This window comes from Microbacterium sp. Y355, assembly GCF_059445345.1.
The window spans coordinates 398,142-852,164 of record NZ_JCAIUD010000001.1 but is presented as its reverse complement, the minus strand read 5'-3'; the positions used below and the strand labels follow the sequence as shown (position 1 = coordinate 852,164).

General features: G+C 63.0%; 435 protein-coding genes, 12 tRNA genes, 1 other RNA gene and 2 pseudogenes (2 of these 450 running past the window's edge). 210 read left to right on the top strand and 240 right to left on the bottom strand.

Features of this window, described 5'->3' with window-relative positions; translation table 11 throughout:
• Together AC1C2O_RS04255 and AC1C2O_RS04250 are read left to right on the top strand one after the other, a co-directional pair.
• Positions 1-95, top strand: the 3' end of a protein-coding gene (locus AC1C2O_RS04255) for a CPBP family intramembrane glutamic endopeptidase (RefSeq protein WP_495429203.1). 907 nt of this gene lie to the left of the window's left edge; 95 of the gene's 1,002 nt are visible here — the last part of the coding sequence; its start codon lies off the left edge, out of view; it ends in the stop codon at positions 93-95.
• A 31-nt stretch (positions 96-126) separates the two neighbouring features.
• Positions 127-777: a TetR/AcrR family transcriptional regulator gene (locus tag AC1C2O_RS04250; RefSeq protein ID WP_495429202.1), complete on the top strand. Its 651-nt coding sequence runs from the start codon at positions 127-129 to the stop codon at positions 775-777.
• Here AC1C2O_RS04250 and AC1C2O_RS04245 read toward each other — a convergent pair whose 3' ends face one another.
• Positions 778-1,431: an NAD(P)H-binding protein gene (locus tag AC1C2O_RS04245; RefSeq protein WP_495429201.1), complete on the bottom strand. Its 654-nt coding sequence runs from the start codon at positions 1,429-1,431 to the stop codon at positions 778-780. It abuts the gene before it with no gap.
• A complete protein-coding gene (locus AC1C2O_RS04240) occupies positions 1,431-4,166 on the bottom strand; it encodes an ATP-binding protein (RefSeq protein ID WP_495429200.1) in 2,736 nt (911 codons plus the stop codon). The genes AC1C2O_RS04245 and AC1C2O_RS04240 overlap by 1 nt, the downstream gene beginning before the upstream one ends.
• Before the next feature lie 243 nt (positions 4,167-4,409).
• Between AC1C2O_RS04240 and AC1C2O_RS04235 the strand changes: the two genes are divergently transcribed.
• Together AC1C2O_RS04235 and AC1C2O_RS04230 are read left to right on the top strand one after the other, a co-directional pair.
• Complete coding sequence (locus AC1C2O_RS04235) at positions 4,410-4,616, top strand: hypothetical protein (RefSeq protein WP_495429199.1); 207 nt, start codon at positions 4,410-4,412, stop codon at positions 4,614-4,616.
• Positions 4,617-4,619: 3 nt separating this feature from the next.
• Positions 4,620-5,417, top strand: a complete 798-nt coding sequence (locus AC1C2O_RS04230; RefSeq protein WP_495429198.1) for a helix-turn-helix domain-containing protein — start codon at positions 4,620-4,622, stop codon at positions 5,415-5,417.
• Here AC1C2O_RS04230 and AC1C2O_RS04225 read toward each other — a convergent pair.
• Together AC1C2O_RS04225 and AC1C2O_RS04220 are read right to left on the bottom strand one after the other, a co-directional pair.
• Positions 5,390-6,067, bottom strand: coding sequence for an NAD(P)H-dependent oxidoreductase (locus tag AC1C2O_RS04225; protein ID WP_495429197.1), 678 nt, complete (start codon positions 6,065-6,067; stop codon positions 5,390-5,392). The two genes, AC1C2O_RS04230 and AC1C2O_RS04225, sit on opposite strands and share 28 nt — an antisense overlap.
• A gap of 12 nt (positions 6,068-6,079) precedes the next feature.
• Positions 6,080-6,628: a TetR/AcrR family transcriptional regulator gene (locus AC1C2O_RS04220; RefSeq protein ID WP_495429196.1), complete on the bottom strand. Its 549-nt coding sequence runs from the start codon at positions 6,626-6,628 to the stop codon at positions 6,080-6,082.
• A 133-nt stretch (positions 6,629-6,761) separates the two neighbouring features.
• Between AC1C2O_RS04220 and AC1C2O_RS04215 the strand changes: the two genes are divergently transcribed.
• The 9 genes from AC1C2O_RS04215 to AC1C2O_RS04175 are packed head-to-tail and all read left to right on the top strand — an operon-like array spanning position 6,762 to position 15,366.
• Positions 6,762-7,964: a substrate-binding domain-containing protein gene (locus AC1C2O_RS04215; protein WP_495429195.1), complete on the top strand. Its 1,203-nt coding sequence runs from the start codon at positions 6,762-6,764 to the stop codon at positions 7,962-7,964.
• Between the two features lie 19 nt (positions 7,965-7,983).
• Positions 7,984-8,775, top strand: coding sequence for an ABC transporter ATP-binding protein (locus tag AC1C2O_RS04210; protein ID WP_495429194.1), 792 nt, complete (start codon positions 7,984-7,986; stop codon positions 8,773-8,775).
• Positions 8,772-9,482 (top strand): ABC transporter ATP-binding protein, encoded by a 711-nt coding sequence (locus AC1C2O_RS04205; RefSeq protein WP_495429193.1) that lies wholly within the window; start codon positions 8,772-8,774, stop codon positions 9,480-9,482. Before AC1C2O_RS04210 ends, AC1C2O_RS04205 begins: the two co-directional genes overlap by 4 nt.
• Positions 9,479-10,354, top strand: coding sequence for a branched-chain amino acid ABC transporter permease (locus AC1C2O_RS04200; RefSeq protein ID WP_495429192.1), 876 nt, complete (start codon positions 9,479-9,481; stop codon positions 10,352-10,354). The genes AC1C2O_RS04205 and AC1C2O_RS04200 overlap by 4 nt, the downstream gene beginning before the upstream one ends.
• Complete coding sequence (locus AC1C2O_RS04195) at positions 10,351-11,463, top strand: branched-chain amino acid ABC transporter permease (RefSeq protein ID WP_495429191.1); 1,113 nt, start codon at positions 10,351-10,353, stop codon at positions 11,461-11,463. The genes AC1C2O_RS04200 and AC1C2O_RS04195 overlap by 4 nt, the downstream gene beginning before the upstream one ends.
• Positions 11,460-13,025 carry a class I adenylate-forming enzyme family protein gene (locus AC1C2O_RS04190; RefSeq protein WP_495429190.1) on the top strand — a complete coding sequence of 522 codons (1,566 nt, stop codon included), beginning with the start codon at positions 11,460-11,462 and terminating at the stop codon, positions 13,023-13,025. Before AC1C2O_RS04195 ends, AC1C2O_RS04190 begins: the two co-directional genes overlap by 4 nt.
• Positions 13,009-13,716, top strand: a complete 708-nt coding sequence (locus AC1C2O_RS04185) for a TetR/AcrR family transcriptional regulator (protein ID WP_495429189.1) — start codon at positions 13,009-13,011, stop codon at positions 13,714-13,716. Before AC1C2O_RS04190 ends, AC1C2O_RS04185 begins: the two co-directional genes overlap by 17 nt.
• Positions 13,709-14,461 carry a 3-hydroxybutyrate dehydrogenase gene (locus AC1C2O_RS04180; RefSeq protein ID WP_495429188.1) on the top strand — a complete coding sequence of 251 codons (753 nt, stop codon included), beginning with the start codon at positions 13,709-13,711 and terminating at the stop codon, positions 14,459-14,461. Before AC1C2O_RS04185 ends, AC1C2O_RS04180 begins: the two co-directional genes overlap by 8 nt.
• Complete coding sequence (locus AC1C2O_RS04175; protein ID WP_495429187.1) at positions 14,458-15,366, top strand: alpha/beta hydrolase; 909 nt, start codon at positions 14,458-14,460, stop codon at positions 15,364-15,366. Before AC1C2O_RS04180 ends, AC1C2O_RS04175 begins: the two co-directional genes overlap by 4 nt.
• An 11-nt stretch (positions 15,367-15,377) precedes the next feature.
• On the opposite strand, the gene AC1C2O_RS04170 is transcribed toward AC1C2O_RS04175, so the two are convergent.
• Positions 15,378-16,166 (bottom strand): IclR family transcriptional regulator, encoded by a 789-nt coding sequence (locus tag AC1C2O_RS04170; protein WP_495429186.1) that lies wholly within the window; start codon positions 16,164-16,166, stop codon positions 15,378-15,380.
• A gap of 104 nt (positions 16,167-16,270) precedes the next feature.
• Between AC1C2O_RS04170 and AC1C2O_RS04165 the strand changes: the two genes are divergently transcribed.
• From AC1C2O_RS04165 to AC1C2O_RS04155, 3 genes are read left to right on the top strand one after another with little or no spacing between them, the layout of a single operon-like run.
• Complete coding sequence (locus AC1C2O_RS04165) at positions 16,271-17,059, top strand: CoA transferase subunit A (protein WP_495429185.1); 789 nt, start codon at positions 16,271-16,273, stop codon at positions 17,057-17,059.
• Position 17,060: 1 nt separating this feature from the next.
• On the top strand, positions 17,061-17,714 hold the full coding sequence (locus tag AC1C2O_RS04160) for a CoA transferase subunit B (RefSeq protein ID WP_495429184.1): 654 nt from the start codon (positions 17,061-17,063) through the stop codon (positions 17,712-17,714).
• On the top strand, positions 17,711-18,889 hold the full coding sequence (locus AC1C2O_RS04155; protein WP_495429183.1) for an acetyl-CoA C-acetyltransferase: 1,179 nt from the start codon (positions 17,711-17,713) through the stop codon (positions 18,887-18,889). Before AC1C2O_RS04160 ends, AC1C2O_RS04155 begins: the two co-directional genes overlap by 4 nt.
• Positions 18,890-18,929: 40 nt before the next feature.
• On the opposite strand, the gene AC1C2O_RS04150 is transcribed toward AC1C2O_RS04155, so the two are convergent.
• Entirely contained in the window at positions 18,930-19,211 is a 282-nt protein-coding gene (locus tag AC1C2O_RS04150) for a hypothetical protein (RefSeq protein WP_495429182.1), read from the bottom strand.
• Between the two features lie 141 nt (positions 19,212-19,352).
• Between AC1C2O_RS04150 and AC1C2O_RS04145 the strand changes: the two genes are divergently transcribed.
• Genes AC1C2O_RS04145 through ilvC form a run of 7 tightly spaced genes read left to right on the top strand, consistent with a single transcriptional unit; the run spans position 19,353 to position 28,053 of the window.
• Complete coding sequence (locus AC1C2O_RS04145) at positions 19,353-20,606, top strand: MFS transporter (protein WP_495429181.1); 1,254 nt, start codon at positions 19,353-19,355, stop codon at positions 20,604-20,606.
• Positions 20,607-20,641: 35 nt separating this feature from the next.
• The gene (locus tag AC1C2O_RS04140; RefSeq protein WP_495429180.1) at positions 20,642-22,054 is read left to right on the top strand and encodes an alpha,alpha-trehalose-phosphate synthase (UDP-forming); all 1,413 of its coding nucleotides are present in this window, start codon (positions 20,642-20,644) and stop codon (positions 22,052-22,054) included.
• A 37-nt stretch (positions 22,055-22,091) separates the two neighbouring features.
• On the top strand, positions 22,092-22,889 hold the full coding sequence (otsB, locus tag AC1C2O_RS04135; RefSeq protein WP_495429179.1) for a trehalose-phosphatase: 798 nt from the start codon (positions 22,092-22,094) through the stop codon (positions 22,887-22,889).
• Between the two features lie 9 nt (positions 22,890-22,898).
• Positions 22,899-24,617: a dihydroxy-acid dehydratase gene (gene ilvD, locus AC1C2O_RS04130; RefSeq protein WP_495429178.1), complete on the top strand. Its 1,719-nt coding sequence runs from the start codon at positions 22,899-22,901 to the stop codon at positions 24,615-24,617.
• A gap of 48 nt (positions 24,618-24,665) precedes the next feature.
• Positions 24,666-26,468, top strand: coding sequence for an acetolactate synthase large subunit (locus AC1C2O_RS04125; protein WP_495429177.1), 1,803 nt, complete (start codon positions 24,666-24,668; stop codon positions 26,466-26,468).
• Between the two features lie 3 nt (positions 26,469-26,471).
• Positions 26,472-26,981 carry an acetolactate synthase small subunit gene (gene ilvN / locus AC1C2O_RS04120; protein ID WP_495429176.1) on the top strand — a complete coding sequence of 170 codons (510 nt, stop codon included), beginning with the start codon at positions 26,472-26,474 and terminating at the stop codon, positions 26,979-26,981.
• A 43-nt stretch (positions 26,982-27,024) separates the two neighbouring features.
• Complete coding sequence (gene ilvC, locus AC1C2O_RS04115) at positions 27,025-28,053, top strand: ketol-acid reductoisomerase (RefSeq protein ID WP_495429175.1); 1,029 nt, start codon at positions 27,025-27,027, stop codon at positions 28,051-28,053.
• Between the two features lie 135 nt (positions 28,054-28,188).
• On the opposite strand, the gene AC1C2O_RS04110 is transcribed toward ilvC, so the two are convergent.
• A complete protein-coding gene (locus AC1C2O_RS04110) occupies positions 28,189-29,130 on the bottom strand; it encodes a hypothetical protein (protein WP_495429174.1) in 942 nt (313 codons plus the stop codon).
• Between the two features lie 75 nt (positions 29,131-29,205).
• Between AC1C2O_RS04110 and AC1C2O_RS04105 the strand changes: the two genes are divergently transcribed.
• The 3 genes from AC1C2O_RS04105 (at position 29,206) to serA (ending at position 31,733) form a co-directional block, all read left to right on the top strand.
• On the top strand, positions 29,206-29,664 hold the full coding sequence (locus AC1C2O_RS04105; RefSeq protein ID WP_495429173.1) for a hypothetical protein: 459 nt from the start codon (positions 29,206-29,208) through the stop codon (positions 29,662-29,664).
• Complete coding sequence (locus tag AC1C2O_RS04100; protein WP_495429172.1) at positions 29,661-29,996, top strand: hypothetical protein; 336 nt, start codon at positions 29,661-29,663, stop codon at positions 29,994-29,996. Before AC1C2O_RS04105 ends, AC1C2O_RS04100 begins: the two co-directional genes overlap by 4 nt.
• 132 nt (positions 29,997-30,128) lie before the next feature.
• A complete protein-coding gene (gene serA, locus AC1C2O_RS04095; protein WP_495429171.1) occupies positions 30,129-31,733 on the top strand; it encodes a phosphoglycerate dehydrogenase in 1,605 nt (534 codons plus the stop codon).
• 21 nt (positions 31,734-31,754) lie between these two features.
• Here serA and AC1C2O_RS04090 read toward each other — a convergent pair whose 3' ends face one another.
• Positions 31,755-32,312, bottom strand: coding sequence for a TetR family transcriptional regulator (locus AC1C2O_RS04090; protein ID WP_495429170.1), 558 nt, complete (start codon positions 32,310-32,312; stop codon positions 31,755-31,757).
• 64 nt (positions 32,313-32,376) lie between these two features.
• On the opposite strand from AC1C2O_RS04090, the gene AC1C2O_RS04085 reads away from it, so the two are divergent.
• The 8 genes from AC1C2O_RS04085 to AC1C2O_RS04050 all read left to right on the top strand — a co-directional run bounded on the left by AC1C2O_RS04085 (position 32,377) and on the right by AC1C2O_RS04050 (position 40,730).
• Complete coding sequence (locus tag AC1C2O_RS04085) at positions 32,377-33,912, top strand: MFS transporter (protein WP_495429169.1); 1,536 nt, start codon at positions 32,377-32,379, stop codon at positions 33,910-33,912.
• Between the two features lie 68 nt (positions 33,913-33,980).
• Positions 33,981-35,030, top strand: coding sequence for a 3-isopropylmalate dehydrogenase (locus AC1C2O_RS04080; protein ID WP_495429168.1), 1,050 nt, complete (start codon positions 33,981-33,983; stop codon positions 35,028-35,030).
• Positions 35,031-35,075: 45 nt separating this feature from the next.
• Positions 35,076-36,170: a branched-chain amino acid aminotransferase gene (locus tag AC1C2O_RS04075; RefSeq protein WP_495429167.1), complete on the top strand. Its 1,095-nt coding sequence runs from the start codon at positions 35,076-35,078 to the stop codon at positions 36,168-36,170.
• Positions 36,171-36,214: 44 nt separating this feature from the next.
• Positions 36,215-36,991 carry a fumarylacetoacetate hydrolase family protein gene (locus tag AC1C2O_RS04070; RefSeq protein WP_495429166.1) on the top strand — a complete coding sequence of 259 codons (777 nt, stop codon included), beginning with the start codon at positions 36,215-36,217 and terminating at the stop codon, positions 36,989-36,991.
• A complete protein-coding gene (locus tag AC1C2O_RS04065; RefSeq protein WP_495429165.1) occupies positions 36,988-38,244 on the top strand; it encodes an MFS transporter in 1,257 nt (418 codons plus the stop codon). Before AC1C2O_RS04070 ends, AC1C2O_RS04065 begins: the two co-directional genes overlap by 4 nt.
• On the top strand, positions 38,241-39,011 hold the full coding sequence (locus tag AC1C2O_RS04060) for a class I SAM-dependent methyltransferase (protein WP_495429164.1): 771 nt from the start codon (positions 38,241-38,243) through the stop codon (positions 39,009-39,011). The genes AC1C2O_RS04065 and AC1C2O_RS04060 overlap by 4 nt, the downstream gene beginning before the upstream one ends.
• 43 nt (positions 39,012-39,054) lie before the next feature.
• Positions 39,055-40,560, top strand: a complete 1,506-nt coding sequence (gltX, locus tag AC1C2O_RS04055; protein ID WP_495429163.1) for a glutamate--tRNA ligase — start codon at positions 39,055-39,057, stop codon at positions 40,558-40,560.
• A 95-nt stretch (positions 40,561-40,655) separates the two neighbouring features.
• Positions 40,656-40,730: transfer RNA gene (locus AC1C2O_RS04050), tRNA-Gln, on the top strand.
• A gap of 72 nt (positions 40,731-40,802) precedes the next feature.
• Here AC1C2O_RS04050 and AC1C2O_RS04045 read toward each other — a convergent pair.
• Together AC1C2O_RS04045 and AC1C2O_RS04040 are read right to left on the bottom strand one after the other, a co-directional pair.
• The gene (locus AC1C2O_RS04045) at positions 40,803-41,558 is read right to left on the bottom strand and encodes a DNA alkylation repair protein (RefSeq protein WP_495429162.1); all 756 of its coding nucleotides are present in this window, start codon (positions 41,556-41,558) and stop codon (positions 40,803-40,805) included.
• 15 nt (positions 41,559-41,573) lie between these two features.
• Positions 41,574-42,443 carry an EamA family transporter gene (locus tag AC1C2O_RS04040; protein WP_495429161.1) on the bottom strand — a complete coding sequence of 290 codons (870 nt, stop codon included), beginning with the start codon at positions 42,441-42,443 and terminating at the stop codon, positions 41,574-41,576.
• A 62-nt stretch (positions 42,444-42,505) separates the two neighbouring features.
• Here AC1C2O_RS04040 and AC1C2O_RS04035 point away from each other — a divergent pair, with 62 nt between their 5' ends.
• The gene (locus tag AC1C2O_RS04035) at positions 42,506-43,060 is read left to right on the top strand and encodes a hypothetical protein (protein ID WP_495429160.1); all 555 of its coding nucleotides are present in this window, start codon (positions 42,506-42,508) and stop codon (positions 43,058-43,060) included.
• A gap of 49 nt (positions 43,061-43,109) precedes the next feature.
• On the opposite strand, the gene AC1C2O_RS04030 is transcribed toward AC1C2O_RS04035, so the two are convergent.
• The 3 genes from AC1C2O_RS04030 to AC1C2O_RS04020 all read right to left on the bottom strand — a co-directional run bounded on the left by AC1C2O_RS04030 (position 43,110) and on the right by AC1C2O_RS04020 (position 45,110).
• Positions 43,110-43,943, bottom strand: a complete 834-nt coding sequence (locus tag AC1C2O_RS04030) for an alpha/beta fold hydrolase (RefSeq protein WP_495429159.1) — start codon at positions 43,941-43,943, stop codon at positions 43,110-43,112.
• 3 nt (positions 43,944-43,946) lie between these two features.
• A complete protein-coding gene (locus AC1C2O_RS04025) occupies positions 43,947-44,447 on the bottom strand; it encodes a GyrI-like domain-containing protein (RefSeq protein ID WP_495429158.1) in 501 nt (166 codons plus the stop codon).
• 186 nt (positions 44,448-44,633) lie between these two features.
• The gene (locus tag AC1C2O_RS04020) at positions 44,634-45,110 is read right to left on the bottom strand and encodes a winged helix-turn-helix transcriptional regulator (protein ID WP_495429157.1); all 477 of its coding nucleotides are present in this window, start codon (positions 45,108-45,110) and stop codon (positions 44,634-44,636) included.
• Between the two features lie 113 nt (positions 45,111-45,223).
• Here AC1C2O_RS04020 and AC1C2O_RS04015 point away from each other — a divergent pair, with 113 nt between their 5' ends.
• Positions 45,224-45,673, top strand: coding sequence for an SRPBCC family protein (locus AC1C2O_RS04015; RefSeq protein WP_495429156.1), 450 nt, complete (start codon positions 45,224-45,226; stop codon positions 45,671-45,673).
• 128 nt (positions 45,674-45,801) lie between these two features.
• Here AC1C2O_RS04015 and AC1C2O_RS04010 read toward each other — a convergent pair whose 3' ends face one another.
• Positions 45,802-48,546 carry a helix-turn-helix transcriptional regulator gene (locus AC1C2O_RS04010; RefSeq protein ID WP_495429155.1) on the bottom strand — a complete coding sequence of 915 codons (2,745 nt, stop codon included), beginning with the start codon at positions 48,544-48,546 and terminating at the stop codon, positions 45,802-45,804.
• Positions 48,547-48,768: 222 nt separating this feature from the next.
• Between AC1C2O_RS04010 and AC1C2O_RS04005 the strand changes: the two genes are divergently transcribed.
• Positions 48,769-49,497, top strand: a complete 729-nt coding sequence (locus tag AC1C2O_RS04005; protein WP_495429154.1) for a DUF2306 domain-containing protein — start codon at positions 48,769-48,771, stop codon at positions 49,495-49,497.
• Between the two features lie 67 nt (positions 49,498-49,564).
• On the opposite strand, the gene AC1C2O_RS04000 is transcribed toward AC1C2O_RS04005, so the two are convergent.
• A complete protein-coding gene (locus AC1C2O_RS04000; RefSeq protein WP_036279545.1) occupies positions 49,565-49,768 on the bottom strand; it encodes a cold-shock protein in 204 nt (67 codons plus the stop codon).
• A 292-nt stretch (positions 49,769-50,060) separates the two neighbouring features.
• On the opposite strand from AC1C2O_RS04000, the gene pepN (AC1C2O_RS03995) reads away from it, so the two are divergent.
• A complete protein-coding gene (gene pepN / locus AC1C2O_RS03995; protein WP_495429153.1) occupies positions 50,061-52,538 on the top strand; it encodes an aminopeptidase N in 2,478 nt (825 codons plus the stop codon).
• 6 nt (positions 52,539-52,544) lie between these two features.
• Here the strand turns inward: pepN (AC1C2O_RS03995) and AC1C2O_RS03990 are convergent, their stop codons facing one another.
• Both AC1C2O_RS03990 and AC1C2O_RS03985 read right to left on the bottom strand, forming a co-directional pair.
• Positions 52,545-53,447, bottom strand: coding sequence for an aminoglycoside phosphotransferase family protein (locus AC1C2O_RS03990; RefSeq protein ID WP_495429152.1), 903 nt, complete (start codon positions 53,445-53,447; stop codon positions 52,545-52,547).
• A gap of 2 nt (positions 53,448-53,449) precedes the next feature.
• Positions 53,450-54,088 carry an MBL fold metallo-hydrolase gene (locus AC1C2O_RS03985; protein WP_495429151.1) on the bottom strand — a complete coding sequence of 213 codons (639 nt, stop codon included), beginning with the start codon at positions 54,086-54,088 and terminating at the stop codon, positions 53,450-53,452.
• 153 nt (positions 54,089-54,241) lie between these two features.
• Between AC1C2O_RS03985 and AC1C2O_RS03980 the strand changes: the two genes are divergently transcribed.
• Positions 54,242-54,314, top strand: a tRNA-Glu gene (locus AC1C2O_RS03980).
• A gap of 91 nt (positions 54,315-54,405) precedes the next feature.
• Here AC1C2O_RS03980 and AC1C2O_RS03975 read toward each other — a convergent pair.
• From AC1C2O_RS03975 to fdhA, 3 genes are all read right to left on the bottom strand, one after another.
• Positions 54,406-55,233 carry a helix-turn-helix transcriptional regulator gene (locus AC1C2O_RS03975; RefSeq protein WP_495429150.1) on the bottom strand — a complete coding sequence of 276 codons (828 nt, stop codon included), beginning with the start codon at positions 55,231-55,233 and terminating at the stop codon, positions 54,406-54,408.
• Between the two features lie 116 nt (positions 55,234-55,349).
• Entirely contained in the window at positions 55,350-55,751 is a 402-nt protein-coding gene (locus AC1C2O_RS03970) for a GlcG/HbpS family heme-binding protein (RefSeq protein ID WP_495429149.1), read from the bottom strand.
• Positions 55,752-55,801: 50 nt separating this feature from the next.
• Entirely contained in the window at positions 55,802-57,022 is a 1,221-nt protein-coding gene (gene fdhA, locus AC1C2O_RS03965; protein WP_495429148.1) for a formaldehyde dehydrogenase, glutathione-independent, read from the bottom strand.
• A gap of 141 nt (positions 57,023-57,163) precedes the next feature.
• Here fdhA and fdhD point away from each other — a divergent pair, with 141 nt between their 5' ends.
• The 3 genes from fdhD to arfB are packed head-to-tail and all read left to right on the top strand — an operon-like array spanning position 57,164 to position 60,877.
• Positions 57,164-58,063, top strand: a complete 900-nt coding sequence (gene fdhD, locus AC1C2O_RS03960) for a formate dehydrogenase accessory sulfurtransferase FdhD (protein ID WP_495429147.1) — start codon at positions 57,164-57,166, stop codon at positions 58,061-58,063.
• Positions 58,044-60,428 carry an FdhF/YdeP family oxidoreductase gene (locus tag AC1C2O_RS03955; RefSeq protein WP_495429146.1) on the top strand — a complete coding sequence of 795 codons (2,385 nt, stop codon included), beginning with the start codon at positions 58,044-58,046 and terminating at the stop codon, positions 60,426-60,428. Before fdhD ends, AC1C2O_RS03955 begins: the two co-directional genes overlap by 20 nt.
• A 26-nt stretch (positions 60,429-60,454) precedes the next feature.
• Complete coding sequence (gene arfB, locus AC1C2O_RS03950; RefSeq protein WP_495429145.1) at positions 60,455-60,877, top strand: alternative ribosome rescue aminoacyl-tRNA hydrolase ArfB; 423 nt, start codon at positions 60,455-60,457, stop codon at positions 60,875-60,877.
• An 86-nt stretch (positions 60,878-60,963) separates the two neighbouring features.
• Here arfB and AC1C2O_RS03945 read toward each other — a convergent pair whose 3' ends face one another.
• Genes AC1C2O_RS03945 through AC1C2O_RS03920 form a run of 6 tightly spaced genes read right to left on the bottom strand, consistent with a single transcriptional unit; the run spans position 60,964 to position 65,663 of the window.
• Entirely contained in the window at positions 60,964-62,199 is a 1,236-nt protein-coding gene (locus tag AC1C2O_RS03945) for an MFS transporter (protein WP_495429144.1), read from the bottom strand.
• The gene (locus AC1C2O_RS03940) at positions 62,196-62,744 is read right to left on the bottom strand and encodes an ArsR/SmtB family transcription factor (RefSeq protein ID WP_495429143.1); all 549 of its coding nucleotides are present in this window, start codon (positions 62,742-62,744) and stop codon (positions 62,196-62,198) included. The genes AC1C2O_RS03945 and AC1C2O_RS03940 overlap by 4 nt, the downstream gene beginning before the upstream one ends.
• Positions 62,745-62,803: 59 nt before the next feature.
• Entirely contained in the window at positions 62,804-63,886 is a 1,083-nt protein-coding gene (locus tag AC1C2O_RS03935) for a DUF4349 domain-containing protein (protein ID WP_495429142.1), read from the bottom strand.
• Positions 63,883-64,440 carry an RNA polymerase sigma factor gene (locus AC1C2O_RS03930; protein WP_495429141.1) on the bottom strand — a complete coding sequence of 186 codons (558 nt, stop codon included), beginning with the start codon at positions 64,438-64,440 and terminating at the stop codon, positions 63,883-63,885. Before AC1C2O_RS03930 ends, AC1C2O_RS03935 begins: the two co-directional genes overlap by 4 nt.
• A 53-nt stretch (positions 64,441-64,493) precedes the next feature.
• Complete coding sequence (locus AC1C2O_RS03925; protein WP_495429140.1) at positions 64,494-64,862, bottom strand: hypothetical protein; 369 nt, start codon at positions 64,860-64,862, stop codon at positions 64,494-64,496.
• A gap of 6 nt (positions 64,863-64,868) precedes the next feature.
• Complete coding sequence (locus tag AC1C2O_RS03920; protein ID WP_495429139.1) at positions 64,869-65,663, bottom strand: Kelch repeat-containing protein; 795 nt, start codon at positions 65,661-65,663, stop codon at positions 64,869-64,871.
• 199 nt (positions 65,664-65,862) lie between these two features.
• Between AC1C2O_RS03920 and AC1C2O_RS03915 the strand changes: the two genes are divergently transcribed.
• The 7 genes from AC1C2O_RS03915 (at position 65,863) to AC1C2O_RS03885 (ending at position 73,418) form a co-directional block, all read left to right on the top strand.
• On the top strand, positions 65,863-66,879 hold the full coding sequence (locus tag AC1C2O_RS03915) for a TerC family protein (protein WP_495429138.1): 1,017 nt from the start codon (positions 65,863-65,865) through the stop codon (positions 66,877-66,879).
• A 154-nt stretch (positions 66,880-67,033) separates the two neighbouring features.
• Entirely contained in the window at positions 67,034-68,494 is a 1,461-nt protein-coding gene (gene leuC, locus AC1C2O_RS03910) for a 3-isopropylmalate dehydratase large subunit (protein ID WP_495429137.1), read from the top strand.
• 2 nt (positions 68,495-68,496) lie between these two features.
• A complete protein-coding gene (gene leuD, locus AC1C2O_RS03905; RefSeq protein WP_495429136.1) occupies positions 68,497-69,093 on the top strand; it encodes a 3-isopropylmalate dehydratase small subunit in 597 nt (198 codons plus the stop codon).
• 79 nt (positions 69,094-69,172) lie between these two features.
• On the top strand, positions 69,173-70,540 hold the full coding sequence (murA, locus tag AC1C2O_RS03900) for a UDP-N-acetylglucosamine 1-carboxyvinyltransferase (RefSeq protein ID WP_495429135.1): 1,368 nt from the start codon (positions 69,173-69,175) through the stop codon (positions 70,538-70,540).
• 5 nt (positions 70,541-70,545) lie between these two features.
• The gene (locus AC1C2O_RS03895; protein ID WP_495429134.1) at positions 70,546-71,301 is read left to right on the top strand and encodes a lysophospholipid acyltransferase family protein; all 756 of its coding nucleotides are present in this window, start codon (positions 70,546-70,548) and stop codon (positions 71,299-71,301) included.
• Positions 71,261-72,424, top strand: a complete 1,164-nt coding sequence (locus AC1C2O_RS03890) for an NAD(P)H-dependent glycerol-3-phosphate dehydrogenase (RefSeq protein ID WP_495429133.1) — start codon at positions 71,261-71,263, stop codon at positions 72,422-72,424. Before AC1C2O_RS03895 ends, AC1C2O_RS03890 begins: the two co-directional genes overlap by 41 nt.
• Positions 72,330-73,418, top strand: coding sequence for a D-alanine--D-alanine ligase family protein (locus AC1C2O_RS03885; protein ID WP_495429132.1), 1,089 nt, complete (start codon positions 72,330-72,332; stop codon positions 73,416-73,418). Before AC1C2O_RS03890 ends, AC1C2O_RS03885 begins: the two co-directional genes overlap by 95 nt.
• Positions 73,419-73,427: 9 nt before the next feature.
• Here AC1C2O_RS03885 and AC1C2O_RS03880 read toward each other — a convergent pair whose 3' ends face one another.
• On the bottom strand, positions 73,428-73,940 hold the full coding sequence (locus AC1C2O_RS03880; RefSeq protein WP_495429131.1) for a DUF3515 family protein: 513 nt from the start codon (positions 73,938-73,940) through the stop codon (positions 73,428-73,430).
• Between the two features lie 23 nt (positions 73,941-73,963).
• Between AC1C2O_RS03880 and thiL the strand changes: the two genes are divergently transcribed.
• Positions 73,964-74,959 (top strand): thiamine-phosphate kinase, encoded by a 996-nt coding sequence (thiL, locus tag AC1C2O_RS03875; RefSeq protein WP_495429130.1) that lies wholly within the window; start codon positions 73,964-73,966, stop codon positions 74,957-74,959.
• Here thiL and rsmD read toward each other — a convergent pair.
• Positions 74,929-75,507, bottom strand: coding sequence for a 16S rRNA (guanine(966)-N(2))-methyltransferase RsmD (rsmD, locus tag AC1C2O_RS03870; protein ID WP_495429129.1), 579 nt, complete (start codon positions 75,505-75,507; stop codon positions 74,929-74,931). The genes thiL and rsmD overlap by 31 nt on opposite strands.
• Positions 75,508-75,551: 44 nt before the next feature.
• Here rsmD and AC1C2O_RS03865 point away from each other — a divergent pair, with 44 nt between their 5' ends.
• The 7 genes from AC1C2O_RS03865 (at position 75,552) to AC1C2O_RS03835 (ending at position 81,839) form a co-directional block, all read left to right on the top strand.
• Positions 75,552-77,732, top strand: a complete 2,181-nt coding sequence (locus tag AC1C2O_RS03865) for an ATP-dependent DNA helicase RecG (protein ID WP_495429128.1) — start codon at positions 75,552-75,554, stop codon at positions 77,730-77,732.
• Positions 77,733-77,759: 27 nt separating this feature from the next.
• Positions 77,760-78,260 carry a pantetheine-phosphate adenylyltransferase gene (gene coaD, locus AC1C2O_RS03860; RefSeq protein ID WP_495429127.1) on the top strand — a complete coding sequence of 167 codons (501 nt, stop codon included), beginning with the start codon at positions 77,760-77,762 and terminating at the stop codon, positions 78,258-78,260.
• Positions 78,261-78,405: 145 nt separating this feature from the next.
• Positions 78,406-78,903, top strand: a complete 498-nt coding sequence (locus AC1C2O_RS03855) for a YceD family protein (protein ID WP_495431667.1) — start codon at positions 78,406-78,408, stop codon at positions 78,901-78,903.
• Positions 78,904-78,905: 2 nt separating this feature from the next.
• Positions 78,906-79,115 carry a 50S ribosomal protein L32 gene (rpmF, locus tag AC1C2O_RS03850; protein WP_033104540.1) on the top strand — a complete coding sequence of 70 codons (210 nt, stop codon included), beginning with the start codon at positions 78,906-78,908 and terminating at the stop codon, positions 79,113-79,115.
• Positions 79,116-79,132: 17 nt separating this feature from the next.
• Positions 79,133-79,825 carry a ribonuclease III gene (gene rnc, locus AC1C2O_RS03845; RefSeq protein ID WP_495429126.1) on the top strand — a complete coding sequence of 231 codons (693 nt, stop codon included), beginning with the start codon at positions 79,133-79,135 and terminating at the stop codon, positions 79,823-79,825.
• Positions 79,818-80,681: a bifunctional DNA-formamidopyrimidine glycosylase/DNA-(apurinic or apyrimidinic site) lyase gene (gene mutM, locus AC1C2O_RS03840; RefSeq protein WP_495429125.1), complete on the top strand. Its 864-nt coding sequence runs from the start codon at positions 79,818-79,820 to the stop codon at positions 80,679-80,681. The genes rnc and mutM overlap by 8 nt, the downstream gene beginning before the upstream one ends.
• A 24-nt stretch (positions 80,682-80,705) precedes the next feature.
• Positions 80,706-81,839: a hypothetical protein gene (locus tag AC1C2O_RS03835; protein ID WP_495429124.1), complete on the top strand. Its 1,134-nt coding sequence runs from the start codon at positions 80,706-80,708 to the stop codon at positions 81,837-81,839.
• Between the two features lie 13 nt (positions 81,840-81,852).
• Here the strand turns inward: AC1C2O_RS03835 and AC1C2O_RS03830 are convergent, their stop codons facing one another.
• The 5 genes from AC1C2O_RS03830 to AC1C2O_RS03810 all read right to left on the bottom strand — a co-directional run bounded on the left by AC1C2O_RS03830 (position 81,853) and on the right by AC1C2O_RS03810 (position 86,414).
• Entirely contained in the window at positions 81,853-83,172 is a 1,320-nt protein-coding gene (locus AC1C2O_RS03830) for a permease (protein ID WP_495429123.1), read from the bottom strand.
• Positions 83,169-83,864, bottom strand: coding sequence for an ABC transporter ATP-binding protein (locus AC1C2O_RS03825; RefSeq protein WP_495429122.1), 696 nt, complete (start codon positions 83,862-83,864; stop codon positions 83,169-83,171). The genes AC1C2O_RS03830 and AC1C2O_RS03825 overlap by 4 nt, the downstream gene beginning before the upstream one ends.
• 86 nt (positions 83,865-83,950) lie before the next feature.
• On the bottom strand, positions 83,951-85,027 hold the full coding sequence (locus AC1C2O_RS03820; RefSeq protein ID WP_495429121.1) for a GNAT family N-acetyltransferase: 1,077 nt from the start codon (positions 85,025-85,027) through the stop codon (positions 83,951-83,953).
• Positions 85,024-86,115, bottom strand: coding sequence for a GNAT family N-acetyltransferase (locus tag AC1C2O_RS03815; protein WP_495429120.1), 1,092 nt, complete (start codon positions 86,113-86,115; stop codon positions 85,024-85,026). The genes AC1C2O_RS03820 and AC1C2O_RS03815 overlap by 4 nt, the downstream gene beginning before the upstream one ends.
• A gap of 14 nt (positions 86,116-86,129) precedes the next feature.
• Positions 86,130-86,414 carry a hypothetical protein gene (locus AC1C2O_RS03810; protein WP_495429119.1) on the bottom strand — a complete coding sequence of 95 codons (285 nt, stop codon included), beginning with the start codon at positions 86,412-86,414 and terminating at the stop codon, positions 86,130-86,132.
• A 497-nt stretch (positions 86,415-86,911) separates the two neighbouring features.
• Between AC1C2O_RS03810 and smc the strand changes: the two genes are divergently transcribed.
• Positions 86,912-90,466, top strand: a complete 3,555-nt coding sequence (smc, locus tag AC1C2O_RS03805) for a chromosome segregation protein SMC (protein ID WP_495429118.1) — start codon at positions 86,912-86,914, stop codon at positions 90,464-90,466.
• Here smc and AC1C2O_RS03800 read toward each other — a convergent pair.
• Positions 90,416-91,000, bottom strand: a complete 585-nt coding sequence (locus tag AC1C2O_RS03800; protein WP_495429117.1) for a hypothetical protein — start codon at positions 90,998-91,000, stop codon at positions 90,416-90,418. The genes smc and AC1C2O_RS03800 overlap by 51 nt on opposite strands.
• Before the next feature lie 34 nt (positions 91,001-91,034).
• Here AC1C2O_RS03800 and ftsY point away from each other — a divergent pair, with 34 nt between their 5' ends.
• Complete coding sequence (ftsY, locus tag AC1C2O_RS03795; RefSeq protein ID WP_495429116.1) at positions 91,035-91,910, top strand: signal recognition particle-docking protein FtsY; 876 nt, start codon at positions 91,035-91,037, stop codon at positions 91,908-91,910.
• Positions 91,911-91,931: 21 nt separating this feature from the next.
• Complete coding sequence (locus AC1C2O_RS03790) at positions 91,932-92,432, top strand: DUF2004 domain-containing protein (RefSeq protein WP_495429115.1); 501 nt, start codon at positions 91,932-91,934, stop codon at positions 92,430-92,432.
• Positions 92,433-92,438: 6 nt separating this feature from the next.
• Here AC1C2O_RS03790 and AC1C2O_RS03785 read toward each other — a convergent pair whose 3' ends face one another.
• The 4 genes from AC1C2O_RS03785 to lipB all read right to left on the bottom strand — a co-directional run bounded on the left by AC1C2O_RS03785 (position 92,439) and on the right by lipB (position 97,266).
• Complete coding sequence (locus AC1C2O_RS03785) at positions 92,439-93,140, bottom strand: GNAT family N-acetyltransferase (protein WP_495429114.1); 702 nt, start codon at positions 93,138-93,140, stop codon at positions 92,439-92,441.
• The gene (locus tag AC1C2O_RS03780) at positions 93,137-95,536 is read right to left on the bottom strand and encodes a hypothetical protein (RefSeq protein ID WP_495429113.1); all 2,400 of its coding nucleotides are present in this window, start codon (positions 95,534-95,536) and stop codon (positions 93,137-93,139) included. The genes AC1C2O_RS03785 and AC1C2O_RS03780 overlap by 4 nt, the downstream gene beginning before the upstream one ends.
• A 102-nt stretch (positions 95,537-95,638) precedes the next feature.
• Positions 95,639-96,631 carry a lipoyl synthase gene (gene lipA, locus AC1C2O_RS03775; RefSeq protein WP_495429112.1) on the bottom strand — a complete coding sequence of 331 codons (993 nt, stop codon included), beginning with the start codon at positions 96,629-96,631 and terminating at the stop codon, positions 95,639-95,641.
• A complete protein-coding gene (gene lipB, locus AC1C2O_RS03770; protein WP_495429111.1) occupies positions 96,628-97,266 on the bottom strand; it encodes a lipoyl(octanoyl) transferase LipB in 639 nt (212 codons plus the stop codon). Before lipB ends, lipA begins: the two co-directional genes overlap by 4 nt.
• A gap of 80 nt (positions 97,267-97,346) precedes the next feature.
• Here lipB and AC1C2O_RS03765 point away from each other — a divergent pair, with 80 nt between their 5' ends.
• A complete protein-coding gene (locus AC1C2O_RS03765) occupies positions 97,347-97,934 on the top strand; it encodes a TetR/AcrR family transcriptional regulator (RefSeq protein WP_495429110.1) in 588 nt (195 codons plus the stop codon).
• A gap of 139 nt (positions 97,935-98,073) precedes the next feature.
• Entirely contained in the window at positions 98,074-99,627 is a 1,554-nt protein-coding gene (gene ffh / locus AC1C2O_RS03760; protein WP_495429109.1) for a signal recognition particle protein, read from the top strand.
• Between the two features lie 56 nt (positions 99,628-99,683).
• Here the strand turns inward: ffh and AC1C2O_RS03755 are convergent, their stop codons facing one another.
• Positions 99,684-101,396 carry a glycerol-3-phosphate dehydrogenase/oxidase gene (locus AC1C2O_RS03755; protein ID WP_495429108.1) on the bottom strand — a complete coding sequence of 571 codons (1,713 nt, stop codon included), beginning with the start codon at positions 101,394-101,396 and terminating at the stop codon, positions 99,684-99,686.
• A gap of 87 nt (positions 101,397-101,483) precedes the next feature.
• On the opposite strand from AC1C2O_RS03755, the gene AC1C2O_RS03750 reads away from it, so the two are divergent.
• Together AC1C2O_RS03750 and glpK are read left to right on the top strand one after the other, a co-directional pair.
• Positions 101,484-102,449 carry a sugar-binding transcriptional regulator gene (locus AC1C2O_RS03750; RefSeq protein WP_495429107.1) on the top strand — a complete coding sequence of 322 codons (966 nt, stop codon included), beginning with the start codon at positions 101,484-101,486 and terminating at the stop codon, positions 102,447-102,449.
• Between the two features lie 109 nt (positions 102,450-102,558).
• The gene (glpK, locus tag AC1C2O_RS03745; protein ID WP_495429106.1) at positions 102,559-104,058 is read left to right on the top strand and encodes a glycerol kinase GlpK; all 1,500 of its coding nucleotides are present in this window, start codon (positions 102,559-102,561) and stop codon (positions 104,056-104,058) included.
• Between the two features lie 15 nt (positions 104,059-104,073).
• Here the strand turns inward: glpK and AC1C2O_RS03740 are convergent, their stop codons facing one another.
• Complete coding sequence (locus AC1C2O_RS03740) at positions 104,074-105,219, bottom strand: glutamate--cysteine ligase (RefSeq protein WP_495429105.1); 1,146 nt, start codon at positions 105,217-105,219, stop codon at positions 104,074-104,076.
• Between the two features lie 208 nt (positions 105,220-105,427).
• Between AC1C2O_RS03740 and rpsP the strand changes: the two genes are divergently transcribed.
• From rpsP to AC1C2O_RS03720, 4 genes are all read left to right on the top strand, one after another.
• Positions 105,428-105,859: a 30S ribosomal protein S16 gene (rpsP, locus tag AC1C2O_RS03735; RefSeq protein ID WP_495429104.1), complete on the top strand. Its 432-nt coding sequence runs from the start codon at positions 105,428-105,430 to the stop codon at positions 105,857-105,859.
• A 5-nt stretch (positions 105,860-105,864) separates the two neighbouring features.
• Complete coding sequence (locus tag AC1C2O_RS03730) at positions 105,865-106,095, top strand: RNA-binding protein (RefSeq protein WP_495429103.1); 231 nt, start codon at positions 105,865-105,867, stop codon at positions 106,093-106,095.
• Between the two features lies 1 nt (position 106,096).
• Positions 106,097-106,708, top strand: a complete 612-nt coding sequence (gene rimM / locus AC1C2O_RS03725; RefSeq protein ID WP_495429102.1) for a ribosome maturation factor RimM — start codon at positions 106,097-106,099, stop codon at positions 106,706-106,708.
• Positions 106,709-106,817: 109 nt separating this feature from the next.
• On the top strand, positions 106,818-110,924 hold the full coding sequence (locus AC1C2O_RS03720) for a bifunctional nitrate reductase/sulfite reductase flavoprotein subunit alpha (protein WP_495429101.1): 4,107 nt from the start codon (positions 106,818-106,820) through the stop codon (positions 110,922-110,924).
• A gap of 76 nt (positions 110,925-111,000) precedes the next feature.
• On the opposite strand, the gene AC1C2O_RS03715 is transcribed toward AC1C2O_RS03720, so the two are convergent.
• Positions 111,001-112,377, bottom strand: coding sequence for an MFS transporter (locus AC1C2O_RS03715; protein WP_495429100.1), 1,377 nt, complete (start codon positions 112,375-112,377; stop codon positions 111,001-111,003).
• A gap of 164 nt (positions 112,378-112,541) precedes the next feature.
• On the opposite strand from AC1C2O_RS03715, the gene trmD reads away from it, so the two are divergent.
• Positions 112,542-113,228 (top strand): tRNA (guanosine(37)-N1)-methyltransferase TrmD, encoded by a 687-nt coding sequence (gene trmD / locus AC1C2O_RS03710; protein ID WP_495429099.1) that lies wholly within the window; start codon positions 112,542-112,544, stop codon positions 113,226-113,228.
• Positions 113,229-113,282: 54 nt separating this feature from the next.
• A complete protein-coding gene (locus AC1C2O_RS03705; RefSeq protein WP_495429098.1) occupies positions 113,283-113,669 on the top strand; it encodes a hypothetical protein in 387 nt (128 codons plus the stop codon).
• A gap of 10 nt (positions 113,670-113,679) precedes the next feature.
• Here the strand turns inward: AC1C2O_RS03705 and AC1C2O_RS03700 are convergent, their stop codons facing one another.
• The 4 genes from AC1C2O_RS03700 to AC1C2O_RS03685 form a co-directional block, all read right to left on the bottom strand.
• Positions 113,680-114,504: an SURF1 family cytochrome oxidase biogenesis protein gene (locus AC1C2O_RS03700; protein ID WP_495429097.1), complete on the bottom strand. Its 825-nt coding sequence runs from the start codon at positions 114,502-114,504 to the stop codon at positions 113,680-113,682.
• Positions 114,501-114,692, bottom strand: coding sequence for a hypothetical protein (locus AC1C2O_RS03695; protein ID WP_495429096.1), 192 nt, complete (start codon positions 114,690-114,692; stop codon positions 114,501-114,503). The genes AC1C2O_RS03700 and AC1C2O_RS03695 overlap by 4 nt, the downstream gene beginning before the upstream one ends.
• A complete protein-coding gene (locus AC1C2O_RS03690; RefSeq protein ID WP_495429095.1) occupies positions 114,689-115,045 on the bottom strand; it encodes a DUF3099 domain-containing protein in 357 nt (118 codons plus the stop codon). Before AC1C2O_RS03690 ends, AC1C2O_RS03695 begins: the two co-directional genes overlap by 4 nt.
• 64 nt (positions 115,046-115,109) lie before the next feature.
• Positions 115,110-115,670 (bottom strand): DUF4190 domain-containing protein, encoded by a 561-nt coding sequence (locus AC1C2O_RS03685; protein WP_495429094.1) that lies wholly within the window; start codon positions 115,668-115,670, stop codon positions 115,110-115,112.
• 122 nt (positions 115,671-115,792) lie between these two features.
• On the opposite strand from AC1C2O_RS03685, the gene AC1C2O_RS03680 reads away from it, so the two are divergent.
• A complete protein-coding gene (locus AC1C2O_RS03680) occupies positions 115,793-116,503 on the top strand; it encodes a beta-ketoacyl-ACP reductase (RefSeq protein WP_495429093.1) in 711 nt (236 codons plus the stop codon).
• Positions 116,504-116,522: 19 nt separating this feature from the next.
• Here AC1C2O_RS03680 and AC1C2O_RS03675 read toward each other — a convergent pair whose 3' ends face one another.
• Genes AC1C2O_RS03675 through AC1C2O_RS03665 form a run of 3 tightly spaced genes read right to left on the bottom strand, consistent with a single transcriptional unit; the run spans position 116,523 to position 119,166 of the window.
• Positions 116,523-117,212 carry an alpha/beta fold hydrolase gene (locus AC1C2O_RS03675; RefSeq protein WP_495429092.1) on the bottom strand — a complete coding sequence of 230 codons (690 nt, stop codon included), beginning with the start codon at positions 117,210-117,212 and terminating at the stop codon, positions 116,523-116,525.
• A 51-nt stretch (positions 117,213-117,263) separates the two neighbouring features.
• The gene (serB, locus tag AC1C2O_RS03670) at positions 117,264-117,899 is read right to left on the bottom strand and encodes a phosphoserine phosphatase SerB (RefSeq protein WP_495429091.1); all 636 of its coding nucleotides are present in this window, start codon (positions 117,897-117,899) and stop codon (positions 117,264-117,266) included.
• A gap of 22 nt (positions 117,900-117,921) precedes the next feature.
• Positions 117,922-119,166 carry a glucose-1-phosphate adenylyltransferase gene (locus tag AC1C2O_RS03665; RefSeq protein ID WP_495429090.1) on the bottom strand — a complete coding sequence of 415 codons (1,245 nt, stop codon included), beginning with the start codon at positions 119,164-119,166 and terminating at the stop codon, positions 117,922-117,924.
• A 46-nt stretch (positions 119,167-119,212) separates the two neighbouring features.
• On the opposite strand from AC1C2O_RS03665, the gene glgA reads away from it, so the two are divergent.
• The 3 genes from glgA (at position 119,213) to AC1C2O_RS03650 (ending at position 121,540) form a co-directional block, all read left to right on the top strand.
• Positions 119,213-120,397, top strand: coding sequence for a glycogen synthase (gene glgA, locus AC1C2O_RS03660; protein WP_495429089.1), 1,185 nt, complete (start codon positions 119,213-119,215; stop codon positions 120,395-120,397).
• A 17-nt stretch (positions 120,398-120,414) separates the two neighbouring features.
• The gene (locus tag AC1C2O_RS03655; protein WP_495429088.1) at positions 120,415-121,200 is read left to right on the top strand and encodes an ABC transporter ATP-binding protein; all 786 of its coding nucleotides are present in this window, start codon (positions 120,415-120,417) and stop codon (positions 121,198-121,200) included.
• 85 nt (positions 121,201-121,285) lie between these two features.
• Entirely contained in the window at positions 121,286-121,540 is a 255-nt protein-coding gene (locus tag AC1C2O_RS03650; RefSeq protein WP_495429087.1) for a type B 50S ribosomal protein L31, read from the top strand.
• Between the two features lie 166 nt (positions 121,541-121,706).
• Here AC1C2O_RS03650 and AC1C2O_RS03645 read toward each other — a convergent pair whose 3' ends face one another.
• On the bottom strand, positions 121,707-122,432 hold the full coding sequence (locus AC1C2O_RS03645; RefSeq protein ID WP_495429086.1) for a 3'-5' exonuclease: 726 nt from the start codon (positions 122,430-122,432) through the stop codon (positions 121,707-121,709).
• 60 nt (positions 122,433-122,492) lie between these two features.
• On the opposite strand from AC1C2O_RS03645, the gene AC1C2O_RS03640 reads away from it, so the two are divergent.
• Complete coding sequence (locus AC1C2O_RS03640) at positions 122,493-123,401, top strand: alpha/beta fold hydrolase (protein WP_495429085.1); 909 nt, start codon at positions 122,493-122,495, stop codon at positions 123,399-123,401.
• Here the strand turns inward: AC1C2O_RS03640 and AC1C2O_RS03635 are convergent.
• Entirely contained in the window at positions 123,373-123,846 is a 474-nt protein-coding gene (locus AC1C2O_RS03635) for an Lrp/AsnC family transcriptional regulator (protein WP_495429084.1), read from the bottom strand. The genes AC1C2O_RS03640 and AC1C2O_RS03635 overlap by 29 nt on opposite strands.
• A 168-nt stretch (positions 123,847-124,014) precedes the next feature.
• Here AC1C2O_RS03635 and pdhA point away from each other — a divergent pair, with 168 nt between their 5' ends.
• From pdhA to AC1C2O_RS03620, 3 genes are read left to right on the top strand one after another with little or no spacing between them, the layout of a single operon-like run.
• Positions 124,015-125,127: a pyruvate dehydrogenase (acetyl-transferring) E1 component subunit alpha gene (pdhA, locus tag AC1C2O_RS03630; RefSeq protein ID WP_495431666.1), complete on the top strand. Its 1,113-nt coding sequence runs from the start codon at positions 124,015-124,017 to the stop codon at positions 125,125-125,127.
• Between the two features lies 1 nt (position 125,128).
• A complete protein-coding gene (locus AC1C2O_RS03625; protein ID WP_495429083.1) occupies positions 125,129-126,139 on the top strand; it encodes an alpha-ketoacid dehydrogenase subunit beta in 1,011 nt (336 codons plus the stop codon).
• On the top strand, positions 126,136-127,458 hold the full coding sequence (locus AC1C2O_RS03620; protein WP_495429082.1) for a dihydrolipoamide acetyltransferase family protein: 1,323 nt from the start codon (positions 126,136-126,138) through the stop codon (positions 127,456-127,458). The genes AC1C2O_RS03625 and AC1C2O_RS03620 overlap by 4 nt, the downstream gene beginning before the upstream one ends.
• On the opposite strand, the gene AC1C2O_RS03615 is transcribed toward AC1C2O_RS03620, so the two are convergent.
• Entirely contained in the window at positions 127,459-128,046 is a 588-nt protein-coding gene (locus tag AC1C2O_RS03615) for a TetR/AcrR family transcriptional regulator (protein WP_495429081.1), read from the bottom strand.
• Between the two features lie 96 nt (positions 128,047-128,142).
• Between AC1C2O_RS03615 and AC1C2O_RS03610 the strand changes: the two genes are divergently transcribed.
• From AC1C2O_RS03610 to AC1C2O_RS03590, 5 genes are read left to right on the top strand one after another with little or no spacing between them, the layout of a single operon-like run.
• Positions 128,143-129,696, top strand: coding sequence for a carboxyl transferase domain-containing protein (locus AC1C2O_RS03610; protein WP_495429080.1), 1,554 nt, complete (start codon positions 128,143-128,145; stop codon positions 129,694-129,696).
• Positions 129,697-129,701: 5 nt separating this feature from the next.
• On the top strand, positions 129,702-131,687 hold the full coding sequence (locus AC1C2O_RS03605; RefSeq protein WP_495429079.1) for an acetyl/propionyl/methylcrotonyl-CoA carboxylase subunit alpha: 1,986 nt from the start codon (positions 129,702-129,704) through the stop codon (positions 131,685-131,687).
• A 12-nt stretch (positions 131,688-131,699) separates the two neighbouring features.
• The gene (locus tag AC1C2O_RS03600; protein ID WP_495429078.1) at positions 131,700-132,848 is read left to right on the top strand and encodes an acyl-CoA dehydrogenase family protein; all 1,149 of its coding nucleotides are present in this window, start codon (positions 131,700-131,702) and stop codon (positions 132,846-132,848) included.
• Positions 132,848-133,330 carry a MaoC family dehydratase gene (locus tag AC1C2O_RS03595; protein WP_495429077.1) on the top strand — a complete coding sequence of 161 codons (483 nt, stop codon included), beginning with the start codon at positions 132,848-132,850 and terminating at the stop codon, positions 133,328-133,330. The genes AC1C2O_RS03600 and AC1C2O_RS03595 overlap by 1 nt, the downstream gene beginning before the upstream one ends.
• A gap of 1 nt (position 133,331) precedes the next feature.
• Positions 133,332-134,138, top strand: a complete 807-nt coding sequence (locus tag AC1C2O_RS03590; protein WP_495429076.1) for an HpcH/HpaI aldolase/citrate lyase family protein — start codon at positions 133,332-133,334, stop codon at positions 134,136-134,138.
• A 4-nt stretch (positions 134,139-134,142) separates the two neighbouring features.
• Here the strand turns inward: AC1C2O_RS03590 and AC1C2O_RS03585 are convergent, their stop codons facing one another.
• Both AC1C2O_RS03585 and AC1C2O_RS03580 read right to left on the bottom strand, forming a co-directional pair.
• Positions 134,143-134,727, bottom strand: a complete 585-nt coding sequence (locus AC1C2O_RS03585) for a histidine phosphatase family protein (RefSeq protein WP_495429075.1) — start codon at positions 134,725-134,727, stop codon at positions 134,143-134,145.
• Positions 134,724-135,563, bottom strand: a complete 840-nt coding sequence (locus tag AC1C2O_RS03580) for a Sir2 family NAD-dependent protein deacetylase (RefSeq protein WP_495429074.1) — start codon at positions 135,561-135,563, stop codon at positions 134,724-134,726. The genes AC1C2O_RS03585 and AC1C2O_RS03580 overlap by 4 nt, the downstream gene beginning before the upstream one ends.
• 84 nt (positions 135,564-135,647) lie before the next feature.
• Here AC1C2O_RS03580 and AC1C2O_RS03575 point away from each other — a divergent pair, with 84 nt between their 5' ends.
• Positions 135,648-136,448, top strand: a complete 801-nt coding sequence (locus AC1C2O_RS03575) for a TrmH family RNA methyltransferase (protein ID WP_495429073.1) — start codon at positions 135,648-135,650, stop codon at positions 136,446-136,448.
• Here AC1C2O_RS03575 and AC1C2O_RS03570 read toward each other — a convergent pair whose 3' ends face one another.
• On the bottom strand, positions 136,449-137,276 hold the full coding sequence (locus AC1C2O_RS03570; RefSeq protein ID WP_495429072.1) for an SGNH/GDSL hydrolase family protein: 828 nt from the start codon (positions 137,274-137,276) through the stop codon (positions 136,449-136,451).
• Between the two features lie 138 nt (positions 137,277-137,414).
• Here AC1C2O_RS03570 and AC1C2O_RS03565 point away from each other — a divergent pair, with 138 nt between their 5' ends.
• Both AC1C2O_RS03565 and AC1C2O_RS03560 read left to right on the top strand, forming a co-directional pair.
• Entirely contained in the window at positions 137,415-139,157 is a 1,743-nt protein-coding gene (locus tag AC1C2O_RS03565) for a DEAD/DEAH box helicase (RefSeq protein ID WP_495429071.1), read from the top strand.
• A 150-nt stretch (positions 139,158-139,307) separates the two neighbouring features.
• Complete coding sequence (locus AC1C2O_RS03560) at positions 139,308-140,408, top strand: VIT1/CCC1 transporter family protein (protein WP_495429070.1); 1,101 nt, start codon at positions 139,308-139,310, stop codon at positions 140,406-140,408.
• A 169-nt stretch (positions 140,409-140,577) separates the two neighbouring features.
• Here the strand turns inward: AC1C2O_RS03560 and AC1C2O_RS03555 are convergent.
• A tRNA-Leu gene (locus AC1C2O_RS03555) sits at positions 140,578-140,660 on the bottom strand.
• 110 nt (positions 140,661-140,770) lie between these two features.
• Here AC1C2O_RS03555 and AC1C2O_RS03550 point away from each other — a divergent pair.
• Both AC1C2O_RS03550 and AC1C2O_RS03545 read left to right on the top strand, forming a co-directional pair.
• Positions 140,771-142,066: a M20/M25/M40 family metallo-hydrolase gene (locus AC1C2O_RS03550; protein ID WP_495429069.1), complete on the top strand. Its 1,296-nt coding sequence runs from the start codon at positions 140,771-140,773 to the stop codon at positions 142,064-142,066.
• A 31-nt stretch (positions 142,067-142,097) separates the two neighbouring features.
• Positions 142,098-142,925, top strand: coding sequence for an undecaprenyl-diphosphate phosphatase (locus AC1C2O_RS03545; RefSeq protein WP_495429068.1), 828 nt, complete (start codon positions 142,098-142,100; stop codon positions 142,923-142,925).
• Here the strand turns inward: AC1C2O_RS03545 and AC1C2O_RS03540 are convergent.
• Complete coding sequence (locus AC1C2O_RS03540) at positions 142,922-143,776, bottom strand: PAC2 family protein (RefSeq protein ID WP_495429067.1); 855 nt, start codon at positions 143,774-143,776, stop codon at positions 142,922-142,924. The genes AC1C2O_RS03545 and AC1C2O_RS03540 overlap by 4 nt on opposite strands.
• A 90-nt stretch (positions 143,777-143,866) precedes the next feature.
• Here AC1C2O_RS03540 and AC1C2O_RS03535 point away from each other — a divergent pair, with 90 nt between their 5' ends.
• The 9 genes from AC1C2O_RS03535 to lnt are packed head-to-tail and all read left to right on the top strand — an operon-like array spanning position 143,867 to position 153,666.
• Complete coding sequence (locus AC1C2O_RS03535) at positions 143,867-144,556, top strand: HAD family hydrolase (RefSeq protein WP_495429066.1); 690 nt, start codon at positions 143,867-143,869, stop codon at positions 144,554-144,556.
• Complete coding sequence (locus AC1C2O_RS03530) at positions 144,553-145,569, top strand: tRNA (adenine-N1)-methyltransferase (protein WP_495429065.1); 1,017 nt, start codon at positions 144,553-144,555, stop codon at positions 145,567-145,569. The genes AC1C2O_RS03535 and AC1C2O_RS03530 overlap by 4 nt, the downstream gene beginning before the upstream one ends.
• Positions 145,570-145,579: 10 nt before the next feature.
• Positions 145,580-146,557: an FKBP-type peptidyl-prolyl cis-trans isomerase gene (locus AC1C2O_RS03525; RefSeq protein ID WP_495429064.1), complete on the top strand. Its 978-nt coding sequence runs from the start codon at positions 145,580-145,582 to the stop codon at positions 146,555-146,557.
• Entirely contained in the window at positions 146,557-147,546 is a 990-nt protein-coding gene (locus AC1C2O_RS03520; RefSeq protein ID WP_495429063.1) for a helix-turn-helix transcriptional regulator, read from the top strand. Before AC1C2O_RS03525 ends, AC1C2O_RS03520 begins: the two co-directional genes overlap by 1 nt.
• A complete protein-coding gene (locus AC1C2O_RS03515; RefSeq protein WP_495429062.1) occupies positions 147,546-148,517 on the top strand; it encodes a helix-turn-helix transcriptional regulator in 972 nt (323 codons plus the stop codon). The genes AC1C2O_RS03520 and AC1C2O_RS03515 overlap by 1 nt, the downstream gene beginning before the upstream one ends.
• Positions 148,518-148,571: 54 nt before the next feature.
• Positions 148,572-148,823 carry a twin-arginine translocase TatA/TatE family subunit gene (locus AC1C2O_RS03510; protein WP_495429061.1) on the top strand — a complete coding sequence of 84 codons (252 nt, stop codon included), beginning with the start codon at positions 148,572-148,574 and terminating at the stop codon, positions 148,821-148,823.
• Between the two features lie 54 nt (positions 148,824-148,877).
• Positions 148,878-149,645, top strand: a complete 768-nt coding sequence (gene tatC, locus AC1C2O_RS03505) for a twin-arginine translocase subunit TatC (RefSeq protein WP_495429060.1) — start codon at positions 148,878-148,880, stop codon at positions 149,643-149,645.
• Positions 149,642-152,116: a DEAD/DEAH box helicase gene (locus tag AC1C2O_RS03500; protein WP_495429059.1), complete on the top strand. Its 2,475-nt coding sequence runs from the start codon at positions 149,642-149,644 to the stop codon at positions 152,114-152,116. The genes tatC and AC1C2O_RS03500 overlap by 4 nt, the downstream gene beginning before the upstream one ends.
• 11 nt (positions 152,117-152,127) lie before the next feature.
• Entirely contained in the window at positions 152,128-153,666 is a 1,539-nt protein-coding gene (lnt, locus tag AC1C2O_RS03495) for an apolipoprotein N-acyltransferase (protein ID WP_495429058.1), read from the top strand.
• Here the strand turns inward: lnt and AC1C2O_RS03490 are convergent.
• From AC1C2O_RS03490 to AC1C2O_RS03475, 4 genes are all read right to left on the bottom strand, one after another.
• Positions 153,663-154,034, bottom strand: a complete 372-nt coding sequence (locus AC1C2O_RS03490; RefSeq protein WP_495429057.1) for an RNA polymerase-binding protein RbpA — start codon at positions 154,032-154,034, stop codon at positions 153,663-153,665. The two genes, lnt and AC1C2O_RS03490, sit on opposite strands and share 4 nt — an antisense overlap.
• 113 nt (positions 154,035-154,147) lie before the next feature.
• Positions 154,148-154,918: a glycerophosphodiester phosphodiesterase family protein gene (locus tag AC1C2O_RS03485; RefSeq protein WP_495429056.1), complete on the bottom strand. Its 771-nt coding sequence runs from the start codon at positions 154,916-154,918 to the stop codon at positions 154,148-154,150.
• A complete protein-coding gene (locus tag AC1C2O_RS03480) occupies positions 154,915-155,847 on the bottom strand; it encodes an SPFH domain-containing protein (RefSeq protein ID WP_495429055.1) in 933 nt (310 codons plus the stop codon). Before AC1C2O_RS03480 ends, AC1C2O_RS03485 begins: the two co-directional genes overlap by 4 nt.
• Positions 155,848-155,855: 8 nt before the next feature.
• Complete coding sequence (locus AC1C2O_RS03475) at positions 155,856-156,329, bottom strand: NfeD family protein (protein WP_495429054.1); 474 nt, start codon at positions 156,327-156,329, stop codon at positions 155,856-155,858.
• Between the two features lie 120 nt (positions 156,330-156,449).
• Here AC1C2O_RS03475 and AC1C2O_RS03470 point away from each other — a divergent pair, with 120 nt between their 5' ends.
• The gene (locus tag AC1C2O_RS03470) at positions 156,450-157,214 is read left to right on the top strand and encodes an SDR family oxidoreductase (RefSeq protein ID WP_495429053.1); all 765 of its coding nucleotides are present in this window, start codon (positions 156,450-156,452) and stop codon (positions 157,212-157,214) included.
• 5 nt (positions 157,215-157,219) lie between these two features.
• Here AC1C2O_RS03470 and AC1C2O_RS03465 read toward each other — a convergent pair whose 3' ends face one another.
• A complete protein-coding gene (locus AC1C2O_RS03465; RefSeq protein ID WP_495429052.1) occupies positions 157,220-157,816 on the bottom strand; it encodes an HdeD family acid-resistance protein in 597 nt (198 codons plus the stop codon).
• Between the two features lie 140 nt (positions 157,817-157,956).
• On the opposite strand from AC1C2O_RS03465, the gene AC1C2O_RS03460 reads away from it, so the two are divergent.
• The 8 genes from AC1C2O_RS03460 (at position 157,957) to AC1C2O_RS03425 (ending at position 163,191) form a co-directional block, all read left to right on the top strand.
• Positions 157,957-158,364: a helix-turn-helix transcriptional regulator gene (locus AC1C2O_RS03460; protein ID WP_495431665.1), complete on the top strand. Its 408-nt coding sequence runs from the start codon at positions 157,957-157,959 to the stop codon at positions 158,362-158,364.
• Positions 158,361-158,771 (top strand): VOC family protein, encoded by a 411-nt coding sequence (locus AC1C2O_RS03455; RefSeq protein ID WP_495429051.1) that lies wholly within the window; start codon positions 158,361-158,363, stop codon positions 158,769-158,771. The genes AC1C2O_RS03460 and AC1C2O_RS03455 overlap by 4 nt, the downstream gene beginning before the upstream one ends.
• Before the next feature lie 22 nt (positions 158,772-158,793).
• A complete protein-coding gene (locus AC1C2O_RS03450; RefSeq protein ID WP_495429050.1) occupies positions 158,794-161,151 on the top strand; it encodes an ATP-binding cassette domain-containing protein in 2,358 nt (785 codons plus the stop codon).
• A gap of 75 nt (positions 161,152-161,226) precedes the next feature.
• Positions 161,227-161,673, top strand: a complete 447-nt coding sequence (locus AC1C2O_RS03445) for a hypothetical protein (protein ID WP_495429049.1) — start codon at positions 161,227-161,229, stop codon at positions 161,671-161,673.
• Positions 161,670-161,957, top strand: coding sequence for a transcriptional regulator (locus tag AC1C2O_RS03440; RefSeq protein ID WP_495429048.1), 288 nt, complete (start codon positions 161,670-161,672; stop codon positions 161,955-161,957). The genes AC1C2O_RS03445 and AC1C2O_RS03440 overlap by 4 nt, the downstream gene beginning before the upstream one ends.
• Before the next feature lie 83 nt (positions 161,958-162,040).
• Complete coding sequence (locus AC1C2O_RS03435) at positions 162,041-162,307, top strand: type II toxin-antitoxin system Phd/YefM family antitoxin (protein WP_495429047.1); 267 nt, start codon at positions 162,041-162,043, stop codon at positions 162,305-162,307.
• On the top strand, positions 162,304-162,729 hold the full coding sequence (locus AC1C2O_RS03430; RefSeq protein WP_495429046.1) for a type II toxin-antitoxin system VapC family toxin: 426 nt from the start codon (positions 162,304-162,306) through the stop codon (positions 162,727-162,729). The genes AC1C2O_RS03435 and AC1C2O_RS03430 overlap by 4 nt, the downstream gene beginning before the upstream one ends.
• A 126-nt stretch (positions 162,730-162,855) precedes the next feature.
• A complete protein-coding gene (locus AC1C2O_RS03425; RefSeq protein WP_495429045.1) occupies positions 162,856-163,191 on the top strand; it encodes an HIT family protein in 336 nt (111 codons plus the stop codon).
• Between the two features lie 33 nt (positions 163,192-163,224).
• Here the strand turns inward: AC1C2O_RS03425 and AC1C2O_RS03420 are convergent, their stop codons facing one another.
• Complete coding sequence (locus tag AC1C2O_RS03420; RefSeq protein WP_495429044.1) at positions 163,225-163,611, bottom strand: SRPBCC domain-containing protein; 387 nt, start codon at positions 163,609-163,611, stop codon at positions 163,225-163,227.
• Positions 163,612-163,770: 159 nt separating this feature from the next.
• Between AC1C2O_RS03420 and AC1C2O_RS03415 the strand changes: the two genes are divergently transcribed.
• Positions 163,771-164,220 carry a GNAT family N-acetyltransferase gene (locus AC1C2O_RS03415; protein WP_495429043.1) on the top strand — a complete coding sequence of 150 codons (450 nt, stop codon included), beginning with the start codon at positions 163,771-163,773 and terminating at the stop codon, positions 164,218-164,220.
• A gap of 308 nt (positions 164,221-164,528) precedes the next feature.
• Here the strand turns inward: AC1C2O_RS03415 and AC1C2O_RS03410 are convergent, their stop codons facing one another.
• Complete coding sequence (locus AC1C2O_RS03410; RefSeq protein ID WP_495429042.1) at positions 164,529-164,945, bottom strand: ribonuclease FAU-1 family protein; 417 nt, start codon at positions 164,943-164,945, stop codon at positions 164,529-164,531.
• 130 nt (positions 164,946-165,075) lie between these two features.
• Here AC1C2O_RS03410 and AC1C2O_RS03405 point away from each other — a divergent pair, with 130 nt between their 5' ends.
• The 3 genes from AC1C2O_RS03405 to AC1C2O_RS03395 all read left to right on the top strand — a co-directional run bounded on the left by AC1C2O_RS03405 (position 165,076) and on the right by AC1C2O_RS03395 (position 167,850).
• Positions 165,076-165,633: an AAA family ATPase gene (locus tag AC1C2O_RS03405; RefSeq protein ID WP_495429041.1), complete on the top strand. Its 558-nt coding sequence runs from the start codon at positions 165,076-165,078 to the stop codon at positions 165,631-165,633.
• 39 nt (positions 165,634-165,672) lie between these two features.
• Entirely contained in the window at positions 165,673-166,473 is an 801-nt protein-coding gene (locus AC1C2O_RS03400) for a class I SAM-dependent methyltransferase (protein ID WP_495429040.1), read from the top strand.
• Positions 166,474-166,587: 114 nt separating this feature from the next.
• The gene (locus tag AC1C2O_RS03395) at positions 166,588-167,850 is read left to right on the top strand and encodes an amidohydrolase (RefSeq protein WP_495429039.1); all 1,263 of its coding nucleotides are present in this window, start codon (positions 166,588-166,590) and stop codon (positions 167,848-167,850) included.
• A 67-nt stretch (positions 167,851-167,917) separates the two neighbouring features.
• Here AC1C2O_RS03395 and AC1C2O_RS03390 read toward each other — a convergent pair whose 3' ends face one another.
• Genes AC1C2O_RS03390 through AC1C2O_RS03380 form a run of 3 tightly spaced genes read right to left on the bottom strand, consistent with a single transcriptional unit; the run spans position 167,918 to position 169,631 of the window.
• On the bottom strand, positions 167,918-168,415 hold the full coding sequence (locus tag AC1C2O_RS03390; protein WP_495429038.1) for a GNAT family N-acetyltransferase: 498 nt from the start codon (positions 168,413-168,415) through the stop codon (positions 167,918-167,920).
• A 60-nt stretch (positions 168,416-168,475) separates the two neighbouring features.
• Positions 168,476-168,892 carry an NUDIX domain-containing protein gene (locus tag AC1C2O_RS03385; RefSeq protein WP_495429037.1) on the bottom strand — a complete coding sequence of 139 codons (417 nt, stop codon included), beginning with the start codon at positions 168,890-168,892 and terminating at the stop codon, positions 168,476-168,478.
• Positions 168,893-168,938: 46 nt separating this feature from the next.
• Positions 168,939-169,631: a winged helix-turn-helix transcriptional regulator gene (locus AC1C2O_RS03380; protein ID WP_495429036.1), complete on the bottom strand. Its 693-nt coding sequence runs from the start codon at positions 169,629-169,631 to the stop codon at positions 168,939-168,941.
• 90 nt (positions 169,632-169,721) lie between these two features.
• Here AC1C2O_RS03380 and AC1C2O_RS03375 point away from each other — a divergent pair, with 90 nt between their 5' ends.
• From AC1C2O_RS03375 to AC1C2O_RS03355, 5 genes are all read left to right on the top strand, one after another.
• Positions 169,722-170,555 (top strand): class I SAM-dependent methyltransferase, encoded by an 834-nt coding sequence (locus tag AC1C2O_RS03375; RefSeq protein WP_495429035.1) that lies wholly within the window; start codon positions 169,722-169,724, stop codon positions 170,553-170,555.
• A gap of 94 nt (positions 170,556-170,649) precedes the next feature.
• On the top strand, positions 170,650-171,156 hold the full coding sequence (locus tag AC1C2O_RS03370; protein WP_495429034.1) for a GNAT family N-acetyltransferase: 507 nt from the start codon (positions 170,650-170,652) through the stop codon (positions 171,154-171,156).
• Entirely contained in the window at positions 171,153-171,698 is a 546-nt protein-coding gene (locus AC1C2O_RS03365; protein ID WP_495429033.1) for a GNAT family N-acetyltransferase, read from the top strand. The genes AC1C2O_RS03370 and AC1C2O_RS03365 overlap by 4 nt, the downstream gene beginning before the upstream one ends.
• Positions 171,699-171,753: 55 nt before the next feature.
• Positions 171,754-173,082 carry an MFS transporter gene (locus AC1C2O_RS03360; RefSeq protein ID WP_495429032.1) on the top strand — a complete coding sequence of 443 codons (1,329 nt, stop codon included), beginning with the start codon at positions 171,754-171,756 and terminating at the stop codon, positions 173,080-173,082.
• Positions 173,079-173,282 (top strand): hypothetical protein, encoded by a 204-nt coding sequence (locus AC1C2O_RS03355; RefSeq protein ID WP_495429031.1) that lies wholly within the window; start codon positions 173,079-173,081, stop codon positions 173,280-173,282. The genes AC1C2O_RS03360 and AC1C2O_RS03355 overlap by 4 nt, the downstream gene beginning before the upstream one ends.
• Before the next feature lie 63 nt (positions 173,283-173,345).
• On the opposite strand, the gene AC1C2O_RS03350 is transcribed toward AC1C2O_RS03355, so the two are convergent.
• From AC1C2O_RS03350 to polA, 8 genes are all read right to left on the bottom strand, one after another.
• On the bottom strand, positions 173,346-173,609 hold the full coding sequence (locus tag AC1C2O_RS03350; protein ID WP_495429030.1) for a DUF6458 family protein: 264 nt from the start codon (positions 173,607-173,609) through the stop codon (positions 173,346-173,348).
• A gap of 102 nt (positions 173,610-173,711) precedes the next feature.
• Positions 173,712-174,443, bottom strand: coding sequence for a formylglycine-generating enzyme family protein (locus AC1C2O_RS03345; protein WP_495431664.1), 732 nt, complete (start codon positions 174,441-174,443; stop codon positions 173,712-173,714).
• An 11-nt stretch (positions 174,444-174,454) separates the two neighbouring features.
• Positions 174,455-175,036 carry a membrane protein YczE gene (gene yczE / locus AC1C2O_RS03340; RefSeq protein ID WP_495431663.1) on the bottom strand — a complete coding sequence of 194 codons (582 nt, stop codon included), beginning with the start codon at positions 175,034-175,036 and terminating at the stop codon, positions 174,455-174,457.
• Between the two features lie 44 nt (positions 175,037-175,080).
• Positions 175,081-175,827 (bottom strand): SGNH/GDSL hydrolase family protein, encoded by a 747-nt coding sequence (locus tag AC1C2O_RS03335; RefSeq protein WP_495431662.1) that lies wholly within the window; start codon positions 175,825-175,827, stop codon positions 175,081-175,083.
• A gap of 43 nt (positions 175,828-175,870) precedes the next feature.
• A complete protein-coding gene (locus AC1C2O_RS03330; RefSeq protein ID WP_495429029.1) occupies positions 175,871-177,220 on the bottom strand; it encodes an MFS transporter in 1,350 nt (449 codons plus the stop codon).
• Positions 177,217-178,242: an LLM class flavin-dependent oxidoreductase gene (locus AC1C2O_RS03325; RefSeq protein WP_495429028.1), complete on the bottom strand. Its 1,026-nt coding sequence runs from the start codon at positions 178,240-178,242 to the stop codon at positions 177,217-177,219. The genes AC1C2O_RS03330 and AC1C2O_RS03325 overlap by 4 nt, the downstream gene beginning before the upstream one ends.
• 5 nt (positions 178,243-178,247) lie before the next feature.
• Positions 178,248-179,924 (bottom strand): DUF885 domain-containing protein, encoded by a 1,677-nt coding sequence (locus AC1C2O_RS03320; RefSeq protein ID WP_495429027.1) that lies wholly within the window; start codon positions 179,922-179,924, stop codon positions 178,248-178,250.
• 35 nt (positions 179,925-179,959) lie between these two features.
• Positions 179,960-182,593, bottom strand: a complete 2,634-nt coding sequence (polA, locus tag AC1C2O_RS03315) for a DNA polymerase I (RefSeq protein WP_495429026.1) — start codon at positions 182,591-182,593, stop codon at positions 179,960-179,962.
• 72 nt (positions 182,594-182,665) lie between these two features.
• Here polA and AC1C2O_RS03310 point away from each other — a divergent pair, with 72 nt between their 5' ends.
• Entirely contained in the window at positions 182,666-183,061 is a 396-nt protein-coding gene (locus AC1C2O_RS03310) for a hotdog fold thioesterase (protein WP_495431661.1), read from the top strand.
• 29 nt (positions 183,062-183,090) lie between these two features.
• Here AC1C2O_RS03310 and AC1C2O_RS03305 read toward each other — a convergent pair whose 3' ends face one another.
• Complete coding sequence (locus AC1C2O_RS03305; protein WP_495429025.1) at positions 183,091-183,627, bottom strand: GNAT family N-acetyltransferase; 537 nt, start codon at positions 183,625-183,627, stop codon at positions 183,091-183,093.
• Positions 183,627-184,244, bottom strand: coding sequence for an ANTAR domain-containing response regulator (locus tag AC1C2O_RS03300; RefSeq protein WP_495429024.1), 618 nt, complete (start codon positions 184,242-184,244; stop codon positions 183,627-183,629). Before AC1C2O_RS03300 ends, AC1C2O_RS03305 begins: the two co-directional genes overlap by 1 nt.
• A gap of 103 nt (positions 184,245-184,347) precedes the next feature.
• Between AC1C2O_RS03300 and AC1C2O_RS03295 the strand changes: the two genes are divergently transcribed.
• Positions 184,348-184,430 (top strand) — tRNA-Leu (locus AC1C2O_RS03295).
• A gap of 112 nt (positions 184,431-184,542) precedes the next feature.
• Here the strand turns inward: AC1C2O_RS03295 and AC1C2O_RS03290 are convergent.
• The 8 genes from AC1C2O_RS03290 to AC1C2O_RS03255 all read right to left on the bottom strand — a co-directional run bounded on the left by AC1C2O_RS03290 (position 184,543) and on the right by AC1C2O_RS03255 (position 196,662).
• A complete protein-coding gene (locus tag AC1C2O_RS03290) occupies positions 184,543-184,731 on the bottom strand; it encodes a helix-turn-helix domain-containing protein (RefSeq protein WP_495429023.1) in 189 nt (62 codons plus the stop codon).
• 230 nt (positions 184,732-184,961) lie between these two features.
• Positions 184,962-187,154, bottom strand: a complete 2,193-nt coding sequence (locus AC1C2O_RS03285; RefSeq protein WP_495429022.1) for a KAP family P-loop NTPase fold protein — start codon at positions 187,152-187,154, stop codon at positions 184,962-184,964.
• 60 nt (positions 187,155-187,214) lie between these two features.
• On the bottom strand, positions 187,215-188,261 hold the full coding sequence (locus tag AC1C2O_RS03280; RefSeq protein WP_495429021.1) for an SIR2 family protein: 1,047 nt from the start codon (positions 188,259-188,261) through the stop codon (positions 187,215-187,217).
• Positions 188,262-188,306: 45 nt separating this feature from the next.
• Positions 188,307-191,432: a type I restriction endonuclease subunit R gene (locus tag AC1C2O_RS03275; RefSeq protein ID WP_495429020.1), complete on the bottom strand. Its 3,126-nt coding sequence runs from the start codon at positions 191,430-191,432 to the stop codon at positions 188,307-188,309.
• Positions 191,429-192,628, bottom strand: a complete 1,200-nt coding sequence (locus AC1C2O_RS03270; RefSeq protein ID WP_495429019.1) for a restriction endonuclease subunit S — start codon at positions 192,626-192,628, stop codon at positions 191,429-191,431. Before AC1C2O_RS03270 ends, AC1C2O_RS03275 begins: the two co-directional genes overlap by 4 nt.
• A complete protein-coding gene (locus AC1C2O_RS03265; protein WP_495429018.1) occupies positions 192,625-194,235 on the bottom strand; it encodes a class I SAM-dependent DNA methyltransferase in 1,611 nt (536 codons plus the stop codon). Before AC1C2O_RS03265 ends, AC1C2O_RS03270 begins: the two co-directional genes overlap by 4 nt.
• A gap of 572 nt (positions 194,236-194,807) precedes the next feature.
• Positions 194,808-195,773 (bottom strand): ImmA/IrrE family metallo-endopeptidase, encoded by a 966-nt coding sequence (locus AC1C2O_RS03260; RefSeq protein ID WP_495431660.1) that lies wholly within the window; start codon positions 195,771-195,773, stop codon positions 194,808-194,810.
• A gap of 64 nt (positions 195,774-195,837) precedes the next feature.
• Positions 195,838-196,662, bottom strand: a complete 825-nt coding sequence (locus AC1C2O_RS03255) for a hypothetical protein (RefSeq protein ID WP_495429017.1) — start codon at positions 196,660-196,662, stop codon at positions 195,838-195,840.
• Between the two features lie 833 nt (positions 196,663-197,495).
• On the opposite strand from AC1C2O_RS03255, the gene AC1C2O_RS03250 reads away from it, so the two are divergent.
• The 3 genes from AC1C2O_RS03250 (at position 197,496) to AC1C2O_RS03240 (ending at position 200,831) form a co-directional block, all read left to right on the top strand.
• On the top strand, positions 197,496-197,654 hold the full coding sequence (locus AC1C2O_RS03250) for a hypothetical protein (RefSeq protein ID WP_495429016.1): 159 nt from the start codon (positions 197,496-197,498) through the stop codon (positions 197,652-197,654).
• Between the two features lie 922 nt (positions 197,655-198,576).
• Positions 198,577-198,894, top strand: coding sequence for a helix-turn-helix domain-containing protein (locus AC1C2O_RS03245; protein WP_495429015.1), 318 nt, complete (start codon positions 198,577-198,579; stop codon positions 198,892-198,894).
• Between the two features lie 1,091 nt (positions 198,895-199,985).
• Positions 199,986-200,831, top strand: coding sequence for a helix-turn-helix domain-containing protein (locus AC1C2O_RS03240; RefSeq protein WP_495429014.1), 846 nt, complete (start codon positions 199,986-199,988; stop codon positions 200,829-200,831).
• A gap of 583 nt (positions 200,832-201,414) precedes the next feature.
• Here the strand turns inward: AC1C2O_RS03240 and AC1C2O_RS03235 are convergent.
• Entirely contained in the window at positions 201,415-202,560 is a 1,146-nt protein-coding gene (locus AC1C2O_RS03235; RefSeq protein ID WP_495429013.1) for a PIN domain-containing protein, read from the bottom strand.
• A 256-nt stretch (positions 202,561-202,816) separates the two neighbouring features.
• Between AC1C2O_RS03235 and AC1C2O_RS03230 the strand changes: the two genes are divergently transcribed.
• Entirely contained in the window at positions 202,817-203,800 is a 984-nt protein-coding gene (locus AC1C2O_RS03230; protein WP_495429012.1) for a DUF2971 domain-containing protein, read from the top strand.
• Between the two features lie 426 nt (positions 203,801-204,226).
• Here AC1C2O_RS03230 and AC1C2O_RS03225 read toward each other — a convergent pair whose 3' ends face one another.
• The 6 genes from AC1C2O_RS03225 to AC1C2O_RS03200 form a co-directional block, all read right to left on the bottom strand.
• On the bottom strand, positions 204,227-205,276 hold the full coding sequence (locus AC1C2O_RS03225) for a hypothetical protein (RefSeq protein WP_495429011.1): 1,050 nt from the start codon (positions 205,274-205,276) through the stop codon (positions 204,227-204,229).
• 248 nt (positions 205,277-205,524) lie between these two features.
• A complete protein-coding gene (locus tag AC1C2O_RS03220) occupies positions 205,525-206,262 on the bottom strand; it encodes a M48 family metallopeptidase (RefSeq protein ID WP_495429010.1) in 738 nt (245 codons plus the stop codon).
• Entirely contained in the window at positions 206,249-209,332 is a 3,084-nt protein-coding gene (locus tag AC1C2O_RS03215; protein ID WP_495429009.1) for a type I restriction endonuclease subunit R, read from the bottom strand. Before AC1C2O_RS03215 ends, AC1C2O_RS03220 begins: the two co-directional genes overlap by 14 nt.
• Positions 209,329-210,588 (bottom strand): restriction endonuclease subunit S, encoded by a 1,260-nt coding sequence (locus AC1C2O_RS03210; protein WP_495429008.1) that lies wholly within the window; start codon positions 210,586-210,588, stop codon positions 209,329-209,331. Before AC1C2O_RS03210 ends, AC1C2O_RS03215 begins: the two co-directional genes overlap by 4 nt.
• Positions 210,585-213,020: a type I restriction-modification system subunit M gene (locus tag AC1C2O_RS03205; protein WP_495429007.1), complete on the bottom strand. Its 2,436-nt coding sequence runs from the start codon at positions 213,018-213,020 to the stop codon at positions 210,585-210,587. Before AC1C2O_RS03205 ends, AC1C2O_RS03210 begins: the two co-directional genes overlap by 4 nt.
• Positions 213,021-213,609: 589 nt before the next feature.
• Positions 213,610-213,858 carry a hypothetical protein gene (locus AC1C2O_RS03200; RefSeq protein WP_495429006.1) on the bottom strand — a complete coding sequence of 83 codons (249 nt, stop codon included), beginning with the start codon at positions 213,856-213,858 and terminating at the stop codon, positions 213,610-213,612.
• A 157-nt stretch (positions 213,859-214,015) separates the two neighbouring features.
• Between AC1C2O_RS03200 and AC1C2O_RS03195 the strand changes: the two genes are divergently transcribed.
• The 5 genes from AC1C2O_RS03195 to AC1C2O_RS03175 are packed head-to-tail and all read left to right on the top strand — an operon-like array spanning position 214,016 to position 216,234.
• Positions 214,016-214,579 (top strand): metallophosphoesterase family protein, encoded by a 564-nt coding sequence (locus AC1C2O_RS03195; RefSeq protein ID WP_495429005.1) that lies wholly within the window; start codon positions 214,016-214,018, stop codon positions 214,577-214,579.
• 11 nt (positions 214,580-214,590) lie between these two features.
• Entirely contained in the window at positions 214,591-214,851 is a 261-nt protein-coding gene (locus AC1C2O_RS03190) for a hypothetical protein (protein ID WP_495429004.1), read from the top strand.
• Positions 214,848-215,480 (top strand): hypothetical protein, encoded by a 633-nt coding sequence (locus AC1C2O_RS03185; protein ID WP_495429003.1) that lies wholly within the window; start codon positions 214,848-214,850, stop codon positions 215,478-215,480. Before AC1C2O_RS03190 ends, AC1C2O_RS03185 begins: the two co-directional genes overlap by 4 nt.
• A complete protein-coding gene (locus AC1C2O_RS03180) occupies positions 215,477-215,746 on the top strand; it encodes a hypothetical protein (protein WP_495429002.1) in 270 nt (89 codons plus the stop codon). The genes AC1C2O_RS03185 and AC1C2O_RS03180 overlap by 4 nt, the downstream gene beginning before the upstream one ends.
• Complete coding sequence (locus AC1C2O_RS03175; protein WP_495429001.1) at positions 215,743-216,234, top strand: hypothetical protein; 492 nt, start codon at positions 215,743-215,745, stop codon at positions 216,232-216,234. The genes AC1C2O_RS03180 and AC1C2O_RS03175 overlap by 4 nt, the downstream gene beginning before the upstream one ends.
• A gap of 110 nt (positions 216,235-216,344) precedes the next feature.
• Here the strand turns inward: AC1C2O_RS03175 and AC1C2O_RS03170 are convergent, their stop codons facing one another.
• Entirely contained in the window at positions 216,345-216,737 is a 393-nt protein-coding gene (locus AC1C2O_RS03170) for a hypothetical protein (protein ID WP_495429000.1), read from the bottom strand.
• Positions 216,738-217,069: 332 nt separating this feature from the next.
• Between AC1C2O_RS03170 and AC1C2O_RS03165 the strand changes: the two genes are divergently transcribed.
• The gene (locus AC1C2O_RS03165) at positions 217,070-218,941 is read left to right on the top strand and encodes a hypothetical protein (RefSeq protein ID WP_495428999.1); all 1,872 of its coding nucleotides are present in this window, start codon (positions 217,070-217,072) and stop codon (positions 218,939-218,941) included.
• Between the two features lie 270 nt (positions 218,942-219,211).
• Here the strand turns inward: AC1C2O_RS03165 and AC1C2O_RS03160 are convergent, their stop codons facing one another.
• The 3 genes from AC1C2O_RS03160 to AC1C2O_RS03150 form a co-directional block, all read right to left on the bottom strand.
• Positions 219,212-220,195 (bottom strand): response regulator, encoded by a 984-nt coding sequence (locus tag AC1C2O_RS03160; RefSeq protein ID WP_495428998.1) that lies wholly within the window; start codon positions 220,193-220,195, stop codon positions 219,212-219,214.
• Positions 220,192-221,163, bottom strand: a complete 972-nt coding sequence (locus tag AC1C2O_RS03155; RefSeq protein ID WP_495428997.1) for a sensor histidine kinase — start codon at positions 221,161-221,163, stop codon at positions 220,192-220,194. The genes AC1C2O_RS03160 and AC1C2O_RS03155 overlap by 4 nt, the downstream gene beginning before the upstream one ends.
• A gap of 387 nt (positions 221,164-221,550) precedes the next feature.
• On the bottom strand, positions 221,551-222,438 hold the full coding sequence (locus AC1C2O_RS03150; RefSeq protein ID WP_495428996.1) for a hypothetical protein: 888 nt from the start codon (positions 222,436-222,438) through the stop codon (positions 221,551-221,553).
• Positions 222,439-222,659: 221 nt separating this feature from the next.
• On the opposite strand from AC1C2O_RS03150, the gene AC1C2O_RS03145 reads away from it, so the two are divergent.
• A complete protein-coding gene (locus AC1C2O_RS03145; protein ID WP_495428995.1) occupies positions 222,660-223,259 on the top strand; it encodes a recombinase family protein in 600 nt (199 codons plus the stop codon).
• Here the strand turns inward: AC1C2O_RS03145 and AC1C2O_RS03140 are convergent.
• Together AC1C2O_RS03140 and AC1C2O_RS03135 are read right to left on the bottom strand one after the other, a co-directional pair.
• Positions 223,245-223,997, bottom strand: a complete 753-nt coding sequence (locus AC1C2O_RS03140) for a hypothetical protein (RefSeq protein ID WP_495428994.1) — start codon at positions 223,995-223,997, stop codon at positions 223,245-223,247. The genes AC1C2O_RS03145 and AC1C2O_RS03140 overlap by 15 nt on opposite strands.
• Positions 223,998-224,035: 38 nt before the next feature.
• Entirely contained in the window at positions 224,036-224,347 is a 312-nt protein-coding gene (locus tag AC1C2O_RS03135) for a hypothetical protein (RefSeq protein ID WP_495428993.1), read from the bottom strand.
• Between the two features lie 73 nt (positions 224,348-224,420).
• Between AC1C2O_RS03135 and AC1C2O_RS03130 the strand changes: the two genes are divergently transcribed.
• Positions 224,421-224,684, top strand: coding sequence for a hypothetical protein (locus tag AC1C2O_RS03130; protein ID WP_495428992.1), 264 nt, complete (start codon positions 224,421-224,423; stop codon positions 224,682-224,684).
• On the opposite strand, the gene AC1C2O_RS03125 is transcribed toward AC1C2O_RS03130, so the two are convergent.
• Complete coding sequence (locus AC1C2O_RS03125; protein WP_495428991.1) at positions 224,678-225,079, bottom strand: hypothetical protein; 402 nt, start codon at positions 225,077-225,079, stop codon at positions 224,678-224,680. The genes AC1C2O_RS03130 and AC1C2O_RS03125 overlap by 7 nt on opposite strands.
• A gap of 484 nt (positions 225,080-225,563) precedes the next feature.
• Here AC1C2O_RS03125 and AC1C2O_RS03120 point away from each other — a divergent pair, with 484 nt between their 5' ends.
• Complete coding sequence (locus AC1C2O_RS03120) at positions 225,564-226,343, top strand: hypothetical protein (protein WP_495428990.1); 780 nt, start codon at positions 225,564-225,566, stop codon at positions 226,341-226,343.
• Positions 226,344-226,397: 54 nt separating this feature from the next.
• Positions 226,398-228,347 (top strand): short coiled-coil protein, encoded by a 1,950-nt coding sequence (locus AC1C2O_RS03115; protein WP_495428989.1) that lies wholly within the window; start codon positions 226,398-226,400, stop codon positions 228,345-228,347.
• Between the two features lie 65 nt (positions 228,348-228,412).
• Here AC1C2O_RS03115 and AC1C2O_RS03110 read toward each other — a convergent pair whose 3' ends face one another.
• Positions 228,413-229,153 carry a hypothetical protein gene (locus AC1C2O_RS03110; RefSeq protein WP_495428988.1) on the bottom strand — a complete coding sequence of 247 codons (741 nt, stop codon included), beginning with the start codon at positions 229,151-229,153 and terminating at the stop codon, positions 228,413-228,415.
• 75 nt (positions 229,154-229,228) lie between these two features.
• Positions 229,229-229,486, bottom strand: coding sequence for a hypothetical protein (locus AC1C2O_RS03105; protein WP_495428987.1), 258 nt, complete (start codon positions 229,484-229,486; stop codon positions 229,229-229,231).
• Positions 229,487-229,895: 409 nt separating this feature from the next.
• On the opposite strand from AC1C2O_RS03105, the gene AC1C2O_RS03100 reads away from it, so the two are divergent.
• From AC1C2O_RS03100 to AC1C2O_RS03075, 6 genes are all read left to right on the top strand, one after another.
• On the top strand, positions 229,896-230,414 hold the full coding sequence (locus AC1C2O_RS03100; RefSeq protein WP_495431659.1) for a recombinase family protein: 519 nt from the start codon (positions 229,896-229,898) through the stop codon (positions 230,412-230,414).
• A 65-nt stretch (positions 230,415-230,479) separates the two neighbouring features.
• Complete coding sequence (locus AC1C2O_RS03095) at positions 230,480-231,580, top strand: hypothetical protein (protein ID WP_495428986.1); 1,101 nt, start codon at positions 230,480-230,482, stop codon at positions 231,578-231,580.
• Between the two features lie 535 nt (positions 231,581-232,115).
• A complete protein-coding gene (locus AC1C2O_RS03090; protein WP_495428985.1) occupies positions 232,116-232,496 on the top strand; it encodes a helix-turn-helix domain-containing protein in 381 nt (126 codons plus the stop codon).
• A 440-nt stretch (positions 232,497-232,936) separates the two neighbouring features.
• The gene (locus tag AC1C2O_RS03085) at positions 232,937-233,392 is read left to right on the top strand and encodes an SRPBCC family protein (RefSeq protein ID WP_495428984.1); all 456 of its coding nucleotides are present in this window, start codon (positions 232,937-232,939) and stop codon (positions 233,390-233,392) included.
• On the top strand, positions 233,373-234,245 hold the full coding sequence (locus tag AC1C2O_RS03080; protein ID WP_495428983.1) for a glycosyltransferase family A protein: 873 nt from the start codon (positions 233,373-233,375) through the stop codon (positions 234,243-234,245). Before AC1C2O_RS03085 ends, AC1C2O_RS03080 begins: the two co-directional genes overlap by 20 nt.
• A gap of 53 nt (positions 234,246-234,298) precedes the next feature.
• Positions 234,299-235,117, top strand: coding sequence for a TspO-related membrane protein (locus AC1C2O_RS03075; RefSeq protein WP_495428982.1), 819 nt, complete (start codon positions 234,299-234,301; stop codon positions 235,115-235,117).
• 110 nt (positions 235,118-235,227) lie between these two features.
• On the opposite strand, the gene AC1C2O_RS03070 is transcribed toward AC1C2O_RS03075, so the two are convergent.
• Entirely contained in the window at positions 235,228-236,313 is a 1,086-nt protein-coding gene (locus AC1C2O_RS03070) for a carboxylate-amine ligase (RefSeq protein ID WP_495428981.1), read from the bottom strand.
• 237 nt (positions 236,314-236,550) lie between these two features.
• Between AC1C2O_RS03070 and AC1C2O_RS03065 the strand changes: the two genes are divergently transcribed.
• Entirely contained in the window at positions 236,551-237,336 is a 786-nt protein-coding gene (locus AC1C2O_RS03065; RefSeq protein WP_495428980.1) for a DNA/RNA non-specific endonuclease, read from the top strand.
• A gap of 21 nt (positions 237,337-237,357) precedes the next feature.
• Here the strand turns inward: AC1C2O_RS03065 and AC1C2O_RS03060 are convergent, their stop codons facing one another.
• From AC1C2O_RS03060 to AC1C2O_RS03040, 5 genes are all read right to left on the bottom strand, one after another.
• Positions 237,358-238,026 carry an NADPH-dependent F420 reductase gene (locus AC1C2O_RS03060; RefSeq protein ID WP_495428979.1) on the bottom strand — a complete coding sequence of 223 codons (669 nt, stop codon included), beginning with the start codon at positions 238,024-238,026 and terminating at the stop codon, positions 237,358-237,360.
• 73 nt (positions 238,027-238,099) lie between these two features.
• Positions 238,100-239,032 (bottom strand): SDR family oxidoreductase, encoded by a 933-nt coding sequence (locus AC1C2O_RS03055; protein ID WP_495428978.1) that lies wholly within the window; start codon positions 239,030-239,032, stop codon positions 238,100-238,102.
• A gap of 123 nt (positions 239,033-239,155) precedes the next feature.
• Positions 239,156-239,779: an NADPH-dependent F420 reductase gene (locus AC1C2O_RS03050; protein WP_495428977.1), complete on the bottom strand. Its 624-nt coding sequence runs from the start codon at positions 239,777-239,779 to the stop codon at positions 239,156-239,158.
• 48 nt (positions 239,780-239,827) lie between these two features.
• Positions 239,828-242,332, bottom strand: a complete 2,505-nt coding sequence (locus AC1C2O_RS03045) for an FtsX-like permease family protein (RefSeq protein WP_495428976.1) — start codon at positions 242,330-242,332, stop codon at positions 239,828-239,830.
• Positions 242,326-243,117, bottom strand: a complete 792-nt coding sequence (locus AC1C2O_RS03040; protein WP_495428975.1) for an ABC transporter ATP-binding protein — start codon at positions 243,115-243,117, stop codon at positions 242,326-242,328. The genes AC1C2O_RS03045 and AC1C2O_RS03040 overlap by 7 nt, the downstream gene beginning before the upstream one ends.
• Positions 243,118-243,322: 205 nt before the next feature.
• On the opposite strand from AC1C2O_RS03040, the gene AC1C2O_RS03035 reads away from it, so the two are divergent.
• On the top strand, positions 243,323-243,670 hold the full coding sequence (locus AC1C2O_RS03035) for a DUF7882 family protein (protein ID WP_495428974.1): 348 nt from the start codon (positions 243,323-243,325) through the stop codon (positions 243,668-243,670).
• Here the strand turns inward: AC1C2O_RS03035 and surE are convergent.
• The 6 genes from surE to AC1C2O_RS03005 form a co-directional block, all read right to left on the bottom strand.
• Positions 243,595-244,413: a 5'/3'-nucleotidase SurE gene (gene surE, locus AC1C2O_RS03030; RefSeq protein WP_495428973.1), complete on the bottom strand. Its 819-nt coding sequence runs from the start codon at positions 244,411-244,413 to the stop codon at positions 243,595-243,597. The genes AC1C2O_RS03035 and surE overlap by 76 nt on opposite strands.
• On the bottom strand, positions 244,410-245,408 hold the full coding sequence (locus AC1C2O_RS03025) for a PfkB family carbohydrate kinase (protein WP_495428972.1): 999 nt from the start codon (positions 245,406-245,408) through the stop codon (positions 244,410-244,412). The genes surE and AC1C2O_RS03025 overlap by 4 nt, the downstream gene beginning before the upstream one ends.
• A 129-nt stretch (positions 245,409-245,537) precedes the next feature.
• The gene (locus AC1C2O_RS03020; RefSeq protein WP_495428971.1) at positions 245,538-245,855 is read right to left on the bottom strand and encodes a DUF7882 family protein; all 318 of its coding nucleotides are present in this window, start codon (positions 245,853-245,855) and stop codon (positions 245,538-245,540) included.
• A gap of 504 nt (positions 245,856-246,359) precedes the next feature.
• Entirely contained in the window at positions 246,360-246,845 is a 486-nt protein-coding gene (locus tag AC1C2O_RS03015) for a GNAT family N-acetyltransferase (protein WP_495428970.1), read from the bottom strand.
• Positions 246,838-248,160, bottom strand: coding sequence for an APC family permease (locus AC1C2O_RS03010; protein WP_495428969.1), 1,323 nt, complete (start codon positions 248,158-248,160; stop codon positions 246,838-246,840). The genes AC1C2O_RS03015 and AC1C2O_RS03010 overlap by 8 nt, the downstream gene beginning before the upstream one ends.
• 98 nt (positions 248,161-248,258) lie before the next feature.
• Positions 248,259-249,257, bottom strand: coding sequence for a DNA topoisomerase IB (locus AC1C2O_RS03005; RefSeq protein WP_495428968.1), 999 nt, complete (start codon positions 249,255-249,257; stop codon positions 248,259-248,261).
• A 251-nt stretch (positions 249,258-249,508) separates the two neighbouring features.
• Between AC1C2O_RS03005 and AC1C2O_RS03000 the strand changes: the two genes are divergently transcribed.
• The 5 genes from AC1C2O_RS03000 to AC1C2O_RS02980 all read left to right on the top strand — a co-directional run bounded on the left by AC1C2O_RS03000 (position 249,509) and on the right by AC1C2O_RS02980 (position 253,112).
• Positions 249,509-249,673, top strand: a complete 165-nt coding sequence (locus AC1C2O_RS03000; protein ID WP_495428967.1) for a hypothetical protein — start codon at positions 249,509-249,511, stop codon at positions 249,671-249,673.
• 15 nt (positions 249,674-249,688) lie between these two features.
• Positions 249,689-250,303, top strand: coding sequence for a flavodoxin family protein (locus AC1C2O_RS02995; RefSeq protein ID WP_495428966.1), 615 nt, complete (start codon positions 249,689-249,691; stop codon positions 250,301-250,303).
• 500 nt (positions 250,304-250,803) lie between these two features.
• Entirely contained in the window at positions 250,804-251,862 is a 1,059-nt protein-coding gene (locus AC1C2O_RS02990; RefSeq protein WP_495428965.1) for an FUSC family protein, read from the top strand.
• Positions 251,863-251,961: 99 nt separating this feature from the next.
• Positions 251,962-252,846, top strand: coding sequence for an SDR family oxidoreductase (locus tag AC1C2O_RS02985; RefSeq protein ID WP_495431658.1), 885 nt, complete (start codon positions 251,962-251,964; stop codon positions 252,844-252,846).
• Positions 252,843-253,112 carry a hypothetical protein gene (locus tag AC1C2O_RS02980; RefSeq protein WP_495428964.1) on the top strand — a complete coding sequence of 90 codons (270 nt, stop codon included), beginning with the start codon at positions 252,843-252,845 and terminating at the stop codon, positions 253,110-253,112. The genes AC1C2O_RS02985 and AC1C2O_RS02980 overlap by 4 nt, the downstream gene beginning before the upstream one ends.
• 110 nt (positions 253,113-253,222) lie before the next feature.
• Here the strand turns inward: AC1C2O_RS02980 and AC1C2O_RS02975 are convergent.
• Positions 253,223-253,770 (bottom strand): annotated as a pseudogene (locus AC1C2O_RS02975) (type 1 glutamine amidotransferase domain-containing protein).
• A 504-nt stretch (positions 253,771-254,274) separates the two neighbouring features.
• Positions 254,275-254,700, bottom strand: coding sequence for a hypothetical protein (locus tag AC1C2O_RS02970; protein WP_495428963.1), 426 nt, complete (start codon positions 254,698-254,700; stop codon positions 254,275-254,277).
• 99 nt (positions 254,701-254,799) lie between these two features.
• Between AC1C2O_RS02970 and AC1C2O_RS02965 the strand changes: the two genes are divergently transcribed.
• Positions 254,800-255,975, top strand: coding sequence for an alcohol dehydrogenase catalytic domain-containing protein (locus tag AC1C2O_RS02965; protein WP_495428962.1), 1,176 nt, complete (start codon positions 254,800-254,802; stop codon positions 255,973-255,975).
• A 149-nt stretch (positions 255,976-256,124) separates the two neighbouring features.
• On the opposite strand, the gene AC1C2O_RS02960 is transcribed toward AC1C2O_RS02965, so the two are convergent.
• On the bottom strand, positions 256,125-257,372 hold the full coding sequence (locus AC1C2O_RS02960) for a metal-dependent hydrolase family protein (protein ID WP_495428961.1): 1,248 nt from the start codon (positions 257,370-257,372) through the stop codon (positions 256,125-256,127).
• A 142-nt stretch (positions 257,373-257,514) separates the two neighbouring features.
• A complete protein-coding gene (locus AC1C2O_RS02955) occupies positions 257,515-259,875 on the bottom strand; it encodes a phosphoketolase family protein (RefSeq protein WP_495428960.1) in 2,361 nt (786 codons plus the stop codon).
• 473 nt (positions 259,876-260,348) lie between these two features.
• On the opposite strand from AC1C2O_RS02955, the gene AC1C2O_RS02950 reads away from it, so the two are divergent.
• A complete protein-coding gene (locus AC1C2O_RS02950; protein WP_495428959.1) occupies positions 260,349-261,170 on the top strand; it encodes a DUF1206 domain-containing protein in 822 nt (273 codons plus the stop codon).
• A 122-nt stretch (positions 261,171-261,292) separates the two neighbouring features.
• Here AC1C2O_RS02950 and pyk read toward each other — a convergent pair whose 3' ends face one another.
• From pyk to AC1C2O_RS02790, 32 genes and pseudogenes are all read right to left on the bottom strand, one after another.
• Complete coding sequence (pyk, locus tag AC1C2O_RS02945; RefSeq protein WP_495428958.1) at positions 261,293-262,741, bottom strand: pyruvate kinase; 1,449 nt, start codon at positions 262,739-262,741, stop codon at positions 261,293-261,295.
• A 57-nt stretch (positions 262,742-262,798) separates the two neighbouring features.
• Positions 262,799-264,265 (bottom strand): glutamate synthase subunit beta, encoded by a 1,467-nt coding sequence (locus tag AC1C2O_RS02940; RefSeq protein ID WP_495428957.1) that lies wholly within the window; start codon positions 264,263-264,265, stop codon positions 262,799-262,801.
• Positions 264,258-268,781 carry a glutamate synthase large subunit gene (gene gltB / locus AC1C2O_RS02935; protein WP_495431657.1) on the bottom strand — a complete coding sequence of 1,508 codons (4,524 nt, stop codon included), beginning with the start codon at positions 268,779-268,781 and terminating at the stop codon, positions 264,258-264,260. The genes AC1C2O_RS02940 and gltB overlap by 8 nt, the downstream gene beginning before the upstream one ends.
• Positions 268,782-268,926: 145 nt before the next feature.
• Positions 268,927-269,949, bottom strand: coding sequence for a prolipoprotein diacylglyceryl transferase (lgt, locus tag AC1C2O_RS02930; protein WP_495428956.1), 1,023 nt, complete (start codon positions 269,947-269,949; stop codon positions 268,927-268,929).
• A gap of 10 nt (positions 269,950-269,959) precedes the next feature.
• Entirely contained in the window at positions 269,960-270,763 is an 804-nt protein-coding gene (gene trpA, locus AC1C2O_RS02925) for a tryptophan synthase subunit alpha (RefSeq protein ID WP_495428955.1), read from the bottom strand.
• The gene (trpB, locus tag AC1C2O_RS02920) at positions 270,760-271,998 is read right to left on the bottom strand and encodes a tryptophan synthase subunit beta (protein ID WP_495428954.1); all 1,239 of its coding nucleotides are present in this window, start codon (positions 271,996-271,998) and stop codon (positions 270,760-270,762) included. The genes trpA and trpB overlap by 4 nt, the downstream gene beginning before the upstream one ends.
• Positions 271,999-272,000: 2 nt before the next feature.
• A complete protein-coding gene (gene trpC, locus AC1C2O_RS02915; RefSeq protein ID WP_495428953.1) occupies positions 272,001-272,777 on the bottom strand; it encodes an indole-3-glycerol phosphate synthase TrpC in 777 nt (258 codons plus the stop codon).
• Entirely contained in the window at positions 272,777-273,022 is a 246-nt protein-coding gene (locus tag AC1C2O_RS02910; RefSeq protein ID WP_495428951.1) for an HGxxPAAW family protein, read from the bottom strand. The genes trpC and AC1C2O_RS02910 overlap by 1 nt, the downstream gene beginning before the upstream one ends.
• Positions 273,023-273,069: 47 nt before the next feature.
• Positions 273,070-273,624: a Trp biosynthesis-associated membrane protein gene (locus tag AC1C2O_RS02905; protein ID WP_495428949.1), complete on the bottom strand. Its 555-nt coding sequence runs from the start codon at positions 273,622-273,624 to the stop codon at positions 273,070-273,072.
• A 32-nt stretch (positions 273,625-273,656) separates the two neighbouring features.
• Positions 273,657-274,040, bottom strand: coding sequence for a phosphoribosyl-AMP cyclohydrolase (gene hisI, locus AC1C2O_RS02900; protein WP_495428947.1), 384 nt, complete (start codon positions 274,038-274,040; stop codon positions 273,657-273,659).
• Positions 274,037-274,798, bottom strand: a complete 762-nt coding sequence (hisF, locus tag AC1C2O_RS02895; RefSeq protein WP_495428945.1) for an imidazole glycerol phosphate synthase subunit HisF — start codon at positions 274,796-274,798, stop codon at positions 274,037-274,039. Before hisF ends, hisI begins: the two co-directional genes overlap by 4 nt.
• Positions 274,798-275,637 (bottom strand): ATP phosphoribosyltransferase, encoded by an 840-nt coding sequence (gene hisG / locus AC1C2O_RS02890; protein ID WP_495428943.1) that lies wholly within the window; start codon positions 275,635-275,637, stop codon positions 274,798-274,800. The genes hisF and hisG overlap by 1 nt, the downstream gene beginning before the upstream one ends.
• A gap of 37 nt (positions 275,638-275,674) precedes the next feature.
• The gene (locus AC1C2O_RS02885; protein WP_495428942.1) at positions 275,675-275,938 is read right to left on the bottom strand and encodes a phosphoribosyl-ATP diphosphatase; all 264 of its coding nucleotides are present in this window, start codon (positions 275,936-275,938) and stop codon (positions 275,675-275,677) included.
• Positions 275,935-276,615, bottom strand: a complete 681-nt coding sequence (rpe, locus tag AC1C2O_RS02880) for a ribulose-phosphate 3-epimerase (RefSeq protein ID WP_495428940.1) — start codon at positions 276,613-276,615, stop codon at positions 275,935-275,937. The genes AC1C2O_RS02885 and rpe overlap by 4 nt, the downstream gene beginning before the upstream one ends.
• A gap of 4 nt (positions 276,616-276,619) precedes the next feature.
• Positions 276,620-277,993 carry an RsmB/NOP family class I SAM-dependent RNA methyltransferase gene (locus AC1C2O_RS02875; RefSeq protein ID WP_495428938.1) on the bottom strand — a complete coding sequence of 458 codons (1,374 nt, stop codon included), beginning with the start codon at positions 277,991-277,993 and terminating at the stop codon, positions 276,620-276,622.
• Between the two features lie 59 nt (positions 277,994-278,052).
• Positions 278,053-278,988 (bottom strand): methionyl-tRNA formyltransferase, encoded by a 936-nt coding sequence (fmt, locus tag AC1C2O_RS02870; protein WP_495428936.1) that lies wholly within the window; start codon positions 278,986-278,988, stop codon positions 278,053-278,055.
• A 23-nt stretch (positions 278,989-279,011) separates the two neighbouring features.
• On the bottom strand, positions 279,012-280,955 hold the full coding sequence (locus AC1C2O_RS02865; protein WP_495428935.1) for a primosomal protein N' family DNA-binding protein: 1,944 nt from the start codon (positions 280,953-280,955) through the stop codon (positions 279,012-279,014).
• A 22-nt stretch (positions 280,956-280,977) separates the two neighbouring features.
• Complete coding sequence (gene metK / locus AC1C2O_RS02860; RefSeq protein WP_495428933.1) at positions 280,978-282,174, bottom strand: methionine adenosyltransferase; 1,197 nt, start codon at positions 282,172-282,174, stop codon at positions 280,978-280,980.
• A 14-nt stretch (positions 282,175-282,188) separates the two neighbouring features.
• A complete protein-coding gene (gene rpoZ / locus AC1C2O_RS02855) occupies positions 282,189-282,446 on the bottom strand; it encodes a DNA-directed RNA polymerase subunit omega (RefSeq protein ID WP_439278207.1) in 258 nt (85 codons plus the stop codon).
• Between the two features lie 65 nt (positions 282,447-282,511).
• Positions 282,512-283,417, bottom strand: coding sequence for a guanylate kinase (gene gmk, locus AC1C2O_RS02850; protein WP_495428931.1), 906 nt, complete (start codon positions 283,415-283,417; stop codon positions 282,512-282,514).
• Positions 283,410-284,261: an orotidine-5'-phosphate decarboxylase gene (gene pyrF, locus AC1C2O_RS02845; protein ID WP_495428929.1), complete on the bottom strand. Its 852-nt coding sequence runs from the start codon at positions 284,259-284,261 to the stop codon at positions 283,410-283,412. Before pyrF ends, gmk begins: the two co-directional genes overlap by 8 nt.
• Positions 284,258-287,542: a carbamoyl-phosphate synthase large subunit gene (gene carB, locus AC1C2O_RS02840; RefSeq protein ID WP_495428927.1), complete on the bottom strand. Its 3,285-nt coding sequence runs from the start codon at positions 287,540-287,542 to the stop codon at positions 284,258-284,260. The genes pyrF and carB overlap by 4 nt, the downstream gene beginning before the upstream one ends.
• Positions 287,542-288,684, bottom strand: coding sequence for a glutamine-hydrolyzing carbamoyl-phosphate synthase small subunit (carA, locus tag AC1C2O_RS02835; protein ID WP_495428926.1), 1,143 nt, complete (start codon positions 288,682-288,684; stop codon positions 287,542-287,544). Before carA ends, carB begins: the two co-directional genes overlap by 1 nt.
• The gene (locus AC1C2O_RS02830; RefSeq protein ID WP_495431656.1) at positions 288,681-289,184 is read right to left on the bottom strand and encodes a PH-like domain-containing protein; all 504 of its coding nucleotides are present in this window, start codon (positions 289,182-289,184) and stop codon (positions 288,681-288,683) included. The genes carA and AC1C2O_RS02830 overlap by 4 nt, the downstream gene beginning before the upstream one ends.
• 2 nt (positions 289,185-289,186) lie before the next feature.
• The gene (locus tag AC1C2O_RS02825) at positions 289,187-290,491 is read right to left on the bottom strand and encodes a dihydroorotase (RefSeq protein WP_495428925.1); all 1,305 of its coding nucleotides are present in this window, start codon (positions 290,489-290,491) and stop codon (positions 289,187-289,189) included.
• Entirely contained in the window at positions 290,488-291,453 is a 966-nt protein-coding gene (locus AC1C2O_RS02820) for an aspartate carbamoyltransferase catalytic subunit (RefSeq protein ID WP_495428923.1), read from the bottom strand. Before AC1C2O_RS02820 ends, AC1C2O_RS02825 begins: the two co-directional genes overlap by 4 nt.
• A pseudogene (gene pyrR / locus AC1C2O_RS02815) lies at positions 291,450-291,983 on the bottom strand (bifunctional pyr operon transcriptional regulator/uracil phosphoribosyltransferase PyrR); the annotation flags it as partial. The gene AC1C2O_RS02820 and the pseudogene pyrR, both read right to left, overlap by 4 nt.
• 155 nt (positions 291,984-292,138) lie before the next feature.
• Positions 292,139-293,686, bottom strand: coding sequence for a Rieske 2Fe-2S domain-containing protein (locus tag AC1C2O_RS02810; RefSeq protein WP_495428922.1), 1,548 nt, complete (start codon positions 293,684-293,686; stop codon positions 292,139-292,141).
• Between the two features lie 81 nt (positions 293,687-293,767).
• The gene (locus AC1C2O_RS02805; protein WP_495428921.1) at positions 293,768-297,031 is read right to left on the bottom strand and encodes a DEAD/DEAH box helicase; all 3,264 of its coding nucleotides are present in this window, start codon (positions 297,029-297,031) and stop codon (positions 293,768-293,770) included.
• Between the two features lie 50 nt (positions 297,032-297,081).
• On the bottom strand, positions 297,082-297,492 hold the full coding sequence (gene nusB, locus AC1C2O_RS02800) for a transcription antitermination factor NusB (protein WP_495428920.1): 411 nt from the start codon (positions 297,490-297,492) through the stop codon (positions 297,082-297,084).
• 3 nt (positions 297,493-297,495) lie between these two features.
• A complete protein-coding gene (gene efp / locus AC1C2O_RS02795; protein ID WP_495428919.1) occupies positions 297,496-298,056 on the bottom strand; it encodes an elongation factor P in 561 nt (186 codons plus the stop codon).
• An 88-nt stretch (positions 298,057-298,144) separates the two neighbouring features.
• On the bottom strand, positions 298,145-298,762 hold the full coding sequence (locus tag AC1C2O_RS02790; protein ID WP_495428917.1) for a TetR/AcrR family transcriptional regulator: 618 nt from the start codon (positions 298,760-298,762) through the stop codon (positions 298,145-298,147).
• A 72-nt stretch (positions 298,763-298,834) separates the two neighbouring features.
• Between AC1C2O_RS02790 and AC1C2O_RS02785 the strand changes: the two genes are divergently transcribed.
• Complete coding sequence (locus AC1C2O_RS02785) at positions 298,835-300,280, top strand: MDR family MFS transporter (RefSeq protein WP_495428916.1); 1,446 nt, start codon at positions 298,835-298,837, stop codon at positions 300,278-300,280.
• Here AC1C2O_RS02785 and AC1C2O_RS02780 read toward each other — a convergent pair.
• The 12 genes from AC1C2O_RS02780 to AC1C2O_RS02725 all read right to left on the bottom strand — a co-directional run bounded on the left by AC1C2O_RS02780 (position 300,270) and on the right by AC1C2O_RS02725 (position 311,948).
• A complete protein-coding gene (locus AC1C2O_RS02780) occupies positions 300,270-300,716 on the bottom strand; it encodes a type II 3-dehydroquinate dehydratase (protein WP_495428915.1) in 447 nt (148 codons plus the stop codon). The two genes, AC1C2O_RS02785 and AC1C2O_RS02780, sit on opposite strands and share 11 nt — an antisense overlap.
• Entirely contained in the window at positions 300,713-301,264 is a 552-nt protein-coding gene (locus AC1C2O_RS02775; protein WP_495428914.1) for a GNAT family N-acetyltransferase, read from the bottom strand. Before AC1C2O_RS02775 ends, AC1C2O_RS02780 begins: the two co-directional genes overlap by 4 nt.
• The gene (gene aroB / locus AC1C2O_RS02770) at positions 301,261-302,349 is read right to left on the bottom strand and encodes a 3-dehydroquinate synthase (RefSeq protein ID WP_495428912.1); all 1,089 of its coding nucleotides are present in this window, start codon (positions 302,347-302,349) and stop codon (positions 301,261-301,263) included. Before aroB ends, AC1C2O_RS02775 begins: the two co-directional genes overlap by 4 nt.
• A complete protein-coding gene (locus AC1C2O_RS02765; RefSeq protein WP_495428911.1) occupies positions 302,346-302,864 on the bottom strand; it encodes a shikimate kinase in 519 nt (172 codons plus the stop codon). The genes aroB and AC1C2O_RS02765 overlap by 4 nt, the downstream gene beginning before the upstream one ends.
• A complete protein-coding gene (gene aroC / locus AC1C2O_RS02760) occupies positions 302,851-304,080 on the bottom strand; it encodes a chorismate synthase (RefSeq protein ID WP_495428909.1) in 1,230 nt (409 codons plus the stop codon). The genes AC1C2O_RS02765 and aroC overlap by 14 nt, the downstream gene beginning before the upstream one ends.
• Positions 304,081-304,084: 4 nt before the next feature.
• Entirely contained in the window at positions 304,085-304,906 is an 822-nt protein-coding gene (locus tag AC1C2O_RS02755; protein ID WP_495428908.1) for a shikimate dehydrogenase family protein, read from the bottom strand.
• A gap of 4 nt (positions 304,907-304,910) precedes the next feature.
• Positions 304,911-306,308 (bottom strand): endolytic transglycosylase MltG, encoded by a 1,398-nt coding sequence (mltG, locus tag AC1C2O_RS02750; protein WP_495428907.1) that lies wholly within the window; start codon positions 306,306-306,308, stop codon positions 304,911-304,913.
• A 2-nt stretch (positions 306,309-306,310) separates the two neighbouring features.
• Positions 306,311-306,784: a Holliday junction resolvase RuvX gene (gene ruvX / locus AC1C2O_RS02745; protein WP_495428906.1), complete on the bottom strand. Its 474-nt coding sequence runs from the start codon at positions 306,782-306,784 to the stop codon at positions 306,311-306,313.
• Positions 306,781-309,441 (bottom strand): alanine--tRNA ligase, encoded by a 2,661-nt coding sequence (gene alaS / locus AC1C2O_RS02740; protein ID WP_495428905.1) that lies wholly within the window; start codon positions 309,439-309,441, stop codon positions 306,781-306,783. Before alaS ends, ruvX begins: the two co-directional genes overlap by 4 nt.
• 67 nt (positions 309,442-309,508) lie before the next feature.
• Entirely contained in the window at positions 309,509-309,697 is a 189-nt protein-coding gene (locus AC1C2O_RS02735; RefSeq protein ID WP_495428904.1) for a hypothetical protein, read from the bottom strand.
• Between the two features lie 114 nt (positions 309,698-309,811).
• Complete coding sequence (rpsD, locus tag AC1C2O_RS02730) at positions 309,812-310,441, bottom strand: 30S ribosomal protein S4 (RefSeq protein WP_495428902.1); 630 nt, start codon at positions 310,439-310,441, stop codon at positions 309,812-309,814.
• A 172-nt stretch (positions 310,442-310,613) separates the two neighbouring features.
• A complete protein-coding gene (locus AC1C2O_RS02725; protein ID WP_495428901.1) occupies positions 310,614-311,948 on the bottom strand; it encodes a replication-associated recombination protein A in 1,335 nt (444 codons plus the stop codon).
• A gap of 95 nt (positions 311,949-312,043) precedes the next feature.
• On the opposite strand from AC1C2O_RS02725, the gene AC1C2O_RS02720 reads away from it, so the two are divergent.
• Both AC1C2O_RS02720 and AC1C2O_RS02715 read left to right on the top strand, forming a co-directional pair.
• Positions 312,044-312,334 carry a hypothetical protein gene (locus AC1C2O_RS02720; RefSeq protein ID WP_495428900.1) on the top strand — a complete coding sequence of 97 codons (291 nt, stop codon included), beginning with the start codon at positions 312,044-312,046 and terminating at the stop codon, positions 312,332-312,334.
• A 146-nt stretch (positions 312,335-312,480) separates the two neighbouring features.
• Entirely contained in the window at positions 312,481-313,452 is a 972-nt protein-coding gene (locus AC1C2O_RS02715; protein WP_495428899.1) for a formate/nitrite transporter family protein, read from the top strand.
• A gap of 55 nt (positions 313,453-313,507) precedes the next feature.
• Here AC1C2O_RS02715 and AC1C2O_RS02710 read toward each other — a convergent pair whose 3' ends face one another.
• The 5 genes from AC1C2O_RS02710 to nirB are packed head-to-tail and all read right to left on the bottom strand — an operon-like array spanning position 313,508 to position 319,511.
• The gene (locus AC1C2O_RS02710) at positions 313,508-314,197 is read right to left on the bottom strand and encodes a sirohydrochlorin chelatase (protein WP_495428897.1); all 690 of its coding nucleotides are present in this window, start codon (positions 314,195-314,197) and stop codon (positions 313,508-313,510) included.
• Positions 314,194-315,336, bottom strand: a complete 1,143-nt coding sequence (locus AC1C2O_RS02705) for a uroporphyrinogen-III synthase (RefSeq protein WP_495431655.1) — start codon at positions 315,334-315,336, stop codon at positions 314,194-314,196. Before AC1C2O_RS02705 ends, AC1C2O_RS02710 begins: the two co-directional genes overlap by 4 nt.
• Positions 315,324-316,559, bottom strand: coding sequence for a uroporphyrinogen-III C-methyltransferase (gene cobA, locus AC1C2O_RS02700; RefSeq protein WP_495428895.1), 1,236 nt, complete (start codon positions 316,557-316,559; stop codon positions 315,324-315,326). The genes AC1C2O_RS02705 and cobA overlap by 13 nt, the downstream gene beginning before the upstream one ends.
• Before the next feature lies 1 nt (position 316,560).
• Entirely contained in the window at positions 316,561-316,935 is a 375-nt protein-coding gene (gene nirD / locus AC1C2O_RS02695; protein ID WP_495428894.1) for a nitrite reductase small subunit NirD, read from the bottom strand.
• Entirely contained in the window at positions 316,932-319,511 is a 2,580-nt protein-coding gene (gene nirB, locus AC1C2O_RS02690; RefSeq protein ID WP_495428893.1) for a nitrite reductase large subunit NirB, read from the bottom strand. The genes nirD and nirB overlap by 4 nt, the downstream gene beginning before the upstream one ends.
• A 209-nt stretch (positions 319,512-319,720) precedes the next feature.
• On the opposite strand from nirB, the gene AC1C2O_RS02685 reads away from it, so the two are divergent.
• Together AC1C2O_RS02685 and AC1C2O_RS02680 are read left to right on the top strand one after the other, a co-directional pair.
• Entirely contained in the window at positions 319,721-321,070 is a 1,350-nt protein-coding gene (locus tag AC1C2O_RS02685) for a DUF349 domain-containing protein (protein WP_495428891.1), read from the top strand.
• A gap of 52 nt (positions 321,071-321,122) precedes the next feature.
• Complete coding sequence (locus AC1C2O_RS02680; protein WP_495428890.1) at positions 321,123-321,692, top strand: type IV toxin-antitoxin system AbiEi family antitoxin; 570 nt, start codon at positions 321,123-321,125, stop codon at positions 321,690-321,692.
• On the opposite strand, the gene AC1C2O_RS02675 is transcribed toward AC1C2O_RS02680, so the two are convergent.
• The 8 genes from AC1C2O_RS02675 to AC1C2O_RS02640 all read right to left on the bottom strand — a co-directional run bounded on the left by AC1C2O_RS02675 (position 321,671) and on the right by AC1C2O_RS02640 (position 330,296).
• Positions 321,671-323,920, bottom strand: a complete 2,250-nt coding sequence (locus AC1C2O_RS02675; RefSeq protein WP_495428889.1) for a RelA/SpoT family protein — start codon at positions 323,918-323,920, stop codon at positions 321,671-321,673. The genes AC1C2O_RS02680 and AC1C2O_RS02675 overlap by 22 nt on opposite strands.
• A gap of 66 nt (positions 323,921-323,986) precedes the next feature.
• Complete coding sequence (gene secF, locus AC1C2O_RS02670) at positions 323,987-324,976, bottom strand: protein translocase subunit SecF (RefSeq protein ID WP_495428888.1); 990 nt, start codon at positions 324,974-324,976, stop codon at positions 323,987-323,989.
• Positions 324,976-326,703: a protein translocase subunit SecD gene (gene secD, locus AC1C2O_RS02665; protein WP_495428887.1), complete on the bottom strand. Its 1,728-nt coding sequence runs from the start codon at positions 326,701-326,703 to the stop codon at positions 324,976-324,978. The genes secF and secD overlap by 1 nt, the downstream gene beginning before the upstream one ends.
• Positions 326,704-326,743: 40 nt before the next feature.
• The gene (locus tag AC1C2O_RS02660; RefSeq protein ID WP_495428886.1) at positions 326,744-327,160 is read right to left on the bottom strand and encodes a preprotein translocase subunit YajC; all 417 of its coding nucleotides are present in this window, start codon (positions 327,158-327,160) and stop codon (positions 326,744-326,746) included.
• 71 nt (positions 327,161-327,231) lie between these two features.
• Positions 327,232-328,275 (bottom strand): Holliday junction branch migration DNA helicase RuvB, encoded by a 1,044-nt coding sequence (gene ruvB, locus AC1C2O_RS02655; protein WP_495428885.1) that lies wholly within the window; start codon positions 328,273-328,275, stop codon positions 327,232-327,234.
• On the bottom strand, positions 328,268-328,888 hold the full coding sequence (gene ruvA, locus AC1C2O_RS02650) for a Holliday junction branch migration protein RuvA (RefSeq protein WP_495428884.1): 621 nt from the start codon (positions 328,886-328,888) through the stop codon (positions 328,268-328,270). The genes ruvB and ruvA overlap by 8 nt, the downstream gene beginning before the upstream one ends.
• Before the next feature lie 9 nt (positions 328,889-328,897).
• On the bottom strand, positions 328,898-329,482 hold the full coding sequence (gene ruvC, locus AC1C2O_RS02645; RefSeq protein WP_495428882.1) for a crossover junction endodeoxyribonuclease RuvC: 585 nt from the start codon (positions 329,480-329,482) through the stop codon (positions 328,898-328,900).
• Between the two features lie 46 nt (positions 329,483-329,528).
• Positions 329,529-330,296 (bottom strand): YebC/PmpR family DNA-binding transcriptional regulator, encoded by a 768-nt coding sequence (locus AC1C2O_RS02640; RefSeq protein ID WP_495428881.1) that lies wholly within the window; start codon positions 330,294-330,296, stop codon positions 329,529-329,531.
• 139 nt (positions 330,297-330,435) lie between these two features.
• Between AC1C2O_RS02640 and AC1C2O_RS02635 the strand changes: the two genes are divergently transcribed.
• Together AC1C2O_RS02635 and AC1C2O_RS02630 are read left to right on the top strand one after the other, a co-directional pair.
• Positions 330,436-331,815, top strand: a complete 1,380-nt coding sequence (locus AC1C2O_RS02635) for a pyridoxal phosphate-dependent decarboxylase family protein (RefSeq protein WP_495428880.1) — start codon at positions 330,436-330,438, stop codon at positions 331,813-331,815.
• Between the two features lie 11 nt (positions 331,816-331,826).
• Positions 331,827-332,750: an aminoglycoside phosphotransferase family protein gene (locus tag AC1C2O_RS02630; RefSeq protein ID WP_495428879.1), complete on the top strand. Its 924-nt coding sequence runs from the start codon at positions 331,827-331,829 to the stop codon at positions 332,748-332,750.
• An 8-nt stretch (positions 332,751-332,758) separates the two neighbouring features.
• On the opposite strand, the gene pdxT is transcribed toward AC1C2O_RS02630, so the two are convergent.
• Together pdxT and pdxS are read right to left on the bottom strand one after the other, a co-directional pair.
• The gene (pdxT, locus tag AC1C2O_RS02625; RefSeq protein WP_495428878.1) at positions 332,759-333,355 is read right to left on the bottom strand and encodes a pyridoxal 5'-phosphate synthase glutaminase subunit PdxT; all 597 of its coding nucleotides are present in this window, start codon (positions 333,353-333,355) and stop codon (positions 332,759-332,761) included.
• The gene (gene pdxS, locus AC1C2O_RS02620) at positions 333,345-334,244 is read right to left on the bottom strand and encodes a pyridoxal 5'-phosphate synthase lyase subunit PdxS (RefSeq protein WP_495428877.1); all 900 of its coding nucleotides are present in this window, start codon (positions 334,242-334,244) and stop codon (positions 333,345-333,347) included. Before pdxS ends, pdxT begins: the two co-directional genes overlap by 11 nt.
• Before the next feature lie 96 nt (positions 334,245-334,340).
• On the opposite strand from pdxS, the gene AC1C2O_RS02615 reads away from it, so the two are divergent.
• The gene (locus AC1C2O_RS02615; protein ID WP_495428876.1) at positions 334,341-335,648 is read left to right on the top strand and encodes an aminotransferase class I/II-fold pyridoxal phosphate-dependent enzyme; all 1,308 of its coding nucleotides are present in this window, start codon (positions 334,341-334,343) and stop codon (positions 335,646-335,648) included.
• 40 nt (positions 335,649-335,688) lie between these two features.
• Positions 335,689-336,540 carry a pyridoxal kinase PdxY gene (gene pdxY, locus AC1C2O_RS02610; protein ID WP_495428875.1) on the top strand — a complete coding sequence of 284 codons (852 nt, stop codon included), beginning with the start codon at positions 335,689-335,691 and terminating at the stop codon, positions 336,538-336,540.
• A 7-nt stretch (positions 336,541-336,547) separates the two neighbouring features.
• Here pdxY and AC1C2O_RS02605 read toward each other — a convergent pair whose 3' ends face one another.
• Positions 336,548-337,102 carry an HIT family protein gene (locus AC1C2O_RS02605; RefSeq protein ID WP_495428873.1) on the bottom strand — a complete coding sequence of 185 codons (555 nt, stop codon included), beginning with the start codon at positions 337,100-337,102 and terminating at the stop codon, positions 336,548-336,550.
• Positions 337,099-339,027, bottom strand: coding sequence for a threonine--tRNA ligase (gene thrS, locus AC1C2O_RS02600; protein WP_495431654.1), 1,929 nt, complete (start codon positions 339,025-339,027; stop codon positions 337,099-337,101). Before thrS ends, AC1C2O_RS02605 begins: the two co-directional genes overlap by 4 nt.
• A 274-nt stretch (positions 339,028-339,301) precedes the next feature.
• On the opposite strand from thrS, the gene AC1C2O_RS02595 reads away from it, so the two are divergent.
• Positions 339,302-340,456, top strand: coding sequence for an AI-2E family transporter (locus AC1C2O_RS02595; protein ID WP_495428872.1), 1,155 nt, complete (start codon positions 339,302-339,304; stop codon positions 340,454-340,456).
• A gap of 20 nt (positions 340,457-340,476) precedes the next feature.
• On the opposite strand, the gene AC1C2O_RS02590 is transcribed toward AC1C2O_RS02595, so the two are convergent.
• The 10 genes from AC1C2O_RS02590 to idi form a co-directional block, all read right to left on the bottom strand.
• The gene (locus AC1C2O_RS02590; protein ID WP_495428870.1) at positions 340,477-341,688 is read right to left on the bottom strand and encodes a ferrochelatase; all 1,212 of its coding nucleotides are present in this window, start codon (positions 341,686-341,688) and stop codon (positions 340,477-340,479) included.
• On the bottom strand, positions 341,685-342,182 hold the full coding sequence (locus AC1C2O_RS02585) for a pyrimidine dimer DNA glycosylase/endonuclease V (RefSeq protein ID WP_495428868.1): 498 nt from the start codon (positions 342,180-342,182) through the stop codon (positions 341,685-341,687). The genes AC1C2O_RS02590 and AC1C2O_RS02585 overlap by 4 nt, the downstream gene beginning before the upstream one ends.
• The gene (locus AC1C2O_RS02580; protein WP_495428867.1) at positions 342,179-343,651 is read right to left on the bottom strand and encodes an SDR family oxidoreductase; all 1,473 of its coding nucleotides are present in this window, start codon (positions 343,649-343,651) and stop codon (positions 342,179-342,181) included. Before AC1C2O_RS02580 ends, AC1C2O_RS02585 begins: the two co-directional genes overlap by 4 nt.
• Positions 343,648-344,520, bottom strand: a complete 873-nt coding sequence (locus AC1C2O_RS02575) for a prenyltransferase (protein WP_495428866.1) — start codon at positions 344,518-344,520, stop codon at positions 343,648-343,650. The genes AC1C2O_RS02580 and AC1C2O_RS02575 overlap by 4 nt, the downstream gene beginning before the upstream one ends.
• 10 nt (positions 344,521-344,530) lie before the next feature.
• Entirely contained in the window at positions 344,531-344,866 is a 336-nt protein-coding gene (locus AC1C2O_RS02570; protein ID WP_495428865.1) for a lycopene cyclase domain-containing protein, read from the bottom strand.
• Positions 344,863-345,186: a lycopene cyclase domain-containing protein gene (locus AC1C2O_RS02565; protein WP_495428864.1), complete on the bottom strand. Its 324-nt coding sequence runs from the start codon at positions 345,184-345,186 to the stop codon at positions 344,863-344,865. The genes AC1C2O_RS02570 and AC1C2O_RS02565 overlap by 4 nt, the downstream gene beginning before the upstream one ends.
• The gene (gene crtI / locus AC1C2O_RS02560) at positions 345,183-346,742 is read right to left on the bottom strand and encodes a phytoene desaturase family protein (RefSeq protein WP_495428863.1); all 1,560 of its coding nucleotides are present in this window, start codon (positions 346,740-346,742) and stop codon (positions 345,183-345,185) included. Before crtI ends, AC1C2O_RS02565 begins: the two co-directional genes overlap by 4 nt.
• The gene (locus tag AC1C2O_RS02555) at positions 346,739-347,605 is read right to left on the bottom strand and encodes a phytoene/squalene synthase family protein (protein WP_495428862.1); all 867 of its coding nucleotides are present in this window, start codon (positions 347,603-347,605) and stop codon (positions 346,739-346,741) included. The genes crtI and AC1C2O_RS02555 overlap by 4 nt, the downstream gene beginning before the upstream one ends.
• Positions 347,602-348,528, bottom strand: coding sequence for a polyprenyl synthetase family protein (locus AC1C2O_RS02550; protein WP_495431653.1), 927 nt, complete (start codon positions 348,526-348,528; stop codon positions 347,602-347,604). The genes AC1C2O_RS02555 and AC1C2O_RS02550 overlap by 4 nt, the downstream gene beginning before the upstream one ends.
• A 130-nt stretch (positions 348,529-348,658) precedes the next feature.
• On the bottom strand, positions 348,659-349,201 hold the full coding sequence (idi, locus tag AC1C2O_RS02545; RefSeq protein WP_495431652.1) for an isopentenyl-diphosphate Delta-isomerase: 543 nt from the start codon (positions 349,199-349,201) through the stop codon (positions 348,659-348,661).
• Between the two features lie 72 nt (positions 349,202-349,273).
• Here idi and AC1C2O_RS02540 point away from each other — a divergent pair, with 72 nt between their 5' ends.
• Complete coding sequence (locus tag AC1C2O_RS02540) at positions 349,274-349,831, top strand: MarR family winged helix-turn-helix transcriptional regulator (RefSeq protein WP_495428861.1); 558 nt, start codon at positions 349,274-349,276, stop codon at positions 349,829-349,831.
• 18 nt (positions 349,832-349,849) lie between these two features.
• Here AC1C2O_RS02540 and AC1C2O_RS02535 read toward each other — a convergent pair whose 3' ends face one another.
• Positions 349,850-350,560 (bottom strand): GntR family transcriptional regulator, encoded by a 711-nt coding sequence (locus tag AC1C2O_RS02535; protein WP_495428860.1) that lies wholly within the window; start codon positions 350,558-350,560, stop codon positions 349,850-349,852.
• Positions 350,561-350,729: 169 nt separating this feature from the next.
• Here AC1C2O_RS02535 and AC1C2O_RS02530 point away from each other — a divergent pair, with 169 nt between their 5' ends.
• The 3 genes from AC1C2O_RS02530 (at position 350,730) to AC1C2O_RS02520 (ending at position 354,235) form a co-directional block, all read left to right on the top strand.
• Complete coding sequence (locus tag AC1C2O_RS02530; protein ID WP_495428859.1) at positions 350,730-353,495, top strand: alkaline phosphatase family protein; 2,766 nt, start codon at positions 350,730-350,732, stop codon at positions 353,493-353,495.
• 213 nt (positions 353,496-353,708) lie between these two features.
• Positions 353,709-353,861 carry a hypothetical protein gene (locus tag AC1C2O_RS02525; protein WP_495428858.1) on the top strand — a complete coding sequence of 51 codons (153 nt, stop codon included), beginning with the start codon at positions 353,709-353,711 and terminating at the stop codon, positions 353,859-353,861.
• Positions 353,862-353,938: 77 nt separating this feature from the next.
• Positions 353,939-354,235, top strand: a complete 297-nt coding sequence (locus tag AC1C2O_RS02520; protein ID WP_495428857.1) for a DUF7882 family protein — start codon at positions 353,939-353,941, stop codon at positions 354,233-354,235.
• 80 nt (positions 354,236-354,315) lie between these two features.
• Here AC1C2O_RS02520 and AC1C2O_RS02515 read toward each other — a convergent pair.
• From AC1C2O_RS02515 to AC1C2O_RS02505, 3 genes are all read right to left on the bottom strand, one after another.
• Positions 354,316-354,387: transfer RNA gene (locus AC1C2O_RS02515), tRNA-Val, on the bottom strand.
• Between the two features lie 28 nt (positions 354,388-354,415).
• Positions 354,416-354,486: transfer RNA gene (locus tag AC1C2O_RS02510), tRNA-Cys, on the bottom strand.
• A gap of 53 nt (positions 354,487-354,539) precedes the next feature.
• Positions 354,540-354,611, bottom strand: a tRNA-Gly gene (locus AC1C2O_RS02505).
• A 150-nt stretch (positions 354,612-354,761) separates the two neighbouring features.
• Between AC1C2O_RS02505 and AC1C2O_RS02500 the strand changes: the two genes are divergently transcribed.
• The 3 genes from AC1C2O_RS02500 to AC1C2O_RS02490 all read left to right on the top strand — a co-directional run bounded on the left by AC1C2O_RS02500 (position 354,762) and on the right by AC1C2O_RS02490 (position 356,547).
• Positions 354,762-354,837, top strand: a tRNA-Val gene (locus tag AC1C2O_RS02500).
• A 35-nt stretch (positions 354,838-354,872) separates the two neighbouring features.
• Entirely contained in the window at positions 354,873-355,274 is a 402-nt protein-coding gene (locus AC1C2O_RS02495; protein ID WP_495428856.1) for a DoxX family protein, read from the top strand.
• A 115-nt stretch (positions 355,275-355,389) separates the two neighbouring features.
• On the top strand, positions 355,390-356,547 hold the full coding sequence (locus tag AC1C2O_RS02490) for an N-acetyltransferase DgcN family protein (RefSeq protein ID WP_495428855.1): 1,158 nt from the start codon (positions 355,390-355,392) through the stop codon (positions 356,545-356,547).
• Between the two features lie 123 nt (positions 356,548-356,670).
• On the opposite strand, the gene AC1C2O_RS02485 is transcribed toward AC1C2O_RS02490, so the two are convergent.
• The 4 genes from AC1C2O_RS02485 to zapE all read right to left on the bottom strand — a co-directional run bounded on the left by AC1C2O_RS02485 (position 356,671) and on the right by zapE (position 360,123).
• The gene (locus AC1C2O_RS02485) at positions 356,671-357,048 is read right to left on the bottom strand and encodes an SPW repeat domain-containing protein (protein ID WP_495428854.1); all 378 of its coding nucleotides are present in this window, start codon (positions 357,046-357,048) and stop codon (positions 356,671-356,673) included.
• 93 nt (positions 357,049-357,141) lie between these two features.
• A complete protein-coding gene (locus tag AC1C2O_RS02480; RefSeq protein WP_495428853.1) occupies positions 357,142-357,687 on the bottom strand; it encodes a type II toxin-antitoxin system PemK/MazF family toxin in 546 nt (181 codons plus the stop codon).
• A gap of 28 nt (positions 357,688-357,715) precedes the next feature.
• Positions 357,716-358,954 (bottom strand): ammonium transporter, encoded by a 1,239-nt coding sequence (locus AC1C2O_RS02475; RefSeq protein WP_495428852.1) that lies wholly within the window; start codon positions 358,952-358,954, stop codon positions 357,716-357,718.
• Between the two features lie 116 nt (positions 358,955-359,070).
• Positions 359,071-360,123 (bottom strand): cell division protein ZapE, encoded by a 1,053-nt coding sequence (zapE, locus tag AC1C2O_RS02470; RefSeq protein WP_495428851.1) that lies wholly within the window; start codon positions 360,121-360,123, stop codon positions 359,071-359,073.
• A gap of 130 nt (positions 360,124-360,253) precedes the next feature.
• On the opposite strand from zapE, the gene AC1C2O_RS02465 reads away from it, so the two are divergent.
• Together AC1C2O_RS02465 and AC1C2O_RS02460 are read left to right on the top strand one after the other, a co-directional pair.
• Positions 360,254-361,147 carry a sulfurtransferase gene (locus tag AC1C2O_RS02465; protein WP_495428850.1) on the top strand — a complete coding sequence of 298 codons (894 nt, stop codon included), beginning with the start codon at positions 360,254-360,256 and terminating at the stop codon, positions 361,145-361,147.
• Between the two features lie 19 nt (positions 361,148-361,166).
• Positions 361,167-361,598, top strand: a complete 432-nt coding sequence (locus AC1C2O_RS02460; protein WP_495428849.1) for a SufE family protein — start codon at positions 361,167-361,169, stop codon at positions 361,596-361,598.
• On the opposite strand, the gene AC1C2O_RS02455 is transcribed toward AC1C2O_RS02460, so the two are convergent.
• Positions 361,582-362,736, bottom strand: a complete 1,155-nt coding sequence (locus AC1C2O_RS02455) for an alpha/beta hydrolase family protein (protein WP_495428848.1) — start codon at positions 362,734-362,736, stop codon at positions 361,582-361,584. The genes AC1C2O_RS02460 and AC1C2O_RS02455 overlap by 17 nt on opposite strands.
• 25 nt (positions 362,737-362,761) lie before the next feature.
• Here AC1C2O_RS02455 and AC1C2O_RS02450 point away from each other — a divergent pair, with 25 nt between their 5' ends.
• The 4 genes from AC1C2O_RS02450 to AC1C2O_RS02435 all read left to right on the top strand — a co-directional run bounded on the left by AC1C2O_RS02450 (position 362,762) and on the right by AC1C2O_RS02435 (position 367,957).
• Entirely contained in the window at positions 362,762-363,343 is a 582-nt protein-coding gene (locus tag AC1C2O_RS02450; protein ID WP_495428847.1) for a DUF3000 domain-containing protein, read from the top strand.
• Positions 363,336-364,529 carry a ribonuclease D gene (locus AC1C2O_RS02445; RefSeq protein WP_495428846.1) on the top strand — a complete coding sequence of 398 codons (1,194 nt, stop codon included), beginning with the start codon at positions 363,336-363,338 and terminating at the stop codon, positions 364,527-364,529. Before AC1C2O_RS02450 ends, AC1C2O_RS02445 begins: the two co-directional genes overlap by 8 nt.
• 72 nt (positions 364,530-364,601) lie before the next feature.
• On the top strand, positions 364,602-365,807 hold the full coding sequence (locus tag AC1C2O_RS02440; protein ID WP_495428845.1) for a thiolase family protein: 1,206 nt from the start codon (positions 364,602-364,604) through the stop codon (positions 365,805-365,807).
• Between the two features lie 5 nt (positions 365,808-365,812).
• Complete coding sequence (locus AC1C2O_RS02435) at positions 365,813-367,957, top strand: 3-hydroxyacyl-CoA dehydrogenase NAD-binding domain-containing protein (RefSeq protein ID WP_495431651.1); 2,145 nt, start codon at positions 365,813-365,815, stop codon at positions 367,955-367,957.
• 83 nt (positions 367,958-368,040) lie between these two features.
• Here the strand turns inward: AC1C2O_RS02435 and dxs are convergent, their stop codons facing one another.
• The 5 genes from dxs to dut all read right to left on the bottom strand — a co-directional run bounded on the left by dxs (position 368,041) and on the right by dut (position 374,948).
• A complete protein-coding gene (gene dxs / locus AC1C2O_RS02430) occupies positions 368,041-369,981 on the bottom strand; it encodes a 1-deoxy-D-xylulose-5-phosphate synthase (protein WP_495428844.1) in 1,941 nt (646 codons plus the stop codon).
• Positions 369,982-370,131: 150 nt separating this feature from the next.
• Complete coding sequence (gene acnA, locus AC1C2O_RS02425) at positions 370,132-372,963, bottom strand: aconitate hydratase AcnA (protein ID WP_495428843.1); 2,832 nt, start codon at positions 372,961-372,963, stop codon at positions 370,132-370,134.
• Positions 372,964-373,114: 151 nt separating this feature from the next.
• Positions 373,115-373,891 (bottom strand): DUF3159 domain-containing protein, encoded by a 777-nt coding sequence (locus AC1C2O_RS02420; protein ID WP_495428841.1) that lies wholly within the window; start codon positions 373,889-373,891, stop codon positions 373,115-373,117.
• Positions 373,888-374,478 carry a DUF3710 domain-containing protein gene (locus AC1C2O_RS02415; RefSeq protein ID WP_495428840.1) on the bottom strand — a complete coding sequence of 197 codons (591 nt, stop codon included), beginning with the start codon at positions 374,476-374,478 and terminating at the stop codon, positions 373,888-373,890. Before AC1C2O_RS02415 ends, AC1C2O_RS02420 begins: the two co-directional genes overlap by 4 nt.
• A gap of 14 nt (positions 374,479-374,492) precedes the next feature.
• Entirely contained in the window at positions 374,493-374,948 is a 456-nt protein-coding gene (gene dut / locus AC1C2O_RS02410; RefSeq protein ID WP_495428839.1) for a dUTP diphosphatase, read from the bottom strand.
• A gap of 12 nt (positions 374,949-374,960) precedes the next feature.
• Here dut and AC1C2O_RS02405 point away from each other — a divergent pair, with 12 nt between their 5' ends.
• Positions 374,961-375,443, top strand: coding sequence for a DUF3093 domain-containing protein (locus AC1C2O_RS02405; RefSeq protein ID WP_495428838.1), 483 nt, complete (start codon positions 374,961-374,963; stop codon positions 375,441-375,443).
• A gap of 88 nt (positions 375,444-375,531) precedes the next feature.
• Here AC1C2O_RS02405 and AC1C2O_RS02400 read toward each other — a convergent pair whose 3' ends face one another.
• Positions 375,532-375,825 (bottom strand): DUF4193 domain-containing protein, encoded by a 294-nt coding sequence (locus AC1C2O_RS02400; protein ID WP_495431650.1) that lies wholly within the window; start codon positions 375,823-375,825, stop codon positions 375,532-375,534.
• Positions 375,826-376,023: 198 nt separating this feature from the next.
• Here AC1C2O_RS02400 and sepH point away from each other — a divergent pair, with 198 nt between their 5' ends.
• Positions 376,024-377,079 (top strand): septation protein SepH, encoded by a 1,056-nt coding sequence (sepH, locus tag AC1C2O_RS02395; RefSeq protein WP_495428837.1) that lies wholly within the window; start codon positions 376,024-376,026, stop codon positions 377,077-377,079.
• On the opposite strand, the gene AC1C2O_RS02390 is transcribed toward sepH, so the two are convergent.
• Complete coding sequence (locus tag AC1C2O_RS02390) at positions 377,080-378,207, bottom strand: alkaline phosphatase family protein (protein WP_495428836.1); 1,128 nt, start codon at positions 378,205-378,207, stop codon at positions 377,080-377,082.
• Between the two features lie 44 nt (positions 378,208-378,251).
• Here AC1C2O_RS02390 and AC1C2O_RS02385 point away from each other — a divergent pair, with 44 nt between their 5' ends.
• Positions 378,252-380,696, top strand: a complete 2,445-nt coding sequence (locus tag AC1C2O_RS02385; protein WP_495428835.1) for a DNA gyrase/topoisomerase IV subunit A — start codon at positions 378,252-378,254, stop codon at positions 380,694-380,696.
• Between the two features lie 32 nt (positions 380,697-380,728).
• Here the strand turns inward: AC1C2O_RS02385 and AC1C2O_RS02380 are convergent, their stop codons facing one another.
• Together AC1C2O_RS02380 and AC1C2O_RS02375 are read right to left on the bottom strand one after the other, a co-directional pair.
• Complete coding sequence (locus AC1C2O_RS02380) at positions 380,729-381,583, bottom strand: arginase family protein (protein WP_495428834.1); 855 nt, start codon at positions 381,581-381,583, stop codon at positions 380,729-380,731.
• Positions 381,584-381,690: 107 nt separating this feature from the next.
• Positions 381,691-383,772: a DNA gyrase/topoisomerase IV subunit B gene (locus tag AC1C2O_RS02375; RefSeq protein WP_495431649.1), complete on the bottom strand. Its 2,082-nt coding sequence runs from the start codon at positions 383,770-383,772 to the stop codon at positions 381,691-381,693.
• 177 nt (positions 383,773-383,949) lie between these two features.
• Here AC1C2O_RS02375 and AC1C2O_RS02370 point away from each other — a divergent pair, with 177 nt between their 5' ends.
• Positions 383,950-384,168 carry a DUF7455 domain-containing protein gene (locus tag AC1C2O_RS02370; RefSeq protein WP_495428833.1) on the top strand — a complete coding sequence of 73 codons (219 nt, stop codon included), beginning with the start codon at positions 383,950-383,952 and terminating at the stop codon, positions 384,166-384,168.
• Between the two features lie 11 nt (positions 384,169-384,179).
• On the opposite strand, the gene AC1C2O_RS02365 is transcribed toward AC1C2O_RS02370, so the two are convergent.
• A complete protein-coding gene (locus AC1C2O_RS02365; RefSeq protein WP_495428832.1) occupies positions 384,180-385,220 on the bottom strand; it encodes an alanine racemase in 1,041 nt (346 codons plus the stop codon).
• Complete coding sequence (locus tag AC1C2O_RS02360) at positions 385,220-385,924, bottom strand: alanine racemase (protein ID WP_495428831.1); 705 nt, start codon at positions 385,922-385,924, stop codon at positions 385,220-385,222. The genes AC1C2O_RS02365 and AC1C2O_RS02360 overlap by 1 nt, the downstream gene beginning before the upstream one ends.
• A gap of 80 nt (positions 385,925-386,004) precedes the next feature.
• On the opposite strand from AC1C2O_RS02360, the gene AC1C2O_RS02355 reads away from it, so the two are divergent.
• On the top strand, positions 386,005-387,021 hold the full coding sequence (locus AC1C2O_RS02355) for a sugar-transfer associated ATP-grasp domain-containing protein (protein ID WP_495428830.1): 1,017 nt from the start codon (positions 386,005-386,007) through the stop codon (positions 387,019-387,021).
• Positions 387,022-387,083: 62 nt separating this feature from the next.
• On the opposite strand, the gene AC1C2O_RS02350 is transcribed toward AC1C2O_RS02355, so the two are convergent.
• From AC1C2O_RS02350 to AC1C2O_RS02340, 3 genes are all read right to left on the bottom strand, one after another.
• Positions 387,084-387,779 carry a coenzyme F420-0:L-glutamate ligase gene (locus AC1C2O_RS02350; RefSeq protein WP_495428829.1) on the bottom strand — a complete coding sequence of 232 codons (696 nt, stop codon included), beginning with the start codon at positions 387,777-387,779 and terminating at the stop codon, positions 387,084-387,086.
• On the bottom strand, positions 387,776-389,071 hold the full coding sequence (locus tag AC1C2O_RS02345) for an RNA polymerase sigma factor (protein ID WP_495428828.1): 1,296 nt from the start codon (positions 389,069-389,071) through the stop codon (positions 387,776-387,778). The genes AC1C2O_RS02350 and AC1C2O_RS02345 overlap by 4 nt, the downstream gene beginning before the upstream one ends.
• A 157-nt stretch (positions 389,072-389,228) precedes the next feature.
• Positions 389,229-390,173 carry a proteasome assembly chaperone family protein gene (locus tag AC1C2O_RS02340; protein ID WP_495428826.1) on the bottom strand — a complete coding sequence of 315 codons (945 nt, stop codon included), beginning with the start codon at positions 390,171-390,173 and terminating at the stop codon, positions 389,229-389,231.
• A gap of 102 nt (positions 390,174-390,275) precedes the next feature.
• On the opposite strand from AC1C2O_RS02340, the gene AC1C2O_RS02335 reads away from it, so the two are divergent.
• The 3 genes from AC1C2O_RS02335 (at position 390,276) to sucB (ending at position 394,962) form a co-directional block, all read left to right on the top strand.
• Positions 390,276-391,751, top strand: coding sequence for a leucyl aminopeptidase (locus tag AC1C2O_RS02335; protein ID WP_495428825.1), 1,476 nt, complete (start codon positions 390,276-390,278; stop codon positions 391,749-391,751).
• Positions 391,751-393,124 (top strand): dihydrolipoyl dehydrogenase, encoded by a 1,374-nt coding sequence (gene lpdA, locus AC1C2O_RS02330; protein ID WP_495431648.1) that lies wholly within the window; start codon positions 391,751-391,753, stop codon positions 393,122-393,124. The genes AC1C2O_RS02335 and lpdA overlap by 1 nt, the downstream gene beginning before the upstream one ends.
• A gap of 65 nt (positions 393,125-393,189) precedes the next feature.
• Positions 393,190-394,962 (top strand): 2-oxoglutarate dehydrogenase, E2 component, dihydrolipoamide succinyltransferase, encoded by a 1,773-nt coding sequence (gene sucB / locus AC1C2O_RS02325; protein ID WP_495428823.1) that lies wholly within the window; start codon positions 393,190-393,192, stop codon positions 394,960-394,962.
• A gap of 14 nt (positions 394,963-394,976) precedes the next feature.
• Here sucB and AC1C2O_RS02320 read toward each other — a convergent pair whose 3' ends face one another.
• On the bottom strand, positions 394,977-396,392 hold the full coding sequence (locus AC1C2O_RS02320) for a hypothetical protein (protein ID WP_495428822.1): 1,416 nt from the start codon (positions 396,390-396,392) through the stop codon (positions 394,977-394,979).
• 145 nt (positions 396,393-396,537) lie between these two features.
• On the opposite strand from AC1C2O_RS02320, the gene AC1C2O_RS02315 reads away from it, so the two are divergent.
• The gene (locus AC1C2O_RS02315) at positions 396,538-397,248 is read left to right on the top strand and encodes a DUF4191 domain-containing protein (RefSeq protein WP_495428821.1); all 711 of its coding nucleotides are present in this window, start codon (positions 396,538-396,540) and stop codon (positions 397,246-397,248) included.
• A gap of 37 nt (positions 397,249-397,285) precedes the next feature.
• Here AC1C2O_RS02315 and AC1C2O_RS02310 read toward each other — a convergent pair whose 3' ends face one another.
• Positions 397,286-398,467, bottom strand: a complete 1,182-nt coding sequence (locus tag AC1C2O_RS02310; RefSeq protein ID WP_495428820.1) for a RimK family alpha-L-glutamate ligase — start codon at positions 398,465-398,467, stop codon at positions 397,286-397,288.
• A gap of 17 nt (positions 398,468-398,484) precedes the next feature.
• On the opposite strand from AC1C2O_RS02310, the gene AC1C2O_RS02305 reads away from it, so the two are divergent.
• A complete protein-coding gene (locus AC1C2O_RS02305) occupies positions 398,485-398,973 on the top strand; it encodes an ATP-dependent zinc protease family protein (protein ID WP_495428819.1) in 489 nt (162 codons plus the stop codon).
• 6 nt (positions 398,974-398,979) lie between these two features.
• Here AC1C2O_RS02305 and AC1C2O_RS02300 read toward each other — a convergent pair whose 3' ends face one another.
• A complete protein-coding gene (locus AC1C2O_RS02300) occupies positions 398,980-399,357 on the bottom strand; it encodes an RDD family protein (RefSeq protein WP_495431647.1) in 378 nt (125 codons plus the stop codon).
• A gap of 140 nt (positions 399,358-399,497) precedes the next feature.
• On the opposite strand from AC1C2O_RS02300, the gene glnA reads away from it, so the two are divergent.
• Positions 399,498-400,922, top strand: a complete 1,425-nt coding sequence (gene glnA / locus AC1C2O_RS02295; protein ID WP_495428818.1) for a type I glutamate--ammonia ligase — start codon at positions 399,498-399,500, stop codon at positions 400,920-400,922.
• A gap of 94 nt (positions 400,923-401,016) precedes the next feature.
• On the opposite strand, the gene AC1C2O_RS02290 is transcribed toward glnA, so the two are convergent.
• From AC1C2O_RS02290 to AC1C2O_RS02275, 4 genes are read right to left on the bottom strand one after another with little or no spacing between them, the layout of a single operon-like run.
• Positions 401,017-401,949 (bottom strand): diacylglycerol/lipid kinase family protein, encoded by a 933-nt coding sequence (locus AC1C2O_RS02290; RefSeq protein ID WP_495428817.1) that lies wholly within the window; start codon positions 401,947-401,949, stop codon positions 401,017-401,019.
• A 36-nt stretch (positions 401,950-401,985) separates the two neighbouring features.
• Positions 401,986-404,961, bottom strand: coding sequence for a bifunctional [glutamine synthetase] adenylyltransferase/[glutamine synthetase]-adenylyl-L-tyrosine phosphorylase (locus AC1C2O_RS02285; protein ID WP_495428816.1), 2,976 nt, complete (start codon positions 404,959-404,961; stop codon positions 401,986-401,988).
• Positions 404,962-404,965: 4 nt separating this feature from the next.
• Positions 404,966-406,303, bottom strand: a complete 1,338-nt coding sequence (locus tag AC1C2O_RS02280) for a glutamine synthetase family protein (protein WP_495431646.1) — start codon at positions 406,301-406,303, stop codon at positions 404,966-404,968.
• A gap of 14 nt (positions 406,304-406,317) precedes the next feature.
• A complete protein-coding gene (locus AC1C2O_RS02275) occupies positions 406,318-406,557 on the bottom strand; it encodes an SPOR domain-containing protein (protein ID WP_495428815.1) in 240 nt (79 codons plus the stop codon).
• A 69-nt stretch (positions 406,558-406,626) separates the two neighbouring features.
• Here AC1C2O_RS02275 and ppgK point away from each other — a divergent pair, with 69 nt between their 5' ends.
• Entirely contained in the window at positions 406,627-407,373 is a 747-nt protein-coding gene (gene ppgK / locus AC1C2O_RS02270; RefSeq protein WP_495428814.1) for a polyphosphate--glucose phosphotransferase, read from the top strand.
• Between the two features lie 144 nt (positions 407,374-407,517).
• Here the strand turns inward: ppgK and rnpB are convergent.
• The 4 genes from rnpB to AC1C2O_RS02250 form a co-directional block, all read right to left on the bottom strand.
• An RNA gene (gene rnpB / locus AC1C2O_RS02265) (RNase P RNA component class A) lies at positions 407,518-407,906 on the bottom strand.
• 14 nt (positions 407,907-407,920) lie between these two features.
• Positions 407,921-409,609, bottom strand: a complete 1,689-nt coding sequence (locus AC1C2O_RS02260; protein WP_495428812.1) for a bifunctional 3'-5' exonuclease/DNA polymerase — start codon at positions 409,607-409,609, stop codon at positions 407,921-407,923.
• On the bottom strand, positions 409,606-410,337 hold the full coding sequence (locus AC1C2O_RS02255) for a zinc ribbon domain-containing protein (RefSeq protein ID WP_495428811.1): 732 nt from the start codon (positions 410,335-410,337) through the stop codon (positions 409,606-409,608). The genes AC1C2O_RS02260 and AC1C2O_RS02255 overlap by 4 nt, the downstream gene beginning before the upstream one ends.
• 45 nt (positions 410,338-410,382) lie before the next feature.
• Complete coding sequence (locus AC1C2O_RS02250; protein ID WP_495428810.1) at positions 410,383-410,757, bottom strand: YchJ family protein; 375 nt, start codon at positions 410,755-410,757, stop codon at positions 410,383-410,385.
• Between the two features lie 50 nt (positions 410,758-410,807).
• On the opposite strand from AC1C2O_RS02250, the gene AC1C2O_RS02245 reads away from it, so the two are divergent.
• Positions 410,808-411,647: an aldo/keto reductase gene (locus tag AC1C2O_RS02245; protein WP_495428808.1), complete on the top strand. Its 840-nt coding sequence runs from the start codon at positions 410,808-410,810 to the stop codon at positions 411,645-411,647.
• A 24-nt stretch (positions 411,648-411,671) separates the two neighbouring features.
• Here the strand turns inward: AC1C2O_RS02245 and AC1C2O_RS02240 are convergent, their stop codons facing one another.
• The gene (locus AC1C2O_RS02240) at positions 411,672-412,430 is read right to left on the bottom strand and encodes an SDR family NAD(P)-dependent oxidoreductase (protein ID WP_495428807.1); all 759 of its coding nucleotides are present in this window, start codon (positions 412,428-412,430) and stop codon (positions 411,672-411,674) included.
• Between the two features lie 137 nt (positions 412,431-412,567).
• On the opposite strand from AC1C2O_RS02240, the gene AC1C2O_RS02235 reads away from it, so the two are divergent.
• Both AC1C2O_RS02235 and AC1C2O_RS02230 read left to right on the top strand, forming a co-directional pair.
• Positions 412,568-413,068, top strand: coding sequence for a MarR family winged helix-turn-helix transcriptional regulator (locus AC1C2O_RS02235; protein ID WP_495428806.1), 501 nt, complete (start codon positions 412,568-412,570; stop codon positions 413,066-413,068).
• Between the two features lie 72 nt (positions 413,069-413,140).
• The gene (locus AC1C2O_RS02230; protein ID WP_495428805.1) at positions 413,141-414,169 is read left to right on the top strand and encodes an NADPH:quinone reductase; all 1,029 of its coding nucleotides are present in this window, start codon (positions 413,141-413,143) and stop codon (positions 414,167-414,169) included.
• A gap of 16 nt (positions 414,170-414,185) precedes the next feature.
• Here the strand turns inward: AC1C2O_RS02230 and AC1C2O_RS02225 are convergent.
• Positions 414,186-414,258, bottom strand: a tRNA-Val gene (locus AC1C2O_RS02225).
• A 153-nt stretch (positions 414,259-414,411) separates the two neighbouring features.
• Here AC1C2O_RS02225 and aceE point away from each other — a divergent pair.
• The 6 genes from aceE (at position 414,412) to AC1C2O_RS02195 (ending at position 422,026) form a co-directional block, all read left to right on the top strand.
• Positions 414,412-417,138 (top strand): pyruvate dehydrogenase (acetyl-transferring), homodimeric type, encoded by a 2,727-nt coding sequence (aceE, locus tag AC1C2O_RS02220; RefSeq protein WP_495428804.1) that lies wholly within the window; start codon positions 414,412-414,414, stop codon positions 417,136-417,138.
• A gap of 31 nt (positions 417,139-417,169) precedes the next feature.
• Entirely contained in the window at positions 417,170-418,363 is a 1,194-nt protein-coding gene (locus AC1C2O_RS02215) for a PucR family transcriptional regulator (protein WP_495431645.1), read from the top strand.
• Positions 418,364-418,459: 96 nt separating this feature from the next.
• Positions 418,460-419,380: an ACP S-malonyltransferase gene (locus tag AC1C2O_RS02210; protein WP_495428803.1), complete on the top strand. Its 921-nt coding sequence runs from the start codon at positions 418,460-418,462 to the stop codon at positions 419,378-419,380.
• Positions 419,377-420,378, top strand: coding sequence for a beta-ketoacyl-ACP synthase III (locus tag AC1C2O_RS02205; protein WP_495428802.1), 1,002 nt, complete (start codon positions 419,377-419,379; stop codon positions 420,376-420,378). The genes AC1C2O_RS02210 and AC1C2O_RS02205 overlap by 4 nt, the downstream gene beginning before the upstream one ends.
• A gap of 68 nt (positions 420,379-420,446) precedes the next feature.
• Entirely contained in the window at positions 420,447-420,695 is a 249-nt protein-coding gene (locus AC1C2O_RS02200) for an acyl carrier protein (RefSeq protein WP_495428801.1), read from the top strand.
• A 95-nt stretch (positions 420,696-420,790) separates the two neighbouring features.
• Positions 420,791-422,026, top strand: a complete 1,236-nt coding sequence (locus AC1C2O_RS02195) for a beta-ketoacyl-[acyl-carrier-protein] synthase family protein (RefSeq protein ID WP_495428800.1) — start codon at positions 420,791-420,793, stop codon at positions 422,024-422,026.
• A gap of 292 nt (positions 422,027-422,318) precedes the next feature.
• On the opposite strand, the gene AC1C2O_RS02190 is transcribed toward AC1C2O_RS02195, so the two are convergent.
• Both AC1C2O_RS02190 and AC1C2O_RS02185 read right to left on the bottom strand, forming a co-directional pair.
• Positions 422,319-422,822 carry a DUF3145 domain-containing protein gene (locus AC1C2O_RS02190; RefSeq protein WP_495428799.1) on the bottom strand — a complete coding sequence of 168 codons (504 nt, stop codon included), beginning with the start codon at positions 422,820-422,822 and terminating at the stop codon, positions 422,319-422,321.
• Positions 422,823-423,010: 188 nt separating this feature from the next.
• Positions 423,011-423,784 (bottom strand): hypothetical protein, encoded by a 774-nt coding sequence (locus AC1C2O_RS02185; protein WP_495428798.1) that lies wholly within the window; start codon positions 423,782-423,784, stop codon positions 423,011-423,013.
• A 178-nt stretch (positions 423,785-423,962) separates the two neighbouring features.
• On the opposite strand from AC1C2O_RS02185, the gene AC1C2O_RS02180 reads away from it, so the two are divergent.
• The gene (locus AC1C2O_RS02180) at positions 423,963-425,960 is read left to right on the top strand and encodes a DUF262 domain-containing protein (RefSeq protein WP_495428797.1); all 1,998 of its coding nucleotides are present in this window, start codon (positions 423,963-423,965) and stop codon (positions 425,958-425,960) included.
• On the top strand, positions 425,960-426,259 hold the full coding sequence (locus AC1C2O_RS02175) for a hypothetical protein (protein ID WP_495428795.1): 300 nt from the start codon (positions 425,960-425,962) through the stop codon (positions 426,257-426,259). Before AC1C2O_RS02180 ends, AC1C2O_RS02175 begins: the two co-directional genes overlap by 1 nt.
• A gap of 28 nt (positions 426,260-426,287) precedes the next feature.
• Here the strand turns inward: AC1C2O_RS02175 and AC1C2O_RS02170 are convergent, their stop codons facing one another.
• A complete protein-coding gene (locus AC1C2O_RS02170) occupies positions 426,288-426,968 on the bottom strand; it encodes an SDR family NAD(P)-dependent oxidoreductase (protein ID WP_495428794.1) in 681 nt (226 codons plus the stop codon).
• A gap of 101 nt (positions 426,969-427,069) precedes the next feature.
• On the opposite strand from AC1C2O_RS02170, the gene AC1C2O_RS02165 reads away from it, so the two are divergent.
• Positions 427,070-427,906, top strand: coding sequence for a helix-turn-helix transcriptional regulator (locus tag AC1C2O_RS02165; RefSeq protein ID WP_495428793.1), 837 nt, complete (start codon positions 427,070-427,072; stop codon positions 427,904-427,906).
• On the opposite strand, the gene AC1C2O_RS02160 is transcribed toward AC1C2O_RS02165, so the two are convergent.
• Together AC1C2O_RS02160 and AC1C2O_RS02155 are read right to left on the bottom strand one after the other, a co-directional pair.
• A tRNA-Ile gene (locus AC1C2O_RS02160) sits at positions 427,904-427,978 on the bottom strand. The two genes, AC1C2O_RS02165 and AC1C2O_RS02160, sit on opposite strands and share 3 nt — an antisense overlap.
• A gap of 45 nt (positions 427,979-428,023) precedes the next feature.
• Positions 428,024-428,560 (bottom strand): gamma carbonic anhydrase family protein, encoded by a 537-nt coding sequence (locus AC1C2O_RS02155; RefSeq protein WP_495428792.1) that lies wholly within the window; start codon positions 428,558-428,560, stop codon positions 428,024-428,026.
• 140 nt (positions 428,561-428,700) lie between these two features.
• On the opposite strand from AC1C2O_RS02155, the gene AC1C2O_RS02150 reads away from it, so the two are divergent.
• Positions 428,701-429,186: a Dps family protein gene (locus tag AC1C2O_RS02150; RefSeq protein WP_495428791.1), complete on the top strand. Its 486-nt coding sequence runs from the start codon at positions 428,701-428,703 to the stop codon at positions 429,184-429,186.
• A 102-nt stretch (positions 429,187-429,288) separates the two neighbouring features.
• Here the strand turns inward: AC1C2O_RS02150 and AC1C2O_RS02145 are convergent, their stop codons facing one another.
• The 5 genes from AC1C2O_RS02145 to AC1C2O_RS02125 are packed head-to-tail and all read right to left on the bottom strand — an operon-like array spanning position 429,289 to position 434,142.
• Positions 429,289-430,767, bottom strand: coding sequence for an amidohydrolase (locus tag AC1C2O_RS02145; protein WP_495428790.1), 1,479 nt, complete (start codon positions 430,765-430,767; stop codon positions 429,289-429,291).
• Complete coding sequence (locus AC1C2O_RS02140) at positions 430,764-431,405, bottom strand: FMN-binding negative transcriptional regulator (protein WP_495428789.1); 642 nt, start codon at positions 431,403-431,405, stop codon at positions 430,764-430,766. Before AC1C2O_RS02140 ends, AC1C2O_RS02145 begins: the two co-directional genes overlap by 4 nt.
• A gap of 26 nt (positions 431,406-431,431) precedes the next feature.
• On the bottom strand, positions 431,432-432,454 hold the full coding sequence (locus tag AC1C2O_RS02135) for an Fpg/Nei family DNA glycosylase (protein WP_495428788.1): 1,023 nt from the start codon (positions 432,452-432,454) through the stop codon (positions 431,432-431,434).
• A gap of 1 nt (position 432,455) precedes the next feature.
• Positions 432,456-432,941: a ribose-5-phosphate isomerase gene (locus tag AC1C2O_RS02130; protein WP_495428787.1), complete on the bottom strand. Its 486-nt coding sequence runs from the start codon at positions 432,939-432,941 to the stop codon at positions 432,456-432,458.
• A 19-nt stretch (positions 432,942-432,960) separates the two neighbouring features.
• A complete protein-coding gene (locus AC1C2O_RS02125; RefSeq protein ID WP_495428786.1) occupies positions 432,961-434,142 on the bottom strand; it encodes a ferrochelatase in 1,182 nt (393 codons plus the stop codon).
• Positions 434,143-434,263: 121 nt separating this feature from the next.
• On the opposite strand from AC1C2O_RS02125, the gene pepN (AC1C2O_RS02120) reads away from it, so the two are divergent.
• The 4 genes from pepN (AC1C2O_RS02120) to AC1C2O_RS02105 all read left to right on the top strand — a co-directional run bounded on the left by pepN (AC1C2O_RS02120) (position 434,264) and on the right by AC1C2O_RS02105 (position 440,106).
• Entirely contained in the window at positions 434,264-436,831 is a 2,568-nt protein-coding gene (gene pepN, locus AC1C2O_RS02120; RefSeq protein ID WP_495428784.1) for an aminopeptidase N, read from the top strand.
• Positions 436,832-436,910: 79 nt separating this feature from the next.
• A complete protein-coding gene (locus tag AC1C2O_RS02115; RefSeq protein ID WP_495431644.1) occupies positions 436,911-438,002 on the top strand; it encodes a mechanosensitive ion channel family protein in 1,092 nt (363 codons plus the stop codon).
• Positions 437,999-438,436: a globin gene (locus tag AC1C2O_RS02110; protein ID WP_495428783.1), complete on the top strand. Its 438-nt coding sequence runs from the start codon at positions 437,999-438,001 to the stop codon at positions 438,434-438,436. Before AC1C2O_RS02115 ends, AC1C2O_RS02110 begins: the two co-directional genes overlap by 4 nt.
• A gap of 11 nt (positions 438,437-438,447) precedes the next feature.
• Positions 438,448-440,106, top strand: coding sequence for an FAD-binding dehydrogenase (locus tag AC1C2O_RS02105; RefSeq protein ID WP_495428782.1), 1,659 nt, complete (start codon positions 438,448-438,450; stop codon positions 440,104-440,106).
• 7 nt (positions 440,107-440,113) lie between these two features.
• Here AC1C2O_RS02105 and AC1C2O_RS02100 read toward each other — a convergent pair whose 3' ends face one another.
• The gene (locus AC1C2O_RS02100; RefSeq protein WP_495428781.1) at positions 440,114-440,779 is read right to left on the bottom strand and encodes a DUF8185 domain-containing protein; all 666 of its coding nucleotides are present in this window, start codon (positions 440,777-440,779) and stop codon (positions 440,114-440,116) included.
• 47 nt (positions 440,780-440,826) lie between these two features.
• Here AC1C2O_RS02100 and AC1C2O_RS02095 point away from each other — a divergent pair, with 47 nt between their 5' ends.
• Entirely contained in the window at positions 440,827-441,714 is an 888-nt protein-coding gene (locus tag AC1C2O_RS02095; RefSeq protein ID WP_495428780.1) for an acyl-CoA thioesterase, read from the top strand.
• Between the two features lie 21 nt (positions 441,715-441,735).
• Here the strand turns inward: AC1C2O_RS02095 and AC1C2O_RS02090 are convergent, their stop codons facing one another.
• The 4 genes from AC1C2O_RS02090 to AC1C2O_RS02075 all read right to left on the bottom strand — a co-directional run bounded on the left by AC1C2O_RS02090 (position 441,736) and on the right by AC1C2O_RS02075 (position 445,239).
• Positions 441,736-442,254, bottom strand: a complete 519-nt coding sequence (locus AC1C2O_RS02090) for an acyl-CoA thioesterase (RefSeq protein WP_495428779.1) — start codon at positions 442,252-442,254, stop codon at positions 441,736-441,738.
• Positions 442,247-443,926 (bottom strand): energy-dependent translational throttle protein EttA, encoded by a 1,680-nt coding sequence (gene ettA, locus AC1C2O_RS02085; protein WP_495428778.1) that lies wholly within the window; start codon positions 443,924-443,926, stop codon positions 442,247-442,249. The genes AC1C2O_RS02090 and ettA overlap by 8 nt, the downstream gene beginning before the upstream one ends.
• A gap of 180 nt (positions 443,927-444,106) precedes the next feature.
• Complete coding sequence (locus AC1C2O_RS02080) at positions 444,107-444,604, bottom strand: DUF6993 domain-containing protein (protein ID WP_495428777.1); 498 nt, start codon at positions 444,602-444,604, stop codon at positions 444,107-444,109.
• Positions 444,605-444,702: 98 nt separating this feature from the next.
• Positions 444,703-445,239: a single-stranded DNA-binding protein gene (locus AC1C2O_RS02075; RefSeq protein ID WP_495428776.1), complete on the bottom strand. Its 537-nt coding sequence runs from the start codon at positions 445,237-445,239 to the stop codon at positions 444,703-444,705.
• Between the two features lie 196 nt (positions 445,240-445,435).
• On the opposite strand from AC1C2O_RS02075, the gene AC1C2O_RS02070 reads away from it, so the two are divergent.
• The 11 genes from AC1C2O_RS02070 to AC1C2O_RS02020 all read left to right on the top strand — a co-directional run bounded on the left by AC1C2O_RS02070 (position 445,436) and on the right by AC1C2O_RS02020 (position 452,577).
• Positions 445,436-445,705, top strand: coding sequence for a hypothetical protein (locus AC1C2O_RS02070; protein WP_495428775.1), 270 nt, complete (start codon positions 445,436-445,438; stop codon positions 445,703-445,705).
• A gap of 520 nt (positions 445,706-446,225) precedes the next feature.
• Positions 446,226-446,300: transfer RNA gene (locus AC1C2O_RS02065), tRNA-Arg, on the top strand.
• Between the two features lie 36 nt (positions 446,301-446,336).
• The gene (gene orn, locus AC1C2O_RS02060; RefSeq protein ID WP_495428774.1) at positions 446,337-446,963 is read left to right on the top strand and encodes an oligoribonuclease; all 627 of its coding nucleotides are present in this window, start codon (positions 446,337-446,339) and stop codon (positions 446,961-446,963) included.
• Positions 446,964-446,999: 36 nt separating this feature from the next.
• Positions 447,000-447,075, top strand: a tRNA-His gene (locus tag AC1C2O_RS02055).
• Positions 447,076-447,250: 175 nt separating this feature from the next.
• Positions 447,251-447,541 carry an urease subunit gamma gene (locus tag AC1C2O_RS02050; RefSeq protein WP_495431643.1) on the top strand — a complete coding sequence of 97 codons (291 nt, stop codon included), beginning with the start codon at positions 447,251-447,253 and terminating at the stop codon, positions 447,539-447,541.
• Positions 447,538-448,074: an urease subunit beta gene (locus AC1C2O_RS02045; protein ID WP_495428773.1), complete on the top strand. Its 537-nt coding sequence runs from the start codon at positions 447,538-447,540 to the stop codon at positions 448,072-448,074. Before AC1C2O_RS02050 ends, AC1C2O_RS02045 begins: the two co-directional genes overlap by 4 nt.
• Positions 448,067-449,776 carry an urease subunit alpha gene (locus tag AC1C2O_RS02040; RefSeq protein ID WP_495428772.1) on the top strand — a complete coding sequence of 570 codons (1,710 nt, stop codon included), beginning with the start codon at positions 448,067-448,069 and terminating at the stop codon, positions 449,774-449,776. Before AC1C2O_RS02045 ends, AC1C2O_RS02040 begins: the two co-directional genes overlap by 8 nt.
• Before the next feature lies 1 nt (position 449,777).
• A complete protein-coding gene (locus AC1C2O_RS02035; RefSeq protein WP_495428771.1) occupies positions 449,778-450,452 on the top strand; it encodes an urease accessory protein UreF in 675 nt (224 codons plus the stop codon).
• Complete coding sequence (locus AC1C2O_RS02030) at positions 450,337-451,347, top strand: urease accessory protein UreD (RefSeq protein WP_495428770.1); 1,011 nt, start codon at positions 450,337-450,339, stop codon at positions 451,345-451,347. The genes AC1C2O_RS02035 and AC1C2O_RS02030 overlap by 116 nt, the downstream gene beginning before the upstream one ends.
• The gene (ureG, locus tag AC1C2O_RS02025; RefSeq protein ID WP_495428769.1) at positions 451,344-452,084 is read left to right on the top strand and encodes an urease accessory protein UreG; all 741 of its coding nucleotides are present in this window, start codon (positions 451,344-451,346) and stop codon (positions 452,082-452,084) included. Before AC1C2O_RS02030 ends, ureG begins: the two co-directional genes overlap by 4 nt.
• Positions 452,085-452,103: 19 nt before the next feature.
• Positions 452,104-452,577 (top strand): Fur family transcriptional regulator, encoded by a 474-nt coding sequence (locus AC1C2O_RS02020; protein ID WP_495428768.1) that lies wholly within the window; start codon positions 452,104-452,106, stop codon positions 452,575-452,577.
• Positions 452,578-452,591: 14 nt separating this feature from the next.
• Here the strand turns inward: AC1C2O_RS02020 and AC1C2O_RS02015 are convergent, their stop codons facing one another.
• Positions 452,592-453,353: an ABC transporter ATP-binding protein gene (locus AC1C2O_RS02015; RefSeq protein WP_495428767.1), complete on the bottom strand. Its 762-nt coding sequence runs from the start codon at positions 453,351-453,353 to the stop codon at positions 452,592-452,594.
• On the bottom strand, positions 453,353-454,023 hold the 3' portion of the coding sequence (locus AC1C2O_RS02010; RefSeq protein WP_495428766.1) for an ABC transporter substrate-binding protein. It continues 325 nt past the right edge of the window; only the last 671 of its 996 coding nucleotides appear in the window; its start codon lies off the right edge, out of view — the gene reads right to left on this strand; its stop codon occupies positions 453,353-453,355. Before AC1C2O_RS02010 ends, AC1C2O_RS02015 begins: the two co-directional genes overlap by 1 nt.

The window sequence follows — 454,023 nt, the reverse complement described above, 5'->3', positions numbered from 1 at the left end:
GCCAGGACGGCGAGGGACACCCGGCTCGTTCGGGGGCGGATACTCCGCTAGGGCAAACTGCGACGCCAGAAGAGACCGTCGCACGGATAAACTAAAAACCTAATACAGCGTAACGGGAGGCACCAGATGGAAGCTCGTCCACCGGAAGGTCTGAGCACCCGTGACAAGATCCTCTGGGCCGCGGCGACGATGCTGGGAGGGGAGTCCGCGACGACGCCGAGCGTTCGGGCTGTCGCTGCACGGGCCGGGGTAAGTGCGGGATCGGTTCAGCATCACTTTCCCACCCAGCGCGAGCTGATGGACGAGGTGCTCGTCTTGGTCTACGACACCGTGCTTCCCGATGACAGCGTGCACGACTCATCCATACCGGCGAGGGACCGGCTCGTTGCCTCCCTCCAGCGACTGCTCGCACTCAGAGTCGAAGGCCTGGACCCGCGCGACGCGTGGGTCCAGGCCTTCGACCGCTACGTGAGGTCGACGCCGACAGAGGCGGCGCGCGACGAGTACTCGGCGAGCGTGAGGGAACTGCACCGTCGCATCGAGTTTTGCCTTGCGGTTCTCCAGGGAGAGGGGGCGCTCACCCCCGGTGACAACGCACGCCGAGCAAGATTCCTGTACACGGTCGTCAGCGGGCTCTCGATCACACAGGCGCTCCCTGCCGAGACCTCGCTGCTCCCGACCGAGCTCGAGGTGCTGCGGATGGCTGCCGACTATGTGCTGAACGAGCAACCGCCCTCTGAAACGCCAACATCAGAGACACCGGGATTCCAGGAGTGATCACACTCTGATGTTGTCGAACACGGCCTCCGGGATCGCGGTGGCGCCGGTGTTGAGCTCGAGGATCTGGCGGCTGATCCGATGCTCGTGGACGATCTCGGCCAGTGTCGCAGCAACGTCCTCACGGCTGATCTCATCGTGCAGTTCTGCCGGTCCCAGCGACGCCTTTCCCTGACCGGGTGCGTCCGTCAGCAGCGACGGTCGGAGAATCACCCAGTCGAGATCGGTACGTGTCAACGACACCTCCGCGCGCTTCTTGACGGCGAAATAGTACTCGACCTCCTCATCGAGGTTGCGTTCCCGCCAGGACTCCGGAAGCACCGAGACAAGCACGAAGCGTCGAACGCCCGCGGCGCGGGCCGCTTCCGCTGCTCGCTCCACTCCGTCGCCGTCAATCGCGGTGGTGACGTCTCGATTGCCCCCGTTGGAGCCTGCGCTGTACACGATCACGTCGTTGCCGGTGAACATCTCGGCGAGTTCGTTGACAGTCAGCGCCGCCAGATCGCCCATAGCGGTCCGGATCCCGAGCGCATCGAGAGCATCTCGCTGTTTCGCTGTACGAACGAGGCCAGATACGCCATCGCCGTGAGCGGTGAGCCGTTGCGCGAGCAGCCCTCCGACCGCGCCGGTGATGCCCACTACGAACACTCGCATCAGGCGAGCTGCAGCTCTTTGAGCTGTCTGCGGGACGAGATATCGAGTTTTCGGAAGATGTTGCGTAGATGGGATTCGATCGTGCGTGGACTCAAGAACAGCTGCGTGCCGACCTCTCGAGACGTTGCGCCGGTGGCCACCAACCGTGCGATGTGCAGTTCCTGAGCCGTGAGCTCGTCGGTCAGGCGAGCAGTGCGCTTTCGCGGATGCTCGCCAGTAGCGCGCAGCTCACGGGCGGCTCGCGAGGCGAAAGCCTCGACGCCCATTTCTGTCAGGAGTTCGTGGGCGGTGCGAAGATGATCGCGTGCCTCTTGACGGCGTCCTTCCCGCCGTAGCCATTCGCCGTAAATCAGATGAGCTCGAGCGGCCTCGCGAGCGATTCTCGACCCGCTGAGAAGCGTGATTGCTTCGAGATAGTACTCTTCTGCGGCAGCACCCATGATGGTCAAGGCGCGGGAACGCGCCTCCAGCCCGAGGGCCCATGCCGTGCCAGAGGCGCGGGCCCGCGAACTGAGACGCTCAAGGGCGCTGGCCGCGCTCTCGTGGTCGCCCGCGCGAACGGATGCCTCGATCATCTCGGGCAAGCCGATGATGCTGAGCGAAAGCTCGGCAGAGTCGCACGTCTTCGCTGCAGCACGCTGCGCGAGCGCATATTCGCCGAGTCCGTTATGAAGCACGGCGCTCGCATAGTGTGCCAATGCTGCTTCTCCGCTCCCCTCAGGAATGCGCTCGTCGCTGAGTGTGAGGGCATTCGACTCTGCGAGGACGGCTCGATCACCGCGCCAAGCTGCCAGGATCGCTCGGGTATGACGCATCTGAAACGCGCCAGTCGATTCCGTGATGATCGCGGCCTCGGCGCCCAGCTCTTCCGCACGGGCGATGTTGCCGCTGAACGTCAAAATGTGGGCATGGAAAACCAATGCGGCAGGTAGTCCTGCCAATGCGCCTGTACTGCGCGACAAGACGACATCGTACTCGGCGAGCTGATGAGCTCTTTCCTCATCGAGGATTCCGACCGCAAGTCGGCTTGCCAACCAAAGCCACGGCTGGCTGCCATCCTCCACAGCGGTGCCCTTGCTGATTGACTGGCTCAACGCATCTAACGCCACCCTCAGACGGGGAGTGCCGGCCTCGACCCCGCGCACAATCGTCACCGCGAGGCCGTCAAGTAGCAGGTCTACCGGCCGCGGAGGCTCGACAGTCGGCGCGGCGAGAGCTCTCTCGGCAATGATCGCCAACTCAGGCAGGCCATTGATCGTGGCTGCATCCAATGCGTGCAAATACGTTTCACGAGACAGAGCAGGGTCGAACGAGGCAAGCGTCGCAGCGGCGTTTACCAGCTGCTCCGGCACTTCTGCACCCTGAGTGAGGTGGAATGCGATCTGGGCGCGTAGCAGTTCGACTCGAGCGCGCGCCGGCGCGTCGATAGATCCACCCTCAGCGAACACGAGCAGATCCAACGCCGACTTAGATGCGCCGGCCCTGTGCAACGATTGCGCTGCTTCTAGCGCGCGCATCCCTCGAGCGGCGCTGTCAGGGGTGAGTTCCGTAGACCGTCGCAGGAATACACCGGCAGCGGCGTAGCCTCCGCGAGCACGCGCCCGCCCTGCTGAGCGCTCCAGCTCTGCGGCGACCTCCTCGTCAACACCCAGCACGGCCTGGGCGCGATGCCATGCTCGTCGGTCGGGGTCGAGGTCGGCGTCAGTGGCGGTGGCCAATGCGCCGTGCACACGTCGACGACTCGCCGGGTCCGCAGCCCGATAGACGGCTGAGCGCACAAGTGGGTGGCGAAATCGCACCCGAGAATCAATCTCAATCAGGCCGGCGGCTTCCGCGGGTGCGGCCGAATCGGAAGCCATGCCTAGTTCGGCGGACGCGCGGCAGAGCAGACCCGCGTCTCCGGTCGGGTCCGCTGCGGCGGCGAGCAGCAGCAATTGCGTTGCCTCGGGCAAGTCGCTCGAACGGCGTTGGAATCCACGCTCGACGCGGCTGGGGACATCCGATAGGTCGGGCAATTCGAATCCGCCCGCGAGCCGAGCAGCCTGACCGCTCATCGGTAGCTCCAAGAGAGCAAGAGGGTTACCCCTCGCCTCTGCGATGATCCGTTCGCGTACCTCGTCGTCGAGCGGTGCGTGGAGAGCCGTGTCCAACAACTTTCGCGCAGACGCGTCGTCGAGCCCTGTCAGCTGCAGCTCCGGCAAACCAGCGAAGACGCTCGGAGTGCCGGTGACATCACGCACACCGAACACAACAACCAGCCGCTCGGCATCAATACGTCGCGCCAAGAATGCCAAGACTTCGGCAGACGCTTGGTCCAGCCACTGCGCGTCGTCGATGAGACAGAGCAGCGGCCCCTGCTCGGCGGCCTCGGCAAGCAGATTGAGAGCGGCGAGTCCGACGAGGAACCTGTCCGGTGGGGGACCACTTCGAGTCCCCAGTGCCACACCGAGGGCAATCTGCTGCGGGTCGGGCAGAGCGTCAAGATACTCGAGGAACGGAGCGCAGACCTGATGAAGTCCGGCGAACGCGAACTGCGTCTCCGACTCGATACCGGTCGAAGTCTCCACACGGAATCGGGAGGCAACTGCCATATCGTGGAGATTTTCCAACAGTGCCGTCTTACCGATCCCCGCTTCGCCGCGCACGACGAGCACCCCACAGTGTCCTGCTCGCGCATCGATCAACAGCTGCTCGACCTTGCGGTGCTCCAGGCTCCTGCCCAACAGCTTCGACACGTTCGCTCCCGTTCGCGCATGGTCAGTTCCCGCAACCGAACTATGTGGTCACCACACCAGTATCCCGGATGCGCGCGACACGGGCGCCGGATCCGAGCTGCAGTTCATCTCCACTCTCGCCTGCGCGAAGTATCTGCGTAGTACGTGCAGCGGCCGCACACATCTCAGTGATTTTCACCGATGCGAGGTCGCTAAATCCGAACAAGGCTGTAGACATCAACAGCTCGAATGAAGGAGAAAGACATGGGTCAGGTCGCCTTTCTGACAAAAGCCGCTTCCGCGGACCAGCTGTCTGTCCGACGGAAGTCTGAGAAGGGAAGAACTCGCGGGCCGCAATCCGACGAGCCGGAAATACTAATGGAAGGCTCCATCGGCCTTGCCGCCGTGCTCGGCTCGATCATGCTGAGTCTGAGCGTCGACGGTACGCGGATTCACCGAGCAGGTGAATGATTCGTGACATGGAGCACCCGCGAACTCGCTGAACTCGCAGGGACGACGGTAAACACGATCCGACACTATGAGCGAGTCGGCCTGATGGTAGAGCCGAAGCGGAAATACAACGGTTACAAGCAGTACAGCGTTCAGGAACTGGTGTGCCTGCTGCGAATCCTCCGGCTGGTCGGCCTCGGTGTGCCGTTGGCGAAGATCGCCGATTTCGGTGCAGGTAGACAGAGCACACGGACGCTCCTGCAGGAGCAGAGTGTGGATCTGGCGAGGCGCATCCGGAGCCTGCAACAGGCGCATGCGGATGTCGCGGCGATCCTGCGCCATGACGCGCCCCCCGATTCGCCCATCGGTTTCGTGTCTGTTTCGTCACGTCTATCGGAGTCGGACAGGGCGCTGCTGCATATCTCGAATCAGCTGTATGACGACGATGCGATGGTTGATCTGCGGCAGATGGTGGAGTCTGATGCGAGCGGTGGCGAAGTCGGGAAGGAGATCGATGCGCTCCCGGCGAACGCGGACGAAGTGACGCGGAAACGGCTCGCTGCCTGTCTCGCGCCGATCCTCGTTCAGCACGTCGCGGATTACCCCTGGCTGGCGAACCCGGTGGAACACCTGCTGAAGGGTGAACGTGCCACACGGCTGATCTTCGTCGAAGCACTCGCAGCGCTGTACAACCCGGCGCAGCTCGATGTACTCGCTCGTGCCGAACAGCTCGCGCGGGCGCAGTTCGCTCAGGAGCAGCCAAAGGTTGACGACTGGATGAGCGATGAAGTCGATCATCCAGTCGTTATGCGCCAGGCCTGACGTTCGAGGTGATCCTCTTTTGCGTGGCGCGCCGTTCTGTCTAGGTCAGCGAACGAGAGTCCGATCTCGCGCGCCTGAAGGAGTCCGGCTTCGCGCACTGGGGCGTTTTGGTCACCTTCTACGTTGTAGATGAGGTGGCTCTCGACATCGTTGATCCCGCTGTAGGCGAAGACGCCGACGTCCAGCTGCGTACGCATCGCCTCGTCGTAGCCGTACTTTTCGTATGTGTGTTCTTTGGAGCCACCGATGCCGATGAGGACGGTGGGTATCGAAGGAAGGAGTCCGTGGAGGGCGGCTTTGCCGCGATCCTTGACTCCTGTGCCGTACTGGTACGCCCAGCCTGCCGTGAACACGCGCTCGATCCATCCCTTCATCAGCGCAGGCATTGACCACCAGTAGACGGGGAAAACGAAGGCGAGCCGGTCAGCCGCTTCGACCCGTTGATGCATCTCCTCGATACCAGGTGGGATCGCCCCGCCCCAGAAGTGGGCGTGGTCCTCGGCGGAGAATCTCGGGTCGAATTGCTCTCGGTGCAGGTCCAGTACATCGATCGTATGGCCCGCTCGCTCGAACGGGCCATGGAAGGAATCCATGACTGCGGCGGGGTACTTGTCGCGGAAGGGATGGGAGAAGACGGTTAACAGGTGCATGGAATGCTCCGTTCACAGTTGCTGAGCGTCGGGACGAGTAGACCACTCTGCGAGGAGTGTTGCCGTGGCCGTCTGGGCAGCGGTGACTGCGTGAGCACCCCGGTAGGAAGCCGCGGATGTTGCACCTTCAAACAGCACGACGAGTTGTTCGGTGAGTAGTTCGTTGTCGGTTCCTGTGTCGCTGCGAACGAGGCGTTCAATCAGTTGGTGAAGCTGTGTTCGGTATTCCAGTACTGTCGCGGCGATCTCCGAACTGCTCTCGCCCCCTTCGCCTAGCGCGCGAAGGAACAAGCAGCCTCGTGCTCCCTCAACACGCACCCAACCGGCGAGAGCTGTGAAGAGGCCGTCGACTGTCGTGACATCGAAGGCGTCGAGGAATCGTCCGCGGCGGGCGTCGAGCACAGCGGTGATGAGGGCTGATTTGCTCCCTAGATGCTTGTACAGGGTCCGCGACGACACTCCGGCCGCCTCGGTCAGCCTGTCGACGCCAGTCGCGGCAAATCCGAACTGGTCGAAGACGGGTTCGGCTTCAGCGATGATCCGCTCTCGTGTTGTGGTCACATGGCTAAAGTACCACGATCGTTTTACCTATCGGCGAGCTTGACGAAAGACCGCACCGGATTTAGGGTTTAAGTAACCTGAATCATCTTTCAGGTTTGGCATCAAGACCTTCCAACGGCGAGAGGCATTTCACATGCGAGTTTCGAAGAAGTTGCTCCTGGGTTCCGTGGTCGCCACGGCCGCCCTCGTTCTGGCGGCGTGCGCGCCACAGACCGGAACAGGTGGCGACGGCGGCGGCGCCGGCGGCGAGGAGGCCTCCGGCCCCGCCGAAATCGTCGCGGGCGTCATCACCAGCGAGACGGGACCTCTCGCCGGCTACGGCAAGCAGTACCTCGATGCGTTCAAGGCGGGCCTCGACTATGCCACCGACGGCACCGACGAGGTGGACGGCACAAAGATCACCATCGAGTACCGCGACGACGCGGGTGACCCAGACACCGCGGTCACCGCGGCCAAGGAGCTCATCGGGGACGGCGTCAACGTCCTCCTCGGCAGCGCATCCTCCGGCGTGGCGCTGGCGATGGCAGAACAGGCAGCGCAGAACAAAGTGCTGTTCATTTCGGGTCCTGCGGCCGCGGACGCGATCACCGGAGTCAACGAGTACACCTTCCGCTCCGGTCGACAGTCGGCACAGGACGTCGCGACAGCGGGCAGCTTCCTGGACGACATCAACGGCAAGAACATCGCAGTGTTCGCTCAGAACAACGCGTTCGGGCAGGGGAACGTCGCCGCAGTCGAGGCGATCCTCGGTGGCAAGGGCGCAACGGTCACCCCGGTTCTGGTGGCAGAGGACGTCACGGAGTTCACGCCGTTCGCGCAGCAGGTGCTGAGCGCACAGCCTGACCTCGTGTTCGTAGCCTGGGCAGGTGCGACATCGGGTGCCATGTGGCAGGCAATGAGCCAACAGGGCGTGCTCGATAACGTTCCCGTTGTCACCGGTCTCGGTGACGCCGCGACCTTCGGTGCCTATGGCCAGGCGAGCGAACAGATCAACTTCCTGAACCACTACTTCCCGGGTGCCCCCGACAACGAGGTCAACGACGCGATGGTCGACGCGATCGAGGCCGCGGGCGGCACGCCCGACCTATTCAGCCCTGACGGCTTTAATGCGGCCATCATGCTCGTGCAGGCAGTCAAAGAGGGCCAGGGTGACGTGGATGCCATGATCGCGGCGCTGGAAGGCTTCGAGTTCGAGGGTCCAAAGGGCACGAACACCGTCCGCGCGGAGGACCACGCACTGCTGCAGGACATGTACCAGGTGCGTCTTGTCGCTGACGGTGACACGTTCGTCGCTGAGCTCCTCGACACGGCGGATGCCGCCGACGTCGCTCCGTGACCGAGAGGCTGACAAGCATATGAGCACCCCAGTCCTGCCCGAGACCCCGTCCATCGGCGCGGCCCTGCGCGTCGAAGGGCTCGGCCTTCAGATCGGCGGAGCGACGATCCTCAAGGACGTCGACCTCGATATTGCCCCGGGCTCTCTCGTCGGAGTCATCGGCCCCAACGGTGCCGGCAAGACCACGCTGTTCAACGCCATCTCCGGAGTGATCAAGCCCACGTCGGGCCGAGTCTTCCTCGACGGTGAAGACATCACAGGTCTATCTGTTCCGCGACGTGCCAGGGCAGGACTGGGGCGCACCTTTCAGACCTCGAGCTTGTTCCCCAAGCTGAGCATCCTCGAGAACGTCCGCATCGCGGCACAGGCCACCCACGGTGGCAGCTATTCACTGCTCAAGTTCCCCCGCCGCGACGATTCGGCAACTCGGCAGGCGATCGCGGTGCTGGAAGAGGTCGGGCTCGGCCATCGGCTCGACACCCTCGCAGGTGACATCAGCCACGGCGACAAGCGCAAGCTCGAGATCGCATCGCTGCTGGCCACGAACTCTCGTCTTGTGCTGCTCGACGAGCCGATGGCGGGAGTCGCTTCCGGTGATGTCTCCGGGCTCGTCGAGAACATCCGCGTCATGCAGCGGGAAAATGGCTGCACGGTGCTCATGGTCGAACACCACATTGACGTGCTGATGGGGCTGGTTGACCTTGTCGCCGTCATGTACTTCGGCACGATCATCGCTCTTGACACGCCCCAAAAGATCATGGAGAACCCGACCGTGCAGAGCGCCTATCTCGGAACCGGGACTGCAGCATGACTGATCCGATTCTTCAGGTGCGCTCCCTGCGCGCATCGATCGCCGGACAGCAGGTCGTCGAGGACGTGTCCTTTGACGTGCCCGCCGTAGGCATCACTGCCATTCTTGGCCGAAACGGTGTTGGCAAGACCTCCACGCTGCGCGGCATCCTCGGGCTCATCACCCGCCGCGGTGAAGTACTGCTGGATGGGGAGCGGATCGATAACCTACCCACCCACAAGATCGTGCAGCGAGGTGTCGGCTACGTGCCAGAGGATCGGGAGGTGTTCGCCGGTCTCACCGTCGCGGAGAACCTCGCTCTCGCAGAACGGCAGCGCGAACCGCGTCACGAGTTCGTCGCCGAACTCTTCCCTGACCTCGTTCAACGCCGCGACCAGCGCGCGGGAACGCTCTCCGGCGGGCAGCAGCAGATGGTTTCCGTTGCACGCGCCCTCCTCAACGACAACCGGATCATCCTCGTAGACGAGCCGACCAAAGGCCTCGCTCCGAAGATCGTCAAAGAGGTGTCGGATGCTCTCGCCGAAGCTGCCAAGACCACGCCGATTCTGCTCGTGGAGCAGAATCTCGAGGTCGTGCGGCAGTTCGCCGACGGTGCCGTGGTGATCGCGGGCGGTCGCGTCGTGCACACCGGGCCTGCACGCGAGATCCTCGACGACGCCGATCTCACTCGCAGGTTACTCGGAGTCAGCGCGGAGGCCCACGCATGAGCGCGCTCATCCTCACCCTCGTGATCGGCGTGGGCCTCGGTGCCCTGTACTTCCTGGTCGCAAGCGGCTTGAGCCTCATTTACGGCCTCATGCATGTGCTGAACTTCGCACACGGCGCCTTCCTCACCCTCAGCGCCTTCGTCGGCTGGGCAGTGGCGCAGGCGATCGGCGCCACGACATGGCTGGGGTTTCTGGTCTCGATCCTGGTCGGCGCAGTTGTCGGCGCGGTCTTCGCGACACTCACGGAACTGGTGCTGATCCGGCCGCTGTACGAGAGACACATTGAGCAGGTACTCGTCACAGTCGGTCTTTCCTTCGCCGCGATCGCGCTGTTCGAAGGAATCTGGGGCACTGACGCCATCACGATTGCAGGGCCACCCTGGCTCGGGCAGACCACAGATGTGCTCGGCGCCAGCATCCCGAACAAGTATTGGGTGCTGATCATCGCGGCGGGCCTGGTTCTCGCGGGACTGGTGCTCTTCCTGAAGAAGACCCGCTACGGCATGATCATCCGCGCCGGCGTCGAGAACCGGGCCATGGTCACCGCGCTCGGCATCGACGTGCGTCGATCGTTCACACTCGTGTTCGCGATTGGAGGAGCCGCTGCCGGTATCGGGGGAGTGCTCGCCATGCACGCGATGACCTACGTCTCTGCGCACCTTGGTTCGACGCTGCTGATCTTCGCCTTCATCGTGACAGTGGTCGGCGGCCTCGGCTCGTTGACCGGCGCTGCCGTCGCATCCGTGCTGGTGGCGGTGCTGCAGCAGGTCGCCAACACCTACCTCGGCGGAACCGGCGACTTCATCGTCGTCATCCTGCTCGCGGTGGTGCTGCTCGTGCGACCTGCGGGCCTGATGGGGAGGAAAGCATGATGTCGTCGCTCAAGCGCTTCGCGCCCGTGATCATCGGCGCCGTACTCATCGTCGTGATGGCGGTGCTGCCGCTGCTGAACCTGTCGCTGCCCGGCATTCTTCCTGGCCCCACCTACACGCCGGGCTCGCTCGCTTTGCTGTCGCTGTGCATGGTGTTCGCCGCCCTCGCACTGTCGTACAACCTGCTGCTCGGCACCGCGGGCATGCTCTCATTTGGTCACGCGCTGTACTTCGGCGCAGGGGCCTACGGCCTCGGTATCCTGTTGCGTGCCTTTGAACTGCCACTTTGGCAGGGCGTGTTCGTCGCCCTCATCGGCGGCATGGTCATCGCGCTTGTCACGGGTGCCGTCGCCATGCGCGTCAACGGCATCCCGTTCGCGATGGTGACGCTCGCGTTCGCCCAGGCCGGCTCGGTACTCGTCCGTCGCAACCAGGCGCTCACCGGCGGTGAAGAGGGTCTTGGGCTCAACACCGCCAGCGTTCCGGACTGGCTGGTCGGTGTGATGAATACTCGCAACCTGTATTGGTTCGCGCTGGTCGTCGTCGTCATCGTCTACCTCGTGGTGCTGTGGGTGGATAAGTCCCGCCTCGGCCACCTCGCCGCCGCATCGCGCGAGAATGAGCTGCGAGTGCAGGTTCTCGGCCTCAAGCCCGCTCGCGCGAAGCTCATCGTCTTCGTGATCGCGGCCATGTGCGCGAGCCTGGCCGGTGTCGCCTATCTGCTGCTGCAGTCGGGCACCCAGCCCAGCGCGGTCGGGGCCGACCTCACAATCACCGTGCTCGTGATGGTGGTGCTCGGCGGCGTCGGATTCCGTTGGGGAGCCGTCGTCGGTGGAGTGCTCTATACGATTCTCGACCAGCGACTGACAGTGCTGGCCCGTGCCGACGGCATCCAGACGCTGCCCGACTTCCTGCGCATTCCGCTTTCCGAGCCGCTCTTCCTGCTCGGCGTGCTGTTCATCCTCGTGGTCATGTTCTTGCCCGGCGGCATCGCCGGTACCGTTGACTCCTGGCTGCGACGTCGTCGCGGGACGACAGCGGCGGCGGCCGGATCTCTCGGTGCTCTCGACGACAGCGATGCTCAGGGCGCGGAGGTGGGAGTGCGATGAGCTTCGAAGTTGACGGTCCCCACACATTGGGGAGGTGGCTGCGTGAACGCGCGGCATCCAACCCGCACAAGATCGCGATCGACGACCGCGGAGTGGGCGTGGACTATGCGACGTTGACCGGCCGCGCAGAGCAGCTTGCGACTCGCCTGCGGGATGCCGGGTACGGGGCGGGTCAGCGCATTGCCACAGTGTCGGGCAACTCGACCGACCACGTGGTCGCCTTCTTCGCGTGCGCGTTCCTCGGCATCGCGTTCATCCCGCTGTCGTGGCGGCTGACGCCGACGGAGCTGTCCGCTCTCATTCGCCGCAGCGGCGCGGTACTGGTGCTCGTGGAAGACGAGCACGTCGCGCTCGCGGGGACGGCACTTCGGATGCTGGAAAACGAGGCGCCCGCGTACGTCTTCCTCGGCGCCACCGGGGTCGAGGCACAGATTCCAGCCGCCGCATTCCCGACACGCGACCGGAGCGTGCGCGACGATGACCCGCTGCTGGTGATCTTCACCTCCGGCAGCGAGGCAGCACCCAAGGGCGTCGTGCTCACCCACGAGAACTGCTTCTGGACGAACATGGCGCTGTCGCGCGTCATGCCGATGATCTCCACTGATGTGGTGCTGGCCATGCTGCCGCAGTACCACGTCGCTGCGTGGAACGTGCAGCCGCTGCTGGCCTGGTGGGTGGGCGCGACGGTCGTGCTCGAGCGATCCTTCCAGCCGGGGCGTGTGCTGCAGCTCATTTCTGAACGCCGGGTGACGACGATGATGGGCGTACCGACGCAATACCGCATGTTGCAGGACGCTCCGGGCTGGCGGGGTGCCGATCTGTCGAGTCTGCGCCACGTACTGGTGGGCGGGGCAACGATACCGGAGACGCTGGCTGAGGTCTGGGCCGACCGCGGCGTCGGCATGACCCAGGGGTACGGGCTTACTGAGGCCGGACCCAATGTGCTGGCGCTTCCCGCCGCGGAGCTGGCCGCGCACCGGGGTACGGTAGGGCGTCCATACCCGTCCGTCGACGTGTGCCTCGTCGATGTTACGACAGAGCTGGCGCTCGAAGGCGAGGCGACCGGAGAGCTTTGGGTCCGCGGCCCGAGCACCTTCGCTGGCTACCTCGATGATGCGGATGCTACCGTCCGCGCGCGCTCGGGGCCGTGGCTGCGCACCGGCGACCTCGCACATCGGGATGCCGCGGGCATCTACCGCATCGTCGACCGGCTCAAAGAGATCTACGTCTCCGGGGGAGAGAACGTCGCCCCGGCTGAAGTCGAGGGTGTGCTCGCGCAGCATCCGCTCGTGGACTCGGTCGCTGTCGTAGGCGCGTCCGACCGGGTTTGGGGTGAGCGCGGCGTTGCGTTCGTCGTTGCCCGCACGCCGTTCTCCATCGATGAGTTGCTCGCCTTCGCGAGAGAGCGACTTGCCGCCTTCAAACTCCCGGCACGGATCGTCTTCACGGACGAACTGCCGAAGTCGACGATCGAGAAGATCGCTCGTGCGACGCTGCGCCGGATGGCCGCCGACCTTATCGCGGCAGATCAAGAAAAGGATGCTGATGACCGAGTCCGTTGAGATCATCGCCGACGTCAACGTGTCGCCAGCGACCGGGCGTCCGCTCACCAAACGCGGCGAGGTGACCAGGCAGAAGCTGCTCGAGGCGGCGGAGTCCGTCTTCGCCGAGCTCGGGTACCACGAGGCGTCGATCGTGAAGATCACCGAGGCGGCGAATGTCGCGCTCGGCACTTTTTACCTGTACTTCGACAGCAAGCAGACGATCTTCGAGGCGCTTGTCATCGACTTGAACCGTCGCGTTCGCCACGCGATGTCCGAGTCTATGTCGGACGCCGCGAACCGCATCGAGGCGGAGCGGCTCGGGTTTGAGGGTTTCTTCCGTTTCACCGCCGCCCACCCCGCGCTTTACCGCGTCGTGCGGGAGGCCGAGTTCGTATCGCCTGCCACGTTGAAGCTGCACTATGAGCGCATCGTCGACGGCTATCGTGCAGGGCTACGCGATGCCCAGCAGACCGGCGATGTCGATCCGCAGCTCGACCCTGAAGTAGCCGCATGGGCGCTGATGGGGGCTGGTGAGCTGATCGGTATGCGCTACCTGCTCTGGGAGCGCGATGCGGACGGCCACACACCTGCCGCGATCGACCCTGCGGTGATCGAGGGGATGACCCGGTTCATCGGCAATGCGCTGCGCCCCGCGGGGGCCGCACGAGCAACGGTTGAAATATCGGAGAAGGAGAACGAGAATGGCTGAGCAGGATCTGGCCGGGCGCCGCGCGATCGTCACAGGGGGAGCGAGTGGCATCGGACTCGCGTGTGCTCAGGAGTTCGCCGCACGCGGCGCGCACGTGATCATCGCAGATCTTAACCGCGCTGCAGCCGAGAAGCACGCGTCCGCTCTGGGTGGCGAGGCATGGGAGGTCGATCTCTCCGACACCACGGCTCTCGACACACTGAAGTTGGACGCAGACATCCTGGTCAACAATGCGGGGATCCAACGGGTCAGCGCTATCCCTGAGTTCGACCCGGATGCATTCCGCGCCATCCAGCGCATCATGCTGGAGGCGCCGTTCCTGCTCGTTCGCGCAGTGCTGCCTGGCATGTACGGGCGCGGTTGGGGACGAGTGATCAACATCTCCAGCGTGCACGGGTTGCGTGCGAGTGCGTTCAAATCGGCGTACGTCGCCGCGAAACACGGGCTCGAAGGACTGTCCAAGGTCACCGCTCTTGAAGGCGGCCCGTACGGCGTCACGAGCAACTGCATCAACCCCGGATATGTGCGCACGCCGCTGGTCGAGAAGCAGATCGCCGATCAGGCGAAGGTGCACGGGATTCCGGAGAGCGAGGTCGTGGAGAAGGTCATGCTGACTGAGAGCGCGATAAAGCGTCTGGTCGAGCCGGCCGAGGTGGCATCGCTTGCCGGTTGGCTGGCATCAACGAATGCGTCGATGGTCACTGGCGCGTCGTACACGATGGATGGTGGATGGACCGCTCGATGAAAACGCACATCTATCGCACCCTCACCGTCCCCGTCGATGGTGGCGACTTGAGTGTGGGGATCTGGGATCCGCACGATGCTGTTGGCGAACCGCCGACGGTCCTCGCCATACATGGGGTGACCTCATCGCACCTCGCGTGGCCCTTCATAGTCGCCGAACTCCCCGGCGTGCGGGTTATCGCTCCCGATCTGCGTGGCCGTGGTCTCAGTAGCGACGTTGTCGGGCCCGCGGGCATGGCCGCCCATGCGGCCGACGTACTGGCTGTCCTGAATGTTCTGGGCATCGACTCGGTGCCGGTGATCGGTCACTCCATGGGAGCCTTCGTCGCGGTTGTGCTTGCCCACCGGCATCCGGAGCGCGTGCAGCAGCTGATCCTCGTCGACGGCGGGATGCCGTTGGATGTTCCTTCCAGTGTGGAACCCGAGCAGCTGGTGTCGCTGATCCTCGGACCCACAGCAGAGCGTCTGTCGCGCCGCTGGGCCAGCGTCGCCGAGTACACGGAGGAATTCTGGCGGTGCCACCCCGCATTCACCGAGGACTGGAGCGAAGAGCTCGAGCAGTACATCGCCTATGACCTCCACCGCGATGGTGACGCCTACCGCCCGGCGACGAGTTATCAGACGACGGTCGAAGACACGATCGACCTGAACCTTGGATCGGCGCTGACGGAGGCCCTTGCCGCTCTGCAGCAACCGACGCTGTTCATCACCGCGGCGCGCGGACTGCAGAATGAGGAGCCAGGGCTGTACGCCGCCGCGCACCGTGCGAAGCTTCTCGCCGCGCATCCTGCGATCGCCCATCAGCACCTCGACGGTCTGAACCATTACACAGTGGTGATGAGCGCCCGGGGTGCGAAGGCACTGTCGCCTCTTCTGCAGATGGCACTCGGTGCAGAGAGCGTGTGATCGGAGCGAACTCAGCGCCTGGCATTTGCGATCCGCAACGAGAGCTGATGCGCGTGCGCGAGCAAAGTGCGGCCAAGGTCAGCGATCCGATCCGGGCCGAAGCGGAATTCGACTCCGGTCAGACTGAGTGCCCATTCGGGTCGTCCTGCGCGATCGAACACCGCGGCTCCCATTCCCCAACTGCCCTCGACGATGAGCCCTGGGTTGATGGCGAATCCGCGTTCCTTCGTCTCGGCCAGCCTCGTTCGCAATGGTGTGGTGCTGTGCGTGCGTCCCCAGTGTTCGCTGAGTTCGGGATGCCGCTCCAGATATGCATCCACATCGTGGTCAGGCAGGAACGACAGGATCGCCAGTCCTGCACTCGCGACGCCGAGCGGGAAGCGCACGCCCTCGCTGAGCACGAAAGAGCGGATCGGGAAAGAGCCCTCTTCGCGCACAAGGCACACCGTCTCGTCAGCGCGCCGCACCGAAAGGAAGGCACTCTCCTCGGTCTTCACGGCGAGTGAGCGCACGATGTCGCGGGCAAGGGCCGTCACGTCATAGCGTGCCGCAGCCACTGATCCCATGAGGAAGAGCTCGGGACCAGGCATCCACCTGGCCGTATCGTCGTCGCGATCGACCAGGCCCTCTGCGCGCAGTGCGCTGAGTAGCCGATGCGTCGTGGAGCGGGTCAGATCGGCCTGCCGTGCGAGGTCCTGGAGGCTCGCACCACCTTCGCCTCCTGCGGTGACGAGGCGCAGCAGACTCGCGGCACGGGCTACGGCCTGTGTGCCGGGAACCGTGCGTGATGAAGTGTTCATAATGTGGACGCTATCGAGAGGAACGCCCACATCGCAAGACCGGGCTTTCCGTCAGAGTGTAAGAGGCGGATGCTGGAAGCAGACCTCACACGAAGGAGTGCTGCGTGATCGACAAGCAATGGGCCTCTGCGGCGGAAGCAATCGCCGACATCCCGAATGGTGCATCCCTGGCAGTCGGAGGTTTCGGCCTCTCCGGAAACCCGATCGCCCTCATTGAAGCGCTGCTCGCACAGGGGACGACCGACCTGAGCATCGTCAGTAACAATTGTGGCGTCGATGACTGGGGCCTCGGCATCCTGCTGAACGCGCAACGCATCCGCAAGATGACCTCGTCGTATGTGGGCGAGAACAAAGAGTTCGAACGCCAGTTCCTCTCTGGTGAACTCGAGCTGGAGCTGACACCCCAGGGCACGCTGGCAGAGAAGTTGCGTGCAGGAGGATCAGGTATTGCGGCGTTCTTCACCCAGACCGGCGTCGGCACACAGGTCGCCGAGGGCGGGCTGCCGCGTCGCTACAACGCGGACGGGTCGATTGCAGTCGCATCCCCGGTAAAAGACACCCGCACCTTCGACGTGAACGGCGCACCGAAGGAGTTCGTGCTGGAGGAGGCGATCAGCACAGACTTCGCTCTCGTGCACGCCATTGCGGGAGACCGGCACGGAAATCTTGTCTTCAACAAGGCCGCCCGCAACTTCAATCCGCTGGCGGCGATGGCAGGTCGCGTGTGCATTGCGCAGGTGGAGCAGCTCGTGGAGCCGGGCGAGATCGACCCGGATCGCGTTCACCTCCCTGGCGTATTCGTGCACCGCATCGTCGAGGTCGGCACCGACATCGAGAAGCGCATCGAGCGCCGCACCGTCTCACAGCCCGCAGACCAGAGCGAAGGAGCCTGACATGGCACTCACCCGCGAGCAGATGGCAGCCCGTGCGGCTCTCGAACTCACCGACGGCTCCTATGCGAACCTCGGCATCGGCCTGCCCACCCTGGTGCCCAACTACGTCCCCGAGGGCATCACCGTCGTGTTGCAGTCTGAGAACGGCATCCTCGGAGTCGGTCCGTATCCGACCGAGGAAGCTGTCGATCCCGACCTCATCAACGCAGGCAAAGAGACCGTGACGACCCTGCCAGGCACGGCATTCTTCGACTCGGCCACCAGCTTCGGCATGATCCGCGGCGGGAAGATCGATGCGGCAATCCTCGGCGCGATGCAGGTATCCGCAAAGGGAGACCTTGCGAACTGGATGATTCCAGGAAAGATGGTCAAGGGTCCAGGCGGCGCGATGGACCTCGTGCACGGCGCTGGCCGGCTCATCATCCTGATGGAGCACGTGGCAAGGGACGGCTCCGCGAAAATCGTGAATGAGTGCTCGCTGCCGTTGACCGGCAGGGGAGTGGCACATCGGATCATCACTGACCTCGCCGTTATCGACGTCACAGATGAAGGTCTAGTGCTCGTCGAGACCGCGCCGGGCGTGAGTGTTCAGGAAGTCATCGATGCAACAGAGCCGCCGTTGACCATTTCACCCGAGTTGAAGGACCAGTCATGACCGACATCGTCATCGTCGCAGCTGCCCGCACGCCCCAGGGGCGTTTGAAGGGCCAGCTTGCATCGTTCACTGCGCCTCAGCTCGGATCCTTCGCGATCAAGGGCGCGCTGGCACAGGCATCCATCGATCCCGCCGCGGTCGACGCTGTGATCGTCGGTCAGGTGCTCGCAGCGGGTTCAGGGCAGAACGCCGCGCGTCAGGCCGCGATCGGTGCGGGTCTCGGCTGGGACGTGCCAGCGCACTCCGTCAACAAGGTGTGTCTGTCTGGCCTCACCGCGATCATCGACGCCGCACGCATGATTCGCACCGGGGATGCTACGACCGTCGTGGCTGCCGGAATGGAGTCGATGACGCGCGCACCGCACCTGCTGATGGGCTCGCGCGATGGATGGACGTACGGCAGCGTCGAGGTGCTCGACCACATGGCGTTCGACGGTCTCACCGACGCCTACGACGAAGAGAGCATGGGCGCATCGACCGAGCGTCACAATGAGCGCTTCGAGCTCACCCGCGAGGCACAGGATGCCGTGGCGGCACTGTCGCATCAGCGCGCTGCTGCCGGGACAGCGGCAGGCGTCTTCGACGCGGAGATTGTGCCGGTCGAGGTGCCTCAACGGCGCGGTGAGCCGGTCGTTGTCACCCAGGACGAGGGCGTGCGGCCCGAGACCACCGTCGAGACACTCGGCAAGCTCCGCGCCGCGTTTCTTGAAGGCGGGTCGATCACTGCGGGGAACTCCTCCCAGATCTCGGACGGCGCCTCCGCAGTCGTGGTGACGACACGTGAAAATGCTGAGGCGCAGGGTTGGCCAGTGCTCGTCACAGTCGGTGCCAGTGGACAGACCGCGGGGCCAGATAACTCACTGCAGGCACAGCCAGCTCAGGCGATCCACCGCGCGCTCGAGAAGCAAGGAATCACCGCTGCAGATCTCGATCTCGTGGAGATCAATGAGGCATTCGGTGCTGTCGTCGCCCGTTCTCAGGCCGAGCTCGGCGTGTCCAGCGACATCGTGAACATTCACGGAGGCGGGATCGCCATCGGGCACCCGATCGGAGCATCCGGAAACAGGCTGGTCGTGCACCTGGCACACGAGCTGGTTCGCCGGGGCAGCGGCACGGCGGCGGTTGGTCTCTGCGGCGGCGGCGGTCAGGGAGAGGCTCTAATCCTTACGCGCTGATCCTTAGCCGCTGATCCTCACCGGCTGATGAGAGGGCGCCTCAGCGCTTCTGGGCAGCCTTGAGCTGCTTTTCGAGATGCTTGGCTTCCTTCTTCATGCGCTTGGTCTGCGTTGCCGCGAGTGGAGAGTCCGCCGGCACGATGACGCCACGCTCGGCGCGGCGCATATCGATCGCCGCGCCGATCGAGAGGGCGACGGTGATGCCCCAACTCAGCCAGGCGAGCGCTGCACGCCAGGTGATCGGGGCGTCACGCGTGCCGCGTAGCAGTGACACACCGGCGGTGATCGCTCCGATTAGGCCTGTGCTGAAGAGGTAACGCATTTCTCCAACCTACCTTCGCTCAGGCGGCGCGGATAGAATGGATTCGGCGCTTCGGCGCTAAAGCTGTGTAACTACCGGCCGTCGGCACCCCGGCGGACAGCGGCGGCACCTGATCCCCGCGTCCTTGGACGTGCGAGAGTCATGACACACACACCCGCACCCGCTCCGCCTCGCGATGCAATGCAAACGAGCCTGCTCCGCGTCGCTGGCTTCCCCTACTTCCTCGTCGCGTTCATCGCGCGACTGCCCTTCGCGATGATGGTGGTCGGGGTTCTCACTGTCGTCGTCTCCGCGCGTGGATCGCTGTCTCTCGGTGGGCTGACCTCCGCGGCGGTGGGTCTCGGCACCGCGTGCTTCGGGCCATTGCTTGGTGCAGCCGCTGATCGATTCGGACAGCGAGTCGTCCTCCTGATTCTCGCCGTCGCCAACGGCACGATGCTCGTCGTCTTCACGCTTGTCGTCTACAGCGCGTCCACGGATGCGTTCATCTTGCTGGCTGCGTTCGGCATCGGTGCCACCGCACCGCAGGTCGCCCCGATGTCGCGTTCGCGTCTCGTCTCGATCATCAACGACCGGATGCCGGAACCTTCGCGCGTGCGCACAGTGTCGCGCACCATGGCCTACGAATCAGCCGCCGATGAGACGGTCTTCGTCTTCGGGCCGTTCATCGTCGGTGTCGTCGCCTCGTGGATCGCCCCCTGGGCACCGCTGGTGGGCGCGGCCGCGCTGACGGTGTTGTTTGTCGGCGCGTTTGCCCTGCATCCGAGCGGACGACATGTCTCTCAGGAGCGCGATGCCGATGGACGCGCGCCCTCGAAGGTGTCAGAACTCTTCCGTCCACAATTACTGGTCGTCGTTCTCGGCATCCTCGGCGTTGGCATCTTCTTCGGCACGATGCTCACGGCATTGACCTCGTTCATGGCCGATCGGGGTGCCCCAGAGCAGGCGGGAGTGCTCTACGGCGTGATGGGCGTCGGTTCCGCGATTCTCGCGCTCGGTGTGGCCTGGCTGCCGCCGCGCTTCTCGCTGCGCGCGCGGTGGCTGGTCTTCTCCGGCATCCTGCTGGCCGGTTCACTGTTTCTGGGCATGGTCGATACACCCGGCGCCATGATGGTGGCCCTGGGCGTCATGGGAATCGGCATTGGGCCGACACTGGTCACCCAGTACAGCTTCGGCGCTGCTCGCAGTCCGCTGGGTCGGTCTGCCACCGTCATGACGATGCTCGGCTCAGGCGTCATCGTCGGCCAGTCGATCGGAGCGGCCGTGACCGGTGAGATCGCGGAGAGCATGGGGACGTCGCCCGCACTGCTTTTGCCGATGCTCGCGGCGGCGATCGCCTTCCTCGCCGGCGTCGTGAACTGGTACTTGAGTCGGGTCCACATGCGGACTCGATAGCCTAGGGGAACTGATCCACTGTGTGAGGAGTCACCATGGCCACCGCAGATTTCGTCGTCGTCGCTAACAGGTTGCCGGTCGATCGCGTGGTGGGAGCGGACGGTACTGAGACCTGGCGCACTTCACCGGGCGGTCTGGTCGCAGCGCTCGAGCCGGTGATGCACCAGGTGGATGGCGCGTGGGTGGGGTGGGCAGGGCAAGCCGACCTTGAGCTCAAGCCCTTCGAAGCTAACGGCATCCGGCTGATCCCTATCGTCCTGTCTGCTCAAGAGGTCGCCGAATACTACGAGGGTTTTGCGAACGACACGATCTGGCCGCTGTACCACGATGTGATCGCCCCGCCGCAGTTTCATCGCGAATGGTGGGACTCCTACGTCACCGTCAACAGACGCTTCGCCGAAGCCGCTGCCAACGCCGTTGCGGAGAACGGGACGGTCTGGGTGCATGATTACCAACTGCAACTCGTGCCCGAGATGGTGCGTGCGTTGCGTCCCGACGTGACGATCGGGTATTTCCATCACATCCCGTTCCCGATGCACGGGCTGTACGCACAGCTCCCGTGGCGTGATCAGATGTTGCGAGGACTGCTGGGCGCCGACGTCGTCGGGTTCCAGCGCGTGCAGGATGCCTCCTACTTCCTGGCTGCCGTGCGCCGCCGTCTGAAGTATGAGGTGAAGTCAACGACCGTCGCAGTGCCAGGCGAAGATGGCTCCCGCACAGTCATCGCCAAGGCGTTCCCCATCTCGATTGATACGACGCCGTATCTCGAACTTGCGGCAAGGCCAGAGGTACAGGCCAGAGCCCTCGAGATCAGGGAGAGCCTTGGCAACCCGAAGAGGATTCTGCTGGGGGTCGACCGGCTCGACTACACCAAGGGCATTCGGCATCGCATTAAGGCCTACGGCGAACTGCTTGCAGAGGGGCGCCTAAAGGTCGAAGAAGTCACGCTCATCCAGGTGGCGAGCCCGAGCCGTGAACGAGTGGATGCCTACGTGCAGCTTCGAGACGAGATTGAACTCGCCGTCAGCCGCATCAACGGCGACACAGACACGATGGGCCACACCGCGATTCGATACCTGCATCAGGGATTCCCGCGCGAGGAGATGGTCGCGCTTTATCTGGCTGCCGATGTCATGCTCGTCACCGCGCTCCGCGACGGAATGAACCTCGTGGCGAAGGAGTACGTCGCAACGCGCACTGACAACCGCGGCGTGCTCGTGCTCAGCGAATTTACTGGCGCAGCCGACGAACTCCGACAGGCGCTCAGGATCAACCCCCACGACATCGATGGCATGAAAGACGCCATCATGGCAGCGGTCGAGATGGGCCCTGCCGAGCAAGGCAAGCGCATGCGGTCGCTGCGGCGTCGCGTACTCGAGCACGACGTCATCGCATGGTCGTCCTCGTTTCTGCAGGCTCTCGCGACAGCCCGCTCGCACCGCGCGTGAGAGGCTGGTCGGGATCAAACCGACGAGGAGACACGCTGTGACCCGCACTTGGACCCCTGGATCTGCTGACGACGCGCTGACGGCAATCGCGCACACACCGCGACTGGTGGTCGCACTGGATTTCGACGGCACCGCATCGCCGCTGGTGGCTGAGCCCATGGCAGCGCGAGCGCTGCCGGAGGTGAAGGCACAATTGGAGCGACTCGCGGCGCTGCCGGACACCTTCATCGCGTATGTGTCAGGCCGCAGCATGCACGACCTGCAGGAGATCACAGAGCACCATCCCGAGTCGCACATCGCTCTCGCTGGCTCGCATGGCGCCCAGTACTGGTTTCCCGGAATCGGTGATGCCGACACGCCCGGCGCGATCACGGAAGAGGGTGCCCGCGAGGCGCTCTGGGAGGCCGCTCAGCCGATCGTCGATCGCTACGAGAACGTGCGCCTTGAGCCGAAGACCTTCGGAATGGGCATTCACACTCGCCAGGCCACACCAGAGGTCGAGGCCGCTGCATTCGCGGAGATCGACGCTTTGGTGGCCGAGCGTTTCCCGCAGTGGCGCCGCCGGTCGGGCCATCGTGTGCTCGAGTTCTCCTCGCGCGTCGAGGGAAAAGATACGGCCATGACGGTGCTGCGTGAGCACTTCGACGCAACAGGCATTTTGTTCGCAGGCGATGATGTGACGGACGAGGACGCCATTCGCGTGCTTCAGCCGGGAGATCTGGGCGTGCGCGTCGGACCGGGGGAGTCGGCCGCGACACTTCGTGTGGACACTCCACAAGAGATGGCCGCTCTTCTGGAGGCGCTCGCGAACGAGCGGGCTGTCGGACGGGAATAGACTGCCGTCATGTCCTCGCAAGATCCTGCTTCGAACGCGCCCATCGACATCAAACCCCGCAGCCGTGTCGTTACTGACGGTATTGAGGCTACGACTTCTCGCGGCATGCTCCGTGCCGTTGGCATGGGGGATGCAGATTGGGACAAACCCCAGATCGGCATTGCGTCCAGTTGGAACGAGATCACGCCGTGCAACCTGAGCCTTGACCGGCTCGCCCAGGGCGCCAAGGAAGGCGTGCACTCCGGCGGCGGCTACCCGCTGCAATTCGGAACCATCTCGGTCTCTGACGGCATCTCGATGGGCCACGAGGGCATGCACTTCTCGCTGGTCTCTCGTGAGGTCATCGCTGATTCGGTAGAGACGGTCATGATGGCGGAGCGACTCGACGGCAGTGTGCTGCTGGCTGGCTGTGACAAGTCCATCCCGGGCATGCTCATGGCAAGCGCGCGTCTGGATCTGTCCAGCGTCTTCCTGTACGCAGGTTCCATCGCCCCGGGCTGGGTCAAGCTCTCGGATGGCACCGAGAAGGATGTCACGATCATCGACTCCTTCGAGGCCGTCGGCGCGCACCGCGCAGGTCTCATGAGTGAAGAGGATCTGAAGCGCATCGAGTGCGCGATCGCGCCCGGTGAGGGTGCCTGCGGTGGTATGTACACCGCCAACACGATGGCATCCGTCGCGGAGGCTCTCGGGCTCAGCCTTCCGGGTTCGGCTGCGGCGCCTGCGGCAGATCGTCGTCGGGACTACTACGCACACCGCTCGGGCGAGGCTGTTGTGAACCTGCTTCGCCTGGGCATTACGACGCGCGACATCCTCACCCCTGAGGCGTTTGAGAACGCGATCGCCCTCGCGATGGCGCTCGGCGGCTCGACCAACGTCGTCCTGCACCTGCTGGCGATCGCACGTGAGGCCGAAGTCGAGCTGAACCTGCACGACTTCAATCGGATCGGCGACAAGGTGCCGCACATTGCGGATATGAAGCCGTTCGGCAAGTACGTCATGAACGACGTCGACCGTCAGGGTGGCATCCCCGTCATCATGAAGGCCATGCTCGACGAGGGTCTGTTGCACGGTGACGCGCTCACGGTGACGGGCAAGACGCTCGCAGAGAACCTCGCGGATCTCAACCCCGGACCGATCGATGGCGAAGTCATCCACACGTTGGACAACCCGATCCACGCCACCGGCGGACTCACCGTCTTGCACGGTTCGATGGCACCAGAGGGTGCCGTCGTGAAGACGGCCGGCTTCGACGCAACTGTCTTTGAAGGACCGGCTCGTGTCTTCGAACGCGAGCGCGCGGCGATGGATGCTGTCGCGAACGGCGAGGTCGAAGCAGGCAGCGTGGTCGTGATCCGCTACGAGGGTCCCAAGGGCGGGCCCGGTATGCGCGAGATGCTAGCGATCACCGCCGCCATCAAGGGCGCTGGCCTCGGAAAAGATGTACTACTCTTGACTGACGGACGATTCTCAGGCGGCACAACCGGCCTGTGCATCGGCCACATAGCACCCGAAGCGGTGGACGCAGGTCCTATCGCCTTCGTGCGCGATGGTGATCTGATACGGGTCGATATCGCAGCTCGCTCGCTTGACTTACTCGTCGATGATGCAGAGCTCGCATCCCGCCGTTCTGGCTGGGAACCGCTGCCCCCGCGCTATACCCGTGGCGTTCTTGCCAAGTACGCAGCCCTCGTGCGCTCCGCCGCAGAAGGTGCGACGACCGGTTGATTTACGTCGGCGTACTGTCGACGACACTTCAGATCATCAAGGAAAGACATGACTGCTGATTCTGTTTCGGCCGTGCCCCGGCCGCCATCCCAGAAATCCACCGCTCCAGAGATGAGTGGCGCGCAAGCCGTTGTCCGCTCGCTGGAATTGCTCGGCGTCACCGACGTGTTCGGCCTGCCTGGGGGAGCGATCCTCCCGGTCTATGACCCGCTGATGGATTCCACTGAACTCCGGCATATTCTCGTTCGCCATGAACAGGGTGCCGGTCACGCCGCGGAAGGGTATGCCTCGGCATCCGGTCGCATCGGAGTCTGCATCGCGACGTCAGGTCCCGGTGCGACGAACCTCGTCACCGCGATCGCCGACGCCTACATGGACTCGGTTCCGATGGTGGCGATCACCGGGCAGGTGTTCTCGACGTTGATGGGAACGGATGCCTTCCAGGAGGCGGACATCATCGGCATCACGATGCCGGTGACCAAGCACTCGATCCTGGTGAAGGATGCAGCCGAGATCCCGGGCGCGATCGCCGCAGCTTTCGAGATCGCCGGCACCGGGCGTCCTGGCCCCGTGCTCGTCGACATTACGAAGGATGCGCAGCAGGCCACCGCACCTTTCATCTGGCCACCCAAGATCGATCTGCCCGGCTACCGTCCGGTGACCAAGGCGCACGGCAAGCAGATTCAGGCCGCGGCGACACTGCTCGTCGAGGCGAAGAAGCCGGTGCTGTACGTCGGTGGTGGTGTCATCCGGGGGAAGGCATCGGCTGAACTGCTCGAACTCGCGGAGTCCACCGGTGCGCCGGTGGTGACGACGCTGATGGCTCGCGGCGCGTTCCCCGACTCGCACCCGCAGCACCTCGGTATGCCCGGGATGCACGGCACTGTTCCCGCGGTGCTCGCGCTGCAGGAAGCCGACCTGCTCATCTCGCTCGGCGCTCGGTTCGACGATCGAGTGACGGGCAAGGCGTCGTTGTTCGCTCCGAACGCGAAGGTTGTGCACGTCGACATCGACCCGGCAGAGATCTCCAAGATCCGTACCGCAGACGTGCCGATCGTCGGCGACGTGCGTGATGTGCTGATTGATCTGGATGCTGCGTTCCGTGGTGCGCTGGACGGCGCGAAGCCCGACACCGGTGAGTGGTGGTCGTACCTCGATGGCCTGCGCGATGAGTTCCCGCTCGGATACACCGAGCCGAGCGACGGCCTGCTCGCACCGCAGTACGTGATCAAGCGCATCGGCGAGTTGACCGGTCCTGAGGGCATCTACGCCGCAGGCGTCGGACAGCACCAGATGTGGGCCGCGCAGTTCATCAAGTACGAGCGGCCGAACGCCTGGCTGAACTCGGGTGGCGCCGGCACCATGGGGTATTCAGTGCCAGCAGCCATGGGCGCAAAAGTCGCTGAACCCGACCGCGTGGTGTGGTCGATCGACGGTGACGGATGCTTCCAGATGACGAATCAGGAACTCGCCACCTGCGTCATCAACAACATCCCGATCAAGGTCGCGATCATCAACAACTCCTCCCTCGGGATGGTTCGCCAGTGGCAGACGCTGTTCTACAACGGTCGGCACTCGAACACCGACCTGAACACCGGTCACGGCACGATCCGAATTCCTGACTTCGTCAAGCTCGCCGAAGCCTACGGTTGCCTCGCGATCCGAGTGGAGAAGGAAGAAGAAGTCGACGCCGCGATTCAGCTCGCGCTGGAGACCAACGACCGTCCGGTCGTGATCGACTTCGTCGTCTCCGCCGACGCGATGGTGTGGCCGATGGTGCCACAGGGCGTCAGCAACAACTACGTGCAGTACGCACGCGACCACGCTCCCGCATTCGATGAGGAGATCTGAGCCATGTCAACTCACGTGCTGAGTCTCCTCGTAGAGAACACGCCGGGTCTGCTGACCCGCGTCGCCGGGCTCTTCGCCCGTCGCGGCTTCAACATCGAATCTCTCGCTGTCGGCGTGACGGAGGTTCCTGGTATCTCCCGGATCACCGTCGTCGTCGATGTCGAGGACCTGCCGCTCGAGCAGGTGACGAAGCAGCTGAACAAGCTGATCAACGTCATCAAGATTGTGGAGCTCGATCCGGCTTCCTCTGTGCAGCGCCAGCACGTTCTCGTGAAGGTGCGCACAGACAATGCGTCTCGCTCCAATGTGATCGAGGTCGTCAACCTGTTCCGCGCGTCGGTCGTCGACTACGCCTCTGATGCTCTCGTGATCGAGGTCACCGGCGACAAGGGCAAGGTTGAGGCTCTGTTGCGCGCCCTCGAGCCGTTCGGCATCAAGGAGCTCGCCCAGTCGGGGCTCCTCGCCATCGGCCGCGGCGGCAAGAGCATCACCGAACGCGTTCTGCGCGGCTGAGCACTGACTAACACCAAACCTCCAGAAGAAAGAGAAATACAACGTGAGTACTGAGATCTTCTACGACGCCGACGCCGACCTGTCCCTCATCCAGGGCAAGAAGGTCGCGATCGTCGGTTACGGCTCGCAGGGCCACGCACACGCGCAGAACCTGCGCGACTCGGGTGTCGAGGTCGCGATCGCCCTCAAGGAGGGCTCGAAGTCGGCCCCGAAGGCCGAAGAGGCCGGGTTCCCGGTTAAGACCGTCGCCGAGGCAACCATCTGGGCCGACCTCATCATGATCCTCGCGCCGGACCAGCACCAGCGCACGATCTACAGCGAGTCCATCAAGGACAACCTGACCTCGGGCAAGACGTTGGCGTTCGCGCACGGCTTCAACATCCGCTTCGGCTACATCGACACACCCGAAGGCGTCGATGTCATTCTGGTGGCTCCGAAGGCTCCTGGTCACACCGTGCGTCGCGAGTTCGTCGCCGGCCGTGGCATCCCCGACATCATCGCCGTCGAGCAGGACGCTTCCGGCCAGGCTTGGGACGTCGCGTTGTCGTATGCGAAGGCGATCGGCGGCACCCGTGCAGGCGTTATCAAGACGACCTTCACCGAAGAGACCGAGACCGACCTGTTCGGTGAGCAGGCTGTGCTCTGCGGTGGCGTGAGCCACCTCGTGCAGGCCGGCTTCGAGACCCTCACCGAGGCTGGCTATCAGCCGCAGATCGCCTACTTCGAGGTGCTGCACGAGCTCAAGCTCATCGTCGACCTCATGTGGGAGGGCGGCATCGCCAAGCAGCGCTGGTCGATCTCTGACACGGCTGAGTTCGGTGACTACGTCTCCGGTCCGCGTGTCATCGACGCTCGCGTCAAGGAGAGCATGCAGGGCGTGCTCGCCGACATCCAGTCCGGCGCGTTTGCCAAGCGCTTCATCGAGGACCAGGACAACGGTGCGGAGGAGTTCCTTGCGCTGCGCGCCAAGGAAGAGCAGCACCCGATCGAGGTCACCGGCAAGGAACTGCGTTCACTCTTCGCCTGGAAGCAGGACGACGAGGACTACGTCGACGGCAGTGCTGCGCGCTGACGTCGACGCAGTCTGGAGGGCTCTGCCTTCTGGCCGCTGCGCGGCGTGGATCGACGGCAGTGCTGCGCGCTGACGCATAGCTTCACGTAAAAAAGGGCGCCCCTCACGGGGCGCCCTTTTTGTCCGGGAGTAGAACTACTCCGCAGGGGCGTCCTGGATCACGATCGGTGCGTCTGCCTCGTTCGCCCAGACTGGGGTCGGCAGCGGTGTGTCGACCGCGCCGCCCTGGATGGCGCGGAGTGCCTCGGTGATCTCATCGGCGTTCTCCGGCACAGTCAGACCACATGCGCGCATCTCAGAGGCGAACTGGAGGGTGAGTCGGATTTTGCCGGCCTCGACCGCCTCAGCCGTCGTGCCGTCGAAAATCTCGCTGCCGGTCTGGATCGCCGGAACCTCTTCGCAGACGTGGTAGACGGCACCGCCCTCGACCCAGAAGACCTCGTCCTCGCCGAGAAGCTGGATCACAGCCGACTGGTCGGCGGTGTACTGCTCGACCGACGGCGGGGAGAAGTCCGCCCCGATGTAGGTGGCGAGGGCTGCCAGCACGATGCCGATGATGCCGGCTGTGGCTTTCTGCCCCTTGTCCATGTCCTTGTTCAGGAAGATGAGAATGATCAGCGGTAGGAACGCGATGATCGCGATGATCGCGCCGAGCTGATTCTGCACGAAGAAGCGCACGGTTTCCGACTTCTTCGCGGGGTCGAGACGGTTCGCCTTCTTCCACAGCACGGAGCCAGTGATCGCCAACGCGGCGATGACGACGAGCGCCACGATGAGCGTGATGAATGCCCACTGCGGGAACTGTGCGGTGGCGTTCTGCGTCTCCAAGAGCCCGGTGTCGGCGTTGCGGACGAGCGTGCCGTCCTCACCGACGAACTCGCGCTGGCGCAGCAGCCAGAAGATGGCGAATGCCTCCGCCGCGATCGCGAGGATCCACAGTGCGACGGCGATCCAGCGGAACGTCGTGGCCTTCTTCTTCCCCTGTGCGGTGGGCGTCCAGGACCGTTCCGCCGTCGATTCTGACTCCGCAACCGGAGCGGCGGTCGAATCGACCGCCTTGTTCTTACGCTCAGTCACGGTGAGTTCTCCTTCTAAATGTGATGATCGCCCTGAGCATATCGGTCTCCGTGTTGGCATCGCTACGCTGGAGACATGACATCGGATGCTGACGACGCACTCTCCTGGGATGGCGATGACGACGCGCCTACGCAGAAGCCTGTGCTCCCGCACGGCTGGAATGCTGTGGGCAAAGACAGCGAATCGGTGGGGCGACCTGAGGACGTTGCTGTCGCGACTGAGGCAGATGAGCCCCGTCCGCTGAGCACGCCGATGCTTCTTCTCCTCGGTATCGTCGGTGGCGTCTATCTCCTCTACACACTGGGGTGGATCATCGGCGGCCTGAATCTGCAGGGGAGCGCGCTGTTCCTTATTCCCGGTGTCATGTACCAGGTGGCGCTCTGGGCGGCCGTGCTGGCGCCGGCGTTATGGTTTGCTGCGGTCTGGATGTTGACGCGAAAGTCGGCGGGATGGGTGCGGGCGCTGGGTCTTCTCGCGGGTGTAGCACTGCTGGTGCCGTGGCCCTTTGTGATGACCGGGGCGGTGGGAGCATGAGCGATCAGACAGCACCAGCGACACAGACACTCGGCCTGTGGAAGAGCATCATCGTCGGTCTTGCCGGACTGTTCTACGCCTACGGCGTGTGGAACGCGGTCGCCTACCTGGTTACCGTCGCGCAGTACGGCATGAACGCCTACGGATGGTTCGTCCTCATCTTCTCGGTGATCTTCCCGATTTTGATCTTCGTGGCAGCATTTGCGCTCGGTCGACGTCGAGGCGCGGGCGAGCTATCCGTCACGATGATCGCGGGTTTGGCGCTTGTTGCGGTGTTCTGGATGAATGTCGTTGCCCTGAGCACGCTGAATTTCTCTTCGCTGACGACCTGACTAGGTGACGATCGACGTCACACGTCACAGAGCAGTGTTCACCCTCCGGTAAGGTGGAAATCGATCGCGCCCCCACGGTGTGCGGCGCATCGATCCCATCCGCGCTGTGTCGCTAACCTCGAAGGATCCGCTGTGCCGAAGCCCGTCGTGCTCATTGCCGAAGTTCTCTCGCCCGCCACGATCGAGGCCCTTGGCCCCGACTTCGATGTCCGCCAGGTTGATGGCACCGATCGCGAGGCGCTCTTCTCTTCGCTGGCTGACGCGGATGCTGTGCTCATCCGCTCCGCGACGAAGATCGATGAGGAGGCGCTGAGCCACGCGCCGAAGCTCAAGGTTGTCGCCCGTGCCGGCGTCGGCCTCGACAACGTCGACATTCAGGCATCCACCAGGGCCGGTGTCATGGTCGTCAACGCGCCGACCTCGAACATCATCTCCGCGGCAGAGCTCACCTGCACGCACATTCTCAGCCTTGCCCGCCATGTACCGGCAGCTCACGCGTCTCTGGCAAGCGGTCAGTGGAAGCGCAGCTCGTACACAGGAACTGAGCTGTTCGAAAAGACTCTCGGCATCGTGGGACTCGGCCGCATCGGCGCACTCGTCGCTGCGCGCATGCAGGGCTTCGGTATGAAGATCATCGCCTTCGACCCATACGTCACCAGCGCACGCGCGCAGCAGCTTGGCGTCGAGCTTCGAACGTTTGATGAGCTCGTCGCGGAGACGGACTTCCTGACGATCCACATGCCGAAGACTCCCGAGACCACCGGCATGATCGGCGCAGACCAGTTCAAGGCCATGAAGAAGTCGGCCTACGTCGTCAACGTCGCTCGTGGCGGCCTCATTGACGAGGTTGCGCTGCGCGAAGCTCTGATCGCTGGCGAAATCGCTGGCGCCGGTCTCGACGTCTTCACCTCAGAGCCCCCTGTCGAAGGCGGTTCCGCTCGCGAGCTGCTGGAGTTGCCGAACATTGTCGTGACGCCCCACCTGGGTGCGTCGACCGACGAGGCCCAAGAGAAGGCCGGCGTCTCGGTCGCTCGTTCCGTCAAGCTCGCGCTCGAAGGCGATCTTGTGCCCGACGCGGTCAACGTCGCCGGCGGCATCATCGACCCGTTCGTGCGTCCTGGCATCGCCCTGGTCGAGAAGCTCGGTCAGATCTTCAGCGGCCTGACCACCTCTGCTCTCACCAGCCTCGATATCGAGGTGCGCGGCGAGCTGGCCGACTATGACGTCAGCGTCTACCGTCTGGCGGCGCTCAAGGGCATCCTCTCCAACATCGTCAGCGAGAACGTCTCCTATGTAAACGCCCCGCTGTTTGCTGAGCAGCGTGGAATCGAAGCCCGCCTGATCGTCGATAAGGAAAGCCCCGAGTACCGCAACCTCACCACACTGCGCGGCGCGCTTGCCGACGGCACCGTGCTCACCGTTGCAGGAACCCTCGCCGGTACACGCATGGTTCAGAAGATCGTCGGGATCAACGGACACGACATTGAGGTACCGATCGAGACGCACCACATCGTGATGCAGTACACCGATCGCCCAGGCATCGTCGCGGTCTACGGCCAGAAGTTCGGCGAGGCCGGTATCAACATTGCCGGGATGCAGGTTGCCCGTCGTGAGGCGGGTGGCCCGGCGCTCACCGTGCTGACCGTCGACTCGCGCGTGCCTGAGGAGCTTCTCGCCGAGGTCGGAGAGGCGATCGAAGCCAAGGTAATCCGCTCGATCGAGATCACCGAGGTCTGATCCGGGTTCTGAATCAGTCGTTCAGGTGGCGGCGCTGAGCGCGAGGGCGATGAGCTTCTCCAACTGCGCGCCCTTCGGCACGGGGCCGGCGAGACCGCTGGCCTCCGTGTCTGCGGCGTCGAGGGCGTTGTTGTAGTACAGCCCATCGCTGAGCAGCATCACGAGATCGAGTGCGGTTTCGTCACGCACATGCGGACGCAGTGCTGCTGCCCACGATTCGCGGATGCGCCGCAAAGCATCGGATGTCGGCAGAGATCCGCCCTGCGCGACCCTGGATGCTGCTACCAACGCGCGATCGAGCTCCGCGTCTTCCATGACCGAAGTGCGAAGGAAGTAGGAGACGGGTCCGTCTGGCGCTGACGCCATTCGCGTCAGATCCTCTTCGGCGAGGCGTTCTAGCCGTTCAAGAAGCCCTGCGATGAGTTCATCCTTGGTCGCGAAGTGATAGAGAAGCCCGCCTTTGGAGACTCCAGCGGCCTTCGCCGTGGCATCCAGTGTCGCGGTGCGCTCACCGCCCTCGATGAGAATCGTCTCGAAGGCGTCGAGAACTCGTTCACGTGCAAGCGGTGGTCGGGACATGTTGATTACTGTACCAGCTGGACGGTATAGTAATCAGGTTCATTGACACTGAGGAAGATACCTGATGGTTCATACAGGGACGCTTGATACGGGCGGCATCCATGCGCCTCGCGCAGGCGCACGCGCATGGTTCGCGCTGGTCGTGCTGATGCTGCCGGTGCTCCTCGTATCGGTAGACAACACCGTGTTGAGCTTCGCGCTGCCCAAAATCGCTATCGATCTCGCACCGTCTGGCGCCGAGCAGCTATGGATCATCGACGTTTATCCGCTCGTGCTCGCAGGGCTTCTGGTCACGATGGGGACGTTGGGGGACCGTTTCGGTCGCCGCAGGATGCTCCTCATCGGCGCGACCGGATTCGCTGCCGTCTCGGTGCTTGCCGCGTTCGCGCCCTCCGCGGCTCTTTTGATCGCCGCGCGAGCGCTGCTCGGCTTCTTTGGTGCCATGCTCATGCCCTCGACACTGTCGCTGCTGCGCTCGATCTTCCAGAACCGTGACCAGCGCCGTCTGGCGATTGCGGTCTGGGCTTCGGCATTCTCTGCCGGCTCGGCGCTCGGGCCGATTATCGGCGGCTTCCTGCTTGAGCATTTTTCATGGGGCTCGGTATTCCTCATTGCGGTGCCAGTGCTGATTCCGCTGCTGATCGCGGCGCCGCTACTTGTGCCGGAAAGTCGCGACCCGGATCCGGGCAAGATCGATCCGATCAGCATCCTGCTCTCGATGGGCGCGATGATCCCCGTCGTCTATGCGATCAAGTCTCTTGCCGTTGACGGGCCGACGTTCGGTGCGGCGGCGTGGGCGTTGCTGGGCATCGGGATGGGCGCGCTGTTCGTGCGCCGTCAATTGCGTGCAAAAAATCCGATGCTTGATATGGCGCTGTTCCGTCGCGGCACATTCTCCGGCGCGATCCTGGTGAACCTGCTCAGCGTCGTCGCCCTGGTCGGATTCCTGTATTTTGTCCCGCAGCATCTGCAGCTTGTTCTCGGAATGTCGCCGATGGCGGCAGGGCTCGCGCTTGTTCCCGGCATGCTTGCCATCATCGTCGCGGGGCTCACGGTCGTGCCGATCTCGCGCCGGGTACAGCCGCACCTGGTCGTGCCGATCGCCCTCGTCTTCTCCTTCATCGGCTACCTGCTGGTCGCCTTCACAACGGCCGGTCACGGTGCGCTGCCGTTGGTTATCGCATTCGTGGTGCTGGGCATTGGGATCGGCGCCGCGGAGACGATTTCCAATGAGTTGATCCTCTCCAGCGCGCCTTCGGCGAAGGCAGGAGCTGCGAGTGCCGTTTCTGAAACGGCCTACGAACTCGGCGCAGTGCTGGGCACCACCATCCTCGGCGGAATCATCACCGCGTTGTACCGGGGCGCGCTTGTCATTCCTGACGGGGTTTCGACGGACGCAGCTCATACCGCCCGTGAGACTCTCGCCGGGGCCTACACGACTTCTCAGGGGCTGCCGGAGCCGCTCGGATCGGCGCTGTGGGATGCTGCGGCATCCGCCTTCGAATCCGGGGTGATGGTGACCGCACTGATTGGTGCAGTGCTGGTCGCATTGGCCGGCGTGATCGCGGCCGTCACACTGCGCACGAAGGCTTCGCGCTGACCAGTACGCTGGAGGATACGTGCCCCGGCGATGTCGCGCTGCGGGCGGTTCCGGTTGCAAGGAGTGTCATGTCGCGTGTCGTGAAGCTGGCCGTCATCCCCGGTGACGGTATCGGTCCCGAGGTTGTCGCCGAAGCAGAGAAGATTCTGGATGCGGTCACCGCAGACAGCGACGTCACGTTCGAGAAGACCCATTTCTCGCTGGGGGCTGCGCGCTACCTCGACACGGGTGACACTCTCACAGATGAAGATCTTGCCGCGATCAGCGCGAATGACGCCATCATCCTGGGCGCGGTCGGGGGCACCCCTGGCGACCCTCGGCTGAAGGATGCCAACATCGAGCGCGGGCTGCTGCTGAAGCTGCGGTTCACGCTTGACCACTACGTGAACCTGCGGCCGTCGAAGCTCTACGCCGGGGCGCCCGGCCCGCTGTCATCGCCTGGCGAGATCGACTTCGTCGTGGTCCGTGAGGGCACCGAAGGTCCCTACGTCGGAAACGGTGGTGCGATCCGCACCGGAACGCCACACGAGATCGCGAACGAGACGAGCGTGAATACCGCTTTCGGAGTCGAGCGCGTGGTCCGCTACGCGTTCGAGCTCGCCGGACGCCGGAGGCAGAAGCTCACGCTGGTACACAAGACCAACGTGCTCGTGCATTCGGGCGGTATGTGGCAGCGCATCGTCAACGAGGTGGCGCTGGAGCACCCCGAAGTGGCCGTAGACTATCTGCACGTCGATGCGGCAACGATTTTCCTGGTCACAAACCCTTCCCGCTTCGACGTGATCGTCACCGACAACCTCTTCGGCGACATCCTCACGGATCTGGCTGGCGCCGTCACCGGTGGCATCGGCCTCGCCGCTTCGGGCAACATCAACCCCGACGGCACGTTCCCCTCGATGTTCGAGCCCGTTCATGGTTCGGCGCCGGACATTGCGGGCCAGCAGAAAGCCGACCCAACGGCGGCGATCTTGTCTGTCGCACTCCTACTCGATCACCTCGGGCTCCGGGAGGAATCGGGCCGCGTCACTCACGCGGTCGAAGCAGACATCGCCGATCGAGCCGGCTCACGGACCACCAGCCAGACGGGTGACGCCATCGTCGCGAGGCTCCAGGCGTAGTCTGGACGAATGCGAGCGCCGCCCGCATCAAACGCAGGATGTGACATGACAACCATCGACACCGAACTCGCACCACTCGAGTTTTCTGTGACCAAGAACCTTGCAGCGAAGTCGGCTGCCGCGCGTGAAGAGATCCTTAAGGACCCCGGCTTCGGCACGGTCTTCACCGACCACATGGTCGACGTGTGCTGGTCTGCTCGTGGCGGCTGGCACCGCCCGCGGGTTCAGCCCTACGGGCCGATCTCTCTTGACCCTGCTGCAGCAGTCCTGCACTACGGTCAGGAGATCTTCGAGGGCATCAAGGCATACCGTCACGCTGACGGATCAATCCACACGTTCCGACCAGAGCGGAATGGTGCGCGCCTGCAGCACAGCGCCCGCCGGTTGGCGCTGCCGGAGCTGCCCGTCGAATATTTCCTCCAGTCGATTCGCGAACTCATCGCCGTCGACGGTGCCTGGGTGCCGTCGGGGGAGGATCAGAGCCTCTACCTGCGTCCGTTCATGTTCGCGAAGGAGGCTTTCCTCGGCGTGCGCCCTGCTCAGAAGGTCGCGTACTATCTGATCGCGAGCCCGGCGGGCTCGTACTTCAAGGGCGGCGTAAAGCCGGTGCGGATCTGGCTCTCTGAGCAGTATGCGCGCGCAGGTAAGGGCGGCACTGGCACAGCGAAGACTGGCGGAAACTACGCATCCAGCCTGCTGCCCCAGGCCGAGGCCTATGAGAAGGGCTGCGACCAGGTCGTGTTCCTTGATCAGGACGGCAACGTCGAAGAGCTTGGCGGCATGAACGTTGTTTTCGTCTTCAAGGACGGACGCGTCGTCACACCGCACTCCGACAGCATCCTCGAGGGCATCACCCGCGACTCGCTGCTGCAACTCGCCGAAGACCGCGGGCACACGGTTGAGCGGCGTGCGGTATCGCTGCAGGAATGGCGTGATGGTGTTGCATCCGGCGACATCGTCGAAGTGTTCGCCTGTGGCACGGCCGCGGTTGTGACGCCGATCGGTGCGCTCGTGACGGCGGACTTCGAAGAGGTGCAGCCGACCGGTGAGCTAGCGCTGTCGCTGCGCGAAGAGCTGACCGACATCCAGTACGGCCGTCGCGAAGACAAGCACGGCTGGCTGCTGCGCCTCGACGCCTGATCGCAGTCAAACTTCTGCCCCGCGGTAATCGCTAGGCTGGGTGAGTGAAGATCGCTCGATTCAGCCACAATGACGCAATCCGCTACGGCATCGTCGATGAGCGGGAGCTCGTCGTCCTCGCCGGTGACCCGATGTTTGCCGGGTATGAAACCACTGGTGAGCGTGTGCCGCTGGCGGATGCCGCGCTGCTCGCGCCGGTGATTCCGCGCTCGAAGGTCGTCTGCGTCGGCAAGAATTATCACGATCACGCCGCAGAGATGGGGGGAGTGGCTCCCGAGGAGCCCCTGCTCTTCCTCAAGCCCAACACCTCCGTGATCGGGCCCGGTGACACGATTGTGCGTCCGACGCTGTCCGAGCGCACCGAGCACGAAGGCGAGCTGGCCGTGGTGATCGGGCGGATCGCCAAGAACGTCAAGGCCGAGAACGCTCTGGAGTACGTCTTCGGCTACACGATCGGAAATGACGTCACCGCCCGCGACCTGCAGAAGAAGGACGGGCAGTGGACCCGCGGCAAGGGCTTCGACACCTTCTGCCCGCTCGGTCCGGTCATCGAGACGGAATTCGATGCCAAGGATGCCACGATCGAGACTCGCGTGAACGGTGAGGTGCGCCAGCGCGCCCCTCTGAGCGACATGATCCACTCCGTCGAAGCGATCATCGAGTATGCCTCTGCGGTCTTCACGCTGCTTCCCGGCGATGTGATCCTCACGGGCACTCCCGCAGGCGTCGGCCCGTTCATCGCGGGCGACACCGTCGAAGTCGAAGTCAGCGGCCTCGGCATCCTTCGCAACTCCGTGCGCGACGCACTGCCAGTCGCATGATCGGGATCACGGCCGTCGAACAGGCGGCCGTGCAACGACGCACAGTCATCGTGCTGTCGCTCGGGCAGGTGCTGGGCGGGATTGCGTTCGGCGCGACCGTTTCGCTTGGAGCCCTGCTCGCCGCCGATATCTCCGGCGACGACGCGCTGTCGGGACTGGCGACGGCATCGGTGACGCTCGGCGCGGCACTGTGCGCGATCCCGTTGGCTCGACTCGCCAATCGCGTCGGTCGACGTCGTGCGCTGACGCTCGGGAACCTGTTCGCGCTCCTCGGCATCGGCGTCGTGATTCTGGCGGCCGCGCTACGAATCTTCCCGCTGCTGCTGGTAGGCATCCTGATGATCGGCGCCGGCAACGCCGGCAACCTGCAGTCGCGGTTCGCGGCGACAGACCTCGCGGCGCCTCAGCATCGTGGGCGCGCACTGTCTGTGGTCGTCTGGGCGACGACGATCGGCGGCGTATCAGGTCCTTTGCTGCTCGGACCGGGCGAGATCGTCGGCCAGGCGATAGGCATGCCGCCGCAGACCGGGTCGTACCTCTTCTCCCTCGTCGCGCAGGCAGCTGCCTTCGTGCTGTACATCGTTGCGCTGCGACCCGATCCGCTGCTGACCGCGCAGCGCATCGCTCGGGATGCCGCGACATCACTGTCAGCGCCGCTGTCTCTGCCCGACCGACCCACCGTCGCGCGCTACGCGATCTTCGTGGTCTCCGGCTCACACGTCGTGATGGCATCAGTGATGGCGATGACGCCGATCCACCTCTCGCACATGGCGCAGAGCGCTCATGGCGGCCACGCCTCGAGCGCGGATGTCTCGTCGCTTGTGGGGGCGACAATCGCACTGCACGTCGCAGGGATGTACGGGCTGTCGCCGATCTTCGGCATCCTCGCTGACCGAATAGGACGCCTACGGGTGGTGCTTCTTGGCCAGGTGCTGCTGGCCGGGGCGCTTGGCTTCGCCATATTCGCGAACGATTCGGCCGGCGGCGTGATGACCGCGCTGGTGCTGCTCGGTCTGGGCTGGAGTGCCTCGACCGTAGCCGGCGCAGCGCTGTTGACCGAGGCGAGCGCCCCGGAGCTGCGCACGCGTCGCCAGGGTCGCAGCGACTCGTTGATGAGTCTGTCCGCTGCGGCCGGAGCCGTGCTCGCTGGCGTGGTGCTCTCGAACTTCCAGTACTCGGGGTTGGGCATCGCGGCATCCGTTCTCGTGATCGTTATGGTGGCGCTCGCACCGCTGGGGCGAACCAGGGGATGAGAGAGTGGGCTGGCGTTGGCGAGGCGTATGCCGCCTCGTATGCCGCTCTGTGCGCCGGCACTCATGATGCCCTTGTCGTCCGGCTCGGCCCTGCGCGTGAACGTCGACTGCTGGATGTCGGTTCCGGCACGGGAGCTCTGGCGGCGCAGCTGTCCGATGCGGGGTGGAACGTCACGGGGTGTGAACCCGAGGAGACGATGCGCGTGGTGACTGGCAGGGAACATCCGACGCTTACCCTCGTGGACGGCGCGTTGCCCGCCCTGCCGTTTGCCGACGCCGAGTTCGATGCCGTAACGGCGAACTTCGTACTCAACCACGTAGTCGATCCCCGAGCGGCTGCACAGGAGATGGCGCGCGTGGCAGCACCGGACGGAGTGTTGGCGGCGACGATCTGGACCGTCTCGCCTTCGTGGTTCTGGCTGTCCGTATGCGAGCGAGCAGAGCTTGTACCTGTGGCAGGTACACGACTGCCGCCGGGGCAGGACTTCGAACGAACGGTGTCTGGATTCGGACGTATGCTGGCAGAAGGCGGGTGGCGCACGGTCGAGGTCGCAGAGCTCAACTGGAGCTGGCATACGACGATTCGAGAGCTGTGGGCGTCCGCGGAAGGCGGTGTGGCCTCTGCGGGGGCGTTCTATCAGTCGCTCGTCGTCGCCGACCGTGCACGGTTTCGTCGCGCGTTCGATCAGCTGTGTGCTGAGCACGTTGTTGACGGAACGATCGCGCTCGATCACACGGCCGCAGTCGCCGTCGGCCGACCTGATTGAGCAGAGCAGCGCGCGTCGCTCACACGCGTAGGATTGAGGGGCTATGGCTACTCCTCACCCCCTCACCACGACCGCTAGTGGTGCCGATGTCCGTGTCCGCTTCTGCCCTTCGCCGACGGGTCTTCCACACGTCGGGATGGTGCGCACTGCGCTCTACAACTGGGCATACGCCCGTCACAACGGCGGCAAGCTGATCTTCCGCATCGAAGACACCGATGCGGCGCGTGACAGCGAGGAGAGCTTCCGTCAGCTTGTCGACGCGCTGTCCTGGTTGAAGATCGACTGGGATGAGGGCGTGGAAATCGGCGGTCCGCACGCGCCGTACCGCCAGTCACAGCGACACGAGATCTACCGCGGCGTGATCGACAAGCTTCTCGCCGGCGGCGCACTCTACGAGAGCTACTCGAACGCAGACGAGATTGATGCGCGCAACGAGGCGAATGGTCGGGCCAAGCAGCTCGGGTATGACAACTTCGATCGCGATCTGACCGACGAGCAGAAGGCGGCTTTCCGCGCAGAGGGTCGACAGCCTGCCCTGCGTCTGCGCGTGCCGGATGAAGACCTCACTTATGTCGACCTGATTCGCGGTGAGGTGACATTCCCCGCCGGATCCTTCCCCGATTTCGTGGTTGTCAGGCCGAACGGTATTCCGCTGTACACGTTCGTGAATCCGGTCGACGATGCGCTCATGGGCATCACTCACGTGTTGCGCGGTGAAGACCTGATGCCGTCGACGGCTCGTCAGCTGGCGTTGTATGCCGCCTTGATCGATGCGGACGTCACGACGTTCGTGCCGCGATTCGCGCACATGCCGCTGGTGCTGGGGGAGACGGGCAACAAGAAGCTCTCCAAGCGCGACCCTCAGGCAGATCTCTTCCTGCACCGGGATCGCGGCTTCATTCCGGAGGGCCTACTGAACTATCTTGCGCTGCTTGGCTGGTCAATTGGTCCGGATCGGGACATCTTCTCGCTGGACGAGTTCATCGCCGCGTTCGACATTGAGAACGTCAACCCGAATCCGGCACGCTTCGATCAGAAGAAGGCCGAGTCGATCAACGGCGATCACATTCGGATGCTGGATGTGAAGGACTTCGCGGAGCGGACGATCCCGTATCTCGCCGCTGCGGGATTGTTCGACGAGCCCAGTCACGAGCAGCTCGTACTCGCGTTCCGCGCGGCACCGCTCGTGCAGGAGCGCGTGCAGTTGCTCGGTGAAGTGCCTGGCATGCTCGGGTTCCTGTTCGTCGATGAAGTCTCGTACGACGCTGACGCGCTGAAGGGGCTGCCGGCGAACGCTGCTGAGGTGCTCGATGCGTGTGTCGTTGCTCTCGAGCCGGTGACCGAGTTCGTCCCGGAGAAGATCCAAGATGCTCTCGCCACGGCGCTAGTCGAAAACCTTGAGCTCAAGCCGCGCATCGCCTACGGGCCTCCTCGCGTCGCGATCACGGGCCGGCGCGTGTCTCCGCCGCTGTTCGAGTCGATGGAGCTCATCGGCAAGGACGAGACGTTGCGGCGCCTGCGAGGGCTTTCCGCACAGCTGCAGTCCTGACGGCGCGCCCGGGCGACGGCGTACGCGCGTCACTTTGGCATTATGCCCAAGCTCGGGTAAGCTTAACTCTCGGTGCGAGGTTCAATTTTCGCTCTTGGGGTATGGTGTAATTGGCAACACGGCGGTTTCTGGTACCGTTGTTCTTGGTTCGAGTCCAGGTACCCCAGCCAAAGAAAAACCTCCGCGTCAGCGGGGGTTTTCTTGGTTTTGAGATGTATCTCGGTTATGGGCCCTGCGTATCTTTACCCGCGACCGGCATTCCCACGGAGAGCGCGGTAGTGGGTCCGTTGATCCTGATCGAGGTGTTCGACGGCGTAGCGCAGCATGGTCCGCGGCATCCTTGTGGCATGGGCATCGAGGAACCTCAGCAATCGGTCGCGATCGCGCTTTCCGGCTTCCCGCAGCACGCCACCGACGGCTTTGTGGATGAGGTCTTGGTCATCATCCAGAAGCAACTCGGCAAGCCGTATGGTGTCGTCGGCCTCACCACGGCGCAGAAAATACAGGGTTGCCAAGATCGCGGTGCGGCGTTCCCAGAGGCTATCCGAACGTGCAAGCTGATCGAGGACTCCGCGCGGTCTGTCAGCGAGGTAGCGGCCAACAACATCCCAGGCGCCAAGATCCACGAGGTCCCAATTGTTGATCCGGTCGATACGCCGCAGGTAGAGCTCGAACAACTGCTTCTTGAGTTGATCAGTAGAGCTCCTGTGAGCGGACTGCTTGGCCATGATCTTGACAGCCCCTGCCCGCGCCTCGTGGAGGGGACTCTCCAGCAGTTCCTCGATCTGGTCGAGGGGCATGCCTGTGTATTGCCCCGCCAGTGCGAATACCTGGCCCATCCGGACGCCGACGAACAGATCGCCCTCACCATAATCCCCAACACCGGATTTGAAGTAGCGTTTGATCTTTTCGAGTTCAACCTCCGAGCCGAATTCGCGGAGCTGTCCGATGAAAGCTTGCGCACTCAGTTCGGCCGGTGGCTCAAATGACCAGTTCACAGCTATCTCCTTCTCTCAGCTGACCGTGATCGCGATAACGCCGAGGACTGTTGCAAGGATTCCGAAGCGGCGCCGGACGCCGATCCGCTCTCGACCGTAGACGCGCGCCCAGAGGATCGTGATGACCGGATGGGTGGAGCTGAGCACGGCGACGAGGGCTAGTTCACCGATCGCAGTAGATGTCGCATAGAGCGTATCTGAGACGAGGACGATGACGCCGATGAGCGCGATCGTGGGGATGTCTCGAAGCGAAAATTTCCGCACCGCCTTCGAGCGGGAAGCACCACGGTGCAAACGACTGATCGCGGCGCTTAACATCAGAATGCCAATAGCGGCGGTCCTTGCCATGAACAATGTCATCAGAATGCCGCCGGTACTAGCGATACCGATGAACTGAAGATAGAACCCGAACGCCGCGGCGGCAATGATTCCCCACAGGAGACTTATGTACCTACCATGTCGTATCGTCGGCGACCCGTCTCGTTGCGCCGACGCGAGCACAACCCCGACCACCACGAAAACGACCCCGCTCAGCTGTACCGGCCCAGGAATCAGACCGAAGCCGACGCCGATCACCAGCGGCACGATCGGTGCCGCGGATGCCGTCGGCGCAACGATTCCCGTGATCCCGACTGCCAGGCCACGGTAGAGGGCGGCCGTACCGACTATCTCCGCAGCTCCGGCGATGAGTCCCGCTGCGATGAGCTCTGTTCGAGGCGGCGCCGGTCGAACGAGAACAAGTGCAGAGAGAAGGAGCAGGAAGCCCATCCCTTGGGAGATCACCAGCACGGTAAGGAGCCCGTGGATGCGGCTGCGGATCCCACCGAGATAGTCGGAGGTGCCCAATCCGAGAGCGGATGCGAGGGCGAAGGCTGATGCCAGCATTTCCTGTCCTCCGTGATCGTCAGCCAGTGCGTGATCGGTAGTCGAGCAGTAAAGTGGCTGGCGTGCTAGACCTCGATTTCCCCCGCGATCTCGTCATGACTGGTGCGATCTTCGGCGCCGCCGCCTTCATCTGGGCGGGTTGGGCGCACGAGCGCCCGGCGCGCGGCGTCGTGTGGAGGTTCGTGCTGGTGGCGCTCCAGGTCGCGGGCATTGTGCTCCTCGGTTTCGGCATCACGGCTGCGGTCCGCGAATGGGGCGCGGCGACCGCTATTGATCCGGGTAGCGCGGCATTCGTCTGGTACGTCGTGGTGTTCTGGCTCGAAGTAGTCGTGTGTGCCACGCTCGCGGTATTTTTTGTGCGCACCAAGCGCAAACACCTCATCGCACCGACCGTGCTGATCATCGTCGGACTGCACTTCGTGGCGCTCACGTTCGTGTTCGGGCAGTCGATCATGATGCTCGCAGCCGTGCTCATCACAGCGGCGGGAGTAGCGGCGCTCTTTCTGCCACGCACGATCGCGGCTCCGAGCTTCTGGTGTGGAATTCTTGCAGCACCGATCTTCCTCGTTCTGGGAGCAGTCGCGCTCGTCGCCGGGGTGAGCGCACTCAGCACCTGAGGTCGGGATGCCACCAGTACGGGCAATCTGCATGCGGAACGTGCGGAGCTCACGTGTCGGTGTGCGTGATCAATACGGCGGCGAACACATCCCAGAGGGGCTCGGGCAACTCGTGCCCCGCCTTGTCCATTACGAATAGCTCGGCGTTGGGGATTTGGTCGCGCAACGCCTCACCATGCGGCAGCGGGAACACCGGGTCGTTTTCGCCATGGACGATCAGACTCGGCACAGTGATGTCGCCGAGACCGCCGCTCTTGGGACTGTCGAAGTCGATCACGAAGTGGTTGGTCAGCGTGGACGCGATGCTGCCGGCGCGCGCCACGTCAGCCTCGGCGGTAGCCCGCACGGACTTCTCGTCGTAATAGGGTGAGCCGCCCGAGTAGACCTTCATCAACCCGGTGATGTACTCCACGACCCCCTTTGTGTCAGTGGGGTCAGGGCTCTGGGAGGTGTACTCCAGGAACTCCTCGGACATCGGCGGCAGTCCGCGACCACCCGGTGTAGTCGACACGAAAGTCAGCGAGGCAACTCTGTCGGCATAGTCGATACCGGCGAGGGCGACAATCGCCCCGGCCATCGATCGCCCGACGAAGTGCGCGCGCTGGATGCCGAAGACATCGAGGATGCCCAACGCGTCTTCGGTCATGTCGCGCAGCGAGTAACCCGGCCGCCCGGGTGGGTAGCTCACTGATCTTCCGGTGTCGCGGTTGTCGAACCGGATCACGAATCGTCCCGCCGCGGCAATCTTCTTGCAAAGTTCGGCCTCCCACCACAGCATCGAGGCCGAGGCGCCGTGCACTAGCAGGATCGCCGGGTCTGTGACCTCGCCGAAAGTCTCGACGCAGAGGTCGACACCGTTGGCCTGCACTACCGTCGCAGACATGGCTCAGATCACCGGCTGGATTAGCTGGGTCCGCCACTCTTCCGGTGCTGGCCAGGATTGTGTGTTCGGCTCGACAGCGAGGTCGATCCAGGTGTAGATCTCCCATCCAGCGCCCCGTGGCTTCCGAGTTCGAGCGGCCATCTCGGCGTGTAGCCGCGCGTATGCGTCGGCCAGGGTCGCATGCGACCCGGGGTGCCAGGTCGTGATCGCCGGACCGCCGGGCAACTCTCCACTCAGGATGCGGCGGTCGCCGAGCGCTGGAGCGGAGATCGGTACACCGACCTCAACGTCTGTCTCGTCATCCCCGAAGCTGTGGTAGCGAACGAAAGGTGGACCGACCGCTGCCACTTCCTCTCCTTGCATGAACCGCCACAGTGCAGCGAGGTTCTCACCCTGCGTTTGTGGGAGGGCTGCGAGCGAGACCTTCTGCCTGATGCTCAGGATCTGTTGCGGCTCGCGTTCTTCGGTGACAACCTGCTCGGCGTGCTCACCTGTATTCGTCATTGAATTCTCCGCTCGTGGGTCATGAAGTCTCCCGACATTGGTGGTGTCAGGAACAGTTCCATCCTCGCCCGGCGGAATGGTCGGAAATATCGGCCATCTGGTCAATATGCCGCGTCGACAGGGCTCCGGCTGACGAGATTTTCGGAGCATCCAGCGCACGGGCCGCCCGAGGGCCTGCTCTTCTGGCTATGCCGTGGCGCGCCCGCCCCCGCGGCGTTGGGCGGCGTAGGCAGCGGGCATACCGGGTCCGAGACGGACGACGGTCTCGTCCGCGTGCACAGCGCCGCATCGTGCGCACATCGCCTGCGCAGTGACTTCGCCGCCGCATGCGGTGTGGCGGTACAGAATCGGGGGCGGACCGGGGGCGGCCCAAGCGTCGCCCCACTCAGTCAGTGCGATGAGCGCGACGGCGAGAGCGCGACCCTTGTCGGTGAGGAGGTAGTCGGCGGAACCGTCGCGCTGCATGATGCCGCTTGCCACAAACCAGTCGAGCCGGGAGGTCAGCACGTTCGTAGCGATGCCGAGGTTGTGTTGGAAGTCGCCGAAGCGCGTCACTGCTGCGAACAGGGCATCGCGAATGATGAGCAGGCTCCAGCGCTCACCGACGAGTTCGAGCGTGCGCGCGATCGAGCACACCTGTGTGTCGTATTTCTTACCTAGCATGAACTCGACACTAACACTTGCGTGATGCAAGGGTCACGGTTATCGTTGCGTGACGCTGGCGCTTGCGTCATGCAAGTTTGACTGAATTGAGTCACGGACGAAGGAGTCGAGAAATGATCGCGGATTACACGACCACAATCACGGTGAGCAAGACGCCCCAGGAGGCGTTCGACGCAATAACCGACGTCTCCGGATGGTGGGGCAGGATAACCGGGACCTCTACCACTGTGGGCGACGAGTTCGTCTACCTAGTTCCCGGAGTGCACTACAGCGGAATGCAGGTCGTCGAGCTAGAGCCCTGGCGCAGAATTGCATGGGCCGTCACCGGCAGTTACCTGAGCATTATCGCCGACACGCAGGAGTGGAGCGGGACGACCGTCCGGTTCGATATCGACAAGGGCGACGGCGGCACACGGATCACCTTCACGCACGAGGGCATCAATCCCGACGCTGAATGTTACGGCGTGTGCTCGAACGCGTGGGGCACTTACGTGCGTGGTAGCCTCAGGGCCCTCATCGAGACGGGCGTAGGTCAGCCCAACTCCTTAGATGGAGACGAATGAGTTTGGGCGCCACCATGACGAATATGGAGCATTGAACTCAGATCTCGTCGCCGACGACATCGCCCGCTCACTCGCTGTCGAATGATCGCTGCCAAGAGCGTAGTTATCGCACCGCGCGTTAACCTTGCTCACTGGGTACCCTTCTGTCCACCGGTGGTCATCGTCGGCGGGAAAAGAGTGTCTCGCTGAGTGCTGGAGGCGGCCAGAGCGGCCAGCTGGGTGCGATTTGCCACCTCGAGCTTGGCGTACATGTGAGAGAGGTGTGTTTTAACCGTCGCACGGCTCATGAAGAGTCGTTTTCCGATCTCGGGGTTGTTCAGGCCGCTCACCGCAAGCCGTCCGACATCCAACTCCGTCGGGGTGAGACTGGCCCATCCACTTGACGGCCGACCACGGCTCCCGCGTGCTCGTTGAGCGTATGCGGTTGCCTCGACGACAGTCATCAGTCGGCCTTCAGCCAAGGACGCGTCGAAAGCTTCGCGGCCGACACTCTCAGCAGCAAGTGCCCTCGCGAGCGCATCGGAGGTCACCGGCCGACAGCTCATCTCCTCGCGCGCCCGGTCGCATGCACCAAGCAGCCTGCCAGCCTCGATGAAGGACTCGGCGATGAGGGCGAGCCGCGCGAGCGACTCAAGGCTGAGGACGCACAACAGAGTCAGTCCGTGACTCGCCCGCAGCTCGAGTGCGGCGTGGTGCAGGTCCTCCGCCTTCTTGAGGTCGTCAGGCTCAAGCAGATGCGCGGACTGTTCGAGCACATCGGCCAGCACGCGGGGGAGACCCAATCTTGTCGCCACGTCTAGCGCAATGGCGCAGGCCTCAGCCGCGGAATCGGGCCGGCCGACCTCTCGCAAGGCCCACGCACGCGCGGTCAGAGTCTGGGGGGACAAGTAGGTGTCAGGACCGAGGTCCTGTTCGGGGGCTTTTCTGTCGAACCAGACGAGCGCCCCTGCAGCGTCGCCCCGCCACAAGCGCAGGTGACCGATTGTGCGGGCGAGTCCGGGCACGAAGGGAGGATTGTCCGCGTCCAGGGCGGCATCGATGACTGGCGACAGGGCCGACTCGGCAGCGTCGATATTGCCGGTCATACCCTCGACGGTCGCCAGGACGCTTCGTGCCGACCCGATCCTGTGGTAATCGGCCAGTGGTTGCGCCACGGACACGGCCCGAGCGGCCAGCTCACGGGCCCGTCTGATGTTGCCCGTGTAGAGCGAGCTGAGTGCGAGGAAGCCGAGCGTCGTCGATGCGATGCCTTGGTCGCCGCAGGGCAGGAGCCCATCAACGGCACGTTCCATCAGAGGCACCGCGCGCTCGTGTTCATCGCGGAGGTGCAGGATGATGCCCATCAGGGCGAGAGCGGCGTCATGGACGTAGCGATAGCCGATCTCATCCGATTCAATTAGCGCTTCCTCCGCAAGGCGCAACCCCGCGTCGAGGTCGGTGTAGAAGGATCCCACGGCGCTCAGGATCAGCGCGAGGCAGCCGGTGCGTCGGTCTCCTGCCTCGCGCGCGAGCGCAAGTGACGCCTGCGCCGCGTCGTATTCGAGCAACGGGTCCGTCGTGTCGGCGACCAACGCGACTCCTACCAGAAGTCGTGCCTGTAGTGACGTGCCGCTATCGCTCGCCTTCGCCGCGGCCTCCTGGAGGAGCGCCAGCCCCTCTCGTCCCCTGATGCTCAGGTGCCAGAGGAACGGGAGCTCCGCTGCGAGGAGGCGACCCCGCTCCACATCGGCCGAGAGGGCGAATTCGATGGCGGTGCGCAGATTCTCATAGTCGGCATTCATTCGCACGTGCCAGGCACCCGGATCCTCCTCGAGGAGTGGGGCGCTGTCTCGGGCGAGGGTGAGGAATGCGTCCAGGTGACGCTCGCGCATCTCGTCGTACTCGTCGGCCGCGACGAGACGCGAAACGGCATAGTGACGCACCGACTCGAGCATTCCGAACCGAGTCTCGGGGCCGCGGGGGTCCGCGACCAGCAGCGACTTACGGACCAGTCTGCCCAGGCCCGCGATGACGTCGGTGTGGGTGAGATCGGCAGGGGCGCTGACAGAAGCTGCGGCCGAGATCGTGAAACTGCCGGGGAACACGCCCAGGCGGCGGAAGAGCATCTTGTCGTCCTCGTCGAGGAGATCGTAGCTCCACGCCATCGAGGCAGCCAGAGTCTGGTGTCGCGCCGCCACGCCGTGCGGGCCGCGATTGAGCCAGGAGAAGCGGTCGTCCAGGCTGCCGAGGATCTCCTGAGGGGACAAGATGTCCGACCACGCCGCGGCCAACTCGATGGCCAGCGGAATACCGTCCAGCCGCACACAGGTCAAGTGCACCGCCGCGATCATGTCCGCAGGCCCGGCGAGGACGATTGCGCGGGTCCGGTACAGGGCCATCGCATCGTCGCTGGTGAGGGAGGGCACGCGCCAGACCAACTCGCCTAGCACTCCGAGCGATTCGCGGCTTGTCGCCAGGACCGTCAAACCGGGACAGTCGCGCAACAGGTCCGCGACAAGGTCTGCGGCGGCATCGATGATGTGCTCGCAGTTATCCAGGCACAGCAGCGTCGGTGCTTCGCCGATCTGACGGACCAGCGAACCGAGGGCTTCACCAGCAGAGGCCTGAAGTGTGCCGCAGGCCGCGGCGACGAGCTCCACCACGCCCTTCGGATCGTTCGTCGCGGTCAGGTCGACCCACCGCACTTCATCGGACCACGCAGCAGCATTGTCCATACGCGCGGCCTCCGACGCCAACCTGGTCTTGCCACATCCTCCGGGCCCGACGATGGTGACCAGCCGTGACCCTGCCAGCGCAGATCGGATGGACTCGAGTTCGGTGACCCGGCCGACGAAGCTTGTCAGGTAGGTGGGGACACCGAGTTCGAGAGACATCGCGGCTCGCTTGACTTCCTGCGCCATGTCGGCGCGGCATATCGACCAGATGGCCGATATTTCCGACCATTCCCCGGGCGAGGATGGAACGGTTCCTGACACCAACGTCGGGAAAGTTCAGTTGAGCAAGGGTATCGCCACCCTCGCGATGTCACCAGGTGGAGTGTGAAACCCACGCACGATGCATGGCCCACAACCGAACTGACCCGGAAGGAGAAACGGATGGGTGAGGTCCACATTAACCTTGTTCAGCACGAGGGCAGTCGTGTGCCACGGGCGATCGCAATCGTCATGTGGACGGCGATGATTTTCCTCATCGGGATCGTGCTTGTGTTCGCCGCGCTGCGTGTGTTGACCGATGTGCCCCTGCTCGTGAGCGGAGAGGTACCGGAGGAAGGTGACTTCGAACTGCGCTACGTCATGCAGCCGTGGCTCGCGTACCTGCACATCGTGCCCGGCGTCGTGTATCTCGTCGGTGCACCGCTGCAACTGTCGCGTCGATTCCGGGAACGGCACTTCACGTTCCATCGTCGCTTCGGGCGTGTGCTTCTCGGGTTCGGACTTGTGAGCGGCGCCTTCGCGCTCGGCTTTGGTGTGCCGTTCTCGTTCGGCGGGCCGTGGCAGTCGCTGGCTGCCGCGGTGTTCGGATCCTGGTTCATCATGTCGTTGCTGCTCGCGTTTCGTGCGATACGAGCGGGGAATGTGCGGATACACCGGCGTTGGATGATCCGCGCATTCGCTGTCGGCCTTGGTGTCGGCACCATCCGACTCTGGGTCGGCCTGATCGCGGGCACCGGGCTGGTGTCCCTCGAGGCCAGCTTCGCGCCCGCATTCTGGCTCGGCCTCACGATGCACGTCGTGGCCGGCGAGCTTTGGCTATGGTCGTGGCCAAACGTGAACGGTCATCCGGGCGCTCGATCATCGCGTGCCTGGCGCGCGTCGAGATCGTGAGAGCGAGTTGCCTGCCCATGACAAAGGCCCAGCCCCACAAAGTGGGACTGGGCCTTTAAAGCTCTAATTAGAGAGCGTTGATGTTCGTCGCCTGGGGGCCCTTGGGACCCTGCTCCGTGTCGAACTCGACCTTCTGTGCTTCCTCGAGGTTGCGGTGTCCGCTGCCCTGGATCGCGCTGAAGTGCGCGAAGACATCGGCAGATCCGTCATCGGGAGCAATGAAGCCGTAGCCCTTGTCGGAGTTGAACCATTTGACAGTGCCAGTAGCCATGCTGTGTTTCCTTTGTATTCGTGGGCCGAGCTTCGACCCGTAATGCCTCGACGATGATCGGCTCGGCAGCTTGTGGGGGCTCTCAGCATGACGGCGAAATTCGCGGCGTACGTGGCTGGGAGCGTGAGGTAGGTGAGGACGGATGATCGAGTGGCCACCATGCCAGTGAGGCAATCGGACCGATGAACAGCCGGAGATTCCGAAGGTCATCGTGAATGTGTCGCTCCAGTCTAGCCCAAACTTGTCGCTTCTTGCTGACAGTTATCGCTTTGACACATGAAACGATGGATCAATGAGCTCTGCGAACCTGACCAGGGAAGAGACTGCCGCACGATCTGCGGCCGTCACCGTGCACACCATTCGCGTCGAACTTGATCTTCTCGACGCGCCGAATCAGGAGAAGCCAGGCTTCGGCACCACCACAACGCTGGTATTCGACGCCACCGTCTCAGGCACATGGATCGACTTCATCGGCGAATCCGTGAACAGAGTCACGGTCAATGGCACCGAACAGCCCGTCGTCTACGACGGCGCGCGCATCGCCGTCACAGGACTCGCAGCATCCAACACCGTCGTGGTCGAGGCGATCGGTCTCTACAGCCGATCCGGTGAAGGTCTGCACCGTTTCGTCGACCCCGTCGACGGTGAGACGTACCTCTACACGCAGTACGAGCCGGCTGACTCGCGGCGCGTCATGGCGTGCTTCGAGCAGCCAGACATGAAGGCGGCGTTCACGTTCTTCGTGCGTGCGCCCGGCGGCTGGCACGTGCTGTCAAACCAGAACTCGGTCTCGGTACATGACGAGGGCAGCGCCCAGACAGTGGAGTTCGCACCGACGCTGCCACTGTCGAGCTACATCACCGTGGTTGCCGCGGGGCCCTATCACCGAGTGGATGCGACCTGGACTCGCGGTGAGCAAAGTGTGGCGCTCGGGGTGCTGTGTCGTCCGTCCTTGGCGAAGTTCCTTGAGGAAGACGAGATCATCGAGGTCACACGTCAGGGCCTGGACTTCTTCACGGACGCGTTCGATTTCCCCTACCCCTGGGGTAAATACGACCAGATCTTCGTGCCGGAGTACAACCTTGGTGCGATGGAGAACCCGGGGCTGGTGACTTTCACTGAGGCGTACCTGTCGCGCGGTGCAGCGACCGACGCACAGCGTGGAGGTCGCGCCAACACGATCCTGCATGAGATGGCTCACATGTGGTTCGGAGACCTCGTCACCATGCGTTGGTGGGACGATCTCTGGCTCAAGGAGTCGTTCGCTGATTACATGGGCGCTCACGCGTCCGTGGCGGCCACCCGCTTCACGGATGCCTGGGTGCGCTTCGCCGCCAACCGCAAGGCATGGGCGTATCAGCAGGATCAGCTGCCGACGACGCATCCGATCGTTGCTGACATCACTGATTTGGAAGCTGCGAAGTTGAACTTCGATGGCATCACCTACGCCAAGGGTGCCTCGGTGCTCAAGCAGTTGGTCGCCTTCGTCGGTGAGGAACAGTTCTTTGAGGGAGCGCGGCGTTACTTCGCAGCTCACGCCTATGGAAACACGACGCTCGACGACCTGCTGATACAGCTCGAGGAGGCTTCTGGTCGTGATTTGCGGGCGTGGTCGAAGGCATGGCTGGAGACGAGTGGCGTCTCGACGATGTGGCTGGAGATCGACGGTGCCGGCGAGCGGATGCTGGTGCAGACGGATCCGCGTCCGCATCGGCTTCGGATCGGCCTATATGACTTTGTGGAGGGTCAGCTTTCGCTGCGTGAGCGGATCGAACTCGACGTCGCCGCGGAGCGAACGCCAGTGCAACTGCCTGATGCGGATCTCGTACTGATCAATGACGATGACCTCACCTATGCCAAGTCGCGACTTGATCAGCGATCGCTTGCCTCGGTCGAGCAGGCGTTGTCGACGCTCGAACCCCTCCCGCGTGCTCTGGTCTGGTCGTCGTTGTGGAACGCCACACGTGACGGCGCGCTACCTGTTGCCCGCTATCTGGCCATCGTCGGCGCGCACGCTCCCGCGGAGGAGAATATCGGCCTGCTCGCCGGCGTGCTGGCGAATGCGGCCTATGCCGTGGGACACTATGCAGTCGATGCTGACCGTGCCGAGCAGCGCGCGGCGTGGCTGACGACGACGTGGAACGCGCTTACGAATGCAGCCGATGGCAGTGATGCGCAGCTGTCCTGGGCGCGGGCCTACGCTGCGGCATCCGCATATGACGGGTCTCACGCGGATCGAGTGCTCGCGATGCTCGACGGCGACGCGCCGGAGGGTCTGACGGTTGACCCAGACCTGCGCTGGTCGCTACTGACCGCACTGATGGCGACCGGACACGCATCTCACGACACGGTCGAAGCCGAACTGGAACGCGATGACACGGCGAGCGGCCGCACGGCGGCGGTGCGCGCTCTAGCCGCACGCCCGGTCGAGACCATTCGAGTGACGTCCTGGTACCGAGCATGGGAGGATCGCTCACTCAGCAACGACCACCTCAGCGCCATCATTGATGGAGTGCGCGGCGGCGGCCGGCGAGACCTCATCGCCGGGCTCGATGCGGAATACTTCGCACGTATTGCCGCTGCATGGAATGACCGCAGCATCGAGCTCGCCAGACGCCTCGTGATTGGGCTGTTCCCGGCATCCGATGATCTCGAGCTGGTCGACGCATGGCTCGTCGCCAACGAGAACGCGCCCGCCGCGCTGCGCCGTCTCGTGATCGAGCAGCGTGACCACCTCGCTCGCGACCTGCGAGTGCGTGCGGCGCAGTAACGGCGCTCAAGTGATCTCGGCGGCTATCTCAGCCGTGATCTCGGCGGCGGTGCTGCGACCAAGCGCGAGAAAATCGGTGCGGTCGTCGCTCTGGGTGAGCAGAATGGCAGCGACTGAAGCAGACCAGGCGCGCGCCCGGGTCCACGTTGCATCGTCGTACCGGTCGCCGACGGCACGGCGGAACGAGATTCGCCCGTCCGCATCAAATGCCATCCACGCGACAGCGAGATCGTAGGCCGGGTCGCCTGCCGAGACGTCGCCGAAGTCGATGATGGCAGATAGCCGGGTTCCGTCGACAAGAATGTTGCCGGTGTGCAGATCGCCGTGGACCCACACTCTCTCAGTGCTTTCGGGCACGGCGAGGCCGGCGGTCCAGGCACTCTCCAGCGGCTGTGCGGTGTGTGCTGGCAGCTGGGCGAGGAGCACCCGCATTCGTTGGTCGCGTCCGACAAGCGGGATGCCACGGACAGGGTTATGCGGCGCGTCCAAGGGGGCAGGCTGGTGCAGTGCGCGCAAAGCTTGGGCCAGAGACGGAATCCAACTGGAATTGTCCACTCGCGCCCTCCCCAGCGCGTGCATCCCCGTGATCCACGGCACGACCGACCACGGCCACGGGAAGTCGTCCGTCGGCCGCCCGTGGACGACCGGGACCGGCGTATCGACGCCCACTGCAGCAAGCCGGGGACCGAGCAGCGCGAGGGCCTGATGCTCATGCGTGATCAAGGGCGCAGCCAATGCGCGACGCGGAACGCGTACCGCGAGTTCATCGCCGAGCCGCCAGGTGGCGTTGTCCCAGCCCTCGCTGACGAGCTGCAGGGGAAAGGAAGCGAGGTCCGGCGCGTCTTGCGCGAGCAGCAGCCGCACTCCGGCCTCATCTAGTAGGCGCTCAGCAGCGGGGGAATCGACCATGATTAGAGGTCGAGCGACTCGCCAGGATCGACCTCGAAGAACTCTCCGCCATTCTGTTCGGTCGCCCACTTCAGCCGAGAACGGTGCATGTTGCGTCCGATCACCGAGAGGGTCATGTCGTGCACGCCGAAGGCGCGACGGGGCTTCACTGCGAGTACGAAGTCCATCGCCTCGCCAATCTTCAGCCAGGGCGCCCCCAGAGGGGCAGCGAGCGCGTCGACGTCGACGTCCTCGGGAATGGCGTAGGAATCACCGGGGTAGTAGAGCTCGTCGTTGATGAGCACTCCCACGTTTTGGACCGAGGGCAGTGATGAATGGATCACAGCGTGGTCGCCGCCGAAGAAGCGCAGAGTGAATCGACCGACCGTGACGGTGTCGCCTGGGGAGACCACGATGATCTCGTAGTCACCGGCCGCTGCAGCGACACCGGCCGGGGCGAAAATCGGGGTGCCGGGGGCAGCGCGGAGGATGCGGTCGAGATGCTCGGGCGTCCAGTGGTCTGGGTGCTCGTGAGTGATCACAACGCCCACCACATTCGAGAGGTCGTCGAGCGGCGTGGTAAATGATCCTGGATCGATGATCAGTGTGTCGCCGCTCTCATCGATACGGAGGGCGGCATGTTCGTGCTTTGTTACGCGCATAGGGAGAGTCAACTCCTTCGAGAGCCGTCCGGCAAACTGCTTCTCAGGATGACGCGCCCGGGATACTGTCTCCCTGTGCCTCGATTTGGCGGAGCAGAAAATCTCATGGCATACTTGTACAGTTGTCGCGGGACGGAAACGCCCCGTAAGACTGGCCCCATCGTATAGCGGCCTAGTACGCTGCCCTCTCACGGCGGTAACGCGGGTTCGAATCCCGCTGGGGTCACAACACAGGATAGCCCTCGATTTCTGAGTTCTCAGAAATCGAGGGCTTCTTTGTTTTTCTGGGTGTCCGCCGCGGCGGGTTGGGGCTGCGACTATCGAGACAGCGTCAGAGCGATCAACTCAGCTCTCGTGCTGGCGCCTACCTTTCTCAGCAAATTTGACACGTGAAACTTGACGGTGTTGGCGCTTATCCCGAGTCGCACGGCGATGGCCTGATTACGTTCTCCGGCCGTGACGAGGCGCAGCACCTCGTACTCGCGCGCGGTGAGAGATGCTCCTTCAGCGAGAGGTTTGGCGTCAGCACGCGGGTTCAGGGGGAGGATCACCTCGAGAGACGAGCCCCATCCTGTTGTGGCGTCGACGCTCAGGATGCCGTCCAATGACGTGACCCGCTCGGCGATCGGCCGGAGCGTCTCATCGTGCACGGTCAGGTTGCCTCGCCCGTCATCACGAATGCTGATGAGAAGGTTCAGCCCGTCACAATCCCATTGGACTCGAACCCGGTGCGCATCGCCTCCGTCGACCAGTGCCAGGACAGCGTTGCGGACAATAGCTCGCGCGGCGTTGGCGACTTCGCTGGGCAGAGCCCTCCCGGTGGTCGGAGGCTCGATGAACTGGATCTCGAGCGAACCGAAACGCTCCAGGGGCCTCAGCTCATTCCGCAGTCGAGCGAACGCACCGACGACGGGTTCGAGGATCGAACTTCGCTGCTCGTCTGCCTCGGTCCTCAGCCGCACCAACGCTGTCGCCGCGGTGTCTATCGCAGCTGCCCGTGCTGCCTGATCAGTGAGCCGGGGAGATCTCAGGATCGCGAGAAGCGACTCAAGTTCCACGGCATGGCGATCGGCCTGGTCCGCCACGGTTCGATCGAGATCGACGACGAGCCGACGTGACCCAGGGGAAGCATCCTCGCTGTCCATGGCCCCAACCTACCCGAGAGTTCCCCACACGTCTGGGCGGGGAACTCTCTCGTTCGTCGGCGCGCCAAGATTAGGCGCCGTCGGGACTAGGCGCTGCCGACTAGGCGTCGCCGGGACTACAGTGCTGCGACCCCTGCTTCGGCAACCGAATGATCCTGCTCGCCAGAGCCGCCGCTGACACCCACTGCGCCTACGACCTCGCCGCCACGCACCAGGGGGATGCCGCCCGCAAAAATCGCGACCTTCCCACCGTTCGTATTCTGAATGCCGAAGAACTGCTGTGTCGGCTGGGAGTTGTCGCCCAGATCCTTTGTTGAAATATCGAAGGCTTTCGAGGTCCACGCCTTGTTGATCGAGATGTTCACGCTCCCGATCCAGGCGCCGTCCTGCCGGACGTGTGCCACAAGATTGCCGCCGGAGTCGACGACGGCGATGTTCATGGGCTGGCCGATTTCGCTTGCCTTCTTCTCAGCGGCGGCGATGACGCGACGTGCGTCTTCGAGGTTGACGGTTGTCATGGTCTCTCCTTGCTTCTGCCCGACTACGCCGGGACTTGATCAGATCAGGATCAGGCAGTGATGTACCCGTTGGGATTCAGTACGTACTTTGTGGCGGCGCCTGCGTCGAATTCGGCGTAGCCCTGCGGTGCCTCATCCAGCGTGATCGCCTTGGCGTTCACCGCTGCGGCGATCTTGGCCTTGTCGTGCAGGATTGCCATCATGAGCTGCCTGTTGTACTTCATGACCGGGCACTGTCCAGTTGTGAATGACAGCGACTTCGCCCAACCGGTGCCGAGACTGATCGAGAGGGACCCGACCTTCGCTGCCTCGTCGACGGCACCAGGATCTCCCGTGACGTAGAGACCGGGGATGCCGATTGCGCCGCCCGCGCCGGTCACATCCATGAGCGAGTTAAGTACGGTCGCCGGAGCCTCCTTCGCCTTTGCACCATGGCCTTCGCTACGCGCCTCGAACCCGACCGCGTCGACCGCAGCATCCACCTCTGGCACACCCAGGAGTTGCTCGAGTTGATCGGGCACGGAGCCTGCGCCCACGTTGACGGTCTCGCAACCGAAACTGCGTGCCTGAGCGAGGCGGTCCTCGTTCAGATCGCCGACAATCACTACTGCGGCCCCAAGCAGCTGCGCGCCGACCGCTGCCGCGAGACCCACCGGGCCTGCGCCCGCGATGTAGACCGTGGAGCCGACGCCAACTCCGGCGGTGACGGCACCATGGAAACCGGTCGGGAAGATGTCGGACAACATCGCGAGGTCGAGGACCTTCTCAAGAGCCTGATCACGGTCGGGGAACTTCAACAGGTTCCAATCCGCATAGGGCACGAGCACGAACTCTGCCTGGCCTCCGACCCACCCGCCCATGTCAACGTAGCCGTAGGCACTGCCAGGCCGATCGGGATTGACGTTCAGACAGATGCCGGTCTTTCCCTCCTTGCAGTTGCGACAGCGGCCGCACGAGATGTTGAAGGGGACCGAGACGATATCGCCGACCTTGATGAACTCGACGTCCGGGCCCACCTCAACTACCTCGCCGGTGATCTCATGGCCGAGAACAAGCCCCGCAGGGGCAGTTGTCCGCCCACGCACCATGTGCTGATCGGAACCGCAGATGTTGGTCGCGACGGTGCGAAGGATGACACCGTGCGGGATCTTCCTGCCGACGTTCGCCGGGTTCACGCCTGGGCCGTCATGGAGTTCGAAGTCGGGGTAATCCGTATCGATCACCTTCACGACGCCGGGTCCCTCGTAGGCGACCGCTCTGTTTCCAGACATCTTCGTCCTTCCTCTCGGGCGGAGATCTCCGCTTCTTCAGCCTGTCCCAGGTGCGGCTGTTCGCGCTACCTACCCTCGAACCGTTTATGCCTACCCGATCAGGCAGGATCCAACCCGCACGACTGGGCTACGCTCAAACGCATGGGCCGGATCACGACGAGGCGGTCGGTGACGAAGATCGCGCTGGACGACGGTGTGCACCGTCGCGCCGACACGCTCGCCGTTGAGGAGCCGCTGGAGATCCGCGTTGGCGGCACCGCGTTGGCCGTGACCATGCGCACACCGGGCAACGATGTCGAACTCGCCGCCGGATTCCTCGTCTCGGAGGGTGTGATCGGCGAAGGCTGGGAATTCCACTCCGCTATACATTGCGGAGGGCCTGGTACCGGAGGGACGGAGAACACCTACAACGTCTTGGACGTCACCCTCGCTCCCGGCGTGCCCCCGCCCGCCCCGGACGTCGCTCGCGCCTTCTACACGAGTAGTTCTTGTGGCGTGTGCGGCAAAGCCAGCATCGATGCTGTGGAGACGGTGTCGCGCTACGACGTCGCGGTGGACGACGCTGTCGTCGACGCCGCAGACCTCGTCACCTACCCTGCGCGGTTGCGTGAGAAGCAGGACGCGTTCGACAAGACCGGTGGGCTGCACGCAGCGGCGCTCTTCGACGCCGGCACCGGCACGCTCCTGGTGCTCCGCGAAGACGTTGGCCGACACAACGCCGTTGACAAGGTCATCGGATGGGCGTTGCTGAACGACCGACTGCCACTGAGGGGAACTGTGCTGCAGGTGTCCGGTCGTGCCAGCTTCGAGCTCGTACAGAAGGCGGTGATGGCAGGCCTTCCCGTTCTCGCCGCTGTCTCTGCGCCGTCGTCGCTTGCGGCGGAGCTCGCCGAGAAGTCGGGTCTGACGCTGGTGGGATTTCTCCGCGGTCGGTCCATGAACGTTTACGCCCACGCTCACCGCGTGAGGGTGAGTACAACGGCATCCGATGATCGCGCGCTGATCGCCGAAGGGACAGGATATGACCAGTCTGGACGATGAATCAAAAGACGTTGACGCGAAATCCGGAGTGGCACTCGGGCTGATGCCCGCGGAACCCCGGCAGGGCGGATACGGACCAATGACCGCTCGGCCATGGTCGCAGCAGGACTACGATCACCCCGCCGCTGCCTGGGGTGCGGCGCTCTCGGTCGGCGAGCTTCTTCTGAAGTCGAAAGCGCCGGTGAGCGGTGCGCGGGCGATGTTCACGATGAACCACCCCATTAAAGGTTTCGACTGTCCAGGGTGCGCGTGGCCCGACGATCAGAAGGGGCTAAAGCTCGACATCTGTGAGAACGGCATGAAGCATGTCACCTGGGAGATGACGCACAAGCGCGTCGGGAGCGGCTTCTTCTCACAGCACACCGTCACGGAGCTTGCTCAGTGGTCCGACTTTGACCTGGAGAACGCTGGTCGCCTCACCGAGCCGATGGTCTACGACCCTGAGACCGACCGTTATGCGCCGATCAGCTGGGATGACGCCTTCGCGCTCATCGGGGCGGAATTGCGAGCCCTGGCCAGCCCGGATGAGGCCACGTTCTACACGTCGGGACGGCTCAGCAACGAATCGTCCTTCCTGTATCAGCTGATGATCCGCGAGTACGGCACGAATAACATGCCGGATTGCTCGAACATGTGCCATGAGGCATCCGGTCGGGCGCTGACGGCATCCATCGGCTCTGGAAAGGGGACCACCACCGTCGAGGACTGGGAACAGACGGATGCGCTGTTCCTCCTCGGGGTGAACGCCGCCTCGAATGCGCCCCGAATGCTGACGGCGCTGTCGGACGCAGTGAAAAATGGCGCGCAGGTCGTGCACGTCAATCCGCTGATCGAGGCGGCATCCACTCGCACGACCGTGCCACACGACTTTGTCGACATGGCGCTGTTCAAGACCCATGAGACCGGCACCCTCGACCTTCAGGTGCGCATCGGCGGTGACATGGCGCTGATGCGCGGCATCGCGAAGGTTGTCTTCGAAGCGGCCGAGACCGACCCGAGTGCGCTCGACACCGCGTTCATCGAACGTCATACCCAGGGGATCGAAGAGTACCGTGCCGTCGTCGAGGCGACCGGGTGGCCCGAGCTGGTGCAACAATCGGGACTCACCGAGGAGCAGATCAGGGCGGCGGGTGCGATCTACGTCAAAGCCGACCGAACGATCATCAGCTGGTGCCTCGGAGTGAGTCAGCAGGAGCACGCCGTCGACATGGTCCGCGAGTTCATGAACGTGTTGCTACTGCGGGGCAACATCGGCCGACTCGGAGCGGGCCCGGCACCGGTGCGCGGGCACAGCAACGTGCAGGGGAACCGCACCTGTGGGATCAATCATCACTCCCCGGCGGCGCTCCTGGATCGTCTGGACGAGGTGTGCGGAATCACGTCTCCGCGGAAGCCAGGACTGGATACCGTCGCCAGCATCCATCGCATGCATGAAGGCGCGGTGAAGGTATTCGTCAGCCTGGGCGGCAACTTCGTGCTGGCAGCACCGGACACGACATATACCGCGGAGGCGCTGAGCCAGTGTGCTCTCACCGTTCAGGTGAGCACGAAACTCAACCGCAGTCACCTCGTGCACGGCCAAAAGGCGCTCATTCTCCCGTGCCTTGGACGCACGGAGCGCGACGAGCAGGTCGCCGGTCTCCAGGGCCAGACCGTGGAGGACGCCATGAGTATGGTCCACCTTTCGGTCGGTAAGAAGAAGCCAGCCTCCGAGCACCTCCTCTCCGAGCCAGACATCATCGCAAGGATGGCGAGGGCAACCATGCCCGACAGTGCGACGCCATGGGAGTCCTACGCCGGCGACTACGGCCTCATCCGCGATGTGATGGCGAAGGTTCTGCCTGGATTCGAGGGCTTCAATGAGCTCATCACTCACCCGAACGGGTTCCGCATCCCCCAACCGGCCCGCGAGCTCGACTTTCGTACGGCTTCCGGCAAGGCAGATTTCTCCGCACCGGCGCTGCACGATGTGCGGCCCGCCGCCGACGACATGCTGGTGCTGCAGACCATGCGCTCACACGACCAGTGGAACACCACCATCTACGCCAACAACGACCGCTACCGCGGGGTGAAGAATCTGCGCGAGCTCATCTTCCTGAACGAATCAGACATGAGAGATCGAGGAATCGAGCAGGGGGACTTCGTCGATATCGTCTCCACGTCGAAGGACGGCACGGAGCGCTCACTTCGGCAATATCGGGCCGTGGCGTACAACACCCCGCAAGGAAGCGCCGCGGGCTATATGCCCGAGATGAACGTTCTGATTGGGAACGCCGATTACAGCGCGCAGAGCGATCAGCCGCTGATGAAGAGCATCCACGTGCGTGTGACCCGCTCCGCAGATCAGCCGGTGTCCAGGTCATAGATCCAAGTCTCCGGCATGCTTGATGCATGGATCTGGAGATTTCACCCGCTCTCACGATTCCGGCGTCGGAACTCGAGTGGCGGTTCTCCCGGTCTTCGGGGCCCGGCGGGCAGCACGTCAACACCTCAGACAGTCGCGTCGAGCTGCGCTGGAGCGTTGCGGACTCTGCTGTGCTCTCCGATGCCCAGCAGATCCTGCTGCTCACTCGGCTCGCTCGACGCCTGATATCAGGGACGATTTCCGTGACTGCTTCGGAGCAGCGCTCTCAGCTGCGCAATCGCGAGATCGCTCTGGCCAAACTCGCCGAGCTCGTCAGGGGAGGTCTCGCACCGGCGCCAGCGCGCCGTCGTGCGACGAAGCCGACCAAGGGTTCGGATCGGCGCCGCTTGGCCGCAAAGGAACAGCGTTCGGCCACGAAGCGTCAGCGCCAGCGGCCGAGCTCCGACTAGCGCCGTCGCCGGTTGTGTTCCCCGTCGCGGTTTGTGTCGCTAAACGGGTGAAATACGCGCACAAACTGCGACCGGAACGGGAAACGCTACGCGGCGCGCAGCGTCATCGTGCGGAACTGACGGTTGCGCAGTGGGAACGACATCATGATCACGAGGCCAGCGCCGAACACCACGAACGGCACCCAGGTCGCGGTGACGGACGCCAGGGCACCGAACGCAGCCATCGCGACCGGCATCAGCACATCGTCCCCGAGCCGAGTGATCGAACTCATTCGCCCGAGGTACGCGGCGTCGATCGTCGCGGCGAACGTCGCGCCCAGCAGAACCGATGCGAAGCCCGCGGTCAATCCGATCACGAAGCACCCCGCACCGGTGAGCCACGCGGGGCCGACGCCGACCAGCACGATTCCCACGCCCTGCACCACGAGGGCCCAGAATCCACCGAGAGCTTCGTGTTTCGGACGCCAACGTGCCACGGAGATCGCGCCAAGCGCCGCGCCAAGGCCGATAAGAGCTTCGAAGAGTCCGACGGCTCCCGCACCCCACCCCTCGTCGAACGCACGCAGCGCGATACCGATTCCGACCGCAGGACCAACCGCAAGGTTCAGACCCGACAGTGCGATCACGAGCGTGCGTGTGGTCGGGGCATCCCTCAGGTGAGTGAAACCGTGTTGGATGCCGCGGAGCACAGACTCTCGCGGTGCGCGGGGCAGCGCGAAGCGGGGACGCAACCAGATGGCGATGAACGCGATGACGAGAGTGAACGTCAGGGCGTTAATCGACGCGCTGCCACTGAGGCCCGCGAAGGCGACAAGGAATCCACCAATCGCGGCACCACCCATAGTGCCCAGGCGGGTCGCAGTCTGCATGACGGCGCTGTAGGACGGCAAGTCGCTCGTGCGCACGAGCTGCCGACCGATCGTGGCGGCAGATGGCTCATAGAACGCGTCGCATGCGCCGAAAGCGATGGCTGCGAGCATGAGCACCAAGACCGACGGCGGGGAAGCCAACGTCCATAAGGCGACGAACACCAACACACCCACGCGCAGGACGTTGAACACGATCATTACATGTCGGGCGTTTGCGCGGTCGGCGAGCACACCGCCGAACAAAAGGATGACGGCGCGGGGGATTGTTCCTGCCGCGACGATGAGCCCTGCGATCGCCGGTGAGGTTATCTGCACGGCAGTCCAGGCCAGCGCGATCGTCCAGATCGCATCGCCCGCGTCCGAGAGCGCCTTGACGACAATCCAGGCATGCACCGCCGTGTCTCGAGAGAACCGGGGCGGCTCGCGAAGCAGAGTGGGTTCGATGGTGCTCATGGAGTCGTCGGGAATCCGTGGGCGAACACAAACACCGGCTGGCGCTCGGCGCCGTCGGAGGTGTCGATCTCATCGCGCCAGAGATTTATTGTCTCGCCCAGCCTCGTCGACAGCGTGGCGAGTTCTTCAGACGTGGCCCAGGTGAGTGAATCGGTGCTGAACGCGGCGCGGCGCCACTCCTGCGCAGGATCAATTCGACGCCGCCACGCTTGCAGCCTGCCGAGCTGCGTGTTGATATTGACGCGTTCCGCACCGCGGGCGAGCATCGCATCGGCGGGTGAGTCGGCGAAGTCGTCGACCGACCAGCTGAAGCCGCGTCGCGCCGGCCGCCACCAACTCGTACGTCGATCGCCCGTCGGGTCGTCAGCTCGCTCGACGATGCCAGCGCGTTCGAGCATCCGCAGATGATGGCTGATGCTGCCGACCTGTTGGTCGAGGGTACGAGCCAACGTGGTCACCTGACTCGCGCCGTACAACCCGAGGTAGTCGACGATCCGCCTGCGCACCGGATGGTGGACGGCGGTGATCGCCTCGATCTCTTCCATGCCACCCACGCTAAGCGCGGATGGCTATCTTCACAAGAGTTCTTGTATACCGCGGAAAATCAAGAGATCTTGGATGCTGATGCGCTCCGTCGACGGCGGCGAATCAGCCAGATGACGAGGAAGACCGCACCGCCGATCACGAGCCAGGGGAGCATGAATCCGAACGCGATTACCAGGGCGTTCAGTGACACGATCAGTCCGTTCCACCCTGCGAGCAGGCCATCGGCGAATCCATCCGGTTCAGGCGTGCTGGCCGAAGTCTGCTTCGTGAGTTCGACCTGCAGCGAAGACATCGCGATCTGGTCCTCCAACGCGGCGAGCTGCTGCGTGTACGACTCGAGCTGGGCCTGCCGATCGGTCAGCGCGACTTCAGCTTCGATCAGTTCGGAGACGCTGCCCGATTGCGACATCAACTCAGTCAGTCGCGTGACCGATGCACTGGTCGCTTCTACACGGGCACGCAGATCGATCGCTGTGGACGTGACGTCCTGCTTTGAGATGGATGACCGAACTACCGTGCCAGTGTCGCCGAGGGCGTCGATCACCACGGTGAGGTCGGCAGATGGTACGCGAACGCTGATCCAGCCATACCCCGTGCGTGGTTGCTCCGGCATGCTCGTATCAGAGCTCAGGGGATCTGCCGAGATGTCCGTGCTCTCGACATACCCGCCCTTCTCCTCTGCAATCGCAGAGATCGCGTCCGCGGCTGCTTCGATATCGTCGACCTGAACCGTTGCCTGGCCATTGGCAATGATCTCGCGGTCGGCGTTCGCAGATGAGACGTCTGTTGCAGCGGAGTCCATTGATGCGCTCTCCGGCACGGCCATGTCTGACACGCGAGACGATTCGCCAACTGCATCACCCGCAGAAACCGCGGACGAGTCTCCTCCTCCGGAGGCCGTGCCGCCTGTGATGCTCAGCAACGGAGGGGTTACCAGAATCCCTGCGGCGAACGCCGCGGCAACGCCGAGCCCGGTCAGCCACCTGCGACGACGGCGCTTCTTCTGGTGTGTCGGGAGCGGCCCCACGGCAGGCGCCCGATCCAGCTCGATCTGCGAGAACACCGCACCCTCGATCCTGTCGATGCTCGCTTGGGATAGCTCCGGCAACTCGAGGGTCGCCCCAGCGGTCTGATCGTTCATGCGTCTCTCACTTCCTCAACAGCGCTTCGCAATTGCGTGCGCACTCGCGAGAGACGATTGCGGACGACGGCGTGACTCACCGCGAGCTCATCGGCCGCGGCCTGATACGCGTAGCCCTCGGTGGCGCAGAGCCGGAAAATCTCCTGATCCAACTCGCTCAGGGTGCCGATCTCCTCGGCGATCCTTTCGGCAAGCGCGGCGGTGATCACCTGGTCTTCGACGCTCACCGTGTCGGCGAGGGTGTCGTCTGCAGCATCCGTTGTGTGCGCCTGCTCACGCCGGCGCTGACGAAGCCGATTTGCTGCCTGGAAGCGACAGATGGTCGCAAGCCATGGCAACAGCGATTCGCCGACCAGTTCGAGCCCCGGAAGCTTGCGCCAGGCGACCACGAATGTCTCCTGAGCAATGTCCTCGGCATCCGCGGGGGAACTCAGGATGCCGTGGGCGATCCAGTAGACCGGACGAACGTGCGCGCGGTACAGAGCGCGGAAGGCGCTCTCATCACCTGACGCGGCGCGTGCCGCCAAATTCTGGTCTTCAGACCGTTCAGGCATCCGGTTCCCTTCAGCGTCTCTCATCATGAAGTGTCGGAGGATGCCTCATCGTCTCAGAAATCTTCTGATGAGGTTGGCGGCCGGTAGATCCAGGCCTTCTCGCTGATGTGCCCGCCGGGTTGCGTCCAGTCGACGCCGCCGACCACCAGCAGTGCGTGCTCGGCCCACACGGCCGGTCCCGCCTCTGTCGGTGCTGCCGTTGGTCGCCCGAGCGCTGTCCAGGTTCGGAGCGCGTGGTCGTAGACGTACCCGTCACTGATCGCGAAGCGGTCGGAGACTGTACTTTGACGGAGCCACGCACCCAAGTCGGGTTCCGGCGCATCCGTCAGAGGTGACCATGTGCCGTCCGGCAGGGTGAGGATGCCTCCGTATGGGTAGGTCCGTCCCCACCTGCCATCGGTGCCGGTGAGCTGCGCGGTCACGAGTTCTTAGCCGGCTTGCATCCAGACGCAGCCGCTGCTGCGCTGCTCCGTGTCGGGCAGGCGGGTCCATTCTTGGCTCTGCTCGTTGAAGCGTGCCACGGTCACCAATGCCGGCGTTTCCGAACCGGGACTATCGACGAGAGGCGTCGCGGTCAGAATGAGTCCGTCGGGCGTCGGCGTGATGACGCGGTCGAATGAAGGCCCGAGCGGATCTGCAGGGAGGGCTGCCCACTCGCCGGTAGCGACGTCCAACATCAGATCTTCGGCCGCGCCGGTCTCATCCGCGCCGTTCTCATCTGAGAAAACGACGGCGAGAAGGCGGTCACCGTCCGCGACAAGCGTTCGCCACATCTCATCTGGCAGTTCCTGTGTCGCCCACACTGACGTCTTCGTGTCGTACGAGAGCAGCCGGGTGCGCTCTAAGGATTCTGTGACCGTTATGAAGAGCGTTCCGTCTACGAAAGCGGCGGATGACGAGACCACGCCGACCGGAGCTTCGGGGAGTTCGGTCCAGGTCTCAGTGGCCGGGTCATACGCGGCCCCATCCTGGGCGAATTCCGTGAGTATGCAGTCAGCGGTCGGAGGACACGGCGGACCAGGAACGCCGCCGACGACCAGGAGCTCTTGCCCGGTCCACGCGACGACCGGTTCGGTGCGCGGAGTGAGCGGGAAGTCGGGTAGCTGCTGCCACCCGGCGATTGGTGTGGGGGATGCTTCGACCGCAGCCGTTGGCATATCTGTGCATCCCGACAGCACCAGCACCGCGGCGAGGGTGCACAAGACAGCGCGATGGGGCTTCATGCTGACGAGTGTCTGAGGCCGGGCGATCGTCTCAGATGAAATTCGTCAGGTAATATCGATCCAGCGAGAGGGAGTATCCCACTTCTCCGCGTTCGTCATCACGAGCACCAACACTGTTGCTCCGGACGCGGGCCGCGTATTGTGCGGGGGAGAGACTTTCGGCCCTTTTTCCGACCCTCTCGAAAGGTGCTGAGCACCCTTGAATATCCCTGTCTGGTTTGAGATCACCGCATTGGCGGTTCTGGTCGCCATTCTCATCGGCGACCTATTGCTGGTTCGTCTGCGACCGCACATCCCCTCGACGAAGGAATCCAGCCTCTGGGTCGCCTTCTACGTCGGCCTCGCTCTGATCTTCGCCGTTCTGCTCTATTTCATCGCAGGTGGTCAGTTCGCTGGCGAGTTCCTCACCGGCTGGGCGCTCGAGTACAGCCTGTCGATCGACAACCTCTTCGTGTTCGTGCTGATCATGGCGCAGTTCTCGGTCCCGAGGCGTCTGCAGCAGCAGGTGCTGATGGTCGGCATCCTCATCGCCATTGTCCTGCGCGGTATCTTCATCGTCGCGGGCGTCGCGATCATCGAGAACTTCTCGCCGATCTTCTATCTGTTTGGCGCCTTCCTGATCTGGACCGCGATCCGCCAGGCCATGCCGGAGGGGGACCACGAAGGCGAGGCCAAGCGCGAGAACTTCATCGTTCGCTTGTTGCGTCGCCGCATCGACATCAGTGACGAGTACGACGACGCCAAGCTTCGCACCGTCGTCGGCGGCAAGCGCGTGTGGACTCCGATGATCATCGTGTTCGTGGCGATCGGTGTCACCGACCTGATGTTCGCGATCGACTCAATCCCCGCGATCTTCAGCATCACGCAGAATACGTTCCTCGTGTTCACCGCGAACATTTTCGCTCTGATGGGTCTGCGCCAGCTCTACTTCCTGCTCGGGGATCTGCTCGATCGCCTGCGCTACCTGCACTACGGCATCGCGGTCATCCTCGGCTTCATCGGCGTCAAACTGATCCTGCACGCAATGCATGTCAACGAGCTCCCGTTCGTCAACGGCGGACAGCACATCGAATGGGCCCCAGACATCCCGATCTGGCTGTCGCTGACGGTGATTGTCGCCGCGATGGGCGTTGCCACCGTCGCCAGCCTTATCGCGTCCGCGCGAGACCGGCGCCGCGCACCTGAGCAGCTGCACCCAGAGCCGCCCACGCACTAAGCGTCATGGTGCGAGCCACCCGCTGCATCGGTGTAAACTGACCGACATGCGGCGGGTGGTTCTTCTCCTTAGTGGCCGCGACGAGACCTCGAACTAGGCCTTTCTCGTCGCGGCGTTCAGCGTGGCCGAACCGCCAACTTTCGGAGATATCGACATGACCTCAGCTGACACCAATGTTTCTTCAGTTCGCCCGCGCACACTCGCTGAGAAGGTCTGGGATGACCACCTCGTCGTAAAGGGCGAAAATGGCGAACCGGACCTCATCTACATCGACCTGCACCTGGTGCACGAGGTCACGAGCCCACAGGCCTTCGACGGCCTGCGCTCAGAGGGGCGACCGCTGCGTCGCGTCGACCTCACGATCGCCACCGAGGATCACAACACTCCGACGCTTGAAATCGACAAGCCGATCGCAGACCTCACCAGCCGCACGCAGATCGAGACGCTGCGTCGAAACGCGGCCGAGTTCGGCGTGCGTATCCACTCGCTCGGCGACGCCGAGCAGGGCATCGTGCACGTGGTCGGTCCACAGCTGGGGCTGACGATGCCTGGCATCACTGTTGTCTGTGGTGACTCTCACACTTCAACACACGGCGCATTCGGTGCCATGGCCTTCGGCATCGGTACTAGCGAAGTCGAGCACGTCATGGCGACTCAGACTCTGCCGCTGAAGCCCTTCAAGACGATGGCGATCACCGTTGATGGCGAGCTCAAGCCCGGCGTCAGTGCAAAGGACATCATCCTCGCAGTGATCGCCAAGATCGGTACCGGTGGCGGCCAGGGCTACGTGCTCGAATTCCGTGGCAGCGCCATCCGCGCGCTCTCCATGGAAGGGCGCATGACGATCTGCAACATGTCGATCGAGGCCGGCGCCCGCGCTGGCATGGTCGCGCCAGATGAGACGACTTTTGCCTACCTGAAGGGGCGTGCACACGCCCCAGAGGGTCAGGACTGGGAAGATGCTGTTGCTTATTGGCAGACGCTCCCCACTGACGAGGGTGCGAACTTCGACGCCGAGGTCTTCCTCGACGCGAACGAGCTCGAACCGTTCGTCACCTGGGGCACGAACCCTGGTCAGGGCAGTTCGCTTTCAGCGTCTGTGCCCAACCCCGCCGATATCACCGACGCCAACGAGCGGGCGGCAGCGGAGCGTGCGCTGGAATACATGGATCTCACACCCGGTACGCCGCTGAAGGAAGTACCAGTGGATGCCGTGTTTATGGGCTCGTGCACGAACAGTCGTATCGAAGACCTGCGTGCGTTCGCATCGGTCATCAAGGGCCGAAAGAAGGCTGATGGCGTGCGTGTCATGGTCGTACCGGGCTCCGCACGCGTGCGCTTGGAAGCGGAGGCCGAGGGCATCGATCAGATCGTCAAGGACTTCGGCGCCGAGTGGCGATTCGCCGGCTGTTCGATGTGTCTGGGCATGAATCCTGACCAGCTTGCACCGGGGGAGCGCTGCGCATCCACGTCGAACCGCAACTTCGAGGGCCGTCAAGGCAAGGGCGGTCGCACGCACCTCGTCTCCCCGCTGGTCGCTGCTGCCACGGCGGTACGCGGCACGCTGTCTAGCCCCAGCGATCTCGACGTCGCACGCGAACTGGTAGGAGCCTGATCATGGACAAGTTCACCACCCACAAAGGTATCGCCGCGCCGATGAAGCGGTCGAACGTCGATACCGATCAGATCATCCCTGCGGTGTTCCTTAAGCGCGTCACCAAGACCGGCTTCGAGGATGCGCTCTTCTACGCATGGCGTCAGGACCCCGAATTTGTCCTAAACCAAGAGTCATTTCAGGGCGCCTCTGTGCTGGTTGCCGGTGCCGACTTCGGCACCGGATCCAGCCGCGAGCACGCCGTCTGGGCATTGCGAGACTTCGGCTTCCACGTCGTTCTCAGCCCCCGTTTCGCTGACATTTTCCTTGGAAACGCCGGCAAGCAGGGTCTGCTTGCGGCGACGATCTCTGAGGAAGACCTCGAGCGCATCTGGGCCGAGATCGACGCGAATCCCGGTACTTCCATCACGGTTGACCTCGAGGCGCGCACAGCCACAATCGGCGACTTCCAGGCCGACATCGGTATCGACGATTACACTAGATGGCGGCTACTCGAAGGGCTCGATGACATCGGGCTCACTCTGCGCAACGAAGACAAGATCGCGCAGTTCGAGGCCCGCCGCGAGTCGTGGCGGCCACGTACGCTCCCTGTCCGCTGACATCGAGCACTTCGTGGGCCAGGAGCAACCGCTCCAGTGGCTGATGCCGCGACCGTGAAATCGAAGTGAGGCCCATCGAATGACGACAACCGTGCGCGCTGAACTTCAGAATGGACTTTCTGCTTTGACCGGAGACGTACTGGCGATTCGAGGCGGCCGCGCGCTGCGGGGTCGTGTCGATGTGACTGGCGCGAAGAACCTTGCCACCAAGGCGATGGTTGCTGCGCTCCTCGGTGAAGATGCGAGCATCCTGCGTGATGTACCGAATCTGAGCGATGTCGCCGTGGTGCGCTCGCTGCTCGAAGTTCACGGCGTACGCGTGAGCGAGGGTGATGAAAAAGGTTCCCTGATCCTCGATCCCAGTGACGTCGAATCCGCGCACATGGAAGAGATCGACGCTCACGCCGGGGCATCCCGCATCCCGATCCTGTTCTGCGGTCCGCTCCTGCACCGGCTGGGTCAGGCGTTCATTCCCGATCTCGGCGGATGCCGCATCGGTGACCGTCCGATCGATTTCCATCTCGATGCGCTCCGCAAGTTTGGCGCCGTCGTGGAGAAGCTCCCCAGTGGCATCCGTCTGTCGACTCAGGGCGGACGACTGCACGGCGCGAACATTCACCTCCCGTACCCGAGCGTCGGCGCCACTGAGCAGGTACTGCTGACCGCGGTGCGCGCTGAGGGCGTCACGGAACTGCGCAATGCGGCCATCGAGCCGGAGATCATGGATCTCATCGCCCTGCTGCAGAAGATGGGCGCGATCATCTCCTACGAGCCCAACCGCGTCATCCTCATCGAGGGGGTCGAGAAGCTTCGCGGGTACGATCACCGCTCGATCTTCGATCGCAATGAGGCTGCGTCCTGGGCTTCCGCGGCTCTTGCCACCGACGGGGAAATCTTCGTCGGCGGTGCGAAGCAGCCAGAGATGCTGACCTTCCTCAACGTCTTCCGTAAGGCTGGCGGCTGGTTCGACATCCAAGAAGACGGCATCCTGTTCCGCCGCGATGGTGAGATCCGTCCTGTCGTGGTGGAGACTGACGTGCACCCGGGCTTCATGACCGACTGGCAGCAGCCGTTGGTGGTCGCTCTCACGCAGGCGAACGGCCGTTCCATCGTGCACGAGACGGTCTATGAGAACCGGATGGGCTTCACTCAGGCGCTGGTGAAGATGGGCGCCGACATCGTCGTTCACCCGCACGGTCTGCAGGACGGGCCGCGACGCGTGCCGCGCCGCGAACTCGAGCAGGCGGCGGTCATCACCGGTCCCACACCACTGCACGGCGCAGACATCGTGGTGCCCGACCTCCGCGGCGGCTACAGCCATGTGATCGCAGCGCTCACGGCGCAGGGCGAGTCGCAGGTCTCCGGTGTCGACATCCTCAGCCGCGGTTACGAGAACTTCCTCGCCAAGCTTGATGCTCTCGGCGCCGACTTCGACGTCGTCCGGTGAGCCCGATGGGCTCCCGCTCATCTGAGAAATCTCGCCCGAGTCTGTTCTGGCCGCTCGCGGCGCTCGTGGTGCCTGTAGTCGGCTACCTTGCGAAGATCGAGATCCAGGGCGAAGAGAAGCTCCCGCAGAACGGAGCGTTTGTCCTTGCTCCGAATCACTATTCAGAGCTTGACCCGCTGATCGTCGCCGTCGCCGTCTGGCGACTCGGGCGTGCTCCGCGGTTCATGGCCAAGGAGAGCCTATTTCGTCTGCCGGTCCTCGGCTGGCTCCTGAAGAAGACCGGTATGGTGCCCGTCGCGCGCGCGACGTCAGCGGCTGCTGCGAAGCAGACTATTGAGCAGTCGCGGGCGCTCGTCAAGGACGGTCGCGGCGTGATCGTGTATCCAGAGGGCACACTGACGCGGGACCCGGAGTTGTGGCCAATGCGCGGCAAGTCCGGTGCGGTGCGACTTGCGCTGTCAGGCGACATCCCCCTGATTCCGATGGCGCAGTGGGGAACGCACAAGATTATGGGTCGGTACCAGAAGGGTCTGAGCCTATGGCCACCGCGCAAGCGCGTGCAGATCCTCATTGGCGACCCCATCGATTTGGACGATCTCAAGGCGCGCGCAGGCGAATCTGCGACACTCACCGAAGCGACACAGCGGACCATGAGCGCGATCACCGCCCTGCTCGAAGACCTGCGTGAAGAGAAGGCGCCGGCGACGCGCTGGAATCCCAATGATCACGGACAGAAGGAGACCGGACGCCTTGACTCGTAAGAATCTCGCGTCGACTGGGCCTCGCGTCACGGTCATCGGTGCCGGCAGTTGGGGCACCACGTTCGGAAAGATCCTCGCCGATGGCGGGGCACAGGTGACAATGTGGGCACGTCGTCCCGAACAGGCGCTGGAGATCGCCGAAGGAAAGCGCAACTCCAAGTACCTGCCTGGCATCAACCTGCCGCGCTCGATCACCGCCACTCACGAACTCGCGACCGCGATTGAGGGTGCCGAACAGGTGTACCTCTCGGTGCCCAGCCAGTCGCTTCGAGAGAACCTCAAGGCGCTGCGCCCATTGCTCGACGACAGCGACGCACCGATCATCAGCCTGATGAAGGGTGTGGAGCGCTCCACAGGTCTGCGTATGAGTCAGGTCATCGAGCAGGAGATCGCTTGCGATCCGATGCGCATCGCGGTGGCATCCGGCCCGAACCTGGCGCTTGAAATCGCACGTGAGCAGCCGACGGCAGCGGTCATCGCGTCGCTCAGCCAGGAGACCGCTGAGACGGTCGCCCGTGCCGCCCGAAACTCCTATTTCCGCACCTTCGTGAACACTGATGTAATCGGCACTGAGTTCGGCGGGGTGCTCAAGAACCTCATCGCGGTCGCGATCGGTATCGTGGACGGCGTCGGCTACGGGGAAAACACCAAGGCGTCAATCATCACGAGAGGTCTGGTCGAGATGACGGACTTCGCTGTTGCAAACGGCGCCCAGCCGGAGACGCTGCAAGGACTCGCCGGTCTCGGCGATCTGATCGCCACGTGTCAGTCGCCACTCAGCCGGAACAACACGGCGGGACGCCTCCTCGGTCAGGGTTACAGCTACCAGGACGTCGTGAAGCAGATGAACCAGACGGCAGAGGGCCTGGCCTCCGTCTCTCCGATTCTCAAGCTGGCCCACGAATCTGGCGTACACATGCCCATCGTCGAGCAGGTGAAGATGGTGCTCGACGGGAAGATGAACCCGCGCGACATCGCACCCCACCTGACGACAGAAGACGACACTCCTCAGGAGGAGAGAACCAATCATGGACAAGCAGACGGTGGTGGTGCTCTTCGGCGGGCGTTCCAGCGAGCATTCCATCAGTTCCGCAACGGCGGGCGGAGTGCTGCAGGCGATTGATCGCGATCGATACGAGGTGATCCCGATCGGGATCACCCGTGACGGTGCGTTCGTCTTGGAGGAAGACGATCCGGCAAAGTTCGCACTGGATGCTGCGAAGCTCCCAGAGGTCGTCGACAACGGCACACGCGTGCAGTGGCCGCAACCAAACGGAGATCGCGCGCTGCGCGTGACGCACGCTGATGGTTCGGTCGTCGGATTTGGCGAGATCGACATCGTGCTCCCATTGCTGCACGGTTTGCATGGCGAGGATGGCGCGATCCAGGGATTCTTCGACGTGCTCGAAGTTCCGTATGCCGGCTGCGGCATCCTCGATTCTGCTGTGTGCCTCGACAAACACTTCACGAAGCTCGCGCTGTCTGCTGCAGGTCTTGCCGTCGCACCGGGCGTCACGATCCGTCGAAGCCGGTGGGAGGCCGACTCGGTCGGACTCCGCACCGAGATCGCCGCTCTGGGCTCCGTCGTATTCGTCAAGCCAGCCAGTGCAGGATCAAGTGTCGGGGTGTCGCGCGTCGTCGACGGCGATGGTCTGGACGAGGCGATGCGCATCGCATTCGCAGAAGACGAGAAGGTTCTCGTCGAGTCGATGGTCACAGGACGTGAGATCGAAGTCGGAGTGCTCGCCGGCCGCGATGGCAGGCCGCCACGTGCTTCCCTTCCCGGCGAGGTCGTGCTCACGTCGCGCAGCTTTTACGACTTCGAGGGGAAGTACCTCGGTGGTGAAGGTGTCGAGATCGTTTGCCCAGCCGACGTCGACGACGAACTCATCACACGACTTCGTGACACCGCTCTGCGTGCGTTCGAAGCGGTCGATGGCAAGGGCCTCGCGCGGGTCGACTTCTTCGTCACCCCTGGTGGGGAGCTCATCGTCAACGAGCTGAACACGATGCCTGGCTTCACACCGATCTCGATGTTCCCGAAGTGCTGGATCGCCTCGGGCATGAGTTACAGCGACCTGATCACCGAGCTAGTCGAGATCGGGCTCGGCCGCTGAGCGGAACGCTCACTTCAGAAGAATTTGGGCTTCCTCGTCGAGTTCATCGGGTGCTGTGCACCGGCCGTCGGCGGGGACTGCGGTGATCGCGCCGACGAGAGCGCGAGAGCTGATCACATCATTCGAACTGACGACGGTAGTGTCGATGCCCAGTTGCACCGCAGGGTCGCGTCCGTAAGTCGTCAGACGCAGAAACGGCGTTTCGGATGCATCGACAAGCCAGTCGACGCCTTCCAAGGTCACGCACTGCAGTTCGCTCGTGGGCGCCGGTACGGTGACTCCGCAGCGCAAGAGGACGGCGGAGTCGTCTCCTGGCACGCCCCAGGCGGCGGTGGCCTGGGCATCGGTCCATCGCCGGTCCATTTCGGCCACGCTTGCGGCATTGTTCAGCCCGACTGACACCTCGGCGCACAGCGGGTTGTTCGCGTCATCCGCCGGTTCGAGATGCACGGTGGTCGAGCATCCGCTGAGTAGAGCCGTTCCGAGCAGAACGGCAGCGACTGTGGCGAGACGACGGGACATGATTCCAGGCTACCTTTGACAGCATGCCTTCCCGTTCAGCTGACGATGACCCACGTTTGGGTGATCTCTCCGAAGGTACGATTCTGCGTGCCATCCTTGCCCGTACCGCGCCCGCAGCACGAGCGATCATCGGACCCGGTGACGATGCAGCGGTGATTTCCACACCGTCCGGCTCTGTTGTCGCGACCACCGACACTCTTGTGCACGGGCCGGACTTCCGGTTGGCCTGGTCGAGCGGGTACGACCTTGGCTGGAAGTCCGCGGCAGTGAACCTCGCGGATGTCGCTGCGATGGGCGCGCGTCCTACGGCGCTTCTGGTGGCGCTTGCCGTACCTCGCGATCTTCGACTTTCGTTCGTCGAGCAGTTGGCCGACGGTCTTCGTGCCGCGTGCGAGGCGCTTGCTCCAGGCTGCGCAGTTGTCGGGGGTGATCTGACCGTGTCTGACGTGCTCACGGTCGCTGTCACGGCTCTGGGTGACCTGGAGGGGCGAGATGCTGTCACGCGCTCGGGTGCACGGCCAGGAGATGTCGTCGCGATCGCCGGTGAACTCGGGCATGCCGCTCATGGACTCGCCGTCCTGTTCGGTCGTTTCCGCGATGGCGACACACCCGTTCCGATCGACCCGTCCGCGCTTGAGTCAGGCGAGCGCGCCGCCCTTGATGCGCAGCTACGGCCTGCACCTCCGATAGGGCTCGGTGTGATGGCGGCAGTGGCTGGTGCAACAGCGATGATGGACGTCTCTGACGGACTCTCTCTCGATGCCGGTCGGCTTGCCGCGGCATCCGAGGTCACGCTTGATCTCGCCCGAGCGGCGCTCGGTGCTCACCCTGACCGCGCGTTGGCGGGCGGGGAAGACCATGGGCTGCTGGCGACATTCCCACCTGGCACGCTGCCGCCTGGCTTCCGCATCATCGGTGAAGTTCGTGAGCAGGGCACCCAAGGCGTGCTGTGTGACGGTGAGCCGGTGGATGCTGCGGGGTGGGACCCCTACCGTGATTGGGATTCTACGGCGGGCTGAGCCCACCACACGGCGGTGTCTCCGTAGGCCTTCTCGCGGAACACCTCAAGGTGTGCGGCTGCGACGTCTGGCGCAGTAGATCGGCGTGCACGCTCGATCACGACGACGGCGTCCTCTGAGAGTAGCGGCGCGAGTGCGACCAGATCGGCCGTCATTGCTGCGTCGTCCAGGTCGTATGGCGGATCGGTGAAGACGAGGTCATAGGTACCAGCGTCGCGCTTCAAGAACGCCAGCACTGCGCTCTCGTGCACGCGGGCGGACGCGACGCTGAGCGCTTTGGTCACTATGGCTGAATTGCGGCGCACGATTGCGGCTGCGGGGCGGGAACGCTCCACGAGGTCCACACTTGTCGCGCCCCGGCTGAGGGCCTCGAGTCCCAGTGCTCCGGAGCCGGCATACAGATCGAGCACACGAGCACCGGCGATGGCATCCGCAGATTCCAGCGCGGCGAACAGTGACTCGCGCACCCGATCGCTGGTGGGGCGCGTGCCGCTGCCCGGTACCTCCAGGCGGTGTCCTCGTGCCTCTCCGGCGATGATTCTCGTCACCCGTTCAGCCTATGACTGTCCGCGGTGTTCTCTAGACTTCAGACATGGTCTTCTCTCTCGACACGAGCCTGGCTGACGCCATCGGCCCGGCGGCGACGAAGAAGGTCGAGCGTGCATTCGACATGCAGACCGTCGGCGATCTGCTCGGGCACTACCCTCGTCGTTACGCCGACCCCGCTGAGTTGACACCCATCCGCGATCTTCCGGTCGGTGAGACCGTCACCATCGTGGCCGAGGTGCTGTCGTCATCGGCGCGCACCATGCGAAATCGACCAGGTGCCATGACCGACGTGATCATCGGCGACGAGCACGGGCGAGTCTCGCTGACGTTCTTCGCGAAGAACCTCGCCCAGGCTCAGTGGCGGGCGAACGAGATGCGGCCCGGCCGTCGAGGGGTCTTCTCCGGCAAAGTCGGGATGTACAACGAGACGACGCAGTTCGCCCACCCTCAGGTCGAACTCTTCGACGATGAGGAAAGCGCGCAGGCCCGTGCAGATGACAGGGCACACCGGCCGATCCCGATCTATCCTGCGACCTCGGCCGTTGCCAGCCAGCAGTTCAGGGAACTCGTCGAGAAGATACTGCCGGAGCTCGGTGAAGTGCCCGATCCGTTGGCGAAAGAGATCCGCGTGCGCGAGGGGCTTCTTGACGCTCGTACCGCGCTGGTCCAGCTGCACCGACCGCAGACCCTCAACGAGGTCGATCCTGCTGTGCGCACCATGCGGATGCACGAGGCCCTAGTGCTGCAGACGGCGCTGTTGCAGCAGCGTGCCGCAGTACGTGCATTGAGCGCTACAGAGCGCCCAGCGAAGCCTGGTGGGCTGCTGGAGCGCTTCGACGCTGCGATGCCCTATACGCTCACACCCGACCAGCAGACAGTCGGCGATCAAATCGCGGATGACCTCACCGGCGCGTGGCCGATGAACCGGCTTGTGCAGGGGGAGGTGGGTTCGGGTAAGACCCTCGTCGCGCTGCGTGCGATGCTGCAGGTTGCAGAATCTGGCGGGCAGGCCGCGCTGATTGCGCCGACCGAGGTGCTCGCTTCTCAGCATTTGCGCTCCATTACGCGGATGCTGGGCCCGGCACTGGCGCCGCTTCTGATGCCGACACTGCTCACGGGGCAGATGTCGGCACCTGAGCGACGCAAGGCTGCCCTGCGAGTCGCTTCGGGCCAGTCGTTGATCGTCGTCGGCACCCACGCGCTTCTGGGGGAGAAGACGACGTTTGCCGATCTCGGACTGGTCGTCGTGGATGAGCAACACCGTTTCGGCGTCGAGCAGCGCGAAGCGCTCCGTGCGAAGGGGTCGAGCCCGCACGCGCTGGTGCTCACGGCCACCCCCATTCCCCGAACGGTCGCGATGACGGTGTTCGGTGATCTTGACACCTCCGTGATCCGAACGATGCCCGCGGGACGTGCGGGCATCGAGTCTTTTGTTGCGCCGCTTGCGGAGCATCCGGACTGGTTTCGTCGAGTGTGGGCGCGGGCTGCGGAAGAAGTCGCGTTGGGCAGACAGGTGTTCGCTGTGTGCGCCGCGATCGATACGACCAAGAAGAGCTCTGGCGAAGAAGATCAGGCCGCGCTGATGCCGTCGGAAGAAGGCGCCACCGGTCCACGTTGGGGGGTCGCACAGCTCGATGCCGTTCTGGCGACGCATCCGACGGTCGGTGGGCTCCGGCGTGCGGTGCTGCACGGAAAGATGCCGGCAGACCAGAAGGATGCCGTGATGCAGGCCTTCGCGCGTGGGGAGATCGACGTGCTGATCGCCACGACTGTCATCGAGGTCGGAGTGGATGTGCCGAATGCCTCGACGATGATTGTGCTCGACGCCGATCGATTCGGCGTCTCTCAGCTGCACCAGCTGCGCGGTCGCGTCGGACGTGGCGAAGTTCCTGGATTGTGTCTGCTCGTCACCGAGGCCGAAGAAGGTTCCCTTGCGCGTGACCGTGTCGAGGCGGTCGCGGCAACCCTGGACGGCTTCGCTCTGGCAGAAGTCGATCTCGAGCTGCGTGGCGAGGGCGATGTGCTCGGGTCGACGCAGTCTGGTGTGCGGTCGTCGTTGAAGCTTTTGCGGGTGGTGAAAGACTCGAAGCTCATCGCCAGAGCTCGCGAGCTTGCGGAAGACATTCTGCTGACCGACCCGCAGCTTGACTCGCACACCGGGTTGCGAGACGTCATCAAGCGTCGCGTGACTGAAGACGATCGGGCCGCGCTCGCGAAGAATTAGGCACCTGGGGTGCAATAGGCTGAAGCCATGAGCAGCCGGATCGCCGTTGTCCCGGGTTCGTTTGACCCACCCACCCTTGGTCATCTCGACGTGATTCGTCGAGCTGCAAAGCTTTACGATGAACTGCACGTGCTGGTGGTGCACAACCCCGGCAAGGAGGCGATGCTCCCCATCGCTCAGCGACTGTCGCTGCTGGAGCAGTCGATCGCAGAGGACGGCATGGGCGGGGCCAACATCATCGTCGACTCGTGGAGCATGGGTCTGCTGGTTGACTACGCCCGCGATGTTGACGCTGGTGTGCTGATCAAGGGCATCCGTTCCCAGATCGACGTGGCATACGAGTCTCCGATGGCGATCGTGAACCGACACCTCGCCGATATCGAGACGGTCTTCCTGCTGCCTGATCCTTCGCATGCGATGGTGTCGAGTTCGCTTGTGCGCCAGGTAGCCGGCCTCGGTGGCGACGTCACACCATTCGTCCCGCGCGCGGTCGCGGCCTTCCTCGACACGGGTGCACGCGGGCTCTGAGGCCCTGGTTGTCACCCGGCGTGTCGAAGCGCCGGGGGATCAACGCCCTTCATTCAGCATCCGCCGGTAACATGAAGTGGTGAAGACCCGACTCAGCGGCCCATTCGTGGTGCCCGTACGTGACATCGTCCGACGCCCGGGAGAGATGCGTGAGCATCAGTTCTCTGTTGCTTTGAAAGAGCAGTGGGGTGAGGGCATCGTTTCCTTCGAAGCCGGTGCTGAGATCGACATCGAAGTGCGACTGGAGTCAGTCCACGAGGGCATTCTCGTCTCCGGAACAGCGGATGCAGAGTACAAAGGCGTGTGCGGAAGATGCCTGATTGACATCGCTGAGCCTGTCGAAGTCGAGTTCCAGGAGCTTTTCGCGTATCCTGGACAGGAAGAAACTGACTTTGAGGTTCAAGACGACCACGTGGATCTTGAAACTCTAGTTAGGGAAGCGTCTGTATTGTCGCTTCCGTTTCAGCCGGTGTGTCAGCCGGATTGCCCCGGGCTCGACCCGGCAACGGGCGTGAAGCTGGCCGTAAGCACCGGAGCGGAGATAGACGCTCCCATCGATCCGCGATGGAGTGCGCTCCAACAGATCACAGACCAGGGGAGTGCGGCAGAGAGCCGTGCGCCCGAGAATACAGAAGAGAGTTAGCCATGGCTGGTAACCCCCCGAAGCGCAAGGTTTCCCGTTCCAACACCCGCTCGCGTCGCGCGCAGTGGAAGGCGGCGCCCATCGCGCTCGTCAAGACCGTTGAGAACGGCAAGACCGTCTACAGCCGCCCGCACCAGGCGAAGGTCGTCACTGACTCGCAGGGCACCGAGCTGTTCATGGAGTACAAGGGCCGCAAGGTCGCCGACGTCTGAACCACGGTCTCACGATCGTGACAGAGGTCCCCGGCGGGACTGAATCTCTCGCAAAGAAGCTCAGGGTCGATATCGACCCTGAGCTGCTTGCGTTGGCGTTGACCCACCGGTCATACGCATACGAGCACGGCGGCAGCCCGCACAATGAGCGCCTGGAGTTTCTCGGCGACTCAGTGCTGGGGCAGGCCGTGACCGTCATGTTGTTCACGACCCACCCCGATCTCGATGAGGGGCAGCTCGCCAAAAGGCGCGCAAGTGTGGTCTCGACCGTCGCCCTCGCGGAGGTGGCCCGAGGCATCGGCCTTGGGGCATACCTGTTGCTAGGGCGCGGCGAAGAGCAGACCGGCGGTCGTGACAAAGACTCGATCCTCGCCGACACTATGGAGGCCGTTTTCGGTGCCACGTATCTGTCGGCGGGTCCCGAGGCTGCCACCGAACTTGTGCTCCGCCTCACCGAACCGCTACTCGACGATCCTGAGCGGTACGGTGCGGCCATGGATCCCAAAACCAGCCTGCAGGAGCTGGCAGCTCGTCTTGGTTCCACACCTCCGCAGTACTCGGTGTCATCCAGCGGCCCAGATCACGACCGTCGCTTCAGTGCGACGGTGATGGTCGGCGATGTGAGCATGACCGGTGCCGGCACCAGCAAGAAGACCGCTGAGATGGCCGCGGCGCTCAGCGCATGGCGCTCGCTCGGCGAGAGTGCCTGAGCTTCCCGAGGTCGAGGTCGTGCGCGCAGGCCTCGCACCTGCTGTCATCGGCGCGACGATCACGAGCGTCGCGGTCTTCGACGAACGGGCGCTCACGCGGCATCCAGCGGGTGCGGCAGATTTTGTCGCACGCCTTGAGGGTTCTTCTGTCGTTGCCGCTATGCGGCGAGGCAAGTTCCTTTGGCTTCCGTTGGAGGGCGATGCCGAAGCCATGACCGCACATTTGGGCATGAGCGGGCAGATGCTGCTTCGCGCGCCGAACGCTCCCGCTGAACGGCACGAGCGCATTCGGCTCGCCGTCGAGCATCCGCAGCACGGCGAGCTCGCCATCGTGTTCTCTGATCAGCGCACGTTCGGCTCGCTCGCCGTTGACACACTCATCGCCGATGGCACTGACCGCGTTCCCACGCAGGTACAGCACATCGCGCGTGATCCGTTGGATGCGGCGTTCGATGATGCCGCGTTCATCGCCGGAGTACGTCGCCGATCGAGCGCGATCAAACGCATTGTTCTCGATCAGACCGTGGTCAGCGGAATCGGCAATATCTACGCCGACGAGTCGCTGTGGGCAGCGCGCATCCACCCGGAGACCCCTGGCCGTGCGCTTTCCGCGCAAGCCGTTCGCCGGCTGCTGGCCGAGGGGCGGCTGGTGCTGGAGAAGGCTCTCGCCGAGGGCGGCACCAGTTTCGATGCGCAGTACGTCAACGTGAATGGACAGGCGGGGTACTTCGCGCACTCGCTGAATGTCTATGGGCGCGAGGGAGTGCCGTGTGCTCGCTGCGGCAGCTCAATCACACGCGCGGCGTTCATGAATCGCTCGTCGCATTTTTGTCCGCGGTGCCAGCGACAACGCTGACTGCCAGATATAGAGGGAACTGCCGTGGATTTGCGATGGTTGAGTGCGCCCGAGCACGAAATCGCCGAGGCGATGGCACGAGTGCGTCGCACGGGACGGCCGAGCTGGGTGCCGACGAAGCGACAGACGCTCGTGCACGTGAACAACTGCCTGATGCTCTGGTACTTGTGCATCGTGTTGATGACACTCGGCATTCGTATTGATACGCTCCAGCAGAATCGCATCGACGCTGTCGATGTCCGAGACATGGTGATCGCCACCGCGATCTTCGTCGCCTGGCTTTTTGGGACTTTCTGGCTGCATCGCTGGGCCGCGTTGCCGCCCTCGCGGCGATCCCGTATGGGCGAGTGGCGGCAGGCGCTTACCGCTCTCGCGAATGGGTTCGAGGCCGAACCAACACAGAGAACAGCATTCGTGTCGATGATCACCGCGGGTTCGGGCCAGCTCTCCTTCTATCCTCGATTTACCGCGCCCGGCGTGGAGTTCGGCAATGTGACAAACCGAACCCATCGCTCGGAATCATGGCAGTATCTCGCAGTGCAGCTGCCGGTGTTGCTCCCGCATCTTCTCTTTGCGACAACGGCAACGGGTGGATTTTTCGATGAGCTTCCGGTCGCGCTCAAGCGAGACCAACGGCTGTCACTTGAAGGCGACTTCGACCGATGGTTTCACCTCTACACCCCGGCAACCTACGAGCGGGACGCACTCTTCGTGGTCACACCGGACGTGATGGCCACGCTGATCGACCGCGCACATCGGTTCAACATCGAACTCGTCGATGACCATCTCGTCTTCTTCACACCTTCACCCGCCGACTTCACTGCTGCCGAATCCTGGCGAACCGTGGAATCCCTGTTGCAAGCGGCCGTACCGGTCATGTCGAACGCGCGCCGTTACCGAGACGAAAGGGTCCCTGAACAGCGGACCTCAGCGGCGATTGCCTCGATCCGCGCATCGATCAAGACACCGGGAGCCGCATGGATCGAACCCGTGCCTCGGATCGATCCGACGGGACGTCGACTCGACATGCGTGATCGCCGCACCGGAGTCTGGTCGGTGCTCGGCGCCGTCGGCTGGTTCGCGACTCTGACATTTCTCTATGTGGTGCCGGGCCTCTTCGCGTTCGCCGGTTTCATGTCCATCGTCGACGGTCGCTAGCAAAACTGTTTCGTCAGGTGGTCTGAAACGCTCTGCCGAGCAACGGCGAGGTCACCCGTACACCCAGCCACACGAGCCCGATTCCTGCCGCAACGACAGCAGCGATCGTCAACAGTGACAGCGGCGACACGATGAGCGAGATTCCGATCAGGGGAAACATCATCACCGCGGCGCATACCGCGGACCCGATCGATGTCATCAGCAGGGGTGACATTGTGGACTGCCGACGGGCGACGTCGACCGTGCGCACCGGCATCCCGAGATAGTGCAGGCTCCGATGCAAGTCGCGTTGATCGAGGATGCCGGATGCCTGATTCACGCCGACGGAGACGGCCACCATCAGGAACGATGCGGCCAGCGTGATGATTACTCCGGTGCGGATGTCTACAGCGAGCATCAGATTCGCGTCAGCCTCTGCGCCGCTCATGGTGTCCATCATGGACACTCCAGTGCCAGCGAACACCGCCACGAAGCTCGTCATCGCAACACCGCTGACCTGCCGCCATGCTGCTTTCGGAGACTCCAACACATGCCGGGCCGACAGCAGCTGCTCCGGTCGCTGAGCCCGACGAAGGCGTCCGCGTGCTTGCAGCTTCAGCACCCACGGGCCGACAAGATTGAGCACGGCAAGTACCGCGCCGAAGAGCCCAGCCACAACGAGGATCGTGATCGTCAACCCCGCCATGCCGGGGAACACCTGAATCACCGCGATGGCCGTGGCGATCACTCCGACAGCGAGGACCGCACGAATCCAATGAACCTGCGGCACGTCCGTGCGCATCCGCACACCGAGAGGTGAGATGACGACCCGCCGCAGCCCGACGGCCGCGCTGATTGCGGCGAGCAGCACGACTCCGATGATGACGGCGAGGATGTGAAGGGCCGGCAGCATCACAGCTTGGATCCCGAGCGCCTCGCCACGGAAGGGAATCAGCGCCACCAATGGGGTCAACGCGAGGTATCCGAGCACACCGACGACAGCTCCGGCGAGAGCCAAGAACGTAGATTCGATCACCGTCGCTGCGACGACACCAGCGGGGGAGACGCCGAGGAGTCGAAGCGTCGACAACCTCTCATCCCTGCGGCGCGCAGATAGCCGAGCGGCGGCGCCGCCGAGCGTGAACAGCGGAACGATCAACAGGACGACGGCTATGGCAGCGAGCGCCTGGTAAAGACCGGCGTCGGAATCCGTCCAAGACCAGAATGCCTGTGCGCCGCCGATGACGGTGAGCACGAGCGCGGTGACCACGCCGAAGGCGATGACGGGCAGGGCCACGACAGCGCGTTCCCCGGACGAAGGGCGTAGCAGTAGTGCGAGAACGCGGGCGTTCATGCGGCGACCCCCGTCTCGACGAAACGACCGTCACGCACGTGCACGATCCGTGAGCACCGCGCCGCGACGTCGGCATCATGCGTGACAACCAGCAGAGTCTTACCCTGACCAGTTGTCGACCACAGCAAAGCGTCCATCACCTCGGCCGAGGTCTGCGAATCCAGCGCGCCGGTCGGCTCATCCGCGAAGACCAGCTCTGCGCCGGTCACCTGAGCGCGGGCGATCGCGACACGTTGCGCCTGGCCACCGGAGAGCTCCCCGATGCGACTGTCTTCCTTGCCCGCGAGTCCGAGAGCCTGCAACCACGACGCCGCTTGAGCCGTGGCATCTGCCTTCTTCACACCATTGATCATGAGCGCCAGCCCCACGTTCTCGACGGCGGTCAGCTCCGGCATCAGAAGCCCCTGTTGGAAAACGAAACCGAACTGCTCACGACGCAGGCGCGAGCGTACCGACTCCGAACCACCCGTCACATCGATCGCCACACCCGAGGCCGGGGTGAAGGTCACTGCGCCGGCATCCGGCGTCACGATTCCCGCGAGAATGTGCAGCAGAGTCGTCTTGCCAGAACCGGAGGCTCCCATGATGGCGAGAGACTCGCCGCGCCTCACGATGAGATCGACCCCGGCGAGCGCATGGGTCGTTCCGAAGGTCTTGTGCAGGGCCTGGGCATGGATGACTGTGTCGTTCATGCTTTCAGCCTCGCTGGATCCGTGGCGCGAATCATCCCTCTCTGGGTGCAGATTCGCGCCACGGCGTCATCCCGAAGGATGATCGTTCAGCCGAGCTTCTTCTGCCAACCCGCCGCATACGACGCCGGCACGAAACCGATCGCCTCGTTGATGTCGAGCATCGGCCGGTTCTCTTCGGCGTTGAACGTTGAGACCTTCGATGATGCGGGAGCGATGTCCCGCCACCGCAGTAGGTTCGCGCACTTCACAATCGTGCCGAGGCGCTTACCTCGATGTTCTTTCACGACGAGGGTACCGAACTGGTGGGTGACGCCGGAGTGATCCGCGCCGATGACCAGCTCGTTGAAAGCGACCAGCCGTCCGGAAGGGACGTGCTCGACGGCCGCGACCGACATCACCTGCCCGCCGTCGGCGAGGTTCTGGTCGTGGCGGATAACTCGTTCTGCATCCCAAATCTCCTCGTCCATGTCGAGGTCACCGCTGGGTGCATCTGTCGCCATCCGTGAGATCACATCGGCGTACCCATCCCGAAGATGTGCCGGGGTGGGTAGCGTCCAGCTGACGACGCGATAGTCATCGCCCGCGAATGCCGATGCTTCGGTCAGCATCCGCTTGACGCGCTCGAGCGATCCGCTCAGCGGAAGGATGCTGTTGCGCTCCACCTGCTCCATCGTGAACCCGTTCTCCAGCAGCAACTCGCTGAGAGCGGTGGCGGGAACGGTGCCCCACCCGGTCGCTGGTGTCAGCATTCGCTCGGAGTGGGCAGCGGGATGCAGCGCCCAGACCTGCATCGTCTGTCTGCCCAGAGCGACAGCCTCCTGCTCGAGCCGTTGAAGGAGGGCCATCTCGACCCCGGCTCCCCAATGCGGCGGGATCACGATGACGTTCGCCTCGGCCGAGGTCGTCCCCTCCTGGTTCGCGGTGACGAGAAAGGCGGCTCCCACGATCTCGCCGCCTCGTCGCGCGGTGAATCCGGTGTACGTGCGATCGGTTCGGTCGAGCCAACGTGGCAGCGTCTCTTCTGCCGTCTCGTCGAGGTCGTCGATACCGGCATCGAGCCGGCACTGCATGTTGCCCATGTCGATCAGGGTCTGGAACTCGACGGCATCCGGAGCATCCACGCTCGCGGGGATCACCATCTCGGTGATCGTGAGTGCTTTCATGTCAGTTCCTTCTTCCATGCGCCTTCATAGGCGATGGCCTCGAAGCCGAGTGCTTCATTGATGGAGAGCATCGGCCGGTTCTCTTCGGCGTTGTAGGTGATCACCCGGTCGGATGACGGATGCTGCTCGCGCCACGACAAGAGACCTGCAGCTTTGACCAGCATCCCGAGCCGATGACCGCGGTGGGATGCGAGTACCAGAGTGTCTTCCTGATGCGACACCGACGCAGGATCCGGTCCGATCGCCAGCTCGTTGTATGCGCAGAGCTCTCCGGTCTCGATGTGCTGTGCCGCGGTCACCAGTACGGTGTTGCCGCGCTGCTGATGGCGTTCGTCATGGCGCGCGATCCGATCGGAATCCCACTTCTCCGCAGGCATGTCTAGATCGGCATCAGGCACATCCGTGGACATGTGCTCCTTCATCCAGGCATACCCGGGGACGTGTTCGGCGGGTGTCGGCAGCATCCACTGCACGACGCGATATTCCGAGGCATGGCTCTCCGCTTCGACGAGCAGATCTCGCACGTTCTGCTCGAGCGAGCGAGTCCAGACGAACGTGCTCACCCGCTCCACCTGTTCCAGCGTGAACCCGTGACGCACCAGGAAGCGTGCGCCGTGGTCGTTCGGGATCTCTCCGGAACCGGTCGGTGAGGCCAGCGTGGTTTCCGAAGGCGTGGCGGGATGCTCGACCCAGACCAGCAGGCGTTGGACGTCTGCCTCGCGTGCGGCAGCCTCGATGTGGGGGAGTGCTGCAGAGCCGATGCCGGCTCCCCAGTGCGCACGGACCAGGCTGAGGATGGTGAAACCGGTGCGCCCACCGTCATCAGCCAGGATGTTCAACGTGCCCACGCCGACCATCTGATCGTTCACGGACACGTACCACTGGCGTCTGATGAACTCTGGGCTGTCGCGCAGGAGCGGCAACAGCGATTCCGCCGTCAGATCCTCATCGTCACGACCGGTGAGGTCGCTGATCGAGGTGTTTCGTACGGCTGCATACTCGCGAACGAGAGCGGACGGCGCCGCATCCGCCTGCGCAGGAAGCACAAGCGAATGCAGCGTCGCGTTATCGGTGAGTTCGATGTTCATCTCAGGGCTCCAGGTCAGCGCAGCTGGTGATGCAGGTTGTAGGCGAGCAGCGCCAACGATTCGCGTTCGGTAACGTGTTTGGTCTCGAACATCCGCATCACCTCTTCGCTGGTCATAGTCCGCGCAGGCGACCGGCGCGGACGCTGGGCCCGCGTCAACAGCCATACGCCGACTCGAAGTGAAACGCGGTCTGCGAGTGGGAGCGCGGTCCGGTCGGCGGGGACGGTGATCTCGAGAACCTCCTGGTCTTCGGTACATGGTGGGTGGGCGGTGCTGCGAAGCAGCGTGTTCGTATGCACGAGAGTGCTCGTTTCTTTTCGATCTTTTGTGAAGGGGGCGTTGCGCTGAATCCGGGGACACCGGATGCGCGGGCGAGAGGTCTCACAGAATGGAGACGTTGCCCAGAGATGTGCAGGGGGTCGGAGTCAGAACATCGACCGATGCGGACAGCAGGAAGAACCGGAAGAGATGGCCCGCGAGGGGCCAGAAATCTCAGGTGGTTCTATGACCGAGTGCTGTGACGGATGCCGAAGTACGAGGACGCCTGATCTACACGAGCCGCGGCAGTGCCTGCGGTGTGAGCAAAGTTATTTGAAATGATCATGAGCGTCCTCCTTTTCGTGAGCGATCCGATTTGTCAAGTTAGTGCCCCAACAGGTGTGACGTCAAGCATCCTGGTGTTTTCTCGGCGTGTCGCGTGCATGCTCATCCGGCCCTGCACCGCGCGGGATGCCGAGTACTGCGCGGAATTCCGGTAGCGTGGCGGCGTGATTCTCCCTGGACGAACGGTGCCCGCATGCATCTGAAAAGCCTGACGCTCAAGGGCTTCAAGTCGTTCGCGCAGCCCACGAGTTTCGTCTTCGAACCCGGCGTGACGTGCATCGTCGGGCCGAACGGCTCTGGGAAGTCGAACGTCGTCGATGCTCTCGCCTGGGTCATGGGCGAGCAGGGAGCGAAGACGCTTCGCGGCGGGAAGATGGAAGATGTCATCTTCGCCGGGACCTCGACCCGCGGCCCGCTCGGACGCGCGGAAGTGCAGCTGAGCATTGACAACAGCGACGGCGCGCTGCCGATCGAGTTCGCCGAGGTCACGATCAGCCGAACGCTGTTCCGAAACGGCTCAAGCGAGTACGCGATCAACGGGTCCAGCTGCCGGCTTCTTGATGTGCAGGAACTGCTGAGCGACTCCGGCCTCGGCCGTGAGATGCATGTCATCGTCGGCCAAGGTCGCCTCGATACGGTGCTGCAGGCTTCGCCGGAAGATCGCCGAGGATTCATCGAGGAAGCAGCCGGCATCCTCAAGCACCGTCGTCGCAAAGAGAAGACCCTTCGCAAGCTTGACGCGATGGAGACCAACCTCACGCGTCTCAGTGACCTCGCCGGTGAGATTCGTCGCCAGCTCAAGCCGCTGGGACGTCAGGCCGAGATCGCCCGTGAAGCGCAGACCATTGCGGCAGTGCTTCGCGACGCGAAAGCGCGCATCTTCGCCGACGATGTCGTTGCATTGCGCACAGCGCTTGCCGACCACACCCGTACCGAGCAGGAACGGCACACCGAGCGTCTCGTGCTCACCGACCAGGCCGACACCGTGCGCGCCGGAATCGCGATGCTCGAAGCCGACCAGAACTCGGCAGCAGTCGATGAGGCACGACGGGTCACATTCGGTCTCGAGCAGGTTCAAGAGCGGATGCGGTCGCTCTACACGCTCGCGAACCAGCGGCTCGCTCTACTCGGCTCGGAAGAAGACGACGCCGCAGTGACAACGGTGACCGTCACACAGGCGACGATCGATGAGGCCAAAGATGACATCACGGAGATCTCCGCAGGGCTCGGCGATGCGCAGGATGCGGCGGTTGCTGCCAGCCGAGAAGTGATGAACGCGCGTGCCGAACTCGACACCTTGGACGTGGACATCGCCGAGCAGAGTGCTCTGGTGTCAGAGCACGACATGCGGTTGACCGCGTTGCGGGGCACAGCCGAGGCCGCAGCTTCCGCTCTCGCCGCCGTGCGGGGCGCAGTGCTGCGGCAGGAGAACGCTCTTGAAGCGGCGAACGAGCGCCGCCGGGAAGCCACCGATGCGCTGGAGATGCTCGACGAGGCCGAAGCGCCGGAAGGCAGCGCAGCCGAGCATGCCGCGGACTATGAGACCGCGCAGCGAGAGGCCACGGCAGCGGAGACAGAGCGGGAGAGCCTGCGCGAGCGGCTGCACACTGCTGAACGTGAGGCGGAGTCTCTCACGGCGAAAGCCTCCGCGCTGAGCAGCGCGCTCTCGTTGTCGGGTGGCGCCGCTGAGGTTGTGAAGTCCGGTGCTCCAGGGGTACGCGGCCTCGTTGGTGATTCCGTGCAGGTGAAGGCGGGCTATGAGGCCGCGATCGCCGCAGTTCTGGGCCCTCTCGCCGAGGGCGTGCTGGTCGACGATGTGGACTCCGCGTTCGTTCTCGCCAGCGAGTCCACAGTGCAGAAGCGGGGAGTCGTCGATTTTGTAATGGCTGACGCTCTGCGCGACCTTAGCGAACTGCCAGAGCTCGTCGGCGTCACGCCGGCACCCTCCGTCGTCACTGCGCCGGACGGTGTGCTTGGTGTGCTGTCGCACGTGCTCATCGCTGACGATCTTGCCGCAGCGCGTACGGCTCGGATTGCGCTTGACGTGCTCGGCGATACTGCTGTCACAATCGTGACGACAGCCGGCGATGTTGTCACGGCGCAGACACTGCGCACCGGATCCGGTGGCGAACGTTCTCGCTTGGAGCTTGCCGCCGAACGCGATGCCGCCCAGGAGCGACTCGCTGAAGTGCGAGTGATTGTGGATGCGCTCCGCGAGGAGCGCGAGCAGGCCTCGGAGCGAGTTGAGCAGACCAGGCGCCGGGCCAAGGAAACGCTTCGTTCCCTGCGCGAGCACGACGCCGCGCTGGCGACGTATGCAGAACAGGCCAACCGGGTCACTGTTCGGCACGAGTCGGCGGTCGCCGAGTGTGAGCGGCTCGAGGTTGGACTCGGCCAAGCGCAGGCAGCCGTGGCGGATGCTGAAACCGCGTCGGCGGCAGCAAAGACCGAACTCGAAGGGGCTGCTGCCACTCCGCGACCGGTACTTGATGCGTCAGCACGTGACGGCCTGCTTGAAACGCTCGAAGCTGCGCGCGAGACAGAAGTACGTGCGCGTCTGGAAATCGAGACTCTGCGCGAGCGGGTGCGGGCAGGGCAGTCGCGAGTCGCGAGTCTGGAGCGCCAGCGTGAACACGAACGGGATGCTGCGACCGAAGCCGCGCGTCGCGCTGTGATCCGTCGCGCACAGCGCGAAGCGGCTGCCGGCGTTGCGGGGGAGCTGCCTCGCATTCTTGACTCGCTCGACCGGTCGGTCACAGAAGCTCGGGTCGCACTGGCTGAGGCTGAGAATGCTCGCTCGGCACAGAACGAGGAACTCACCGCGTTTCGCGTTCAGGAGACTTCGCTTCGTGAAAGGTTGGCAGGCCTCACCGAGAGCGTGCACGGACTCGAGTTGCAGATCCACGAGAAGAAGCTTCATCTGACGAGTCTGCTGGAGCGCGTCGCATCCGAGTTGGCGCTTGATGAAGATATTCTCGTTGCGGAATATGGCCCGGATCAGGCTGTGCCACGCGACCCGCTGGCAGTGGAAGAATCAGAGCCGGAGTCGGATGAAATCGACTCGACCGCGATCCCGTACGACCGGCGGATGCAGCAACGCCGACTGGCTGAGGCAGAACGCAAGCTCAACCAACTCGGGCGTGTGAACCCGTTGGCATTGGAAGAGTTTGCTGCCCTCGAGCAGCGGCATGCCTTCCTCACGGAGCAACTCGCCGACCTCACTCAGACCCGTCAGGATCTGCTCACAATCATCGGCGACCTCGATGAGCGGATGCAGACCATTTTCGCCTCGGCATTCGAAGACACCAGGCAGGCGTTCCTCGAAGTTTTCCCGCTGTTGTTCCCTGGTGGGGCCGGCAGCATTTCGCTGACCGATCCAGACAACATGCTCACCACGGGTATCGAGGTGTCTGTACGCCCAGTTGGCAAGAAGATCGAGCGGCTGTCGTTGCTGTCGGGCGGTGAGCGGTCGCTGGCGGCCGTCGCGCTGCTGGTAGCGATCTTCAAGGCGCGCCCCAGCCCGTTCTACATCCTGGACGAGGTCGAGGCCGCGCTTGACGACGCGAACCTCGGCCGTCTGCTGACGGTCTTCGAACAACTGCGCGAGAGCTCACAGTTGCTGGTGATCACGCACCAGAAGCGCACGATGGAGATCGCCGACGCACTCTATGGAGTCTCGATGCGGCAGGACGGCGTGTCAGCAGTGGTTGGTCAGCGTGTCGGCGATCGGGCCGCCGCGGCGAGCTGAGCCACCCGTGATCACCAGCGTCGGGAGGCCTGCGAGCATTCCTGCGCGGATGCCGTGTCCCCAAGGGACATTCGTGGTGGCCCAGTGTTGTGCGACGGACTGCTCGGCTTCCCAACGGTCGGGGGCGAACGCGCCCCCGAACATCAACGGACGCAAGATCCCCCAGAATCCGTGCAGGTTCCCGGCATTCGCCTGAGAGCGTGCTTCGGTGACGGCCGAGATATGCCGCTCGATCGCAGCGTCGCCTCGGGCGATGTCATACAGCGCAGGTTCGACCAGCACGAGGCCGCGCACGTCGAGTTTTCCTGATGCCGCAGCCAACACGGTTGGCACGGCCCCAATCGAGTGAGCGTAAATCACCAGCGGCTCATCGCCGTATCCATCGATGAGCTGCTCAGCCTGTGCACCGATCGATGACCCTGCGGCGAAACTCAGGAACTCGTCGTCGGTTCCATCGACTGTTGGCCACGCATCCCGGCCCTTTCTGCCTGCTCCGTGGATGAACAGTCGGCGGAAGACTGGGAGCCGGTGCATGCCCCGATGCTACCTGGCACCGTAGGCTGGAGACATGGCGGAGAAGTCCTGGTCCCTCGGTCGCGCATTGCGCGGCATGTTCGTCAAGCCCACGATCGATGAGACGACGTGGGAAGAGCTCGAGACCGCGCTGATCACGGCCGATTTCGGCCCTGACATCTCCGAGCGCATCGTCGAAGAACTCCGCGAGAAGGTTGCCCGATTCCGGACCACCGACCCGCAGGATCTGCAGCGGATGCTGCGAGAGACACTCGAGGAACACTTCGCAAAGTTCGATACGACGCTGAAGCTCACCGAGCGTCCGGCCGTCGTACTCGTTGTCGGAGTCAATGGCGTCGGCAAGACCACCACCATCGGCAAGTTCACGAAGTTCCTGCGCGGATTCCAGCGCAGCGTCGTCGTGGGCGCCGCTGATACCTTTCGTGCCGCGGCCGTCGACCAGCTCGCAACCTGGGCCCAGCGTGGGGGAGCGGCTATCGTACGCCCGCAACATGAGGGTCAGGACCCGGCATCCGTCGCTTATCAGACCGTCGAGTTCGCTCAGCGAGAGGGCATCGAGATAGCGATCATCGACACCGCCGGACGCCTGCACACCAAGGGCGGACTCATGGACGAGCTGGGCAAGATCCGGCGCGTGATCGAGAAGCAGGCACCGATCAGCGAGGTGCTGCTGGTTCTGGATGCAACGACAGGACAGAACGGCGTCATGCAGGCCGAGGCCTTCCTCGAGCATGCCGGCGTCACCGGTCTCGTGCTCACCAAGCTCGACGGTTCAGCGAAGGGCGGCTTCGTACTCGCGGTACAGGAGCGCACCGGCATCCCGGTTAAGCTCCTCGGCCAGGGTGAGGGGATCGATGATCTCACCGGATTCACACCGCACGTCTTCGTAGCATCCCTTGTCGGTCAGTGAAGGGACTGGTTTCATAGCGTTATGGCGATCGAACACGATTACTTCGGGCTCTTGTCCTCCGGGCCAGACGGGTCGATATTCTGGAGCGAGACCGTGGAACTCGGCGACCAGGCGGTGACCGTCGATCTCACCGCGCCTGATCAAGACGACGTCTCGCAGGATGCGCTCGACATCGCCGCATCCCTCATCTCCGGATTGGAAGATGTGGACGATACGGCCAGGCGCGGCATGCTCGCCGAGGTCGACGACCGCACCAGTGAAGTGACCGAGTACATTCTGCAACAGCAGCTGGCCTACGGCGACGAGCTTGAGAACGTGCTCGTCGATGTCAGCGGCGACGCCGCGGTCGACATCATCCGCTCGATGCGTCTGATGAGTATGACGATCCTCGCCGACGAACACGGCGGGTCTGAACCATTCGCAGTGCTCGAGTACGCGCTCGATGCGGATGAAGCCGACGACGTGTTGTTGGTGAACTTGGCGTCAGACGGCACCGTGCAGTCGGTGATGAGCGCGGACTGACGGCTTTCACGCATCGGGCGATGCCCGAAGTGAGGAGAGCGGCACGTCCCGATACTCGGAGAGCGGGCGGGCACGGATGCCGTCGTGCACACGTGCCGCATCACGCAGGCGCTGCGCATCCGGATCCTCTGCGCCGTCGAGGATGTCGTCGAGGTAATTCTGGACGGCCGTGCTCTGGTCGGGAGAGAGCCGCCCTCGCTGCGCAATCGCACCGTCAGGATCGAAGATCGCGAGCAACATCCCGTGCTCTCGCTCGGCCTCGTTTGAGACGGGCGGCTGGAAGTACGGCAGTTCGAGCGCACGCGCACCGAAACGCGCGTAGAAGCGCAGTCGTGCTTCCGGGTCACCGTGGAGCGGATGTGGCGACCGCACATCTGGCCGATCGAACTCGGCCAGCAGCACTGAGACTGCGGGCGCCCAGCCGGTGATGACAGCGTCGAGCAGGCCCGAGCCCACGCCCATGCCACGCGACTCGGGAGCGGCCACGAGGTACTGCAGCAAGACGGCGTCGGGGAAGTGCTCTACGACGGCGAGCCCCAGCATCCGGTCGTCAGCGTCACGCGCGAGCACTGCTTCGGCGCTGTCTGCGAATTGAGCGACGAAGTCGTCCTCGGGTATGAGCTCGCCAGGACGGAATGAGGGCGCCATCAGCGCTCGATGCGCTTCGCGCAGTTGGTCGGCATCCGTGCTCGTGACGTAGGTGATCATTTGCTTCCTCCCGGCCGCCGTAGACGGGAGCTCCGCGAACGGCGCGACATCAGGATCATGGCGATCCCGATCGCGAACGCAGCCGCCAAGATCGCCGCGAGGAACCACCACGTCACGTCACCTTGCAAACCGAATCCCTCTTGGAGTACCGAGGCCAGACCGGATATTCCAATCACGGCGAGGATTACACCGAGCACCTGCGCGAGTCGCTCGGTGCGGCGTTCGCGCTCTGCCTGCCTGTCGTCGAGGATGCGTTCGATCCGTCGGTGGCACACCTCGAGCAAGGGTTGCAGTCGCGAGCCCAGTACATCCCGAACGGCCCGCTCGAATCCCGCGCGGAGAAGCTCGTAGTGGTTCGAGCGGAGCACCGTGTCGAGATCCACACGCAACGCCGGCGAGGAGACGATAGCTGGCGACTCGACGAACAGCATGATCGCGTGCTTGGACTGCACGAACGACTGCAGTTCAAGTTCAGCACGCTCGATCACACGGACGAGCTCGCCGAGTTCGTCCGTGAGCTCTTCCTGCGCATCGTGGTCCTTGCGCGTGGCCGCGGCATCCGCAGCTTCGAGGAGCCGCTCGACAGCCATCAGAAGGTCCGCGATGTTCTCGGCGTGGTCACGGACTTTGGTGTGCCATGCCTGGTACATGCCGTGCATGCTGTGGGCGAAGGTGATGAAACTCTCGATCTCACTGATCGCGTAGTCGGGTGAGCGGAAGCTGGCGAGCAGGGTCACGTTCGAGTTGGCGGTGAGTAGCTCATCGTTCAGATGCAGCATTTCGAACCCCGGCACGTCGTCGACGTCATACATCGTCCAATCGGCGACTCCGGATGCTCCAGCGGGGAGCGGATGCAGCAAAGGCTGTGCGCCCCAGAGTTGGTTGATCATTCGGGCGGACGCGAGCGACGTACGGTGGCCAGCGATATCGCGTGAAGCCCGCTCGACGGTGATGAGCAATCCAAAGGATCCGGACCGGGAGGAGATCGGGTCGGTCGCGGTGGCATGGGCGAGTCCTCCCCTGACGTCACGGTCATGATGCACCTGCCTGAGGAGGGTGCGCAGATCGTCGAGGATGCCGCTGACGACGGCCGCGATCCGGGACAGCCGAAGGCGCTCGTCGGAACGCGGGTGCAGATGCAGTGCCTGTGGGATCTCGGTGAGGTCGCCGTAGACCGGGGTAGCGAGGTTGACGATCTGCGCGACCTCAAACGCGGCGACATCCTTGAGGTCGATATCGAAGAGCACGGCATGATTGCCCAACTCGGACAGTTGGATCTGGGCGCCGATCATGAGCGGCTTGTCGGGTGCCCCGGGCACCCTCAGAGCGAGTTCCTCCAACTGGAAGGTCGTGCCCCGGTAGCGACGACCCAAACTGTCGGACCCCTGCCAGACATCACTGAGAGTGAGGCGTCGCAGCGCCTTCGTGACTTTCAGCGGGCCGAGATGCCCTCCGGCCGCGCTGATGGCGGCGACGCGCGTATGCAACTCCTCGAGATCGGTCGAGAGTTTCTCGGAGCCCCGCTGAATCACACCGAATCCGTAGATGATGCGCACTCGCCCTTCGTCAATGTGCAGCCAGGGTCTGTCCGCCGCATCGCTGACAGTATGCAGCGACGCCAGGTGTCCGCGAAGCTCGCTTGCGTCTACGGTCCGAAAACCGCCCTCATCGATGAGCGCAGTGATCCGGGCGATCTCCGCGCTGGCATCATCCGTTCGGCGGGCGAGCAGATCGGATGTCGCGCGCGCAATATCGTGGACGGCCTGGTAATAGCGATATTCAGAGCGCGTTTCGGCGATCAACTGCGAGCGGCCCGGCTGCCCTGCGAGCTCGCCGGCCGCTTGGCGGACGGGCGCGATCTCCGACACAGCCTGCGCTGTCATCGTGATTACGGCCGTGAGGTTGCCGGTGAGTAGTGCGGCTTCAACGTCGAACTCGCGGTTCATGAACCGCAGAAGATCCCAGGCGACAGCATCCGCTCCTTCGAAAGGTAGGGTTGTCGCGGTATCAACAGCGGTGTTCACCGCGGCACGGATCAGCCCGTGGTCCCAGTTGAGTTCCCAGGCCTCGTTGACGAGGTTGCGCAGGTACATCGCTAGGACGACGCCGCCCAGGGTGAGTTCGGACGCTGCATGAACAGCGGCCGGCAGCAGATCGCCGAGAAGCGCGCCGTGCACGGCATGGCCGTCATCCACTCCCTCGGCCACGGCTGTCTGCCACCAGTCCAGGTTGAGCACCTCGCTGATGCTCGATTGCTGCTCTGCGCTCAGTGCGCGGGCGGAACCGCGTTGGCGTTGTGTCGTGAAGGCTTCGGCCAGCCATTCCCGCGCCGTTTCGGCGTCCTTGTTCGAGAGCGCGAAGATCTGCTCGGTGGCTCCCTCATTCTGCTGCCCCATGTCGGCCCCCAGACCGTGCGAACAATCGCGCTGATTCCGATTGTGCCCGAACAGATGCGGTGAGCACCAGGGTGAGTGCTGAGCTAGCGTCTCCCGAGTGGATCACACCGCCTGGGCGAAGCCAAGATCTGCTGTCGCGGCGATGTGTGACAGGTGCGCGGGGATCTCCTGCCCCTTCGCCACCATCGACTGCGCCCACAGCCGTCCGGCGCGGTATGACGAGCGCACCAAAGGACCAGCGAGCACGCCGAGGAACCCGATACGTTCGGCCTCCTCTTTGAACTCGACGAACTCTGCAGGCTTCACCCAGCGGGCCACCGGCAGATGCCGCGGTGAGGGGCGTAGGTACTGCGTAATCGTGATGATGTCGCATCCCGCGTCGTGGAGGTCCTGCAGAGCTTGTACGACCTCCTCCGGTTCTTCGCCCATGCCGAGAATGAGGTTCGACTTGGTGATGAGCCCGGCCGTTCGAGCCTGAGTGAGTACGTCCAGCGACCGCTCGTAGCGGAACGCGGGACGGATCCGCTTGAAGATGCGTGGCACGGTCTCGACGTTGTGGGCGAACACCTCAGGCCGCGCGTCGAAAATCTCGCCAAGAAACGCTGGATCGCCGCTGTGGTCGTTCGCCAGCAGTTCGACCCCTGTGTTGGGGTTGTGCGCGTGGATCTGCCGGACGGTCTCGGCGTTCAGCCAGGCCCCGGTGTCTGGCAGGTCATCGCGGGCGACACTGGTGACGGTCGCGTAACGCAAGCCCATGCGGGTGACGCTCTCGGCGACGCGTCGTGGCTCATCAATGTCATAGTCGGCGGGCTTACCAGTGTCGATCTGGCAGAAGTCACAGCGACGAGTGCACTGAGAGCCGCCGATGAGGAAGGTCGCTTCTTTATCTTCCCAGCACTCGAAGATGTTCGGACATCCCGCTTCTTGGCATACGGTGTGCAGGCCCTCTTCCTTGACGAGCGAGTGCAGAGCAGTGTATTCCGGCCCCATCTTTGCCTTGGTCTTGATCCACTCTGGCTTGCGTTCGATTGGAGTCTCGGCGTTGCGGATCTCGAGCCGCAAAAGCTTGCGGCCATCTGGTGCTGCGGTACTCACGCGAGGACTCCCTCGTACTCGGTGGCGAAGGCAGACTTCACGCCGTCGATGATCTCGCCGGGGGAGACGTCGGCCCCCACCACCTCGCTCACCGTCGTTACGCCGGCATCAGTAATTCCACACGGGATGATCCCCTGGAATCCGGCGAGCGAGTTGTTGCAGTTGATCGCAAAGCCGTGCATGGTGACGCCGTTCTGCACGCGAACGCCGATTGCGGCAATTTTGTCTTCGGACAGCGGACGGCGTACCCAGACGCCACTGCGGCCTTCGACCTGGTATCCGTTCACGCCGAGTGGTTTCAGAACGTCTATCAGGAGGTGCTCAAGACGCCGCACATGCGCGACAACGTCCATCGGCTCAGGCAGCCGCACGATCGGGTATCCGACGAGCTGGCCAGGGCCGTGCCAGGTGATCTTTCCACCTCGGTCGACGTCGATCACCGGCGTTCCGTCCTGCGGGCGCTCATGTGCTTCTGTGCGCGTGCCAGCTGTGTAAACGGCCTCATGTTCGAGCAGAAGGAGAGTGTCGGGGCGAGTGCCGTCGACGACGTCGGCGTGGACACGTCGCTGAAGTTCCCAGCCCTCGAGGTAGGGGACGAGGTCTGGGGCGAGACCCGGTGTGAGGATGTCGAGCATGATCGCCTTTCGTGCATTGTTGGATTGTGTCTAACAATAGTGAATCTAAAGAAGAATGTGGCACGCGGTACGGTAAAACTATGAATATCGAACCCCGCGCCGGACGCCCTCGCGCTTCCTCGCGGGAGACACTCGCTGAGGCCGCGTGCGAGTTGTTCCTCGAGCAGGGGTACGAAGCCACGTCAGTCGCGGACATCACCACGCGCGCAGGTGTTAGTCGCTCAAGCTTCTTCAACTACTTCTCGTCGAAGTCAGATGTTTTGTGGGCGGGGCTCGACGAGCGCATCGCGCAGGCGGTCGCCGCGCTGAGGGCATTGGGCACGGACGCGACGGGTGATTCCGTCCGCGACATCCTGCTGCACGTCGTGCGAGACTTCGCCCCCGATCCCTTGGCCCTTGCGCTGCGCAACTCGGCCGCGATGGGACTGCAAGAAGAGCTCATCAGTGACACCGGCATCAGGCATGCGCGTCTCGCCGCAGCGATCGCTGGGGCCGCGTCATCATCGGGCGTCGATGTGATCAAGGCCGACATCCTTGGGGCCGCGCAGGCCGCGGCCGTGCTCTCATCACTGCGGGTCTGGGCTGAGCACGGTGCTGGGCGGGGATCGCCGGAGACGGTGTTGCGTGAAGCGTTCCAGGCGATCAGCGCACTTCCCTGGGGACTCTGACCTGGCGAATCTGGTGGGGACGAGGCCGGCCCGCTCGGCATCCCGGCATCCACCGCTCGGGGTCGTTACCAGCGCGCCAGAGAGCACCTTCGTGCCGCGCTGAGCGTGGAGGCTCCGCTCGCGTAGAATCGAGAGCACCATGGCTACCTTTGGCACGCTCTCCGATCGGCTCACCGATACCTTCCGCAACCTTCGCACGAAGGGCAAGCTCACCGCTGCCGACATCGACGGCACTGTCCGCGAGATCCGTCGCGCCCTGCTGGATGCCGACGTCGCGCTCGTCGTCGTCAAGGAGTTCACCGCGAAGGTGCGCGAACGTGCGCTGGGTGACGAGGTCAGCAAGGCGCTGAATCCGGCTCAGCAGGTCGTACAGATCGTCAACGAGGAGCTCGTGCAGATCCTCGGCGGTGCGCAGCGTCGCTTGGAGTTCGCAAAGACTCCGCCGACCGTGATCATGCTCGCGGGTCTGCAGGGTTCCGGCAAGACGACGTTCGCGGGAAAACTGGCCAAGCAGCTCGAGAAGGACGGTCACACCCCGCTCCTCGTGGCTGCTGACCTGCAGCGACCGAACGCTGTGAACCAGCTGCAGGTGGTCGCAGAGCAGGCCGGGGCCACCATTTACGCTCCCGAGCCTGGCAACGGCGTTGGCGATCCAGTCAAGGTCTCCCGTGACGGGGTCGAGCACGCTCGTCGCCACCAGCACGACGTGGTCATCATCGATACGGCTGGTCGTCTCGGTGTCGATGCGGAGCTGATGAAGCAGGCATCCGATATTCGGAAGGCCACAAACCCGGACGAAGTCTTGTTCGTCATCGACGCGATGATCGGTCAGGATGCCGTAAACACGGCGAAGGCGTTCCAAGAGGGCGTCGACTTCACCGGTGTCGTGCTGTCCAAGCTCGACGGTGATGCACGCGGTGGTGCGGCACTGTCGGTGGCCTCCGTGACCGGACGTCCGATCATCTACGCCTCCACGGGTGAGGGCCTCGACGATCTCGAGCCGTTCTATCCCGATCGCATGGCGAGCCGCATCCTTGACCTCGGTGACATCCTCACCCTCATCGAGCAGGCACAGGAGGCCTTCGACGAGGAAGAGGCACAGAAGGTCGCCGAGAAGCTTGCGACCGAGACCTTCACCCTTGAGGACTTCCTCGGCCAGCTTCAGCAGATGAAGAAGATGGGGTCGATGAAGAAGATGCTCGGGATGCTCCCGGGTATGGGCCAGATGAAGGATCAGCTCGAGAACTTCGATGAGCGCGAGATCGACCGTACTGAGGCGATCATCCGCTCGATGACCCCGGGCGAGCGCCATAACCCCAAGGTTTTGAACGGCTCGCGCCGCATGCGCATTGCAAAGGGTTCAGGAATGACCGTCACCGACGTCAACCAGCTCGTCCAGCGCTTTGAGCAGGCAGCGAAGATGATGAAGACCGTCGCACGCGGCGGCACCCCGAACATTCCGGGGATGGGCGCGATGCCAGGCATGGGACGTCCAGGGGCCTCGGCCAAGCGCGGCAAGAAGGGCAGCAAGTCCAAGGCAGTATCGCGCTCGGGCAATCCCGCGAAGCGGGCGGCCGAGGATGCCGGTCTTCCCACTGCCCAGCCCACCGGTTCCGGATTCGGACTGGGCGGCCAGAAGGCCCCTACCGAGGCAGACATGGCCGAGATTCAGAAGCTCTTCGGCAAGAACTGACGTTGAAACGCAGAAAGGCTCTCACCATGCGGTGGGAGCCTTTCTCGTAAATTCATTCAGCCTGCGGGGATATCTGCGGCGACGTTCACTCCGTGCGCCTCGCGCAGTTGGGTGAGCGTGTCGTTGATCTCGGCGTCGACGCGCGCGGCATCCCACTCGAGAAGCGGTGCAAGCGCTTCGGCGATCGCACGCACAACCCCGGCATCGGCATTGCCAGTGAAAGCGAGGCTGGTGCGACGGAACACCACGTCAGCGACGTGGCAGACCTGTTCGTTCTCTACCATCCAGAGCAGCTCTCGTGCTGACAGAGTGTCACCGACAACCTGTTCATCGTCGGCCTCGGCGACAAACGTCGCGACGTCCGCCGCGCGAGTGCCGTAGCGGGTGAAGAGCACGCGACCGCGTTCGTTATCGCCGACGTTTTCTCGGAGCCACTCGATCTTCCGGCGCGGAGTCTTGGGGTAACCGTTGCCGCCGCCGATGCGAACTCCGACGGTACTGGCGACCCGCTGACGGCCGAGCTCGTCCAACACATGATCAGCCAGCGTCTCGCCGAGAGCGCGGAAGGTCGTCCACTTGCCACCAACGAGGCTGAAGACAGCAGGAGATGCAGCATCCTTGCGTCGCTCGATGCGGTAGTCACGCGACACGAACCCAGGAGCGGTGTCATCGTGGTGTGGCAGCGGCCGGATGCCGGAATAGCGATACACGATCTGTGAGCGGTCGACCTTGATGTTCGGGAAGACATGCGCGATCAATGCGAAAAAGTAGTCCACTTCCTCATCGGTGCATCGTGCAGGCTCGCGCGGATCTGCCTCGAGGTCAGTGGTGCCAACCAGTACGCGGCCCTTCAGCGGGTAGATGAGAACGATGCGACCGTCGGAGTGCTCGAAGAATATCTCGCGCCCTGCGGTGGCATCCAGCAGTTCGGGGTGATCAAGCACGATGTGCGAGCCTTTGGTGCCACCCATGAACACGGTCTCGGTGCCGAGCGATTCGTTGGTGATATCGGTCCACGGGCCGGAGGCGTTCACGACGACGTCGGCCGTGAGATGGAACTCGGTGCCTGTCTCGCGGTCGCGAAGGCGCACACCCTTGTTGTCCATGCCAATGGCTTCGACGTAGTTGAGCGCGTGAGCGCCAGCGTGAGCCGCCTCACCGTCGCGCAACACATCGAGCGCCAGGCGTTCTGGGTCGTGCACCGACGCGTCATAGTACGTCGCGGTGTACTTAATGTTCGGGTCGAGCGCCGGCAGCTGCGCCAGCGACTTCTTACGCCCGACAAAACGGTGTCGCGGCACGGTTCCGCCATCGCGGGAGAACGTGTCGTAGAGGGTGAGGCCGATCTTGATCAGGAACGCGCCGCGCTCCTGCGGCTTGCCCGACTTGTGGGTGAGGAAGCGCAGGGGAGCGGCAAGGATGCCGGAGAAGGTCGAGTAGATCGGAATCGTGGTCTCGAGGGGCTTCACATAGTGCGGCGCGATTTTCAGAAGTCCGTTGCGTTCCTGCACGGATTCTTTAACGAGACGGAACTCGCCGTTCTCGAGGTAGCGGATGCCGCCGTGGATCATGTGACTGGATGCCGCAGTGGCGCCGGAGGCGAAGTCATTGCGCTCCACGAGCAGCACATCCACACCCTGCATCGCGAGATCGCGGAAGGTGGAGATGCCGTTGATGCCAGCGCCGATGATGACAACACTGGTGCGGGCGCTTTCACGTGCAGAGCGGACGTTCTCCCGCTCGGTCGGGTTGGTGCTGACAGCGCTCATCATCTCTCCTTGCTGGGCCTACAGGTATATCCTGAGCCGATCGGCACAACCGCGCAAGCACGGTGCACGAACGTGCAGGGAGGAATCATGATCGATAGATCACTGAGTGATCCGAGGGCGACAACCGCGTTGCGCGCCGCGCAGATGTACTACCTGCAAGACATGACCATGGATGCGATTGCGCGCGAACTGGCGACCTCTCGCTCGTCGGTCTCGCGGCTGCTGACCCATGCCCGAGACAGTGGTCTGGTCGAAATTCAGATACACCCGCCACAGGGCCAGGAGCTGCGCCTGGAGGAAACCATTCGAGCGCGATTCGGTATTGCCGCACATGTCGTGCCGACCCCGCAGGGTCTGTCTGATGTGGAGCGCTTTGAACGGGTGGCCATGAGCGCCGCACGCCAACTGCCGCTGTACTTCGACTCGAACATGACGCTGGGTATCGCCTGGGGCTCGACGCTGGACGCGATCAGCAGGCACTTGCCGAAGAAGGAGACGCACAACTCCACTGTGGTGCAACTCAACGGTGCGGGAAACACCTTCACCACAGGAGTGGACTACGCCAGCGAGATCCTGCACCGATTTGGCCAGTCGTTTGGCGCAGGCATCCAGCAATTCCCGGTGCCAGCGTTCTTCGACGACCCCCGTACGAAAGAGGCGATGTGGCGTGAGCGCAGCACTCGCCGCGTGCTCGATCTGCAGGCACGCGCCGACGTCATCTTGTTCGGACTTGGCTCCCCGTTCGCAGAGATCCCCAGCCGCGTGTACATCGGCGGATATCTCGACAAGGCCGACTACCGCAGTCTTCGCGATGAGCAAATCGTCGGCGACATCGCCACAGTCTTCTACCGACAGGACGGCAGTTGGAACGACATTGAGTTGAACAATCGGGCCACCGGCCCGGCGTTCCCTGTGCTTGCAAGAGCCTCGCGGCGAATCTGCGTTGTCTCCGGTGTGCAGAAGCTGCCGAGCCTGCGTGGAGCCATAGCCACGCGCCTGATCACCGATCTCGTGTTGGATGAACATCTCGCTGAGCAGCTCGTTGGCTCGTGATCCAGGACGGCAGCTGCACGTTCGTGCAGCCGTGCTGAGGCACCTACCCAACTTCTTCTAGGCTGTGCAGCAGACCAGACAACGCCGTCACCGGCTGGGGAGAATAACTATGCACATCGTCGCCGTCGATCAGGGCACTACGAGCACGCGAGCCATCGTCTTTGACGCGAAAGGAACGATCGTCGGCACTGGTCAGCGTGAGCACGAGCAACTCTTTCCTCAGGCGGGCTGGGTGGAGCACGATGCTGCCGAGATCTGGACGAACGTCCAGGCTGTGATCGATGTCGCTGTCGAGCGTGCCCGCGTCGCACCATCCGACGTCGCCGCAATCGGGATCACCAACCAACGTGAGACGGCGATCGTGTGGGATCGCACTACAGGCGAACCGATCTGCAACGCGATCGTCTGGCAGGACACCCGCACTCAGTCGTTTATCGACGCCCTCGCCGCGGACGGGGGTGTGCACCGATTCGCAGACACCACCGGCCTTCCGCTTGCCACCTACTTCTCCGCCTCCAAGATCGCTTGGATCCTCGACAACGTCGAGGGTGCGCGTGAGAGGGCAGAGCAAGGCGAGTTGCTCTTCGGCACTGCCGACACCTGGGTGCTGTGGAATCTCACCGGTGGCATCGACGGTGGCGTCCACGCCACCGACGTCACCAACGCCAGCCGCACTCTGCTGATGGATCTGCGCACCCTCGACTGGGATGACGACCTACTTGAGACATTCGGGGTACCCAGAGGGATGCTCCCCGACATCCGCTCCTCATCCGAGGTGTACGGCACCGCCGTCGGCACCGCGCTCGACGGCGTGCCGATCGCCGGAATTCTTGGCGACCAGCAGGCGGCGACATTCGGTCAGGTCGCTTTCGGCAGTGGCGAGTCCAAGAACACTTACGGCACCGGCAACTTCCTCATCGTGAACACAGGGGAGGAGATCGTCGCAAGCGACAACGGACTGATCACGACCGTTGCCTACCGCCTCGGTGAGGATGCGCCTCGGTATGCCCTGGAAGGATCCATCGCCGTCACCGGATCGCTCGTCCAATGGCTGCGCGACAACCTAGGAATAATCTCGCAGGCACCCGAAGTCGAAGAACTCGCTCTCACCGTTGATGACAACGGTGGGGTCTACATCGTCCCGGCTTTTTCCGGCCTGTTCGCACCGTACTGGCGCCCGGATGCGCGGGGCGCAATCCTCGGCCTCACCCGGTTCGCGAACAAGGGCCATATCGCACGTGCGGCGCTGGAAGCTGTCGCCTTCCAGACCCGGGAGGTGCTCGATGCCGTCATCGCAGACACCGGATTACCGCTGAAAGAGTTGCGAGTCGACGGCGGTATGGTCGGCAACACGACGCTCATGCAATTCCAAGCCGATGTGCTGGGCATGCCCGTCATCCGTCCTGCCGTGATCGAAACGACGGCTCTTGGTGCGGCATATGCGGCGGGGCTTGCGGTCGGAGTGTGGGCCGACCTCGACGAGCTTCGTGCTCTGTGGCGCGAGGATGCGCGCTGGGAACCCGCAATCGACGAGCCAGAGCGCGATCGTCGGCTGGCGCGCTGGCGCAAAGCTGTCACTCGCACCTTCGACTGGGTCGACGAGGACTGACAGCGCCGCACCTGTTCAGATCACCGGAGCCCCAGGGCCGGAGCGGAACTCGCGGATGAGATGCTGTACCACTTCGCGGAGGTCGCCGTCGGTGGCATCCGCAACTGCAAGCTGGCGCTCATAACTCGCCCCTTCGTCAACGGTTGTGGTGATCCCACTGAGCTCTTCGGCACAGCCGAGGTCGCGTGCAATGGGCGCCAGTGCAGTGACCGTCTCGGTGAGATGTTCCCGAACCCGACGCTGGGTGCCGTCGGCATCCACGATCAGGCGAGCATCCAGACCATAACGCGCCGCACGCCACTTATTCTCACGATGAAACCAGGCTGGCATAGTCGGCAGCTGTTCACCTGCGTCAAGCAGGCGCGAAAAATGCTCGACGAGAACCTGTACGAGTGCGCCGACGGACGCCAGTTCCGTCAGCGTCGACAGTCCATCGCATGCACGCACCTCGATCGTTCCCCACCGCGGCGCTGGTCGGATATCCCAGCGCACCTCGGTTGCATCGGCCATCACACCGGTGCGAACCATGTCATCGAGATAACGCTCGAACTCGCCCCAGTTGTGCAACGCCCAGGGCAACCCCGCGGTGGGGAGTTGTTGGAACACCAGGGCACGATTGGATGCATAACCCGTGCGCTCACCAGCCCAGAATGGGCTTGATGCTGCGAGTGACTGCAGATGTGGGAGGTAGCAGGAGAGTGCGTTGATGATCGGGAATACTTTGTCGCGGTCTTCGACGCCGACGTGTACGTGGATGCCCCAGATCATCATGTTGCGTCCCCACCACTGCGTACGCTCGATGAGCTGGTGGTACCGCGTCTTATCTGTGACCTGCTGGTCGAACCATTGTGCGAACGGGTGGCTGCCAGCGGACAGCAGCTCGATTCCGGCTGGGTCGGTGGCGGCGCGGACAGCGGTGATCGCGTTGGCGATGTCGCTGACCGCTTGCCCCACGGATTCACCGATCCCACTGGTCACTTCGATCGTGTTCGTGAGGAGTTCGCCGGTGACGGTGTGCCGTTCCAGCTCGCTCTCGCCTTCCAGCGCGTGCAAGAGCTCCGGTGCTCTGCCGGTGAGATCTCCGGTGGCAGGATCGGCCAGCATAATCTCCCATTCCAGTCCGACGGTAGACCGGGCGGAGACGGCGAAATCTTGCTTCACCAGCACAGTCTGACACGCAGCGAGCGCGACACGAATATCCAGATCGTCTCTCGTTTCGCGACTCGCTCCCGAATCTGGCAGAATGGAAGGTCGAACGATGTTCTCGACCCTCTATCCAGAACTCGTTCACTCATTTGAGCTTCCGCCGGGTGTGCACCCCACTCTCCAGGCGACCAGTTCGTTTCCTTCCACACAATTCAGGAGAATCGTGGCTGTAAAGATTCGTCTCAAGCGCATGGGCAAGATCCGCGCGCCTTATTACCGCATCGTCGTCGCCGACTCGCGCACCAAGCGCGACGGTCGAGTGATCGAAGAGATCGGCAAGTACCACCCCACCGAGCAGCCCTCGTTCATCGAGGTCGACTCCGAGCGTGCACAGTACTGGCTTTCCGTCGGCGCGCAGCCGTCCGACCAGGTGGCCGCCATCCTCAAGCTCACGGGCGACTGGGGCAAGTTCAAGGGCGACAAGGACGCAGTCTCGACCGTTCAGGTCAAGGCTCCGAAGGTGCCTTTCGAGATTGACGCATCGAAGAAGTCTGTCGTAAAGCCGAAGGCGGAGAAGAAGGAGGCCCCCGCTGAGGAGGCCCCCGCCGCTGCCGACGCGGAGGCCGCTGCGGCCCCCGCTACCGACGCCGAATAATCGCCGTGCTTGCCGCCGCGCTCGAACACATCGTCAAGGGGATCGTTGATCACCCTGAAGAAGTTCAGATCACCGCTTCCACGTCGCCGCGAGGCGACCTGCTCGAGGTGCGCGTGCACCCCGACGACCGGGGGCGCGTAATCGGGCGCGGCGGCCGCACCGCAAAAGCACTACGCACGCTCATCACTGCCCTCGCTGATGGGCAGCGCATTCGCGTTGACGTCGCGGACGACTGACGTGGAATCCGCAGACCGAAACCAGGGTAAGAACCAGCTGCGCGTCGGACGCCTCGTCAAGGCTCATGGACTGAAGGGCGCGCTCAAGCTGGAGTTGTACACGGACAATCCAGCGCGGCGCTTCACAACCGGAGCCGAGTTCACGTTGCAGGTGCCTGAGGCATCTCCGTGGCATCGCAAGACCGTCACCGTGCGCGAGTACCGGGTGATGAACGGAAACCCCGTCGTGTTCTTCGACGGCATCGACGATCGCGAGGCTGCCGATGGCCTCGTGCGCGCCATCCTCTGGATCGATCAGGATTCTGACGATGTAGAAGAGAACGCTTGGTATGACCACCAGCTGGTCGGCCTCGACGTCGTGCGCGACGAGAAGATCGTCGGCAAGGTTGTCCGTGTCGAACATATGCCGGCGCAAGATCTTCTCATCGTCCGGCCTGTAAAAGGCACCGACAATGACGCGAACATCATGGTTCCCTTCGTCGAAGCCATCGTCCCCTCCGTCGACCTTGCCGCCGGCCGAGTGATCGTGACTCCGCCTGCAGGGCTCTTCGAAGAACTTCCGGACGATGCGCCGGAGGATTCCGGCGTCGAAGACGGGCCAGACGCCTCCTGACGACGACTACCCCCGCTCACATCGTTGCGGGAGGCGTGTGCGTCACATGTGATCCGCCGGAAACAGCGCGGGAAAGCTCCGGCAACGTCGATGCCGGATGCTCGATGGCATGGGTGATGTTCGTACTCCGCTGCGCACGGTGTGTTCGTACTGCGGTGTGGGCTGCGGCATCACGGTCACCACGGAGACCGCGGCGACTGGCATTGCCGTCGTTAGCAAGGTGGTCGGCGACAAGGAGCATCCCACCAACCGCGGGCGCCTGTGCACCAAGGGCGGCGCACACACCGAGATGATGGCGGCACCCGGCCGGATGACCTCTGCGTCCCGTCGCCCAAGCCGGGGCGAACCACTCGAGCACGTCAACCGTGACGACGCCGTCCGCCTCGCAGGGGAGCAGCTGCGAGCGATCGTCGAGGAGCACGGCCCCGACTCCGTAGCGCTATATGTTTCCGGGCAGATGTCGATCGAAGCGCAGTACTTGTCGAACAAGCTCATCAAGGGCTACATCCGCGGCATCCACATCGAGTCGAACTCACGACTGTGCATGGCCTCCGCCGGCACCGGGTACAAGCAATCGCTCGGCGCTGATGGCCCGCCCGGATCGTATGAGGACTTCGACCACGCTGACCTGTTCTTCGTGATCGGTTCGAACACCGCCGACTGCCACCCGATCCTGTTCCTGCGAATGTCGGATCGCCTCAAGCGCGGTGCGAAGCTGATCGTCGTGGATCCCCGCCGGACGGCGACGGCTGACGCCGCAGACCTGTTCCTGCAGATCGCACCAGGAACGGATCTCGCGTTGCTGAACGGACTGCTGCACCTGCTCGTAGAGAAGGGCGCGATCGACGAGGGGTTCATCGCGGCGCATACCGATGGCTGGGAGGCAATGGCGCCGCTCCTCGCTGACTATCCGCCGGAAGCCGTCGCGCGCATCACCGGCCTCGCCGAGGACGACATTCGCACCGCCGCGCGCTGGATCGCTGAGGCCGGCGAGTGGATGACGCTGTGGACCATGGGCCTGAACCAATCCACCCATGGCACATGGAACACGAACGCGATCTGCAACCTCCATCTTGCGACGGGAGCCATCTGCCGCCCCGGCAGCGGGCCGTTCTCGCTCACCGGTCAGCCCAATGCCATGGGCGGCCGCGAGATGGGTTACATGGGACCCGGCCTGCCGGGGCAGCGGGCGGTCTTCAGCACCGCCGACCGTGCGTTCGTCGAGGATGTGTGGGGCCTCGAGCCAGGGGCGATCCGGGCTGAGAGCGGTACGGGAACGATCGATATGTACCGCGACATGGCAGGCGGCGGCATCAAGGCCGCCTGGATCATCTGCACGAACCCGGTCGCCACAGTCGCGAACCGGGCGACCGTTATCGAGGCGCTTGAGCGCGCCGAGTTGGTCATCGTCCAGGACGTGTTCGCCGAGACAGCCACCGCCGCCTATGCAGACATCCTGCTCCCAGCGACGCTCTGGGTCGAGTCCGAGGGTGTCACGGTCAATTCCGATCGCACCATGACACTCGTCGGGCATGCCGCCGATGCGCCAGGGGATGCCCGACCAGATTGGCAGACGATCTGCGACGTCGCTCGCGCGATGGGATTCGCCGAGGGATTCGCATACTCGTCGGCGGAGGAAGTCTTCGATGAGATCCGCTCGTTCTGGAACCCGCAAACAGGGTGGGACGTCCGCGGCGTCGACTACGCGCGCCTGCGACGCGGGCCAGTGCAGTGGCCCGCTCCGCCCGACGATGACGCCGATCGCCATCCCATCCGCTACCTCAACGACGGGATTAGCCAGCGTCTGCACGTCGACGACGACGGTTCCGCGCCGCGCCTGGCTTTTGCTACACCGTCGCGACGCGCGCAGTTCTTCCCTCGGCCGCACGCCGATCCCGCCGAGATGCCGGACGATGACTTTCCGTTGGTGCTCAACACCGGCCGTCTTCAGCATCAATGGCACACGATGACCAAGACCGGGCGGGTCGCGAAGCTCAACAAGCTCACCCCAGGCCCGTTCGTGGAGATCCACCCCGACGATGCCGTGGCCCTCGGGATCGCCGCGACCGATCAAGTCGAGGTCGCCTCGCGCCGCGGACGCGTGGTGCTGTCCGCCGTCGTAACCGACCGCGTTCGGCCCGGCGGCTTGTTCGCGCCGTTCCATTGGAACGACGAGCACGGCGAGCACGTCACCATCAACGCGGTCACCAGCGACGCCGTCGACGAGGCGTCGCTGCAGCCCGAGTTCAAATTCTCCGCCGTGGCGCTCCGTCGCGTCGGGCCCGCTCCGGCGGAAGCGAAGCCCGTGAGCGACATCGTCTCCCATTCGTCGGCACTCGAGGCGTTCACGGCAACCGCGCCAACGCCCGGCCCCGCCGAGCAGCTCTATGTCTCGGGGTTCCTATCGGCGCTCGCGTCTGTGCCGCCGCCGGGCGGAGTCGTGCCGGTTCTACCGTCGACCGCCCCGGTCTCCGCCGAGGTGCGGCTCTGGTTTGACGGCCTCATGGCCGGGACCTATTCGCGGGCCGGCCAGGAGGTATCTACGGTCGCCGCCGGGTCGACGCCAGGCGCTGCCACCACACTCGAGGTCACCATCCTCTGGGCCTCGCAGACCGGGAATGCGGAGGAGTTCGCGGGATCGTGCGTGGCGGCGGTCGCCGAACGGGGCATGCGCGCGCGCCTGGTGAACATGGATGAGTTCCCCTCCGCTGACCTGGGCGGCGTGCAGCGACTGCTCGTGGTGACCTCGACGTTCGGCGTGGGCGGGCCACCGGACAATGGCTCGTCGTTCTGGGATGAGCTCAGCGCCAACGCTGCGCCGTCGCTGGACGGCCTGAGCTTCGCCGTGCTCGCCTTCGGGGACTCGAGCTACGACGACTTCTGCGGTCACGGGCGGCGCGTGGACGAGCGGCTCCGGTCGCTCGGCGCCGTCGCGCTGCTCGACCGGGTCGACTGCGAACCTTTCGATGACGACGCCCCCGCGGTCTGGCTGGCTCGAGCCCTGGACGCATTCGCCGCCGGGACGGAGCCGGCGTCCGCCCCTGGACGAACCGAGCCGGCTGGAAGCCCGCCACCCGCCGTACAGGCAGAGGCCGCCCCGTTCACACGCAGGAACCCGCTGTTCGCACGATTGACCGTGAATGAACTGCTCAGCATCGAGGGCTCACAGAAAGAGGTGCGACGGTTCGGCTTCGACCTCGCCAACCTAGAGCACACCTACACAGCTGGCGACGCCCTCGGCGTGGTCTGTGACAACAGCCCAGCGATGGTTACGGAGTGGCTGCGCGCAACGGGGCTGGAACCCTCTGCCGTCGTGCATATCGACGGCCAGGACCAGTTGCTCGAGCACGTGCTGCGCACCCGTTTCGACATCACCCGCATCGGCGGCGACGTGATTGATTTCATTGCCGAACGCAGTCGTAGCAGCGAACTGGCTGCTCTGAGACGTAACGAGAACTCCCATCGCTTCGCCCAATACGCATGGAGCCGGCATGCCGTGGACGTGCTTCGCGAGCACCCAGTGCAGGCAACGCCCGAGGAGTGGCTCGACGTCCTCAAGCGGCTACAGCCGCGGCAGTACTCGATTTCCTCCAGTCCTAAGGAGGGTCACGGCCGGGTCGAGCTGACTGTTTCGGTGGTCCGCTTCCGCGCCGAGGGCGACCGTGCCCGCGGCGGCGTATGCTCGAGCTTTCTCGCAGACCGTGCTGAGGACACCCTGGTACCGATCTACCTGCAGCGCTCCCCGCACTTCGGACCTCCGGCAGACCCGACCGCGAGCATGATCATGATCGGTCCAGGCACCGGCGTCGCTCCGTTCCGGGGCTTCCTGCACGATCGGCGCGCCGAGGGGCATACCGGCCGAAACTGGCTGTTCTTCGGCGAACAGCACTCCGCGACCGACTTCTACTACCGCGACGAGCTGCTCGGCATGCGCGAGGACGGATTCCTGACTCGCCTCGACACCGCGTTCTCGCGCGATCAGAGACAGAAAATTTACGTGCAGGATCGCATGCGCGAGCATGGCGCGGAGCTGTGGCGGTGGCTTCAGGACGGTGCGAGCCTCTTTGTCTGCGGCGATGCCGAGCGGATGGCTAAGGATGTCGATGCCGAGCTGATGCGGATCGCACGCACTCACGGCGGGCTCGATGAGGTGGCCGCCGGGCGGTTCACCAAGCAGTTGGCCGTCGACAAGCGGTACGTGCGCGACGTTTACTGAGCGGGTGCCGACCCCGCTCAGTGCACACAGAACGAAGCCCCGGTCCGCGGACCGGGGCTTCGTTCTATTCGGCGGCTCAGATGCGGTGTCCGGCGAGCGCGCCACGAGGGCGTACGTACACCGTGAATGTGACGATCATGAACAACAGGTAGGCCGCCACGAACCCAGCGAAAGCTGTCGAGTAGCTTCCCGTCGAGCTCTGCGACAGATTCAGTACCTGGGGGATGAGGAACCCTCCGTACGCGCCCACTGCGGAGATGAGACCGAGCGCGGCAGCGGAAGTGCGCTGCGCAGGAAGGGCGGGACCCTTACCTGCACGGACGGCGAACACCACGGGAATCATGCGGTAGGTCGCGCCGTTACCGACGCCGGACGTGACGAACAAGACCAGGAAGCAGCCGAGGAACAGCCAAAAGTTGTCGAGCGGCAGAGTCCAGATCACCAGCAACGCCACAAGTGCCATCACAGCGAACGCACCGAGAGTAACTCGACTGCCGCCAAAGCGGTCAGCGAGTCGCCCGCCGTACGGGCGAGCGATGGATCCGACGAGTGCACCCGTGAATGCAAGCGATACAGAGGCCGTGCCGATCTGGAAGCTGCTGAAATCGGGAAACTGATCGGCGATGAGTTTCGGGAACACCCCGGCGAAGCCGATGAAGGATCCGAAGGTTCCGACATAAAGGAGCGAGAGGATCCACATGTGCGGCTCCTTGATCGCGGCAAGCGAAGCCTGGACGTCGGCCTTGGCGCTGGACAGGTTGTCCATGCCCTTATACGCGCCGATCATGGCGACCACGATGAATGGCACCCAGATCCAGCCAGCCAGGGAGAGGTTGACCGTCGCGGCCGCCCCTATCGTGACGACAATTGGTACGACGAACTGGGCAACAGAGGCACCGAGGTTGCCACCGGCGGCGTTGAGGCCGAGCGCCCACCCCTTCTCCCGCTGTGGGTAGAAGAAGGTGATGTTCGACATGGAGCTTGCGAAATTCCCACCACCGAGGCCCGCGATCGCGGCGATGAACAGCATCACGCCGAACGGAGTGTCTGGATTCCCGACCGCAAGAGCGAGCAGCACGGTCGGGATGAGCAACAGACCGGCGGAAATGACAGTCCAATTCCGACCCCCAAAGCGCGGCACCATGAACGAGTACGGAATGCGAAGCGTCGCGCCGACGAGGCTCGGCAGAGAGATGAGCCAGAAGGATTCCGAACTGGTGAAGGAGAAGCCGGCATGGGGAAGCATCACCACGACGATTGACCACAGCTGCCAGACCACAAACCCGAGGAACTCGGCGAGTATCGACCAACCGAGATTTCGGCGGGCGATGGTTCGGCCTTCGGCTTCCCAGAACGTCTCGTCTTCGGCATCCCAGCCCTCGATCCACCGCCCCGGCCGGCGTGTGAGCGGGCTCGTGTACTGCGTGGCGACCCGCGTATCGGTGTTGCTCATACGTGTTCCTCTCGGAAGATCGTGTCAGGGCTGAGGTGTCGATCCGACGCTATTGCGGTGCTGTTTCGCTCGAGCACTCCGGGGGTTACCGTCCGATCACCTCTTGCTCACCGTTGTCCGCACTCGGTTGTGGGCTGCGGCTGTTGAGATGGGAGACTGAGAGGATGCGCCTCGACATCGTTTCGATATTTCCGGAGTTCTTCGACGTCCTCGATATATCCCTCCTGGGGAAGGCGAGGGTCGCAGGCCTCATCGAGTTCGGCGTCCACAACCTGAGGGACTTCACGCACGACCGCCACCGCACAGTCGATGACACTCCATACGGTGGTGGCGCCGGAATGGTGATGAAGCCCGAGCCCTGGGGTGTCGCGCTGGACCAGATCGCGGTTGGCTCAGATCGGCCGACGATCATCTTCCCGTCGCCGGCCGGTGAGCTCTTCACCCAGTCGACCGCGCGAGAACTCGCCACCCGGGAGCATCTGATCTTCGGCTGCGGCCGCTACGAAGGCATTGACGAGCGGGTGTTCGAGTATGCAGCCTCGCTGGGTGAAGTACGCCTGGTGAGCTTGGGCGACTACGTGCTCAACGGCGGAGAGGTGGCCGCGATGGCGATGATCGAAGCCGTCGGTCGGCTGATTCCGGGTGTTGTCGGCAACCCGGAAAGCCTTGTCGAAGAATCGCACGAGGATGGTCTGCTCGAGTATCCCTCGTACACGAAACCCTCGACCTGGCGTGAGCGCGCCGTACCGGATGTGTTGCTCAGCGGCAACCACGGAGCAATCGCTGCCTGGCGTCGTGAGCAGCAGCTCGAGCGCACCCGACAGCGACGACCGGATCTGCTCGACGATTGAGCCCGGTAACTTCACGGCCACACGCGGTACACCCGCACTGACTACGCTGTGGTTGTGCCGTTCGCCATCTTTCTCGCGATCATTCTCGCCATTCTTGCCGTATTCCAGATTGCGCTGGTCTTCGGCGCACCGATCGGACGTTTCGCGTGGGGCGGGCAGCATCGTGTGTTGCCACTTGGATTTCGCATCGGCAGTGCGGTGTCGGTGCTCATCTACGCATTCATTGCCGTCGTCGCATTCGACCGTCTCCAAGCGATCGACATTTTTCCTGGCGATTTCTCCGTCGTCACCATGTGGGTGATCTTCGGATACTTCTGCCTTGGCATCCCGATGAACGCCATCTCGCGTTCGAAGCCCGAGCGCTACACCATGACGCCGACAACGATCGTGCTCGCAGCTCTGAGTCTTGGGATAGCGCTGGGAGCGGGAGCCGTTGTCTGAACGACCCTTCTCAGACGCGAGCGTCGACGTCGTCGAGCATCTCGTCTTCGGCATCCGCGTCGTGATCACGGCGTCGTGATCTCTTGACTCGAGCGGGGCGTCCTTCGACTTCTTCGCGGTGCTTCTGCACCTCAGTGCGAATCATGTAGCCGACGAAAATCAACCCCATCAGTGCGAACAGAATCCATTGGATTGCGTACGAGAGATGGGGGCCAGGGTCATTGGTGGGGGAGTCGAACCCACCGAGTGCAATCTCAGCTGCCGGGTCCTCACTCACCAGCAACCCGTATGCGCTCGTGATGACGTCGCCGTCTGTGGTCACCTCGATGCTCGGCAGGTGAATTGTTGGCACCTGTCCTTCGGGGGCACTGCGCCCGGAGGTGGGTAGCGGCTCACCAGGGCGCAGCCTGACAATGACCTCGATTGTGTCGGTCGGTGGGTCTGGTACTACGTCGGGGAGGGCTCCCTCGCCCGGAGCAACCCACCCACGATTGACGATGAAGACGCGCCCATCGACGTCACGGAATGGCACTAGCACCTCGAATGCGCTCGTGCCACCGTGTGGGCGATTGCGGACCAGAACCTGCTCGTCGGCGAGATACTCACCCTGCAGCAAAACGGGGTGCCATTCATCCGCAGGGTCGAGTGCGCCGTCAGGTCCGATGGCGTCCGCGAGGGGCATCGGCGAGGCATCGTAGTTCTGCTCGACGAGTGCAATCTGTTCGGCGCGGCCCGCATTGCGATCGAACTGCCAGTTGGAAAGGAACACGCACCCGGCAGCGAGTGCGGCGGAGACAACGAGATAGACACCCCACCGGACGAAGCGATTGTTCATTCAGGCAGTCCTTCTCGCACCGTCACCGGAAAATCACGGGCGGCGAGGTAATCATGCAGATAGGCGACGTGCTCATCGCAGGCGAGCCAGATCTTCTCGCGATCAGCGGCGTGAATTCGAGGGTTTCGCCAGACGATGTGTTGCGTGGCGGCGTTGCGGCATGCGGCGCGCGAGCACTCGGTCGTCACTGTTCGTCATCCTTCGGACGTTCCTGGATGGTGATGATCGTCGAATCTTCAGCCTCCGCAGAGGAATCAGGCTCCGTGGCTGGAGCCGACAACTCCTGCATCGGTGATTCTGGCGCTGCAGTGACGGTCGGGCTGACCGCGTTGGCGAAGACGACGGCGATGTAGGGGAGCACTACGGCACCACACGCGAACACCCAGGTGTACCACCCGTATGGAGTGATAAGAACTGTGAGGAGAAAACACACTCCACGGATCAGCATCGTGAGGGTGTAACGGCGCACGCGACCGGTCGCCTCGTCCTGCGGAGACTGCGGCAGGGAGGTTACTGCTGGTGCATGACGGGAGTGCTTCACGGTACTTCCAGCCTACGCCGCGTGGCGTACTGCGGACGCCGCTGCTGGACGCAGAATGCCGGTTCTACGACAGGAAGAACGGCAGGAATCCCGCGGTCCCGATCAGGATAATCGAGAAGATGCCGATGATGATGGCGATCGCGAGGATCGCCACACCGACGTAGCCGAGGATGAGGCCGGCGATCGCGAGGCCGCGCCCACCTATTGCCGGGTTTTGGCGAGTCTGTTTGAGTGCCATGTGCCCGGTGATCACCGCGACGATGGATGCCAGCAGCGGGATGAACGCAAAGCTGAGAACGATCCCGGCAATGCCGGTGATCAACGAGGTCACAGCGAGTCCGCTGGTCGGACGCGGTGCGGCATACGGCTGACCAGCGGCGTAAGGCTGCCCGCCAGCATAGGGCTGCTGCGGCGCGTAATAGTTCGGCGCGGACGGCTGTGCAGGCGCCGCCGGGTAGCTGGGGGCGGCCGGGTAGCTAGGGGCGGCAGGCTGGACTGCGGCAGGCTGGACTGCGGCAGGCTGGACTGCGGCGCCGGGATACGGCTGTGGCGGAGCGTAGGGATTCGCCTGGGGGACAGGGGGAACAGTGGGTTCTACCCCGGGGAAATCATTGTTGCCGCTCATGCCGCTACCTTTCGTTGCACTCAGGCTCGCAGTTGACCCAGGCGGTGTCAATTTGCCCGGGGGCTGAAGCGCACCCCGATATGATTGCTCGGGCCTGACCGAGCGCCATTGGGAGTGAAAACATGAATTCAGAACGCGTCGTCCTTGTCACCGGAGGCAACCGAGGTATCGGTCGTGCGATTGCGGAGCGCTTCGTGCGCGACGGCTATCGTGTCGCGGTCACGGCCCGCAGCGGCGAAGGGCCAGAGGGCACATTGACCGTTCGCGCGGACGTGACGGATGCCGCGGCCATCGACGCCGCATTCACAGAGGTCGAAGCCAAACTTGGTCCGATTGAGATCGTCGTCGCGAACGCAGGTATCACCAAGGACACTCTTCTCATGCGTATGAGCGAGGATGACTTCGACAGCGTGGTCGCGACGAACCTGGGTGGTGCCTTCCGGGTCGTCAAGCGTGCTTCGAAGGGAATGCTCCGTGCACGCTTCGGACGCATCATCCTGATCTCCAGCGTCGTCGGACTGTATGGTTCGGCCGGGCAGGTCAACTATTCCGCGTCCAAAAGCGCACTAGTCGGGTTCGCGCGTTCGCTCACGCGCGAGCTCGGTGCACGCGGCATCACTTCGAACGTCGTTGCGCCCGGTTTCATCGAGACCGACATGACTGCTGAGCTGCCGGAAGAGACACAGAAGCAGTACAAGGCGAGCATCCCGGCCGCGCGTTTCGCGACTCCGGATGAGGTGGCGGGCGTTGTCACATGGCTCGCCGGGGACGATGCTGGCTATATCTCCGGCGCTGTGATCCCTGTCGACGGCGGCCTGGGGATGGGGCACTAACCTCCGGCAAACCCACCAGCTATGCCAGGGCTCTGATGATCAACTCGGCTAGCCGGTCGGGCTGAGTTAACTGTGGCCAGTGGCCCGAGCCGATCTTGATGACGGTGATGTCCCTGATCGCTCGGTACTCGTCTGCATATGCGCCCCACTGGTCTAGCTGCGCCTCGAGGTCTTCTTGATCAAGCGTTCCCATCAGAAGCGTGACCGACACGTGACCTCGGTCTCCTGAGAGCAGGATGGGATCGGTCGGGACGCGCGGAGGCACGGTGCGCGTCAACGGCAGCGTGCGAGTGCGCGTTGCATCGTCGATGTCGAACACATCCTCCTCGGGGAAATACTCCCAACCGGGGAAGGGAATGACCCCGCCAACAACGGGAAACTCAGAGATTGACGAGCCTGGCGGGGGTGGAACGGTATCGACAAAGATCACGCGTGCCACCTGATCCGGTCGAACGTCTGCTGCGCCCCATACGACGTTTCCACCGCCGCTGTGCCCGACGAGCACGACCTGTGCATCGGTGGCGTCGATCTGCGCCACGACCGCGGCTACCCAATCGGCGATGCCGATATCTGCGGACGTCGCGGCAGGTGAACCGACCCCCGGCATGGTCAATGGAATTGGATTGTGGCCAGCGGCTTTGAGTTTGAGTACGACGTCATCCCACGAAGATGCGTCGAGCCAGAGTCCCGGTACGAGGATGATGTCCATACGGCGACGCTACGCGCGGCCACGGACATCCGCCAGGGTTGGAGCGCTGAGTCAAGGCAGCAGGGGAATGACCTCGCTGAGATCCTGCAGGCCGATAACCAGGCTCGCGGCATCTCGCACGGCCGGTTTCGCGTTGAAGGCGAGGCCGAGGCCCGCGACCGCCATCATCTGCAGATCGTTCGCACCGTCGCCGATGGCGATCGTCGCGTTCAGCGGCACACCGAGCTCGGCCGCCCATTCCTGCAACGAAAGTGCTTTGGCAGCAGCATCCACAATCTCGCCGTCCACGAACCCTGTTAGCGCACCATCCGTCACAGCCAGCCGATTCGCACGCCAGCGATCAACGCCGAGCTCAGGTGCGATGTGGTCGAGAATCTCGTGGAATCCGCCTGAAACGACTCCAACCACACCGCCACGTTCATGAACGGCCGCAGTCAGCTCGCGCACACCGGGTGTGGGCTCGACACGAGCACGCACCCGTGCGAAGGCGTCAGTGGAGACGCCTGTCAACGCGGCCACCCGAGAACGCAGGCTGGATGCGAAGTCAACCTCGCCGCGCATGGCAGCCTCGGTGGCGGCCTGAACTTCTTCACGGCGCCCAGCTTCATCGGCAAGAAGTTCGATCACTTCATCGCGAATGAGGGTGGAATCGGCATCGAGGACGACGAGGAAGCGCGCAGCAGTCACACGACCGAGCGTAGCGCGCCGATCAGCGCTCGATCTGCACGCCCTTGCCCACCACAGTGATTCCCGATTCGGTCACGGTGAATCCGCGCTCCAGATCGCGTTCACGATCGACTCCGACTGTGGCGCCGTCGAGAAGAACCACGTTCTTGTCGAGGACTGCCCGATGAATGCGGGCACCCTGGCCGACAATCACCTGGTCGAACAGCACCGAGTCGGTGATCGTCGAGCCACCGGCTGCGAGCGTGCCGGGGCCCACCACACTGCGCTCCAAGTGAGTTCCGGAGAGCACCGATCCCAACGACACGATCGAGTCGATCGCGTTTCCGATACGTCCCACCGCGTCTCGCACGAACTTCGCGGGCGGCGAATTCACACTCTGAGTGCGGATCGGCCACAGCGTGTTGTACAGGTTGAACACCGGAAGTGTCGAGATGAGATCCATGTGCGCGTCAAAGAACGAATCGATCGTGCCGACATCGCGCCAATACGCCCGATCGCGCAGCGACGACCCTGGGACATCATTCTCTTTCATGTCGTAGTAGCCAGCCTCGCCGCGATCGACGAAGTACGGCACGATGTCACCACCCATGTCATGGCTCGAGTTGGGTAGCTCGCCGTCGGTCTGCACCGCTTCGATCAGTGCGTCCGTGTCAAAGATGTAGTTGCCCATCGATGCAAGAACTTCGTGCGGCGAATCGGCGAGACCCTCGGCATCCGCCGGCTTTTCCAGGAAGGCTCGGATGCGCCCACTGCCATCCGGTTCGGCATCGATCACGCCGAACTGATCTGCCATCGAAAGCGGCTGGCGGATGCCTGCCACGGTCGCCTTCGCACCGGAAGCGATGTGGGCTTTGAGCATCTGCCGAAAATCCATGCGATAGACATGGTCGGCACCGATGACGATGACGATGTCCGGCTTTTCGTCGTTGACAAGGTTCAGGCTCTGCAGGATGGCATCGGCCGACCCGGAGAACCACCGCTTGCCGAGCCGCTGCTGCGCGGGCACGGACGTCACATAAGAGTCGAGCAGCGAGGACATCCGCCAGGTCTGCGAAATGTGCCTGTCGAGGCTGTGCGATTTGTATTGCGTCAACACGACGACCTGGCGCAGCCCCGAGTTGATCAGATTCGAGATCGCGAAATCGATCAGTCGATACTGGCCGCCGAAGGGCACGGCCGGTTTCGCTCGATCTGCTGTCAGGGGCATAAGCCGCTTGCCCTCGCCGCCGGCGAGGATGATGCCGAAAATCTTCTTTGGGACCGCCATGGCTCAACCATAGATGCGGAACGCGTCGCTGTACTAGCGTTCAGACATGCGCGTTGACATGATCACCAAGGAGTACCCACCAGAGGTGTACGGCGGTGCGGGTGTGCACGTGGCCGAGCTCGTCACTGCGCTGAGGGAAAGCATCGAGGTGCAAGTGCGTGCTTTCGGCGCTCAGCGCGACGAATCCCAGACTCACTCCTATCGAAGCCCGGCTGAATTGGCCGGCGCCAACGCCGCAGTGCAGACCCTCGGGACGGACCTCACAATGGTGGGGGATGTCGCCGGCGCTGACCTCGTGCACAGCCACACCTGGTACGCGAACTTCGCCGGGCACATCGCCTCGCAACTGCACGGCATCCCGCATGTGTTGACCGCTCACAGCCTCGAGCCACTGCGCCCATGGAAGGCGGAACAGCTCGGCGGTGGGTACGCGGTGTCAAGCGGCATCGAGAAGCTCGCGTACGAGAATGCAGCGGCGATCATCGCAGTATCCGCGGGGATGCGCACAGACATTCTGCGTAGCTATCCGAAGGTGGATCCTGATCGCGTGCGGGTGATCCACAACGGCATCGATGTCGAACGCTGGCGTCCAGTGCACAACGCCGCCTTCCTGCAGAGCATCGGCATGGACCCGACGCGGCCCTCGGTTGTGTTCGTCGGGCGCATCACTCGCCAGAAGGGGCTGCCATATTTGCTACGGGCCGCGGCTGAACTGCCCCCAGAGGTGCAGCTCGTGCTCTGTGCCGGCGCCCCGGACACTCCCGAGATCATGGCTGAGGTGCAGGAGGGCGTCCGCCTTTTGCAGCAGACCCGTCAGGGTGTGATTTGGATCGAGCGGATGCTCCCGCGTGATGAGCTGTCCGCAATTCTCACAGCAGCGACGACGTTCGTGTGTCCTTCGGTATACGAACCGCTCGGCATCGTGAATCTCGAAGCAATGGCATGCGGCGCGGCCGTCGTCGGGACGGCGACGGGCGGCATTCCCGAGGTGGTCGCTGACGGTGTGACAGGGCGGCTGGTGCCAATCGATCAGGTTCAGGACGGTACCGGAACGCCCGTGGATCCCGAACGATATGTCGCGGATCTCGCCCGTGTGATGACGGAGGTGGCGATGGATCCCGAGCGCGCGACCACATATGGCGCGGCTGGACGACGGCGTGCAGCCGAAGAGTTCAGCTGGGCGGCTATTGCCGACACCACGCGTGCGCTCTACGCCGACCTGACGCAGTGAGCCGATAGGCTGGAAACATGCCGAGCGCTCTTGAATTCACCGATGCCGTCGTGCGCCGTGACGGGCGCAACATCATCGATCATGTGACCTGGCAGGTCGCACATGACCAGCGATGGGTGGTGCTCGGCCCGAACGGTGCAGGCAAGACCACCCTTCTGCAGTTGGCTGACACTCTGATGCACCCCACCGGGGGAACGGTGACCGTTCTCGGGGAGACCCTCGGTCGCACCGATGTTTTCGAGATTCGCCCGCGGATCGGATTCGCATCCTCGGCGATGGCCAAGCGCATCCCGAGTGATGAGACCGTGATCAATGTCGTTCTCACCGCTGCCTACTCGGTGACGGGCCGCTGGAACGAGCAGTACGAGAACATCGACGAACGACGTGCCCTGCGCGTGCTCGGCGAGTGGAAGCTCGATCAGCTCGCTGACCGCACGTTCGGAACGCTCAGCGATGGCGAGCAGAAGCGCGTCCAGATTGCCCGCGCGGTGATGACCGACCCTGAGCTACTGCTGCTCGACGAACCGACCGCATCACTTGACCTTGGTGCGCGCGAAGAGCTGCTTAGCCTTCTCAGCGGCTATGCCTCCTCGCCGACGACGCCGGCGATGGTCATGGTGACTCACCATGTCGAGGAGATTCCGGTCGGATTCACGCACGTGCTTCTCATCCGCGACGGCGGCATCGTCGCAGCTGGGCCGATCGCGGAGACGCTGACGGCTGATGCTCTCACTGAGGCATTCGGCATGCCGATCCTGCTCACATCTGACGACGGTCGATACGCGGCGCGCGCCATTTCATGAGCGTGGATCTGCTAAACTCGACCCTTGGTGCAACCGCACACTCTGACTTTTCCTCTATTCGCATCCGCAAGCCAAGGACTCAGCAATGAAGACTGACATTCACCCCACCTACAAGGACATCGTGTTCCGCGACCTCGGCTCGGGCGAGACCTTCCTCACCCGCTCCACCGTGTCGAGCAACAAGACCGTCGAGCTGGATGGCGTGGAGTACCCCGTCATCGACGTCGAGATCTCCTCCGCTTCGCACCCGTTCTACACGGGCAAGCAGCGCATCATGGACTCGGCCGGTCGCGTCGAGAAGTTCAACCAGCGCTTCAAGGGCTTTGGCGGCAGCAAGTAAGCAGCCTCCTTCAGTACGAAGGCCCCGTCTCCATTCCGGAGACGGGGCCTTTGTCGTTGTCGGCTCGCTCACTTCGAGCATCCACGCCCCGGGGTGTCGCCGACGCCTCGGCGTAGCGACGTCAGTTCGACGGTGTGTCGACGGTAAGCCGGGGCGTCGGCGATTCTCAGACGGATGCCGGGCCGGGGTGCCGCACCGGCCACGTGCCGTCGAGCGCATCTTCTGCGTCGAGGCGACCGATACGGATGAAGTACTCGGTGAGGCTTTCCGCCTGGGTGCGTGCCCAGCCGATCTGCTGCGTGTGCAGTTCGTGAGCCGAAGGCGCAAGCTCGAAGGTACGCCCAATCGCCTGTGCGACGCGGCCGGCGGCGATGGCGTCTGCTGATGCCTCATGTGCGCCATCCAGAATCACGCCGTAGTGATCGGCAACGACCTCAAGTGTGCGCTTGCCCTTGCGATAGCGATCGACAGCCTTGTCGATGACGAGCGGGTCAATGATGGGACCAGGCGCCTCAAGCAGCGCAATGCCGTGCCGCACACACTCGTTGGTCAGCAGCGAGAAGTCGTAGGAGGCGTTATATGCCACCACTGGCATACCCTGCGCGAAAAGCGCCCGCAACGACTCGGTGATCTCTCCGACAACCTCGTGGGCGACTCGCCCTTCACGCTGTGCCTGTTCCGTGCTGATGCCATGCACGGCGGCCGCGCCCTCCGGAATAGGGATACCGGGGTCGGCAAGCCACGTACGCGCCGCGATCTCTCGTCCCTTGGCGTCGAGCACACCCACGTGAGCGCTGACAATGCGATCGCTGGTGACGTCGACGCCTGTCGTCTCCAGATCGAAAACGCCGATGCGTCCGAGCCAGCCAGGGAGTTCGAGATCGATTGCCATGAACCCAAGGTAAGGAGGGCCTCGGACATCGGGGCGCAGGCTCGCCCGTAGACTGGATTCATGCCCGTCTTCTCGCCCTATGCCGACCGGCTTAGCCGCCTTCCGATCGAGCGTCATGAGGCCCAGGTGCGGGGCGGAATGACAGCGTACTGGGTGTACGGACCAGCGCCGGAGGTGGAGGGTGTCACCACCGTCATCGCTGTGCACGGCTTCCGCGGTGAGCACCACGGACTCGAGCCAGTGCTGGCTTATCTTCCCGAAGTTCGCGTGATCGCGCCGGATTTGCCCGGCTTCGGCGAAACTCCGCCGATTCCCGGCCGCACGCATGACCTCGACGAGTACGCCGGGTGGCTACAGGACTTCGCCGCCACAGTCGCACCTGGTGCCGTCATCCTCGGTCATTCCTTCGGCTCGATTGTTGCCTCGGCCGCGGTCGCTAGCGGGCTGGAGACGCCCCGGGTCATCCTCATCAACCCGATCGGAGCACCCGCCCTGGAAGGGCCAAAGGGTGTGATGACACGCCTTGCTGTTCTCTACTACGACCTTGGCGCGATGCTGCCAGCAAAGCTCGGAACCGCGCTGCTGCGAAGCAAGTTGATCGTTCGGGTCATGAGTAACACGATGGCGAAGACGAAGGATCCGGTGCTTCGCCGCTTCATCCACGACCAGCACGACACCTACTTCTCCGACTTCGCGGACCGGGACGTCCTGCGAGATGCTTTTGTCGCGAGCGTCTCGCACGATGTCCGAGCCTCCGCCCCTCAGATCGACGTCCCGACACTGCTGGTCGCGGCACAGCAGGACGACATCACCCCGATCGAAGCAGAGCGGCACCTCGCGACGCTGTTCCCGAGCGCGGAGCTCGTGGAAATCGCCGACGTGGGGCATTTGATCCACTATGAAACCCCGGCAGAAGCAGCCGGGGCGATCCGCCGTTTCCTCAGGGTTCCCGTCGCGCGAGGCCAATAAGCCCCGCGACCCGGAACGGAATCACTTCGCCCATCGCGAGTGACGTCTCCGTCCGCTCGACGCCCTCGATGGACAGGATTCGGGCGTCCGTGTCGAACAGGTGTCGCGCATCCCTGCAGGCGACGCGTGCGAGAAGGTCGATGGATCCGCTGAGTCCATGCACCTGGAGGATCTCAGGGATCCGAGCGAGCTCCGCAGTAATGCGGGGGAGATCAGTCTGTCGCAGGCCAATGCTCACAAACGCCTGGAGCGGGAAGCCGAGCACCTCGGGGGAGAAGGATCGTTCGTAGGACAGAAATACTCCTGTCTGCTCCAGCCGTGTCATCCTGGCTTGGATGGTGTTGCGCGACAGTCCGAGCGCCTCAGCAAGCGCGACGACTGTGGTGCGCGGATCTTCAGCGAGCACGGCGAGCAGTTCGAGATCAACACGATCGAGAGCAGACATAGTGCCAAACGTTAGCAGGATGCTCGGGGCAAAACTGCGCAACATGCTCAAGGCAGGTCGAGATGCTTGAGCGTGCTGATCAATGGACGTAACCTCGAAGCATCCGATGAAGACGTCGGAGCAGGCGTGCAACTCCTCACGAGGGAGACACACGACAGGAGGACGATGATGTCACCGCAGACCACCCCGATTGCCGACACCACGCAGGATCTAGAACTTTCTGAGCGCCTCATCGCGCCAGATGGAACGCGACTGCGCAACCCTGATCTCGAGCGCTACGTTGCTGACGTCGACGCGGCGCAGTTGCGTTCACTTCATCGCGACATGGTCATCCTCCGTCGTATCGACGCCGAAGGTGTTGCACTCCAGCGCCAGGGCCAGCTGGGCCTTTGGGCGCCCTGCCAAGGTCAGGAAGCTGCCCAGATCGGCACCGCCCGTGCACTCGACCCCGTTGACTTCGTCTTCCCGAGCTATCGCGAAACCGGCGTGATCTACGCACGTGGCGCTCAGCCGGGTGACTTCGTGCGCGTCTGGCGTGGAGAAGAAGGCGCGCCGTTCGACCCGGATCAGATGCGTATGGCGCCGCTGCAGATCATTATCGGCGCGCAGACCCTGCACGCGGTCGGCTACGCGATGGGGATCAAGCACGAGAAGGCCCCAGAAGTCGCCGTCACGTACTTTGGAGACGGCGCCACCAGCCAGGGCGATGTGAACGAGGCCATGGTGTTCGCCGCCTCGTACCAGGCGCCTGTCGTGTTCGTTTGCCAGAACAACCATTGGGCGATCTCCGAGCCGGTCGCTCTGCAGTCCCAGTATCCGATTGCGGGCCGGGCCCCCGGCTTCGGAATCCCGAGTATGCGCGTAGACGGGAACGACGTGTTGGCGTGCATGGCCGCCATGCGGTGGGCATTGGCTCATGCCCGCGCAGGCAAGGGCCCCGCGTTCATCGAAGCGGTGACATATCGGATGGGACCGCACACCACCTCTGACGACCCGACCCGCTACCGCGATCCAGCAGAGCTGGAAGCGTGGCGCACACGCGACCCGATTTCCCGGCTAGAAGCGTATCTGCGGGCAGTCGACGAGATCGATGACGAGCAGATCGCGGCCGCACACGCTGACGCTGACGTGATGGCACGTGAGATGCGCGCGGCATGTCTGAGCATGGTCACGCGCGAGCCGCTGGCTGTATTCGACGGCGTGTACGCCGAACCGCATTCCGGTATCTCACGCCAGCGCGATGAGTATGCTGCGTACCTCGCCTCCTTCAAGGAGGCCTGAGATGACTGAGATCACTCTGGGTAAGGCGCTCAATGCGGGGCTCCGCCAGGCGATGCGTGATGACGACAAAGTCGTGCTGCTCGGCGAGGATATCGGCAAGCTTGGGGGAGTCTTCCGCATCACCGATGGGCTGCTGGATGAATTCGGCGCCTCCCGTGTCATCGACACGCCGCTTGCAGAATCAGGAATCGTCGGAACAGCTGTCGGACTTGCCTATCGGGGATACCGCCCGGTCGTCGAGATCCAGTTCGACGGATTCGTTTACCCGGCGTTCGACCAGATCGTCTCGCAGGTCGCGAAGCTGCACTATCGCACCCAGGGCCGAGTGAAGATGCCCATCACCATCCGCATCCCGTGGGCGGGCGGAATCGGTGCCGCCGAGCATCACTCGGAATCGCCTGAGGCCTACTTCGTTCACACCGCTGGGCTCCGTGTCATCGCGGTGTCCAATCCGCAGGATGCTTACCGCTGCCTGCAACAGGCGATCGCCTCAGACGACCCTGTCATTTTTTTCGAGCCCAAGCGCCTCTACCACCACAAGGGTGAGGTCGATCTGGAATCCTCGCTGGCGGATGCTCCGCCGATGGGCCTCGCTCGCGTGGTCCGTGCCGGATCGGATGCCACGATCATCACCTACGGCGCCATGCTGTCCACTGCTCTGGATGCCGCGGCCGCAGCCGAGGACGAGGGCCTGTCGCTTGAGGTCATCGACCTGCGCTCCATCTCTCCGGTGGACTACGACACCGTCGCTGCGTCAGTGCGCCGTACCGGCCGAGTCGTCGTTGCGCACGAGGCATCACGTGAGGCGGGTGTCGCCGCCGAAGTGATCGCCAGTATCACCGAGCAGTGCTTCGAATATCTGGAGTCTGCGCCGCTGCGGGTGACCGGGCACGATGTGCCCTATCCGCCCGCGAAGCTTGAGAAGTTCCACTTGCCGGATCTGGATCGGATCCTCGACGCGGTCGACCGCGTGCTGGACCGGCCAAACAGTCTGACCGGAGCGGAATCATGATCGAAGAGTTCCACCTTCCCGACCTCGGTGAGGGGCTCACCGAAGCCGAAGTGGTGCAGTGGCTGGTCGCCCCAGGCGACACTGTCACACTGAACCAGACCCTCGCGGAGGTAGAGACAGCCAAGGCCATCGTCGAGCTGCCGTCGCCTTATGAGGGCACGGTGACGACTCTGCATGCTGAGGCAGGGGCAACTGTCGCTGTCGGCTCGCCCTTGATCGCCTTCGATGTGGAGGGTGTAGAACCGGCTGAAGAGAAAACACCGCCGAACCTCGTCGGCTACGGCGCCGCACCGTCGAGCACATCACGACCTATGCGCCGTGCGCGCCGGGCAAGCGACTCTCCTGTCGTCGTCGACACCGCGGTTTTGGAGGCGGCGCCTCACGATGTGCTACCAGACGCACCGATTCCTGAACGTATAGGCGAGCGCCCTCGTTCGACCCCGCCGGTGCGCGCCTACGCCAAACGGCTAGGCATCGATATCGTGCTTGTCGCCGCAGAGGTAGGCGATCGGGTGATCACTCGTGACGACATCGAGGCCTATGCAGAGCGCGTCGGTGGACGATCGGATGACGTCCCCGCTGCCCGGCCGCACGCGGTGCAGCACCTCACGGTGGGGGAACGCGAGACGCGGATTCCGATCCGCGGGGTGCGCAAGCACACCGCGGCCGCCATGGTTCAGAGCGCCTTCACTGCGCCGCACGTCACGACGTTCCATACGGTTGACGTCACCGCAACGATGGATCTGATAGCGAGGCTGCGCCAGGATCGCTCGCTCTCGGAGCACCGAATCGGCCCGCTCGTGATCGTTGCCAAGGCTGTGTGCCTAGCGCTCACCCGCACACCGGGCCTGAACTCGCGGTGGGATGAGGAAGCAGGCGAGATCGTTCAACCGCATTATGTGGATCTGGGGATCGCCGCCGCCACCGAGCGCGGACTGATCGTGCCCAACATCCGGGGTGCTGACCAGATGACTGTGCCCGAGCTTGCTGACGCTCTGAGTGCATTGACTGAAACAGCGCGCTCAGGAAAGACCTCTCCGGCAGAGCTTGCCGGAGGCACCTTCTCGATCACCAACATCGGAGTCTTCGGCATCGACGCAGGCACACCGATCCTGCCCCCTGGTCAATCAGGGATCCTCGCGGCCGGAGCGATCCGCCTGAAGCCATGGGAGTTCCGTGGGGAGATCGCGTTGCGTCAGGTCATGACGCTGAGCCTGTCTTTCGATCACAGGATCGTTGACGGCGCGGAGGGCGCCCGTTTCGTCAAGGATGTCGCTGACATTCTCGAGGAGCCGGGGCGAGCGATGCTGTTGCGCTGATCAGGCGATGAGGGCTGCGTGAGCCATGGCGATGAGCGTTCCTGCTGTCGCCTTCTTCGAACGCGAGGCACTGCGGGTGCTGTGCGGGGTGGAGTTGATGAGCCCGAAGCACGCCTGTACCCGTAGCCGAAGTTCGTCGGCCGATGCCTCGCGCAGCGGTGCAAGTGCCGAGATCCACAGGTCGATGTACGCGCGCTGCAGGCGACGGACTTCTGCGCGGTCATCTTCGGCAAGATGGGCCATGTCGCGGTCCTGCACGCGAATCACATCCGCATTGGACAGCGCGAAATCGACGTGGAAACTGACGAGCGCCAGCATCCGATCCTCGGCGCACGATGCTGCATCGGCCACTGCTGTTCCGCCGCCAACCAGCTCTTCACTGACCTTGACCAGCACGGCACCGAGCAGTGCCCGCTTACCTGCGAAGTGGCGATACACCGCTGGGCCAGAGACACCCACGGCAGAGCCGATGTCTTCCAGGCTCACGCCAGAGTATCCGCGGGCAGCAAACAGCCGCGCAGCCTCTTGCAGGAGGGCGTCTGCGCGTTCGGCTTTGGCGCGATCGCGCGCCGTGAGGGGGCTTGTCATCTCAGTTAATGCTCGCTAACCTAAATGAGCTGGTTAGTGAACACTAACCGAAAAGGCATGTTGAGTGCCACCACGTGAGTCAAGGAGGACATCACGATGCCCCCCACCCAGGAAATGCTGGCGGTCCAATTGCGCGCTCGTTTGGCGACTGCTGCCGCAGGCGGTCCAGAGCGTTCGAGGCAGCGCCACCAGGAACGTGGCAAATTACTGCCACGCGAACGCATCGCCCGGTTGCTCGACGAGGGGAGTCCCTTTCTCGAAGTATCCCCGCTCGCGGCCGACGGCATGTACGACGGTGAAGCCCCTGGCGCTGGCGTGATCGCCGGAGTCGGTCTCGTGCACGGTCGCCACGTGATGGTGTTGTGCAATGACGCCACGGTGAAGGGCGGCAGCTACCTGCCGATGACGGTCAAGAAGCACCTTCGCGCCCAGGAGATCGCGCTGGAGAACCGGCTGCCCTGCCTTTATCTCGTGGATTCTGGCGGCGCCTTCCTTCCGAAGCAGGATGAGGTATTCCCCGACCGCGACCACTTCGGCCGCATCTTCTTCAACCAGGCGCGGATGAGCGCGGAACGCATCCCTCAGCTCGCGGCGGTGCTCGGATCCTGCACTGCGGGCGGCGCCTACGTGCCAGCCATGAGCGATGAGACGGTGATTGTGCGGGGTCAGGGCACGATCTTCCTCGGCGGACCGCCACTTGTGAAGGCAGCGATCGGCGAGATCGTCACTGCCGAGGAGCTCGGCGGTGGAGAGCTGCACGCCCGCCGCTCCGGCGTGGTTGATCACCTCGCTGAGGACGATGAACACGCACTTGAGATTCTGCGGGACATCGTCGCGACGCTGCCACCACCGGCCGCTCCGGCATGGGAGGTGGCGACTTCCCGTGCACCAGACGACGCTTCCAGCCTGTATGACGTGGTCCCGGTCGATGTGAACACCGCATACGACGTACGAGAGGTGATCACCAGACTCATCGATGGCGATTCGTTCCGTGAGTTCAAGACCGAGTACGGCACCACGCTGGTGACCGGATTCGCGAGGCTCCACGGTCATCCGATCGGCATCGTCGCCAACAACGGAGTGCTGTTCAGCGAATCGGCGCTCAAAGGCGCTCACTTCATCGAACTGTGCGATCAACGCGGTATCCCACTCCTGTTCCTGCAAAACATCACCGGGTTCATGGTCGGCTCCGACGCGGAAGCCGGAGGAATCGCTAAGGATGGCGCCAAGATGGTGACCGCGGTGGCAACGACGCGTGTGCCGAAGCTCACCGTCATCATCGGCGGCTCCTTCGGTGCAGGCAACTACTCGATGTGCGGGCGGGCGTATTCGCCACGTTTCCTATGGACGTGGCCGGCCAGTCGCATCTCGGTGATGGGCGGCGCGCAAGCAGCGTCTGTTCTCGCCACAGTGAAAGAAGACCAGCTCACTGCGCGCGGCGAGCGCTGGAGCGCCGAGGAGCGCACTGCGTTCGAAGAACCTATCCGCGATCAGTACGAGACCCAGGGCGAACCGTATTACGCGACCGCCCGGCTCTGGGACGACGGCATCGTCGACCCGGACCAAACTCGCGATCTGCTCGGTCTCGCACTGGATGTTGTCGCCCGCAGTCCGCTGCCAGAGTCGCGCTTCGGCGTATTCAGGATGTGAGTGCCATGTTTAGTCGAGAAGGCTCAGCGGCCGCAAGGTTCGACACCGTCCTCGTCGCGAACCGGGGTGAGATCGCGCGTCGCATCATTAGAACTCTGCGTGAGCGCGGAATGCGCAGCGTCGCCGTCTACAGTGAGGCGGATGCTACGGCTCCGCATGCGCGTGAAGCAGACGTCGCGGTGCTGATCGGTCCTGCGGCGGCTGCGGAGTCGTATCTCAGCGTGGACGCGGTCGTGCGTGCGGCGCAGGAGACCGGCGCCCAGGCGATCCATCCGGGGTATGGCTTTCTCTCCGAGAGCGTTGCGCTGGCTGAAGCGTGCGCGGAGGCAGGCATCACCTTCATCGGGCCATCGATCAGAGCCATCAAGATCATGGGCGACAAGGCAGCCGCCCGCGTGCAGGTCGCGGCGCACGGCGTGCCGGTTGTTCCCGGGTTCGACGCGGTCGATCTGACCGACGATCAGATTGAAGAGCACGCGGCCGAGGTGGGGTATCCGCTGCTCGTGAAGCCGAGTGCGGGAGGCGGCGGGAAGGGCATGGAGATCGTCGCCGAGGCTGCCGGCCTTCGTGCCGCACTTGCCTCGGCGCGACGCGTCGCTGCAGCAGCATTCGGGGACGATTCCCTGTTGCTGGAGCGTCTGATCGCCCGGCCTCGGCACATCGAGGTACAGGTATTCGGCGACAGTCATGGCACAGTGATCGCACTCGGCGAGCGCGAATGCACACTGCAGCGCCGACATCAGAAAGTGGTGGAAGAGGCACCCTCAGCAGGATTGCCCGAAGGCGTGCGAGAGCGGCTGTTTGACGCTGCCGTGCGCGCGGCATCCAGCGTCGACTATGTCGGGGCGGGAACAGTAGAGTTCCTCGTCGACGCCGACTCGCCTGAGGAGTTCTTCTTCATCGAGATGAACACCAGGCTTCAGGTCGAGCATCCCGTCACCGAGACCGTCACGGGTCTGGATCTGGTGGCGCTGCAATTGTCGGTCGCTGCCGGTGACGCATTGCCCTCGCCGGCGCCGGTGTCGGGTCACGCTGTCGAGGCCCGTATCTATGCGGAGTCTCCGGAACGCGGCTTCCTGCCGTCGACGGGGCACATTCTGCGCTTCGACGCGCCGTGGGGCGTGCGAGTGGATGCCGCGATCGAGACGGGCAGCGAGGTCACCGGATACTACGACCCGATGATCGCAAAGGTCATCGCTCACGGTGCTGACCGTGAGACCGCGCTCAGACGGCTCGACGAGGCTCTGTCGCACACGGTCGTGCTCGGTGTCGACACGAACATCGCATTCCTTCGGCAACTGGTGACTCACCCTCGTGTGATCAGTGGTGACCTCGACACCGGCCTGATCGACACGATGCTGCCCCTGCCGATCCCGCAGCCCTCCAAGGCGATGCTCGCGGCGGCGAGACAGGAACTCCTGCATGAGACAGGCCCGCAGGAACCAAGTCTCACGCAGCAAGACCTTTCTCGCCGGGCGGGGTCCGCGTGGGCGCAGATGATGGACGCATCCGCTCGCCAGGTCGGCTTCCTCACTGACGACGGTGAGGTACTCGACGCTACGGTCGACGCGGATGCCCCGGGCACTTCAACGACAACGCCAGCGAATGCAGCAATAGACGCCGAAGGCGCGGTCTGGGTGACTGAGGCAGGACACACGGCGCGGTTGCGCCCGCTCGATCGTCGCGAGCGAATGCGACACAGGCTGGCATCGCAGCATCCGATTGCGTCGGAGACGAGCCCAGAGGCGCGCGCGCCCATGCCTGGCAGCGTGGTGGCCGTGCATGTTGAGGACGGATCAGCCGTCGCCGCAGGGCAGCCTCTCGTCTCAATCGAGGCGATGAAAATGGAGCATCCGGTACTGGCGCCGCACGACGGCACAGTGCACCTCCTGGTCGCCGTCGGCGACCAGGCACGACGAGACCAACCGGTCGCGATCGTGACAATCGATACCGTGACATCCGCGTCCGAAAATGCCGCTGAAACACCCTGACGGAGGAACATCATGACCCAGAATCTGACTGAAGACGAGGTTTCCCTCAGCGCGATGGTGCGCGACTTTGCCGAATCGGTCGTCGCACCGCAGGCCTACGAGGCCGACCGCACGCACACTCTCTCCATGGACGTCATCGCGCAGATGGGGGAGCTGGGGTTGTTCGGGCTGCCTTTCCCTGAGGACGTCGGCGGGCAGGGCGGAGATTACTTCGCACTCGGCCTCGCAATCGAGGCTCTTGCACGTGTCGATCAGTCCATCGCCATCACACTGGAAGCAGGCGTCAGTCTGGGTGCCATGCCGGTGTTCCGCTTCGGTACAGATGCTCAGCGCGCCGAGTACCTACCCGACCTTCTCGCCGGTCGCGCGCTGGCCGGGTTCGGACTGACCGAACCCGAAGCGGGAAGTGACGCCGGAGCCACCCGCACGACCGCACGTCGTGACGGCGATGAATGGGTCATCAACGGATCGAAGCAGTTCATCACCAACTCGGGTACGCCCATCACCAAGTTCGTGACGGTCACGGCGGTCACCGGATCGAGTGATGGCCGCAAGCAGATCTCCACGATCATCGTGCCGAACGGCACGCCAGGTTTCACCGTCGAACCGCCCTACGACAAGGTCGGATGGCACGCCTCCGACACGCACCCACTCACCTTCGACGACGCGCGAGTGCCGGCAGGAAATCTCCTCGGCGAAGAGGGGCGTGGGTTCGCGAACTTCCTCAGCATCCTCGACGAAGGGCGCATCGCGATCGCCGCGCTGTCGACCGGCGCGGCCGAGGGATGCCTGGAGGCAGCGGTCGAATATGCGAAGAGCCGCACGATCTTCGGGAGTGCCCTGAGCACGCGGCAGAACGCACAGTTCACACTCGCGCGCATGCGGGCGCGCGTACACACCGCTCGTCTGGCGTGGCATCACGCTGCACGGTTGAGAGATGCCGGAAAGCCATTCTCCGAACCCGCCGCGATCGCAAAGCTGGTGGCAGGGGATGCCGCAATGGACAATGCCCGCGATGCGACCCAGATTTTCGGCGGCAACGGATTCATGAATGAATTTTCGGTCGCGCGGCACTATCGTGATTCGAAGATTCTCGAGATCGGCGAAGGCACGACCGAGGTGCAGTTGCTGGTGATCGCGCGTGGATTGGGACTGACCTGATGACCGACATCATCCAAAGAGGGCTCTACTTCGAGGAGTTCGAGGTCGGGGCGCGCTATCTCCATCGCCCAGGACGCACCGCCACCGAGGCAGACAACGTGCTTTTCACGACGCTGACGATGAACACCCAGGCGTTGCATCTGGATGCGGCGTTCGCGGAAACCCAGGAGTTCGGCCAGCGATTGATGAACTCGATGTGGACACTGTCGACCATGGTCGGAGCATCCGTCGCGCAGCTCACACAGGGCACGCTGGTGGCACAGTTGGGGCTCGGAGATGTCGAGTTCCCGCATCCGCTCTTCGCAGGCGACACGCTGTACACAGAGAGCGTCATCACCGAGAAACGTCTGTCGTCCTCGCGTCCTGGTCAGGGCATCTGCACGATCGCTCACACCGGGCGCAACCAGGACGCCGTCGTGGTTGCCACCGCGACCCGCATCGCGCTTGTCCATTGCCTGCCAGGTGTGTCGACAAAGGAATGAGATGACCTTCAGTTCAGGCCCCGCACTGCTGTTCTGCCCCGGCGATCGACCGGAGCGCTTCGAGAAGGCCTACGAGCGGGCGGATGCGGTGATCCTCGATCTCGAGGATGCCGTCGCACCAGGAACGAAGGCGGTTGCACGCACGAACGTGCTCGCCTCGAGGCTGGATCCGGCCCGGGTGATCGTGCGCATCAATGCCCCCGACACCGCAGAGTTCGCGCCCGACCTCGCCATGATCGAACAGTCGCCGTATCGCACGGTGATGGTCGCAAAGACAGAGGATGCCGCATCTCTCGACCTGTTCGATGCCACGTATTCACTGGTCACCCTGTGCGAGACAGCTCGTGGGATCAGCAGCGCGGCTCAAATCGCGTCGCATCCGCGAGTGGTCGCAATGATGTGGGGCGCGGAGGATCTGGTCGCCTCACTGGGCGGTACGTCGAGTCGCGGTACCGACGGCTCCTACCGCGAGGTGGCCCGCTACGCCCGATCCAAGGTGCTGCTCGAGGCCCGCGCACACGGCAAGGCCGCGATCGACGCGGTCCATATCGATATCGACGATGTCACCGGCCTCGCCGATGAGGCGATGGATGCTGCGGCCTCCGGCTTCGCGGCGACAGCGTGCATCCATCCGAGTCAGGTCGCTGTCATCCGCGAGGCCTATGCGCCGGACGCGGCCACGCTCGAATGGGCACGTGACGTTTTGGCTGCCGCAGAGGGGGAGCGTGGCGTCTTCCGCTTCCAGGGGCAGATGATCGATGAACCACTGCTTCGGCACGCGCGCGCATCAGTGGCGCGGTCGCGGTAGCCGCTCAGGCGGCGATCGGCTCGAGCAACCGCAGCACGCCGGGCGATGCTTCGAAGCGGTGCACCGAGCCGTTGCGCAACACATCACCCTCGCGCGGAAGCGTGCCACTAGAGACGTGATTCAGGAGCGATCGGATCACGCCGCCGTGCGTAACGACGATCACCGACTCCGCGACGGGCGCTGAGCGGCGACGGGCCTCACGTGCGATCGCATCCAGCGCGCCGAGCGCCCTCTCGCATACGCCTGCGAGCGTCTCCGAACCAGGAGGGGCCGCATGCCAATCGCCGTATTGCTCGAGATAGTCGGCGACGAGGATGCCCTCTCCTTCGCCGAAAGAACGCTCACGCAGATCCGGCACGAGCTCAGGACTTGCCAGACCGAGTTCTGCGGCGATGATTTGCGCCGTCTCATGCGCACGCACCAGCGGGCTCGCGTAGATCGCGTGGTGTGTGCCGTTCGCGAGGAGTGCAGCCGCATTGCGGGCGTCGTTCTGACCGGTCGCGTTCAAAGCGATATCGGTCGATCCTTGGATTCGACGAGCAAGATTCCACTCTGTCTGGCCATGGCGCACGAGAGTCAGCAACGTCACTTCAGCAGCTCCTGTAGGGCAGGGAGCACATCGCTGGTGCCGCCGGGGAGCGTGACATGCGCCCAGGCATCGGCGCGCGTCGGCTCGTGATTGATGATGATCAGGGGGATGCCACGGCGGCGAGCACGCTCGACAATCCGCACACCGGAGTTCACTACGAGGGAAGAACCCGCGACGATCAGGGCATCGCTCGCGCGCAGCAGCGACTCAGCGGCGCGGAATCGGTCGGTGGGCACAAACTCGCCGAAGAAGACGACATCAGGCTTCAGCATTCCGCCGCAGACCGTGCACGTGGGAACGATGAAGTTCGCGGTGCTCTCCGGTGCGACGTCTCCGTCGGGATTGAGCTCGATGTTCTCGGGCACCATGATCCACGGATTCAGCTGCTCGATCTGCACCGCGATGTCTCTGCGGTCGAACACCTGGCCACACTGCAGGCAGTTGACGCGCCGCATCGTGCCGTGCACCTCGATCACCCGTGCGCTACCGGCGCGCAGATGCAGGCCGTCAACGTTCTGTGTGATCACGCCGGAGACGAGGCCGTCCCGCTCCATTTCGGCAAGCGCGATGTGTCCTGCGTTCGGCTCTGCCGAGGCGAACGCGCGCCATCCGAGATGTCCGCCCACCCAGTACCGACGCCTGGCCGCTTCGTCGGCAAGGTAGCGCTGCCCGGTCATCGGATCGGCCCGAGTGCGGGCACCTTCGCCACGATAGGCGGGGATGCCGGAGTCGGTCGAGATCCCGGCACCGGTCAGGAGCGTGATCTTATGTCCGCGCAATAGTTCGGCGGCTTTGGCAATGTCGGCAGATAGATCGACATGTGTCGTCGCGGTCACGGAACCTCCCTGAGCGAGTCTAACGGCGAGCACACCTGCCTGGGCGCCCGGTAGAAGGGGGCGCGCGATGGCAGAGTGGATGACATGCAACTCGAGTACATCACCGATGCGGCAGATCCTCGCCTCGCCGACTATCGGAACCTCACCGACACGGCTTTGCGCCGCGTGCACGAGCCCAGAGGCGGTCTGTACATCGCGGAGTCTGCAAAGGTCATCGAGCGGGCGATCTCAGCGGGCCACAAGCCGCGTTCGGTGCTCGTCCAGCGACGCTGGGTTGCTGGCATCCAAGACCTCCTCGCCAAAACTGACACTCCGGTATTCGTCGTGCCTGATGACGTCGCCGAAGCAGTCACCGGGTACGCCGTGCACCGCGGCGCCCTCGCTTCTATGCATCGCCCTGAACTGCCTACTGTCGCCGAGGTACTGAATGATGCGCGCCTCGTGCTCATCCTGGAGGACTTGATCGAGCATACGAACGTCGGAGCCGCGTTTCGCGCTGCCGCCGGACTCGGCGCCGATGCGGTGCTCGTCTCGCCTCGCTGTGCGGATCCGCTGTATCGCCGCAGCGTCAAGGTGAGCACTGGCACCGTGTTTCAGGTGCCGTGGACCAGGATCGGCGATTGGGCAGATGCCGTGACCGAACTGCATGCCGCGGGCTTCGAGATCGCGGCGCTCGCTTTGAGCGACGACGCCGTGTCACTCAAAGCCTATGCGGGCTCACGACCGGAGAAGATCGCGCTGGTGATGGGGACCGAAGGCGACGGGCTCTCCCGCACGGCACTCGATGCGGCCGACACGGTCGTCACGATTCCGATGCGTGGGGGAGTGGACTCGCTCAACGTCGCATCCGCCGCAGCCGTCGCCCTGTGGGCACTCTCGAACTGATTACCGAGTGTCCGGCAAGACCACGGGGGAGGCGTCAGGCCGCTTCGCAGTGATCAGATCGCCCGAAGACTGGTGGTGGATGCGCCTCAGCACCCACGGGACGAGGTGCTCACGTGCCCAGCCGAGATCTTCAGCACGAGCCTCGCGCCACGTGCGCACAGGTAGTGCGTCTGGTTGCATCGGCTGCAGGTCATTGGGGACGTTCAGCGCTCGGAGCGCCATGCGTGCGACTTCGTGGTGGCCGAGGGGATTGAAATGCAGACGGTCATCGGCGAAGAACCGCGAGTCCTGCACCGACTTCAAGGCCCACTGATCGGCGACGATGCAGTCGTAGCGGTCTGCGATGGCGCGAAGATTCTCGTTGTAGATCGCGACCTTGCCGCGGAAGGGGCGCAGCACCGGCGCGAACCCGGTATCGATGCCGGTGAAGATCAGGATGGCGGCGCCGGTGGAGGACAGCCGTGACACCGCGTCGTCGAGCTGGTCTGCGATCTGGTCGGGGTCCGAGCCTGGACGGAGAACATCGTTGCCCCCGGCGCAGAGGGAGATGAGGTCGGGGCGAAGCGCAACGGCCGGCTCGACCTGGTCCGCAACGATCTGCGCGATGAGCTTGCCGCGCACTGCGAGGTTCGCATAGGCGAAGTCGTCAACCTGTTGAGACAGCACCTCCGCAACGCGATCCGCCCAGCCGCGATTCCCACCTGGAGACGCCGGATTCGGATCTCCGATGCCTTCGGTGAATGAGTCTCCGATGGCCACAAACCGACGCCACGGGTGCGCACTCTCGTTTGAAACGTGTGGGATGCCGAACGAATCCTGATTAGTCATCGTGCTCTCCTTCGCAGCATGCGCGTTCGCAGCTTGCACGACCTGGATCGCGGCCACGCAGAGAACGAGCCTACCCGCAGTGACAGCCTCTTGGCGGGCGGGCATCCGATGTCGTCAGTACCGATTACCCTTGAACTGATGCTCTCTCCGTCCTTCCCCCAGCGCGCCCCATGGGGAACGGCTGACAAGCTCCGTGCCTGGCAGCGAGAGGCCCTTGAGGCCTACTTCGCCCGTGATCAGCGGGACTTCCTCGTCGCCGCGACCCCTGGCGCAGGAAAGACGACGTTCGCACTCACTCTCGCCGTGGAACTGCTCCGGATGGGAGAGGTGAACCGCGTAATCGTGGTCGCCCCCACCGAGCACCTGAAGACCCAGTGGGCCGATGCAGCAGCGCGCGTGCACATTCGCCTCGATCCACGATTCCGTAATAGCCACTGGGCGCCGTCCCGGCAATATCACGGCGTTGTGGTCACGTACGCCCAGGTGGCCGCGAAGCCATCTCTGCACCGCCATCTGACCGAAGACGCCAAGACGCTCGTCATCCTCGACGAGGTGCATCACGGTGGTGACGCACTCAGCTGGGGTGACGCGATCCGCGACGCCTACGGGCCAGCGAAACGTCGACTCTCGATGTCAGGAACGCCGTTCCGCAGCGACACCGCCCCGATTCCATTCGTCACATACGCGCCAGATGAGTCTGGTGCACGCGTCTCTGTCACCGACTACGCCTATGGCTACGGTCGTGCCCTCGCTGACGGCGTCGTGCGACCGGTGCTGTTCCACATGTACGCCGGCAAGATGCGCTGGCGCACAAGCGCAGGAGATGAGCTCGAAGCCCATCTTGGGCAGGACAACACGAAGGACGTCAACTCGCAGGCCTGGCGCACGGCGCTGGACCCGGAGGGTGCGTGGATGCCCGCGGTGCTCTCCGCGGCAGATCGGCGCCTCACCGAGATCCGCAACCACATTCCGGATGCTGGCGGGCTCGTGCTCGCCACTGATCAGACTGTCGCTCGCGCCTACGCGAAGATCTTGCACAGCCTCACCGGGGAGCAACCCACCATCGTGCTGTCTGACGATGCCACGGCATCCGAACGCATTGAGAAATTCGGCGCGAATACCAGCCGGTGGATGGTCGCGGTGCGCATGGTGTCTGAAGGCGTCGACGTTCCCCGACTCGCTGTGGGCGTATACGCCACATCGTCTTCAACGCCGCTCTTCTTCTCTCAGGCCATCGGTCGGTTCGTGCGAGCGCGGCGCCGAGGTGAGGCCGCGAGCATCTTCTTGCCCAACGTTCCCGTGCTCATGACCCTCGCGAACGAGCTCGAGAAGCAGCGCGATCACGCGCTCGACCGTCAGAGTAAAGACGAAGATGGTCTGGACGACTCGCTGTTGGAGAGCGCGAACCGTGAAGAGGAAGCGTCTGACGCGCTGACTCAGGAGTTCAGCTATCAAGCAATCTCCTCCCTTGCGCACTTCGACCGGGTGGTGTTCGAGGGGCAGGAGTTCGGTCAGCTCGCGGAACCAGGCACGGCCGAAGAAGAAGAGTTCATCGGGATTCCGGGCCTGTTGGAGCCGGAGCACGTCCATGAGCTTCTCATGCAGCGCCAGTCACGTCAGTCGAAGCTGCGTGAGGCGCGTGAGGCCACGGAGAGTACGGAGACGGTCACGACGCTGCCTGCGCCGCTGCACCGCACGCTTCGAGAACAGCGTCAGTTGCTGAACAGCCTGGTGGGACTCTATGCGCGCCAGGCAGGCGAGCCGCACGGCGCTGTGCACTCCGAGCTGCGCCGTATTTGCGGCGGGCCAGCCGTCTCGCAAGCGACGGTGACCCAGCTGCAATCGCGCATCGAAGTGCTGCGCAAACGCGTACGCTCCTGACGCAGCGCCGGATGCTTTGACCGGCCAGAGCCGGCGTCATTAGGAACCCCGAAATGCTGGCAATCAGGGCATTCTGGCGTGTTCGACTTCGCCGTCTCGATACCGTTGAAGGCGCCCCAACTGGGCGGCCCACCCCACTATGGAGGATTCATGACCGCGCCTGCATTCGCGCAGCCGACCGCAGCTGACCGTCGACGTTGGGCGCGGTACTTGGTGGAGGAGCGCGCTGAGGGCTACGTCTATCAGGAACTCGCTGCGCGCAAGACCGGGGAGGAAAAAGAGATTCTCCAGAGTCTCGCAGAGGCCGAGCGCCGTCACGAGCAGCACTGGCTGGATCTGCTCGGTGGCGAACCCGCCCGGCTTCCCCGAGTAGGGCTGCGCTCACGCTTGCTGGGATGGATGGCGGGGCGCTTCGGATCGATCTTCGTGCTGGTGCTCGCTCAGAGTGCCGAGGCGAGATCTCCCTATGACACCGAGAAATACGCGACGCCGGCGATGCGCGCGGACGAGAAAATCCACTACGAGGTCGTTCGCGGTCTCGCCGCGCGCGGCCGTCGTCGGTTGTCCGGTTCCTTTCGCGCGGCGGTCTTCGGAGCGAACGACGGGCTTGTCAGCAATCTCGCCCTTGTCCTCGGAATCGGGGCGACGGGTGTGAGCTCGAGCCTCGTGCTCTTCAGTGGGATTGCGGGGCTTCTTGCCGGAGCCCTGTCGATGGGCGCGGGGGAGTTCGTCTCCGTGCGATCCCAACGCGAGCTTCTCGCATCGACCGAAGTCAACGAGGATGCGGCGCACTCTGCCGCAGATCTCGACATCGACGAGAACGAGTTGGCGCTCGTGTACCGAGCACGAGGCATCGCCCAAGAAGAGGCGCTGGCCCGCTCCCGTCGCATCATCACGGCAGCCCAAGAGGGGGTGCGCCGCACCGTCACCGGCCCGATTCGCGCTCATGACGCGACGGGCGATCATGAACTCATTGGCAGCGACTGGACAGCTGCGCTTTCCAGCTTCTTCCTGTTCGCCTCCGGGGCGATCATCCCCGTGCTGCCGTGGATCTTCGGTCTCGAAGGGATGCCGGCGATCGTGCTGGCGCTCGTGCTGGTCGGCATCGCGTTGCTGGGTACCGGAGCGATGGTCGGGATTCTCTCTGGCGGCCCGCCGCTGCGGCGAGCGCTCCGGCAGTTGGCGATCGGATTCGGTGCTGCGGCGATCACCTACGCGCTGGGACTGCTCTTCGGAGTCGGCGCCGTCTGATCACGCCGGCAAACACTCCGGCAATGACGTGGGAGGAAAAACACGGCCGCGATTCGACTGCGGGCCGTGTTTCTCTTCCCGCACTGGATGCGGGGATACAAGTCGCACCGGTGATGACGTAAAAAAGAAGGCCCCCTCTCGGGAGCCTTCTTCTCTGCTGTGCTATCTGTGCGCGGAGGGGGACTTGAACCCCCACGCCCTTACGGGCACTACGACCTCAACGTAGCGCGTCTACCATTCCGCCACCCGCGCAGGTGATGAAAAGTCGTTGCCGACCGAAGAGAAACATTACCAGATCCGATCAGGGGCTACGAACCAAGGCGCACCCCGGGCGTGCCGGGCAGCTTCGATAGCCTTGACTCATGTCTCAGCCGCAGCATCCGGAAGTCGTGCGCATTGCGCGTGACCTCATCCGCTTCGATACTTCGAACTTCGGGGGCGGAAAAGCCGAGGGTGAGCGCGAAGCTGCCGAGTACGTCGGCGCCTATTTGGAAGGCCTCGGGCTCGCCCCGGAGTATTACGAGCCCATCCCACGCCGCACCAACGTTATGGCGCGCGTTCCCGGACGTGATTCCAGCAAACCAGCACTCGTCGTGCACGGCCACCTCGACGTGGTCCCGGCGATGGCAGAGGACTGGAGCGTCGATCCGTTCGCGGGTGACGTTCGCGATGGGATGCTGTGGGGCCGCGGCGCCGTCGACATGAAGAACATGGACGCCATGATCTTGACCTCCGTCGCCGACATCCTGCGTGCGGGGGAGCAGCCTGAGCGTGACCTCGTGCTGGCGTTCTTCGCCGACGAGGAGAACGGGGGTGTCGAAGGCTCGGCGCTCGTCGTGAAGGATCGTCCAGAGTGGTTCGCCGGTGCGACAGAGGCGATCAGCGAGGTCGGCGGCTACTCGATCACTGTCGACGATCGCCGGGCGTACCTGTTGCAGGTGGGGGAGAAGGCCCTCATCTGGATTCGGCTCGTCGCAAAGGGGCGTGCCGGTCACGGCAGCCGCCTGCATGACGACAATGCCGTGGTGAAACTCGCCGAGGCCGTCGCCGCGATCGGGCGCACGCGGTGGCCTATCCGGCTCACTGCGACCACGCGCGCGCTGCTACAGGGCCTCAGCGACCTCACTGGGCGCTCATTGGATGATCCGGATGCTCTTGCCGCGGCATCCGGCCCCGCCGAGGCGTTCCTGCGCTCCACGTTCCGCACGACCACCAACCCGACCTCGCTCACCGCCGGCTACAAGCACAACGTGATCCCTGAGCGTGCTGAAGCGCTCATCGACGTTCGCGTGCTGCCAGGTACGGAAGATGACGTTCTCGCCGAACTGCAGCAAATCGTAGGCGACGACATCATGATCGAAACCGTGGTGCGTGATATCGGTATGGAGACGCCTTTCGAAGGAGATTTGGTCGACAACATGGTGCAGGCGTTGGGGCGCCATGACCCAGGCGTTCCGGTCATTCCATACCTTCTCGGTGCGGGAACCGACAACAAGGCGCTCTCGAGGCTCGGGATCACTGGATATGGCTTTGCCCCGCTCCGACTTCCGGCAGATCTCGACTTCACGGGGATGTTTCACGGAGTTGACGAGCGGGTGCCCGTAGAATCGCTTGTCTTCGGTCGCCAGGTTTTGGCCGACCTGCTGCGCACATACTGATCCAGTTCCGCACCATCCAGAAAGTCTCTCTATGCACCTGCTCGAAGCGCTGTTCCTCGGCATCATCCAGGGACTGACCGAGTTCCTCCCGATCTCCTCCAGCGCACATCTGCGCATCGTCGGGACCTTCACTGGCTCTGGCGAGGATCCGGGAGCAGCATTCACCGCGATCACCCAGATCGGCACTGAGGCGGCGGTCGTGGTGTTCTTCTGGAAGGACATCACCCGCATCATCGGGCATTGGTTCCGATCGCTGATCGGCAAGCTTCCGCGTAACGACCCAGACGCACGGATGGGGTGGCTGATCATCATCGGCAGCATCCCGATCGTGGTGCTTGGCCTGCTCTTCCAGGACCAGATCGAGACGGTGCTGCGCTCGATGTGGATCGTGGCGATCATGCTGATCTCGTTCGGCATCCTGCTCGGCGTCGCAGACTATGTCGGCGCGAAGCGTCGCAAACTCGATCAGATCACTTACCCACACGGTGTGCTGTTCGGCATCGCGCAGGCGCTCGCCCTGGTCCCCGGCGTCTCCCGCTCAGGCGGAACGATCACGATGGGGCTGTTCCTCGGTTACGAACGCGCGGCCGCGGCGCGCTACGCATTCCTACTCGCGATCCCCGCGGTGTTCGGCAGTGGTTTCTACCAGTTGTTCAAAAGCTGGGATGCGCCGGACCAGTACTTCACGATGGGTGAGACGGTTGCCGCTACAGGCATCGCCTTCGTTGTGGCACTCGGCGTGATCGCGTTCTTCATGAGCTGGATCTCGAAGCACAGCTTCCTGCCGTTCGTGATCTACCGCATCCTGCTCGGCGCCACGCTGCTGATCCTGCTGTCGACCGGAGTGATCGCGGGCTAGCGCTTGTGGTCACCCGGCGCATCGCCGCGGCGACGCAGGTAGCGCTCGAAGGCCTGTGCAATCGCGTCGCCTGATGCCTCGGGGGAGTCCCAGGTGTCTCTCGTGCGCTCGAGCTGATGAATGTACTCGGTCATGTCCTCATCATCGGCAGCAGCGGCGTCGATGGATGCTTCCCACGTCGCCGCGTCCGTGCGCAGGCGATCGCGGGGCATGTCGACACCGGTCAGTTCCTCCAGCCGATCCAGCAGGGCCAGCGTGGCCTTCGGCGACGGAGAAGCGGTCGCGACATAGTGCGGCACGCTCGCCCAGAGGCTGGCGGTAGGGATGCCAGCACGCTCCGCGAAGTGCTCGATGACGCTGAGAATGCCGACTGGCCCCTCATACAGCGAACGCTCGATCCCTAGTGTCTCGCGCACCTGTTCGTTCGAACTCGCCGAGAAGATCGAGATGGGCCTCGTGTGCGGTACGTCCGACAGCATCGCGCCCAGTGTGATGAAGCCGGTGACATCGTCGCGCAGCGCGACATCGATGAACTCGTTCGCGAACGCCTGCCAGGTACGTGCAGGCTCGACGCCGGTGAGTAGCCAGAACTCAGGGGATCCGTCCGTTGACCGCTCGGCAGGACGCCACAGGGCAGCTTCTGGCCAGCGGAGCTCGCGGCGTCCGGTGGCATCCATCTTCGAAGATGGGCGGGTGTACTGATAATCGAAGTACAGCTCTGGGTCTACGGAGTGCACGAGCTCGTAGTCGACGCTCTCACGGAGCACCTCGATAGCGCCACTCGCTGACTCACCGGCATCGTTCCAGCCGTCGAAGGCGACGACGACGACGCGGTCTCCCAGCGCATTCATCGATTTCTCCATCCAGATTGAAAATGAGTATCCCTCCAGGCTAGTCGGCGCTCGGCCAGTGTGGGACATGCGCCGGGCTAGCATGGTGAGGTGAGTCAAAAGCCCCGCGCGGTCCTCTGGGACATGGATGGAACACTGGTCGACACTGAGCCGTATTGGATGGCGGCCGAGACGACGATGGTCGAATCGTTCGGTGGCACTTGGTCGCACGAGCAGGCCTTGCAACTCGTCGGAAACGGCCTGCTCGACAGCGCGATTCTCCTCCGCGCCGCGGGCGTTGACATGGCGCCCGGCGCGATCGTCGACAAGCTCACCGACGATGTGCGCGATTCTCTTGCCACCCAGGGAGTGCCTTTCCGTCCTGGGGCAAAAGAGCTGCTGCGGGAACTCCACTCCGCAGGAATTCGTACTGCGTTGGTGACCATGTCGTTGCGTCGCATGGCGCTCAGCGTCGTTGATCTCATCGAGTTCGATGCCTTCGAGTACATCGTCGCCGGTGACGATGTCGAACATCCGAAGCCGCACCCCGCGCCGTATCTGCAGGCGGCCGATCTTCTGAACATCGACATCGCGGATGCTGTGGTCATCGAAGACTCCGTGACAGGCCTCCGGGCCGGAGCAGCCTCGGGCGCGGTTACTCTCGGCGTGCCTCACATGATTTCACTTGATGGCCACGGTGCACACGCACTCTGGCCGACGCTGGCCGGACGCACAGCTGCCGACGTCATCGAGCTCTACAACACCACGAAGGCTACACAGACCGGAGGGGCCGCGCGATGAGTGTCGCAGCCGTACGACCGAGCGGTCCATTTCGCGAAGGCGACCGGGTCCAGCTGACTGGCCCGAAGAATCGTCTGCACACGATCACGCTGGCCGAAGACGGTGAGCTGCACACCCATCATGGCGTGCTCAAGCATCGTGATCTGATTGGTCTGCCTGATGGTTCTGTGGTGACCAATAGCTCCGAGCACGAGTATCTCGCGCTGCGTCCGCTACTTCGAGATTTCGCGATGTCGATGCCCCGAGGTGCGGCGATCATCTACCCGAAGGATGCCGCGCAGATCGTCATGCAGGCCGACATCTTCCCCGGCGCGATCGTGGTGGAAGCCGGCGTCGGTTCTGGGGCTCTCTCGTTGGCGCTGCTGCGCGCCATCGGCTCTGACGGAACGCTGGTGTCCTTCGAACGACGTGACGACTTCGCTGAGGTCGCCAAAGCCAATGTCGACACATTCTTCGGGGCAACGCCAGACACCTGGCGGGTCGTCGTCGGCGATCTGCTTGATGCACTGCCGGCGGAACTGCCGGATGGCACGGTGGATCGCGTCGTGCTGGACATGCTCGCGCCGTGGGAGGTCATGGATGTCGTCGCCGACGCGCTCACGCCGGGTGGCGTGGTGCTCTGCTACGTCGCGACCGCCACTCAGCTCTCACGCGTGGCCGAATACATCCGCGGCACCGGCCTGTTCACCGATCCGGATGCATCCGAGACCATGGTGCGAGGCTGGCACGTTGAAGGACTCGCCGTACGACCAGATCACCGTATGGTCGCGCACACCGGATTCCTGCTGACCGCACGTCGGCTCGCGCCTGGGACGATCGCGCCTGAGGTGAAACGTCGCGCATCGAAGTCGAGTTATGGCGACGAGGACGTGGACGCCTGGACGCCAGGAGCCGTCGGCGACCGCGAGATCACTGACAAGAATCTGCGCAAGCGAGTGCGAGAGGCGACCAAGGCGGCAGACGGCGCACGCCAAGCTGCAGCGTCGCGCGAATCTGAGCAACGTTCACAATAGACTGGAGCGCGTGCGTAAAACGTCTGCCGTTCTGGCCTCACTCAGTCTCGCTCTCGTCGCCCTGACCGGGTGCGCGTCGGGCCCCGCGTTCAGTGGTGCCGCGTGCGATCGCGCAGCATCCACAAGCGGGCTCGAAGACATCGCAACGATCAAAGGCGACGTCGGCTCAGTGCCCGAAGTCGAGATGTTCACTCCGATCGGAGCGCAGAAGAGCGCATTCAATGACGTCGTCGTCGGGGACGGCCCCGCGCTGACCAGCCCGACCCAGAGCGCAGTCATCGAGTTCTCACTGTTTTCCGGGAACACGGGCGAGCTTGTCGCCGGCACCGCGTACGAAGAAGATCAGGCGCAGCTTGTGAGCATCGACTACTGGGCACAGCGCGTCCCCGCATTCGGCACGGCACTCGAATGTGCCACCGGGGGCAGCCGGGTGCTCGCAGTGATCACACCCGAGGACTTCGGCGCAGAGAACCTGGCCGGCTTCGGTCTGGAAGAAGATGAAGCGGTGGTCGCGATTTTCGATGTGGCCAAAGCATTCCCGTCGAAGGCCGACGGGGCGCCGCAGTACAACGACGCAGCAGGCATGCCCACCGTCGTCCGTGCACCGGACGGACGCCCCGGCATCATCGTGCCGGACACCACCGCCCCCACAGAGCTCGAAGTTCAGACCCTTCTCAAGGGCGACGGCGCGAAGATCGCAGAGGGCGATCAGATCCTCGTCAACTACACCGGCGTCACCTGGGATGAGAAGACGGTCTTCGACTCGTCCTGGGACCGCTCAGCAGCCACTTTCGACCTAGCAGGGTTGATTCCCGGCTTCTCTCAGGGCCTCGTCGGGCAGACCGTCGGCTCGCAGGTGCTCATCGTCATTCCGCCGGAGCTGGGCTACGGCGCAGAAGGCTCGGGTGCCGTTCCCGCAGATGCGACGCTCGTGTTCGTCGTCGACATCCTTGGCATTAATCCTCCTGCCGCACCTGCGACTCAGTGATGGCAGCCCGGATTCCCCCTGAAGAGCGTCAGACAAACCTTGTCGTGGCGCTGATGGCCACGGAGATCGGGCTCACAAAACAGCAGATTCTCGACAACATTTCCGGGTACCGTCAGCGAGCCGAGGCAGGCACGCGGACAGATGCGCTGGAGAAGATGTTCGAGCGCGACAAAGACGAGTTGCGCACACTCGGGGTCCCGATCGAGACGATTGGTGAGCCTGGGGAGCCGAACGACCTCCGTGAGGCGAGGTATCGGATTCCGAAGGCCGAGTACGACCTACCGGAAGACATCGAGTTCAGCGCCGCAGAACTCGCAGTGCTGCAGTTGGCGGGCAGCGTGTGGAGCGCAAGCTCATCTTCGGCCGATGCGCAAGCAGGTGTTCGTAAGATCCGGGCGCTCGGCATCGACGGTGATGAGCCGATCATCGGCTTCGCGCCGCGCATCACGACGCGGGAAGCGAGTTTCGCGCCTCTCCAGTCGGCCATCGAGGAGTGCAGAGTCGTCACCTTCGAATATCTGAAGCCGGGAGAGCAGTCGCCCAGACACAGGCGTGTGGAGCCACTCGCTCTGCTTGACTATGAAGCGCGCTGGCATGTGTATGGCATCGACCTCGACGCAGATGACGAGCGGACTTTTCTGCTCAGCAGGGTCGTCGGCGACGTCACAGTGACGAAGAAGTCGTTCGACGCAGGTCTGCGTGACGGTGCAGGCGACCGCGCACTGGCAGGGCTTGAAGCGGTGGCGGCGCGCAATTCCGCGCTACTTGAGATCACCCCTGGCACCGAGGCCGCGCTTCGCCTCGGACGTCGTGCGACCGCACAGGTACAGGGATTCAGCGTCCCATTCGTTGACCTCCACGTCTTTGCCGATGAGCTGGCCTCCTACGGGCCAGAGGTTCGCGTGGTGGAGCCTGCCTCTCTCATGGACGCGGTGATCGCTCGTCTGACAGCGACGATCGCCACGCACAACGACAGCGTGGAGTCGTGATGGCGGAAAAACCGAAGGCGCCCCTGGCCGCGGATCGTGTGCGTGCTTACCTCACGCTGGTGCCATACCTGCTGGAGCGCGGACAGGTCTCGCTTGACGAGGCGGCACGCGAATTCGACGTCACCGCTGCGGAGATGCGCGGCATGGTCGAAAAGCTCACGGTCATCGGCCTTCCCGGTGAGGGCGGGTACTGGCAGCAACCCCAGGAGATGTTCGACATCAACTGGGATCTTCTCGATCAAGAAGACGTCATCGAGATCACGAACGAAGTTGGCCTTCGTCGCGTACCCCGCTTCACTGCACGTGAAGCGGCCGCGCTCCTGGCCGGCCTGCAGGTGGTGGCCGCAGTGCCGGCAGTGGCGGATTCTGGACTTGTGGCAGGTCTGCTTGCGAAACTCTCAAGCGCAGCAGCGGACGCACCAGCGGATGTTGTGATCGCGCCGAGCGCAGTCGATCACGTGCGTGACGTCGTCTCTACCGCGGTGAACACCGGTGTGGCAGTCTCTTTCCGCTATCAGGCACCGGATGCCGAAGCCACCACACGCACCGTCGACCCGGTGCAGGTACTGATCACGAACGGCCAGTGGTACCTGCAGGGCTGGTGTCATCTGCGCGAGGCGATGCGCACCTTCCACCTCGATCGAGTGAGCGAGCCGGAACTGACGCAAATCCCGATCACACACGCGGATGACTACCTTCCTGATGCTTTCCGCAGCATCGGCGATGACGACGAAGTGACGGTGCGGCTTTCGGAGCGACTGGTGCCTCTGCTTGGCGACTTCGTGCACGCAGACAATTCGGATTCACACGACGGATTCGTCACCGTACGCATTCGTATGGCCGATCCACGCGGCATCAAGCGCGTTGCAGGGCGATTCGGCGGCCAACTTGAGGTGCAGGACCCACACAGTGCTCGTTCGGCCACACGAGAGTGGGCCGCGGCGGGACTCGCGCTCTACGGACACCCTTAAGCGATGACGCTCGGTTAGACTGACACGACGCCACCCCATTTGGAGGAGCAAGCTATGGGCAATCTCTTTGCAGGACCGCACCTGTGGATCATCCTGATCATCATCGTGTTGCTCTTTGGCGCTGCCAAGCTCCCAGCGCTCGCGAAAAGCCTCGGCCAGTCCGCTCGGCTCTTCAAGGGTGAGATGAAGGCGCTGAAGGAAGACGACGCGCCCGCGGCCTCGGCTGACACCGCAGTGGCACCGAAATCCGTGACGCCTTCAGGTGACGGAGTCGCCAACCAGGACACGCCTCCGCGCATTCCATAAGCCGTGACCGAGCTGGACGCACCGGCGCCCCCGACTGTCCGTCATGAACGGCGCATGTCGCTCGGGGGACACCTCAAAGAAGCACGCCGTCGCCTGATCATCGCCGTTATCGGTCTGGTGATCGGCATGGTCGCCGCGATTCTCGTGACCGATCCGATCATCTGGTACATCACATCCCCGATTCGGATTCTCGACGAGCAGCGCGGAACCGACACACCGTTTGCACAGTTCGTGTTCTCCGGTGTCTCGTCAGGATTTGACCTTCGAATGCGGATTGCCTTCGCGATCGGCATGGTGTTCTCCGCGCCGATCTGGCTGTGGCAGATCTGGGCGTTCATCATGCCTGGCCTCACTCGCAAGGAGATCAAGTACACGATCGCTTTCGTGTGTGCAGCCATTCCGCTGTTCTTCGGCGGCGCATATGTCGCCGTGATGGTTGCGCCGCACGTGATCGAGGTGATGTCGACGTTCGTGCCCGAAGGTGGTGTCAACTACTTCGAAGCGAAGCAGTATTACGACTTCATCTTCAAATTCATCATCGTCATCGGCATCGCGTTCGTGCTGCCAGTTTTCATGGTGGCGCTGAATGTCGCAGGCATCATCACCGGCAAAGCAATGATCAAGGGGTGGCGCGTCGCTGTCCTGCTGTCCGCGCTGTTCGCCGCCGTCGCGACGCCGGCCGCTGACATCTTCTCGATGCTCTTACTCGCCGGCATCCTCATCGTGTTGTACTTCGCCGCAAGCCTGCTCTCGATGCTGTTCGATCGGCGTAAAAACAAGCGGCTGAAGTCCCAGGGACTTCTTCCGGACAGTGTCGTATGACCTCTCCGGCAGAGCGCTACGCCGCTGCACGAAACAAAGCATCCCACCCAGAGACCGAGGCTTTTGCGGCGCGGCAGAAGTTCGATCTCGATCCCTTCCAGATCGAGGGATGCCACGCACTCGAACGCGGGAATAGCGTCCTGGTCGCGGCGCCCACTGGGGCGGGCAAAACCATCGTTGGCGAGTTCGCAATCCACCTCGCCATGCAGACAGCGAAAGACAAGGCGTTCTACACCACGCCGATGAAAGCGCTGTCGAACCAGAAGTTCCGTGAGCTCGTCGAGGTCTACGGCGCTGATCAGGTGGGTCTGCTCACTGGGGACACGAACATCAACGGCAACGCCAGAATCGTCGTGATGACGACCGAGGTGCTGCGGAACATGATCTACGCCGACTCCGCAGGTCTCGCCGACCTGCGGTACGTGATCATGGACGAGGTGCACTACCTGGCCGACCGCTTCCGCGGCGCGGTATGGGAAGAAGTCATCATCCATCTGCCCCCGGCCGTACGTTTGGTCTCGCTGAGCGCAACTGTGTCGAATGCCGAGGAGTTTGGCGACTGGCTCGACACCGTGCGCGGCAGCACTGAGGTCATCGTCTCGGAGATTCGCCCCGTACCGCTTGAACAGCACGTGCTCGTCCGCAACGACCTGTTGCCGCTGTTCGATGACCGCGCCGGCATCGCCACAGCGACCGTGAACCAGGAGCTGATGCGCATTCGCTCGTCGACCGGTTCGCGTTACGACAACAACAAGCGCGCGCAGTCGTACAACAGCAACAGGCATGCGGGCCGTCAGGGACCACGCCCGAACCGCGGTGAGCGTCGCCCAGTGCGCGCTGCCAACGTTCAGCGCATCGAGCGGATGGATCGCCCAGATGTCATTCAGCTTCTCGAGCGCACCAACCTTCTGCCGGCAATCTTCTTTATCTTCAGCCGAGTGGGGTGCGATGCAGCCGTTCAGCAGGTTCGTCGATCCGGCATCCGGCTGACGAACGCGGAAGAGCGCGCCGAGATCCGTGAACTCGTCGAAGAGCGCACTCGCACGCTGCAGGATGAAGATCTCGGCGTCCTCGGGTACTTCGATTGGCTCGAGAACCTCGAACGAGGCGTGGCATCGCATCACGCCGGGCTGCTTCCGGCATTCAAAGAGGTCGTGGAAGAGCTCTACCGTCGCAAACTGGTCAAGGTCGTCTTCGCCACCGAGACGCTCGCGCTCGGCATCAACATGCCTGCACGCACCGTCGTGCTGGAGAAGATGGAGAAGTTCAACGGCGAGGCCCGCGTCGCGATCACATCGGGGGAGTACACCCAGCTCACCGGGCGTGCCGGCCGTCGAGGCATCGACGTAGAGGGTCATGCCGTGGTGCAGTGGACCGAGGGGATGGATCCCCAGGCGGTTGCGGCGCTGGCGTCTCGGCGCACCTATCCGCTGAATTCGAGCTTCCGGCCGACATACAACATGGCGGTCAACCTGATCGACATGTTCGGTCGGCCAAGGGCGCGTCAGGTGTTGGAATCGTCGTTCGCCCAGTTCCAGGCGGACCGTGCGGTCGTCGGTCTTGCTCGTCAGGTGCGCGAAGCCGAGGGCTCGCTGTCGGGATATGTGACGGCGATGGAGTGCGAGCATGGCGATTTCCTCGACTACGCCGGCATACGCCGCGAGCTCAGCGACCTGGAGAAGAAGAACAAACAGGATTCGCATGCGCCACGCGTCGCACGCGAGAAGCGTCTCAAACGGATTCAATCGCTGCGCACGCGCATGCAGCGGCACGGCTGCCACGGCTGCCCTGACCGCGACTCGCATGCACGCTGGGCAGAGCGATACTGGAAGCTCAAGCGTCAGACCGACCGCACTCGCCAGCAGATCGAGACACGCACCGGCACCGTCGCGCGCGTGTTCGACCGTGTCGTCGAAGTGCTCGCCACGCTGGACTACGTCACCGGCACAGGAGATGACACCGCGCTGACGGATGCCGGGCGCACGATGCGTCGCATCTACGGCGAACGCGACCTGCTGGTGGCGGAGTCTCTGCGCCAGGGCCTCTGGCAGGGGTTGGATGCGCCGTCGCTTGCCGCGATGGCATGCTGTCTCGTTTACGAGCCGCGACGTGACGAAGCGAACTCGGGAGAGCGCGGACTGCCGCGCGGTGCTTTCCGAAGTGCATACGAGAAGACCACTGTGCTGTGGGCAGAACTCGATGACCTCGAGCAGGATCATCACCTACCGGGTTCCGAACCGCTCGCGGCCGGGCTTGCCGGTGCCATGCACGCCTGGGCGCGCGGTGCGCTCCTGGACCGTGTTCTGATCGACGCAGACATGGCAGCCGGTGACTTCGTTCGTTGGGCAAAGCAGACGATCGACCTTCTCGACCAGCTCTCCATCGTCGCGGAGGACATCACGATCGCCCGCACAGCCCGACAGGCTCTGGATGGCGTACGGCGCGGCATCGTCGCCTATTCCACGATGTGAGAATGAGACGGATGACCACACCCGCTGCCGACCCTGTGCGACGGCCCCGACCGCTGATGCCACTGTGGCTGGCTGTGCTGGTGGCCGCTCTTGCGGGATTCCTGATGGATCTTTCTTACCCGGCGGCAAGCATCTGGTGGCTGGCCTTCCCCTCGATCGCTCTGCTGCTGCTCGCACTGATCGGTCGGAGAGCCGGGGGAGCGCTGTTGGTCGGCCTCGTCTATGGTGCGGTGTTCTTCTTCATTCTGGTCTCGTGGACGAGTCGGTACCTCGGTGTCATACCGTGGGCAGCGCTCGCATCGGTCGAGGCGGGTCTGACCGCCGTGGCGGTGATTCCGATCGCACTGGCGTATCGGTGGCTGCCTCGCGCCTTCCCAGGGGTCATAGGACGCCTTGTAGCGCTTCCTGCGGTCGTTGCAGCGCTCTGGGTGGGCAGAGAGCTGTTCCTCGGCTCCTGGCCTTACACAGGCTTCCCCTGGGCGCGGCTCGGCATGACGCAATCAGAAAGTCCACTGGGCGCGCTCTCCTCCTGGGTGGGGGTGAGCGGACTCAGCTTCCTGATGGTGTTCGCTGTCGCAATGATCATCGAGAGCGTGCGCCTGCGGCTCTGGCGCCGACCGATACGTCTCATCGTCCCGGCGCTGCTGGTCACCGTGCTGTTACTGACGCCGGCGTTTCCCACCACAGACGCTGGCACGATGCGCATTGGCGCAGTGCAGGGAAACGGGCCGACCGGGTACTTCGACACGCGCGAGCCGTATTCGGTGATCCAGGCGCAGCTGGATGCGACCGAGCCTCTGATCGGTCAGGACATGGATCTGCTGGTCTGGCCAGAGGGCGGGCTGGACTACGACCCGTTCCAAGATGCTTCTCTTGCCCGCCGGATGACGATGATCACCACGCGAGTCGATGCTCCGTTGCTGGCGAATGCGGCCACCGGACGGGGAGATGAGTACTTCAACACCTCGATGCTGTGGACTCAGGACGGCACCGCCGAGCAGACACATGACAAGCGATTCCCCGTGCCGTTCGGGGAGTACGTCCCCGATAGGGACTTCTACAACGCGATCGTCCCCGACCTGATCGGACTGATCGGCCGTGAGTATTCGCACGGCACGAATGCGCCACTCGTTGACGTGGACGGCGTCTTGGTCGGACTGGCCATCTGCTTCGACGTGATCTATGACGAGGTCATCCACGAGGGCGTACACGGTGGTGCGCAGGTTCTGGTGTTCCAGACCAACAACGCTGATTTCCGCGGAACCGACGAGAATCTTCAGCAGCTCGCCTTCGCTCGAATGCGAGCGATCGAGACCGGTCGGAGCGTCGTGAACATCTCCACCGTCGGCGCCAGTCAGATTATCCGGCCTGACGGCTCGACATTGGCGGCTGTTAACGCCGATGAGGCCGGTGCGATGCTCGAGGATGTCGAGCTTCGCACCGGCCTCACGGCGGGGGTTGTCCTTAGCCCTTGGTTGCAGCAAATGCTGCTGTGGGGCGGACTGGGCGCGCTCCTTTTCGGGTGGTGGCGCGCCCGTGGTCGGCGCTAGGCGCCGACCTTCACATCGCCCGCTCCGCGACGCGCACGGATGAACGCAAGTCGCTCTTCGAGGAGCTCCTCCAGCTCGTCGCGTGTGCGACGCTCGAGCAGCATGTCCCAGTGGGTGCGTGCGATCTTCACGTCGGTGGCATCCGGTGTGATGGTCTTGCCATCGACACGAAGCACGGCTTCAGCACCGCACGTACGGCATTCCCATTTCTGCGGCGGCTCAGCGTCGGCCGCGAACATCAGTGAGGTCACGTGACCGCACTCGTCGCACTTGTATGTGGTCTCGCGGCGTTCCATGAAAACGACGCCCTCTTCGCTCTGTAGGCTCTGGGCGCCGAGTCGGATGCCGCGCAGGCTGCGATCTGCCATTTTGTGGTCCTCTCGTCGCTGTCAGGTATACCGGTCTCGTCTGTGCGCCCGCTCAACGTCCGCGGAATCCCGGCGGTATTCACAGGCGAATCCCAGCCCTGCGTGCTTTCGCGTCAGGAGAGGGCTTTTAGGGCGATGTCGGCGCGATCTGTGACGATGCCGTCGACACCCGCCGTAATAAGTCTGCGCATGTCTTCCGCCTCGTTGACCGTCCACACATGGACTTCCACATCGTGGCGATGAGTAGCCTGCAGCAAGGCGGGTGTTAGCACCTTCAGTCCCCCATAATGCTCGGGTATCTGCAGCGCGTCAATGTCCCTTAGCGCCCGCGCGGGGGAGAGGCGCAGAGCGCTGAGCAAGCGTACCTGGGCGATGCTCGATTGACCTGCCGAGGTCGCGGGTGGAAGTGAGGCTCCGGCGGCCAACACTGCGGCGACTGCGCGCACGCGCCGCGCGTCCGAGAAACTGGTCAACAGCACCCGGTGTGAATGCGGGGTGATGATCGGGCCGAGAAGAGGCACCGCGGCATCCGTCTTCACGTCGATATTGAATCGACTCTCCGGGAACATATCGAGCATCTCAGCGACGGTCAGTAAGCCGCCATGAGGGGCGAGAAGTTCGGCAAGCTCGGTTGAGCGAACGTCGGCAATCGCTCGATCATCATTGAGCAACCGGCTCAAGGTCTCGTCGTGAAACAGCACGACTTCGCCATCGGCCGTGACCCGGCAGTCGGTCTCGATGTACTCCGCGCCGGCCGCATGCGCGGCAGCGAACGCCCCTGCGGTGTTCTCCCACACGGCGGAGTCCCCGCCCGACGCGGTCGTAAAACCGCGGTGGGCGAGGACTCGGGGATGCCGTGTCTTGTTGAAATACGGGTGCGTCACGCGCCCGGAGTGCCTGCGGGAGGCTGGCCAGCGCCGGGACGAGGCGTAAACGCGCTGCCAATGCCCTTGAGAGCTTCGGTGAGCTCACTCGGAATGATCCAAAGCTTGCTCGACTCACTGTCAGCGATCTTCGGCAGCATCTGCAGGTATTGGTAGGCGAGGAGCTTGTCGTCAGGGGCACCCTGGTGGATGGCGCTGAAGACATTCTGAATCGCCTCGGCCTCACCCTGCGCTCGGAGCACAGCGGCTTGCTTGTCACCTTCAGCGCGGAGGATCTCGGCCTGGCGAGCACCTTCAGCTTCGAGAATCGCGGACTGCTTGGTTCCCTCAGCGGTGAGAATCGCAGCACGACGGTCACGCTCGGCGCGCATCTGCTTCTCCATGGAGTCCTGGATCGAGAGGGGCGGGTCGATCGCCTTCAGCTCGACGCGTCCGACGCGGATGCCCCACTTGCCCGTTGCCTCATCGAGGACGACGCGCAGCTGTCCGTTGATGTTGTCGCGGCTGGTCAGCGCCTCTTCGAGGTTCAACCCACCGACCACGTTACGAAGCGTCGTTGTCGTGAGTTGCTCGACGGCGCCCAGATAGTTGGCGATCTCGTATGTCGCCGCGCGAGCGTCGGTCACCTGGAAGTACACGACCGTGTCGATGGAGACGACGAGGTTGTCTTCAGTGATCACCGGCTGCGGAGGGAAAGACACGACCTGCTCGCGCATGTCGATGAGCGGGCGAAGCCGATCGATGAACGGCACCAGGATGTTCAGGCCGGGTGCGAGGGTCTTGTGATAGCGGCCGAGCCGCTCCACGACGCCTGCGGACGCCTGCGGAATGATTCGGATGGATCGCGCAACGGTCACCACCACGAAGATGATGACCGCGATGGCGAGGATCCATCCGATCGCGGTGGGGATGAACGAGGAGTCGTTCACTGTTCCTCCTAGTCGTTGACGGGTCGGACGATGGCGGTCGCACCGTTGATCGCGGAGATCGCGACCGGGGCACCCGCGGGGATGGGGACTGCTGCTTCGGTGCGGGCGGTCCAGGTGTCGCCGTTGCTCACCTTCACCTGCCCCGAGATCTGAGTGATGTCTGCGAGGGCGATGCCCCGAAGTCCGATGAGTGCTTCGACGTTGGATTTCGTCGGATCTTCACCTCGATGAAGGCGCCGAAGCAGCGGGGGACGGATGAAAAGGATGAACAGCGCAGCGGCCGCCGCGGCTACGACCAGCTGGCCCCATACCGGAAGCCCGACGAGACCGGTCAGGAGTCCCACTACGCTTCCGAGGCCAAGCATGAGGAACGTGAAATCGAGCGTGAGCATCTCGATCACTAGGAAAACAGCGATCAGAACGAGCCACCCGATCCATGCCCATTCGGTGACCAGTTCGATGAAGACAGATACGTCGTTCATGGGTCCTCCTTTGCCGTCAACTTACCACGGTGTTGTGGCGCAACCGGGGCAACGAGAGGGCATTGCTAAAGTGATGGTGCCGCGCATTTCGTGGCGTTCCCCGCACCACAAGGAGTCACCGTGACCGACGTTCTGCCTGCAGGTTCTCTCGCCGGAAAGGTCGCTCTTGTGACCGGTTCTTCCCGCGGCATCGGTGCGGACACCGTCCGCTACCTTGCTGAGGCCGGCGCAGACGTCGTCATCAACTTCCGCAACAAGGCTCCCCGTGCGGAGAAGCTGGCGGCCCAGCTCCGCGAGCTCGGCGGCCGTGCACTCGTCGTGGGCGCAGACCTGACCGATCCGGCATCCGTTGACGAGATGTTCGCACAGGTCACAGCGGAGTACGGCCACCTCGACATTCTCGTGCTCAATGCCTCAGGAGGCATGGAAGCCGGGATGGCCGAGGACTACGCCCTCACGCTGAACCGCGACGCACAGCTCAGCGTTCTCAACACCGCGCTGCCTTTGCTCGGTGATGGTTCGCGCGTCGTGTTCGTGACGAGCCACCAGGCGCACTTCATCCGCACCACACCGACGATGCCGGAGTACGTGCCTGTCGCGCTGTCCAAGCGTGCGGGTGAGGATGCTCTGCGTGAACTGATCCCATCTCTTGCGGAGAAGGGGATCGGGTTCACGGTCGTCTCCGGGGACATGATCGAGGGCACCATCACCGCTACCCTGCTCGAGCGCGCGAACCCAGGCGCGATCGCCGGGCGCCGCGAATCCGCCGGCAAGCTCTACAACGTGTCAGAGTTCGCGGCGGAAATCGCTCGTGCGGCGATCGATCAGGTGCCAGCGGACAACACCCGCCTGGTAGGAGACACCAGCGATTTCGTCACTGAGTAGAGCTGTTACTGAGTAGCGCTCGGCTCGAACACGCTCGCGATCTTTTTCTCGTCGCGGCCGAGGGTGATGGCTCGGACAATCTGGATGATGCCAAGGATCACAAGCGTGAATCCGAGGATCCACCAGAGGGCGACAGCGGCGACCAGCGGCGAGAAGATCAGGATCACGCCGGCTGCGATGCTGAGTATCGCATAGATGATGGTCCATGCCTTCGAGGCATCCTGGTTCAGCAGGGTGAGCGACACGACACCGTCGACGATCCAGCTCACGCCGAGGAAAATCGCGGTGACGAGTGCAAGCGTCGCGGTGGCGGCCGGAAGATTCACGAATGCCACGACACCGGCGACGATGTAAAGCAACCCGAGCACGATGTGCCCGATGCGTGCCCACCCACCCTTCTTGCCAGAGAAGATGCCCAGACCCACGTACACCAAGCCGGCGATGATCAGGTATGACGCGAGGATGCCGGTGACGAGCATCGCGGTTTTCAGCGGCCAGACCAACAGCACGATGCCAGCAATCAGGGCGATGATTCCGGAGATCGCGAGAGTGATACGGATCGACTTAAACAGCGACTTCGCTTCAGCGAGTGGTTCAGACATGATGGTGCCTTTCGTTGTTGGTCCTGCGGCAGACGTGCTCAGCGTAGCGCTCAGGGGTCCGCAATGTCAGTGCTGCGTGGCAGGATCGAAACGTGGCGATACGAGGGATCGATGAAGAACGCCTGCGCGAGTTGGTGACGATGCGCCGTGTGCGCGATCGGATCGACCGCGACTACGCCAAGCCGCTCGATGTAGAGGCCCTGGCGCGAGGAGTGCACATGTCGGCGGGGCATCTGAGCCGCCAGTTCAAGGCCGCATACGGCGAATCGCCCTACTCATATCTGATGACGAGACGTGTGGAAAGAGCGATGGCATTGTTGCGACGGGGCGACCTGAGCGTGACGGAGATCTGTTTCGAGGTAGGTTCATCTTCGCTGGGCACATTCAGCACTCGTTTCACTGAACTCGTTGGAGTGCCGCCGAGCGTCTATCGCGAGCGCGCGGTTGATGTCACAGGCATCCCCAATTTTCAGATCAAGCAGGTCACTAGACCGATCAGGAATCAAGAAGCGCCACGGACCGCCGCGAACCTAACCTGGGCATCATGAACATCAAAATTCACTACGCCTTCCTCCCACACACCGACGCCGAGGCCGCGCTCGACTTTTACCGCGACACTCTCGGCTTCGAAGTGCGTAAAGACGTCGGCTATGACGGGCTCCGTTGGCTGACTGTTGGTCCCGTCGGACAGCCTGATACTTCGATCGTGCTGCATCCTCCGGCAACCGATCCCGGGCTGAACGATGACGAACGACGCACCATCCTCGAGCTCATCGCCAAGGGCAGTTACGGCGCACTCACCCTCGCAAGCGACGATCTCGACGGGCTGTTCGACCAACTCGTCGCGCGCGGCGCCGACGTCGTGCAGGAACCGATGGATCAGCCTTATGGCGAACGAGACTGCGCCGTACGCGACCCCGCGGGCAATCTCCTCCGTATCAACCAGGCCGCTTGACCAATCAACACGAAAGAAGACGATGGCTGACGCTTCTCATCTCGCAGACACTCACGATTGGATCCGTGTGCAGGGGGCCCGGGAGAACAATCTCAAGGATGTCAGCGTCGAGATTCCAAAACGTCGGCTGACGGTATTCACCGGAGTGTCCGGCTCGGGCAAGAGCTCTCTGGTCTTTGACACGATCGCCGCGGAATCACGTCGCATGATTGACGAAACCTACAGCGCTTTCGTGCAGGGGTTCATGCCGTCGGTTCCTCGCCCTGACGTCGATGTGTTGGAAGGGCTGACGACTGCCATCATCGTTGATCAGGAGCGTCTCGGGGCGAATCCTCGATCGACCGTCGGAACGGTGACCGATGCCAATGCGATGCTGCGGATCCTCTTCAGCAAGTTGGGCGACCCATACATCGGTGGGCCGACCGCCTTCTCCTTCAATATTCCTACGCAGAAGGCCAGCGGCGTGATGACCGGCCCCGGTGGAGAGAAAAAGATCGTCAAGGACGCGATCTACCTCGGCGGTATGTGTCCCAGATGCGAGGGCAGGGGATCGGTGTCTGATCTCGACCTGGCGCAGATCGTCGATGAATCGAAGTCGCTCGATGATGGCGCCATCATGGTGCCCGGATACACCGCCGACGGCTGGATGGTGAAGGGCTTCTCGCATTCGGGGTTCTATCCGGCGGACAAGCCGATCTCTGAGTTCTCCGAGAAGCAGCGTCAGCTATTTCTGTACGGCGAGATAACGAAGGTCAAGATCAGCGGCATCAATATGACCTACGAAGGGTTGATTCCGAAGATCACGAAGGCGATGCTGTCGAAGGACCTCGATGCCCTGCAGCCCCACATCCGCGCGTTCGTGGAGCGTGTGGCGACGTTCGCGACGTGCCCCGACTGCGATGGGACGCGACTGACCGAGGGCGCGCGGTCATCGAAGATCGACGGTGTCAGCATCGCTGATGCGTGCCGTATGCAGGTGACTGATCTCGCTGCATGGGTGCGCGGACTCGACCTTCCCGGCGCAGCCCCGCTGCTTGACTCACTCAGCGCGAACCTCAATGCCTTTGTCACCCTTGGGCTCGGCTATCTCAGCCTGGAACGACCGTCGGGGACGCTGTCTGGGGGAGAGGCTCAGCGCATCAAGATGTTGCGACACCTCGGGTCCTCGCTCACGGATGTCACCTACGTGTTCGACGAGCCGACGATCGGTCTGCATCCGCACGATATCCAGCGGATGAATGAGCTGTTGCTGCAACTGCGCGACAAGGGCAATACCGTGCTCGTCGTCGAGCACAAGCCGGAGACAATTGTGATCGGTGACCATGTGGTGGACCTCGGGCCCGGTGCGGGCAGCGCCGGTGGAGAGATCTGCTTCGAGGGGACAGTCGAAGGGCTGAAAGCCAGTGGTACGCGCACCGGTGAGCATCTGGATGATCGCGCCAGGCTCAAGCCTGAGGTGAGGCGGCAGACGGGCGCGATCGAAGTGCGCGGCGCCAATGAGAACAATCTGCGGGACGTCGACGTCGACATCCCGACTGGCGTGTTGACGGTGATCACAGGCGTTGCGGGCTCCGGCAAGAGTTCTCTCGTTCACGGATCGGTTTCGCGTCGTGAGGGTGTTGTATCCATCGATCAGGGCGCGATCAAGGGGTCTCGTCGCAGTAACCCCGCGACGTACACCGGGATGCTCGAGCCGATTCGGAAAGCGTTCGCGAAGGCGAACGGGGTGAAACCTGCGTTGTTCAGCGCCAATTCAGAGGGTGCATGCCCGAGTTGCAAGGGAACGGGCGTCATCGTGACGCAGCTCGGTTTCATGGACACCATCGAGACCCCCTGCGAGGACTGCGGGGGTAAGCGCTTCCAGGCGAGCGTGCTTGATTACAAGCTCGCGGGCAAGGACATCACTGAGGTGCTGGACCTCTCGGTTTCCGAAGCGCGGGAGTTCTTCGCTTCCGCCGAGGCCAAGATTCCAGCCGTAGTCACGATCCTCGGACGCCTGGAGGACGTGGGGCTCGGATACCTGTCACTCGGCCAGCCATTGTCGACGCTCTCCGGTGGGGAGCGGCAGCGTGTGAAGCTTGCGATTCAGATGGGGGATAAGGGCGACGTCTACGTTCTTGACGAACCCACGACCGGGCTGCACCTAGCTGACGTAGACAAGATCCTCGAGCTGCTGGATCGCCTGGTGGATGCTGGCAAGACCGTCATCGTGATCGAGCACCATCAAGCAGTCATGGCTCATGCCGACTGGATCATCGACATCGGCCCTGGTGCAGGCCACGATGGAGGTCGTGTGGTGTTCGAGGGTGTGCCGGCAAACATGGTCGCGACGAAATCGACGGTCACGGGGGAGTACCTCGCCGAGTATGTCGGGGCGTGACGTGTGAAGGGAGACAACAGCGTCTGTCGCGACAATCCACTTTCCATATTGGAAAGTTAGTGATTGCTTTCCAATATGGAAAACGACGAACGCTTCGACGCATCCGCAGAGCTTGCGGGACTTGATGCCGCGACTTCAGGGTACGCAACGGCGATGCCAGGGGAGGGCTGGTACCACCTTGCGCTCGGCGTTGGTGCGGGAATGGTCGTCGCTTCTCAGGGGCTTTCATCGCCGTGGAGTTGGATTCTGCCACTGGCATTTGTGTTGAGCGTGCCGTTGTTCATGACATGGTGGCGCAAGTCGCATGGCTGGTGGGTACCTGGCTACGGGCCGAAGCGGACGCGCTGGGTGGTAGTGCTGATGGCAGTCGTTCTCGCGGGCCTGGCCTTCGTCTCGTTCATGGCCGACGCAGTCTGGGTCAGCGTGATTATGGGAGCGATCGCAGCGGTCCTGGTCGCTGCCTTGGGCTTCGTCTGGATGCTTGTCTGGCGACGAGATTTCAAAGAGGTGCCGGCGCCGTGAGCGCCCTCGATTCAGTCATTCATGCTCCCGCGCGCCTCCAGCTGTGTGGCATCCTCGCGCAAGTCGAAGATGTCGAGTTCTCGTTCGCCAAGGAGCGGATTGGCGTGTCCGATTCGGTGCTTTCCAAGCATGCGAAGGCGCTCGAGGATGCCGGGTACCTCACCGTCGCCAAGCGGTCGCTGGGTGGGCGTCAGCGTACTTGGCTCGCACTGACAGCGGCCGGACGGACGGCTTTTCGTGCGCACGTGACGGAACTGCAGCGATTGGCGGAGGCTGCTCGATAGCTGAAGTTTTCCCAGGTCTTGATGCTTTTTCGCTTATGGCTATAATTTTTAGTGTAAAGACGCCATAAGCGGGGGAGTGTGTCATGGATGTTGGTGTTCGAGAGTTGCGTGATGGCTTGAGTCGGCACCTTGCGGCTGTGCGTGAGGGGCAGGAGATCACCGTCACTGATCACGGTAAGCCGGTGGCCAAGCTCGTGCCGATCAATCAGGAAAGTCCGTTGGAGCGGTTGATCGCTGAGGGGCGGGTGACACCGCCGACCAACAGATCCGGCCGGAAAAAGCTACCAGAGCCGATCAAGTTGCGGCCCGGCGTCACGATCAGTGATCTGGTCATCGAGCAGCGTCGATGATCTTGTACCTCGATGCGTCGGCATTTATCCCGCTCGTGTTTGAGGAACCGATGAGCGCCCGATGCCGTCATCTGTGGGCCAGCGCCCGCACATTCGTTTCAGCGCGTGCAACGTATATCGAGGTGGCCGCAGCGATCGCATCGGCGGCTCGCGCATCTCGGATCGATCAATCCGCGGCAGACCACGCCCGAGCTTTGCTCGATGAGCTGTGGGCCGATGTCAGCGTTGTGGAGTTGGACGAACTGTTAATGCTCAGCTCTGCGGCATGTGCGCGAGAGTTCCGTCTTCGCGGTTACGACGCCGTGCATTGCGCCAGCGCGCTTAGCGTTGCCGGCGTCGACACGCTGGCAACCAGCGGCGATCGCGCACTATTGGGCCCGTGGCTGGAAGCTGGTCTTTCGGTGGCAAATATCGCTGAATGAGTCTCATCGGATAAGCCGATAATGCACATTATGTCAGATCATAAATCGATAACCTCCAGGATTGGCACCCTGTTGACGATCGTCCGCAACTTCATAGACGTCTGATGGTTCGCTAGTATCGCCGGTGTGAGCGATCCGGGCTCGAACGGTCACCTGCTGGTAATCCCGAAGCGGCACAGTGCCGACCTTGTCGAGATCTCCCCCGAGGATCTGACTGCCACCACTTTGGCTGCCCAGCGCATCGCCAAGGCGGCGCTGTCCGAACTCGGTGCTGATGGGGTCAATTTGCTCAATTGCTGCGGCACCGACGCGTGGCAGACCGTCTTCCATTTCCACCTGCACGTGATCCCGCGCTATCGCGATAAGGGTAAGGATCGGATGGAGCTGCCGTTCGAGCCCGGCATGCAGGTCGATGCTGAAGCCATTGCTGCACGCGCGAGCATATTGGCCGCTGTGCTCTAGATCACGTGCGCCAAGGATGATGCTATTTGCAGGTCACATTTCTGGTCGAACCGCGTTGAGGGCGACGGGAAGGCCATTCAGGCGCAGCATCGTTCCGGTGCGCAGATGAGGCAGGTCGGCGCTGCCGTCGCCGGTACGGGTGAGAAATGCGACCTGCTCGGTCCAAGTCAAGCTGCTTCCTCCGGCTTCGCCATCAGCGAATGCCACCGTCACTAGCGATGCCCACCGGACCACGTCGTCGACTATCGCTTCATAGACGAAGACGATGCGGCGGTCGAGAACTATGTCTAGGTAGCGGGAACGATTCCGCAGACCCTCGGACTGGCCGTCGGGCATACGAAAGGTGCTCCTCGCATCCTCTCCCCCGCCGACACGGAAGTCATGATCATAGCGAGCCCCGTGCCTGGTAGTCGGATCCATCGTCGGCGGATCCGATCGTCTGCGAACGCCGTGAAGGCCGCAACTCGATCAACCTCAAAGCTTCGGGTGATGCTGAACGTCTCGTGCCTGATATCCGAACCAGCAGTGTCGTGACAGGTGGCGTCGGCCGAGCCTGACCACCTTGGGTAAAATCGCTAAATGCTCATCCGCAATGCGACCCCTGATGATTCATCGGCGATCGCGACTCTGCGATTGCGATGGGCTGAGGAGCGTGGGGACGCAATCGAAGACCCCGGCACCTACGCTTCCGGACTGTCAACATGGGTCGAGGCTCATGCGAGCAGTGTCGTGGGTAAACTTGCGCAACGCGAAGACGGCGTGGTCATCGCGATGGGATGGCTGGCTGTCGTCGATCGACTTCCGACGCCGAATCAGCATGACCGCCGCTCAGGCGATATTCAAAGCGTTTATGTCCTCCCGGAGCAGCGAAGTACCGGGGTCGGGCGAGCGATCATCAACGCGCTCGTCGACGAAGGACGTATGCGGGGCCTCAGCAAGATCGTCCTACATTCCAGCGTGATGGGTGCAGAGTTCTACCGCCGAATCGGGTGGGCCAACTCAGAGCTGCTTCTCGAGCTGCCCCTGTGAAGGGCTCCAGCGGCAGCGTGGGTTTACCCACGCACGAGGGCTGAATGCGGAGCTGTCGACAAGCAGGACACGAGTACCCGCTGGGGACTGGGGCGAGCACGCGGCAAACTGCTCGTTCTCCGCTACACGCTCGGAAGTTTGAGCGCCGTCCAGTCGGTCGAGGGACGGAAGCCTCGCCAGTCGCCAATTCGATCGAGAAGACGTTGCGGGTTGGCAGCAATTGCTTCGCCGACCTCTCGAGCCAACTGCAGGTCTTCCGCTCGGAGGTATGGAGTGTCTACCGCTGCCGCCGCCTCATCTTCGTCTTTTCACGTGACCGTCATCGACGGAGAGATGACGAGGTCGAGATGCCAGTCGACGGCGTCGATGGATGCTTCGCTGCGAGTCTTCTTTGATTCGAGGTTGACGTACCAGCCTAAGAATTCCCCGGAGTCAGGATTCCAGAAATGTAGAACCTGCCAGTATTCGTCAAATGGAATCACGCGAAGCACGCCACCGCCGCTCCATGTACGTCGCACTGTGGTGAGCAACTGTTTGAACCTCCCGCTAAGGGGAACCGTGCGAGGGTCAGCTCCCTCAGATGTCGACCAGTACGAGATCTCGGATTCAGTCGGTAGCCATCCAACGAGGAGGTCATCTTCCTGCTCAACGACATACATCGGCAACGCTGCCTGAGGTCGGCCATCCGGGTACAGATAGCGGAGCAAATCTGTTGGCGTGGACATGGGCCCGAGCCTACTTGGGAATGTCCGCAATCAGATCGGCTGCATGGGACGATCCCGACAGCAGCCATCACGAATAGATTTGATGCGACACGCGCCTGGTACTCTTCGTCGCAACTGCGACAATGGGGCGATGGCTCGCATCGGCAGCGCATCAACGCGTCTCGTGATCATCCGAGGGGACTCTGCCTCGGGAAAAACGACGACGGCGACCGCGCTGCGACCGAAGCTCGGTTCGCGGGTCGCGCTGATTCATCAAGACTACGTGCGACGCGAGTTACTGCACGACACAGACCGTCGTCAACGCTCGCAGGACGCGAGCATCCTGATCGTCGGCGCAGCGCGGCAGGCCCTCGATCTCGGGTACGACGTCATCCTGGACGGAATCTTCAACCTGCGCGACTACGCAGAACCGTTTGAGCGTCTGCACCGCGACCACCGGGGCCTGACACGTATCTACCAGTTCGATGTCGGTCTCGAGGAGACACTTCGACGCCACGCCGACCGACCACTCGGGAGCGTTATCAGCGAGGAGAAGATCCGTGAGTGGCACGACGGGTGGCAACCGCTCCCCTGGTACGACGAGCATCGAGTTGGCCCGGAAGTAACAGCCGACAATCTCGTGTCGATCATTCTGCAGGACCTCGGTCAGCACCGTGCACCACGTTCGATCTCGAAACACGGCTCGTGACGAGGACAGCCGCAGTGACGGTATCGGTACCATCCCCGTATGCCCACACGCGCTCAGAGCGACATCGACGCCCGGATCCAGACGTACTACGACGAGATCTTTGACGAGAACGCCAGGCTCACGACGCGCTCAGCGCAAGGGCCACTTGAGTTTCAGCGCACTCAGGAGCTGATTCGCGATCACGCGCCAGCCGGTCGTGTGATCGACATCGGCGGCGGTTCGGGCGTGCACGCGAAGGCGCTCCAAGTTGACGGATACGACGTCGAGCTGATCGATCCGGTACAACGACATGTGGATACCGCGCGAGCCGCTGGTCTCAAAGCGCATCTAGGAGATGCGCGTGACTTGCCATTTTCTAGCGGAACGTTCGACGCAGCACTTCTGCTCGGACCGCTATATCACCTGTACTCGGCCTCGGACCGCCGCCTGGCACTCACTGAAGCCTCCCGCGTGATCAAGCCCGGTGGCGTGCTGATCGCCGCGGCACTATCGCGATATGTTGCGTTCGGAAGCTTGTCGCTGACTCAGACGGCTCCTGCACGGATGCCAGATGACTGGGCTGCGCTGGTGGTCGAGGGAGTTCCTAGCCCGCGGCTGAGATTCCCGGCCGGGCACTTCCATACCGCGGAAGAACTGCACGAGGAGATTGATGCTGTCGGGTTTAAAGTTAGCGAAGTTGTCGGAGTTGAGGGGCCAGCGGGAGCGTTCCTGGAGGTGGTCGGGGAAGCTGATGACGAACTTCGCAACGCGGCCCTGATCATTGCACGCGCCGCCTCCTCGATTCCCGGCATCCGCGATCAGAGCCTGCATCTGATCGCAATCGCCCATCGTCCGATCTGACCTGACGGCCATCATGTGGGCGAATGTAGAGGAGGCAGCGTGCGACCGCAAGGCCCTGTCGCATCGCCACGGAAGATGTTTGGCTGGCCGCTCAAGACCCATTAAGGAGATCTTATGAACAGCCACATTGGAAGATCGAATGCTGATGGCATCGTGGTCGACCCGAGCCTCATCGCCTTCTACAAGGACCTTCATGCGCACCCGGAGCTGGGCTTCCAAGAACTGCGCACTTCCTCGGCCGTGGCCGAGCGTTTGACGGGCCTCGGATTCGAAGTAACCACGGGGGTCGGCAAGACCGGTGTGGTCGCGATACTTCGCAACGGGGACGGCCCTACGGCGCTCTTACGCGCGGACATGGATGCGCTGCCCATCACGGAGGAGACCGGCCTCCCCTACGCGAGTACTGCAACTGCAACGGATGACAACGGCAAGACCGTTGGCGTCGGACACATGTGCGGTCACGATGTGCACACGACATGCCTGGTGGGTGCGGCAGCCACGCTCGCTGGCGACCGCTCCAGCTGGTCGGGCACGTTGATGCTCGTGTTCCAGCCCGCGGAGGAACTTGGCGCCGGCGCTCAGGCGATGGTCGACGACGGACTATTTGACCGATTCCCCACTCCGGACGTCATCCTCGGCCAGCATGTCGCTCCTCTCCCCGCCGGGAAAATCGCCGCGCACGCGGGCGCCGCCTATGCGGGTTCTGATTCGCTGCGGGTACAGCTGGTTGGCAAAGGCGCCCATGGCTCCATGCCGCAGAATTCGATCGACCCGATCGTCATGGCCTCGGCGACGGTCTTGCGACTGCAAACCATCGTCTCGCGCGAGCTAGCGAGCACGGACCTCGCCGTGCTCACAGTGGGCTCATTCCACTCCGGTGATGCCGCGAACGTAATCCCCAATCAAGCCGAATTGCAGCTGAACATCCGCAGCTACGATCCCACGGTTCGCCAGCACATCCTCGATTCGGTGGCACGGATCGCGGATGGTGAGGCGAAAACGGCCGGCGCACCAGCCGCCCCGACGATCACGCCAATCGAACGCTTCCCCGTGGTGATCAACGACGCCACCGCGCTGGGCAGGACGCTCGATGCCTTCCGCGACTGGCTCGGCGCTGACAACATCATCGACCCAGGCGCCGGTGCCGGTAGCGAAGATGTCGGCGTCTTGGCATCCAGTTCCGGTGCACCGCTTTCGTTTTGGCTGCTTGGCGGAACAGACCCGTCGTTGTTCACGACAGGCGGCATGGACGATCCCGCAATGCTCACGATCCCCTCCAATCACTCGCCGCATTATGCTCCTGTGATCGAACCGACGCTCACCCTCGGGGTGACGGCACTCGTGGTCGCTGCGAGGAACTGGCTTCCCGCAGCGTGAAAGCTCGCTTCCCCCAAATGTGAAGGATGATGGCCAGCACGTAGGGGCGCTGGCCATCATCGTGCATTCACGCGGTCAGGTCGAAGACCCATTCGTTCATCATGAGCTCAGCTCCGCGGAACATCCCGGCTGTCTGACCCGCGAGTGTGAATCCCGCCTTCCGACAGACTGCGTTCGACGGCACGTTCCCCTCATCGGGGAATGCCGTCAGCATCCGCCGACCTTCTGGGTGCGCTCGGGCATCGTCGAGCAGGAGGCCGAGCGCGGCGGATGCCACTCCCCTCCCCTGTGCCTCCGGAACAACGAACCAGCCTGCTTCAAAGGCATCTTGATCGCGCCAGGTCATCTTCCAATAGCAGATGACGCCCATGAGCTCAGTGCCGTCGACAATCACGAACGCACGCCCCTCACCTGTCTCCCAGACACGCAGATAGCGCTCGTGACGTGAGACCAATTGCGCTTCTGTCTCAGGGCCGCCAAGATGCAACGTCATCGCTGGAGTATTGCCTCGGCGGAGCAAATCAGCGTCGTGATCTGCCCACCGGCGGAGCTGGATGTCACTCATCTGCCGAGCATGACATGAGGGACCGACATGAGGTGATCAAGTTGCTGCGACCACCACGGATCATCGCCGAGTGTGGAGGCCGAGCACTGAACTCAACGCTTCGCGCGCGGCCGCCGGAACAAGCTTTCCCCCGAGCAGTTCATCGACAGCCATCCACTTTGGCTCATACAGGTTGTCCTCGGTCTGCCTGTTAAATTCGGGTCCGCCCAGATTCAGAGCGCCCGCGGCATCCACGTCGTAGTACGCATCGTCGGCCGAAACAGCAAGTTGCCGGCGGATCGTGCCGATCAGCCCGGTCTCCTCGGCGAGTTCGCGAATGCAGGCATCCTCCGCAGATTCGCCGGGTTCTACGCCGCCGCCGGGAAGCACCCAATACTCCTGACCTGCACGCAACCGTCGGATCACCAGAGCTGTCTCGCCTGCCAACACCACCGCCACAGCGCGAACCCGCGGCGCGACCGTCGGATTGTCAGACATCCGGACAGTCTAGGACGCGACGCGACGCGGTGTGGGTACTGCTCACTCACCCGGGTCCCGCGGCCAACACACGCGGTACACCCGCGTATGCCGGTCGGGTGAACCATGAGGGCAACGCCTGTTGGAGATGGCTCGGCCCGATCGTCGTGGCATCACCGGTCAGCAGAAGCGTCGTCCATTCGATGTCACCACGCCAGAATCGCGTCAGCTCACGCAACGAACATCGCACTTCGACGCTCACGTCATAGCCTGGGTCCGCATCGCAGACATCGGCATCGCCGTCTTGGATGACGAGCCACCACCGCCGTTGCGCCGGGTGTGCGTCGGGAAACTGCAACGCAATGACGGTGCGCGCAGCAGGCACGGTCATATGGTCGATGTTGCGGTGCATGTCCCAGAGCAGCAGTTTCGGGTCGAGATCGGCGTCGCCGAGTTCACCGATCCACCGGATGCCCCACATGGAGAGCTGTTCGACGACGGGTCGCAGCTCAAACCCTGCTTGCGTCAGCACATAGCGAACGTCGATTCCCTGGCGGACCCTGTCGATGAGGCCGGCCCGCTGCAGCTGATCCAGACGGTGTGAAAGCAGCGTCGGCGACATCCGCGGGAGCCCGCGACGCAGATCGTTGAAGTGCTCCGTGCCGAGCAGGAGTTCGCGCAACAGGAGCATCGTCCAGCGCTCGTCCAACAGCTCCATCGCCTTGGCGACGGGGCAAAACTGGTAGTACGGGGCTCCCACGAAACAAACGATAGACCTGGTACAGATCCGATACTAGAGCTGTTTCAATGCCGCTCGTAGCGTGAGGAGAGTCACAACAAGGAGGACATCATGGACACCACAACGAGAAACCCCCAGGCCGAAGCAGATCGTGCCCTGAAGGCGAAGCACAGGGCGGTCTGGGCCCTCGGAGACTACGCCGCCGTGGCCAGAGAAGTGATACCCGAGCTCGGGCGCGTGCTCGTGGCCGCGGCGCAGATCGAGTCCGGAGACCGCGTGCTCGACGTTGCCGCCGGAACGGGCAACGCTGCCATCCAGGCCGCGCGCACGGGGGCATCCGTCGTGGCCAGCGACCTGACACCTGAACTACTCGAGATCGCTCGTCACGACGCTGCGGCGAAGGGCGTCGATCTCACGTTCGACGAGGCGGATGCCGAAGCGCTCCCCTATGCCGACGACTCTTTCGACGTCGTGCTCTCCTGCGTGGGTGTCATGTTCGCTCCGCACCATGATCTGGCGGCAAACGAGCTGACACGCGTGCTTCGACCGTCTGGACGGTTGGCTCTGATCAACTGGACGTCTGAGGGCTTCGTTGGCCAGCTGTTCGCGACTATGAGACCGTTCATGCCCGCTCCTCCTCCAGGAGTTCAGCCGCCTCCTCTCTGGGGCGACGAAGGACACGTACGAGATCTGTTGAAAGACACAGTGACAGACCTCGCGCCGGAGCGACGGCAGCTGGAAGTCGATCGATTCGCTACGGCAGAGGAATTCCGTGACTTCTTCCGTGACTTCTATGGTCCGACCGCCGCAGCCTACCGGTCAGTCGCAGAAGACTCGGCGCGGCTGGCAGCGCTTGATACCGCACTCGTCGCACTCGCAGAGCGCCATCTCAACGACGGAGTGATGAACTGGGAGTACCTGCTCGTGATCGCGCGCGCAGCCTGAGCGGAGCAACACTCAGCTTTCCGGAACAGCATCATTGCGCGAGGATGTGTCAGTGCCCTCTTTTCGCAATCCTGATCTTGTGGTGAAACCCGGCGTGAGTCTGACTTCCCTCATCTCATCGGACGCGGATGCACTGGTCGAGTGCTTCCGCGACCCGGAGGTCAGGCGGTGGCTACCACTCCCCGATCCCTACACGAAGGAGATCGCGGAGGCCTGGTGCACCCACACATCGGAGGAGTTGCGCGCATCCGGTCGCGGGCTTGTGGTCGCTATTCGCAGCAATAACGACCTGCTCGGAAGCCTTGACGCAAAACGGGTCGATTGGCGCGCACAGACGCTGGAGCTCAGCTATTGGACGGCGCCAGCGCATCGAGGTCAAGGGGTTATGACCGCCGCCGTTCGGACCCTTGCGACGTGGTTGCTCAGCGCTTTGGAGTTTCAGCGCATCGAGGTGCGGATCTCCCCCGACAACGTTGCTTCGCAGCGGGTCGCGGAACGCGCAGGTTTCACCCGCGAAGGAACGGCGCGCAACGCCGGCTTCACAGACGCGGGCCGCACCGACCTCGTGATCCATTCGCTGGTTCGCCAGGACCTCGCATGACCGGCCAACGCATCGCTGGATGGGACGGGAGCAACGCGCAACTCGAGTCTGCTGCGCAGCTTTACGCGCGGACGTTCACAGAGCCTCCATACGATGACGACGTCGAAGCGAGCCGAACCAGCTTCATCGAACGCGTGCACCGTTACGGCGCGACTAAGCCGCATTTCCGCCTCATCCTTGCCTGGGAGGGCGTCGAGCTCACTGGCCTTGTAATGGGTACGGGAATTGCCGCTGGCGATTGGTGGCGCGACCACATCGTCGAACTCCTCACTCCCGACGAGCGGGTCACGTGGCTGCGAGACGAGTGCTTCGCGGTCGTCGAACTTGCCGTGTCTCCCGCCCAGCGACGCAGTGGACTGGCACGCACGCTCATGGACGCTGTGCTGAAAAATCTGCCCTATGACACCGCAGTGCTCGGATGCGACTCGGCAGCTCTTCCCGCGCGGAAGTTCTATGCAGCTCAGGGATGGGCGGAGATCGTCACCGACGCGCACATAAACAATTCCCCCACATTCTGTGTCCTCGGGCGACGCCTGCGCTGACCGGCTCCCGCCCGGGGCGACGGAGAGGGGCACCGGCCAGGAGTAGCGTAGAGACGTGACTTCCGTTTCCCACTCTCCCCTCTCTACACCGGGATGGCGGGCATGGTTGATCTGGTCAGTCGGCGTCGCCGCATACGTACTCGCAATCACCAACCGCACCTCGCTCGGCGCCGTCGGTGTGGATGCTGCGGAGCGCTTCCAAGCAGACGCTTCAACGCTGTCGTTGTTTGCCGTCGTCCAACTCGCCGTCTACGGCGGAATGCAGATCCCGATCGGCGTTTTTCTGGACAAATACGGTGCGCGGCCGATCATCACGATCGGTATGGTTCTGATGGCTGCAGGACAGCTCGTCATGGCGATCTCCCCCAGTATTGGCGTCGCAATCCTCGCCCGTATTCTTCTCGGCGCAGGTGATGCCGCTGTCTTCCCCGCGGTGTTGCGTCTCGTGGCGACCTGGTTTCCCGCCCAACGAGGCCCCGTGATGGTGCAGTTCACGGGAATTATCGGGCAGACAGGTCAGCTAATCGCGCTGATTCCGCTCGCCGCACTGTTGCACGCGACAAGCTGGACGATCACATTCGGCAGCATCGCTGGGCTCGGGATCCTTTTCGCCGTTCTCGTCTTCCTTATCATCCGAAACCATCCGCCTGAGCGCACCGCGGATGTGTCAGTGAACACAGACACTGGTGTCATTCGTGTCGTCACATCTGCGATCGATACCGGCGTCGGCATCCGCGCGGCCTGGGCCCATCCAGGCACGCGGCTGGCGTTCTGGTCGCACTTCACCACCCCGTTCGCGGGAACTGCTTTCGTGCTGCTCTGGGGCATACCGTTCCTTACCGCCGGCCAGGGGCTGTCAACCGCGCATGCTGCGACACTCGTCTCTGTATATGTCGTTGCGGGCATGATTCTTGGGCCGATCATCGGAACGTTGTCGCAACGCAACCCGAATCAGCGCACGGTTGCGCTCGTACTCCCCGCAATCGCCATCCAGTTCATCGCCTGGCTAATCATCCTTGCGCTCCCCGGCCCCGCGCCGACATGGCTTCTCTATATGCTTGCAATCGCCCTCGCGACGGGAGGCCCGGCTTCGATGATCGCGTTCGACCATGCACGCACCCACAACCCATCGCACCGGCTGAGCACAGCGACCGGCGTAACGAATGCCGGCGGTTTCATCGCAGCCCTCATCGCGATCTTCCTCATCGGCCTCATGCTCGATCTTCAGGGAGCCGGTACGCCGGATACCTACTCGCTGGACGCATTCCGGGTCGCCTTCTTGATGCAGGTGCCGCTGTGGTTGATCGGCACCACATTCATCATCATTGAACGAAAGCGCACCCGCATCCGCATCGGCCTTGACCCCGAGCGGCGAAAGCGATGAGTGACATCGTCCTGGTGCACGGTCTCTGGCATCAGGGTGAACACATGGCGATGCTCGCCGATGTGCTTCGCTCGCGCGGGCATGACGTGCGAGCCCCTGATCTGCACCGTGGTTCCCTGGTTGCCGACAGGCACGTCGCTGTACTCGAAGCCTTGAGATCGCGACTGATCACTCGCCGTATATCTCTGGCCCCGAGCTGATCGCGGATATCGTCGAAGACGCGTTGAACGAACTCAGACGCTCGATGCTCTGACCCCGCGCGCTCAGAGCGCTGCGGTGTCGTCCGTCGAAGATGTCGTTCCCCGCGTCGTCTGCTGCCCTGAGTTCGGATCGATCGACGTGTGTGTGACGGTATTCGTCTTCCGACGGCGCGCCAGCAAGATCAGACCGATCACGAAGACGAGTGCCCCTGCCCCCATGAGAATGTAGCCGACGAGATCAAGATTCACCCAGTCGACTTCCACATTCACTGCGAAGGCGAGGATGGCGCCGAGGACAAACAGGACTATTCCGGTACCAATACTCATAGCAATCCCTCCCGGTGCCGATCATCGACACCTTCCAGCGGGCGTTGCCCGATGATCATCTGAGCATGACAGGACGAAAGAATCTGGACAACGGGTTGACATTCAGCGTCCGCGAGGTGTCCACCCTGACGGCAGCGCCCCTTCCACGGTTGCTCGTTCAAAGTCCGTTGCAGCCGACCAGCCCTGTGCGGCATCCACTGCATCGAACCCACCACGGGCGAGCCGTAGCCCCACATCCTCGTGGTGCATGCGTGGCGCTCCCCCGCGTCTGACCGATGCGCGCACATTCCACGCGTCATCCGCGTATCCGCCGCCACGGAACACGCGATACTCGTCATATCGCGCAGGATCCAGCAGATCCCAGCACCACTCCCAGACATTGCCGAGGGTGTCGAACATGCCGTTCAGGTTCGGAAGTTTGCCGCCCACATTCTGCGGTGTGCGCACGCCGTCTGCCGCAGTCCAGGCGATATCGGTGAGCAGGCCATAGTGTGGCGTGGTCGAACCAGCGCGGCAGGCGTACTCCCACTCAGCTTCGGTGGGAAGGCGGTAGCCGTCGCTGTCGACGTGCCAGGTGACGACTTCACCGTCGAATGTGTAGGCGGGGTCCAGCCCCTCCCATTCTGATGCCGCGTTGCAGAACCGCACTGCACGTAGCCAGCTCAGGTCAATCGCCGGACGGCGAGGATGCCGAGAGGCGATGCCCAAGACCTCGGCCATCTGCTCTTCTGTGACGGCGAACGAACCGATCTCGAAGGACTCCAGCGTCACCGTCCGCTGCGTCTTCCGCCGTGCATCGTGCAACGTGACGGAACCAGCAGGGATGCGGGACATCTCGAAATCGTTCACGCTGAGACATCCTCCTGCGGACGCTCCTCGATCCGCACGGCGAAGATCCGCATGAAGTACTGGCACAGCGGCCCAACGAGCAGCGCGAACGCGAGCGTACCGATGCCCACGTTTCCGCCAAGCGCCCAGCCGATGACCACGACGATGATCTCGAGGCCGGTCCGAACCATCCAGATGGGCCAGCCCGTGCGGGCGTGTAGTCCGGTCATCAGCCCGTCACGAGGACCAGGACCGAAGTGCGCGCCGATGTAAAGTCCGGTTGCGACAGCGAGTACCAGCAGCCCGATCACGAAGAACCCGACGCGCAACCACAGCGGCTGTCCTACTGGAATCAGGAAGAGACCGATGTCTGCGGAGGGCCCCACGAGTAGCGCGTTCAGCAACGTACCGACCCCGAATCTCTGGCGTAGAGGTAGCCAGAGCAAGAGCACGACGATGCTGATCAGGATGGTGATGACACCGAAACTCAGCGGCACGTGGCGAGCGATGCCCTGCGACAGCACATCCCACGGAGCAGCCCCGATCTCGCCGCGCACCATGAACGCGATACCCATGCCGTAGAGAAACAGCCCAACCATCAGCTGCACGGAACGCCGTGGAATGCGGCGCCCCCTCAGGCGGCTCACTGAGGCACTCGCTCTGTCCAGATCGGATACTTGGCCGTGAGGCCGTCACCGGATGAAGTGCGAGTCAGGCGACGCTTGACCCATGGCCCGACGTGCTGGCGATAATAAGCCATTCCCGACGGTCCGCCGATCGCGGTGTGTTGAGGAGCCCACCATTCCGATGGCGGCTCATAGCCCAGACCGTGCAGCACGCGAGCGGCGACCCGGTGGTGTCCGGCGGTGTTCATGTGCAGCCGGTCCTCTGACCAGTACTCCCGCGACGACAACTCGCGGTCGGGCCAGTTGAGCGCGCGAATGACATCGGGACGATTCACGACTCGCCGCAACACCGCGGCCGACAGTTCGTCGCCCCGGCGCTGAATGAGCGATCCCATCGGCAGCTGCCCGGCCGGATTCGCACCCGACAGCATGATGAGTGTGACGCCCTGCTCATCGCACCGTCTCAGCACACGCGAAAACGTATCCGCAATGTGCTCCATATCGGTCCGCGGGCGCAGCATGTCGTTGCCACCCCCGTTGAACGAAAGGTGCGTCGGATTCAGGGCGAGCGCGGGCTCGAGCTGTTCCTGAATGATGGGCCATGCCAGCTTTCCGCGAATCGCGAAGTTCGCGTACTGGATCGGATGCCCGGCAGCATTCGCCCATCCCTGTGCAGCAATGTCGGCCCACCCACGCACTCGACCGTCGGGCAACTCATCGCCGACGCCCTCAGTGAACGAGTCTCCGATCGCCACGAATCTCACACCTGTCACTGCCCCAGCCTATGCCCGCCCTGGGCCCAGAAGCTCATCGGTCATCGAGTGCCTGACCACGTCTATCCACGAGACCCCAGGCAGCAGCAGCCGCAATAACAAAGAAGACCGCGAATATGACGAACAGCAGGGGCGCTCCCCCTGCTGCGAGCAGCACCGGAACCAACAGCGGAGCGATGATCGACGCGATTCGGCCGACACCGGCGGCCCATCCAGAGCCGGTCGCGCGCAACGATGTGGGGTAAATCTCGGGTGTTACCGCGTATAGCGCGCCCCACGCGCCGAGATTGAAGAACGACAGCGCCATACCGGAACCGATGATCGCAGCATCGCCGCTGGCAGTGCCGAACAGCACCGCGGATACTGCCGAACCCACCAGGAAGACCGAGAGAGTCAGCCGTCTTCCCCAAACTTCGATCAGCCAGGCGGCAACGGCATAGCCGGGAAGTTGGGCGAGGGTGATCACCAGCGTGAAGCCGAACGAACGCACCAGATCGTACCCGGCATCAACCAGAATGCTCGGTATCCAGATGAATGCTCCGTAGTAGGCGAAGTTCACGCAGAACCAGACCAGCCAGATGCACAGGGTACGCAACCTAAACTCGGTTGACCACAGCGCGCGCAGGCGTGCCGCCGTGGTGACCGCGATCGCTCGAGACGCCGGCTCCTTCCGGATCGCGTCGCCGCTGACAATCCCCGCATCCGCTTCAAAGCTCGCGACAATTCGTTCGGCTTCCGCAATGCGCCCGCGAGAGGCGAGCCAACGAGGTGACTCGGGCAGCCCCCAACGTACGATGAGTGCGTACACCGCTGGTACCGCGCCGAGAGCGAATGCCCACCGCCAACCATCGTCGGATGCCGGGATCACGAAGTAGCCGATGAGCGCCGCCGCCGTCCAGCCGACGGCCCAGAACGCTTCGAGGATGACAATGAGGCGACCGCGGATGCGTGCCGGCGCAAACTCGCTGACATACGTCGACGCGACCGGAAGCTCTGCCCCCAGTCCGAGACCGACAAAGAACCGCAGCACCAGCAGGATCGCGACACCCCCGGCCAGCGCGCTCGCACCCGTGGCGAGCCCGTAGATCAACAGAGTCACCGCGAACACTTGCCGCCTACCAAAACGGTCTGCGAGCAGTCCGCCGAGGCTTGCGCCGAGCGCCATTCCGATGAAGCCGACTGAGGCGATCCATCCGCTCTCTGCCTTGGTCAGATCCCACTGTTGAGCCAGCGCCGCCAGGATGAAGGAGATGAGCCCGACATCCATCGCGTCTAGGGCCCAGCCCAGACCGGAGCCGGTGAGCACGCGCGCGTGTCGGCGTGTGAAGGGCAGATCATCGAGGCGTGCGGCTAGAGATGACCTGCTCGGCACCGTGTTCGTCATGAGAGCAGCTCCCTCACGCGCGGAATCACCTCAGTGCCATACAGCTCGATGCTGCGCATCATCTGCTCATGCCCCAGCGTTCCGGTTGCGTACTTCAGATCGAACCGGCCGATACCCAGAGTGCGTACGGTCTCAGCGATCTTCTGCGCCACACGCTCTGGAGAGCCGGAGTAGATTGCGCCCGCTGGTCCGACATCATTCTGGAATCGCGCACGACTGTACACAGGCCAGCCACGCTCTTTCCCGATTGTGTTGTTCATCGCTTCGAACCCCGAGTATGCGGCATCCCAGGCTTCCTCATCGGTGGAGGCAATATGGCCGGGTGAGTGCACGGCGATCGGATGCTCCGGCGTCCCGAACGTGGCGATCGAGCGGTGATAGAGCTCTACGAAAGGCTTGAACCGTACAGCGGGTCCGCCGATGATTGCGAGCATGAGTCCGAGTCCGTGCCGTGCGACCCGCACCACTGACTCTGGGCTTCCGCCGACGCCAACCCAGGTGCGCAGCCCGTTCTCGGTCTTCGGGAACACCTCGGCATTCTCCAGTGCTGGCCGCATCGTGCCTGACCACGTGACGGGCTTTTCCTTGAGCAGCTCGACGAACAGCTCCAGCTTCTCCTCGAAAAGCGCTTCATAATCACGCAGATCGTAGCCGAACAACGGGAACGACTCGGTGAAAGAGCCGCGACCCAACACGACCTCGGCACGGCCGTTGGAAACAGCATCCAACGTCGCGAAGCGCTCGTACACCCGCACTGGATCATCAGACGAGAGCACTGTGACGGCGGTACCGAGCCGGATACGGTTGGTGCGTGACGCGATCGCTGCCAGCACCATCTCGGGCGCGGACACCGCGAATTCGACACGGTGATGTTCCCCGACCCCGAAGAAGTCGATCCCGACGGAGTCTGCCAGCTCTGCCTGTTCGACGATGTGGCGAATTGTCTGGGATGCAGGCATCAGATTGCCCGCGACATCCTTCGTGATGTCGCCGAAGGTGTCGAGTCCGAACTCGATATCCATGTGTCCTACTTCGTCAGGAGTGCTGTGCGCAGCGTGTCGAGTCCGACGCCGCCGAGATCGAGCGCGCGCTTGTGGAATTGTTTGATGTCGAAGGCGTCGCCCTGCTGCAACTGGTAGTCGTCGCGGACTCGTTCCCAGATGCGTTGACCGACCTTGTAGGACGGGGCCTGACCTGGCCAGCCGAGATAGCGGTTGACCTCGAACTGGACGAACTCATCCGACATGTTGACGTTTTGACGCATGAAGTCGAGCGCATAGTCGGCGTCCCAGACGCCGGTGCCGTCGAGGCGTGGCTTTCCGAGGTGCACGCCGATATCGAGAACCACTCGTGCGGCGCGCATGCGCTGGCCGTCGAGCATGCCGAGGCGGTCGGCCGGGTCATCGAGGTAGCCGAGCTGCTGCATGAGACGCTCGGCATAGAGGGCCCAGCCCTCAGCGTGACCGGAGGTGCCAGCGAGCAGACGGCGCCAGGAGTTCAGCTCGGCACGGTTGTACACCGCCTGACCGATCTGCAAGTGATGACCGGGAATGCCCTCGTGGTAGACCGTGGTGAGCTCGCGCCAGGTGTCGAACTCTGTGACACCCTCTGGCACCGACCACCACATACGTCCAGGACGTGAGAAGTCGTCGGTCGGGCCGGTGTAGTAGATGCCGCCCTCTTGCGTGGGGGCGATCATGCATTCCAGCGTGCGAATCTGCTCGGGAATGTCGAAGTGCGTGGCGCCGAGTTCAGCAACCGCACGGTCGCTGGTCTCCTGCATCCAGCGCTGCAGTTCTGCGGTGCCGTGCAACTTGCGTGAAGGGTCTGCCTCGAGGTGCGCGACGGCCTCTTCGACGGTCGAGCCGGGAAGGATCTCATTCGCGATCGCGGTCTGCTCAGCGACCATGCGCGCGAGTTCCTCGCGACCCCATTCGTACGTCTCATCGAGGTCGATCTCAGCACCGAGGAACCGTCGGGAGTTCAGGGCGTAGAGGTCACGGCCGACGGCGTCGACATCGGATGCTGCCGGTGCGAGCGTTCCGGTGAGGAAATTGCGCAGCTCGTCATAGGCGACCCTGGCAGCGTTCGAGTTGTTGGCCAGGTCACGTGCGAGGGATGCCGGAAGCTCGCCCTCGTCGAGTGCCGCTCCAGCGACGAAAGAGGCAAAGAATCCGTCGTCCGCGGTGTACCGGACGATCTGGTCGGCGACCTCAGCGACCTGGCGCCGCGCGGGCACAACGCCCTGACTGATGCCTTCCCTCAACGTCGCGGTGTAGCCACGCAGCGCATCGGGGACGGCGGAGAGGCGCTTAGCGATCACTGACCAGTCGTCAACCGTCGACGTCGGCATGAGGTCGTACACCTGCCGGATGTCTTGCACGGCAGATTCGATGACGTTGATGTCGCGCAGATGCCACCGCGCCTCCTGGTACTCCAGCGCGAGCTTCAGTTCGCTGCCCAGATCGGCCTTGGTGACCTCGTCTACGGCGTCGACGGGTGCCGTGGCCTGGAGCGCATTGAGTGTCTTCTGCACTTCGGCGGCGTACTGCTGCTGTCCGTCCGGGCTGAGATCGCCATAGCGATCGTTCGCCTCATTGCGGCCAATGTACGTGCCGAGCGTGGGCGCTAGAACAGAGAGCGTGTCGACCCACTCTTCTGCGACCTTGTCGATCGCGGTGGGGGTGCGAGGGGTAGTCGTCATCCCCTCAGCGTAGCGCCGCACGTGCATCCGAGCGCTTAGTGTGCCGCCTCGTTCCAATCACGTCCGCGGCCGACTTCCACGTCAAGCGGCACCGATAGCTCGGCGGCATCCGCCATACGTGTGCGGACGATCTTCTCGGCCTGATCCCACTCCCCCGGTGCGACTTCGACAACGAGCTCATCGTGAATCTGAAGCAGCACACGGGAGCGCAGATCCGCTTCGCGCAGATCGCCGTGGATGTGGTTCAGCGCGATCTTCATGATGTCAGCGGCGCTGCCCTGGATAGGCGCGTTCAGCGCGGCGCGTTCCGCGTTCTCGCGCAGAACGCGGTTCGGGCTGTTGAGGTCGGGGAACGGGCGCCGTCGGCCGAAGATCGTCTCGGTGTAGCCGTCTTCTTTCGCCTTCACGACAGATGCACGCAGATAGTCGCGCACAGCGCCGAAACGGGCGAAGTACTCCAGCATCAGCCTCTTGGCCTCGGACTGTTCGATGCGCAGCTGCTTCGAAAGTCCGAAGGCGCTCAGACCATATACCAGCCCATAAGACATCGCCTTGACCTTGGTGCGCATCGCGGAGGTGACCTCGGCCGGCTCAACGCCGAACACCTTCGCGCCGACGAACCGGTGCAGATCTTCGCCGGAGTTGAAGGCTTCGATCAAGCCCTCATCACCGGAGAGGTGCGCCATGATGCGCATCTCGATCTGCGAGTAGTCGGCGGTGAGCAGCGTCTCGTAACCTTCGCCCACTTGGAACGCGCTGCGGATACGACGGGACTCTTCAGTACGAACGGGAATGTTCTGCAGGTTCGGGTCGGTGCTGGAAAGACGCCCGGTCTGGCTGCCCGTCTGGACATACGTCGTGTGGACCCGGTGGTCATCGCGGATCGCGGTGTCGAGCGACTCGATGATCTGTCGCAGCTTGGTCGCTTCGCGGTGCTGCAGCAACAGATTGAGGAAAGGATGCGGGTTCGTTTCCTGCAGATCAGCAAGCACGGCGGCATCCGTCGAGTAGCCGGTCTTGGTCTTACGAGTCTTGGGCAGCTGCAGGTCTTCGAATAGCACCTCTTGCAACTGCTTCGGCGAGCCAAGGTTGAACTCGCGGCCGACGAGCGCGAACGCTTCGGTCGCGAGACCTTCAGTGCGGCTGGCGAGTTCGCCCGAGAACGTCGAGAGCACTTCGTGCGAGACGGCGACGCCTGACTCTTCCATGACCGCGAGGGCAAGGAGCGTCGGCAACTCGATGTCGGTGAGCACGGTCGCCACAGGTTCTGGCAGATCGTCGCGCAGCGCAGCGGCGGCACGCAGCGTGAACCATGCTTCCTGCGAAGGTGTCGCGCCGTCTGTCTCTGGTACGAGCTGCGAGGGGTCAGCTTCGGGGAGCTTCTCATCGAGGTAGCGGCCAACGAGATGCGCGAGGGTCTTGTCGGGGAAGCTCGGACGCAACAGCCATCCGGCAAGAAGCGTGTCGTAGCTCAGACCGCCGAGTTGGATGCCAGCACGCAACAGCGCCTTCACCTGCGGCTTCGCGTCGTTGAGCACCTTCAAGCTGTCGGACTCGAGCCACGAACGTAACGCGTCGGCAGCGCCTTCGCTCCAGTCGCTTTCGTGAAGCTCCGTCAGGCTCGCGACGCCGATTCGCGAAATCACACCGCCGCTCGTAACAAGGGTGAGGCCCAACTCGTCGCTCTGCGCGGCGAGCCACTGAGCCAGGCCGGTCGCGTTCGATTCGACAGGCGACGGCATCTCAACGGCCGGCTCGTCGTGGACAGCCTCGTCACCGGCACCGACTGCGTCGAACACGCGAGGCAGCAGGGTGCGGAACTCCAGTCGCGCGAAGATGTCGCGGACTGCCTGCGCATCGATCGGCGCGACCGCGAGGTCAGCAGGTGCGAGCGGGAGTTCGACGTCGGTGAGCAGGCGGTTGAGCTTGCGATTTCGGCGCACGTCATCCATGTGCTCGCGGAGGTTGCCGCCGACGACGCCCTTGATCTCTTCGGCGCGATCCAGCAGCTCATCGAGGCTGCCGAACTGTGTGAGCCACTTGACGGCTGTCTTTTCTCCGACCTTCGGAACTCCGGGGAGATTGTCGCTGGTCTCGCCTACGAGCGCAGCGATATCGGGGTATTGCTCTGGGCGAACGCCGTAACGTTCTTGAACGGTCGCGGGGTCGTAGCGCTTGAGCTGCGAGACGCCCTGCACCGACGGGTAGAGAAGGGTGACCTTGTCGTTGACGAGCTGGATCGTGTCACGGTCGCCAGAAACGACAAGAACCTCATAGCCCTGCTCAGCGCCCTGCACGGAAAGCGTGGCGAGAATGTCGTCTGCCTCGATGCCTTCTTTGGTCAGAACCGGGATCGACATTGCGGCCAGGACATCCTGCAGGATCGGAACCTGCCCACGGAACTCCTGAGGTGACTCGGAGCGAGTCGCCTTGTACTCGGGATACTCATCGGTGCGGAACGAGTGTCGTGAGGTGTCGAATGCGATCGCCATGTGAGTCGGACGCTCGGCCTTGATCAGGTTCACGAGCATCGACAGAAAGCCATAAATGGCATTCGTGTGCTGATTGTCCTTCGTGGTGAAGTTCTCGACCGGCAGTGCGAAGAAAGCACGGTAAGCGAGCGAGTGGCCGTCAACGACCATGAGGGTAGGCTTTGCGGAGTCCGTCACACTGCCAGCCTAACGAGGACGACGGACACCCGCTGAGGAGGACACGTGAGCAAGATCATCGAGACCCCTGAGATGCAGTGGGTGATGCAGCGAGGTATGGGCGCTCTGGCAGAGAAAATGGGGATCCGGTTCACGGAATTCACCATTGAGCGCGCAGTTGCAACCATGCCCGTCGAAGGCAACACGCAGCCGGTGATGCTTCTGCACGGCGGTGCTTATGTGGTGCTCGGCGAATCGCTGGGATCCATGGCCGCCAATCTGCACGCAGGTGCCGGTCGACTCGCGGTCGGCGTCGACATCAACGCCACGCACACGCGTTCCGCGACCTCAGGACTCGTCACGGGCGTCTGCACGCCGATTCACCTGGGTCGCAGCGTCGCAGTGCACGAGATCGTCGTGTTCGACGATCAAGGCCGTCGCTGTTCGACGATCCGCATCACGAACATGATCAAGGATCTTCCCTCCTGATCGAGACGCGATCTGGCGAGGAGAGCTGACTAGTCCACGAGGATGCGCTGGAACAGCAGGTGGTCTTGCCACTCCCCCGCGATCCGAAGATACTTCGGTGCCATGCCGATCTGCTCGAAACCGTTGCGCAGAAGAACCCTCTGCGACGCCGCGTTGTCGATGAGGGTGCTGGCCTGCAGCCGGTGGAGTCCTAGTTCATCGCGCACATGCGCGATGACGCCCTCAACGACTCTGCTCATGATGCCGCGGCCGGCGAGCGATGCATCGATCCAGTAGCCGAGATCGGCACTCTCGAACGCGCCGCGGACGACGTTGGCGACGTTTGTGACACCCATCACACGGCCATCGGTTGCGCTTAAGACGAAACGGGCCGCGCGTCTGTCTGCGACATCGCGGAGCGCGTCAGCAAGGATCTCTTCCTGCCGCTCCGCGGTGTAAAAGGAATCATCCCGCAGTGGATCCCAACGTGCGAGGTGCTCGCGATTCGCATCGTATGCCGCAGCCAAGGCTGCGCCATCACCTGCTTCGATGGCTCGAAGACGGATGCCGTCGCCGAGGTCGAGCACTACTTCTTGGGCGCGAGCTGCTCGATGATCGCCTTGGCGACATCCTGCATTGTCAGGCGGCGATCCATGGACGCCTTCTGGATCCAGCGGAACGCCTCCGGCTCGCTGAGGCCCATCTTCTCGTTGAGCAGGCCCTTGGCCCGGTCAACGAGCTTGCGGGTCTCGAAGCGCTCGACCATGTCGGCGACCTCTGCCTCGAGCGTGATGATCTGCTCGTGGCGGGCCAACGCGATTTCGATCGCAGGAAGAAGATCGTTCGGCGTGAACGGCTTGACGACGTACGCCAGCGCACCTGCCTCGCTCGCGCGCTCGACAAGTTCTTTCTGGCTGAATGCGGTGAGCAGCACGACCGGAGCGATGTTCGCCTTGTGCAGTCGCTCTGCGGCACTGATGCCGTCGAGCAGTGGCATCTTGACGTCCATGATCACCAGATCGGGGCGCAGTTCGGTTGCGAGGGCAACCGCCGTTTCACCGTCACCAGCTTCGCCGACGACATCGAAGCCGTTGTCGCGGAGGATCTCGACGATGTCGAGTCGGATCAGCGATTCGTCTTCGGCGACGACAACGCGTCGCGGGGCGGATGCCGTGGGCTGCTCAGACAGTTCTTGCTCGGTCACAGTTCTATTCTAGTGGGCCGTGGCTGCGGCGCAGTCCCAGGAACCCGCCGCACACGCATGACCACCCCTCACTCTGCGCTAAAGTCGTAGACGCAACACGCTTGCCGGCGTGGCGGAATGGTAGACGCGGAGCACTCAAAATGCTTTGTTCGAAAGGACGTGTGGGTTCGAGTCCCACCGCCGGCACTTTTAGTGACCTAACGTCACCCTAAGGAACATTTCAGTACCGAAACCAACGTTTCAGTTCAGGGCTGCCTCCCTACTGAGCCACTTTCACTTGCATTAGGCAGTCACGGCTCTACTCGGCCAGCCCGACGAAACGCAGAATTTCTGGCCGCGTAAAGACCCAAGACCGGCCGACCTTTCGTGCAGCGATTTCTCCGTCGCGGGCGAGAGCTGCCAAGACCCGTGGCGTGCATTTGAGGAAACGTGCCGTGGCATCTAGGTCGTTGACGAGGTCGAGGTGTTCCTGGGGAGTCGAGGTCATGATTTTCTCCTGTCTGGCGATGCCTTGAGCATCGGGGCGTCGCACTCTCTATGCGCGGTACGTCATATGTACGCGGCGACAACGCAAAGTCGCAGCTCGTGCTCTTCCGTCACGCTCAGTTTTCGCGGCGGACTCACGAACTGACTACAAGTCGAGTGCACCGCGCGCAGAGAGCCTGCTCCCTATGCCGCCTCCACGTGCGTGCATACGGCTTTTCTGCGACGGACCTGTTATCCCGCACCCGCGTCGACATCGTCGGACGGATGAGCCTTGAGCCACGCCAGAACGTACGCACGGCGATTCTCCGGGTTTGCTTCGGCGCGTCGCAACGGCTCGAGCTCACCCGCCAATTCGATTTGTGCGGCAAGTTCAGCACGCAATGTCGGAATATTAACGTAGTTGCTCGCCCAGCTCGCCTCGAACTCTGATATCGATGAAATGGCGTCCGGTCCGCTTCCGGAGGGCACGACGCTCGCAACTAGCCGTGCAGCAACATCGAGAATTGGCCACGCGCCTGCTTCGACGCGGTCGCGAATGAGCGTCGCCGGGCCATCGTCATCAAGCGCTCCCCAAGTGAGTATGAGCGGCCAAACGTACGGGGCGAGTTCGAAGACTGGCTTCGCCGTAGCTCCGGCGATGAATCCCGGGAGATATATCAAAATCTCCGCTTGAAGCTCTTTGCCGCGTTGGTTCCAGACTCGAATCTCTTCCCCGCCTCCGAGTTGACGGCCAGCAAGGATGCGCGTCGCATCAAGAAAAATATAGACGGACTCTGTTCCAGCTTCGAATGCTTCCTGAACGAAATCTGGAATGTTTGCCGTAGAGGCGTCGACGAGCGGCCCAGCGAGAAAACGGGTTAAGAGGTCTCGTGGGGCGGCCCATCCGTTCTGTTCGGGAAGCTTTGGGAACTGTGCAAACGCCCAGCGGATGATTGTCGCCGATTTTTCTGGCGTACGCTCTCGCTCGTGCTCCACTTTCTCGATTGTCCGCTTCGTGTCGGATACGAGATGCCGTTCAAGTTCGAGCAACGCGTCCGACGATTTAGCAGCTTGTCCGAGTTCGGCTAACGCCATCCGAACAGTTGCGTCATGCAAATCGTCTACGGGCACACCAAAATTGAAATATCGCGCAAAGTAGAATCCATCGGCAATCCTGCGCACGTCAAGTCGCGGAAGGTTTGAAATATCTTGGTCGTTCGCAATCCGGCCGACGACCGGGAAAAGCGCCTGCAAGACGCTCACGACCGTTGCCGCGTGAGTCGCCGTTACGTTCCCTCTGCTAAGCATTTCCGTGAGTCGAGACTTGCGTTTCTGCGCTGCCTTGTTCTTGTCGAATTCAAACCCGATGTTGCCGTGGATAAGGAAGTCCCGTTGGGCCTGCAGCTGTCCGTAGAGGCCCGGCTCGAAAGTGCGAATCCAACTAAGCAAGACAAAGTCGACCGTGTCCACTTCGTTTGCAACCGAAGGCAGAAATGCCTCAAGTTGCGCGAAGAGATGTCGGATTGCACGCGGCGTCGTGAGCCGTTCGATTAGACCAGACTGGAGCAGTTCAATGAGGCGAATCTCATCACTACCCGTTAGTGTCACATTACTTTTTGAGACGACCCCTCGGAGCGCTACTTCGAAGAGTGTTTCGACGAGGTCGGCTCTGAGCGGAGGAATATCGAATCGTAGTTGGACTATCTTCTCGAGGTAGTCGAGAGCGCGACGGTCCTCGCGTCCTCCGACCAAGTCTGTCTTTTCCAAGAGGTCGACGAGCGTCTTCTCGTCATAACAGAGCAAGTAGTACACGTTCGGGAGACGGCCTATGAATCGAACGAGTTTGAATACTTCGAGCAGCTCGGCTGACGTCAATCGGTCGAGGTCGTCGAGAACTACCAGCACTGGCTCGACGAGGCCCTCCAGCTGACTCGAGACCTTCTCCCTCATTCGCGTCGCGCTCAAACGCCCCGGGTTGAGGAAGTCTTCGGCCACACCGCTCATGTCTGGCACTATGAAGCTTGCGAGCTTCGCGAGCGGCACGACTGTATCGCGCAGCACCTCCACGCTCTTTCGTGTGTCATTCCACCTGTCACCGGCCGGGACTGCGCCACGCAACTCTGAAAAGAAGCCCCATCTGAGGGAATCGGCGTCAGAATACAGCCACGGATTGAAATGATGCACCCGCCAGCTCGCCGACTTCAATTGCGCGGCGAGAGAGGCGATGATTGTGGTCTTGCCCGAGCCCCAGGCGCCAATCAGTCCAAAAACCGATGATTTGCTCTGGACGCGGGCGGCGCGAATGGCGCCAGCTGTAGTCGCTACGAATGCTGTTCGGTCAAAATATCGTGACCTTGGGTCTTCGCCCGGGCGCTCAAGCGGGTCGTCCGACATCCACATCCAGGTTGTCGCATCCTCGGACATCGGTTCCACAGCAATCTCCATTTCACATTCCGATGAAGCCGTCGTCGGCCCCCATTTCGGAACCGGAGAGACCTTAACGGTCTAACTATTTGAACTCGCTATAGTGTCCTTAAGCCACCAGAGCATCCGACCCAACATTGCGTGGTCCCCCTCGTCGTTTGGATACCAAATGGGGAAAATACCTCGAGCTGTGAGAAAAGTCTCGCGATTCTTCTGTTCGCCATTCTTCGCCAAGAACGCGTAATGTGTACGAGATTCGCCGACGGGTTGTTTCTCACGCAGCTGCCGGGCGATTTCCATAGTCCTGTCATCAGTGAGGCTGCATCCCAAAAAGAGTACGCAGTTCATGGTGAGTAACGCACGGAGGTCACGAAGAGCTGAACCGCTAGGTCCATAGGCTTGCTCATATTGCTCCCTCAAAAGCACCCGAGATTGAGGTCGCGTGTGGTCTCCATGCAGTTTCAGGAGCACCTTTGCTGTGCCTGCGTTGCTCTCTCCGACCCATCCAGACCATTGGCTGGCACCCTCCCGGACGGCGTATGTCAAACCAAGTTCGGCAGCGGCCTTCTCGAGCAAATTGTCAAAGTTGGTTGTAACTATGGACCCCTTGAAAAGTTCAAAGAGGATGAACTCTTCCTCAGAAGGGTAAAAACCGCGGTCAAAATCTGCCAGTGATTCCTCGAAAGAATCCACTCCGCGACTCTCCTGTATTGCTTCCGCTAGCGCTTCATACTCGCCATGTTCCAGATGGTGGTCCACAATGGCCTGGTCAAGCCAGCCGACCGCCAGATTCCGCAGATACGTACCCCAGCTTGGATAACCGCTGGATGCAGACATGCCGGCGCCGACGAACGGCACTACCCCACCCTTCGGTATCAGCAGCGCAAGCTTTTCTAGCCGTCGATACGACTCTTGGGAAAGACCCTGGTGAATTTCCTCATGGACGTCGCTAAGCCGTTCGCGCCGAATCTCTTCATACGCCTCAGGGTCCAGTTGAATTATATCGACGGGCTCAAAGTTCACACCAAAAACTTCAACGGTGTCGTACTCCTCCCGAACGAGACGTTCAAAAAAGGGGTCTCGCTTCTCTCTCGGGTTCAATGAGGGGCCATTGTAGTTCCGACTCATTCGTAGGCCTTGTCCTGATTCATTGCGATTTCGACCGGACTGCGCTTATTCACTGGCCATCAACTCCGCCTGCGCTAGTACTGTGGCGACGGCCGATGCTTGGCTGTCCGGTGGGTACCCGAATCGACGTAGAAGTCTCTTGATTGTCGCGCGAAGCTTTGCTCTCACTTGCTCTTTCGCAGCCCAGTCTGTCTTTGCATCACGACGCACAATAAGGATGAGTTCATGCGCAATCGCCCTTAGCTTGTCATCGCTGAGCTCCACGACGGCGGAGTTGTTGGTGCGGATGGCGTCGTAAAAAGCGAGCTCGTCTTCGGTGAGTCCGAGCTGTTCAGCACGGTTCGCTTCTGCCGTCATCTTCTGCGCCAACTCGGCAAGCGCAGCGATGACCTGGGCAGAGTCGAGCGTGCGGTTCTGATACCGCAAAAGTGAGTCGGAAAGCATCTCGGAAAATTGCTTGCTGACGACGACGTTGCGTTTCGCGATTCGCCTAATTTCGTCGTTCAGCAGACGGCGCAACATCTCTAGTTGGAGATTCTTCCGGTCTGACCTATTGAACGTCTCGATGAAGTCATCGTCAATGAGGGAGAGGTCGGGCTTGTCGAGACCTGCCTCTTCATAGATGTCGATGACGCCGACTCCGGTCATGGCATCCGACACAATTTGGCGGATGGCCGTATCCACCTCGGCGTTCGGGTCTACGCGCAGGTCACCGCCCTCGACCTTGGCAAGCTGAGCGCGTACGGCCTCGAAGAATGCGACGTCATTCTTGAGCGCTTGTGCCTCCTCCGTTCCCGCACACATCGCGTAGAGCCGCACGAAACGGCTCGCGTGAGCGAGAAAGCGATGCTTCAAACACGGACGGTCCTTCGTGCACTTGTCACCGACTTCGGTGTGTGCAGAGAGCAGGTACTCCACGGCACCGGTTAAAGCGTTGACGAATGCCTTCGCTCCCCCACCAGACAAGCTGCGACGCCATGGGCAACCGTGCAGAATCGCGTCGACGACACTGTGGGCCTCTTGCATGCCCGGAATGGCCTTCTGACGCAGGTCCTCGCCGAGCTCCTCGTTCTCGCGGTCACGGTCGGTGTATTCCTTGAGCGCCGACTTCAATTCCTCGGCAATACCGAGATAGTCAACTACCAGGCCAGCCGGCTTGTCCTTGAATGTGCGGTTGACCCTGGCGATGGCTTGCATGAGGTTCGCGCCACGCATTGGCTTGTCGACGTACATGGTGTGCATCGACGGCGAATCAAATCCGGTGAGCCACATGTCCCGCACAATGACCAACTCCAGCTCGTCCGCCGGATTCTTCGCGCGCTTCTTCAAATCGCGCAGCGCCTGCTTCGAACGAATGTGCGGCTGCAGTGCCTGGTCGTCAGCAGCCGAGCCGGTCATCACGACCTTGAGCTTTCCGGATGCGTCGTCGTCGCTGACCCAGCCCGGGCGAAGCGCGGCGATGGCGTCGTATAGTGCGGCAGCGATGCGTCGCGACATCGTCACAATCATCGCCTTGCCCGCGAGCACTTCCCTGCGGGCTTCCCAATGCGTGACGAGGTCGGACGCCAGCTCCGCGATGCGTTTGTCGGAGCCAACGATGGCTTCCACCTTCGCCCACTTCGACTTCAAACGGTCCTTTGCTTCATCTTCGGAGCCGGAAGTCGCGTCGCGGAACGCATCATCGACTTCGCCGAGTGCGCCGACAGGCAGCTCCACCCGGGCGAGACGCGGCTCGTAGTACACCTTTACCGTCGCACCGTCGGCGACGGCCTGAGTGAGGTCGTATTTGTCGATATAGTCGCCGAACACGTTTCTCGTCGACTTGTCGCTCGACTCAATAGGTGTACCGGTGAAGCCGATGTATGTCGCGTTCGGCAGGCCGTCACGCAGATGCCGGGCGAACCCGTCGATGAAGTCGTAGTTCGAGCGGTGCGCCTCGTCAACCATGACCACAATGTTTATACGGGCTGAAAGCAACGGGAACGGGTTGCCAGCCGCCTTCTCATCCTTCGAGATGCCGAATTTCTGAATCGTCGAAAAGATGATGCCACCGGATGCCCGGCCGCTCAGCATATGCTTCAACTCATCGCGCGACGCCGCTTGCACCGGCGATTCGGGCAGCGGTGCCCCGATTAGGGCGGCCGCGAAGGTGTCGTCGAAGAGCTGGTCATCGAGGTCATTCCGGTCCGTGAGCACGACAACGGTTGGGTTCTCCATTGTCGATTCCCGCATAATTTTCGCCGCGTACCAGAGCATCTCGTAGCTCTTACCTGACCCTTGCGTGTGCCAAACGACACCAGCACGACCGTCACCTTCGACGGCCTCAATGGTGGCGAAGACTGCTTTGTTCACCGCCCAGAACTGGTGATATTTCGCCACGAAGCGCACGAGGTTGCCCGCGTCCCCGGTGTACACAGTGAAGTTCTGCACTAAGTCGAGTAGCCGGCTCGGGTCGAGTATTCCTTTCGTGAGCACTTCGTACTCCGGCAGGACTGGACGAGCGAGTTCACCATGCACCGTCTTCCACGGCGCAAAGTGCTCCCAATTGCCCGCAAACGTGCCAGCCCGCGCCTGTACCCCATCGCTGATGACGGCGAGCTGGTTCCACGTGAACAGGTCCGGGATATCGTGTGTATAAGTGCGGACCTGGTTGAACGCACCTCGCAGTGACGACGCCTCGTTGCCGGCCCGCTTCAGTTCCAACAGCACGAGTGGCAGACCGTTGATGAACAGCACGATGTCTGGCCGCCGCTTCGCGGAACCAATGACAGTGAACTGACTAACTGCCAGAAAGTCATTCTCTAGCGGGTTCTTCCAATCGACCAGCTGCGCGCGCACCGTGCGCGGCGCACCAGACGCATCGCGCACCTCAACCGGCACACCCTGCGTGAGCAGCTGGTACGCCCGCCAATTCTCCGCCATCACAAGCTGTGATTCCGGCCGCAATACCGTTTTCACTGCTTCCTCAACCGCAGCCTCATCGAGGGCCGGGTTCAGACGACCGATGCTGCGGGCCAGCCGACCCTGCAGCACCACTTCACGGAAGTCGTCCCGCTCAGAATCTTCAGAGTCTGGGTCGATGTCAGGACCAAAGACGGCCACCCACCCCAGGCCGCGCAGTTCATCGAGCACGAGCTCCTCAAGCTCCGCCTCTGTTGGAATCCCGCTCACTTGTCCCGCTCGCCTCCGACTCCAGCAGCTTCGCCCACCCGAATCTTGCCCGACATCAGTAACGGCAGCAGCTCGTCGCGTGTACGACGAAGGTGGGCGCTCTCTTCCTCAAGCTCCCCGGCCATCACCCAGAGCGGCCAAAAAATGTCCTCGTACTGCTCAGAGACTCCCGGGGCAAGGCGCCTCACGATAGCGTCTTCGAAAGCCGACGCATTCACTGCTGGGTACGCACTCCCCTCAGCTCGAGCGATGAGGTGTGAGACAAACTCTTCAGAGTCAGTAACGGCAAACAGCTCCGCGGGACCAATCGAAATTGGCTCAAGAACCGCGATACCAGTGCTAATCACAAGGCCTGGACGGCTATGAGTCAGCAAGGCGTGTGCCCGACGATTCGGCCGAACAGTGGCCCACAGAACCGCGCCGGAGTTTGCCAAACGGCGCGCCCGCGACGGCGCCGACGTCCATTCGATGACGCGCTCCGGCCATTTAATGGAACCGTCGTTCAACGATGCAATATCGAGGTATGTAATAGCGCGGTCTTCGGGCTTCTTTACCTTCCCGTTCACTGTCGCGATGTCGCCGAGACGGACGGCAACCGATTTGTCGACTATGAGTCTCTTGAACTCACTGACGGCGAGCTCGCGGATGGCGTTTATCGTCGAAGTATTCGTGTATATGAGGTCGTCGAGCGCACCGAGTACTCGCGCAATTCGCTGCTGCTCCTCCAGCAGCGGTAGCTCCAACTGATATGCCTCAATTCGAGAGGGCGCCGTGTGGAGAATCTTCGAGCCGCTCGCCGTCGTAGCGAGGTAGCGGTTGAAGTCGTCGGTGCGAAAAAGGTACTCGAGATAGTCAATCGACACGCGAGCGGCATCCGTCACTTCAACGCGCCCAATGCGCTGGTTGTGCAGGTAGTTCAGCTCATCCGAGGGCACTCGCATCGGCCAACCCAGAATCTCCCCGCCTGACGTCTGACACGTCATCGCAACAAGTAAGTCGCCAGGCTTCAGATTGAACGCTGTCGGATAGTCGCCCCGATATCCCTCGGTCGCGCTCCGGTTAAAGACCGCCCCTCTCGAACCCGCAAAGTTACCAATGCGTATCAATCTGGGCTCATCCGGCCGGGCCGGACCTGCTTCTACGCTGTGAAATGGCCACCCGTGGTGAACCTTTGCAACGTCTCCAAGCGAGCTCAAGATACGTCCCGAACCGCAAGCGAGGTTAGAGCCGCCATCACTTGATGCTGGAGGAGTCCACGGCGCTCAAAACCCTCACGCACTTCAACCTCTAGTCGCGCAATCTTGTCGTCAAGCGACTCTAAGTCCTCGTCAGCTGCTTCGCTTCCAACGTAACGACCAGGTGTGAGTACATGACCGTGTTCGGCAATCTGCTTGAGGCTGACGCTCGCGCAGAAACCGGGCACGTCTTCGTAAGTACTCTCTCCAGGTTCGCCACGCCACGCATGGTAGGTATCCGCGATGCGAGCGAGGTCAGCATCGGTCAGTTCCTTGTTCGTGCGGGAGACCATAGAACCGAGTTGGCGGGCGTCAATGAAGAGGACTTCGCCCTTACGTGAGCGCTGCGACCGCTCACTCTTGATTGCCTGCCCACTTTTATCCTTGGTGAGAAACCACAGGCATACGGGAATTTGAGTCGTGAAGAAGAGCTGACCCGGGAGCGCCACGATGCACTCGACGAGGTCTTTATGTACCAGGTTCTTTCGAATCTCGCCTTCACCGCCGGATTGACCGGACAGCGACCCGTTCGCGAGGACCGTGGCCATCGTGCCTGTTGGCTTCAAGTGATGCAGCATGTGCTGAATCCAGGCGAAGTTCGCGTTGTTCGCGGGCGGATTGCCGTGCTGCCAGCGAACGTCGCCAGCAAGCTTATCGGCACCCCAATTCTTGATATTGAACGGCGGGTTGGCGATAACGAAGTCGGCGCGAAGGTCGGGATGTTGGTCGTTCGTGAACGAGTCACCCCACTGTGGTCCAAGATTCGCCTCAATACCGCGGAGGGCGAGGTTCATCTTCGCCAGCCGCCAAGTGGTGGGGTTCTGCTCTTGTCCGAAGACGCTGATGTCGTTGCGCACGCCGTCGTGGGCTTTCACGAAGCGGTCTGCTTGCACGAACATTCCACCCGAGCCGCAGGCGGGGTCGTAGACGCGGCCGTTGAATGGTTCGAGCATGTCGACCATGAGCTTCACGACGCTGCGGGGTGTGAAGAATTCGCCTCCGAGCTTGCCTTCTGCGTTAGCGAACTTGGAAAGCATGTACTCGAATACGCGGCCAAGCACGTCAAGGCTTTCGTGTTCTTCGGCAGCAAGGTTTTCATTCGAGAACAGGTCGATTAGCCCGCCGAGCATCTGCGGGGTGAGCTCGCGCCTAGCGTAGTTCTTCGGGAGCACGCCTTTGAGGGTCGGGTTTTCCTTCTCAATGGCTTCCATCGCGGAGTCGATTCGGCCACCAACGTCGGTCTGCTTCGCCGCTTTGCGCAGGTCGTTCCACCGGTTGCCTTCTGGAATCCAGAAGATTCCTTCGCCGGCATACTCGTCGCGGTCTTCGAGCAGCTGCCCGCGCGCATCGTCCGTGGGCATGAAGTAGTCGCTCGACTCATCAGCTGTAAGGCGCTCGAGCTCGGCGTGGCGTTTCTCGAAAACATCAGAGACGTACTTCAAGAAGATGAGCCCAAGCACGACGTGCTTGTACTCGGCAGCGTCCATGTTCGAGCGCAGTTGGTTTGCTGCTTCCCAAAGTGTGTCTTCGAGACTCGCCGCTGCGGTCTTCTTTGTCTTGTCGGCCAACGGGAACTCCCTCTACGGCCGAGCAGTTAATTGGATGGCGTGATGGACGCAGCCCGGCCTCTGCTTCACCCTAGCGATTCAAGCAGATACCACCGACACGACGCGGGGTATTGGACCATCGACGCGCACAATTCGCGTCAACTGACACACGTCGCACAGGTTGTTCCGGAAGCAACAGTACGGTCCAACCCAACCCGTGAACTGAATGGGTTACACCAAGACTGACTGTTGCCCGGCGCTCCATCACGAACCCGCGAGAAGCAGGCAAGACTACGTCATTGGAATCTCGCGGTAGGAGCTCGAGTTGCAGGCGCTGGCGCCGTTCCTTCAGGACGTCGAGAACTCCGACGAGGCGAAGGTCGCTTTTCATCAAACGGTGCTTCGGCCGCGTATGGATGCCCGAGCAGAAGAATGCGACGACGACCGGGGCCGCGCTCAACTCAGACTTCCCAAGCTGTTGGGCAGAACCAACAAGGACTAGAGGCCAATCACCCTGTCAGCGTCAGCGGACGACAACGCGCTCCGCGTGATTCCCACGCGTGCCGCACCGCAACGGACGTTCAAGCGGGCGATTAGACGGGACACTCCTCGTGCGTGTCGCCGAGGCGCGAGTGAGCAAGAGACATAACAGTGAAGCAATTCATGCATGTCTTGCCCTCGCGTTTCTCACAACCGCACGCAGAGCAGTCGGGACAGACGGGTTGTATGCAGGTGCGACAGAGAAGCGCTTGTGAACGAGAGAACGTGCTCCCGCAGCTGGGCGACGGGCATTCGACCTCGTCGCCACCCCAGTTGGCGTCACCGAATCGATACTCAGGCTGAACGACGACAATCAAATGCGTTCCGTCGTGGTCCCAGTCCCACTCGTATCTGAGGTCGGCCCGTGTCTTTCCTGAGCTGTAGATGAAGCCGTCAATCGCACGATGAGTGCCTGGCTGCCGCTGTGCGAGGACAGCGAAATCGGGTTGCACGCTTCGATTCGGCGGGGGCGCGAACTGTGCGCCGTCGGATGCGACCGCAGATGTCACGATTCCATCAGGCCGGGCAATGACAACGACAGTCGGTGCCGAGTTCTCCTTGTGCTGGTGTCCGACCGCGCGGATGCTCGCTGCCCACCTCGAGACGCGTCCGTCGCGCACGAGGGCACGAACAAACTGAGGAGAAAGTGTCCCTGTCCATTCAGCGGCGACGAACGCATCCGGCATGAGTAGGCGGACGGCAACTTCATTGCTCACTCTCTCCTCAACGTCCTGAGCGACGAAACGACTCTTGCGTCGCAGTCCAGCGAGCACACCCAATGCCCACTCGGTGTCATGAGCCTGAAGATGGTGACCTAGCTCGTGCGCAGCCGTGAAGTTGGCACGGGCAGTTCCGGAGCGACGTGACACTCGAATGCGAGGTGGCGTAGCCGAATAACTCCCGTGAAGCTCACATGCCCCGGAGACGCTCGAGGACCATTCGAAGATGACCTCGGAAGACGACGACAGCGCACCGATGACGTCATCTTCGAGGTCCGAACGCGATACATCGAGATTCATCCCTGCAAGCAGATGCTGCGCAACAAGCACCGCATTGGCATCGGTGCGCCATTCGTCAGGGTTACTAATCGAGGGAAGCACGGGCATCCTCAATCAGTCTCGCGACAGTGTCTGCCGCACGTGTCGCATTTCGAGCAACGGCAGAGTCAGTCCGAGCGGCCAGCGCATATGCAGCACGAGCGTCATTCCGCGCCAGCCGTTCGTCACCGCCCAACAGTGCGGCGAGCTCGACAATAGGACCCTTCAACGTTGGTGACGAAAGACTCATTGTGGCCTCAGTCTGTGTGACCGTCAGCCACCTCTCGGCACGCTCGCCTATCATCTCCCGTTCGTCCGCATGGACCGGCTGCCCTTCCCAAAGTGCCAGGACTCGCGGGGTACTGATTCCAGTCATCCGCGCGAACTCAAGCGGCTCCATCCCCACAATCGCGACGTCAAGTGTCGCCTCGGCTTGCGACGGCCACTCGATGAAACAGAGATACCTGAAAGCATCCAGCATCGATTCGAACGCGTCCGCATCCTTGTCCCCCGCCCCCGCCTCCAGCGAAGCCAATTCGGTTCCGGTGAGACTCCAACGTCGCGCCTCCACCACCTGTTCTGAGGTAAGCACGTTCCCCAAACGCCGATGGAGCAGGAAAGTGCCCAGTCCGGTCTCAGCCTGCGGCCAGAGGGCCAAGTCTATTCCCGGCAAATTGACGATGATTTCTGTCGTCGAAGGGGACGCTGCCGAAATTGGCATCCCGACGACGTGGTCGTCGAGAACACGGCTGAGCACGACGACACCTTGGTGCTTGCCATTCCATGCCAACGTCCATGCATCACCGACCTTAGGCGCGGCAAAATCGCTGAAGACCGACGACACCCAACTAGGCGTTCCCTCGATGTCCACGCTTGCTCCCCCTCAAATTGCAAAGTCTGTCAGCCTATCCAACGCATCCTGTTTGCGCGAATCCAGCTAAGAGTAAAGGAGCTTGTCCCAGAACTCCCGTAGCTCCGTCGCAGCAGCCTCACTGAGTGGACCGTAGAACGCACAATCCCGCGGATTCGAGAAGTGTCGCATAGGGATACTGTGCTGAAAACGCGTCGTGAACATCCCAGGCAGGTCCAGCCTGCAGTTGACGTCCACCCCACTGTGCAGACACGAATCGGTTTCAAAACTGTCAAGCTGGGTGGTGCGCCCCAGCATGCTGACAAGGTCTGCTCTTGGGTGAACTACGACATTTCGCCTGGGCGTGTCATGGGCGTCAGGCACCACGTGCGTTGCGACACCATAGATATCGGCGAATTCGGGTTTGTGGGCTGGCACGATACGAATCGTATCGTTAGCCAACGACATAGCCGAGAGGTGGCGCCTTGCCGGACGCACGTGCTGTCTGGGGGCGAATTTTCCCTTTCGTGTTCTGCGCTCACCCTTAGGAGCAACTCGCCAAGCGTTACGTCGCTGGCTCTGCTTCAGCCTTATCCCTCACCACTGCCTCCCAGTCGTTCCCAATATTTGCGGTGCTTTCGCGTGAACTACCGAGATATTCTCGGTAGTTCGAGGCACGGTCATCCTCACCGTGACGTTCGCACCGCGCTGGAGGTTGAAACAGCACTCGGCCCCACCGTAGCCACCTGCTGACAGGTGGACGGTCGGCAGCACAAGTGACGATATTGTCGGGCTTGGAAACGTTCGCGCCATGCGGCTTTGCGAGGATTCCGTTGGCGTGTTCAGCAGCGGTAGTGACGCTTCACGCGCCTGGTCGCCTCACCGTAGCCCGCACATTCGCCGTCGGCGGCGAGCGGTCCATCATCATCTTCGTCGCGCCGTACGGCTGGCTGAACGGCGCGCGGTCCCACCGCCATGGGCCGCTGACAGTTGGCGACCGACAGCACGGTTGAGAACCTTGTTCGGCTAGCGGCTACACGCCAGCGCCACTCCCGACGGGCGAACACGCGCGCTGAAATGATGGGCAGCATCCAGATTGAAGAGCGCCGCGCTACGCCGTGCATCTCGATTGCCGTTACGCGAACGTACAAGGAACCCTTGTGAGTTACGTGGAGCCCGTGACCACCCGCTCCTCGACGCTCAGACCGGTGGTGGCGCGCAGCGCTCCCCGGCTAGCAGACAAGTACGAGTTCCATGGCTGACGGGAGGAGAACAGCATTAATTCAAGGGCACATGTGGCGCTCGGTCGGAGTTGTAGACGAGTGGGACGACGGCGTTCAAGGTGACGAGATGCCGATACGGGAGAAGGCCGCGCTGCGCTGCTCGGCGCGCTCGCGATGTCCAGTACGCGAGCGAGCGCTCAGAAGGCTCAGCAGACCGAGCGCGTGGAAGACGGCCATTCTTACGGACAAAGACGTCAAGCGCATGAACGCGCGCGTCCCAAGCGTCCTCACGTGGCGACCAACTCCAGCCCGGAATCCCCTCCAGGTACGCGACCTGCGGAACAGTGAGACAGCGCGAACGGCGCTGATTCTTCGCCCAAGCAACCAGGCGTGCCGGAACGCCCGAATCGGTGCTGGTTGGCATCGTACCTAGCCTTTCCGACATCTCGGCTAGCTCCGCTCCAGAGTCCCACCACCCAACCTGCTTCCCTGCGGCCTTGTTTATCTGCCCTCGTTCGCCGTCGGGAGCGTTCTGCTTGGGTTGTGCATCCATTCCTTCGCTATGCGCGGTGGTTGGGCTGCGTCCACGACACGGGCCGATACCCACGGCACCCGATGCGTGCACAAGGTGCAACGCGTACGTGACGAAGGCCCCTAAAGTCGCGAGCACGCAGATTGGTGCGCGTAAGTCGCGTACCGCATGGGAGTCGTCATGGACCTGAAGGACCTGGAACCACTAGTGAGCCTCGCCGAGGCTGCCGAGTATCTGCGAGTCAGCCCGCGCAAGCTCACTGAGCTCGCGAAAAGCCGGAAAATCGCGGCGATGAAGGCCAAACGCGTGTGGGTGTTCCCCGTGTCAGGGCTACGTGACTACGTGACGCGCAACACCAGTACTGAGCCCGTGGATACCGCCTCATCCAAGGTTCAAGACGAAACGACAACCACCGAACTCGCCCCGCCAAAACCATGGGACCCGTACGAACGGTCCGCAGCCTCGCGGCGCAAATCCTCGTCCCCTCGCCTGCATTAACCGCGGCGCCTTCCGCGCTCATCGCGTGCGCTCTGGTCAGCGCAGCTGCGTTGTCGGCCGCGCCCGGTTCAGAAGTGTGACTTCGGCGCGAGCATCTCGTCTACTCGGGGTGCAAACCCGAAACTACGGCGCCGCATCGGCCCGGCATGGGCGAGGCGTTGCACCGTCATCCATCCGCGGTGAGGGGCCCACGGTCATCGACACTCCCCCGGTCGTCAGCGGTGAGCGGCACAGTCCACGCTCATCACACTCGGAGGGCTACGTCGGCATCGACAGTCACTAACCCCAGGCAATTTTGGTAGCCGAGCAACGTCGATGTGCCGCGCCTAAGGTGTCTACGCCGCGGCTGCGAGCCGTCGCACCGGGCTCTCGGACGATGGTGGCGAGCGGGATAGCTATGGCCTCACAGGGCTCTTCGCTGGCCATGAAATTTGGGTGAGTTACGTGAGTTATATAACTCACATTCCCTCGTTTTGCACCGTATCGGCCCGTATCGAGGGTGCATCGGCGGGAACGACTTCCGCGTAATTCCGCGGATTCTTAAGTGCCACGACTGTAGGCGTTAATCTTCGAGTCCCACCGCCGGCACTCGAATCGTAATCAGGACCGTTGAATCGTAACGAATCAACGGTCCTGATTACGTTTCACGACAAGTGGTGGGACGCGTGTTGGTTTCTGTGTTGGCTGACACGTTCAGGCGCGAATCGCAAAGCTCCGGTGACTAGTGGCCTGCATTAAGCGAGATATGGTCGACCCTGCTCCCACCTCCGGCTCCAGGCGTATAGCCAGCGGGAAGGCCATGATGCACGAATCGCCGTGCACTCCTCCTATGAGTTGAGGAACTCAGGTCTTCGCCTATCTTGGTGCGACTCGGGAGAGCCCGTTGAGAAGTCTGTGCAGGCGCCGCGTACATCGTTGATATGAGAGTCAGCGCCGCAGAATCTAAGCTCGCACGGCTATGGACGGCCGCAGACTACACAAGCGATCAGAGGCCTCTTGATCACACCTCCCAAGAGTTCGTGCGTCCGCGCATAGAGGTTCTGATTGCACCTGAGCCCAGTGGCAACGACCGAACCCATCGCGAGACGCCCATGCTCATCAATGACCTGACGAAATCGAATATTCGCTTCCGTCCCGAGAAGTCCTTCGCCTCCTGGGAAGTTCGATACCGGTCTCCAGACGGTTTCGGGCCAGCATCCCCGAGCCGTTCATTTCGGGCGCGGAAGCAAGCGGAAGCGTATGCACGAGTCCTTGCAACGCTCGGCGCAGCCCGCAGCGAATCGGTTCTCTCCTGCTTGCAGACGGGCACCTCATTCCGCGACATACTGCGCGAAGTACACGCGGTTGAGGTCATTGATCCGGTGAGTGCACTTCTCCGCACATTCGGCGAACCACCAGTGACAGCAGCGGATTTCGCGCGAGCACCTCGTCGCTCACGTATGAACGCCAGTAAGTCGATGGTGCAGATCGCTTTGCCCACCGCGCATGGAAGCAGCATGAACAACCTTCTTGCGGCATCCTGCACCTCTATAGCCGACACGTTCGAGCAGGGCTCGTTGGCGACCTACCTTCGCGTAGATCGACGTTTTATCGGCGATCTAACCCGTCAAAAGGCCCTTCCCGCCACAAAGAGGGGAAAGCAATGGTCGTACAAGCGCGCGGACGTTCTTGCGTATCTCGAGTGCCAAGCCAACGATCTTGCCCGCGTCTCTCTCATAGATAGGCGTGTACTCTTCACCGCGCGCGAGTCCGAGATGGTCACTCACCTTCCCGATCTCGTCACAGTGAAAGAAGCAGCTGACGTCCTCGGATTCACGGAAAGCCATGTCAATGTGCTCTGTCGCCGGGACGCACTTGCCGGAATCAAGGTGGGGCGCACTTGGGTGGTCGCACGTTTAGGCTTGGCCGCATTCCTATTTTCCCGAACGAGTTCATAGACGAGCAGGTGAACCATTTCGACTACGGAGCGCGCCCATCGGGCTAGGAGTCCCCTACACGGTGGTCGTGACCTGTCGCATGCGCATCCCGCGACATCCGTGGAACCTGGCACCATGACTATGGAGCATGAACGCACTCCCTGCAATCGCGCGGGGAGGTCTCGCCAGAGCCAACGTCACTCGGAGCTGGCCAGGCGAAGGAATTCATGCTCGTGTCCCTGGAGCCTTGCGCCTAGACACGGTCGTGCCGCGCACGCCGAAGGTCGTACAGCCGGAACGCCTCGTTCAGTGCCATGAAGGCTGCCGACGAGGGCAAGAGACGCAGCAACTGAAATCGATTTGAGGGCCATGGACGAATGCCCATGGTGCAGGCAGGCGTCGAGACTCGAGTCTGCTTGCCGCCGGGAACTGAGATTGATCCCTTCTCTCACGTCGAGGTCCCACCGGAGCTGAAGACCCTCGGCCCATCACCTCGAGCGGTCCAGTGGTACACGTCAGCTGTGACCGCGCCGGCGAACTGCTCCGCGTTGGGAACGGATTGCTGGTCGCGTTCCGCGAACGGAGCACCGTTGGCGCGTGACCCTCAGCGCACGGAGTGGTGGCGCTCTTCGAGGCCGAGAACCTCGATGTTCCCATTGCTCTCGAGACGAGTGAACTCCCCGACCGCGTCCCCTCGCCACCGAACCCGCAGGTTCCATCGCGCCGACATCTGCGAGAACTCGACTTCGTCTCCCTGGCCGTCATAAATCACGAAGACGGTCGCGTCGATGTCGGCGACAGCGTCTGCCCGGATCTCATAGCCCTCTGCCCCGTACCGCTTCTTCACCTCGATGTCGTCAGGGTCCAGGACAATCTGGCCAACCTGCTGCACCACGGCATGATCCGGCCCAGGCGGGGTCCATCGCGAGATGTCCATGCCGACGAGGCTGTCGCTGATCTGCTCTGTGATGTCCTCCAGGCTGATATCCAGGCCAGACAACTCGAACGTGCCGCTCTCGTACTCGCCGGGGAACTCCATCGCCGCCAGGGAGCTGACAACTACAAGGTAAGCGCCCGTCTCGCGCCTGCTCTCCTCCTCAAGCACCTGCCTCCGCTTACTGAAGATCGTGTCCTTGGACAAGATGGTCAAGTCGTCGAAAGGGTGATCCTCGACCTGTTCAAGCGCGGTCAGCCAGATAAGTGAATCTCGGTACCCGCCACCCGTATCGTTGAACGGCGGTGTGCGGTCAATCGCTCGTTGCGTCAGTTCTACGTGATCGATGTCGGGAAGCGGCACGACCTCGATGCCGATCTGCTGAATACGGGCGTCCAGGATCGATTCGTACCCGGCTTTCTCGTCCTTGTAGGTCTGGAGCAACGCTGCGGCAGCGTCCTTCGCTCCGCTCGATGACTTCTTGAGGACGGCCTTGACCTGCCGAATCTTGTCGTCATGATTCCTGTGAAACCCGCCAATGGCTTCTCGCCGGGCGACGTCCGGCAAGACGAGGCGCAACCGGCCCGCGCTGATCGCTGCTTGTGCCGCTTCCCACTTACGTTCACGCATGAGCGGATCCTGCATGAGGATGTTCGCGTCGACGATGACGAGTATGAACTCCTCCTTTACTTGCGACGACCGCGCCGCGGACAATAGGACGCTACACAACGTACCGGTTTCACCGCGCTTTGGCCTCCGATCAGCCGCTCGTTCGAACGTCAAGCTCGCCGCGGAGCGGACGGAGCTCCCATCCATACTCCAGATCAGGATGCCCTTCCAGAACGAGCACCAGTCGACGCGGCAGGCCGATACACGCAGAAAGGCACCGATTTAGGGTCCGTGTCTTCCCCGTCCACCGGGATGAGGTCTGCGACACCGTCACGACGAAGGTCCACCCGCTCCTCGACCTCGAAACCAGAACGGCTCTCACCGCCCTGGATGAGCGCCGAGACTTCACCATCTGGCGCCGAAGCGGTCCGGCCGAGTCACGGCCAAGCAATATCCTGGCGTGATGACTGAGGCCAATTCCCCAATCCGTGGCACCTTATCTGCTTTCCGTCTGAGTGAGTCCTTTAAGAAAGATGTCTGGCACTACACGGACGCTGCCGGCCTCGTTGGGATCTTGACGAGCTCCATCCCCGTTCCGTACCAGGAACCCGGGACCGCGCAGTCCGTGGCCTGTCCCGGCGGTGCGCTCCGAGCAACCGCGGCAACGCAACTCAACGACATCAGCGAGTTGCAGTATGGCGCTCAACGCATCCTCGACTGGTACGAAGTCGAGGGGAACGCGACGGCGGGGACGGTCCGGGAACACATTCCCATCCGCATCGTCCTCAACGACCTGCTGAAGCACCTGGCCGAGAACCCCGCCTACGTCTGCTGCGCCTCCGCTACCCGAGACTCGCTCGAGCATTGGCGCGGCTATGCCGGCGATGGCGGGTACGCAATCAAGCTCGACGCATTCGCGACTTACACCCTGATCGGGCGGCCTTCCGTCGACACGGGATTCATGGTGTCACCGGAGTGGGTCAAGGTCCGGTACAGACCTGCTGAGCAGGATGAGCTCATCCGGTCGGTTTTCAATCTGCTGCTGGACACTCGCAAGCAGGCGGGGAAGATCGTCAACTCCCCCGATCAGCGCGCGGCGGTCATCGTCGTGCAAGCGCATCTAGCCGGCCTTGCGGCGGTGCTGAAGCACCCGTCGTTCGAGAAGGAGGACGAGGTTCGCCTGATCGTCCAGCGCCCTGAAGGAGTTCGGCCGGACTTCCGGCCTTCGCGCCGCGGCCCCGTACCGTACCTGACGCTGGGGCACGCGCCGCTGGGCAATGCTCAGTCGCCAACCGTGTTCACGCCATTGCCGGTCGGGGAAATACTTGTCGGACCGCCCTCGGGCGACGCGATGGAGCAGCGAGTGCGCGGCACGCGGACCCTACTCGACTCGACAGGTCGAACGGGCGTGCCGGTGAACAGGTCGGAAATCCCGTTCCTCCCTTGACGTCCGCTCACCGGGCCTATCGTCGTGTGTGCACACCGGCGAGGCGACGAGGCCTTCCCGATGATCCTCACCGCGTCGACGACATCCTCGCAGCGAAGCTCGTGCGCCGGCGCCTACCAGTGCGCCGCGGCCAGAGGAAACAGCCGAACATCCCGCGCTGTCGTGACCACGCCCGGTCCAGCGGCCTTGGCTCAGCGGAGCCTGAAATCATCGTGTGTGTCCCTGAATGCGGTACCCCTTGTACCGACTGCCTAGCGGAGCTGTATTACAGCCTCCGATCGAGATCGGTGCAGAAAGATGTAGCGACGACATCGAGATGGCGCGAGCGGATCTCGACGACACGGAGCAGGGTCCGTTCTTCCTCGTCCGCCGAGCACCATACCGAGAATTCACTGCCTGGGTGCGTGTCAGCGACACCACGGCCGATCAGAACTGAGAGCGCATCGCCTCGCGGGCGTTCTCGACGTTCATGTTCTCGCGGATCGGCCAGAGACTGGCTCCGCTCAACATCGGGGCCAGGCTCGGAGCCAGCGGGTGCTTTTGCTCGTTGACCAACAGCTCTCCAACGATTCGCCCAATGCCGGCGAGCAGATCAGCCATCTGGACGCGTGGATCGTCCATCGAGTCGACGAGTCGCACATCGGTGAGTTCGCTGGCCAAACCTTGTCGTGAAGGGGCGATGTCCTCGGGGTGCGCGAGGGACCACTTTGCCCACTCGATCTTCACCGGGGTCAACTCCTTGGCGACGTCGTGGATCAGTTCCACGGTTCTTCCGGAGGTCGACGCCCAGAAGTGCACCGCTGCTCCGACCGCGGAGATGAGCGGATCCGTCGTTCGAAGCCGTTCATCCGTGCCCTCGCCGAGTTGGAGCTTCGACAGGGATGCGAGATGGCTGAACCCAGCGAAGACCGTGTCGAGCACATCTCGCGCAGGTGCGTCCTCGTCAGACAGAAGTCCCACCATGATCTTGATCAGGCGCGCCAGATGCTCCTGCGCCTGGCGGGCGTCCTTCGCGCGCATGAAGTGCTGGAACGTCATCAGGAGTCGATCCCACTCCGCACCGTAGCTTAGAGGGCCGAGGAAGAACAGCAGATTCGCCCCCGCCAGCGCAACCCGTGTCTCGTAGATGTCGTGGCCGAACGAATGCGCGAGTTCTTCCGCTGTCGAGTCGAACAGCTTCGACACCATAAAGTACTTCTTGTGGGTGAGATGCACGGACGCGCTGCCTTCAATCGAAGGGTGTGCGAGTAGCCACTTGGCTGTGGCTTGGTGCCGAGGCTGAAGGATCGTCTTCGACTTCAGCTCCGTGCTCTGGCTACGTATGCGCCCTCGGACCTCATCCATCAGTTCTGCAGCAGCGTCGTGTGCCAACGTCACGCTGGCATGAGCGAAGACCGTCGATCGTCCTGAGAGGACGTTCTCACCGTCGTTGCCGGACTCGTCACAGGCCACCTCAAGTGGGGTTGATGCGGTCACGATGTTCCACCTCACGTCTATCCAAGGACATCCCAGGGACCGCCATCCTTCCCGATGTCGGCCTCGAGCGCGCATCACCAGATCTCGACTAGACCTGAATGGTCCGATTATGACCGACTCATGACTCGTCACTGCTCGGCGCGCTCTCAATGTCACCGAAAAAGTTGAAGTGCTCTACGGGCAGCCACGCCAACTCCCCCGCGACAACGAAGGCAACGAAATGTGCAAATGTCGCGGCGAAATGCATCTCATCGTTCACCACCGTGTTCCCAATATTCTTCAGCCAAGGGGGCGCCATTCAGTTCGTCACGACGAGCGCGCCAGTCAGGGAGATGCTTGTCCATTAGTTCAACGAATCGATCGTTGTGAGTACGTTCATGGAGGTGAGTCATCTCGTGTACGACGATGTACTCAAGGCAGCTTGGATGCTTCTTGGCAAGTTCAATGTTGAACCAGAGATTCGCAGAGTCGGGATTGCACGAGCCCCACTTCGTCTTCATACGGCGGACAGTCCAGCCATTGACCTCTTGCCCGATCAGCGGTTGCCACTTCTCAATCAGCGGGGGGATCGCTGCCTTGATCTGCTTGCGGTACCACTCCTCGAGGAGCTTTCGGCGATGTGCGGAATCAAATCCAACCGGCACAGAAAGCTGAAGCTTCAACCCCGCAACGTCGACGTGCGGACGTCCAGTGGTTTCGACCAGTTTGAGCCGCAGTCGCTGACCCCACACATAGTGCGATTCGCCCGTCACCACCTCACGTTCAGATTGGCGCTCGGCATCCTGAAGTTGCTGGCGTTGCTTCTTGATCCACGGAAGACGCTGCACGATTGCTAAGCGAATCGCGTCTTCATCGAGACGCTCAGGCGCGGCCACGCGCACGCGTCCCATCGGTGGATAGACGGAAATGTGCATGTTCTTGATGTGCTTGTAGACGACATCAATTCCAATTCCGGCAACGGTGAGATAGGCGTTAGCGGTACTCATCGCGTGCCCTCACGAGGTCGAAGAGTTCGTCGAAGCGATCGAAGCCGTCCGGGAGGACCTTCCTGATTGCGTTCGCGACGACCTTCTCCTTCATCTTGTTACCAACCCAGTCGTGCGGTTTCGCGACGTTGATCGCTGTGTCAAGCTGAATGACAATGGTTGTTTCCGACCAGCCGAAGTCGACCAGCGCCTTCTGCGCGCCGTTTTTCGCCCAGTCGGGATAGACGGTGTCGGATTCCTTCTTGCCGACTTTGGTTGCGAGCGCGATCAGTTCTTCGAGATATTTCTTATAGTCGATAGCCTCTTGACGACGCTGCTCGATGAGTGCGTCAAGAAGTGAGGACATGGTCTCGTAGTACTTCGGGTTCATGGCGTGCTCGTCAATGATCGTCTTGCGAACATTGTTGACGATCGTCTCGGCGACGGCGTCCTTGTTCTTCTTGATGCCAGGCGGCAGCGCATCAATCGCGCCTGCACCGCGCTGGACGATCAGATCAACCAGGCCGGTGTCTTCGAACTCGGCGACGATCTCAGAATTTCCGGCCTGAATGTAGGTATCGAGCAGGAAGCGCATCCCGGCCTCGAACTGTTTAAAGTCGACGTTCTCGTTCGCGCCGAGCTTCACCTCATCGCGCACGGCGACGTAGTGAGCAACTTCCTTCTTTATCGCGGCAGCCTGCTCGGTCGTGTAACCCGCGGCGTCCATGTCGTTAGCGAGCACCGCATATGCCCGAACAAGACCACTGACTGACTTATACAGCTCGACACGCTTCGGCTCGTTGACCTTCAGCTGGTCGGCGTTCCCGGCCTCGGCTGCGCAGAAATAGTGCTGATACTGGAGCGTTTCCTTCGGCGGGGCGACAGGTTCACATAGCGCACGGATTCGTTCGAGCGCCTCATCAAGATCCTTGCGTTCCTGCTCGCTACGGTTCTTCAGCAGCCCATCGATATCGGTCTTCTCGTAACCGTCGAGCGCGCCGGAGGTGTAGTCGACGATGGCGTCTTCAAGTGAATTGAAGAGGTCTTGGTAGTCGACGATGTACCCGTATTCCTTGTCGTCGCCGTCCAGCCGGTTGACACGACATATCGCCTGGAAAAGCCCGTGGTCGCGCATCTTCTTGTCGATGTAGAGGTAGGTCGCTGAAGGTGCGTCGAAGCCGGTCAGCAGTTTGTCGACCACGATAAGTAGACGCATTTGGCCGGGCTCGTCGATGAATCGGCGCTTGACGTCCTTCTCGAACTGTTCGATCTTCAGCACTGCTTGGTCGGCAGGTTCGTCGAAGTAGTCCGCGAGCATCTGCCGATAGATGTCGTACTGGCGCAGCTTCTCGGTTGCACCGTGGCCGCCATCCTCTTTAGAGATATCTCCGGCCATCGGCACGTAGCTGGTGACGATGGCGACCTTGCCTTTGAAGCCGGCCTGAACGAACATCTCGTAGAACTTGCAGGCCTGGTAAATGCTCGAGCCGACGAGCATCGCGTTGCCGCGACCGTCCATCAGTCGGGGACGCAGTTCCATGTCGAGCAGGATGTCTTGCACGATCCGCTTCGAGCGAGGCTCCGCACTGACTACCTTCTGCATGGTGCCCCAGCGCTTCTTCAGCTCGGCCTTGGTCAGGTCGGTCATGCCCTTGGTCTTGGCATCAAACCATTTATCGACCTGGTCGTGGCTCGTGAGTTCCTGATCGATGTTGCGCGCCTCGTAGCGAAGGTCGAGCACGACACCGTCTTTGACGGCCTCGTCGAACTTGTAGGTATGAATGAAGCTACCGAACGTCTCGATACTGGTCGTCTTATCGGCTTTGAGCAGCGGAGTACCGGTGAAACCGATGAACATCGCCCCTGGCAGAAGCTTCTTCATCGCGGTGTGCATCTTTCCCGACTGGGTACGGTGCGCCTCGTCGACAAAGACGAAGAAGTTACCCTTCGCACTGAACCCAGCAGGGACCTTGGAGTTGAGTTCAGTAAGGAACGAGTCCTGCGACTCGTCGCGCTCTCGGTCGTCGTCGCTCCGGAACTTATGAACGAGGGAGGTGATCAGCTGAGGCTGGTGGTTGTTGAGCGCGGTGATTAGGTCGGCGCCGCTACTGGTGCGATAGATCTGCTCGTTGACACCGCCGAACACCTTCTCGATCTGCTCATCAAGCTCGGTGCGGTCCGTAATGATCAGAACGCGCGGCTCAGGCTGACGCTCTTTGATCCACTTCGCCAGCCACACCATCGTCAGGCTTTTTCCTGACCCTTGGGTGTGCCAGATGATGCCGCCCTCGCGCTTGGCGATGCGTGTTTGGCTTGCCTTAACGCCGAAGTACTGATTGTGACGAGCAGTCTTCTTGACGCCAGCATCAAACACGATAAAGTCATGAATCAGCTCAAGGAAACGATCCTTCGCACACATCTGCAACAGACCGCGATCCAACGGCTCCTGTACATCGGATGGCTCTTTCCACTCCAGCCAATACTTCTCGGGAGTCTCGATCACTCCGTAGCGAAGACCCTCGACATCATTGCCCGCGAATAGAAGTTGGACCGTCGTGAAGAACGGGCGAATGAAGTCCTTCTTCTGGTTCCCGATGTTCTGGCGAACACCCTCAGCGACACCAACCTTGGACCGCTTGAGCTCGATGACGCCGAGAGCAATACCGTTGACGTAGATCACAACATCAGGACGCTTGGTGTGCTCGCCCTTGACCGATACCTCTTCAGCAATCACAAAGTGGTTGGCCCCTGGATTCGACCAGTCCACCAGCCAGACGGTCTCGAATCGCTCGCCGACTCCGTGCTTGACCTTCACCCCGTAGCGGAGCAGGTCATAGACCTCGCGGTTGGCTTCGTAGAGAGTTCGTCCGCCACCAAGAGATGCCGCCTTCTTGAGCTCGGCAATCGCTTTGTCTGCAAGGACAGAATCGTAGGCACGAGCAAGGAGGTTCTGCGTCAGCAGTTCAACCTCGACGTGGGAGTTGTCTTCGCGGTATTCCCAGCTGCCCGCGTAGTCATAGCCGAGCTGGTCGCGGAATAGTTCGACGACTCGATCCTGAGTCTTGCGCTCGATCTGACCGACGACACTCATGCTGCGACCTTCGCTAGTACCAGGCGAGTGCGGCCCGTTAAAAGCTCTTGCATCATGCCTTTTTTCACGAGGCGAACTTGCCTAAGGCGATTATGAATCACTTCAAGGTCTTTGTCCGCATCTAGGAGAATCGCGGCGATCGCTTGCTGCTCCGCAAGGCCAGGCATGTTCCAGCCGAGTGAAAGAAACTGTCTCTTAGACAAGTTGTATCGCGTTGCACCCTGCGCCGATGAAGAAAGGAGCATGCGTCCCGGATGCCCCCGTAGATAGTAGGCAATGTAGGTCGGATCGACACGAGCCGACATCGACAATCGGAACCCGAAACAAAAGCTATTGAGCATGGTTCCGGCCGGAACGTCCTCCACCACCGAAGCCATAGCTAACTCATCAGGAGTTTCGGATGAACCGTTAAGTAGAAGGTCCCCCTTCTTGACGGTGTTCTGGCGTTCATCCTCACCGACCGAAACCGCGGCAAGTCTCGTTCCGTCAATACGCATTCGCGACATGACATCCATAAACGTCACAAATCGTCCCCCTCCAGCTCCGAAGTCGTTTCCAGTCTTGCCCGTTAAACCACCAAACGTCGTTCCGATAGACCCGAGAGTGGCATGTATCCACTCATCCAGAAAACCTGGCAGCCGGGTCTTGCCGGTGAGGAGCTGTTGCATCATGGCCTGCTTGATCGCCTGCTTCTTCGCGATCAACCGCTCCAACGAAGTACACAGAGATGCGACGGTGCTTAGAACATCAGCGATACGTTCCTGCTCTTCGACGGGTGGAATCGGTACTGGAATCGATAGCAGCTTTGAAGGCGAAGTATGCTTCACTTTCGTTCCGGTAGCGGTCTCGCGAACTGCAGCTCGGTAGTCGCGCGAGTTGAATAGCCAGTAAAGAAAATCTAAGCGGGCGCTGTTGGGATCGCATCTAACTCGGCCAATTCTCTGATTGTGGAGGTATTTGGCATCGCCTGGAACTATCGCTGCACTCCCGAGTAATCCTTCTGCCTGCTCCGTCATGGCGACAATAAGGTCACCTGGCTGTAACAAGTAGGACAAAGGAAACTCGCTGTCATAATAGCGCTGCTTCGCACCAACGTTTCGAAACCCGCCTTCTTCGTAGAAGTTCCCAGGCGTAGCAACCACGTAATCGCCCGATTCGCGAAAATGCTCACTCTTGAATGCAAATCCGTGCCCTATCGAGGCATGGGTAACCAGAGAAGACAATTCCCAGCCATTTGGCACCACAAGCCGACTCATTTGACCCCCATCTCCGCGAGATGACTGGTAACTAGCCTTCGCAGGGAGTCAGTCTCCTCTTCGATGGCGCCAAGCGTGAGGCCATATCTGCTGCCGAGTTCTCTAATGCGCTCGATGAGTTTCTTTATAAGACCAACGACCTCAGTTCTAACCCGTCCCTCGGCAGTCGCCCGCCACTTGTCGTCAATAATCAACTGCTGGATGTCAGCCGTTGACAGCTTCCCGTATTGAGCGAGTACGGTCTGATCGAACTTCGTCCCTGATTCCTTGGCAGACCTTTTTGCAGCCGCTTCGGCGTCGTAGAGTGCAATTAGTTTTGAGAGAGTAGTCAGTTCGTCGCTTCGAGGGTCCTCACGCTTGGCTTCGCGAAGTCGAGCACTCGCGAGCACCTTGCTGATCTTGCCGTCATCCATCGTGTCGGCAAGGAGACCGTCTTCGCCGGAGTGCTCTTCCACGAACTCTTCGATCGTCTGCGCTGCGCGCTCTACTTCGACAGCTAGCTCGTCGAGCTTCGCCTGCTCATCAGCGAAGTAGCGCGCCACGATGAGCGCGGGCGGGATGAGGTCCATCTTGTACTTCGATGCGTTCCGCCCGGCACCAATCACAAGATCCGGTGTTTCTGAGAGTTTGCGATCCATGTCTTCTATCGTCTTGCGGGGCTTGGCCGCTCCATCCCAGCCTTCACTCATGACGAGCGCGACATCGTCGTGCATGGTCTGATTCCAGTAGCTCATGAGCTGTTCGTAGACCGCGTACTCGTCTACGAGGGGGCGCGGGTGGAAGAGGTCGAGAAGCTTCTCCGACAGGCCGCTGATGAGATCAGCAGGTCGCGTCGTGCCGGAGATCCCAGCAAACTTCTCGCGATGTCCGCTCCACCAGTCCGATACGAGATCTCCAACGGCCGAGTTGAACGCCTGGTACTCGGTGGAGTTCGTGATCGTCGTATGAACGTCATCCATATTGACGGCGAGCTCGGAGTATCCGTCTCGAAGAGGTCGGAAGAGTTCAAACCTCAGTGACGGGAAGGCCGTCCAGTAAGCGTCAAGGGCGTCGATGTCGCGGTTTGGAATACCGCCATGGATATGTGCATGGAGGTCTTGGATGTCCTCCGGTTCGGAGGAGTCGATGTAGCGGGGAATATTGAGATTGAAGTCGTTCGCTGCATTCTCGATCTCGCTCAGCGGCACCATGCGTGAGTAGCCAGCGATCTCTGCCTGCTTGGTGAACGCATCGATGATCTTGTGCATGTCACGCGGCCGCAAGCGGTTCTTTGGCCCATCCTTCTCGAAGCCCTTCGAGGCGTCGATCATGAACAGTCCGGTGCGTGCCTGCGCGTTCTCTTTGTCAATGATGATGATGCAAGCCGGGATGCCAGTGCCGTAGAAGAGATTGGCAGGCATACCGATGATGCCCTTGATGTAACCGCGCTTGATGATCTCTTTGCGGATCGTGGCTTCCGAGTTGCCACGGAAGAGCACACCGTGTGGCAAGATTACCGCGCCCTTCCCTTCGCTCTTGAGCGACTTGAGCATGTGAAGCAAGAAGGCGAAGTCGCCGTTCTTCTCAGGAGGGCGTCCATAGCCATCGAATCGGCCGTACTCGTTCTCGAGACCGTTGGCCCATGATTTGACCGAGAATGGCGGGTTGGCGACCAGGAAGTCGAAAGTATCAAGACGATCGTCCGTAGTGAACTGTGGACTGGCGATTGTGTCGCCCTTGCGGATGTCAGCGATCTCGTTACCGTGCAAGATCATGTTCATTTTGGCGAGAGCCCAGGTTGCGTTGTCTTTCTCTTGCCCGTAGATCGTCAGGCCATGCGGCGCGGCATCGGCGACTTTAAGGAGCAGTGATCCTGACCCGCAGGTCGGGTCATAGACCGTCGCGGAGTAAGGTGTACTCGGCTTGATGCCGATCAGCTGCGCCATGATCCGCGATACTTCAGCGGGCGTGTAGAACTGCCCTTTGGACTTGCCGGACTCCGTCGCGAAGTGACGCATTAGGTACTCGTAGGCGTCGCCTAGGAGATCGTCGCCCTCGGCGCGGGAGCCGCGGAAGTCGAGATCCTGGAAGATCGAGATCAGGTTCGTCAGGCGATCCTGCATCTCCTTGCCTTTGCCGAGCTTCTCTTCGTCGTTGAAGTCCGCGAGGTCGATGACCTTCTGCAGGTCGTTGGCTTCAGCGAGCTTCGCGATCGCCTTATTGACCTTGTCGCCGATCTCCTTGTCACCCTTGAATGTCACGAAGTCGTCGAAAGAGCCACCAGTAGGCACATCAATGAGGCTGTTCTTGTCTGCCTTGGCCTTGTCAGTGACGTACTTAACGAAGAGAAGCGTGAGGACGTAGTCCTTGTACTGGGAAGCGTCCATGCCACCACGAAGCTCGTCCGCACCCTTCCACAGCGAGCTATACAGATCCGACTTTTTGAGAGCCATTACCACGCCACCACCCTCGACGATGTTGCCGCTATTGCTGATCCGTGCGTTGGCTCAAAACTCATATCGTGCGTGCCCTCTTCCACACCCAGGTGGTTGTCATAGTTATCCACAAAGCGTTCTCTCAGGCTACCGGCTGGAGCCGACGCGGCCGCGTCCCAACTCGGCCTCAAGTTCGGCTGGAAGAATCCACACTGAGAGAGCCCCGTGCAGCGTTCCCTCACAATTGTCAGCGCGCGTTTCCCGCGCGTAGAGGACTGGCCTCAGCACCCCGATATCCAACGGGGTGCCCTCCGCGGCGCACCCGGGCACACGTCGTGCGTTCCTCCGGCGTGTTTGTCGCGCACACTATTTTGATCCCTGGACTCCAGAAGGCTCGTGAATCGCTCAACTTGGCCCGGGGTGAATCTGGCTTGTGGCTTCCTCCGTTCGTTCGCGATCCAGTACGCAAGCTCGCGCTCGTCCTTTTCCGCTCCCATCTTGGAAGCACTCGGGAGCCGACCGTACAGTGCGATGAATTGGTCGAGCTTGTCGATGTGGGCGAACCATTTGTCGATGCGTGGCTCCCAGCTCCAGCTGGGGATCATGTTCAGGCGTTCTTCTCGCTGACGGCTGAGACGTGGCCGGTGGTCTTCGGGCGGGTGTCGCTGATCTTGACGCCTGGCCCATTGCTGTTGCCGAATCCAGCGCAGCAGCGTGGAGTCCACGCCGTCGTCGCCGGAGCGGGGCATACGCCCCAGCGCGCGAACCAACCGGTCCACATCATCAGCTCGGCGGATCCATGCGGCATCTCGGGGCCCGGTCGGCTCATCAATCTGGTCGGCAGGGACAGGGGCATTTTGGTTTTCATTGCTCATACCCCCTTCCATGCGCGGTGTGCCAGCGCGGCCTGTCCGTCAGGTCAGTAAAGTCGCCCGAATTCGGGCGGCGGGTTCGCATAGCGTGTCGTCCCGTGCGTCTTCATGGCGTACGAGTTCACACTGATAGGAGCACAGATGACGATGACCGCACAGGAGACAGCGGAAACATTCGACATTGCCGAGAACGAGGTTGTCGTCGCCGGGGACTGGCATGCCAACCGCCTATGGATCGGCCGCGCAATCCCCGCCGCCGCCCGCACCGGCGCCCGCACCCTGCTGCACGCCGGCGACCTCGGATTCTGGCCAGGCGGGAGCGCCGACCTACTGGCGACCATCGAGTACTGGGTAGCGAAATCCTGGGAACAGCCAACAAGGTCAGGGATTGAACGTGTCCTTGTCACACCGGGAAATCACGAAGACTGGGACGACCTCGACACGCTGTTCGCGGCGTCCCCGGGTCACGCGGTCCGCGTCAGCGAGTCCGTGTGGATACTCCCCGTGGGTTCCGTTTCGCCATCGGAAACCGATCATTCCTCAGCTTCGGAGGAGCGGCCAGTATCGACGCCAGTCACCGCGTCCCCGGGCGCTCCTGGTGGCCTTCCGAGCTCCCCTCCCCTGGTGCGGTTGAAGCGGCAATCGCCGGAGGTGATGCGGAGGTGCTCCTCACCCATGACGTGGGGCATGAGAGCACTCCACTAGTGACAAGGATCGTGAACGGTCCCAGCGACTGGCCGCTGCACGCACGCAGCTACTCGGACACCAGCCGCGCGTATATCGGGCAGGTCGTCACGGGAACCAACCCGGTGCTTCACCTCCATGGGCATTATCACGTCCGCGACTCCGGCAGCATCGAACGCGAAGGGCACCCACCACTGCGAGTGGAGGCGTTGGGCATGGATAACCAGCCCGGAAACCTTGTGCTCCTGCACCTGGAAGACCTGTCCGTGACAGACGTGGCGGTGCCCCGATGACCGACCCCCGATTCCGACCGGTCGTCGCCGTCGACGTCGACGGCGTCCTGCGAGTGAATCCCCCGGGCCTGGGCGCGACAATTGCCCCCGAGGTCTTCGGCAGGGTGATCACTATGCGAAAGGAGCAGTACCCGACGTACCTGCACCGTGAGCCCACCTGGGACGAGCACGGCGAGTGGACCGCCGAGCACTGGTTTTCCGGTATCGGTGCAGCCTGGGTACAGAGTCTGCTGGATCGTGGGATCGACGTAGTGTGGGCCACGACCTGGCAACAGTACGCAAACACCTACTTTGCGCAGCTCCTCGGGCTACCTGAGCTGCCGGTCGGCGTGCAGGGACCGGGGAGGTTTACCGAGTCGTCGCCGTCGTGGAAGGCACATCGCCTGGCCCGTCAGTTCGATGGCAGGCCGTTGTTGTGGGTCGATGACAACCCGCCCAGATCAACGACGCTCGAAGAACTCCGCCCCAGGGAAGACCGCGTCCTCACCCACTTCCACCGGGTGCGCCTGCCCCACATCGGGATCACCATCTACGACGTCGCCGAGATGGATGAGTGGCTCGAACTGACCCGCACCGTGGAAGGGCACAGGAGCTCCGCCAGCGCCGGCAACGCGACCGCGCACAAGTGAGGGCAGCGCGTCGGCGCTCCATCTGGGGAAGCGAGACGAACTACCGCGCCTGGCAGCCCATACGGTCACGTCTCCATACCGAGCTCGGACTGGGCCCCGACGATATCGACACGCTCGCGGACTACGCCCGCGACCACCCGGAGAGCATTGACCCCGTCGAGGTCGCAGATCTCATGACCGAGTGGGGTGTCGCCAAGGACGTGCCCACCAGGGACATCGTCGGCATCCTCCGCAACTACCACCCCCGAGAACGGAGAGAACAATGACACGCGAAATACACGCACCCGACGGGAAGCCCCACATCGACGTTCCTCTGACCGAGCAGTCCGCCCCCGGCACATATCTCGTCGTTACCGACTCCGGGACCGTCTACTACGTCGCACTTATCGACCACGACACGATACCCACCGTCACCAGATATCCGAAGGACGCCGCACTCAACAAAGACGGCACGCCGCTGCCCGGTGTCGACGCGTTCCTCTTCGACACCGTCACAGGGCACGGCGAGATCCGCTGGTGGAAAGACAAGCCCGCAGATTACGACCGACCCGACCTGCCCTACGTGGGAACCATCCGTACGACAAGTCGCGTCCTGATTGTCGTGCGCGTCGACGACACCAATGACGCAGACACAAATGCCGGCGTGCTCGCCGAGTCGCTTCGCGCCGCGCTCGCACTCGAAGAAACCAGCGCGTTCCCTAGGTTCATCGACGCACTTCTCAAAACGGACCCGCCACCGCTAGGGCGAGGGTAAGGCCGCCGAGAGGTCGACGTGTCACCTTCGCGCGACGAGGCGACCGCCTGAGTGCGGGGTGCGGCCTGTCCTGTCCTCGAATGCATGACGACGATGGCTGGCGCGAGCTGTTACGGCAGGAACGCTCCCCCTGCCTTCCAACGCTCCAGCACATCAGCCCACTCGCTCCGGGACAGGAACACATCGGCGACCATCACTCCTCCTGACATGTATCGGATGCGGCGTCGCCCGGACGAGGACTCCGATGTCGGAGGACTCGAGGTGAGCACAGCACCCTGATTATCCCGACGCGAGAGACTGAAGCACGCCTCGAGCGACCGCGAGTCGTCGCTGTTCGCAGATTCTGGCAGATGACGAATCACCAGCAGTTGCGACGAATCCGCAGACATTTCGATCTGCACGCGGGATCCCAGATGAAGCTCCAGGTCTAGTACGTCAGCTCGTTCTTCCTTCTCTGCATCGGTCAACCCGTCGTGAAGCATGATCTTCTTGAAATTGTTCATGCCGCCCCTATGCGCGTGGTCACTCAGGCCGAGTAAATGCAATCACGGCACGCTGATTGCATCCGCAGCCACGTATGAGTTCTCAATCTAGTTGGCACTTGTCCAGAGCGACCTGGCGTCGACGGGCCCCTGTGCGATCATCGCCAGCGTGGCCGCTGGCAAGCGCAATTAGAGCGCGCGGTGAGCATGGGCAGACATCGCAAGAAGGTGTGCGCGATAACGGTCATTATCGCTACACGTGGTGCACGTCTCAGCGCAGGGCAGGACGCATCACAGCGGCATACATAAGAGCACTCGCTTAATTGCGCACGTGTGTCCACGGTAACCTCGTTATGGTCAGCCCCAACACGTTCGAGCACGCACTACCCAGCCCTCACCCGAGAGCTGCAACCCGCACAAAAGCGGCAGAAACCCTGAGGCGGTTCTTGATGCGAGTCGAGTGGTCAGTATTGGAAGGTGGTCAAACAGAGACCGTTCTCGCCACGTGTATCTACATCGACCACCCTCGTTCCAACCGGATCCGACCGTCGCAGGGCGACTATGGAATCGACGTCCTAGAACCTGTCGCTTGGGCCGACGATCTGTTCGACGTCTGGCAGATCAAGCGCTTCGCCACGAATCTAGACAGCTCCCATAAGCGTCAGATCGAGAAATCCTTCCGTCGGGTCTTGGTAGCCGTTATTCGGCGTGGAGTTGCTCTTCGCCACTGGCACCTCGCGCTGCCGCTAGATCCTACTATCGAGAACCGGATGGATTGGTTCACGAAGATGCCCGCGAGTGTGTTCGAGAGCATGAAGACGGACGCCGTACTGGAGCTCACCGACCCGGAGATCGACACCATCCAGTCATGGCTGGACGACGCTACGACGGAGATCAGGTGGGAGGGCCTGGATTTCTGCGAGTCCATGGTCGCCGCACACCCCGAGGTCCCTGACTACTTCCTACACGGCGGTGCAGTGCGACTTAGAGATGCGGTCGCGACGCTCTCGAGCCTGCTCCGCCGGGACAACTCACTCCGCCAGGACGCTGAATCGACGGCCATCCTTCAGCCAGGAGAGATCGCCGAGCACCTCCGCGTCGTGCAAACGGCCCTCGACGGCGACCCTCATTTTAAGTACGGATTCCAAGTGGAACCGCAGTCAAGCGCCGTCCACGCCGAGCCCGGACTGATCGCAGCCTCACAAGAGACGCTGCCAAACGGCCAAACCCTCACATATCGGATTTATGCGCGGTTCGATGAGGCACTCAACGAACGTCCCATCCCAGTGCAGCTCAAGTTCTCTTTCGATGACGCGGAATTTGACCGCAAGGCCTTCGAAGATTGGAGGGACTACGGGGTTGAGTACCACGGGTCTGCATCGGTGGATGTCGATTTGCCAGGAGGGTTGAAGGCACCTTCTGAGGGGCATGTGCGCATACCCGCAGATCCATCGCCTGCCTTCCAGCGAAGGTACCGCCTTGCAACGCCGGACGGGCGCAAGTTGGCCGACATAATGTTCAATTGCGTGACGACCACGGGGCTGTCGAGGAAGTCCGCTCGCGTTACCGGCGTCGATACGAGTGGTCTGTTGTCGGTCGAGTTCCGAGGCAGCTTGGAAGAGGACTCGGCTACCGTTTCATTCAGCGTGGAGCCGCTCGGGCGTGTCGAGGTGCTTCGTGCGGCCCCGGTTGTTCGGTTTCTCAACGCGTGGCACGTTGGAAACCGCCTGCAGGTCGGGGAGCCGTTCGGCGGCAGGTTCGTCGATGTCCACCCAGTCCCCGGCCCGGAAGAGCTCCTCCACCCCCTTATCGCGGCCTGGGTGGGTGCTCTCGAGGAGATCCAAGATCAGGTAGACGAGACCATCGTGCTTCCACCGCTGGACCAGGTAACTCACCGAGATGTACGCGATGCGGTGGACGCAGCTGCCATCATGCGGGGACAGACGATTGCTGCGCACTGGACTGAGGTCGAACTGTCAGCTTTGACCGAGCACCTCGCCAACGGCCCCGCACGGCTGGAGACCGAAGACGTCCTCCAGATCAAGGTCGGCACTCAGACGATTACGCTCGGTACTCAACTTCTGACCTTCCTATCAGCGCAAGTGACCGCCGACGGTACGACGGCCCGCGCCGTGCCCTTCGACAACGACACCGTCCACCGCACATACGTCGGGCCAGAGGCACCGAGTACCCCGACCGTGGTACGTGGTAGGCCGAACTCTTAGGTTCCCGACGGTTCCAGCCCCCGCCCAAGGGCAAGCGCGACTTCCCGCAAGAGCGGCAGAGACACGCTTTCGTGTGATGTCTGCAAAAGGCAATCCGCTTTTTTCCTCACCAATCCGACGACTAATGATCGCAGGGCATCCCAGATCGAAGACGTGCTGACCACCCATCACACACTTCCCGAGGAACGCCGAGCGCGGCGCGAGGGGGTATCTATATGCCTGCGTCGGAATATCGCTACGGCCAGTGTCCGGGTGGGCCGAGTCCGCCCTTTACCTTCCGCCAGCTCTCCCGAGATCGATTGTCTTCTCAGTCCCGTCGCTCAAGCGGTCGACATGGCGAAGCGCAAGAGTTCCAGAGTCGACAAGGATCTGGACCGATAGAAGGTGAGGATGCTTGCAACTGTTGCAATCCTCCACCAACTGAACGCGTGTGCTGATGAAGACCGGAGTTTGCTGCACTCTCCTCAATCGGACATGAACCAAACCGACCTCGGAAGGCTCCGCTGGGAGCGAGAACGTCTGCTCAGTTTCGCGCTCTTCGGTGACGGTCGTCGTCATCGTCTTTGCGAATCGAAGGGCGATCTCGTTCTGAAGCTTGTTCGTGAGCTTCACCAAATTGCTAGCCGCGAGCGAGAACTCGACACTCATCCGACTCGTTACTTCTTCTTCGATCTGCAGAGTCCACGCAGCGCTGCTGGAGAGAGTCACACGCTGAGTCTGACCAGCCTGAAGCGTCAGGATTTCCCGCCAATCGGCTTCGCGCACGAACGACTCGTCAAGAATCTCAAACCCGATGAACCGAATGGACGTGACCGATCCGATGGGCCACAGATTACGTTGCCGCCAAAGTACTGGCTGCTCTTTTGCGACTTCGAGAAGTAGGGAGTTCTGATACTGAACGTATTCGTGACGCACGACTGCAGGGAGTTGGGTCAGTGCCTTCGGCTTCGGAACGTAGTGGGAGAAGCCACGGTTCATTGCCTCACCAACCTCCTCCGTCGTGGCCTCGCCCGTCAGCAAGACTCCGCGGACGCGGGGATCAATGCGTCGTAGCCGTTCGAACAGGTCTGTACCCGAGACCAGCGGCATCTGCTGATCGAGCACGAGAATCGCGACACCGCCCGAAGCAACAAGTGCAGCCACTTTGTCCGGGTCGCTGTGCGCAGTTGCCTGAAGACCACTACGGGAGGTTATGAGCCTGGCATAGTCTTCAGCGGCGTCCATGTCATCATCCACGACGACTACCGTGGTCACAATTCTCCTCGGTGCCTGGTCGAGGGGAGATTTACGACGAACACGACGCGCCCGTCGTGCTGTGCGTGGGTGAAGCGCGCGCCGTGGACCGACCGCACGAGTCGCTGAACTACAGCAAGCCCTAGCCCCTCATGCGCAGGTTTTGAAGAGAATCCCGCTTCGAACAGTCTCGGATCCACAGGGCTCGAGAGGGCATTCTCCACCTCGAGCCTGACGCCGGAACCGGCTCTCTCCCCGCGGACAAATATCGCGTCAGGAGGCGCGGCCTCGGCAGCATTCTCGATTAGAGGCATTAAGACTGCCAGGATGAATGCTGGCCGGTACGTGAGTTCAGCGGGTAGATCCCACGTTACGTTCTCTGGGAGAACGCCATACATCGAAGCCGCCCGAAGTATGAGATCGCCGATCTCCTCGACGTCATCGTAATCGGTGGCCATGTCACCTCCAGACACTATTCGGAAGGCCTGCATGAACGACTTCGACACGGCGACGCTCGTGGTCGCTCGTTCGAGGGACTTCCTTTCATCGGACGTCAAAGCGCCACTCTCGGCGAGCAAAGCGAGGGCAATCTCGATCTGAGAGAGCGGTGTGTTGAGGCTGTGACTAATCTCCCGCACGACCAGTGCAGTGGCGTCGGCTCCCGCCCCGCTTTGCGGCGCATCAGACAGTCCTGGCCCTGGATGCATCGCGAAAGCAGACGCCTTGGTCTGCTGATCGAAGAGGAATCGCAGCATATCGCGTTGTTCAGTTGCAACTTGCAACAAGTGCTCCTGCTCCGATGAACTGCGCATAGCGACTTGCAACAAGTGCTCCTGCTCCGATGAACTGCGCATAGCGAGTTCAACTTGAAGTCGTTGATTACGAGCGTTCTCGCGTGACTCAACTAGGCGCCCATACGCCATCACAGCGATCCCGCCCCCCGTTACAGCAATCGCGGCGAAAACAGCCCAGCTTGCCAGGTCGATCATTCAATCTCTCTCGGTTGCGATCATGGACATACAATATCGCGCCGCACGGATGGGGGACATCACGGACGTTGACGCCGCGCGCGATGATTACCGGTGGAACAACGGAACGAGTTGCTCGGCCTAATGAGCAGCGCACCGGCACACTGCGCCGCGCTAAAAGCAGAACCCGCTCCGTCGCTCGAGGAGACCTTTGAAGCACGTTCAAGAAACGGTCATAGGTTGAACGCCGAACTGGTGGGTGCCTGACGCGCCGGTCCGCTGGAGATATCGTTCAAGAACCCGTTCATTTGCCGGCGGACCGGACACCGGACGCTGAACAGGTTTGTTGAACGGAGTGGATCCGAGGACCTCTGTTGTCCGCGTCATCCGCGTGCCTCATTACCACGCCTATATGCCCCTCACTACGTGCTTCGTCAGCCCGGCGTCGGGCAATACTTCACCTGTATCCATACGCACTCTGGGGCCTTCAGGCAGGTACGGCGACAACGGCTCGGAGTGAACTGGCCTCTCGCCATTCCAACTCCGTTCCCAAGGAAAGTCTGGGCAAGTCACGCCTTCATCGTGCTTCAGCGGTATGTTTCCCGCGATTTGCGGCATGTAGTGCACCATCAAGGTGGCAACGACGTTGGTCACGCTGACCTCGTCGGGTGCGACAAACGCCCAGCCTGCCTCACCGAGCGGCCCCTCGTCCCCGGATGAACCTGGAGGGATCGAACCTGACCGCTTCGGGCCAAAGAGCATCACCCTCGCGACCGCACCGCTGCCGTCATTGAACGACGCCCAGTCGAACGGTTGCGAACCGGAGGGATGGTCGATGAGTGCTCTAAAAGCTCGGGCGCTCTCGAGAACTGCGCCATGCTCAGTATCGATAGCGGATAGACGCGGCTGTGGAGCCGTCATCCAGCTGATGAGCTTCGCCACACTATTCGCCGAAGGTGAATTCACACCCAAGTCCCGGGCGATACGCACGAAGAAACTCGCCCATGCTGAAACTGCAACATAGTACGTCTGGAAGAAGTCCACCGTCGCGTCGTACAGATCATGCTGCTGCTTCGCCGTTGGGGTGGTCTGTCCGGTAAGTGCGTTGACTCTGAACGTTCCGCGCACAACGGCGATCCGGTCACGATAACGCAGCAGCTTGTGTATCGATTCGCGCAAATGGCGGGCAGACTGACGCTGGCGTGGATCGAGGTCACAGTGATCCGTGTAGTGCATCCAGTATTGGACTTGGCCCTCGTCGACGACGCGAGTAATTTTGGACGGTTCAGCCTTCACAATCGCATCGTATGACACCGATCCGACATGCGACCGTCCTGACTCAGCAACATGAGGAACCTCGATGCCGGATCGCTGTCCTACATTCGGTCGGAAGGCGGGACTCACGACAAAGGCTCCCAGCGAGCTTTATGGTGCACAAAGGCGTCCTGTAACTATGTCCTGTATTATTCTTGGTAGACGGGTTCAGTTAGAGGACTCAACGTTTCGCAGGAGTTGCAATGGACGTCGGATACGCCCGAGTCAGTATCGAGAAGCAAGATCTCACCCGACAGGTCGATGAGCTGACTGCAGCTGGCTGCGATCGCATCGTCGAGGAGAAGGCCTCTGGTAAGCACGGAGCCAAACGGCCGAAGTGGGAAGCGCTCATCGACGAGGCCGGCGGGCAGTTGCGCACTGGCGACCGCCTCACAGTCGTGGAGCTCTCGAGGCTTGGTCGTTCCACAACCCAACTGACCGCCCTGCTGCGCGAATTGAAAGAACGCGAGATCGGCTTGCGGATCTTGAACATGGGTATCGACACGTCGACGCCGGCTGGGGAACTGATCTTCACCATCATTGCGGGTGTCGCTCAGATGGAACGCGACCTCATCGCCGAGCGCACGAAGTCGGCATTGGATGCCAAGCGCCGCCGCGGTGAGCGCGTTGGCGGCCGCAAGCCCACTCATGCCCCTGAGCAGGTTGCGCGCGCCATGCACATGATGGACAACAGTGACCTGACGGGCCAGGAGATCGCTGGCGCTGTGGGCATGAGCCGTTCACGCATGTACGCGCTGGTCGCTCGAGCACGAGCTGGACAAGAAGGCTCAGCCGCCAAGTGAACTCGCTTGTTGCAGCGAAGCGTAATAGCGCTGGTAGCCGAGGAATGCCTCATGAAGGTTGGCTGCGGTGTCACAGAGTGCGTCCGCTTTGGCTTGATGAGCCTTGTACTTATCCTCAGAGATCACCTCATCAAGCCGCGTGGAGTAATATTCGCCGACAGACTTTACCAATGGCGAAAGTTCCGATAACCACTTGCCCGCGGCGTTGACCAGGCCGTCCAGCTGTTGCGCCAGTTCCTTGTCATGGGCTGTTCGGGTCGTAGGTAGACGGATCAGCTCGTCCATCTGTCGCACAAGTTGGCGAGGGATTCGGTAACGCTCCAGGTCACCAAGGTTCGAGAGCGTCACTTCATCCGAAGCATACTCAAACAACTGGTCAGCAAGGCTTCGATCAAGCTCGCCCAGCCCCTTAGAAGACCGAAGCAACGAATCGAATGCTTCCTTCGCAACCCGAGCTTCTGCATTCGCGATGTCGGCACGCGCTGTCGCCGCCTGGACTTCACCATCTTTTGCCGCAAGTTGATCCGCCACGTCCTTACTCATCGCTTCAAGCCGTGCGACAAGCAGGGACGCGCCGACGACGAGAATGGCAATGACGAGCCAGAGCGACCAGGATGCGTTTTCGGTAAGCCAGCCACCGTAGCTCAACAGTGGGCTGCTGATCGTCGCCACTAATGCAACTCCGCCAAGAACGGAATAGATTGGCCGAAAGATGAATTTCTTGGTGCGCGAAGACATGCACCGAGATTATCGGCTGCTCATGTCACAACTTCCATCTAAGCCACTAGCTGGACAGCGTTGCCCCACACCCAGCAGCGGTAGGTCTTCTCGGCGATGACGAACTCGATGCCGACGGCGGTCTCGGTGCTGCGCACCAGTAGCGCGTTGACACGCGCTGGTTGAGGCCCGAACCTGACCCACGCATTGATCCGCTGCGGCATCGGGTAGACAGTCATCGGCTGCTTATCCAAGGCGAGCTCCCGGTCGCTCAGCGACTGCAGCGGGCCGGCGGTCTTGGCGTAGCGCTCAAGCTGCTTCTCCTCGGCCCGCAGGTCATAGTGCTCGGCGAGCCGCTTGCTGGTGCCCATGCCGGCGCTCCTTCCTCTCCGGCCTAGAATCGAGGATAGCAATATTCGAACAGGTGTTCTATTCCCTTAACTCATGAGCACCATTTCAGTCGAACACCAGATGGCCCTGTGGATGGTCGATGACGTGCCTGCGCGGATGATCTACGCCGGCAAGCGCTGGCGAATCACCGACACCCCGACCAGACTGAGGCACTCCATATGGGAGGCACCACGCGAGTCGAGCCTGGGGCTGTACGGCTGGAGGTTCCAGGGCACCGACGAGGACGGCCTGTCGCTGATCTTTGACGTGTACAAAGCCGAGGACGGCTGGCACGTCCACCGGGCGTACGACTACTGACGCCACCTTCGAGAGTAAGAGCATCTCTGGAAAAGAAGAAGCCCACCTACCCGAGGGCAGGTGGGCTTGGCATCACCACGGGTAGGAAAACCGTACTCTCCGAGTCGGCTGAGCATCTCCCGGTTCCTGCGCACCTGGGACAGCCGCCGCCAGATGGCAGCATCGACGTCGAGGAAGTCTGCTTCGATGTCTGCCCGGGGAAAGCAGGTCTGCTTGATCGGGCTGTCTGCGTCGTCTGAAATGGACAAGGCCATGACTCCGGTGGGATCCGGGGTCGCAGCCAGGATTTCGTGGTGCGATATGAATTCGCACCAGAAGATCGCGAGGTCCTCGTCGTGGTCGGGTTCGGCGTTCATGATGGTCGTGAGCTTTGCCTTGAAGTCGGCGGTGGCCATGGTCGTTCGTTCCAATGTTCTGCGTGAAGGGATTTCCTTCCAGCCATCCCCAGGACGGGCTTCGCCCGGCGTGGGAGCGCGAAGCGCCTCCCAGAATGGGGATGCGGTGGCCGACACCCTCGGCCAGAATCGAAACATGGAGTAAGACGAGCTCGACGGCCCCGACGGTGTCCCCGTCCGCGTGCCTACCAACGACGATTACCGCACGTGTGCCGAGTGCGGCGGTGATTGCTACCCGACCCCAGCATCACCGTCGAGGGCCAGGGAGCGCGCATTGCGTTCGTGTGCGCCGAGCATGGAGTGCAGAGCCTCGTCGACCCGTTCGAGGGACGGTGGGAGGGCTGAATCAGTGCCCGATTATTGACCTCGGCCCACTTGGCGCTCGGTGGGGCTCATTCTTTTCAATACTGACTGCACGACCTCGTGCCGCCCTTGCTCGCAGACGGCAACCGGAACGGAATGTGCAGACTGCGATACTCGTCTCATGTCGGAACTTTCGGAGCGTGCAGAGCAGATTGCCGCACGGCTCATCGGACATGCCTCGGGCGCACAGGTCGAGAAGCATGATCTTGACGGACGACAGGGTGTCGTCGACTTCTTGCTCGAGTGGGCGAACGGCGACACCGGCGCGTTGGAAGTCACGATGATCACCGAACCTGCCTCGAGCGCCTGGCAAGGGTTAGCGATGCGCGACGGATGGAGATGGCCAGCCGCGACGTCCTGGGACTTCCGGCCGACTGGGGTGAGTTTTCCGTACAAGCGCACCAAGCGGTTGGCGTTACGGGCGGTCGCTCTGTGCGATGAATGGCACGTCGATGATCCTTCAGATTTGCCCGACAACGTTCTGGCGCTCGAACCAGCAGTAAAGCAACTCCTAGCCGAGAACGTCGGTCGCCTCAAACGTACGCCCTTTTCGCCGGGGATCATGATCTACCAGACAGCCAATGCTGAATTCGTTGAGGCAACACCGGCTGACTTCACGCTCGTTGTCGAGTCATGGCTAGGCCGCCCGCATATCGAACCTCACCTGCAGAAGTTGAGACGCACAAGCGCGGTAGCCCGGCGGTTTCTGTTCCTTGTCGTCGTGAGCGAAGCATTGCCCGTCAGATTTTTCACGGATGATTTCGAAGCACCGTCTACGATCCTTCGAGGCTATGAAGGAGTCGACGCGGTGTTTGTCTGGTCGGACTACTGGCATCGGTATCTCGGTTATCGGGGCGGACTGTGGGGTTGGAACGATCTCCCGCCCTATACGTCTCACTAGCTCGACCCCGCTCGCACATCGAGCGTGTGCGGAGGGAGCCGATAGCCTCAAGACATGGAAGATCACGGGTCGCACGACAGGCTCAAGTTCTATGGTTTAGGCGACCTCGCAAACTACGTGATGGCTGATCAAGCGGTGGCTTTCATCTGGGCACAATCCAAGAAGACGACCATCACGACTCTTAACGATGCGCTGGAGATCCACAACGCGCTTGAGTTTGAGAGGCACGATATTGTGCCGAGCACGATCGGTCAGGATGCGCGCGAGGCGCTCTCGGCGTCTGCCCGCGTGCTCCGTGGACAGCTCGCAGCCTTCTTCGAGAGGATCGATAGCTCGAACATCGATGATCATCTGAACAGCTTCGAGCGGGAGTACATACAGGATCTCTTGCAGCTCATCGGCAGGTTCAACGTCACGGCGCGCGTGGGGGGGCCTCGGGTCTTCAACGCCCTGGTCAAGCTCGGCATGCCGATGTGGGCGATGCTTGGAGACCGCAAATTCGTGACGACTCACGACACCCGACTTCGAAACGTCTTGTTGAGCGATGCAAGCTACGGCGAGCTACTGGTGAACATCCGCCTACTCAAGAACGCGCCCAACGCATACGTCTTGCCCACCAGCCTGACCGCTTTGGACTCGCAGCAGATTCTCATGGCGTACATCGATAGCGAGTCCCCGCACCTCAACTACGTCGAGGCGATCGCGCAAGCGCAAGACAACGAGAGTTTTGGCATCACGACCAAGATTCGACTGGCGGCGCAGCGCCGTGTGCATGAGCTCACCGAAACTCTCTTCGCCGATGAAATGAAGGTGGTGAGCGGCACCAGCTATGCGATAGGGATCGATCCGGAGCAGCAAGAGCCCGTACTTAACCGATTCAAGCGCAACGCTGGCAGAACGCTCCGGCAACGCACACTCGGGGGTCTGTATCTGAAGTCGTCCATGAATCCAGCGCAGATACTCGCGAATTTCTCGACAATCCTCGAGTACCTAGACGAACGCGGATTGCTGACACTTCCATCGTTTCAGAGCCAGATCGGTGTGATCGAGAGGCTGCGAGTATCAGGGAAAGACACCTACCCCCGAGCGGCCGAGTATAGACATCGCGACAGCACGACGATTCTCGGCACGGAGGCTTACTATGACTTCCTCCGGCAAGAGGGCATAGAAGTCGAAGACATACTCACCTGGTACTTTCGCGACTACATCCCCGAGGCGTTCGACGTCACAGGCTTTGAGTATGCGCCTTCGACTGCGAACAGCACATACCTTGAGCGTTGCCGACATATCTGCGCGGAGATGGAGAGCATCGTCAAACAGTTCACGCTCTACTGCGAGGACGGCGAGATCGACCGTGAGCTGCTCGAGCTGACGTCTGCTCCGCGACCCTGGGGGAAGATTCCCAGCCTCGTCGAGCGAAAGTATCTGGTCCACAGTGCGAGCGAAGACTGTGCGACAGCGCTCCATCTCCTCTTCAGCGATCAGTCGAGGCTCACGTACGTCAACGAGAACCTCCAAGCGAGGAGCTTCGTGCAGCTGGCCCTGAACAATCAACTTCGGTATGAAGATCTTCATCACTATCAGACGAGGCCTGTTGATTGGCTTGCAACAGCTGGCATAATCACCGTCGATAACGGGATTATTAGCTTCACCTCTCTGCCGATGATCCGCGTCCTAGCCGACATCAATAGTTACGAAACGGCCCCGTTCGGGCATTACGAGCTCGAGGAGGCCGCCGCGGAAAACCTAGTAGCGAACGGGTGGCTTGAGTTCAGATCGACGCTGCTCAGCTCTGCCGAGGCGAGCTACTTCAACTTCTTCCTCAACAAGAGCGAGTTCAGCGACGGCCACGATCTGCGCAACCGTTATCTTCACGGAACCAACCCGAAGCCTCGGGACGAAGACGCCCACCGGAAGTCTTACATGCAGCTACTCCGTTTGGCGGTTGCGCTCGTGCTCAAGATCCATGACGACCTCGTTGTGCGCGGGCCGCACAAGGCATAGGGTGCACCGATCGGTAGCACGGAACTACTGCGACAGGGGTTGCTTGGAGCAATATGCCTTGAGTCTCAGAGCTCGTCGGGGACGTCGGCGGCGACCGAGTCGGGCTCGTTGATAAACGTCAGGAACCGACGACCTTTAGCTGAAGTCCGCGAGCCGAAGATCCCCGAAGCGCTCGTCATGGTCGTCAGCGGGATCGACGCCAGTCCGTTGCGGTCCAGATCTGCGGCGGCTTGCGTGACCGGTCCGTTCCACACATTCGGATGAGCCGCCAGCGCAGTACCGAGCGGGCCATCGATCCCGCCCATGAGGATGTTCTCGTGCTGGCGGTAGAGATCCCGTGCTTGTAGCCATGCGCGCGGGTCCGCGAAGTAGTGCAGCATCCAGATGTGAAGTGCGTCGAACTCGTCGACAAGCCGCGTGAACTGTTCACGCTCCGTGGCCGCGAACGGGGCCCAGTTACCGCCGTTCACGACCGCAGCAGCCAGCCGACGACGTTTCTGCTGGCTCGCGGTCTCGGCTGCTGCCCGTTGGGCGCGGGTGACACCGGCGATAAACTCGTCTGAGCGAATCACGTCCTCGACAGTCATAGTCTCGTCGAGCTTCTCCAGTGCGGTCGACAACGCCTGGGCGATTGCTAAGTTGAATTCGTGTTGGCGCTGCGCCTGTCGACTCTCGAGGGCGTGAGCGAGCGTGTCCGCAGCGAGCGGCCCGACGATAGGAACCATCGAAAGAGCTGCTTTGCCCGCGAATGCGAACGCATCTTGGGCGGGCTCGTGGGACGGAACAAGGGCATCCAGACCAGTCATGCTCCCATGATGGGCCATAGGTCGGACGCTAGGGGAACACAGCCAAGACAAGGGATCGGCCTACCCATCTCGTAATTAACAGTTCGGCCCGCTGACAGCCGTGAGGTGGCTGAGCGCCGAGCTGAGCATGGAGGCGTTGAGCTCCTCCGAGACGGCGCGGGTATCGCCCACCGCGAGTCCGGGCAGCAAGCCTACGCCGGGTTCAGGCAGTGCCATTGCGCGAGCGACGAATTCCTCCCGCACGTGCACGGCATTGCCGAAGAGTCCGCGTGCGGGTTCCGTAATCTCCACGATCGTGGGAGTACCCGTCCCGAGGGAGTTCGAACGGCTCATGAAATTCCTCGAGGCAACCAGCGCCGCCCGCTGACCGAGCGCGCCACCGGTGTCGAAATGCTCCCGCGTCGCTCGCAGCGCGAACCTCTTTACCGCGGCACCATGGAAGAAGGAAAGCAATCAGCAGGCAAGCATGATGGCCTATCGGTGTGCGATAAGGGTCATTATCGTTACACGTTGTGCGGAACCCACCAAACGAGCGCGACATGCACTAGATGCTGCGCTGGCGGCGTGACTAGAACTGTCACCTAACCGTGCATCAGTCCCACTCGTTCAATAGCCGATACTGTCGGATGCACTAGATGAATACGTTATTTGAACGGAGATACGCCATGTCTCTGGTAGGGCTCGTGCGAGTGAGCACAAAGAAGCAAGACACAGCGAGGCAGCATGATGCCGTCGATCCAATCTGCATCAAGGTCTTCGAGAGAAGGTCAGCGGCAAGCTCTCCGTTGATCAGCGGCCCGGCCTGGCCAAGGCCCTGGCGTACATGCGTGACGGAGACATGCTCACAGTGCAGGAGGTCGATCGTCTGGGCCGTAATCTTCTCGAGGGGCTGGTCTTACTCACCGAATTGTTCGAGCGGGGCATTGCAGTGAAAGTGCTGGACGGAATCGCCGCTGGTAAGCACACCGAGCGCAGCCTCATTCTCGATCTGGCCATGGCGCTGGCCGAGGATCGGCGTCGCGACATCGTGCGCAAGACGAAGAATGGTCTGGATGCCTCACGGCAGCGCGGCAAGCTCGGTGGCCGACCCCGGGTGATCAACGACGACAAACGAGCGGCAATCCTGACTTGTCGCGAGAAGGGTGAGTCGATCCTTGTCATCGCCCGCGTGCTGGGCATCTCCGTCGGCACCGTGCACAACGTGCTCGCTGAGCAGGCGACGATGGTGGACAGCGCGCAGAAGGTCGGCGACGTCGCATGAGCAAGAAGCCAATGCCGTGGGTCCGTAGCCGAGGGCTGGGCAGACTCTTGGCCCAGGAGACGAACGTGTCGGACCTCATTCAACTCCTCAGCGACCGCGATAGGTCGCCGTGGGCCAAGCTGGTCGGTTTCGTGCCAGACGTTGTCGGCCGTGAGGTTCGGAACGCGAACAACGCGGATCTGCTGCTCACATCGCGTACGCAGAGCGCCGTAGTGGAGGTAAAGCTGGGTCATCTCATGTCGGTCAAGCAGCAGAATAAGTATGAGTCTCTCAAGTCGCGCCCGACTCTCTATCTGGCGGCATTGAGCGCGGATAAGGTAAGGCTGGCAGCGGATTCCGAACAATGGCGCTTCCTGAGCCTGAGCGACCTAGTGGGCGGCTGGGAGAACGTCGACGACAAACTGGCGCGGCTTCTCGCGCGGGACGCCGCCGGCATCCTTCGTGGCTGGGACCGAATGATTTCAGGTGTCTTCGCCACCCGATCCGCGGAGCATTGGGTTCCGCTCAACGTCCTGAACCAGAAGTTCCTGGCGCGGGTGGTTACACGCCGCGTTGCAAAAGACTTGCGTGAGCGAGGCCGATGGGCGCGGGCTGATGTCGCCAGCGGAGGCGGCTTGCCACTCATCCAGGGATGGACCCCGTTGCGAGGTGAGGGCACGGACCGTACGTTCATCGCGGAGGTCCGCTGGTGGGGGACGAAGCCCGGCGGCGAACTTCGGTTCGGTGTCGACTTCGACCCTCGACCGAACCAGGACGAGGATGAAGAGGTGCGCGGGGCCGCGTACAGTCTGGCGCGCAGCATGGACGCCGACATCGACTACACCGGCATTCGAGGCTATCTATACGACGAGAGGCCCGATCTTGCAGAGCTCCTACATCGGGAAAGGCCAAGTCGACCTGAGGCCAAGGGAGAGTGGGAGCAGGTGATCGCCCATGGGTTCAAGGGAGCACCGCTGACGGATGGGACGGCGAACAACCGCACGAAAACACGGCCGGACTTCTATGGTGACGGTGCACTGCGCTTCGAGGCCATTGCCGAGATCGACTTTGACCGGGCCTCGGCTAACGATCTGACCGACCTGATCGACGTCGCCCTGACGTATTTGAGTACCCGCGAACCGCTAGACACTCCGGGCATCGAGCAGTCTCAGGAACCCGCGCCCTGAGAGTCGCCTTACAAGACAGTTTTCTGAGACCCGATCTTCGCTTTACCGGCGGTGGTCTCGTCTCGTACAGGAGATGTCTACGAGACGTCCAACGGAGACCCTGCACTGCCTAACCGCACACCGTCGTCGCGCATGCGCTCCAGGTGGCGTCGGCGACCGCATCGACGACCATCGCAGGCGATCCGCGAGTTGCGCTTTGTGAACACGGCAAAGCATCTCGCGCCCCAGGAGGGAGCTCCCATGAGTCGGCGTAATTGCTGCGACCTAGGTGCTGTTCTGCGGCGTTCATCCTCTCGCCTAGAGTGCCCCTACCGCCAGCACTGCGTTGAGTATTCTTCTGCGCCACAAGAAGGACATCGTCTCAGTACGCCTTCGGGAACCCTCAAGCATAATGACTACCTTCCAGGCCACCTCCCGAGCAAGCCAGATCAGATGATGCTCCCATCCGTGCAACAGACCCCCTCTGTTCGATGCGACACTTCGCGACGAGGCATTCGTGTCCACAGAATCAGACGCAACCGCGCATACAGTCCGTATGACAACATTCGATCTTCCTGAATCCATCGCTGATATCGTCGCCGGCATCGAAAAGGACCTTAACTCCTTCCCCGCACTCATGACTGTCGAACAGGCAGCGGAGGCCCTCGGTACTACCGAGCGTGTCGTGGCTGAGGCGAACCGCCGTGGAGAGTTCCTCACGATAAAAGTTGGTCGCAGTTGGCGCTACCCGAGAGCATCCCTACTCACCTGGTACGTCTCCAAGCTCGCTGAGCGTGAGGAGACGTTGAGCGCTGGGCGAAACACTGTGCGCGGTGACGGCGGTATCAATTTCAGCACGGGACGATCCGTCGCGGCCAGCAACCGCCAGACGCATCAGTTCTTAGATCAGAATGTTGGAAACGACCAGAACGGTTAGCACACCAAGCGCATCAGCTCCACGACGTAACTAGCCCACGGGATTAATCCCGTGGGCTAGCTGTTTTTTCTGGTAGATTTCTACTAGCATTTGCTAGTAACAAGCGCGGTGTCGCTGTCGCTTCTAGATCGTGTTGTTTGATGTTGTTTCACCAACATTCTTCGCGTGACTAGGTGTTTAAATACGCAGATTCACGTAACTACCTGCAATTTAATCGAAGATATCGTCTATAAATGTAACTTTAAGTAGCCTGCAATGGTGGTTTCGAGTCCCACCGCCGGCACTCGAATCGTAATCAGGACCGTTGAATCGCGGCCAAGGGGCCTCTTCAGCGACCGAACCGCTAATCATGTGAAGCGCGAGCGGTCAACCCCCTGTGTAGGTGCGCACGCTTCGCGTTCGAATGGAACCTCAACCAATCGATCAGCGAGGAGCATGCCATGGTGCAGATTATCGAAACCATCGACGTTGAAGTCCCTGTCAACGTCGCTTACAACCAGTGGACGCAGTTCGAGAGTTTCCCTGAGTTTCTCGATGAAGTGGTCTCCTTGACGCAGTCCGACGACACGCACACGCACTGGAAGGTCAACGTCGCCGGCACCGAGCGCGAGTTCGACGCGGAGATCACGGAACAGCATCCGGACGAGCGCGTCGCCTGGACGAGCACCGGTGGCGACACTCATCACGCGGGAGCGGTCACATTTCACAAGCTCACCGACTCTTCTACGCGCGTAACCGTGCAGATCGACTGGGAGCCCGAAGGGCTGCTCGAAAAGGTGGGTTCGCTGGTGGGCGCTGGTTCGCATGTTGTGAAGAAGGATCTAAAGAACTTCAAGGAGTTCATCGAGAGCCGCGGGCATGAAACGGGTGCGTGGCGTGAGGACGTTGACGCCTGACGTAGACCTCGCCGATGAAACGTTCCCTTCTTCTTCCCAGCCGCCAGAGCCGGTGAAGAAGAAGGGAACGTCGATGAACGGCGTGAGCCGCCTCACTGTCACCATTGTCATTCCAGTGAAGGACGACCGCGACGAGCTAGCAGGATGCCTAACGGCCCTTTGCTCGCAAACGCGACCCGCCGACGAGATCATCGTGGTGGACAACGGATCATCGGACGGGTCGGCTCACGCGGCATCGGAGGCGGGTGCGACGGTCATTGGATGCTCGGAACCGGGCATCCCTGCAGCGAGTTCTCTCGGTTATGACCGGGCGACCGGCGACCTCATACTTCGGCTCGACGCTGATTGTGTGGCGCCGCCATCGTGGATTGCGAATGTCGAAGAGGCATTCATCGATCACCCTGACGTGGCGGCATTCACCGGAGGTGCACGTTTTATCGACGGGCCTCTCTTGTTTCGTGCGGGTTTGGCGCGACTCTATCTCGTCGCATATGCGCTGGCCACGGCACCGGCATTGGGGCATCGTCCGGTGTTCGGGTCGAACTTCGCCATGCGCAGAGAAGCCTGGCAACAGATCAGCTCGGGAGTGCATCGTCACGATCCGGAAGTGCACGATGACCTCGACTTGGCGTTCCACATCGGGGAGCATCATCGAGTCGGTCGTCTGCGTGGCGAGGCGATGGGCATCTCGATGCGACCGTTCCGCAGTGCACGATCATTCCGCCGCCGTATGAATCGCGGCTTCCGCACAGTCGTGATGCATTGGCCACGTGACTTCCCGCCTTGGAGGTGGTGGCGACTGGTCGTGCGCGGCGCCCCGGTGCGCTCGATCCGACGGAGATTCCCTCGATAACATCATCCCTGCGTGCCCTGTCATGATGAGTATCATTCGCGTAGGGTGCGAACATGGCAACGTCACCTCAGACCTCTGACCGCGTTAGGCAAGTCACCGTCTTTGTTCTTGCTCTCGTGGCTATTTCCGGTGCCTTCCTCGGTTCCGGTGCACTGGGCGGTACACCAATTCAAGATGCCGCAGGCGGTGCGCTGGCTTCTGATTCGACGCTGATCGCTCCAGCTGGTCCCGCGTTCAGCATTTGGTCGGCCATCTATCTCGGGCTCATTGCGTATGCCGTGTGGCAGTTGTTCCCCAGCCAGGGTGCGCGAGCAGTGCATCGTCGAGTCGGTTATCTCATCGCGCTGTCTATGCTGCTCAATGCCGCATGGATCGGAGTCGTGCAGTTTGGCCAAGTCGGACTGTCCGTACTTGTCATCGTTGTCCTCCTTGCCGTTCTGGGCGTCACATTTCACCTGTTGCAACGTACGCCACGGAATGCCTCTTCCAAGGCCGCAGCCATCGTCGAGTCCGTTGTTCTTGATGGCACGATCGGGTTGTACTTGGGGTGGGTGACAATCGCGACGGCAGCGAACGTGGCCGCATGGCTAACCGACTTGGGGTTCCGCGGCTTCGAAATAGAACCCGACGCCTGGGGTGTGGCGATTGTTGTTGTTGCCGCGCTGCTCGGTGTCGCCACCGCAGTATTCAGTCGCGGACGCCTGACCCCAGCAATCGCCCTGGCATGGGGGTTGGGCTGGCTTGCGGTCGCTCGTCTGAGCGACGAACCAGAATCACAGTTGGTGGGAGTAGTCGCCGTGGTTGCTGCGGGTGTGGTTATCGTCACTGCGGTTGTCCGACGGATCGTCGCTCAACGGGCGTATGCGTCATGAATCGCCGGTCCGATGAGCGGGCAGAGTTCTGCATCGCTCGATCCAAAGTTGTGATGATGGCGTGATCCATGCGTCCGCCAAGGGCTGACCATGGGAAGTTTGAGTCGCGCTCATGACCCGGTCGACGCGAGGGAGTTCTCATACAGAGCTGAGAGGCTCCCCCGTCCTCTGCGGCGAGCGGTACGTTGCCTCCCCGCTCCTGTCCCCTCAATCGCGATCCGACTAAGAAACTCATCCACGCAACCGTCAGCGCCCTGCACTCGGATATACGGCGCGATCACGCGCCGCAATGACGAGAGCGTGGACGCAAACCCGGTGTGCGCATCTGTCAGAGGGTCGTAGACCCCGTTCGTGATTCCATATCTTGACGCGTGCCACAGCTCGGAATCAAGCACATGCGTGCGCACCGGCGTCGGCCGGCGCGACGAATCAGCGGATGCATGGGCGAGAGCCCTCAGTATTGATGCCATGGCCAACGCGGATGCGGTGTCCAGTTGAGTGTCACAGATACGGATCTCCACCGTGGGAAAACGAGCAGACAGCCTGACACCCCAACCGTTGCTGCTGTACGCGGTCGTTGCACCAACGCCCAGCAACCGCGTACACAGTGACTCATATTCTTCGAAGTCATGAAAGAACGGGGGCGTCCCAAAAGTCGTCCAGCGGCGCATCTGAATTGATCGCCAACTGTGGTGCCCCGTATCCTCGCCAGCCCAGAAAGGTGAGTTCGAAGATAGCGCAACCAGCATCGGGAGCCACGGACGAAGACCGTTGACCACTTGCACGCCCTCGTCCCCGCTGGACACCCCGACATGCACATGCATCCCATTGACCAGATGTTCCCCAGCAAGCATTCCAACATCGTGCGCGATGCGCTCATAACGTTCTGACGGAAACCTTGGCAGTTCCTGCGGAGTTTCATATGGCGTTCCACTGCCGATTGCGATCAGATCATGCTTTTTAGCCCATGCTTTCAACTCGACGCGAAAACCATGTAACTCGTCTCTTGCTTCATCGAGGCTCTGGCACACGTTGGTGGCGTATTCGACTTGAGACGACAAGAACTCGTTCGTGACCTCGCCACGGTGAGGGAGCGCCCCGAGCTCAACGACAGCTTCGCTGGCAAGATCGACCGGCGCAAGTGTCTGTGAGTGCACGAGGATGAACTCCTCTTCAATCCCGAAGGTGTTCAGCATGTGAGGACCTCGCACGAGCCTGCCCTTGATCTCACGAACCACGGATTAGGCATCGCGCTCCCTTGTTTCACGCAAAGACTGACGCTTTCCGTTTGCGCGTGCGAGGGGGTTGACAGTTCAGGAGTTCCCCTCCGATTGGCGTCCACGCGGATAGGGCCACAACGCATGGTTGACCATCTTTGGAACATTCCTCTGCCGGCCTATTCACACCTCGCCAAATCCACCAGGATGGGTGACATGGCAGACGGATACAACCCTGAGTTCCTGACGACGCCGCTCCCTCTCCCCCACCCCGCACGCGATGTGCGAACGCTCCCCTACCCGCGGTTTTCCGTGCTGCTGGATGTGGAGCGCAAGCTCGCCGCAGTCACAGCCGTGAACATCGACGGTGCGACCCTGCGCGAAGTACCCCGCACGGGCGATTGGCGCCTCGATTCCCGAGTCGACGATGAGGAACAAACCGGTCCCGATGTCTATGCGCGAAATGAGCTCGACCGTGGGCATCTGGTGCGCAGACGCGACCCCGGCTGGGGAACCGCCGACGAAGCACGCGAAGCGACAGAGGCAACCTTCTTCTACCCGAATGCTGCGCCTCAAGCGGCCGGATTCAATCAGTCAAAAGAACTGTGGCTCGGCCTCGAAGACCACGTCCTCGCCTACGCAGAGGCAACCGACCAACGCCTTTCTGTCTTCACTGCCCCGGTACTCCAGGACGACGATCCGGCCTATCGCGGCATCCAGATCCCTCGTCACTTTTGGAAGATCGCCGCTTGGCAGGGGCCAAATGGTCTCCAAGCAGCAGGATTCCTTCTCGATCAGTCCGAGCTCATTATCATCCGTGACGAACTACGGGCGGCGCCACCATTAGCGGCGTTCCGCACTTTTCAGGTTCCGGTCGTGGCTATCGCTGACATCACCGGCATCGACCTCGGGCCTCTGCCAGACGCAGACGTACTTCCCGAACAAACCGTGCGCACTCGAACATGGAAAGCCCTAGAGACAGCTCGCGAGATCGTCCTCTAAAAGCACGGAAGCACAGGTGCCCTAGCGCGTTGCGGCGGCCAGTGCCGCGCGGATCGCGTGTTCACCAACCGGCTGGCCGTGAACGTCAGAGGACGATGCGTAGGGGGTCCCCCACACCGGCGTGCCCGTCGCCTGCCGCCAGCTTTCGGCCAGCGGGCCTGCGTCCACCACGCTGTACCCAATGGAGTCGATGAATTCGGTCACGGCCGCCTTCGCCGGCGCAGAGTCGCTAGCGACCGGCAGGTAAGAGCGGTCGGCCGCATCTGCTCGGCGCGCGAGCGACAGCAGGTGAGTGAAGGAGATGTTGTTGAACGCCTTCACGAGCACGGCGCCCGGGATGTACCGCTGCAGTAGCTCGGTCGAGGTGAGCGATGTGCCGTCCAGCTCGAGGATGTGCCCGTCACGCTCAGGGCCGTAGTTGGTCGTGTCGATGACCGTCTTTCCCGCCAGTGACGCGGCGGGCAAGTAAGAAAATGCGTTGACCGGCACCGAGACCACCACAATGTCACCTGCCGCGGCGGCCTCCGCGCTCGTTGCCGCGGATGCCTGCGGCCCCAGTTCCGCGACCGTGTCCAGCAGAGTTTCGGGACCGCGCGAGTTGCTGAGCACCACCTGATGCCCGGCATCGGCGGCGAGGCGCGCGATCGTACTGCCGATGTATCCGCTTCCGATAATTCCCACAGTCGTCATATTCTTGGCGTCCCTCCAAAAGAGCCATATTCTCGCCATTTGTCGGATCCGTTGCGATCCAGGGTCCCGGGCCTCAGCTTGCGCGAAAGTAGTGGCCGTTGCCCATGTCGTCGAGCAGTCTGGGCTGGGCGGGCTCCCAGCCGAGCAATCGGCGGGTAATGAGATTGGATGCCGGGTAGCTCTTCGTGACGATGTTCGCGAGGAACCCGAAGTGTGCCGGGACCATCAATTCGTCTGCGGGAACGCTCACCGCGGGCAGGCCCAGACGATTGCCGATGGCCTCGGCGATTTCGCGGAACGGGGTTCCCCCATCCTCAACCGCGTGCCAGTACTTGCCTGCGGCCCCTTTTTCCAGCGCCAGGCGGAACAAGGACGCGACGTCTCGGGCATGCACAGCGTTCCACAGGTTCGAGCCGTCTCCGACGTAGCCGGAGAAACCCTTCTCCTTCGCTAGCGCAAACAGCATGGGGAGGAACCCGGCATCGGTCGTGCTGTGCGCGATGTTGGCGATCCGCACGACCGAAGACCGCACTCCCCGATCGGCGAGGCCGATGATGGAGGCCTCCACAACGTTGCGGGCCCGGAGGGTGCCGCTGTGGTCATTGCGGACGGGAAGCGCCGGGTCGTCCTCTGTGGCTGGCCTGCCCAGCTGCCCGGGTGAGCCGATGCTCCCCGCCCCCACCAGCGGCTTTCCGGTTCCTGCAAGGGCGTCGCCGTAGGCGAGCATGATCGGGACCTCAGCGGCAGCCACCGCGTCCATCCCGCCCAACGGAAGCAGGTCTTGCCTGTGTGCGACGTGAATGACGCCGTCGGAGTTGGCGGCTGCCTCCTTGAGCCCGTCCAGGTCCTGGAGATCGCCGCGGCGCACGTTTGCGCCGAACCCGGACAGCACCGCCGCAGCGATATCGGACCGGGCCAGGCCGGTGACCTCGTGCCCGGCGGCGACAAGCTCGGGAATGATGTAGGAACCGGAATGGCCGGTCCCGCCGGTGACGAAAACGCGCATGAGGGTGCTCCTTGTGAGTGATGTGGCGAACCGGATGGTGGTGCGCGTACTCCCAGATAAGAGTGCTGACACCGATGGATAGGGTCGTGTGCTTGACGGGTGAGCGAGGGAGCTCACCGATGCTCAGTCGGAGAAGTTGACGCCGAGAGAGAGGTTGAAGTTCCCCACGCCGTGGCGGGCCAGGCCCATCATCAACGGCCCGACCGCTTCCAGCCAGCGGGCCATCTCCAGGCCGCCGACATCGAGCGGACGCAGTCCGAGACTCTGGATGAACGCCGAAACACTGGCCTTGGCCTCCGCATCATCTCCGGCGAAGAACACGTCCAACGCGGTCTCTTGGGCAAGGACGTGACCGAAGACAGTGTTGAACGCCTTCACGACGTGCGCGCTCGCCGGAACCGCTTTGGCAATCTCCTGCGCACCGGATGTGCCGGCCGGTGTGACCAGCCCGGTGGCGTCGGCGTTAAAGGTGTTGGTGATGTCAATGATGACCTTGCCGTCCAGTGCATCCCCGTAATGGGCGATGACCTGCACGGCGTTCATATATGGCACGGCGAGGACGACGATATCGCCAGCAGGGACGGCGCCGATCGCCCCTGCCGTGGCCCCGCCGCCGAGCTTCGCGGCCAGTCGCCTGGCCTTGCCCGCACCGCGGGCGATCAGCTCGACATCGTTGCCGCCTGCAACCGCGCGACCCGCTATCGCGCGGGCTATGCCCCCGAGACCGATGAAACTGATGCTGCTCATGGACGAGTACTCTCTTTCTCTAATGGCTTCGCACGGTCACGGCAGACGCTACTGGCGCGATCCGATCTCGGTAATCGGCGCGCTGCGCATCGCAGCCCGCGTCGCAACAGCGAGCGAGATCAGGCCGATGACGCTCAAAGAGCCGACGATCGCCGCGCTCTCAATCGGCGAGATACTCGGCAGTAGCTGACCCGAAATGCCGAAACTGATCCCGATCAACGGGGGTGCGGCCACCAGTACTCCGAGCACTGCGGCGAGCACCACGACCATCATGGACTCGGTGCGCATCATGGCCCGCACCTGCCTGCGCGTGGATCCGACCAACTGCATCAGCGCGAACTCACGCCGACGCTCTCCCGTTGCCATCACCAGCGTGTTCACCACGGCGATGGCGATGTAGCCGAGGATCACGGCCAGCGCGATCAGGTTGACGAGCGAGTTCGCAGAGCGTGCGCTGTCGCCCGCCGCGCGCAGCTCGCTGCGATTGACCACGGTAAAGCCGGCCGCATCCAGTGCCTCCTGCGCGTGCGCCTGCTGCCCCGGATCCGTGCCCACGAGCACATAGTTACTGAGGCCGGTCGTCGTGTGAGCGAGCAGCGCAGGATTCGCCATCGTCACATCGCCGAAGCCCAATCCTCGGGTGTAGATAGCAACCACGGTCGAGGTGTCTTCCGTTCCGTCGCCGAGATGCCCGCTGATTGTGTCGCCGATGCCCACGCCCGCCGCTTGTGCCGCGTCAGAACTCAACGCGACAGTTTGCGCAGCGCTCAAAGAATCGAGTGTGCCCGCCACTACGCCCAAGTCCATTGTTGCGGCCGTTGCTGCGGGATCGATCCCCTGCACCGGGTACTGGTCGGATGTTGGATCGCCGAGTTGAACGAAGCTGTAGATTATCTGGCTCAGTGCCACCGGGTTCGCCACGCTGACGCCCGACGTCTGGGCTATGGATGCTACGGCGTCCGCGGAGAGTCCGGATGCTCCGCCCGTAACCATCAGGTCGGCTGTCACCCCGGCCTGCGACTGTGTAGTTGCTTCGGCTGCGACAATCGACTGCGTCCCGACCTGTACGAGGCCGAGGCCGATACCGAGAGCCAGCGGAACGATCGCTGCAGCCAGTCGACGCGAGTTGCTGCGCGCATTCGTTGCTGCGAGGAACGCTGAAGGCGATTTCACGTGCCGTAGCGGCCCACCGAATACTGTGATCGCGCCGCGCACCAGGAGTGGCCCGAGCAGGCCGACGGCAACGATGAGGAATATAGCGGCTGCGGCCGGCCCCGCGACCGCGATCGTACCGGGGACGAACAGCGGAATGGCCGACGCGAGCAGGCCGATGACCCCGAGCACTACGCCAGTGATCGTGCGACCACGCCCCACACGAGACGGCGTGGTAGATGCCTCCTGCAATGCTTCGATCGGGTTGATGCGCGCGGGGCGCCGCGCAGCGACCGCGGCAGCGAGTTGGGACGCCGCGACCATGACCACGACGGCGATGAGCGCCGGAATCGGGCCGAACGTGAGCGCGAAGTCCTGCGGAATCACCCCGGCCTGTGCGAAGCCAAATCGCATCACGACGGCCAGTAGGAAACCGGGAATCACTCCGATGAGTGCGCCGGCGCCTGCGACCAGGAGCACTTCCTGTGCGACGATTCGATGGATCTGCAGGGGTGTCGACCCGATGGCTCGCATCAACGCGAAGTCTCGCCGACGCCGCTGGATAGACAGCGACAGCGTGCTGGCGACAACAAACAGAGCGATCAGGATGGCCGTGCCGGCGAACGACGATCCGATCGCTACAAGTGTTCCTCGGGCGGCACCGGCGTCAAGAAACTCGGCGGCGCCGCGCTCGTACCCCGTATATGTGACAGCGTCAGGCAGCTGCGCGCGAATCTCATCCGCCAGATCGCTCGGCGACACTCCGTCGCGCGCGATTACTCCGACGACGTCGGCCGCACCGCCGTGCGGCGCCAGAGCGGATGCCGCAGCATCCGTCAGGAACACGTGCTCGGCACGAGTGGGTTGATCGCCCGAAGTGGCGGCGGCGATCCCGACGACGCGATACTCACCGTCAACGCCGCCGTGGGCGAGCGCGATGGTCTCGCCAAGTTCCGTGCGCGACGCCAGGTTGCTGTCAACGACTATCTCGTTCGCTGCACGAGGGGCGTGCCCGTCGCTGATCTCATACGGGGTGAGCGCCGCAGAACTCCAACCGTGGGCTTCGATCTGCGAACCGTCCCAGGACAGTGGAACGGTCGTGTCCGTGATGACGCTCGCCGTATCCGGAAGCGTTCGAATTGCGCCCTGCCCATCGGCGGGAAGCGGCACGCGCTCGGGAAGCGAGTATGTTGCATTTTCCGGGGTCTCAAACGACTGATTTCCGCCCACGATGACGTCGGCGGCGGCGTAACGTTCGGGTTCGACCCCGCCGCGTGAGCCGGACTCGATCAGAACACCGAGCCCGGTAGCGAGCATGGTCGCGGTAAGGACCGCCACGAAAACGCCCATGAGCGTGCCCTTGTTCTGACGGATTCCCGCCCGGATGAGGGTGTTCACCATTTCCCCAATTCAGTCATGCGATCGACGATCTGCTGTGTAGTTGCGCCGTCCTCGTATCCGACGAATGCGCCGTCGGCAAGAAAGATGACGCGATCGGCGCGGGATGCGACCGCGGGGTCGTGGGTCACCATGATGACGGTCTGGTTCAGCTCGCGTGTCATCTGCGCCAGCAACTCGAGCACCTGTCTGCCGGTTCGCGAGTCGAGCGCGCCCGTCGGCTCGTCGGCGAAGACAGCATCCGGGCGCGTGATCAACGCACGCGCAATCGCAACCCGTTGTTGCTGACCGCCGGACAGCTCTGCTGGTCGTCGCTGTCGAAGGTCCTCCAGACCGACCGAGCGGATGATGCGGTCGAGCCAGTCACTTTCCACGCGCGTGCCTGCCAAAAGCAATGGCAGGGTCACGTTCTGCTCGACTGTCAGGGCCGGAAGCAGGTTGTAGGCCTGGAAGACGAACCCGACATGCTTACGCCGGAACTTCGCGAGCTTGTTAGCCCGCATCCGTGAGATGTCGGTGTCGCCGATCCAGACGGAGCCACTCGTCGGAGTGTCGAGTCCGGCCGCCGTGTGCAGAAATGTGCTCTTTCCCGAACCGGACGGCCCCATGATGGCGGTGAACGTTCCCCGCTCCAGGGAGAGATCGATGCCCCGCAGAGCTCTCACTGCCGATGGGCCGGTGCCGTATTGCTTAACGACCGCCTCAAGCCGCACGGCTTGACCCGCCGCAGTAGTCGATCGTGTGGACGCCTGAGCCTTGCCCGAGCCGAAGGTGCCGATGTTGGTCATGACGTGTGTTCCCTTGTTGTGTATGGATCAGCTAGCCGTGCGGGCGTTGCCCAAAGTGAGGCACCCCTCCGCTTATTAGTTGAACCGGAGGGGTGCCTCACGTATTCCAGGCAATGGCGATTCCCACAACACCGATATTCTTGAGAGCAGCACGCGGCGGAACATGCTCGGTCGACCGAGCAGGACATAGAGGAGTCAACACGCAATGGGAAAGCTCATTTACGATGGTGGCGTCAAGGTCGAGATTGAGGATCGGGCGCTCACTCATCTGCAACTCGTTATCAGCGCCAAGCTTCGCCGGGGCGAGCCGTTCGCGTTCAGCTGGCGCGAGGATGCGAGTGTCGGTGGCGGGCGGACCACAATCTGGGTCCACCCCGGTAGCTCACTCGTCTACAAGTACTACGGCGGTCGCCAGCCGTCCATCAATCGCGCGTGGGTTGATGCGCTGGCATTCACTGCCAACGCACCGACTGGCCTTTACCTCGTTCCCGAACCTGCCGAGGCTGGAGGCGAGCCGGCGACGGGCGAGGAATCTGCCCCTTCTGCGCGTTGATCGGCGCCCAGGTATAGAGCCACCTCCGTGATGGAATCTATTCCTGTCACTGTCACCCATCCCGCGTGCAGGAGCGCGGCATCACTGCCGTCTTCTGCGACGTGCGGGAGTTCTTCTACGGCTAGACGGACATAGCGGTCGGCGCTTTTTGTCAGCGCCATCTGTACGATGCCGAACGGAGCCAGGGACGCCTCACGAACGCCTCGATTGTGAGGGCTATTCGGCACGTTGACGTTAATTGTGGTCCCACGTGGATGCGACGTGAGCGTGGGCAGCAGCGTTACGACGGCGTCGGATGCGGCATCCCAATGGTAGGAATCGGGACGCATGCCGACGTCCAGCGAGACAGCGAGCGCCCATGCACCGTTGAGCGCACCGGTCAGCGCAGCCCCGACCGTACCGGAGTGCAGGATCGCGCGTCCCACGTTTGCACCATGATTGACCCCGGAAAGCACAATGTCCGGGGCCTCACCGAATGCACCGCGCGCCGCGATAAGGGCGATGAGCCCGGGCCCGCCGTGTACAGCGAACGCCGGTGTGTCTGCCATCTCGGGGAACGAATGTCGTTCGACGGCAATACGTCCGTCCGATTCTGTGGCCATAATCGACGCGCTTGAGCCGCTGGATTGCGTCGCAGGAGCGGCGATAGTGACGTCGAGTCCTGCACCACGCGCAGCGCGAGCGAGTGACTGGAGGCCGGGCGCATCAAGACCGTCATCGTTGGTCACGAGCACGCGGGTCATGGCGCGTCCTCCACGTCGGTCAATGCGGCAAGCCCGTCCGGGCTCACGCGACTCCCATCGGTCGATGCGTCGCCGCCATCGGCGAGCCCACGGACGCTGACCCGGTCACGCAGACGGATGATGGACTCAGCGTCACCGGTGCCCAGCCCATGGCGTGTGACGTTGAGGGCTCCGGCGGCCGCGCCTAGACCGATGGCCTCGCGGATGCTTTCTCCTCGGACGATTCCTGCCGCAACGCCTGCGGTCAGCGAGTCCCCGGCCCCGCGAGTCTCCTTCTCTTCGAAACGCGGTAGCGACACATCGATGAGCCCCTCATCGTCGAGTAGCAGCAGTGGTTCAGAGGAGCGGGTCACGATGACTGCGCGCGCGCCCTGTTCATGAAGCGTGTGCATCGCCCTGGCGAGGGAGTGTACGGATACCTCCTCGATGAGGCCATCTGCTCGCAGTTCTTCGTGGCTGACCTTCAGCACATCGACACCGCCATCCACAACTGCCTGAAGCCGTTCTCCTGCCAGGTCGGCAATAACAGTGCATCCGTCCCGGCGAAGATCGATCGCGAGGCGGCGGTACATGTCAGCAGGAACTGTCGTGCTCCCCGCCGGACCGCTCAGGATGACAACCCGACTTTGGGCGCTGCTGTTCAGAACCGCACCGTACAGGTCGTCGAGTTCGTGCCGCCCAATCGGATCGCCCTCTTCTTCCGCGACAATGAGACGCTTTCCGTCTCGCCGGTCATGCACATACGCGGATCCTCGTCCCTGTCTTCCGACCGAGACCACGGTGATGCCTTCATCCTCGAGGAGATGTTGCAACGCCATGCCGATCTCGCCGGTGAGCACACAGCACATCGTCACAGACACCTGCAGTCGCCTGAGCATCCGTGCCTGCCAAACCCCCTGCCCACCGGCGTGAACATGGATCTCGGAACCCTGAGGGTGATCCTCGACAGTGACGGTGAGGGTTGGGGACGGCGCGAAGATCGTCACGTCACTCATGGCCATTCCTCTCCGTCGGAATGCCAGTGTCGCATTCCGAAGGGGAGAACCTGCCCCCGTTGACAGCGAAGGGACGAGTAGATAGACCTCACATCAACGAAGTGCTTCCGCCCGGTGTGATACTCCAGTTCAGAGCAATTCAGGGGTGTCGATCATCTCGTCGACAAGCATGATGCCACCCGTCGAGTTCGCAGTGTTCATCAATCTCTCAATCCATTGCGTGTTCAACTGCGGCGCTACCCTGCCGTCGAACTCAAACCGCAATGGAATCGAGGGGTGGATCCAAATTGTCGAACGTCCTTCCGTATCTCCGTCGGAGTGCACCCAAGAAAGCGTAAAGCTCTCCTGTCGACGCAGCTTCGTCGAGATCACCTTCTTTAGGTGCGTTAACGCACGATCGTCGATGTGGATCGGTTCACCAAGTCCGCCGTAATGAATACTGCCCATGTGTGAAAGGTATCGGGTTTTTTCGGATTACTCAGACCGGATGCATCGTCGCGATCAGCCGATCCATGCTGTCAACCCCCTTGGCTATTGCCTGCGAATAGACGAGTGTGTCATTCACACGAACTCAATGAGGCGATAAGAATGACAATGAACCCCACCCAGACGACTAGCGTCACGGGGGAAAAGCCATTATGACGCTTGTATCCCCGCGCAGTCCGAGCGCGACGACCTGGGAAGTCCTCCCGTTGGGAGAAAACGCCTGGCGTATCTGCGACGGTGCGCACGAACCGACGGACCCCTCACGCCTTGTCGCATACATGGACCGTAGCGAGACCGGCTCACTTGACGTGCTCTGGTTGCGGAGTCCATGTCCGACCCGGTCCCGCTACCGCAACATGGAGGAGCTCCTAGCCGATCTGGATGCAGCGATGGCAGAGGGACAAGTATCTCGATCTGTCAGGCCTCAGGAGATTCCGCACTTTCCACCGGCAGCATGAGGCCTTGCTACGCGCCGCGTTGTGAGGAGCCAATGGTTTTGCGCATGAAGATCTGAGCGGTGCCATCACCCTGGTCGACCCGCTCCGTAACGCGGTAGCCGCATTCCTCGTACAGTCGCACGTTCGCCTCACTCAGGCTTCCGGTAAATAGTTCAGCCTCCGGCGCGTGGGAGTCATGTTCAGCGGCATCGAGCAGGGCTCGGCCGATCCCAGCACCTTGCATATCGGGGGCGATGGCTATACGTCCGACGAGCAGCAAGTCATCGGTTTCCGAAACTCGAATCGCGCCAACGAGGCGCGCACCTTTGCGCGCCACCCAGCCGTTCGCGACTTCGAGCTCGGCACGCAACTGCTCCAGGGTCTGCGTCAACGGAGGCATATCGGCGGTGCCATAGATTAGTGCCTCTGAGACGAATGCCGCGCGCTGGATCGTGAGTATCTCTCCGGCATCCTCTGGCGACACCCGCGAAAGCACGATCTCCGAGTTACTCACCGTTCGCGCTCTTTCGACGTCGGCCCAATTGGGCGAGCGCGTAGAGGCCTATGCCAACGATCAGAAGTGCGGCTCCGAAGAGCCAAACTATCCCCCGCTGCTGCGTCAGGAGCAGGATGCAGGACGCTATCCCGAGGACTGGCACGAATGTCCACACCCGGAAGTGCTTGTGCCCGACAGGGTCCCGGCGCAGGACGAGGACGGACACATTGGCGCTGAGGAACACGAACAATAGGAGGAGCACCACAGTTTCGGCCAAGGTCGTCAGATCGCCTACCAGCGTCAACAGCATGGCTACGACGGTTGTGGCGAGGATCGCGACCCACGGTGTCTTTCGACGTGGGAGCACCAGTGCGAGTGCGTCTGGCAGAAGACCCTGCTCTGCCATTCCGTATGCCAGCCGACTCGCCATGATCATGGTGAGTAACGCACCATTGGCGACAGCAATGAGCGCGATGAGGCTGAACAACCACGACGGTACTCCGATGCCGGTAGCCTCCACGACTGCGAGAAGCGGACCGCTGGATTCCTGAAGCTCGCTGGAAGGTAGTGCCGCCGCGCTCGCGAGCCCCACCAGCACGTAGACCACGCCCGCGGTGAGAAGCGCTGCGAACAATGCTTTCGGATAAGTTCTAGAAGGATTCTTGACCTCCTCGATGACGTTCGCGGAGGTCTCGAAGCCAACAAACGAGTAGTAGGCGATGATCGCGCCCCCCAGCACCGCGACACCCACGCCTGTGCCTTCTGGCGTTTCACCCACCCGCGAGATGTCACCTCCGCCACCGGCGACAAACACACTGACGACCACGATGACAATCACTAGGCCGCTCAGTTCGATTGCCGTCATCACAAGGTTCGCGCCCATCGACTCGCGGATGCCACGTGCGTTGAGCGCGGCGACAACGACGAGAAAGATCATCGCTGCGAGAGTCGGCGGCATCGGGACGAAGGTCTGGAGGTAGTCCCCGGCGAACGCAATTGCGAGACCTGCTGCACTCACCACTCCGGCGGCGAGCATGCTGAAGCCGATGAGGAAGGAGACAATGCGGCTCCGAAACGCGCGCTCCGCGAAGACGGCCGCACCTCCGGCTCGTGGGTACTTGGTGACAAGTTCGGCGTATGATCCCGCCGTGAGTAGGGCGAGTAGCAGTGCCAGAAGGAGCGGTGCCCAGAGCATGCCGCCTACCTGCTCGGACAGCACACCCATGAGCGCATAGATTCCAGCGCCCAGGACGTCGCCCAAGATGAAAGCGAACAGCATTGGTCCTGTGATCGCGCGACGCAGCCGGGACGGCGACTCAGTTTCTGTGGTCATTGCCTAAAAATATCGCCGAACGTGCAAACAGCCTTATCCCTTGACAATCGCCCCGTCCTTATGATGATGCCGCCGGTGATCCGTCGCCCACCGCTGCGCTATCGAATGCCGCCTTTGCGACGCTGGCTAGCGAGCCCCGTGTCGAGCAACCGTCGAATCGCGGTCTCCGGACTTGCGGTGAGGTCGAGAAGCTCGCCCTTCGCGTATCTCTGGAAAACGCGAGGATCTATGTAGCTTCCACGCGCTACGGCCGGCGTATTGCCGAGCGCGTTGGCCGTCGCAGCGACAGCGAGCCTTTCGGCATGTCGGCGCTCGCGCGCGGTATCAACTGCCCCGATGCGGGCGAGTGCGCCAGCCGCAAGTGTCGTGCCGCGTAGTGTGCGAAAATCTTTGGCTGTAAATGCCCCGTCCGTGAGCGTACGGATGTGCCGGTTGACCTCGGACGCGGTGAGCGGCACTTTTCGTCTTCCGCGCTGATACCAGAGCAGTGGAGATCCGGGTCGCCCTTCGCTGAGCTGGGAGATGGCCGCGGCAAGTTCGCTGTCGTCGATCTCCAGGTGCGCACGTTTTCCGCTCTTTCCCAGAAATGAGAGGGTCACCACGGTACCTGCAACGGACGAGTCCCGCCGTCGTAGTGTCGTGAGACCCCGGCTGCCATGTCGGGAAAGATACCGGTTGGACCCGACGCGTGGCGCTGCTTGGTCCAACAGCCGAAACGCCACCGCCAATGCCCGTTCCCGGCTCATTCCGTCGCGGCGCAATGCCATCGTGACCCGCGCCCGTGCGTGCGGGAGTACTTCGGCCAGTGCAAGCGCGCGGGCGAACTTGTTACGGTCCTGACGTTGACGCCAGCGCGTGTGGTACATGTACTGTCTACGCCCAGCGGCATCCGTTCCGACCGCCTGGATGTGAGCCATCGGGTCGGCCGCGATCCAGACGTCCGTCCACGCTGGTGGAATCACCAGATCACGGATGCGTCGTCGGACCGACTTCGCGGCGAGGTTGCCGTTTGCATCGAGGTATCGGAATCCCTTCCCCGCACGCACTCGCCGCACCCCTGGGTCAACTTCAGGGTTCGCCCGCACGAGCCGCGACACAGAACACGTCCTCTCAGTGGTCGTGGAGCGTCGATTCGGCGTCATTGCGAAGCTCCTCATAGAGCTCCGGGTCCTTGAGGCTGTTTCCACCACGTGTTCCAGGCATGGGTTTCTCCATCTTGTCTAGGAAGACCAATAGCACCGTCCAACTACGCCGTCAACCCCCGCGATTACTTGCATAAGTGCTGACAGGCTTAATGCAGTACCGAGATCGGCCATCGTCGCTCTCGGCTTTCAGAAGGAGAAACAGCATGAATACCACTCTGATCATCATCATCGTCATCGCGGTTGTCTTAGCAATTGTTGGTGGACTTAACACCGCGCTCAACTGGCTGCTCTGGGTTGCCCTGATCGTCGCTGTGATCGCACTCATCGCATTCCTCTTCCGCGTCATCGGCGGACGCAACCGCACCTGACTCGACGCCGCGATCATGGATACGAAGCTGACCGCCCTCACGATTAACTGCACGCTGAAGCCGTCCCCGGCTGCATCGAGCACGGCGGTCATCGGAGACCAGATCGCCACATTCCTAGCGGAACAAGACGTCGAATGTGTGAACGTCCGCGCGGTCGACCATGTCCTTCTCCCCGGCGTGGAGAAGGACATGGGAGACGGCGATGAATGGCCAGCTCTACGCGACAAGGTACTCAGCGCAGACATCTTGGTGCTGTTGACGCCTACGTGGTTGGGACAGCATTCGAGTGTCGCCCAGCGGGTCCTCGAACGTCTTGACGCGGAGTTGGGAGAGACTGACGATAAAGGTCGTCCTATCCTGTTCGACAAGGTGGCGGTCGCTGGTGTCTTGGGAAACGAAGACGGCGCTCACCACATCGTCGGGGTTTTCTACCAGGCGCTGAATGATGTGGGCTTCACCGTGCCCGCACAGGGATGCGTGTACTGGAACGGCGAAGCAATGCACACGACCGACTACAAAGAGCTCGACCAGACCCCTTCTGCTGTTACGGCGTCGATAAGAACAGCGTTGATGAACGCGATCCACCTAGCGAGGCTGCTGCGGAGAGATGGCTACCCCCTGTCCGCGTGACACAAGAAATGTTTCGCTAGATGGTTCGCTGGCACTCAACGTTATGACGTCTCGTCAGCCTCTGTCTGAGGCCGACCGATTATGCCGATTCCCACCGCCTCATGGCTCGGCTCCGGATCATTTTTGTTCTCCGGTGCCTTTGGCTCTTCTTCTAGCTCTTTCTCCGTGCTTGGTTCTTGCAAATCTTCGGTCGACGGTTCGTGCTCTCCTTCGGGCGGAACCGGTCGGTCCTCATCCGATGTGGCCTGTGGATCTGACACCTATTTCTCCTTCGCTCGTGGGGGCTTCGTAGCTGACACCCTCTCAAGCAGGCGAGCCATTGTGATGCCCATTGACACCGCACCAGTGGCGAGCTAGCACGAGTGCGACGGACGCTATGCACTGCCCTCACGACTGCTAGCGCTCAGAGAGGCCGACGTCAAGGCAGTCGTGAGTCTGGAACCTCGAACCTATGCTCGTCAGACCCCTGCAATTGAGAATGCGAAGAGACCTGGCCAACTTTGAGTGAAAGTATCGTTCGTTCGCTAAAGGAAGCCGTACTTCCCGCCCGATTATTGTTCGTCGCGAAGACGGCACTCGCGGTCGGTCTGGCGTGGATGATTGCACCCCACCTGCCTGGTGTCACCGATGACTACCCGTACTACGCCCCGCTCGGCGCGCTCATCAGCATGTATCCGACGCTGATGGGCTCGGTGCGATCCAGCCTGCAGACTCTTCTCGGCCTCGTGACTGGCATCGCGCTCGCAGCGCTCATAATCGTCACCGTCGGACCAACCTGGTGGTCGATCCCCATTGTCGTTGGCCTCGGCGTCCTCGTGTCCGGTACCGGCTGGTTCGGATCCGGGCAAGAGTACATACCAATCGCTGCGCTGTTCGTGCTGATCATCGGTGGGCAGAACGCAGATGCGTACTCGCTCGGATACCTCACCCAAATGGTTCTCGGCGTCGTAGTTGGACTGGCGGTCAACCTGCTCATCGCTCCGGCCCCGCTCACCGCCTATGCGACCGCGCGCGTCGACGCCTTCCAGCAGCAACTCGCTTCACACCTGCGAGACATCGGACACGCAGTCACTGAATCCTGGCCACCTGCACATGACGAATGGGCGCGTGATGCAGATTCGCTCGCTGAAACAGCACAAAGCGTGCAGCGCGCTCTCAACGAAGCCGATGACAGCCGCCGCGTCAATCTGCGCGCGTGGAAAGGGCGCAAAGACTCGTCAGAAACCCACGAAAGACTCAACACGCTCGACAGAATCGCGCACCATATCCGCGACATCTCCGACTGCCTCGCAGAGACCATCTGGGATCGTCCGGGCGGTCTGACATTGGATCCCGCCCTGGTCGATCCACTGACATCCGCATGCCTCGCCGTTGCAGACACCATCGCACCACCCCAAGAAGCGTCCAGCGAGAGGCATCGCGCGCGCGCGGAAGCTGCGCGTGCTGTCCGGCTACTCCTTGAAACCGTCAACAGCGAAACGCTGAACGCTCGCAGGGTGATGGGTCCTGGCGTGCTGACCGCGATGCATCTCCGCCGCATCCTGATGCTGACTGAATAGAAGTTCAAACTGACACCTGCTGTCAACCCCCTTGGCGATGCATGTGCCCCGAGAGACGGTGGCGTGGCATCGAGTTCACACGACAAGAAGGGCGAGTACATGACCGATCACCTCACCGATCCCCGGCACGCGCACTACGACAGCGAGTTCCCGGAACAGTCGCAAGATCAGCCCGGCCAGACGGCGCAGATGCGCCCCATTCCCGACCACGGAGAATCCAGCTACGAGGGGCATGGGCGTCTAAACGGGCGACGTGCCCTGATCACCGGCGGAGACTCGGGTATCGGTCGCGCCGTGGCAATTGCGTTCGCTCGGGAAGGCGCAGACGTCGCCATTGCACACATGCCGGAAGAACAAGCGGATGCTGACGAGACGCTTCAGCTGGTCCGAGAAGCAGAGCGTACCGGCGTAAGCATCGCGGGAGACCTACGCAACGAAGAGTTCGCGACAAACGTGGTGCGAGATACACGAGCTGCTCTGGGAGGCTTGGATATCCTCGTCCTCAACGCGGGATACCAGCATGATGTCGCCGACTTCGCCAGCCTGCGCACCGAGGATATCCGCCGAGTCTTCGACACGAACCTACTCGCATTGTTGTTCACCGCGCGTGCCGCGTTTCCCACGCTCGAGCCAGGATCAAGCATCATTGTCACCGCATCTATACAGAGTTTTGCTCCATCTCCAGGTCTCATCGACTACGCCATGACGAAGGCAGCGCAGGTCGCCTTCGTCAAAGCACTCGCCGAAGAGGCCGGGCCCAGCGGTATTCGTGTGAACGCTGTTGCTCCAGGCCCCATTTGGACTCCTCTGATACCTGCCACGGGGTGGGATGCCGACAAATTGCGAGACTTCGGCTCCGATACACCGCTGGGTAGAGCGGGCCAACCAGCAGAGTTGGCTGGCGCATATGTCTACCTGGCGTCGACAGAATCCTCTTACGTATCAGGTGCCGTTCTGCCCGTTACCGGAGGGAAAGCGCTATGACGCTCACAGCAGATGACCTCCTGGTATCGCTCCCCCGCTGGGAAATCGTTCCATTGAATCCAACGGCGTGGAGGATCTGCGATGGCGCATGCGACGTTGACGATGCAGCCAGCCTCGTCGCATACGTCGAGAAGAACCAGTCCGGCATGCTGGACGTGCTCTGGCTACGAAGTCCATGCCCGAAACGACTCAACTACCGGAACTTCGACGAACTCATCGACGACATGAACGCATCCGAGGCGTTCCAGCCCATTCTCTCCCGATAGAAGGACCGAATCATCATGGCTAAGGCAACGAATTCCGCCCCGCCATCGCGCCGGCAGCACAATTCGGATGCTTGACGACGACGAACTCAACGAGCGTTAACAACCGCCGCTCAGGCCGTCTGTCCGCTGTGGAGCCCTTCCGCGATCTCCTCAATCATCTTCGCATTGAATGCCGGCAGGTCCGCGGGGTCCTGCTTGAGACCAGCCCCTGGTCGACGACGACCTCCTCATCTACCCAGATAGCACCGGCGTTGCGCAGATCGGTCTGCAAGCTGGGATAGCTGGTCAGTTTCCTACCATCGACAACTCCCGCTTCGATGAGGATCCACGCACCGTAGCAGATTACCGCTACCGGCTTATATTGGACGAAGACCTCTCGCGCGAACGCGATTGATTCCGCGTCCATGCGCAGATGGTCAGCATTCACGACGCCGCCGGGCAGTACAAGGGCATCGAAGTCATCTGCCGAAACTTCGCCGGAAAGTCGGTCGACATTTTGGAGATGCCCCTTCTTACCCTCGATCTGGTCGGCCTCCGGGGAGATCATTGTGGCCGTTGCTCCTGCTTCGGTCACGGCTGCCCACGGGCTCGTGAGTTCGCTGTCTTCGAATCCGTTCGTCGCGAGGAAGCCAACGCGCTTACCGATCAGTTGAGTCATCGTCTCGTCCTTTCATTCCAAAGGGCCACCATGAGACTGCCTGGCGAGGGGCGGAGGGTGAAGGGGCCGGCCAATCGTAAGTAGTCGTGGTATCCGAACACGGAGCGGAACCATAGCCTGCCTGCCGTGTCTTTGCGAGGGGCTGTTCGCACCAACGTTCAGGAGGGATCCTCATATGACATCAGATGCAGGAGGACACTATGACCACGACATCGGAAAGACCCTGTAACGACCGGGTCCACACAGTCGGAAACATGTCTTGCACTGGAGACAGTCGAGTACAGATGGGGGTGGCTGGAGATGAGCGAGTCTTCTCGACATCGGTCAGATTCTGACCCGACTTTGGTGCGCAACCAACCGGCGCTGCGCACTTCATCCGGCGGCATCTGGCTAGTAGTCGGAGCATTATTCGTCGCAGTCTCTCTGGTCCCGCTCACCCTGATCATCCTTAGCGGCGGCCCGGCCGTGACTGCAGCGACGGTGACCAGCGGGGTGCTGCTCGTATTATTCGCCGCGATGCTCGCCATTCGCTTCACAGTCGATCCCGTCGTACGACGACTGCGGAGCTTGGCTGCGTGTCTGCTGGGGATCGCCGTGGTGGCGCTGGTCGGCATGCTGTTGTGCGTCGGGATTGTGCGGCCGTTCGGATAACGCAGCACCCGCACGGATCAGGACTGCACGTTTTGTACAGTCGGCAAGATCGGCGCAATCGGTCTCGATGTCCTGCGACGCCAATCCCGTGGGGATCGAGTTGCGCAATGAGTCTTGAGCAGCTTGAACGGAAGTGCTGACGACTTCGGATATCGACAGGTCAATAACAAGCCCACCACAAGAGTCATCGAGGGCGCGTTCGATCTCGGCTTCGGAGGGAACGTGGTTCATCACATTGGCATATCGTCGAGGCTGACCGCCGTTGACAGTGTCGATCACCCGCACGAGGCGTTGATCCCTGCGACTTACGACTTGTCAACCCGGTAGGACTCTCCGCCATAACGCACGAGAGTCGCACGTGACGAGATGGGGTAGGAAATGAAGGCACTCACCTGGCAAGGCAAACGGAAAGTCACCGTAGAGGAGGTGGACGACCCCAGCATTGAGCTTCCGACGGACGCAATAGTCAAAGTGACCTCGTCGGCGATTTGCGGTTCGGACTTGCATCTGTACGAACTACTGGGCCCATTCATCGACCGTGGCGACATCCTCGGGCATGAACCCATGGGGACCGTGGTGGAGGTCGGAGCAGATGTCACGCAGCTGGCGGTCGGTGATCGCGTCGTGATTCCCTTCAATATTTCCTGCGGACACTGCTTCATGTGTCGACGCGGCCTGCAGTCACAGTGCGAAACGACCCAGGTGCGCGACTACGGCAGCGGTGCGGCTCTGTTCGGATACACGAAGTTGTATGGCCAGGTCCCTGGCGGCCAGGCGGAATATCTCCGAGTGCCCCTCGCCGATTACAACCACATCCGTGTCGGGACAGATCTTCCCGACGATCGGTACCTCTACCTCAGCGACATTCTCCCCACGGCATGGCAGGCCGTCGAGTACGCCCGCGTGCCCGACAGCGGCACGCTTGCGGTGATGGGGCTCGGGCCGGTGGGCCAGTTCGTCTCACGCATCGGGATTCACCGCGGTTATCGTGTGCTCGCGGTGGATCCTGTTCCCGAGCGCCGTGTGATGGCAGAGCGGCACGGCGTGCTCACCTACGACCTGACTGACACCGTCATCGAAGAGCTGCGCGATATCACTGATGGGCGCGGTGCCGACTCCGTCGTCGATGCGGTCGGGCTGGAAGCACACGGTGCCGGAGGCGTCGAGTTCATTCAGCGAGCGATAGGTGTGTTGCCGGATGCCGTCGCCCGAGGACTGCTGGACAAAGCAGGCATCGATCGACTATCTGCCGTATATGCATCGATCGATCTCGTGCGTCGGGGCGGGACAGTCTCCCTTAGCGGCGTCTATGCGGGTGATGCCGACATCCTGCCGATGAAAACGATGTTCGATAAGCAGATCGGCCTGCGCATGGGCCAATGCAATGTCAAACATTGGGTTGATACGTTGCTCCCTCTTGTCGAGGACCCAGCGGACCCGCTGGGCGTGCTCGACCTCGCCACACATCACGCACCCCTGGATGAGGCGCCGGACCTTTATGGCACTTTCCAGCGCAAGGAGGACGGATGCATCAAAGTCGTCCTGCATCCTTGATGTGTCGGAATTGCATGGCGTAGCCGCCGTCAAACGTTCGGTCTGGTTCGAGAATGGTGCACCGGCCGGAGGTGGTGCACGCAATGTTGGGGGGGCAGACACTGCTTCAACTCGCCAAGTGGGCGGAGGGGCATCGTGCGTGTTCGACGTCAGAACTTGAAGCCGCCGCGGTTGACGGCGGGGTGGCCTTCCTTCATGACCAGGAGGATCTTGTCGTTGTCGGCGACCGCGGAGATGTCCTTCAGCGGGTCGCCGGCGATCACGACGATATCGGCGAGCTTGCCCGCCTCGATCGTGCCGAGGATGTGGTCGACGCGACAGCACTCAGCCGACGTTTTCGTGCCAGCGACGATCGCCTGCATTGGGGTCATGCCGCCGTACTGCACCAGCAGCGGCAGCTCCCCGAGGTTCTCACCGTGGTCGGGCACAAGGCCAGCGTCGGTGCCAACGGCGATCTTGACACCGCCGGCGACCGAGGCACGTATCGACTCGTGCGCCATCGCGTGCCACTTCTCGCTCTTCGCCGCGGCCTGCGGAGTGGCGGTATCAGGGTGAATGGTCTCCAGAAGGGTCGGCACCAGGAACTGGCCATTGGCGACCATCTGCTCACGTAGCTCGTCGTCGAGCTCGTACCCGTGCTCGATGCTGTGTACGCCGCCCTCGACCGCGGCCTTGATCCCGCCATAACCGATGGCGTGCGCTGCAACCGGCACACCACCATAGTTCTTGCCCTCCTCAACAACCGCCGCGACCATCTCGGTGCGGAAGCCCACCCACGTCGGGTCATCGTTCATCGAGGTGACACCACCGCTGGAGGCGATCTTGATGACGTCCACATGCGAACGCAGAAGTTTGCGGGCGGCCTTGCGCGCCTCATCGACAGAATCGACCAGCTCGCCGCCGACGAACGTCGTCCCGTCGAGACCAGAAGCGACGTGCCAGTCGGCATGGCCACCGGTCTGACTGAGCATCTTGTCGGCCACCAGCAGGCGTGGCCCCTTGACCAGACCGTACTGCGTGGCCATACGCACACCTGTGTCAGTGCCCATCAAATCGCGCACCGTGGTCACACCCGCGGCAAGAGTCTTCTCCAGGCGCATTGCGATCTCGAAATAGCGGAACGACGGCGGAACGATCCCCTCCTGCATCAGCGCGTTCGAGCCGCCCTTCGGACCGGGGAGCGAAAGGTGCACGTGCACGTCGAAGAAGCCGGGGGTAATCGTGTTCCCACCCAGGTCGACCTTCACCGGATTCTTGGACGCATCCACTTTCGGTGCATCCCCAGACGCACCCGCCCACGCGATCTTGCCGTCCTCAACGATGACAACGGCGTCAGCGATCGGGTCACTACCGGTGCCGTCAATCAGCTGCGCGTTGTGCAAGATGGTGGTTGTCATTGAGAACTTCCCCTCAGAGCGTCATGAATCGTGTCTCACTTCAAACTGACTGTACTGTTTCTTTGCAGAAGAATACGTAGCGAGAGCTGAGCGACCTGGTGCGCACCTAGCACAACTGCTCACCCCGTGAACTGACCACGCGCTAGCTTCCCGCGGTGAATGTCCAGTCCGCGACGACGGGGATGTCGACTCCGTGCTCGCGAGTGTGGCGACGTGCGTCCTCGCGTGCACGCACGAGCGCGGCGCGAACATCCGCAGCGGCTTCGGCCAGCCCAGGCACTCGATCAATCGTGTCAATCGCGAGCCGATAGCGGTCCATATCGTTGAGCATGAGCATGTCGAACGGGGTCGTGGTGGTGCCGCGCTCCCGATATCCGTGCACGTGCAGGTTCTGGTGTCCGTTCCGCTTATATGCGAGTCGGTGAATCAGCGATGGGTAGCCGTGATAGGCGAACACGACCGGGCGGTCGGTCGTGAAGAGATCGTCAAAGGAGGCATCGTCCAGCCCCGCCGGGTGCTGATCCGGCGACTGCAGCGTAGCAAGGTCGACGACATTGACAACACGAATCTTCAAAGCCGGGATGCCATTACGTACGAGTTCGGCGGCGGCAACAATTTCCTGTGTGGGAACGTCACCGGCTGCGGCAAGTACGACGTCGGGAGTCTCGTTCGCTCGCACGGTCCCGGCCCACGATAGCTCTCCGATCCCACGCCGAACGTGCTCGCGAGCCTCGTCAAGGTTCAGCCACTGCGGCGCGAGCTTCTTGCCTGCAATGACCACGTTGATGCGGTCGGTGACATCAAGACACTGCGCCATGGTGACCAGCAGCGTGTTCGCATCGAACGGCAAATACACACCTATGTTCTCAACGCTCTTGTTCAGCACAAGATCGATGAACCCGGGATCCTGGTGCGTGAAGCCGTTGTGATCCTGCTGCCACACGTGGCTGGACAGCAGGTATGTGAACGAGGGCAGCGGCTCGCGCCAGGGGACCCCCGCGCATGCTTCCAGCCACTTCGCGTGCTGGTTGAACATTGAGTCCACGACGTGGATGAACGCCTCGTATGAGGTGAAGACGCCGTGCCGTCCGGTGAGCGTATAGCCTTCCAGCCACCCCTGGCACAGGTGCTCGCTAAGCACCTCCATCACCCGTCCGTGCGGCGCGAGATGCTCATCCACCGGTTCAATGCTGGCATTCCACTGCTTGTCGGTCGCCTCGAACACCGCAGGCGCGAGTCGGTTGGATTCAAGTTCGTCGGGGCTGAAAATGCGGAACGTCTCCGGGTTGCGAGCGATGACCTCGGCGAACCAACCGCCGAGGACTTCGGTCGCACCCGCCTCGAAACTGCCGGGAGATTCGACCCTAACGGCGTGGTCATCGAGACCGGGTAGGTCCAGTCTCCGTCGGACCGTGCCGCCGTTTGCCTGCGGGGTCGCGCTCATCCGGCGTGCTCCGCGTGGCCCCCAACCGGAAGTTAAGTCATGCGGTGATCCGGCGTCATCGAACAATTCCGCCGGTCGGTATGAATGCAACCACCTCTCCAGCATCCGCCGGTGTCCCTCGTCGTTCCGCACGTCGCTGAGGGGCACCTGATGGGAGCGCCACGTCCCCTCGACGGGCTGCCCGTCAACTTCATCAGGGCCGCTCCATCCTTTGGGCGAGCGGAGCACGATCATCGGCCACGGCCGGCGGACGCCGTCGACCCCCGCGGCGCGCACTTTGTCGATGCCGTCAAATGCGCGATCCAGTGCGGCGGCGAATCGCGCATGGGCCGCGTCACGAGCTTCCGACGCGGTGATCGTGACGAAGATCGGATCGTAGCCGTATCCGGTCATCAATGCAGCCAGCTCCTGCTCTGGGATTCGTGCGAGCAGCGTCGGGTTCGCGATCTTCCAGCCGTTGAGATGCAGGATCGGAAGCACGATGCCGTCGCGTCTTGGATCTAGGAACTTATTGCCGTGCCACGCCGCGGCCAGCGGACCTGTCTCCGCCTCTCCGTCCCCGACGACGCACACTACGGTGAGGTCCGGGTCGTCAAGCGCGGCGCCATACGCGTGCACGAGGGAGTATCCGAGTTCACCGCCTTCCTGGATGGATCCAGGAGTCTCCGGCGCGGTGTGACTCGGTACTCCACCGGGATACGAGAACTGGTGGAAGAGCTCTCGCATCCCGGCGGCATCCCGTGACACCTCGGGGTAAAGCTCCGAGTACGTGCCGTCGAGCCAGGCATTCGCGTTCATCGCAGGGCCACCGTGCCCGGGGCCGGCGATCAAGAGCACTGGCTTGTCCCGCTCGACTATGACGCGGTTCAGGTGCGCGTAGACAAGGTTGAGTCCCGGTACCGTCCCGAAGTGGCCCAGCAGTCGGGGCTTCACATCTTCGGCGGACAGCGAACGCGCGAGCGTCGGGTTCTCCTGCAGATAGATTTGCCCGACACTCAGGTAGTTCGCTGCCCGCCACCAGCGGTCAATCCGGTCAAGCGCCTCGCCATTCACAGCCATGTTCCATTCCTCCCTTGTGCGTCAGGTGCGTCGAGTCTCGTTTCGCGTCGGAAGGACCGAAACTATTACCCGTCGCGCATCTCGACGTTGCGAGCGTCGGTATCGGACTCTCCTCGATAATCGGGCCGTTCGGGTTGAGGCGGTTGGTCCGTCGTGATGCGATGCTCGGATCGGTTCTCATCCCGCGAAATCAGCAGACGCGGGTTACCCGCTCCCCATTCTGCATGCGTAGTCCCAGGTGTACGCGGTTCGGTCATCTTCAGCTCCTTCGCGGTGTCCTGAGCTCCTTCGCGGTGTCCCGACCGCCGAGCCTACGTCTGTCAGCGCTCTCCGCAGTGGGCCTTGACCTCAGGTATCCTGGTGTGCGCATGCTGGCTCGGACCTCACCAACTCAGGACGCGCGACCATGGGGAAACCAGCTACGTAGGGTCACGGAACTAGAGTCTGGCCAGCCGCAACGGTAGCCTAAGCGCATGGGGACTGCCGCACCGAAGCGAGCTGCACGTAAGGCGGAGTCAAGCACCGCCTTGCGTATTCTGGCGCGTGTTGGCTATGCCGCGAATGGTGTCGTGCACCTGCTGATCGGTGTCATCGTCATTGTCATCGCCTTCGGCGGACAAGGCGAGAGCGATCAGTCGGGTGCATTCATGGCGATCGCGTCAGCACCGCTCGGGTTTATCGCTCTCTGGGCGCTGGCAGTCGCACTGTGCGCGCTCGGGATATGGCACGCTCTCGAAGGTGTCCTCGCGCGGGATCCGGATGGCGATGCCAAGGGCTCAGCCAAGAAATGGGGTCGCCGCATCTCAGAGTGGGGTCAGTCGCTCATATTCATTGTGCTGGGCATACTCGCCGGTGCTGTCGCGCTCGGTGCACGCGTCAACAGCGAGGAATCCGCGGAGTCAGCCAGCCGAGGCGTGCTGTCGCTACCAGGGGGTCCGGTCATACTCGGGCTCCTCGGTGTGGGGATTGGCATCGGCGGCGTTTCATTCGTGGTGATGGGCGCGCTGCGCAGCTTCAAGAAGAAGCTATCGATACCGTCGAATCCTGTGGGCACCGTTGTGACGATGCTCGGAGTATTCGGGTTCATTGCTAAGGGCGTAGCGCTGACCATCGTCGGACTCCTCATGGTCGTTGCTGCGGCGGAAGTTGACGCATCCACTGCAGGCGGGCTCGACGGGGCTATCCAAGCTCTTCTTAGCGTCGCCTATGGCCCGCTTCTTGTTGGGCTGGTTGGTGTCGGCTTTATCGCATACGGCGTGTTCTGCTTCTTTCGCGCGCGTTTCGCCCGTTTGTAGCCAACGCGCGCAGCGAGCGTTGCCAATCGGGGCTCAGGCAGTCTCTCCCCGGCACCCATCGCCGCGCCGCGGGGTACGACGATGGGGCGGAGCCGAAGCCCCGCCCCATCAAATGACTACTGTCAGGCGCCAGCCTTGTAGATCGGCGCTGCACCGTTCACAGCATCCCCGACCTTGTGGACGCGGATGTCGTTCGTGGAGCCGACGATTCCGGGAGGGGAACCGGAGATCACGACGACCTTGTCCCCTTCCTTGGCCAGGCCGTTCTTCAGCAGGTGCTCATCCACCTGCATGAACATCAGGTCGGTGTGCGCAACGACATCTACCAGGTACGGGCGGATGCCCCAGGTCAGCGCCATACGACGAAGGATGCCCGGCTCCGGCGTGAACGCGAGCATCGGAATGCGCGAGCGAAGCCGCGACAGACGCCGCGCAGAATCACCGGACTGGGTGAATACGCAGAGGAACTTCGCATCGACGAACTCGGCAACTTCAAGAGCCGCGAGGGTGATTGCCCCTCCCTGAGTGCGTGGCTTGTTCGTGAGCGGCGCGATGCGCTCCAAACCGTGCTCCTCTGTCGACGCGATGATGCGTGCCATCGTCTCCACGACGACGACCGGGTACTCGCCCACGCTCGTCTCACCGGAAAGCATCACTGCATCGGCGCCATCGAGCACGGCGTTCGCGACATCTGAGGTCTCTGCACGGGTCGGCACCGGGCTGGAGATCATCGATTCGAGCATCTGCGTCGCCACGATCACCGGCTTGGCGTTCTGGCGAGCAAGCTCAACGGCGCGCTTCTGGACGATCGGAACCGCCTCCAGAGGCAGCTCGACGCCGAGGTCGCCACGGGCGACCATGATGGCGTCGAATGCGTCGACGATGCCTTCCAGCGCTTCGACAGCCTGGGGCTTCTCGATCTTGGCAATGACGGGGACCTTGACGCCCTCTTCCGCCATGATCTCGTGCACTCGAGTGATATCCGACGCGTCACGCACGAACGACAGCGCGATGAGATCGGCGCCGATGCGCAGCCCCCAACGAAGATCGTCTTCGTCCTTCTGGCTCAGCGCAGGGACATTGACTGCGACGCCAGGCAGGTTGATGCCCTTGTTGTTCGACACAGCGCCGGCGACGATCACACGGGTGGTGACGACGGTGCCGTCGGTCTCGACGACCTCGACGCGGACCTTGCCGTCATCGATGAGCAGGAAATCACCCGGGTTCACATCCTGGGGCAGGCCCTTGAAGGTTGTGCCGCAGATCTCGCGGTTTCCGATGATGTCTTCCGTGGTGATCTTGAAGATGTCACCTTTGGCGAGCTCGTACGGGCCGTCCTCGAACTTGCCGAGGCGGATCTTCGGGCCCTGCAGGTCGACGAGCACAGCAACGGGCTTGCCTGCGTCATCAGCTGCACGGCGAACGTTTGCGTAGTTCGCGTCATGGACCGAGTAGTCACCGTGGCTGAGGTTCAGCCGGGCGACATCAACTCCCGCTTCGATGATGGCTCGAACGTTCTCGTAACTCGAAGTGGCCGGGCCCAGCGTGGCGACAATTTTCGCGCGTCTCAACTAATTCTCCAGGGTAAGAGTGGGGGAAACAGAACTGGCGACGTTGCCTCTGCCAGCCTACGCGGGCTGCAGGCCGATCGCGACATCATTGGGACGAACCGGTGCAGGAAGCACCGACTCCCCCATCAGGAAACGGTCGACGCTCGCCGCGGCCGCACGGCCCTCCGCGATCGCCCACACGATCAGCGATTGTCCGCGCCCGGCGTCACCCGCGACGAAAACTCCCGAAATGGTCGACTCGTATGCATCGTCGCGCTGGAATGCGCCACGGTCGGTCACCTGCGGGAGCGTTTCCGCCGTGAAGCCGTCCTGCTCCGGCCCGGTGAAGCCCATTGCGATCAGAATCAAATCGGCTGGGATCTCTCGCTCAGTGCCGCTCTTGGGCACACGGCGTCCGTCCACGTACTCGGTCTCGGCGACCCGCAGCGCGCGCACCTCACCCGCGTTGTTGGGGAGGAATTCAACGGTGGATGCCAGATAGTGACGCTCTCCGCCCTCCTCATGCGCGGACGACACCTCGAACAGCGTCGGCATCATCGGCCAGGGCTGATGCTCGGGCCGATCGGCACCAGGCTGCGTGCCGATCGCGAGGTTGGTCACACTCAGAGCGCCCTGGCGGTGTGCGGTACCGATGCAGTCGGCGCCTGTGTCTCCACCACCGATGACGATCACGTGCTTGCCTTCAGCAGTGATCTGGTTGTGCACAGCATCACCGGCAACAGCGTGGTTCGACTCGACGAGGTACTCCATCGCGAAGTGCACGCCGTCAAGATCGCGACCAGGGATTGCCAGGTCGCGCGGCACGGTGGAGCCAGTTGCGATCACAACGGCGTCGTACCGCGCGCGCAGATCGGCCCAACTGATGTCCTTGCCAATCTCGACTCCAGCACGAAAACGCGTGCCTTCCTCCTGCATCTGACGGAGCCGCAACTCCATGTGGCTCTTCTCCATCTTGAAGTCCGGGATGCCGTAGCGCAGGAGTCCGCCGATGCGGTCATCGCGCTCGAACACGGCAACCGTGTGGCCTGCACGGGTGAGTTGCTGAGCCGCGGCGAGACCTGCGGGTCCGGAGCCGACAACGGCTACGGTCTTCCCCGTCAGTCGCTCAGGTGGCTGCGCTTCGACCCAGCCCTTCGTGAACGCCTCGTCGATGATCGAGACCTCGACCTGCTTGATCGTCACTGCGGGCTGGTTGATGCCCAGCACGCAGGCGCTCTCGCACGGCGCCGGGCACAGCCGACCGGTGAACTCCGGGAAGTTGTTCGTCGCATGCAGGCGCTCGATCGCTGAGCGATCCTCACCGCGCCAGGTCAGATCGTTCCACTCAGGGATGAGGTTGCCGAGCGGGCAGCCGGAGTGGCAGAACGGAACGCCACAATCCATGCAGCGGCCGGCTTGACGGCGCAGCACTGCTTTGTCGCCCGGCTCATAGACCTCTTTCCAGTCCATGATGCGAACGGGAACGGGACGGCGAGCGGGCAGCTCCCGCTCCGTCACCTTCAGAAAGCCCTTGGGATCAGCCACCGGTCACCTCCAGGATCCGGCTCCAGATGACGTCGCCATCCGGGTCGATGCCGGCTGCCTCCGCCTCCTGACGCATTGTCTGTACGGCCGCGAAATCACGCGGCAGCACCTTTACGAACTCGGATGCCACGGTCTCGAAGTTCTCCAGCATTCGACTAGCCAAAGGAGAATCGGTGCGCTCGGCATGCTCGATGAGCAGGCTGCGCAGCACCTCGAGATCAGCGCGATCCAGGGTTTCCAGCCGTAGCTCACCGCTCTCGCGGGACTGCTGGTTGACCTTCTCAGTCGACAACGCGTGCACATATGCGACGCCGCCTGACATCCCGGCACCGAGGTTTCGGCCGGTCTTTCCGAGAATCACCGCGAGACCACCCGTCATGTACTCCAGGGCATGGTCTCCGACGCCTTCGACAACGGCGGTGGCCCCGGAGTTGCGCACGAGGAATCGTTCGCCGACGACACCAGAGATGAACATCGAGCCCGATGTCGCACCATAACCGATGACGTTGCCAGCGATCACGTTCTCGTGGGGCGCGATACGCGCGCCGCGAGAGGGACGAACAACGATGTCGCCACCGGACAGCCCCTTGCCGACGTAGTCATTGGCGTCGCCCTCAAGCCGCAGAGAGATCCCTGACGGCATGAACGCCCCGAGAGATTGCCCTGCCGTCCCGTGCAGCGTCACATCGATCGTCCCGCGAGCAAGGCCATCGGCGCCGAAGCGAACGGTAACCTCGTGGCCGAGCATGGTTCCCACAGCGCGCTCCGTGTTGCGGATCGGCAGTTCGATGACGGTGGGTGCCCCGTCGGTCAGCGACTCCTGTGCCATCTCGATCAGCTGCACATCGAAGTGCTTGTCGAGCTCATGCTCCTGCGCGCGTGCGCTGCGACGAGGCTCAGATGAGGGGAACACCGGGCCTTCGAGCACAGGCGACAGGTCGAGACCGTCAGCCTTCCAATGCTCGATCGCGGCGTTTGCCTCGATGAGGTCGGCACGGCCGATGATCTCGTCCAGCGAGCGGAACCCGAGCTCCGCGAGAATCTCGCGCACCTCTTCCGCGATGAACTCCATGAAGTTGACGACGAACTCAGGCTTCCCGGTGAAGCGCTCGCGCAGCGCAGGGTTCTGCGTTGCGACGCCGACTGGACAGGTGTCAAGGTGGCACACGCGCATCATGATGCATCCGCTGACGACGAGCGGAGCCGTGGCGAATCCGAATTCTTCCGCGCCGAGCAGTGCACCGATGATCACGTCACGGCCAGTCTTGAGCTGGCCGTCGACCTGCACGACCACGCGGTCGCGCATGCCGTTGAGCATGAGCGTCTGTTGCGTCTCAGCAAGTCCGAGCTCCCACGGCGTTCCCGCATGCTTGAGCGAGTTCAGCGGGCTCGCGCCCGTTCCCCCGTCATGTCCGGACACCAGGATGACATCGCTGAGAGCCTTCGCGACACCGGCAGAGACTGCGCCGATGCCAGACTGGCTCACCAGTTTGGTGTGAATGCGAGCCTCCGGGTTGGCGCGCTTCAGATCGAAGATGAGCTGCTTGAGGTCTTCAATCGAATAGATGTCGTGGTGCGGCGGCGGCGAGATGAGTCCGACACCTGCGGTGGCATGCCGTGTGCGCGCGATCCAGGGGTACACCTTGGTCGGTGGTAGCTGGCCGCCCTCACCGGGCTTGGCACCCTGCGCAAGCTTGATCTGAATGTCATCCGCCTGCGTCAGGTAGAGACTCGTCACTCCGAAACGACCGGATGCCACCTGCTTGATCGAGCTGCGACGCTCGGGATCCAGTAGACGGTCAACATCCTCCCCGCCCTCACCCGTGTTCGACTTGCCACCGATGCGGTTCATCGCGATCGCCAGTGTCTCGTGCGCTTCACGGGAGATCGAGCCGTAACTCATTGCCCCGGTGGAGAAACGCTTCACAATCGCGCTGACTGACTCGACTTCGTCAAGCGGCACGGCCGGGCGCCCCTGCGTGCGGAACTTGAACAGCCCGCGCAGCGTCTTCAGTTCGGCCGCCTGATCGTCCACAAGCTTGGTGTACTCGCGGAAGATGTCATAGCGACGGTTGCGCGTCGAGTGCTGCAGCTTGAACACCGTCTCCGGGTTGAACAAGTGCGGTGCACTATCACGGCGCCACTGGTACTCGCCGCCGGTCCACAGACGCTCGTGGGCACGTGCCGCGGCATCCTCTGGGTAGGCGTAGTCGTGACGCGCCTGGTTCTCCGCGAACACCTCTTCGATGCCGATGCCGCCGAGCTTGCTCTCAGTGCCGGTGAAGTACGCGTCGATGAGCGTCTGGCTGAGGCCCACGGCCTCGAACACCTGTGCACCGGCGTACGACGACACGGTCGAGATCCCCATCTTCGACATGATCTTCAACACGCCCTTGCCGAGCGCGTAGATCAGGTTGCGGACGGCCGTCTCTGGCGTGATTCCGGTGATGAACCCGGTACGCACCAGGTGCTCCACCGTCTCCATGGCGAGATACGGGTTCACTGCGGAGGCGCCGTAACCGATGAGCGTGGCCACGTGGTGGACCTCGCGTACATCGCCTGCCTCGACGATGAGCCCGACCTTCATGCGGTTCTCACGACGGATCAGATGATGGTGAATCGCCGAAACCATAAGCAGCGATGGGATCGGCACCAGGTCTTTGTTGGAGTCTCGATCCGAGAGGATGATGAACTCCGCGCCGTTCGCGATCGCCTCGTCAACCTCCCCGCACATCTCATCCAGGCGCTCCTGCATGGTGTGGTCACCGGCATCGAAGTGGTAGAGCCCACTGATCGTGACGGTGGATCGATCAGAAAGCGCCTTATCGATGTGACGGATCTTGGCCAGCTCATCATTGTCGATGACCGGGAAGTCGAGCGTCACCGTGCGGGTGTGCTCCGGCCCCCAGCTGAGCAGGTTCCGCTCTGGTCCCAGACCGAGCTTGAGGCTTGTGACGACCTCTTCACGGATCGAGTCCAGGGGCGGGTTCGTCACCTGCGCGAACTGCTGCGTGAAGTAGTCGAACAGCATGCGCGGACGCTTGCTTAGGACGGCGATCGGAGTGTCAGAGCCCATGGCGCCGAGTGGTTCGGCACCGTTCTGCCCCATAGGCATGAGCAGAATGCGCACTTCTTCCTCGGTGTAGCCGAAGGTGCGCTGACGGCGGGTGATGGATGCAGGCGGATGCACGATGTGCTCGCGTTCAGGCAGATCGGCGAGGCGGACGGCGCCTTCGTCGAGCCAGTCCTGCCACGGGTGCATGGTGGCGAGGTCCTGCTTGATCTCATCGTCTTCAACGATGCGGCCGGCCTCGGTGTCGACGAGGAACATCTTGCCTGGCTGCAGCCGTCCACGACGCTTGATTCGCTCGGCGTCAAACTCCAGCACGCCGGTCTCCGAACCGATGACGACCAGACCATCGGTGGTCTCGGTCCACCGACCGGGGCGCAGCCCATTGCGGTCGAGAGTGGCGCCGACGAGCGCGCCGTCGGTGAAGATGAGGGCGGCAGGGCCGTCCCACGGCTCCATGTGGTTGGAGTGGTACTCGTAGAAGGAGCGAAGCTCGGGCGAAATGTCGGCCTGCTTCTCGTAGGCTTCAGGCACCATCATCATGATCGCGTGCGGCAGGCTGCGACCGGTAAGCGTCAACAGTTCGAGAACTTCATCGAAGGATGCGGAATCGCTCGCCCCTGGCGTGCAGATCGGCAACAGTGGGCGCACATCGCCGAGCAACTCGGACTCGAGCTGTGACTGACGGGCCCGCATCCAGTTGCGGTTGCCACCGACGGTGTTGATCTCGCCGTTGTGAGCCAGCATCCGTAGCGGCTGCGCCAGCGGCCACGACGGGAAGGTGTTGGTGGAGTACCGGGAGTGCACGACGGCGAGCTCGGAGGTGAAGCGCTCGTCCTGCAGATCAGGGTAGAACGGCTCCAGCTGGAGCGTGGTGACCATGCCTTTGTAGCCGAGCGTGCGACTCGAGAGCGAAACGAAGTATGCGCCGACCTCGTGGCCCGCGCGCTTGCGCAGCCTGTACGCCACACGATCCAACGCGATACCGGAGAGACGTGCGCTGTCGCCTGACGCTTCAGGGGATGCCACGAAAAGCTGTTCGAACGCGGGCCGAGCCTCATCGGCGAGCTTGCCGAGATTCTGATTCGCGGTGGGGACCACTCGCCAACCAAGAACCGTCAGGCCCTCTTCGCGTGCGATCTTCTCAACGCCTGCCTTCTGGGCACGACGCTCCCCTGCCTGCAGCGGCAGGAAGGCGAGCCCGGCGGCGTATTCGCCAGCAGCGGGAAGACCGAAGTCGGTGACTTCGCGGAGGAAGTCGTCTGGCATCTGAGTGAGGATGCCTGCACCGTCGCCCGTTCCGGAGTCGGAACCGATAGCGCCTCGGTGCTCGAGGTTGCGCAGCGCTTGCAGAGCAAGCTGGATGATGTCGTGCCCCGCAGTACCGCGGAGCGTTGCGACCATGGCGAGGCCACAGGCATCCTTTTCGAATGCCGGGTTGTACATTCCCTGCTTCGGGGGGTAAGCGCCGGATGCGCCGTAGGGAGGTTGGAAGTACACGAGTACCGTCCTCAGATAATCATGTGACACCGGGGACGACGTCGGCCCGCTCGTTCAGTGCAGTGAGTTCCTTACTCGGCGAGTGAGGCTTCTATCGGGAGCTGTCTTCGCTCGTGGGAGCGGTGCTTGTGGCGGTGGCTCCAGCGATGACGTCGACCGGAGGCTCGCTCACGTCGACGAATTCATCGAGATTGTTCTGCGATTCTACAACAGCGTCAGTATCCTTCCGCGCACGGCCCGGCGCGTAAGGTGTCGCCTCACGTCCGGTGTGACGGCGACTCTGAACGATGAGGATCGCAATGCCGACGACGACGCCAATGATCGCTGCCCACACGTTGCTGCGCAGCCCCAGAATAATCTCACTGGGGTCGATGCGGATCGACTCCCATACGATTCGGCCTGCGCTGTACCAGATCAGGTAGATGGCGAAGACCTTGCCCCACTGGAGGTTCAGGCGACGCCCGATCCAGAGCAGGAACAGCACGCCGAGCACGTTCCAGACGACTTCATAGAGGAAGGTGGGATGAAAGAGCGTGCCCTCGGCAAGTCCAGGGGGGAATGCGACGTTGTCGGACTCGATCTCGAGGCCCCACGGCAGGTCAGTCGGCAGACCGAAGAGCTCGTGGTTGAACCAGTTGCCGAACCGGCCCATCGCCTGTGCGAGCAGCAGGCCCGGAGCGAGCGCGTCTGCGAAAGTCCAGAACCGGATACCGGTCCACTTGCAGCCGAGGTACGCACCGACTGCGCCACCGAGAAGCGCGCCGAAGATGGCGATGCCACCCTCCCAGATCGCCCAGACAGAGCCGGGTTCAAAGGGGTTCCAAGTGTTCTTGCCCTCGCCGAAGTAGAAGTTCGGGTGGGTGAGCACGTGGAAGATTCGCGCGCCGATAATCGCGAGCGGCACCGCAAGAATGGCGATGTCGATAACGACCCAGGGCTCAGCCCCACGCTTTGTGAGACGACGGTTTGTCATCAACGTGGCCACAACGATGCCCGCGATGATGCAGAGCGCGTAGAAGTGGATCCGCAGAGGGCCGAGGTCGATGTAGCTGACCGCAGGACTCGGGATGCTGGTGAGCACGCCAGTGACGGCGGTGTGGAGCGCGAGGGACATGAGTGCGATTCTAGTTCTCGTGTGAGGTGACTGCAGACGACGTGCCAGCAGCAAGGGATTTGGTGACGTCGGCGAGAGCGTCAAGGCCCCCGTCACGGAGCGCTCGGACCAGCGCCGTTCCGACAATGGCTCCGTCGGCGTAGTCGACGATACTGGCGATCTGCTCGGCGCTGGAGATCCCGATGCCGACGCAGGCGCGGGTCGCGCCGTGTGCGCGAAGTCGCGCGACGAGGGTGCGTGCTGCCTGGTCGAGTTCGGCGCGCTCGCCCGTGATGCCCATGGTGGACACCGTGTAGATAAAACCTGTGGACGATTTCACGACGAGGTCGAGACGCTCGTCGGTTGACGTGGGTGCGGCGAGGAAAATGCGATCGAGACCGGTGCGCTCGCTGGCTGCGATCCACTCCCCTGCCGCTTCGGGCGTGATGTCTGGGGTGATGAGACCCGCGCCACCGGCGGCGAGCAGATCGTCGGCGTAGCGATCAACGCCGTACTGCATCACAGGGTTCCAGTAGGTCATCACGACGACGGGAACATCGGTCGCAGCCGTGATCGCCTTGATCGCCGTGAAGAGATCCCGGGTTTTGAAACCTGCGGCGAGAGCCGTCTGCGTAGCCTCCTGGATGACCAGACCATCCATCACCGGGTCGCTGTAAGGCGGTCCGAGTTCGATGACATCAACACCATTGCGGGCAAGAGTGATGGCGGCCTGGATGCTGGTGTCCAGGTCTGGGAATCCGACGGGCAGGTAGCCGATGAAGGCACCGCGGCCCGCATCGTGTGCCTTCTGAATAGCAGCCTCGACGCGGCTCATCGCGATGTCTCCTCATCCGCGGCCGGCGCGTCTGCAGCTGGCTTGTCATACAGCTCGAAGTAACGTGCCGCGGTGTCCATGTCTTTGTCGCCGCGGCCAGACAGACACACTGCGATGAGGGCATCCGGCCCGAGCTCCTGACCGATGCGCAGCGCACCCGCCAGGGCGTGGGCTGACTCGATGGCGGGAATGATTCCCTCGGTGCGGGTCAGTAGTCGCAACGCCTGCATGGCCTCGTCATCGGTGGCAGGAATGTACTCTGCCCGACCGATGTCAGCGAGCCAGGAGTGTTCGGGACCCACGCCGGGATAGTCGAGGCCGGCAGAGATTGAGTGCGACTCGACGGTCTGGCCATCTTCGTCCTGCAGCACGTAGGTTCTCGCACCATGCAGTACGCCGGGGCGTCCGCGTTCGATGGATGCTGCGTGCTTGTTTGTGTCGACGCCGTCGCCAGCTGCCTCCACACCGTAGAGCTTGACCTCTGCGTCGTCGAGGAAGGCATCGAACATGCCGATCGCGTTGGAGCCACCGCCCACGCATGCCACGACAACATCCGGCAGGCGGCCGGTCTCGTCGAGCAGTTGCTGACGGGCCTCTTCGCCGATGATCTTCTGGAAGTCGCGCACCATCGCGGGGAACGGATGCGGACCGGCCGCGGTTCCGAAGATGTAGTTGGTCGTCTCTACCGAGGCAACCCAGTCACGGTACGCCTCGTTGATCGCGTCCTTCAGGGTGCGTGAGCCTGTGGTGACCGAAATCACCTCGGCGCCCAGCAGTCGCATGCGCGCGACGTTCAACGCTTGACGCTCGGTGTCGACCTCGCCCATGTAGATGGTGCAGTCCAAGCCGAACAGCGCAGCAGCCGTCGCGGTGGCGACGCCATGCTGACCGGCGCCGGTCTCGGCGATCACTCGGGTCTTGCCGAGGCGCTGGGTGAGCAGCGCCTGGCCGAGGACATTGTTGATCTTGTGGCTGCCGGTGTGATTGAGGTCTTCACGCTTGAGGAACACGCGTGCTCCGCCGGCATGTGCCGCGAAGCGCTTGACTTCGGTGAGCGCAGACGGGCGCCCGGCATACGAGCTGAGCAGGCGTGCGAGTTCAGCACGGAATTCTGGATCAGCGATGGCCTGCTCATAGGCCACCGTGAGCTCGTCGATCGCCGCAATCAGCGACTCCGGCATGTAACGTCCGCCAAATTCGCCGAAGAACGGCCCCGGCTGATCGCGCAGACTCATCCTCATCCCACCTCCAGAAAGCTCTTCAGCGTGGCGACCGGATCACCGGTAACCAGTGCTTCGCCAATCAAAACGACATCGGCGCCCGCAGAGCGGTAGTGCGCGACATCGGCCGGTGTAAGGACGGCGGATTCCGCGATCTTCACCGCACCAGCAGGGATCCGATCGACAAGTCGGCCGAACAGATCACGATCAAGTTCAAGGGTCTTCAGGTTGCGCGCGTTGACTCCGATGAGAGAAGCTCCGAGGTCGATTGCGGCCTCCAGCTCCTCTGCCGAGTGCGTCTCCACCAACGGCGTCATGCCCAATTCGGTAATCAACGCGAACAGCTCGTGCAAAACCTTGGGCTCAAGGCCAGCAACGATCAGCAGAGCAAGGTCTGCTCCGGCGGCCCGAGCCTCGAGCACTTGGTACGGCGTCGCGATGAAATCTTTACGCAGCACGGGGAGGGAAACTCTGGAGGTGACCGCCTCAAGATCCGCGAGGCTGCCGCCGAATCGCCGTTCCTCGGTCAGCACGCTGATCGCGGATGCACCACCGAGCTCATACAGCGAAGCCTGGTGTGCCGGATCGGGAATGTCAGCAAGCGCGCCGCGAGAAGGACTAGCGCGCTTCACTTCGGCGATGATCTTCACCCGTGCGGCGGGCGCCAGAGCTGCGAGGGCATCCTTGGCCGCGGGGCGCTCGAGAGCGGCCTTCTCGACCTCTGCGAGCGGACGCGACTGTTCGCGGCGCTCGGCATCCTCGACTGCGCCGGCCGTCAGGTCGGCGAGGACCACTAGTGGGCCTTCGGCGTGTACTTGGATCCGTTGACGCCGTAGCCGGCCTTCGCCAAAATCCAGCCGAGCAGCAGACCAACGACGATGATGCCGACGGAGACCCAGAGGATGGGTGTCCAGATCGGGCTGAACTCCGCAAGGCAGAACGCCACGGTGCCCAGCGTGAAGCCGAACAGCATGACCACCACGGCGGTCCAAGCCGCAGGCGAGTGTCCGTGGCCGGGGTCAGCGATGGGGTTGGTCATGTTCTCCTCCGAAGCGGTCGTGGTGTTTCATGTTCAGTCTATCCGGGTCACCGCGTGGGGTCCGTGCCACGCGACAGGTCATCCCAAGAATCGATCGCGTCGACTGCGCCGTCAGCATCCTCATGCGACGGGGCGTCCGTGCGAAAGCGCTTGCCACCGGTCTTCCATTGGTTCGCCGTCAGGAGCACGAACACGGATGTCACAATCAGCAGCACCCAGCCGATCAGTGCGAGCACAGGCCAAGCCGATGGCGTGATCGTCTCGATCAGATCAGCGACCGCTGTTCCTCCCGCAAGCCCCGTGGTCTCGGTCACGGTCGGTGCGACCGCGGAAACAGGCATGCTGATGAGAATCTCGGCAGTCCACCAGGCAAGCAGGCCACCCGTCACAAGCGCCAGCGCCGCGAAGATGTAGCGCAACACGAGGCCGACGATCGCGAGTGCGGCGCCGAGCGCGAGCACGGCGAGGCTCAATGGGGCGAGCAGCGCAATAGCATCCGCTCCCGGCACGAAAATCGGCTCACCGGCATCCGCTCGATCGACCGTCAACCAAGTCTGCGTGGAGGAAATGATGCCGATTCCGCCTGCGAGCAGAAGCCCCATGACGGACATGCTTCGGCCCCTGCGGACGAAACTCATTCCGCGCCGCCTGATTCCGTCCGCTCCGCAGACAGTCCGTCGACGGCTTCGAGATCGGCTGCATCAAAACACGTACGCGTGCCGGTGTGACAGGCAGGACCCTGCTGATCGACGAGCAGCAGAACGGCATCGCCGTCGCAGTCGAGTCGAGCTTCGTGGATGTGCTGCACATTGCCGGAGGTGTCGCCCTTTCGCCAGTACTCCTGGCGTGAGCGAGACCAGTAGGTGACGCGACCGCTGGTCAGCGTGCGACGCAGCGCCTCAGCATCCAGCCATGCGAGCATCAGCACCTCATGGGTGTCCCACTGCTGCACGATTGCCGGAACAAGCCCATCGGCGTTCCAGTCGACCTGTGCGATGCGAGTTTCGAGATCGCTCATCGAACCAAAATCCCTTCGGCGCGCATGGCGTCCTTCACATCCCCCACCGTCAGCGCACCGGAGTGGAACACACTCGCGGCGAGCACGGCATCGGCTCCTGCTTTGATCGCTGGCGCGAAGTCGGTGACCGCACCTGCGCCGCCCGAGGCGATCACCGGCACTGATGACACTTCACGAATGAGACGCACCAGTTCCAGGTCGAAACCATCTCGAGTACCGTCGGCGTCAATCGAGTTCACGAGAAGCTCTCCGGCGCCGCGTTCGATCGCTTCGCGTGCCCAATCGAGTGCGTCCAGCGTGGTCGCGGTGCGTCCGCCGTGCGTGGTCACCACGAAGCCGGACGGCGTCGTGGGTGCGCGCTTGATATCCAGTGAGAGTACGAGAACCTGTGCACCGAAGCGGTCAGCGATCTCGCCGATCAGGTCGGGACGCGCGATCGCTGCGGAGTTCACTCCGACCTTGTCTGCACCGACGCCCTGCAGGCGTGCGACATCGTCCGCGCTGCGTACGCCGCCTCCGACGGTGAGCGGTACGAACACCTGCTCTGCCGTGCGCTGCACGACATCGTAAGTAGTGGCGCGGTCATCGACCGTGGCGGTGACGTCAAGGAAAGTGATCTCATCGGCACCCTGCGCGGCATAGTGCGCCGCCAGTTCGACAGGGTCACCCATATCGCGCAGGTTCTCGAAGTTCACGCCCTTGACGACGCGGCCAGCGGCGACATCAAGGCATGGGATGACGCGACTGGTGAGCGTCATCAGAGCCTCGCAGCGTGGATGGCGGTGACCAGCAGCGCCCGAGCGCCGAGCGCGTAGAGGTCGTCCATCACCTGGTTGATTCCCTTGCGCGGCAGCATCACGCGGACGGCGATCCACTTCGGATCCTGCAGCGGCGAGATGGTCGGCGACTCTCGGCCGGAGGCGATCGCAGCGGCCTGGTCGAGCAGTTCGGCAGGAAGATCGTAATCAAGCAGCACATAACGACGCGCGACGATCACTCCGCGCAGGCGCCGCAGCAGCCTGTCGGTGCCCTCGGCATCGCCTGGCCGGCTGATGAGCACTGCCTCGGATTCGATGATGACGGGGCCGAAGATCTCCAGACCGGCCTGGCGGAGCGTGGTCCCGGTCTCGACGACATCTGCGATTGCGTCGGCGACGCCGAGTTGAACGGCTGATTCGACCGCGCCGTCGAGCGGCACAAGAGTCGCTTCGACGCCGTGCTCACGCAGGAATGCGTCGACGAGGCCGGGGTAAGCGGATGCGATGCGGACGCCAGCCAGATCCTCGATCGAGGAGAACTTTCCGGCAGGGGCGGCAAAGCGGAACGTGGAGTGGGCGAAGCCGAGCGCCTGAATCTCACGTGCCTGCTGGGGAACATCGCGCAGGAGGTCGCGCCCGGTGATTCCGACATCAAGCGCGCCGGATTCCACATATGTGGCGATGTCGCGTGGACGAAGGAAGAAGAACTCGACGTCGTTCGGCGCGTCAACGACGTGCAGGGTCTTGGAGTCTCGACGACCGGAGTAACCGGCCTCAGCGAGCATCTCGGCAGCGGTCTCGGCGAGCGAGCCCTTGTTTGGAACAGCAATACGAAGCATGGGGAACTTTCAGATCAGAGGAGAGGGACGGAGCAGGTCAGAGATGTCGGTAGACATCTTCGAGGCTCAACCCCTTCGCGATCATCATCACCTGCACGTGGTAGAGCAGCTGCGAGATCTCCTCTGCGGCCTCGTCGTCAGATTCGTACTCGGATGCCATCCATACTTCGGCAGCTTCCTCGACGATCTTCTTGCCGATCGTGTGCACTCCGCCGTCGAGCTCGGCGACGGTGCCGGAACCGGCAGGGCGGGTCTCGGCCTTGACGCTGAGCTCAGCGAACAGCTCGTCGAAAGTCTTCACGCTTCAAGGCTAGCGGCTCGCGCGCGCTCTCGAAGCCCGCTGATGGCAGCTTCGATGTTCACCGCACCGTATACGGCAGATCCGGCGACGAATGTGTCGGCACCGGCCTCTGCAGCCTGGGCGATCGTGTCGTCGGAGATGCCGCCATCCACCTGGAACCAGACGTTGGAGCCACGACGTCTGGCCTCGGCGACCAGCGCGCTCAGCTTCGGCATCGTCTCGGTCATGAACCCCTGTCCCCCGAAGCCGGGCTCCACCGTCATCACGAGGATCTGATCGAACTCGTCGAGGATCTCGTACAGGCTGTCGCCGGAAGTACCGGGCTTGATCGCGATGCCTGCGCGGGAACCGATGTCGCGCAGACGCCGTGCGAGAGCCACGGGTTCGGCTGCGGCTTCGAGGTGGAAGGTGACGCTGGCAGCTCCGAGTTCGGCATAGCCGGGCGCCCACCGATCAGGATCGTCGATCATCAGGTGCACGTCCAGCGGCACGGGACTCGTGGCCTGAATGCGCTCCACCATCTGAGGTCCGAACGTCAGGTTCGGCACGAAGTGGTTGTCCATGACGTCGACATGCGCGAAATCTGCGGTCGCGATGCGGGCGAGATCTGCCTGCATGTTGACGAAATCGGCGGAGAGGATGCTGGGATTGATGCGTGGAGCGCTGGGAAGGCTCATCTGGTCATTCTCCGTTCTCAGTGTTGTGACGGTCCGTGCGCTGCAACAGCGCGAGGAACATCGCGTCGGTGTTGTGTCGATGTGGCCAGAGTTGCACGTGACCGGAATCGTTCGAGCCCAGATCGATGGGGCTCTGTGCGATCTGGGTCATCACGGCTTTGGCATCCAGCTCGACGATGTCGTCGCGGCTGCGCAGCACTTCCGCCACCACCCCCGACGTCTCGGCGAGGTGAGGCGAGCACGTGACGTAGGCGACGATGCCACCAGGCGCGAGCGCATCGAGGGCCCCGGCAAGCAACTCCTCCTGCAGGGGCACGAGCGCTGCGACGTCTGCAGGGGTCTTGCGCCATCGCGCCTCTGGTCGCCGACGGAGAGCGCCGAGGCCGGTGCACGGCGCATCCACCAGGATACGGTCGAATCGGCCAGGGTTCGCGGCCGTGAGCTCGCGCCCATCCTGTTCATGGACGGTGATGTCGCCCGGCACGGCCTTCAGCGCTCTGCGCACGAGCCCGGCGCGAGCGTGGATCACCTCGTTGGCCTCGAGCGTCACGTCGTGCTGACGTGCGATCGCGGCCAGCAGCGCGGTCTTGCCGCCGGGACCTGCGCACAGATCCAGCCATAGCTCCCCCGCCGCGATCGGCTTGGCCGCAGTCAGCGCCAGCGCGACCAGCTGCGATCCCTCATCTTGAACGCGCACCGTGCCGCCTGCGGCAGCCATAATCTTCTGCGGGTCGCCGCCTGGCGAGCCGTACGCCGTTGCCGCATAAGGCTTTGCCGGAGCGCCGCGCTCGGCGAGGCCGGGCAGCGCGACGAGTGTGACTTCGGGCGAGACGTTGTCCGCGTCGAGCAGAGCCTCGAGTTCATCGGCGCGTCCCTGAGCTGCAAGAGCACGACGCATCGCACGGATGATCCAGACCGGATGCGCGGTGCGCAGTCCGAGACGCTCATCGTCCGAGCGGGCTTCCTGCTCGATACGTTCCTCCCACTGTCCTGGCGTGTCGCGCGAGATCCGTCTCAGTACCGCATTCGTGAAGCTGGACGGGCCACGCCCGAGGGTGGACGCGACCAGATTCACCGACTCGTTGACAGCGGCATGCGATGCAACGCGCGTGGCGAGCAGTTGGTGGGTGGCAAGTCGCAGCGCATCGAGCACCGCACCGTCGATCTCATCGGCTGGGCGCCCCGCAGCAGAGGCGATGATTGCGTCATAGGTGCCGCGACGCCGCAGAGTCCCGTAGGTCAGTTCGGTGGCGAGGGCGGCATCTTGCGTATTGAGTCCTGCCTCGGCGATCGCTGAGGGCAGGAGCAGGTTGGCGTAAGCATCAGATTCACTGACCGCGCGCAGCACGTCATAGGCGACCCGCCTGGCGGGCTGCACTGGACGACTCTGCGCGGGGCGCGCTGGGCGATTCTGTGCGGGGCGCCGCTGGTCGCCGCTCATGCGCCGGCTCGCAGACTGTCGTCGCCTCGGACGCCGCGCCACCAGTCGGTGGCGCTCATGGATCCCTTGCCTGCGGGCTGTACGCGAGTGACCTCGAGCGGCGTTGTCGCCGTGCCGATCAACAGCGAGTGCTTCGTCGCCGCGATGACGCCGGGCTCAAGCACACCCGCCTCAGACACGTCCACACCGTCGGCGGGAGACGCCGCGAGAATCTTGACTCGAAGATCACCGAAGGTCGTGTGCGCTCCTGGTTCGGGCGTCACGCCGCGAAAGCGTGCGTAGATCTCGTCAACAGGAAGAGTCCAGTCCAGCTGCCCGTCGTCGAGCGTGAGCTTCGGCGCCACCGTGACGTCGCCCTCCTGCGGGCGCGCCGTCGCCGTGCCGGCCGCGATACCCGCCACGACCTCGGCGGTGAGGGCGGCGCCGTCGTGGGCGAGCACGTCAAGCGCAGAATCTGCGGCGGCATCAGGCGGCAGCGGCACAGTGCGCGCCGCGAAGACGTCGCCAGCATCCAGCGCGGCGACGAGCTGGAACACGCTCACTCCCAGCTCTGCATCGCCGGCGATCAGAGCACGTTGCAGTGGCGCCGCACCGCGCCACTGCGGAAGCAACGAGAAGTGCAGGTTGATCCAGCCATGAGTTGGTGTGGAAAGCAGCGGCTCGCGAACCAGTCCGCCGTACGCCACGATCACACCGAGCTCTGGACGCAGCGCGCTGATCCGCCCGGTCGCTTCATCGTCGAGGCGGGCCGCCTTGATGATCGGCAATCCCAACTCGGTGGCAGCCTGCGCGACCGCGGAGGGAGTCAGCACGCGCTTGCGCCCCAGCGGCGCATCAGGGCGCGTGACAACCGCGACGATCTCGTGTGAAAGCGCAAGCGTGCGCAGGGTGGGAACGGCAGCGGCGGGTGTGCCGGCGAAAACAAGTCGCATAAAGGTTCTCCGGAAGGAATGGGTTAGAGCTCTGGATCGAGGATATCGAGGCGCAACGATAGCGGGATGCGGGTGTTGTTCTGCCCTCGCCGGCGCCGTCGCTTGACAGCCTCCGCCACCACAGCAGCGCGAAGGGTTGCAGAAACGGTGCCACCCGCGGCGTATTCAAAGCGGACCAGCGCGCGCACGCGCCCTTCGTCGGTCTCGATCGGCACCGGCCCGAGGACGGCATCGGCGGGCAGCGGCAACTCTCGCAGCGCATCGAGCGCGCGCCCGACGGATTCGGGAAGACCCTCGACGAGGGCAACTCGAGTCGCGGGCGGCATGTGCAGCGGTGTGCGCTCCTCCAGTTCAGAACGCGCGTAGCCCGCCTGGTTCCAGGTGGCGAGTGCTCGTCCGACCGGGCCATCAACGCCGACCAGGTGAATTGGCGCCCCAGGCGCGGCGAGGGCCGCAGCATTGGACCACCAGCGCAGGCAAGACTCGCCGATTCGCAGATCAGGTGCCTGCAGCATCCGCGGGCCGTCCAACAGCACGACAGCGCGGTAGCCGCCCTCTGCCACTGGCTCTGCGCCGCGGGTCGCCACGACAAGCGCAGGTTTCGCGGAGACAGATTCGACCGGATGCGCACCGTCAGCGACGATCACGCGCACTCCTGGAAATGCACGGCCGAGCTCATCGGCGGTGCGCTCACTCCCCGATGATGCGAGGCGCAACTGAGTGGACGAGCATGACGGGCAGGTCCACGCACGTGCAGAGCGCCCGCACCAGGCGCACACCGGCACAGCGCCGCGGTGGCGTGCACCGAGAGGTCCGCCGCAGGGCGCACAGCGAGCAGGAGCACGGCACTGCGCACACACCAGACTCGGTGAGAAGCCGGGGCGGGACACCTGCACGAGTACCGGGCCGTCCTCGGTGGCCTTCCGCGCAGCCCTGAACGCGCTGGAGTGCACACGCTGAGTGGGTGCCTCCATCTCCTGCGAGGTGCTCAGCACCACCTTCGGCAGTAGTCGGCGCCCGGCACGGACATCCTGCAGCCACCCTCTGATCACGAGCCGCTCGACGTCGGTCGTGCGGGTGTGTCCGGCGAGGATCAGAGCAGAGCCCTCTTGCTCCTGGCGAAGAAGGGCGGCATCCCTCGCGTGCACGTAGGGTGCGAGCGGTTCACCCAGCAGCGAGTCGCCGTCGTCCCAGATCGCCACCAGGCCGGCCTGCACCGGAGAGTAGACGGCCGAGCGGTTGCCAACGACAACACAGGGAGCGTCTTCCAGCGTGCGCAAAAACCCGCGATAGCGGTCGGGGTTGGTTTGCCTCGAATCGTGTCGGACGATGGCTTCGCTCGGCAGAAGCGTCTCCAGCGTCGCCAGCAGTCGATCGAGGTCACGGTGATCGGGCACCACGAGAATCGAGGAGGACCCGGACGCCAGCATGCGCGCCGCCGCAGCGGCGAGCAGCTCCGTCCACCGCAACACGCCTTCGCGGATACCAGGGACAGCTTCGACGGCACCACGCTGGCGATCATCGAGCAGTGCGCCGAGCCCGTCGTACTCCTCGATCACCGCGTTCGCGCGTTCGGCAGCTTCGGCCGTGGGCACTGGAGTCGCGGCATCCGCTTTCCACGCCTTCTCGACGCGCACCTGTCGCCTTGGGATGACCAGGCGCAGGATGTCGGATGCGGAGCCCGCCGCACGATCAGCGGTGCGACGCGCGAGACGGTAAAGACGCTCAGGCAGAACTGATACTTCAGAGACGACCGTCTCGACTGTGGACAGCGGACGCTCGGCGTCGTCTTCCTCGGCGACCTCGATCACATAGGCGTCGACGAGGCGTCCTGCGGTACGCAGCGGCACGCGCACGCGCACGCCGATAGGGACATCACCGAGTTCGTCCGGCAGCGCGTAATCGAACAGCCGATCCAGCTGGGGAAGCGGAGATTCCAGCTGCACCCGCGCGATGCGCCGGCTCATCGCCGCGCTCCGCGCAAGCGCATCACAGCCCCGCGGCGCGGCGCAACTCGTCAGCGCGGTTGATGCGCTCCCAGGTGAAGTCGGGCAGTTCGCGTCCGAAGTGTCCGTACGCCGCAGTCTGACGATAGATCGGACGCAGCAGGTCAAGCTCTTCGATGATCGCCTGCGGCCGCAGGTCGAAGACCTCGCGGATCGCGTCGGTGATTGCCTCGTCGGACACCTTGCCGGTGCCGAAGCTCTCGACGTAGAGGCCAACAGGACGTGCGACGCCGATCGCATAGGCGACCTGAACCTCGAGGCGTTCTGCGAGGCCGGCCGCGACGGCGTTCTTCGCCACCCAGCGCATGGCGTAGGCGCCGGAGCGGTCAACCTTCGACGGATCTTTGCCGCTGAACGCACCGCCACCGTGGCGAGCAGCGCCACCATAGGTGTCGATGATGATCTTGCGCCCGGTGAGCCCCGCATCACCCTTGGGTCCGCCCGTGACGAACGGTCCGGCAGGGTTGATGAAGTAACGATCGCTTGCCGGCATCTCAAGACCGGTGTTCTCTAGAACCGGATCGATGACGAGACGCCTGACCTGCTCCTTGAGCTCCTCCTGCGAGATGTCAGGGTGATGCTGCGTGGAGAGTACGACGGCGTCGATCGTCTTGGGCGTGAAGCCTTCGTAGCCGAGCGTGACCTGCGTCTTGCCGTCTGGTCGAAGGAATCCGAGTTCGCCGGAGCGGCGCACCTCTGCAAGACGTTCTGCGATGCGATGCGCGGTGTGCCCTGCCATGGGCATGAACTCCGGCGTTTCGATCGTGGCGAAGCCGAACATGATGCCTTGGTCGCCTGCGCCCAGACCGTCGAGCGCGTCGACGGAGCTGCCATCTCGATGTTCCTGCGCCTGATCCACACCGTGCGCGATGTCGCCAGACTGCTCTCCTACGGAGATGCTCACGCCGCAGGAATCGCCGTCGAACCCGGTCTCGCTAGAGGTATAGCCGATGCTGTTGACGACCTCGCGGACGATGGTCGGGATGTCGACGTACGCCTCGGTGCGGATCTCTCCTGCGACGTGCACGAGCCCCGTGGTGACGAGGGTCTCCACAGCGACTCGTGAGCCGGGGTCTTTGGCGATCAGCCCGTCGAGAATGCTGTCAGAGATCTGGTCGCAGATCTTGTCAGGGTGTCCCTCGGTGACGGACTCCGATGTGAAAAGGCGCAGTGCGCTCATCGAGGAAGCAGCCCTCACTCAGCGTGGCGAATGCGGAGCTTGTCCTCGTTGATCTCGTGGAGCGCGATGGTGAGCGGCTTGTCCTCGACGGACGAGTCGACCAGAGGCCCGACGTTGTCGAACAGATTTCCCTCGTGGAGGTCGGCGTAGTAGTCGTTGATCTGGCGGGCGCGCTTGGACGCGTAGATGACCAGTTCGTACTTCGAGTCGACGCGGGAGAGCAGGTTGTCGATGGGGGGATCGATGATGCCCTTGGTGTGGTGTCCGGCCATGGTGAGACCTCCTGATCAGGCGACGGGATCGTCGCAAAGTCGAATCGGCGGGCGCGCGAATACCCTCAGCGCGCAGTTGCCTCAGACAATTCTACGACCTCGCGCGCTGCTGTGGCGACGTCGTCGTTCACAATGCAGTAATCGAACTCGCCTTGCGCGGCCAATTCGACCTTCGCGGAGCGCAGTCGGCGAGCACGTTCCTCTTCATCTTCGGTGCCGCGACCGATGAGTCTGTGCACCAACTCGTCCCAGGATGGCGGCAGCAGGAAGATGAGCGTCGCCGATGGCTCTGCGGCCCGCACCTGGCGGGCACCCTGCAGATCGATCTCCAACAGAACGGTCTTCCCAGCGGCGAGAGCGGCCTCGATGGGCTCCCGCGGAGTGCCGTAGCGGGAGCGGTTGTGAACGACGGCGTGCTCGAGCAGGGCGCCCTCGTCAATCAGCCGATCGAACTCGGTGTCGTCGACGAAGTAGTAGTGCACACCGTCGATCTCACCCGGGCGTGCCGCGCGTGTCGTCGCCGAGACGGAGAGATGGATCTCCGGATTGTGTTCACGGACGTGAGCGGCGACCGTGCCTTTGCCCACGGCAGTGGGACCAGCCAGCACAAGAAGCCGGCTGCGACCCGAGCGCGGCCGCTGTTCGGGGAATCGCGAGTCGAGCCACTGCATCAGACTGGCACGCTGGCGCACCCCGAGTCCGCCCAGACGCTTGACGTGCGAGATGTCGAGGTCAAGCAGGATGCGGTCGCGCTTGCCGATTCCGATGGCAGGCAGCGCGAGGAGGAAGTCCGTGATGCGCATCGAGCCTGCAACTGATTCAGCATCCGCGAATGCTTCCCGTGCGACGGACTGCGGAGCGACGACGCGCATGGTCAGAGAGCGTTTGACGGCGGCGCGCGCACGGCGACGCTCCACGGCCTTACGGGCTGCGGCGGCGCGATCTACTTCGGGAACGGTGCGCTCAGCCATTCAGAGCCTCCTGGTAGGCCACAGCACGAGATTCGATTGCGTCGACAAGGCCGTCAGGTCCTGCCGAGAGGATGCTGCGACTCTCGGCAACGATGACCATCGGCGCCGAGGCGCCGAATCGTCCGATGAGGTCGGCAGGTCCTGCTCCTTGAGCCCCGAACCCTGGGCCGAGGATGGGTGCGGCCGGAGCGAATGCCGAAAGGCCTGCTTCTGTCCAGTCGACTGTCGCGCCGATGACAATGCCGAGACTCCCCCACTGGCCATCGGGCGTCGCGCGGGCATTGAGGGCGCTGACCTGCTCGATGATCGAGGCAGACACGGTCTGGGTTCCGGTCACTCCAGCACGTGCCTGCTGCACCGTTGCGGCCTCAGGGTTGCTCGTCGCAGCAAGTACGAAGACGCCCTTTCCGTTCGACTCTGCAAGCGCGAATGTACTCTCCAGCGCGCCGACTCCGAGGAACGGGTTTACCGTGAGCGCATCCGCTTCGAGCGGGGACCCCGGTGTCAGCCATGCTGACGCGTAAGCGTCCATCGTGGAGCCGATGTCACCGCGCTTGGCATCCGCGATCACAAGGATCTCTGCCTCACGCGCGGCGCGCAGCACATCTTCCAGTGCAACGAATCCGGCGGAGCCGAAGCGCTCGAAGAAAGACACCTGCGGCTTCACCAGGCCGACGCGGCCTGCGGCCGCGTCCACTGTTCGCAAGCCGAATTCCCTGACACCCGCAGCAGAGTCCGGCAGGCCCCACGAGGCCAGCAGTGACTGGTGCGGATCAATTCCTACGCACAGCGGTCCGCGCGTGCTGAGAGCTGCACGGACCTTCTCTCCGAACCGTTCGGTCACAGCGCGGCCTGCCGTTCGATCGCATACTCCTGGAGACTTTTGACGTTGAAACCCTCGTCCGCAGCATCCATGGCGCTGACTGCGGCACCGAGGACGGCCATCGTGGTGAACAGAGCCTTGTCGGCCGCCACAGCAGCGGCTCGAATTTCGTAGCCGTCGGCGCGCGCAGCACCGCCAGAGGGGGTGTTGACGATGATGTCGATCGCACCATCGTTGATGAGGTCGACGATGTTCTCGCCGCCGTCAAGCGTCTCGCTGTACTTCGCGACGACCTGCACCTTGATCCCGTTGCGGGAAAGGATCTCGGCTGTGCCCTCAGTGGCAACCAGGTTGAAGCCCAGTTGCTGCAGGCGGTGTGCGGGAAGGATCACTGCACGCTTGTCGGCGTCCGCGACGGAGATGAACACCGTGCCGGACGTCGGCATGCCGCCGTATGCGGCAGCCTGACTCTTCGCGAACGCGGTCGGGAAGTCCTTGTCGATGCCCATCACCTCACCGGTGGAGCGCATCTCCGGCCCAAGTACGGAATCGACGATCTTGCCGTCCTTGGTGCGGAACCGCTTGAACGGCAGCACCGCCTCCTTGACTGAGACGGGGGCATCCATCGGTACTCTCGAACCATCCGACACAGGCAACATGCCCTCGGCCTTGAGCTCGTCGATCGTCGCACCGACCATGATGCGGCTGGCTGCCTTCGCCATTGGGATGCCAAGCGCCTTTGATACGAACGGCACCGTGCGACTTGCCCGGGGGTTCGCCTCGATGACGTAGAGCACTCCGGCACTGATCGCGAACTGCACGTTCAGAAGGCCGCGAACGCCCACGCCCTCGGCGATCGCAAGTGTGGCGACACGCACACGGTCGATGTCACTCCGTCCAAGCGAGATCGGCGGCAGAGTACAGCTGGAATCCCCGGAGTGGATACCGGCCTCTTCGAGGTGCTCCATGACACCGCCGATGTACAGCTCGTTGCCGTCGTAAAGCGCATCGACGTCGATCTCAATGGCGTCATCCAGGAACCGGTCCACGAGCAACGGTGTGCCGGGGCCAACAATGACCTCACCCGCCGTGCGAACGAAGTAGTCACGCAAGCTCGGGGTGTCGTAGACGATCTCCATGCCGCGACCACCGAGCACGAAGCTCGGACGCACAAGCACCGGGTAGCCGATGTCTTCGGCGATCACCACCGCACCGTCTGCGTCGATGGCGGTGCCATGACGCGGCGCGACGAGGCCAGCGGAGTCGAGCAGCTGAGAGAACAGCTCGCGCTCCTCAGCGATGTCGATGGCTTCCGGGCTGGTGCCGAGCACGGTGTAGCCAGCCGCCTCGATACCCTTGGCGAGCCCGAGCGGCGTCTGTCCGCCGAGCTGGCAGACGACACCGAGGATGGTGCCGCTCGCGGCTTCCGCGTCAAGCACTTCGAGCACATCCTCCAGCGTCAACGGCTCGAAGTAGAGCCGGTCGGAGGTGTCGTAGTCTGTCGAGACCGTCTCGGGGTTGCAGTTGACCATGATGGTCTCGAAGCCTGCATCCGACAGTGCGAAGGACGCATGCACGCATGAATAGTCGAACTCGATGCCCTGGCCGATACGGTTCGGGCCAGAGCCGATGATGACGACCTTCGTTCGCTCTGACGGCACAATTTCCGTCTCGAAGTCGTAGCTCGAGTAGTGATACGGCGTCAGGGCCGGGAACTCGCCGGCGCAGGTGTCAACCGTCTTGAAGACCGGGCGGACACCGAACCCGTGACGCTGGCTCCGCACCTCTGCCTCGCTGATGCCTCGAATCTCGGCCAGCTGCGCGTCGGAGAAGCCGTGCTCCTTCGCGTAGCGGATCGTCTCAGCATCGAGTTCAGCGGCAGTGCGCACGGTCTCGGCGACCTCGTTGATCAGCACGATCTGGTCGACGAACCAGGGATCGATCGCAGTAGCCTCGAATGCTTGCTCGACGGTAGCGCCCTTGCGGAGAGCCTGCTGCAGTACGACGATGCGGCCATCGGTCGGTGTCTGGGAGATCTCCAGGAGCTCCTCGAGACTGCGCGTCTCCTCACCCCAATGGAAGCTCGATCCGCGCTTCTCCAGCGAGCGGAGCGCCTTCTGCAAAGCTGTTGCGTAGTTGCGACCGAACGCCATCGCCTCGCCCACCGACTTCATGGTGGTGGTCAACGTGGCATCTGCCGCCGGGAACTTCTCGAATGCGAAGCGCGGCACCTTGACGACGACGTAGTCCAGCGTCGGCTCGAAACTCGCCGGGGTGACACCCGTGATGTCGTTCGGGATCTCATCGAGACGGTAGCCGAGCGCGAGCTTCGCGGCGAGCTTCGCGATCGGGAAGCCTGTCGCCTTAGACGCCAGCGCGCTCGAACGGGAGACGCGAGGGTTCATCTCGATCACGATGATACGACCGTTGCTGGGGTCGACCGCGAATTGGATGTTGCATCCGCCGGTGTCCACGCCCACTGCGCGAATGATGTCGATGCCGATGTCACGCATCTGCTGGTACTCACGGTCAGTGAGCGTCAGCGCGGGCGCCACGGTGATCGAATCGCCCGTGTGAACGCCCACGGGGTCGACGTTCTCGATCGAGCACACCACGACCGTGTTGTCGGCGGTATCGCGCATGAGCTCGAGCTCGTACTCCTTCCAACCGAGGATGGACTCCTCCAGGAGCACCTCGTTGGTCGGCGAGTCGTGGAGCCCTGCACCGGCGATGCGGCGAAGGTCGGTTTCGTCATAGGCAAAGCCAGATCCGAGTCCACCCATCGTGAAGCTCGGGCGGACGACCAGCGGGTAGCCGAGTTCTGCGGCACCGGCGAGAACCTCGTCCATGGTGTGAGCGATACGGCTGTCAGCGACATCAGCACCCGCATCGAGAACCAACTGCTTGAAGATCTGGCGATCCTCGCCCTTGTTGATCGCCTCGAAACTCGCGCCGATGAGCTCGACATCGTACTTCTCGAGGATGCCGTGGTTGTGTAGCTCGATCGCGGCGTTCAGTGCTGTCTGCCCACCCAGTGTGGGCAGAATCGCGTCTGGACGTTCCTTCGCGATGATCGTCTCGATCACCTGCCACGTGATCGGCTCGATGTAGGTGGCGTCAGCGAAGTCCGGATCGGTCATGATCGTGGCTGGGTTGGAGTTCACGAGGATGACGCGCACGCCCTCCTCGCGCAGCACACGGCATGCCTGCGTTCCGGAGTAGTCGAACTCAGCAGCCTGACCGATCACGATCGGGCCAGAGCCGATAACGAGGACGGAGTTGATGTCGTCGCGCTTTGGCATTAGTTTTTGTCTCCCTGGGTGGCGATGACCAGATCGCGGAAACGGTCGAAGAGGTAGTTGGCGTCGTGCGGGCCGGCTGCGGCCTCGGGGTGGTACTGCACCGAGAACGCGGGGATGTCGAGGGCACGCAGGCCTTCCACCACGTTGTCGTTCAAACCGATGTGGCTGACCTCGACCTGGCCGTAGCCGTTCGGGCTTTCGAAGGATCCCTCAAGAGGCGCCTCCACAGCAAACCCGTGGTTGTGGGAGGTGATCTCCACCTTGCCGGTGACCTTGTCGAGCACGGGCTGGTTGATTCCGCGGTGTCCGAACGGAAGCTTGTAGGTGTCGAGGCCGAGCGCACGGCCGAGCAACTGGTTGCCGAAGCAGATGCCGAAGAAAGGAAGTCCCTCATCGAGCACGCTGCGCAGGAGAGCGACGTGATCGCCGGAAGCCGCGGGGTCGCCAGGGCCGTTCGAGTAGAACACGGCCACCGGGTCGATCGCGCGGATCTCCTCAATCGTCGCGCTCTGCGGCAGAACATGAACTTCGAAGCCGCGTGCGGCGAGGTTGTCGATCGTGGCCTGCTTCACACCGAGGTCGAGCACGGCGAGGTTTCCGACCCGGTCCCCCAGCGCAGTCGTCACGGTGACGACGTCGACCGAGACCTGGGCCGACAGATTCTGTCCGCTCATCTCGGGCACCTGCTGCACAATACGCAGTTGCTCTTCTGGGTCGACCGCGGCATCCGCACCGGAGAAGATGCCTCCGCGCATGGAGCCGGCCGATCGGATGTGACGTGTGATGGAGCGTGTGTCGATGCCGCTGATGCCGACGATGCCGTCGCGAACGAGGATATCGTCGAGAGAAGCGTTGGCGCGCCAGTTGGACACCACGCGTGAGGGGTCGCGCACGATGTAGCCGGCGACCCAGATGCGTCGGGACTCTGAGTCCTCGTCGTTCATTCCGGTGTTGCCGATATGAGGCGCGGTCTGCAGGACGATCTGTCCGGCGTAAGACGGGTCGGTGAGCGTCTCCTGGTAGCCACTCATGCCGGTCGCGAAGACGACCTCGCCCAGTGTGGTTCCCTGAGCGCCGTAGGCGCGGCCCGTGTGACGTGTGCCGTCTTCTAAGACGAGGACGGCGGGATCAGGCAGTGTCATGACGTGGCTCCTGAGTTATCAGCGGGGATCAGCCGCTGCAGTTCTGAAATGAGGTTGTTGGGGTCACCGGCGCTGACACGCAGGTACGAGTCGACGATCGTTGAGTCATCGATCTTCCACGCCAGGCGCACAAGCCCACCGGGTTCGACAACGCGGTCGATGGTGACGGATGCGCGATCTACGGTGACGATCTTGGCTGAGGCGAGGAACACCGTGGGCGAGCCATCCAAGCAGAGTGCGGCGCCGCGATCGGTGACCGCGAGCTCACCCCGCGCACGATAGGCCAGCGGCTTGATCGCCAGACGCTCGAGTGGCTGGTCGTGGCGGGTGGTCGATACGTAGAGCACTTCGTGGCGCGCGAGAACCTCGGCATGTTCGGGAACACCCAGCGGGGCGTCATGCACGGAGTCACGACGCAGACGTCGGCGCCACGCAAGGTACATCGTCAGAAGGATCAGCAGCGCGACCCCGATGGTGATGGCGATGGCGATGTCACGCATGCTCACGCGTAAAGCTCCTCGACGACGGTGCCGGCCTCGACGGTGACGAGACCATGATGGATGGTGTACTCGACGCGACCGGGCAGGTCACGACCGAGATAGGGAGAGTTCTCGCTGCGACCGTGCAGGTCAGCAGTGGTGAACGTGCCTTCGATGCGGGGATCGTAGAGGGTGATCTGAGCGGGTTGCCCGGCTTCTAGCGGTGTGCCGTGACCATCCAGCTGCCCGATGCGAGCGGGTGTTGCGCTCATGACGCGCGCAACATCGTTCCAGCCGATCAGACCGGTCTGCACCATCGACTGATGCACGACGCGCAGCGCGCTCTCCAGGCCCACCATTCCGTTGGCGGCCGCCTGCCATTCACAGGCCTTGCTCTCGCTGGGGTGCGGGGCGTGGTCTGTGGCGACGATGTCGATCGTGCCGTCGGCGAGTCCCTCGCGCACGGCGAGCACGTCCTCTTCGCGGCGCAAAGGCGGGTTGACCTTGTAGCGCGCGTCGTAGCCGCGTACGAGTTCGTCGGTCAGCAGCAGGTGATGCGGGGTGACCTCAGCAGTGACGTTGATGCCGCGCTTCTTGGCCCACCGGATGATGTCGACTGACCCTGCCGTCGAAAGGTGGCAGACGTGCAGCCGCGAGCCGACGTGCTCAGCCAGCAGCACATCGCGGGCGATGATCGACTCTTCCGCGACGGCGGGCCAGCCGGTGAGGCCCAGCTCGGCCGAGACGCTGCCCTCGTTCATCTGGGCGCCTTCGGTGAGACGCGGATCCTGAGCGTGCTGTGCAATGACGCCGCCGAAGGACTTCACGTACTCGAGTGCACGGCGCATGATGAGCGGATCGAACACGCAGAAACCGTCGTCGCTGAAAACGCGGACCTTCGCGCGTGAAGTGGCCATCGCGCCGAGCTCGGCGAGTCGCTCGCCCTTCTGGCCGATGGTGACTGCGCCGATCGGCTGCACCGTGGCGTAGCCTGCGGCCTCGCCTAGGGCGAGTTCCTGCTCGACGACACCTGCGGAATCCGCGACGGGCGAAGTGTTCGGCATGGCGAAGACGGCGGTGAACCCACCAGCTGCTGCGGCCTTCGTGCCGGTGAGGATGGTCTCGGATGCTTCGTAGCCTGGCTCACGAAGGTGCGTGTGCAGGTCAACGAGTCCGGGCAGGGCGATCAAGCCTGCAGCGTCGATGACACGGGCGCCTGAACGGCTGAGGCCGGTGCCGATCTCAGCGATGATGCCGTTCTCCACCACAATGTCGGCGCTCGCGGCGCCAAGCAGCTGAGCGCCGGTGATCACGAGGGTCTCGGTCATTGGTCTTCCCCTCGTTCGTCGTTTCGTTCTCCTGCAAGCAGCAGGTACAGCACAGCCATGCGTACAGACACCCCGTTGGTGACCTGTTCCAGCACGGTGGAGCGCGGAGAATCTGCGGCTGCGGAGGAGATCTCCAGGCCGCGATTCATCGGCCCTGGGTGCATGACAATGCTATCGCTCGGAAGCGATGCTGCGCGCACAGCATCCAGTCCCCAACGCCTGGAATACTCCCGCTCACTCGGGAAATATGCCGCGTTCATACGCTCGAGCTGGATGCGGAGCATCATGACAGCGTCGGGCCCCTCGGCGAGAGCCTCGTCCAGGTCGTAGAGCACGCGCACCGGCCAGTTCGAGACGTTCTGAGGAACGAGGGTCGGTGCCGACACCAGAGTGATCTCGGCGCCCAGTGTTGCGAGCAGCCAAACGTTGGAACGGGCGACCCGTGAGTGCAGCACATCGCCGACGATCACGACCTTGATTCCGGTGAGATCTTGACCACGGCTGTCGGCGCCGAAGCGGCGTTTGCGGATGGTGAAGGCATCCAACAGCGCTTGAGTCGGGTGCTCGTGTGTGCCGTCGCCGGCGTTCACGATGCCGGCTGAGATCCAGCCGCTCGTCGCGAGCGTGCGCGGCGCTCCGGATGCCGGATGACGGATGACGACGGCATCCGCTCCCATCGCCTGCAGCGTCTGCGCGGTGTCTTTCAGGCTCTCGCCCTTGGAGACGCTGGAGCCCTTGGCCGCGAAGTTGATGACGTCAGCGGAAAGACGTTTAGCAGCGGCCTCGAAGGAGATGCGGGTGCGTGTCGAGTCTTCGAAGAACAGGTTGACCACGGTCTTGCCGCGCAGAGTCGGGAGCTTCTTGACCTCGCGTGACTGCGTGTCGGACATGTCTTCGGCAACGTCAAGGATGCGCAGGGCCGTCTCGCGGTCGAGCGTCTGAGTGTCGAGGAGGTGTCTCATGCTTCGATCGTCACCTCCTCGGCGCCGTCGTACTCGCGAAGGCGCACGTTGACACGCTCTGCGCGGGACGACGGAATGTTCTTGCCGACGAAGTCGGGGCGGATCGGCAGCTCCCGGTGGCCGCGGTCGACGAGGATCGCGAGACGGACCACGGATGGCCGTCCGATCGACTGGATCGCGTCGAGGGCGGCACGGATGCTGCGACCGGAGAAGAGCACGTCGTCGACGAGGACGACCGTCTTACCCTCGATACCCCCGGCCGGGATATCCGTCGGGCGAGGCGACCTGGTCGGATGCTTCGCGAGATCATCGCGGAACAGCGTGACATCCAGCGAACCGACCGGAACCGCGGTTTGCGCGATGTCACTGATCAGAGCGCCGAGGCGCTGCGCGAGGGCTACGCCTCGAGTGGGAATGCCCAGCAGGACCAGATCGGCTGCTCCCCGATTGGACTCGAGGATTTCATGGGCGATACGGGTCAATGCCCGCGAGATATCGGCTTCTTGCAGCACAGTGCGCGTGCTCATTCGCCGCTCCCTTCTCCGCCTCTCTGGACGGTGTTAAAGGTTGCTTGTGCGTTCAGTCTACCGGGTCGGCCCACTCCCGAAATCAGGACCTTGTCCCGAGATCAGGAAGAATCCGCAGAATCGTCCTGATCTCGGACTGTCGTCCTGTTTTCGGCGAGTCAACCGGCGGACTGCGTCGCCCGGATCTCATGGCCGGTGGTGCTGAGGCATTTCCCGGTCTTCAGATCCCATTTCCAGTCGTGCATGCTGCAGGTGAGCACACCGTCCTCGTCGACCTTTCCGGTCTTGGTGAGGTCCGCGCGCAGGTGCGGGCAACGACGCTGAACGGTCCAGTCGCCGATCTCGGCATCCTCGGTCTGGTCAGTCTGCTCGGAGTACCAGTTCTCGACGTACTCGATGCGGTCCACGGACAGGCACTTCAGGAATGTGGTGAGGAACTCGTTGAACTTCCCACTGCGGCCGACCGAGAACTGCATCGAGAGGAAGATCGAGTTCGACCAGTCGATCTCGTGGTCGGCGATGTTGGTCGACACGAGATCGGCGGGGATCGTGTACCAGTAGATGCACTCTTCGCCTGCGTACTCGCGAACTTTTGCCTTGGGGAAGTCGACGACCATATCGAGATCGCCGATGCGGAATCGAACGTTTCCCCCGACACCGAGTCGGATGGTGCGAGATTTCTTCAGCAGCGGCTCCCACCATGCCTTGATCGCAGCGAGCATCTCTGCGGGGGGAAGAACCTCGGCACGGGATGCTTCCTCGTCGAGGATCTCCTGCTGACGGCTGGCGCGCTGAGATTCGAGGTACTCCCACTTCTCATCGAAGATGTGGGCGATCTCAGCATCCGTGTAAAGCGACTGCTGCATCGACAACTTGCCGCCGTTCAGCGTCACAACGGTGCCGGGAACGAACAGTTGCCCGTCATACTGCGGCGCCTGTTCCTTCAGATGCGCGAGGAACTGCTTCTGATCCGTGAAGATTGAGTCGTTGTCCAGACCGAAGCCGTTGTACTTGAACAGATCGTCCCGCAGGAACATCGGCGGGCCGGCCATTGGGAAGACGTACGGCGCATCGACCTTCTCGATGTAGAACATCGCGCGCTTGTTCTGCGACTCACGCTTAAGCCGTGCGAAGTTCTGCTTGGCGTCCTGCGGCAGGTCGTAGACCATCGGCCACCAGATGGCTCCTGATGTCTGAGTGAAGTAGGCATCCGGCTTGCCGAAGCTGAGCAGCGCGTCCAGGTCCAGCGGGTGCGAATCGTTCTGATTGAGTATCGAGGCGGTACCGTCGTCGACGCTCAGCGAGGAGTCGCCGATCGGACCATCGCTAGGAGCACGCAGCGGGGTGATCATGATCTTCAGGTCACCGCGCTGGATGACCTCGCCCGCCGGCGCATAAGTGATGTTGGTGTAGCCCAGCGCGCGGAGGTCCTGCTCGAGGTCATCGATGGGGTAATCCGGGAGGAGTACTTCGATGTCCTTGCGGATGTAGCGCTCCAGGAGCGCCTTATCGAAGTGATCGCGGTGGCGGTGCGAGATGTACAGGAAGTCCGCTTCGCGGCCGAACTTCGCCCAATCGAGCCCTCGGTTGTCAGGGAACGGGAACCAGGATCCGTAGAACGACGGTCCGAGAACGGGGTCACAGATAATGTTTCCGCCGGCCGTCTCGATGAACATCCCGGCGTGGCCGAGTCCCGTAATCCGCATTGCACTCCTTCTGAACTGAACCCTGCAATTCTACCCAGAGGGCTCTGCGCGATCCCTGCGCTGTGCCGGGGTGATCCGCGCTCAGCTTTCGAAGAGACCGCGGATGTCGTCGGCGGTGAGCGCTTGCGCGAACATCGCGTCATCATCCATCACCGCCGTGAACAACCGCGCCTTGCGCTGCTGCAGCGCCAGCACCTTCTCCTCGATGGTTCCCGCAGAGATCATCCGATAGACGAACACCTGCTTGTCCTGACCGATGCGATGTGCGCGGTCGACGGCCTGAGCCTCGGCCGCGGGGTTCCACCACGGATCAAGCACGAAGACGTAGTCGGCTTCGGTGAGGGTGAGCCCGAAGCCACCGGACTTCAGGCTGATGAGGAACACGGGTTGCTCCCCCGCCCGGAACTCGTCGATGACACTCTGCCGTTTCCGCGTGGACCCGTCGAGATAGACGTACGGGATGCCGGCTCGCTCCAGTCGCGCCGCGGCCATTTGAAGAAATGACGTGAACTGGCTGAATACCAGCGCGCGGTGATGTTCGGCGTGCAATTCGATGACCCGCTCGACCAGGGTGTCCAGCTTGCGCGATCCGAGCTTCGCATCGGTCTCGTCTACCAGTCCGGGTGCGAGACTCAGCATCCGCAGCATCGTGAGCGAGCGGAAGACGATGAATCGGTTGCGATCGAGGTCCTTCAGCAGCCCGAGCACCTTCTGCCGCTCACGCTGCAGCACGGTGTCGTACAGCGCACGATGCGCGGGACTCAGCTCGACGTGCAGCAGCTGTTCCTGCTTCTCCGGAAGGTCACTGGCCACGAGTTCTTTAGTGCGGCGCAGCATCAGCGGACGGATGCGCCGGCGCAGACGTTCCAGCCGCAGCTGACGGTACTCGCCGCCCTCCTCGTTCTCAGGCACCTTTCCCTGCTCGATCGGCTGAATGTAGTCCTGGCGAAACTTGCGTGCTGAGGCGAAGAGTCCAGGCGCTGAGAGCTTCAGCAGCGACCAGATGTCGCTGAGGCTGTTCTCCATGGGTGTCCCAGTGACCGCGAACGTCACGTCAGCACGAAAGGACGCCACCGCACGGTGCTGTTTCGTGTCGGCGTTCTTCACGAACTGTGCTTCGTCGAGGATGAGCCCTGCCCACTCAACGACCTCGTACTCTTCGGAGTCCAAGCGGGACAGCGTGTACGAGGTGACGATGAGATCGGCATCCTGAGCAATGTCCGCGATGGAGGCGTCTCGCTTCGTGCGCGTGCCGTCAATGATGCGTGTGCGCAGTCCGGGCGCGAAGCGTGCTGACTCCTCCTGCCAGGTCGTCAGCACCGAAGTCGGTGCGATGACGAGGAACGGCCGCCGCTCCCCTGCCTCACGCGTGTGCAAGATGAGCGTGAGCAGCTGAATCGTCTTGCCGAGGCCCATATCGTCCGCAAGGATTCCGCCCAGGTGATGCGACCAGAGGAATGCCAGCCAATCGAATCCGGCTTTCTGGTACGGACGCAGTTCGGCCTGCAATCCCTGCGGCAGCGTCGTGGCAGGCACCCCGGTCGCGGCCCGCAGGCCGTCAGCGGTCGCCCTCCAGCTCGTCGCAGGCAGCGCCTCATCGGCAAGGTCCTCGAACTCTTCCCAGAGGTCGGTCTGGTACTTGCTGATGCGTGGGCCTGCCTCCCATTCGGTCAGCTCGGTCGCCTCATCGATGAGCTCGCGCAGAGTGTCCAGGGCGGGGTGGGCAAGCGAGAAATAGTTGCCGTCGGCGAGAAGCAGTTTCGTGCGTCGCATGCTCAGCGCGGTGAACAGCGGAGTGAACGGGATGCTCCGGCCGTCGATCTTGACCAGAACGCCGAGATCGAACCAGTCGGGATCGGTGCTCTCGACGGTGGATACCGTGATCTCCGGCACGCCGCTGAGTTCGGTGTATGTCTTGCGCTTTCCGGAGACGACCGCCTTGATGCCGTGTTTCTCAAGCGCGGGAACGATGTGCGTGACGAATTCCGCAGCCTCGACGTCCTGGAACGAGCCGGATGCCTCGAATCGCGCTCCCGTCGCCTCGGCCCATGCCGACTCCACCTCTGCGCGGCGTGCGGACTCTGCGCCGTCATCTCGCACGGCATCGGCCGTCGACTCGAACGGATAGCGGCCGAATCCTCGGTATGTCCATTCGAATGTGTAGCGCACGGTGTCGCCGGGGTGATGGGAGACCGAGATCGTCGGGACGGGAACGGGGACCGTGGGTAGTGTGATCTTCCCCACTGTACGAACTGCGACCTGGCGTGCCAGTGCTGGATAGGCCTCGCGCAGAAAGGCAGGCTCGTCTGTAGCGGGAACAGCCAGTGGTTCCCCTGCATCCAAAAGCGCCCGCACAGGCTTACTCAACGCCACCTCTGCCAACGTCACCGATGCCCGTGCGCCGAGCGGGGTCACGGCGAAGATACCGGTGTGGCCGATCGGGTGAACAGTGCCACCGTCGATACTCTGCCCGTCCAGCACCACCTCGGCGGCCACGGACAGGTCTCCGCTGTCTTCTCGGGTGACCTGTGCGGTGATGAATCCCTCTTCGGCCATCGTGACGCTGAAACTCTTCTGCGTCGAGATGAATGGGATGCCGGTGGCAGCCGCAGCGCGCAGATGCGGCCAGAGCAGGCTCGATTCGACATGATCGAGGATGAGCCAGTCACCGGCAGTGCCGGACAGCAGCGAGTCGCGCGAGATGCTCAGCAGATCGGCGAACCACCGCACCCGATCATGACCGAACTGCACCCCAGAGCGCCGTACCGAGTCCCAAGAGACGTTGCCCTGGATCCAGGCACCGGTCGCATCGCTTTGCATCAATGGTCGGATGCCGAGGAGGAACTCCCCCTCACTTTTCGCGAGGTCACGCACGGTCGCAGGGCGCACCGGACGCGGTGCCCACTGGTGGATGCCGCGCGCCGCGCGATAGCGCAACTCGATACCGAGGGCCAGGGGCGTTGTGTTCTTTCCCGGCGAGGTTCCGTCCAGCAGCGTGCGCCAGCCGGGAGACGCCGGCTCTGGCGTCGCAGGCGAAACTACGGCTGACGTCTCATCGCGTTGCGCGTTGCTGGCGAGTACGACAGCGACCACGTGCTTGCACGTGGTCGGCACCGGGCAGGAACACGATGTCGATGCGATCAGTACGGTTTCGGGTTTGAGACGCACGGTGCAGCGATATACCGCGCCGCCCGATCCGTGCACGCTCGCGCTGAGCGTGTCCGATTCCGCACTCCAGTGGATCTCAGCGACCATCCCGCCGTGGAAGTATGCACGGCCTCGCTCGAAGCTCCCGCGATCAGTGAATTGCGCAAGCGCAAATTCGTCGATGTGCGGAGCGGACATGAAGACACTCTCTCCCTCGCAACCGACATCAGAACGCTGGGTGGTCAGCCTCAGCTCGCGCGAGCCACCCGAGCAAGTACGCCGTGCACGAATGAGCCCGAGTCGTCAGTGGAAAACTCTTTCGCGAGTTCCACCGCTTCATCAATTGCTACCGCGGTAGGCACTTCGCCGTTGTAAACGATCTCCCATACGCCGATGCGCAGCAGGGCGCGGTCAACGGCCGGCATGCGCTCGAGCTTCCAGTCACGGCTGTGCGTGACAATGCTCTCGTCGATCTCGTCGCGGTGATCAGAGATCCCATCGACGATCTCGCGGGCATACAGCCATGAGGCCTCACGAGCCGGCTCACTGGCCGCGCGCTTGGCTTCTGCCGCAAGTGTTACGGCGAGGTCATCTCCACGGACATCCGAAGAGAAGAGAATGTCGAGAGCGCGCTTGCGCGCCTTCGTCCTGGCACCCACGCCTTACTTCTCGCGACCGAGGTAGTCGCCGGTGCGGGTGTCGACCTTGATCTTCGTGCCGGTCTCCACGAACAGCGGAACCTGCATCTCGTAGCCGGTCTCGACGGTGGCAGGCTTGGTGCCTGCCGAGGAGCGGTCACCCTGCAGGCCAGGCTCGGTGTAGGTCACCTCGAGGGTGACAGAGGCCGGAAGGTCGATGTAAAGCGGGTTGCCGTTGTTCAGCGCGATGGTGACCTGCTGGTTCTCCAGGAGGAAGTTCTTCGCGTCGCCGACGGTCGCACCGCCGACAGTGATCTGGTCGTAGTCTGCGATGTCCATGAAGACGAAACCGTCACCGTCTGCGTACAGGTAGGTGAAGTCGCGGCGATCGACGTTCTCGATCTCGATCTTCGCACCGGCGTTGTAGGTGCGGTCCACGGTCTTGCCCGAGACGACGTTCTTCAGCTTGGTACGCACGAACGCGCCACCCTTGCCAGGCTTGACGTGCTGGAACTCGATCACGTTCCAGAGCTGCCCGTCGATACTGAGGACGACGCCGTTCTTGATATCTGCGGTGGATGCCATGCGCTGAATGTTCCGTTTCGTTGTTGAGGGGTCGGACTTCGCCGTTTCGGGTTCGATGGTTGCGGCCGACAGTCGATTCTACGGGATCTCACGCCGCGGGAACGGATCCCCGGTCAGAGGGGCGCACGAGCGGCAGGAACACCTCATCCACGATCGCCTCGATCGAGGCGTCGTCGATCTCGCGCATCGTCATCATCAGGTCGTGTCGAAACAGGTCGAATGCCACTGTTTGTACCCGCGGCGTGAGCCGAGCGGGGTCTGCCTCCCCGCGCGTCACTGCGCGCTCCAGGATCTCCTCGGTGGCAGGCCGGACGCCCAGTGTGCTCAAGAAGAGCTCTCTCACGTCGGCGAAGCTGCGTCCGGAGTCGGCGTAGTACGCGGCGACCAGCACGCTGAGAAGGGGCGCAAGGCGACCGCGTGAGACATTCGAGCGACGCAGGAGCTCGATCATGTCCTCCCTCAGTGCTCCCGTGTCCGGCACTTCGGGGCGATCCTGCGCGAGCCCGAAGGCCAGGGTCGCTTCCAGCAGCGCCCCACGGTCCTCCCAGCGGCGGTAGATGACGGAGCGGCTCGTGCCGGCACGCTCGGCGACCGCGTCGATCGTGAAGCTGCCGTATCCGGCATCCTGCAGCTGCAGCCACGCGGCGTCGAGGATTGCAGCGTTCAGTTCTTCGCCGCGCCGGCGGGACTGCCTCTGAAGATCCATTTGTGTATCTTATCTCAACGACGTACGCTTCCATTTAATTAGATACACCACTGTTGCTTATTGGAGGATTCTGTGACCGGAACTCGCACCGTCGCGCTCCCACACAACGCCATCGTCACGGCGTTGGTACTTGTGGTCGGGGGCATGGCCGTCATCTTCGACAGCACGATCATGAGCATCGCGTTGAAGACGCTCGCCAGCGAGCTTGAGGTCCCCCTCAGCACCATCCAGTGGGTCACCACGGGATACCTGCTGGCCCTGGCCGTGGCGATCCCCGTCGTCGGCTGGGCGCAGGCGCGATTCGGCGGCAGGCGTGTGTGGATGACCGCGCTCACGATCTTCCTGTTCGCGTCAATAGCGTGCAGCTTCGCGTGGGATGCCACGAGCCTTATCGCCTTCCGCGTCGTCCAGGGCATCGGTGGCGGTCTAATGATGCCGTTGATGGCGACACTCGCGATCCAACAGGTACCCAAGGGGGCTTCCATGGGCAGGCTCATGGCGATGGTCAGCCTGCCTGCGGCGCTCGGTCCGATCCTGGGCCCGACGATCGGCGGGCTGCTGCTGAACGGCCTCGGCTGGCGGTCGATCTTCTGGGTCAACGTGCCGCTGTGCCTCCTCGGGCTTGCCCTCGCCTGGCGCTTCATTCCCGTTGACGATCCGAAGGGCTCCGCCGTCCTGGACTGGGTCGGACTCATCCTCATCTCCCCCGCCGTTGCCGGAATCCTTTACGGGCTCTCGAACGCAGGTGGTGACGGCGGACTGACCCGCGTCGATTTCTGGGCACCCGTCGGAGTCGGGCTCATCCTCCTGGCGGCATTCGCCTGGTCGCAGGTGCGAAAGGCAGACGGCGCGCTCGTTGACGTCCGACTGCTGCGTCAGCGGGCGGTGTCATCGTCGAGTGCGGTGCTGTTCCTGTCCAGCATCGCCGTGTACGGCGGCATGCTGCTCCTTCCGCTGTTCTTCCAGCAGGTCCGAGGGGCGGATGCACTCGCGGCCGGACTCCTGCTCATTCCGCAGGGCATAGGGGCGCTGCTGAGCCGCACTCTCGCCGGCCGCCTCACCGACACCATCGGCGCGCGCGTGGTGGCAATGAGCGGGTTCTTGCTGCTCGCCGTCGCAACGATTCCGTTCGCCTTGGCAGATGCATCCACGAACCAGGTGTGGCTGCTCATCGTGCTGCTGGTGCGCGGCTTCGGCATGGGAGCGGTGATGATTCCGGTAATGTCGGTGGCCTATGTCGGTCTCGACCGCGATGACGTTCCGCACGCGAGCATCATCACGCGGCTCGCGCAGCAGTTGGGCGGCGCCTTCGGCACGGCCGTTCTCGTGGTGATCCTGGAATCAGCGGTGGCGGACGCCACCTCGATCGCCGGACTCGCCGACGGATTCGATGTCGCGTTCTGGTGGGCCGCCGGGATGTCGGCGGTGGCGATCCTGGTCTGTCTTCTTCTGCCTGCCGCGCCGCGGAAGAAGGCCGAGATCGCGCCAGCCGCGCCGGCGGCGAGAATCAGTCCCTGATGAGCGCTGTGAGCTGACGAACGGCGTTCGCGTAGCCGTTTGCGCCTTCGCCGATCACGCGCACTGCGGCGACGTCATGCAGGTATGAGAAGCGCCTGAACTCTTCTCTCGCGTTGACGTCGGAGATGTGTACTTCGGCAAATGGCAGCAGCACGCCGGTGAGCGCGTCGCGAAGCGCGACGGAGGTATGCGTGAGACCGCCGGGGTTGATCACGATGCCGACGCAATCCTCACGCGCCGCGTGAATCGCGTCGATGAGCACGCCTTCATGATTGCTCTGGATGCTGCGCACCTCGAAGCCCACGGCTGATGCGGCATCGGCAGTGATCCGCTCGACATCTGCCAGCGTCGCGGTGCCGTACACCTCGGGATCACGCGTGCCGAGCAGATTTAGATTCGGGCCGTTGACGAGCAGGATACGGCGAGGTGTAGTCACGATTGCACCCTATCCCCGGCGCCGAGCGATCGCGCCATCTCGATCTCCACACCGATCGACGCGGTGAATCGTCGCCCGGTATCCGCGAAACCGAGTCGCCGGTAGGCACCCTGAGCACGCTCGTTCTCCGTGTGCACGTCCAGCGTGAGCTGAACATCGCCGAGAGCGTCGCTCCATCCGGCAGCCGCATCAAACAGCGCATCGATGACGCCCTGCCCACGGTGCTCCTGGCGTACGAAGACACCGACCACGCCGGCGGTCGGAATGGTCACCGGACGATCGTTGTAGTCGTTGGATCCCACAGCCCAGCGCAGCACGGAAAGCGTTCCGACCCACGACCCGTCAGCCTCAGCGACGAACTGCGCTACAGAATCGCCTTCAGCGGCTCCTGCAGAGCGGTTCTGCCAGAATTCATCGGCGTGCGAAGATTCTTCTTCGTAAGAGTGCAGGAAGGCGACGGGTGCCGCGGGGTCGCGAACCGCATCCAGCCGCAGATCACGCACCAGCCGCCACTCTTCTGCGCGCACGCGTCGAATAGTGACACTCATGCCCCGACCTCCTGGTAGGCGGCGAACAGCAGCGACTCATCCGGAGCCTGCAGCACGGTGGGCTTGGCGATGTCGTCGAGGACGATGAAGCGCAGCATCCCGCCGCGGCTCTTCTTGTCGCGCTGCATGCTCGCCAACAGCTGCGGCCATGCGCCAGCCCGATAGCTGGTCGGCAAACCAAGCGACTCCAGCACGGAGCGGTGGCGGTCTGCGTTCACATCAGACAGCCGGCCCGCCAGCCGCGAGATCTCGGCTGCGAAAATCATGCCAACGGAGATCGCCGCGCCGTGGCGCCAGCGGTAGCGCTCCGCGTGCTCGATCGCGTGACCGAGAGTGTGCCCGTAGTTGAGGATCTCGCGCTGACCGGCCTCACGGAAGTCCTCCGAGACGACACGTGCCTTCATATCGATCGCAAGCTCGACGGCTCGACGGAACTCCGGCGTGGTCGTATCGACGGCGCGCGCGGGATCAGCCTCGATGATGTCGAGAATCTCCGGAGCCCAGATGAATCCGGCCTTGACAACCTCGGCGAATCCCGCGGTCGCCTCGTGCGCGCTGAGGCTGGCGAGCTCATCCAGATCGCCGATCACGGCGAGCGGTGGCCAGAAGGCGCCGACCAGGTTCTTTCCCTCGGCGGTGTTCACACCGGTCTTGCCGCCGACGGAGGCATCGACAAGGCCGAGCACGGTCGTCGGAACCTGGATGATCTGCACGCCGCGCAGCCACGTGGCAGCGACGAATCCGGCCAGGTCTGTCACGGCCCCTCCGCCGTAACCGACCACCGCATCGGTGCGCGTGAAGTCGGACTGTCCCATGACCTGCCAGCAGAAGGCTGCGACCTCGATGCGCTTGCCCTGCTCGGCATCTGGCACCTCGGCCAGCAGCACCTCGCGCTGACCGTTCGTGGTGTCGGCGAGCAGCCTGTCGCGCAGCTCCGCCGCGCGGGCACCGAGCGTCGGCGGGTGCACGACGAGAACCTTGCGAACGGCGGGATCGAGCGCGGCAGACACCTGATCGAGGATGCCGCGTCCGATCGTAATGTCGTACTCCGCCTGTCCTGTGACACTGATGGTGGTCGTGCTCATATCAGGTTCTTCCTCCAGGCAACGATCTCGTCGGCGATGCGCTGCATCGGACGTCGAGAGGTGTCGAATGTCACGGTCGCGACCTCGTCGTACCAGGCGCGACGCTCTTCGTAGATAGTCTTCCACCGTTCCAGTGGGTCTTCGTCGCCCGCAAGCATCGGTCGTCCGCCAGTGCGGATGCGCGCGGACACCGCTTCCGCCGTGACAGCAAGGAAGACGACCGGATGCTGACGCAGCAGTTCCCGCGTCTGCGCCGAGGTGACGGCGCCACCGCCGACGGAGATGACTCCGCCTTGCCCGAGCGAATCGGCGACAGCAGCGCTCTCGAGGGCGCGGAAGTGTTCCTCGCCGTGCTGCGCGAAGATCTCGGGGATCGGCCCGTGCGCAGCGACGATGCGTTTGTCAGTGTCGATGAAGCCGACGCCGAGTCGTTTGGCGACCTGCCTGCCGACGCTCGTCTTGCCCGCACCCATCGGGCCGACGAGCACGAGTGTCAGCTGTTCAGGACTGCTCATCGTGGGCGATCAACGCGGCTTCGGAAGCGGGTGCGGTACGCAACTCAGCCGGGATCGCAGCGAGATAGCTCTCGACATTGCGGCGCGTCTCGCGGATGCTGTCGCCGCCGAACTTCTCCAGCACGGCGTTCGCGAGCTCGACGGCCACCATTGCTTCGGCAACGACTCCGGCTGCGGGAACGGCGCATACGTCAGAGCGCTGGTGGTGTGCAGTCGCGGCCTCGCCGGTCGCAGTGTCGATCGTCCGCAGCGAGTGCGGAACCGTGGCGATCGGCTTCATGCCGGCGCGCACGCGCAGCACAGTGCCAGTGGACATGCCACCCTCCGTGCCGCCGGCACGATCAGAAGAGCGGGTGATCCCCGCCTCCGCAGCAAAGAGCTCGTCGTGAGCGGCGGAACCGCGACGACGAGTGGTCTCGAAGCCGTCTCCGACCTCGACGCCCTTGATCGCCTGGATGCTCATGAGCGCCTGCGCAAGGCGGCCGTCCAGTCTGCGGTCCCAGTGCACGTGTGAGCCGAGCCCCGGCGGAAGGCCGTAGGCAAGCACCTCGACGATGCCGCCGAGGGTGTCGCCTTCCTTGCGGGCATCATCGACCTCAGCGACCATCAGCGCAGAGGTGGTGGCGTCGAAGCAGCGCAGCGGATCTGCATCCAGCGCATCGACGTCATCAGCAGTTGGCAGCGGGGCGTCGTCGGGGACGCGCACTGGGCCGATCGAGAGTGTGTGGCTGACGAGGCGGATGCCGAGTTCGCTGAGGAACGAACGCGCAACGGCGCCGAGTGCCACCCGTGCGGCGGTCTCGCGTGCGCTGGCGCGCTCCAGGATCGGACGGGCCTCATCGAAGTCGTACTTCTGCATGCCGACGAGGTCGGCGTGACCGGGGCGAGGCCGAGTCAGCGGTGCCGAACGTCCCCGGGACTTGTCGGTGATCTCGACCGGCTCGGGGTTCATCACCTCGATCCACTTCGGCCACTCAGTGTTGCCGATGCGCAGTGCGATGGGGCTGCCGAGGCTCTTGCCGTGGCGCACACCGCCGGAGATGGTGAGTTCGTCCTGCTCGAACTTCATCCGAGAGCCGCGACCATAGCCGAGCTTGCGCCGAGCGAGGTCGGCCTGGATCGCCTCGGAGGAGATCGGGACGCCGGACGGCAGCCCTTCCATAACGGCAATGAGTTCTGGACCGTGAGATTCGCCGGCCGTGAGCACGCGGAGCATTGCTCTAGTCTCCCACGAGAGCCGACCGCATTTCGTCACGCACGAGGGCTTCGTTCTCAAGCTTCTGCAGCGGATCACCGTTCACGAAGATGCGCACCTGGCGCACTGCCTGGTGAAGAAGCATCTCGAGCCCGCAGATCACCTGCTCGTGCTGCCACGCGGTGGCCAAAGCAGAGGGCCACGGCGCGTAGGCTGCGTCGAGCAGCGTGCCACCACCGGCCGCGAGCGATGTTGCGAGCGAGTCGTCGAGCGCTGTTCCGCCTGGCAGCGTTGCAATAGTCAGATCCACCGAAGCGGACGGCGCATCGAAACCACTTACGGTGACGGCGATTCCGAGCTTCTCCCCCACTGCTCGTATCGCCTCGGCGCTCTCTGGACGGCGTGCGCGGACGTCGATGCGCTGTGCACCGATCTCCGCTGCCGCGACCATCGCAGACGATGCTGTGGCTCCGGCCCCGATGATGCGCGCGCTTTCCGCAGTGTTCACACCGCTGGTGGCAAGCGCATCGATGATCCCTCCGACGTCTGTGTTGAAGCCTGCCGGGGCGCTTCCGAGCAGCAGCGTGTTCACTGCTCCGGTCAACTCAGCATGACGATCGCGGCTCGCAGCGACCCGGAATGCCTGTTCTTTGAGAGGCATCGTCAATGAGAGCCCCCGCCAAGAACCGTCGAGAGCGTCGAATGCGGCGGCAAAGCCCGCGGCATCCACCTGTCGGCGTCCGTACTCCCAATCAAGGCCCAGCACTCGGTATGCGGCGCCGTGCAGCGCCGGCGACATACTGTGGGCGATCGGATCACCCCAGACGGCGAGGCGATGCCCCGTCATGCGTTCAGCATCCTTGATCGGGGTTGGCCCGGCACCACTCGTGCCAGACCTCGATCGCCGCCTGATGCTCCGCATATGTGGTCGAGAACACTGTCTCGCCGCTCTGCGGGTTGATCGTCACGAAATAGAACCACGGGCCATCGACCGGATGCATCGCGGCATCGATCGCCGCATCACCCGGATTCGCGATCGGACCGATCGGGAGCCCCTCGATCACATACGTGTTCCAAGGGTTTTCGTCGAACTGTGCTTCTTCCGAGGTGCTGACGACGCCGGCGTGCAGCTCTCCGTAGCCGAACTGCGCGGTCGAGTCCATCTGCAGCATCATGCCGTCGTCAAGTCGGTTCTGAATCACGCGCGAGACCTTGCCGAAGTCGTCCGTGCGACCCTCCCGCTCGATGATGGAGGCGATCGTGAGAACCCGGTTCTCATCCCCGGCAGGAACGCTCGCCGCGGTCAGCGATTCGCGAGTCCGATCGACCATCCGCTGGATCACCTGTGTGGCGGTGACCTCGGGGTCGAATGTGTAGACGGCGGGAAACAGCCATCCCTCGAGAGTGTCGGCGGCAACGCCGTATGCACTCGGGTCGGCGACGGCAGCCTGCAGATCCTCCACCGGGATGCCGATGCTCTCGCTGATCAACGGCAGCGAAGATTCGATCGTGCCGCCCTCTGCGATGCCGACGGTGTTCTCCAGCTTGTTGGCGGGGTCGTTCAGCGCTTCGAGCGCTGCCGCGGCCGTCATCTTTTCCTGAAGTGTGTAAATTCCGGGGTACACCGTGAAGTCGACGCCCTCTGTGACGAGGTAGTCGTAGAACACGTCCTCTGTCTTGGTGACGCCTGACTCGAACAGGGTCGCAGAGACCGGCCCACCGGTATCACCCTCGCGGATTGTGACCATGACCTCGCCAGTGGCAAGCCCCGGCTCCCAATCCTTCGGCTCACCCCAGCCCATGACCTCATTGATCTTGTCACCGTAGGTGTTCATCGCCCAGAACCCGCCGTAGACGGCTCCACCGATCAGCACGAGAACGATGATGAGTGCCACGAAACAACCGGTGCGGCGCTTCTTCTTCCGCGGAGCGCCCAACGTGTCATCGTGATCCGGCTGGAACAGGTCATCCAGCGACGAAGTCGTTGACTTCTTCGGCTCGGGCGCTGGCTCAGGCGCGGTCGAAATATTCGGTTCGCTCGCGGCCGGCTCCGAGGTGTCAGACGGCGCACCCTCAGACGGCGCCGTCGGCGTTCCGGATGCCGAGGCTTCTCGCATCGCGCGGCGCGATCCAGGCACGGGCGGCGCTGCGTCGGACACTGGTGCGCGGTGCGCGGGCTCTGGAAGATTCGCGAACAGATCGTCAGAAACAGAGTTCGAGCCGTTGGCAGGGGTGTCACGTTCGGGCATGCTCAGGAGGACTCCTCATCAAGCGGGACAGCAACACCGGCCGGGGTACCGGTGCTCTTCTCCGTGTCAATCGCGTGCTGCAGCAGCACTACTGCCGCGACCTGATCGACAATGCTACGAGAGTTTCGCTGATTTCTCCCCGAAGAGCGCAAAGCTGCGTGCGCGGTGACGGTGCTCAGCCGCTCGTCCATCATGCGCACCGGCACCCCGGTGAGCCGCTGCAAAGCTGCTGCGAACTCACGTGCATCCGTCGTCGAGGGGGTGTCGGTACCCTGCATGTTGACCGGAAGCCCCACGACGAACTCGAGCGGTTCGTACTCCGCAGCGAGCTCTGAGATCCGTGCGAGCGAGGCATCCGAGCGCGGCACCGTCTCCACAGGCACGGCCAACATCCCGTCGGGATCGCACCGCGAGACTCCTATTCGCGCCTTGCCGACATCGATGCCGAGTCGCACACCGCGACGGAACCCACTCACGCGCCGCGAAGCTCCTGAGTCACGGCCTCGAGCGCAGCGCCGAGTGCCGAGGCATCCGTGCCGCCACCCTGAGCAACGTCGTCGCGACCGCCGCCACCGCCACCGAGCACAGCGGCTGCGCGCTTCGCGAGCGCTCCGGCCTTGGCGCCGACAGCGCGGGCCGCATCGTTCGTGGCGACCACCACGATCGGGCGACCAGCGGCAATAGCGCCGAGAGCAACAACCGCGGCGTCAGATCCAAGACGCTCACGCACGCTCAACGCGAGACCACGAACGTCGTCGGCAGAACCGACCTCGCCAATCGAGAGAGCAGCAACGCGGTAAGCACCAACGCGTTCTGCGGCTTCGGCGATCGCAGGAACTCGCCCCTCGCGCTCCTTGGCTTCGAACTGCGCAATGCGCTTTTCCGCGGTCTTCAGGTTCGCAGCGATCTCGGCGATACGCTCCGGAAGCTGCTCGCGCGGAGTCTTCAACGCTGCGGTCAGCTGGGAGACGATCGCGCGCTCTGCAGCGAGTTCACGGAAGGCATCTTGACCGACGAGTGCTTCGATACGACGGTTGGAGGCCCCAACCGAGGACTCCCCCACGATGCTGACCAGACCGATCTCGGCGCTGGAGCTCACATGCGTTCCCGCACAGAGCTCGCGCGACCACGGACCGCCAATGTCGACCATACGCACGACATCGCCGTACTTCTCACCGAACAGCGCCATAGCGCCGGCTTCCTTGGCTTCATCGAGCGAAACGATGCGCGTCGTCACTTCGAGGGCGTCCTGCACAGCGCGGTTCGTGATGTCTTCGATCTCAGTGCGCGTGTCGGCAGACAGCGCCTGCGACCACGAGAAGTCGAAACGCATGTAGCCGGCACGGTTGAGTGATCCGGCCTGAGTTGCGTTGGCGCCGAGTGTGTCGCGAAGCGCTGCGTGCACGAGGTGCGTCGCCGAGTGTGCCTGGCGTGCGGCGCGGCGATTTCCCGCATCCACGAGCGCCGTGGCCCGATCGTCGATTGCAACGGTTCCGCTGGCAACCTGCACGGTATGACTGATGAGGCCGGCGACAGGCTTCTGCACATCGAGGACGTCGAGTTCGAATCCGGCACCGATGATCGTGCCCTTGTCTGCGACCTGTCCACCAGACTCTGCGTACAGCGTCGTCTCGGCGAGGATGATCTCAGCGACCTGGCCTTCGCTCGCCGAAGTCGCGGGCTGACCGTCGACGAGGATCCCGAGCACACGAGACTCAATGTCGAGATCGGTGTAACCGGCGAAACCGGTCGAGCCGAGCGCACGGAACTCGCCATACACAGAGACATCGGCAAGCTGGCGGCGACGGCTCTTGGCGTCGGCCTTCGCACGCGTCCTCTGCTCGAGCATCAGATCATCGAACGCCGTGCGGTCTACGTTGAGCCCTGCTTCTTCGGCGATCTCGAGCGTGAGATCGATCGGGAAGCCGTAGGTGTCGTGCAGCAGGAAAGCCTCGGGGCCCGCGAGCGTCTGCTTGCCGGCCTTCTTGGTGTCAACCAGTGCCAGATCCAGAATTGTGGACCCCTGTGCGAGGGTGCGCAGGAAGGTCTCTTCCTCTGCAACGGCGAGGCCGGAGAGTCGATCCCACTCGGTTTCCAGCACCGGGTACGCCGACTTCATCGCGTCACGGGATGCGCTGAACAGCTCCGGAAACACTGGCGCATCGACGCCGAGCAGGCGCATGGAGCGGACAGTGCGACGCATCAGACGACGCAGGATGTATCCGCGACCGTCGTTGGCAGGCTTCACGCCGTCTGAAAGCAGCATAAGCGAAGAGCGCACATGGTCGGCGATGACGCGGAAACGCACGTCGTCCTCGTGGTTCAGGCCGTACTTGCGGCCCGAGATCTCGATAGCGCGGTCGAGCACAGGACGGACCTGGTCGGTCTCGTACATGTTCTCGACGCCCTGCTTGAACATCGCGACGCGCTCAAGGCCCATGCCGGTGTCGATGTTCTTCTTCGGCAGGGGTCCTGCGATGTCGAAGTCGACCTTGGATCGGACTTCAGAGAGCATCTCCTGCATGAACACGAGATTCCAGATCTCGGTGAATCGGTTGTCGTCGACGATCGGACCGCCATCGCGGCCGTAGGCGGGGCCACGGTCGATGTAGATCTCTGAGCAGGGGCCAGCGGGGCCAGGCTGGCCGGTGTGCCAGTAGTTGTCTTCCTTGCCCATGCGCTGGATACGCTCGGCGGGAAGTCCCGCGACCTTCTGCCACAGCTGAGCAGCCTCGTCATCGGTGTCGTAGACCGTGACCCAGATGTCCTTCTCAGCGAACCCGAGACCACCATCGGCCTCAGATGAAGTCAGCAGCTCCCACGCGTAGGCGATCGCGCCTTCCTTGAAGTAATCGCCGAACGACCAGTTGCCGAGCATCTGGAAGAAAGTACCGTGGCGCGCGGTCTTGCCGACCTCTTCGATGTCGTTAGTGCGGATGCACTTCTGCAGGTCTGCCGCGCGCGAGTAGGGCGCGGGAATGAGACCAGTCAGGTAGGGCACGAAGGGCACCATCCCGGCGATAGTGAACATCACCGTCGGGTCGTCGCTCACGAGCGATGCGGATGGCACGATCGTGTGATCGTTCTTCTCGAAGAAGTTGAGATAGCGCTGCGCGATGTCCGCAGTGTTCATAGGAGTACGGCTGTCCTTGTGTGAGGCGGATGGGCACCACGCCGATCGCGGTGTCCGGCGCTGATGATCAGCGGTCGAGCGGCTCGACCAGGCGAGCTTCCTGCTCGCGGAATGAGTCGCCGAGGATCGCAGTGAACTCGGTGATGCGTGCGTCGACATCCGACAGAAGGACGTGTCCGCGTGGGTCCTTGTTCATGAAATGGGCAGCGACGAACCCGCCGATCACACCGATCAGGAACCACAGCAGATTCTTCATGTCGTCATCCTCGCCCTTGGACCGCGAAGCGCGGTCTCTCCATCGTATGCGGAAACGACAAGAGGCGTCGGGAGATCCCCGACGCCTCTTGTGCAGAAACTCTCTGAAAGAGCTTTAGCGAGCTGCGTAGTACTCGACGACGAGCTGCACTTCACAGGTCACGGGGACCTCAGCGCGCTTCGGACGACGAAGCAGACGAGCCTGAAGCTTGTCGAGCTCAACCTCGAGGTAGCCGGGAACGGGAGGAAGCACCTCGGCGTGACCGCCGGCTGCTGCCACCTGGAAGGGCTCGGTGCCCTCGCTCTTGGGCTTGACGTGGATGACCTGACCCGGCTTCACGCGGAAGGACGGGCGGTCGACGAGCTGGCCGTCGACCATGATGTGACGGTGCACGACCATCTGGCGAGCCTGCGCGGTGGTGCGGGCGAAGCCCGAACGGACGACGAGGGCGTCGAGACGCATTTCGAGGAGCTCAACCAGGTTCTCACCGGTCAGGCCGTCAACGCGACGAGCCTCGTTGAACGCGATACGCAGCTGCTTCTCGCGGATGCCGTACTGCTCACGCAGACGCTGCTTCTCGCGCAGGCGGACGGCGTAGTCGCTGTCGGTCTTGCGCTTGGTGCGGCCGTGCTCGCCCGGAGCGTAGGGACGCTTCTCGAGGTAGCGGGCAGCCTTCGGTGTGAGGGGGATGCCGAGGGCACGGGACAGGCGGACCTTGCGGCGGTCCTGGGACTTCGTAACCACGAAGTATTCCTTCCGATGACGTGGACGTGACTTTCACGGCTCACGGACGTATCTCCGGCGTTCTGCCTTCAGGCGCACGCCGGGGCGCAGAGAAGGTGGGGAGTGAACGAAGGGATGCCCGAAAACTCTGTTTCGAACCGCCCAAGTCTAACAGACCGCCGCGCGTGCCAATTCAGCGATCGTCGAGGATGCGGCGGATGCGTTCCAGCCGTGCTGAGATGTCGCGCTCGGCTCCCAACCCCTTCGGCTGGTAGTAGCGGCGACCATCGAGTTCGTCTGGAAGATATTGCTGCGGCACGACGCCGTGCTCGCTGTCGTGCGGATAGACGTAGCCCTTGCCATGACCGAGGCGCTTGGCACCGGGATAGTGCGCGTCACGCAGATGTGGAGGCACCCGACCGAAACTCCCCGCACGCACATCAGCGATGGCCGCGTTGATCCCGAGGTAGGCGGCGTTCGACTTCGCCGTCGTGGCTAGATATACGGTCGCCTCGGCAAGCGGGATGCGTCCCTCCGGCATGCCGATAAACGCGACGGCGTCAGAAGCGGCGACCGCGATGACAAGCCCCTGCGGGTCGGCAAGGCCGATATCTTCGGAGGCTGAGATCACCAGACGACGCGCAATGAAGCGCGGGTCCTCCCCAGCTTCGATCATGCGGGCGAGGTAATGCAGCGCGGCATCCGGATCCGACCCGCGGATCGATTTGATGAACGCGCTGATGACGTCGTAGTGCTCGTCCCCTTGACGGTCGTAACGCAGCAACGCCCGGTCGACGGCCTGAGCGACATCTTCGTCGGTGATCGCCGGTACGCCGTCGTCTGTTTCGGCGACTGAGGACTGCGCCACAGCAGCAGCGGCCTCCAACCCTGTCAACGCGCGGCGCGCATCGCCAGAGGCCAGCCGTACGAGCGCGGCACGCGCAGCATCCTCGATCGACACGGTGCCGTTCAGTCCCCGGGCGTCGGAGACAGCTCGATCGATGAGCAGCGCAATGTCATCATCAGTGAGCGGCTGCAGCGTCAGCAGCAATGAGCGCGACATCAAGGGAGAGATCACCGAGAAGGACGGATTCTCGGTTGTCGCGGCGATGAGAATCACCCAACCGTTCTCGACCCCGGGCAACAGCGCATCCTGTTGCGCCTTCGTGAAGCGGTGGATCTCGTCGAGGAACAGAATCGTGGTCTGTCCGTAGAGATCGCGCTGCGTGATTGCCTCTTGCATCACCTCGCGCACGTCCTTCACACCAGCGGTAATCGCAGAAAGTTCGACGAATCGACGCCCGGAGGAGCGCGCGATCGACTGTGCGAGCGTCGTCTTGCCTGTGCCTGGCGGACCCCAGAGAATTATCGAGACCGCACCGGGCGACGCTGCCTCAGGGTCGGCCAGCGCAACGATCGGAGAGCCAGCACGCAGCAGGTGCTGTTGGCCCGCGACCTCGTCGAGCGACACGGGGCGCATCCGCACGGCAAGGGGCGTTTGTCCCGAGAGCAGTGGTGCGGATGTCATGAATCCAGGCTAATGCGCACGGCAGACACCGGCGCACCGCCGCAGTGACGGTAGGCTCGCAGACGGCGCCCAGGCGAGGTGTCGCTGGAAGGAACATGATGGCCGTCCGTGGATCGAAGAACGCCCAGCGCTCGCGCGCAGAGACCGAGCGTGCCCGGCTGTATGCGGCTCGCACGGCATGGCACGATGGCCAGATCAGTCGTCGTGTGCGTGACAACACGATCGCAGGCATTGTGGGCGGTCTGATCATCGTCGGCGCGATCGCCAGCCAGTCTGTGCACGCCGCTGTCACCGCACCTGAGCCGGAGCCGACCGAGACCTCGACGCCAGCACCGCTCGAGAATCCGTTCGCCGAGTTGTTCCCGGCCGACATCGCCGGCGAATAGGGCAGTACTTCACGCACGCGCACCACAGATGTGAGAGTTTGGCTCCACACCTGTAACGATCGGCACCTCTGACGGAAACGCCGGTGAGTCACGCTGGGTCAAAGCTCAGCTCCTGTGCTCACTTGATCCGTCCGTGGAGGTCGCCCGTGTCCTACGTCAAGCCCGCCGAACTCGTCACCCGTATGGTCGACGCCGGCGCTTACAAGATGCAGCTGTCAGTGCGTGACACACTCATCCGCGCTTTCATGGGCGCAGCTCTCCTGACCATCGCGGCCGCCTTCGCGATCACCGTCTCCACGAACACCGGGCAACCCCTGCTGGGGGCCTTGCTGTTCCCGGTCGGTTTCGTCATCCTCTACTTGTTCGGCTTCGACCTCCTCACCGGCGTCTTCACTCTTGGACCTTTGGCCGTGCTCGACAAGCGGCCAGGGGCAACGCTCGGTGCGATGTTCCGAAACTGGGGTCTCGTGTTCCTCGGCAACTTCGGCGGCGCATTTATGGTCGCGATCCTGATGGCGATCTACTTCACATACGGCTTCTCCACTGAGCCGAGTGCGGTCGGTGAGGCGATCAGCGAGATCGGTCACGGCCGCACAGTCGGCTACGCCGAACACGGAGCAGCTGGCATGCTGACGCTGTTCATCCGTGCAGTGCTCTGCAACTGGATGGTCTCCACCGGAGTCGTGCTGTCAATGATCTCGGACAACGTGGTCGCCAAGATCCTGGCGATGTGGCTGCCCATCATGCTGTTCTTCTACATGGGGTTCGAGCACTCGATCGTCAACATGTTCCTCTTCCCGTCCGGTCTGCTCCTCGGCGCCGACTTCACGATCATGGACTACCTGATCTGGAACGAGATCCCCACTGTGGTCGGTAACCTCGTCGGCGGGCTGCTCTTCGTGGGTCTCCCGCTGTACATCACCCACGGCCGTCCCGCTGCACGGAAGATTCGCGCCAACAAGCGCACCGGCGGCGCCAAAGTCGTCGATGACACCGCCGTCGGCGTTGCCGACACAGCCGCCGCCACGGCGTCCAGCACGCCCGTCACGGCAGCACAGCCTGTCGTCGAGCTACCCGCAGCGACCGATCGCGCCCATGAGCCGGTCAGCGTCCGCTGATCAGAGAACAAGGATGTCCCGGTGAGACCGAAGCTCACCGGGACATTCTTATGCGTCAGGCCGTCGCCGACGCCGCGAAGTAACGGTCGACGATCACCCGTGCGATGCGTGCATCGGGAGCGAGCGGAAGGCTGACGACGTCAGCACCTGCGCGAGCGATGAGTCCGGCGAAGAATCCAGGAGCCAGTACGTGACTGGCGGCGATGACGCGTGTCGCACCACTCGCACGCGCCGCTGCCACCGCATCCCCGATCCGGGGAACCGACGCAGAGGCATACCCGACGGTGACCGGGACAGCAATCAGAGCGCGCAGTCGCTCGGCAACGCTCTCGACATCCGTCATGGCCGCGGAGTTGCTGGAACCTGCGGCGGCGAGCACAACATGATCACCCGGCAACCAGCCGTCAGGAAGCGCGGCCGCCAGGCGATCAACAAGAACATCTGCGATCAGCGGATGCGTCCCAAGCGGCTCGGCCTGACGCGCGCCGGCATGCTGACCCACCGCTTGAGAGATGTCGACAGCCGTGTGGTAGCCGACTGACAGCAGCAGCGGAACGACGATCACTCCGTCTGATCCCGCTTCGCGCTCCAGCACCTCGCCGATCTGCGGCTGCTCGACGTCGACGACGGCCGCGACGACTCGCACATCAGGTAGCAGTAGCCTGACCGACTCGACCAGTGTGCGGATCGCTTCCTGCCCGGCGGCATCGCTGGTCCCGTGGGAGCATGCGATGAGCGTCGTCATACCGGCTCTTTCACGGCGAGCCGATAGCCGCGCTTCACGACGGTCTTGACGACATCGATGTCTCCGAGCGCTTCCCGCACTCGAGCAACTGCCATCTCGACAGCGTGCGCGTTCTGGCCTGCACGCGGCAGCGACTGCGCGATCTGCTCGCGGGAAAGCACACGTCCTCCGCCGTCGAACAGTGCTCCGAGCAGACTCGCCCCAGCGCGCGACAGCGCGATGAACTCGCCATCGACGACCGCCCCACCGCTGCGCATCGAGAGGATTCCAGACGTGGTCGCCAGCTCCGGTGCTGCCCCACCCGCACCGAAGTAGCCGATCACGCAACGGGCAAGGGAACCGAGGCGCCCGCGCTCCGCGATGGTCGTGTGAAAGTCGGCATTTTGAAGTGGCGTGGCGGTGACCGGTCCGACGGCCGCGAGCAGCAAACGCCCAGATGCCGCGCGTTGCCGAATCGCATCCGTCGCCTGCAGCCGCTCTACGCAGCGAATCCACTCCGCAGCACCTGGCGCGGACGTGAACAGCACGGCGTCGACCTCACCGGACGCCGCCTGGGTGACCGAACGTTCGACCAGGTGCGGCTCAGGCGGCGGTCCCCAGCGGTAGACGGTGAGACTCACTACGTCGGCACCCGCACCAGCGAGGAGTTCATCGAGGCCGTCAGACCCTGCGCCGTGATGTTGCACCGCCACACGCTTGCCCGTGAGGGATGCTGAGAGCAGATATTCCCCCACCTCCGCGGCCGTTTCGGACTCCGCGACCCAGTCGGCGGTGAAACCGGCCTGCTGAATCGCACCATGGGCCTTCGGACCTCTGGCAACGAACTGCGTGTCCTGCAGCGCACCGGTGAGCGCTTCGGCAAGGTCGTGCTCATGGGCCGCGTCGATCCAGCCGCGAAAACCTACCCCAGTCGTCACAACGACGATGTCGGGTGGGCTCGCCACCAGTTCGCGCGTGCGTTTAATGAGCTCTTCGTCATCTGCGTTGGGGACGACGCTCAACGCCGGGGCACGGTAGACCTGTGCCCCGCGTCGCTCCAGTGCGCTCGCGAGATCGCCAGCGCGCCTGTCAGCGGCAACGACGATCGTGCAGCCAACGAGGGCGGCATCCAGAATCCTGCGGGAGGTCACGTATTGGATTCTCCCACCTGCGCAGGGTCCGGCAGGAGCAGCCCCGCGCGCGCCACCTCGCCGAACACGATCACGGCGGGGTTACTGACGCCCACCGCCGCAGCGTCGGCAACCACTGCACCCAGTGTGCTGCGAGTCGTCCTCTGCCGTGGCGTGTGGCCGTTCTCCACGATCGCCATCGGGAGATTGTCGCTGATGCCGTGAGCGCGTGCAGCATCCACCACCCTTGGCAGCGCCGCCACTCCCATCAGCATCACGGTGGTCACCTGCGCGTCCGCCAACGAACGCAACGTCGTTTCAGACACCTCGCCCTGACCGTTCACCACATGCAAAGCGGATGCGGTACCTCGATGGGTGACGGGGATGCCAGCCGCCTGCGGCACGGAGATCGCGCTGGACGGCCCTGGAGTCACCTCGACCGGGATGCCTGCCTGCTGGCAGGCGATGACCTCTTCACCGCCTCGTCCGTAGACGAACGGATCGCCACCCTTGAGTCGTACAACCCGCTTTCCTGCGGCGGCATGCTCGACCAGAAGCGCATTGATCTGGTCCTGCGGCACAGGATGATGGTGCGGCCGCTTGCCCACATCGATGACGAGCACGTCCGGGTCGAGCTCAGCCAGGACCTCACCGGTCGGACCGAGTCGGTCAGCGATCACGACATCGGCCTCGGCGAGCAGCCGTCTCGCGCGCACCGTCATGAGGTCAACCGGCCCTGGTCCTCCGCCGATGAGGTCCACCCGGCCGGCGCGGGCCGTGCGACGCCGCCGAAGTGGAAGCCGTCCAGACTCGAGCAGCCCTTCGATCGCGTCACGCACACCGGCGGCCCTTCGCGGATCAGCCCCTACTTCGCTGGCGACACCGATGACGACTTCCCCCGACGTCGTCTGAGCGGTCATCCTGGCGCTGCCGTGCGCACCATCTGATGCATTGATGCAGAACACCCGACGCTGCTCACACAGCGCAGCGACCTCACGGTCAATCGCCGTGTCGCCGGTCGCCGTGTGCACGAGCCACACGTCCTGGACATCACCGACGTCGAAGCCGCGCTCGACCCATTCGACGCCATGTTCGTGAACGAGAGCCCTTGTCTGCGGAGCGAGCTGCGGCGCCACCACCCGCACTACGGCGCCATCGGCAAGGAACCGGCCGAGGCGCCGAGCGGCGACGACCCCACCGCCGACGAGCAACACCTGGCGTCCGGTCAATGACAGCCCGAGCATCGTGGTCATGTCAGCCTTCCTCGTTCGCAGTCACTGGGGTCTGAAGATAGACCTCGTCTCCGTCACGCAGTACCGGCCAGACCGCGAGATGCGCTGACGGCTTTCCTTGGCTCTCCACGCATTCTCCGGTGCGCAGATCGAACACCTGCTTATGCATTGGCGAGGCGACCGTTGGCACATCTCCCCTGGTCCCGACGATCCCGCGCGAGATCACATGCGCGCCGCTGTAAGGGTCGAAATTCGACACTGCGTGCACGCTGCCGTCGCGCAGCAGGAACAGCGCGACCTGCTCCCTGCCGAGGAGCGCCGCGCGTCCGCGCTCCACCTCGAGATCCTGTATCGCGCACACGCGCACCGCAGTCGCGTGATCGATCATGAGCGTCATCGGCGCACCTCCAGTGTTGTTCCCGCGATCATCACGCCGCCAAGTTCCCGCTCCTCAGTAGTCGCAGGCCGCATCTGACCCCGCGTCGCGACGTAAGCGAGCGAAGGATCCGGAGTCTCGGCGGCGTTCACGAATGATTCGAACCGCTTCAGCTTTTGCGGGTCCCGCAGGGTCGCCGCCCATTCATCCTCGTAGTTGTCGACGTGTCGGACCATGGCGGTGTCGAGGTCCGCGCAGATGCCCAGCGAGTCATCGAAGATGACCTCCTTGAGCCCGGCAAGTCCACCCTCGAGTTCCTCGCACCACGGCGCAGTGCGCTGCAATCGATCGGCGGTGCGGATGTAGTACATGAAGAACCGGTCGATCGCCTGGATCAGCTGCTCGTCGGAGAGGTCGGACGCGAGCAGCTCGGCGTGCCGTGGCGTAAAACCGCCGTTGCCGCCGACGTACATGTTCCAACCCGTCTCGGTCGCGATAACTCCGACGTCCTTACCCCTCGCCTCAGCACACTCGCGTGCGCAGCCAGAGACGCCGATCTTGAGCTTGTGCGGCGCCCTCAGCCCGCGATAGCGCAGTTCCAACCGCACGGCCATGCCCACGGAATCCAGCACGCCGAAGCGGCACCAGGTCGAGCCGACGCACGACTTCACCGTGCGCAGCGACTTGCCGTAGGCCTGCCCCGACTCGAAGCCCGCGTCGACGAGGCGCTGCCAGATCAGCGGCAACTGCTCGAGTCGCGCGCCGAACATGTCGATGCGCTGACCGCCGGTGAGCTTGGTGTACAGGCCGAAGTCCTCCGCGACCTGTCCGATCACGACCAGACCGGCCGGCGTCACCTCCCCACCCGGCATCCGCGGCACCACCGAGTATGTGCCGTCCTTCTGCATGTTGGCCATGACGTGATCGTTGGTGTCTTGCAGCGTCGCGTTCTCGCCGTCAAGGACGTGCGCGCCGACCAGGACCGACAGGATGCTGGCGAGAGCGGGCTTGCAGATATCGCAGCCTCGACCGCGACCGAAGCGCTCGACAACGGCACTGAACGTCGTCAGCTCGGCGACCCTGATCGCATCGAAAAGCTGCCGGCGAGACATGTCGAAGTGCTCGCAGAGCGCGTTCGACACGGTCTGGCCAAGCTTCGTGAGCTCCTGTCCCACGACTTTCTTGACCATGAGCACGCACGAGCCGCAGGTCGCGCCGGCCTTGGTGCACGCCTTGACCGCTGCCGCGTCCATGCAGCCCTCTTCGTGGACGGCCTGACGGATTCGACCGGCCGTGACGTTCGAGCATGAGCAGACGACCGCGGCGTCCGGCAACTCCCCGCCGGGCGCCTCCACACCGCCTTCCGGCATCAGATAAGCGACGGGATCCGCGCCGAGACGCGCGCCGACCAGCGGACGCAGCGAGCCGTATGCCGAAGCATCACCGATGAGGATGCCTCCCAGCAGCGTCTGCGCGTCATCCGACAACACCAACTTCTTGTACACACCTGCCACGGGGTCGGCATAGACCACGTCAAGGGCGTTCGGGGTCTGAGCGAACGCATCGCCGAAGCTGGCGACGTCGACACCGGAGAGTTTGAGCTTGGCGGACTCGTCATAACCGGGGAAGGTGGCATCGCCCCCGAGCAGACGGGTCGCTGCGACCTCGGCCATCGCGTAGCCGGGGGCGACGAGACCGACGCTGCGCCCGTCGAAGTTGGCGACTTCACCGATCGCGAGGATCGCTGGGTCACTGGTGCGACAGCGATCGTCGATCAGCACGCCGCCACGGGGATGTACTTCGAGCTGGGCGTTTCTGGCGAGTTCATCGCGCGGACGGACGCCGACGGTGAAGATCACGACGTCCGCACGCTGAAAACTGCCGTCCTGGAACTCCAACGCTGTGACAGCACCGGACTCGTCCGGGTCAAGACGCGTCGTACGCGACTCTGTGCGCACGGAGATCCCCCGCGCTTCGATCAGACGCCGCAACATGCTGCCGCCTGCCAGGTCAAGCTGTGCAGACATCAGGCGATCGGATGATTGCACCACGGTGCAGTCCACGTCGAGCCCCTGCAACGCGCCGGCGGCCTCGAGTCCCAGCAAGCCCCCGCCAATCACGGCACCCCGCAACGGGCGCCCGAGCTCACCACTGCGCTGCTGCACGAATCGGCGCAGCGCCTGAACATCGTCGAGCGTGCGATAGACGAAGCATCCGGGCAGATCCGCGCCGTCGACCGCAACGCGCGCGGCGTAGGAACCTGTGGCGAGCACCAACGTGTCGTAGGCGATCACTCCTTGATCACGAGTGACCACGGTCTGTGTGCGCCGATCAATGCGCGTCACGCGCTCGCCGGGGATCAGCGTGACCCGCTCGTCGTCGAAAACCGATCGGTCCAACACCAGGTCATCGGGCGTCGCACCGGAGAAGTAGCTGGTCAGTCCTACCCGGTCGTATGGGCCACGACCCTCGTCACCAACGACAGTGATGTGCACTCCGCCCTCAGCCCGGCTGAGCAGGCTCTCGACGAACCGGTGCGCGACCATCCCGGCGCCGACGACAAGAATCTGGGACTCGGTCACGGTCTTCTCATTCATGGCGGCTCCTGCGGTTCGGGGTTGTCCAGACACTACGAGCGCGTTGTTTCACCAACCGGGCGGCTCCCGTTACGCCCGTCGAACGTTCTCCTCACAAATCGATAACGACGTCGTGAGGGGTGAGGCCTCATCGCACATCGCTCCGCGCGTACTAGGCTGAACAGCGTCCCTTCCCCCCTCACGCGGGCTGACCGCGCAAGGAGCACATTGTGTCTGCCACCGAACCTTCGACGCCGACTCCACCGGTACCCTCACCTCCACGCATCCCGATGCCACAGCGTCCGACTGCGCCCGCAGCCGCCGCTGCACCGGTCGCGCCCGTCGCCTCGGCCGATTCCGCAAACTTCGGTCGCGTCGCTGAAGACGGCACCGTCGAGGTGCAAGAGGGCGACGACTGGCGTGTCGTCGGCCAATATCCCGATGGCACCTCGGATGAGGCCCTGGCCTATTACGTCCGCAAGTTCGATGACCTCGCGTTCAAGGTGCACACGCTCGAGCAGCGCCACCAGAGCGGCGGAGCATCCGCCAACGAGCTGACCTCGCAGGCAAAGCACCTGGTCGATGAAGTGACGGGCGCCGCTGCAGTCGGAGACCTGGCTTCATTGCGTGCGCGCTTGGATGCGCTCACTACCGCACTGGCAGAGGCGAGCGAAGCAGAAGCCCAGCAGGCCAAAGAGCTCGTTGACGCGGCAATCGCTGAGCGCACCGTTCTGGTCGAGAGCATCGAGACGATCGCTGCACGTGACCTCTCCAAGGTGCAGTGGAAGCAGGTCACCGAAGAGGTCACCGTACTCTTCGACACCTGGCAGGCCCAGCAGCAGACCGGCCCGCGCCTTCCGAAGGGCATCTCGCAACAGCTCTGGAAGCGATTCCGCGACGCACGCTCTGTCATCGACAAGAGCCGTCGCACCTTCTACGCAGACCTTGATGAGACACACAAGTCGGCTCGCAACGAGAAGAGCCAGCTGATCGAGCGTGCAGAAGCGCTGGCATCCAAGGGTGTCGACGGCATCCCTGCCTACCGCAACCTTCTCGATGAGTGGAAGGCATCCGGCCGCGCCGGACGCAAGGCAGATGACGCACTGTGGGCACGCTTCAAGGCCGCCGGTGACGCTCTATACTCGGCTCGAGCCGAGCAGTCCGCCGCTGAGGAAGCCGAGTCGGCTCCGAAGATCGAGGCCAAGACGGCTCTTATCGAAGAGGCGAAGGCCGTTGCCGACGAATCCAACATCAAACAGGCTCGTGCCCTGTTGACGCGCATTCAGACCCAGTGGGATGAAATCGGACGTGTCTTCCCGCGTGACAAGGAACGCACACTCGATGACAAGCTCCGCGTTATCGAGCAGGCACTGAAGTCGCGCGAAGAGGTCGATTGGAAGCGCAACAACCCAGAGACTAAGGCGCGCGCCAACGACATGAGCCAGCAGCTTCTCGACGCGATCGAGAAGCTCGAAGCTGAGAAGGCCGCTGCGGAGAAGGCTGGCGACAAGCGGGCCGCGAAGGAAGCCGCAGACGCACTCGATGCACGCAAGGCATGGTTGAACGCCCTCGAGGGCTGAACGTTATCCACAGCCACCCCTGGGCCGAGGACAGCACGGGCACACTGAAGGTGTGCATCCGTTGCTGTTCTACCGCCCAGGGGCTTTGCTGTCGCAGCCAGAGCTGAGCGCGGCACGCCTCGATGGTCTCCTCTTCGAGGTCGGCGACGGCTACATGTATGCGGATGTCCCCGAGGATGCGGTGGCTCGAGTCGCCTCACTCCAGTCGGTGCTCTCCCCGGGGTACGCAGCAAGCGGACCGACCGCGGCGTGGATCCACGGTGTCGGTGACACGGCACCGCTTCGTCACCATATTCAAAGAGCGACCCCGCGGCGCCAGCGCGTCACGCCGCAGCGCAATGTGATCGTTCATGAGATCCAGCTCGCGCCAAGTGATGTGCAGACGATCGCAGGGAGGACGGTCACCACGCTCTCCCGCACGATGACTGATCTTGCCCTCCGTGCGGATCGTGACGGCGAACACGAGCGATGGATGCGCGCTCTCGCAACCGCAATGCCCGAACTGCTGCTGCCGGTGCGTAACGAGATCGCTTCACGAACGCGGATGCCGGGCAAAAGGTCAGCGGTTGCTGTTCTCGACCACTTGTTGCACGCCCAGTGTCAGGACGTCGTCACCCGGTAAACGTCATAGACGGCGTCGATCCGCCGTACGGCGTTGAGCACGCGATCCAGATGCACCGAGTCGCCCATCTCGAACACGAACCGGCTGATGGCAAGGCGATCATCGTTGGTGTTGACCGTGGCAGAGAGAATATTCACGTGGTGCTCGCTGAGCACTCGCGTGACATCAGAGAGGAGCGCGGAACGGTCGAGAGCCTCGACTTGGATCTGCACGCGGAAGACGCTCTTCGTCGTGGGCGCCCACTCGACGTCAACAAACCGCTCCTGCTCTGCGCTGAGAGCTTTCACATTGGTGCAGTCCGACCGGTGCACCGAGACACCGCTTCCTCGCGTCACGAATCCGACGATCGAGTCCCCCGGCACTGGCGTGCAGCACTTGGCGAGCTTGACGAGGATGTCATCAGCTCCACGCACCAGAATGCCGGAGTCACCAGAGCGGGGCTCGCGCGAGGGCGCCCTGCTAGGTATATCGATGGCTCCGGTGCTGGTGTCGTTCGCCGCGATGATCGCGGTGACCTTTTCCAGCACGGACTGGGTGGAGATGTGTCCTTCACCAACCGCTGCGTATAGCGCGGAGACATCTTCGTAGCGCAGCTGATGGGCTACCTCGGTGAAAGAATCCTGGTTCATCAGACGCTGCAGCGGCAGGTTCTGCCGACGCATCGCCCTGGCGATGGATTCTTTGCCCTGTTCGATCGCCTCTTCGCGACGCTCCTTCGTGAACCAGCCACGAATCTTATTGCGTGCACGGGTGCTCTTGACGAAACTGAGCCAGTCCTGGCTTGGCCCCGAGTCCGGGTTCTTCGACGTGAAGACCTCGATCACGTCACCGCTCTTGACCTCGGTCTCCAAGGGAACGAGGCGCCCGTTGACCTTCGCACCCATCGTGCGATGCCCGATCTCGGTGTGTACGGCGTAGGCGAAGTCGACCGGAGTCGCGCCAGCCGGAAGGCCGATGACACGCCCCTTGGGCGTGAAGACGTAAACTTCCTTGGCGCCGATCTCAAAGCGCAGCGAATCGAGGAACTCACTGGGGTCTGCGGTCTCGGCCTGCCAGTCGGAGATGTGCGCGAGCCACGTCATATCCGTGTCGCTGGGCAGGGACCCCGGCTTGCCCCCGTTCATCCGCTCCTTGTACATCCAGTGCGCGGCGACGCCGAACTCGGCCTGCTGGTGCATCTCGTGCGTGCGGATCTGAATCTCCACCGTGCGACCGTTCGGCCCGATGACCGTGGTGTGCAGCGACTGATACAGGTTGAACTTCGGGGTCGCGATGTAGTCCTTGAAACGCCCCGGCAGTGGCGTCCACCTGGCATGAATCGCGCCGAGTACGGCGTAGCAATCGCGCACCGAGTTCACCAGCACTCGAATGCCGAGGAGATCGTAGATGTCGTCGAACTCACGCCCTCGGATGACCATCTTCTGGTATACCGAATAAAGCTGCTTGGGTCGCCCTGCGACCTTGCCGCGGATGCGCAAGTCGTGCAGATCTTCGTTGATCGACTCGATGACCTGCTTCAGATACTTCTCACGCTGCGGGGTGCGCTGCGCGATCAGGCTGTTGATCTCGACGTAGATCTTGGGATGCAGCACAGCGAAGGAGAGGTCCTCCAGCTCAGACTTGATCGCCTGAATACCGAGGCGATTCGCCAGGGGCGCGTAAATCTCCAGGGTCTCCCTGGCCTTCTTCTCCGCCTTCTCAGGTGGAACGAAACCCCAGGTGCGCGCATTGTGCAGACGGTCAGCGAGCTTGATCAGCAGCACGCGAAGGTCCTTGGACATCGCGACGATCATCTTGCGGACGGTCTCTGCCTGAGCGCTTTCGCCGTACTTGACCTTGTCGAGCTTCGTGACCCCGTCGACGAGCATGGCGACCTCGTCGCCGAATGTCTCCGTCAGCTCGGACAGTGCATAGCCGGTGTCCTCGACGGTGTCGTGCAAAAGCGCCGCAGCGATCGCGCGGGGCCCGAGCCCCATTTCGGCAAGGATCTGCGCAACGGCGAGCGGGTGCGTGATGTACGGTTCGCCGCTCTGGCGCTTCTGACCCTCGTGCTTTTCCTTCGCAACGCTGTATGCGCGTTCGATGATGGCGAGATCACCCTTGGGGTGGTTCACCCGCACCGAGCGGATCAGATTGTCGAGGTCGTTGATCCGGGGCGCGCGAGAGAAGATGCGGGGTACGAGCCTTCTCAAGCTCGAGCCCTGCGACGACGTATTCGCCTCCGCCATCACTTCACCTCCGGGTCAGAACATTCTACGCGGGCCGGCTATGGCCGGCCCGCGTAGCGAACGAGATCAGGCGTCTGCGGTTGCGCGCGTGCGCAACTCGAGAACGCGCTTGTCTCGCTCGATGATGTTCGGCTCCTTCTCGCGGAACAGCGAGTACAACGGCGCAGCCACGAACAGTGTGGAGTAGGTCGCCACGATGATGCCGACGAAGATCGACAGCGAGATGTCTGTGAGGGTCTCGGCCCCCAACCAGAACGCGCCGATGAACAGGATCGCGCCGACCGGCAATGCCGCGACGATCGAGGTGTTGATCGAACGAATCAGGGTCTGGTTCACGGCAAGGTTCACTGACTCACCGAAGGTGCGGGAGGAGTTCTCGCCGTCTTCGACGGTGTTCTCTCTGATCTTGTCGAACACCACCGTGGTGTCGTACAGCGAGTACGAGAGAATCGTCAGGAAGCCAATCACCGCCGCAGGTGATATCTCGAAGCCGGCAAGCGCATACACGCCGACCGTGATCACGAGCACATCCAGCAGTCCGATGATCGCAGCGGCAGACATCTTCCAGGTGCGGAAGTAGATCGCGAGGATCAAGAACGTCAGCGCGAGGAAGATCGCGAGGCCCCACAGCGACTGGCGGGTGACATTCGCGCCCCAGGCCGGGCCGATGTACGACGATGTGACCTCTTGCGGGTCGACCTCGAACGCCTCGGCCAGAGCATTTCCGACCGCAAGCGTCTCGCTCTGGGTCATCTGGTCGGTCTGCACACGCACGTCGGTTTCACCGACGATCGCCACCTTGGTGGCGGCATCTGGAACGATCGATTGCACCGCGTCGGTGGCAGTCTGCTGATCAGTCGATGCCGGGGCGACGACCGTGAACTGCGAGCCACCGGTGAACTCGATCGAGAACTGCACCGGACGCAGGAACGGCACAAGCGCCGAACCTGCGACCAGGATGATCGCGATGATGAACCACAGGCGTCGCCTGCCAACGAACGGGAAAGAGGTCTTACCCGTGTACAGGTTGTTGCCGAACTCATTCATAGAGGCCATCAGCGCTCTCCCTCGCTTCCGGCGTCGGTCTTTTTACTGCCCACGAGGGCATCTGCGCGCTTACGCTCGGCAATCGTCTGGCGGCGTTCCGCTTCTGCACGTGATCGGCTGGTCTTCGCGGCACGGCCGCCCTTGCCAGGCTCGACCTGACGGTACTGCGTGCGGGTGTGATAAACCGCTCCGAGCGCATCGGGGTCAAGACCGGACAACTTGTGGCCATTACCGAAGAATTTCGTACGCGCCAGGATCTGCATCACCGGGTGTGTGAAGATCACGAAGATGAACACGTCGATGATCGTCGTGAGACCCAACGTGAAGGCGAACCCCTTCACTGTGGAGTCCGCAAGGATGTACAGCACGACTGCGGCCAGGATGTTGATCGACTTGGAGATGTAGATCGTGCGCTTGGCACGACCCCAACCGTCTTCCACCGCGTTCGTGATGGATTTACCGTCGCGCAGCTCATCTCGTATTCGTTCGAAATAGACGATGAACGAGTCGGCGACGAAACCGATCGACACGATCAGACCTGCGACACCGGCGAGCGAAAGGCGGAAGCCGAGTCGCCAGGCCAGGATGCAGACGATGATGTAGGTCAGTACGCCCATGACCGCGATGGATGCGATGATCACGGCGCCGAGTGCACGGTAGCTGAGCAGCGAGTACACGGCTACCAGCGCGAGGCCGATGAGTCCTGCGATCAGGCCGATCATCAGCTGCTGGGTGCCGAGTGTCGCCGAGATGCTCGCAGAGCTCTCGGTCGTGAAGCTCAGCGGCAGCGCGCCGTACTTGAGCTGGTCCGCGAGTGCCTCCGCTGACTCCTGTGTGAAAGAACCGGAGATGCTGGGCTTGCCGTTGAGGATAACGCCGTTCATCTGCGGTGCAGAGATCACTGAGCCATCCAGCACGAACGCGAACTGGTCACGCGGGCTGAGGCCTGCGAGCTTGTTCTGGTACAGGCGCTGGCTGATCTTGCCGAAGACCTCAGTGCCGTGGCTGTCGAGCGTCAGCTGTACCGTCCAGGCACCGTTGGTCTGGTCCCGACCACTGCTCGCGTCATCGATCGAGTCTCCGGTCAGCTCTGTCGGGCCAAGGATGTACTTGACCGAGTTGAGAGGGTCACAGGTGATCAGGGGCTCATCGGCTGGCGCGTTCGCCGCGTCGTTCTCGGGATTCGAGCAGTCATAGGCGAGGAACTCCGCCTGAAGTTTCTCCGTGACCCAGGCCAGATCGCTGCCGTCGGTCGGCTCCGGTGTCGGAATGGCATTGGCGGTCGGGTCCGGGGTCGGATACGGCGTCGAAGTACCATCTTCGCCGACGAAATCGGTGGCAGGGCTCCCGACGAAGATCACCGTACGGAACTCAAGCTGTGCGCTCGCCTCGATACGTGCGCGGGTCTCTTCATCAGCGATCCCAGGAATCTGGACGACGATGTTTCGTCCACCCTCGGTGGTGATGTCGGACTCGGCCACGCCTGCAGCGTCTACACGCTGGCGAATGATCGCGGCGGCCTGGGCAAGCTGTTCCTGCGTGGGGTCGGCGCCATCCTCCGTGACCGCGCTGAGCACGATTTGGGTGCCGCCCTGGAGGTCGAGCGCGAGTTCAGGCGACCATGAGCTCTTCCCGAGCCCCACGCCAACCGCATTGATGCCGAACAGCGCAGCCGTCACGATGACGAGGCTGAGAAGAACCTTCCAGGCATGACGAACTGGAGAAGAAGAAGCCACGTATGTTCAGCTTTCTACGATGCCGGGTGGGCAGAGGGGGTTACTTGCCGTCGGAGTCGCGATCCAGACGGGCGCGGGTCTCCTCGGGCGTCTCGACATTGAGGTCAGCCTCGACTGCGTCATCCGCATCCGCGATTTCGTCGACGGCGTCGATCTCCTCGATGGCGTCGTTCTCTTCGATGACGTCCTTCGGCTCCACGATGCGCAGAATCGCCTGGCTGTGCACTTCGATGATGGTGCCGGGTGCGATCTCGACGAGCGCAGGCGAATCGAGGTCTTCGGGGTCGTAGGCGACGATCGTGCCGTACAGGCCACCCTGCAGCAGCACCTTGACACCGGGGACGGTCTTGGTGGCCTTCTCCTCCTGCTCGGCCTTCTGAGCCTTCTGACGCTTACGCGTGTTGAAGAACATGAAGACGAGGAGAACAGCCAGTAGGCCGAAAAGGACGATTTCCATCAGGCAGTGCCTTTCAAAGTGCGCACGCCAACGATGGACGCGCAGAGGATTCGGGGGGAAGTCTTCAGTGATTATAGGTCATTGAGCAATGCGGCAGTCTCGGGATGCTGGAGCCCGAGGTGTTGATACGCCTCAGGCATCGCGACACGCCCGCGCGGCGTTCGTCCGAGGAACCCGATGCGCACGAGGAAAGGCTCGACCACGCTCTCGACCGTCTCCGCTTCCTCGCCGACTGCTACGGCCAGAGTGCTGAGTCCCACTGGCCCACCACGGAAGCGTCGGACCAACGTCTCCAGAACGGCGCGGTCGAGCCGGTCAAGGCCGATTGGATCGACGTCATAGAGCTCAAGAGCCGCGTTGACATCTGAAATCGTTGCAGAGCCATGCTCACCATGCACGAGAGCGTAATCACGCACACGTCGAAGAAGCCGGTTCGCGATACGCGGGGTTCCTCTGGACCGTCGAGCAATCTCATTCAGTGCATCGGGTGGCATGCCGACACCGAGAACATTCGAGGAACGTTCGATGACTTTCTCAAGATCACTGTCGTCATAGAACTCAAGATGGCCAGTGAACCCGAATCGGTCACGCAGCGGATTGGGCAGCAACCCGGAACGGGTGGTCGCGCCGACGAGAGTGAACGGTGCGAGATCGAGCGGGATGCTGGTGGCGCCCGCACCCTTGCCGACCATGATGTCGATGCGGAAGTCTTCCATCGCGAGATAGAGCATCTCTTCTGCCGAGCGGGCCATGCGGTGAATCTCATCGATGAAGAGCACTTCACCCGGAACGAGGCTCGACAGCAGCGCTGCCAGATCACCGGCGTGCTGGATTGCTGGCCCGCTGGAGAGTCGCAGCGGGCGCTCGCTCTCGTAGGCCACGATCATTGCAAGCGTCGTCTTGCCGAGGCCAGGGGGGCCGGCGAGCAGGATGTGATCCGGCGGGCGATTCTGGATGCGTGCCGCATCGAGCAGCAGCTGCAGCTGACCGCGCACCTTCGGCTGTCCGACGAACTCACCCAGACTGCCAGGGCGAAGTGCGCCTTCGATTGCGAGTTCTACCTCGTCAATCGGTTCCGAAGCGTCTTTACCGTCAGAGACGCGACCATCAGACACGCGAAGCTCCAGCCTTGGCGGGGCCGAGCGCCGCGAGTGCGTGCCGCAGCAGCGAGGAGACCGAATCACGATCGGCAGCGCTAGCTGCCTCCGCCGTCTCGCTGGCCGCTTCGAGGGCGACCTTCTCTGACCAGCCGAGACCGACCAATGCCGTCGCGAGCTGCGCGACGACGTCGCCTGCACCGGAAGGGCGGGCAGCAGTGCTGGCAACCGGCCGCTGCAACTTGCCGGCGAGCTGTACGACGATCAGCTTCGCTGTCTTCGGGCCGATGCCGGAAACACGACGGAAGGGAGCGTCATCATCGTCAGCAACGGCTGTGGCGATCTGATCGACAGTGAGGTGCCCGAGCACTCCCAGCGCGGATTTCGGGCCGACGCCGGTCACGCTCAGCAGCAGCGAGAAGACCTCGAGTTGCACGGATTCGGCGAAGCCAAACAGGGTGAGCGCGTCTTCGCGGACGATGAGACTGGTGTGCAGTCGCAACTGCTCGCCCGCTCGCGCGGTGTGTGCAACATCGCCAGGGACGAACACGAAGAAGCCGACGCCCCCGACTTCGATCACGACATGATCGGCGCCGACGGAGAGCACGGTCCCGTGCAGTGAGGAGATCATCCTCTCAGCCTACGAGCCCGATCGTATGTATGTTCGAGCGACACGCTCAGCATCGGCCCACGCGCGCTGTGCGGGCGTCAGCGTTTCCTTGGTACCCGGAGATGCACCGCCACGCCGCCACGCGTGACACAGCGCGATCGCCAACGCATCCGCGGCGTCGGCAGGCTGCGGGGGCGCATCAAGGCGCAGGATGCGTGCGATCATCGCCTGCACCTGCTTCTTGTCGGCCGAGCCGTAGCCGGTAACGGCAGCTTTCACCTCGCTGGGCGTGTGCGTCGCGGCCGGTAGGCCTGCTTCTGCGGCGATCAGCAACGCGACACCGCTTGCCTGAGCCGTGCCCATGACGGTATGGCTGTTGTGCTGTGCGAAGACACGCTCGACAGCCACGGCGTCCGGTTGGTGTTCTTCGAGGACTGCGCGGATGCCAGCGGCCACGGCCGCGAGGCGTTCGCCGATGGGAGCATCAGGAGGCGTCTGGATCACACCGACGTGCACGAGAGTTCCCCGCCTGGCGCGATCGACGTCGACGACACCGACACCGCACCGGGTGAGTCCGGGGTCGATGCCCAGCACACGCAAAGAGGAAGCCGCCACTCCCCCAGGCTAAGCGCCAGGAGAGTGACGGCGGAGGCGGCGCGCCTTACTCGTCTGACTCGTCGCTCTCAAGCTCAGCGTGCACCTCTGCTGTGAGGTCGAAGTTGCTGTAGATATTCTGAACGTCTTCGCTCTCCTCGAGGGCATCGATGAGGCGGAAGATCTTGCGTGCAGTATCGGCGTCGACCTCGACCTTCACATTCGGCACGAACTCGATATCGGCAGATTCGTACTCGATGCCTGCGTCGACCAGCGCGGAGCGAACCGCAACCAGGTCGGCGGGCTCGGTGGTGACTTCGAAGCCGTCGGCGTGAGGTTCGATCTCCTCGGCACCTGCCTCCAAAGCAGCCATCATGACATCATCCTCAGAGGTGCCATCGCCACTCACCACGATGATGCCCTTGCGCGTGAAGTTGTACGCCACGCTGCCGGGGTCGGCGAGGTTGCCACCGTTGCGGCTGAGAGTGGTGCGCACCTCGGCCGCGGCACGGTTCTTGTTGTCGGTTAGACACTCGATCATGAGTGCGACACCGTTCGGACCGTAGCCCTCGTACATGATTGAGGTGTACTCGACGGCCTGGCCACCGATGCCAGCGCCTCGCTTCACCGCGCGGTCGATGTTGTCCTTGGGGACCGACATCTTCTTGGCCTTGAGAACGGCATCGAACAGCGTCGGGTTGCCTTGCATGTCGGCGCCGCCCAGCTTCGCCGCCACTTCAATGTTCTTGATGAGCTTGGCCCACGACTTCGCGCGCCTGGAGTCGATGACGGCCTTCTTGTGCTTCGTCGTCGCCCACTTGGAATGCCCGGACATATATCTCCGCTCGTGTTTCCGCCCGGCTGCCATCGCAGGGCGTCATCCAGTCTAACTAACCGGGTCCCCGCTGCGTAGCCTGACAGGTCGCACGCGACGAGACCTGGCGCCAGGAGCCTGACGGGTGTAGTCCTGACTCATGGACGACAGCGGCATCGACGACACTGCCCGCGCACTCGAAGCGGCTCATCGCGCGGCATCAGCATTTCTCGGATCTGTCAACGAGCGACCAGTGTGGCCACGCGCGAACCTCGACGACATGCTCGCCGCCTTCGGCGGGCCGCTCGCAGCGGACGGCATCGATCCGGCCACGGTGATCGAGGAGATCGCCGAGCGTGCCGACCCCGGGCTCGTCGCGATCCCCGGCGGCCGCTTCTTCGGCTTTGTGATCGGGTCCACGCATCCCGCCGCCCTGGCCGCTGACTGGCTCGTGTCCGCGTGGGACCAGAACTCGGGCTCCTCCACGCTGACTCCCGCCACCGTCGCGATGGAACGCGTCGCCGGTCAGTGGATGCTCGAGCTGTTTGGCCTTCCCGCATCCGCCAGCGTCGGCTTCGTAACTGGCGGACAGATCGCGAACTTCACGTGTCTCGCCTCGGCCCGCCAGTCGGTGCTGGCACGCGAGGGATGGGATGTCTCCGAGAGTGGTCTCCGCGGTGCGCCTGCGCTGCGCTTCGTCGTCGGCGCTGACAGGCATGGCTCGATCGATCGTGCGGCGCGCTTTCTCGGGATCGGGCGGACAGAGCTGACGGTCGTCGATTCCGACGATCAGGGGCGGATGCGGGCCGAGGCTCTGGAGCAGGTGCTCGCTGCCGCGGACGGTCCGCTGATCGTCTGTCTCCAGGCGGGAGAGGTGCACACCGGTGCGTTCGACGACTTCCGCGAGCTGATCCCGATCGCGAAACGACACGGGGCCTGGGTGCATGTCGACGGTGCGTTCGGCCTCTGGGCTGCTGCGTCCGGAGCGCTGCGTCATCTCACAGCAGGGATGGAGCAGGCGGATTCCTGGGCGACGGATGCACACAAGACGCTGAATGTGCCCTACGACTGCGGCATGGCGATCGTTCGTGATCCGGCAGACTCGATCGCGGCATTCCGGACCGGCGGCGACTATCTCATCTACTCCGGTCTCGACCCGTGGGACGTCACGCCTGAGCTCTCCCGACGCGGGCGCGGCGTACCCGCGTGGGCAGCGATGCGGAGCTTGGGCACGTCGGGCATCGCTGCCCTGATCGACCGCCTGCATGACAACGCCGTCGCCATGGCCACCGGCCTCTCGTCGATCGACGAGATCGAGGTCGTCAACGACGTGGACTACACCCAGGTCATGTTCCGCACCGGATCAGATGCCGAGACGCGCTCCCTCGGCGAGGCGATCCTCGCGGATGGCACCGCAGCGATGACCGGTGCCGTGTGGCGAGGGCAAGCGGCGATTCGCTGCTCGATGTCGTCCTGGGTGACGAGCGACGAAGACGTCGAGCGCACGGTGGCGGCGGTCCGCCGACTGGTTTCGCGGTAGACGGTCGTGCGATGAACGCAGGCGCCGACCGGCTGCGCCCGGACTGGACGACGCTTCCGGTGCTCCTGCGCGCGCGCATCCTCGCCGCCATCGGCGGTGAATTCGTCGGCGATGCCCGCGCTCATGGCGGATTCAGCGCCGGCTACACCGGCGTCGTGACGACGACCTCCGGACGCGCCTTCGTGAAGGCGTGCGCCGCCGATTGGCACCCTGATTCGCTCCGTTTTCTCCGTGACGAGATCACGAGCATGGCGGTGCTGCCCTCCGCGATCTTGCCGCGGGTGCGCGCAGTCGTCGACGACGAGACAGGAGCCGCTCTGGTGCTCGAGGTGATTGAAGGCCGGCATCCAGGAAGTCCGTGGCGTTCGGATGATCTGCACGCGATAGCGAGAAGTCTGCGACACCTCGCAACGAGTGCCGCGCCCATCACGATGACACGCACCGAGCACCGCTCTGTGCCCGGATTCACACGTTGGCGAGAGATCTCTGAAGACGATCGAATTCTCGGCGGTCTCCCCGCACGGCTGCAGGAACGGATGCCGGAACTGCACAACCTCGAGCGCCGCTTCCCCGCCGCAGTCAGTGGCGACGCGATCGTGCACAACGACGTACGAGCAGACAACATCATGATCACGGATGGACGCGCACAGCTGCTGGACTGGCCGCATGCGCGGCGAGGGGCGGCATGGATCGACCTGCCTTTACTGCTGCCCAGCATCGAAGCGACCGCCGGCCCGTCGTGCGAGGACGCCTGGTCGATCTTCGAGGAGCACGGTGCCCCTGCATCGGAGGCGATGCTTCCCGTGATCTCCGGCTTCGCGTCATTCCTCTGGTTCAGTCAGGCGCAGCCCGAGATCCCGCAGCTGCCGGGATTGCGCGCTTTCCAACGCTCGCAAGCAGTACCGGCGCTGCGCTGGCTCGACAGGCTGCTCTGAAGCTGAGATCAGCGGCGCGCGCCGACCCGGTCGAGGAACCGTTCGTGGAAACGCTTCTCGCCCGTGATCTCGGGGTGGAAGCTGAGGCCGAGCAGGTTCCCCTGTTCGACGGCGACGACACGTCCATCCGGCAACGCGGCGAGGACCACTGCAGCCGATCCGACGGTTTCGACGACCGGACCGCGGATGAAGGCGGCCTTCACCGGTCGAGCACCGAGCACCGGAACATCGAGCTCCGCCTCGAATGATTCGACCTGCCGGCCGAAGGCGTTGCGGCGCACGACCACGTCGAGCCCGCCGAATGACTCCTGCCCGTCGATCGCGTCCACGACTGAGTCCGCGAGCATGATCAGCCCCGCGCACGTACCGAGGACGGGCATTCCTCCGGCGATCGCGTCGCGGACGGGCGCCTGCATCCCGAAGATCCTTGACAGCTTGTCGATGACACTGGACTCCCCACCGGGGATTACCAGCCCGTCAACGGCTGCGAGCTCGCCAGGGCGCCGGACGAGCGAGACGTCGGCACCAAGTTCCGCGAGCAGGGCGGCATGCTCGCGCACGTCGCCCTGCAGCGCGAGGACGCCGACCCGGGGCTTACCAGCCACGCTCTGCGAGGCGGTGCGGCGCGGGCAGGTCGCTGACGTTGATCCCGACCATCGCTTCGCCCAGGCCGCGGGACACCTCAGCGACGACCTTGGCATCGTCGTAGAAGGTCGTCGCCTTCACGATTGCCGCGGCACGCTCGGCAGGGTTTCCGGATTTGAAGATGCCAGAGCCGACGAAGACGCCGTCGGCACCGAGCTGCATCATCATCGCGGCGTCTGCGGGAGTCGCGACTCCGCCGGCGACGAAGAGGACCACAGGCAGCTTGCCCGTCTCCGCGATCTCGGCGACCAGTTCGTATGGTGCCTGCAACTCTTTGGCCGCGACGTAGAGTTCGTCCTTCGTCTTCGAACGCAGAACGTTGATCTCACTGGTGATCGTGCGGATGTGCTTCGTCGCCTCAGACACATCCCCCGTGCCCGCCTCACCCTTGGAGCGGATCATCGCTGCGCCCTCGTTGATGCGGCGCAGCGCCTCGCCGAGGTTGGTGGCACCGCAGACGAATGGGACGGTGTAGCCCCACTTGTCGATGTGGTTCACATAGTCGGCAGGTGAAAGTACTTCGGACTCGTCGATGTAGTCGACGCCGAGCTCCTGGAGAATCTGCGCCTCGACGAAGTGGCCGATGCGGGCTTTGGCCATCACCGGGATCGAGACCGTCGCGATGATGCTGTCGATCATGTCAGGGTCACTCATTCGCGAGACGCCACCCTGAGCGCGGATGTCTGCCGGCACCCGCTCCAGCGCCATGACTGCGACGGCACCGGCATCCTCAGCGATCTTGGCCTGCTCTGCCGTGACCACGTCCATGATGACGCCGCCCTTCAGCATCTCGGCGAGGCCGCGCTTGACGCGCGCCGATCCGGTGGAGGAATTCTGGTCTGCAGCCATGAGCTGGTCCTTTCGGGTATCCAAACATCAACATTGATCTATGCCAAAAGATAGCACCATGTTGGCAGCCCCTAGACTCGGATGTCGAGGGGTGACATGAACGACGAGATCACTGGCACGACGGCCGCCGATATTGCTATGAGCGTGCGTGAGTTACGCGAGCGCGGCGTCTTGCGCCCCGGTACCGTTCTGCCGCCTGTCCGCGAGCTCGCAACACGTCTCGGCGTCAACCGCAACACCACAGTCGCCGCCTACCGCCAACTCGCGCAGGCGGGTCTCGTGGTCAGCCGAGGGCGGGCAGGCACCATGCTCGTCGAACACGACACGGTCGCCCAGGAGGGCTATGCCGCCGACACTGTTCTGCGCGATGTCGGCACCGGAAACCCCGATCCACGCCTCATCCCCGACCCGACCCCTGTGCTGGCGAGCGTGACTGGTCGCCCCGTGCTCTATGGCGAGCCCGTCATCGATCCGGCGCTCGACGCTTGGGCACGCGCGTGGGTCTCCCCTGATCTGCAGTCGGCGGATTTCCGCATCACTATCACCAGCGGTGCGGTGGATGCGGTAGAACGACTGCTCGCGCAGGCGCTGACCCGCGACGACGCGGTAGCTCTTGAGGATCCGTGTTTCCTTGCCAGCATCCACACTGTGCGTCTCGGTGGCTATCGGGCGGTTCCCGTTCCCGTCGATGATGAGGGGATGACGGTCGAAGGTCTGCGCGCAGCGCTGGATGCAGGAGTCCGGGCAGTGATCTGTACGCCCCGGGCGCAGAACCCGACGGGTGCGAGCCTCTCCCCCGAACGGGCTGTCGCATTGCGCGCCGTCCTGGCGGAGCATCCGTACGTCTTGATCATCGAAGATGATCACTTCTCGATGCTGTCCGCACAGCCATACGAGAGCCTGATCGGCCCGGAGCACAAGAGATTTGCGCTGCTGCGTTCAGTGTCGAAGTTCCTCGGCCCTGACATGTGTCTTGCCGTTGCGGCCACCGACACCGAGACCGCCGAACGCCTCGCGATGCGATTGAGCCCAGGGACGACCTGGGTGAGCCATCTGCTGCAGCGCCTGGCGTTGGGCTTGCTGAGCGACAGCGAGGTTCGCGCCTCGATTCGCGCCGCGGGCGGGCACTACGCCGAACGCAATGCCGACTTCGCCGGGCGGCTCAGGGCGCACGGGATCAGCACCCACTACGCCGACGGCATGAATCTCTGGGTCGAACTCCCGATCCACGCGCAGACAGTGTCGGAGCGTCTCATGCGGCGCGGCTGGTTGGTGCGCACCGGCGACGGATTCTCGCTGTCGGATCGGGATACGCCATCGCACCACCTGAGGCTCACCGTGCACGATCTCTCGCCCGAGGATGCCGAGCAGCTGGTCACGGATATCGCGGCGGCGGTGCGGTGATGTGCACGAGCGCAGCCCGCAGCAGTGAGAAGATCGAGGGATGAAGATCCTCTCGATCCAGTCAGCTGTCGCCTACGGCCACGTGGGCAACTCCGCCGCTGTCTTTCCGCTCCAGCGCATCGGCGTCGATGTGATTCCCGTCAACACGGTGAACTTCTCCAACCACACCGGCTACGGGTCGTGGCGCGGGCCCCTGATCCCTCCCGCCGATGTGGCGGATGTCATCACCGGCATCGAAGAACGCGGCATGTTCGGCGAAGTGGATGCGATTCTCTCCGGCTATCAGGGCGGCGAGGGCATCGGTGATGTGATCATCGACGCCGTCGCGCGGGTCAAGGCGGCAAACCCGAAGGCACTGTATGCGTGCGATCCGGTGATGGGCAATGCGAAATCCGGATGCTTTGTCGCGCCGGCGATTCCTCTGCTGCTGCGCGAGCGCGTTGTGCCAGTAGCCGACATCATCACGCCGAACCAGTTCGAGCTCGGATTCCTCACCGGCACCGAACCCGACACCCTCGAATCAACGCTCGCCTCAGTTGATGTGGCACGCGCGATGGGGCCGTCAACGGTGCTCGTTACGAGCGTGGAGCGCCCCGACCGCGAAGCGGGCACGATCGAGATGCTCGCAGCTGACGATGACGGTGCGTGGATCGTACAGACTCCGTACCTGCCGATGAAAGCCAACGGCTCAGGCGACGTCACCGCAGCTCTGTTCACCGCACACTACGTCGAGACGGGCAGCGCGAAGATTGCGCTCGAGCGCACGGCATCGAGCGTATTCGATTTGCTGCAGCTGACGCTGGATTCTGGAGACCGTGAGCTGAAGCTCATCGAGGCGCAGGAATCATACGCGCACCCGAAGTTGCAGTTCACAGCCCGGCAGGTTCGCTAGGCCCGATCTAGCTGACGGCAGGCGCTGGCCAGGCATTCGCGACGGCCTCACGCACTTCTCCGAGCAGCTGCGGCAGCGCCTTCGTCTTGGCGATGATCGGGAAGAAGTTCGCATCCGACTGCCAGCGCGGCACAATGTGCTGGTGCAGATGCCCGTCGACGCCTGCTCCGGCAACTGCACCCTGGTTCATGCCCAAGTTGAAACCGTCGCAGTTCGAGACTTCTCGGAGCACACGCATCCCGATCTGAGTGAGCTCGCCGATCTCGGCGACCTCCTGCGGCGTCGCCTGGTCGTAGGTCGCGATGTGGCGATACGGGCAGACAAGCAGGTGGCCCGAGTTGTACGGGAACAGGTTCAGCAGCACGTACGCGGTCTCGCCGCGCGCGACGATGAGGCGTTCCGCATCTGGGTGCTTCGGCGCCTCACAGAACGGGCACTCCTCACGCAGCGGCTCGGGCCCCGCCTGGATGTACGCCATCCGGTGCGGAGTCCACAGTCGCTGGAAGTCGTCAGGGACACCGGCAAGATGCGCGGCATCCTCGACAGCATCCCCGTCGGTCACGCCAGATCCTCCGCAGTGTGCACGAGTGCGTGCGAATCGATCGCCGCTCGAATGCGAGCCACGGCATCCGCGATGGGAACGCCGTTCTGCTGGGTGCCATCACGGAAGCGGAACGAGACGGTACCGGCTTCTTGATCCTTCTCTCCAGCGATGAGGATCAACGGCACCTTCGAGGTGGTGTGGTTGCGGATCTTCTTCTGCATGCGATCGTCAGAGTGGTCGACCTCAGCGCGTACGTCGCCGGAACGCAGTTGCGCGATGACGCCGTTCAGGTAATCGCCATACTGTTCTGCGACGGGCACGCCGACCACCTGCATCGGGGCGAGCCACACGGGGAAGTCGCCGGCGTAGTGCTCGAGCAGGATCGCGAAGAACCGTTCGACTGAACCCAGCAGCGCGCGGTGAATCATGACGGGCCGGTGCCTCTGCCCGTCAGAGCCGGTGTACTCGAGCTCGAAGCGCTCAGGCTGGTTGAAGTCGAGCTGAATGGTCGACATCTGCCAGGTACGGCCAATGGCGTCGCGCGCCTGCACCGAGATCTTTGGGCCGTAGAAAGCAGCGCCACCCGGGTCGGAGACAAGCTCGAGTCCGGATGCCACAGCGACCTCACGCAGCGACTCAATGGCGCTGGTCCATTGCTCTGGATCGCCGAGGAACTTCGGATTGCCCTCTTCATTTGTGGACAGCTCGAGGTAGAAGTCGTTCAGACCGTAATCGCGCAGCAGATCGAGCACAAGATTGAGGTTCGTGGTGAGCTCTTCTTGTACCTGATCCTGGGCGACGTAGATGTGCGCGTCATCCTGGGTGAGACCACGCACTCGAGTGAGTCCGGACAGCGTGCCGCTCTTCTCGTAGCGGTACACGGTCCCGAACTCAGCGAGGCGCAACGGAAGCTCGCGGTAGGAGCGACCACGGGAGCGGTAAATGAGGTTGTGGAACGGGCAGTTCATGGGCTTCAGGTAGTAGTCCTGGCCCTGCTTCGTGATGTTGCCGTCCTCGTCGGTGACCTCGTCGAGGTGCATCGGCGGGAACATGCCGTCCGCGTAGGTCTGCAGGTGACCGGAAGTCTCGAACAGATCCTTCTTGGTGATGTGCGGGCTGTTGACGACGTCGTAGCCGTTGCGCAGCAGGTGGCGACGGAGGTTCTCTTCGATCTCGTAGCGGATGATGCCGCCCTTGGGATGGAAGACGGCAAGGCCAGAACCGATTTCGTCCGGGAAGGAGAAGAGGTCCATCTCGACACCGAGCTTGCGGTGATCGCGACGCTCGGCCTCTGCGATGCGGTCCTTGTACTCGCGCAGTTCGTCCTTGGTCGGCCAGGCCGTTCCATAGATGCGCTGCAACTGCGGGTTCTTCTCGCTGCCGCGCCAGTAGGCCGCGGCGATGCGGGTGAGATCCCAGCCGTTGCCGATCATGCGAGTGCTCGGCAGGTGCGGTCCTCGGCAGAGATCCTTCCAGATGACCTCGCCGTCCTTGCTGACGTTGTCGTAGATCGTCAGCTCGCCGGCGCCGACCTCGACGGATGCACCTTCGGCGGCTTCGCTGTTGCTGCCCTTGAGTCCGATCAGCTCCAGCTTGAACGGTTCATCGGCAAGCTCTGCCCGTGCCTCGTCATCGGTGACGACACGGCGGGTGAAGCGCTGCCCCTCGCGGATGATGCGCTGCATCTCCTTCGAGATCGCTTTGACGTCTTCCGGCGTGAATGGAGTGTCGACGCCGAAGTCGTAATAGAAGCCGTCAGTGATCGGCGGGCCGATACCGAGGTTCGCTTGTGGGTTGATCCGCTGCACCGCCTGGGCGAGCACGTGTGCCGTGGAGTGACGCAGAATCGCCAGTCCGTCTTCGCTGTCAATCGTGACCGGTTCGACGTCGTCGGTCTCAGTCACAGTGACTGCGAGATCCTTCAGCTCGCCATTGACGCGCATGGCGACAACGGATCGATCAGAGAACAGGGCGAAGCCGTCATTCGGCTGGGCATTTTCAGGCACAGATCACTCCATAAGGTCGTTCCCCAGATTACCCGCCTTGAATGGGCCCCGTTAACGAAAAGTGCTCCCGAAGGGTGGAAGCCCCCGGGAGCGGCGAACACGTTCGTCTAGAAGGGACGACGCGTGAACTCCTCAATCATCTCACATCTCGGCGCGACTCGGCGCCGTCAGATTCCTTTGATCCAGGTGACATCGGGTTAGCCTCGTTCCCATGGGACTGTTCAGAAACGACCCGCAACGGGTGCAATTGCAGATGCCAGAGGTTGAACTGAAGGCGTCCCGCGCGCCGTGGAGTCTTTGGGCTGACGGCTTTGGACGTCTCGGCATCCGCTCAGTTCAGATCATCGTTGTCGTCGCCGTCGCGGCCGCGATCATCTTCGCCATCCAACAGATCACCCTCGTCGCAATCCCCGTCATGATCGCGCTGATCCTCGCCTGCGCGTTCAACCCGGTAATGAATTGGCTGCGACGGCGCGGAGTTCCGTCGCTGCTGGCGACCATGATGACACTTCTCGGGATCGTCATAATCCTCAGCGCGCTCGGCTGGTTGATCGTGTGGGCCGTTCGCGATCAGTGGGATGATCTGTACTCCCAGGCGGAGGAAGGCGTCCAGCATCTGATCACTTGGGGCAAGACGTTGCCGTTCGACTTCCTCAAACCCGAGCAGATCGATGAGTGGATCAACACCCTCACCGACTTCGTCACAAGTGCACAGTTCGGATCCGGAGCGATCGCCGGCGTCGGCGCCGTCGCCAGCTTCGTCACCGGAGCGGTTCTCATGGTGACGATCCTGTTCTTCTTCCTCAAGGACGGACCGCAGATGTGGGAGTTCCTGCTGCGCCCGTTTCACGGTCAGAACTACCAGCGGGCACGCCGAATCGGCGACAAAACCGTGAGCACCCTTGGCTCCTATGTGCGCGGCACCGCGACGGTCGCGGCCGTCGACGCCATCGGCATCCTGATCGGTCTGCTCATCTTGCAGGTGCCGCTCGCGCTGCCGCTTGCCGTTCTGGTCTTCCTCCTTGCTTTCATCCCCATCGTCGGCGCCACCGTCGCAGGAATCCTCGCGGCACTGGTGGCATTGGTCGCCAACGGCTGGGTGAACGCGCTCGTCGTCGTCGGAGTCGTCGTGCTCGTCAACCAGCTCGAAGGCAACTTCCTGCAGCCCGTCTTGATGGGAAGATCCATGAAGTTGCATGCCTTCGTCATCCTGGTCGCCTTGACCGTCGGAACAGTGCTCGGAGGAATTGTGGGCGCAGTGCTCGCCGTTCCGATCACCGCCGCATTGTGGGGCGTCATCCAGGTCTGGGACGGCCCACACACGCCCGTACGCTGGGCGCGCGAAAAGCGTGCTGTCGCCGACTGATCACTGAATTCGCACGTGCCCTACGGTTGCAACCCGGCAATCGCTGGTTTGAAGCCGAGCCGGGGGTTTTCACAGCAGCCGGGACGACACACGTCGAACCAAGGCCCGATGTTGGTGGAGTTGGCGCGCTGCTGTGCAGGGCGCCCAGAGACTCTTTCCTGCACGAGATCAACGAGCGCCTGCACAAACGCAGGGTTCGTGCCAGGTGTGGGGGTGCGCGTAACCCACAGTCCGAGCCGGGCCGCCGTTTCGCGAGCCTCCGTGTCGAGATCCCACATGACCTCCATATGGTCGCTGACGAACCCCACGGGGACGATCAACACCGCGGTGCGTCCTTCGAGCGCTTCGAGTGCATCGTTGATGTCGGGCTCGAGCCAAGGCTGCGACGGCGGGCCGGATCGCGACTGGTAGACGAGCTGCCAGGAGATCCCCGGAGCAGCTTTGGCGATGACCTCCTCAGCGACAGCGAGGTGTTGCGCGGCGTAGCCTCCCCCATCGACGTCGGCGAAAAGGCCAGCGCCGGATCGAGCCGCATCGTCCGTCGGGATGCTGTGCGTGGAGAACAGCACTTCGATTCGCGAGAAGTCGTGACCCTCCCGCACCGCTTCAGCCACGCCTTCGCGCACCCCGTCGATGAAGGGCTGGATGAAGCCCGGGTGTGAGAAGAACTGCCGAACCTTGTCGATCTGGAGGGTCCGTTGCAGTCCGGTGGCCTCCAGGGCATCGGCCCAGTCCTCACGGTACTGACGACACGAGGAGTACGACGAGTACGCGCTTGTCGGAATCGCGATCATCGTCCTGACGCCGTCCCGTGCAGCTTGCGCGAGTGCCTCGTCGAGATAGGGAGCCCAGTTACGGTTGCCCCAGTAAACAGGGAGGTCAAGACCTGCCTGTGACAGCGCATCTTGGAGCGCCCGCTTGAGTTCGCGGTTTTGTTCGTTGATGGGGCTGACCCCGCCGAACTGCCGATAGTGGTGTGCGACTTCTTCGAGCCGCTCATCGGGGATACCTCGCCCGCGCGTGACGTTCCGCAAGAACGGTAGAACATCGTCTTGTCCTTCGGGGCCACCGAATCCGGAGAGGAGAACCGCGTCGTAGCTCATCGGCTGGGTGGCGTGTTCTGGACCGCTCCGCGTCGCCTCTGTGGCGCCTGGAACGAGAGAGCCGGCTTCCAGATGCACACGCGAAGCAGCGGGCGGTTTCGTGTCGCGACGGTCAGGTGTGTTGCTCATGGTGATGATTCCTCCAGATCACTGGCTTTTCTCAGACTGTGAGACTGCGCGGTAGTGGGGCGGGCATCGACTTTCTCCCAGTCTGCGATTGACCCGTCGATGACGATGAAACTCGGATGTGGGTCGGGGAACGCGATGCTCTGCCAGCGTTCCCATACGGAGGGGCTGCGTAGTCGCAGTTTGGTGAGAAGATGCGTCCACTCGTACGTGAGCTGCGCGTCGTTGACGGTCAGCCGTGCTTCAGCACCCACAGTTCGAATCTTTTCTCTGGCGAAGTGATACCCACGCGCGTCTGCCTCGTCGACGATGGCGCCGAGGTAGTCTCCGATCGCTGCTCGCGGATTATCCGTTTGTTGGAAGCGCCGCAATTGAGGATGGTGAGAGTAGCCTCGGCCCGGTTCAGTGATCACCGCTTGGGCGAGGAGCCCTTCGCGCCAGCACGCTGTAAGCGCTTGGCGGTCGAAGTACCGTGGATGCATCGACCACAGCCTCATGTTGCATCCACCATCGTCTGCTCGGCGTCCCGCAAGATGCTGGCGGCCATGCCATTGAAGATGATGCCGTGGAACGGTAGTAACACGGCCCAGTACAACCGGCCGGTGAGCCCCTTCGGGAAGTACACGGCGCGCTGGCGGTAACGACTTCCGTTCTCGGTCGGCTCCACTCCCAGCTCGAGCCAGCCGCGACCAGGCATCCGCATCTCGGCCCTCAGACGCAGCATGCGTCCTCGATCGATGGACTCAACCCGCCACACATCGATCACGTCACCGCTGTTCACCCGCGACGGATGTCGTCTGCCACGACGCATGCCGACTCCGCCGACGATCCGGTCGATCCAGCCGCGTGCCGCCCATGCCAGTGGGAAGGAATGCCATCCCTTCTCTCCGCCGATTGCTTCGATCACGTCCCATACGGCGTCTGTGGATGCGGTGCTCTCACGCTCGCGCAGGTCAGTGAAGACGGTGTGGCCCGCCCATTCCGGATCACTCGGCAATGGATCGCTCGGTGCCCCAGGGACGGTGGCGCTCTGCCAGCTCGTTTCGACTTGGCCCTCAGCTTCACGAGTGAGTGCCAGACGCACTGATGTCCGATATGGGAGGAGTCCTTCCTCAGGCAGCGGGATGTACTTGTCGATGTCGGTTTCCTCAACGACGCAGTCGTTCTGAAGGGATGCGATGATCGGCACAGCAATCTGGCGAGGAACAGGGCTGACCAGGCTCACCCACTGAGATGCAAGCCACGGCGTGAGCACGGGTAGCGATGCGATGTGTCGTTGAGGAAGCCCGGCTTCGACTGCATATCCATTCATCATCTGCCCATAGCGCAGGATGTCTGGGCCGCCGATATCGAAGGTTCGGTTGAGTTCTTCTTCGATCGAGACGGCCTGCACCAGGTAACGGAGCACGTCGCGGATGGCTATGGGCTGCACATGGTTGCGCACCCAGCGCGGCGCGGGCATGTACGGAAGAACCTCGGTGAGATGGCGAATCATCTCGAACGACGCCGAACCGGATCCGATCACGATGCCCGCCTGGAACACGACGGCGGGCACAGCGCATCCTAGAAAGACCTGGCCGACTGCTGCTCGCGACGCGAGGTGTTTCGACAGCGTGACGTTGTCGGGGTGCAGACCGCCAAGGTAAACGATTCTTCCGACCTCCGCCGCGGAAGCGGCATCAGCGAAGACCTGCGCGGCCTCTTTCTCGGCGGTCACGAAGTCACGCCCGGCACTCATCGAGTGCACGAGATAGAACGCAACGTCCACGCCGTTCATTGCTCGACGGGTCGCGACTGGATCCGAAAGGTCGCCTTTGAATACACTTACCCGTTCCCGCCACGGGACATCTCGCAGCTTCCACGGGGCACGAACGTACACGCTCACCTCATGGCCGGCGTCAAGTAGCTGGGGAACCAGACGTCCACCGATATACCCGGTCGCGCCAGTGACAAGCACATGGGTCATGAAAAAAGTCCTTCCATCGCGCAGACGATGAGTAGCAAGGTGATTGCGAATCCCACTGCATAGTTGATGCCGAGAAAGCGGCGCCAGGCGCGGTTCGCCGTTCCCGATTGCGCATCATCTATGCGCAGATATGGTGCGGCGCTGACGATGTACGGTAGCGCGGCCAGCGCGGCCAGGTTCGCTGGCCATGGCGTGAAGAGCATGAGGATTCCGGCGGCAGTCCACAGCACCACCGCGATTCTGACGGTCGTCATGGCGCCGAGGGCGGTGGCGATGGAGCCGATGCCTGCCTCGCGGTCAGGCACGATGTCCTGCACAGCGCCGAACGCATGACTTGCCATGCCCCAACAGAAGAACGCGACCATGGTCACGACAATCGCGGGGGTGATGGTCGTCCCCGCGAGCGCGAGCGCGTAAAGCGCCGGGGTGACGAAGTGGGTACTCGAGGTGATCGAATCGAGCACCGGGATTTCCTTGAATCGCAGTCCGGGCACCGAGTACGCGAGGACAGCGAAGAGGCTTACGGCCAAGATGAGCCAGGAGATCGGTCGATCAGAACCGAGGACCACGAGGGTGATAACAAATGGCAAAACGAGCACCGAGGAAGCGACGAGAGTCGCCCGGTGTAGTCGGGGTGGCAGCTTCGCGCCCTCAGCGCCGCCTTTTCGGGGATTCGCCAGGTCTGACTCGTAGTCGAACACGTCGTTCACGCCGTACATCGCCAAGTTGTACGGCACGAGGAAGAAGATGGTGCCGACCACCAACGACACGTCGATCCTCCCGGTCGTCAGAAAGTAGACGGCGGCGAATGGGTACGCCGTGTTGATCCAGCTCAGCGGCCGTGAGGCGGTGAGTAACGTGCGAATCATGGATGAGCCATCAGACATCGGTGCCAGCTCTCCTCTCTTGTGCTCCGCCGAACAGCTGCCAGACTCCGGCGATCAGCAGAGCGCCGGCAATCGGATAGAGAAAGTCCTCTACTGGCATGAGACCAAACCGGATGCCGGAGATCTCATCGGCGCCGTAATCGAAGAATCCGGCCGCCATCATCACGTTGTCGAACACGGCAGTCAGCACCAGGAGCGCGGCCGTTGTCACCGCCCACGAGGAGAAGTACCGCGTTACGGTTCCTCGCCGCCCCGCATGAACGACACCGACAGCGAAGACGATGAGTGCTGTGCCGACGAAGGGCAGCGACATGACCAGATATGTCATCGGTTGTCCTCCCTCTCTCGCCAGCGTTGCCAGCCGCTCATCAGAATGAGCGTGAGGTAGCAGAGAAACCCCAAGAAAAGGAGTTCTTCGACCGGGAAATCCGGCGCAAGAAGAATGCCGGTTGCCCATCGTGAATCGAGATGCCGGAACACTCCGAGACCGATGCCCACGGCATCCCATGCAATGAAGAAAATGACGCCGATGACGAGCGCCACTCCCCCGATCAGCGGACTACGGCGGAACACGAGCGCGAAGCGCAGGTCAAGCAGCACAAGACACACTGCGCTGACAAGCAGCGATGCCGCATAGACACCACTCATGACTCCTCCAGTGGTCCTGGCGAGTGGTCGCCTCGCACGTGCTTGAGGACCAGTTCTGCACTGATGAGACACATCGGCAGCCCGACTCCCGGCACGGAGGTCGCACCTGTGTAGAAGAGGCCATCAACCCGACGGGAACGAGTCACGCCGCGGAAGAACGCACTCTGACCCAGTGTGTGGGCAGGCCCGAGGGCGCTCCCTCGGAACGTGTTGAACTGCTCGGCGAAGTCCGCAGGACCCACGGTACGTCGCACGACGACGCGCGATGCCAGATCGGGAATGCCCGCCCACGTAGCGATCTGGTCGATCGCACGGTCAGCGACCGCAGTCACCAACTCATCGCCAGCGGAGCCAGCTCCTCCATGCCCGATGGCAGTGTCTGCCGGCAGCGGAATGAGCACGAACAGGTTCTCATGGCCATCCGGGGCCACCTCGTCGTCGGTCGCGCTCGGCTTGCAGACATACAGTGACGGTGCCTCCGGAATACGCGTCGACGTTCCGAAGATCGCGTCGAAGTTGTCATGCCAGTCGTTGGAGAAGAACAGGGTGTGATGCAGCAGTTCCGGCAGTGGCCCTTCGACACCCAGCATGATGAGCACGGCGCTCGGACTGGAGACCTGCTTGTCCCACCGATTAGGCCCGTAGGAGCGGTCGGCTTTCCTGAGCAGCACCGTCTCGGTGTGGTGCTCGTCGATCGCCGAAACGATGATGTCGGCGTCGAGCCGCCGTACCCGACCGTCTCGCTCGAAATCGACTGAGCGAACGGAGCCGTTCTCACTGGTGATGGCGAGGACATCGCTGTCGGTGAGGAGTTCGACGTTGTTCTCACGTGCGATCTCGACGAGAGAGGTGACGAAACTTCGGAATCCGCCGAGCGGGTACTTGACCCCATCCACCAGGTCCATGTGACTCATCAGTTGGTACAGCGCGGGTGCGTCAAACGGCGATGTGCCGAGGAACACCGCAGGGTAGCCGAGGATCTGGCGCAGGCGCACGTCATCGAAACGGCGCGCGATGAACGTCCACAGCGAACGCGTGAGCAGCGGGAGAACGGCGGGCACGGAGGTGAGCACCTTCGCCGACAGGAAGTCTCGCCATGAAGAGAACGGGTTGTAGAGGAACGAGCTCACCGCCGCGTGATAGGTCCTGGTCGCAGACGCAAGATACCTGCGAACTCGGTCGCCTCCCCCGCGTTCACGGCTCTCGAACAGCGTTGCAGCCGCGTCCGCCCCTGAACGCACATCAATAGGACGCTCTGCCTCTCGCCCTTCTGGCTCGCCATAAATGCGGTAGCCGGGTTGAAGTGGCACCAGGTCGAGGTGTTCCGCCGTTGTCGTGCCCATCATGCGATAGAAGTGTTCGAAGACCTCGGGCATGAGGTACCAGGAGGGACCGGTGTCAAAGGTGAATCCGTCCTGTTCCCATGCCCCTGCTCTTCCACCGAGTTCGCTGTTCTTCTCGAGAACCGTCACTTGATGTCCGTCCCGGGCAAGAAGACAGGCGGTGGCGAGCCCGCTGACCCCTCCACCGATGACGACGACGCGGGACGCCTTCACCGGATTGCCTTCATTGCGAGCGCACGAGCCAGAATCCGCGCTTTCACGGAATTCGGAACTCGTACCCGGGTTTTGATCAGCTCAGACACCGGTGTCGACTCAATGCGGTCGGCGAGTTCACCGAACATTGCCCGCGCGGCCCATACCGACGCCCGGCAGCCTGGAGCCAGAAGCGGAATCGATTCGTCCGCGACGCGCAAGTCGTCCCTGATGGATGCAACGATGTCGGCCTTGGCCGCCTCAGTCAGTTCGTTCTCTGTCCCTGGGAAGTACGCACGGCCGAGGTCATCATGATCTCCAGCGAAGTCGCGGAGGAAGTTGACCTTCTGGAACGCTGCGCCAAGGCTGCGGGCACCGCGGTCGAGTCGCCCGCGCTCGTCGTCCTCGCGATTCATGCCAGATTCGAAGACGGCCAGACACATGAGTCCGACGACTTCGGCGGAGCCGTAGATATAGTCGTTGAGCTCTGTCTGGGTGAACACCGCGGATTCGAGATCTCGTCTCATCGAAGCGAAGAACGGTTGACACAGGTCCATGCCGATCCCATGTTCTCGCCCGCTCAACGCGAACGCGTGCACCACAAGGTTTGTGCTGAAGCCCAGCCGCAAGGCCCGTTCGGTCTCTGCTTCGAGTTCATCGAGCAGCACTGCGCGCGTTCGAGTATCTACTCCGGCCATCTCTGCCGGACCATCGACAAGCTCGTCGGCGATGCGCACCAGTGCGTAGATGCGGGCTATGTGATCCCGCACGGGGGCATCAAGCAGACGGCTAGCCCACGCGAACGATGTCGAGTATTCACGGATGACGGTTGAGGCGGCGGCAGTCGCCGTCGCGTTGTAGAGATCGAGGTCTGTGTTTTTCATGAGACACGCGAATTGCAGGCGGAGGTCAAAGTGAGCAGTTGGCTTTTCAGCGTTGCGGGCAGAGCCGCTTCCCGGACCAGCTGGTGGACCTCATCACAACGTTCGCGGATGAAGGATTCCACAAAAACCAGTGCTCCTGATTCCTCGATCACCCGCTTGAGCCGACGGCTGTCGGCGACGCTGAGTGCGCTGTCGCCGAAGAGGGATTCGACCTCCGCCCACGCCACGTCAGAGCGTGCATATGCGATCAGGAGGGTCTCTTTCCCTTCACGCAGGTCGCTGATAGTTGATTTGCCGGTTTCTCGTTCGTCTCCGAATAGGCCGAGTACGTCATCACGCAATTGGTAGATGACACCGATCCGCCGGGCGATGGCCGTCAACTCGTCGATGACGCTCGTCGTGGAGCCGGCAAGAATCGCCGCGAGTACAAGCGGGGCTTGAAACGAATACGCGGCGGTCTTCTGATCGACCATCGCCAGGACATCCTGCGCAGTCGCCTGCTGGAGACGCATGCTGAGCCAAACGTCGTAGTGTTCTCCCGCTGCGCTCTCGAATACAGTGTCATCGAAAACATCGAGAACTGCTTGCCGTCGCTCGTCGTGGATGTCGAGCCGCGCCAGAAGTGAATGCGCGAGGGTGAGCATGAGGTCACCGGCAAGTAGCGATGATGCCTCGCCCCAAGCGTTTGCGTCCCTTCGCGTGGTTCCACGGAGCATTGCTTCCGATGCGAAGCGTCCGGAGATATTCATTTCGCCGCGCCGCATCAAGTCTTTGTCGATGACGTCGTCGTGGATAACAAGTGCGATATGTAGAAGTTCCATCGCGCATGCGGCATCCACGGCGACACGCTCGTCGATACCTCCGAGCGCTTCATACGCGCCCATGAGCAAGCGTGGTCGAATCCTCTTCCCTCCCGCCGCCATCCGTTCCAAAGATTCCCAAAGCTTGGTGTACGGAGCGGAGAAATCTCGCGAACGTTCACGGCCCTTCGCAAGCACTTCCATCAGCCTCGACTCGAAGGCGAAAGCGATGTCGTCGACCCGAGTTGACGGGTCAGACATCATCATCAACGCCCAAGGCAGCAGCGGCGAAATGTGAGGTAAGTGCAGGAAGATGCTCGATCAACCAAGGGCTGAATGCCCAGGGAGCCGCTTCCGTTGCCGAGGTGAGCGCCGACACTGTCGTCCACTGCGTCTCGGCCACTTCAGCGGGGTTCGGATCCAAGGCCGACGCCGCCTGGGCGATGAATACCGGACAGTGTTCGTTTTCCTCAATCCCTGAGGCATCGCGCGCGGAGTATCCGAAATCGGGAAGCGCGCATACGATCCTGTCGACGGTGAGTCCGAGTTCGAAAGCGGCGCGACGTCTCACCGCACTCTCAAGCGTCTCACCAGGACCCGGGTGGCCGCAGAACGCGTTGGTCCAGACACCTGGCCACGTCTTCTTTTCCAGCGCGCGTCTGGTCACGAGAAGACGCCCATCAGCATCAACGACGTGGCAGGAAAATGCAAGGTGCCGCGGCGTATCGACCCCATGTACACTCTCCTTACTCTGGATGCCGACGGGGCATCCGTTGCTGTCGACCAGAACGACCATCTCCATCACTTGACCTCCGTTTCGTTAGCTAAGCGAGAGTTTAACGTAGCATAAGAAATGTATGCTGTGAAAGTGACCGAATCAGACAAGAAAGTTCCACAAAGCTCACAGCTGAGCTACTTTTCGAGCGATTCGGACCTCATTGACCGTCAACGGCTCTCCGATCAGGAGCTCGACCAGAGCATCCGCGTCATGGAAGCACTTCGCGAGTGGCAAGAAGCCGCCCGCACTCTGTCCGAGGCATCCAAGCGATACATGAAGCTCAACGAAAGCGACATGCGGGCGATCCGGATGATCATGCGAGCTCAGAAGCAGAATCAGATCGTCACGCCGAAGGACATCGCACGAGAAGTCGGGATATCCAGCGCATCTACGACGAAACTGGTGGACCGTCTCGTCGCCGGAGGCCATCTCGTTCGCGTACCGCATCCGAGCGACCGACGAACAATGTGTATCGAAGTCACGGAGCACACACGAGAATCAGCTCACAACACAATCGGCCGCCAACACGCCCGCCGATTTGCCGTCGCTGCCGGAATGAGCACGGATGACCGCGAAATAGTGATTCGCTTTCTCATGGATCTCGCCGAGTCCGATCATCCCCAGGGTGAGCTGGGCGACAGCCGCTGAGGCGCGTCCCAGGCCAGGTCAGTCGCCGAGTTCGAACACCACTCGAATCGCATCTGCGCGGATCCAGCGCCGGGTGAAGCACAGCGCGCGGCCAGAGACGGCATCGCGATTGACGCTCTCGACCAACCAGACCAGGTCGCCCCTCCTCAGATCGAGTTCGCGTGCCACCTCGGCGGAGGCGATGTCCATGCTGGCCACGAAGGATGCCCGCTTGGGCTCGCCCTTCGTCATGTCGCGGAGGATCCTGTCTAACGATCCTTCGAATCGTAGAGCGGTCGGCAGCTCCGGCACCACATCGACCGGCACCCACTCGCTCCCCCAGGCTGCAGGCAGCCCATCGGCGAAGGAGCGTCGACGGAGCTCGAAGCAGGCGGAATCGACATCCACGCCCAGCCGTTCGGCCACATCTGCGGGTGGGGACATCGACTCGCAGGACTGCACGACCGAGCGCGGCTCTGCGCCAGCTTCGCGAACCGTCGTGGACCAGGAAGGTGTTCGTGTCGACGAGATGCGGTAGTCGATGCGTCCTGCGCGGAATGTACCGAGGCCCTGTGTACGCCGCACCAGCTGGCGTCGACGAAGCTCCTCGAGCGTAGCGCGGGCCGTGGCGCGGCTGACGCCGAACCGGTCGGCGATCTGGTGCTCGCTCGTCACTCGCGCGCCGGGCGCGAGCTGTTCGATCTCCACGCCGAGCACGTCAGCGATCTCTCGGAACTGAACGGTCGACATGGCGCGAGTGTGCCCATACGAGATGAACGGTGTGTGACCTGACCTTGTGCGTGCAAGCAGTCAGCACCGACAGCATCCGTTCATCACGTGCACATCACTTCACCCCGCCATGTACCCCCTGGCTCGCCACTGTCAGACAGGAATGGTCCATTCGACTGGAGGGAACACCATGCACAAAGCAATAAAGCTAGGGGTGGGAGCGACAGCGCTCGTCGCCTTGCTTGCGCCCGCAACACCGGCCTTCGCCGCAGAGCCGACCGCGACATCCTTCGCGGAGAACTTCGATGGACTCGAGTCTGCGCTGCAGCCACGAGTCGACGAGAAGCACATCCCGGTCGATCTGCTGGGATGGACGGACACCACCCCCGAAGGCTGGACCGTCACGAACGAGCCCAGCATCGAGACCACAGGCGTCACGGAGTGGCGCGGCTGGACCTTCGCCACACCCGAGTTCTGGTCCGCGGCGCAGACCGCGCAGGGTCGCGAAAACTTCACGAAGGCCTCCGGTGTGCTCGCCGTCGCTGAGAACGACGAGTGGAGCGACTCCATCACCGGCGGCGGAGACTCGACCCTGTGGGAGAGCACGCTGACGACGCCGGAGATCGACGTCACCTCGAAGTCGACGGTGCACGCAAACTTCGATTCCAGCTACCGGCAGACGGGCGACCAGATCGGTGCCCTCGATGTGCGCTTCGATGGCGGCGCTCCCACCCGGCTGTATGAGTGGAGCACGGCTTCGCTGGGTGACCAGGTCTACCTCGAGAACCGAGCTCTGACCGTTCCGATCGACGTGCCCGAGGGTGCGACGTCTATGCAACTCGATTACGTCATCGAGAACGCGCACAACGACTGGTACTGGGCGATCGACAATATCTCGGTGGATGACTTGCCGCGTGAAGGCACCGAGGCTCCGATGCCGCCGGCACCGCCGAGCCCGGCCGACGTACCGAACGGCATCAGCGAGAACAAGGTTCTCTTCATCGACTTCGACGGCGTGCGCTATGACGAGCTCGTCAAGTACGACACCCCGAACATCGACGCGCTCGCCGAACAGGGTTCGTTCGGCATCTCCTACATGCACGACAACATCCTGGGCCCGACAGTTTCCGGCAACGGGCACTCGAACATGCTCACCGGTGTCTGGAGCGACAAGCACGGCGTCGAGGACAACAACTTCGTCGACATTCACATCGACCAGTACCCCAGCGTCTACGACCGCTTGGAAACGGCCAACCCAGACTTCTCGACGTTCACGACGCTCGACTGGTCTCCGATCAACCAGTTCATCCTCGACGCGCCAGACGTGAAATTGCAGCAGACCGGTGCGGGCACGAAGGTCACCGATCAGATGAGCACCAACGACGCCGTCGAGGCGCTCACCACTCGCAACCCCGATGCGCTCTTCGTCTATTTGCATGATGGCGACGCGACCGGGCACTGCTGCACCGCCGAGTCGATCGAGTACAAGATCGCGATCGAGAACCTCGACCGCCGTGTGGGCGAGCTCGTGCGTGCTGTGAAGTCGCGTGAGACCTATGACGAGGAGAACTGGCTGATCATCTCCTCCACCGATCACGGATTCACCGGCACCGGACACGGTGGCGACCAACACCTCACCCGCAAGGTGTGGACGCTGGCAGTCGGCGACGGCATTCCTGCAGGTCCCGCGGATCGCGAGTACCGGCAGGTCGATGTCGCGGCCACGATCCTCGACCACATGGGCGTCGCCATCGACCCCGCGTGGGGTCTTGACGGCATCCCGATCGGCACGGCTTCGACCGATCCGTTCGACACCGTGAAGGATCAACTGGGCGCTGTGGTCGATGAGGCAGCAAAGCCCGCCGACGCCGGCGGCTGGACGAAGCAGACGCCGACCGACTGGACGATCGATGAGAAGACAGAAGGCGGCGTAGCTGAATACCGCGGGTGGTCGTTCGCTTCGGGCGAGTTCTGGACGACCAGCCAGGAAGGCGAAGGCCGCGGCTCGTTCGTGCGCGGACGAGATGTTATTGCGGTCGCCGATCCGGACGAGTGGAGCGATCTGCGCGACCCGACCGAGCCGTTCGACTCGACGCTGTGGTCTCCCTGGCAGGGTGTCGATGCGGGAACGGCTGTTGATCTGTCGTTCGTCAGTCACTACCGCCAGCACGCCGGAGGTTCGCAGCACGCGCGGGTCGTCGCCGAGTTTGATGACGGCACTCAGACAGTGCTGTGGGAGCAGGATGCTGCTGCCGGAGCCCTATTCGATGTGAGCCTGCCGACTGCGCTGAACACAACGGCTCCGGATGCGTCGTCGAGTGTGCGCATTGGCTGGCAGCTGACGGCGACGGATGCCGCGAAGGATGGATACTGGGCGATCGACTCTCCCGAGATCCACACGGTATCTACCCCGAGCGACCAGACCGCGCCGACGGTGACGGTCAAGGAGGAGTCGCTGGGCGCCGAGGGAATCTACCGCGAGGTGGGCTTCAAGCTGTTCGATGAGGGCAAGATCGACAAGATCGTGCTCAACGGAGCCGAAAAGGACCTCACGGACAACACCTGGAGTGATCTGAATGGTGTGAAGCCCGGAGTCTTCGGCGGTGTCGAGGGCGGCAACGTGCTCGATGTGTACGACGTCGCCGGCAACGTGACGACCCTGAACTTCACACTGGACACGACTGCGCCAGAGGCGACCATGAAGCCCGAGCCGAAAGGCAAGAAAGGTGGCCACGACTCGGTGAGCTTCGTCGTGACCGACGAGCACCAGGTCGACAAAATCGTTCTGAACGGGGTCGAGAAGGATCTGGCGAACAGCACGCAGATCACTCTGAAGAAGATCAAGCCCGGCAAAGACGGCGCTGTGAAGGGACAGAACGTCCTTGAAGTACACGACGTCGCCGGCAACGTGAAGATCGTGGAGTTCGAGCTGAGCTCGAAGAAGCCGAAGCACTAACTCTGCGGCATCCTCGACTGGATCCGGCATTCCCTCGGGGATGCCGGATCCTGTTGTTTCCCGCGAAGCCGGGAAACCATTCCCCCACTAACCGGATGCGGGGGTCGGAACTGACCCGCCTCGCAGTGTCGCCTTCTGTGGGGGCGAGGTCAACCCCCTCATCACTACGCACGTCTGGACGTACCGTAACCAGACCAATCAAGAGGAGAGATGATGAGCGATCCGAAGAACACTCAAGGAACCCCCGGCAGCGATGAGGAAGCCGACACCGCTTCCGGTGGCGCCCCTGAGGATACTGAACAGATACTCGAGGATGAGACCACCGACGATGAAGGCATGCCACTCGAAAACCCATCGGGCGGCTGAACAACGATGAGCCCCTCACTTGGCCTTCGGGCCAGGGGGGGCTTTTCGTCGTTCCCAGGACGAGTAATGTTCACTCCATGGGAACACTCGAGTACAACAGCTCTCGCCCTCCGATCGACGTCGACGACGAAACGTTGGCGCACCTGAAAATCGTGATCGGGACAAAGCTTCGCCGTCAGGAGAGCTTCATGATGACCTGGCTGACAGACGAGACGAGCCCTGCCGGTCGCCTCACAATTTGGATGCACCCGAGCATCCCTCTGGTCTTCGCGTTCGATGACCCCAAGATGCCCACGATCGATGCAAAAAGGGTCGAGCACATGATGGAACTCCTCAACGCCCGCGGCGAGCTTGTCCTCGACCAACTCGTCTAACGAGACCTACCCGGGTGGTTCCCAGAACCAGAAGATGACGGCACACGAAAAAACCCCCGGAAATCCGGGGGTTTTGTGTGTGCGCGATACTGGGATCGAACCAGTGACCTCTTCCGTGTCAGGGAAGCGCGCTACCGCTGCGCCAATCGCGCCTATAAAGGCTATTCAGTTGTGACAGTGAGGTGGCGACGGGATTCGAACCCGTGTAAACGGCTTTGCAGGCCGGTGCCTAGCCGCTCGGCCACGCCACCGTGTGGATTGACCCCACGTGCTGTGAGCCTCAAAAAGAAACTCTCTACACTCGAGCGGATGACGAGATTCGAACTCGCGACCCTCACCTTGGCAAGGTGATGCGCTACCACTGCGCTACATCCGCATTTTGTTTCCGGCGAACCGGGCACTCGTAAAACATTAGCCGATGATTCCCGAGGCGCAAAACTCAAGTCGGATCTCGCGCGTGTCTCACAGTTTGGTCTAATCTGCCCGAATCGTTCCGGTAGTATCGTTTCTCGACCCCTTGGGTCATGGGCGATTGGCGCAGTTGGTAGCGCGCTTCCTTCACACGGAAGAGGTCGTGGGTTCAAGTCCCGCATCGCCCACCACTTCCAGATATTCGCTGGCGCTGTACCGTGAACGGATGATCCGTGAAATCGCGCGCTGGGCACTGGCCCTCGGTCTTGGAATCATGGGCGTCGCCCACTTCGTACAGTCGAGAGGATTCCGCCCTCTCATTCCGGATTGGGCGACGCGGGCGACAGGGCTCGACAAGGATGCCATCGTGATCGCCTCCGGTGCCGCCGAAGTTGCCCTCGCTATCGGGCTCGTGGCCCTACCGAGAGAGCGCCGACGCGTCGGCTGGGCAATAGCTGCACTCTTTGTCGCCGTCTTTCCCGGCAACGTGCACCAGTGGCGAACACAGCGATCGACGCCTGGTCTGGACACAGACAGGAAACGGTTCGTTCGGTTATTCATGCAACCGGTCCTGATCGTCTGGGCCCTATGGAGCACGCATCACCGACGTACTCCCAGCCGCCGCTGATACGGTGACCGCGCCGGCATCTTGTCGGCACCAGGGAAGACTTCTTGTCGACCAACGGGTGCTCTTTGGCCATTTCGTTCTCCGTCGCCTCCTCTGTGAGAGCTTGAGGAGACCCATGTCTACCCCGTCCCTTCCCCGTTCCATCGACCCCTCAGCGCAGATTTGGGCCGAGCCCATTCCCCTGCCGGTAGGCACAACGGCCGTTGTCTACTGCGAAGGCCAGTTCGGCGAGCAAGACGGCAAGACCGCCAACGGACTCGTGCGCCACTCTGAGAAGTACGAAATCCTCAGCGTCATCGACAGTCGCCATGAGGGTATGGATGCCGGCGCTTTTCTTGACAACGCCCCCAACGGCATCCCCGTATTGGGTAACCTCGCTCTCGCCATCGCGCACGCGGGCGTCGTGCCCGACTACTTGATCTGCGGCGTTGCCCCGGCGGATGGCTTGCTCTCGGCGGCCCAGCGCATCGTGCTGCTCGACGGCATCGCGCGAGGCATGCACATCATCAACGGCCTTCACGAGTTCCTCAACGACGACGCGGAGTTCGCAGCCGCGAGCCTGCTCGCCGGAGTCACCATCACCGACGTGCGTCGTCCCCGCGATAAGAAGGACCTGCATCTCTTCTCCGGCCGAATCTTCGACGTGACCTGCCCGCGGATCGCGATCCTCGGCACAGACGGCGCGATCGGCAAGCGTACGACAGCGACGCTCCTGGTTCAGGCCCTCAACGATCACGGCATCCGTGCCGTCATGGTCGGTACCGGACAGACCACGATCATCCAGGGCGGCCGATACGGTGTCGCTCTCGACGCGCTTGTCCCCCAGTTCTGCTCTGGAGAAGTCGAGAACCAGGTGGTCGCCGCGTTCGAGGGCGAGAACCCGGACATCATCATCGTCGAGGGCCAGGGCGCGCTGAGCCATCCGGCGTATCTGACTTCCGCTCACATCCTCCGCGGCAGCCGCCCGGCTGGCGTCATCGTGCAGCACGCCCCTGCACGACGTGTGCTCGGGGATTTCCCGATGATGCCGATGCCGACCGTCGCGAGTGAGGTCGCTCTGATCGAGGCGTTTGCGGACACCAGCGTGATCGGTGTCACCGTGAACCACGAGAATCTCACCGACGCGCAGATCGGCGAAGCGATCGACGAGATCGAACTGGAGCTCGGTGTGCCAGCGACAGATCCGTTGACCCGCCCGCTGGACGCACTGGTCGACATGGTGCTTCGCGCGTTCCCTGAGCTGACCCCGACACTCGCTTCCGGCGCCCACTGACGCGAGAAACTCTGACGCGACAGACCCTGACGCGACAGACCCTGACGTCTCACACCGGCGCCACAACACGGCTACGCGCATCACTCCTCGATAACGAGGAGGATGCGCGTAGCCGTTTCGTTCTCAGGCGCGATTCCCGGAATTCGCCGGCTGCGTCTTCGAGAACAGCACCACGATGATGACGGTCACACCGACCACGACGTGCGGCAGCCACACGTTCAGCGCCTCATCAGCGAAGCCAAAGAGCCATGGCGACAGCGCGAGGAACAGGCTCGCGACGATATCGAACACCAGGTGAACAGGCATCGGGATAAGCCCGAAGGGACCCCACTCGTACTTGGTGAACAGGCTGTAGACGATCAGTCCAATGCCGAGGACGATCGGAATCACGACGGCAGCGCCGCCGACACTGGAGAAGCCGAACAGCCAGGGGGCGACGATGAGTGCGATGCCGACCAGGTAGTCGAGGACTCCGTGGACTTTAGTAGGGATGAAGCGCATGATTCCTCCAGATGCTCTGGGCCACGTCATTCGGGCCGCACCGGTTGTTCGGTGCGACGCGTCTGACGGATTGGATGCCGAGAGCCGGGGTTTCTACGCGGTGCTCTTCCAGCCGTAGCGCTGCTTCAGCGCCACAGCCACTTGCGCGAAGCGCGCGCGGTCCAGCACTGCAGCTTCGCGACGCATTCCGTCGACGTGCACGCTGTACAGCTGGTCCACATCCACCCAGGACTCGCGTCCTTGCGCGTCCCATGAGCCGGACCCGATCGACAGGTAGTCCCGGTCGCGCTCATGCGCCTTACTGGTCATACGCACGGCATAGGCGCGGTCGGACGACTGCCGCCCGATGACGAGTACGGGGCGATCTTTCCCCCGCCCGTCGTTCTCCTCGTAGGGCACCCAGGTCCAGATCACCTCGCCGGCATCCGGTGCGCCGTCGCGGTCTGGCGCATACGAGACCGTGAGGCTACCGATGCGATCCGGATCGATCTGGATCGTCAGCGTGCCAGCCGATGCGCCTGCGTCCTCGGCCGCAGCAGGACGTCCCGACTCCTTCTGGGGAGACCGGGACGTCCTGCTGGTCAACGCATTGATGACGATCTGCGCGATTTTGGAGAGGATGCTCTGGGAAGAACTCACCCCGTCACCCTATCGAGACAGGCTGCTCTCACGCGTCGATGAGCGCGTAGCCCTCCTCGCCGTGCACGACCGAGTCGACACCGGCGATCTCGTCTTCGTTGGTGATCCGGAAACCAATGGTCTTCTCGATCGCGAAGCCGATGATGAACGCGACGACGAAGGAGTAAATCAGCACACCGAGTGCGGCGATCACCTGGACGGCAAGCTGGCTCGCGTCGCCGCCGACGAACAGGCCGGTCTCCGTGGCGAAGAAGCCCAGGTAGATCGTGCCGAGCAGACCACCGACGAGGTGAATGCCGACGACGTCGAGCGAGTCATCGAAACCGAGACGGAACTTCAGCTCGACCGCGAGAGCGCAGACGACACCGGCGAGAGCGCCGAGCAGCAACGACCAACCAGGCGTGAGGTTTGCGCACGCGGGGGTGATGGCGACGAGACCGGCAACGGCACCGGATGCGGCTCCGACCGAGGTGGGCTTGCCGTCCTTGATGCGCTCAACGAGAATCCAGCCGAGGATCGCGGCTGCCGTGGCGCCGAGCGTGTTCAGACCGATGAGGCCGACACCACCCATGTCCTCCGACAACCATTCGGCGCCGGCGTTGAAGCCGAACCATCCGAACCACAGCAGTGCAGCACCGAGCAGGGTCAGTGGCACGTTGTGCGGCTTGAGGATGCCCTTCTGGAAGCCGATGCGCTTGCCGAGCACCAGCGCGAGTGCCAGCGCCGCTGCGCCGGCGTTGATGTGCACGGCGGTACCACCGGCGTAGTCGATGACGGAGATGCCACTATCTTCACCGAAGAGCGTCGTGCCCAGGTTCATGATCCAGCCACCACCCCAGACCCACGCGGCGATCGGGAAGTAGCCGACCGTGGCGAAGATACCGGCGAAGATCAGCCAGCTGCCGAACTTCGCGCGGTCAGCGATCGCGCCGGAGATCAGCGCGATCGTGATGATCGCGAACGTCGCGCCGTACGCGACGCCGAGAAGAGCGACGTTCGAGCCTTCCCCTTCGGCAAGACCACTCAGCCCGAAGTCAGCGAACGGATTGCCCGCGAACGCCGTCGGGCTGTCGACCGCGCTCATCGAGAAGCCGAACAGGATCCAGAGCACCGCCACCAGTCCGATGGAGCCGAAGCTCATCATCATCATGCTGACGACGCTCTTCGCCTTGACGAGTCCGCCGTAGAAGAAAGCGACGCCAGGCGTCATCAGTAAGACAAGTGCCGTGGCGGTAATACCCCACGAGATGTTGCCGGGAGCATCCATAGGAAATCCTCACATCCGAAGTAATTGAGAGCTTCAGTGTGCCGAGTTCCGATTACCAGGACGCGCGTTGCGTGTTTCCTCGGTGTTACACGCGGGGCCGGTGTGTAACCATCGCGTTACGCGCTGCTCGGTGCTTTCGCAGAATGTGTGAGTGCGTTCAGCCGGGAGATAGCGCGCAGGTACTTCTTGCGGTATCCACCGCCCAGCATCTCTTCCGAGAAAACCTGATCCAGACTGACGCCGGTGGCAATGATCGGAAGCTGCGCGTCATAGACCCGGTCAACGAATGCCACGAACCGTAGCGCCTCGGACTGGTCAGTCAGTACACGCACATCACGAAGACCGACCAGCGACAGGTCATAAATCAATCGGATGTATCGCGAGGGGTGAACCTTGGCGAGATGACGGATGACATCGTCGAACAGATCGTCGGATGCTGCGCCCGCTGCCAGAGCGGATGCGATCCGTGACTGGTACTCGACATCCTCGAAGACGACGGCGTGACCGTCCAGTGCACGCTGGCGGAAGTCGACGCCGTCGATACGGATGGTTTCGAAGCTGTCCGACATCGCGTGGATCTCGCGCAGGAAGTCTTGTGCGGCGAAACGTCCTTCGCCGAGTGCGTTCGGTGGGGTGTTCGATGTCGCGGCCAGCCGTGTGCCGGTCGGAACCAGCTCGCCCAGCAACCGGGTCATCACCATGGTGTCGCCCGGATCATCCAACTCGAACTCATCGATGCAGATCAGATCAGCGCCACGCAGAAGGTCGACGGTGTTCTTGTATCCCAGTGCCCCGACCAGCGCGGTGTACTCAATGAACGAGCCGAAGTACTTCCGCCGTGCGGGCATCGCGTGGTAGATCGATGCGAGGAGGTGGGTCTTGCCCACGCCGAAACCGCCATCGAGGTAGACACCGGGCTTCAGCGCTGGCTCTTTCTTCGCTCGACTGAAGAATCCGCCCCGTTTGGCCGGCGCGCCACGACCGGCGAACCGCTCCAGAAGGCCCTTGGCATCCGCCTGCGACGGGTACGCATCATCTGATCGATAGCTCTCGAACGTCGCGGAGTCGAACTGCGGTGGTGGCACCATGCTCGCGAGCATCTCGGCGCCGGTGACCACTGGCTGTCGGTCAGTGAGGTGCACGGCGGTCGGGCTGAGGTTATCGGGCATGCGTTTCCTGTGTCGAAGTCTTACAGAACGGGTCCGGAACAGACCAAACCGATCTATCGTCGAGGGGACGGCTCAACACTACGCCGTCGCAGCCAGAGCCTTCGCTCGCATACCCATCGAGGAGCGCCACGTGACGATCGAGTTCGATTCTTCTTCTGCAAAGTTCGCCGAGTACTCCGAACCTGGCCGTCTTGTCACTACCGAGTGGCTGGCAGCCCATCTGGGTGATCCTGGGCTCGTCGTCGTCGAATCCGATGAAGACGTGCTGCTGTATGAAACCGGACACGTTCCAAGCGCAGTCAAAGTCGACTGGCACACCGAGCTGAACGACCCAGTGGTTCGCGACTACGTCGATGGCAAGGACTTCGCCCGGCTGCTGAGCCGCAAGGGCATCTCTCGTGACGACACCGTCGTCATCTACGGCGACAAGAACAACTGGTGGGCCGCCTACGCCCTCTGGGTGTTCTCGCTGTTCGGCCACGAAGACGTGCGCCTACTCGACGGTGGTCGTGACCGATGGATCGCCGAGGGTCGCGAAGTCACTACGGACGCCCCCGCTGTGACCGCGACGGACTACCCCGTCGTCGAGCGGGATGACTCACTGCTGCGTGCCTACAAGGATGATGTGCTCGCTCACCTCGGCAACCCGCTGATCGATGTCCGCTCCCCCGAGGAGTACAACGGTGAGCGCACGACCGCGCCTGCGTATCCCGACGAGGGTGCGCTGCGCGCCGGCCACATCCCCACCGCACAGAGCGTGCCGTGGGGCAAAGCTGTCGCAGAGGACGGCGGATTCCGCACCCGTGCTGAGCTGGATGCCATCTACCGCGACGGTGCCGGCCTCAGCGACGGCGACGATGTGGTCGCCTACTGCCGTATCGGAGAGCGCTCCAGCCACACCTGGTTCGTCCTCAAGCACCTCCTCGGCTTCGAAAAGGTGCGCAACTATGACGGTTCTTGGACCGAGTGGGGCAGCGCCGTACGGGTGCCGATCGTCATCGGCTCCGAGCCTGGCACGCTCTGAGCGTGTGACAATTGCTGGGATGAGCACCACGCACGTTCCCGACACCCTCGCGGAGATCCGCGACGAATTCCTCGAACTCCCCGAGTCCGATCGTCTTCAGCTGTTGCTGGAGTTCTCCTACGAGCTTCCGGCGGTCTCGGAGGAGGTCGCGAACCACCCCGAGATGGGCGAACGGGTCGCAGAGTGTCAGTCCCCCGTCTACATCTATGTCGAGGTCACAGACGGCGTCGTCACCATGCATGCGACCGCGCCGCCCGAGGCGCCGACAACGCGCGGATTCGCCAGCATCCTCGTGCAAGGAATCTCTGGCCTCAGCGTCGACGAGGTGCTCGCGATCCCGGACGACTATCCGCAGTCGATCGGGCTCACCCGTGCTGTGTCACCGCTACGGATCGGTGGGATGACCGGGATGTTGATGCGCGTGAAGCGACAGGTCACTCAGAAACGCTGAAACCGTTGGCACTGACCCAGTCGGTGATCGCCGCGGTCCAGCCCATCTGGTCGTAGTTCCAGAGCTTCGTGTGCCGCGCCACGGTGAATCGTGGCATCGTCACGAGGTCGGGTCGAGCTTCCGCAAGGGCATGCGAGGCATCTGCCGGCACGAAGCCGTCATCGTCACTGTGCAGCACCAGAATCGGCACAGTGAGCTCATCAGCTCGCGCGACCATGTCGAGCTTGTCGAACGGGATCGCCTCCGCTGAGCCGCTGAGACGCGCCGTCAGCGGCGACGACAGTGCGTTCATCGCCAGTACGGGGAACGGATCTCGGATGCCGGATTCTCGCGCCTGGAATCGCAGCACGGTGCGCCATTCGACGACGGGCGAGTCAAGCACGAGGCCAGCGATCTTCTCGCGGTGCGCGGACGATACAGCCGTCTGCAGCGCTATTGCACCACCCATCGACCAGCCCATCAGCAGCACACGCTCGGCGCCGTGGCGAAGCGCGTACCCGATCGCGGCATCCACATCGCGCCATTCCGACGCGCCCAGTGCGTAGGACCCACCACGACTGCGCGGGGCCTCGCCGTCGTTGCGGTACGAGACGACAAGATTCGGCAGCCCCATAGAGTGGAACACCGGCACTGCGCGCAGGCACTCGGCGCGCGTCACACCACGACCGTGCACCTGGATGACCCAGGTCGATGACTCGGCCGGAAACAGCCACGCAGGGCACGGACCGGCGGGCGATCCGATCAGCACGGACTCCCACGGCAGATGCAACTCGCTCGGCGTCGAGTAGTACCAGCCGCTGAACGACGCGGCACGATCGAGCTTCGCCCCCGTCTCGACGTGTGTCAGCAGCTTTCGTCGCACCCGCTTCGAATCCGCACTCAGCACCGCACCGAGCTTCACATAGCCCATCGTGCCGGTAGTGAACAGTCCGTATCGCCCCGGTAGCTCGGTATCGGGCGTGCGCGTGAGCTCGATCGTCTGCGCGCCGGTGTCGACCGCCAGAATCTCGGTGTCAGCGACACGAACACCCGGTCTGACCACCTTTCGGGCGATCGAAAACACGAGGAACATCACTGCGGCGCCCAGAGCGAGCAGCGCGGGTACCAAGAGTGCAACGGCGTGCCTGAGACTTTTCATCGCTTCCTGACTCTAGCCTGTTGCCGTGACCGCACACCCCGATGCCGGAGCGCACTTCGAACGTGCCGCAGCAGAACTGCGCGACACGGTGTTCCGTGATGACATCGTGGTGCGTGAGATTCCGGCGCCGCAGGGGCTCGCACCCTTCGCCTTCGCGCTCGCCGCTGACGTGCGCCCAGACGACCATGGCGATTCGATCTATGGCACCGGACGCTTCGTGCTTCTGCACGATCCAGACGAGCCCAATGCATGGGGCGGTGCGTGGCGTGTCATCACTTTCGCGCAAGCACCGCTGGAGCCTGAGATCGGCACCGACCCGCTGCTGGCAGACGTGACCTGGTCATGGCTCGTCGATGCTCTGGAATCTCGGGATGCCGTCTATCACGCAGCATCCGGAACCTCAACGAAGACCCTGTCAAAGGGATTCGGCGGATTGTCCGATGAAGGCGACGGCGCGCAGATAGAACTACGCTCGTCTTGGACGCCGGAAGGACCATTCCGGCCACACGTAGAAGCATGGGCCGAACTCGTCGGCATGCTCGCCGGGCTTCCGCCCGGGTCAGAGAACATCGCCGTGTTCGGCGCGCGAAAGGCAGGTCGTGGCTGAGTACACCGTCATCGAGGATCCGACCGAGTTCAGAGCAGCGTGTGAGCTGCTCGCGGCAGGAACCGGACCGGTTGCTGTCGACGTCGAACGGGCATCCGGGTTCCGCTATTCGCAACGCGCGTACCTCGTGCAGGTGTTCCGTCGTGACGCGGGCGTATTCCTGTTCGATCCCCCGGCGATCGGTGATTTCTCGCCACTACAGGCTGCCATCGGCGACGTCGAATGGGTTTTCCATGCCGCCAGTCAGGATCTCCCCTCTCTGCGTGAGCTCGATCTGGAACCGGCGAGCATCTTCGACACCGAACTCGCTTCCCGTCTGCTCGGCCACGATCACGTCGGTCTCGCGGCCGTCGTCGAGGAGACCCTCGGCATCACGCTCAAGAAGGAACACTCCGCCGCTGACTGGTCAACAAGGCCACTGCCGAAGACTTGGCTGGACTATGCGGCCCTCGACGTACTTCACCTGATTGACGTCCGCGATGCCATCGCCGCTGAGCTCGAGGAGCAGAACAAGACCGAGTTCGCGCGACAGGAGTTCGCAGCGACGCTGGCGCAGCCGCCGCGGCCGCCGCGCGAAGACCCCTGGCGTCGCCTCAGCGGACTACACCAGGTCAAGGGCGCACGGGGCCTCGCCATCGCTCGCTCGCTGTGGGAAGCACGCGAAGAGTACGCCCAGCAGCAGGACACCTCTCCAGGGCGCCTCGTCCCCGATCGCTCGCTGGTCGGCGCCGTGCTGGCGAATCCCCAGAGCAAGCAGGCACTCGCCAGTGTGCAGGCATTCACCGGCCGGGCCAGCCGTTCGCAGCTGGATCTGTGGTGGCAGGCGATCGTGCGTGGTCGCGAAGCTGAAATTCTCCCCCGCGTGCGCGTCTCCAGCGATGCGCTGCCGCCGGCTCGCGCATGGGCAGACCGTAACCCAGAAGCTGATGCCAGGCTCAAGCTTGCGCGGCCTGCCGTCGAGGCTCAGGCGGAAGAGTTGGCGATGCCAACGGAGAATCTGCTCAAGCCGGACATACTGCGCCGCCTGGCCTGGACTCCCCCGGAACTGACGACGGATGCCATGGCCAGTACCCTGACGGAACTTGGCGCTCGACCGTGGCAGATTGAGCAGACTGCACAGAAGATCGTGGATGCCTTTGTAGAAGCAGCGCAATCGCCTGATGAGGCTGTCGCCTCCGAGTCGTAGGTTCGAACCAACCGATGCCCGCCGTCTCGTCCAGCCTCCTAGGCTGAGGTCATACCCAACCTTGGAGGCAGAGTGGCCGAGATCTCGGACGTCTTCTTCGTCGATGGAGTGCGCACCCCGTTCGGGCGCGCCGGCGAAAAAGGCATGTACTGGAACACCCGCGCAGACGATCTCGCCGTGAAGGCGACGATCGCTCTGATGGAACGCAACACAAGCGTTCCCGCTGACCGCATCGATGACGTCGCGATCGCGGCGACATCCCAAACCGGTGACCAGGGGCTGACCCTTGGTCGTTCTGTGGCCATCCTCGCCGGACTCCCCAACACTGTGCCCGGCCTCGCCGTCGAGCGCATGTGCGCCGGGGCGATGACCAGCGTCACCACGATGGGCGCATCCATCGGAATCGGCATGTACGACTTCGCCCTCGCTGGCGGCGTCGAGCACATGGGGCATCACCCGATTGGTGCCAACGCCGATCCGAACCCGCGATTCGTGTCGGAGAAGATGGTCGACCCCGGTGCGCTGAATATGGGCGTCACCGCCGAGCGCATCTTCGACCGTTTCCCGCACCTCACGAAGGAGCGTTCCGACCGCTTCGGGATGCGGAGCCAGCAAAAGGTGCAGGCTGCATACGACGCGGGCAAGATCCAGCCCGACCTCGTGACAGTGGCCACCAAGGGCGCCGACGGCGCCTGGGGGCTCGCCACCGAGGACGAGGGCCGCCGCCCGCAGACCACGATGGAAGATCTGGCATCTCTCAAGACGCCGTTCCGCCCGCACGGCCGCGTGACCGCTGGCACCTCGTCACCTCTGACTGACGGTGCGACCATGTCGCTGCTGGCCGGTGGCGGCGCCGTCAAGGAGTTCGGACTCGCACCCAAGATGAAGATGGTGTCGTTCGCCTTCGCCGGCGTTCAGCCGGAGATCATGGGTATCGGTCCGATCCCCTCGACAGAGAAGGCTTTGAAGAAGGCCGGCCTCTCGATCGCCGACATCGGGCTGTTCGAGCTCAACGAGGCGTTCGCCATTCAGGTCATCTCATTGCTCGACCACTTTGGCATCGCCGATGACGATCCTCGGGTCAACCAGTGGGGCGGCGCGATTGCGCTCGGGCATCCGCTCGCAGCCTCCGGGGTGCGTCTGATGATCCAGCTCGCGGCGCAGTTCGCTGAGCGACCTGATGTGCGCTACGGCCTCACCGCCATGTGCGTGGGTCTTGGCCAGGGCGGCTCCGTCATCTGGGAGAACCCCCACTACGACGGCAAGAAGCGGAAGTGACACACGTGACCGACTACGAAGCGATCGACTTCTCCCCCATCGTCGCGCTCGCCGATGATGAGGTCATCACGCACTCGGTCGTGCGCGATGTCCGCCTCGCATCCGGCAAGGTGCTGGCGCTGATCACGCTCGACAACGGCCGTGATCACAACAGGCCCAACACGCTGGGACCTGCCACCCTCACTGAACTCGGCGAGACTCTATCGACGCTCAAGGCTCGCGCAGCAGCTGGCGAGATCCAGGCCGTCGGCATCACCGGCAAGCAGTACATCCTCGCCGCCGGCGCCGATCTCTCCGACATCTCCAAGGTTGGTTCGAAGGAACAGGCCCTGCTCATCGCGCAGCTCGGGCACAAGGTCATCGGTTCGCTCAGCGAGCTCGGTGTTCCCTCGTTCGCATTCGTCAACGGCCTCGCGCTCGGCGGTGGGCTCGAGATCGCACTGAACTCGACCTACCGCACCGTGGATGCCTCGGCGGCCGCCATCGCGCTGCCAGAGGTGTTCTTGGGCCTCATCCCCGGCTGGGGTGGCGCGTATCTGCTGCCGAACCTTATCGGCATCGAGAATGCCCTCGAGGTCGTAATTTCGAACCCGCTGAAGCAGAACCGGGTGCTAAGGCCGCAGCAGGCGTTCGACTTCGGGATCTTCGACGCGATCTTCCCGGCATCGACCTACCTCGAGAAGTCGCTGGCTTGGGCCGATGGTGTGCTCGGAGGCAAGAAGGTCGAGCGTAAGAACGAGCCGGGCAAGCTCGAACGCCTCACCAAGTGGCCCATCGCCATCAAGATGGCACGAGGGATGCTGGAATCGAAGATCGGCACCGTCCCCAAGTCGCCGTATGCCGCGCTCGACCTGCTCGACAAGGCAAAGAGCGGCACGAAGGCCGAGGGGTTCGCGCGTGAAGACGCGGCGCTGGCCGAACTCGTCACTGGCGATCAGTTCGCAGCATCCATGTATGCGTTCGATCTCGTGCAGAAGCGCGCCAAGCGTCCTGTCGGTGCGCCCGACAAGGCGCTGGCGAAGAAGGTCACAAAGGTCGGCATCATCGGCGCCGGCCTCATGGCAAGCCAGTTCGCGCTGCTGTTCGTGCGCAGGCTCCAGGTGCCGGTTCTCATCACCGACATCGACCAGGCGCGCGTCGACAAGGGTGTTGCCTACATCAACGAGGAGATCGGCAAGCTTGAGGCCAAGGGCCGTCTTGACGCCGACAGCGCCAACAAGCTGCGCGGTCTTATCCATGGCACCGTCGACAAGAGTGAGTACGCGGACTGTGACTTCGTCATCGAGGCGGTGTTCGAGGAGATCGGCGTCAAGCAGCAGGTGTTCGGCGAGATCGAGCAGTTCATCGCTGACGACGCCATCCTCGCGACCAACACCTCCTCGCTGTCAGTCGAGGACATCGGAGCGAAGCTCGCTCACCCCGAGCGTCTTGTCGGATTCCACTTCTTCAACCCGGTCGCGGTCATGCCGCTGATCGAGATTGTGAAGACACCGGGCACGAACGAACAGACCCTGTCTACTGCCTTCGTTGTGGCGCGTGGACTCGGGAAGAACGGTGTTCTGACGGCCGACGCACCGGGCTTCGTCGTCAACCGACTCCTCGCGAAGGTCATGGGTGAGGCCGCACGCGCCGTCTACGAAGGCACACCCATCGCCGACGTCGAGAAGGCTTTCGGTCCGCTGGGGCTGCCGATGGGGCCGTTCCAGCTCATCGATCTCGTGGGCTGGAAGGTTGCCGCGCACGTACAGGACACCATGGTTCGGCACTTCCCTGAGCGCTTTTACGCGAATGAGAACTTCCATGTCCTGGCTGAGCTTGACCGCGTCGTCGAGAAGGACAAGGGCGGTCGGGTAACCGGATGGACGAAGGCCGCTGAGAAGGCACTCAAGGGCACTGTCGGATCCTCACCGGCATCCGCCGACACGATTCTGCGTCGAGTGCAGGACGGCCTCACTCAGGAGATCAAGCTCATGCTCGACGAGGACGTGGTGCCTGAGGTCGAGGACATCGACCTCTGCCTGATCCTCGGGGCAGGATGGCCGTTCATCGATGGCGGCGCCTCGGCGTACCTCGATCGTGAAGGAGCATCAGAGCGCGTCTTCAAGGGCACGTTCCACACCCCGCCGATCCGGGGCATCGCGAACAGCTGAGCAGTTCACAACGAAAGCGGGGCGGCCTTCGGGCCGCCCCGCTTTGCTGTTCCTACGTCCCAGGTGAGCTCGTCTGGGCGCGCTCAGCGCCGATCGTGCAGCGGCAGGTCAATCGCGCCGGTCTCCCCCGCGTTGCGGGCGACTGGGATGCGAGTGCCTAGCACCTGGGCGACGACATCCTGAGCAATCTTGGAGGCCGTGAGTCCGGCATCCGCCAGAATCTGGTCACGGGATGCGTGATCGATGAACTCGTCCGGAAGACCCAGTTCATCGACCGCCGTGTCGATTCCTGCTTCTCGAAGCACCTGTCGCACGCGCGTTCCGATTCCGCCGACGCGGATGCCATCCTCCAGGGTGATGACGAGGCGATGGCGGGCGGCGAGCTCGACGACAGACTCCCGGACCGGGATCGCCCACCGCGGGTCGATCACGGTGGCGCCGATGCCCTGCGCGCGCAAGCGCTGGGCAACATCCATCGCCATCGAAGCGAACGGACCGATGGCAACGATCAGTACGTCCTCGCTCTCGCCCCTTGAGAGCACGTCGACGCCGTCATCGAGACGCTCGATCGCGGGCAGATCTTCTGCGACCGACCCCTTCGGGAAGCGAATCACGGTCGGCGCATCGTCGACGGCAACCGCTTCGTCCAGCGCTTCCTTCAATCGCGTGCCATCACGCGGCGCAGCGATGCGGATGTGCGGCACGATCTGCAGCATCGCGAGGTCCCACATGCCGTGGTGGCTCGGCCCGTCAGGACCGGTCACACCCGCACGATCCAGCACGAAGGTCACGCCAGCCTTGTGCAGCGCGACATCCATGAGCACCTGATCGAATGCGCGCCCCATGAACGTGGCATACATCGCCACGACGGGGTGCAGACCGCCGAAGGCGAGCCCGGCGGCTGAAGCCACGGCATGCTGCTCAGCGATCCCGACGTCGTAGACCCGGTCGGGGAAACGCTCGGCGAACGGTGCGAGACCGGTCGGGCGCAGCATGGCTGCGGTCATGGCGATGATCTTGGGATCACGCTCGCCCACGCCGACGAGTGCGTCAGCGAACACGTCGGTCCAGCCGATGCCGCTCGTGCTGAGCGGCTCCCCCGTGACAGGATCCATGCGGTTGACGGCATGGAACTGATCTGCTTCATCGTCCAGCGCCGGCTGGTACCCCCGACCTTTTTCCGTGATCGTGTGAACGATCACCGGTGCGCCGTATGACTTCGCGAGCTCGAGTGTCTCGATGAGCGCGGGCAGATCGTGACCGTCAACGGGGCCGAGGTACTTGATGTCGAGGTTGGAATACAGCGCCTCGTTGTTCGTGAAGCGCGAGAGGAATCCGTGCGTCCCACCGCGGAGTCCACGGAACATCGCGCGTCCGACAGGCCCGAATGCGCGGAAGAGTCGATCGGAGCGGTGATGCAGGTCTTTGTACGCGCCAGCGGTGCGCACACGGTTCAGATACCGCGACATTCCGCCGATCGTCGGCGCGTAGGAGCGGCCGTTGTCGTTGACGACGATGACGAGATTTCGGTCATTGTCGTCGGAGATGTTGTTGAGTGCTTCCCAGGTCATTCCCCCGGTGAGCGCACCATCGCCGACCACTGCAACGACGTGGCGGTCAGCACGCCCAGTGGCCGTCAGCGCCCGAGAGATTCCATCAGCCCAGCTCAGCGAGCTGGAGGCATGCGAGGACTCCACGACGTCGTGGGGGCTCTCACTGCGCTGCGGGTAGCCTGCCAGGCCGCCACGCACGCGCAGCTCTGAAAAATCTTGACGTCCGGTGAGCAGCTTGTGCACATAGGACTGGTGCCCGGTATCGAAAATGATCGGGTCGTTCGGAGACTCGAACACTCGGTGCAAAGCGATTGTGAGTTCGACGACACCGAGGTTCGGACCGAGATGACCACCTGTGCGCGAGACGTTCTCTACGAGAAAGGAGCGCACCTCCGCTGCCAACGCATTCAGCTGAGTCGTACTCAGCCCGTCGAGGTCCCGCGGACCCGTGATGCCGGGAAGAATGGGCATCAACACCTCCTGAGCATCTGCGCCGATCGTCTCATCGGATACGGACGACGACCCTCCCGATCCTACCGCCGAGTCCGGGGAATACCCCGAGTATGAACCGCAAAGGGCCCGGATGCCGAAGCATCCGGGCCCTCACGTGATCAGAGTGGATCAGACCAGCGAACGCAGCACGTACTGCAGAATGCCGCCGTTGCGGTAGTAGTCAGCCTCACCGGGGGTATCGATGCGGACGACCGCGTCGAACTCCACAGTCTGCTTGCCCTCAGCCGAGTGCTCACTCGGCGTGGCCGTGACATGCACGGTCTTCGGAGTGGTGCCGTTGTTGAGCTCTTCGATGCCTGAGATCGAGACGATCTCCGTGCCATCGAGACCCAGCGTCTCCCAGCTCTCGCCTACCGGGAACTGCAGCGGAACGACGCCCATGCCGATCAGGTTCGAGCGGTGAATACGCTCGAAGCTTTCGGTGATGACCGCCTTGACGCCCAGCAGACTCGTGCCCTTGGCTGCCCAGTCGCGCGACGAGCCGGAGCCGTACTCCTTGCCGCCGAAGATGACCAGCGGTGTACCGGCAGCCTGGTAGTTCTGGCTGGCGTCGTAGATGAATGTCTGCGGCGCATCCGGCTGCGTGAAGTCGCGGGTGAATCCACCCTCGACCTCTGCACCGTCGTTGACGGCGCGGACCAGCTGGTTCTTCAGGCGGATGTTCGCGAACGTGCCGCGAATCATGATCTCGTGGTTTCCACGACGCGATCCGAAGGAGTTGAAGTCCTTCTGGCGGACTCCGTGCTCCTCGAGGTACTTCGCCGCGGGCGTGCCGGACTTGATGTTTCCGGCGGGGCTGATGTGGTCGGTCGTGACCGAGTCACCCAGCGTCGCCATGACACGTGCGCCCTGGATGTCAGAGACGGGCGTCAGTTCCATCGACATGCCGTCGAAGTACGGCGCCTTGCGCACGTACGTGGAGTTCTCATCCCACTCGAAGATCGGACCGGTCGGCGTCGGCAGGCTCGTCCAGCGCTCGTCACCGTCGAAGACAGTGGCGTACTGCTTGATGAACTGTTCGCGCGAGATCGACGAATCGACAATCGCCTGCACCTCGTCGGGTGCGGGCCAGATGTCCTTGAGGAACACGTCATTGCCGTAGGTGTCGGTTCCCAGCGCGTCGACGTCGAAGTCGAAGTGCATGGAACCGGCCAGTGCGTACGCGACCACCAGCGGCGGCGATGCAAGGTAGTTCATCTTCACATCGGGGCTGATACGACCTTCGAAGTTGCGGTTACCCGAGAGCACCGCGGTGACAGCGAGGTCGTTTTCGTTGATGGCAGCCGAGACCTCTTCGATCAGCGGACCGGAGTTACCGATGCAGATCGTGCAGCCGTAGCCGACGGTGTAGAAGCCAAGGCCTTCGAGATCCTTGTCGAGACCCGACTTCTCGTAGTAGTCGGTGACGACCTTGGAACCCGGGCCGAGCGTGGTCTTGACCCACGGCTTCTGCTTCAGACCGCGCTCGCGCGCCTTGCGTGCGAGGAGACCTGCCGCGATCATCACCGATGGGTTCGAAGTGTTCGTGCACGACGTGATGGCGGCCAGCGTCACCGCGCCGTGGTCGAGGATGTACTTCTCTCCGGAAGGCGTCGTCACCGGAACCGGCTTCGAAGAGCCGTTCACACCGCTGGAGATGTGCACCAGACGAGTGTCAGTGTCTTCCTCACCGGGGACTGCCCCCGGGTCGGATGCGGGGAACGAGTGCTTCGAGTCGAGGTCAACGATCGAGTCCGAGGTGCACGGCTCGGCGTAGTTGACGATGTCCTTCTCGAACTGCGACTTGGCTTCCGAGAGCAGAATGCGGTCCTGCGGGCGCTTGGGACCGGCGATCGACGGCACAACCGTGCCGAGGTCGAGTTCCAGGTACTCGCTGAAGATGATTTCACTGTCAGGGTCGTGCCAGAGCTTCTGCTCCTTGGCGTATGCCTCCACGAGGGCGACAGCCTGATCGTCACGACCGGTGAGACGCAGGTAGTCCAGCGTCACATCGTCGATGGGGAACATTGCCGCGGTGGACCCGAACTCGGGACTCATGTTGCCGATCGTGGCGCGGTTCGCGAGTGGCACAGAAGCGACGCCGGCACCGTAGAACTCGACGAACTTACCGACAACGCCGTGCTTGCGCAGCAACTCGGTGATCGTGAGAACAACGTCTGTCGCGGTGACCCCGGCCGGGATCTCGCCGTTCAGCTTGAAGCCGACAACGCGAGGGATGAGCATCGACACGGGCTGGCCGAGCATCGCGGCCTCTGCCTCGATACCGCCGACGCCCCAGCCCAGCACGCCAAGGCCGTTGACCATGGTGGTGTGCGAGTCGGTGCCGACGCAGGTGTCGGGGTACGCCTGGAGAACGCCGCCGTTGGTGCGGTCGTAGATGACCTTGGCGAGGTGCTCAATGTTCACCTGGTGCACGATGCCGGTTCCCGGAGGCACGACCTTGAAGTCGTTGAACGCGGTCTGGCCCCAACGAAGGAACTGGTACCGCTCACCGTTGCGCTCGTACTCGATCTCGACGTTGCGCTCGAGTGCGTTCTCGCTGCCGAACAGATCGGCGATGACGGAGTGGTCGATGACCATCTCAGCCGGCGAGAGCGGGTTGATCTTGTTCGGGTCGCCACCCAGAGCGGTCACTGCCTCGCGCATGGTGGCGAGGTCAACGATGCAGGGCACACCGGTGAAGTCCTGCATGACCACGCGGGCCGGCGAGAACTGGATCTCGGTGCTGGGCTCTGCCGCGGCATCCCACGCGCCGAGCGCCTCGATCTGCGACTTCGTCACGTTTGCACCGTCTTCGGTGCGAAGAAGGTTCTCGAGGAGAACCTTCAGGCTGAACGGGAGCTTCTCGAAGCCCGGAACCGTGTCAACTCTGAAGATCTCGTAATCGGTACTGCCGACTGTCAGGGTGCTCTTGGCACCGAAGCTATTTACCGTGGACACGAATCCGTCTCCTTCTTGTCTGATGGAAGCGATAGGCGAATCCATCTTGCTCGCCTGTAGCGCTGGCTGCTAGCAAGGCACACCTAACAGTGTGCGCCGCATCGCGCCGAAGCGAAAGCGTACAATTTATCTTGATGTCAAGATAAATCTATCACGGAGCGGGCGGCTGCTCCTGGCGCGACTCGCGCGGGTAAAGCCTGCGCGAAAGAATCCAAGTTGCCGCCAGAACTACGGCGAAGAGCGGGATGCCCATGATGATCTTCACCGTACCGAGTGTGACGACGTCTCCGGCGAAATAGAACGGCAACTGCACCGTGAGGCGTGCGAAGAAGAGCAATGCCCAAGCGACGGTCAGCCAGAAGAAAGTGCGGCGCTTGCGCCGATCGCTTCGCCACTGAAGCCCTTCACCCACGAGAAAGCCCACCACGACACCGATCAGCGGCCACCGTACGAATGCCGAGATCAATAACGCGGTTCCGTAGGCGATGTTGGTGATGAAGCCGATCACGAACTGGTCCTCGGCGCGCCCGGTGAACAGCGGAAGACCAGCGGCGACGACCGCGGCGACAAGCCCCGACAGCGCGGCGACCGGTGGCGACTTGGTGAACAGGCGGATCAGCGTGAATACTGCCGCTGCCCCGACAGAGAGCGCAAGTGCAAGCACCAGGTTCTGCGTTGTCGTGAACGTGATGATGAAGGTGAGCACCGGCAAAACCGATTCTGCAACGCCGCGCCAGCCGCCGATGACTTGCCACACGACCTGGCCCGCCGGCGCGTCCTTCTCTGGATCGAGCCCTGCCCGGCGCGCAGCTGAGCCGATGGCCGCACCGACGAGATCGGATGCCGTCGGGTCCTGCTCGTCGTTCGCATTCTGCTCGTCGTTCGGGTCTTGCGAGCCAGGTGCGGCGGATCCGTCAGGAGTACTCACGCGGAACCAGGCGTGGCGGGCATCTTCAGCGGAATGAGATCCCGCGGCGGCATCGGCGAGCTACCGCGAACCACGACGATCGAGCGGAACAGATCTTCAACCTTTGCCGCGGCCTCTGGGTCGGATGCGGCGGCCCCGCCGATGACGCCGCGCAAGAACCAGCGCGGTCCGTCCACTCCCACGAAACGCGCCAGACGCAGCGTCGAACCTTCCGATGCCGGACCGGGAACCTCGGCGAGCAGCTCTTGACCGAGCGGACCCTCGCGCTCTTCGACGCGCCCACCCTGCTGACGAACCTGGTCGACCAACTGCATGCGCGTCTCGTGCCAGAGGCCGAGCGTCCGCGGCGCAGCGAACGGTTGGACCTGAAGCGAGGAATCCTCGTAGTCAAGCCCGACGGCGACGATGCGCTTGGTCTGCTCCTCAACCTCGAGGCGCAGGTTCAGTCCCTCGCGCGGGAGGATCTTGATCCCGCCCAGGTCGATGTACGGGCGGATCGGGTTCGCCTCGCTCTCATCGAACGGGCCCTCGGTGGCGCGGTTCGCAGGCGCCGACTTCGACGACGGCTGGGTGATCTCTTCAGTCATTTGTAAATTCCTGCCTAGTCGGCTGCCTGTGTAGGCACCTGATACCCGGTGGAGCCGAATCCGGCCGCACCACGCGCACTGTCCGGAAGTTCCTCGACCGGAATGAAGTTCGCACGGGTCACCGGCATGATGATCAGCTGGGCGATCCGGTCCCCGACCGCCACATCGTACGCGCTCGAACTGTCTGTATTGAGCAGACTCACCTTGATCTCGCCGCGGTAACCGGCATCCACAGTCCCCGGCGAGTTCACGATCGTGATGCCGTGCTTGGCCGCGAGACCACTGCGCGGCACGACGAAAGCCAGGTATCCGTCTGGCAGCGCGATTCGCACCCCGGTGGGGATGAGCGCGCGCTCGCCGGGCTCGAGGCGCACGGCTTCGGCCGACACCAGATCGGCGCCGGCATCACCCGGGTGGGCGTAATGCGGCATCACAGACGCGATAATGGGAAGATCAACGGAATCGCTCACCCCAAGAGGCTAATGCAGAACCCCACCCCTGACACACGTGTCCGCTACCGCGAGCGTCTCTCGCCGAGTCTGTGGCTGCTCGTGACCGCGGCAGTCGCTGCCCCGATGGTCACGCTGACGTTCACGCCGCTAGGGTCTCTTCCCGCTCTTCTCATCGGGATCGCTGCTGCTGTGCTGCTGATCACGGCGCTCATCGCCGGATCGCCGACGGTTCGCGTCGACGGCACTGTGGTTCGTGCCGGTCGAGCGCACATCGATGCGCGCTGGCTCGGCCCGGTGACAGCCCTCACCGGGGATGATGCGCGAGCGGCACGAGGCTCGGTGCTTCCTGCGCGCGGTTGGCACTTGATCAGGGGCGGCATCGACGGGATCATCGTCGCCTCGAACATCGATCCGAATGACCCGGCCACGCACTGGTCGATCTCCACGCGCACACCGGACCGTCTTGCGGCGGCGATTCGCGACGCTCAAGCCGAGGCATCCGCACCAGCCTGACCCGCACCGGTCCGAACCAAAGCCCACCGGATACGACAACGCGCCCCAAGCCATATGGCTGGGGCGCGTGAACGTGTGGCGACTGCTGTCAGGCAGCGCACTCCTTGCAGATCAGACCATCTGGGCCGTCGTGATCAAGCTGTGAGCGATGCTTCACGAGGAAGCAGCTCATGCAGGTGAACTCGTCCTGCTGCGCTGGCAGCACGACGACATCAAGGTCAAGGTCGGAGAGGTCTGCACCCGGAAGGTCGAAACTCGACGGGTTGTCAGAGTCCTCATCGCCGGTTGTGCCAGACAGTTTGTCCGGCACACGCTCCTTCAGGGCTTCGATCGACTCGGAGTCGTCTTCGCTCTTTCTGGGGGCGTCGTAGTCGGTTGCCATGCGGTAGATCTCCACTTTCATGGTGCTAGTGGGCGGTGTGCCATCGGGTAGTGGCGGGCATAGTTTGCACGATACGGAAGCATTATGCAAATGCAGCGACGCATGACGGATCAAACTGACGGCGCGCCCAGGGTATTCCCGGCCCCGGCACCACTCCCGTGACACCATCAAATAACACCCATCCAGAGGGGCATTCGTATGGAAAACGTCACAATCGTCGGTACCGAAGACGACTTGCTGATCCTCGCCACCGGTTCTGGTGAGCGATTCACGCTCGCCATCGATGACGTACTGCAGCGCGAGATCCGCCGCGCCCGCGGGCGCGGCACCCAGGAGTCGCCGCGCCTTGCCGCGAGCCCTCGTGAGATCCAGACTCACATCCGATCCGGGCTCACCGCAGCCGAGGTCGCCGAGCTTCTCGGCGTCGGACTCGACGACGTCGTGCGATTCGAAGGACCCGTACTCGCGGAACGTGAACACGTGATCGGCCAGGCACTCGCTGTTCCCGTTCTCATCGGCAGCGAAGTCGAGCCTGACGCACAACCCACCTTCGGCGTGGCGATTCGAGCGAAGCTCGCACAGCTCGACGCGTCCGATGAGCGTTGGGCAAGTTGGAAAGACGAGTCCGGCTGGATCGTGAAGCTGGAGTTCACAGCCAACGAGGTGGCGCATGACGCTCGCTGGAACTTCGACCCGCGCCGGAGTTCGCTGTCGCCGCAGAACGCGGATGCCACGCAGCTGTCTCGCCAAGGCTCGTTACCCGAAGGTCTGATTCCCCGCCTTCGTGCCGTCGACAGCGAGCGTGTCGAATCGCCGTACAAGGACGAAAGCCGATTCGACTCCGGCGCATTCGGACCAAGGCTTCTGCCCGTTCCCGACGCGGACATCGAAGAAGCGGCGCCGGAGCGTTCGAATGCCGCTGCACAACAGGCCGCCATCAAGCGCGCTCCTGACCAGTCGACGACCAGCGCCGACACTGCCGATCTACTCGAGGCGCTGCGTCGCCGCCGCGGTCAGCGTGAGAATGCCCCGTTGCTCGACGACGAGGACTCCGAGCCCGTAGAGCACACGAAGAACTCCAACCCGATCGCACTGTTTGATGCCTTCGAGCAGGACTCCGACGCCCGCGACGACGCGCCAGAAGCGGCATCTGCCCCGCAGGAGCCCGCCCCCGAGACTGCTGGCCGTCGACGACGCCGCAACGCGATGCCGTCGTGGGATGAAATCGTGTTCGGCGCGCGCACTGACGACTGATCAGCTGGCGAAGGCACCACGCTTGATGTATGGCACCTGGCGTTCCTCGGCCGTCCACGCGCCGTGTTGTCCGATCATCTCGCGCGCCCGCTGATCAGCCGCCGTGCCGTCGTAAAACGCCCGATTTCCTCGTGCGATCACGAGCAGGTCACCGATACGCGACCTGGCATCGGGAGTGACCACTGGGCCGAAGAGTCCGGCTGCCTCCGCTTCTGCGAGGCTGAGGACGTCCGCATCCCCTTCGCTCTCGCGCCGCCAGCAGCTGAGTACGGCGTCGGCATCGGCATCCGCATCCAGGTAGACGTGGAGCATGCGCGGTTCTCCCCCGATGTGGCGGATGCCGGCGAAACGCGGATCAGCGTCTTCCAGCACCACCTGTCGGTGCGAGGGAACATCGATCATGCCGTGATCGGCGGTAATGAGCACGCCGACCTGCCGTGGAACCGTCAGCGCCAGCGCACCGTCGATCTCCTCCAGCGCAGCAATCCACTCGGCGGAGTCCACGCCGTACCTGTGCCCGGCCTTGTCGACTTCCGGTAGATAACAGTAGACGAGCGCTCCCGGCGTGTCTGAGGCCAGCTGATATGCGATAGATACCCGCTCGGCCGGGGTCTTTGCTGCCACGAACTCAGCGCCACGCAGCGTCGCCTTGGTGAACCCGCTGCGTGCGTAGGCTGCGACGCCGATCGCATAGGTGGCGTGACCTGCTGCCGACGCCCGCTCGAACACGGTGGGCACCGGCTGCCAGACAAGTGGGTTGATGCCGTCGCTCTCCCATCCGGAGAGCTGATTGACCAAAACGTCGCGCGAGCGATCGAGTACCTGATATCCGACCAGCCCGTGAGCGCCGGGATCAGCGCCAGTGAGTGTGCTCGTGAGCGCAGCTGCCGTTGTCGTCGGGAAGACGGAGTAGGCGACGTCTTTCTTCCCCAACCCGGCCGCGAGATGCCTGGCGTGCCCGGCGTGCCCCCGCAGTTGAATTGCGCCCAACCCGTCCACAACGACCAGTACGACCGATCTGGCAGTTGCCAGCGGCCCACCTGAGCCCTCCAGCGCAGCGATCAGGTCACCCGCCACCCCGCTCAGGATCCGAGCGGAGGGTGGCGTGGTCGGTAGAATGAGTGACATCCGAGCCAGTCTTTCACAGGCCCAGCATCGTCCCCAGGAAGTTCATGCCCCGCACCGAATCAACCGAGCCCGTCGAGGAGCGCATCCAGGACATCGATCTGTCCAGCGAGATGCAAGGATCATTCCTCGAGTATGCCTACTCGGTGATCTATTCTCGCGCGCTCCCCGATGCCCGTGACGGGCTCAAGCCTGTGCAGCGCCGCATCCTCTATCAGATGGCCGAGATGGGCCTACGCCCGGAGCGCGGGCATGTGAAGAGCGCGCGCGTCGTGGGCGAAGTGATGGGAAAGCTCCACCCGCACGGTGACTCCGCGATCTACGACGCCCTTGTGCGCTTGTCACAGGACTTCGCGCTGCGCGTCCCGCTGGTGGATGGACATGGAAACTTCGGTTCTCTGGATGACGGCCCCGCGGCCTCCCGTTACACCGAAGCTCGCCTCGCTCCCTCAGCCCTGGCTCTGACCGAGAATCTCGACGAGGACGTCGTTGATTTCGTGCCGAACTACGACGGCCAGTTCCAGCAGCCGTCCGTGCTTCCGGCGGCCTTCCCCAACCTGCTTGTCAACGGTGCCAGCGGCATCGCCGTGGGCATGGCCACCAACATGGCTCCGCACAACCTCGTCGAGGTCGTCGCTGCGGCAATTCATCTGCTCGAGAATCCGGATGCTTCGCTCGACGAGCTCATGGAATTCGTGCCTGGCCCCGACTTCCCTTCCGGGGGCATCATCATGGGCCTGGACGGCATCAAGGATGCCTACACGAACGGTCGCGGCGCGTTCAAGGTGCGTGGCAAGATCTCGGTCGAGTCCATCGGACCTCGACGCACCGGAATCATCGTCACCGAATTGCCGTACATGATCGGCCCGGAGCGACTGATCGAGAAGATCCGTGATGCGGTTCAGGCGAAGAAGCTGCAGGGCATCAGTGATGTCCACGATCTCACCGACCGCCAGCACGGACTTCGTGTGGCGATCGGCATCAAAACCGGGTTCGACCCGAATGCGGTGCTCGAGCAGCTCTATCGGCTCACACCGTTGGAAGATTCGTTCAGCATCAACAATGTCGCCCTCGTCGAGGGTCAGCCTCGCACCCTCGGGCTCAAGGAGCTGCTGAGCGTCTACGTCGGCCACCGCCTCGAGGTCATCACCAGGCGCAGCCGCTATCGGCTCACTCGCCGCGAGGAGCGCCTGCACCTTGTTGAGGGCCTCCTCATCGCCATCCTCGACATCGACGAGGTCATCCAGGTCATCCGATCGTCCGACGACTCTGAGCAGGCTCGCTCGAGACTTCGGTCGGTTTTCGATCTCTCTGAAGCCCAGGCCGAGTACATTCTTGAGTTGCGTCTGCGGCGTCTCACGAAGTTCTCCCGTGTCGAGCTTGAGACTGAGCGTGATGCGCTGCTTGCGGAGATCGCACAGCTGCGTGAACTGCTGGGCAGCCCGGTGCTGCTGCGGGGTCAGGTAGCGAAGGAACTGGATGCCGCGGCCGAGGCATATGGCACGCCTCGGCGCACTCTGCTGATGAATGCGAAGCCTGCGACTCCGCGCCGGGTGAAGCCAGGTGAGGTCGACCTGCAGATTGCGGATGCGCCGACCACGATCGCGCTGTCCACAACAGGTCGCGCAGTGCGCGTGGATGCGACAGAGGGTCAGGAGCTAAGCCGCCCCGTGCGCCGCAGTAAGCATGATGCCATCCTCTCGACGGTGTCGGCGACGGTTCGCGGCGAGGTCGGTGCGATCACAAGCACCGGTCGTCTGCTGCGCTTCTCCCCTGTCGATCTGCCCTCCGTTCCTGTGACGTCGGTTCAACTTGGCGCCGGCGCCCCGCTGCGGGACTACCTTGGCATCACGTCCCGTTCCGAGAAGGTGCTCGCGCTCGTCGACCTCGCCTCTGACATTCCTGTCGCGCTCGGCACGGCGCAGGGAACCGTCAAGCGCATCGTTGTGTCGGCGCTGCCTGTGCGGTCAGAGCAGGAGATCATCGGTCTCAAGGCCGGCGACAGCCTGGTTGGTGCGGCGTCCGCCCCGGATGAGTCCAACGTCGTCTTCCTCACGACGGATGCCCAGCTGCTGCATTACCCCGCCTCCACAGTGCGCCCGCAGGGCGCTCCGGCAGGCGGCATGGCGGGTGTCAAGCTCGCATCTGGCGCATCGGTGTTGTTCTTCGGCGTCGTGATCGCGTCCGAAGAGGTCACCGTCGCCACCGTCTCCGGCACCGACGGCGTGATCGCCGGAACGGATGCCGGTAGGGCGAAAGTTTCAGCGTTCGCGGAGTTCCCTGCCAAGGGTCGTGCGACCGGCGGTGTCCGTGCGCACGCGTTCCTCAAGGGCGAAGACCGCCTCACCGCCGCGTGGGTCGGCCCAGAACCTGCATACGCCGTCGGCAGCGACGGTGCGGTGCGCAAGCTTCCGGAGATCCCCGCGAAGCGTGACGCCTCGGGTCAGCTGATCGACGGCGTGATCGGGTCGATCGGCCGACCAGTCATCTGACCTCAAGCGCGAGCCGCACCGACCGGTCGGAATCAGTCGCTCTCGACCGCGTCCGTTCCGAGATCACCGAGCCCCTCTTCGATGATCCGCGCGACGGTCTCGGCGTATGCTCCCTCCGGGTCCAGATCCGGATCAAATACCGTGACGGACGCGCCCCAGGCACGTGGAGCGAGACCACTGAGCAGAGCGATGAGCTCGTCCGGCGCAAGCCCGCCGGGATCCGGGCTGTCGACGGCCGGCATGTGCTCAGGATCGAGCACATCCACATCGACCTGCAGCCAGAAGCCGCGTTCCAGACCGGGCACGGCGATGACCTGTGCCGCTGCGCGCACCCCGCCATGCAGGATCACCCGATCGGCCGGAATCGTGACACCGATCAGCGTCGACAGTTCGGCGACGTACTCATCCTCACGGCGGCAGCCGACGTGTGCCGTCGCCTCCGCCTCGAAGTACGGTCCGAGACCATCAATATCGGCGATCTCCGGAAGATGATGTCCGATGGCAGCCGCGAGATCTTCTCCAGCGAGACTTCCGTAGAGGTCGCTGTTACCTGGATGGCGGAAGTCGGTGTGACCATCGACGTGCACGAGCCCGCCGCCACCGCTCACCTTGGACGCCATTCCGGCAGCGATGAGCAGACTGCAGTCCCCGCCGAGCACGAGCGGCGCGTAGCCCGCGCTGCGCGCCTCGACGATGCGGTGGGCCAGGAGTCGGGCGTGGTAGATGATCGCACCCTGATTGCGCACGGTGCCCGGGGCGCGGCGTGCGGCGTCGTCGACGTAGCGACCGGGCAGCACGACGCCCCAGTCGACAGCTCCGCGCGCGAGCAGCGCCTCGTACAGGCCCGCCTCTCGCAGCGCCTCTGGCGCCTTCGCTGTGCCGGGCACCGCACCAGGCTGTGGGGGTCTGAGACCGAGATTCGACGGGGCGGAGATCAGTGCGATGACGGGGGCAGTGTCCCCTGTGTCTTTATCTCCCGCGCGCCGACTCGTCGTCACGCGTCGATCGCCTCGCGCGACAGCTGATCTGACGAGTCGATGATGAACTCACGCCGCGGCGCGACCTCGTTGCCCATCAGCAGTTCGAATACACGTCCGGCTGCCTCGGCATCTTCCATGCGCACTCGACGCAGCAGGCGTCCGGACTTCTCCATCGTGGTGTTCGCCAGCTGATCAGCATCCATCTCACCGAGACCCTTATACCGCTGAATCGGCTCATGCCAGCGTTTGTTGGTCTTGCGGAGCTTCGCCAGCAGCGCGTGCAGTTCCTGCTCGCTGTAAGTGTAGAGGGTCTCGTTCGGCTTAGACCCGGGGTTCATCACGATCACGCGATGCAGCGGCGGCACAGCGGCGAAGACGCGGCCAGCCTCGATCAGCGGCCGCATATAACGGAAGAACAGCGTGAGCAGCAGCGTGCGGATGTGCGCGCCGTCGACGTCGGCGTCGCTCATCAGGATCACCTTGCCGTAGCGCGCGGCATCGATGTCGAAGCTGCGGCCTGAGCCCGCACCGATCACCTGAATGATCGCTGCGCACTCAGCATTCGAGAGCATGTCGGCGATGGACGCGCGCTGCACGTTCAGGATCTTGCCGCGGATCGGCAGGAGTGCCTGAATCTCACTGTCGCGAGCACGGCGGGCGGTCCCGAGCGCTGAGTCACCCTCGACGATGAAGAGCTCACTGCGTGAGACGTCGTTCGAGCGGCAGTCAACGAGCTTCGCGGGCAACGACGAAGATTCCAGCGCGTTCTTGCGACGCTGCGTCTCCTTGTGAGCACGTGCTGAGACCCGAGCCTTCATCTCAGAGACGACTTTGTCGAGCAACTGGCTCGCCTGGTTCTTGTCGTCTCGTTTGGTCGAGGTGAAACGGTCGCCGAGTTCCTTACGAAGGATCTGCGCGACAATCTGGCGCACGGCCGGGGTGCCGAGCACTTCCTTGGTCTGCCCCTCGAACTGCGGTTCAGGCACCTCGACCGTCAATACCGCGGTCAGTCCCGCCAGCACATCGTCTTTTTCGAGCTTGTCGTTACCGACCTTCAGACGACGTGAGTTCTGGTCTACCTGCGCGCGCAGCACCTTGAGCAGTTCCTGCTCGAAACCCTGCTGGTGCGTGCCGCCCTTGGGCGTGGCGATGATGTTCACGAAAGAACGGGTCGCCGTCTCGTAGCCGGTGCCCCAGCGCATCGCGATGTCGACGCGGCAGTCGCGCTCGACCTCCTGCGAGACCATATGGCCGTTCGCCTGCAACACCGGGACGGTCTCCTTGAAAGAACCCGTGCCCTGGATGCGCCATGTGTCGGTGACAGGGGCATCGGCGGCCAGAAACTCGACGAATTCCGAAATGCCACCCTCGTAGCGGTAAGACGTCTCCAACTTCTCTTCGCTGCGCTCATCGCGAATGACGAGTTCGAGTCCCGGTACCAGGAATGCCGTCTGGCGTGCGCGGGTCTCGAGCTCTGCGAGCTGAAAAGCAGCATCCTTGGTGAAGATCTGGCGATCTGCCCAATAACGCACTCTGGTGCCGGTCACGCCGCGTTTGGTCTTGCCGATGACCTGCAGCTCGCTGCTCTTCTCGAATGGGGAGAACGGCGCGTCAGGTCGCTTCTCTCCGCTGTCGGTGAAGAACCCAGGCTCGCCCCGATGAAACGACATGCCATAGGTCTTGCCGCCGCGATCGACCTCGACGTCAAGTCGCTCCGAAAGAGCGTTCACGACTGAGGCGCCGACACCGTGCAGACCGCCGGATGCTGCATACGAGCCGCCACCGAACTTTCCACCAGCGTGCAGCTTGGTGAATACGACTTCGACACCGGTGAGGCCGGTTCGTGGCTCGATGTCGACCGGGATACCACGACCGTGGTCGTGGACCTCGACGCTGCCGTCGGAGTGCAGAATGATGTCGATGCGATCGCCGTTGCCTGCGACAGCTTCGTCCACCGAGTTGTCGATGACTTCCCAGAGGCAGTGCATGAGCCCTGGAGAGCCGTTCGACCCGATGTACATGCCGGGGCGCTTGCGCACCGCTTCGAGCCCTTCAAGAACCTGAAGATGATGGGCGGAATACTCGGAGGTCACAATCACCAATTCTATTCTCGACACGCCCAGCAGGCCCGCAGACACTCCCCATAGCAGGCATGCCTGAGCCTGCGGGTACGCGGTGAGCGAAACACGCCGCGATCCGGGCATGACTCACAGCGGTTCGTGGTTGTATTGAGCACATTCCAACTGGAAGCCGATACCCGAGGAGGCACCGAGATGAACGCTACAACCGAACGTGAGACCTCCACTGTCGAGTACCGTCTGAGCGCGATCGACCGTTGCGACTCTTGCGGTGCACAGGCCTACATCGCAGCCGAGGTAAACGGTTCCGAGCTGCTCTTCTGCGCCCACCACGGCCGCAAGTACGAAGAGAAGCTTCGGAGCATCGCGACCTCTTGGCACGACGAGACCGCGCGTCTCGCCGAAGCCGTCTGACAGTCCACTTCTCAGTTCTCAATCGCCCGTCGCACCCGTGAGGTGAGGCGGGTGATTATTTCTTCCCCGACGGTATCAATGCGCTCAGCGAGCGTCGTCGCAGACTGCTCCCCGTGTTCGCCGGGTCCGAGCACCCACACTTCGTCCCCGAGCGATGCCCCCGGCCAAGTGGCGACCGTCGAGGTTGTCTGGCCGATGCTTCGTAGCTCTCTGCTACCTGCTGGTGTGCCTACGTAAATGCCGCCCAGCGTGGACGGCAGCCCATCGAAGGCGCCGATTCCGATCACCACATGCTCGTCGTAGATTTCCTGCACGTGCGCACTGAGAGCACTGATCGGGCGGATGCCGTCGAGTTCGGCGCCCTCAGCAGAGCGGATTCCGTAGCAGAAGGCACCAATCCGCGACAGTGAGCCGCGCAGCTCGGGCCGCCACCAGGACGCGGCCGAGGCAGTGAGGTGAAGCGCCTCCGGTGTCGAACCCGTCGCACGCACGGTAGCCACTGCCTCGAGGAAGATCGTGTGCGCCTCATCGTCCTCATCATCGCTCGCCTCCGCGAGGTGGCTCCAGACGCCCACAACTGCCAACGCGCCGCTCAGCTCTGCCTCGCGCGACAGGACCGCAGCATGCGCCCAGTCTTCCGGACGGATGCCACTGCGATGAAGGCCGGTGTCAATCTTGAGATGCACGCGGGCACGGATGCCGATACGCTCGGCCGTCGCGATCACGAGCCGCAGGTATTCCTCGGTGCCGACTCCAAGGTCGATCTCTGCGTGCACCGCTGCTTCGACTTCTTCCGCCGTCGACGTCGCCCAGGCGAATACACGACCTGTGTGGTCGCCAAGTGCTTCGCGGATACGCACGCCTGTGCGCACGTCATAGGACCCGTACCACTCGACGCCAGCGTCGATTGCTGCGTGCACAGCCCATTCGATGCCGTGTCCGTACGCGTCGTCCTTCATGACGAGCATGACGGCAGACGGAGCCACGCGAGAGCGCACCGCATCGAGATTCCTCAGAAACTGAGCGCGAGAGATGTGAAGAGTCGGTCGCATCAGTCCTCTTCTCCTCGAACGGCGTGCTTCGCGGCGACGCACAGCAACTCAGCGGCTGTCATTCCCGTCACGGCGGCCCATTCGGCCAGCTGGTTAGCCGCGGCCCCTGATCCGCCGAAGAACGTGATCTCGCTGCCAGGGACAGCGCTCACGCCATCCAGATCGACAACACACACATCCATCGCGACGCGGCCGATTATGGGGCGCAGTACGCCGTCGATCTCCACCCGCGTCCTGTTTCCCAATGCGCGCACGATCCCCTGCGCATACCCACCCGTCACCAGTGCCACGCTGCGGTCGGATGGCGCGCGGTAGGTGTATCCGTAGGAGACGGCATCGCCTGCACGCAGAGACTTCGTCGAGAGGGCACGTCCGGTGAGGCGCAGCACCGGTCGCGACACCAACTGGCCTGCAGCATCCGGGATGCCATAGAGCAGTCGAGCGTCGATGTCGGGGGCGTCTGACGCCGTGGCGGCAATGCCTTCGCGAATCAGAAGTCTCACCTCGTCTTCGGAATCCACGGTGACAGATTGTGCACCGGCGGCCGTGACTGCACGCGCGACCGTCAGCACGCCGTGGCCGTAAGCATCACCGCGCAGATCCGCGATGTGTCCGCCGGCTGCGACAGCCGCAGCCGCGGCATCCGCCAGCGCCGAGCGTGAAATCAGTGCCCGTATCGCCGAGCTGGAAGTCTTCTCACCCACGCCCTCCACACTAGCTTCGCCCACCGGCTTCTCTGGTGCACCCCACGTAGACTGGTCTAGTCCCCAACCTCCGGAGCCCCATGTCACGTCTGTCCCTCGCGCCCCGCGTCCGTTACCTGATCGCTCGCGCCCGGCGCATCGACGTAGGTTCGGTGGTAGAGCGAGCAAAGGAAGCATCAGCGCAGCATCACAAGCCTGTGCCGGGGATCGTCATCGACATGTTGTGGTCCGCTGCACGCCGCAATGTGGGCTTCCAGGACTACATCGACTACGACTTCGCGATGTTGACGCGCGCCGAGCGTGCCACCTTCATGACACACCCGGTGTCGAACGAACTCTCGCAGAAATATGACCACCCCGACTTTCGTTGGATCTTCCAGGACAAGGTCGAGTTCGACAAGCATTTCTCCACACACCTGCATCGCGAGTGGATCATCGTGGAAGAGGGCAATGCCGACGAGGTCCGCGAGTTCACGGAACGCCTCGGCACCATCGTCACCAAGGAGCCTGTAGGACAGGCCGGAACCGGTGTGCACCGCTATCACGCAGCGGACGTCGAGGACTGGGAGGCATTCCACCGTGGTCTCCTCACTCGCGGTGAACTACTGATCGAAGAAGTGATCCGTCAGCACGAAGACCTCGCGGCTGTCTGCCCCGGCACGGTCAACACGACGCGCATCACCGCCTTCTTCGATGGTGAGAAGACACACATTCTGGCCATGGCACAGAAGTTCGGCCGTGGTGAGGTGAGCGACCAGATGACCTTCGGTGGCTTCTACACGATGCTCGACGAGAACGGCCACGCCGTGAGCGCCGGTTACGACTCACACGGCCACGTGTACGAGACACACCCCGACTCCGGTTTCCCCATTGCGGAGTTCCAGCTACCGCACATGGACAAGGTGCGCGCATTCATCGACGAGGTCGCCCGCGTCGTGCCTCAGATCCAGTACGTCGGCTGGGACATCGTGGTCTCCCCCGATGGTCCAGTACTCGTCGAGGGCAACTGGGGTGCAGGCGTCTACGAGAACAAGCCCAGCGTCACCGGCATTCGTACCGGGCACAAGCCTCGATACCAGCAGGTCATCGGGTTCTGACCGGACTCGACGAAAAACCCCGGATGCTCAGCATCCGGGGTTTCTTCGTATAAAAGCTGGCGTCAGACTTCGCGCACGATACCGAGAGGCGTCGATTCGCGTCCCTGCCCCAGTGGATTGTCACCGAGCACCTTGACGAGGCGCTGTTCGCCAGCCTTGTCAAGAGTTGAACCGAGGATGTTGCCGCCGAGATCGTTGATGTCGACGACGGCGACATCCGCAGTGCCGCCGATGAGCTTCTTTACGTGCAGAGCGACGCCATCCGGATCGTTCGGTCCCAGCACGACCGCCTCGTTGTACGGCGGGATGGTGTGCTTAGTTGGGCCGTCGATCGCCCGGGCTTTGTCACCGGCGATGCGATAGAAGTCGCCCTTACGACCGAATGCCTTGGTCACCGCCGAGACGGCAGCCGCGAAAAGGATGCGCGGTGTACCGCACTCTCGCAGAGCCATCTCCATCGTCTCTGGCATGCCCAGACCGATGCCGTACGGCGTGCGAGTGACGTACTTAGACAGAAACAGTGCGAGCTTGCGAGGCTTGATCTCATCGAGCCGAAAGGACCGGCCCTGCGTGATCGCGACGATCTTCTCGGTGACGAAGAGCAGGTCGCCTGGTTGCACTGCGGCAGCTGCGTACTCCGTGATGATCTCGTCGAGATTGTCATCGGGCATGACGACGCGCGTACGCAGCGGGATGCGCGCGTACTTCTTACCATCGACGCTCGTCTCGAGCGCCTTGCCGTCGTTCGCCTGGCTCATTCGAGGTAGTCGCGCAGCGACTGCGAGCGGCTCGGGTGACGAAGCTTCGCCATCGTCTTCGACTCGATCTGACGGATGCGCTCGCGCGTCACGCCGAAGGTGTCACCGATCTGGTCGAGCGTCTTCGGCTGACCGTCACCGAGGCCGAAGCGCATGCGGATCACGCCGGCTTCACGCTCGGATAGCGAGTCAAGCAGCTGCTCGAGCTGACGCTGAAGCATGGTGAAGCCCACTGCGTCAGCAGGCACGACAGCCTCGGTGTCCTCGATGAGGTCACCGAACTCGCTGTCACCGTCTTCACCGAGAGGCGTGTGCAGCGAGATGGGCTCGCGCCCGTACTTCTGCACCTCGACGACCTTCTCCGGCGTCATGTCGAGCTCACGACTGAGCTCTTCCGGAGTAGGTTCACGACCGAGATCCTGCAGCATCTGTCGCTGCACGCGGGCGAGCTTGTTGATGACCTCGACCATGTGCACCGGGATGCGGATGGTGCGCGCCTGGTCAGCCATCGCGCGGGTGATCGCCTGACGGATCCACCAGGTGGCGTACGTGGAGAACTTGAAGCCCTTGGTGTAGTCGAACTTCTCGACCGCACGGATCAGGCCGAGGTTGCCCTCCTGGATCAAGTCGAGGAACTGCATGCCTCGTCCGGTGTAGCGCTTGGCGAGCGAGACCACGAGGCGGAGGTTCGCGCCGAGCAGGTGGCTCTTCGCGCGCTGACCGTCACGTGCGACCCACTGCAGATCCAGACCAAGCTGGCCGGTCTTCTCGGCGTCGGTCATGTCCGAAAGCTTCTCTTCGGCGAACAAACCGGCTTCGATACGCATCGCGAGTTCGACTTCTTCGGCCGCGTTCAGCAGCGCGACCTTGCCGATCTGCTTCAGGTAGTCCTTGACCGGGTCAGCTGTAGCACCGGTGATCTGCGTCGAGTAGACGGGGACGTCGTCTTCATCCTTGGATGTGAGAACGATGGCGCCGGTCGGCAGCGGCTCGCTGAAGACAGGCTTCTTGTCGTCTTCATCCGCATCGTCGGCGACGGCATCCGCATCAACGGCATCATCTTCGACGAGGTCATCGGCCTTCTTGCGCTTGACGGGGGCCTTCTTCGCCACCGGCTTCTTCGCGGCAGGAGCCTTCGCTGCTGCAGGAGCCTTTGCGGCGGGAGCCTTCTTCGCAGCAGGCTTCTTCGCAGCAGCGGGGGTCTGTTCGGGTTCGACAGCAGCAGGCTCGACAGCTTCGCCCTCGGCTACGGTCTTGGTCGTCCGGGAGTTTTTGGTCGCGGCAGGAGTCACGTTTCGCCTTTCACGGGGCAGCGTGCCCGCCCCGGGACATTTCGGACACTAGTAAGACCCTTGTCAAGTCATCAGCCTTGCGGCAAATGATTGACAACGGGTCAGACAACCAGTATGTCACACGAATGGGCAGACCGACGCATCGAACAACCTGAGATCAGGAACGTGAACGTTTATCGTCGTCGCCCGGTGGGCGCGTGGCCAGATAGCGTTCAAGTTCTGCTGCCAGTTCATCTGCGCTCGGCAGATCCCGTTCATCAAACCCGCCTTCGTCGAAGCGGTCCAGATCATCAGGGTTGCGCCCGGCCATATAGGCGTCGTAACGGTTCTCGAGTGTACTAACCATCTGGCGCAACTCGTCATTGTTCGCGACTTGATCGTTCACCTTGCCGAGGTACTCCTCACGGCTCTCCCGCAAGTCGTCGAGAGCAAGCACGATACCGGTCGCGCTCATCACACGGTCAGCGGCAGCGATGACAGCATCGGGGTTCTCGGTCTCTGCCAGGTAATGCGATACGAGCAGCACGAAGCCGACCACGCGGTCGCCGCGCTCTGCGAAACGGTACTCAAGCAGATGCCCTGCCGTGGCGGGTACCTGCGTACGCGGGCGCCAGACGGAAAGGCTCGCGGTCAACTCTTTGCGATTGCCGCTGACCGTCGTGCTGATCGGTCGAGTGTGCGGAACCGGCATCGCGATCGAGTGCACCCAGCTGACGCCGGACACACTGAGTTCCTCGGCAAGATCGAGGATCGTCTGCGTAAACGCATTCCACGCGAAGTCCGGCTCATACCCAGAGAGCAGCAGGAACTGCTGACCCAGAGTGTCGTGCGCCAAAGACAGTTCGAGCCGCGCAGGCCGGAACTCGGTCAGGTGGTCCTGTTCGAACACGATGATCGGACGCCGCGCGCGGTAATCAAGGAGTACATCATTGTCGAAGATCACGATGGGCTGCGGGTCACTCACATCCTGCAGGTGGTCGATGAGCCCGGACACGGCGTTGCCGGCATCCGTGAATCCAGTCAGAAGGATCACCAGTGGAAGTCCCTGCGGGACGGCGGGGACGTTCGCGACACGTTCGTACAGCTCTCCGGAGACGGGCATGCATCCATGCTACGAGCCGAGGAACCTCGAGGGGGCGGCAACGTGATGCTCAGAGCGAACAGATCTGGGGGCACAGACCGACAGGGCGCATAGGATGAATGCATGACGCTTCCTGCGCTCTCGCACACAATTGATCCATTTCCCGGGGGCGCTGCCGACGCAGCAGTGCTCGTCGTTCCGGACACCACCGCGTTCCCGCAGGCTTTGGATGCGTATCCCGGTCTCGCAGAGGTACTAAGCGGAATCGGCTTCACTGGAGCCACCTCGGCATTCGCCCGCGTTCATCTGCCTTCTCTCACTGATCTCCCCTTCGCCGTAGTCGGATCCGGCAGTAAGGCAAGCGCCGCCTCTGTCCGTGATGCTGCTGGCGTGGCGCTGCGCACGCTGACCGGATTCGAGAAGGTCGCGCTCGGTCTTGCCGGCCCACTCGATGAGTTCGCAGCAGCGGCCGCCGAAGGCGCCGCGTTCGGCGGATACCGGTTCGAGGGGTACCGCGCGAAGCCCGGGAAGACACGCGCAACTGCTGTCACCGTGCACAGCGCAACGATCACCGACGACGACATCTCCCGTGCACGGATTCTCGGCGAGGCGCTTGCACTCGTCAAGGATCTCGTCTCGGTACCTGCTGAGTGGCAAAGCCCTGCCGACCTCGCCCAGAGCGCAGTCGACGCCGTCGCCGGTCTGGATGTCACCGTCGAAGTGCTCGACGAAGTGGCTCTTGCCTCGCAGGGATTCGGCGGCGTTCTCGGTGTGGCTCAGGGTTCTGACCGCCCGGCGCGCGTCGTTCGCCTCGAATACTCCCCCGCCGATGCTGGTCGGCATATTGCCTTGGTCGGCAAGGGAATCACCTTCGACACGGGCGGGCTCTCGCTGAAGCCTGCTGCCAGCATGGTCGGCATGAAGTTCGACATGGCAGGCTCCGCCACCGTGCTTGCCGCTCTTCGTGCGATCGCCGAGCTTCGTGTGCCGGTGCGCGTCACCGCGTGGATGCTGATCACCGACAACATGCCCTCCGGGAAGGCGACGCGCCCGGGCGACGTTCTGCGGGTACTGGACGGCACGACCGTCGAGGTGCTGAACACGGACGCTGAGGGCAGGCTTGTCCTCGCCGACGGACTGGTAGCGGCCAGCCGCGACAAACCCGACGTGATCTTCGATGTCGCGACTCTCACCGGAGCGATCCTGGTGGCACTCGGCCACCGGCACACCGGCGTTATGGGCGATGACGCTGCCGTCAGCAAGTACCTCGCCGCTTCGGAGACGGCCGGCGAACTCGCCTGGCCGCTGCCGCTGCCGGAATACATGGAGGACAGCCTTGACTCCCCCATCGCCGACATGATCAACGCCAACATGAGCGACCGTGCCGGTGGCTCATTGTTCGCAGGCCTCTTCCTGCAGCGTTTCATCGGCCGCACCAGCGATGCAGAAGATGCTCCGCGCATTCCATGGGTGCACCTCGACGTTGCCGGATCCGCTGAGCACAACAGCGCACCGTTCGGCTTCACTGACAAGGGCGCAACGGGCGCCACCGTCCGCTCGCTGGTTGCATTCGCTGAAGCAACTGCCAAGGAGGCATGATGACCACCCACACCTTCGACATCGTCGTGCTGGGCGGCGGGAGCGGTGGGTACGCCGCCGCCCTGCGGGCAGCCGAACTCGGCAAGAGCGTCGCCCTCATTGAGAAAGACAAGGTCGGTGGCACCTGCCTTCATCGCGGCTGCATCCCGACGAAGGCTCTGCTGCACGCTGCCGAGGTCGCAGACCACGTCCGTGACGCGGCGGCTGTCGGTGTCACGGCGACGTTCGAAGGGGTCGACGCCGCTGGTGTGCGCGCATACCGCGAGAACATCGTCGCGAAGAAGTTCAAGGGCCTCGAGGGCCTGATCAAGGCGCGTGGCATCACCACCGTCGCCGGCACCGGCCGACTGAATGCGGATCGCAGCGTGAGCGTCGGCGACGACACATACGTGGGCGCCGATGTCGTGCTCGCCACAGGCTCCTACAGCCGCTCGTTGCCCGGTTTGGACATCGGCGGACGCGTCCTCACCAGCGAAGAGGCGCTTGCACTCGATGTCGTTCCGGAGCGCGTTCTCGTGCTCGGCGGCGGCGTCATCGGGGTCGAGTTCGCCAGCGTGTGGCGCTCCTTTGGTGCCGAGGTCACCATCATCGAGGCTCTGCCTCATCTGGTTCCCAACGAAGACATCGCGCTCAGCAAGGGGCTGGAACGGGCATTCCGACGTCGCGGCATCAAGTACTCCCTCGGCACGCGTTTCCAGTCCGCGACGCAGGATGACTCCAGTGTGACTGTCACTCTCGAAGACGGTCAGAGCTTCAGCGGTGAGTACCTACTCGTCGCTGTTGGGCGCGGACCCGTCACCGCAGATCTCGGATTCGAGGATGCCGGAATCACGTTGGATCGAGGATTCGTCACCGTCGACCCAGAGCTTCGCACCGGTGTTCCCGGCGTATGGGCCGTCGGCGACATTGTTCCTGGACTCCAACTGGCGCACCGCGGCTTCCTGCAGGGAATCGCCGTTGCAGAGCGCATTGCCGGGCTCTCGCCCGCGCCGATCCCCGAATCGCAGATCCCCAAGATCACCTACTGCAACCCCGAGGTGGCATCGGTGGGAGTCACCGAAGAGGCCGCCATCGCGGAGCACGGTGCGGACGCGGTCGTATCCTATGAATACAATCTCGCCGGAAACGGCAAGAGCGAGATCATCGGCACAAGCGGCCTCGTCAAGGTCGTCCGGCTGAAGGACGGGCCTATCGTGGGTATGCACCTTCTCGGCGATCGTGTGGGAGAACTCATCACTGAGGGCCAGCTCGCAGTCGCCTGGGAAGCACATCCCGAAGATCTCGCCCCGCTCATTCACGCGCACCCCACGCAGAGCGAGGCCTTGGGCGAGGCATTCCTCGCACTCGCCGGAAAACCATTGCACGCCCTCTGAACACCAATCGGTGTCAGGGTCACTAAGCTGAGTACGTCACAAACATTCTTGAAGGAGACTCCGTCATGAGCACATCCGTGGTCCTCCCCGCTCTCGGTGAGAGCGTCACAGAGGGTACGGTTACCCGCTGGCTGAAGCAGGTGGGAGACTCCGTCGAGGCGGATGAAGGCCTGCTGGAGATCTCGACCGACAAGGTCGACACCGAGATCCCTTCGCCAGTCGCCGGCATCGTCGAGGAGATCCTGGTCGCCGAAGACGACACCGTTGAGGTAGGCGCACTTCTGGCCCGAATCGGCGATGGCAGCGGTGCCGCACCCGCTGCGGATGCTCCGGCAGCCGCAGAGCCCGCAGCCGAGGCTGCGCCCGCACCTGAAGCCGCGCCCGCACCTGAAGCGGCACCCGCCGAGGCAGCCCCCGCACCTGAGGCAGCGCCCGCCGCTGAGGCTGCGCCCGCACAGGCTGCGCCCGCTGGCGACTCGACCGACATCGTGCTCCCTGAGCTTGGTGAAAGCGTCACCGAGGGCACTGTCACCCGTTGGCTGAAGCAGATCGGCGATGAAATCGCCGTCGATGAAGCGCTGCTGGAGATCTCGACCGACAAGGTCGACACCGAGATTCCCTCGCCGGTTGCTGGCATCCTGCAGGAGATCCTTGCTGCAGAAGACGAGACCATCGCCGTTGGCAGCGTTCTCGCCCGTGTTGGTTCTGGCGCACCTGCAGCAGCGGCCCCGGTCGCTACTCCTGCACCTGCTGCAGAAGCTCCCGCTGCCCCTGCAGCGCCTGCTGCCGCACCGGCACCCGCCGCACCGGCTCCTGCTGCCCCGGCTCCTGCTGCCCCGGCGGCGCCGGTGGCCACACCTGCTCCGGCGGCTCCCGCGGCCGCACCTGCCCCGGCAGCTCCTGCCCCGGCTGCTCCCGCTGCCGAGAGCAACGACGGCATCTATGTCACCCCGCTTGTGCGTCGTCTCGCATCCCAGCAGGGTGTCGATCTGGCGAGTGTCACTGGATCCGGCGTCGGCGGACGTATCCGTAAGGAAGACGTTCTGAAGGCCGCTGAGGCCAAGAGCACTGCTCCGGCCACAGCTCCCGCTGCGGCTGCCCCGGCACCGCTCGAGGTTTCGCCGTTGCGCGGCACGACCCAGCCGATGTCTCGTCTTCGCAAGGTGCTCGCAAAGCGCGCGGTTGAGTCGATGCAGCAGACGGCACAGCTGACCACCGTGGTTGAGGTGGACGTCACTGGCGTGTCGAACTACCGCGACAGCGTCAAGGCCGAGTTCCTGCAGAAGACGGGCGACAAGCTCTCCTTCCTGCCGTTCTTCGCGCTTGCTACCGCGGAAGCTCTGCAGGCGTTCCCGATCGTCAACTCCACTGTCGACGGCGAGAACATCGTCTACCCGGCGACGGAGAACATGTCGATCGCTGTTGACACCGAGCGTGGTCTTCTTACGCCGGTGCTGCGCGACGCCGCATCGAAGAGCATCGCTCAGATCGCGCACGAGATCGCTGACCTCGCTGCTCGCACACGCGACAACAAGTTGAAGCCCGACGAGCTCGCCGGTGGCACGTTCACGCTGACCAACACCGGTTCGCGCGGCGCGCTGTTCGACACGCCTGTCGTGTTCCTGCCGCAGTCCGCGATCCTCGGCACCGGCACGGTCGTCAAGCGCCCGGGCCTGGTCAAGGTCGATGGCGTCGACGCGATCGCTGTCCGTTCGTACGTTTACCTTGCGCTGTCGTACGATCACCGCATCGTCGACGGTGCAGACGCTGCACGCTTCCTCGGGGCGATCAAGACTCGTCTTGAGGCTGCGAACTTCGCGGGCAACCTCGGCGCCTGACCACAGGCACGCACTCACTCTGGCTGGTGCGCGACGTCATACACGTCGCGCACCAGCCAGATGTCGTTCTGGCGCTCTAGCACTAGCATCTGCTCTCCTGCCGCCGAAGCATCTCCGCCCACCGGGGTGAGTCTGATGACGGCCACGTCTCCATAGTCATCGACCAAAGCCGCTGTGCTCGCGTGCGAACCGGCGCTTGCTGCACCGTCCGTCGGCATCGGAGCGCCTTCCGCGACCGCGTCGAGACACTGCTCTGCCTCTGCCTTCACGCAGGCTAGGATCGCCTCCAGCAAGGCGGGGACGGCGCCCAACGCATCCACTTCGGCCACTGGCGCCTCAACGGGGTCCTCCGGACGCGGCGATTCATCTACGGGTGGAGATCCCGCCTGTTCCACAGATTCCGCAGGCCCGGTCCCGGCTGGCGCGGGCACAACGGACTCCGTCGCCGTGGGCACCGCCACTCCTGCGTTCGCGCCGTCTGACGTGTCTCCACTCGGCCACATCAGCCCCACGACCAGCACCGCCGCAGCGAGCGATCCCGCCAGGATCAACGGTCGCCGCCTGGAGGCCTTCGGCGGGACGTCTGTCGTGCTGTTGCCACCCCGCCGGAAGCGCCCGAGCAGCGCCCTCCCCCGTTCGCTGGCAGCGACGATAGCTTCCCTCACACGGTGAGGGAGATCGTACTGCTGTCGCAGCGCGCTGCTTCTCGCTCGCCGGGTGCCATGTGCCTCAGATGGAACACCGACCCTCGGCATCCGGTGCGAGGCAATATCGGCTGCTCGCTCCGGCGCGAAGACGTCAAGTCGAAGCGCACGCGGTGCCGCCAGCGCGAACAGTTGCTCTTCCCAGCGCTGATCGTCATCGACGTGATGACGCGGTTGCCGTAGCGCCGCTGTGACCTCCTCGAGGATGCGCACGGTGGCACGATCCGTGTTGTGTTGCGAGACGCGCTCCACGAGAGCAGCAGTGCCTGCACGGGCCGCGCCACCGTCGCCATGCACGAACAGCGGTCGACCGTCGCTGGTCAACCACCAGTTGCCTACTGCATTGTCTGAGTCTTTTCCGAGCTCACGCATCCCTCGGAGCAGGCTCACGACGAGCGTCCCCAGCTCGCCCGCCGTGAGTTCCGCTTCAGCGGCCCGCCTGCGCCCCAAGAATGTCTCGATGCGCTGAGTGCACCACGGCAGCAGCGCATCATGACCGTTCACACGACGACGAACATCCATCACCCCACAGATGTGCTCAGAATCCGAGAATGCCCACCCGTCCCAATTAGCGAGCAACTCCGCATCCACACAGACCGACACACCGTCGTCGACCGTGACGAGAGTGCCTGCAAAAGGACTCTCCCGCCCGTCCACCGCACGGATCATTCGATGGGCCCCAGGCACCAAAGAAGAACGATCTGCGACAGCATCCGTCTCGGTCATTGCCCCATCACATCTGATTCACGAGGCTGTCGGGGCGGAGAAGGCCGAAATGTGGACGAATCTCCGCCACGCAAAATTGTGCAGAACCAGTGCGCCACCCGCGAACGCGCACATTCGGGGCTCGCCGACTCGGTAGTCTGTACTCATGGCTAAGAGTGCTCCAGCAACCGAGAAGCGCCCTGGGTTCTTCTCCCAGATCAAGTCCCTCTTCCGGTTCACGCGTGAGGTTTACGGCTGGCTGCCCTGGGCCCAGATCGCGATCCTGCTCGTCGGCGTGCTGCTCGGCCTGGTCGCCGGATATCTGATTCCGCCCTTCCAGGTCTGGACTCTCATCCTCTGGGGTGTCACCGGACTGATGCTCGGTGTCCTCGGAGCGCTGTTCTTGATGACACGCCTGTCGACGAATGCAATGTACGCCAAGATCGATGGCATGCCCGGCGCCGCTGGGCACGTCCTGAGTTCGAGTCTCGGCCGTAACTGGCAGGCTTCAGATACCCCCGTCGGCATCAACCCGAAGACGCAAGAAGCCGTCTACCGCGCCATTGGCCGCGGCGGCATCGTCGTCGTCGGTGAAGGCGCACGCGGACGGCTCACGCGTCTCGTGAACGAAGAGCGAACCAAGGCACAGCGCGTCGCAAACGGCGTACCCGTGCACGTCTTCTACGTCGGGCACGGGGAAGACGAGGTGGCGATCGCTGACCTCGCGAAGACAATCAAGAAGCTTCCGAAGGCGATCAACAAGACCACGCTTGCCGCCGTGATCCGCCGTATCGACTCTGTCTCGCAGTCGATCTCGTCGCTGCCGATCCCGAAGGGCATCGACCCGACGAAGGCCCGCGCGCAGCGCCCTCGTTGAGCTGAGCTGGCCCTCGTTGAGCTGAGCTCAGTTCAACTCAGAGGTGCTGTGGGGGAAGGCGACGCACCTTCGCACGACGCCGACGGCGCTCAGGGATCATCCCGCGCATCTCGTCGAGCTTTCCGAAGCAGAGAAGACGATCGTCTGCCTCGAGAACAATGTGCTTGCGGGGGTTCGGAATCACATTGACCCCGCGGTGCAACGTGAGCACCGTGATGTCGCGCTCCCACAGGCCCGATTCCCCCAGGGTCCTACCGACGAGTTCTGCGGCGTTGTGCACGAGCAGCTCGGCAACGCCGTATCCCGTCGACACGGTGAGCCGCTGACGTACATCGATCTCCGGGAACGCCACCTGCGCCGAGATGTAATCGATGATGGCGCCAGCAACGTCGAGGTTCGTGGCCTGCTCAATGCCCTGCAGGCCCGGTGACGAGTTGACTTCCATCACCAGCGGACCGTCGTCGCCCTCGAGCATGTCGACACCGGCGACGCGCAGGCCCATGATCTGTGCCGAACGCACTGCGGCCTGCTCATAGATCGGATCGAGTTCCACGGGCTCCACGCTGCCGCCGCGATGCACGTTGGAGCGGAACTCATCACCGGCCGCAACGCGCCGCATGGCCGCAACCACACGATCCCCGACGACCAGAGCCCTGATGTCTCGCCCCCGGCTCTCGGCGATGAACTTTTGGATGAGCACGTTCTGCTTTGTGGAGTGCAACGTCTCGATGATGGCTTCGGCAACCTTGACCTGGGGAGCGAGAATCACGCCGATCCCCTGTGTGCCCTCCAGCAACTTGATGACGACGGGGGCACCGCCCACGCGCTCGATGGCTGGCCGCACATCCGCGCGATTGCGCACGAATGCGGTCGCTGGCATCGCGATGTTGTGGCGCGAGAGGATCTGATTCGCCCTGAGCTTGTCGCGAGCATTCGAGATGCCATTCGCCGTGTTGGGTGTGTAGACATCCATCTGCTCGAACTGACGCACTACAGCCGTGCCGAAGTACGTGATCGAGTTGCCGATTCGCGGCAAGATCGCGTCATAGTCACTCAGCTGCCTGCCCCGAAAGTGCAGATCGGGTTCGTCTGCCGTCAGATCGATCGCGAACCTCAATGTGTTCAGCACCTTGACGTTGTGACCGCGCTGAAGTGCGGCCGCGCGGAGGCGCTGCGTCGAGTAGGCGTGCGGTGCACGCGAGAGGACTGCAAGCTTCACGAACTTTTCCTGCCAAGATGTATCGAGTGGATAGGTCTTCTCATTCAAACACTCTTACGGGGTGGCGTGAATGGGTGAGCCTGCCGGATGCAGGTGTCGACTGGATCAAAGCCAAGATCGATACCGGTGCGCGCACCTCGTCCCTGCACGCGTTCGATATTGAAGAGTTCGAACGCGAGGGTGAAGATTGGGTGCGCTTTCGAGTGAACCCATGGCAACACACCAACGCGGATGCCACATTCGTCGAATGTCCCGTCCATGATCGCCGGGAAGTGCGCAGTTCGTCTGGCCATGCGCAGAAGCGTCTTGTCGTGCTGCTCGCGATCCGTCTCGTTGATCGGCTGATCATCTCTGAGGTGACGCTGAGCAACCGTGACGAGATGGGTTTTCGGATGTTGATCGGACGCGAGGCGCTGAGGCGCGGGTTCATCATCGATCCTGCGCGTTCGTTCCTCGGCGGTCGCGCACCGAAAGAGACCAGACATCGCAATCGCGGGCGTATCTGAACCGCGTCATGCGCGGATCAATACCGTTCCCACTGCCTTGTCGTGGAGGCCGCGCTGATCTGGGTCCCAGATCACTGCGGGAATAACCACCACAAGCAGCAGGGTACGCACGATGGGACGCCACAGCCCCACCCATGATCCGTTCAACATCACGAGTCGCATGCCGACCATACGGTGACCGGGGCTACCGCCCAGTGTCGGAATGAATACGATCTGCACGACGGCGAACACCAGCAGAGTTGCTAGCGAGTCGTACTGGAAGAACGCGACCGAAATGATCACCGCAGCGGCCCAGTCAATCGCCAGTGCCCCGATCCGACGGCCGATGCGGCCGATGCTTCCGACGCCGGCTTCGGGGAAGCCGAGACGCTCACCGGGGTACATGTTCTGAGCATCCGTCACGGGTCAAGTCTACCGGGGGTCTGTAACATGGCCGAAACAAAGAGGACACGACGAAGTAACCCTTCCCGCCTAGCCTTCGTTAAGGTTTCCAGACCCAAATCCGCATTATCCAGGAGTGATATATGTTCACCGATTCGTCCGAGGTGCTGAGCTACATCAAGGAAAACGACGTCAAATTCCTTGACATTCGTTTCACCGATCTGCCCGGCGTTCAGCAGCACTTCAACATTCCCGCGTCGACTGTCGATGAGGACTTCTTCACGAACGGCCAGCTGTTCGACGGCTCCTCGATCCGCGGTTTCGCGAGCATCCACGAGTCCGACATGCAGCTCATCCCTGATGTGACGACGGCGTATGTCGACCCGTTCCGCGAGGCGAGCACCCTCGTGATGCTCTTCGACATCTACAACCCGCGCACCGGCGAGATCTACTCGAAGGACCCGCGTCAGGTTGCTAAGAAGGCAGAGAAGTACCTCGTCTCCACCGGCATCGCCGACACCGCGTTCTTCGCCCCCGAGGCCGAGTTCTACATCTTCGATGACGTTCGTTACTCAGTGACGGCAAACTCGAGCTTCTACAGCGTCGACTCTGAAGAAGGCGCGTGGAACACCGGCCGCGAAGAAGAGGGCGGCAACCTCGGTAACAAGACCCCGTACAAGGGTGGCTACTTCCCCGTCAGCCCGGTCGACAAGACTGCGGATCTTCGCGACGACATCACGCTCAAGCTCATCGATGCGGGCTTCATTCTCGAGCGCTCGCACCACGAGGTCGGCACCGGCGGGCAGCAGGAGATCAACTACCGCTTCGACACGATGGTCCACGCTGCCGACGACATCTTGAAGTTCAAGTACATCGTCAAGAACACCGCTGAAGAGTGGGGCAAGTCGGTGACCTTCATGCCGAAGCCGCTCTATGGCGACAACGGCTCCGGTATGCACACGCACCAGTCGCTGTGGAGCGAAGGCAAGCCGTTGTTCTACGACGAGGCCGGTTACGCACAGCTCAGCGACGTTGCCCGTTGGTACATCGGTGGTCTCCTCAAGCACGCCGATGCCGTACTGGCGTTCACGAACCCGACGGTGAACAGCTACCACCGCCTGGTCAAGGGTTTCGAGGCTCCTGTGAACCTCGCGTACTCCGCCGGCAACCGTTCCGCGGCCGTGCGCATCCCGCTGACCGGGTCGAACCCGAAGGCCAAGCGCATCGAGTTCCGCGTTCCGGATGCTTCCGGTAACCCCTACCTCGCGTTCGCCGCGCAGCTGATGGCGGGCCTGGACGGCATCAAGAACCGCATCGAGCCCCTCGCGCCGATCGACAAGGACCTGTACGAGCTTCCCCCGGAGGAGGCCAAGAACATCCCTCAGGTTCCGAACTCGCTGCTGGACTCGCTCGAGGCTCTGCGCGAAGACCACCAGTTCCTGCTTGAGGGTGGCGTGTTCACAGCAGAGCTCATCGAGACCTGGATCTCCTACAAGATCGAGAACGAGATCCTGCCGATCGCACAGCGTCCGCACCCGTTCGAATTCGAGCTGTACTACGGCGTGTAATCGCCTAAAGCAAAAGGTCCCGCCCAGTTCATTCTGGGCGGGACTTTCGCGTTTCTGGATAGGCTCCGTGCCGCCAGACAGACGGACGTGAAGTTCAGTGCACGCGCAGCGCGCCGGGCTGCACTCGCACCTCGAATGCCGAGACCTCTCCGACCTCTTCACCGTCGACTTCAAAGGCAAGAGGCTTTTCGAGTTCAATCTTCACGCGTTCAGCTGTCAGGTGCCGTGTCGATTCTGTGCTCACCGCGCTCTCCTCGCCCTTGAAGAGCCGGCGGATGCCGTTGTCCCAGATCACCGAGCGTGCAGTGTCGAGCCACTGCAATGCTCCGTCCGCGCTCACCAGCAGCAGGTCAAGCAACCCATCGTCGACTTTGGCGTCCGGAAGCAGACGGATGCCGCCCTGCACCATCCCGCAGTTGCCGATCAGCAGCGTGTGCCCCCGCAGTTCCTGCGGTTCTCCCTCATCGATCGCCATGGTGATGCCGGTCATCTCCGTGCCGGCCATCGCACGCCCCATCGCCTCGATGTAGGCGAGCCAACCCGCACGGTTCTTCAAATCGTCATCGGTTTCCACCAGCATCTGTGCATCGACACCGAACCCCACCATGACTGCGAAGGCGCGCTCCTCACCATTGAAGGTGACCCAACCGAGGTCGATCGCCCGCGTATCGCCTGCGCTGATGCGCGCGAGCGCAGCAGGAATGTCATCAAGCGGCACCTCGAGGTTGCGCGCCAGGAGGTTCCCGGTCCCCTGCGGCACGATTGCGAGCGTTACGTCAGTTCCCGCAAGTCCTTCTGCAACGGCCCGCACAGTGCCGTCTCCACCAACGGCGATCACGGTGGTGCATCCTGCCTTCACGGCATCCTGTGCCATGCCGAGACCAGGGTCATCCTCGCTCGTCTCCCACCACTGAACTGCATCGGATGCATCGGCAGAACCGTCGAGGTGAGCGTCAACCGCTGACCGCAACTCGCTCTCATCGATCTTCGACGGATTCCAGATGATGCCGAGCTTCGTTCCTGTCATATGTTCAGCCTGGGGCTGCTGCGGCCAAACTGCAACTCATCCGTAGAAAAGGTGCTCGAAGACGCGCCGTGCTCGTCGAGTGACACCGAAGAAGTCTTCTTCGACAGCAGTTGCCGAGCGGTCCGGGTATCCCAACAGCCGCCCGATCGCATCCAACTCGCGGCGATCTCCTGGCAGAATGTCGCTGGTCTTTCCGGTGAGCAGTGTCATCGCCGAACGTAAGCGGCTCGAGAGCAACCAGGCTTCACGGAGTAGCTCGGCGTCGTCGGACGAGATGAGCTCGGCGTCTACCGCCGCCTGAAGGGCGCCGAGCGTCGAGGTGGTGCGCAGTGCTGGAATGCCGTGTGCATGCTGCAGCTGGATGAGTTGCACCAGCCACTCGACGTCGCTGAGCGATCCTGGGCCCAGCTTGAGATGACGATGTGGATCGGCTCCCTGCGGAAGTCTCTCCCCCTCGACTCGGGCCTTGATCCGCTTGATCTCGCGCAAACCCTGCTGATCGACTTCCGCTGGGTACCGAATGGTGTCGGCCAGCGCCGTGAACTTCTCGATCAACTGCGAACTACCGGCCACACCGCGGGCGCGCAGCAGCGCCTGTGCTTCCCACGACACCGACCAGCGGCGGTAGTACTCGGCATAGGCCGCGATAGAGCGCACGAGAGGCCCCTGACGCCCTTCAGGCCGCAGGTCCGCATCAAGGTCGAGCGGTACGCGATGATCGGTGAGGTGCTCCCGCAATCCGGAGACGAGTTTCATCGCCAGAGACTGCGCCCGTTCCGGATCGATCCCGTTCGCGTCATAGACGTAGAGAATGTCGGCATCCGATCCGAATCCGAGCTCAGCGCCGCCGAAGCGCCCCATGCCGATCACGGCGAACTCCAGCGCATCGTCCTCGGCCGAGACAACCTCTCTGCGCACGGCCCGCAGCCCCGCCTGAATCGTCGCGTCGGTGATGGCGGTGAGTGCGGTTGCCAGTTCTTCGATCGTCAGGACGCCAAGGACTGCGCCCATCGCGGTGCGCAGCAGTTCGCGACGTCTCAGGGCCCGCACCGCCTTGAGCGCCGACGCCACAGAGCTGTGTCGTGTCTGGATCGCCCGTGCTTCTTCATACAGTTTGGCTTCGCCGCGCGGGCGAAGGAGCTCGGCGCTGTCGAGCCACGCCACCGATTCCGGGATCCACTCCATCAGCTCACCGACGTAGCGCGAGGATGACAGCAGCCGGGTCAAACTCTCCGCCGCTCCTGAGGAGTCACGCAGCATACGCAGGAACCAGGAGCTGTCACCCAGACGCTCGCTGATACGACGGAAAGCGAGCAGGGCATAGTCAGGATCGCTGCCTTCGGCGAACCAGCTGACCATGACCGGGATGAGGTGTCGCTGGATCGTGACCTTGCGACTGATGCCGGTGGTGAGGGCTCCGATGTGCCGGAGGGCGCCAGCGGGGTCACGGAAACCAATCGCCGCCAGTCGGTCTCGTGCGTGCTCCGTGGTCATCGTTCGTTGGTCTTCCGGCAATTCGGCGACCGCGCTCAGAAGCGGTCGATAGAACAGCCGAGTGTGGATCTCGCGCACTTCGCGCCGCACACGCTCCCACAGCGACCAGATGCCTGCGGCATCCTCGGCGAGGCCGGTCGCTCGCGCGAGCCCCCGTAGCTCCTCTGGAGCGCGTGGCATCAGGTGTGTACGCGACAGCTCTCGCAGCTGCAGTCGGTGCTCCAGCAGACGTAGCGTGCGATAGTCGGCCGCGAACGTCGCCGCATCCTCCCGGCCGATATATCCCCCGGCGACGAGAGCATCCAGGCTCTCCAGCGTTCCCCGCGTGCGGATGCTGGGATCGGTGAGTCCATGCACGAGCTGCAACAGCTGCACTGTGAACTCGATGTCTCGCAGGCCTCCGGCGCCCAGCTTGATCTGATACTCGGCGTCTTTCGGATCGATGTGTTCGGTGACGCGCTCTCGCATACGTTGCACGCTGTCGACGAAGTTCTCGCGCGCCGCACTCGACCAGATCTTCGGCTGCACTGCCTCGATATACGCGTGTCCGAGTTCGGGGTCTCCGGCCAGCGGTCGCGCCTTCAGTAGCGCCTGAAACTCCCAGCTCTTGGCCCAGCGGTCGTAGTAGGCCAGGTGCGACCCCAGCGAGCGAACAAGCGCCCCCTGTTTTCCTTCCGGTCGCAGGTTCGCGTCGACTTCCCACAGGGGCGGCTCGATTTCAGCCGCAGACAGAGCACGCATCGTCTCTCTCGCGAGCTTTGTCGCGATATCGATGGCGCGTCCTTCTTCGAGCCGCGATTCATCCGCGCTGCCGCCGACGAAGATCACGTCGACATCGCTCACATAGTTGAGCTCTCTGGCGCCCGCTTTGCCCATGCCGATGATGGCGAGTTGGGTGAGCGCGACGTCTTCACGGGGCACGACGTCCGACACGCGAGCACGCGCGATCGTCAATGCGGCTTCCAGCGCGGCACCTGCAGCGTCGGCAAGCGCTGCCGAGATGGCCGCGATCCTGGATGCCGGCTCTGGGGTCGACAGATCGATGGCTGCGATCTCAGCGATCGCCCTGCGGTAGGCGATGCGCAATGCAACCCAGGCGGACTCGTCACCCGAAGAGGCGAAGCCATCCACCGCGCCCACGGCGTGCAGCATGCGCTCGGTGAGGGTCGCCTCGTTCGGCACCAGCGGCCCGACCTCGGCCAGGACCTCGAGCTGGTCTGGGTGACGGAGGAAGAAGTCGGCGAGGCCGCTGGAAGCACCGAATACGCGCCACACGTACGTGCGCGCCTCGTCAGCGCGCAGCAGTCGCCCCAGCGCTATGGGGTCACGGCGAGCCACATGCAGCATGCCTTCAGCAGCAGCATCCGGATCCGCCGCGATGGCGCCGCTGACGAGCACCTCGCGGTCGAGGGCGACCAGACCAGACAACTCTTCGAGCGCGACGACACCGGCGCTCAGCCGGGTGAAGCCAAGGCGCGCAAGCGACGACAGTGAGGATGCAGAGGCAGACCGAGCCATAGGCTCAGAGAAGCTCGAGGTTGCTCTTCAGCTCGAACGGAGTGACCTGACCACGGTAGGCCTCCCACTCCTTGCGCTTGTTGAGTAGCACGTAGTTGAAGACCTGCTCGCCCAACGTCTCCGCAACGAGCTCAGAGCTTTCCATGTACTCCAGCGCGTGGTCGAGGCTGGCAGGCAGAGACGAGTAACCGAGAGCACGGCGTTCGGCGTCGCTCAGCGACCACACGTTGTTCTCCGCCTCGGGCGGCAGTTCATACTCGTTCTCGATTCCCTTGAGACCGGCGGCAAGCAGAAGTGCGTACGCGAGGTACGGGTTCGCGGCGGAATCCAGTCCACGGTATTCGACGCGAGACGACTGGCTCTTGTGGGGCTTGTACATCGGCACACGCACCAGCGCTGAGCGGTTGGTGTGACCCCACGTGACGAAGCTCGGCGCCTCGTCGCCGCCCCAGAGCCGCTTGTACGAGTTGACGAACTGGTTGGTGACGGCAGCGATCTCGTTCGCGTGCTTCAGGAGCCCCGCAATGAAGTGACGTCCGGTCTTGGAAAGCTGATATTTGGCGCCCTCTTCCCAGAAGGCATTCTGATCGCCCTCGAACAATGACATGTGAGTGTGCATGCCGCTGCCGGGCTGGTCGCTGATCGGCTTCGGCATGAACGTCGCGTACACGCCCTGCTCGATCGCGACCTCTTTGATCACGGTGCGGAAGGTCATTATGTTGTCTGCTGTCGCCAAAGCATCGGCGTAGCGCAGGTCGATCTCGTTCTGGCCAGGGCCGCCCTCATGATGGCTGTACTCGACCGAGATACCCAGGTCTTCCAGCATCCGCACGGAGCGACGACGGAAGTCGTGAGCGGTGCCACCCGGAACGTTGTCGAAGTATCCGGCGGAGTCGACCGGCACCGGCCCGTCGGGACCGATCTCCGATGACTTGAGGAGGTAGAACTCGATCTCGGGGTGCGTGTAGAACGTGAACCCGGCATCCCCGGCCTTGGCCAACGTGCGCTTGAGAACATGCCGCGGGTCAGCAACGGCCGGCTGACCATCCGGCGTGGTGAGGTCGCAGAACATGCGTGCCGTCGGGTCGATTTCACCGCGCCACGGCAAAGTCTGGAACGTCGTCGGGTCTGGTTGGGCGAGCAAATCCGACTCAAAGGTTCTCGTCAGACCTTCGATCGCCGAACCGTCGAATCCGATTCCCTCTGCGAAGGCGCCCTCGACTTCGGCGGGCGCGATAGCCACCGACTTCAGAGTGCCGATCACATCTGTGAACCAGAGACGGACGAACTTCACGCCGCGCTCTTCGATCGTGCGCAGCACGAAATCTCGCTGCTTATCCATGCTCATGTGGCGCTCTACTTCCCATCAACTTCGGTCGCCTTGCGCCAGTCTTCATCGATCGCTTCTTCGACAGCCCAGGCCTCAGAGCGCTCGCGCAGTGTCTGCAATGCGTGCGCAGCCTGCTGTTCGGTATCGAAGGGGCCGATTCGGTTGACGGCCGGTGAGATGTACCCGTACTCAACCTCGCCCGTATTGCTGTTGTACCAATACTTGCGTTCGCCGTTAGACATATACACATCCTTGCCGTCAGACATGACCCGCTCCCTTCGTAAGCATCTGTCACGATCCTACTGTCGCAAGGCAGTCTCGGTAGGCTATTGGACATGGCAAAAGCGATCGGCGTCGACATCGGCGGCACAGGTATCAAAGCAGGCATCGTCGACCTCGAGCACGGAACGATGGCATCCGACCGCGTGCGTGTCCCAACTCCCGAGGGCGCATCACCGCAGGATGTCCTCAAGGCAGTGCAAACCGTACTGAAGAAGCTTGACGTGAAGGACTTGACGGTGCCCCTCGGCGTGGCATTCCCCGCCATCGTCAAGCGCGGAAAGACACTGTCTGCAGCAAACGTCTCCCAGGAATGGGTGAACTTCGAGGCGGAGCAGTTCTTCCGTGACGGATTGAACCGCAACATCATCTTCGTGAACGACGCCGATGCCGCAGGCGTCGCAGAAGCACGTCACGGCGCAGCCAGGGATGTCTCCGGTCTCACCCTGCTGACGACCCTCGGTACCGGTATCGGGTCTGCGTTCCTCTACGACGGCGTGTTGGTTCCCAATACGGAACTCGGGCACCTGAACTTCGCCGGCCACGACTCGGTAGAGCACTGGGCCGCGACCTCGGCGCGCGAGCGGGAGGGCCTCAGCTGGGCTGAGTGGGCCGAGCGCCTGCAGGCTTTCTACTCACACATCGAGTTCCTCTTCAGCCCTGACCTGTTCGTGGTCGGCGGCGGAGTCTCGAAGAACGCCGCCGATTTCCTTCCGCTGCTGGAGCTCAAAACGCCAATTGTCCCAGCGATCCACCGTAACAATTCGGGCATCATCGGCGCGGCATCCCTCGCCGGAGACTGATCCCCACGCCCACTCCAGACATCGCTGACGCGCTGTCCGGAGCCTCTGGGCGCGTGGCCCCTCTGGATCAAATGCCCGTCTGGCTCCTGAACCCATCAAGAAAGAGCCCGACCGATGGTCGGGCTCTTTCTTCATGTTGTGAGGCGAATGGGCCAGCCGATACGCCGGGTTCTGTTCCGGGGCCCCTCTCGGGGATTCCCTTCGACGGCCATCTCTCTACGCGACACGTTGCCGCGCCGCTCTAGCGGTCTACCCGAGGACTCGGCGAGCCGCGTCAACATCCTCTGTCTGACCTTGCTCCGGACGAGGTTTACCTGGCAGGTCATGTCACCATGACCCCCGGTGGTCTCTTACACCACCCTTTCACCCTTACCTCGACGCCTCCGAGACAAGCTCGGTGTCGGCGAGGCGGTTTACTCTCTGTGGCACTGTCTCGCGGATTGCTCCGGGTGGGTGTTACCCACCATCCTGCCCTGTGGAGCCCGGACGTTCCTCGGTGCGGTTTCCCGCAACGCGACCGTCTGGCTGACCCATTCGCGTGCCAAGTCTACTTCTCAGCAGTCTGGACGATCTGCAAGTCGAGTGGCACATCGATGGGGAACGAGCCGAACAAGCGCCTCGTCGCGATGTTCGCAGCTTCCCTGACGGCGTCTGCCGCGGCATCCGCCTGCTCCTCGGGGACGTGCAAGATCACCTCGTCGTGGAGGAAGAATGCCAAGTGCGCATGTGTTGCGAAAGGGCCGGATGCCGTGGCAGCCGTCTGCGCCGCAGGCAGCTGCCGCAGCCGATGCCGGATCTCTGCCAACCAGATCAGCGCCCACTCCGCTGCGGTGCCCTGCACGACGAAGTTCCGCGTGAATCGACCCCGCTCTCTGGCGCGCTGCCTGGCCTGCTTCACCGTCGCGGGATCGACATCAGCGCCGGTGGCATCGGACTGTTGAGCCGTCCAGGCCGCATCGGGGGCTGGTGAGGATCGCCCGAGACTGGTCGAGACGACTCCGCCGCCCTCACCTTTGCGTGCGGCCTCGTCCACGAGGCGCATCGCCCGCGGATACACCTTGCGCAGGCGAGGAACGAGCCGCCCACTGTCGCCGGTCGTCGCTCCGTACATCGCACCGAGGACCGCGTATTTTGCTTCTTCGCGCGTCTTCACCGCCCCGGACGCAACGACCCCCTCGTAAAGATCACGGCCACGCGCCGCTTCTGCCATGACCTTGTCCTGCGCCATCGCTGCCAGCATTCGTGGCTCGAGCTGCGCCACGTCAGCGACGATCAACGTCCATCCCGGATCGGCTCGTACTGCGGGTCGCAGGATGCGAGGAAGCTGCAACGCTCCCCCGCCGGCGGAAGCCCATCGCCCGGTGACGACGCCGCCAGGAATGTAGACGGGGCGAAATCGTCCGTCGTGCACCCACTCGGAGAGCCACGTCCAGCCGTTCGCACTCAGCAGCCGCGACAGCTTCTTGTAGGCGAGCAATGGCGGGATGACCGGGTGAGAGATTTCGCTGAGCTCCCACTGGCTGGTCGACTCAACGTTCACCCCGACCCGGTGCAGTGCGCGCAACATCTTCACGTGACTCTCGAGGTGCAATTGCGCATCTCCCAGATGGAACCGCACCGTGTCAGCGTGCTCGGCCATATGGGCGGGCAGTCCGCCACCAGCGGGTCGCGCCCCGAGCACCTCCGTGAGGATCCGGTCATGTTCACCCGGATCCCATGGAAGGCCAGCGGCCCGCATCTCTTCCGCGATGAGACCGGCGGCAGACTCTGCCGCGCACAGTAGGTTGAGACGCCCTGTGCGATCCGCCGCGATAACGCGACGCTGTTCCGCGTACTGATCGAGAAGATCCGCAACCGAGTCGGTCGCTTTCTCGTCGATCACATCGAACAGCGCGGGTGCGGGAATGTCGATATCCGGCTCCCGCGAGAACCAATCCGCGGAAGGTGCGAGCGGACGTGCCACGCGGTCGGTGTCACGAAGAATCGCGTGGCACAGCAGCAGGTCATGCGTTCGCGCGAGCTGCACACCCTCGGCCAGAAGTCGCGGGTAGACCTCGCGGGCACTGCGGATCACCCAGCGTGGTGCGCGAGTGAATTCCGCGTCACGCACCCAGTCAACGAGATCAGCGGGAAGTACACCCGTGCGCTCGATCTCCGTTCCTTCGCCGTCGAGTTCGACGGTGATGAAGTCGCCAGATCCCGTTGCTGCCAACAGGATCACGACAGGTGGGGTCACAAGCCCGATTCGTCGGTGCGCACCAGGATGGCGCCACACTCCGGGCAGGAAAGTACGGCGTCAGGGGCAGCTCGACGGACATCGTTGAGATGAGTGCCGGAGAGCATCATGCGGCAGCCTTCACAGGTGCCACGACGCAACAGACCTACGCCGATGCCACGCGATGCGCGTCGCGTGTAGTCGGCCAGTAGCTCTGCCGGGATCGCTGCACTGATCGCTTCGCGATCGCGCGTGAGGTGTTCGATCTCAGTCGTTGCAGCCGCTACCCCGGCCTTCGCCTGTGCGGTGAGTTCTGATCCTTCAGCAGTGATCACGTCGATAAGAGCCTGTTGGGTGGCGACCGCAGCGTCTGCGTCTTCAACCCTGCTCATCACCTCAAGCTCGATGTCTTCGAGGTCGCTGACGCGCTTGGCGAGGCTTGCGAGTTCACTCTCGAATGCCTGCGCATCCTTCGCATTCGTGGCCGATGCCAATCGATCTGTGTCACGCGTGCGACGCTGCTCGACCACCTTGACGTCAGACTCGATCCGAGTCAACTCGGTGCGCGCATCATCACGAGTGCCGGCCAGAGTGGTCAGCTCACGCAGCTGCTCTTGTCGCTCTTTCACCAGCTCGTTGATTCGCGGCCCTTGCGGTGGCGTCGTACGCGCGCGCTCGGCCTGCTGGATGCGCCGATCCAGGTCGGCGACGTCGAGAAGGATGCGCTGGTGCTCTGGGCTGGCGTTCACATGTCCAATCTACCCGTGGGCGGGGACATCCGCCGTTCGGCTCGGTCAGCCGGGTGCGCCATCCAGATACGTCCAGATCCGGTTCTCTCGCACGAACCGACTCCGCTCAGTCTGGGATGCCTGCTTCCCGTCCTCCCGATAGAACGCCTCGAACTCGACAACACCTGTCGTGTCAAACGGTCCGCCGGATTCAGTGTCGAGGATATCCAGCCGCGTCCAGCGAACCGCCGGGTCGAGTGTGATCTCTGCGGGCCGTGTCGATGGATGCCATGAGCGCAGGAGGTACTCGGCATCCCCCACTGCGAACGCAGTGAAGCGCGAGCGCATGAGCCGCTCGGCGGTGGGCGCAATCGTGTCGCCCGCGTGGATAGGACCACAGCACGACTCGTATGTGTCGCCGGATAGGCAGGGACAGCGCATGAGTCCATTGTGCCGCGTACGCTGATTGCAGACGTCGAAGGAGATTACAGATGACCACGCTTCCCACCCGCACCGCCCACAACGGATTCGAACTTCCCGCGATCGGCTTCGGCACGTATCGCCTGAACGGAGACGCAGGCGCAGCCGCGATCTCGGCTGCAATCGACGCCGGCTATCGACTGATCGACTCCGCATTCAACTACGAGAACGAGGGCACGGCGGGGCGAGGTGCAGCGAATGCGACCGTTGACCGCGCCGAAGTCATCGTCACTACGAAGCTCCCCGGTCGCCATCACCCGTTCGAAAAGGCACGCACGAGCATCGAGGAGAGCCGATTCCGTCTCGGTGTGGATGTGACAGATCTGCATCTCATCCACTGGCCGAACCCGATCCAAGACGAGTATGTGCAGGCGTGGGCCGCACTGGTTGATGCGCAGCAGCGCGGCGTCGTTCGTCAGATCGGCGTGTCGAACTTCCTCCCCGAGCATCTCGAACGCATTGAGCGCGAGACCGGCGTGCGGCCGGTGGTGAATCAGATCGAACTGCACCCGTACTTCCCGCAGGAAGAACAGCTCGCCTATCACCGCGAGCACGGCATCATCACTGAGGCATGGAGCCCTATCGGTCGCGCCAGAGAGCTGATCCAAGAGCCGGTGATCACAGAGATCGCCGCGGCTCACGGCATCTCCCCTGTGCAAACGATTCTCGCCTGGCACGTGGCGCGCGAGACCGTCGCGATTCCCAAGGCATCTTCGCTCGAGCATCAGCAGGCCAACCTCGCGGCGGCATCCGTCGTTCTCGATGACGCTGAGGTCACGGCGATTACAGCGCTAGGACGGGCCGACGGCCGTTTGTTCGACGCCGACCCCCGTACGCACGAGGAGTCCTGAGCCGGCCTTCCAGCATCCGGGCGATCAGATCATCGTTGTCAACACGCCACCATCAGCGCGCAGCGCCGCGCCGTTCGTCGCTGACGAGAGCGGGCTCGCCAGGTAGAGCGCCAGGTTGGCGATCTCTTCGGGTTCGATGAACCGCTGCAGCAGGGATGTCGTATTTCCCGCGATGATGGCATCCTTCAGTGCGTCCGTCGACATCTCCTGAGCATGCGAGATCCGGTCGACCGTGTTTGCAACGCCATCGGAGTAGGTCGGACCGCCGAGGATCGTGTTCACCGTCACTTCCGTGCCGCGAGTGAGCTTGGCGAGGCCGTTGCTCAGGGCAAGCATCGCCGCCTTCGTCACCCCGTAGTGCAACATGTCTGCGGGGACGTTCACCCCGGACTCGCTGCCGATGAAGACGATGCGACCCCATCCCCTTTCGAGCATGCTCGGCAATGCCTGGCGTGACAATCGCACGCCGCTCATGACGTTGATGTCGAAGTAGCGCTGCCATTCATCATCGGCGATGCCTTCGAACGGTGCGAGTTCGAAGCGACCAACGTTGTTGATCAGGATGTCGATATCGCCGAGGGCATCGACCAACTGTGCGGTCTGCCGTGGGTCTTCAAAGTCGCCGACGATCCCTGAGACGAGCGCCTCGGGGTTCCCCACCCGCAGCTCGCGTACCGCGTGGTCGATCTTGTCCTGGCTTCGCCCGTTGATGACGACGGACGCTCCTTCCGCGAGGAGCCCCCTCGCGATCGCGTATCCGATCCCCTGCGTCGACCCGCTCACGAACGCTCTTCTGCCGCCTAGTTTCAATTCCACAATGCTCCATTCACTTGCTCAGTCAAGTCAAACTTTACCACCATAACTTTCCTGAGTAAGTTAAACGCCCGCCGGCGGCCCCGCGCTTCGCGTAGTCTGCTGACATGTCAGATCACACTGTTCCCACGGTTCTCGGCGACGATGACCTGGAGACCTGGTCGTCTCTGGCCACCGTCCTGGAGTGGCTGCCTGCCGCGCTCGATGCCCAGCTGCTCGGCGACTCAGAGGTGACGCACTTCGAGTATGGGATCCTGTACGCCCTCGCCAATGCTCCCGAGATCACGCTTCGCATGAGCGTGCTCGCCGACTACGCGAACAGTTCGCTGTCCAGGCTGTCGCGCGCCGCCGCGCGCCTGGAGAAACGCGGGTGGGTGCTGCGAACACCAGATCCCACCGACGGCCGATACACGCTTGCGGTGCTCACAGAGGCCGGGCTGGCGAAAGTCGATCAAGCGAGCCCCGGGCACGTGAGAACTGTCCGACGACTGGTTATCGATCCGCTGACGACATCGCAGATGAAGCAGCTGAAGGAGATCAGCCGGCGAATTCTCGGCGCCGTTCGTGACGAAGAGGGATGGCAACCCACGGCAGGGGCAATTCGCTGAAGACCCACCGCCTCATGCATGTCTGGGGCCTGATTGCGGAATACCCGCACGCGCCTCCGCCTTGCATTCCACATGAGAGCAATCGTGTACACAGGCAAGGGCGACTCAGAGACGCTCACGTTGATCGAGCGCGAGGCAGGACAGCCTGGCACCGGCGAGGTGCGCATCCGCATCCACGCATCGGGCGTGAATCCCACTGATTGGAAGGCTCGAGCATCCTCGGGAACGCCGATGCCATTCGATCAGGTCGTGCCGAACCAGGACGGTGCCGGCATCGTGGATGCGGTCGGCGACGATGTCGGGGACCTGCAGGTCGGAGATCGCGTGTGGGTATACCTCGCGGCACACGAACGTCCGACCGGGACCGCTCAGGACGTCACGATCGTTCCCGCGGCTCGCGCCGTCCGGCTTCCGGATGGGGTCGGTTTCGACGTCGCTGCGAGTCTCGGCATACCGGCGATGACTGCGCATCGCGCGCTCACCGTCCACGAGCACGGCCCATCGAGGCTCTCCCCTGGCGCGCTCGCCGATCGGACCGTCCTCGTTCAGGGTGGAGCAGGCGCCGTCGGCCATGCAGCCATCCAGCTCGCCGTCTGGGCAGGCGCAAAGGTTCTCACGACCGTCAGCAGCGACGAGAAGGAAGAGCTCGCCTACGCCGCGGGCGCGCACCACGTATTCCGCTATCCCGATGACCGGCTGGCCGATCGAATTCTCGAAGTCGCCCCATCGGGCGTCGACCACATCGTCGAGGTCTCGCCCGCCATGAACGCCGCTTTGGATGTCGCTGTGCTGGCGAACCACGGTGCGATCGCCTTCTACGCGAACGACAAGGGCGACACGATCACGGTCCCCATCATCACAACCTTCGCGAAGAACGCCCGCTGGCAGGGATTGCTCCTGTACACGGTAGGAGAAGAGGCTCTCGCCGCGGCGGTCGAAGACATCACGACTGCTCTGGAGGACGATGCGCTTCCCGTCGGTGCGGCAGCAGGGCTTCCCCTCACCTGGTTTCCATTAGAGGAGACCGCCGCCGCTCACGACGCGGTGCAACAGGGCACGATCGGCAAGGTTCTCATTCGCGTCACGGAGGACGACGACTGAGCTGGAACTAATACGGTGGGCCCGGCCGGGATCGAACCGACGACATCCACGGTGTAAACGTGGCGCTCTACCAGCTGAGCTACAGGCCCTGGTGCATCCATTCTATCCATGCCGAAGATGTGCGACGACACCGATGAACAGGACTAGGCTAATTGCGGCGCGCGTTGTGCCGAGCCGACAAGGCTCCCCGCGTCGCTTCCCGTTTCCTTGGCAAGACCTGCCAGCTTGACGAAAGGCTCCACGTGACCGTTCACGACCAGGATCCGTACTCCCAGGGCCCCCTCGACAGTGACCCGGAGGAGACCGGCGAGTGGCAGCAGTCACTCGACGAGCTCGTCGATGTGAAGGGCCCGGGGCGCGGTCGCGAGATCATGCTCAGCATGCTCAAGCGCTCGAAAGAGCTGCACCTCAACGTCCCGATGGTTCCGACCACGGACTACATCAACACCATCGCGTCCGAGAACGAGCCGGACTTCCCCGGTGATGAAGAACTCGAGCGTCGCTACCGCCACTGGATCCGGTGGAACGCCGCGATCACCGTGCACCGCGCACAGCGCCCCGGCATCGGAGTCGGCGGTCACATCTCGACCTACGCCTCGGCGGCGTCGCTGTATGAGGTCGGCCACAACCACTTCTTCCGCGGGCAGGGCGACGCGGCCGGCGGTGACCAGATCTTCTACCAGGGTCACGCCTCCCCCGGCATGTACGCTCGGGCCTTCCTCGAAGGCCGTCTGAGCGAGAACCAGCTCGACGGCTTCCGCCAGGAGAAGTCCGCGTCGCCGAACGGCATCCCCTCCTACCCGCACCCGCGCATGATGCCGGAGTTCTGGCAGTTCCCGACCGTGTCGATGGGTCTGGGACCGATCAACGCGATCTACCAGGCGATGACGAATAAGTACCTCGCCAACCGTGGCATCAAGGATGTCGCAGACTCCCACGTGTGGGCGTTCCTCGGTGACGGCGAAATGGACGAGGTCGAGTCGCGCGGTCAGCTGCAGGTCGCAGCGAACGAGGGCCTCGACAATCTGACCTTCGTGATCAACTGCAACCTCCAGCGTCTCGACGGGCCTGTACGAGGCAACGGCAAGATCATCCAGGAGCTGGAGTCGTACTTCCGCGGCGCCGGCTGGAACGTCATCAAGACCGTATGGGGACGCGAGTGGGATGACCTGCTCGCCCGCGACACCGACGGTGCGCTGCTGAACCTCATGAACGTCACCCCGGATGGTGACTACCAGACCTACAAGGCCGAGAGCGGCGCCTTCGTGCGCGAGCACTTCTTCGGTCGCGACGAGCGCACCGCCGCCCTGGTCAAGGACTACACCGACGACCAGATCTGGAAGCTGCGTCGCGGCGGCCACGACTACCGCAAGGTGTATGCCGCTTACAAGGCAGCGACAGAGCACAAGGGCCAGCCGACCGTCATCCTCGCGAAGACTGTGAAGGGCTACGGCCTCGGTCCGCACTTCGAGGGGCGCAACGCGACGCACCAGATGAAGAAGATGACGCTGGAAGACCTCAAGCTCTTCCGCGACACCATGCAGATTCCGATTACGGATTCTCAGCTCGAAGCCGACCCGTACCGTCCGCCGTACTTCAACCCTGGGGCGAAGGACGAGACGATCCAGTACATGCTGGACCGCCGTCATGACCTTGGTGGCTTCCTTCCGGAGCGTCGCACCACCCACGTGGGGCTCACGCTCCCCGAGGACAAGGACTACGCGTTCCCGAAGAAGGGTTCTGGCAACCAGGAAGTCGCCACGACGATGGCGTTCGTCCGCATGCTCAAGGACCTCATGAAGGTCAAGGGCTTCGGCGAGCGAATCGTGCCGATCATCCCGGATGAGGCGCGCACGTTCGGTATGGATGCGTACTTCCCGACGGCGAAGATCTACAACCCGAACGGCCAGAACTACACCGCCGTCGACCGCGAGCTGCTCCTTGCCTACAAGGAGAGCCCGCAGGGCAAGATCATGCACGTCGGCATCAACGAGGCCGGCGGTACTGCAGCCTTCACCGCGACCGGCACCTCGTACTCGACGCACGGCGAGCCGCTGATCCCGATCTACATCTTCTACTCGATGTTCGGCTACCAGCGCACCGGCGATGCCTTCTGGGCCGCAGGCGACCAGATGGCGCGTGGTTTCGTGATCGGCGCCACCGCGGGTCGCACCACGCTGACCGGTGAGGGAACGCAGCACGCTGACGGTCACTCTCCGCTACTCTCATCGACCAACCCGGCGACGGTCACGTACGACCCCGCATACGGATACGAGGTCGCACACATCGTGCAGGCCGGTATCGAGCGGATGTACGGCGGAACGCACGCTGACCCGGACGTCATGTACTACATCACCGTTTACAACGAGCCGTTCAAGCAGCCCGCTGAGCCCGAGAATGTCGATGTCGATGGCATCCTCAAGGGCATCCACCGGGTTGCCGAGGGCGAGGGCGAAGGCCCCCGCGTCCAGCTGCTCGCGTCGGGCGTCGGCGTGCCGTGGGCCCTGGAGGCGCAGGAGCTGTTGGCCAAGGACTGGGGCGTCGCCAGCGACGTCTGGTCCGTGACCAGCTGGAACGAGCTGCGCCGTGACGGCCTCGCCGCCGACGAGCACAACTTCCTGCACCCTGAGGAAGAGCCGCGCCTCGCGTACATCACGCAGAAGCTGCAGGGTGCTGAGGGTCCATTCGTCGCGACGAGCGACTTCATGCACGCAGTGCAGGATCAGGTTCGTCAGTGGATCCCGGGCGATTACTACACGCTCGGTGCTGATGGCTTCGGCTTCGCGGACACTCGTGCCGCTGCCCGTCGATTCTTCAAGATCGACGGTCCGTCGATGGCGGTTCGCGCTCTTCAAGGCCTCGCTGACAAGGGACAGGTCGACCGCTCCGTGATCGCTCAGGCGATCGCGAAGTACGACCTGCACAACGTCAATGCTGGTACGAGCGGGAACGCCGGCGGCGATAGCTGAGTCGCCGGTGACCGGATCGTCTCCCACATCGATGGACAAGGCAACGACGCTCGCTTGGCTGCGCCGGATCTCCGGCGACATCGCCACGGCGACTATTCAGCGCCTTGAAGACACGCTGCCCTGGTACGCCGAGATGCCACCGGCCCGCCGCTCTGCGGTCGGGCTGGTGGCCCAGGCGGGCATCACGTCGTTCATCCAGTGGTTCGATGATCCAGATTCGACGCCGTGGATCGCTGCCGACATCTTCGCGGCGGCTCCGCGCGAACTGCTTCGCAGTGTGAGTCTTACGCAGACGCTGCAGCTGATCCGGGTCACCGTCTCGATCACGGAAGAGCGCATCGCCGGCAAGGGTGAGAACCTGCGCGAGGCGATTCTGTTGTACTCCCGCGACGTCGCCTTCGCAGCTGCGGATGTGTACGCACGCGCTGCCGAGGCACGTGGACTGTGGGATGCGCGCCTGGAGGCGCTCGTCGTCGACTCGATCCTCACCGGCGAAGCCGATGAGGAGCTTCCCAGCCGTATCGCCGCACTCGGCTGGCACGGTCACGGCGAGGTCTGCGTGCTTGTCGGCACCACACCGCCACAGTTCGATGTCGACCACGTGCGTCGCACGGCGCGGAAGTTGTCTGTCGATGTGCTCATCGGAGTGCAGGGGTCCCGCCTCGTGCTCGTACTCGGTCGCGCGCAGATCGCCGGTCGCGAAGAGGAAGATGACGATCTCTCCTTCGATGAGATCGCCACGCGACTCGAGCCGTCGTTCGGCCCCGGATATGTCGTGCTTGGCCCGCCTGTGGCGGCGCTGGTGGATGCCGGGCAGAGCGCCCGCGCAGCACTGGCCGGATTCGCCGTCGCACGAGCGTGGCGCACCGCTCCCCGCCCTGTTGAAGCAGACGACCTGCTGCCCGAACGGGCACTCGCCGGCGATCCACTCGCGAAGCAGACGCTGATCGACCGGATCTATCGCCCGCTCCAGGCACATTCCACAGACCTCGTCACCACGCTGTGGAGCTATCTCGACAACGGTCGATCTCTCGAGGCGACCGCTCGCGAGTTGTTCGTGCATCCGAATACCGTGCGCTACCGCCTCAAGCGCGTGAGCGAAGTCATCGGCTGGGATGCCACCGGACCGCGCGAAGCTTTGATTCTGCAGACGGCGTTGATTTTGGGCTCCATTGGTACCACCGAGTCGGTGCGTCGACGCTCCAGCGGACGCCGCGCACGCTGACACTGCCGGACCCGCTGTACGCCACACACAAACGATTTGCGCAATCTTGTGATGAATCATCCACCGGTTCTGGCGGATCGTTGGCAGACTGGGTAAGTGATTGTCGTCGCTTGCCCCGGACAGGGCTCACAGACCCCCGGCTTCCTCGCCCCCTGGCTCGAGCTGGATGGTGTCGCTGACCGACTCGCCGCCTACTCCGAGGCCGCTGAGGTCGATCTGATTCTGCACGGCACCGAATCGGATGCCGACACGATCAAGGACACGCGCATCGCGCAGCCACTCATCGTCGCCGCTTCCCTTGTCGCCGCGCAGGCGCTCGCTGCGCGTGCTGGGCGGACTCCGGATGGTGTTGCTGGTCACTCTGTCGGCGAGTTCGCCGCGCTGGCAGAAGCTGGCGTCGTCTCGGCAGAAGAGACGATGCGCCTCGTGGGCGTTCGAGGACGCGCCATGGCGGATGCCGCGGCACAGACTCCGACCGGGATGAGCGCGGTCATCGGCGGCGACGAGCAGACAGTACTTGCTCGCCTCGCTGAACTCGGACTGTCGCCGGCAAACTACAACGGCGGCGGCCAGATCGTGGTGGCAGGAACTCTGCCCGCACTTGCCAAGCTCGCTGAGGAACCCGTCAAGGGCACTCGCGTGATCCCGCTTCAGGTCGCCGGGGCATTCCACACGGAGTACATGGAATCGGCGGTCGATGCGCTGCGTAGCGCCGTCGCCGATGTCACCCCGCGCGACCCGCAGACCACGCTCTGGACGAATAAGGACGGCTCGATCGTCACCTCCGGCGCGAATGCACTCGAACTCATTGTGAACCAGGTCTCTTCCCCGGTGCGGTGGGATCTGTGCATGTCGTCGTTCGCGGACAACGGCATCACCGGCCTGATCGAGCTGGCACCTGCCGGCGCGCTCGCTGGCCTCGCCAAGCGTGGCCTGCGTGGCACTCCCACCGTCGCAGTGAAGACCCCGGAAGACCTCGATGCAGCAGCTGGGCTGCTGAACGGAGCAGCCGCATGACCCCCACATTGAAGCAATCCACAGGTCCGCAGTACACCCGCATCCTCGCCTACGGTGCGGCGCGCGGCGAGAACGCTGTGCCAAATGAAGACCTGATCGGTCCGATCGACTCCAGCGACGAGTGGATCCGCCAGCGCACAGGCATCATCACCCGTGCACGCGCCATACCGGAGACCGATGCGATCGATCTCGCCACCATCGCCGCCAAAGAGGCCATCGAACGCTCCGGTATCGATCCGGCGAAGATCGACCTCGTCATCGTGGCGACGATCAGCAACCCGAAGCAGACGCCGTCGGCTGCGGCAATCGTCGCTGACCGCGTAGGAGCGAATCCGGCAGCGGCCTATGACTCCAACGCAGCGTGCGCAGGCTACGCATACGGGATCGCCCAGGCCGACGCGCTGATCCGCGCAGGCGCTGCGCACTACGCGCTCGTGATCGGTACGGAGAAGCTCTCCGATGTCGTCGACCCGGCGGACCGCAGCATCTCCTTCCTTCTCGGTGACGGTGCTGGCGCTGCACTCATCGGCCCCAGCGAGACTCCTGCCATCGCACCTGTCGTGTGGGGCTCTGACGGCTCGAAAGCCGACGCAGTCGGGATGAACCACACGCTCACCGAGTTCCGCGACGGCCAGGCGCCCTGGCCGACCCTGCGCCAAGAAGGCCCCACGGTGTTCCGTTGGGCCGTCTGGGACATGGCGAAGGTCGCTCGCCAGGCGCTCGACGTCGCTGGAATCGAGGCATCCGACCTCGCGGCCTTCATTCCGCATCAGGCCAACATGCGCATCATCGACGAGTTCGCGAAGCAGCTGAAGCTTCCTGAGACCACGGTGATCGCGCGTGATATCGAGACCACCGGCAACACGTCAGCGGCATCCATCCCGCTCGCAAGCCACCGTTTGCTCACCGAACATCCCGAGCTTTCGGGGGGTCTCGCGCTCCAGATCGGCTTCGGCGCTGGGCTCGTATTCGCGGCACAGGTCGTCGTCCTTCCCTGATCTACGTCTACCGTTGCCTAAACTATTCAACGGTTCCGATTACAACCCGCAAGAAAGAGGAAAACCACATGGCTTTCACCAACGATGAGGTCCTCGCCGGCCTCGCAGAGCTCGTCACCGATGAGACCGGCATTGAGGCATCCGAGGTCGTCCTCGAGAAGTCCTTCACCGATGACCTCGACATCGACTCGATCTCGATGATGACGATTGTCGTCAACGCCGAGGAGAAGTTCGGCGTCACCATCCCCGACGACGAGGTCAAGAACCTCAAGACGGTCGCTGACGCCGTCAACTTCATCGTCGCCGGCCAGGAGTAATACCTGATGGATGCCACCCTCGCCGCGCGCGGGGCGTGGCATCCTCTGCCTCCCCTTCATTCGAGAACCACCCGTTCGACAAGGAACTACACGCAATGACCAAGCGCATCGTCGTCACCGGAATCGGCGCCAGCTCAGCCATCGGCGGTACGGCCCCCGAAAACTGGACCAATCTTCTTGCTGGCATGTCCGGCGGAAAGACCCTGGAACACGAATGGGTGGCCGAGTTGGAGCTGCCAGTGACGTTCGCTGCCGAGGCGATGGTTCGCCCGGAAGAAGTCCTGGCGCGACCGGTTGCCAAGCGGCTGGACCCGTCCTCACAGTTCGCGCTGATCGCGGCGATGGAGGCCTGGGCAGACGCCGGCTCTCCCGATGTCGATCCAGAGCGACTCGGCGTCGACTTCGCGACCGGCATCGGCGGCGTGTGGACGCTGTTGGATGCATGGGACACGCTGCGCGAAAAGGGTCCCCGGCGAGTCATGCCAATGACGGTGCCCATGCTCATGCCGAACTCGGCTGCAGGCAACCTCTCACTTCACTTCACCGCTCGCGCCTTCGCCCGCACTGTCGCGTCGGCGTGCGCGTCGAGCACCGAATCTCTCGTCAATGCCTACGAGCACCTGCAGTCAGGGCTCGCGGATGTTGTGATCGCCGGAGGCACGGAGTCGGCCATCCACCCGATCACGATTGCATCCTTCGCCTCGATGCAGGCGCTCTCGCGTCGAAACGATGACCCGGCGACCGCTTCGCGTCCCTATTCTGAGGACCGCGACGGATTCGTCATGGGTGAGGGCGCCGCTGTGCTCATCCTCGAGACGGAAGAACATGCCAAGGCGCGCGGCGCGAAGATCTACGCCGAGCTCGTCGGCGGTGGCGTCACCGCCGACGCATTCCACATCACCGCGAACGCCCCAGAGGGCGCCGCACGGGCAGTGAAGCTCGCGCTCGACGCCGCTGGCCGCAGGCCTGACGAGATCACGCACATCAACGCGCACGCGACGTCGACCCCGGTCGGAGATCCGAACGAGTACGCGGCGCTGAAGAGCGTCATCGGCGATCGTGTGCATGAGATCCCCGTGTCCGCGACCAAATCGTCCACCGGTCACCTGCTCGGCGGCACCGGCGCCCTGGAGGCGATCTTCACGATCCTCGCCATTCAGAACCGCGTTGCCCCGCCGACGATCAACCTCAGCACGCAGGATCCGGAGATTCCGCTGCTCATCTCCGGCGACCCGCAGCCTCTCGGTGACGGTCCGCAGCTCGCGATCAGCAACTCCTTCGGCTTCGGCGGCCACAACGCTGTCGCCGCGTTCGCTGATTACGAAGGCTGATGAGCGCGTCACAGAAGCGGCGGGTCGTCATCCCGATCACCCGTTGGTTCTGTGACACGCTCTCGCGCCTGCTACAGAAGCGACGGGTCGCGAACCTGACTCCCCGCGAGTTGTGAGACACGCTCTCGCGCTGCAGCATGACGAAAGGCCTCGTCCCCGATTCATTCGGGGCGAGGCCTTCGTCGTACGGGGCGGGATTCGCGTTCTCAGAGTCCGGGATCACTCACCGGCATCCGATACTGACGCCTCCCGACGCCCGAGTCTTGATAGCCGACCAATTCGTCAGACGCGATCAGCCGACCTTGTGCAGCCACACGACGCTGGAATCGTCGCTGGCGTGACGGAAGGGCTCGAGTTCTACGTCCCACGCGGAACCGAGTGCGACATCGAGTTCACGCTGAAGCTCCACCGCACTGCCGGCGGCGATCTCCATGGCGTACCGGATGCGATCCTCGCCGATGACGATGTTGCCAGCGGCATCGGTCTGCGCATAGTGGATGCCAAGATCTGGCGTGTGCAGCCAGCGTCCGCCGTCACTGCGTGGCGTGGGATCTTCAGAGACCTCGAAGCGCAAGTGCTCCCAACCACGGATCGCAGTCGCGAGAGCAGCGCCTGTGCCGACCGGGCCGTCCCAGTAGAACTCGGCACGACGAGACCCTCCGAGCACGGGCTGTTCAGCCCAGTCGAAGTTCACCGCGCGACCGATAGCGCGTCCCACCGCCCATTCAAGGTGCGGGCAGAGCGCGCGAGGTGCAGAGTGGATGTACACCACTCCGCGTGCGTAAGCCGTCGCCATGATCTCTCCGTTTCTTCAGGTGCGTCTTCCCCAACGACCTAAGCCAACGAAGTGTGGCGAGAGTATCCAGTTATATGGCGATTATCGCCCAGTCGCCCGGAAATCACAAGCTTGTGATTATGGCGGAAGCCCCGGTCTACAGACCGGGGCTTCCTTTCGTTCAGACAGACTCAGCGCACGACGGAGGGTTACGCCTCGCTCATCGCCAGCTTGGCCTGCTGGCCCTTGGCTGCGTAGTAGGCGTCGCGAGCGGCATCCTTGCGGGCCTGCTCTGCGTAGCCGGCCTCAAGAACCTCCTGCGGGACGTGGTAGTTCTCGACCTCGTCAGTGCCGTGGTACTTCTCGATGTAGGCGTCGAGCTCCGGGCCCGACGTCCACGAGGTGATGAGGTTGTAGCGCGGCTCGGTGCCCGTGTGGGTAGCGGCGTGCCAGAGACGCTGTGTGTCGACGATGAGCTGCGCGCCGGCCGGAAGCGCGATGCGCACCTCACCCGCCGGGTCCGTGCGGTTCTCGCGCAGAACGAAAAAGGTGTCCTTGTCGTCGGTGAGGTTGAAGAACCCACGCACCACCCAGCCGGTGCCGTCCGGGTTCAGACGGTTGTTGTCGTCCTGGTGCAGGTTGTAGAGGCAGTCACCATAAGGTGTGGGCTGCAGCTCGATGACGCGGCAGCGACCGACGTTTGCGCCAGGTTCCTGCGCACGACGGGTGAGGTTCGGAGCCTTGGCAACCTGCGAGTCGATCCAGACGCCGTCCTTATCGGTGCGCGGCGGCTTGTGGTTCCAGAAGCCGTTGCACTCGATCTCACCCTTGGCACTTGCCAGCGGTGCGAAGCGAGTGTCGCCCGAGGACTTCCAGTCGTTGTACTCGATATCCAGCCACTCTTTGGGGTCGAGCGCCTGGTTGTAGCTGTCGAGGACGACGAAGCCCTTTTCCTCAAGAGCTGCGGATTTGATATATCCCATGATCTAGGTCATGTCCTTTCATCGGGGGCCAGCACGTTTTAACAGGCCCTGATTAGGCAAGCCTAACATCGAGGCTCAAGCACTCGATGGAGCACGACCGGAGAATAATCAGTGACGGCTAGACTCGTTGGCGGTGGATCGCAGGAACCCACCGCTGTGAGGAGCACGAGCGAAGAACATGGCAACTGCCACGAATGTCGAAGCGACCGCCGTCAATACGATCGAGTGGCTTGCCGCATCCGACACGACGATCGTCGTCCCGGTCTATCAGCGGCAGTATCGCTGGGATATCGGCGGATGCGAACGCCTGCTTGCGGACGTCCGCGCCGTCGCCCAAGAAGACGACACGCACCGCCACTTCATCGGATCGATCCTCTCTGCTCAGGACGCCTCCGAGACGGATCTGATCCTCATCGACGGCCAGCAGCGCATCACCACCCTGATGCTTCTTGTCGCGGCACTGCAGCACGCCGTCCGCGACTCCGACCCGACGATGGCAGCTGAATTGGAGCGTGTTCTGGTTCGCGCTGACGACGCCTCGCGTACCAAGCTGCGTCCGCACCAGGCGTGGGCTGAGTTCTACGAATCGGTCATACTCGATCGCCGCGATGACACTGAGCGCGAGTCCCGCTTCGATGACAACTACGCGTTCTTTCGCAGTCAGGTGCACGCCGACGAGGCGCCGGGAATCTGGCGTGGGTTGCAGAAGCTCGAGCATGTGTCGATCACACTCGGCGCCGATGCCAATGCGCAGCAAATCTTCGAAAGCTTGAACTCCACCGGCGAGCCGCTGCGCGATCACGAGCTGATCCACAACTACATCCTGATGGGCCTAAGCCACGCGGAGCAGCTCGATGTCGAGGAGCGCTTCTGGCTGCCGATCGAACGCCACACCGGCGAAGCGATCGGTGCGTTCTGGCGGCACTATCTGGTGATGACCACCGGCCGCGAGGTCGCGGCGAATGGCGAGCACGGCGTGTACAGCGCGTTTCGTCAGTCGTTCCCTCGCGTGGACGTCGAGCATTTGCAGGCGGATGCCGAGATCTGGCGTCATTACGCCGCGATCTACGGCATCCTGCTGGATCCGACCCTAGAGAAGGATGCGGAGCTTCGCCGTCAGCTCGGGTACATCAACACTTTCGGCAAAGCGGCCTATCCCCTGGCGATGAGCGCGTACAGCGAGCATGCCCGCGGGCTCATCACCAGGGACGAACTGCTGGAAACTCTGGAGTGGACCCAGTCCATGTATTTGCGTCGTGCACTGGTCAATCTGCCGACCGAGCGACTCATCGCCCGGCTCTGCCGCGCACGCACCGAGGGCAAAGATGCCCTCATGCGCGCCTTCGCACGGATCACGCCGTCAGATGAGCGCGTCAGCGCTGTTCTGAAGTACGTGGCGCTCCCCCATGCCGCGTATGTGCTGGGGCGACTCGAAGGTGTCGACGACACCTCGGCGTACGACGTCGAGCACATCGCTCCGGTGGTTCCCGGCGAGGCCTGGTCTGGGGATGGCACGCGAATGTGGAGTGAGTACTCCGACGATGAGCAGAACAGTCTCCGTGCGCTGGCGCCGACGCTCGGAAACTTGACGCTGCTGGAGCAGTCGCTCGCGGAGCGGGTCTTCGGAGCCTCGTATCCGGACAAGCGGACGGATGCATACGCGCGCAGCGCCGTTGCGGCCACAAAGCAGCTTGTCGACGTGCCAACCTGGGGCACCGCGATGATCTCGCAGCGTACGGTGCGACTCAGCGCAGACCTGATGCGTATCTGGGCGCGTCCAGCCCTTCCGGAGATCGACGACGACGGGCTGACGCCAGTGCTGGATGCCGTGCGCCGACGCGGTTGGCCGGCCGGATGGGATCGTGAGTTCGACTATGTCGAGTACCGCGGCGAGCACTGGGAGACCAAGGACGTTCGCGCGCTGTTCAATCGTGTATTCCGGCGTGCATGGACCGATGACCGCCAATCGGCCATCAAGTACTGCACGAAGCACGGCGGTCCGATTTATAATGAGATGGCGTGGAAAGGCCAGTGGGATGCACTGGATGACGAGAACTTCCTCTACATGGGGTGGGACTCGAACTACATGATGAGCGCCGCGCAAGGCATGTTGGAAGAGTCGGGCATCGCCGCCGAGGTGTTCGTGAAGTACTCGTATATCGGCAACGTGATGTGATGCGACCAGAAGTTCCAACCCGTGTTCCGGCGCTGCCGGATCTCACTGCCGACCCCTTCGACCAGGCCTTCGCCGATATGTCGCTCGGTTGGGATGACGACGCTCCCCAGGAATGCGAGTGCGACCATGGCGACGAAGAGGCGTACGCCCCGTGTGGTCGCCGCGCCAAGTGGCGAGTGACGATCGACTGCACCTGTGGCGAGAACCATCCGCGCACGGTGGAGCTGCTGTGCACAAGGTGCCTGCGCACCGCGCGCAAAGACCTCGGCAACGAGTCGGTCACCGCGCGTCCGCTGTGACCGACTCGTTGCGCGGATCTCGCTGAGGTCAGTACTCGATCTGACCAGAACGGTCGAAGAACGCTCCAGTCGGGCCATCGACTCCTAGCTGCGCGAGCATGACGGTGGCGTCTGTACCTTCCGTCACGCTCTGATGGCCGGAGTGATTGTTGAAGTCCGTACTTGTGTACCCCGGGTCGCTCACGTTGACGCGGAACTCCGGGAGAGATTTCGAGTACTGCACCGTCAGTGCGATCACAGCTGCCTTAGAGCTGGCGTACGGAACTGCCTTCACCGGATACTCATCCGCCTCCGGAGTCACTAGCTTTCGCGGAGAGCCCACTCCGGAAGCGACGTTCACAATGACCGGGGCGCTCGAGCGGTGAAGTGCGGGGAGGAATGCCTGCGTCACGCGGACGATGCCGACGACGTTCGTCTCCAGCACCTCTCGCATGACTTCGGCGTTCAGATCGTCGAGTGCGAGGCTGCGCCCCAGGATGCCGGCATTGTTGATGAGCACGTCCAGCGCCGGAAGTGCCGCGGCTGCCGTGTCGACGCTGTGTTGGTCGGTCACGTCGAGTGCGACTGGGATCGCGCCGATCCGTTCAGCGTCAGCGGCGGAGGCAAGGTCTCGCATTCCTGCGTACACGGTGTGGCCTGCTGCGACGAGCCGTCGTGCGGTCTCCAGTCCGAGGCTTCGATTGGCTCCTGTGATGAGTGTTGTTGTCATGTCTCCAGGTTCACCGCGATGTGAGCGATCATCCAGGCCTCGACTGACAGTGGGTCTGGCAGGACCACCCATAGCGGCGGAATCGGACGCATGATGGAACGGTGGAAGAATTCGCTACAGTCCTGCGCGCTTGGCGCGATCGTGTGACACCGGAGCAGATCGGATTTCCCCAGGGCCCGAACCGCCGAACGAAGGGACTACGCCGAGAGGAGCTCGCGCTGGCCGCAGGCGTCAGCGTCGATTACCTGGTGCGGTTGGAGCAGGCCCGCGCGACGAACCCTTCTCCGCAGCTTCTCGGCGCTCTGGCCAGGGCACTCCGGCTCACCAATGAGGAACGCGACCATCTGTATCGACTCGCAGGTGCGGCCGTACCGAGTCCCACTTCCATCCCCGTGCACATCGGACCCAGCGTGCAGCGGATCGTCGATCGGCTCGGCTCTCTGCCTGTGGCAATCTTCAGTGCTGCGCAGGATCTGCTGTGGTCGAACCCATTGTGGGGTGCGCTGTTCGGCGACCCGACGTTGCGCACAGGCGACGAGGCAAATCTGCTCTGGCGGGTATTCGTCTCCCAGAACGTTCTGGTCACCCATGACGGTGGCGAGGAGAAATTCCTTGCTGGGCTCGTCGCCGACCTTCGCATCGTGACGGGCCGGTACCCCGATGACGCCAGACTGCACGGACTAGTCGATCGACTCCTGGCCGATTCGGAGTCCTTCGCCGAACTGTGGGCGCGCACAGATGTCGCCAAACAGCACTCGAGCACGAAGGTCGTGCACTCCGCTGTCATCGGCGACATCACCGTCGATTGCGACATCCTCAGCGTGCCGGACAGCGGCGATCTGCGGATCGTTGTCTATTCGACCGTTCCAGGCTCGGAGGACGAACAAAAACTCGATCTCCTGCGCGTCGTCGGCTTGCAACAGTCGGCATCTTTGTAGGGCGGGTGGGACTTGAACCCACGAATCGTCGGGTTATGAGCCCGCTGCCTTAACCAACTTGGCCACCGCCCCGCAGGTTTCCTAGCTTATCGGTGTGGCAGGAGTCGTCGTGCAATTTCAGAGCGCGGTGGCGTCCTGATGCGCTTTCAGGTGCTCGTGGTAAATCTCCGCATTCTGGATGAGGCCCGCTCGCTCTTTCTCGCTGAGCTCTCGCCGTACCTTCGCGGGCACGCCTGCGACCAGCGACCCGTCGGGGATCTCTGTCCCGCCGAGGATCACCGCTCCTCCGGCAATCAGGCAGCCTCTGCCGATTACCGCCCCGCTGAGGATGACCGCCCCCATTCCGATGAGGGATCCGTCGCCGATCGTGCATCCGTGCACGACGGCATTGTGCCCGATCGACACATTTTCGCCGATGAGTACGGGATGCCCACTGTCGACGTGCACCGACACGTTGTCTTGCACGTTGCTGCCGCGTCCAAGAGTGATCCCCGCAGAATCGCCACGCAACACGGCGTTGTACCAGACGCTCGAACCCGCCTCGAGTGTGACGTCGCCGACGATACGGGCACCGTCCGCGACGAACGTATCGTCTGCGATACTCGGGATCTTGTTCTGGAGGGCGAGGACGGATGCTGACGACGAGATGCTCATGAGGCGAGACTATCCTCACTCCCGCATGATTCCGCGGTATTTCGACTCGATAAGCCGAGCCTCAGCTTGCTTGCGGAATGTCTGAGGCTGAGTAACGTTGTATCCATCAGGCACGAAACAGCCGTTCTGGAGGAGCGAAAATGAGCAAGGCACAGACGATTTCCACCACCGCCAGCGACCCGACGGTTGCCGCGGCTGCGGCCCAGTTCCTCTCCCCTGTCGTTCTCGGGTTGCAGGCTCTCACGATCAACACGAAGCAGGCGCACTGGCACGTGCGCGGTGCGAACTTCGTTGGAGTGCACGAGCTCTTTGACACGATCGTCGCTCACGCAGGCGACTTCGCTGACACCGCCGCAGAGCGCATCGTCGCTCTCGGGCTTCCGATCGACGCGCGTGTAAGCGCTGTCGCGGCCAAGGGCTCCGCATCTGAGGTGCCGGCCGGATTCGCACAGTCGAGCGCACTCATCCGCAACGTGATCGCAGACATCGACGCGATCCTTGTTGACGCAAAGGCCGCGATCGATGGCCTCGATGAGATCGACCTCACCAGCCAGGACGTCGCGATCGAGGTCATGCGCGGCCTCGAGAAGGACCGTTGGTTCCTCGTCGCACACATCGCTGAGTAAAAACTCTTCCAGAAATGGGGCACCGGGATTCGTCCGGGTGCCCCATTTCCATGTCTAGGCAGCGGCGTGTGCTCAAACTTTCAACCTCAAGTTGAAGTTAAATCAAGAGACGTGCGTCACGCGGCCTTCCAGCAGCGTCGCCAGGATCGGCATCCGGCGCAGCGTCGACATAGACGCCGACCGCGGATCCGCGCCGCAGAGCACCAGATCGGCGACCTCACCGGGCCGCACCGCACTACGAACACTCGCAGTAAGCGCCTCGTCGAGCGTCAGCTGCTCCTCTGGATGCCACGGCTGGCGCTCGTCGTCGGTGCGGTGCACGGCCGACGCGATCGCGTACCACGGATCAAGCGGCGCCACCGGGGCATCCGAGCCCAGTCGCACATCGACGCCTGCACGACGCAGCGACGCCATCGGGTACCCGATCGACGTCTGCGCGGCCCAATATCCGTCAACAAGGTCACGGTCATCGAGCGCATGCTGCGGCTGCACGCTGGCCGCAAGCCCCAGCCGCGCGATCCGCGCGACATCAGCATGCCGCACCAACTGCGTGTGCTCAATCGTGCCCCTGGCGCCAGTAACGGTGACGGCGTCCAACGCGGATGACACGGCGCGGTCTCCGATGGCATGAATCGCCGCGGCGAAGCCGGCACCGGTGGCGGCAGTCAGCAGCTCGATCAGGTCGTCTGGCGCAACATTGAGAACGCCGAAATCCGGTTCGTCTCCTGGATATGAGTGCGAGCACGCCGCAGTCCGCGTACCGAGGGACCCGTCAGTGATCACCTTCAACGAACCGACATGAACCAGTCCGTCGGTTCCCGGCAGCGGATCGCCGGTGCGAAGCCCAGCGATGATCGCACGCCGAAGGTCGGCCGGATAGACCGCGAACTCCACACGCTGTGATGCGAATCCGCCTGCCACGCGTCGCGCCCAGGCATCAGCATTCCAGGCCATGTCGAAGTCGACGATCCCGGTGACCCCGCGCGCAGCCGCTGCAGCACCGGCAACGGTCACCGCACGATCGCCGTGCAGGGGATCCACCGCGTTCAGGCGCCGGGAGATCTCGAAAGCGTCGTCCTCGCGCAGCATCCCGTCCGGGGCAATGAACCCTTCGCGCCGCAGCGCGGCAGAGTTCAACCAGACACTGTGCACATCGGCGTTGATCAAGTAGGTCGGCGCGTCGCCGGTGCTGGCATCCAGCACCGCCAGGGACGGCGCATCCGTCCAGAACGCATCACGGAAGCCTGTCCCTACGCGTCTGCCATCTGCCAGCGGTGCGACAGACGCCATCCGTGCAGCGGCCTCGACGGCAGAAGCGGTTCCGTCGAGCTGTGCTCTTTCGGATGCGAGCGCCCATTGCACGCTGTGCACGTGGTGGTCCCACAGCCCTGGAACGACCCACGCGCCATGACCCTCGAGCACCACACCATGCGCCGGCAGCGCCCCGGTGGGTGCGAGGTCGACGATTCGACCACCGCTCACGTGGATGTCGACCGGCTCGTCGTCCATCAGAAATTCTCGCCCTGGTCCAGCGATCCGGACCTCGCGGATCACCGCGACGGCGTCACCGACAGACGTCATGCTCGTTTACTGAGTCTGGCGTCGTGCGCACGCTGCATCTCTGCCGCAAGAGCAGGATTCGCATACTCGCCGTCGCGCGCGAGCTCAAGGATGACGTTCTCAATAATGTCGTCAGACTTGTTCTGGCTGAGCTTCCGCTTGGCCACGATACGCGTGGGCGTCAGCCGGAACCCGACCGTTCCTGATCCAAGACGGCGAACAAATGCCTCATCATTCGGCACCGTCCACATGCCACGAGGCGAGGGGAAACGGCTCTCGAAGTGATCGACCAGGTGTTCCAGAACTCGCAGATTCTCTTCGACCTCGAGGATCTCCGGAACTCCGGAGAGATGCACCGAAACATAGTTCCAGGTGGGAACTGCCGGTACGTCGCCGTACCAACCCGGTGAGATGTAGCCGTGTGGGCCTTGGAAAACGAGCAGGAGCTCTTGTTCTCCGAGTCCGAGGACGAGGTCGTCAGGACGCCCGACATGGCCGACGACTGTGAGATCGTCGCGCTCGGGGTCGAGCAGGACCGCGTAGTGCGACGCCGTCATGCCTTCGGCGTCTCGTCCCACGACAGTCGCCCAGGGATTGGTCTCGATGACACGACGCAGCTCGGCGATATCGGTCATCGCAAAACTCGGGTTCTGGCGCATGTTCTCAGCCTATGCCGGGAGCCCGGTTACGCCTGGCACTTTGGGCACCAGTAGAGCTTGCGCGCACCGATCACTTCGAGCGCGATCTCAGTGCCGCAGGTGCGACATGGCAGACCCGCCCGGTGGTACACCCAATGCCGGTCGTCTCGGCTGGCCATCGCGGCACGGTAGCCCTCTGTCGACAGATCATCCATCGTCATCATCTGGCCGGTCTCCACGCCGACCGGCAACAGCCGCGCCCAATCGTGCCAGAGTTCGCGAACCAGCTCCTCAGGCACAGCCTTGCCTGGTGTGTGTGGGTTCAGCCGCGCGCGGTACAACATCTCAGCGCGGTACACGTTGCCGATCCCACTGACGACAGACTGATCCATCAGCAGCAGCCCGATCGCCGTACCCTTCTTGCGCACGGCGCGCACGAAGCGCTCCTCGTTCTCGACCGGATCGCCCACGAGGGGGTCAGGTCCGAGCTTGGCGACCGAGGCGAGCATCTCGTCAGGTGTCTGCAGCGCACACGCGGTCGGGCCCCGAAGGTCGGCCGCAGTGATGTCTGTCATCAAACGGAGCCGCACCTGCCCGACGATGGGCGGCGGCCACTCCATTTCCGTGTCGGCCAGACCCTTGGTCTGCTCCGACATGCGCACGTGCACGCGCGTTCGCCTGGGCGCACCGATCGACGCGAGCGAGTTCTCACCAGCACTGTCCAGAATCGGGTCATCCAGATTCGGCGCGCCCAGCGCATCGAGGTCCGTGCCGCGCTGATTCGTCTGCCCCATCCGCCCGTTCGCGGAGGCGATGGTCGGATCAAGCATGATCTCGCCGGAGAAGTCCCAGGCTCCGTAAAGCCCGAGGTGTACGCGCAGCCAGAGGTCGCCCTCGAACTCGAGGAACATCTGCTTGCCCACCGCCTTCACACTCAGCGCCTCGCGCCCGTCGAGCACAGCCGCACCTTCGGCGAAGCGTCCCTGCGGACTCGACGCGTGCAGCGGCTTGCCCATGAAGTTGCGATCGAACTGTCGAGCGATCCGGTGAACGGAATGTCCCTCAGGCATGTCAGGCGCGTGGGTCCGGAAGCAACGAACCGTCACGCTCGAAGTCGGCGATCTGACCGATGCGCCGCACATGACGCTCGTCGTTCGAGAACGGCGTGACGATGAAGCGCTCGATGAAGGAGACGACTTCTTCGAACGTGTGCTGACGTGCTCCGATGGAGATCACGTTGGCGTCGTTGTGTTCGCGTGCGAGTTCTGCCGTCGACAGATTCCAGACGAGCGCGGCGCGGATGCCCTGCACCTTGTTCGCCGCGATCTGCTCGCCGTTGCCGGAGCCTCCGAACACGATCCCGAGCGCCTCGACTCCGACTGAGCGGTCAGCGACAACAGCCTGCGCAGCGCGGATGCAGAACGCCGGGTAGTCGTCGACAGCGTCGTACTCGACGGGTCCGTGATCGATGACTTCATGTCCGAGCGTACGCAGGTGGTCCTGCAGCTGTGTGGAGAATTCCAGTCCCGCATGGTCTGTGGCGATGTGGATGCGCATGCTCACCATCCTAGAAGTGTCACGGCGCAACGCCTGCGGCGGCAGGCTTGAATCTCAGACGCACGTTCTCGCAGTCGCCGGGGCGCGAGACGTCGTGCCAGGGTCCCAAAGAGGTGAGATGCGGACGCTCGGATGCCGGCATCCCCTCGATCCGCTCGATCACCAGGTCGATGAGACCTGAGACGAACGCCGGGTGCACACCCGGGGTCTGGGTGCGCACAGAGGGAAGACCGACTTCAGCGGCCGACTCTGTCGCCTCGGTGTCGAGGTCCCACAGCACTTCCATGTGGTCGCTGACGAAGCCCAGCGGCACGATAACGACGGCCTTCGCACCGGCGGCCGGAAGCTCAGCGATCACATCGTTGATGTCTGGCTCAAGCCAGGGCTGCGTGGGCGGGCCGGAGCGCGACTGGAACACCAGCTGCCACGGCACGGTGGCACCGCCGGTGACTGCACCAAGCTGCTCGATGATGTGTTCAGCTACCGCTCGGTGCTGCGCCGCGTAGGCGCCACCTGGTCCCCAGTCCACATCGCGGGGACCTGAGCGCTCTGCATCCGCCGTGGGAATCGAGTGAGTAGAAAACAGCACGTGAATATCGGATGCCGCGATGCCCTGTGCGAGGAAGCCCTTGACCGCGGCATCCACGCCCTCCTGGAAGGGCGCCACGAAACCGGGGTGATCGAAGTAGAGGCGCACCTTATCGGCGGTGACGCGTTCTTCAAGGCCTGCCTTGGTGATCGCGTGCGCGATGTCTTCGCGATACTGGCGGTCGCTGGAGTACGAGCTGTATGCGCTGGTCGCCAGAACGAGAAGGGTGGAGTGGCCGTCAGCGGCGGCTTCGGCGAAAGCCTCGTCGAGGAACGGTCCCCAGTTGCGGTTGCCCCAGTACACCGGCAGATCGATGCCGCGACGGGCGAGCTCGGCCTCCAGCGCGGCCTTCAGTTCGCGATTCTGCCCATTTATCGGGCTCACTCCTCCGAAATGACGGTAGTGATGGGCCACCTCTTCCAGCCGCTCATCGGGTATGCCGCGACCCCGAGTCACATTTCGGAGGAAAGGAATGACGTCGTCCTGCCCCTCTGGGCCGCCGAAGCTGGCGAGCACCAGGGCGTCATATGCCACCGGAGTCTCGACGAACTCGGCACCGGTAGCAGCGGCGGCGGAAGCGAACGGAACGACAATCTGATCGGGCGCAGTCACTCCTTCATCTTTTCACGGCTCACCCGGGTCTGCGCACTCCTGGCGTAGGCTGTCATGGTTGCCGTCGACGCCAGCTGCGTCGAGCCTAGGTAGCGCCCCCGAACCCCTGGGAGAAACAGCTGTGCCTGGAGAGAACCTCACCCGAATCGAAGCGCAGGAGCGCCGAACTCTCATCGACACACAGTCGTATGAGATCTCGCTCGATCTGACGAAGGGCGCCGAGATCTTCGGGTCCCGCAGCGTCGTCCGCTTCACCGCCAAGCCGGATAGCTTCACGTTCATTGATCTGATCGCACGCGAGGTACGCGAGATCTCCCTCAACGGGGAGCAGCTCGACCCGAACGAGGTGTTCGCAGATTCCCGCATCACGCTGGCGAACCTTAAGGACGAGAACGTCCTCGTCGTCGACGCTGACTGCGCCTACACGAACACCGGCGAGGGACTGCACCGCTTCGTAGACCCGGTGGACGGCGAGGTCTACCTCTACTCGCAGTTCGAGGTTCCTGATTCCCGCCGCGTGTTCGCGGTGTTCGAGCAGCCCGATCTGAAGGCGACGTTCCAGTTCACGGTGACCGCTCCTGCAGCGTGGCAAGTTGTCTCCAACTCGCCTGCTCCCGAGCCGATCAAGCACGACGCGAATGACACGGCGACGTGGGGGTTCGAGGCGACACCTCGCATCTCCTCATACATCACGGCGATCGTTGCAGGACCTTACGAGTCGACATTCTCCGAACTGACCAGCGCTGACGGCCGTGTCATTCCGCTCGGTGTCTTCGGTCGCAAGAGCCTCTGGCAGCACCTCGATGCTGACTACATCTTCGACAAGACGCGCGAGGGCTTCGCGTACTACGAATCGAAGTTCGGCGTGCCGTACCCGTTCGCCAAGTACGACCAGCTCTTCGTCCCGGAGTTCAACGCCGGAGCCATGGAGAACGCCGGCGCCGTCACGTTCACCGAGACCTACGTCTTCCGCAGCAAGGTGACCGACGCTGTCAAGGAGCGCCGTGTCGTCACGATTCTGCACGAGCTCGCGCACATGTGGTTCGGTGACCTCGTCACCATGAAGTGGTGGAACGACCTCTGGCTGAACGAATCCTTCGCTGAGTGGGCTTCGACCATCGCCACCGCCGAGGCCACCGAGTGGACCGAAGCGTGGACCACGTTCAATGCCATGGAGAAGACCTGGGCTTACCGCCAGGACCAGCTCCCCTCGACACACCCGATCGTCGCGGAGATCAACGACCTGGAGGACGTCCAGGTCAACTTCGACGGCATCACCTACGCCAAGGGCGGATCAGTACTCAAGCAGCTCGCAGCGTGGGTGGGTATCGAGGCGTTCTTCGCCGGCGTCGGCCAGTACTTCCAGAAGCACGCGTGGGGCAATACCGAGGTCACAGACCTGCTCACCGAGCTCGAGGCCACCAGCGGCCGCGACCTCAGCGTGTGGTCCAAGAAGTGGCTCGAGACTTCGGGAGTCAACACCCTCTCCCCCGTGATCGCCGAAGGCGCGGATGGCGTGATCTCCCGCTTCGCCATCACGCAGACCGCACCCGCTGACTACCCGACGATTCGCCCGCACCGCCTCGGCATCGGCTTCTACAACCTCGCGGATGGCTCGCTCACCCGCACCCACTACGTCGAGATCGACGTCGACGGGGACCGCACTGAGGTTCCGGAACTCCAGGGTCAGAAGCGCCCCGATCTGGTGCTGCTCAATGACAACGACCTCGCTTACACGAAGATCCGCCTCGACGAGCGTTCACTGGCCACCGCGATCGCGCACCTCGGCGACATCACAGACCCGCTTGCGCGTTCTCTCATCTGGGGCGCGGCCTGGGATCAGACCCGCGACGCCGAGAGCGCAGCATCCGACTATCTCGACTTGGTCCTCGGCAACATCGGTCGCGAGACCGAGTCGACCACTGTGCGCACCACGCTCGCGCAGCTGCGCACTGCAGCGACGTTGTACGTGACGCCTGCAGACCGAGACGCAGCGCGCCGAAAGATTGCTGATGGCCTTTGGGACCTCGCTCACAGCGCCCAGGCCGGCAGCGACAACCAGCTGCAGTTCGTTACCGCGTTCTCCGGCGCATTGGTAGACACGGAGCACGCCGGCATCATCGGTCGGCTTCGTTCCGGCGAGGAGACCCTGCCCGGCCTTGAGATCGACACGGATCTCTCCTGGCAACTGCTTGTCGGGCTCGCTTCAATCGGCGCGACGGATGCCGCTTCCATCGACGCCGCACTCGCCGCGGACAATACGTCCAAGGGTGCAGAGTTTGCTGCTCAGGCACGCGCAGCGCTTCCGACAATCGCTGACAAGCGCATCGCCTGGGAGACGCTTGTCGACAACGACGATGCGCCGAACACGATCGTGCGTTCTGCCGCCCTCGGCTTCACGCACCCGAACAGTGCAGGTGTACTCGGCGAGTTCGTGCAGAGCTACTTCGACATGCTGCTGCCGGTATGGGAGTCCCGTACTTACCAGATCGCAAGTTACCTCATCGTCGGCCTCTACCCGACGTCACTTGCCAATACCGAGCTCCGCGAGGCAACGCGGGCATGGCTCTCCGCCAATGCGGATGCTGCACCGGCACTGCGTCGCCTCGTGAGCGAGGGCCTGGCCGATGTCGAGCGCGCACTCACGGCGCAAGCTCGTGATGCCGAGGACGACGAACAGACTGACTGATCTGCTGCACCATCGATCGGGCCTCTGCCGCTGCGCTTTCCAGCCAGTGCAGAGGCCCGATCGCTAGTATCGGAGGGTGCTGACCCTTCCCTTCGAGAACATCGACCCGCCCGTCGAGCCGGAGACCGTGAACGAGACCTGGGAGTCATTTCTTGCGGTGCTGAGGGTCATCGGAGAAAAAGCGATCGGCGTCGCGATCATCGTCGTCGTCGCGCTTCTCATCGGATTCGTCCTCCGTTTCGCCGTCCGCCGGATCGTTCACCGCATCGTCGACAGTGCGAAGTCGAAGGCCAACGTCGATGACACACAGGCCTTGGAGCGCTCTCCACTCGCGGACATGCGTCTGATCCAGCGCACGCGCACGCTCGGCAGCATCCTGCAGAACATCATCAATGTGGCCCTCGTGTTGGTGGCTCTGCTCATGGTCGTCTCAGTGATCGCTCCAGATCTCATCGGCTCTCTGACACTGCTCACCGCTGCGCTCGGCGCCGGTCTCGGTTTCGGCGCGCAGAACATTGTCAAAGATGTACTGAACGGGCTGTTCATCGTCGCCGAAGATCAGATCGGAATCGGCGACGTCGTCGATACCGGACTCGCCAGCGGCGTCGTCGAATATGTGAGCGTTCGCGTCACCCAGGTGCGCGATGTCAACGGCACACTCTGGTACGTACGCAACGGCGAGATGCTGCGCATCGGCAACATGTCGCAGGGCTGGGCTCGCGCGATCATCGACCTCGGTGTTCCGGTCGATGCTGATGTCCCAGAGGTTGAGAAGGCCCTGCTCGCCGCCGCCGACGGCCTGTCGAAGGATCCGAAATGGCGTACCCGCATCATCGAGCGACCCGAAGTGTGGGGCTTGGAATCGATATCCGGCGAGGCGATCGTCATCCGTGTGGTCTTGAAGACGCGTGCTAACGCGAAGGATGACGTCGCGCGCGAACTGCGCATGCGTCTCAAGAGCGCAGTCGAGGAGATGGGGCTCACCCTGCCGAGCCTCGAATCCGTCGTGCCCACGGGGCCTGAGGGCGCGCGCCGAGTGCGAGGCGCTAATCCCCCGAGGACTCGTCCGAACCCAGTTACCGGCGTCCCCCCAGTACTACGAGGAATCTGGCGCAAGAAGGATCCGAAGCCCCAGCCACCGAAGCCCGAGACACCGAAGGACACCGAATGACGTTCTATGACGAGGTCGGCGGCTACGCCACGTTCGAGCGGATCGTGGATGGCTTCTACCGCGAGGTCGCCCTGGATCCAGTGCTGAAGCCGATGTATCCGGAGGAAGATCTTGGCCCCGCGGCGGAGCGGTTCACGCTGTTCCTGGCGCAGTACTGGGGTGGACCCTCGACCTACAGCGAGCGTCGTGGGCACCCCCGACTGCGGATGCGCCACCAGCCGTTCCACGTCAACCCGGATGCGCGCGACCGCTGGCTGCGTTGCATGCGCACCTCGTTGGATGAAGTGCAGCTGTCACCGCTGCATGATTCCACGCTTTGGGACTACCTGGAGCGGGCAGCATATGCAATGGTGAACACCATGGAGTCGTCAGGCATCGGTCCCGCCCCGGCGGGGCGGACGACCCTTGAGACCCGCAGCAGCAGTCCGGACTAAACGGAGAACGAATGACGACAACGCCCCTGTCTGCAGATGTCCTTGTGATCGGATGGGGGCTGGCCGGACTCGTGGCCGCATCTGAAGCCGCCACCGCCGGCAAGCGGGTGATCCTCGTCGATCAAGAGCCGCGCTCGAATCTGGGCGGACAAGCATGGTGGTCTTTCGGCGGCCTGTTCTTCATCGACTCCCCCGAACAGCGACGCCTCGGTGTCAAAGACTCCCTGGAACTGGCCACCCAAGACTGGTTCGGCAACGCGGCGTTCGATCGCGAGGAAGATCATTGGCCCCGCAAATGGGCAGAGGCCTATCTGCAGTTCGCTGCCGGCGAGAAACGCGCATGGCTCCGTGAACGCGGCGTCGGGTTCTTCCCCGTGGTCGGCTGGGCGGAGCGCGGCGGGTACGGCGCGATCGGACCAGGAAACTCTGTGCCACGATTCCACATCACCTGGGGCACTGGCCCCGGCATCGTTGCACCTTTTGCAGATGCCGTGCACAAGGCTGAGGATGCAGGAACGTTGACGGTCCTCCCCCGGCATCGCGTGACTGAACTTGTTGTCACCGACGGCGCTGTGGTGGGCGCGCGCGGCGATCGACTCGCTGACAGCTTGGCCGAGCGCGGCGCGGTCTCGTCGCGCGAGGTGGTGGGAGACTTCGAAATCTCTGCGGCCGCCACGATCGTGTCCTCCGGCGGCATCGGCGGAAACCACGACCTCGTGCGTGCCGCGTGGCCTGAGCGGCTGGGCACCCCGCCCGCGCACATGCTCTCCGGCGTGCCTGCGTACGTCGATGGCTCGATGCACGCGGTCTCGGAGGCCGCTGGCGCGCATCTGATCAACGGCGACCGCATGTGGCACTACGTTGAAGGCATCACCAACTGGTCTCCGGTGTGGCCGGCTCACGGCATCCGCATTTTGCCTGGTCCGTCGTCTCTGTGGCTGGATGCCACCGGCAAGCGGCTACCTGTTCCGCTGTTTCCAGGGTTCGACACCCTGGGAACTCTTGAGCACCTGCGCACGACCGGGCATGACCATTCGTGGTTCGTCACATCCAGGCAGATCGTCGAGAAGGAGTTCGCCCTGTCTGGCAGCGAGCAGAACCCAGATCTCACTGGCAAGGACGTGCGCCTGCTGCTCAAGTCACGCCTGGCAAAGGGTCCGACGGGTCCGGTGCAGGCCTTTCTCGATGAGGGCGAAGACTTCATCGTTGAGAACGATCTGGACAGTCTGCTCGAGCAGATGCAGCAGCACGCCGGCGGAGAAATACTCGACATCGATGCGGTTCGCCGCGAGGTCGTCGCGCGAGACCGCGAGATCGAGAATGACTTCACGAAGGATACTCAGATCGGGATGCTGCGTTCGATGCGAGGCTACCGCGGCGACAAGCTCATCCGCACCGCAGCGCCGCATCGTCTGCAAGATCCGGCAGCAGGTCCGATGATTGCCGTGAAGCTGCACGTGTTGACCCGCAAATCTCTGGGCGGCATCAAGACCGATCTCGACGGGCGTGCGCTCGACGTCGATGGCACGGTGATTCCTGGCTTGTACGCTGCCGGAGAGGCCAGCGGCTTCGGCGGTGGTGGCGTGCACGGATACCGTGCTCTGGAGGGCACTTTCCTGGGCGGATGCCTGTTCTCGGGTCGGCAGGCAGGGCGCGCAGCGGCGCGCTGATATCTCGCTACGCGCGTGATCCGGTTCCGCGGACCGCGGTGAGGCCGGTGACCATGGGTCCACGGGTCAACACATGCCCGCGGCTGAAGCCCAGGCGAGTCCAGCGGCCTGATGTGGTCACTGCCACGCTCTCTTCACCGGACACGAAGCCGAAGGCGTGCGCGGCGAACGCCATACCGCGTGGCAGACCAGAGAGATCTTCATCCGGCTCGCCCCAGATGCCCGCTCTGAGTGCTCGTACTGCATCTTCGCCTGCACCAGGAGTTGCTCCGCGCGCAACGGCGGAGATCCCCCACTGTGCACGCTGCGCCACTGCTGCCGCGTCCAGCGTGCCGGTGTGCTCCCAACCGCCACGCGGCGGCGCCACACCTGCCCAGGCGGGCGAAAGCCCGGTGTCAGGAAGCTGGAGCATCCGCTCGTCCTCGTCGGCGGTCAGCTCATCGACCACGATGTCGCATTCGAGTTCTGGGTCGGCACGAACGATGCGCATCGCGAGAATTGTCGGCGTCTGATCGAACAGTCCCTGCGGTGCCAGCGCAGCGGCGGTCAGCGCGAGGATGCCACCGGCTCCTTGCAGGCGCACGCCCTCGTCAGAGATCTGCCCAGCGCGGCCGACGAAGGTGAGGACATCTCGAGCGGTATCGGCGTCGGCGAGGACAAGGCGTTGTTGCACCGTTCTAAACTATCAACGATGCGATCGGTGGTCGCGGGAGGAGCGCCATGAATGTAGACGCACAGGCTCAGGCATCCGTCGATAATCTGCTCGACGTGCTGGATCTCGACGAGAGCAACGCTCGCACGACGGAAGATATCTTCACGGGAAAGTCGCAGAGCATGCCGACCGGGCGCATCTATGGCGGCCAGGTGCTCGGGCAGTCGCTGATCGCGGCAGAGCGGACGATGCCGGAAGACCGGGCAGTGCACTCGATGCACGGCTACTTTCTGCGGCCAGGTGATGCCACACGGGGAGTGACGATTGCGGTCGACCGCATCCACGACGGGCGATCCTTCTCGACTCGGCGTTCACAGGCATACCAGAATGGCGTCCCGATCTTCTCCATGATCGCGTCGTTTCAGGACGAAGCGCCGGGAGTCGAGCATGCAGCGCCGATGCCAGAGGGCGTGCCGGATCCCGAGCTGCTCGACTCCGATGAACGGTTCGCCGCGGAGTTGGGAGCCGGCATGGGCCGGATGCTGACTGAACGCCCGGTCGAAGTCCGTCATCTGGAAGAGCCGGTCTATATTTCCGTGTCGGGAGACCGTTCCCCACGGCAGGCCGTCTGGATGCGCCTACGCGCCCCGATGCCCGATGATCAGAGGCTCCACCGGGCCGCTCTCGCGTATCTCAGCGACATGACGATACAGGAGTCGATCCTGCGCGCGCATGGTGTGTCATGGGCGACACCAGGACTGAAGGTCGCCAGTCTTGACCACGCGATGTGGTGGCATCGTCCTGCGCGCGTGGACGAGTGGCTGCTTTACGTGCAGGAGTCACCGAACGCCCGCGGTGGTCGTGGCCTCGCCACCGGGCGGGTCTACACGCGTGAGGGTGCGCTCGCGGCCAGTGTCTCTCAAGAGATCATGATCCGGGTGCCGGACGCGAACTGACTTCGGTGCCCCGCCACGATCTCAACGGTGTGCGTAGGTGTTCGGCTTCCCGATGTACGGCGCCCATGCTTGGCGCATCGCGGTGGGCACACGCATCGGGCGTCCGCTGTCGGCGTTCACAAGGACGAGCACGGCCGTGGAGCGCGCGTACAGCACCCGCGTCTCGTTCGCGGGGTCGTTGAAAACCTCGTAGCAGACGTCGACGCTGGAGCCGCCGATCTTGCCGAACCACAGCTGCACGTCGAGCGGTCGGCGCTGGTACGGCACGGGCGCCAGGTACTCAATTTCCTGACGTGCGATGAGCGACAGTGTGCCAGACGCGATCCCGGTCTGCAGCACAGCGGTGGGCGGTGCCTCCTCGCCCTCGTCGGGCGCCCAGAAGGCACGCACGCGCGCCTCTTCCAGGAGCTTCAGCATCGAGGTGTTGTTGACGTGGTTGTACGCGTCAAGATCGCCCCAGCGAAGCTGAATCGGGATGGAGATGCGCGGGGCGGGCGCCAACACTGTCGGAACGCCCGCCGTGCTCGGCGTATCAGTCACGCGTCAGCTTGCGGTGAGTCGAACGGTGCGGGTTTGCCGCGTCGGCGCCGAGACGCTCGATCTTGTTCTTCTCGTACGATTCGAAGTTGCCCTCGAACCAGTGCCACTGCGCCGGATTCTCGTCCGTGCCCTCGTAAGCGAGAATGTGCGTGGCGATGCGGTCGAGGAACCACCGGTCGTGAGTGATGACCACGGCGCAGCCGGGGAACTCAAGCAGGGCGTTCTCAAGCGAGCTCAGGGTTTCGACGTCAAGGTCGTTGGTGGGCTCATCGAGGAGCAGCAGGTTGCCACCCTCCTTCAGCGTCAGTGCCAGGTTCAAACGGTTGCGCTCACCACCGGAGAGCACACCGGCCTTCTTCTGCTGGTCCGGGCCCTTGAACCCGAACTTGGAGACGTATGCACGAGAAGGAATCTCGATCTTGCCGACCATCATGATGTCGAGGCCGTCGGACACGACCTCCCACAGCGTCTTGTCCGGGTCGATGTTCGCGCGTGACTGGTCGACGTAGCTGATCTTGACCGTCTCGCCGATCTTCAGGTCGCCGCTGTCGAGCGACTCGAGGCCGACGATCGTCTTGAACAGCGTGGTCTTGCCAACGCCGTTGGCGCCGATGATTCCGACGATGCCGTTCGGCGGCAGGCTGAAGCTCAGGCCATCGATGAGCGTGCGATCTCCGAAACCCTTGTTGAGCTTCTTCGCTTCGATTACGACGCTGCCGAGGCGCGGACCAGCGGGGATCTGGATCTCCTCGAAATCAAGCCTCCGAGTCCGCTCCGCCTCTGTGGCCATCTCTTCGTAGCGGGCCAAACGCGCCTTCGACTTGGTCTGGCGTCCCTTGGCGCTCGAGCGCACCCACTCGAGTTCGTCCTTGAGTCGCTTCGCGAGCTTCTGGTCCTTCTTGCCCTGGATGTTGAGGCGCTCGGCCTTCTTCTCCAGGTAAGTCGAGTAGTTGCCCTCGTAGCCGATCAGGCGACCACGGTCGACTTCAGCAATCCATTCTGCGACGTTGTCGAGGAAGTACCGGTCGTGAGTGATCGCGATGACGGCACCCTTGTAGGCCTTCAGGTGCTGCTCGAGCCAGAGCACGCTCTCGGCGTCGAGGTGGTTGGTGGGCTCATCGAGGAGCAGGAGGTCAGGCTTCTGCAGCAGCAGTTTGGCGAGAGCAACACGACGCTTCTCACCACCGGAGAGCGGAGCGATCTCAGCATCTCCTGGCGGCGTGCGAAGTGCATCCATGGCCTGCTCAAGCTGAGAGTCAAGATCCCAGCCGTCAGCGGCATCGATCTCTTCCTGCAGCACACCCATCTCAGCGAGGAGCGTGTCGAAGTCAGCATCCGGGTCAGCCATCAGCGCGGAGATCTCGTTGAAGCGGTCAAGCTTCGGCTTGATCGCGACGCCCTCCTGGATGTTCTCCAGTACCGTCTTCGATTCGTCGAGTTCGGGCTCCTGCAGCAGGATACCGACACTGAATCCCGGCGAAAGCTTCGCTTCACCGTTTGACGGGTTGTCGAGGCCAGCCATGATCTTGAGGATCGTTGACTTACCAGCGCCGTTCGGGCCGACCATACCGATCTTCGCCCCGGGGAGGAAGGACATCGTCACGTCGTCAAGGATGAGCTTCTCGCCCACTGCCTTACGTGCACGAACCATCGAGTAGATGTATTCAGCCATACCGTTTAAACGCCCTTACTGGTCAAAATCGGATCCTACGTCGTGCCGCCGATACAGCACGAAAGTCTCCTTCCAGCCTACCCGGGAACGGCGCAACACCCACCTGATCGTTCGCGCGGGCCGCAGCGACGATCTCAGCCGCGTAGGTAGGCTCCTCGCTCGCCGGTAACTACCGGTATTTCACCAGTCGATCGAGCGGGTGTTGCCAATCAGGCAGCGTCCCTCAGCAAGCTGATCCATGATCGCGGTGACAGGCGCACCGGTCGACGGACCGACCTGTCCGATGAGGCAGAGGTCGTCGCCCCAGCGCACCGAGAACTGCAGACTCTCGGCGGGATTACCCACTGTTGTCGTGTCCTGAGTCACCTGCATGCCGGCACGGTCAAACCCTGCTGCCACCAGAGCGTCGATATACGCGCGCCCAGAGGTGTTCTCCGGCGACGCACCGACCCGTTCGACAATCGCCGTAAAGATCGGCAGGTTGTCTTCGGCCGTGCCATCGATGTGAAAAGCAGGGCCCTCGGGCGTGGGCGACGCGGTGGCGTTGGGAGCACTGCTCGCAGTGGCCTCTGGTTCTGGCGCAGGCTCAGATGTACACGCGGTCAACGCGAGCCCTACCAGCAACATCGTGGTGACGACGACGGAGCGACGGCGGGCTGTGGGGAATCGACGAGGCACGCTCCGATCCTACGGGCGCACCCCGTCAGCCCTTCCCAGGCGACGCTCATGTGGTGCCAGGCAGACCGGGTCTTCACGACGAGTTCATCGGCTCGACTTCATTGACTCGACGCCCATGACTGGCTCGACAGCGCCATTTCGGGCTCTTCGCCTTCCGACTCCTCCGCTGCCGAATCATCGGCGTCATCCAGCTCGGCTTCATCCACCTCGTTCTCGACGGGGCTTTCGACCGGCGTGATGCCGCTCTCGCTCAGCACCGGCCGCGAAGCGGACGCAGCGCTGTTGGCTTTGATGTAGGCGCTCGCGCCCCATCGCAGGTCGTGCCCGATCGCCTCGGCGTCGATGTCTGCGCTCATCCCCTTTCGCCCGCCGCTCTCCCACTCACGGAGCTTGAGCTTTCCGGTGACGATCACGCCGTCGCCCTGACGAAGCGAGGCCTTTGCGTGATCAGCGAGCTGGCGAAATGCCGAGACTGTGTACCAGTTGGTGCCGGTGTCGATCCATGTTTGCGACTTCGAGTCGTACCTGCTCTGCGGGCTGGCGACACGAAACTTCACGATGGAATCCCCGGTGCTCGTCGCGATCCGGTTCGGGTCTGCGCCCACGCGGCCAAGGATCGTCACGGTGTCATTCATTTCTGTCTCCTCTGTGTGCCCGGGACGCGCCCGGATCACATCAGAGTGCGCTCTGCGGCCGCCAGCGCGAGGCCGGAAAGGCGCGTTCGGTGGAGAACCCATCCAATTTGCTGATCAGTGGAGGAAAGGACGTTGCCCCCGCACGCCTGCGAAATGTCGGAGGTCGGTCATATGTTCGAGGTGAAAGGAGAACCCGATGTCCGACACACTGACTCAACACCTGCCCGAGGTGCCATACGCGCCGCCCCAGCTCTCTTCACAGCGTGAACAACTTGTCCGCGCATCGGATCACCTCTGGCGTGTACAAGACACGGCCGGCAAGGTTCTCGGCCACCTGCGCCTGGTCGCAGATCCGCTCGGACTGCGCTACCGCGCCGAGCGCTTGCACCTCGTCACCGGCGCCTTCCGCCTCGTCGGCGAGTTCTGGCGACCAGACGACGCCGTGCAGGCTCTGCGCAACGGGTGATGGTGCGTGCCGAGCACGGGGGCGCAGCTCAGCGCACTACAAGCCATACACCGGCACAAGAACTTCTTGCAGCTGATTGAGTACCTCGCATCCCACCCTTGTACCGATTGTGGCGAGACCGATCCTGTGGTGCTCGACTTCGATCATCTGCCTGGCGCGACGAAGAGATTTGAAGTGTCCCGCGCAGTCAATGCGTCAACTCGTTCGTGGCGACTGATATCGGCAGAAATTGCCAAGTGCGAGGTGGTGTGCGCGAATTGCCATCGACGCCGAACTTCGGCTCGCGCCGGCCACCGAAAGCACTTGATCTCCCTCGGACTGCCCATTCCCGCACCGGCCGCGGTCAAATCCAAAGCACGAACTGTGCCGCATGGCGGCGGCTCGAAGGGGCGGCGCGGATGTCCGTGCACGCTCTGTCACGAACGACGAAACGCCTACGCCCGAGAATGGCGCGCACGTAAGCGCGATTAGATGCAATGCAGATGAGCGTCGCCAAAAGTATCGCTAATCTAGATGGTGACCCCCAGTAGCTCAGTGGAAGAGCATCGATCTTCTAAGTCGCCGGTCGCACGTTCGAATCGTGCCTGGGGGACCAAACCCGCAATGTCCATGCCCTCAGTAGAATGAGGGCATGGTATCTGCGTCTGACAACGATCGACTTGTTTGGATCGACTGCGAGATGACCGGTCTGGATCTCGCTACGGATGAGCTCGTCGAGATCGCGGTCGTCATCACTGACTTCGAACTGCGCCCGCTCGACCCGGGGTTCCAGGTGGTCATCAAACCGAACGACTCCGCGTTGGCGAACATGAATGACTTCGTCACCAAGATGCACGCGACGTCCGGTCTGATTGAAGAAATTCCTCACGGCATCTCCCTGGCGGATGCCGAGGCGCAGACTCTCGCCTACATCAAGAAATTCGTGCCTCTCGAGCGTAAAGCTCCCCTGGCCGGCAACACGATCGGCACCGATCGCATGTTCCTCGCGAAGTACATGCCACAGATCGACAACTGGCTGCACTACCGAAACGTCGATGTGTCGAGCATCAAAGAACTCTCACGGCGCTGGTACCCGCGCGTGTTCTTCCAGGCGCCGGAGAAGAACGGCGGTCACCGGGCTCTCGCAGACATTCTGGAGTCGATCCGTGAACTGCAGTACTACCGCGAAGCGGTCTTCGTGGACGACCCAGGACCGACCAGCGACGAGGCTCGAGCGATCTCTGAGCGCACCGTGTCGTCGTTCACCTCGGACGTGTAATACAATCGTCTAGTTGCCTGTTTCGGCGGGCACATGGTGGCTATAGCTCAGCTGGTAGAGCACCGCGTTGTGGTCGCGGGGGTCGCGGGTTCAAGCCCCGTTAGCCACCCCAGTGTCGAGAAGGCCCGGATCTCAGGATCCGGGCCTTCTCTGTCTCTTGACACGCGCTCGGCCCTCGACTCTCACAATCTGTTCTCCACTCTGAATTCCGACGGTGGTAGCGTCAGCTGATATCGACGTCTACGACAATGTCGAGAAGACTCCTAGGAGTATGAGTGTTCCTCAATATGCATGAACAAGAACGGCTCATGATCTACCTGGCGAGCCAACTCGCCCGCGAGCGACGATCGCGCGGTCTCAGACTGAACCTGCCCGAGGCGACTGCGCTCATATCCTCCGCCCTCTACGAGGGCGCCCGCGATGGCAAGTCTGTCGCTGATCTGATGGAGCAGGGGCGTCACATCCTGTCCCGCGAGGACGTCATGGACGGCGTGCCCGAGATGCTGGCGCAGGTGCAGATCGAGGCGACGTTCCCCGACGGTACGAAGCTCGTGACAGTGACGGGGCCGATCCAATGAACGCTGATGACGAGAGCGCACCGATCGAGAAGGCGCCGCGCCCGGAGCACCCCAGCGACTATCCGGGGCGCGAGTACCCTGACGAGAACAAAAAGTTCACTAGCAAGGCCGAGCGCACGCACTCCTCCGGTCTGAGCAACCCCAGCGAGCCGCGCCGCCCCGGCTTGGGAGAGCGACAGGCACCGCTACGCGACGCGCCGAGGATGCCACCGGAGCCACCGATCGTGCCAGGTGAGCTGTTCCTCGCCGACGAGGGCGTGCTCATCAACGTCGGGCTCGAGGTCACCACTCTTCGTGTATCCAACACGGCTGACCGTCCGATCCAGGTGGGTTCGCACTTCCACTTCTTCGAGGTGAATGCTGCCCTCGACTTCGACCGCGATGCGGCATGGGGGAAGCGGCTCAACGTGATGTCGGGCGGCGCCGTGCGCTTCGAACCCGGCGCGATCGCCGAGGTCGAACTGGTTCCTATCCAAGGGCAGCGCATCGTGCGCGGCCTGCGAGGACTGTGCAGAGGAAAGCTTGATGGCTGAGATCCCCCGGTCCGAGTACGTCGCGTCCTACGGACCGACCACCGGCGATCGCATCCGCCTCGCCGACACCGACATCCTGATCGAGATCGAGGAAGATCGCTCAGGCGGCGGCGACGAGTCCGTCTTCGGCGGCGGCAAGTCAATCCGCGAATCCATGGGGCAGTCGTGCGCGACACGTGCGGAGGGAACCCCTGATCTCGTCATCACCGGTGCTGTCATCCTCGACCACTGGGGAATCATTAAAGCGGATATCGGGGTCCGCGACGGGCGCATATGCGGTATCGGGAAGTCCGGGAATCCGGAGACCATGAACGGTATCGATCCGACCCTCGTGATCGGACCTTCCACGGAGATCATGTCCGGCAACGGCATGATCATCACCGCGGGAACCGTCGACACCCATGTGCACTTCGTGGGCCCTCAGATGTTCGAGCTCGCACTCGCCACCGGCACCACCACCATGGTCGGCGGAGGCACCGGACCGTTCGAAGGATCTAAGGCGACGCTCGCAACTCCAGGGGCCTGGTGGCTGGCCCGCATGTTCGAGAGCATGGAACCCCTCCCCGTCAACTACCTCTTGCTGGGGCGCGGCAACACCGTGTCAGAAGAGGCGATGTGGGAGCAGCTGCGCGGCGGCGCCGGCGGCTTCAAGGTGCACGAGGACTGGGGTGCGACCCCCGCTGTCGTCGATGCGGCGCTGCGCGTCGCGGATCAATCGGGCGTGCAGGTCGCGATCCATTCCGACACGCTCAACGAGGCCGGGTTCGTAGAGGATCTGTTGCGCGCGGTCGACGGACGAACCTTCCACTCGTATCACACCGAGGGAGCCGGCGGCGGGCATGCCCCAGACATCATCCGCATCGCCTCGGAGCTGAATGTGCTCCCCGCGTCGACGAATCCGACCCGACCGTTCACCGTAAACACGGTGGACGAACACCTCGACATGGTGATGGTTGCGCATCACCTCAACCCACAGGTGCCGAACGACCTCGCGTTCGCCGAGAGCAGGGTGCGGGCCGGGACGATCGCCGCTGAGGACGTGCTGCAGGACATGGGTGCGCTGTCGATCATGTCATCGGATGCCCAAGCGATGGGTCGTATCGGCGAAGTCGTGCTGCGCACCTGGCAGACGGCACACCAGATGAAGCGCATCCGCGGCTCGCTTCCCGGCGATGGTCGCGCTGACAACAACCGTGCACGCCGCTATGTCGCCAAGTACACGATCTGTCCTGCGATCGCCCACGGTCTAGAGAAACACGTCGGCTCCATCGAGGTCGGGAAGATGGCAGACCTCGTGTTGTGGCAGCCCGCACTCTTCGGGGTGCGTCCGCACACCGTCATCAAGGGCGGCATGGCAGCATCCGCCGCCTTGGGAGACCCGAACGCCTCGATCCCGACCCCGCAGCCGGTGCTGCCGCGGGCGGGGTTCAACAGCCGCAGCCCCAGCGCGTCCTCGACGAGCGTGGCCTTCGTCTCCCAGGCCGCCATCGATGATGGACTCGCCGACCGGCTTCGCGTCGAGCGTGAACTCGTGCCGGTTGAAAACGTGCGAAACCGTTCCAAAGCCGACATGACTCTGAACACGGCGATGCCTCAGATACAGGTGAATCCCGATACCTACGGAGTGACAGTGGACGGCGAACTCATCGAGCATGAACCCGCTCGCGAGGTGCCCATGGCACAGCGGTACTTCCTCTTCTGACATGGCGAAGTCCGTGGAAGCTCTGCTGTTGCTCTCCGACGGTCGCCTGCCGGCCGGAGGATACGCGCACTCGGGCGGACTCGAGTCGGCGATCCGGTTGGGATGGGTGCGCGACCTGGCAGATCTCCAGCGGTTTCTGATCGGTCGTGCCACCACGAGCGGCGCGGTGGCCGCGGCATTCGCCGCCGCGGCGTGCCGGGCATGTCTCGACGGACGCATGGACCTCATCGAAACGCTCGACGCGGAATTCCACGCGCGCACTCCGTCGCCGGCGCTGCGTCAGGTATCCCAGTCCCTGGGACGTCAGCTGATGCGCGCGTGGTCCTCCATCCGCCCTCACGAACTCCAGCAGCAACTCCCCCGTCGCCTGCATCACCCAATCGCGTTCGGCGCCGCGGCCGCCATGCTTGAACTCGAACCCATCGACGCGGCCCGCGGACTTCTGCACGAGACACTAATGGGCCCGACGATGGCTGTCGCCAAGCTCATGAGCGTCGATCCGTTCGAAGCACACCGCGCCTTGGCTGAGCTCGTGCCGCTCATCGACGAGATCGGGGCGGATGCCGCTGCTCTCGCAGATACCACCCCAGACTCTATGCCGTCGCATGCCGCACCACTCTCGGACATCATCGCCGCACACCACCATGCCCAGGAGGTGCGACTCTTTGCTTCGTGAGACCGCTTCTCCCACTTCTGCCGGGCACGTCATCGTCCGGTCGGGACCTGCCGCGATGACAGCGCATGCCGCGCTGCGGTGCGATCTCGTGAATGCGCGTAACAGTCTCACGAGGTTGCGCTCGGAGGGTCCGCTCGTGCTGCGACCCACGCACCCCAAGGGGTTCGAGCCATGGGCCCACCGATCGGCGATCGCCGGACGCGCCTCCCTCTCTGCGGGAGCCGCTGCGCCGCTCGGAGGAGACCATCTCTCGCTCGACATCCATGTCGGTCCCGGCGCGGTGTTGGTACTCAACGAGATCTCGGCGACGATCGCTCTCCCTGGCACGCGCGGGGAGCCCTCGCGCATGATATTCACCGTGCGAGTCGACGACGGAGGAACCCTGATCTGGCTCCCCGAGCCCGTGATCGCAGCCCGCGGCTGTGATCATCGGCAGTCGATCTTCGTGGACCTCGCCGCATCCGCTCGCTTCCATCTGCGGGAGGAACTCATCATCGGCCGTCACGCCGAGGCGCCGGGCAACATCGAACAGCACCTCCGGGTCGTCCGAGGCGAGCGCCCCGTCTACGACCAGACGCTCCGACTCGGCCCGCGGTATCCCGGCTGGGACAGCCCGTCAGTGGCCGAGCGAGCGAAAGCAGTGGGCAACCTGATCGTCATCGACCCGGACTCGGGCATCGGTCGAGACCGAACCGATGTGATAAACGCGAACGCAGTCAGCGTCGGACTCGACGATGACACTGTGCAGACCACAGCGGTCGCAGCAGACAACCTCGCACTCCGAGACGCACTGGACGCTGCGCTGACGCTCGTCGGGCCGCCCTGGTCCCAACCGCTCGACCCTGAGAAGGAAACTGCCCCGACGGGGCCGTGTGAACGCAAGGAGAGCAAATGACCGATTCATTCGCCACCACCACCCGCGAGACTACGACTCCCGAGACCCGCGCGTTGCGCATCGGAGTCGCTGGCCCCGTTGGCACGGGGAAGAGTTCCACGATCGCGACGCTGTGCCGTGCTCTGGCCGAGGAGTTCCGCATCGGCGTGATCACCAACGACATCTACACCGATGAGGATGCCCGCTTCCTGCGCGCCGAAGGAGTGCTCCCCGCCGAGCGGATCCGAGCGGTCGAGACCGGGGCCTGCCCGCATACGGCGATCCGCGATGACGTCACTATGAATCTGCTCGCCGTCGAGGATCTCGAGAGCGATTTCGCTCCGCTGGACATCGTCTTCGTGGAAAGCGGAGGCGACAACCTCACCGCCACCTTCTCCCCCGCGCTGGTCGATGCGCAGCTCTTCGTACTCGATGTCGCCGGCGGAGGCGATGTTGCTCGCAAGGGCGGACCCGGCATCGCGCGAGCCGACCTGCTGATCGTGAACAAGATCGACCTCGCCGAATACGTCGACGTCGATGTCGAGTTGATGCTGTCCGACGCTCGCGCCGCAAGGGAAGGACGACCAGTGCTCGGCGTCTCGCGCAAGCAACCCGAGACGATCAAGCTTCTCAGCGACTGGGTGCGACAGCTGCATGCACGCCATCACAGCGGTGAGCATGTTCCCACCGACCCCGGCCCGATGGCGCCGCACTTCCACGCCGATGAGAACGGCGGCTACATTCATTCACACGAGTGACTCGACACTGCCGAGGAGAATGACGATGACAGAAGGCCATAACCAGCACCATGCCGTCGATGCTGCATCGTTCGTCGAGCAGGCGATAGCTAAGCTTCGTGCTCATGGCGGTCGGGTGACGCAGGAGCGCAGACGCGTACTGCAGGTCCTCGCCGAGCACCACGATCATCTGAGCGCGGACGCGGTCGCCGAGGTGCTTCGCAGCGACCGCATCCATCGGGCAACCGTCTTCCGCTCCCTGGAGGCATTCGCCGAAGCAGGGATCGTCACCCACCGCCAGGTTCCCGGCGGCGCAACGGAGTACCACCTTGCCACCCGGGACCATCTGCACGCGCATTGCAGCTCCTGCGGATCGGTGAGCGCGTTGCCCACTGATGTATTCGACGCCGCGACAGCACGCCTCCGGGAATTGACCGGCTTCGCCTTCGATCCGAATCGCAGCTCGCTCGGCGGCCTCTGCGAGACGTGTCGGCGCCGCGCAGCGTCAGCCTGACAGGCGGTTGCCCGTCACGCGTCTCTCCGAAACAGCAGCTGTATCGTGCCATCCTCAGCCATGACCTCTTCGGCGTCGATATCGTAGACGGGCCCGAGTACGGCGGGAATGAGCACCTCATCAGGTGGGCCGGCCGCTCGGATCTCCCCCTCTACAAGCAGGACAATCGAATCGCAGTACCGCGCCGCGAGGTTGAGGTCGTGCAACACGACGACGGTGGTGAGGCCGAGCTCGCGCACGAGTTGCAGAATCTGGTGCTGGTAGCCGATGTCGAGGTGGTTCGTGGGTTCGTCAAGCAGTAAACAGCGCGCCTCCTGCACCAGGGCACGCGCCACCAGCACCCGCTGCCTCTCACCGCCGGAGAGTTCGTCAAGGCCGCGCGATGCCAAGTGGAGCGCTCCGACGCGCTCAAGCGCGGAAACCGCCAACTGCTCGTCATGCGACGAGCTCCGCTGGAAGGCTCGCAGGTGCGGCGTGCGCCCCATCAGAACGGTGTCAGCGACGGTGTGAGTGAAATCCCCGTCCGGCTCCTGAACCACCATGGCGATCTTCCGGGCGAGCGCTCGTACCGACTCTGTGCGCACGTCACGTCCTTCAAACAGGACGCTCCCTCGATCGGGAGTAATTGCGCCGCACAGCGCTCGCAGCAGCGTGGTCTTGCCGCTCCCGTTCGGACCGATCAGCCCCATCACCTCGCCTGGAATCACCTCTAACGAGACCGAATGCAGCACGGGAGATGCCCCGTAGGAGTGCGAGAGATCGGAGACGATGAACATCAACCCGCGCTCTCTTCGAGTTCGTCTGCGAGCATCTCCAGGCCCGTCACGGTGAGCGGAGAGGCGGGCTCGGTGAAGTTGAACAATTGAGTGAATACTCGGCGATGCACGACCGCGCTCAGAGATTCCGATCCGGGAAGGTCGCTGATGGTGCGTGAGATGCCCTCCTCCGATCCCTGGTGGAGCAGGATGATGACGTCCGGGTCTGCCTCGATGAGACTCTCGGCCTGTACCTCGAAGACCCGTTCGCTGTTCTCTGCGAAGATGTTCCTCAGACCGAGCGCCTCCAGCTGAGGCTCGGCCATGCTTCCGGCGCCGTATGCGTAAGTGGTCCCGCCACCGGTGGTGGGATACAACACGACGGCGGTGCGTGCTTCGCCGGCCACATCGCGCGCAGTGACGGCATCCACTCGCGCCTTCAGATCGACGATGAGCGCATCAGCCGCGCTGCTCCGATTGAAGACGATGCCGTATCGCTCGATCTCGTCATACAGGGTCGAGAACGATGCATGCTCCGAGGAGTTCGGACAGTACAGTCCCTGCACGAGAACGTTAATACCGGCGTCGCCCAAGGCCTCCCGTGATACGCCCTCAGGAAGCCCAAGCACCAAATCGGGCTGCTGAGCGACGATCTCCTCCTGAGAGATCGTGATGTGGCCGGAAGCATTGA

Excerpts from the sequence above, each read along its gene's own strand:
- AC1C2O_RS04250 (WP_495429202.1), top strand. The coding sequence starts at position 127 with ATGGAAGCTCGTCCACCGGAAGGTCTGAGCACCCGTGACAAGATCCTC.
- AC1C2O_RS04245 (WP_495429201.1), bottom strand. The coding sequence starts at position 1,431 with ATGCGAGTGTTCGTAGTGGGCATCACCGGCGCGGTCGGAGGGCTGCTC.
- AC1C2O_RS04235 (WP_495429199.1), top strand. The coding sequence starts at position 4,410 with ATGGGTCAGGTCGCCTTTCTGACAAAAGCCGCTTCCGCGGACCAGCTG.
- AC1C2O_RS04225 (WP_495429197.1), bottom strand. The coding sequence starts at position 6,067 with ATGCACCTGTTAACCGTCTTCTCCCATCCCTTCCGCGACAAGTACCCC.
- AC1C2O_RS04215 (WP_495429195.1), top strand. The coding sequence starts at position 6,762 with ATGCGAGTTTCGAAGAAGTTGCTCCTGGGTTCCGTGGTCGCCACGGCC.
- AC1C2O_RS04210 (WP_495429194.1), top strand. The coding sequence starts at position 7,984 with ATGAGCACCCCAGTCCTGCCCGAGACCCCGTCCATCGGCGCGGCCCTG.
- AC1C2O_RS04205 (WP_495429193.1), top strand. The coding sequence starts at position 8,772 with ATGACTGATCCGATTCTTCAGGTGCGCTCCCTGCGCGCATCGATCGCC.
- AC1C2O_RS04200 (WP_495429192.1), top strand. The coding sequence starts at position 9,479 with ATGAGCGCGCTCATCCTCACCCTCGTGATCGGCGTGGGCCTCGGTGCC.
- AC1C2O_RS04195 (WP_495429191.1), top strand. The coding sequence starts at position 10,351 with ATGATGTCGTCGCTCAAGCGCTTCGCGCCCGTGATCATCGGCGCCGTA.
- AC1C2O_RS04190 (WP_495429190.1), top strand. The coding sequence starts at position 11,460 with ATGAGCTTCGAAGTTGACGGTCCCCACACATTGGGGAGGTGGCTGCGT.
- AC1C2O_RS04185 (WP_495429189.1), top strand. The coding sequence starts at position 13,009 with ATGACCGAGTCCGTTGAGATCATCGCCGACGTCAACGTGTCGCCAGCG.
- AC1C2O_RS04180 (WP_495429188.1), top strand. The coding sequence starts at position 13,709 with ATGGCTGAGCAGGATCTGGCCGGGCGCCGCGCGATCGTCACAGGGGGA.
- AC1C2O_RS04175 (WP_495429187.1), top strand. The coding sequence starts at position 14,458 with ATGAAAACGCACATCTATCGCACCCTCACCGTCCCCGTCGATGGTGGC.
- AC1C2O_RS04170 (WP_495429186.1), bottom strand. The coding sequence starts at position 16,166 with ATGAACACTTCATCACGCACGGTTCCCGGCACACAGGCCGTAGCCCGT.
- AC1C2O_RS04160 (WP_495429184.1), top strand. The coding sequence starts at position 17,061 with ATGGCACTCACCCGCGAGCAGATGGCAGCCCGTGCGGCTCTCGAACTC.
- AC1C2O_RS04155 (WP_495429183.1), top strand. The coding sequence starts at position 17,711 with ATGACCGACATCGTCATCGTCGCAGCTGCCCGCACGCCCCAGGGGCGT.
- AC1C2O_RS04150 (WP_495429182.1), bottom strand. The coding sequence starts at position 19,211 with ATGCGTTACCTCTTCAGCACAGGCCTAATCGGAGCGATCACCGCCGGT.
- AC1C2O_RS04145 (WP_495429181.1), top strand. The coding sequence starts at position 19,353 with ATGACACACACACCCGCACCCGCTCCGCCTCGCGATGCAATGCAAACG.
- AC1C2O_RS04140 (WP_495429180.1), top strand. The coding sequence starts at position 20,642 with ATGGCCACCGCAGATTTCGTCGTCGTCGCTAACAGGTTGCCGGTCGAT.
- ilvD (WP_495429178.1), top strand. The coding sequence starts at position 22,899 with ATGTCCTCGCAAGATCCTGCTTCGAACGCGCCCATCGACATCAAACCC.
- AC1C2O_RS04125 (WP_495429177.1), top strand. The coding sequence starts at position 24,666 with ATGACTGCTGATTCTGTTTCGGCCGTGCCCCGGCCGCCATCCCAGAAA.
- ilvN (WP_495429176.1), top strand. The coding sequence starts at position 26,472 with ATGTCAACTCACGTGCTGAGTCTCCTCGTAGAGAACACGCCGGGTCTG.
- AC1C2O_RS04105 (WP_495429173.1), top strand. The coding sequence starts at position 29,206 with ATGACATCGGATGCTGACGACGCACTCTCCTGGGATGGCGATGACGAC.
- AC1C2O_RS04100 (WP_495429172.1), top strand. The coding sequence starts at position 29,661 with ATGAGCGATCAGACAGCACCAGCGACACAGACACTCGGCCTGTGGAAG.
- AC1C2O_RS04090 (WP_495429170.1), bottom strand. The coding sequence starts at position 32,312 with ATGTCCCGACCACCGCTTGCACGTGAACGAGTTCTCGACGCCTTCGAG.
- AC1C2O_RS04085 (WP_495429169.1), top strand. The coding sequence starts at position 32,377 with ATGGTTCATACAGGGACGCTTGATACGGGCGGCATCCATGCGCCTCGC.
- AC1C2O_RS04080 (WP_495429168.1), top strand. The coding sequence starts at position 33,981 with ATGTCGCGTGTCGTGAAGCTGGCCGTCATCCCCGGTGACGGTATCGGT.
- AC1C2O_RS04075 (WP_495429167.1), top strand. The coding sequence starts at position 35,076 with ATGACAACCATCGACACCGAACTCGCACCACTCGAGTTTTCTGTGACC.
- AC1C2O_RS04065 (WP_495429165.1), top strand. The coding sequence starts at position 36,988 with ATGATCGGGATCACGGCCGTCGAACAGGCGGCCGTGCAACGACGCACA.
- AC1C2O_RS04060 (WP_495429164.1), top strand. The coding sequence starts at position 38,241 with ATGAGAGAGTGGGCTGGCGTTGGCGAGGCGTATGCCGCCTCGTATGCC.
- gltX (WP_495429163.1), top strand. The coding sequence starts at position 39,055 with ATGGCTACTCCTCACCCCCTCACCACGACCGCTAGTGGTGCCGATGTC.
- AC1C2O_RS04040 (WP_495429161.1), bottom strand. The coding sequence starts at position 42,443 with ATGCTGGCATCAGCCTTCGCCCTCGCATCCGCTCTCGGATTGGGCACC.
- AC1C2O_RS04030 (WP_495429159.1), bottom strand. The coding sequence starts at position 43,943 with ATGTCTGCGACGGTAGTGCAGGCCAACGGTGTCGACCTCTGCGTCGAG.
- AC1C2O_RS04025 (WP_495429158.1), bottom strand. The coding sequence starts at position 44,447 with ATGACGAATACAGGTGAGCACGCCGAGCAGGTTGTCACCGAAGAACGC.
- AC1C2O_RS04020 (WP_495429157.1), bottom strand. The coding sequence starts at position 45,110 with ATGCTAGGTAAGAAATACGACACACAGGTGTGCTCGATCGCGCGCACG.
- AC1C2O_RS04015 (WP_495429156.1), top strand. The coding sequence starts at position 45,224 with ATGATCGCGGATTACACGACCACAATCACGGTGAGCAAGACGCCCCAG.
- AC1C2O_RS04010 (WP_495429155.1), bottom strand. The coding sequence starts at position 48,546 with ATGTCTCTCGAACTCGGTGTCCCCACCTACCTGACAAGCTTCGTCGGC.
- AC1C2O_RS04005 (WP_495429154.1), top strand. The coding sequence starts at position 48,769 with ATGGGTGAGGTCCACATTAACCTTGTTCAGCACGAGGGCAGTCGTGTG.
- AC1C2O_RS04000 (WP_036279545.1), bottom strand. The coding sequence starts at position 49,768 with ATGGCTACTGGCACTGTCAAATGGTTCAACTCCGACAAGGGCTACGGC.
- pepN (WP_495429153.1), top strand. The coding sequence starts at position 50,061 with ATGAGCTCTGCGAACCTGACCAGGGAAGAGACTGCCGCACGATCTGCG.
- AC1C2O_RS03990 (WP_495429152.1), bottom strand. The coding sequence starts at position 53,447 with ATGGTCGATTCCCCCGCTGCTGAGCGCCTACTAGATGAGGCCGGAGTG.
- AC1C2O_RS03985 (WP_495429151.1), bottom strand. The coding sequence starts at position 54,088 with ATGCGCGTAACAAAGCACGAACATGCCGCCCTCCGTATCGATGAGAGC.
- AC1C2O_RS03975 (WP_495429150.1), bottom strand. The coding sequence starts at position 55,233 with ATGGACAGCGAGGATGCTTCCCCTGGGTCACGTCGGCTCGTCGTCGAT.
- AC1C2O_RS03970 (WP_495429149.1), bottom strand. The coding sequence starts at position 55,751 with ATGACAACCGTCAACCTCGAAGACGCACGTCGCGTCATCGCCGCCGCT.
- fdhA (WP_495429148.1), bottom strand. The coding sequence starts at position 57,022 with ATGTCTGGAAACAGAGCGGTCGCCTACGAGGGACCCGGCGTCGTGAAG.
- fdhD (WP_495429147.1), top strand. The coding sequence starts at position 57,164 with ATGGGCCGGATCACGACGAGGCGGTCGGTGACGAAGATCGCGCTGGAC.
- AC1C2O_RS03955 (WP_495429146.1), top strand. The coding sequence starts at position 58,044 with ATGACCAGTCTGGACGATGAATCAAAAGACGTTGACGCGAAATCCGGA.
- arfB (WP_495429145.1), top strand. The coding sequence starts at position 60,455 with ATGGATCTGGAGATTTCACCCGCTCTCACGATTCCGGCGTCGGAACTC.
- AC1C2O_RS03945 (WP_495429144.1), bottom strand. The coding sequence starts at position 62,199 with ATGAGCACCATCGAACCCACTCTGCTTCGCGAGCCGCCCCGGTTCTCT.
- AC1C2O_RS03940 (WP_495429143.1), bottom strand. The coding sequence starts at position 62,744 with ATGGAAGAGATCGAGGCGATCACCGCCGTCCACCATCCGGTGCGCAGG.
- AC1C2O_RS03935 (WP_495429142.1), bottom strand. The coding sequence starts at position 63,886 with ATGAACGATCAGACCGCTGGGGCGACCCTCGAGTTGCCGGAGCTATCC.
- AC1C2O_RS03930 (WP_495429141.1), bottom strand. The coding sequence starts at position 64,440 with ATGCCTGAACGGTCTGAAGACCAGAATTTGGCGGCACGCGCCGCGTCA.
- AC1C2O_RS03920 (WP_495429139.1), bottom strand. The coding sequence starts at position 65,663 with ATGAAGCCCCATCGCGCTGTCTTGTGCACCCTCGCCGCGGTGCTGGTG.
- leuC (WP_495429137.1), top strand. The coding sequence starts at position 67,034 with ATGACCTCAGCTGACACCAATGTTTCTTCAGTTCGCCCGCGCACACTC.
- leuD (WP_495429136.1), top strand. The coding sequence starts at position 68,497 with ATGGACAAGTTCACCACCCACAAAGGTATCGCCGCGCCGATGAAGCGG.
- murA (WP_495429135.1), top strand. The coding sequence starts at position 69,173 with ATGACGACAACCGTGCGCGCTGAACTTCAGAATGGACTTTCTGCTTTG.
- AC1C2O_RS03895 (WP_495429134.1), top strand. The coding sequence starts at position 70,546 with ATGGGCTCCCGCTCATCTGAGAAATCTCGCCCGAGTCTGTTCTGGCCG.
- AC1C2O_RS03890 (WP_495429133.1), top strand. The coding sequence starts at position 71,261 with ATGATCACGGACAGAAGGAGACCGGACGCCTTGACTCGTAAGAATCTC.
- AC1C2O_RS03885 (WP_495429132.1), top strand. The coding sequence starts at position 72,330 with ATGGACAAGCAGACGGTGGTGGTGCTCTTCGGCGGGCGTTCCAGCGAG.
- AC1C2O_RS03880 (WP_495429131.1), bottom strand. The coding sequence starts at position 73,940 with ATGTCCCGTCGTCTCGCCACAGTCGCTGCCGTTCTGCTCGGAACGGCT.
- thiL (WP_495429130.1), top strand. The coding sequence starts at position 73,964 with ATGCCTTCCCGTTCAGCTGACGATGACCCACGTTTGGGTGATCTCTCC.
- AC1C2O_RS03865 (WP_495429128.1), top strand. The coding sequence starts at position 75,552 with ATGGTCTTCTCTCTCGACACGAGCCTGGCTGACGCCATCGGCCCGGCG.
- coaD (WP_495429127.1), top strand. The coding sequence starts at position 77,760 with ATGAGCAGCCGGATCGCCGTTGTCCCGGGTTCGTTTGACCCACCCACC.
- AC1C2O_RS03855 (WP_495431667.1), top strand. The coding sequence starts at position 78,406 with ATGCGTGAGCATCAGTTCTCTGTTGCTTTGAAAGAGCAGTGGGGTGAG.
- rpmF (WP_033104540.1), top strand. The coding sequence starts at position 78,906 with ATGGCTGGTAACCCCCCGAAGCGCAAGGTTTCCCGTTCCAACACCCGC.
- AC1C2O_RS03830 (WP_495429123.1), bottom strand. The coding sequence starts at position 83,172 with ATGAACGCCCGCGTTCTCGCACTACTGCTACGCCCTTCGTCCGGGGAA.
- AC1C2O_RS03825 (WP_495429122.1), bottom strand. The coding sequence starts at position 83,864 with ATGAACGACACAGTCATCCATGCCCAGGCCCTGCACAAGACCTTCGGA.
- AC1C2O_RS03820 (WP_495429121.1), bottom strand. The coding sequence starts at position 85,027 with ATGAAAGCACTCACGATCACCGAGATGGTGATCCCCGCGAGCGTGGAT.
- AC1C2O_RS03815 (WP_495429120.1), bottom strand. The coding sequence starts at position 86,115 with ATGAACATCGAACTCACCGATAACGCGACGCTGCATTCGCTTGTGCTT.
- smc (WP_495429118.1), top strand. The coding sequence starts at position 86,912 with ATGCATCTGAAAAGCCTGACGCTCAAGGGCTTCAAGTCGTTCGCGCAG.
- AC1C2O_RS03800 (WP_495429117.1), bottom strand. The coding sequence starts at position 91,000 with ATGCACCGGCTCCCAGTCTTCCGCCGACTGTTCATCCACGGAGCAGGC.
- ftsY (WP_495429116.1), top strand. The coding sequence starts at position 91,035 with ATGGCGGAGAAGTCCTGGTCCCTCGGTCGCGCATTGCGCGGCATGTTC.
- AC1C2O_RS03790 (WP_495429115.1), top strand. The coding sequence starts at position 91,932 with ATGGCGATCGAACACGATTACTTCGGGCTCTTGTCCTCCGGGCCAGAC.
- AC1C2O_RS03785 (WP_495429114.1), bottom strand. The coding sequence starts at position 93,140 with ATGATCACCTACGTCACGAGCACGGATGCCGACCAACTGCGCGAAGCG.
- AC1C2O_RS03780 (WP_495429113.1), bottom strand. The coding sequence starts at position 95,536 with ATGGGGCAGCAGAATGAGGGAGCCACCGAGCAGATCTTCGCGCTCTCG.
- lipB (WP_495429111.1), bottom strand. The coding sequence starts at position 97,266 with ATGCTCGACATCCTCACACCGGGTCTCGCCCCAGACCTCGTCCCCTAC.
- AC1C2O_RS03765 (WP_495429110.1), top strand. The coding sequence starts at position 97,347 with ATGAATATCGAACCCCGCGCCGGACGCCCTCGCGCTTCCTCGCGGGAG.
- ffh (WP_495429109.1), top strand. The coding sequence starts at position 98,074 with ATGGCTACCTTTGGCACGCTCTCCGATCGGCTCACCGATACCTTCCGC.
- AC1C2O_RS03755 (WP_495429108.1), bottom strand. The coding sequence starts at position 101,396 with ATGAGCGCTGTCAGCACCAACCCGACCGAGCGGGAGAACGTCCGCTCT.
- AC1C2O_RS03750 (WP_495429107.1), top strand. The coding sequence starts at position 101,484 with ATGATCGATAGATCACTGAGTGATCCGAGGGCGACAACCGCGTTGCGC.
- glpK (WP_495429106.1), top strand. The coding sequence starts at position 102,559 with ATGCACATCGTCGCCGTCGATCAGGGCACTACGAGCACGCGAGCCATC.
- AC1C2O_RS03720 (WP_495429101.1), top strand. The coding sequence starts at position 106,818 with ATGGGTGATGTTCGTACTCCGCTGCGCACGGTGTGTTCGTACTGCGGT.
- AC1C2O_RS03715 (WP_495429100.1), bottom strand. The coding sequence starts at position 112,377 with ATGAGCAACACCGATACGCGGGTCGCCACGCAGTACACGAGCCCGCTC.
- trmD (WP_495429099.1), top strand. The coding sequence starts at position 112,542 with ATGCGCCTCGACATCGTTTCGATATTTCCGGAGTTCTTCGACGTCCTC.
- AC1C2O_RS03700 (WP_495429097.1), bottom strand. The coding sequence starts at position 114,504 with ATGAACAATCGCTTCGTCCGGTGGGGTGTCTATCTCGTTGTCTCCGCC.
- AC1C2O_RS03685 (WP_495429094.1), bottom strand. The coding sequence starts at position 115,670 with ATGAGCGGCAACAATGATTTCCCCGGGGTAGAACCCACTGTTCCCCCT.
- AC1C2O_RS03680 (WP_495429093.1), top strand. The coding sequence starts at position 115,793 with ATGAATTCAGAACGCGTCGTCCTTGTCACCGGAGGCAACCGAGGTATC.
- AC1C2O_RS03675 (WP_495429092.1), bottom strand. The coding sequence starts at position 117,212 with ATGGACATCATCCTCGTACCGGGACTCTGGCTCGACGCATCTTCGTGG.
- AC1C2O_RS03665 (WP_495429090.1), bottom strand. The coding sequence starts at position 119,166 with ATGGCGGTCCCAAAGAAGATTTTCGGCATCATCCTCGCCGGCGGCGAG.
- glgA (WP_495429089.1), top strand. The coding sequence starts at position 119,213 with ATGCGCGTTGACATGATCACCAAGGAGTACCCACCAGAGGTGTACGGC.
- AC1C2O_RS03655 (WP_495429088.1), top strand. The coding sequence starts at position 120,415 with ATGCCGAGCGCTCTTGAATTCACCGATGCCGTCGTGCGCCGTGACGGG.
- AC1C2O_RS03650 (WP_495429087.1), top strand. The coding sequence starts at position 121,286 with ATGAAGACTGACATTCACCCCACCTACAAGGACATCGTGTTCCGCGAC.
- AC1C2O_RS03645 (WP_495429086.1), bottom strand. The coding sequence starts at position 122,432 with ATGGCAATCGATCTCGAACTCCCTGGCTGGCTCGGACGCATCGGCGTT.
- AC1C2O_RS03640 (WP_495429085.1), top strand. The coding sequence starts at position 122,493 with ATGCCCGTCTTCTCGCCCTATGCCGACCGGCTTAGCCGCCTTCCGATC.
- AC1C2O_RS03635 (WP_495429084.1), bottom strand. The coding sequence starts at position 123,846 with ATGTCTGCTCTCGATCGTGTTGATCTCGAACTGCTCGCCGTGCTCGCT.
- pdhA (WP_495431666.1), top strand. The coding sequence starts at position 124,015 with ATGTCACCGCAGACCACCCCGATTGCCGACACCACGCAGGATCTAGAA.
- AC1C2O_RS03625 (WP_495429083.1), top strand. The coding sequence starts at position 125,129 with ATGACTGAGATCACTCTGGGTAAGGCGCTCAATGCGGGGCTCCGCCAG.
- AC1C2O_RS03620 (WP_495429082.1), top strand. The coding sequence starts at position 126,136 with ATGATCGAAGAGTTCCACCTTCCCGACCTCGGTGAGGGGCTCACCGAA.
- AC1C2O_RS03615 (WP_495429081.1), bottom strand. The coding sequence starts at position 128,046 with ATGACAAGCCCCCTCACGGCGCGCGATCGCGCCAAAGCCGAACGCGCA.
- AC1C2O_RS03610 (WP_495429080.1), top strand. The coding sequence starts at position 128,143 with ATGCCCCCCACCCAGGAAATGCTGGCGGTCCAATTGCGCGCTCGTTTG.
- AC1C2O_RS03605 (WP_495429079.1), top strand. The coding sequence starts at position 129,702 with ATGTTTAGTCGAGAAGGCTCAGCGGCCGCAAGGTTCGACACCGTCCTC.
- AC1C2O_RS03600 (WP_495429078.1), top strand. The coding sequence starts at position 131,700 with ATGACCCAGAATCTGACTGAAGACGAGGTTTCCCTCAGCGCGATGGTG.
- AC1C2O_RS03595 (WP_495429077.1), top strand. The coding sequence starts at position 132,848 with ATGACCGACATCATCCAAAGAGGGCTCTACTTCGAGGAGTTCGAGGTC.
- AC1C2O_RS03590 (WP_495429076.1), top strand. The coding sequence starts at position 133,332 with ATGACCTTCAGTTCAGGCCCCGCACTGCTGTTCTGCCCCGGCGATCGA.
- AC1C2O_RS03575 (WP_495429073.1), top strand. The coding sequence starts at position 135,648 with ATGCAACTCGAGTACATCACCGATGCGGCAGATCCTCGCCTCGCCGAC.
- AC1C2O_RS03570 (WP_495429072.1), bottom strand. The coding sequence starts at position 137,276 with ATGACTAATCAGGATTCGTTCGGCATCCCACACGTTTCAAACGAGAGT.
- AC1C2O_RS03565 (WP_495429071.1), top strand. The coding sequence starts at position 137,415 with ATGCTCTCTCCGTCCTTCCCCCAGCGCGCCCCATGGGGAACGGCTGAC.
- AC1C2O_RS03560 (WP_495429070.1), top strand. The coding sequence starts at position 139,308 with ATGACCGCGCCTGCATTCGCGCAGCCGACCGCAGCTGACCGTCGACGT.
- AC1C2O_RS03550 (WP_495429069.1), top strand. The coding sequence starts at position 140,771 with ATGTCTCAGCCGCAGCATCCGGAAGTCGTGCGCATTGCGCGTGACCTC.
- AC1C2O_RS03545 (WP_495429068.1), top strand. The coding sequence starts at position 142,098 with ATGCACCTGCTCGAAGCGCTGTTCCTCGGCATCATCCAGGGACTGACC.
- AC1C2O_RS03540 (WP_495429067.1), bottom strand. The coding sequence starts at position 143,776 with ATGAATGCGCTGGGAGACCGCGTCGTCGTCGTCGCCTTCGACGGCTGG.
- AC1C2O_RS03530 (WP_495429065.1), top strand. The coding sequence starts at position 144,553 with ATGAGTGTCGCAGCCGTACGACCGAGCGGTCCATTTCGCGAAGGCGAC.
- AC1C2O_RS03520 (WP_495429063.1), top strand. The coding sequence starts at position 146,557 with ATGGCAGCCCGGATTCCCCCTGAAGAGCGTCAGACAAACCTTGTCGTG.
- AC1C2O_RS03515 (WP_495429062.1), top strand. The coding sequence starts at position 147,546 with ATGGCGGAAAAACCGAAGGCGCCCCTGGCCGCGGATCGTGTGCGTGCT.
- AC1C2O_RS03510 (WP_495429061.1), top strand. The coding sequence starts at position 148,572 with ATGGGCAATCTCTTTGCAGGACCGCACCTGTGGATCATCCTGATCATC.
- tatC (WP_495429060.1), top strand. The coding sequence starts at position 148,878 with ATGTCGCTCGGGGGACACCTCAAAGAAGCACGCCGTCGCCTGATCATC.
- AC1C2O_RS03500 (WP_495429059.1), top strand. The coding sequence starts at position 149,642 with ATGACCTCTCCGGCAGAGCGCTACGCCGCTGCACGAAACAAAGCATCC.
- lnt (WP_495429058.1), top strand. The coding sequence starts at position 152,128 with ATGACCACACCCGCTGCCGACCCTGTGCGACGGCCCCGACCGCTGATG.
- AC1C2O_RS03490 (WP_495429057.1), bottom strand. The coding sequence starts at position 154,034 with ATGGCAGATCGCAGCCTGCGCGGCATCCGACTCGGCGCCCAGAGCCTA.
- AC1C2O_RS03475 (WP_495429054.1), bottom strand. The coding sequence starts at position 156,329 with ATGAACGACGTATCTGTCTTCATCGAACTGGTCACCGAATGGGCATGG.
- AC1C2O_RS03465 (WP_495429052.1), bottom strand. The coding sequence starts at position 157,816 with ATGTCTGAACCACTCGCTGAAGCGAAGTCGCTGTTTAAGTCGATCCGT.
- AC1C2O_RS03460 (WP_495431665.1), top strand. The coding sequence starts at position 157,957 with ATGCGCCGTGTGCGCGATCGGATCGACCGCGACTACGCCAAGCCGCTC.
- AC1C2O_RS03455 (WP_495429051.1), top strand. The coding sequence starts at position 158,361 with ATGAACATCAAAATTCACTACGCCTTCCTCCCACACACCGACGCCGAG.
- AC1C2O_RS03450 (WP_495429050.1), top strand. The coding sequence starts at position 158,794 with ATGGCTGACGCTTCTCATCTCGCAGACACTCACGATTGGATCCGTGTG.
- AC1C2O_RS03445 (WP_495429049.1), top strand. The coding sequence starts at position 161,227 with ATGGAAAACGACGAACGCTTCGACGCATCCGCAGAGCTTGCGGGACTT.
- AC1C2O_RS03435 (WP_495429047.1), top strand. The coding sequence starts at position 162,041 with ATGGATGTTGGTGTTCGAGAGTTGCGTGATGGCTTGAGTCGGCACCTT.
- AC1C2O_RS03430 (WP_495429046.1), top strand. The coding sequence starts at position 162,304 with ATGATCTTGTACCTCGATGCGTCGGCATTTATCCCGCTCGTGTTTGAG.
- AC1C2O_RS03420 (WP_495429044.1), bottom strand. The coding sequence starts at position 163,611 with ATGGATCCGACTACCAGGCACGGGGCTCGCTATGATCATGACTTCCGT.
- AC1C2O_RS03415 (WP_495429043.1), top strand. The coding sequence starts at position 163,771 with ATGCTCATCCGCAATGCGACCCCTGATGATTCATCGGCGATCGCGACT.
- AC1C2O_RS03410 (WP_495429042.1), bottom strand. The coding sequence starts at position 164,945 with ATGTCCACGCCAACAGATTTGCTCCGCTATCTGTACCCGGATGGCCGA.
- AC1C2O_RS03405 (WP_495429041.1), top strand. The coding sequence starts at position 165,076 with ATGGCTCGCATCGGCAGCGCATCAACGCGTCTCGTGATCATCCGAGGG.
- AC1C2O_RS03400 (WP_495429040.1), top strand. The coding sequence starts at position 165,673 with ATGCCCACACGCGCTCAGAGCGACATCGACGCCCGGATCCAGACGTAC.
- AC1C2O_RS03395 (WP_495429039.1), top strand. The coding sequence starts at position 166,588 with ATGAACAGCCACATTGGAAGATCGAATGCTGATGGCATCGTGGTCGAC.
- AC1C2O_RS03390 (WP_495429038.1), bottom strand. The coding sequence starts at position 168,415 with ATGAGTGACATCCAGCTCCGCCGGTGGGCAGATCACGACGCTGATTTG.
- AC1C2O_RS03385 (WP_495429037.1), bottom strand. The coding sequence starts at position 168,892 with ATGTCTGACAATCCGACGGTCGCGCCGCGGGTTCGCGCTGTGGCGGTG.
- AC1C2O_RS03375 (WP_495429035.1), top strand. The coding sequence starts at position 169,722 with ATGGACACCACAACGAGAAACCCCCAGGCCGAAGCAGATCGTGCCCTG.
- AC1C2O_RS03365 (WP_495429033.1), top strand. The coding sequence starts at position 171,153 with ATGACCGGCCAACGCATCGCTGGATGGGACGGGAGCAACGCGCAACTC.
- AC1C2O_RS03355 (WP_495429031.1), top strand. The coding sequence starts at position 173,079 with ATGAGTGACATCGTCCTGGTGCACGGTCTCTGGCATCAGGGTGAACAC.
- AC1C2O_RS03350 (WP_495429030.1), bottom strand. The coding sequence starts at position 173,609 with ATGAGTATTGGTACCGGAATAGTCCTGTTTGTCCTCGGCGCCATCCTC.
- AC1C2O_RS03345 (WP_495431664.1), bottom strand. The coding sequence starts at position 174,443 with ATGTCCCGCATCCCTGCTGGTTCCGTCACGTTGCACGATGCACGGCGG.
- yczE (WP_495431663.1), bottom strand. The coding sequence starts at position 175,036 with ATGGTTGGGCTGTTTCTCTACGGCATGGGTATCGCGTTCATGGTGCGC.
- AC1C2O_RS03330 (WP_495429029.1), bottom strand. The coding sequence starts at position 177,220 with ATGACGAACACGGTGCCGAGCAGGTCATCTCTAGCCGCACGCCTCGAT.
- AC1C2O_RS03325 (WP_495429028.1), bottom strand. The coding sequence starts at position 178,242 with ATGGATATCGAGTTCGGACTCGACACCTTCGGCGACATCACGAAGGAT.
- AC1C2O_RS03320 (WP_495429027.1), bottom strand. The coding sequence starts at position 179,924 with ATGACGACTACCCCTCGCACCCCCACCGCGATCGACAAGGTCGCAGAA.
- AC1C2O_RS03310 (WP_495431661.1), top strand. The coding sequence starts at position 182,666 with ATGCAGTGGGTGATGCAGCGAGGTATGGGCGCTCTGGCAGAGAAAATG.
- AC1C2O_RS03290 (WP_495429023.1), bottom strand. The coding sequence starts at position 184,731 with ATGACCTCGACTCCCCAGGAACACCTCGACCTCGTCAACGACCTAGAT.
- AC1C2O_RS03285 (WP_495429022.1), bottom strand. The coding sequence starts at position 187,154 with ATGGAGATTGCTGTGGAACCGATGTCCGAGGATGCGACAACCTGGATG.
- AC1C2O_RS03280 (WP_495429021.1), bottom strand. The coding sequence starts at position 188,261 with ATGAGTCGGAACTACAATGGCCCCTCATTGAACCCGAGAGAGAAGCGA.
- AC1C2O_RS03260 (WP_495431660.1), bottom strand. The coding sequence starts at position 195,773 with ATGAATCTCGATGTATCGCGTTCGGACCTCGAAGATGACGTCATCGGT.
- AC1C2O_RS03245 (WP_495429015.1), top strand. The coding sequence starts at position 198,577 with ATGGACCTGAAGGACCTGGAACCACTAGTGAGCCTCGCCGAGGCTGCC.
- AC1C2O_RS03240 (WP_495429014.1), top strand. The coding sequence starts at position 199,986 with ATGCTCATCAATGACCTGACGAAATCGAATATTCGCTTCCGTCCCGAG.
- AC1C2O_RS03235 (WP_495429013.1), bottom strand. The coding sequence starts at position 202,560 with ATGGATGGGAGCTCCGTCCGCTCCGCGGCGAGCTTGACGTTCGAACGA.
- AC1C2O_RS03230 (WP_495429012.1), top strand. The coding sequence starts at position 202,817 with ATGACTGAGGCCAATTCCCCAATCCGTGGCACCTTATCTGCTTTCCGT.
- AC1C2O_RS03220 (WP_495429010.1), bottom strand. The coding sequence starts at position 206,262 with ATGAGTACCGCTAACGCCTATCTCACCGTTGCCGGAATTGGAATTGAT.
- AC1C2O_RS03215 (WP_495429009.1), bottom strand. The coding sequence starts at position 209,332 with ATGAGTGTCGTCGGTCAGATCGAGCGCAAGACTCAGGATCGAGTCGTC.
- AC1C2O_RS03210 (WP_495429008.1), bottom strand. The coding sequence starts at position 210,588 with ATGAGTCGGCTTGTGGTGCCAAATGGCTGGGAATTGTCTTCTCTGGTT.
- AC1C2O_RS03205 (WP_495429007.1), bottom strand. The coding sequence starts at position 213,020 with ATGGCTCTCAAAAAGTCGGATCTGTATAGCTCGCTGTGGAAGGGTGCG.
- AC1C2O_RS03200 (WP_495429006.1), bottom strand. The coding sequence starts at position 213,858 with ATGCCCCTGTCCCTGCCGACCAGATTGATGAGCCGACCGGGCCCCGAG.
- AC1C2O_RS03195 (WP_495429005.1), top strand. The coding sequence starts at position 214,016 with ATGACGATGACCGCACAGGAGACAGCGGAAACATTCGACATTGCCGAG.
- AC1C2O_RS03185 (WP_495429003.1), top strand. The coding sequence starts at position 214,848 with ATGACCGACCCCCGATTCCGACCGGTCGTCGCCGTCGACGTCGACGGC.
- AC1C2O_RS03175 (WP_495429001.1), top strand. The coding sequence starts at position 215,743 with ATGACACGCGAAATACACGCACCCGACGGGAAGCCCCACATCGACGTT.
- AC1C2O_RS03170 (WP_495429000.1), bottom strand. The coding sequence starts at position 216,737 with ATGAACAATTTCAAGAAGATCATGCTTCACGACGGGTTGACCGATGCA.
- AC1C2O_RS03165 (WP_495428999.1), top strand. The coding sequence starts at position 217,070 with ATGGTCAGCCCCAACACGTTCGAGCACGCACTACCCAGCCCTCACCCG.
- AC1C2O_RS03155 (WP_495428997.1), bottom strand. The coding sequence starts at position 221,163 with ATGATCGACCTGGCAAGCTGGGCTGTTTTCGCCGCGATTGCTGTAACG.
- AC1C2O_RS03145 (WP_495428995.1), top strand. The coding sequence starts at position 222,660 with ATGGACGTCGGATACGCCCGAGTCAGTATCGAGAAGCAAGATCTCACC.
- AC1C2O_RS03140 (WP_495428994.1), bottom strand. The coding sequence starts at position 223,997 with ATGTCTTCGCGCACCAAGAAATTCATCTTTCGGCCAATCTATTCCGTT.
- AC1C2O_RS03135 (WP_495428993.1), bottom strand. The coding sequence starts at position 224,347 with ATGGGCACCAGCAAGCGGCTCGCCGAGCACTATGACCTGCGGGCCGAG.
- AC1C2O_RS03130 (WP_495428992.1), top strand. The coding sequence starts at position 224,421 with ATGAGCACCATTTCAGTCGAACACCAGATGGCCCTGTGGATGGTCGAT.
- AC1C2O_RS03125 (WP_495428991.1), bottom strand. The coding sequence starts at position 225,079 with ATGGCCACCGCCGACTTCAAGGCAAAGCTCACGACCATCATGAACGCC.
- AC1C2O_RS03120 (WP_495428990.1), top strand. The coding sequence starts at position 225,564 with ATGTCGGAACTTTCGGAGCGTGCAGAGCAGATTGCCGCACGGCTCATC.
- AC1C2O_RS03115 (WP_495428989.1), top strand. The coding sequence starts at position 226,398 with ATGGAAGATCACGGGTCGCACGACAGGCTCAAGTTCTATGGTTTAGGC.
- AC1C2O_RS03110 (WP_495428988.1), bottom strand. The coding sequence starts at position 229,153 with ATGACTGGTCTGGATGCCCTTGTTCCGTCCCACGAGCCCGCCCAAGAT.
- AC1C2O_RS03105 (WP_495428987.1), bottom strand. The coding sequence starts at position 229,486 with ATGAGCCGTTCGAACTCCCTCGGGACGGGTACTCCCACGATCGTGGAG.
- AC1C2O_RS03090 (WP_495428985.1), top strand. The coding sequence starts at position 232,116 with ATGACAACATTCGATCTTCCTGAATCCATCGCTGATATCGTCGCCGGC.
- AC1C2O_RS03085 (WP_495428984.1), top strand. The coding sequence starts at position 232,937 with ATGGTGCAGATTATCGAAACCATCGACGTTGAAGTCCCTGTCAACGTC.
- AC1C2O_RS03075 (WP_495428982.1), top strand. The coding sequence starts at position 234,299 with ATGGCAACGTCACCTCAGACCTCTGACCGCGTTAGGCAAGTCACCGTC.
- AC1C2O_RS03070 (WP_495428981.1), bottom strand. The coding sequence starts at position 236,313 with ATGCTGAACACCTTCGGGATTGAAGAGGAGTTCATCCTCGTGCACTCA.
- AC1C2O_RS03065 (WP_495428980.1), top strand. The coding sequence starts at position 236,551 with ATGGCAGACGGATACAACCCTGAGTTCCTGACGACGCCGCTCCCTCTC.
- AC1C2O_RS03060 (WP_495428979.1), bottom strand. The coding sequence starts at position 238,026 with ATGACGACTGTGGGAATTATCGGAAGCGGATACATCGGCAGTACGATC.
- AC1C2O_RS03055 (WP_495428978.1), bottom strand. The coding sequence starts at position 239,032 with ATGCGCGTTTTCGTCACCGGCGGGACCGGCCATTCCGGTTCCTACATC.
- AC1C2O_RS03050 (WP_495428977.1), bottom strand. The coding sequence starts at position 239,779 with ATGAGCAGCATCAGTTTCATCGGTCTCGGGGGCATAGCCCGCGCGATA.
- AC1C2O_RS03045 (WP_495428976.1), bottom strand. The coding sequence starts at position 242,332 with ATGGTGAACACCCTCATCCGGGCGGGAATCCGTCAGAACAAGGGCACG.
- AC1C2O_RS03040 (WP_495428975.1), bottom strand. The coding sequence starts at position 243,117 with ATGACCAACATCGGCACCTTCGGCTCGGGCAAGGCTCAGGCGTCCACA.
- AC1C2O_RS03035 (WP_495428974.1), top strand. The coding sequence starts at position 243,323 with ATGGGAAAGCTCATTTACGATGGTGGCGTCAAGGTCGAGATTGAGGAT.
- surE (WP_495428973.1), bottom strand. The coding sequence starts at position 244,413 with ATGACCCGCGTGCTCGTGACCAACGATGACGGTCTTGATGCGCCCGGC.
- AC1C2O_RS03025 (WP_495428972.1), bottom strand. The coding sequence starts at position 245,408 with ATGAGTGACGTGACGATCTTCGCGCCGTCCCCAACCCTCACCGTCACT.
- AC1C2O_RS03020 (WP_495428971.1), bottom strand. The coding sequence starts at position 245,855 with ATGGGCAGTATTCATTACGGCGGACTTGGTGAACCGATCCACATCGAC.
- AC1C2O_RS03010 (WP_495428969.1), bottom strand. The coding sequence starts at position 248,160 with ATGACCACAGAAACTGAGTCGCCGTCCCGGCTGCGTCGCGCGATCACA.
- AC1C2O_RS03000 (WP_495428967.1), top strand. The coding sequence starts at position 249,509 with ATGAATACCACTCTGATCATCATCATCGTCATCGCGGTTGTCTTAGCA.
- AC1C2O_RS02995 (WP_495428966.1), top strand. The coding sequence starts at position 249,689 with ATGGATACGAAGCTGACCGCCCTCACGATTAACTGCACGCTGAAGCCG.
- AC1C2O_RS02985 (WP_495431658.1), top strand. The coding sequence starts at position 251,962 with ATGACCGATCACCTCACCGATCCCCGGCACGCGCACTACGACAGCGAG.
- AC1C2O_RS02980 (WP_495428964.1), top strand. The coding sequence starts at position 252,843 with ATGACGCTCACAGCAGATGACCTCCTGGTATCGCTCCCCCGCTGGGAA.
- AC1C2O_RS02965 (WP_495428962.1), top strand. The coding sequence starts at position 254,800 with ATGAAGGCACTCACCTGGCAAGGCAAACGGAAAGTCACCGTAGAGGAG.
- AC1C2O_RS02960 (WP_495428961.1), bottom strand. The coding sequence starts at position 257,372 with ATGACAACCACCATCTTGCACAACGCGCAGCTGATTGACGGCACCGGT.
- AC1C2O_RS02955 (WP_495428960.1), bottom strand. The coding sequence starts at position 259,875 with ATGGCTGTGAATGGCGAGGCGCTTGACCGGATTGACCGCTGGTGGCGG.
- AC1C2O_RS02950 (WP_495428959.1), top strand. The coding sequence starts at position 260,349 with ATGGGGACTGCCGCACCGAAGCGAGCTGCACGTAAGGCGGAGTCAAGC.
- gltB (WP_495431657.1), bottom strand. The coding sequence starts at position 268,781 with ATGTACAACCCGGCATTCGAAAAGGATGCCTGTGGCCTCGCCATGGTC.
- lgt (WP_495428956.1), bottom strand. The coding sequence starts at position 269,949 with ATGTCCCTCGCGCTCCACACCGCCGTCACTGGCGTGCTCACCAGCATC.
- trpA (WP_495428955.1), bottom strand. The coding sequence starts at position 270,763 with ATGAGCCGCGTCGAGGCTGCTATTCAGAAGGCACACGATGCGGGCCGC.
- trpB (WP_495428954.1), bottom strand. The coding sequence starts at position 271,998 with ATGAGTCTGCGCGATCAGCCGGGGCCGTTCTTCGGCGAATTTGGCGGA.
- AC1C2O_RS02910 (WP_495428951.1), bottom strand. The coding sequence starts at position 273,022 with ATGACCAACCCCATCGCTGACCCCGGCCACGGACACTCGCCTGCGGCT.
- AC1C2O_RS02905 (WP_495428949.1), bottom strand. The coding sequence starts at position 273,624 with ATGGGGCTTCTGCTCGCAGGCGGAATCGGCATCATTTCCTCCACGCAG.
- hisI (WP_495428947.1), bottom strand. The coding sequence starts at position 274,040 with ATGAGCGATCTCGAAACTCGCATCGCACAGGTCGACTGGAACGCCGAT.
- hisF (WP_495428945.1), bottom strand. The coding sequence starts at position 274,798 with ATGACGCTCACCAGTCGCGTCATCCCATGCCTTGATGTCGCCGCTGGC.
- hisG (WP_495428943.1), bottom strand. The coding sequence starts at position 275,637 with ATGCTTCGTATTGCTGTTCCAAACAAGGGCTCGCTCGCCGAGACCGCT.
- rpe (WP_495428940.1), bottom strand. The coding sequence starts at position 276,615 with ATGAGCCTTCCCAGCGCTCCACGCATCAATCCCAGCATCCTCTCCGCC.
- fmt (WP_495428936.1), bottom strand. The coding sequence starts at position 278,988 with ATGCGACTTGTTTTCGCCGGCACACCCGCCGCTGCCGTTCCCACCCTG.
- AC1C2O_RS02865 (WP_495428935.1), bottom strand. The coding sequence starts at position 280,955 with ATGAGCCGGCGCATCGCGCGGGTGCAGCTGGAATCTCCGCTTCCCCAG.
- metK (WP_495428933.1), bottom strand. The coding sequence starts at position 282,174 with ATGAGCGCACTGCGCCTTTTCACATCGGAGTCCGTCACCGAGGGACAC.
- rpoZ (WP_439278207.1), bottom strand. The coding sequence starts at position 282,446 with ATGGCCGGACACCACACCAAGGGCATCATCGATCCCCCCATCGACAAC.
- gmk (WP_495428931.1), bottom strand. The coding sequence starts at position 283,417 with ATGGCTGAGCGCACCGTTCCCGAAGTAGATCGCGCCGCCGCAGCCCGT.
- carB (WP_495428927.1), bottom strand. The coding sequence starts at position 287,542 with ATGCCAAAGCGCGACGACATCAACTCCGTCCTCGTTATCGGCTCTGGC.
- carA (WP_495428926.1), bottom strand. The coding sequence starts at position 288,684 with ATGACACTGCCTGATCCCGCCGTCCTCGTCTTAGAAGACGGCACACGT.
- AC1C2O_RS02830 (WP_495431656.1), bottom strand. The coding sequence starts at position 289,184 with ATGCGTGACATCGCCATCGCCATCACCATCGGGGTCGCGCTGCTGATC.
- AC1C2O_RS02825 (WP_495428925.1), bottom strand. The coding sequence starts at position 290,491 with ATGACCGAGACCCTCGTGATCACCGGCGCTCAGCTGCTTGGCGCCGCG.
- AC1C2O_RS02820 (WP_495428923.1), bottom strand. The coding sequence starts at position 291,453 with ATGAGACACCTCCTCGACACTCAGACGCTCGACCGCGAGACGGCCCTG.
- AC1C2O_RS02810 (WP_495428922.1), bottom strand. The coding sequence starts at position 293,686 with ATGCGGATTACGGGACTCGGCCACGCCGGGATGTTCATCGAGACGGCC.
- AC1C2O_RS02805 (WP_495428921.1), bottom strand. The coding sequence starts at position 297,031 with ATGTCCGCTCCGCACATCGACGAATTTGCGCTTGCGCAATTCACTGAT.
- efp (WP_495428919.1), bottom strand. The coding sequence starts at position 298,056 with ATGGCATCCACCGCAGATATCAAGAACGGCGTCGTCCTCAGTATCGAC.
- AC1C2O_RS02790 (WP_495428917.1), bottom strand. The coding sequence starts at position 298,762 with ATGGATCTTCAGAGGCAGTCCCGCCGGCGCGGCGAAGAACTGAACGCT.
- AC1C2O_RS02775 (WP_495428914.1), bottom strand. The coding sequence starts at position 301,264 with ATGAGTGTCACTATTCGACGCGTGCGCGCAGAAGAGTGGCGGCTGGTG.
- aroB (WP_495428912.1), bottom strand. The coding sequence starts at position 302,349 with ATGAGCACGACCACCATCAGTGTCACAGGACAGGCGGAGTACGACATT.
- AC1C2O_RS02765 (WP_495428911.1), bottom strand. The coding sequence starts at position 302,864 with ATGAGCAGTCCTGAACAGCTGACACTCGTGCTCGTCGGCCCGATGGGT.
- aroC (WP_495428909.1), bottom strand. The coding sequence starts at position 304,080 with ATGCTCCGCGTGCTCACGGCCGGCGAATCTCACGGTCCAGAACTCATT.
- AC1C2O_RS02755 (WP_495428908.1), bottom strand. The coding sequence starts at position 304,906 with ATGACGGGGCATCGCCTCGCCGTCTGGGGTGATCCGATCGCCCACAGT.
- mltG (WP_495428907.1), bottom strand. The coding sequence starts at position 306,308 with ATGCCCGAACGTGACACCCCTGCCAACGGCTCGAACTCTGTTTCTGAC.
- alaS (WP_495428905.1), bottom strand. The coding sequence starts at position 309,441 with ATGAACACTGCGGACATCGCGCAGCGCTATCTCAACTTCTTCGAGAAG.
- AC1C2O_RS02735 (WP_495428904.1), bottom strand. The coding sequence starts at position 309,697 with ATGAAGAATCTGCTGTGGTTCCTGATCGGTGTGATCGGCGGGTTCGTC.
- AC1C2O_RS02725 (WP_495428901.1), bottom strand. The coding sequence starts at position 311,948 with ATGACATCCGCACCACTGCTCTCGGGACAAACGCCCCTTGCCGTGCGG.
- AC1C2O_RS02720 (WP_495428900.1), top strand. The coding sequence starts at position 312,044 with ATGATGGCCGTCCGTGGATCGAAGAACGCCCAGCGCTCGCGCGCAGAG.
- AC1C2O_RS02710 (WP_495428897.1), bottom strand. The coding sequence starts at position 314,197 with ATGACGACGCTCATCGCATGCTCCCACGGGACCAGCGATGCCGCCGGG.
- cobA (WP_495428895.1), bottom strand. The coding sequence starts at position 316,559 with ATGACCACGATGCTCGGGCTGTCATTGACCGGACGCCAGGTGTTGCTC.
- nirD (WP_495428894.1), bottom strand. The coding sequence starts at position 316,935 with ATGACGCTCATGATCGATCACGCGACTGCGGTGCGCGTGTGCGCGATA.
- nirB (WP_495428893.1), bottom strand. The coding sequence starts at position 319,511 with ATGAATGAGAAGACCGTGACCGAGTCCCAGATTCTTGTCGTCGGCGCC.
- AC1C2O_RS02675 (WP_495428889.1), bottom strand. The coding sequence starts at position 323,920 with ATGGCGGAGGCGAATACGTCGTCGCAGGGCTCGAGCTTGAGAAGGCTC.
- secF (WP_495428888.1), bottom strand. The coding sequence starts at position 324,976 with ATGGCCTCTATGAATGAGTTCGGCAACAACCTGTACACGGGTAAGACC.
- AC1C2O_RS02660 (WP_495428886.1), bottom strand. The coding sequence starts at position 327,160 with ATGGAAATCGTCCTTTTCGGCCTACTGGCTGTTCTCCTCGTCTTCATG.
- ruvA (WP_495428884.1), bottom strand. The coding sequence starts at position 328,888 with ATGATCTCCTCACTGCACGGGACCGTGCTCTCCGTCGGCGCCGATCAT.
- AC1C2O_RS02640 (WP_495428881.1), bottom strand. The coding sequence starts at position 330,296 with ATGTCCGGGCATTCCAAGTGGGCGACGACGAAGCACAAGAAGGCCGTC.
- AC1C2O_RS02635 (WP_495428880.1), top strand. The coding sequence starts at position 330,436 with ATGGACGACAGCGGCATCGACGACACTGCCCGCGCACTCGAAGCGGCT.
- AC1C2O_RS02630 (WP_495428879.1), top strand. The coding sequence starts at position 331,827 with ATGAACGCAGGCGCCGACCGGCTGCGCCCGGACTGGACGACGCTTCCG.
- pdxS (WP_495428877.1), bottom strand. The coding sequence starts at position 334,244 with ATGGCTGCAGACCAGAATTCCTCCACCGGATCGGCGCGCGTCAAGCGC.
- AC1C2O_RS02615 (WP_495428876.1), top strand. The coding sequence starts at position 334,341 with ATGAACGACGAGATCACTGGCACGACGGCCGCCGATATTGCTATGAGC.
- pdxY (WP_495428875.1), top strand. The coding sequence starts at position 335,689 with ATGAAGATCCTCTCGATCCAGTCAGCTGTCGCCTACGGCCACGTGGGC.
- thrS (WP_495431654.1), bottom strand. The coding sequence starts at position 339,027 with ATGCGCGTCAATGGCGAGCTGAAGGATCTCGCAGTCACTGTGACTGAG.
- AC1C2O_RS02595 (WP_495428872.1), top strand. The coding sequence starts at position 339,302 with ATGGGACTGTTCAGAAACGACCCGCAACGGGTGCAATTGCAGATGCCA.
- AC1C2O_RS02590 (WP_495428870.1), bottom strand. The coding sequence starts at position 341,688 with ATGAGCAACACACCTGACCGTCGCGACACGAAACCGCCCGCTGCTTCG.
- AC1C2O_RS02585 (WP_495428868.1), bottom strand. The coding sequence starts at position 342,182 with ATGAGGCTGTGGTCGATGCATCCACGGTACTTCGACCGCCAAGCGCTT.
- AC1C2O_RS02580 (WP_495428867.1), bottom strand. The coding sequence starts at position 343,651 with ATGACCCATGTGCTTGTCACTGGCGCGACCGGGTATATCGGTGGACGT.
- AC1C2O_RS02575 (WP_495428866.1), bottom strand. The coding sequence starts at position 344,520 with ATGATTCGCACGTTACTCACCGCCTCACGGCCGCTGAGCTGGATCAAC.
- AC1C2O_RS02570 (WP_495428865.1), bottom strand. The coding sequence starts at position 344,866 with ATGACATATCTGGTCATGTCGCTGCCCTTCGTCGGCACAGCACTCATC.
- AC1C2O_RS02565 (WP_495428864.1), bottom strand. The coding sequence starts at position 345,186 with ATGAGTGGTGTCTATGCGGCATCGCTGCTTGTCAGCGCAGTGTGTCTT.
- AC1C2O_RS02555 (WP_495428862.1), bottom strand. The coding sequence starts at position 347,605 with ATGAAAAACACAGACCTCGATCTCTACAACGCGACGGCGACTGCCGCC.
- AC1C2O_RS02550 (WP_495431653.1), bottom strand. The coding sequence starts at position 348,528 with ATGGCGGCGGGAGGGAAGAGGATTCGACCACGCTTGCTCATGGGCGCG.
- idi (WP_495431652.1), bottom strand. The coding sequence starts at position 349,201 with ATGGTCGTTCTGGTCGACAGCAACGGATGCCCCGTCGGCATCCAGAGT.
- AC1C2O_RS02535 (WP_495428860.1), bottom strand. The coding sequence starts at position 350,560 with ATGTCGACCGTTCAGTTCCGAGAGATCGCTGACGTGCTCGGCGTGGAG.
- AC1C2O_RS02530 (WP_495428859.1), top strand. The coding sequence starts at position 350,730 with ATGCACAAAGCAATAAAGCTAGGGGTGGGAGCGACAGCGCTCGTCGCC.
- AC1C2O_RS02525 (WP_495428858.1), top strand. The coding sequence starts at position 353,709 with ATGAGCGATCCGAAGAACACTCAAGGAACCCCCGGCAGCGATGAGGAA.
- AC1C2O_RS02520 (WP_495428857.1), top strand. The coding sequence starts at position 353,939 with ATGGGAACACTCGAGTACAACAGCTCTCGCCCTCCGATCGACGTCGAC.
- AC1C2O_RS02495 (WP_495428856.1), top strand. The coding sequence starts at position 354,873 with ATGATCCGTGAAATCGCGCGCTGGGCACTGGCCCTCGGTCTTGGAATC.
- AC1C2O_RS02490 (WP_495428855.1), top strand. The coding sequence starts at position 355,390 with ATGTCTACCCCGTCCCTTCCCCGTTCCATCGACCCCTCAGCGCAGATT.
- AC1C2O_RS02485 (WP_495428854.1), bottom strand. The coding sequence starts at position 357,048 with ATGCGCTTCATCCCTACTAAAGTCCACGGAGTCCTCGACTACCTGGTC.
- AC1C2O_RS02475 (WP_495428852.1), bottom strand. The coding sequence starts at position 358,954 with ATGGATGCTCCCGGCAACATCTCGTGGGGTATTACCGCCACGGCACTT.
- zapE (WP_495428851.1), bottom strand. The coding sequence starts at position 360,123 with ATGCCCGATAACCTCAGCCCGACCGCCGTGCACCTCACTGACCGACAG.
- AC1C2O_RS02460 (WP_495428849.1), top strand. The coding sequence starts at position 361,167 with ATGAGCACCACGCACGTTCCCGACACCCTCGCGGAGATCCGCGACGAA.
- AC1C2O_RS02455 (WP_495428848.1), bottom strand. The coding sequence starts at position 362,736 with ATGAAAAGTCTCAGGCACGCCGTTGCACTCTTGGTACCCGCGCTGCTC.
- dxs (WP_495428844.1), bottom strand. The coding sequence starts at position 369,981 with ATGCCCATTCTTCCCGGCATCACGGGTCCGCGGGACCTCGACGGGCTG.
- AC1C2O_RS02415 (WP_495428840.1), bottom strand. The coding sequence starts at position 374,478 with ATGACTGAAGAGATCACCCAGCCGTCGTCGAAGTCGGCGCCTGCGAAC.
- AC1C2O_RS02405 (WP_495428838.1), top strand. The coding sequence starts at position 374,961 with ATGCAGAACCCCACCCCTGACACACGTGTCCGCTACCGCGAGCGTCTC.
- AC1C2O_RS02400 (WP_495431650.1), bottom strand. The coding sequence starts at position 375,825 with ATGGCAACCGACTACGACGCCCCCAGAAAGAGCGAAGACGACTCCGAG.
- sepH (WP_495428837.1), top strand. The coding sequence starts at position 376,024 with ATGGAAAACGTCACAATCGTCGGTACCGAAGACGACTTGCTGATCCTC.
- AC1C2O_RS02390 (WP_495428836.1), bottom strand. The coding sequence starts at position 378,207 with ATGTCACTCATTCTACCGACCACGCCACCCTCCGCTCGGATCCTGAGC.
- AC1C2O_RS02385 (WP_495428835.1), top strand. The coding sequence starts at position 378,252 with ATGCCCCGCACCGAATCAACCGAGCCCGTCGAGGAGCGCATCCAGGAC.
- AC1C2O_RS02370 (WP_495428833.1), top strand. The coding sequence starts at position 383,950 with ATGAACGCTACAACCGAACGTGAGACCTCCACTGTCGAGTACCGTCTG.
- AC1C2O_RS02365 (WP_495428832.1), bottom strand. The coding sequence starts at position 385,220 with ATGCGACCGACTCTTCACATCTCTCGCGCTCAGTTTCTGAGGAATCTC.
- AC1C2O_RS02355 (WP_495428830.1), top strand. The coding sequence starts at position 386,005 with ATGTCACGTCTGTCCCTCGCGCCCCGCGTCCGTTACCTGATCGCTCGC.
- AC1C2O_RS02350 (WP_495428829.1), bottom strand. The coding sequence starts at position 387,779 with ATGAGCCAGGCGAACGACGGCAAGGCGCTCGAGACGAGCGTCGATGGT.
- AC1C2O_RS02340 (WP_495428826.1), bottom strand. The coding sequence starts at position 390,173 with ATGCCCGTCTCCGGAGAGCTGTACGAACGTGTCGCGAACGTCCCCGCC.
- AC1C2O_RS02335 (WP_495428825.1), top strand. The coding sequence starts at position 390,276 with ATGACGCTTCCTGCGCTCTCGCACACAATTGATCCATTTCCCGGGGGC.
- lpdA (WP_495431648.1), top strand. The coding sequence starts at position 391,751 with ATGACCACCCACACCTTCGACATCGTCGTGCTGGGCGGCGGGAGCGGT.
- sucB (WP_495428823.1), top strand. The coding sequence starts at position 393,190 with ATGAGCACATCCGTGGTCCTCCCCGCTCTCGGTGAGAGCGTCACAGAG.
- AC1C2O_RS02320 (WP_495428822.1), bottom strand. The coding sequence starts at position 396,392 with ATGACCGAGACGGATGCTGTCGCAGATCGTTCTTCTTTGGTGCCTGGG.
- AC1C2O_RS02315 (WP_495428821.1), top strand. The coding sequence starts at position 396,538 with ATGGCTAAGAGTGCTCCAGCAACCGAGAAGCGCCCTGGGTTCTTCTCC.
- AC1C2O_RS02305 (WP_495428819.1), top strand. The coding sequence starts at position 398,485 with ATGTATCGAGTGGATAGGTCTTCTCATTCAAACACTCTTACGGGGTGG.
- AC1C2O_RS02300 (WP_495431647.1), bottom strand. The coding sequence starts at position 399,357 with ATGTACCCCGGTGAGCGTCTCGGCTTCCCCGAAGCCGGCGTCGGAAGC.
- glnA (WP_495428818.1), top strand. The coding sequence starts at position 399,498 with ATGTTCACCGATTCGTCCGAGGTGCTGAGCTACATCAAGGAAAACGAC.
- AC1C2O_RS02290 (WP_495428817.1), bottom strand. The coding sequence starts at position 401,949 with ATGACAGGAACGAAGCTCGGCATCATCTGGAATCCGTCGAAGATCGAT.
- AC1C2O_RS02285 (WP_495428816.1), bottom strand. The coding sequence starts at position 404,961 with ATGGCTCGGTCTGCCTCTGCATCCTCACTGTCGTCGCTTGCGCGCCTT.
- AC1C2O_RS02280 (WP_495431646.1), bottom strand. The coding sequence starts at position 406,303 with ATGGATAAGCAGCGAGATTTCGTGCTGCGCACGATCGAAGAGCGCGGC.
- AC1C2O_RS02275 (WP_495428815.1), bottom strand. The coding sequence starts at position 406,557 with ATGTCTGACGGCAAGGATGTGTATATGTCTAACGGCGAACGCAAGTAT.
- ppgK (WP_495428814.1), top strand. The coding sequence starts at position 406,627 with ATGGCAAAAGCGATCGGCGTCGACATCGGCGGCACAGGTATCAAAGCA.
- AC1C2O_RS02250 (WP_495428810.1), bottom strand. The coding sequence starts at position 410,757 with ATGCGCTGTCCCTGCCTATCCGGCGACACATACGAGTCGTGCTGTGGT.
- AC1C2O_RS02245 (WP_495428808.1), top strand. The coding sequence starts at position 410,808 with ATGACCACGCTTCCCACCCGCACCGCCCACAACGGATTCGAACTTCCC.
- AC1C2O_RS02235 (WP_495428806.1), top strand. The coding sequence starts at position 412,568 with ATGTCAGATCACACTGTTCCCACGGTTCTCGGCGACGATGACCTGGAG.
- AC1C2O_RS02230 (WP_495428805.1), top strand. The coding sequence starts at position 413,141 with ATGAGAGCAATCGTGTACACAGGCAAGGGCGACTCAGAGACGCTCACG.
- AC1C2O_RS02215 (WP_495431645.1), top strand. The coding sequence starts at position 417,170 with ATGGACAAGGCAACGACGCTCGCTTGGCTGCGCCGGATCTCCGGCGAC.
- AC1C2O_RS02205 (WP_495428802.1), top strand. The coding sequence starts at position 419,377 with ATGACCCCCACATTGAAGCAATCCACAGGTCCGCAGTACACCCGCATC.
- AC1C2O_RS02200 (WP_495428801.1), top strand. The coding sequence starts at position 420,447 with ATGGCTTTCACCAACGATGAGGTCCTCGCCGGCCTCGCAGAGCTCGTC.
- AC1C2O_RS02195 (WP_495428800.1), top strand. The coding sequence starts at position 420,791 with ATGACCAAGCGCATCGTCGTCACCGGAATCGGCGCCAGCTCAGCCATC.
- AC1C2O_RS02190 (WP_495428799.1), bottom strand. The coding sequence starts at position 422,822 with ATGGCGACGGCTTACGCACGCGGAGTGGTGTACATCCACTCTGCACCT.
- AC1C2O_RS02185 (WP_495428798.1), bottom strand. The coding sequence starts at position 423,784 with ATGGGATATATCAAATCCGCAGCTCTTGAGGAAAAGGGCTTCGTCGTC.
- AC1C2O_RS02180 (WP_495428797.1), top strand. The coding sequence starts at position 423,963 with ATGGCAACTGCCACGAATGTCGAAGCGACCGCCGTCAATACGATCGAG.
- AC1C2O_RS02175 (WP_495428795.1), top strand. The coding sequence starts at position 425,960 with ATGCGACCAGAAGTTCCAACCCGTGTTCCGGCGCTGCCGGATCTCACT.
- AC1C2O_RS02170 (WP_495428794.1), bottom strand. The coding sequence starts at position 426,968 with ATGACAACAACACTCATCACAGGAGCCAATCGAAGCCTCGGACTGGAG.
- AC1C2O_RS02155 (WP_495428792.1), bottom strand. The coding sequence starts at position 428,560 with ATGAGCATCTCGTCGTCAGCATCCGTCCTCGCCCTCCAGAACAAGATC.
- AC1C2O_RS02150 (WP_495428791.1), top strand. The coding sequence starts at position 428,701 with ATGAGCAAGGCACAGACGATTTCCACCACCGCCAGCGACCCGACGGTT.
- AC1C2O_RS02145 (WP_495428790.1), bottom strand. The coding sequence starts at position 430,767 with ATGACGTCTGTCGGTGACGCCGTCGCGGTGATCCGCGAGGTCCGGATC.
- AC1C2O_RS02140 (WP_495428789.1), bottom strand. The coding sequence starts at position 431,405 with ATGCGCCAGAACCCGAGTTTTGCGATGACCGATATCGCCGAGCTGCGT.
- AC1C2O_RS02135 (WP_495428788.1), bottom strand. The coding sequence starts at position 432,454 with ATGCCTGAGGGACATTCCGTTCACCGGATCGCTCGACAGTTCGATCGC.
- AC1C2O_RS02130 (WP_495428787.1), bottom strand. The coding sequence starts at position 432,941 with ATGCGCATCCACATCGCCACAGACCATGCGGGACTGGAATTCTCCACA.
- AC1C2O_RS02110 (WP_495428783.1), top strand. The coding sequence starts at position 437,999 with ATGACGTTCTATGACGAGGTCGGCGGCTACGCCACGTTCGAGCGGATC.
- AC1C2O_RS02105 (WP_495428782.1), top strand. The coding sequence starts at position 438,448 with ATGACGACAACGCCCCTGTCTGCAGATGTCCTTGTGATCGGATGGGGG.
- AC1C2O_RS02095 (WP_495428780.1), top strand. The coding sequence starts at position 440,827 with ATGAATGTAGACGCACAGGCTCAGGCATCCGTCGATAATCTGCTCGAC.
- ettA (WP_495428778.1), bottom strand. The coding sequence starts at position 443,926 with ATGGCTGAATACATCTACTCGATGGTTCGTGCACGTAAGGCAGTGGGC.
- AC1C2O_RS02075 (WP_495428776.1), bottom strand. The coding sequence starts at position 445,239 with ATGAATGACACCGTGACGATCCTTGGCCGCGTGGGCGCAGACCCGAAC.
- AC1C2O_RS02070 (WP_495428775.1), top strand. The coding sequence starts at position 445,436 with ATGTCCGACACACTGACTCAACACCTGCCCGAGGTGCCATACGCGCCG.
- orn (WP_495428774.1), top strand. The coding sequence starts at position 446,337 with ATGGTATCTGCGTCTGACAACGATCGACTTGTTTGGATCGACTGCGAG.
- AC1C2O_RS02050 (WP_495431643.1), top strand. The coding sequence starts at position 447,251 with ATGCATGAACAAGAACGGCTCATGATCTACCTGGCGAGCCAACTCGCC.
- AC1C2O_RS02045 (WP_495428773.1), top strand. The coding sequence starts at position 447,538 with ATGAACGCTGATGACGAGAGCGCACCGATCGAGAAGGCGCCGCGCCCG.
- AC1C2O_RS02040 (WP_495428772.1), top strand. The coding sequence starts at position 448,067 with ATGGCTGAGATCCCCCGGTCCGAGTACGTCGCGTCCTACGGACCGACC.
- AC1C2O_RS02035 (WP_495428771.1), top strand. The coding sequence starts at position 449,778 with ATGGCGAAGTCCGTGGAAGCTCTGCTGTTGCTCTCCGACGGTCGCCTG.
- AC1C2O_RS02030 (WP_495428770.1), top strand. The coding sequence starts at position 450,337 with ATGCCGCTGCTCTCGCAGATACCACCCCAGACTCTATGCCGTCGCATG.
- ureG (WP_495428769.1), top strand. The coding sequence starts at position 451,344 with ATGACCGATTCATTCGCCACCACCACCCGCGAGACTACGACTCCCGAG.
- AC1C2O_RS02020 (WP_495428768.1), top strand. The coding sequence starts at position 452,104 with ATGACGATGACAGAAGGCCATAACCAGCACCATGCCGTCGATGCTGCA.
- AC1C2O_RS02015 (WP_495428767.1), bottom strand. The coding sequence starts at position 453,353 with ATGTTCATCGTCTCCGATCTCTCGCACTCCTACGGGGCATCTCCCGTG.